The sequence below is a fragment of the Streptomyces durocortorensis genome (assembly GCF_031760065.1).
GTDB lineage: Bacteria > Actinomycetota > Actinomycetes > Streptomycetales > Streptomycetaceae > Streptomyces.
Map to the genome: position 1 here is coordinate 2,913,580 of NZ_CP134500.1, position 461,373 is coordinate 3,374,952.

General features: G+C 70.5%; 404 protein-coding genes, 3 tRNA genes, 3 rRNA genes, 11 pseudogenes and 1 riboswitch (2 of these 422 cut by a window edge). Of the genes and pseudogenes, 164 read left to right on the forward strand and 257 right to left on the reverse strand.

Going from position 1 to position 461,373, the window contains the following annotated elements:
• The 3 genes from RI138_RS12770 to RI138_RS12780 all read left to right on the forward strand — a co-directional run.
• Positions 1-1,845, forward strand: partial view of a BTAD domain-containing putative transcriptional regulator gene (locus RI138_RS12770; RefSeq protein WP_311120016.1) — the 3' portion only. Its footprint begins 1,332 nt before the window's first position; only the last 1,845 of its 3,177 coding nucleotides appear in the window; its start codon lies off the left edge, out of view; it ends in the stop codon at positions 1,843-1,845.
• A 37-nt stretch (positions 1,846-1,882) separates the two neighbouring features.
• Complete coding sequence (locus RI138_RS12775; protein ID WP_311120017.1) at positions 1,883-2,293, forward strand: VOC family protein; 411 nt, start codon at positions 1,883-1,885, stop codon at positions 2,291-2,293.
• A gap of 430 nt (positions 2,294-2,723) precedes the next feature.
• Positions 2,724-3,374 carry a hypothetical protein gene (locus RI138_RS12780; RefSeq protein ID WP_398862891.1) on the forward strand — a complete coding sequence of 217 codons (651 nt, stop codon included), beginning with the start codon at positions 2,724-2,726 and terminating at the stop codon, positions 3,372-3,374.
• Between the two features lie 466 nt (positions 3,375-3,840).
• Here the strand turns inward: RI138_RS12780 and RI138_RS12785 are convergent, their stop codons facing one another.
• Positions 3,841-4,095, reverse strand: a complete 255-nt coding sequence (locus tag RI138_RS12785; protein ID WP_311120018.1) for a hypothetical protein — start codon at positions 4,093-4,095, stop codon at positions 3,841-3,843.
• Between the two features lie 392 nt (positions 4,096-4,487).
• Complete coding sequence (gene eno / locus RI138_RS12790; protein ID WP_311120019.1) at positions 4,488-5,774, reverse strand: phosphopyruvate hydratase; 1,287 nt, start codon at positions 5,772-5,774, stop codon at positions 4,488-4,490.
• A 251-nt stretch (positions 5,775-6,025) separates the two neighbouring features.
• Between eno and RI138_RS12795 the strand changes: the two genes are divergently transcribed.
• The 4 genes from RI138_RS12795 (at position 6,026) to RI138_RS12810 (ending at position 7,861) form a co-directional block, all read left to right on the forward strand.
• A complete protein-coding gene (locus RI138_RS12795; RefSeq protein WP_311120020.1) occupies positions 6,026-6,448 on the forward strand; it encodes a MarR family winged helix-turn-helix transcriptional regulator in 423 nt (140 codons plus the stop codon).
• A 96-nt stretch (positions 6,449-6,544) separates the two neighbouring features.
• The gene (locus RI138_RS12800) at positions 6,545-7,048 is read left to right on the forward strand and encodes a GNAT family N-acetyltransferase (RefSeq protein ID WP_311122877.1); all 504 of its coding nucleotides are present in this window, start codon (positions 6,545-6,547) and stop codon (positions 7,046-7,048) included.
• 127 nt (positions 7,049-7,175) lie between these two features.
• A complete protein-coding gene (locus RI138_RS12805; protein ID WP_311120021.1) occupies positions 7,176-7,418 on the forward strand; it encodes a type II toxin-antitoxin system Phd/YefM family antitoxin in 243 nt (80 codons plus the stop codon).
• Complete coding sequence (locus RI138_RS12810; protein WP_311120022.1) at positions 7,415-7,861, forward strand: PIN domain-containing protein; 447 nt, start codon at positions 7,415-7,417, stop codon at positions 7,859-7,861. The genes RI138_RS12805 and RI138_RS12810 overlap by 4 nt, the downstream gene beginning before the upstream one ends.
• Positions 7,862-7,891: 30 nt before the next feature.
• On the opposite strand, the gene RI138_RS12815 is transcribed toward RI138_RS12810, so the two are convergent.
• Positions 7,892-9,817, reverse strand: coding sequence for an AMP-dependent synthetase/ligase (locus tag RI138_RS12815; protein WP_311120023.1), 1,926 nt, complete (start codon positions 9,815-9,817; stop codon positions 7,892-7,894).
• A 101-nt stretch (positions 9,818-9,918) separates the two neighbouring features.
• Positions 9,919-11,181: an acetyl-CoA C-acetyltransferase gene (locus tag RI138_RS12820; RefSeq protein WP_311122878.1), complete on the reverse strand. Its 1,263-nt coding sequence runs from the start codon at positions 11,179-11,181 to the stop codon at positions 9,919-9,921.
• A gap of 126 nt (positions 11,182-11,307) precedes the next feature.
• Between RI138_RS12820 and RI138_RS12825 the strand changes: the two genes are divergently transcribed.
• The gene (locus RI138_RS12825) at positions 11,308-12,642 is read left to right on the forward strand and encodes a 3-oxoacyl-ACP reductase (RefSeq protein ID WP_311120024.1); all 1,335 of its coding nucleotides are present in this window, start codon (positions 11,308-11,310) and stop codon (positions 12,640-12,642) included.
• A 5-nt stretch (positions 12,643-12,647) separates the two neighbouring features.
• Positions 12,648-13,484: a MaoC family dehydratase gene (locus RI138_RS12830; RefSeq protein ID WP_311122879.1), complete on the forward strand. Its 837-nt coding sequence runs from the start codon at positions 12,648-12,650 to the stop codon at positions 13,482-13,484.
• Here the strand turns inward: RI138_RS12830 and RI138_RS12835 are convergent.
• The gene (locus RI138_RS12835) at positions 13,481-14,101 is read right to left on the reverse strand and encodes a TetR/AcrR family transcriptional regulator (RefSeq protein WP_311122880.1); all 621 of its coding nucleotides are present in this window, start codon (positions 14,099-14,101) and stop codon (positions 13,481-13,483) included. The two genes, RI138_RS12830 and RI138_RS12835, sit on opposite strands and share 4 nt — an antisense overlap.
• 250 nt (positions 14,102-14,351) lie before the next feature.
• On the opposite strand from RI138_RS12835, the gene RI138_RS12840 reads away from it, so the two are divergent.
• Positions 14,352-15,599, forward strand: a complete 1,248-nt coding sequence (locus tag RI138_RS12840; protein WP_311120025.1) for an alpha/beta hydrolase family protein — start codon at positions 14,352-14,354, stop codon at positions 15,597-15,599.
• 83 nt (positions 15,600-15,682) lie between these two features.
• Here the strand turns inward: RI138_RS12840 and RI138_RS12845 are convergent, their stop codons facing one another.
• The 5 genes from RI138_RS12845 to RI138_RS12865 form a co-directional block, all read right to left on the reverse strand.
• Positions 15,683-17,065, reverse strand: coding sequence for a dicarboxylate/amino acid:cation symporter (locus RI138_RS12845; protein WP_096628910.1), 1,383 nt, complete (start codon positions 17,063-17,065; stop codon positions 15,683-15,685).
• Between the two features lie 402 nt (positions 17,066-17,467).
• Positions 17,468-17,761 carry a DUF4229 domain-containing protein gene (locus RI138_RS12850; protein ID WP_096628908.1) on the reverse strand — a complete coding sequence of 98 codons (294 nt, stop codon included), beginning with the start codon at positions 17,759-17,761 and terminating at the stop codon, positions 17,468-17,470.
• Between the two features lie 77 nt (positions 17,762-17,838).
• Positions 17,839-18,375, reverse strand: a complete 537-nt coding sequence (locus RI138_RS12855) for a GNAT family N-acetyltransferase (protein ID WP_311120026.1) — start codon at positions 18,373-18,375, stop codon at positions 17,839-17,841.
• Between the two features lie 136 nt (positions 18,376-18,511).
• Entirely contained in the window at positions 18,512-19,675 is a 1,164-nt protein-coding gene (gene mqnE, locus RI138_RS12860; RefSeq protein ID WP_096628905.1) for an aminofutalosine synthase MqnE, read from the reverse strand.
• 49 nt (positions 19,676-19,724) lie between these two features.
• Positions 19,725-20,180, reverse strand: coding sequence for an Lrp/AsnC family transcriptional regulator (locus RI138_RS12865; RefSeq protein ID WP_096628904.1), 456 nt, complete (start codon positions 20,178-20,180; stop codon positions 19,725-19,727).
• Between the two features lie 121 nt (positions 20,181-20,301).
• Between RI138_RS12865 and RI138_RS12870 the strand changes: the two genes are divergently transcribed.
• A complete protein-coding gene (locus RI138_RS12870; RefSeq protein WP_179500185.1) occupies positions 20,302-20,448 on the forward strand; it encodes a hypothetical protein in 147 nt (48 codons plus the stop codon).
• Between the two features lie 16 nt (positions 20,449-20,464).
• Here RI138_RS12870 and RI138_RS12875 read toward each other — a convergent pair whose 3' ends face one another.
• On the reverse strand, positions 20,465-21,151 hold the full coding sequence (locus RI138_RS12875) for a UbiX family flavin prenyltransferase (RefSeq protein WP_096628902.1): 687 nt from the start codon (positions 21,149-21,151) through the stop codon (positions 20,465-20,467).
• A gap of 121 nt (positions 21,152-21,272) precedes the next feature.
• On the opposite strand from RI138_RS12875, the gene RI138_RS12880 reads away from it, so the two are divergent.
• On the forward strand, positions 21,273-21,899 hold the full coding sequence (locus tag RI138_RS12880) for a rhomboid family intramembrane serine protease (protein ID WP_311120027.1): 627 nt from the start codon (positions 21,273-21,275) through the stop codon (positions 21,897-21,899).
• A 35-nt stretch (positions 21,900-21,934) separates the two neighbouring features.
• Here RI138_RS12880 and mqnP read toward each other — a convergent pair whose 3' ends face one another.
• Together mqnP and RI138_RS12890 are read right to left on the reverse strand one after the other, a co-directional pair.
• The gene (gene mqnP / locus RI138_RS12885; protein ID WP_096628899.1) at positions 21,935-22,858 is read right to left on the reverse strand and encodes a menaquinone biosynthesis prenyltransferase MqnP; all 924 of its coding nucleotides are present in this window, start codon (positions 22,856-22,858) and stop codon (positions 21,935-21,937) included.
• Entirely contained in the window at positions 22,855-24,312 is a 1,458-nt protein-coding gene (locus RI138_RS12890; RefSeq protein ID WP_096628976.1) for a menaquinone biosynthesis decarboxylase, read from the reverse strand. The genes mqnP and RI138_RS12890 overlap by 4 nt, the downstream gene beginning before the upstream one ends.
• Positions 24,313-24,455: 143 nt before the next feature.
• On the opposite strand from RI138_RS12890, the gene RI138_RS12895 reads away from it, so the two are divergent.
• On the forward strand, positions 24,456-24,917 hold the full coding sequence (locus RI138_RS12895) for a PLD nuclease N-terminal domain-containing protein (protein WP_311120028.1): 462 nt from the start codon (positions 24,456-24,458) through the stop codon (positions 24,915-24,917).
• An 89-nt stretch (positions 24,918-25,006) separates the two neighbouring features.
• Here RI138_RS12895 and ccsB read toward each other — a convergent pair whose 3' ends face one another.
• The 7 genes from ccsB to hemL form a co-directional block, all read right to left on the reverse strand.
• Complete coding sequence (gene ccsB / locus RI138_RS12900; RefSeq protein WP_311120029.1) at positions 25,007-26,089, reverse strand: c-type cytochrome biogenesis protein CcsB; 1,083 nt, start codon at positions 26,087-26,089, stop codon at positions 25,007-25,009.
• Entirely contained in the window at positions 26,086-27,855 is a 1,770-nt protein-coding gene (gene resB / locus RI138_RS12905; protein WP_311120030.1) for a cytochrome c biogenesis protein ResB, read from the reverse strand. Before resB ends, ccsB begins: the two co-directional genes overlap by 4 nt.
• A gap of 4 nt (positions 27,856-27,859) precedes the next feature.
• Positions 27,860-28,582 carry a cytochrome c biogenesis CcdA family protein gene (locus tag RI138_RS12910; RefSeq protein ID WP_311122881.1) on the reverse strand — a complete coding sequence of 241 codons (723 nt, stop codon included), beginning with the start codon at positions 28,580-28,582 and terminating at the stop codon, positions 27,860-27,862.
• Between the two features lie 37 nt (positions 28,583-28,619).
• Positions 28,620-29,222: a TlpA family protein disulfide reductase gene (locus tag RI138_RS12915; protein ID WP_311120031.1), complete on the reverse strand. Its 603-nt coding sequence runs from the start codon at positions 29,220-29,222 to the stop codon at positions 28,620-28,622.
• A gap of 67 nt (positions 29,223-29,289) precedes the next feature.
• On the reverse strand, positions 29,290-30,549 hold the full coding sequence (locus RI138_RS12920) for a polysaccharide deacetylase family protein (protein WP_311120032.1): 1,260 nt from the start codon (positions 30,547-30,549) through the stop codon (positions 29,290-29,292).
• An 850-nt stretch (positions 30,550-31,399) separates the two neighbouring features.
• Positions 31,400-32,104, reverse strand: coding sequence for a histidine phosphatase family protein (locus RI138_RS12925; RefSeq protein WP_311120033.1), 705 nt, complete (start codon positions 32,102-32,104; stop codon positions 31,400-31,402).
• Entirely contained in the window at positions 32,101-33,372 is a 1,272-nt protein-coding gene (hemL, locus tag RI138_RS12930) for a glutamate-1-semialdehyde 2,1-aminomutase (RefSeq protein ID WP_311122882.1), read from the reverse strand. Before hemL ends, RI138_RS12925 begins: the two co-directional genes overlap by 4 nt.
• Before the next feature lie 331 nt (positions 33,373-33,703).
• Here hemL and RI138_RS12935 point away from each other — a divergent pair, with 331 nt between their 5' ends.
• From RI138_RS12935 to RI138_RS12950, 3 genes are all read left to right on the forward strand, one after another.
• Complete coding sequence (locus tag RI138_RS12935; RefSeq protein WP_311120034.1) at positions 33,704-34,288, forward strand: hypothetical protein; 585 nt, start codon at positions 33,704-33,706, stop codon at positions 34,286-34,288.
• 307 nt (positions 34,289-34,595) lie between these two features.
• The gene (locus RI138_RS12940; protein WP_311120035.1) at positions 34,596-34,910 is read left to right on the forward strand and encodes a hypothetical protein; all 315 of its coding nucleotides are present in this window, start codon (positions 34,596-34,598) and stop codon (positions 34,908-34,910) included.
• A gap of 196 nt (positions 34,911-35,106) precedes the next feature.
• Positions 35,107-35,841, forward strand: a complete 735-nt coding sequence (locus tag RI138_RS12950; protein WP_311120036.1) for a Mut7-C RNAse domain-containing protein — start codon at positions 35,107-35,109, stop codon at positions 35,839-35,841.
• Between the two features lie 12 nt (positions 35,842-35,853).
• On the opposite strand, the gene RI138_RS12955 is transcribed toward RI138_RS12950, so the two are convergent.
• Positions 35,854-36,561, reverse strand: coding sequence for an AAA family ATPase (locus RI138_RS12955; protein WP_311120037.1), 708 nt, complete (start codon positions 36,559-36,561; stop codon positions 35,854-35,856).
• 25 nt (positions 36,562-36,586) lie between these two features.
• Entirely contained in the window at positions 36,587-37,093 is a 507-nt protein-coding gene (locus tag RI138_RS12960) for a hypothetical protein (RefSeq protein WP_311120038.1), read from the reverse strand.
• 179 nt (positions 37,094-37,272) lie between these two features.
• Between RI138_RS12960 and RI138_RS12965 the strand changes: the two genes are divergently transcribed.
• Positions 37,273-38,031: an SDR family NAD(P)-dependent oxidoreductase gene (locus RI138_RS12965; protein ID WP_096631537.1), complete on the forward strand. Its 759-nt coding sequence runs from the start codon at positions 37,273-37,275 to the stop codon at positions 38,029-38,031.
• Between the two features lie 69 nt (positions 38,032-38,100).
• On the opposite strand, the gene RI138_RS12970 is transcribed toward RI138_RS12965, so the two are convergent.
• Genes RI138_RS12970 through RI138_RS12985 form a run of 4 tightly spaced genes read right to left on the reverse strand, consistent with a single transcriptional unit; the run spans position 38,101 to position 42,099 of the window.
• Positions 38,101-39,165: an ABC transporter ATP-binding protein gene (locus RI138_RS12970; RefSeq protein ID WP_311120039.1), complete on the reverse strand. Its 1,065-nt coding sequence runs from the start codon at positions 39,163-39,165 to the stop codon at positions 38,101-38,103.
• Positions 39,162-39,995, reverse strand: a complete 834-nt coding sequence (locus tag RI138_RS12975) for an ABC transporter permease (protein WP_311122883.1) — start codon at positions 39,993-39,995, stop codon at positions 39,162-39,164. Before RI138_RS12975 ends, RI138_RS12970 begins: the two co-directional genes overlap by 4 nt.
• A complete protein-coding gene (locus RI138_RS12980; protein ID WP_311120040.1) occupies positions 39,992-40,948 on the reverse strand; it encodes an ABC transporter permease in 957 nt (318 codons plus the stop codon). Before RI138_RS12980 ends, RI138_RS12975 begins: the two co-directional genes overlap by 4 nt.
• Before the next feature lie 2 nt (positions 40,949-40,950).
• Positions 40,951-42,099, reverse strand: a complete 1,149-nt coding sequence (locus RI138_RS12985; RefSeq protein ID WP_311120041.1) for an extracellular solute-binding protein — start codon at positions 42,097-42,099, stop codon at positions 40,951-40,953.
• Between the two features lie 314 nt (positions 42,100-42,413).
• Here RI138_RS12985 and RI138_RS12990 point away from each other — a divergent pair, with 314 nt between their 5' ends.
• The gene (locus tag RI138_RS12990) at positions 42,414-43,154 is read left to right on the forward strand and encodes a GntR family transcriptional regulator (protein ID WP_311120042.1); all 741 of its coding nucleotides are present in this window, start codon (positions 42,414-42,416) and stop codon (positions 43,152-43,154) included.
• 77 nt (positions 43,155-43,231) lie between these two features.
• Entirely contained in the window at positions 43,232-43,894 is a 663-nt protein-coding gene (locus tag RI138_RS12995; RefSeq protein WP_311120043.1) for an HAD family hydrolase, read from the forward strand.
• A gap of 88 nt (positions 43,895-43,982) precedes the next feature.
• Here RI138_RS12995 and RI138_RS13000 read toward each other — a convergent pair whose 3' ends face one another.
• A complete protein-coding gene (locus RI138_RS13000) occupies positions 43,983-45,176 on the reverse strand; it encodes an RtcB family protein (RefSeq protein WP_311120044.1) in 1,194 nt (397 codons plus the stop codon).
• A gap of 163 nt (positions 45,177-45,339) precedes the next feature.
• Between RI138_RS13000 and RI138_RS13005 the strand changes: the two genes are divergently transcribed.
• The 3 genes from RI138_RS13005 to RI138_RS13015 all read left to right on the forward strand — a co-directional run bounded on the left by RI138_RS13005 (position 45,340) and on the right by RI138_RS13015 (position 49,166).
• The gene (locus RI138_RS13005; RefSeq protein WP_311120045.1) at positions 45,340-46,188 is read left to right on the forward strand and encodes a DUF3558 domain-containing protein; all 849 of its coding nucleotides are present in this window, start codon (positions 45,340-45,342) and stop codon (positions 46,186-46,188) included.
• Between the two features lie 206 nt (positions 46,189-46,394).
• Entirely contained in the window at positions 46,395-47,213 is an 819-nt protein-coding gene (locus RI138_RS13010) for a DUF3558 domain-containing protein (protein WP_311120046.1), read from the forward strand.
• A 510-nt stretch (positions 47,214-47,723) separates the two neighbouring features.
• Complete coding sequence (locus tag RI138_RS13015; protein ID WP_311120047.1) at positions 47,724-49,166, forward strand: DUF2637 domain-containing protein; 1,443 nt, start codon at positions 47,724-47,726, stop codon at positions 49,164-49,166.
• Between the two features lie 94 nt (positions 49,167-49,260).
• Here the strand turns inward: RI138_RS13015 and lysS are convergent, their stop codons facing one another.
• The gene (gene lysS, locus RI138_RS13020; protein WP_311120048.1) at positions 49,261-51,033 is read right to left on the reverse strand and encodes a lysine--tRNA ligase; all 1,773 of its coding nucleotides are present in this window, start codon (positions 51,031-51,033) and stop codon (positions 49,261-49,263) included.
• A 135-nt stretch (positions 51,034-51,168) separates the two neighbouring features.
• Between lysS and argS the strand changes: the two genes are divergently transcribed.
• Positions 51,169-52,941, forward strand: a complete 1,773-nt coding sequence (gene argS / locus RI138_RS13025) for an arginine--tRNA ligase (RefSeq protein ID WP_311120049.1) — start codon at positions 51,169-51,171, stop codon at positions 52,939-52,941.
• Positions 52,942-53,059: 118 nt separating this feature from the next.
• Here the strand turns inward: argS and RI138_RS13030 are convergent, their stop codons facing one another.
• Entirely contained in the window at positions 53,060-54,466 is a 1,407-nt protein-coding gene (locus RI138_RS13030) for a helix-turn-helix domain-containing protein (RefSeq protein ID WP_311120050.1), read from the reverse strand.
• A 195-nt stretch (positions 54,467-54,661) separates the two neighbouring features.
• Between RI138_RS13030 and RI138_RS13035 the strand changes: the two genes are divergently transcribed.
• From RI138_RS13035 to RI138_RS13045, 3 genes are all read left to right on the forward strand, one after another.
• Positions 54,662-55,378 carry a DUF4232 domain-containing protein gene (locus RI138_RS13035; RefSeq protein ID WP_311120051.1) on the forward strand — a complete coding sequence of 239 codons (717 nt, stop codon included), beginning with the start codon at positions 54,662-54,664 and terminating at the stop codon, positions 55,376-55,378.
• 160 nt (positions 55,379-55,538) lie between these two features.
• Positions 55,539-56,324 (forward strand): helix-turn-helix domain-containing protein, encoded by a 786-nt coding sequence (locus RI138_RS13040; protein WP_311122884.1) that lies wholly within the window; start codon positions 55,539-55,541, stop codon positions 56,322-56,324.
• Positions 56,321-56,563 (forward strand): DUF397 domain-containing protein, encoded by a 243-nt coding sequence (locus RI138_RS13045; RefSeq protein ID WP_311120052.1) that lies wholly within the window; start codon positions 56,321-56,323, stop codon positions 56,561-56,563. The genes RI138_RS13040 and RI138_RS13045 overlap by 4 nt, the downstream gene beginning before the upstream one ends.
• Before the next feature lie 30 nt (positions 56,564-56,593).
• On the opposite strand, the gene RI138_RS13050 is transcribed toward RI138_RS13045, so the two are convergent.
• Both RI138_RS13050 and RI138_RS13055 read right to left on the reverse strand, forming a co-directional pair.
• Positions 56,594-57,160, reverse strand: a complete 567-nt coding sequence (locus tag RI138_RS13050; protein WP_311120053.1) for a dihydrofolate reductase family protein — start codon at positions 57,158-57,160, stop codon at positions 56,594-56,596.
• The gene (locus RI138_RS13055) at positions 57,157-58,398 is read right to left on the reverse strand and encodes a metal-dependent hydrolase family protein (RefSeq protein WP_311120054.1); all 1,242 of its coding nucleotides are present in this window, start codon (positions 58,396-58,398) and stop codon (positions 57,157-57,159) included. Before RI138_RS13055 ends, RI138_RS13050 begins: the two co-directional genes overlap by 4 nt.
• Before the next feature lie 551 nt (positions 58,399-58,949).
• Here RI138_RS13055 and RI138_RS13060 point away from each other — a divergent pair.
• The 4 genes and pseudogenes from RI138_RS13060 (at position 58,950) to RI138_RS13075 (ending at position 60,922) form a co-directional block, all read left to right on the forward strand.
• A complete protein-coding gene (locus RI138_RS13060) occupies positions 58,950-59,780 on the forward strand; it encodes a DUF4253 domain-containing protein (protein ID WP_311120055.1) in 831 nt (276 codons plus the stop codon).
• Between the two features lie 96 nt (positions 59,781-59,876).
• Positions 59,877-60,077: pseudogene (locus tag RI138_RS32545) on the forward strand (hypothetical protein); the annotation flags it as partial.
• 161 nt (positions 60,078-60,238) lie between these two features.
• Positions 60,239-60,424 (forward strand): annotated as a pseudogene (locus RI138_RS13070) (hypothetical protein); the annotation flags it as partial.
• A gap of 18 nt (positions 60,425-60,442) precedes the next feature.
• Positions 60,443-60,922, forward strand: a complete 480-nt coding sequence (locus RI138_RS13075) for a hypothetical protein (protein ID WP_096631509.1) — start codon at positions 60,443-60,445, stop codon at positions 60,920-60,922.
• A 4-nt stretch (positions 60,923-60,926) separates the two neighbouring features.
• Here RI138_RS13075 and hemB read toward each other — a convergent pair whose 3' ends face one another.
• The 6 genes from hemB to RI138_RS13105 form a co-directional block, all read right to left on the reverse strand.
• Positions 60,927-61,937, reverse strand: coding sequence for a porphobilinogen synthase (gene hemB, locus RI138_RS13080; protein WP_096631508.1), 1,011 nt, complete (start codon positions 61,935-61,937; stop codon positions 60,927-60,929).
• Positions 61,938-62,060: 123 nt separating this feature from the next.
• Positions 62,061-63,731, reverse strand: coding sequence for a bifunctional uroporphyrinogen-III C-methyltransferase/uroporphyrinogen-III synthase (locus tag RI138_RS13085; protein ID WP_311120056.1), 1,671 nt, complete (start codon positions 63,729-63,731; stop codon positions 62,061-62,063).
• On the reverse strand, positions 63,728-64,714 hold the full coding sequence (gene hemC, locus RI138_RS13090; RefSeq protein WP_096631505.1) for a hydroxymethylbilane synthase: 987 nt from the start codon (positions 64,712-64,714) through the stop codon (positions 63,728-63,730). Before hemC ends, RI138_RS13085 begins: the two co-directional genes overlap by 4 nt.
• Complete coding sequence (locus RI138_RS13095; RefSeq protein ID WP_311120057.1) at positions 64,711-66,219, reverse strand: glutamyl-tRNA reductase; 1,509 nt, start codon at positions 66,217-66,219, stop codon at positions 64,711-64,713. Before RI138_RS13095 ends, hemC begins: the two co-directional genes overlap by 4 nt.
• Positions 66,216-66,977 (reverse strand): redox-sensing transcriptional repressor Rex, encoded by a 762-nt coding sequence (locus tag RI138_RS13100; RefSeq protein ID WP_096631502.1) that lies wholly within the window; start codon positions 66,975-66,977, stop codon positions 66,216-66,218. The genes RI138_RS13095 and RI138_RS13100 overlap by 4 nt, the downstream gene beginning before the upstream one ends.
• A gap of 257 nt (positions 66,978-67,234) precedes the next feature.
• Positions 67,235-67,525, reverse strand: coding sequence for a glutaredoxin family protein (locus RI138_RS13105; RefSeq protein WP_311120058.1), 291 nt, complete (start codon positions 67,523-67,525; stop codon positions 67,235-67,237).
• Between the two features lie 135 nt (positions 67,526-67,660).
• On the opposite strand from RI138_RS13105, the gene RI138_RS13110 reads away from it, so the two are divergent.
• The 3 genes from RI138_RS13110 (at position 67,661) to RI138_RS13120 (ending at position 71,197) form a co-directional block, all read left to right on the forward strand.
• Positions 67,661-68,605, forward strand: a complete 945-nt coding sequence (locus RI138_RS13110; protein ID WP_311120059.1) for an HAD family hydrolase — start codon at positions 67,661-67,663, stop codon at positions 68,603-68,605.
• Between the two features lie 396 nt (positions 68,606-69,001).
• Complete coding sequence (locus tag RI138_RS13115; protein ID WP_311120060.1) at positions 69,002-69,778, forward strand: ECF subfamily RNA polymerase sigma factor, BldN family; 777 nt, start codon at positions 69,002-69,004, stop codon at positions 69,776-69,778.
• Between the two features lie 219 nt (positions 69,779-69,997).
• Entirely contained in the window at positions 69,998-71,197 is a 1,200-nt protein-coding gene (locus tag RI138_RS13120; protein ID WP_311120061.1) for a DUF5667 domain-containing protein, read from the forward strand.
• Positions 71,198-71,274: 77 nt separating this feature from the next.
• Here the strand turns inward: RI138_RS13120 and RI138_RS13125 are convergent, their stop codons facing one another.
• From RI138_RS13125 to RI138_RS13200, 16 genes are all read right to left on the reverse strand, one after another.
• Positions 71,275-72,330 (reverse strand): lysophospholipid acyltransferase family protein, encoded by a 1,056-nt coding sequence (locus tag RI138_RS13125; RefSeq protein WP_311120062.1) that lies wholly within the window; start codon positions 72,328-72,330, stop codon positions 71,275-71,277.
• A gap of 15 nt (positions 72,331-72,345) precedes the next feature.
• Positions 72,346-73,434, reverse strand: coding sequence for an NAD-dependent epimerase/dehydratase family protein (locus tag RI138_RS13130; RefSeq protein ID WP_311120063.1), 1,089 nt, complete (start codon positions 73,432-73,434; stop codon positions 72,346-72,348).
• Between the two features lie 148 nt (positions 73,435-73,582).
• Positions 73,583-73,681, reverse strand: a complete 99-nt coding sequence (locus RI138_RS13135; protein WP_003948845.1) for a 30S ribosomal protein bS22 — start codon at positions 73,679-73,681, stop codon at positions 73,583-73,585.
• A gap of 110 nt (positions 73,682-73,791) precedes the next feature.
• A complete protein-coding gene (locus RI138_RS13140; protein WP_003968329.1) occupies positions 73,792-74,004 on the reverse strand; it encodes a helix-turn-helix domain-containing protein in 213 nt (70 codons plus the stop codon).
• Between the two features lie 128 nt (positions 74,005-74,132).
• Positions 74,133-74,948 carry a phosphatase gene (locus RI138_RS13145; protein WP_311120064.1) on the reverse strand — a complete coding sequence of 272 codons (816 nt, stop codon included), beginning with the start codon at positions 74,946-74,948 and terminating at the stop codon, positions 74,133-74,135.
• Positions 74,949-75,051: 103 nt separating this feature from the next.
• A complete protein-coding gene (locus RI138_RS13150; RefSeq protein ID WP_096633001.1) occupies positions 75,052-76,221 on the reverse strand; it encodes an acetoin utilization protein AcuC in 1,170 nt (389 codons plus the stop codon).
• On the reverse strand, positions 76,190-77,392 hold the full coding sequence (locus RI138_RS13155) for an MFS transporter (RefSeq protein WP_311120065.1): 1,203 nt from the start codon (positions 77,390-77,392) through the stop codon (positions 76,190-76,192). The genes RI138_RS13150 and RI138_RS13155 overlap by 32 nt, the downstream gene beginning before the upstream one ends.
• 42 nt (positions 77,393-77,434) lie before the next feature.
• On the reverse strand, positions 77,435-78,079 hold the full coding sequence (locus tag RI138_RS13160; RefSeq protein WP_096633000.1) for an HAD family hydrolase: 645 nt from the start codon (positions 78,077-78,079) through the stop codon (positions 77,435-77,437).
• 71 nt (positions 78,080-78,150) lie between these two features.
• Positions 78,151-78,267 (reverse strand): 5S ribosomal RNA (rrf, locus tag RI138_RS13165).
• A 79-nt stretch (positions 78,268-78,346) separates the two neighbouring features.
• Positions 78,347-81,470, reverse strand: a 23S ribosomal RNA gene (locus RI138_RS13170).
• Positions 81,471-81,775: 305 nt separating this feature from the next.
• A 16S ribosomal RNA gene (locus RI138_RS13175) occupies positions 81,776-83,298 on the reverse strand.
• Together the 16S, 23S and 5S rRNA genes form the textbook arrangement of a ribosomal RNA operon.
• 714 nt (positions 83,299-84,012) lie before the next feature.
• A complete protein-coding gene (gene proC, locus RI138_RS13180) occupies positions 84,013-84,822 on the reverse strand; it encodes a pyrroline-5-carboxylate reductase (RefSeq protein ID WP_096633095.1) in 810 nt (269 codons plus the stop codon).
• Positions 84,823-84,907: 85 nt separating this feature from the next.
• Positions 84,908-85,678, reverse strand: a complete 771-nt coding sequence (locus tag RI138_RS13185) for an ABC transporter permease (protein WP_311120066.1) — start codon at positions 85,676-85,678, stop codon at positions 84,908-84,910.
• Positions 85,675-86,517, reverse strand: coding sequence for an ABC transporter ATP-binding protein (locus RI138_RS13190; protein ID WP_311120067.1), 843 nt, complete (start codon positions 86,515-86,517; stop codon positions 85,675-85,677). The genes RI138_RS13185 and RI138_RS13190 overlap by 4 nt, the downstream gene beginning before the upstream one ends.
• Before the next feature lie 122 nt (positions 86,518-86,639).
• A complete protein-coding gene (locus RI138_RS13195) occupies positions 86,640-87,197 on the reverse strand; it encodes a hypothetical protein (protein WP_096633092.1) in 558 nt (185 codons plus the stop codon).
• A 53-nt stretch (positions 87,198-87,250) separates the two neighbouring features.
• Positions 87,251-87,619 (reverse strand): SH3 domain-containing protein, encoded by a 369-nt coding sequence (locus RI138_RS13200; protein ID WP_311120068.1) that lies wholly within the window; start codon positions 87,617-87,619, stop codon positions 87,251-87,253.
• Positions 87,620-87,753: 134 nt separating this feature from the next.
• Between RI138_RS13200 and RI138_RS13205 the strand changes: the two genes are divergently transcribed.
• Positions 87,754-89,916: a protein kinase domain-containing protein gene (locus RI138_RS13205; RefSeq protein ID WP_311122885.1), complete on the forward strand. Its 2,163-nt coding sequence runs from the start codon at positions 87,754-87,756 to the stop codon at positions 89,914-89,916.
• Between the two features lie 141 nt (positions 89,917-90,057).
• Here the strand turns inward: RI138_RS13205 and ilvD are convergent, their stop codons facing one another.
• The 4 genes from ilvD to RI138_RS13225 all read right to left on the reverse strand — a co-directional run bounded on the left by ilvD (position 90,058) and on the right by RI138_RS13225 (position 94,579).
• Positions 90,058-91,908 carry a dihydroxy-acid dehydratase gene (ilvD, locus tag RI138_RS13210; protein WP_096633040.1) on the reverse strand — a complete coding sequence of 617 codons (1,851 nt, stop codon included), beginning with the start codon at positions 91,906-91,908 and terminating at the stop codon, positions 90,058-90,060.
• Positions 91,909-92,051: 143 nt separating this feature from the next.
• Positions 92,052-92,684, reverse strand: a complete 633-nt coding sequence (locus RI138_RS13215; RefSeq protein WP_096633039.1) for a TetR/AcrR family transcriptional regulator — start codon at positions 92,682-92,684, stop codon at positions 92,052-92,054.
• The gene (locus RI138_RS13220) at positions 92,681-93,514 is read right to left on the reverse strand and encodes a sugar phosphate isomerase/epimerase family protein (protein WP_179500367.1); all 834 of its coding nucleotides are present in this window, start codon (positions 93,512-93,514) and stop codon (positions 92,681-92,683) included. Before RI138_RS13220 ends, RI138_RS13215 begins: the two co-directional genes overlap by 4 nt.
• A 114-nt stretch (positions 93,515-93,628) precedes the next feature.
• The gene (locus tag RI138_RS13225) at positions 93,629-94,579 is read right to left on the reverse strand and encodes a Ppx/GppA phosphatase family protein (protein WP_311120069.1); all 951 of its coding nucleotides are present in this window, start codon (positions 94,577-94,579) and stop codon (positions 93,629-93,631) included.
• A gap of 39 nt (positions 94,580-94,618) precedes the next feature.
• On the opposite strand from RI138_RS13225, the gene RI138_RS13230 reads away from it, so the two are divergent.
• On the forward strand, positions 94,619-95,476 hold the full coding sequence (locus RI138_RS13230; RefSeq protein WP_311120070.1) for a hypothetical protein: 858 nt from the start codon (positions 94,619-94,621) through the stop codon (positions 95,474-95,476).
• 17 nt (positions 95,477-95,493) lie between these two features.
• Here RI138_RS13230 and RI138_RS13235 read toward each other — a convergent pair whose 3' ends face one another.
• Entirely contained in the window at positions 95,494-97,395 is a 1,902-nt protein-coding gene (locus RI138_RS13235) for a BACON domain-containing protein (protein ID WP_449343295.1), read from the reverse strand.
• A gap of 231 nt (positions 97,396-97,626) precedes the next feature.
• Between RI138_RS13235 and radA the strand changes: the two genes are divergently transcribed.
• Together radA and disA are read left to right on the forward strand one after the other, a co-directional pair.
• Positions 97,627-99,039 carry a DNA repair protein RadA gene (gene radA / locus RI138_RS13240; RefSeq protein WP_311120072.1) on the forward strand — a complete coding sequence of 471 codons (1,413 nt, stop codon included), beginning with the start codon at positions 97,627-97,629 and terminating at the stop codon, positions 99,037-99,039.
• 80 nt (positions 99,040-99,119) lie between these two features.
• The gene (disA, locus tag RI138_RS13245) at positions 99,120-100,244 is read left to right on the forward strand and encodes a DNA integrity scanning diadenylate cyclase DisA (RefSeq protein ID WP_047177248.1); all 1,125 of its coding nucleotides are present in this window, start codon (positions 99,120-99,122) and stop codon (positions 100,242-100,244) included.
• 219 nt (positions 100,245-100,463) lie between these two features.
• Here the strand turns inward: disA and RI138_RS13250 are convergent, their stop codons facing one another.
• On the reverse strand, positions 100,464-101,273 hold the full coding sequence (locus RI138_RS13250; protein WP_311122886.1) for a hypothetical protein: 810 nt from the start codon (positions 101,271-101,273) through the stop codon (positions 100,464-100,466).
• A 222-nt stretch (positions 101,274-101,495) separates the two neighbouring features.
• Between RI138_RS13250 and RI138_RS13255 the strand changes: the two genes are divergently transcribed.
• The 5 genes from RI138_RS13255 (at position 101,496) to cseC (ending at position 106,237) form a co-directional block, all read left to right on the forward strand.
• On the forward strand, positions 101,496-102,410 hold the full coding sequence (locus RI138_RS13255) for an HhH-GPD family protein (protein WP_096632722.1): 915 nt from the start codon (positions 101,496-101,498) through the stop codon (positions 102,408-102,410).
• Positions 102,411-102,578: 168 nt separating this feature from the next.
• Positions 102,579-103,250 (forward strand): SigE family RNA polymerase sigma factor, encoded by a 672-nt coding sequence (locus RI138_RS13260; RefSeq protein ID WP_311120073.1) that lies wholly within the window; start codon positions 102,579-102,581, stop codon positions 103,248-103,250.
• Positions 103,251-103,393: 143 nt separating this feature from the next.
• Positions 103,394-104,047: a hypothetical protein gene (locus RI138_RS13265; protein ID WP_096632732.1), complete on the forward strand. Its 654-nt coding sequence runs from the start codon at positions 103,394-103,396 to the stop codon at positions 104,045-104,047.
• A gap of 90 nt (positions 104,048-104,137) precedes the next feature.
• Complete coding sequence (gene cseB, locus RI138_RS13270) at positions 104,138-104,857, forward strand: two-component system response regulator CseB (RefSeq protein WP_096632720.1); 720 nt, start codon at positions 104,138-104,140, stop codon at positions 104,855-104,857.
• Positions 104,858-104,899: 42 nt separating this feature from the next.
• Positions 104,900-106,237 (forward strand): two-component system sensor histidine kinase CseC, encoded by a 1,338-nt coding sequence (gene cseC / locus RI138_RS13275; RefSeq protein ID WP_096632719.1) that lies wholly within the window; start codon positions 104,900-104,902, stop codon positions 106,235-106,237.
• 259 nt (positions 106,238-106,496) lie between these two features.
• Here cseC and RI138_RS13280 read toward each other — a convergent pair whose 3' ends face one another.
• Positions 106,497-107,195: a M23 family metallopeptidase gene (locus RI138_RS13280; RefSeq protein WP_096632718.1), complete on the reverse strand. Its 699-nt coding sequence runs from the start codon at positions 107,193-107,195 to the stop codon at positions 106,497-106,499.
• Between the two features lie 456 nt (positions 107,196-107,651).
• Here RI138_RS13280 and RI138_RS13285 point away from each other — a divergent pair, with 456 nt between their 5' ends.
• Together RI138_RS13285 and RI138_RS13290 are read left to right on the forward strand one after the other, a co-directional pair.
• Complete coding sequence (locus RI138_RS13285; RefSeq protein WP_311120074.1) at positions 107,652-108,056, forward strand: trypco2 family protein; 405 nt, start codon at positions 107,652-107,654, stop codon at positions 108,054-108,056.
• Positions 108,053-111,307 carry an NACHT domain-containing protein gene (locus RI138_RS13290; protein ID WP_311120075.1) on the forward strand — a complete coding sequence of 1,085 codons (3,255 nt, stop codon included), beginning with the start codon at positions 108,053-108,055 and terminating at the stop codon, positions 111,305-111,307. The genes RI138_RS13285 and RI138_RS13290 overlap by 4 nt, the downstream gene beginning before the upstream one ends.
• Before the next feature lie 88 nt (positions 111,308-111,395).
• On the opposite strand, the gene RI138_RS13295 is transcribed toward RI138_RS13290, so the two are convergent.
• On the reverse strand, positions 111,396-113,924 hold the full coding sequence (locus RI138_RS13295) for an ATP-dependent Clp protease ATP-binding subunit (protein ID WP_096632714.1): 2,529 nt from the start codon (positions 113,922-113,924) through the stop codon (positions 111,396-111,398).
• A 450-nt stretch (positions 113,925-114,374) separates the two neighbouring features.
• Here RI138_RS13295 and RI138_RS13300 point away from each other — a divergent pair, with 450 nt between their 5' ends.
• Positions 114,375-114,989 (forward strand): SCO3374 family protein, encoded by a 615-nt coding sequence (locus RI138_RS13300; protein ID WP_311120076.1) that lies wholly within the window; start codon positions 114,375-114,377, stop codon positions 114,987-114,989.
• Here RI138_RS13300 and RI138_RS13305 read toward each other — a convergent pair.
• The 10 genes from RI138_RS13305 to RI138_RS13350 all read right to left on the reverse strand — a co-directional run bounded on the left by RI138_RS13305 (position 114,968) and on the right by RI138_RS13350 (position 123,325).
• Positions 114,968-115,303 (reverse strand): histone-like nucleoid-structuring protein Lsr2, encoded by a 336-nt coding sequence (locus tag RI138_RS13305; RefSeq protein WP_018489329.1) that lies wholly within the window; start codon positions 115,301-115,303, stop codon positions 114,968-114,970. The genes RI138_RS13300 and RI138_RS13305 overlap by 22 nt on opposite strands.
• Before the next feature lie 144 nt (positions 115,304-115,447).
• Positions 115,448-116,017 carry an amino-acid N-acetyltransferase gene (locus RI138_RS13310; protein ID WP_257002497.1) on the reverse strand — a complete coding sequence of 190 codons (570 nt, stop codon included), beginning with the start codon at positions 116,015-116,017 and terminating at the stop codon, positions 115,448-115,450.
• Between the two features lie 9 nt (positions 116,018-116,026).
• Complete coding sequence (locus RI138_RS13315) at positions 116,027-116,497, reverse strand: BlaI/MecI/CopY family transcriptional regulator (RefSeq protein ID WP_096632710.1); 471 nt, start codon at positions 116,495-116,497, stop codon at positions 116,027-116,029.
• A gap of 131 nt (positions 116,498-116,628) precedes the next feature.
• On the reverse strand, positions 116,629-116,808 hold the full coding sequence (locus RI138_RS13320) for a hypothetical protein (protein WP_096632727.1): 180 nt from the start codon (positions 116,806-116,808) through the stop codon (positions 116,629-116,631).
• Between the two features lie 91 nt (positions 116,809-116,899).
• Complete coding sequence (locus RI138_RS13325; RefSeq protein ID WP_311122887.1) at positions 116,900-117,484, reverse strand: hypothetical protein; 585 nt, start codon at positions 117,482-117,484, stop codon at positions 116,900-116,902.
• 160 nt (positions 117,485-117,644) lie between these two features.
• Positions 117,645-118,442: a type III pantothenate kinase gene (locus tag RI138_RS13330; protein WP_096631238.1), complete on the reverse strand. Its 798-nt coding sequence runs from the start codon at positions 118,440-118,442 to the stop codon at positions 117,645-117,647.
• Positions 118,442-119,482, reverse strand: coding sequence for a carboxylating nicotinate-nucleotide diphosphorylase (gene nadC / locus RI138_RS13335; protein WP_179500286.1), 1,041 nt, complete (start codon positions 119,480-119,482; stop codon positions 118,442-118,444). Before nadC ends, RI138_RS13330 begins: the two co-directional genes overlap by 1 nt.
• A gap of 146 nt (positions 119,483-119,628) precedes the next feature.
• Complete coding sequence (locus RI138_RS13340; protein WP_311120077.1) at positions 119,629-121,311, reverse strand: L-aspartate oxidase; 1,683 nt, start codon at positions 121,309-121,311, stop codon at positions 119,629-119,631.
• The gene (gene panC, locus RI138_RS13345) at positions 121,308-122,363 is read right to left on the reverse strand and encodes a pantoate--beta-alanine ligase (RefSeq protein WP_311120078.1); all 1,056 of its coding nucleotides are present in this window, start codon (positions 122,361-122,363) and stop codon (positions 121,308-121,310) included. Before panC ends, RI138_RS13340 begins: the two co-directional genes overlap by 4 nt.
• Positions 122,360-123,325 (reverse strand): Rossmann-like and DUF2520 domain-containing protein, encoded by a 966-nt coding sequence (locus tag RI138_RS13350; RefSeq protein WP_311120079.1) that lies wholly within the window; start codon positions 123,323-123,325, stop codon positions 122,360-122,362. The genes panC and RI138_RS13350 overlap by 4 nt, the downstream gene beginning before the upstream one ends.
• Positions 123,326-123,492: 167 nt before the next feature.
• On the opposite strand from RI138_RS13350, the gene RI138_RS13355 reads away from it, so the two are divergent.
• Positions 123,493-124,647, forward strand: a complete 1,155-nt coding sequence (locus RI138_RS13355) for a threonine aldolase family protein (protein WP_311120080.1) — start codon at positions 123,493-123,495, stop codon at positions 124,645-124,647.
• A gap of 134 nt (positions 124,648-124,781) precedes the next feature.
• Here the strand turns inward: RI138_RS13355 and RI138_RS13360 are convergent, their stop codons facing one another.
• Positions 124,782-124,964 carry a hypothetical protein gene (locus tag RI138_RS13360; protein WP_311120081.1) on the reverse strand — a complete coding sequence of 61 codons (183 nt, stop codon included), beginning with the start codon at positions 124,962-124,964 and terminating at the stop codon, positions 124,782-124,784.
• Positions 124,965-125,067: 103 nt separating this feature from the next.
• Here RI138_RS13360 and RI138_RS13365 point away from each other — a divergent pair, with 103 nt between their 5' ends.
• Positions 125,068-126,180, forward strand: coding sequence for a DUF5937 family protein (locus RI138_RS13365; protein ID WP_311122888.1), 1,113 nt, complete (start codon positions 125,068-125,070; stop codon positions 126,178-126,180).
• Positions 126,181-126,204: 24 nt separating this feature from the next.
• Here RI138_RS13365 and RI138_RS13370 read toward each other — a convergent pair whose 3' ends face one another.
• Entirely contained in the window at positions 126,205-126,879 is a 675-nt protein-coding gene (locus RI138_RS13370; RefSeq protein WP_096631284.1) for a response regulator transcription factor, read from the reverse strand.
• A gap of 103 nt (positions 126,880-126,982) precedes the next feature.
• Positions 126,983-128,185, reverse strand: coding sequence for a sensor histidine kinase (locus RI138_RS13375; protein WP_311120082.1), 1,203 nt, complete (start codon positions 128,183-128,185; stop codon positions 126,983-126,985).
• A 120-nt stretch (positions 128,186-128,305) separates the two neighbouring features.
• On the opposite strand from RI138_RS13375, the gene RI138_RS13380 reads away from it, so the two are divergent.
• Both RI138_RS13380 and RI138_RS13385 read left to right on the forward strand, forming a co-directional pair.
• The gene (locus RI138_RS13380) at positions 128,306-129,295 is read left to right on the forward strand and encodes an SAM-dependent methyltransferase (RefSeq protein ID WP_311122889.1); all 990 of its coding nucleotides are present in this window, start codon (positions 128,306-128,308) and stop codon (positions 129,293-129,295) included.
• Between the two features lie 38 nt (positions 129,296-129,333).
• The gene (locus RI138_RS13385; protein WP_096631250.1) at positions 129,334-130,476 is read left to right on the forward strand and encodes an NADH-quinone oxidoreductase subunit D; all 1,143 of its coding nucleotides are present in this window, start codon (positions 129,334-129,336) and stop codon (positions 130,474-130,476) included.
• Positions 130,477-130,493: 17 nt separating this feature from the next.
• Here the strand turns inward: RI138_RS13385 and RI138_RS13390 are convergent, their stop codons facing one another.
• The 4 genes from RI138_RS13390 to RI138_RS13405 form a co-directional block, all read right to left on the reverse strand.
• Positions 130,494-131,588, reverse strand: coding sequence for a hypothetical protein (locus RI138_RS13390; RefSeq protein ID WP_311120083.1), 1,095 nt, complete (start codon positions 131,586-131,588; stop codon positions 130,494-130,496).
• A 161-nt stretch (positions 131,589-131,749) separates the two neighbouring features.
• On the reverse strand, positions 131,750-132,724 hold the full coding sequence (locus tag RI138_RS13395) for an ABC transporter substrate-binding protein (RefSeq protein ID WP_311120084.1): 975 nt from the start codon (positions 132,722-132,724) through the stop codon (positions 131,750-131,752).
• A 59-nt stretch (positions 132,725-132,783) separates the two neighbouring features.
• Entirely contained in the window at positions 132,784-133,458 is a 675-nt protein-coding gene (locus RI138_RS13400) for an ABC transporter permease (RefSeq protein WP_311120085.1), read from the reverse strand.
• Between the two features lie 3 nt (positions 133,459-133,461).
• Positions 133,462-134,169 (reverse strand): ABC transporter permease, encoded by a 708-nt coding sequence (locus tag RI138_RS13405; protein ID WP_311120086.1) that lies wholly within the window; start codon positions 134,167-134,169, stop codon positions 133,462-133,464.
• Between the two features lie 157 nt (positions 134,170-134,326).
• Here RI138_RS13405 and RI138_RS13410 point away from each other — a divergent pair, with 157 nt between their 5' ends.
• The gene (locus tag RI138_RS13410; protein WP_311120087.1) at positions 134,327-135,511 is read left to right on the forward strand and encodes an ABC transporter ATP-binding protein; all 1,185 of its coding nucleotides are present in this window, start codon (positions 134,327-134,329) and stop codon (positions 135,509-135,511) included.
• A 14-nt stretch (positions 135,512-135,525) separates the two neighbouring features.
• Here RI138_RS13410 and RI138_RS13415 read toward each other — a convergent pair whose 3' ends face one another.
• Positions 135,526-136,647, reverse strand: a complete 1,122-nt coding sequence (locus RI138_RS13415) for an alpha/beta hydrolase (protein WP_311120088.1) — start codon at positions 136,645-136,647, stop codon at positions 135,526-135,528.
• A 151-nt stretch (positions 136,648-136,798) separates the two neighbouring features.
• On the opposite strand from RI138_RS13415, the gene RI138_RS13420 reads away from it, so the two are divergent.
• From RI138_RS13420 to RI138_RS13445, 6 genes are all read left to right on the forward strand, one after another.
• A complete protein-coding gene (locus tag RI138_RS13420) occupies positions 136,799-138,631 on the forward strand; it encodes a phosphatidylglycerol lysyltransferase domain-containing protein (RefSeq protein ID WP_311120089.1) in 1,833 nt (610 codons plus the stop codon).
• 29 nt (positions 138,632-138,660) lie between these two features.
• On the forward strand, positions 138,661-139,521 hold the full coding sequence (folP, locus tag RI138_RS13425; RefSeq protein ID WP_449343296.1) for a dihydropteroate synthase: 861 nt from the start codon (positions 138,661-138,663) through the stop codon (positions 139,519-139,521).
• Positions 139,518-139,991 carry a nuclear transport factor 2 family protein gene (locus RI138_RS13430; RefSeq protein ID WP_096631264.1) on the forward strand — a complete coding sequence of 158 codons (474 nt, stop codon included), beginning with the start codon at positions 139,518-139,520 and terminating at the stop codon, positions 139,989-139,991. Before folP ends, RI138_RS13430 begins: the two co-directional genes overlap by 4 nt.
• A gap of 185 nt (positions 139,992-140,176) precedes the next feature.
• Positions 140,177-140,536: a dihydroneopterin aldolase gene (gene folB, locus RI138_RS13435; RefSeq protein WP_311120090.1), complete on the forward strand. Its 360-nt coding sequence runs from the start codon at positions 140,177-140,179 to the stop codon at positions 140,534-140,536.
• Positions 140,533-141,144, forward strand: coding sequence for a 2-amino-4-hydroxy-6-hydroxymethyldihydropteridine diphosphokinase (gene folK, locus RI138_RS13440; RefSeq protein ID WP_096631266.1), 612 nt, complete (start codon positions 140,533-140,535; stop codon positions 141,142-141,144). Before folB ends, folK begins: the two co-directional genes overlap by 4 nt.
• Positions 141,145-141,218: 74 nt before the next feature.
• Positions 141,219-141,698, forward strand: a complete 480-nt coding sequence (locus tag RI138_RS13445) for a DUF3180 domain-containing protein (protein WP_311120091.1) — start codon at positions 141,219-141,221, stop codon at positions 141,696-141,698.
• A gap of 140 nt (positions 141,699-141,838) precedes the next feature.
• Here the strand turns inward: RI138_RS13445 and folE are convergent, their stop codons facing one another.
• The 6 genes from folE to dacB form a co-directional block, all read right to left on the reverse strand.
• The gene (folE, locus tag RI138_RS13450; protein ID WP_096631269.1) at positions 141,839-142,444 is read right to left on the reverse strand and encodes a GTP cyclohydrolase I FolE; all 606 of its coding nucleotides are present in this window, start codon (positions 142,442-142,444) and stop codon (positions 141,839-141,841) included.
• Between the two features lie 168 nt (positions 142,445-142,612).
• Positions 142,613-144,664, reverse strand: a complete 2,052-nt coding sequence (gene ftsH, locus RI138_RS13455; RefSeq protein WP_096631271.1) for an ATP-dependent zinc metalloprotease FtsH — start codon at positions 144,662-144,664, stop codon at positions 142,613-142,615.
• Between the two features lie 194 nt (positions 144,665-144,858).
• Positions 144,859-145,398: a hypoxanthine phosphoribosyltransferase gene (gene hpt / locus RI138_RS13460; protein ID WP_003968263.1), complete on the reverse strand. Its 540-nt coding sequence runs from the start codon at positions 145,396-145,398 to the stop codon at positions 144,859-144,861.
• Between the two features lie 97 nt (positions 145,399-145,495).
• Positions 145,496-146,620: a tRNA lysidine(34) synthetase TilS gene (gene tilS / locus RI138_RS13465; RefSeq protein ID WP_311120092.1), complete on the reverse strand. Its 1,125-nt coding sequence runs from the start codon at positions 146,618-146,620 to the stop codon at positions 145,496-145,498.
• Between the two features lie 187 nt (positions 146,621-146,807).
• Positions 146,808-147,944 carry a zinc-dependent metalloprotease gene (locus RI138_RS13470; RefSeq protein WP_096631274.1) on the reverse strand — a complete coding sequence of 379 codons (1,137 nt, stop codon included), beginning with the start codon at positions 147,942-147,944 and terminating at the stop codon, positions 146,808-146,810.
• A 70-nt stretch (positions 147,945-148,014) separates the two neighbouring features.
• The gene (gene dacB, locus RI138_RS13475; protein WP_311120093.1) at positions 148,015-149,490 is read right to left on the reverse strand and encodes a D-alanyl-D-alanine carboxypeptidase/D-alanyl-D-alanine endopeptidase; all 1,476 of its coding nucleotides are present in this window, start codon (positions 149,488-149,490) and stop codon (positions 148,015-148,017) included.
• Positions 149,491-149,576: 86 nt separating this feature from the next.
• Between dacB and RI138_RS13480 the strand changes: the two genes are divergently transcribed.
• The 3 genes from RI138_RS13480 (at position 149,577) to RI138_RS13490 (ending at position 153,057) form a co-directional block, all read left to right on the forward strand.
• Positions 149,577-150,071 carry an inorganic diphosphatase gene (locus RI138_RS13480; protein ID WP_003968257.1) on the forward strand — a complete coding sequence of 165 codons (495 nt, stop codon included), beginning with the start codon at positions 149,577-149,579 and terminating at the stop codon, positions 150,069-150,071.
• 176 nt (positions 150,072-150,247) lie between these two features.
• Positions 150,248-151,951 carry a threonine/serine exporter family protein gene (locus RI138_RS13485; protein WP_311120094.1) on the forward strand — a complete coding sequence of 568 codons (1,704 nt, stop codon included), beginning with the start codon at positions 150,248-150,250 and terminating at the stop codon, positions 151,949-151,951.
• Between the two features lie 140 nt (positions 151,952-152,091).
• A complete protein-coding gene (locus RI138_RS13490; protein ID WP_311120095.1) occupies positions 152,092-153,057 on the forward strand; it encodes a DUF368 domain-containing protein in 966 nt (321 codons plus the stop codon).
• A gap of 43 nt (positions 153,058-153,100) precedes the next feature.
• Here RI138_RS13490 and RI138_RS13495 read toward each other — a convergent pair whose 3' ends face one another.
• On the reverse strand, positions 153,101-153,820 hold the full coding sequence (locus RI138_RS13495; RefSeq protein ID WP_311120096.1) for a DedA family protein: 720 nt from the start codon (positions 153,818-153,820) through the stop codon (positions 153,101-153,103).
• Between the two features lie 151 nt (positions 153,821-153,971).
• On the opposite strand from RI138_RS13495, the gene RI138_RS13500 reads away from it, so the two are divergent.
• On the forward strand, positions 153,972-154,337 hold the full coding sequence (locus RI138_RS13500; RefSeq protein WP_019762066.1) for a YbjQ family protein: 366 nt from the start codon (positions 153,972-153,974) through the stop codon (positions 154,335-154,337).
• Between the two features lie 321 nt (positions 154,338-154,658).
• Complete coding sequence (locus tag RI138_RS13505; protein WP_311120097.1) at positions 154,659-156,086, forward strand: glutamate decarboxylase; 1,428 nt, start codon at positions 154,659-154,661, stop codon at positions 156,084-156,086.
• 31 nt (positions 156,087-156,117) lie between these two features.
• On the opposite strand, the gene RI138_RS13510 is transcribed toward RI138_RS13505, so the two are convergent.
• From RI138_RS13510 to RI138_RS13530, 5 genes are all read right to left on the reverse strand, one after another.
• On the reverse strand, positions 156,118-156,945 hold the full coding sequence (locus tag RI138_RS13510; RefSeq protein ID WP_311120098.1) for an ABC transporter permease: 828 nt from the start codon (positions 156,943-156,945) through the stop codon (positions 156,118-156,120).
• Complete coding sequence (locus RI138_RS13515; protein ID WP_311120099.1) at positions 156,942-157,907, reverse strand: ATP-binding cassette domain-containing protein; 966 nt, start codon at positions 157,905-157,907, stop codon at positions 156,942-156,944. Before RI138_RS13515 ends, RI138_RS13510 begins: the two co-directional genes overlap by 4 nt.
• A gap of 86 nt (positions 157,908-157,993) precedes the next feature.
• On the reverse strand, positions 157,994-158,635 hold the full coding sequence (locus RI138_RS13520; RefSeq protein WP_311120100.1) for a PadR family transcriptional regulator: 642 nt from the start codon (positions 158,633-158,635) through the stop codon (positions 157,994-157,996).
• Between the two features lie 173 nt (positions 158,636-158,808).
• Positions 158,809-160,266: an aldehyde dehydrogenase family protein gene (locus RI138_RS13525; protein ID WP_311120101.1), complete on the reverse strand. Its 1,458-nt coding sequence runs from the start codon at positions 160,264-160,266 to the stop codon at positions 158,809-158,811.
• Positions 160,267-160,325: 59 nt separating this feature from the next.
• Positions 160,326-161,189 carry a helix-turn-helix domain-containing protein gene (locus RI138_RS13530; RefSeq protein WP_311120102.1) on the reverse strand — a complete coding sequence of 288 codons (864 nt, stop codon included), beginning with the start codon at positions 161,187-161,189 and terminating at the stop codon, positions 160,326-160,328.
• 356 nt (positions 161,190-161,545) lie between these two features.
• On the opposite strand from RI138_RS13530, the gene RI138_RS13535 reads away from it, so the two are divergent.
• A complete protein-coding gene (locus tag RI138_RS13535) occupies positions 161,546-162,052 on the forward strand; it encodes an ATP-binding protein (protein ID WP_311120103.1) in 507 nt (168 codons plus the stop codon).
• A gap of 124 nt (positions 162,053-162,176) precedes the next feature.
• Here RI138_RS13535 and RI138_RS13540 read toward each other — a convergent pair whose 3' ends face one another.
• The gene (locus tag RI138_RS13540) at positions 162,177-162,419 is read right to left on the reverse strand and encodes a DUF397 domain-containing protein (RefSeq protein ID WP_056793446.1); all 243 of its coding nucleotides are present in this window, start codon (positions 162,417-162,419) and stop codon (positions 162,177-162,179) included.
• A gap of 252 nt (positions 162,420-162,671) precedes the next feature.
• Here RI138_RS13540 and RI138_RS13545 point away from each other — a divergent pair, with 252 nt between their 5' ends.
• Entirely contained in the window at positions 162,672-163,172 is a 501-nt protein-coding gene (locus tag RI138_RS13545) for a hypothetical protein (protein WP_311120104.1), read from the forward strand.
• 119 nt (positions 163,173-163,291) lie between these two features.
• Here RI138_RS13545 and RI138_RS13550 read toward each other — a convergent pair whose 3' ends face one another.
• Together RI138_RS13550 and RI138_RS13555 are read right to left on the reverse strand one after the other, a co-directional pair.
• Positions 163,292-165,412: an FUSC family protein gene (locus tag RI138_RS13550; protein WP_311120105.1), complete on the reverse strand. Its 2,121-nt coding sequence runs from the start codon at positions 165,410-165,412 to the stop codon at positions 163,292-163,294.
• 107 nt (positions 165,413-165,519) lie between these two features.
• Positions 165,520-166,737, reverse strand: coding sequence for a DUF2786 domain-containing protein (locus tag RI138_RS13555; protein ID WP_311120106.1), 1,218 nt, complete (start codon positions 166,735-166,737; stop codon positions 165,520-165,522).
• A gap of 96 nt (positions 166,738-166,833) precedes the next feature.
• On the opposite strand from RI138_RS13555, the gene RI138_RS13560 reads away from it, so the two are divergent.
• Positions 166,834-168,573 carry a bifunctional 3'-5' exonuclease/DNA polymerase gene (locus tag RI138_RS13560; RefSeq protein ID WP_311120107.1) on the forward strand — a complete coding sequence of 580 codons (1,740 nt, stop codon included), beginning with the start codon at positions 166,834-166,836 and terminating at the stop codon, positions 168,571-168,573.
• Between the two features lie 77 nt (positions 168,574-168,650).
• Here the strand turns inward: RI138_RS13560 and RI138_RS13565 are convergent, their stop codons facing one another.
• From RI138_RS13565 to RI138_RS13580, 4 genes are all read right to left on the reverse strand, one after another.
• A complete protein-coding gene (locus RI138_RS13565) occupies positions 168,651-169,532 on the reverse strand; it encodes a hypothetical protein (RefSeq protein ID WP_311120108.1) in 882 nt (293 codons plus the stop codon).
• Between the two features lie 100 nt (positions 169,533-169,632).
• Positions 169,633-170,142 (reverse strand): SigE family RNA polymerase sigma factor, encoded by a 510-nt coding sequence (locus tag RI138_RS13570; RefSeq protein WP_311120109.1) that lies wholly within the window; start codon positions 170,140-170,142, stop codon positions 169,633-169,635.
• A 196-nt stretch (positions 170,143-170,338) separates the two neighbouring features.
• Positions 170,339-171,196, reverse strand: a complete 858-nt coding sequence (locus tag RI138_RS13575) for a carbohydrate-binding protein (RefSeq protein WP_311120110.1) — start codon at positions 171,194-171,196, stop codon at positions 170,339-170,341.
• A 111-nt stretch (positions 171,197-171,307) separates the two neighbouring features.
• A complete protein-coding gene (locus RI138_RS13580) occupies positions 171,308-172,687 on the reverse strand; it encodes a carbohydrate-binding protein (RefSeq protein WP_311120111.1) in 1,380 nt (459 codons plus the stop codon).
• A gap of 265 nt (positions 172,688-172,952) precedes the next feature.
• Between RI138_RS13580 and RI138_RS13585 the strand changes: the two genes are divergently transcribed.
• The 4 genes from RI138_RS13585 to RI138_RS13600 all read left to right on the forward strand — a co-directional run bounded on the left by RI138_RS13585 (position 172,953) and on the right by RI138_RS13600 (position 176,244).
• Positions 172,953-173,645, forward strand: coding sequence for a phosphotransferase (locus tag RI138_RS13585; RefSeq protein ID WP_311120112.1), 693 nt, complete (start codon positions 172,953-172,955; stop codon positions 173,643-173,645).
• Between the two features lie 184 nt (positions 173,646-173,829).
• The gene (locus RI138_RS13590; protein WP_311120113.1) at positions 173,830-174,801 is read left to right on the forward strand and encodes an ABC transporter ATP-binding protein; all 972 of its coding nucleotides are present in this window, start codon (positions 173,830-173,832) and stop codon (positions 174,799-174,801) included.
• On the forward strand, positions 174,798-175,778 hold the full coding sequence (locus RI138_RS13595; protein WP_311120114.1) for an ABC transporter permease: 981 nt from the start codon (positions 174,798-174,800) through the stop codon (positions 175,776-175,778). The genes RI138_RS13590 and RI138_RS13595 overlap by 4 nt, the downstream gene beginning before the upstream one ends.
• Positions 175,779-175,839: 61 nt before the next feature.
• Positions 175,840-176,244 (forward strand): GntR family transcriptional regulator, encoded by a 405-nt coding sequence (locus tag RI138_RS13600; protein WP_311122891.1) that lies wholly within the window; start codon positions 175,840-175,842, stop codon positions 176,242-176,244.
• 44 nt (positions 176,245-176,288) lie between these two features.
• Here RI138_RS13600 and RI138_RS13605 read toward each other — a convergent pair whose 3' ends face one another.
• Entirely contained in the window at positions 176,289-178,466 is a 2,178-nt protein-coding gene (locus RI138_RS13605; RefSeq protein WP_311120115.1) for a serine/threonine-protein kinase, read from the reverse strand.
• A 652-nt stretch (positions 178,467-179,118) separates the two neighbouring features.
• Here RI138_RS13605 and RI138_RS13610 point away from each other — a divergent pair.
• Complete coding sequence (locus tag RI138_RS13610; RefSeq protein WP_311120116.1) at positions 179,119-180,333, forward strand: MFS transporter; 1,215 nt, start codon at positions 179,119-179,121, stop codon at positions 180,331-180,333.
• Positions 180,334-180,370: 37 nt separating this feature from the next.
• Positions 180,371-181,297: a LysR family transcriptional regulator gene (locus RI138_RS13615; protein WP_311120117.1), complete on the forward strand. Its 927-nt coding sequence runs from the start codon at positions 180,371-180,373 to the stop codon at positions 181,295-181,297.
• 66 nt (positions 181,298-181,363) lie between these two features.
• Here the strand turns inward: RI138_RS13615 and RI138_RS13620 are convergent, their stop codons facing one another.
• Together RI138_RS13620 and RI138_RS13625 are read right to left on the reverse strand one after the other, a co-directional pair.
• Positions 181,364-181,738 (reverse strand): peptidase inhibitor family I36 protein, encoded by a 375-nt coding sequence (locus RI138_RS13620; protein ID WP_311120118.1) that lies wholly within the window; start codon positions 181,736-181,738, stop codon positions 181,364-181,366.
• A gap of 185 nt (positions 181,739-181,923) precedes the next feature.
• Positions 181,924-182,721: an MmyB family transcriptional regulator gene (locus RI138_RS13625; protein ID WP_398862936.1), complete on the reverse strand. Its 798-nt coding sequence runs from the start codon at positions 182,719-182,721 to the stop codon at positions 181,924-181,926.
• A gap of 293 nt (positions 182,722-183,014) precedes the next feature.
• Between RI138_RS13625 and RI138_RS13630 the strand changes: the two genes are divergently transcribed.
• Entirely contained in the window at positions 183,015-183,923 is a 909-nt protein-coding gene (locus RI138_RS13630; RefSeq protein WP_179500175.1) for an NADP-dependent oxidoreductase, read from the forward strand.
• A 280-nt stretch (positions 183,924-184,203) separates the two neighbouring features.
• Positions 184,204-186,090: an AMP-dependent synthetase/ligase gene (locus RI138_RS13635; protein ID WP_311120120.1), complete on the forward strand. Its 1,887-nt coding sequence runs from the start codon at positions 184,204-184,206 to the stop codon at positions 186,088-186,090.
• A 124-nt stretch (positions 186,091-186,214) separates the two neighbouring features.
• Here the strand turns inward: RI138_RS13635 and RI138_RS13640 are convergent.
• Positions 186,215-187,907 (reverse strand): annotated as a pseudogene (locus RI138_RS13640) (IucA/IucC family protein); the annotation flags it as partial.
• Between the two features lie 57 nt (positions 187,908-187,964).
• Entirely contained in the window at positions 187,965-189,053 is a 1,089-nt protein-coding gene (locus tag RI138_RS13645; RefSeq protein WP_311120121.1) for a P-loop NTPase family protein, read from the reverse strand.
• Positions 189,054-189,592: 539 nt separating this feature from the next.
• Here RI138_RS13645 and RI138_RS13650 point away from each other — a divergent pair.
• The 3 genes and pseudogenes from RI138_RS13650 to pdxR (RI138_RS13660) form a co-directional block, all read left to right on the forward strand.
• Positions 189,593-190,091: pseudogene (locus tag RI138_RS13650) on the forward strand (hypothetical protein); the annotation flags it as partial.
• 47 nt (positions 190,092-190,138) lie between these two features.
• Positions 190,139-190,527, forward strand: a pseudogene (locus tag RI138_RS13655) (serine hydrolase); the annotation flags it as partial.
• A 118-nt stretch (positions 190,528-190,645) separates the two neighbouring features.
• The gene (gene pdxR / locus RI138_RS13660; protein WP_311120122.1) at positions 190,646-192,181 is read left to right on the forward strand and encodes a MocR-like pyridoxine biosynthesis transcription factor PdxR; all 1,536 of its coding nucleotides are present in this window, start codon (positions 190,646-190,648) and stop codon (positions 192,179-192,181) included.
• On the opposite strand, the gene RI138_RS13665 is transcribed toward pdxR (RI138_RS13660), so the two are convergent.
• The 16 genes from RI138_RS13665 to RI138_RS13740 form a co-directional block, all read right to left on the reverse strand.
• On the reverse strand, positions 192,144-193,592 hold the full coding sequence (locus tag RI138_RS13665; protein ID WP_311120123.1) for a UbiD family decarboxylase: 1,449 nt from the start codon (positions 193,590-193,592) through the stop codon (positions 192,144-192,146). The two genes, pdxR (RI138_RS13660) and RI138_RS13665, sit on opposite strands and share 38 nt — an antisense overlap.
• Complete coding sequence (locus RI138_RS13670) at positions 193,589-193,924, reverse strand: chorismate mutase (RefSeq protein ID WP_311120124.1); 336 nt, start codon at positions 193,922-193,924, stop codon at positions 193,589-193,591. The genes RI138_RS13665 and RI138_RS13670 overlap by 4 nt, the downstream gene beginning before the upstream one ends.
• Complete coding sequence (locus tag RI138_RS13675) at positions 193,921-194,268, reverse strand: cupin domain-containing protein (protein ID WP_311120125.1); 348 nt, start codon at positions 194,266-194,268, stop codon at positions 193,921-193,923. The genes RI138_RS13670 and RI138_RS13675 overlap by 4 nt, the downstream gene beginning before the upstream one ends.
• Before the next feature lie 65 nt (positions 194,269-194,333).
• Positions 194,334-195,005 carry a flavodoxin family protein gene (locus RI138_RS13680; RefSeq protein WP_311120126.1) on the reverse strand — a complete coding sequence of 224 codons (672 nt, stop codon included), beginning with the start codon at positions 195,003-195,005 and terminating at the stop codon, positions 194,334-194,336.
• 73 nt (positions 195,006-195,078) lie between these two features.
• Positions 195,079-196,383, reverse strand: a complete 1,305-nt coding sequence (locus RI138_RS13685) for a TrpB-like pyridoxal phosphate-dependent enzyme (protein ID WP_311120127.1) — start codon at positions 196,381-196,383, stop codon at positions 195,079-195,081.
• A 69-nt stretch (positions 196,384-196,452) separates the two neighbouring features.
• Positions 196,453-197,703 carry an MFS transporter gene (locus tag RI138_RS13690; RefSeq protein WP_311120128.1) on the reverse strand — a complete coding sequence of 417 codons (1,251 nt, stop codon included), beginning with the start codon at positions 197,701-197,703 and terminating at the stop codon, positions 196,453-196,455.
• A gap of 34 nt (positions 197,704-197,737) precedes the next feature.
• Entirely contained in the window at positions 197,738-198,958 is a 1,221-nt protein-coding gene (locus RI138_RS13695) for an ATP-grasp domain-containing protein (RefSeq protein ID WP_311120129.1), read from the reverse strand.
• Between the two features lie 37 nt (positions 198,959-198,995).
• Positions 198,996-199,766, reverse strand: a complete 771-nt coding sequence (locus tag RI138_RS13700) for a B3/B4 domain-containing protein (protein ID WP_311120130.1) — start codon at positions 199,764-199,766, stop codon at positions 198,996-198,998.
• A 198-nt stretch (positions 199,767-199,964) separates the two neighbouring features.
• Entirely contained in the window at positions 199,965-201,212 is a 1,248-nt protein-coding gene (locus RI138_RS13705; RefSeq protein WP_311120131.1) for an MFS transporter, read from the reverse strand.
• On the reverse strand, positions 201,212-202,501 hold the full coding sequence (locus RI138_RS13710; RefSeq protein WP_311120132.1) for an amidohydrolase family protein: 1,290 nt from the start codon (positions 202,499-202,501) through the stop codon (positions 201,212-201,214). Before RI138_RS13710 ends, RI138_RS13705 begins: the two co-directional genes overlap by 1 nt.
• Before the next feature lie 81 nt (positions 202,502-202,582).
• Positions 202,583-203,326, reverse strand: a complete 744-nt coding sequence (locus tag RI138_RS13715; protein WP_311120133.1) for an IS110 family transposase — start codon at positions 203,324-203,326, stop codon at positions 202,583-202,585.
• A gap of 237 nt (positions 203,327-203,563) precedes the next feature.
• Positions 203,564-204,220, reverse strand: a complete 657-nt coding sequence (locus tag RI138_RS13720) for a type 2 periplasmic-binding domain-containing protein (protein WP_096632249.1) — start codon at positions 204,218-204,220, stop codon at positions 203,564-203,566.
• Complete coding sequence (locus RI138_RS13725; RefSeq protein WP_311120134.1) at positions 204,210-205,631, reverse strand: phenylacetate--CoA ligase family protein; 1,422 nt, start codon at positions 205,629-205,631, stop codon at positions 204,210-204,212. Before RI138_RS13725 ends, RI138_RS13720 begins: the two co-directional genes overlap by 11 nt.
• 207 nt (positions 205,632-205,838) lie before the next feature.
• Entirely contained in the window at positions 205,839-206,549 is a 711-nt protein-coding gene (locus RI138_RS13730; protein WP_311120135.1) for an SDR family NAD(P)-dependent oxidoreductase, read from the reverse strand.
• A 53-nt stretch (positions 206,550-206,602) separates the two neighbouring features.
• Positions 206,603-207,202, reverse strand: coding sequence for an anthranilate synthase component II (locus RI138_RS13735; protein ID WP_311120136.1), 600 nt, complete (start codon positions 207,200-207,202; stop codon positions 206,603-206,605).
• On the reverse strand, positions 207,199-208,731 hold the full coding sequence (locus tag RI138_RS13740) for an anthranilate synthase component I family protein (RefSeq protein WP_311120137.1): 1,533 nt from the start codon (positions 208,729-208,731) through the stop codon (positions 207,199-207,201). The genes RI138_RS13735 and RI138_RS13740 overlap by 4 nt, the downstream gene beginning before the upstream one ends.
• Before the next feature lie 280 nt (positions 208,732-209,011).
• Here RI138_RS13740 and pdxR (RI138_RS13745) point away from each other — a divergent pair, with 280 nt between their 5' ends.
• The 5 genes and pseudogenes from pdxR (RI138_RS13745) to RI138_RS13760 all read left to right on the forward strand — a co-directional run bounded on the left by pdxR (RI138_RS13745) (position 209,012) and on the right by RI138_RS13760 (position 211,673).
• Positions 209,012-210,415 (forward strand): MocR-like pyridoxine biosynthesis transcription factor PdxR, encoded by a 1,404-nt coding sequence (pdxR, locus tag RI138_RS13745; RefSeq protein WP_096632241.1) that lies wholly within the window; start codon positions 209,012-209,014, stop codon positions 210,413-210,415.
• Complete coding sequence (locus RI138_RS13750) at positions 210,412-210,675, forward strand: hypothetical protein (RefSeq protein ID WP_311120138.1); 264 nt, start codon at positions 210,412-210,414, stop codon at positions 210,673-210,675. Before pdxR (RI138_RS13745) ends, RI138_RS13750 begins: the two co-directional genes overlap by 4 nt.
• Before the next feature lie 23 nt (positions 210,676-210,698).
• A pseudogene (locus tag RI138_RS32385) lies at positions 210,699-210,812 on the forward strand (transposase); the annotation flags it as partial.
• 52 nt (positions 210,813-210,864) lie between these two features.
• Positions 210,865-210,999, forward strand: a complete 135-nt coding sequence (locus RI138_RS13755) for a hypothetical protein (RefSeq protein ID WP_311120139.1) — start codon at positions 210,865-210,867, stop codon at positions 210,997-210,999.
• Between the two features lie 149 nt (positions 211,000-211,148).
• Complete coding sequence (locus RI138_RS13760; RefSeq protein ID WP_398862946.1) at positions 211,149-211,673, forward strand: DDE-type integrase/transposase/recombinase; 525 nt, start codon at positions 211,149-211,151, stop codon at positions 211,671-211,673.
• Here RI138_RS13760 and RI138_RS13765 read toward each other — a convergent pair.
• Positions 211,674-212,444, reverse strand: a pseudogene (locus tag RI138_RS13765) (transposase); the annotation flags it as partial.
• A 288-nt stretch (positions 212,445-212,732) separates the two neighbouring features.
• On the opposite strand from RI138_RS13765, the gene RI138_RS13770 reads away from it, so the two are divergent.
• The gene (locus RI138_RS13770; RefSeq protein ID WP_311120140.1) at positions 212,733-214,946 is read left to right on the forward strand and encodes a tetratricopeptide repeat protein; all 2,214 of its coding nucleotides are present in this window, start codon (positions 212,733-212,735) and stop codon (positions 214,944-214,946) included.
• A gap of 529 nt (positions 214,947-215,475) precedes the next feature.
• Here RI138_RS13770 and RI138_RS13775 read toward each other — a convergent pair.
• Complete coding sequence (locus RI138_RS13775; protein WP_311120141.1) at positions 215,476-218,607, reverse strand: DEAD/DEAH box helicase; 3,132 nt, start codon at positions 218,605-218,607, stop codon at positions 215,476-215,478.
• Between the two features lie 156 nt (positions 218,608-218,763).
• Between RI138_RS13775 and RI138_RS13780 the strand changes: the two genes are divergently transcribed.
• Genes RI138_RS13780 through RI138_RS13795 form a run of 4 tightly spaced genes read left to right on the forward strand, consistent with a single transcriptional unit; the run spans position 218,764 to position 227,313 of the window.
• Entirely contained in the window at positions 218,764-220,404 is a 1,641-nt protein-coding gene (locus RI138_RS13780) for a PD-(D/E)XK nuclease family protein (RefSeq protein ID WP_311120142.1), read from the forward strand.
• The gene (locus RI138_RS13785; protein ID WP_311120143.1) at positions 220,401-221,555 is read left to right on the forward strand and encodes a restriction endonuclease-related protein; all 1,155 of its coding nucleotides are present in this window, start codon (positions 220,401-220,403) and stop codon (positions 221,553-221,555) included. The genes RI138_RS13780 and RI138_RS13785 overlap by 4 nt, the downstream gene beginning before the upstream one ends.
• A gap of 2 nt (positions 221,556-221,557) precedes the next feature.
• Entirely contained in the window at positions 221,558-224,824 is a 3,267-nt protein-coding gene (locus RI138_RS13790) for a hypothetical protein (protein ID WP_311120144.1), read from the forward strand.
• Positions 224,818-227,313 carry an RNaseH domain-containing protein gene (locus RI138_RS13795; protein WP_311120145.1) on the forward strand — a complete coding sequence of 832 codons (2,496 nt, stop codon included), beginning with the start codon at positions 224,818-224,820 and terminating at the stop codon, positions 227,311-227,313. Before RI138_RS13790 ends, RI138_RS13795 begins: the two co-directional genes overlap by 7 nt.
• Positions 227,314-227,331: 18 nt before the next feature.
• On the opposite strand, the gene RI138_RS13800 is transcribed toward RI138_RS13795, so the two are convergent.
• The 9 genes from RI138_RS13800 to RI138_RS13840 form a co-directional block, all read right to left on the reverse strand.
• Complete coding sequence (locus tag RI138_RS13800; RefSeq protein ID WP_311120146.1) at positions 227,332-228,507, reverse strand: toll/interleukin-1 receptor domain-containing protein; 1,176 nt, start codon at positions 228,505-228,507, stop codon at positions 227,332-227,334.
• Between the two features lie 1,464 nt (positions 228,508-229,971).
• Positions 229,972-231,186: a DNA adenine methylase gene (locus RI138_RS13805; protein ID WP_311120147.1), complete on the reverse strand. Its 1,215-nt coding sequence runs from the start codon at positions 231,184-231,186 to the stop codon at positions 229,972-229,974.
• The gene (locus RI138_RS13810; RefSeq protein WP_311120148.1) at positions 231,183-232,583 is read right to left on the reverse strand and encodes a hypothetical protein; all 1,401 of its coding nucleotides are present in this window, start codon (positions 232,581-232,583) and stop codon (positions 231,183-231,185) included. The genes RI138_RS13805 and RI138_RS13810 overlap by 4 nt, the downstream gene beginning before the upstream one ends.
• Entirely contained in the window at positions 232,583-234,625 is a 2,043-nt protein-coding gene (locus RI138_RS13815) for a helicase HerA domain-containing protein (protein WP_311120149.1), read from the reverse strand. The genes RI138_RS13810 and RI138_RS13815 overlap by 1 nt, the downstream gene beginning before the upstream one ends.
• Before the next feature lie 376 nt (positions 234,626-235,001).
• Complete coding sequence (locus RI138_RS13820) at positions 235,002-235,868, reverse strand: GNAT family N-acetyltransferase (protein WP_311120150.1); 867 nt, start codon at positions 235,866-235,868, stop codon at positions 235,002-235,004.
• 238 nt (positions 235,869-236,106) lie between these two features.
• On the reverse strand, positions 236,107-237,228 hold the full coding sequence (locus RI138_RS13825) for a radical SAM protein (protein ID WP_311120151.1): 1,122 nt from the start codon (positions 237,226-237,228) through the stop codon (positions 236,107-236,109).
• A 10-nt stretch (positions 237,229-237,238) separates the two neighbouring features.
• Complete coding sequence (locus tag RI138_RS13830) at positions 237,239-237,817, reverse strand: hypothetical protein (RefSeq protein WP_311120152.1); 579 nt, start codon at positions 237,815-237,817, stop codon at positions 237,239-237,241.
• Positions 237,814-238,215, reverse strand: coding sequence for an ATP-binding protein (locus tag RI138_RS13835; RefSeq protein WP_311120153.1), 402 nt, complete (start codon positions 238,213-238,215; stop codon positions 237,814-237,816). The genes RI138_RS13830 and RI138_RS13835 overlap by 4 nt, the downstream gene beginning before the upstream one ends.
• An 11-nt stretch (positions 238,216-238,226) precedes the next feature.
• Positions 238,227-238,652: a hypothetical protein gene (locus RI138_RS13840; RefSeq protein ID WP_311120154.1), complete on the reverse strand. Its 426-nt coding sequence runs from the start codon at positions 238,650-238,652 to the stop codon at positions 238,227-238,229.
• Between the two features lie 153 nt (positions 238,653-238,805).
• Between RI138_RS13840 and RI138_RS13845 the strand changes: the two genes are divergently transcribed.
• The 3 genes from RI138_RS13845 to RI138_RS13855 are packed head-to-tail and all read left to right on the forward strand — an operon-like array spanning position 238,806 to position 241,354.
• Positions 238,806-239,906: a helix-turn-helix domain-containing protein gene (locus tag RI138_RS13845; RefSeq protein ID WP_311120155.1), complete on the forward strand. Its 1,101-nt coding sequence runs from the start codon at positions 238,806-238,808 to the stop codon at positions 239,904-239,906.
• Positions 239,907-239,919: 13 nt separating this feature from the next.
• Positions 239,920-240,588, forward strand: a complete 669-nt coding sequence (locus RI138_RS13850) for a YdcF family protein (RefSeq protein ID WP_218513975.1) — start codon at positions 239,920-239,922, stop codon at positions 240,586-240,588.
• A complete protein-coding gene (locus RI138_RS13855) occupies positions 240,530-241,354 on the forward strand; it encodes a WbqC family protein (RefSeq protein WP_311120156.1) in 825 nt (274 codons plus the stop codon). The genes RI138_RS13850 and RI138_RS13855 overlap by 59 nt, the downstream gene beginning before the upstream one ends.
• Before the next feature lie 44 nt (positions 241,355-241,398).
• Here RI138_RS13855 and RI138_RS13860 read toward each other — a convergent pair whose 3' ends face one another.
• The 5 genes from RI138_RS13860 to RI138_RS13880 all read right to left on the reverse strand — a co-directional run bounded on the left by RI138_RS13860 (position 241,399) and on the right by RI138_RS13880 (position 247,100).
• Positions 241,399-243,141 (reverse strand): relaxase/mobilization nuclease domain-containing protein, encoded by a 1,743-nt coding sequence (locus RI138_RS13860; protein WP_311120157.1) that lies wholly within the window; start codon positions 243,139-243,141, stop codon positions 241,399-241,401.
• Between the two features lie 11 nt (positions 243,142-243,152).
• A complete protein-coding gene (locus RI138_RS13865; RefSeq protein WP_311120158.1) occupies positions 243,153-243,704 on the reverse strand; it encodes a MobC family plasmid mobilization relaxosome protein in 552 nt (183 codons plus the stop codon).
• A 332-nt stretch (positions 243,705-244,036) separates the two neighbouring features.
• On the reverse strand, positions 244,037-244,888 hold the full coding sequence (locus RI138_RS13870; protein ID WP_311120159.1) for a DUF2637 domain-containing protein: 852 nt from the start codon (positions 244,886-244,888) through the stop codon (positions 244,037-244,039).
• A gap of 395 nt (positions 244,889-245,283) precedes the next feature.
• Entirely contained in the window at positions 245,284-246,636 is a 1,353-nt protein-coding gene (locus RI138_RS13875) for a DUF3631 domain-containing protein (RefSeq protein WP_311120160.1), read from the reverse strand.
• Positions 246,637-246,869: 233 nt separating this feature from the next.
• Complete coding sequence (locus RI138_RS13880) at positions 246,870-247,100, reverse strand: hypothetical protein (protein ID WP_311120161.1); 231 nt, start codon at positions 247,098-247,100, stop codon at positions 246,870-246,872.
• 94 nt (positions 247,101-247,194) lie between these two features.
• Here RI138_RS13880 and RI138_RS13885 point away from each other — a divergent pair, with 94 nt between their 5' ends.
• Together RI138_RS13885 and RI138_RS13890 are read left to right on the forward strand one after the other, a co-directional pair.
• On the forward strand, positions 247,195-247,890 hold the full coding sequence (locus tag RI138_RS13885) for a helix-turn-helix domain-containing protein (protein WP_311120162.1): 696 nt from the start codon (positions 247,195-247,197) through the stop codon (positions 247,888-247,890).
• On the forward strand, positions 247,887-249,521 hold the full coding sequence (locus tag RI138_RS13890) for a tyrosine-type recombinase/integrase (RefSeq protein ID WP_311120163.1): 1,635 nt from the start codon (positions 247,887-247,889) through the stop codon (positions 249,519-249,521). Before RI138_RS13885 ends, RI138_RS13890 begins: the two co-directional genes overlap by 4 nt.
• 166 nt (positions 249,522-249,687) lie before the next feature.
• Here RI138_RS13890 and RI138_RS13895 read toward each other — a convergent pair whose 3' ends face one another.
• The 14 genes from RI138_RS13895 to RI138_RS13960 form a co-directional block, all read right to left on the reverse strand.
• Complete coding sequence (locus RI138_RS13895) at positions 249,688-254,742, reverse strand: DUF3320 domain-containing protein (RefSeq protein WP_311120164.1); 5,055 nt, start codon at positions 254,740-254,742, stop codon at positions 249,688-249,690.
• A 431-nt stretch (positions 254,743-255,173) separates the two neighbouring features.
• Positions 255,174-255,247, reverse strand: a tRNA-Thr gene (locus RI138_RS13900).
• Positions 255,248-255,388: 141 nt separating this feature from the next.
• Positions 255,389-256,918 (reverse strand): alpha/beta hydrolase, encoded by a 1,530-nt coding sequence (locus RI138_RS13905; protein ID WP_311120165.1) that lies wholly within the window; start codon positions 256,916-256,918, stop codon positions 255,389-255,391.
• A gap of 81 nt (positions 256,919-256,999) precedes the next feature.
• Complete coding sequence (locus tag RI138_RS13910; protein ID WP_311120166.1) at positions 257,000-258,205, reverse strand: DNA polymerase III subunit delta'; 1,206 nt, start codon at positions 258,203-258,205, stop codon at positions 257,000-257,002.
• 212 nt (positions 258,206-258,417) lie between these two features.
• Entirely contained in the window at positions 258,418-261,810 is a 3,393-nt protein-coding gene (gene tmk / locus RI138_RS13915) for a dTMP kinase (RefSeq protein ID WP_311120167.1), read from the reverse strand.
• A 240-nt stretch (positions 261,811-262,050) separates the two neighbouring features.
• Positions 262,051-264,942: a type I DNA topoisomerase gene (topA, locus tag RI138_RS13920; RefSeq protein ID WP_311120168.1), complete on the reverse strand. Its 2,892-nt coding sequence runs from the start codon at positions 264,940-264,942 to the stop codon at positions 262,051-262,053.
• Positions 264,943-265,222: 280 nt separating this feature from the next.
• Entirely contained in the window at positions 265,223-265,420 is a 198-nt protein-coding gene (locus tag RI138_RS13925) for a hypothetical protein (protein WP_096623049.1), read from the reverse strand.
• Positions 265,421-265,648: 228 nt separating this feature from the next.
• Positions 265,649-266,437 carry an ABC transporter permease gene (locus tag RI138_RS13930; protein WP_311120169.1) on the reverse strand — a complete coding sequence of 263 codons (789 nt, stop codon included), beginning with the start codon at positions 266,435-266,437 and terminating at the stop codon, positions 265,649-265,651.
• Positions 266,438-266,863: 426 nt separating this feature from the next.
• Complete coding sequence (locus tag RI138_RS13935; protein WP_311120170.1) at positions 266,864-267,043, reverse strand: hypothetical protein; 180 nt, start codon at positions 267,041-267,043, stop codon at positions 266,864-266,866.
• A gap of 648 nt (positions 267,044-267,691) precedes the next feature.
• A complete protein-coding gene (locus tag RI138_RS13940) occupies positions 267,692-269,233 on the reverse strand; it encodes a DUF7059 domain-containing protein (protein WP_311120171.1) in 1,542 nt (513 codons plus the stop codon).
• 81 nt (positions 269,234-269,314) lie between these two features.
• On the reverse strand, positions 269,315-269,947 hold the full coding sequence (locus tag RI138_RS13945; RefSeq protein ID WP_311120172.1) for a small secreted protein: 633 nt from the start codon (positions 269,945-269,947) through the stop codon (positions 269,315-269,317).
• Between the two features lie 290 nt (positions 269,948-270,237).
• The gene (locus RI138_RS13950; protein WP_311120173.1) at positions 270,238-272,667 is read right to left on the reverse strand and encodes a sodium-translocating pyrophosphatase; all 2,430 of its coding nucleotides are present in this window, start codon (positions 272,665-272,667) and stop codon (positions 270,238-270,240) included.
• 257 nt (positions 272,668-272,924) lie between these two features.
• Complete coding sequence (locus RI138_RS13955) at positions 272,925-273,395, reverse strand: ATP-binding protein (RefSeq protein ID WP_311120174.1); 471 nt, start codon at positions 273,393-273,395, stop codon at positions 272,925-272,927.
• Between the two features lie 199 nt (positions 273,396-273,594).
• Positions 273,595-273,948, reverse strand: a complete 354-nt coding sequence (locus RI138_RS13960; RefSeq protein WP_003967428.1) for an STAS domain-containing protein — start codon at positions 273,946-273,948, stop codon at positions 273,595-273,597.
• A 79-nt stretch (positions 273,949-274,027) separates the two neighbouring features.
• On the opposite strand from RI138_RS13960, the gene RI138_RS13965 reads away from it, so the two are divergent.
• Positions 274,028-276,511 (forward strand): DEAD/DEAH box helicase, encoded by a 2,484-nt coding sequence (locus RI138_RS13965; protein ID WP_311120175.1) that lies wholly within the window; start codon positions 274,028-274,030, stop codon positions 276,509-276,511.
• Between the two features lie 194 nt (positions 276,512-276,705).
• Here RI138_RS13965 and RI138_RS13970 read toward each other — a convergent pair whose 3' ends face one another.
• A complete protein-coding gene (locus RI138_RS13970; RefSeq protein ID WP_311120176.1) occupies positions 276,706-277,128 on the reverse strand; it encodes a TlpA family protein disulfide reductase in 423 nt (140 codons plus the stop codon).
• 256 nt (positions 277,129-277,384) lie between these two features.
• Complete coding sequence (locus RI138_RS13975) at positions 277,385-277,891, reverse strand: RICIN domain-containing protein (protein WP_311120177.1); 507 nt, start codon at positions 277,889-277,891, stop codon at positions 277,385-277,387.
• Between the two features lie 205 nt (positions 277,892-278,096).
• Here RI138_RS13975 and RI138_RS13980 point away from each other — a divergent pair, with 205 nt between their 5' ends.
• A complete protein-coding gene (locus RI138_RS13980) occupies positions 278,097-278,573 on the forward strand; it encodes a DUF3515 family protein (RefSeq protein WP_311120178.1) in 477 nt (158 codons plus the stop codon).
• Positions 278,574-278,619: 46 nt separating this feature from the next.
• Here the strand turns inward: RI138_RS13980 and RI138_RS13985 are convergent, their stop codons facing one another.
• Positions 278,620-278,967: a helix-turn-helix domain-containing protein gene (locus tag RI138_RS13985; protein WP_096623043.1), complete on the reverse strand. Its 348-nt coding sequence runs from the start codon at positions 278,965-278,967 to the stop codon at positions 278,620-278,622.
• 372 nt (positions 278,968-279,339) lie between these two features.
• On the opposite strand from RI138_RS13985, the gene RI138_RS13990 reads away from it, so the two are divergent.
• Both RI138_RS13990 and RI138_RS13995 read left to right on the forward strand, forming a co-directional pair.
• Positions 279,340-280,554: a hypothetical protein gene (locus RI138_RS13990; protein WP_311120179.1), complete on the forward strand. Its 1,215-nt coding sequence runs from the start codon at positions 279,340-279,342 to the stop codon at positions 280,552-280,554.
• A gap of 96 nt (positions 280,555-280,650) precedes the next feature.
• On the forward strand, positions 280,651-281,112 hold the full coding sequence (locus tag RI138_RS13995) for a hypothetical protein (protein WP_311120180.1): 462 nt from the start codon (positions 280,651-280,653) through the stop codon (positions 281,110-281,112).
• A 132-nt stretch (positions 281,113-281,244) separates the two neighbouring features.
• Here RI138_RS13995 and RI138_RS14000 read toward each other — a convergent pair.
• From RI138_RS14000 to ssd, 7 genes and pseudogenes are all read right to left on the reverse strand, one after another.
• Positions 281,245-281,823, reverse strand: a pseudogene (locus tag RI138_RS14000) (Rv3654c family TadE-like protein); the annotation flags it as partial.
• A complete protein-coding gene (locus RI138_RS14005) occupies positions 281,820-282,212 on the reverse strand; it encodes a TadE family type IV pilus minor pilin (protein ID WP_311120181.1) in 393 nt (130 codons plus the stop codon). The pseudogene RI138_RS14000 and the gene RI138_RS14005, both read right to left, overlap by 4 nt.
• A 91-nt stretch (positions 282,213-282,303) precedes the next feature.
• Positions 282,304-282,600 (reverse strand): DUF4244 domain-containing protein, encoded by a 297-nt coding sequence (locus RI138_RS14010; RefSeq protein WP_398862963.1) that lies wholly within the window; start codon positions 282,598-282,600, stop codon positions 282,304-282,306.
• 255 nt (positions 282,601-282,855) lie between these two features.
• Complete coding sequence (locus RI138_RS14015; protein WP_311122894.1) at positions 282,856-283,674, reverse strand: type II secretion system F family protein; 819 nt, start codon at positions 283,672-283,674, stop codon at positions 282,856-282,858.
• Positions 283,675-283,709: 35 nt separating this feature from the next.
• Positions 283,710-284,651 carry a type II secretion system F family protein gene (locus tag RI138_RS14020; RefSeq protein WP_311120182.1) on the reverse strand — a complete coding sequence of 314 codons (942 nt, stop codon included), beginning with the start codon at positions 284,649-284,651 and terminating at the stop codon, positions 283,710-283,712.
• Positions 284,648-285,796, reverse strand: a complete 1,149-nt coding sequence (locus tag RI138_RS14025) for a TadA family conjugal transfer-associated ATPase (protein WP_096622929.1) — start codon at positions 285,794-285,796, stop codon at positions 284,648-284,650. The genes RI138_RS14020 and RI138_RS14025 overlap by 4 nt, the downstream gene beginning before the upstream one ends.
• A complete protein-coding gene (gene ssd, locus RI138_RS14030; protein ID WP_311120183.1) occupies positions 285,793-286,929 on the reverse strand; it encodes a septum site-determining protein Ssd in 1,137 nt (378 codons plus the stop codon). The genes RI138_RS14025 and ssd overlap by 4 nt, the downstream gene beginning before the upstream one ends.
• A gap of 500 nt (positions 286,930-287,429) precedes the next feature.
• Between ssd and RI138_RS14035 the strand changes: the two genes are divergently transcribed.
• Positions 287,430-288,275: an HAD family hydrolase gene (locus tag RI138_RS14035; RefSeq protein WP_311120184.1), complete on the forward strand. Its 846-nt coding sequence runs from the start codon at positions 287,430-287,432 to the stop codon at positions 288,273-288,275.
• Between the two features lie 430 nt (positions 288,276-288,705).
• Here RI138_RS14035 and RI138_RS14040 read toward each other — a convergent pair whose 3' ends face one another.
• Positions 288,706-289,530 (reverse strand): Fic family protein, encoded by an 825-nt coding sequence (locus RI138_RS14040; RefSeq protein ID WP_311120185.1) that lies wholly within the window; start codon positions 289,528-289,530, stop codon positions 288,706-288,708.
• Positions 289,531-289,632: 102 nt separating this feature from the next.
• Between RI138_RS14040 and RI138_RS14045 the strand changes: the two genes are divergently transcribed.
• Positions 289,633-290,628: an ATP-binding protein gene (locus RI138_RS14045; RefSeq protein ID WP_311120186.1), complete on the forward strand. Its 996-nt coding sequence runs from the start codon at positions 289,633-289,635 to the stop codon at positions 290,626-290,628.
• Between the two features lie 146 nt (positions 290,629-290,774).
• Here RI138_RS14045 and RI138_RS14050 read toward each other — a convergent pair whose 3' ends face one another.
• A complete protein-coding gene (locus RI138_RS14050) occupies positions 290,775-292,097 on the reverse strand; it encodes a polysaccharide deacetylase family protein (RefSeq protein ID WP_311120187.1) in 1,323 nt (440 codons plus the stop codon).
• Positions 292,098-292,507: 410 nt separating this feature from the next.
• On the opposite strand from RI138_RS14050, the gene acs reads away from it, so the two are divergent.
• From acs to RI138_RS14075, 5 genes are all read left to right on the forward strand, one after another.
• The gene (gene acs / locus RI138_RS14055) at positions 292,508-294,505 is read left to right on the forward strand and encodes an acetate--CoA ligase (protein ID WP_311120188.1); all 1,998 of its coding nucleotides are present in this window, start codon (positions 292,508-292,510) and stop codon (positions 294,503-294,505) included.
• A 221-nt stretch (positions 294,506-294,726) separates the two neighbouring features.
• Positions 294,727-296,133, forward strand: coding sequence for a Na+/H+ antiporter NhaA (gene nhaA, locus RI138_RS14060; RefSeq protein WP_096622913.1), 1,407 nt, complete (start codon positions 294,727-294,729; stop codon positions 296,131-296,133).
• Positions 296,134-296,173: 40 nt separating this feature from the next.
• On the forward strand, positions 296,174-296,707 hold the full coding sequence (locus tag RI138_RS14065; protein WP_311120189.1) for a phage holin family protein: 534 nt from the start codon (positions 296,174-296,176) through the stop codon (positions 296,705-296,707).
• Positions 296,704-297,711, forward strand: a complete 1,008-nt coding sequence (locus tag RI138_RS14070) for an alpha/beta fold hydrolase (RefSeq protein WP_096622909.1) — start codon at positions 296,704-296,706, stop codon at positions 297,709-297,711. The genes RI138_RS14065 and RI138_RS14070 overlap by 4 nt, the downstream gene beginning before the upstream one ends.
• Positions 297,712-297,826: 115 nt before the next feature.
• The gene (locus RI138_RS14075) at positions 297,827-298,030 is read left to right on the forward strand and encodes a hypothetical protein (protein WP_096622907.1); all 204 of its coding nucleotides are present in this window, start codon (positions 297,827-297,829) and stop codon (positions 298,028-298,030) included.
• Between the two features lie 27 nt (positions 298,031-298,057).
• On the opposite strand, the gene RI138_RS14080 is transcribed toward RI138_RS14075, so the two are convergent.
• From RI138_RS14080 to nth, 3 genes are all read right to left on the reverse strand, one after another.
• On the reverse strand, positions 298,058-299,263 hold the full coding sequence (locus tag RI138_RS14080; protein ID WP_311120190.1) for a MarP family serine protease: 1,206 nt from the start codon (positions 299,261-299,263) through the stop codon (positions 298,058-298,060).
• Between the two features lie 90 nt (positions 299,264-299,353).
• The gene (locus RI138_RS14085; RefSeq protein ID WP_398862969.1) at positions 299,354-300,112 is read right to left on the reverse strand and encodes an NUDIX domain-containing protein; all 759 of its coding nucleotides are present in this window, start codon (positions 300,110-300,112) and stop codon (positions 299,354-299,356) included.
• A 106-nt stretch (positions 300,113-300,218) separates the two neighbouring features.
• Entirely contained in the window at positions 300,219-300,965 is a 747-nt protein-coding gene (gene nth, locus RI138_RS14090) for an endonuclease III (protein ID WP_398864275.1), read from the reverse strand.
• A gap of 466 nt (positions 300,966-301,431) precedes the next feature.
• Here nth and RI138_RS14095 point away from each other — a divergent pair, with 466 nt between their 5' ends.
• Positions 301,432-302,106 carry a Crp/Fnr family transcriptional regulator gene (locus tag RI138_RS14095; protein ID WP_003967450.1) on the forward strand — a complete coding sequence of 225 codons (675 nt, stop codon included), beginning with the start codon at positions 301,432-301,434 and terminating at the stop codon, positions 302,104-302,106.
• A 145-nt stretch (positions 302,107-302,251) separates the two neighbouring features.
• Here RI138_RS14095 and RI138_RS14100 read toward each other — a convergent pair whose 3' ends face one another.
• From RI138_RS14100 to RI138_RS14115, 4 genes are all read right to left on the reverse strand, one after another.
• Entirely contained in the window at positions 302,252-303,082 is an 831-nt protein-coding gene (locus RI138_RS14100) for an MBL fold metallo-hydrolase (RefSeq protein ID WP_311120193.1), read from the reverse strand.
• Positions 303,079-303,993, reverse strand: a complete 915-nt coding sequence (locus RI138_RS14105) for an NUDIX hydrolase (protein ID WP_311120194.1) — start codon at positions 303,991-303,993, stop codon at positions 303,079-303,081. The genes RI138_RS14100 and RI138_RS14105 overlap by 4 nt, the downstream gene beginning before the upstream one ends.
• Before the next feature lie 143 nt (positions 303,994-304,136).
• Positions 304,137-304,607, reverse strand: coding sequence for a RidA family protein (locus RI138_RS14110; RefSeq protein ID WP_073874577.1), 471 nt, complete (start codon positions 304,605-304,607; stop codon positions 304,137-304,139).
• On the reverse strand, positions 304,607-304,765 hold the full coding sequence (locus tag RI138_RS14115) for a DUF4177 domain-containing protein (RefSeq protein WP_003967454.1): 159 nt from the start codon (positions 304,763-304,765) through the stop codon (positions 304,607-304,609). The genes RI138_RS14110 and RI138_RS14115 overlap by 1 nt, the downstream gene beginning before the upstream one ends.
• A 72-nt stretch (positions 304,766-304,837) precedes the next feature.
• Between RI138_RS14115 and RI138_RS14120 the strand changes: the two genes are divergently transcribed.
• Together RI138_RS14120 and RI138_RS14125 are read left to right on the forward strand one after the other, a co-directional pair.
• A complete protein-coding gene (locus RI138_RS14120) occupies positions 304,838-305,812 on the forward strand; it encodes an ArsA family ATPase (RefSeq protein ID WP_311120195.1) in 975 nt (324 codons plus the stop codon).
• Positions 305,809-307,260 (forward strand): ArsA family ATPase, encoded by a 1,452-nt coding sequence (locus tag RI138_RS14125; RefSeq protein ID WP_311120196.1) that lies wholly within the window; start codon positions 305,809-305,811, stop codon positions 307,258-307,260. Before RI138_RS14120 ends, RI138_RS14125 begins: the two co-directional genes overlap by 4 nt.
• Positions 307,261-307,328: 68 nt before the next feature.
• Here RI138_RS14125 and RI138_RS14130 read toward each other — a convergent pair whose 3' ends face one another.
• On the reverse strand, positions 307,329-307,679 hold the full coding sequence (locus RI138_RS14130) for a WhiB family transcriptional regulator (RefSeq protein ID WP_006126397.1): 351 nt from the start codon (positions 307,677-307,679) through the stop codon (positions 307,329-307,331).
• Positions 307,680-308,118: 439 nt separating this feature from the next.
• On the opposite strand from RI138_RS14130, the gene RI138_RS14135 reads away from it, so the two are divergent.
• Positions 308,119-310,374 carry a transglycosylase domain-containing protein gene (locus RI138_RS14135; RefSeq protein WP_311120197.1) on the forward strand — a complete coding sequence of 752 codons (2,256 nt, stop codon included), beginning with the start codon at positions 308,119-308,121 and terminating at the stop codon, positions 310,372-310,374.
• Between the two features lie 127 nt (positions 310,375-310,501).
• On the opposite strand, the gene RI138_RS14140 is transcribed toward RI138_RS14135, so the two are convergent.
• On the reverse strand, positions 310,502-310,966 hold the full coding sequence (locus RI138_RS14140) for a GatB/YqeY domain-containing protein (protein WP_096622891.1): 465 nt from the start codon (positions 310,964-310,966) through the stop codon (positions 310,502-310,504).
• Between the two features lie 99 nt (positions 310,967-311,065).
• Between RI138_RS14140 and RI138_RS14145 the strand changes: the two genes are divergently transcribed.
• The 3 genes from RI138_RS14145 to RI138_RS14155 all read left to right on the forward strand — a co-directional run bounded on the left by RI138_RS14145 (position 311,066) and on the right by RI138_RS14155 (position 313,109).
• Positions 311,066-312,004, forward strand: a complete 939-nt coding sequence (locus RI138_RS14145; RefSeq protein WP_096622889.1) for a metallophosphoesterase — start codon at positions 311,066-311,068, stop codon at positions 312,002-312,004.
• Between the two features lie 268 nt (positions 312,005-312,272).
• Positions 312,273-313,007 (forward strand): Pr6Pr family membrane protein, encoded by a 735-nt coding sequence (locus tag RI138_RS14150; RefSeq protein WP_311120198.1) that lies wholly within the window; start codon positions 312,273-312,275, stop codon positions 313,005-313,007.
• Positions 313,008-313,035: 28 nt separating this feature from the next.
• Positions 313,036-313,109: transfer RNA gene (locus RI138_RS14155), tRNA-Pro, on the forward strand.
• A 491-nt stretch (positions 313,110-313,600) separates the two neighbouring features.
• On the opposite strand, the gene RI138_RS14160 is transcribed toward RI138_RS14155, so the two are convergent.
• Positions 313,601-314,365, reverse strand: coding sequence for a DUF899 family protein (locus RI138_RS14160; RefSeq protein ID WP_311120199.1), 765 nt, complete (start codon positions 314,363-314,365; stop codon positions 313,601-313,603).
• Positions 314,366-314,948: 583 nt separating this feature from the next.
• Between RI138_RS14160 and RI138_RS14165 the strand changes: the two genes are divergently transcribed.
• Entirely contained in the window at positions 314,949-315,767 is an 819-nt protein-coding gene (locus RI138_RS14165) for an SGNH/GDSL hydrolase family protein (protein ID WP_311120200.1), read from the forward strand.
• A 94-nt stretch (positions 315,768-315,861) separates the two neighbouring features.
• On the opposite strand, the gene RI138_RS14170 is transcribed toward RI138_RS14165, so the two are convergent.
• Positions 315,862-316,302: a nuclear transport factor 2 family protein gene (locus RI138_RS14170; RefSeq protein ID WP_311120201.1), complete on the reverse strand. Its 441-nt coding sequence runs from the start codon at positions 316,300-316,302 to the stop codon at positions 315,862-315,864.
• 59 nt (positions 316,303-316,361) lie between these two features.
• Entirely contained in the window at positions 316,362-317,204 is an 843-nt protein-coding gene (locus RI138_RS14175; RefSeq protein WP_311120202.1) for a class I SAM-dependent methyltransferase, read from the reverse strand.
• A gap of 114 nt (positions 317,205-317,318) precedes the next feature.
• On the opposite strand from RI138_RS14175, the gene RI138_RS14180 reads away from it, so the two are divergent.
• Positions 317,319-319,187, forward strand: coding sequence for a S9 family peptidase (locus RI138_RS14180; protein WP_311120203.1), 1,869 nt, complete (start codon positions 317,319-317,321; stop codon positions 319,185-319,187).
• A gap of 73 nt (positions 319,188-319,260) precedes the next feature.
• The gene (locus RI138_RS14185; protein WP_311120204.1) at positions 319,261-320,202 is read left to right on the forward strand and encodes an SURF1 family protein; all 942 of its coding nucleotides are present in this window, start codon (positions 319,261-319,263) and stop codon (positions 320,200-320,202) included.
• A gap of 42 nt (positions 320,203-320,244) precedes the next feature.
• Here RI138_RS14185 and RI138_RS14190 read toward each other — a convergent pair whose 3' ends face one another.
• The 8 genes from RI138_RS14190 to RI138_RS14225 all read right to left on the reverse strand — a co-directional run bounded on the left by RI138_RS14190 (position 320,245) and on the right by RI138_RS14225 (position 329,105).
• Entirely contained in the window at positions 320,245-321,522 is a 1,278-nt protein-coding gene (locus RI138_RS14190) for a hypothetical protein (RefSeq protein WP_311120205.1), read from the reverse strand.
• Complete coding sequence (locus RI138_RS14195; protein WP_096622802.1) at positions 321,519-322,094, reverse strand: SigE family RNA polymerase sigma factor; 576 nt, start codon at positions 322,092-322,094, stop codon at positions 321,519-321,521. Before RI138_RS14195 ends, RI138_RS14190 begins: the two co-directional genes overlap by 4 nt.
• Before the next feature lie 359 nt (positions 322,095-322,453).
• Positions 322,454-323,527 (reverse strand): aspartate-semialdehyde dehydrogenase, encoded by a 1,074-nt coding sequence (locus RI138_RS14200; protein ID WP_311120206.1) that lies wholly within the window; start codon positions 323,525-323,527, stop codon positions 322,454-322,456.
• Positions 323,524-324,795, reverse strand: a complete 1,272-nt coding sequence (locus RI138_RS14205; protein WP_311120207.1) for an aspartate kinase — start codon at positions 324,793-324,795, stop codon at positions 323,524-323,526. Before RI138_RS14205 ends, RI138_RS14200 begins: the two co-directional genes overlap by 4 nt.
• A 222-nt stretch (positions 324,796-325,017) precedes the next feature.
• Positions 325,018-327,135, reverse strand: a complete 2,118-nt coding sequence (locus tag RI138_RS14210) for a LamG domain-containing protein (RefSeq protein ID WP_311120208.1) — start codon at positions 327,133-327,135, stop codon at positions 325,018-325,020.
• Between the two features lie 179 nt (positions 327,136-327,314).
• A complete protein-coding gene (locus RI138_RS14215; protein WP_096622794.1) occupies positions 327,315-327,974 on the reverse strand; it encodes a DUF5063 domain-containing protein in 660 nt (219 codons plus the stop codon).
• Positions 327,975-328,066: 92 nt separating this feature from the next.
• The gene (gene recR, locus RI138_RS14220; RefSeq protein WP_311120209.1) at positions 328,067-328,666 is read right to left on the reverse strand and encodes a recombination mediator RecR; all 600 of its coding nucleotides are present in this window, start codon (positions 328,664-328,666) and stop codon (positions 328,067-328,069) included.
• Between the two features lie 94 nt (positions 328,667-328,760).
• Positions 328,761-329,105 carry a YbaB/EbfC family nucleoid-associated protein gene (locus tag RI138_RS14225; RefSeq protein ID WP_073775674.1) on the reverse strand — a complete coding sequence of 115 codons (345 nt, stop codon included), beginning with the start codon at positions 329,103-329,105 and terminating at the stop codon, positions 328,761-328,763.
• A 298-nt stretch (positions 329,106-329,403) separates the two neighbouring features.
• Here RI138_RS14225 and RI138_RS14230 point away from each other — a divergent pair, with 298 nt between their 5' ends.
• The gene (locus RI138_RS14230; protein WP_311120210.1) at positions 329,404-330,225 is read left to right on the forward strand and encodes an SLATT domain-containing protein; all 822 of its coding nucleotides are present in this window, start codon (positions 329,404-329,406) and stop codon (positions 330,223-330,225) included.
• Positions 330,226-330,345: 120 nt separating this feature from the next.
• On the opposite strand, the gene RI138_RS14235 is transcribed toward RI138_RS14230, so the two are convergent.
• The 3 genes from RI138_RS14235 to RI138_RS14245 all read right to left on the reverse strand — a co-directional run bounded on the left by RI138_RS14235 (position 330,346) and on the right by RI138_RS14245 (position 333,455).
• Entirely contained in the window at positions 330,346-330,996 is a 651-nt protein-coding gene (locus tag RI138_RS14235; protein WP_311120211.1) for a hypothetical protein, read from the reverse strand.
• Positions 330,997-331,183: 187 nt separating this feature from the next.
• A complete protein-coding gene (locus RI138_RS14240; RefSeq protein WP_311120212.1) occupies positions 331,184-331,867 on the reverse strand; it encodes a GntR family transcriptional regulator in 684 nt (227 codons plus the stop codon).
• A 214-nt stretch (positions 331,868-332,081) separates the two neighbouring features.
• Positions 332,082-333,455, reverse strand: coding sequence for an aspartate aminotransferase family protein (locus RI138_RS14245; protein WP_311120213.1), 1,374 nt, complete (start codon positions 333,453-333,455; stop codon positions 332,082-332,084).
• Positions 333,456-333,611: 156 nt separating this feature from the next.
• On the opposite strand from RI138_RS14245, the gene RI138_RS14250 reads away from it, so the two are divergent.
• From RI138_RS14250 to RI138_RS14260, 3 genes are all read left to right on the forward strand, one after another.
• Positions 333,612-334,214, forward strand: a complete 603-nt coding sequence (locus RI138_RS14250) for a type 1 glutamine amidotransferase family protein (RefSeq protein WP_311120214.1) — start codon at positions 333,612-333,614, stop codon at positions 334,212-334,214.
• Complete coding sequence (locus RI138_RS14255) at positions 334,207-334,791, forward strand: MarR family winged helix-turn-helix transcriptional regulator (RefSeq protein ID WP_311120215.1); 585 nt, start codon at positions 334,207-334,209, stop codon at positions 334,789-334,791. Before RI138_RS14250 ends, RI138_RS14255 begins: the two co-directional genes overlap by 8 nt.
• Before the next feature lie 103 nt (positions 334,792-334,894).
• On the forward strand, positions 334,895-336,670 hold the full coding sequence (locus RI138_RS14260; protein ID WP_311120216.1) for a serine/threonine-protein kinase: 1,776 nt from the start codon (positions 334,895-334,897) through the stop codon (positions 336,668-336,670).
• A gap of 95 nt (positions 336,671-336,765) precedes the next feature.
• Here the strand turns inward: RI138_RS14260 and RI138_RS14265 are convergent, their stop codons facing one another.
• Entirely contained in the window at positions 336,766-337,173 is a 408-nt protein-coding gene (locus RI138_RS14265) for a hypothetical protein (protein WP_179499897.1), read from the reverse strand.
• A gap of 156 nt (positions 337,174-337,329) precedes the next feature.
• On the opposite strand from RI138_RS14265, the gene RI138_RS14270 reads away from it, so the two are divergent.
• Together RI138_RS14270 and RI138_RS14275 are read left to right on the forward strand one after the other, a co-directional pair.
• Positions 337,330-338,166 (forward strand): helix-turn-helix domain-containing protein, encoded by an 837-nt coding sequence (locus tag RI138_RS14270; protein ID WP_311120217.1) that lies wholly within the window; start codon positions 337,330-337,332, stop codon positions 338,164-338,166.
• A complete protein-coding gene (locus RI138_RS14275; protein ID WP_311120218.1) occupies positions 338,163-338,399 on the forward strand; it encodes a DUF397 domain-containing protein in 237 nt (78 codons plus the stop codon). Before RI138_RS14270 ends, RI138_RS14275 begins: the two co-directional genes overlap by 4 nt.
• 138 nt (positions 338,400-338,537) lie before the next feature.
• Here RI138_RS14275 and RI138_RS14280 read toward each other — a convergent pair whose 3' ends face one another.
• Positions 338,538-340,166, reverse strand: a complete 1,629-nt coding sequence (locus tag RI138_RS14280) for a helix-turn-helix domain-containing protein (protein WP_311122895.1) — start codon at positions 340,164-340,166, stop codon at positions 338,538-338,540.
• Positions 340,167-340,506: 340 nt separating this feature from the next.
• Between RI138_RS14280 and dnaN the strand changes: the two genes are divergently transcribed.
• Positions 340,507-341,640 (forward strand): DNA polymerase III subunit beta, encoded by a 1,134-nt coding sequence (gene dnaN / locus RI138_RS14285; RefSeq protein ID WP_311120219.1) that lies wholly within the window; start codon positions 340,507-340,509, stop codon positions 341,638-341,640.
• A 223-nt stretch (positions 341,641-341,863) separates the two neighbouring features.
• Here the strand turns inward: dnaN and RI138_RS14290 are convergent, their stop codons facing one another.
• Together RI138_RS14290 and RI138_RS14295 are read right to left on the reverse strand one after the other, a co-directional pair.
• A complete protein-coding gene (locus RI138_RS14290) occupies positions 341,864-342,748 on the reverse strand; it encodes a glycoside hydrolase family 19 protein (RefSeq protein WP_311120220.1) in 885 nt (294 codons plus the stop codon).
• Positions 342,749-342,958: 210 nt separating this feature from the next.
• Positions 342,959-344,242 carry an adenylosuccinate synthase gene (locus RI138_RS14295; RefSeq protein ID WP_096622774.1) on the reverse strand — a complete coding sequence of 428 codons (1,284 nt, stop codon included), beginning with the start codon at positions 344,240-344,242 and terminating at the stop codon, positions 342,959-342,961.
• A 186-nt stretch (positions 344,243-344,428) separates the two neighbouring features.
• Between RI138_RS14295 and RI138_RS14300 the strand changes: the two genes are divergently transcribed.
• From RI138_RS14300 to RI138_RS14310, 3 genes are all read left to right on the forward strand, one after another.
• Complete coding sequence (locus tag RI138_RS14300; RefSeq protein WP_096622772.1) at positions 344,429-345,304, forward strand: diacylglycerol kinase family protein; 876 nt, start codon at positions 344,429-344,431, stop codon at positions 345,302-345,304.
• Between the two features lie 36 nt (positions 345,305-345,340).
• On the forward strand, positions 345,341-345,613 hold the full coding sequence (locus tag RI138_RS14305) for a DUF1876 domain-containing protein (RefSeq protein ID WP_096623023.1): 273 nt from the start codon (positions 345,341-345,343) through the stop codon (positions 345,611-345,613).
• Between the two features lie 92 nt (positions 345,614-345,705).
• The gene (locus tag RI138_RS14310) at positions 345,706-346,050 is read left to right on the forward strand and encodes a hypothetical protein (RefSeq protein ID WP_311120221.1); all 345 of its coding nucleotides are present in this window, start codon (positions 345,706-345,708) and stop codon (positions 346,048-346,050) included.
• Positions 346,051-346,109: 59 nt separating this feature from the next.
• Here the strand turns inward: RI138_RS14310 and RI138_RS14315 are convergent, their stop codons facing one another.
• The 17 genes from RI138_RS14315 to RI138_RS14395 all read right to left on the reverse strand — a co-directional run bounded on the left by RI138_RS14315 (position 346,110) and on the right by RI138_RS14395 (position 363,754).
• Positions 346,110-347,315, reverse strand: coding sequence for a cytochrome P450 (locus tag RI138_RS14315; RefSeq protein WP_311120222.1), 1,206 nt, complete (start codon positions 347,313-347,315; stop codon positions 346,110-346,112).
• A gap of 59 nt (positions 347,316-347,374) precedes the next feature.
• Positions 347,375-348,043: a response regulator transcription factor gene (locus RI138_RS14320; protein WP_311120223.1), complete on the reverse strand. Its 669-nt coding sequence runs from the start codon at positions 348,041-348,043 to the stop codon at positions 347,375-347,377.
• On the reverse strand, positions 348,040-349,422 hold the full coding sequence (locus RI138_RS14325; protein ID WP_311120224.1) for a sensor histidine kinase: 1,383 nt from the start codon (positions 349,420-349,422) through the stop codon (positions 348,040-348,042). The genes RI138_RS14320 and RI138_RS14325 overlap by 4 nt, the downstream gene beginning before the upstream one ends.
• Positions 349,423-349,544: 122 nt before the next feature.
• The gene (locus RI138_RS14330; protein WP_311120225.1) at positions 349,545-350,372 is read right to left on the reverse strand and encodes an NmrA family NAD(P)-binding protein; all 828 of its coding nucleotides are present in this window, start codon (positions 350,370-350,372) and stop codon (positions 349,545-349,547) included.
• Between the two features lie 150 nt (positions 350,373-350,522).
• A complete protein-coding gene (locus RI138_RS14335; protein ID WP_311120226.1) occupies positions 350,523-351,416 on the reverse strand; it encodes an alpha/beta hydrolase in 894 nt (297 codons plus the stop codon).
• Between the two features lie 140 nt (positions 351,417-351,556).
• The gene (kynU, locus tag RI138_RS14340) at positions 351,557-352,780 is read right to left on the reverse strand and encodes a kynureninase (RefSeq protein WP_311120227.1); all 1,224 of its coding nucleotides are present in this window, start codon (positions 352,778-352,780) and stop codon (positions 351,557-351,559) included.
• Positions 352,773-353,621: a tryptophan 2,3-dioxygenase family protein gene (locus tag RI138_RS14345; RefSeq protein ID WP_311120228.1), complete on the reverse strand. Its 849-nt coding sequence runs from the start codon at positions 353,619-353,621 to the stop codon at positions 352,773-352,775. The genes kynU and RI138_RS14345 overlap by 8 nt, the downstream gene beginning before the upstream one ends.
• Positions 353,622-353,920: 299 nt before the next feature.
• On the reverse strand, positions 353,921-354,334 hold the full coding sequence (locus tag RI138_RS14350) for a DUF3151 domain-containing protein (protein WP_096622754.1): 414 nt from the start codon (positions 354,332-354,334) through the stop codon (positions 353,921-353,923).
• Positions 354,335-354,353: 19 nt separating this feature from the next.
• Entirely contained in the window at positions 354,354-355,901 is a 1,548-nt protein-coding gene (locus RI138_RS14355; protein ID WP_311120229.1) for a DHA2 family efflux MFS transporter permease subunit, read from the reverse strand.
• 86 nt (positions 355,902-355,987) lie between these two features.
• The gene (locus RI138_RS14360; RefSeq protein WP_311120230.1) at positions 355,988-357,172 is read right to left on the reverse strand and encodes a MalY/PatB family protein; all 1,185 of its coding nucleotides are present in this window, start codon (positions 357,170-357,172) and stop codon (positions 355,988-355,990) included.
• A 98-nt stretch (positions 357,173-357,270) separates the two neighbouring features.
• The gene (gene fbaA / locus RI138_RS14365) at positions 357,271-358,302 is read right to left on the reverse strand and encodes a class II fructose-bisphosphate aldolase (RefSeq protein WP_096622748.1); all 1,032 of its coding nucleotides are present in this window, start codon (positions 358,300-358,302) and stop codon (positions 357,271-357,273) included.
• A 210-nt stretch (positions 358,303-358,512) separates the two neighbouring features.
• Positions 358,513-359,052, reverse strand: coding sequence for an orotate phosphoribosyltransferase (gene pyrE / locus RI138_RS14370; RefSeq protein WP_096622746.1), 540 nt, complete (start codon positions 359,050-359,052; stop codon positions 358,513-358,515).
• Positions 359,053-359,109: 57 nt separating this feature from the next.
• Positions 359,110-359,919: an aldose epimerase family protein gene (locus RI138_RS14375; RefSeq protein ID WP_311120231.1), complete on the reverse strand. Its 810-nt coding sequence runs from the start codon at positions 359,917-359,919 to the stop codon at positions 359,110-359,112.
• A 20-nt stretch (positions 359,920-359,939) separates the two neighbouring features.
• The gene (locus RI138_RS14380) at positions 359,940-360,890 is read right to left on the reverse strand and encodes an SRPBCC domain-containing protein (protein WP_311120232.1); all 951 of its coding nucleotides are present in this window, start codon (positions 360,888-360,890) and stop codon (positions 359,940-359,942) included.
• Between the two features lie 107 nt (positions 360,891-360,997).
• Complete coding sequence (locus RI138_RS14385) at positions 360,998-362,596, reverse strand: polyamine aminopropyltransferase (protein ID WP_311120233.1); 1,599 nt, start codon at positions 362,594-362,596, stop codon at positions 360,998-361,000.
• 81 nt (positions 362,597-362,677) lie between these two features.
• Complete coding sequence (locus RI138_RS14390) at positions 362,678-363,199, reverse strand: DUF2617 family protein (RefSeq protein ID WP_311120234.1); 522 nt, start codon at positions 363,197-363,199, stop codon at positions 362,678-362,680.
• A gap of 330 nt (positions 363,200-363,529) precedes the next feature.
• Positions 363,530-363,754, reverse strand: coding sequence for a hypothetical protein (locus tag RI138_RS14395; RefSeq protein ID WP_398864277.1), 225 nt, complete (start codon positions 363,752-363,754; stop codon positions 363,530-363,532).
• Between the two features lie 170 nt (positions 363,755-363,924).
• Between RI138_RS14395 and RI138_RS14400 the strand changes: the two genes are divergently transcribed.
• Positions 363,925-365,121 (forward strand): pyridoxal phosphate-dependent aminotransferase, encoded by a 1,197-nt coding sequence (locus tag RI138_RS14400; RefSeq protein WP_311120236.1) that lies wholly within the window; start codon positions 363,925-363,927, stop codon positions 365,119-365,121.
• A gap of 98 nt (positions 365,122-365,219) precedes the next feature.
• On the opposite strand, the gene RI138_RS14405 is transcribed toward RI138_RS14400, so the two are convergent.
• Both RI138_RS14405 and clpB read right to left on the reverse strand, forming a co-directional pair.
• On the reverse strand, positions 365,220-365,765 hold the full coding sequence (locus RI138_RS14405) for a type III secretion system chaperone family protein (protein WP_030082039.1): 546 nt from the start codon (positions 365,763-365,765) through the stop codon (positions 365,220-365,222).
• 159 nt (positions 365,766-365,924) lie between these two features.
• The gene (clpB, locus tag RI138_RS14410) at positions 365,925-368,519 is read right to left on the reverse strand and encodes an ATP-dependent chaperone ClpB (protein ID WP_311120237.1); all 2,595 of its coding nucleotides are present in this window, start codon (positions 368,517-368,519) and stop codon (positions 365,925-365,927) included.
• Between the two features lie 158 nt (positions 368,520-368,677).
• Between clpB and RI138_RS14415 the strand changes: the two genes are divergently transcribed.
• Entirely contained in the window at positions 368,678-369,079 is a 402-nt protein-coding gene (locus tag RI138_RS14415) for a pyridoxamine 5'-phosphate oxidase family protein (protein WP_311120238.1), read from the forward strand.
• A gap of 121 nt (positions 369,080-369,200) precedes the next feature.
• On the opposite strand, the gene RI138_RS14420 is transcribed toward RI138_RS14415, so the two are convergent.
• Positions 369,201-369,521, reverse strand: coding sequence for a Rieske (2Fe-2S) protein (locus tag RI138_RS14420; protein ID WP_030588701.1), 321 nt, complete (start codon positions 369,519-369,521; stop codon positions 369,201-369,203).
• 352 nt (positions 369,522-369,873) lie between these two features.
• On the opposite strand from RI138_RS14420, the gene RI138_RS14425 reads away from it, so the two are divergent.
• Both RI138_RS14425 and RI138_RS14430 read left to right on the forward strand, forming a co-directional pair.
• The gene (locus tag RI138_RS14425) at positions 369,874-370,908 is read left to right on the forward strand and encodes a helix-turn-helix transcriptional regulator (RefSeq protein WP_311120239.1); all 1,035 of its coding nucleotides are present in this window, start codon (positions 369,874-369,876) and stop codon (positions 370,906-370,908) included.
• Positions 370,909-371,050: 142 nt separating this feature from the next.
• Positions 371,051-372,037 carry a helix-turn-helix transcriptional regulator gene (locus RI138_RS14430; RefSeq protein WP_311120240.1) on the forward strand — a complete coding sequence of 329 codons (987 nt, stop codon included), beginning with the start codon at positions 371,051-371,053 and terminating at the stop codon, positions 372,035-372,037.
• Positions 372,038-372,109: 72 nt separating this feature from the next.
• On the opposite strand, the gene RI138_RS14435 is transcribed toward RI138_RS14430, so the two are convergent.
• The 12 genes from RI138_RS14435 to lxmA all read right to left on the reverse strand — a co-directional run bounded on the left by RI138_RS14435 (position 372,110) and on the right by lxmA (position 383,034).
• A complete protein-coding gene (locus RI138_RS14435) occupies positions 372,110-372,856 on the reverse strand; it encodes an ABC transporter permease (RefSeq protein WP_311120241.1) in 747 nt (248 codons plus the stop codon).
• Positions 372,849-373,562 (reverse strand): ABC transporter ATP-binding protein, encoded by a 714-nt coding sequence (locus tag RI138_RS14440; RefSeq protein ID WP_096622726.1) that lies wholly within the window; start codon positions 373,560-373,562, stop codon positions 372,849-372,851. Before RI138_RS14440 ends, RI138_RS14435 begins: the two co-directional genes overlap by 8 nt.
• 135 nt (positions 373,563-373,697) lie before the next feature.
• Positions 373,698-373,820, reverse strand: coding sequence for a hypothetical protein (locus tag RI138_RS14445; RefSeq protein ID WP_311120242.1), 123 nt, complete (start codon positions 373,818-373,820; stop codon positions 373,698-373,700).
• A gap of 25 nt (positions 373,821-373,845) precedes the next feature.
• Entirely contained in the window at positions 373,846-374,880 is a 1,035-nt protein-coding gene (gene lxmJ, locus RI138_RS14450) for a F420-dependent peptide dehydroalanine reductase LxmJ (protein WP_311120243.1), read from the reverse strand.
• Positions 374,877-376,421 (reverse strand): M16 family metallopeptidase, encoded by a 1,545-nt coding sequence (locus RI138_RS14455; RefSeq protein WP_311120244.1) that lies wholly within the window; start codon positions 376,419-376,421, stop codon positions 374,877-374,879. The genes lxmJ and RI138_RS14455 overlap by 4 nt, the downstream gene beginning before the upstream one ends.
• Positions 376,418-377,791, reverse strand: a complete 1,374-nt coding sequence (locus tag RI138_RS14460) for a M16 family metallopeptidase (RefSeq protein WP_311120245.1) — start codon at positions 377,789-377,791, stop codon at positions 376,418-376,420. The genes RI138_RS14455 and RI138_RS14460 overlap by 4 nt, the downstream gene beginning before the upstream one ends.
• 13 nt (positions 377,792-377,804) lie before the next feature.
• Entirely contained in the window at positions 377,805-378,617 is an 813-nt protein-coding gene (locus RI138_RS14465) for a class I SAM-dependent methyltransferase (protein ID WP_311120246.1), read from the reverse strand.
• 107 nt (positions 378,618-378,724) lie between these two features.
• Positions 378,725-379,705, reverse strand: coding sequence for a T3SS effector HopA1 family protein (locus RI138_RS14470; protein WP_311120247.1), 981 nt, complete (start codon positions 379,703-379,705; stop codon positions 378,725-378,727).
• On the reverse strand, positions 379,702-381,084 hold the full coding sequence (gene lxmK, locus RI138_RS14475) for a class V lanthionine synthetase subunit LxmK (RefSeq protein ID WP_311120248.1): 1,383 nt from the start codon (positions 381,082-381,084) through the stop codon (positions 379,702-379,704). Before lxmK ends, RI138_RS14470 begins: the two co-directional genes overlap by 4 nt.
• A complete protein-coding gene (locus tag RI138_RS14480) occupies positions 381,081-382,142 on the reverse strand; it encodes a hypothetical protein (RefSeq protein WP_311120249.1) in 1,062 nt (353 codons plus the stop codon). The genes lxmK and RI138_RS14480 overlap by 4 nt, the downstream gene beginning before the upstream one ends.
• 2 nt (positions 382,143-382,144) lie before the next feature.
• Entirely contained in the window at positions 382,145-382,723 is a 579-nt protein-coding gene (locus RI138_RS14485) for a flavoprotein (protein WP_311120250.1), read from the reverse strand.
• 95 nt (positions 382,724-382,818) lie between these two features.
• The gene (lxmA, locus tag RI138_RS14490) at positions 382,819-383,034 is read right to left on the reverse strand and encodes a lexapeptide family class V lantibiotic (protein ID WP_096622710.1); all 216 of its coding nucleotides are present in this window, start codon (positions 383,032-383,034) and stop codon (positions 382,819-382,821) included.
• A gap of 193 nt (positions 383,035-383,227) precedes the next feature.
• On the opposite strand from lxmA, the gene RI138_RS14495 reads away from it, so the two are divergent.
• A complete protein-coding gene (locus RI138_RS14495) occupies positions 383,228-385,024 on the forward strand; it encodes an ABC transporter ATP-binding protein (protein ID WP_311120251.1) in 1,797 nt (598 codons plus the stop codon).
• A gap of 119 nt (positions 385,025-385,143) precedes the next feature.
• Positions 385,144-385,677 (forward strand): hypothetical protein, encoded by a 534-nt coding sequence (locus RI138_RS14500; RefSeq protein WP_096622706.1) that lies wholly within the window; start codon positions 385,144-385,146, stop codon positions 385,675-385,677.
• 136 nt (positions 385,678-385,813) lie between these two features.
• Here RI138_RS14500 and RI138_RS14505 read toward each other — a convergent pair whose 3' ends face one another.
• Positions 385,814-386,152 (reverse strand): helix-turn-helix domain-containing protein, encoded by a 339-nt coding sequence (locus tag RI138_RS14505; protein WP_311120252.1) that lies wholly within the window; start codon positions 386,150-386,152, stop codon positions 385,814-385,816.
• Positions 386,153-386,322: 170 nt separating this feature from the next.
• Here RI138_RS14505 and RI138_RS14510 point away from each other — a divergent pair, with 170 nt between their 5' ends.
• Entirely contained in the window at positions 386,323-387,315 is a 993-nt protein-coding gene (locus RI138_RS14510; protein WP_096622704.1) for a helix-turn-helix transcriptional regulator, read from the forward strand.
• An 18-nt stretch (positions 387,316-387,333) separates the two neighbouring features.
• Here the strand turns inward: RI138_RS14510 and RI138_RS14515 are convergent, their stop codons facing one another.
• From RI138_RS14515 to dnaK, 6 genes are all read right to left on the reverse strand, one after another.
• Positions 387,334-387,588, reverse strand: a complete 255-nt coding sequence (locus RI138_RS14515; RefSeq protein ID WP_311120253.1) for a hypothetical protein — start codon at positions 387,586-387,588, stop codon at positions 387,334-387,336.
• Positions 387,567-387,899 carry a hypothetical protein gene (locus tag RI138_RS14520; RefSeq protein ID WP_311120254.1) on the reverse strand — a complete coding sequence of 111 codons (333 nt, stop codon included), beginning with the start codon at positions 387,897-387,899 and terminating at the stop codon, positions 387,567-387,569. Before RI138_RS14520 ends, RI138_RS14515 begins: the two co-directional genes overlap by 22 nt.
• Before the next feature lie 241 nt (positions 387,900-388,140).
• Entirely contained in the window at positions 388,141-388,593 is a 453-nt protein-coding gene (locus RI138_RS14525; RefSeq protein ID WP_096622702.1) for a heat shock protein transcriptional repressor HspR, read from the reverse strand.
• Position 388,594: 1 nt separating this feature from the next.
• Positions 388,595-389,785 (reverse strand): molecular chaperone DnaJ, encoded by a 1,191-nt coding sequence (gene dnaJ / locus RI138_RS14530; RefSeq protein WP_311120255.1) that lies wholly within the window; start codon positions 389,783-389,785, stop codon positions 388,595-388,597.
• Between the two features lie 96 nt (positions 389,786-389,881).
• The gene (gene grpE, locus RI138_RS14535) at positions 389,882-390,532 is read right to left on the reverse strand and encodes a nucleotide exchange factor GrpE (protein ID WP_096622698.1); all 651 of its coding nucleotides are present in this window, start codon (positions 390,530-390,532) and stop codon (positions 389,882-389,884) included.
• Positions 390,529-392,394, reverse strand: coding sequence for a molecular chaperone DnaK (gene dnaK / locus RI138_RS14540; protein ID WP_311120256.1), 1,866 nt, complete (start codon positions 392,392-392,394; stop codon positions 390,529-390,531). The genes grpE and dnaK overlap by 4 nt, the downstream gene beginning before the upstream one ends.
• A 303-nt stretch (positions 392,395-392,697) precedes the next feature.
• On the opposite strand from dnaK, the gene RI138_RS14545 reads away from it, so the two are divergent.
• The 4 genes from RI138_RS14545 to RI138_RS14560 all read left to right on the forward strand — a co-directional run bounded on the left by RI138_RS14545 (position 392,698) and on the right by RI138_RS14560 (position 398,501).
• Positions 392,698-393,558, forward strand: coding sequence for a sugar transferase (locus tag RI138_RS14545; RefSeq protein WP_398862998.1), 861 nt, complete (start codon positions 392,698-392,700; stop codon positions 393,556-393,558).
• Positions 393,559-393,706: 148 nt separating this feature from the next.
• A complete protein-coding gene (locus tag RI138_RS14550) occupies positions 393,707-395,989 on the forward strand; it encodes a heterodisulfide reductase-related iron-sulfur binding cluster (protein ID WP_311120257.1) in 2,283 nt (760 codons plus the stop codon).
• Positions 395,990-396,234: 245 nt separating this feature from the next.
• A complete protein-coding gene (locus RI138_RS14555) occupies positions 396,235-397,407 on the forward strand; it encodes an FG-GAP repeat domain-containing protein (protein ID WP_311120258.1) in 1,173 nt (390 codons plus the stop codon).
• Positions 397,408-397,535: 128 nt separating this feature from the next.
• Positions 397,536-398,501, forward strand: a complete 966-nt coding sequence (locus tag RI138_RS14560; protein WP_311120259.1) for a Yip1 family protein — start codon at positions 397,536-397,538, stop codon at positions 398,499-398,501.
• A gap of 94 nt (positions 398,502-398,595) precedes the next feature.
• Here RI138_RS14560 and RI138_RS14565 read toward each other — a convergent pair whose 3' ends face one another.
• Positions 398,596-399,096, reverse strand: coding sequence for a phosphoribosyltransferase (locus RI138_RS14565; protein WP_096630678.1), 501 nt, complete (start codon positions 399,094-399,096; stop codon positions 398,596-398,598).
• A 6-nt stretch (positions 399,097-399,102) separates the two neighbouring features.
• Positions 399,103-399,678 (reverse strand): dCTP deaminase, encoded by a 576-nt coding sequence (gene dcd / locus RI138_RS14570; RefSeq protein ID WP_096630676.1) that lies wholly within the window; start codon positions 399,676-399,678, stop codon positions 399,103-399,105.
• A gap of 497 nt (positions 399,679-400,175) precedes the next feature.
• Between dcd and RI138_RS14575 the strand changes: the two genes are divergently transcribed.
• The 3 genes from RI138_RS14575 (at position 400,176) to RI138_RS14585 (ending at position 401,848) form a co-directional block, all read left to right on the forward strand.
• Positions 400,176-400,249: transfer RNA gene (locus RI138_RS14575), tRNA-Gly, on the forward strand.
• A 408-nt stretch (positions 400,250-400,657) separates the two neighbouring features.
• Complete coding sequence (locus RI138_RS14580; RefSeq protein ID WP_311120260.1) at positions 400,658-401,305, forward strand: hypothetical protein; 648 nt, start codon at positions 400,658-400,660, stop codon at positions 401,303-401,305.
• A gap of 36 nt (positions 401,306-401,341) precedes the next feature.
• Positions 401,342-401,848 carry a zinc finger domain-containing protein gene (locus RI138_RS14585; RefSeq protein ID WP_311120261.1) on the forward strand — a complete coding sequence of 169 codons (507 nt, stop codon included), beginning with the start codon at positions 401,342-401,344 and terminating at the stop codon, positions 401,846-401,848.
• A gap of 184 nt (positions 401,849-402,032) precedes the next feature.
• Here RI138_RS14585 and RI138_RS14590 read toward each other — a convergent pair.
• From RI138_RS14590 to RI138_RS14600, 3 genes and pseudogenes are all read right to left on the reverse strand, one after another.
• Positions 402,033-402,836 (reverse strand): annotated as a pseudogene (locus RI138_RS14590) (tyrosine-type recombinase/integrase); the annotation flags it as partial.
• A gap of 198 nt (positions 402,837-403,034) precedes the next feature.
• A complete protein-coding gene (locus RI138_RS14595) occupies positions 403,035-404,807 on the reverse strand; it encodes a M14 family zinc carboxypeptidase (RefSeq protein ID WP_311120262.1) in 1,773 nt (590 codons plus the stop codon).
• A 1,080-nt stretch (positions 404,808-405,887) separates the two neighbouring features.
• Positions 405,888-406,730, reverse strand: coding sequence for an NAD(P)-dependent oxidoreductase (locus RI138_RS14600; protein ID WP_311120263.1), 843 nt, complete (start codon positions 406,728-406,730; stop codon positions 405,888-405,890).
• Here RI138_RS14600 and RI138_RS14605 point away from each other — a divergent pair.
• From RI138_RS14605 to RI138_RS14635, 7 genes and pseudogenes are all read left to right on the forward strand, one after another.
• A complete protein-coding gene (locus tag RI138_RS14605) occupies positions 406,707-407,177 on the forward strand; it encodes a hypothetical protein (RefSeq protein WP_311120264.1) in 471 nt (156 codons plus the stop codon). The two genes, RI138_RS14600 and RI138_RS14605, sit on opposite strands and share 24 nt — an antisense overlap.
• Positions 407,178-407,261: 84 nt before the next feature.
• The gene (locus RI138_RS14610) at positions 407,262-407,456 is read left to right on the forward strand and encodes a hypothetical protein (protein ID WP_398864279.1); all 195 of its coding nucleotides are present in this window, start codon (positions 407,262-407,264) and stop codon (positions 407,454-407,456) included.
• Positions 407,453-407,842, forward strand: a pseudogene (locus RI138_RS14615) (DNA-binding protein); the annotation flags it as partial. The gene RI138_RS14610 and the pseudogene RI138_RS14615, both read left to right, overlap by 4 nt.
• 394 nt (positions 407,843-408,236) lie before the next feature.
• The gene (locus RI138_RS14620; RefSeq protein WP_311120266.1) at positions 408,237-408,668 is read left to right on the forward strand and encodes a hypothetical protein; all 432 of its coding nucleotides are present in this window, start codon (positions 408,237-408,239) and stop codon (positions 408,666-408,668) included.
• Positions 408,665-409,312: a hypothetical protein gene (locus RI138_RS14625; RefSeq protein WP_311120267.1), complete on the forward strand. Its 648-nt coding sequence runs from the start codon at positions 408,665-408,667 to the stop codon at positions 409,310-409,312. Before RI138_RS14620 ends, RI138_RS14625 begins: the two co-directional genes overlap by 4 nt.
• A gap of 3 nt (positions 409,313-409,315) precedes the next feature.
• Positions 409,316-413,989 carry a putative T7SS-secreted protein gene (locus RI138_RS14630; RefSeq protein WP_311120268.1) on the forward strand — a complete coding sequence of 1,558 codons (4,674 nt, stop codon included), beginning with the start codon at positions 409,316-409,318 and terminating at the stop codon, positions 413,987-413,989.
• Positions 413,990-414,021: 32 nt separating this feature from the next.
• On the forward strand, positions 414,022-414,771 hold the full coding sequence (locus tag RI138_RS14635; RefSeq protein WP_311120269.1) for a hypothetical protein: 750 nt from the start codon (positions 414,022-414,024) through the stop codon (positions 414,769-414,771).
• A gap of 646 nt (positions 414,772-415,417) precedes the next feature.
• Here RI138_RS14635 and RI138_RS14640 read toward each other — a convergent pair.
• Together RI138_RS14640 and RI138_RS14645 are read right to left on the reverse strand one after the other, a co-directional pair.
• Positions 415,418-416,536: a fatty acid desaturase family protein gene (locus RI138_RS14640; protein WP_311120270.1), complete on the reverse strand. Its 1,119-nt coding sequence runs from the start codon at positions 416,534-416,536 to the stop codon at positions 415,418-415,420.
• A 7-nt stretch (positions 416,537-416,543) separates the two neighbouring features.
• The gene (locus RI138_RS14645) at positions 416,544-417,554 is read right to left on the reverse strand and encodes a ferredoxin reductase (RefSeq protein ID WP_311122896.1); all 1,011 of its coding nucleotides are present in this window, start codon (positions 417,552-417,554) and stop codon (positions 416,544-416,546) included.
• Positions 417,555-417,685: 131 nt separating this feature from the next.
• Here RI138_RS14645 and RI138_RS14650 point away from each other — a divergent pair, with 131 nt between their 5' ends.
• The 3 genes from RI138_RS14650 (at position 417,686) to RI138_RS14660 (ending at position 421,431) form a co-directional block, all read left to right on the forward strand.
• Entirely contained in the window at positions 417,686-418,825 is a 1,140-nt protein-coding gene (locus tag RI138_RS14650) for a PucR family transcriptional regulator (protein ID WP_311120271.1), read from the forward strand.
• 260 nt (positions 418,826-419,085) lie between these two features.
• Positions 419,086-419,424, forward strand: a complete 339-nt coding sequence (locus tag RI138_RS14655) for a thioredoxin family protein (RefSeq protein ID WP_311120272.1) — start codon at positions 419,086-419,088, stop codon at positions 419,422-419,424.
• A 627-nt stretch (positions 419,425-420,051) separates the two neighbouring features.
• Entirely contained in the window at positions 420,052-421,431 is a 1,380-nt protein-coding gene (locus RI138_RS14660) for an FAD-binding oxidoreductase (protein WP_311120273.1), read from the forward strand.
• A 308-nt stretch (positions 421,432-421,739) separates the two neighbouring features.
• Here RI138_RS14660 and RI138_RS14665 read toward each other — a convergent pair whose 3' ends face one another.
• Positions 421,740-422,354, reverse strand: a complete 615-nt coding sequence (locus tag RI138_RS14665; protein ID WP_311120274.1) for a TetR/AcrR family transcriptional regulator — start codon at positions 422,352-422,354, stop codon at positions 421,740-421,742.
• Between the two features lie 37 nt (positions 422,355-422,391).
• On the opposite strand from RI138_RS14665, the gene RI138_RS14670 reads away from it, so the two are divergent.
• The gene (locus RI138_RS14670; protein ID WP_311120275.1) at positions 422,392-422,718 is read left to right on the forward strand and encodes a rhodanese-like domain-containing protein; all 327 of its coding nucleotides are present in this window, start codon (positions 422,392-422,394) and stop codon (positions 422,716-422,718) included.
• A gap of 257 nt (positions 422,719-422,975) precedes the next feature.
• Here RI138_RS14670 and RI138_RS14675 read toward each other — a convergent pair whose 3' ends face one another.
• A complete protein-coding gene (locus tag RI138_RS14675; RefSeq protein WP_311120276.1) occupies positions 422,976-423,713 on the reverse strand; it encodes a hypothetical protein in 738 nt (245 codons plus the stop codon).
• A 596-nt stretch (positions 423,714-424,309) separates the two neighbouring features.
• On the opposite strand from RI138_RS14675, the gene RI138_RS14680 reads away from it, so the two are divergent.
• On the forward strand, positions 424,310-424,831 hold the full coding sequence (locus tag RI138_RS14680; RefSeq protein ID WP_311120277.1) for a hypothetical protein: 522 nt from the start codon (positions 424,310-424,312) through the stop codon (positions 424,829-424,831).
• Between the two features lie 202 nt (positions 424,832-425,033).
• Here RI138_RS14680 and crcB (RI138_RS14685) read toward each other — a convergent pair whose 3' ends face one another.
• The 4 genes from crcB (RI138_RS14685) to RI138_RS14700 all read right to left on the reverse strand — a co-directional run bounded on the left by crcB (RI138_RS14685) (position 425,034) and on the right by RI138_RS14700 (position 427,048).
• Positions 425,034-425,408, reverse strand: coding sequence for a fluoride efflux transporter CrcB (gene crcB, locus RI138_RS14685; protein WP_311120278.1), 375 nt, complete (start codon positions 425,406-425,408; stop codon positions 425,034-425,036).
• Positions 425,405-425,752: a DUF190 domain-containing protein gene (locus tag RI138_RS14690; protein WP_311120279.1), complete on the reverse strand. Its 348-nt coding sequence runs from the start codon at positions 425,750-425,752 to the stop codon at positions 425,405-425,407. The genes crcB (RI138_RS14685) and RI138_RS14690 overlap by 4 nt, the downstream gene beginning before the upstream one ends.
• Positions 425,749-426,234: a fluoride efflux transporter CrcB gene (gene crcB / locus RI138_RS14695; protein WP_311120280.1), complete on the reverse strand. Its 486-nt coding sequence runs from the start codon at positions 426,232-426,234 to the stop codon at positions 425,749-425,751. The genes RI138_RS14690 and crcB (RI138_RS14695) overlap by 4 nt, the downstream gene beginning before the upstream one ends.
• Before the next feature lie 535 nt (positions 426,235-426,769).
• Complete coding sequence (locus RI138_RS14700; RefSeq protein WP_096630653.1) at positions 426,770-427,048, reverse strand: hypothetical protein; 279 nt, start codon at positions 427,046-427,048, stop codon at positions 426,770-426,772.
• Positions 427,049-428,090: 1,042 nt separating this feature from the next.
• On the opposite strand from RI138_RS14700, the gene RI138_RS14705 reads away from it, so the two are divergent.
• Positions 428,091-429,245 (forward strand): ALF repeat-containing protein, encoded by a 1,155-nt coding sequence (locus tag RI138_RS14705; RefSeq protein ID WP_311120281.1) that lies wholly within the window; start codon positions 428,091-428,093, stop codon positions 429,243-429,245.
• 249 nt (positions 429,246-429,494) lie between these two features.
• Here the strand turns inward: RI138_RS14705 and RI138_RS14710 are convergent, their stop codons facing one another.
• The 9 genes and pseudogenes from RI138_RS14710 to RI138_RS14750 all read right to left on the reverse strand — a co-directional run bounded on the left by RI138_RS14710 (position 429,495) and on the right by RI138_RS14750 (position 436,838).
• Complete coding sequence (locus RI138_RS14710; protein ID WP_311120282.1) at positions 429,495-430,106, reverse strand: hypothetical protein; 612 nt, start codon at positions 430,104-430,106, stop codon at positions 429,495-429,497.
• Between the two features lie 105 nt (positions 430,107-430,211).
• Positions 430,212-430,510 (reverse strand): annotated as a pseudogene (locus tag RI138_RS14715) (RNase A-like domain-containing protein).
• A 204-nt stretch (positions 430,511-430,714) separates the two neighbouring features.
• Entirely contained in the window at positions 430,715-431,404 is a 690-nt protein-coding gene (locus tag RI138_RS14720) for a contact-dependent growth inhibition system immunity protein (protein ID WP_311120283.1), read from the reverse strand.
• 12 nt (positions 431,405-431,416) lie between these two features.
• A complete protein-coding gene (locus RI138_RS14725; RefSeq protein ID WP_096630646.1) occupies positions 431,417-431,716 on the reverse strand; it encodes an RNase A-like domain-containing protein in 300 nt (99 codons plus the stop codon).
• Positions 431,717-431,729: 13 nt separating this feature from the next.
• Positions 431,730-432,311, reverse strand: coding sequence for a hypothetical protein (locus tag RI138_RS14730; RefSeq protein ID WP_311120284.1), 582 nt, complete (start codon positions 432,309-432,311; stop codon positions 431,730-431,732).
• Between the two features lie 34 nt (positions 432,312-432,345).
• Complete coding sequence (locus RI138_RS14735) at positions 432,346-434,094, reverse strand: RNase A-like domain-containing protein (protein ID WP_311120285.1); 1,749 nt, start codon at positions 434,092-434,094, stop codon at positions 432,346-432,348.
• Positions 434,094-434,396, reverse strand: a complete 303-nt coding sequence (locus RI138_RS14740) for a WXG100 family type VII secretion target (protein ID WP_311120286.1) — start codon at positions 434,394-434,396, stop codon at positions 434,094-434,096. The genes RI138_RS14735 and RI138_RS14740 overlap by 1 nt, the downstream gene beginning before the upstream one ends.
• 40 nt (positions 434,397-434,436) lie before the next feature.
• Complete coding sequence (locus RI138_RS14745; protein WP_096630639.1) at positions 434,437-434,841, reverse strand: WXG100 family type VII secretion target; 405 nt, start codon at positions 434,839-434,841, stop codon at positions 434,437-434,439.
• Between the two features lie 462 nt (positions 434,842-435,303).
• A riboswitch (cobalamin riboswitch) is annotated at positions 435,304-435,492 on the forward strand.
• Positions 435,493-435,569: 77 nt separating this feature from the next.
• A complete protein-coding gene (locus RI138_RS14750; protein WP_311120287.1) occupies positions 435,570-436,838 on the reverse strand; it encodes a sensor histidine kinase in 1,269 nt (422 codons plus the stop codon).
• Positions 436,839-436,981: 143 nt separating this feature from the next.
• Between RI138_RS14750 and RI138_RS14755 the strand changes: the two genes are divergently transcribed.
• From RI138_RS14755 to RI138_RS14815, 13 genes are all read left to right on the forward strand, one after another.
• Entirely contained in the window at positions 436,982-437,434 is a 453-nt protein-coding gene (locus RI138_RS14755) for a DUF4190 domain-containing protein (protein WP_311120288.1), read from the forward strand.
• Positions 437,435-437,659: 225 nt separating this feature from the next.
• On the forward strand, positions 437,660-438,406 hold the full coding sequence (locus tag RI138_RS14760; RefSeq protein ID WP_311120289.1) for an alpha/beta hydrolase family protein: 747 nt from the start codon (positions 437,660-437,662) through the stop codon (positions 438,404-438,406).
• Between the two features lie 115 nt (positions 438,407-438,521).
• A complete protein-coding gene (locus RI138_RS14765; protein ID WP_311120290.1) occupies positions 438,522-439,328 on the forward strand; it encodes an AfsR/SARP family transcriptional regulator in 807 nt (268 codons plus the stop codon).
• Between the two features lie 128 nt (positions 439,329-439,456).
• Complete coding sequence (locus RI138_RS14770; protein ID WP_311120291.1) at positions 439,457-439,717, forward strand: acyl carrier protein; 261 nt, start codon at positions 439,457-439,459, stop codon at positions 439,715-439,717.
• A 58-nt stretch (positions 439,718-439,775) separates the two neighbouring features.
• Positions 439,776-441,047 (forward strand): beta-ketoacyl-[acyl-carrier-protein] synthase family protein, encoded by a 1,272-nt coding sequence (locus RI138_RS14775; protein ID WP_311120292.1) that lies wholly within the window; start codon positions 439,776-439,778, stop codon positions 441,045-441,047.
• Positions 441,044-441,823 carry an alpha/beta fold hydrolase gene (locus RI138_RS14780; protein WP_311120293.1) on the forward strand — a complete coding sequence of 260 codons (780 nt, stop codon included), beginning with the start codon at positions 441,044-441,046 and terminating at the stop codon, positions 441,821-441,823. Before RI138_RS14775 ends, RI138_RS14780 begins: the two co-directional genes overlap by 4 nt.
• The gene (locus RI138_RS14785; protein ID WP_311120294.1) at positions 441,820-442,791 is read left to right on the forward strand and encodes a hypothetical protein; all 972 of its coding nucleotides are present in this window, start codon (positions 441,820-441,822) and stop codon (positions 442,789-442,791) included. Before RI138_RS14780 ends, RI138_RS14785 begins: the two co-directional genes overlap by 4 nt.
• Positions 442,788-443,909 carry a beta-ketoacyl synthase N-terminal-like domain-containing protein gene (locus tag RI138_RS14790; RefSeq protein ID WP_311120295.1) on the forward strand — a complete coding sequence of 374 codons (1,122 nt, stop codon included), beginning with the start codon at positions 442,788-442,790 and terminating at the stop codon, positions 443,907-443,909. Before RI138_RS14785 ends, RI138_RS14790 begins: the two co-directional genes overlap by 4 nt.
• Positions 443,910-443,981: 72 nt before the next feature.
• Positions 443,982-444,383: a hypothetical protein gene (locus RI138_RS14795; RefSeq protein WP_311120296.1), complete on the forward strand. Its 402-nt coding sequence runs from the start codon at positions 443,982-443,984 to the stop codon at positions 444,381-444,383.
• Positions 444,380-444,910 (forward strand): 3-hydroxyacyl-ACP dehydratase FabZ family protein, encoded by a 531-nt coding sequence (locus tag RI138_RS14800; RefSeq protein ID WP_311120297.1) that lies wholly within the window; start codon positions 444,380-444,382, stop codon positions 444,908-444,910. The genes RI138_RS14795 and RI138_RS14800 overlap by 4 nt, the downstream gene beginning before the upstream one ends.
• Entirely contained in the window at positions 444,910-445,656 is a 747-nt protein-coding gene (gene fabG, locus RI138_RS14805) for a 3-oxoacyl-[acyl-carrier-protein] reductase (RefSeq protein WP_398864281.1), read from the forward strand. The genes RI138_RS14800 and fabG overlap by 1 nt, the downstream gene beginning before the upstream one ends.
• Complete coding sequence (locus RI138_RS14810; protein ID WP_311120299.1) at positions 445,656-446,366, forward strand: 2-hydroxychromene-2-carboxylate isomerase; 711 nt, start codon at positions 445,656-445,658, stop codon at positions 446,364-446,366. Before fabG ends, RI138_RS14810 begins: the two co-directional genes overlap by 1 nt.
• Before the next feature lie 37 nt (positions 446,367-446,403).
• Positions 446,404-447,621 carry an acyl-CoA dehydrogenase family protein gene (locus tag RI138_RS14815; RefSeq protein ID WP_311120300.1) on the forward strand — a complete coding sequence of 406 codons (1,218 nt, stop codon included), beginning with the start codon at positions 446,404-446,406 and terminating at the stop codon, positions 447,619-447,621.
• Here the strand turns inward: RI138_RS14815 and RI138_RS14820 are convergent.
• From RI138_RS14820 to RI138_RS14855, 8 genes are all read right to left on the reverse strand, one after another.
• Entirely contained in the window at positions 447,600-448,346 is a 747-nt protein-coding gene (locus RI138_RS14820) for an AfsR/SARP family transcriptional regulator (protein WP_311120301.1), read from the reverse strand. The two genes, RI138_RS14815 and RI138_RS14820, sit on opposite strands and share 22 nt — an antisense overlap.
• 210 nt (positions 448,347-448,556) lie before the next feature.
• Entirely contained in the window at positions 448,557-450,761 is a 2,205-nt protein-coding gene (locus tag RI138_RS14825) for an MMPL family transporter (RefSeq protein WP_311120302.1), read from the reverse strand.
• 223 nt (positions 450,762-450,984) lie between these two features.
• On the reverse strand, positions 450,985-451,689 hold the full coding sequence (locus tag RI138_RS14830; RefSeq protein WP_311120303.1) for a hypothetical protein: 705 nt from the start codon (positions 451,687-451,689) through the stop codon (positions 450,985-450,987).
• Positions 451,686-452,558, reverse strand: coding sequence for a hypothetical protein (locus RI138_RS14835; RefSeq protein WP_311120304.1), 873 nt, complete (start codon positions 452,556-452,558; stop codon positions 451,686-451,688). The genes RI138_RS14830 and RI138_RS14835 overlap by 4 nt, the downstream gene beginning before the upstream one ends.
• Positions 452,559-452,560: 2 nt before the next feature.
• Positions 452,561-452,845, reverse strand: coding sequence for an acyl carrier protein (locus RI138_RS14840; protein WP_311120305.1), 285 nt, complete (start codon positions 452,843-452,845; stop codon positions 452,561-452,563).
• Positions 452,846-452,912: 67 nt separating this feature from the next.
• Entirely contained in the window at positions 452,913-454,202 is a 1,290-nt protein-coding gene (locus tag RI138_RS14845; RefSeq protein WP_311120306.1) for a type III PLP-dependent enzyme, read from the reverse strand.
• Entirely contained in the window at positions 454,192-455,577 is a 1,386-nt protein-coding gene (locus RI138_RS14850; RefSeq protein WP_311120307.1) for a preATP grasp domain-containing protein, read from the reverse strand. The genes RI138_RS14845 and RI138_RS14850 overlap by 11 nt, the downstream gene beginning before the upstream one ends.
• A gap of 60 nt (positions 455,578-455,637) precedes the next feature.
• On the reverse strand, positions 455,638-456,567 hold the full coding sequence (locus RI138_RS14855; RefSeq protein WP_311120308.1) for a 3-oxoacyl-[acyl-carrier-protein] synthase III C-terminal domain-containing protein: 930 nt from the start codon (positions 456,565-456,567) through the stop codon (positions 455,638-455,640).
• 153 nt (positions 456,568-456,720) lie between these two features.
• Here RI138_RS14855 and sbnB point away from each other — a divergent pair, with 153 nt between their 5' ends.
• The 3 genes in view from sbnB to RI138_RS14870 are tightly spaced (at most 35 nt apart) and all read left to right on the forward strand, a layout consistent with a single transcriptional unit that may run on beyond the window.
• A complete protein-coding gene (gene sbnB, locus RI138_RS14860; protein WP_311120309.1) occupies positions 456,721-457,779 on the forward strand; it encodes a 2,3-diaminopropionate biosynthesis protein SbnB in 1,059 nt (352 codons plus the stop codon).
• Positions 457,780-457,814: 35 nt separating this feature from the next.
• Positions 457,815-458,810, forward strand: a complete 996-nt coding sequence (gene sbnA, locus RI138_RS14865; protein ID WP_311120310.1) for a 2,3-diaminopropionate biosynthesis protein SbnA — start codon at positions 457,815-457,817, stop codon at positions 458,808-458,810.
• A protein-coding gene (locus tag RI138_RS14870; protein WP_311120311.1) for a non-ribosomal peptide synthetase crosses the window boundary here: on the forward strand, positions 458,807-461,373 show its start. It continues 8,830 nt past the right edge of the window; 2,567 of the gene's 11,397 nt are visible here — the first part of the coding sequence; it begins with the start codon at positions 458,807-458,809; the stop codon falls past the right edge of the window. The genes sbnA and RI138_RS14870 overlap by 4 nt, the downstream gene beginning before the upstream one ends.

Genomic DNA, 461,373 nt, shown 5'->3' on the forward strand with positions numbered 1-461,373 from the left:
CGCCGCCTCGACCGGCTGCCGCTGGCCCTGGAACTGGCCGCCACCCGGGTGCGCGCCCTGGGCGTACGGGGGCTGGCCACGCGGCTGGACGACCGGTTCCGGCTGCTGGCGGGCGGCCGCCGGGACGTCCCGGACCGCCACCGCACGCTGCGGGCGGTGATCGACTGGAGCTGGGAGCTGCTGGACGAGCAGGAGCGTACGGTCCTGCGCAGGCTGGCCGTCTTCGCCGACGGCTGCACGCTGGAGGCGGTCGAAGCGGTGTGCGGTGCGGACCTCGACGCCATGGAACCGCTGATACGTCTGGTGGACCGCTCGCTGCTGACGGTGACGGACGGGCCCTCCGGCGACCCCCGCTACCGGCTGCCGGAGTCGGTGGCCGCCTACGCGCGGGAGCGCCTGGCGGAGGCGGGCGAGGCGACCGGCCACGAGAAGCTCCATCACGCGTACTGCACCGCCCTGTTGGAGCGGGCCGCGCAGGAGCTGCACGGCCCCGGACAGCGGGCGTGGCTGGAACGGCTTGACCAGGAGAGCGCCAACCTCCGCGCGGCACTCGCACGTTCGGTGGAGCGCGGGGACACCGAGGGCGCGCTGCGGCTGGCGCTCGCGGCAACCTGGTACTGGTTCCTGCGGGGCCGCTGGAGCGAGGCGCGGAGGGCGCTCGGAGCGGCGCTGGGCGGCCCGGTCGCGCCGGGCGACGCGGGGGCTGATCCGGGAGCCCGAGCGGCTCTCTGGCAGGAGGGCTTCGCGGTGCTGGCGGGGGAGCGCGGCACTCCTGGCCTGAACGGCGTCCCTGGACCCGAGGGCACCCCCGGCCTGGGCGGCACCCCCCACCCAGGCAGCACCCCCACTCTGGGAGCCTGGCCCTCAGCTTCCCCCCAACTGGCCCGCCCCACATGGTTTCTGGCGCACGCGGCGCTCTCGGCCGGCGAGGACCTGCCCCGGAGCGAGGCGCTGGTGAACCGGGCCCTGACGGGTGCCAGGGCGGCGGGCGACGCCTGGGGCGCGGCGGCGGGGCTGGTCACGCGCTCCACGGCGGCGCTGTTCCGGGGCGACCTGGCCGGAGCGCGGCGGGACGCGACGGAGTCACACGCGACGTTCCGTGAACTGGGCGACGGATGGGGCCAGTTGCAGAGCGGGTACGTCCTCGCCGCCCTGGCCTCGATCACCGGTGACTACGACCGGGCCGGGGAGCTGCACCGCAGCGGACTGGCGAGGGCCCAGCACCTGGACCTGTGGCCGGACGCCGCCGACCGCCTCACCGGGCTCGGCCGGGTCGCCCTGCTGACCGGGGACTTCGCGGAGGCCGCCGCGCTGCACGAGCGGGCGGTCGCGCTGTCCGCCGAGCACGGTTACGCGGCAGGCGAGGTGCACGCCGAGATCGGGCTCGCGCTCGGGGCCCGGCGCACGGGCGACGCCGATCTCGCCGAGAAGCTGCTCCACAAGACTCTGGCCTGGCACCGCGCGGTCTCCTTCGACCCCGGCCCGGCCCTGCTCCTGGCCGAGCTCGGCTTCCTCGCCGAGCAGCGGGGCGACGCGGAGGCAGCCCTGTCCCTGCACCACCAGGGGTTCGCCGTCGCCCGGGAGAGCGGCGACCCCCGGGCGGTCGCCCTGGCTCAGGAGGGACTGGCGGGGGCCCACGCCCTGGCGGGCGACCCAGTCCGGGCGGCCCGCCTGCTGGGTGCGGCACACCGGGCCCGCGCGGCAGCGGGGGCCCCGCTGCCCGAGGCCGAGCGGGGAGATGTGGACCGGGTGGGGGCGGCGGTGCGGGCGGCACTGGGCGCGGAGGAATTCACGCGGGAGTTCCTGGCGGACACCGATGACTTTCCGGCCGGAGGAGGGTCATGACCTGGCAGGACGCTTCACACGACCGAAGGAGCCCACCATGACGGCAGAGAACGGCACCCGGACCAGCACCGATGCCACCCGTCAGGGCGGAATCACCGGTCTCGGGGTCATCATCGGAACCACGGACACCGACGCCCTGATCGCCTGGTACCGCGCCGCTCTGGAGCCGCTGGGCGCCCGCTGGGTGGAGCACATGCTGCTGGTCGGCCCCGGGGCGGTCATCGGCTTCGACCAGCGGGACGATGTCGCGGAGAAGGCCGCCGAACCGGGCCGGCAGCTGGTCAACCTCACCGTGCGGGACATCCGGGCGGCCGAGAAGCACCTCAACACCCTCGGGGTGACCTGGGTGCGCCCGGTCGAGGAGGTCGGCGGGGGCTGGTTCTTCTCGACGATCGTGGACCCGGTGGGCAACTACCTCCAGATCCTCCAGGGGCCCGAAGCGTCCTGAATCCCTCGTGCCCGATCGGGATGCCCACCAGGTTGACGGGGCCGCGGTGGTCCGTCGCGAGCCCCGTACGCCCCTCGACTCCGACGCGATGCCGCACCCACCGCCCCTCCCGTGGGGGGGCACGGTGTCGTAGACGTACATTGCACCGGTCTTCCCGAGTCGGCCCGGATGACCTCTGCCACGCACTTGAGGCGTTGGACCACTTGAGGCGTTGCACAGCGAACCCAGTCGTTTCGGCTTCCCTGACACTGAACCGCCGTGCGGGCAAGTCGCGTTCCGGTGGCCTGGACAGCCCTTAGGTGGAGCGCCCTGATTCGGGCTCGCCCGCGCGGCGGAGGCGATTCGGTCCGCCGAGCGATCCGTCCCGCCTCGTCGACTGCGAGTCTCGAAGTGCGCGGGCCGGTGCGGCCCGCGGACGGGAGGAACACAGATGCCGCAGGGCGAGGCGGTCGAGACAGCCGACGGTCCGGCAAGCGCGCCACTCCGCGAGGGTCGCCTACGACAAACGTGGCACGCGGCACACGAGCCCGCCGAAGGAGTGCCGCGCTGGGCCCGGTGGGTCGCCTACGCGGTGCCACTGGTGGTGCTCCCGTCCGGGATCTGGCGCCTGGGTGTGCTGTTCGCCGAGGACAAGCGTGGTGGGGCGATCGAGGACTGGGCGATGAACGGCTACGTCGTCTTCCTCACCCTCGTATCCGAGATCCTCGCCTTCACAGCCGTCGGGCTGATCGCCCGCTGGGGCGAGGTGTTCCCAGGCTGGGTGCCGGGGCTGCGCGGGCGGCGGGTACCGACAGCCGCCGCGGTCGTCCCGGCCACGATCGGAGCGACGATCCTGACCCTGATCTTCACGATCACCGCGACCGTCACCACGGTCACCCAGTCCAAGACCAACGGCGATCCGCTGCCGACCGACTTCCCGAGCAAGGCCGGCGGCTGGGAGACCGTCTACTTCTACGCGTCCTACACCCCTCTGGTCCTATGGGGCCCGATGCTCGGCATCCTGACGTACGCGTACTGGCGCCGGCGCGGGTCGGCGGCAACCGGGCCGCTGCTGCCGTCGGCAGTCAGCAGCACGAGGTAGGCGGCTGCCCCGAGGTCCCCGTACCGACGGAACGTTCACCCGCGTCGCGCGGCAGGCGAGGACCCGCGCCGACCGCCCCGGTCCGCCGCACGTGACCTGCTGGAGCTCGCGAACCGCCCCTCCGGGCTCCGGCGGCCGCCCGCGCCCTGCGGGAAATCCGCGAGGCGTACCGGGTCGGCCTCTCCGGACCGGCCGCATCACGCTGGGGCCCGTCCGTGCCGACGACGCCGCACGGCCGGCCCGGCTGCCGGGCGCGGCGCCCCCGGCCACCGAACGGCCGGACCCCGACGGCACACCGGAGTCGGCCGTCCTCGCCGCCCTGGACGACCAGCTCGGCCGCGGTACTCGATGGTCTCGGCTCGGGCGGTCTTGCGGTGGGGATTCATGGCTCCACCGCGCCGTCGCCGTGCCCTGAGGGCGGATCGCGACCTTCACGCTTCACGCGTGATCAGCCACCCGACAGGCTCTAAGGGTTGGAAGGGAGGTCGTTGATGCCGTGTTGGCAGCCCTTCTCGAACGCCTTCCGGTCGGCCTTGTCGTCATACTGCTCATTGGCCCACGTACCGCAGTGGTAAAGCTGGCCGAAGAGGTCGCCACCGAGGGTGCCCCGGCGTTCCTGGCCGTGTTCGTATCCGGCCTCGTAGGGGCTGCCAGCACCACATCCGGTGAGCAGCAGGGTGACGGCTGCGGCGGCTGTGGTGGCGGCTATGCGACTTCTCAACGGATCTTGCTCCTATGGGTGTTGGATGTCCTAACGACACTCCACATCGCAGGCGTCCTCATATCTTTTCCACGGGGCGATCAGAAGAAACGGCTCAGAGCCTGTCTGATCACGTGGTGTGTGCCAGTGCGACAACTCCGAGGCCATCAGCGGCCCATGCTGTCCATCCAGCCGGACCGATGAGATGTGGAAGATCATCCAACCGCTCCGTCCTGTCCCGGCTCGCCGGGCGACCATCGCGGTGGAGCCATGAACCCCACCGCAAGACCGCCCGAGCCAAGACCGTCGAGGACCTCATCGCAGCGCACCAACCGGCCACCCGGCAGGCTCTCAGGCGGCGCGATCACGCTCGAACGGCTTTACGGCCCCGCCCCCTGGAGCACCGAGCGCCGTCAGGAGCGGGAGCGGCGCAGCACCGCTCCGCCCGCATAACGTGCCGACGCACCCAACTCCTCCTCGATCCTGATTAGTTGGTTGTACTTGGCCGTACGGTCGGAGCGGGACAGCGATCCGGTCTTGATCTGGCCGCAGCCCGTCGCGACCGCCAGGTCCGCGATGGTCGTGTCCTCCGTCTCCCCTGAGCGGTGCGACATGACGGCGGTCCAGCCCGCCCGGTGCGCGGTGGCGACCGTGTCGAGGGCTTCGGTCAGGGTGCCGATCTGATTGACCTTGACCAGGACGGAGTTGCCGACGCCGGTGCGGATGCCCTCGCGCAGCAGAGCCTCATCGGTGCAGAAGACGTCGTCGCCGGTGAGCTGGCAGCGGCCACCGACGAGGGCGGTGAGCTCCCGCCAGCCGTCGAGGTCGTCCTCGGCCATGGGGTCCTCGATGGAGACGACCGGGTACGTGTCGATGAGCTTGGTCAGGTACGCGGCGTGCTCGGAGGGGGTGCGGCGCACACCCTCACCCTCGTAGACGTACGTACCGTCCCGGAAGAACTCCGACGAGGCGGGGTCCATCACCAGGCCGATGTCCGTGCCGGGCCGGTATCCGGTGCGGTCGATGGCCGCCATGACGAAGTCGAGCGCCTCCTCGGCCGTACGCAGCGCGGGCGCGAAGCCGCCCTCGTCGCCGACGCCCGTGGAGTACCCGGCGGACAGCAGGTCGCGCCGGAGGGTGTGGAAGACCTCGGAACCCATGCGGACGGCTTCCGCGAAGCTCTCCGCGCCCACCGGGGCGATCATGAACTCCTGGAAGTCCAGCGGGTTGTCGGCGTGGGCGCCGCCGTTGACGATGTTCATCATCGGCAGCGGGAGCAGGCGGGCGTCGACACCGCCGAGGTAGCGGTAGAGGGGCTGGCGGTGGGCGGCCGCGGCGGCCTTGGCGGTGGCGAGGGAGACGCCGAGGAGCGCGTTGGCGCCCAGGCGGGACTTGTCCGCGGTGCCGTCGAGCGCGACGAGCACGGCATCCAGGCCCGCCTGATCGTCGGCGTCGCGGCCCACGACCGCTGCCGCGATCTCGCCGTTGACGTGGGCGACCGCGCGGTCGACGCCCTTGCCGTGCCAGCGGGCGGGGTCCTCGTCGCGCAGTTCCACGGCTTCGCGGGCGCCGGTCGAGGCACCGGAGGGGACGGCGGCCCGGCCCAGGGACCCGTCGGCGAGGAGGACGTCGGCCTCGACCGTGGGATTGCCCCGGCTGTCGAGGACTCGGCGGGCGGTGACGGACCGGATGGCGGTCACGGACTGAGTGGCGGTCACTGACTGAACGGCGGTGGGGGACTGAATGGCGGTGGACTCGACTGCCCGGGAAACCATGGGAGGCCCTTCACGTTGAGGCGCGCCGCGGCCCTGCTGCGACAGCGCTGGCGCGTGCCGCGACATCGACGACTCTACAGCAATGCTGTTCAGTCCTGCTGTTCAGTTTTGCTGTTCAGTTTTGCTGTGCACGGACGGCGGGCGGCCTCGTCGGGCATCACCGGTTAAAGTGCCCTATGCCCAACCCGGAACCCGCCGCCGTCGCCGCGGAACTGCGCATCGCGATGGGCAAGCTCACGCGGCGCGTGAAGCACGAGGACCGGATCCCGCACGGCCAGGTCTCCGTGCTCGGCACCCTCGACCGCGACGGGGCCATGACCACCAGCGACCTCGCGGCGGACCAGCGCGTACGGCCCCAGTCCATGGCCCGTGCGGTCGGGCTGCTCGTGGACCAGGGCCTGGTAGTCCGCCGGGCGCACCCCACGGACGGCCGCAAGACCCTGGTCGACCTCTCCCCCGCCGGACGGACCGCGCTCGAAGCGGAACGCGGGCGCCGGGCCGGCTGGCTCGCCCAGGCCATCGAGGACGAGCTCACCGGCGAGGAGCGGGAGGTGCTGGCCCGCAGCGCCGCCCTGATGGAGCGGCTCGCCGCCCGCTGATCCACGCGGGATTGCCAGACCCCCCGGCACCGGCGCTCCCGCCGCGTCCCGCGCCACCCCTTGGCGTGAGCCGGTGACAGGCTGGGACCCATGCCCATACCCACGTACAGCACGATGCCGTTCCACCTGGAAACCGAGCGGCTGCTACTGCGGCCGTGGGCCGATTCCGACGCGGCCGAGTTCGCCGCCCTCCTCTCCGAACGCGGCAAGGGAACACCCACGGTCGAGGAGACCCGGACGGACATCGCGAAGCTGCTCGCCGCGACCGTTTCCACCGGGATCGCCCTGCTGCCCGTCCAACGCCGCGACGAAGGCGACTTCATCGGCTACTGCGGGCTGATCATCGGCCGCTCCACCCTGGAGGAACCGGAAATCGCCTACGAGCTGTTCCGGCACGCGCACGGGCGCGGCTACGCCACCGAGGCGGCCGCAGCGGTGCTCGATGCGGCCACCGCGACCGGCCGGAAGCGGCTGTGGTCGACCGTCGGCACCTGGAACACCCCGTCGCTCCGCGTCCTGGAGAAGCTCGGGTTCGAGCGGGATCGCGTCTCCACGGAAGAGAACGGCGACGTCTTCTGGCTCACCCGCTCGCTGCCGTAGTTCGGTCAGCAGTCCGGAATCACCACGCCGATGTCGTCGCGGGCCTCGTCGTTGCCCCAGCGGGGGAGGCAGTACGCGGAGACGCGGACCGCCGGCACCCGACCCTCCATGTAGTATCATGTACTACATGGAGACCACGGCCCGCGAGTTCAACCAGAGATCCTCACAGATCCTCGCCGCGGCAGCACGCGGCGAGACCATCACCGTCACCAAGAACGGCACCGCCGTCGCACGCGTCGTACCCATCACCGAGGACGACATCCCCCCCTACCCCACCGACCCGATGGGCACCATAGACCTCCCCGACCTCGGCCTGCCCGACCTCACCGACGAGGACATCGAGGATGTGCTCAAGGGGATGGGATCGTGAGCCTGGTTGCCATCGCCGACACCAACGCCCTCTACCGGCTCCTCGACCCACGACTCACCGGCCATGAAGCACACAAGAAGGCGCTGGCAACGATCAGCCACCTGATCGTCTCCCCACTCGTCCTTGCCGAACTGGACTACCTGATCACCACCAGGGCAGGGTCCGGCAAGGCTCTGGCAGCAGCGCGGTTCATTGAACGCAACGTGGTCACCCGCCGCTTCGAGGTGCCCTCCGTCGGCGCACACCTGAGTGCGGCGATCGCCGTCGCGGAGGGCTACGTGGACGCGGACGGCGGCAAGGGCATCGGGCTGACAGACGCGATGAACGTTGCCCTGGCCGCCGCGTACCGGACCGAGGCCGTCTTCACCTCGGACCGCCACTTCCGTATGGTCCGGCCCCTCACCGGGCACAAGGCGTTCCGGTTGCTGCCCGAGGACCAGTGACGGGGGCACTCGCCACCAGGGCAGCCCCCCTCACCTCCGATACAACTCCTCGATCTCCCCCGAGAAGTCCCGCGCGATAGCGTCCCGTTTCAGCTTCAGCGACGGCGTCAAGTGGCCGCTCTCCTCCGTGAAGTCGACGGGCAGGACCGCGAACTTGCGGATCGACTCCGCCCGCGAGACCAGGCGGTTGGCCTCGTCCACCGCGCGTTGCAGCGACGTGCGCAGGTCCTCGTCGTGGATCAGGTCGCGCATCGGGACGTCCTGCTTCTTCGTCATCTGGCGCCAGTGGTGGAGGCCGTCCGGCTCCAGGGTGATCAGGGCGGTGATGAACGAGCGGTTGTCGCCGACCACCATGCACTGGCCCACCAGGGGGTGGGCGCGCAGCCAGTCCTCCAAAGGGGCCGGGGTGACGTTCTTGCCGCCCGACGTGATGATGATGTCCTTCTTGCGGCCCGTGATCGTGAGGTAGCCGTCCTCGTCCAGGGCGCCCAGGTCGCCCGTGGGGAACCAGGCGTCGTCCAGGAGCGCTGGGGTCACCCCCGACCGTTCCGCGTCCCAGTAGCCCCGGAACACCTGGCCGCCCTTCAGGAGCACCTCGCCGTCGTCCGCGATGCGTACCGAGGTGCCGGGCAGCGGCCAGCCCACCGTGCCCAGGCGGGGCTTGAGGGGTGGGGTCACCGTGTGGGCGGCGGTGGTCTCCGTGAGGCCGTACCCCTCGAAGACACCGATGCCCGCGCCCTCGTAGAACGCGGCCAGCCGCCGGCCCAGCGGGGAGCCGCCGCAGATCACGTACCGGACCTTGCCGCCGAGTGCCGCCCGGATGCGGCGGTAGACCAGCGGGTCGTACAGGGCGCGGGCGGCACGCAGGCCGAAGCCCGGCCCCGGGCCCGTGCCGTGTTCGGCGGCCTCGACCGCCTCGCCGTAGCGCCGGGCGATGCGGGCCGCACGGTCGAACGACGACGCCCGGCCCATCTTCTCCGCCGTCGCCCTCCCCGTGTTGTAGACCTTCTCCAGTACGTACGGGATGGCGAGGAGGAACGTCGGGCGGAAGCCCGCGAGGTCCGCCAGGAGGTCTTCCGTCCGGATCGAGGGGGCGTGGCCGAGGCGGACCCTCGCCCTCATGCAGCCGATCGCCACCATCCGGCCGAACACGTGTGAGAGGGGGAGGAAGAGGAGCGTGGAGGCGGGGTCCTTCGATACCGACTTGAAGACCGGGTGCAGGAGTTCGATCGCGTTGTCGACCTCGGCGAAGAAGTTCCCGTGCGTGATGACACAGCCCTTCGGGCGGCCCGTCGTGCCCGAGGTGTAGATGAGGGTGGCCGGGGTCTCCGGTGCCAGGGCCGTCCTGCGGGCCGTGACCGCCTCGTCCGGGATGTCCTTGCCCCGGGACTTCAGGTGGCCGATCGCCCCCGTGTCGAACTGCCACAGGTGCGCCAGATCGCCCAGCTGCTTGCGTTCCTGGCTGATCAGGCGGCCCTGTTCCGTCGTCTCCACCGCGCACGCCACCGCGCCCGAGTTCTGGAGTATCCAGCGGGTCTGGAAGGCGGAGGAGGTGGGGTAGATGGGGACCGTCACCAGGCCCGCCGCCCAGGACGCGAAGTCGAGGAGCGTCCACTCGTACGCCGTCCGGGCCATGATCGCCACCCGCTCGCCCGCCCGCAGCCCCTCCGCCATCAGGCCCTTGGCGACCGCAAGCACCTCGGCCGCGAACTCGGCCGCCGTCACGTCCCGCCAGACGCCCTCGTCGTCCTTGCGGCTGAGGACCGGGTCCGACGGGGCCTCCCGGGCGTTGTCGAACGGGATCTCGGCCAGCGAGCCGCGCTCCACGGTCGGCGCGAACTTCGGTACGGAGACCTCCTGGACCCTGCCGTCGGGGCCGCGCCTCTTCGTCGGTTCGACCAGGACGGGCGGCGATACAGCAGGGGCGGTTGCGGCGGATGAAGGGGGCGTTGACACGTGCGGCTCCTCGGTTCGGGGGGTCGGGCGGGTCGGTTCGCCGGGTCGTCCGTCCGGCAGTAGAAGCAGAAGAGGCGGAAGAGGCGGAAGAAGGGCGCAGGTCACGGGCGTTCCAGGATCGCCGTCACCCCCTGCCCGCCCGCCGCGCAGATCGAGATCAGGCCCCGTCCCGGGCCGTCCCGTTCCGCCAGGAGTCTCGCCAGCGTCGCCACGATCCTGGCGCCCGTCGCGGCGAAGGGGTGACCGGTGGCCAGGGAGGAACCGGCCACGTTCAGGCGGGTGCGGTCCACCGGGGTCAGGCCCTGCTTCTCCCAGGCGGCGAGGGTGGCCAGCACCTGGGAGGCGAACGCCTCGTGGACCTCGACCAGGTCGAAGTCCTCCATCGTCAGCCCGGCCCGCTCCAGCAGGCGCGGCACCGCGTACGCCGGGGCCATGAGGAGCCCGTCCTCACCGTCCACGTAGTCCACCGCCGCCGTCTCGTACAGGGAGAGGTACGCCAGCGGCTCCATGCCTCGTTCCCGGGCCCAGTCCTCGGTGGCCAGCAGGACGGTCGCCGCCCCGTCTGTCAGGGGGGTCGAATTGCCCGCCGTCATGGTGGGGTTGGGGCCGGACACCCCGAACACCGGCTTCAGGCTTGCCAGTTTCTCGACCGTTGATCCCGGGCGCAGGTTCTGGTCGCGTTCCAGGCCCCGGTACGGGACCACCAGGTCGTCCAGGAAGCCCCGTTCGTACGCCGCCGCCAGGCGCTGGTGGCTCGTGGCGGCCAGCAGGTCCTGGTCTCCCCGGCTCACCGCCCAGCGGCGCGCGGTGAGCGCCGCGTGCTCGCCCATCGACAGGCCGGTGCGCGGTTCGGCGTTGCGCGGGATGTCGGGGACGAGGTGGCGGGGGCGTACGGCGGCCAGGGCCTTGAGGCGGGCGCCGGTCGACTTCGCGCGGCGCGCGGCCAGCAGGATGCGGCGCAGTTCGTCGTTGACGCCCAGGGGTGCGTCGCTGGTCGTGTCGGAGCCGCCCGCGATCGCCGAGTCGGCGGCCCCGAGCGCGATCGTGTTGGCGGCGGCGATCACCGCCTGGAGGCCCGTGCCGCAGGCCTGTTGGATGTCGTACGCGGGAGTGCGGGGGTCGAGCGCGGAGCCGAGGACGGTCTCCCGCGCCAGGTTGAAGTCCCGGCTGTGCTTGAGGACCGCGCCCGCGACGAACGCCCCGATCCGGGCCCCGGCCAGCCCGTACCGCTCCACCAGGCCGTCGAGCGCGGCCGTCAGCAGGTCCTGGTTGGAGGCGGTCGCGTACGGGCCGTCCGAGCGCGCGAACGGGGTGCGGCTGCCGCCGATCACCGCCACGCGGCGCGGCTGCGGGAGAGGCGTCATCACCGTGACCAGCTCGCCCCGGTCGGCCTCGTCCCGGACAGTCCAGGAAAGTTCATCTCGACCAGCTCCTGACTCTTCAGTAACCTTACTCAGGAGTAAATCTACGACCCACTGGGAGTCAGGACAATGGCCGATCGCTATCTGCACCTCACCGGCACAGCACCCGGCCGCTTCCTCACCCGTCGGCTCGGCCTGCCGCAGCCCGCACCGCTGCGCCGCTGGAGACTGGAGACGCCCCGGCTGGACGGGCCGCTGCTGCATCTGACCGCCGGGTCCTCGTCGGTCACGGACGAACTGGCGAAGGCGCTGGCCGCGACCGGGCTGACCGTCGACCCGCAGGCGGCCCAGCCCGGCGGGATCGTCCTGGACGCCACCGGGGTCGGCGCCGTCGCGGACCTGGCCCAGGTGCACGCCGCCCTCCACCCCGTCGTACGGTCGCAGGCTCCCGGTGGCCGGATCGTCGTCCTCGGCAGCCGGCCGTCCTCCGAGGACCACCATCAGGCCGCTGCCCAGCAGGCGTTGGAGGGTTTCGTCCGGTCGCTGGGCAAGGAGGCCGGACGCGGCACCACCGCGCAGCTCCTGCGGCTGGCGGCCGACGGGACCCCCGAAGCCCTCGTGTCCGCCGCCGAGTCCACCCTCCGCTTCCTCCTCTCCCCCCGGTCCGCGTACGTCAGCGGCCAGGTGATCGAGCTGACCGCCGCCACCCCCGGCCCCACCCCCGACCCGGCCGCTCCCCTCACCGGCCGGACCGCCCTGGTCACCGGGGCCGCCCGGGGCATCGGCGCGTCCGTCGCCTCCGTGCTGGCCCGCGACGGGGCGCACGTCGTCGTGCTGGACGTCCCCCAGGCCCAGGACGACCTCGTACGCACCGCCGACCGCCTCGGGGCCACCGCGCTGCCGCTGGACATCACCGCGCCCGACGCCGCCGCCCGTATCGCCGCCGCCGCACCGGACGGGCTCGACGTCCTCGTCCACAACGCGGGCATCACCCGTGACCGCCGCCTCGCCAACATGCCGGCCGACCGGTGGGCCCAGGTCATCGAGGTCAACCTCGGCAGCGTCCTGCGCACCACCGACGAGCTCCTGACCTCGGGCGCCCTGAACCGGGGCGGCCGCATCGTCGCCACCGCCTCCATCGCGGGCATCGCGGGCAACCACGGCCAGACCAACTACGCGGCCGCCAAGGCCGGGATCATCGGCCTCGTCCGCTCGCTCGGGCCGCGCGCCGCCGCCGAGCACGGCGTCACGGTCAACGCGGTGGCCCCCGGCTTCATCGAGACGAGGATGACCGCCGCCGTCCCGTTCCTCATCCGCGAGGCGGGCCGCCGGATGAACTCCCTCTCCCAGGGCGGCCTTCCGGTCGACGTCGCCGAAGCCGTCGCCTGGTTCGCCCAGCCCGGCTCCGGCGCGGTCAACGGCCAAGTGCTGCGCGTCTGCGGCCAGAGCCTGCTGGGGGCGTGAGACCGATGACCTCGCTCAACGCCTCACTGGTGCGCGGGGCCGTCACCTCGCCGTTCAAACGCGCCGGGCAGCCGGGCGCCACCCTGCCCGCCGACCGCCTCACCCGCCCGGCCGCGCCCCTCGCCCCCGGCCCCCTCGCCGCGTACAGCAGGATGTGCGGCTTCGCCGAGTCCGGCCCTGTGCCGCTCACGTACCCGCATGTGCTGGCCTTCCCGCTCGCCATGCGGCTGATGACAGGCAGGTCCTTCCCGCTGCCCGTCGTCGGGCTCGTCCACACCTGGATCGAGATCGCGCCGCACCGGGCCGTGCAGCCCACCGAGTCGCTCGAACTGGCCGTGTACGCAGATGGGTTGACACCTCACCGGCGAGGCACCGAGGTCACGATGGTGACCGAGGCGCGGGTGGGCGGAGAGCTGGCCTGGGAGTCCCGCAGCGGGTATCTGTCGCGGCACGGGAAGGCGGACACCACGGCTTCGGAGCGATCCGCCCCGGCCGTGGGCGATCTGCCCGCCGTCGCCGAATGGCGGCTGCCCGGTGATCTCGGGCGGCGCTACGGAGCGGTCTCCGGCGACCGCAACCCGATCCACCTGTACCCGCTGACCGCCCGCCTGTTCGGCTTTCCCCGGGCCATCGCGCACGGCATGTGGACGGTGGCCCGCTGCCTGGCCGAGGCCGAGAACCCGGCCGGAATCCGTTCCGTACGGGCCGAGTTCAGGGCGCCCGTCCTGCTGCCCGCCACCGTGACGTACGCGGCCGCCCCCTCCGGCGCCGCCTTCGCGCTGCGGGGTGCGGACGGTGGGCGCGTCCACCTGGCGGGGACGCTGAGCCGGGACAGCCCCTAGGCCGTCGGGGGCTGCCAGGGGCGGGCGTGCATCAGGTTCTCCAGGCCTGCCCAGGCGAAGTTCATCAGCGTCGCCGCCGCCTCCTTCGCCGAGACGCCCGGGGTGTCGTTGGCCCAGCCCGCCAGCGACTCCGCGGCCCCCACCAGGGCCTGCGCCAGCCCAGCCACATCCCGGTCCGCGAGGGCGGGGTCGCTGTGCGCCTCACGGGCGGCGGCACCGATCAGGCCCGTCACGAACGCAACGATCTCGTCCCGCATCACGACGACCTCGCTGACGAACGGCTCACCGTGCGACCGCGCCTGGCGGTGCAGCACCGCCCAGCCGTCCGGGTTCTCCGCGGTGTGGGTGAAGAACGCCCGCAGCCCCGACCACAGTTGGCGGTCGGCGGGCAGCCCCGGCTCCACACCCGCCCGTACGGCCTCCACCAGGGACTTCGCCTCGCGCCTGATGCACGCGGAGAACAGCTCTTCCTTCGAGTTCAGGTACAGGTAGACCAACGGCTTGGAGACGCCCGCCAGCTCCGCGATCTCGTCCATCGAGGCAGCCCGGTAGCCGCGCTGCCCGAAGGTCCGCACCGCGGCGTCCATCATCTGCTGCTCGCGCACCGCGCGCGGCATCCGTTTGCTCTTCACAGCACCCACGTCCGACTTCCTCCCCACCCCATGGCCCTGCTTCCCCGGTCCTGCTCCCCGGCAAGAGTACGGCGCTGCCGGGCCCGACGCCGTACGGAGCGATCGGGTGCGGAACGGATGGCCGGTTGGCGTCGGCCGGGGGCCGGGAGAAGCCTGCTGGGTCCTCCCGTGGTCCGACACCGGTCCACCCGGCGTCCGATGCGCACGCCCCGGACGCCCGCCTAGCGTTGCGGACATGGCGATCTTCCTCCGCAACCGACGACCGGCCGCTGCGGCCGCAGCGGCCGTCCTGACGGCACTGACCGCGCTGCTGGGCGCGGCCGCACCCGCCGCCGCGACCGGACCGGCCACGGCGGCAGCCCCTCCTGCGGCCTCCGCCTCAGCCCCTGCCCCCGGGGACCGCACCCCCTCCGCCCTCGCGCTCCCCCGCCCCACGGGCCCGTACGCCACCGGCCGCGACACCCTGTTCCTCACCGACCACACGCGGCCCGACCCCTGGGTGCCCTCGGCGGGGGCGCGGCAGCTGCTGGTGTCGCTGCACTACCCGGCCCGGCCCGGCAGCGGCGGCGCCCCGGCCCCGTACATGGCGGAGGAGGAGGCGCGGCTCATGCTCGCGCAGCGCGGGCTGGAGGACGTCGTGCCGCCCGCCCTCGTCAGCGCCACCCGCACCCATGCCCGTACCGCCGCCCGGCCCGCCCCGGGGCGGTTCCCGCTGGTCCTGCTCTCCCCCGGGTTCGGGACGCCCCGGGCCACCCTGACCGGGCTCGCCGAGGATCTGGCGAGCCGTGGTTACGTCGTGGCGACGGCGGACCATCCGTACGAGTCGACCGGTACGCGGCTGCCCGACGGGCGGGTCCTCACCTGCGCCGCGTGCGACCGGGTGAGCGCGCAGCCCGACGACGCCGGCCGGCGGAAGGTGCTGGCCGCCGTCTCCGGCGGTCGGGCCGCCGACTTCTCGTTCCTGCTGGACCGGCTGACCGGCCCGCACGCGTCCTGGCGGTACGCCCGGATGATCGACCGGCACCGGGTCGGGATGGCGGGCCACTCCATCGGGGGCAACGCGGCCGCGTCCACCATGGCCGCCGACCTCCGCGTGGACGCGGGGGTCAACATGGACGGCACCTTCTTCGACCCGGTGCCCGCGACGGGGCTCGGCGGGCGGCCGTTCCTGATGCTGGGGACCCACCCCGGGCACGGGCCCGGCGACGACACGTCCTGGGACGAGGGCTGGGACCGGCTGGCCGGCTGGAAGCGGTGGCTGACGGTGCGCGACGCGGGGCACTTCACGTTCACGGACACCCCGGAGATCGGTGAGCAGCTCGGCCTGGAGGACCCGGAGGCCCCGCTCTCCGCCGCCCGCTCGACCACGATCACCCGGAGCTATGTGGCCGCCTTCTTCGACCGCACCCTGCGCGGGCGGGCGGCCCCGCTGCTGAACGGCCCGGCCCCGGCCGACCCCGAAGTCCTCTTCCAGCAGCCCTGACCGTACGGAACACGACAGCGCCCCCGGTCCGCGTATCTGCGTGCATACGTGGACCGGGGGCGCTGCCCCACAGGGGTGCCGGGTTACGCGGTCGCCGGGACCGCGACCTTCCGGTCGATCTGCTCCGCGTCCCGCACGTCGTCCTCCTGGCCGAAGGAGTCGATCGGGGAGCCCGAGGCCGAGTTGTACTTGTCGTGGTCGAGGATCTTCTCGCGGGCCGCGACGATGACCGGGACGACCGCCTGGCCGGCCACGTTGGTGGCGGTGCGGATCATGTCCAGGATCGGGTCGATGGCCATCAGCAGGCCGACGCCCTCCAGCGGGAGGCCCAGCGTGGACAGGGTGAGGGTCAGCATGACCGTCGCGCCGGTGAGACCGGCGGTGGCCGCCGAACCGATCACCGAGACGAAGGCGATGAGCACGTAGTCGCCGATGCCCAGCTGCACGTCGAAGATCTGCGCGATGAAGATCGCCGCCAGCGCCGGGTAGATCGCGGCGCAGCCGTCCATCTTCGTGGTCGCCCCGAACGGGACGGCGAAGGAGGTGTACTCCTTCGGAACGCCGAGGCGCTCGGTGACGCGCTGGGTGACCGGCATGGTGCCGACCGAGGAGCGGGAGACGAAGGCGAGCTGGATCGCGGGCCAGGCGCCCTTGAAGAACTGGAGCGGGTTGACCTTGGCAACCGTGGCCAGAAGCAGCGGGTAGACGCCGAACAGCACCAGGGCGCAGCCGATGTAGACGTCGGCGGTGAACGTCGCGTACTTGCCGATGAGGTCCCAGCCGTAGTCGGCGATGGCGTAGCCGATGAGGCCGACGGTGCCGATCGGGGCGAGGCGGATGACCCACCACAGGGCCTTCTGGAGGAGCTCCAGGATCGACTGGCTGAGGGTGAGGATCGGCTTGGCCTTCTCGCCGAGCTTGAGGGCGGCGATACCGGCGACGGCGGCCATGAACACGATCTGGAGCACGTTCAGCTCGGTGAACGGCGTGATCACGTTGTCCGGGACGATGCCGGTCAGGAAGTCGATCCAGCTGCCCTTGGTCTCGGAGAGCGCGCCGTCCTTCGGCGTGAGGCCGGTGCCGGAGCCCGGGTTGGTGACCAGGCCGATCGTGAGGCCGATGGCGACCGCGATCAGCGACGTGATCATGAACCAGAGCAGGGTGCGGGTCGCCAGCCGGGCGGCGTTGTTGACCTTGCGGAGGTTGGTGATCGACACCAGGATCGCGAAGAACACGAGCGGCGCGACAGCCAGCTTCAGCAGCTGGACGAAGAGCGAACCGATCTCGTCGAGGGTGGTGACGAGCCAGCCGAGGTCCTGGCTGCGAGCCAGCCAGCCGAGCAGCACGCCGAGGACCAGACCGGCGACGATCTGGGCCCAGAACGGGACCTTGGGTATACGGAAACCGGGGCCGGAGCCGGTGGGCTGCTCGGCCTCGGGGGCGGCGGACGCGGAGTTCGCGGACACGGACACACTCCAGTGGGGACGCATCGGGACGTACGGGGACACCCGTACGGTCGTGCGGTGGAACGGGGACGGGGTCGCGGCGCCCGCGTCAGGGGCGGCGCCGCTGCATGATGCCGGATCAGACTTCGCGGCAACAGACCGCGGACATACAGCGGCAGAGATCGACATGCAGGCGCGCCACGAGCGGGATGCTCGCGGCATGACGGAGGCGCACAGCTGTCTTCATGCCGAATACGTTAACACTTGAACTTTGAGAACCTCAAAGCTTCTCTTTGGCTCCGAGGTGGCGCTTTCCCGCCGCGCAGTGTCCGGAAAACGCCGAGGGCCCCGTGCGGGAGCGGTCTGCTCCGGCACGGGGCCCGGCGAAAAGGCGGCACGCGCGGCGCGCGCGTGTGAGGAACCTTACTGAACGGCGTCCTCGCGGGTGCGGTTGGCGTCGAGGCGCGCCTTGGTCCGGTCGACCGTGGAGACGATCTGCTCGGACAGCTCGTCGCGCTGCTTGCGCAGCAGCACATAGCTCAGGGGCGCGGAGAGGATGAGGCCGAGCAGGATCACCCAGACCATGTTGGAGCCGCCGAGCCCGGAGGGGATCAGCCCGAAGTGGACGGCGACACCGGCGACGAGGAAGCAGCCTACGAAGATCATCAGGCGCAGCGCGGTGTACCGGATCATCGCGCTCGACTTGGCAGCGGACACGGCTGGCCCTCTCTTCCCATCAACTCTCTCGACACAGTCCTGCCCGTCCAGTGAAGCATGGCCCGGATTCTCTCGGTTCAGGGGGCTGCCGGGCCGAGCGGGAGCAGCATGATGATGTCGTCGCGGTCGTCGCCGGGGGCCAGCCGGATCGCGTCCGGAACCCGGCCGACCTCCTTGTAGCCGCAGGCGGCGTAGAAGCTGTCGTTCCCGGTGCCGCCCCGGCAGGTGAGGCGGATGGCTTCGATGCCCTCGATGGAGCGCGCGGCGTCGGCGGCGGCCGCCATCAGGTCGCGACCGTACCCCTTGCCCTGGAGGCGGGGATGGACCATCACGGTGTAGAGCATCAGCCAGTGCTGGTGCAGCCGGTGGTCGTTCAGGGTGAGGAAGGCGGTGGCGACGACGGCACCGCCCTCGTCCCGGCCGACCAGCAGCCGGACGCGGCCCTTCTCGATGGCGGCGAGGTGCTTGAGCAGATCGGGCCGGATCTCCTCGGGGGTGACGGGCGCCACGAAGCCGACGGCGCCGCCCGCGTTGGTGACATCGGCCCACAGGGCGGTGATGCCGTCGCGCAGGGCGGGCGAGAACGCGGGATCCAGCTCGAAGGTAAGTGCCATATGGCAAGATTAACCATTACGCGATCAGCATCTCAACCCGGTCCGCCCCGCGAACAGGGACGCGCTCGGGAACGCGGACAAGCCCCGGCCGAGGACAGCGGCCGGGGCTTGCGGGGACGAGCAGGGGGCGTGCGCCTCAGACCCGCATCGGCTGCGGGGACTCGCGCCGGTCCGCGTCGGGGCCCGGGTACTCGCGCAGGATCTCGTACCGGGTGTTCCGCTCCACCGGCCGGAAACCGGCGTCGCGGATCAGGTCCAGCAGGTCCTCACGGCCGAGCTTGTTCGGCGTACCGAAGTCGTCGGCGTCGTGCGTGATCTTGTACTCGACGACCGAGCCGTCCATGTCGTCCGCGCCGTGCTGGAGGGCGAGCTGGGCGGTCTGCACACCGTGCATCACCCAGAACACCTTGACGTGCGGCACGTTGTCGAAGAGCAGCCGGGAGACCGCGAAGGTCTTCAGCGCCTCGGCGCCGGTCGCCATCGTCGTCCGCGCCTGGAGCTTGTTGCGGACCTTGCCGTCCTTCATGTCGACGAAGTCGTGCTGGTAGCGCAGCGGGATGAAGACCTGGAAGCCGCCGGTCTCGTCCTGCATCTCGCGCAGCCGCAGCACGTGGTCGACGCGGTGCCGGGGCTCCTCGATGTGCCCGTACAGCATCGTCGAGGGGGTCTTGAGCCCCTTCTCGTGCGCGAGGCGGTGGATGCGCGACCAGTCCTCCCAGTGGGTGCGGTGGTCGACGATGTGCTGGCGGACCTCCCAGTCGAAGATCTCCGCACCGCCGCCGGTCAGCGATTCGAGACCGGCCTCGATCAGCTCGTCGAGGATCTCGGAGGCGGTGAGGCCGGAGATCGTCTCGAAGTGATGGATCTCCGTCGCCGTGAACGCCTTCAGCGCCACGTTCGGCAGGGCTTCCTTCAGCGCGCTGAGCGAGCGCGGGTAGTAGCGCCACGGCAGGGAGGGGTGGAGTCCGTTGACGATGTGCAGCTCGGTGAGGTTCTCGCCCTCCATCGCCTTGGCGAGGCGGACGGCCTCCTCGATGCGCATCGTGTACGCGTCCTTCTCGCCCGGCTTGCGCTGGAACGAGCAGTACGCGCACGAGGCGGTGCACACGTTGGTCATGTTGAGGTGACGGTTGACGTTGAAGTGCACCACGTCGCCGTTCTTGCGCGTGCGCACCTCGTGCGCCAGCCCGCCGAGCCACGCCAGGTCGTCGGACTCGTAGAGGGCGATCCCGTCCTCGCGGGTCAGCCGCTCGCCGGCCCGGACCTTCTCCTCCAGCTCGCGCTTGAGTCCCGCGTCCACTAGGGCGCCTCCCATATCTCCGTACAACAGACTCCGCCCAACGGTACGCCTACGACTCCTCGGGAAGTTCCCCGACCCGGTTCTCCCACTTGGTGGAGAGCACGATCGTGGTACGGGTCCGGGAGACACCCTTCGTCCCGCTCAGGCGGCGGATCGTCTTCTCCAGACCGTCCACGTCTCCGATGCGCACCTTGAGCATGTACGAGTCGTCGCCCGCGATGAACCAGCAGTCCTCGATCTCCGCGAGGTCCTTCAGCCGGCGCGCCACATCCTCGTGGTCGGCGGCGTCCGAGAGAGAGATCCCGATGAGCGCCGTGACTCCGAGGCCCAGCGAGGCGGAGTCGACGGTGGCGCGGTAACCGGTGATGACACCGGCGGTTTCCAGCCGATTGATGCGGTCGGTGACGCTGGGGCCGGAGAGCCCCACGAGCCGCCCCAGCTCGGCGTACGAGGCCCTGCCGTTCTCCCTGAGGGCCTGGATGAGCTGCCTGTCCACCGCGTCCATATGCCTGAAACCTTCCATTGTTCAGCAGTACCGCGAGTTTACGTGTAGAATCTAAGGCATGCAGGGCTTCGACCCTGCAAATCTTCTAGAACATCCAAGAAAAGCTTTCGAATCTTCAGGAGTGAACTTCACCGTGTACACGATCGAGATGGCCTACGCCCGGATGCGCGAGCTGCAGGACCTGGCCAACCGCTCGCGTGCCCACCAGCCCGCCGCCGCCCACCGCGTCGACAAGACCCGCGCCCCGCGCCCGTCCAAGAAGCGCTGACCCGGCCGACCCGGACCTACAGGTCCTGAGCGCTGCGGGAGCCGCCACCGAGCTCTCCTTCCCAGCGGCGGTACAGCCGGTGCGGCACGCCTGCCGCGTCCAGCACCCGCCCCGCGACGAAGTCCACCAGGTCCTGGATGTGCGTCGCGCCCGCGTAGAACGCCGGAGAGGCGGGCAGCACGACCGCGCCCGCCTCGTCCAGGGCCACCATCTGCTTCAGCGTCTGGCCGCTCAGCGGGGTCTCGCGCACCGCGACGACGAGCGGGCGGCGCTCCTTGAGCGTCACGCTCGCGGCCCGCTGGAGCAGATCCTTCGACAGACCGAGCGCCACTCCGGCCACACAGGCCGTCGAGGCCGGCACGATGAGCATCCCCTTCGCGGGGTACGACCCGGAGGACGGCCCGGCCGCCAGATCCCCGGCGGGCCAGTGGCGTACGCGCTCCAGCTCCGCGCCGCCCACCGCGAACGCGTCCGGCTTCCCGTCCGCGCCCCGCGCCAGCCAGGTTGCGAGGTCCTCGCGCCAGTGCCCGTCCCGGAAAGCGATGGCGGTCTCGTCCAGCAGGGTGAGCCGCGAGGCCCGGCTCACCACCAGATCGACGCTCTCGCCGGCCGCGAGAAGCCCGCGCAGCACGGCCGCCGCGAACGGGGTCCCCGAAGCGCCGGACACCCCGACAATCCAAGGCCGCCGCTGCTGATGAGTCACTGATGTCCCGGATTCCACATCTGCGAGCCTATCCGGCGCACCGCGGCGCCCCGCACCCGGAACCGGGCGGCGGCCCCGGACGTTCAACGGATGACGGGCAACCCAGGGGCAGGGGCAGACCATGGGCGATTACTGGACCACCGGCCGCGACACGAGTTCCACCACGACCGGCGGCGCACGCGCGCTGACCGCCGGCATCCTGATGGTGAGCTGGGTGGCCCTGCTCTGGCTGCTCGAAGGCATCGACGTGATGACCGGGCACGCCCTGGACACCTACGGCATCAGCCCCCGCGAGATCGCGGAGCTGCGCGATGTGGTGCCCGCCGCCTTCCTGCACAGCGGCTGGGAGCACGTCGCTTCCAACAGCGTCCCGCTGCTGGTCCTCGGCTTCATAGCCGCCCTGGGCGGGCTGCGCCGGTTCGCCGCCGTCGTCGCGACGATCATCGTGATCAGCGGCGTCGGCGTCTGGCTGACCGCCCCGGCGTACACGGTGACGCTCGGCGCGTCCGGCGTCGTCTTCGGGCTGCTGGGCTATCTGCTGGTCCGGGGCTTCGTGGACCGCCGCCCCTGGGACGTCCTCATAGGCATCGGAGTCGCCGTGGTCTACGGCTCCCTGCTGTGGGGCGTCCTGCCCACCGACTCGGGCGTCAGCTGGCAGGGGCACCTGTTCGGCCTGGCCGGCGGAGTGGCGGCGGCCTTCTTCTTCCGCCGCCCGCCCGGGCCCCGGGACAACCTGGTCACGGTCTGAGAAGCCTCACGGGGTGACGCCCTACAGGTGAGGCCTCACGGGGTGAGGCCGCGCACCAGCAGGTCCAGCAGCGCACAGGCGAAGAGCGCGATGCCGATGAAGCCGTTCACCGAGAAGAACGCACGGTTCAGCCGGGACAGGTCGTGCGGCCGCACGACGCGGTGCTCGTAGACGAACGCCACCGCGACGATCACCATGCCCGTCCAGTAGAAGAACTCGGCGTCCGTGGCCAGCCCGAACCAGACCAGCAGCCCGGTCGTGATCACATGACAGACCCGCGCACCCCAGAGCGCGGCCGGGATGCCGAAGCGGGCCGGGAAGGACAGCACCCCGTGGGCCCGGTCGGCCTGGACGTCCTGGCAGGCGAAGATCAGGTCGAAGCCGCCGATCCAGATCCCCACGGCGAGCCCGAGGATCACCGCGTCCCACGACCAGCTGCCGGTCACCGCGAGCCACGCGCCGACCGGCCCGATGGCCTGCGCGAGGCCCAGGATCGCGTGCGGGAAGTTCGTGAACCGCTTGCCGTACGGGTAGACCACCATCGGCACGACGGCCAGCGGCGCGAGCGCCAGGCAGAGCGGGTTGAGCAGGGCCGCGGCGCCGAGGAAGACGGCGAGCGCGACGAGCGCCCCGGTCCACGCGGACTTCACCGACACCGCACCGGTCACCAGCTCCCGGCCCGCGGTGCGCGGGTTACGGGCGTCGATCTCCCGGTCGATGATCCGGTTGGCGGCCATCGCGAAGGTCCGCAGCCCCACCATCGCCAGCGTGACGAGCAGCAGGACACCCCAGCCGATGGTGCCGTCCAGCCGGAACATCGCGGTCAGCGCGGCGATGTAGGCGAAGGGCAGCGCGAAGACCGAGTGCTCGATCATCACGAGCCGGAGGAACGACTTGACCTTGCTGCCCGAGGGCGCGGAACCGGGTACGGACGCCGCCGCCTCCGCCGCGCTGCTCACAGCCCGTACTCCTTCCAGCGGCGGTCGACCTTCGCCGCCGTCTCCGGGTCGGAGACGACCATCTCCGGCCAGCCACCGTCCCGGGTGTAGCCCTCCGTGGGCAGCTTCCGGGTGGCGTCGATGCCCGCCTTGCCGCCCCAGAACTGCTGGTACGAGGCGTGGTCCAGGTGGTCGACCGGGCCTTCGACGACCGTGAGGTCACGGGCGTAGTCGGTGTTGCCGAGCGCCCGCCAGGCGACCTCGTTCAGATCGTGGACGTCGCAGTCCGCGTCCACCACGACGATCAGCTTGGTCAGCGACATCATGTGCGCGCCCCAGATCGCGCTCATCACCTTCTGAGCGTGCTTCGGGTACTTCTTGTCGATCGAGACGATCGCGCAGTTGTGGAAGCTCGCCGACTCCGGCAGGTGGTAGTCCACGATGTCCGGCACGACGATCTTCAGCAGCGGCAGGAAGAACCGCTCCGTGGCCCGGCCCAGCGGCCCGTCCTCGGTCGGCGGGCGGCCCACCACGATGGACTGGAGCAGCGGCCGCTTGCGCATGGTGACGCAGTCGATGGTCAGCGCGGGGAACGGTTCCTGCGGGGTGTAGAAGCCGGTGTGGTCCCCGAACGGGCCCTCGGGGAGCATCTCGCCCGGTTCCAGCCAGCCCTCGATCACGACCTCCGCCTGCGCGGGGACCTGGAGCGGCACGGTCTTGCAGTCGACCATCTCGATCCGCTTGCCCTGGATGAACCCGGCGAAGAGATATTCGTCGATGTCCCCGGGCAGCGGGGCGGTGGAGGCGTACGTCACGGCGGGCGGGCAGCCGAACGCGATGGCGACGGGCAGCCGCTCGCCGCGCCGGGCGGCGACCTGGTAGTGGTTGGCGCTGTCCTTGTGGATCTGCCAGTGCATCCCGATGGTGCGCTTGTCGTGGCGCTGGAGCCGGTAGAGACCCAGGTTCCGTACGCCGTTCTCGGGGTGCTTCGTGTGGGTCAGGCCCAGGTTGAAGAACGATCCGCCGTCCTCGGGCCAGGTGAACAGCGCGGGCAGCCGGTCCAGGTCGACGTCGTCGCCGGTCAGTACCACTTCCTGGACCGGCGCGTCGGAGGACTTCACCTTCTTCGGCGGCACGTGCACCATCGAGCCGAGCTTCCCGAAGGCCTCCCGCACCCCGACGAAGCCATGCGGCAGCTCCGGCTTGAGCAGCCCGCCGATCTTGTCGCTGATCTCGCTGTACGACTTCAGCCCGAGCGCCTTGAGCAGGCGCCGGTCGGTGCCGAAGACGTTCATGGCCAGGGGCATCGAGGACCCCTTGACGTTCTCGAACAACAGGGCGGGGCCGCCGGCCTTGTTGACCCGGTCGACGATCTCACCGACTTCCAGGTGGGGGTCGACCTCGACCTTGATGCGCTTGAGATCACCGTCGCGTTCGAGGGCCCGGAGCAGGGAGCGAAGATCGTCGTAAGCCATGCGGTCCAGTTTGTCATCCCCGCCCGCGCCGCCCCGCCCGGGCTCCCCGCCGACGGGCCCCGGATCCTCGGCGCGGAGCCGGTACCCTGGCCGCGACACCGGGGACGCATCACGCCCCACCGCCACTTCCTGGGGGACGCACCATGAGAGCCCTGATGATCCTCGTGCCGATGGCTCTGATGATCTACGCCTTCATCGACTGCCTGAACACCCCCGAGGAGGAGACGAAGCACCTGCCGAAGATCGCCTGGGTCTTCATCATCCTGCTCTTCTGGGTCGTCGGCTCGATCGGCTGGCTCGTGGCCGGAAAGGTGCGGCACGGGGCGGCCGGGGTCGGCGCGCCCTCCTCGTGGCAGCGCGGCAGGCGGACGCAGTGGGTGGCCCCGGACGACAACCCCGACTTCCTGAAGTCGCTCAAGGGTGACAGCCCGAAGGACGACAGCGGCAAGGACGACGGCGGCGGGGGCGGGAAGGACGCCGCCGAGCCGAAGGCTCCGCAGCCGGAGGCGCCGCGGCCGGACGCGGAGAGCGACGCCGAGAAGGACCGCATCCGCCGCGAACGCAGCACGGGCCCCGACGACACGGCCCCGCCCGCCACGCCCTGACCTGGCGGTACGGCACCGGAGACACGGAACGGCCCCCGGGAGGACCTGCGTCCTCCCGGGGGCCGTTCTCCGTTGCGGCGGGACGGGCCTCAGACCCCCGCGTAGGAGTGCAGGCCGGAGACGAAGATGTTCACGCCGTAGTAGTTGAACAGCCAGCAGGCGAAGGCGACGAGGGCCAGGTAGGCGGCCTTGCGGCCCTTCCACCCGGCCGTGGCGCGGGCGTGCAGGTAAGCGGCGTAGGCGACCCAGGTGATGAAGGACCAGACCTCCTTGGGGTCCCAGCCCCAGTACCGGCCCCAGGCGTCGCCCGCCCAGATCGCGCCGGCGATGATCGTGAACGTCCACAGCGGGAAGACCGCCGCATTGATCCGGTACGCGAACTTGTCCAGCGAGGACGCCGACGGCAGCCGCTCCAGGACGGAGGTGGCGAACTTCCCGGGCGTGCCGCCGGATGCGAGCTTGGTCTCGTAGCTGTCGCGGAAGAGGTAGAGGACCGTGCCGACCGCTCCGAGGTAGAAGACGGCGCCGCAGATGATGGCGGTCGAGACGTGGATCCACAGCCAGAACGAGTCCAGCGCGGGTACCAGCTGGTCGCTGTCGGTGTAGAGGACCGTCGTCGCGAGACCGAGGTCCAGCAGGACCGTGGTGACCAGCGGGAGGCCGATCCAGCGGGCGTTCTTCCCCAGCGCGAGCAGCACCAGGTAGGAGCCGACCGCCACGGTGGAGAAGGTGATCGAGAACTCGTACATGTTGGCCCAGGGGGCCCGCTGCACGGAGAGGGCGCGGGTGAGGACGCCGCCCGCCTCGACGAGGAACGCCACCACGGTCAGCGAGACCGCGATCCGCCCCCACAGGTCGCCCTTGAACGTGCCGCCCGCCGCCCCCGGGCCGTCGGGCACGTCCCGCGCACCGGAGACCGCGCGGGTGACGACCTTGGGCCGCTCCAGCACGGCCGTACCGCCGGCCTGCGCGCTCACGGGGGAAGCGTCGGCGGAAGCACCGGCTGCGGAGCCGGACAGTGCGGCGGCGGTGCGGCCGACCTTGCTGCGGCTGCCGAGGACCCACTCCGCGATGTGCGCGAAGAAGGCCAGGGTGTAGACGGCCATCGACGAATAGACCAGCACATTGCTGATATCCGCCAGGCTCTGGTTGGTCGCGGCGGCGAGATTCACTTCTCAGCCCCTTCGGCAGGTGCTTCGGCAGGGTGTACGGGCCGGCTCCCGGCCTCGTGGGTGGCGTCGGGCGCGGCAGGTTTCTCCTGGGCGACCGGCGCCGTCGTGATCAGGGCGGCCGCGAGGTCGCCCAGTTCCTCGGGGAGCCGCGCGGACTCGCTGCGGCCCAGGCCCGCCATCTCCACGACGGTGACGCCGTCCGCGCCCCGGACCGCACGCACCCACACCCGGCGGCGCTGGATGAACAGCGATCCGGCGAGTCCGGCGATGGCGGCGACGGATCCGGTGAGCGCCCAGCCGTTGCCCGGCTGCTGCGAGATCTGGAAGCTGGCCCACTCCTCGACGCCCTCGAAGGTGATCGATCCGGCGCCGTCGGACAGTTCCAGCTTCTCGCCGGGCATCAGCATCTTCTTGAGCAGTTCGCCGTCCTCGTCCTTGAACTGCTTCATCTTGGACGTGTCGAGCTGGTAGACGTTCTGCGCGAGACCGGAGTCGACGCCCAGGGAGCCGTGGTAGGCGCTGAGCGCCAGCACCGGGAACTGCAGGCCGGGGAACTGCGAGAACATCTGGCCCTTGCCCTGCCCCGCGAAGGTCGGCACGAAGAACGCCTTGAAGCCCAGCTGGGTCTTCTCGCCGGTCTTGTCCCGGTAGCCGTCCATCACCTTGATCGCGCCGGTCGAGGTGATGTTGTTGTCGATCGGCAGCAGCGGCACGGCGCTGCGCGAGACGACCTCGCCCTTGGCGTCCCGGACGGTGACGACGGGCGCGTAGCCGTGGGCGATCAGATAGACCTTGGTGCCGTCCACGACGAGCGGCTCGTTGACCTTGATGACGGCCTTGCGCTCGGGGCCCTCGGCTCCCTCGGTGTACGTCACCCGGGCCTCGAAGGTCCGCGGGGTGCCGCGCTGGGGGCCGCTCTCCTCGTACGTACCGACGAACTCGTCGAGCACGAAGCTGAACGGGGCCAGCGAGTCGGAGTCGTACAGCGAGCCGGACCTGAAGTCGTCGTACTGGGTGAGCGTGTTGGAGAACCCGTCGCCCTCGACGATCAGCTTGCCGCCCTCGGACTTGAAGAGCTGGCCCGCGGCGAAGGCGATCAGCATCACGATCAGGGCGAGGTGGAAGACCAGGTTCCCGGCCTCGCGGAGGTAGCCCTTCTCGGCGGCGACCGCGTCGCCCACCTCGTGCGAGCGGAACCGCCGCCCGCGCAGGACCAGGAGGGCCGCCTCGCGGACCTCCTCGGGCTCCGCCTCGGTGCGCCAGGTGGTGTAGGCGGGCAGCCGGGTCAGCCGCTTCGGGGCGCCCGGCGGGCGGCTGCGCAGCTGGCCGACGAACTGGCCGGTGCGCGGCACGATGCAGCCGATGAGCGAGACGAACAGCAGGATGTAGATCGCGGAGAACCACACCGAGCTGTAGACGTCGAAGAGCTGGAGCTTCTCGTAGATCGGGGTGAGCGTGGCGTGCTGGTCCTTGAAGGCCTGCACCTTCACCTCGTCGACGCTGGTCTGCGGGATCAGCGATCCCGGAATCGCGCCGAGGGAGAGCAGGAAGAGCAGGATCAGCGCGACCCGCATCGAGGTGAGCTGGCGCCAGAACCAGCGGGCCCAGCCGATCACCCCCATCGCGGGCACACCGGCCCCGGTGTCGGTCTCCGGCCGCTCCTCGCGGGGTGCGGTGGAGAGCCGGTCGCCGGCCGCGCCGTGGGCGGACCCCTGCTCCCCCTCGTCCGCGCGCTCCCGCTCGTCGGTGCTGTTCGCGTTGCTCATGAACTCAGATCCCCACAACGAAGCCGCTGGACCAGCTCTGGATCTGCTGCATGAGCGTGGCCCAGGCCCCGGTCAGCAGCAGGATTCCGGTCACGATCATCATGCCGCCGCCGATCCGCATGACCCAGGCGTAGTGGCGCTTGACCCAGCCGAACGCGCCGAGCGCCTTGCGGAAGGCGACCGCGGCCAGAACGAACGGGACACCGAGTCCGAGACAGTACGCGACGGTCAGTATCGCGCCGCGTCCGGCGGTGCCCTCGTTGAACGCGAGCGTGCTCACGGCGGCGAACGTCGGGCCCATGCAGGGCGTCCAGCCGATCCCGAAGAGGGCACCCAGCAGCGGCGCGCCCGCCAGTCCGCTCACCGGCCGCTTGTGGATGCGGAACTCGCGCTGCGTCACGCCCGGCAGGAAGCCCATGAAGAAGACCCCCATGAGGATCATCAGCACGCCGAGGACCTTGTTGATCACCTCGGCGTGCATCTGGAGCTCCCGGCCGAAGAAGCCGAAGAGCGCCCCGCCCGAGACGAAGACGACGGTGAAGCCGAGGACGAAGAGCGTGGCGCCCGTCACGATCCGGCCGCGCCGGGCCTCGGCCAGGTCGGTGCCGGTGACCCCGGTGACGTAACTCAGATAGCCGGGGACGAGCGGCAGCACGCAGGGCGAGAAGAAGGAGACGAGACCGGCCAGCAGTGCGATGGGCAGGGACACCAGCAGGGTCCCGCTCATCACGGTCTCGTTGGCCGCGGCGAGCGTGGTCACCGGATCACTTCTCCGCGATGATCGGGTCGATCATCTTGTGCAGCTCGTCCGCGTCGAGCGCCTGGAGCGTGCGGGCCGCGATCTTCCCGTCCCGGTCGATGACCACGGTGGACGGGATGGCCTGCGGGTTCAGGGTGCCCTTGGGGAAGCGGAGGATGAGCTTGCCGATCGGGTCGAAGAAGCTCGGGTAGGTGATCCCGTAGTCCTTCTCGAAGTTCACCGCGGCGTCCCGCTGGGCGTCCCGGGTGTTTATCCCCACGAACTGGACGCCCTGGTCCTTCGTCTCCTCGGAGACCTTGGCGAAGTACTTCGCCTCAAGTCGGCAGGGGCCGCACCAGGAGCCCCAGACGTTGAGGACGACGACCTTGCCCCGGTAGTCGGCGAGGTCGAGCGGCTTGCCGTCCAGCCCGTTGCCCGCCAGCTTCGGAGCCGCGACCCGCTCGCTCCTGGCGACGGTGGAGATACCCCCGCTGCCGGTGACGAAGTTGGTGTTGCCGCCACCCCCGGCCTTGTTGCCGTCCCCGCACGCGGACAGCGTCAGGGCACCGGCCACGGCGGTGGCGGCGAGCAGGGTGAAGCGGCGTCGGGACGCGCGGCCAAAGCTCATGTGAAAAGTTTCGCATGGCAGTTCCGGCGATCTCCCGCGCCCCCCTCGGTGCCCGTAAAGCCCCTTGTCAAGCTTGTTTAAAGAAGGAGTTCCAGCCACCGGCGGGCGACTGTCCGACGTCCAGCGTGCGGAGCTTGGCGAGCACGGCGGGGTCCTGGACGTCGAGCCAGTCGACGAACTGCCGGAACGAGACGAGGCGCACGTCCTCCTTGCCCGCGACTTTCTTGATCACTTCTTCTACGGCGTCCATGTAGATGCCGCCGTTCCACTCCTCGAAGTGGTTGCCGATGAAGAACGGTGCGCGATTCGACTCGTACGCGCGCTGGAAACCGGCGAGATAGGCCCCGGTCGCCTGGGTGCGCCAGCCGGGATAACGCGAGGGCATGCCCTTCGTCGAATTCTTCGACTGATTGGCGAGGATGTTGTAGTCCATCGAGAGCACCTCGAAGGAGTGCCCGGGGAACGGCATCGCCTGGAGCGGGAGGTCCCAGATCCCGCCGCGCTTCACGGGCCAGGTCTGGCGGCCGCCGGGCGAGCTGGCGTCGTAGCGCCAGCCCAGCTTCTTCGCGGTCGGCAGCAGATTGTCCTGGCCGAGCAGACAGGGGGTGCGGCCGCCGACCAGTTCCTTGCGGTAGTCGAACGGGAGCGGGTCCTCGTTCTCCCAGCCGGTGTTGGTCCGCCATTCCGTGACGAAGGACACAGCCTGATTGATCTCGCTGCGCCATTGGGCGGGCGTCCAGCGCTCCACCGATCCGGAACCGCCGCAGAAATGGCCGTTGAAGTGTGTGCCGATCTCATGACCGTCGAGCCACGCCTGACGCACGTACTTCAGCGTGTCCTTGACGTGGCCGTCGGTGAGATAGCCGATGTCGGAAGCGCCGCGGGGATTGTTCGGCGGACGGTAGAGGGATTTCTTCGACTCGGGCAGGAGATAGATCCCGGAGAGGAAGAAGGTCATGGCCGCGTCGTGTTCCTTGGCCAGGTCGAGAAAGCGCGGGAAGAGACCGTTGCCGACCTCGCCCGCACCGTCCCAGGAAAAGATCACGAACTGCGGGGGCTTCTGGCCGGGTTCGAGCGGAACGGGCGCGGAGGGCTGGTGCGGCTGCTTGCCGGTGTCGGCGGTGGAGCCGTCACCGATCAGCCGGACCCTGTCCTTCGGAGAACCGTTTCCGCCCCCGTTGCCTCCGGTGCCCGTGTCCCCCTTGCCGCCGCCCTGACCGGACCTGTCGCCTCCGGAGGAACCCGAGGCCCCGCAGCCGGCGAGTCCGATCGCGGCCGCGGCCCCGAGTCCGGCTCCGAGCAGCCCCCTTCGATTGATGTCGCGCATGCCGCCCCCATCTGCGGTCGTTTTATCTCAAGGACATACAAACTACTGAAGGGTTAGATGAGGTGGTCAACACGACGGTTCCGCATATTTAAGGACTTTCTTTACGCTTTACCTTGCTGTCCGGCCCTGTCACCGCTGTCCGGCCCCGTCACCTTGCGCCCACTCCTGCGGAAGGACGCGCTGGGAGGCCCGTGCCGTTCCGGTCACCGCCCGAGCACATGTCCGGGAGCCGCCCCGCGGTTCGACTTCCCCGTCCCGGGGAGCTCATGCGCCCTGACCGCCGTCCCTCGCGGGGCGCCCCTGGCGGAAGGCCTCCACCAGCGTGTCGGCCAGGAGCCCCTGCCAACATGCGTGGTCGCGGCCGCCGTTGTGGACATCGCGGGTGACCCGGTGCCCCCGGGCGCGCAGTACGGATACGAGGGCCTCGCCGTGTTCGGCCGACACGGTCCCGTCGTGCAGTCCGATGTCGAGGTGGACGATGCCGCCGGGCTCCCGGTCCCCGCCGCCGGGCCGCCATCCCGGCGAGAGCGACGGACCGCCGGCGCACCGGCAGGCGATGGGGGTTGAGCGGGTCGGCGACGCCGTGCGCCGGCAGCGCCGGCAGCCGCCGCTGAAGCCGTACGGGATCGGTGGGCGCGCCACAGGAAGGTGACGGCGCGATGGCCGGGATCGCCGTCGAGCGGTTCGACGAGGGGGTGCCGGTGCGGGCGGCCGCGGCCCAGGACTTGGCCTGCCTTCGCGTTCGGTGCGCTTTCCCGCCGCACCCGGCAACGAGGACGGGACCGGCCGCCGCAGCTCGCGGCAGCCGGTCCCGTGACGTCCGATCTCGTCGGCCCCCGGAGGCGTCGGGCTACGCCCCGAACGCCTTGGACTGCCCCGGCTTCCCCTTCACCGGCTTGGCCCCCGCCAGCAGATGCGCGGGCACCAGGTCCCGGGCGGGCTCCGAGTAGCCGACCGAGACGATCGTGTCGCCCCGGTAGGTGAAGCTGGTCAGCGAGGCCAGCGTGCACTGGCGCTTGCGCGGGTCGTGCCAGAGCCGTCGGCGCTCCACGAAGGAGCGGACGATCCAGATCGGCAGCTGGTGGCTGACGCAGACCGCCTCGTGCCCGCGCGCCGCGTCCTTGGCGGCGTCGAGCGCACCCATCATGCGGACGACCTGCTCGACGTACGGCTCACCCCAGGACGGCTTGAAGGGGTTGGTGAGGTGCTTCCAGTTGTCCGGCTTGCGCAGCGCCCCGTCGCCGACGCCGAAGGTCTTGCCCTCGAAGACGTTGGCGGCCTCGATCAGCCGGGCGTCGGTGGCCAGGTCCAGGCCGTGCGCCTTGGCGACCGGGGCGGCCGTCTCCTGGGCGCGCTCCAGCGGGGAGGCGACGACATGGGTGATGTCGCGCCGCTCCAGGTGCTCGGCGACCCGGTCGGCCATCTTCCGGCCGAGGTCGGAGAGGTGGTAGCCGGGGCGGCGGCCGTAGAGGACGCCCTCGGGGTTGTGCACCTCGCCGTGACGAACCAGGTGCACCACGGTCAGCTGCTCGTCGCGGCCGGCGTTGTCGCTCATGCGGTGGCCTCCGATGCGGCGCGGGCGGCGGCGGGGAGAGCGGCGGCGATGCGCTCGACCGCCCGCTCGTCGTGGGCGGTGGAGACGAACCAGGACTCGAACGCGGAGGGCGGGAGGTAGACGCCCTGCTCCAGCATGGAGTGGAAGAACGCGGTGAAGCGGAACGCCTCCTGCTTCTTGGCGTCGTCGTAGTCGCGCACCGGCTGGTCCGTGAAGAAGACCGAGAACATGTTGCTCGCGGCGGAGACGGTGTGGGCGACGCCCTCCTTGCTGAGCGCGGCGCCCACCAGGGTGCGCAGCTCGGCGGAGACCGCGTCGATCTTCGCGTACGCCGCATCGTCCAGCAGCCGCAGCTGGGCGAGGCCCGCGGCGGTGGCGACCGGGTTCCCGGAGAGGGTGCCCGCCTGGTAGACCGGCCCGGCCGGGGCGAGGTGGGCCATCACGTCGGCGCGGCCGCCGAAGGCCGCGGCGGGGAAGCCGCCGCCCATGACCTTGCCGAAGGTCATCAGGTCGGGCCGGACGCCGTCGACGCCGTACCAGCCCGCCTTCGACGTACGGAAGCCCGTCATGACCTCGTCGGAGATGTACAGCGCCCCGTTGGCCGCGCACAGTTCCTTGAGCCCGGCGTTGAAGCCGTCGGCGGGCGGGACGACGCCCATGTTGCCGGGCGAGGCCTCGGTGATCACACAGGCGATCTCGCCGGGGTGCGCGGCGAAGGCGGCGCGCACCGCGTCCAGGTCGTTGTACGGCAGCACGACGGTGTCCCCGGCCGTGGCGCCGGTCACCCCCGGGGTGTCGGGCAGCCCGAAGGTGGCCAGGCCCGACCCGGCGGCGGCGAGCAGCGCGTCCACGTGGCCGTGGTAGCACCCGGCGAACTTCACGACCTTGGCCCGGCCGGTGAAGCCGCGGGCCAGCCGGATCGCCGACATCGTCGCCTCGGTGCCGGAGGAGACCAGGCGGACCTGCTCGACCGGCTCGATCCGCGCCACGATCTCCTCGGCGAGCGCGACCTCGCCCTCACCCGGCGTACCGAACGAGGTACCCCGGGCGACCGCCTCCTGGACGGCGGAGATGACCTCGGGGTGGGAGTGGCCGAGAATCATCGGCCCCCACGAGCACACGAGGTCGACATACTCGCGGCCGTCGGCGTCGGTGAGGTACGGGCCGGTGCCGGACACCATGAACCGGGGCGTACCGCCCACGGCCCGGAAGGCACGCACGGGTGAGTTCACGCCGCCGGGCGTCACGACGGACGCCCGGTCGAACAGCGACTGCGAAACTGGGGCTTCGTATGAATACGCCACTTTGGTCCTGATCTGCGATGGGGGTATCGGGAGGCCGGGCCGGAAAATCCAGGGGAATCCCGGCCACCGGTGAGCAGGAAGCGCGCTCCGCTCGTATCACGAAAGAGCGTCAGTCCCCTCGCGTCTGCGAAACTGGGCCGACATAGGGAAAGCTCACACATGCCATGGTGTCAGAGGCACGGACGGTCTTGCGGACAGGTGTTTCACCGGACGCCCGCGGGGGAGGTCACTGACACGATGATCGGGTTGCGCGGCGGGGGCTGTGCCTCCTAAGAAGTAGTAGTCGGGTGGAGATATGCATCGCGGTGGCGGAGTGGGCGAAGGGACCGACGACCTGGGGCCCGAGCCTGCCCGACGAGGGCGGCACCGGCGCAGGGCCGAGCGCGTACAGGGCAGGGGCGCGGAGGGCACTCCGGACCCCGGGAGCAGGAGCGGTGGCGGAATGGGGGTGACCTACAAGTATTTCGGCGCCCCGGACGGGGCCACGGCCGCACGGGTGCCCATTTCGATGCGCCCGGAGGAGCTCGGCGGCGACGAGCTGGGCATGGGCGGCATGTTCACCAAGATCAAGCCGGAGACGGTGGCCGCCATGGTCCTGACCGGCATCCAGGGCATACCCCTGCACAAGGTCCCCCCGCTCGAACTGGTCGTGCTCCACCCCGACTACGCCGTGGTGAAACTCCCGATGACCGTCGTCGACCCGCTCCGCGGTGTCGGCGAGGAGTCCGTCGGCGCGGCGGCCTTCATCTGGTCCACCGTCCCCGACCGCGGCGGCCCGCGCGACGCCTTCAACGTCTATCAGCTGCTCCACGAGTGGCAGGACTTCTCCCACCGCCTGCACGACGCGGGACACCAGGCCTACTGCCTGGTGTGGCCCTGATCCGGAATTCCCCGGCGCGCTCCGCCCGAGGCCGTCCGACTCGGCGCGAGACGGCGGGCTGAGGCCGCCCACCTGCCCGGGGAGGCATAGCACCCGGGTGCCGGGCCGGGATCAACGACCGGAGCGAAAAGCCCTTTCGAGCGAAAATCGGCCGTACGGGTACTCGAAGCATTCAGACAGTCGCGCCCACGCGCACGTATTCGGTCGAATCGAGCCACACATCACGGGGAATTGGCCGACGGCCGGTCTTCAGCCGACCCTCCCCCCGCGCCGATGCAGAGGGCATCGACCGTCGAGGAGGTCCGCCGTGGGCGACGTTCTGCTGGCCCTGTCCATCCCCCTTCTGGTCTTCGGCAGCGGGATCTACGCCGCCTGCGACTGCTGGTGGCGCCGCAGACACCCGGCGCCGCCGTCCCCGTACACCCACCGGGCGGCCCGGCTCACGGAGCAGGAGATGCTGCTGCTGGCCGAGGAGATCGTGGACGACGCGCACGTCGCGCTCGGCCCCCTCTACGACGCCCCGGCCCCCACCGCCGACCGGCCCGCCGCCATCAGCGCGCAGCGGCCGGACGCCACCCCCGATCGCGCCCCGTCACCGCCGGCACCCGCTCAGAAGCGCTAAGGCCTGTCCGACAGTTCCCGTCTGCCGCACGATCGCCCAGCACCATCAGGCCCACGGTCCGGGCAGACAGCCCCATCTGCCCGGCAGCCCCCTCCTCCGCTCCGGCCCGAGCCTCCGCCCCGGTGACGGGCTCCGACCGCTGCCACCCTCGCCAAATCCCTGGCCGCCCGCCTCGCCCGGGTGGCATCCTGGCCCCGTGAACGGACCCGAGATCACCGTCGAAGTAGCCCCTGAGCTGCGGCTCTTCATCCCGCACGAGCGCCGCCGAGGCCCAACGCCGCTCACCACCGACGGCGCCTCCACCCTCGGCCATGTCATCGAGTCCCTCGGCGTCCCCCTCACCGAGGCCGGGGACCTGCTGGTGAACGGTGACCCGGTGGACCGTTCCCATGTGCCGGAGCCGGGCGAGCACATCGACGTACGGGCCGTGGAGCGCCCCCAGCAGGTCCCCGGCGCACCCCTGCGTTTCCTCCTCGACGTCCATCTCGGCACGCTCGCCCGCCGGTTGCGACTGCTGGGCGTCGACGCGGCCTACGAGAGCGAGGACATCGGCGACCCGGCCCTCGCCGCCCTCTCGGCGCGGGAGCGGCGCGTCCTGCTCTCCCGGGACCGCGGGCTGCTGCGCCGCCGCGAGATCTGGGCGGGGGCGTACGTCTACAGCGACCGCCCGCAGGAGCAGCTGCGGGACGTCCTGGGCCGCTTCGCGCCGGTCCTCGCCCCGTGGACCCGGTGCACCGCGTGCAACGGCGTGCTGGCCGAGGCCGACAAGGACTCCGTGAGCGAGCTGCTGGAGCACGGCACACAGCAGGCGTACGACGTGTTCGCGCAGTGCACCGACTGCTCCCGGGTGTACTGGCGGGGCGCCCACCACGGCCACCTGGAGACGATCGTGGCGGACGCGGTACGGGAGTTCGGGGGCGCGGCGGCGTAGTGGAGGGCCGTCTCAGCCGATGATGTGGCGCAGATATGCCTGCGGGTCGGCGAGGTAGCGCCGCCAGTGGTCGACGAGGGCCAGGTCCGCCCACCGCACCCGCTCCATCCCGCCGTCGCCCACCTGCACGATGTCGGCGCCCGGCAGCGCGGTGAGCAGCGGAGAGTGGGTGGCGCACACCACCTGGCCGCCCGCCTTCGTCAGCTGGTCGATGTGGCCGAGCAGTTCGAGGCAGGAGGCGAAGGAGAGCGCGGCCTCGGGCTCGTCCATGACGTACAGCCCCGGCACCACGAACTTCTCCCGGAACGCGGCGAGGAAGCCCTCCCCGTGACTGCGGGAGTCCGGCTCCAGGCTCTCCCGGTCCAGGGCGTCGAGGGCGGTCTCCGCACGCAGGAAGAACCCCTTGCGCGCGGCCCGGCTGCCGATCATCCGCCGCCCGCGGGGCGCGGTGTCGAAGCGGACCCGCTCCCCGAGCGCGGACTTGCCCCGCGAGGTGGCGTACTTCCAGTCGGCCGAACCGCCGTACGAGTCGAGCCCGAAACCTTCGGCCAGCGCCTCCACCAGCGTCGACTTCCCCGAACCGTTCTCGCCGACGAGGAAGGTCACCGGCGCCCGGAAGCGCAGCCCCTCGGCGAGGAACTGCCGCACACAGGGCACCGACCAGGGCCAGGCGTCCGGCTCGGGGGCGTACACATGGGCGTAGGCGCGTTCGACGATCACCGGCCCATGATGACCGGTCCCCGGCTCAGAAGGCGTACGCGTCCCCGGTCGAAGGGGCCAGCACCGTGTGCTCGTCGTTCCGGGAGTCCGCGTCGCGTGTCCCGCCGCTCCACACCGTGTCGACCCGCAGGACCACCTCGGCCGGTCGCCCTGCGAGCCGCAGTTCCAGCGCGGTCTGCCGGGCCTGCCCGCCGGAGGGCAGCGCACCCGTCTCGCAGAGCACAGCGGCCCTGCCGCCCCACAGACAGCCCGGGGGCAGTTGCTGCCGTACGGACAGCGGCGCGGAGAAGCGGAGCCGTACCGTCGAGGCCGGTACGTCGGTGGGCCCGCGGTTCTCGGTCCGCAGCCGGATGCGGATCCGGTCGGCCCAGAGGGTGACGTGCCCGTGGTGGGCGATGTCCGCTTCCGGCACGGGGGCGGCGGCGGAGGAAGTCCCGGCGCGCTCCGTGGCCGAAGCGGCAGCACCGGGCACCACGGCAGCCGCCGGCACGGTCATCGCCGCGGCCGTCGCGAGCACGACGGACAGCGGCATCAACAGTCCTCTCCTACGCATCTGCATGCCCGGAACATACCGATCACACCTACTAATCCGATGAACGTACCGATGTGACGCGCTCGCCCCCACCCACACAGCCCACGCCCACCCGGAAAGACCCCCTGTCGCCTGCCTATCCTTTCCCCGTAACCGATCAGCTGTCCGAGGAGATCGCCATGGCCGCCACCCCCATCGCCGTCGTCACCGGCGCGAGCAGCGGCATCGGCGCCGCGACCGCCCGCACACTGGCCGCCGCCGGATTCCGCGTCGTGCTCACCGCACGCCGCAAGGACCGCATCCAGGCGCTGGCCGCCGAGATCACCGAGGCGGGGCACCAGGCGACGGCCTACCCCCTGGACGTCACCGACCGGGCGGCGGTCGACGAGTTCGCCACCGCTTTCCGCTCCCTCGCCGTCCTCGTCAACAACGCGGGCGGGGCGCTGGGGGCCGACCCCGTGGCGACCGGCGACCCCGCCGACTGGCGACAGATGTACGAGACGAACGTCATCGGCACCCTCAACGTCACCCAGGCCCTGCTGCCCGCCCTCACCGCGAGCGGCGACGGCACGATCGTGATCCTCTCCTCGACCGCCGCCCTGTCCGCGTACGAGGGCGGCGGCGGATACGTCGCAGCCAAGCACGGCGAACACGTGCTGGCCGAGACCCTGCGCCTGGAGATCGTCGGCACCCCGGTCCGCGTCATCGAGGTGGCCCCCGGCATGGTCAGGACCGATGAGTTCGCCACCACGCGCTTCCGCGGGGACGCCGAGAAGGCGGCCAAGGTCTACGCGGGCGTCGACGCCCCCCTGACCGCCGAGGACGTCGCCGACACGATCGGCTGGGCCGTGACCCGCCCCAGCCACGTCAACATCGACCTCCTGGTGGTCCGGCCCCGCGCCCAGGCCTCCAATACGAAGGTCCACCGCACGCTGTGAGCCGGACGCCGGGGACCGGTGTTCCGGTCCCCGGCGTCAGACGTCCGTGAACGTCATCGCAAGGGTCCCTCAGGACGGGGCGACGGCTCGCTCGGCGACGAGCACGGGGTTGTCGTGCGGGGTGATCGTGCAGCGAGCTCCCGGTGCCAGCGCGGTCGCCTCCCAGCTGGGCAGGTCGGCCTTGCAGTCGGCCCCCGAGTCCGTGGTGAGGTGCAGCCGGGTGGTGGCGCCGAGGAAGGTCGCCACCCGCACGGTCGCCGGGGTGCCCGACGTGTCGTCGGCGGCGCCGACCGCCAGCCCCTCGGGGCGCAGCAGTACGTCGACCTCGGCGCCGGAGGCGGGCGTCTCGCCGTGGATGGGCAGCCGCCGCCCGAACAGCTCGACGACCCCGCCGTCCCGGACGGTCCCCGGCAGCCGGTTCATGGTGCCGACGAACTCGGCGACGAAGGGCGTCGCGGGACGGTCGTACAACTCGCCGGGCGCGGCGCACTGTTCGAGCCGGCCGTCCTTCATCACGGCGACGCGGTCCGCCATGGACAGCGCCTCCTCCTGGTCGTGGGTGACGAAGACGGTGGTGATGCCCAGCTCCAGCTGGATGCGCCGGATCTCCTCGCGGAGAGTGAGCCTCACCTTGGCGTCCAGGGCGGACAGCGGCTCGTCGAGGAGCAGCACCTTGGGGCGGATGGCCAGGGCGCGGGCGAGCGCGACGCGCTGCTGCTGGCCGCCGGAGAGCTGGTGCGGGTAATGGCCCTCGCGGCCGGGCAGGCCGACCAGCTCCAGCAGCTCCCCCGCCCGCTCCTTGCGTTCGACGGCGCCCCGGCCCCGTACCCGCAGGCCGTACGCGACGTTCTCGGCGGCCGTCATGTTCGGGAAGAGGCTGTACGACTGGAAGACCATGCCGATGTCGCGGCGGTTGGCCGGGACCCGGGTGACGTCCTCGCCGTCCATCAGCAGCTCGCCGCCGTCGGCGGTCTCGAACCCCGCGATGATGCGCAGCGCGGTGGTCTTGCCGCAGCCGGACGGCCCGAGCAGGGCGACCATCTCGCCCGGGGCGATGTCCAGGTCGAGCCCGTCGAGCGCGACCGTGGAGCCGAACTCCCGGCGCAGATTCTTGAGTTGCACAGGGACGGTCATGACACGGTCTTCTTTCGGTTCTCGCGGCCGGAGTTCGTACGGCGGCGGCTGCGGCCGCCGGCCAGGGTGGTGAGCAGGAGCAGCAGCCCCCAGGTGATCAGCAGGCTCAGCATCGCGGCCGCGACCGACAGCTGCGCCTCGGAGTCCTTGATCTCCACCATCCACACGGAGAACGGGCGGTAGGAGAGCACGGAGGCGACGGTGTACTCGCCGAGCACCATGGCCAGGCTGAGCACTGCCCCGCCCGTGACCGCGGTCCGCAGGTTCGGCACGATCACCTGCCACAGGGTCTGGAGGCGCGAGGCGCCCAGGCTGCGGGCGGCCTCGACGAGGGTGCGCAGGTCGACGGCGCGCAGCCCGGCGTCCAGCGAGCGGTACAGGAACGGCAGGGACATGACCGTGTAGACGAGCACGAGGACCAGCGGGAAGTTCTCGTCCCGCAGGACCTGGAAGGTCATGTAGAGGGGCGTGTCGGCCAGATCCTGTTCCCAGGACAGCACGGTGGTGACGCCCGCGACCAGCGCGATCGGCGGGACGACCAGCGGCATCATGCACAGGATCTCGACGATCCGGCGCAGCCTGGGCAGATAGAGCGAGACCGCGACCAGGGTCGGCACCATCAGGAGCAGACCGCAGGCGATGGTGGCCAGGCCCAGACGCACCGAGAGCATCAGGCTGGCGGTCAGCCCCTCGGTGCCGAGTCCCTGCGTGTACGCGTCGAAGCTGACGCCGTCCACCTCGTTGACGCTGAACCAGATCGAGGCGCCGATGGGGACCAGGAAATACAGCGCGGCGACCGGCAGGACGATGCCTCGTGAGGTGATCTTCATCCGAGCCATCGGGTACTCCTGCGCTGCAACGGTATCTGTACGGCCATCACGAGCAGCGCGATCACGACCATGTTGAGGCTCATGGCGAGGGCGAGGTTCTCCTGGCCCACAAGGACGTTGCCGTTGAGGGCGTTGGCGATCTGGATGGTGATCAGCGGCTGCGAGGAGCCGACCATCACCGCGGCGGTGGCGTGCGAGGCGAACGCGGTGCCGAACATGAGCACCGCACCGCCGACCAGCGAGGGCGTCAGCACCGGGATGCCGACGTGCCGCCAGTACTGCGACCGGGTCGCACCGCAGGACGCGGCGGCCTCCTGCCACTGGGCGCGCAGACCGTCGAGCGCGGGCAGGACGATCACCACCATCAGCGGGATCATGAAGTAGAGGTAGGCCAGCACCAGGCCGGTGAAGCTGTAGAGGCTGAAGCCCGTCCGGTCCAGGTGGAACAGCTGGGTGACGGTGCCGGTCGTGCCGAGCGTCGCGATGAAGGCGAAGGCGAGCGGCGCGCCGGAGAAGTTGGCCAGCACCCCGCTGGCCGAGACCACGATGCCCCGCAGCCCCGCCCGCGGGGAGCTGACGACTGCCTGGGCGATCAGGGCGCCGATCACGGTCGCCAGCAGGGCGGTCACGGCCGAGAGTTCGACGCTCCCGGTCAGCCCGGTCGCGTACGCCCCGGACAGCGACCCGCTGACGTTCTCGGTCGAGAGCTCACTGGTGCCGCTCGCCGGGTCGAGGACGGTGAACGCCCCGTACACCATGGTCCCGGCGGGCAGCCCGAAGCACACCGCGAGGAACACGAAGAACGGAACGACGACGGGCCACCGGTGCCGACGGGTGCGGCGGCGAGGGCCCCCGCCGTCCCGCACGGGTGGCGCGGGTGGCGCGGGGGCGGCCGTGCCCGCCGCGGGCACGGAGCCCGCGGCGGGGACGGGAAGTGCGGTCTTGTCGGGCATGGTCAGCTGACCGCCTTGCCCCAGCCCTGCACGACCGTCTCCTTGGCCTTCGCTTCCTGCTCCGCGGTCGGCTCCTCGGGCACGCCGTCGACCTCGGGAATCTGCGCGACGGCGGCCTTGTCGGCGGTGCCGTCCTTCTTCATCGTGTCGAGGAGCGCCGGGCGCGAGAAGCCCTTCAGCCAGATGTTCTGGCCCTCGGGGCTGTAGATGAACTCCAGCCACAGGCGGGCGGCGGCCGGGTGCGGGGCGTACTTGTTGACGCCCTGGTTGTAGTAGCGCGAGTACAGGCCGTCGGAGGGCACCGCGACCTGCCAGTCGACGCCCTTGGGCTTGAGCTTCACGCCGTAGCCCAGGTTGAGGTAGTCCCAGTCGATCGAGATCGGCGTCTCGCCCTGCTGGATGGTGGCGAGCGTGGACTTCGCGGGAACGAAGTTGCCCTTCTTCTTCAGCTCCTGGAAGAAGTCCAGGCCCGGCTGGGCGTCGTCCAGGGAACCGCCGTTGGCCAGCGAGGCCGCGATGACCGCGGCCAGCGCGGAGCCGGACTCGGTCGGGTCGCCGTTGAGCGCGACCTTGTTGCGGTACTCGGGCTTGAGCAGGTCCTTGAACGTCTCGGGGCAGTTCTTCACGGCCTTGGCGTCGCAGCCGATGGATATGAAGCCGCCGTAGTTGTTCATGAAGGAGGCGTCCGGCTGCTTCTGCGCGTCCGGGATGTCGTCCCAGCCCTGGACCTTGTACGGCGCGAGCAGGTCCTGCTTCTTGGCCTCCTGCATGTACGAGGTGCCGAGGTCCAGCGCGTCGACGGCCCGGCTCTGGCCCTTGCGCTTGGCCGCCGCGTTCAGCGCGCCCTGGCTGCTGCCGCCCGGGTCCTCGTTGTTGACCTCGATGGCGTACTTCTTCTCGAAGGCCGCGATCATCTCGCCGTAGTTGGCCCAGTCCGGCGCGAGGGCGTAGACGTTGAGCTTGCCCTCCTTCTCCGCCGCCTCGACGAGCTTGTCCATGCCGCCGAGGTCCGCGGCCGACTCCGCTTTCGCGGCCTTGCTGTCCTTCGCGCCCGCGTCGTCGGGCGCGGAGCCACAGCCGGCGGCCACCACGACGGTGAGGCCTGCGAGGGCCGCGGCGGTCAGGACGCGACGGGGACGGTGTGCCTTCACGATGCGTACTCCTGGGTCTTCGGCGAGCCACCTGTATGGACAAGCCAGCGTCAGTAAGCCAGCCGAAGCTAGCAGCCTAATGACCGGCCAGTAAAGCCCTCACGGAGGAAAAAGTGCAGGTCAGAAGCGTTATAAAGACGTAGGTTTACCTACCGCCAAAGCGGAAAGACGCAGGGTTCGCACTTCTGGGGGAACACCGATTGCGCGCAGTTCAGGGATGCGGGACACCGCGTGCGGATGACATGATCGTCCTTGCCCGCCCGGGAGCCCGCCCGGACGCCCGCCGACAGCCCCGAAAGCCCCCTAGGAGAGACGTGATCCGACGGCACCAGCAGATCGCCGAGGAGCTGCGCGTCGCCATCGCCGAAGGCACCTATCCGGTGGGCTCCGAACTGCCGTCCGAGTCCGAACTCGCCCTGGCCCACGGGGTGTCCCGGGGCACGCTCCGGCAGGCCTTCGGCACACTCCAGTCGGAGGGCCTGATCGGCTCCCGGCAGGGCGCCCGCCGCACGGTCCTGTCCACCACCCCCAGCCAGAGCTTCACCGAGCTGCGCAGCTTCGCCCAGTGGGCCAGGGCCGGCGGCCGCACCCCCGGCGGCCTGGTGCTCCGCTCACGCCGCGCGAAGGCCACCGAGGCACAGGCCGCCCAACTCCACCTCGCCCCCGGTGACACGGTCCTCCACGTCCTGCGGGTACGCACCCTGGACGGCGAGCCGGCGCTCCTGGAGCGCACGGTGTACGCCGGGTGGGCGGCGGCCGCCGTCGAACGGCTGCCGGACGACTGCGAGTCGGTCACCCAGAGCCTGTACGACGAGGCCCGCGTCCTCATGAGCCACGGCGAACACCACCTGGACGCGATCGCCGCGGGCACCACGGACGCCCGGGAACTGGCCGTACGGCGCGGCTCCCCGCTGCTGCGGGTGCGCCGCACCACGACCACGCCCGACGGCCGCCCGGTCGAGACCTCGGACGACCGCTACAAGCCGGGTTCGGTGGTCTTCACGGTCCGCAATTCGGTACAGGCGAATCCCCTGGTCCGCACGACGCCCGACTGATGGGGCGGGCACGCCCCGCCCCACAGGCCACCCCCGACCAGCGCCCCGGTCACCCCTCCCACGAACAGCGAGCACGCATGTCCCCGCTCTCCCTGCCCCCGCTCCCCCGCCCCGCCGCCCTCCTCTGCGACATGGACGGCACCCTCGTCGACACCGAACACGCCTGGCTGGACACCGTCGCCGGGTTCCTGCGCGCACAGGGCTCCCCGGCGGACGCGGACACGCTCGCCCCGTTCGCGGGCGCCGCGGTGGCCGACTCGGCGGACCGTCTCGTACGCGACGGCCTCACCGCCCTGTCCGCCGCGGAGACGGCCACCCGTCTCGACCGGGCGTTCACCGCACGGGTGGCGGCCGGAGTGGCCGTCCAGCCGGGCGCCCTCCGGCTGCTGGACCGGGCGCGGGCGCTGGGGGTGCCCACCGCCCTGGTGACCGCGTCCGAACGGCATGTGGCCGACCTGGTGCTCGACACCCTGGGCCGGCACCGCTTCGACACGTCGATAGCCTCGGGCGAGGCACCCCGCGGCAAGCCGCACCCCGACCCGTACCTGGCCGCCGCGGCCGCGCTGGGAGTGGCCCCGCAGGACTGCCTGGCCGTCGAGGACACCCCCACGGGCGCCGCCGCCGCCCTCGCCGCGGGCTGCCGCCTGCTCGCCGTCCCCTCGGTCCCCGGCATCGAGCCCGGCCCGCGCACGGTCCTGGTCACCTCCCTGACGGAGGCGGACCTGGCGGGGGCGGCATAGGGCCCCCGCCGGGCCGGCGAGGGCTCCCCGCCGGGCCGGTGAGGGGGGCCGCCACCGGCGGCGACGCCCTTCACACGCGGGTGGCCCGTCAGCCCTTGATGCAGATGACCTGCTTGAGCTTGGCGACGACCTCCACCAGGTCCCGCTGCTGCTCCATGACCTGCTCGATCGGCTTGTACGCGGACGGGATCTCGTCCAGAACGCCGGAGTCCTTGCGGCACTCCACGCCCCGCGTCTGCTCCTCCAGGTCCCGCACCGTGAACCGGCGCTTGGCGGCGTTCCGGCTCATCCGGCGACCGGCGCCGTGCGAGGCCGAGTTGAACGCCTTCTCGTTGCCCAGGCCCTTCACGATGTACGAGCTGGTGCCCATCGAGCCGGGGATGATCCCGAACTCGCCGGAACCGGCACGGATGGCCCCCTTACGGGTGACGAGCAGGTCCGCTCCGTCGTACCGCTCCTCCGCGACGTAGTTGTGGTGGCAGGAGATCTCCTGCTCGAAGACCGGCTTGGCCTTCTTGAACTCCTTGCGGACCACGTCCTTGAAGAGCGCCATCATGATCGCGCGGTTGTACTTGGCGTACTCCTGCGCCCAGTAGAGATCGTTCCGGTAGTCGGCCATCTGCGGGGTGTCCGAGATGAAGACGGCCAGGTCCCGGTCGACGAGGCTCTGGTTGTGCGGCAGCTTCTGGGCGATGCCGATGTGGTGCTCGGCGAGTTCCTTGCCGATGTTGCGGGAGCCCGAGTGCAGCATCAGCCACACCGCCCCGTCACTGTCGAGACAGAACTCGATCATGTGATTGCCCGAGCCGAGCGTTCCCATCTGCTTGGTGGCACGTTCCTGACGGAACTTGACCGCTTCCGCGATCCCCCCGAACCGCCCCCAGAAGTCGTCCCACCCCGACGTCGGGAACCCGTGCAGCTTCCCCGGGTCCACCGCGTCGGCGTGCATACCCCGGCCCACCGGAATGGCCTGCTCGATCTTCGAACGCAGCCGTGACAGGTCGCCGGGAAGATCGTTTGCGGTCAGGGACGTCTTCACCGCCGACATCCCACAGCCGATGTCCACCCCGACCGCGGCCGGGCACACCGCGCCCTGCATCGCGATCACCGAACCGACCGTGGCCCCCTTGCCGAAGTGGACGTCCGGCATGACCGCGAGACCCTTGATCCACGGCAGCGTGGACACGTTCCGCAGCTGCTGCATGGCGACGTCCTCGACCGACGCCGGATCCGTCCACATCCGGATGGGAACCTTCGCTCCCGGCACCTCTACGTACGACATAACTCCTCGATTCCCCCGAAAAGACTGAAAGCGCAAAACCGGTGCCAAGGTCGGCGAACACGTCGGCCGACCGGCATCCACAGCAGTGCGTGCGATACACATTGTCTCCATCGGCCGCCTAGCAGCGGCAACCGCTTTTCCGTACCGAAGGGAGCCTGGGACGGTGCGACACAAGGCGTACGTACCCGGTGCCGCGCTCCTCGCAGCGCTCGTCGTCGGCTGTAGCGCCGGCGCCGACAGCGAAGCGAGCGGCGGCGACAGCAAGCCGGGCAGCCCTGCGGTCACCTCCGCGCCCCCCGGCAAGTACCTGACCCTGCCCGCCCCCTGCCGCTCCGTGCCGCGCGGGACGCTCAAGGACCTGCTGCCCGGCGCCGCGGAGCTGCCCGAGAGCCAGCAGGACAAGGTGTTCCGGGGCGTCGCGTCCGTCACGTACGACACCGACCGCAGGGTCGGATGCAGCTGGAAGTCGGACGCGCCAGACGCCACCCGGAGCCTCTCCATCGACCTGGAGCGGGTCGTGTCGTACGACCCCGCGGTCAGCGACGACGACCGCGCCGACACGGTCTACGCGAAGAAGGAGAAGGCCGCCGGCCTGTCCTCCGCGACGCCCGGCCCGGACGCGGAGAAGAGCTCGGCGAAGGGCGAGGAAACAGACAAGGGCAAGGACGAGGACGAGGGCAAGGGGAAGCCGGAGGGCGCGACGGGCTCGTCGGACCCGTCCCCCTCGACAGCCTCCTCCTCGTCCGCCTCCCCCGGCAGCCCCGCCGACGACCTCCGCCCCCGTGTCCTCGACGGCCTCGGAGATGCCGCATTTCTGAACGATCGCCTCACCCGGGCAGGTTCCACCGCGAAACACCGCACCGTGAGCGTGGTGTTCCGCACATCGAACGTGATCGTGACCGTCCGGTACGCCGAGCAGCCCGCCCTCGTCACCAAGGTGCCCGACAGCAGGGAACTCCAGGAGAAGGCCCAGGCACTGGCCCGGAAGCTGGCCGAGAAGCTCAGCGAATAGGCCCCCTCCGACGGGTCCTCCACGGCCGGATTCCGGTCCGAGGGGGACCGGAACCGGGACGCGGGACGGTCGCCGGCCGTCGTACCGTGGCTGTCCGGAAGACGACCCGACGACGATCCGACGCAGACCCGAAGACGGTCCGAGGATGGTCCGAAGACGACCCGACCTGCCCGCCGAGACCTCCGTGCCATCCGAGTGAAGGAACCATGCACCGATCAGCCCCGCGCCTGTCCCGCCTCCTCGCCTGCGCCGCCGTCCCGGTGATGCTCGTAGCCGTCGGCTGCTCGTCGGACTCCGGCTCCGAGTCCGACGGCAAGAAGAACGAGGGCTCCTCGTCGTCCGGCTCCGCCGACACCAAGAAGCCCAGCGCGCCCGCGGTCGAACCGGCGAAGTTCTCCGACCTGCCCGACCCGTGCGCCTCGATCAAGAAGAAGACGATCGAGGACCTGGTGCCCGAGGCGAAGAAGAAGAACGGCACCGCGGGCCGCTCCAACGATCTCTCGATCCGCGGCAACTGCTCCTGGAACGGCCTGGACGACAAGGGTGTCAAGGGCTCTCAGTACCGCTGGCTGGACGTCGGCTTCACCCGCTTCGACTCGGACCAGTCGCTGGGCAGCGGCGCCAAGCGCGCCACCGCCGAGTACGCCAAGCAGATCGCCAAGACGAAGGCCTCCGAGGGCGCCGAGAAGGTCGCCGCCGAGCCTGGCAAGGGCATCGGCGAGGAGGCCAGCGTCATCACGTACGGCCTCAAGCAGACGGACGAGGACTTCGAGTACGCCACCGTCGTCGCCCGCACGGGCAACGTCGTCGTCACCCTGACGTACAACGGCGCTGGGTACGCGGGCGCCAAGACACCCTCCAAGGCCGACATCACCAAGGGCGCGCTGAAGGCGGCGAAGGAGGCCGTCGCCGCGGTCGAGGCCACCGCCGAGTCCACGGCGACGCCTCCCGCGGAGGACAAGGCCGGGGACGACGCCAAGAGCGACGCGAAGGACGACTCCAAGGCCTCGCCCAAGGCGGGCTGAGCACCGACCACGGCATACCCGGCAACGGCCATCCGACCCTTCCGCTGATCACCCTCCCGCAGGAGGGTGCGGCCCTCCTCGCCCTCGGGCCGCTCGGCAACTGGGGCCTTGTCACGCCGCGTTGGCTCCCGTTCATCGGCGGCAGGCCGGTCCGCCCGACGGTCGCGGTCGCGCCCCCCGCTCTCGGCGCCCTGCCCATGACCCTGGTGACGTCCAGTCAGCTGATGATCCGGGACTCGGTCGACCAGGGCACCCTCACGGGGGCCCACCGGGCGTTCATGGGCTGGTGTTGCGTCCCGCTGCTGCTCTGGGGCCCGCTGCCGGCGGCGGTCACCGTCTCCTACCACCTCCGGCGCAGGCAGGGGAGCCGGCGGGACAGTCGCGCCCCTCCCCGCGCAACGAAGCTCGCACACATGTGCCAGGCTGTCCCCTCGCCGGGCATCGGATGCCCGGACGGGAAACAACGCCGGACACAGAAGCCGGGTACAGAGGTCGGGGAGGGGATCGCCGGTGGCCGCCATGCAGCTGACCCGCACGCACCGCATACTCATCGGGGTCGTCGTCGCCGGTGCGGTGGTCATCGCCGCGATCGGTTTCGCGGGCTCCTACGCCGCCGTGCGCGAGCTCGCGGAGGAGAAGGGCTTCGGGTCGTTCTCGCTGGTCTTCCCCATCGGCATCGACGCGGGCATCTGCGTCCTGCTCGCCCTGGACCTCCTGCTGACCTGGATGCGCATCCCGTTCCCGATGCTGCGCCAGACGGCGTGGCTGCTGACGGCCGCGACGATCGCGTTCAACGGCGCCGCCTCCTGGCCCGACCCGCTGGGCACCGCGATGCACGCGGTTATCCCGGTCCTCTTCGTCGTCTCCGTCGAGGCCGCCCGGCACGCGGTGGGCCGGATCGCGGACATCACCGCCGACAAGCACATGGAGGGCGTACGCCTCACCCGCTGGCTGCTCTCCCCCATACCGACGTTCAAGCTGTGGCGGCGGATGAAGCTGTGGGAGCTGCGCAGCTACGAGCAGGTCATCAAGCTCGAACAGGACCGGCTGATCTACCAGGCCCGCCTCCAGGCCCGCTACGGCCGCAACTGGCGGCGCAAGGCCCCCATCGAGTCGATGATGCCGCTGCGCCTGGCGAAGTACGGCGTCCCCCTCGCCGAGACCGCCCCGGCCGGGCTCGCCGCCGCGGGCATCGAACCGGCCCTGCTGCCGCCGATGCCCGTCGGGGCCGACCGCCCGAAGACGGAGCTGAGCAAGCCGGAGCAGAGCCAGGCGGAGCTTCCGTACGAACCGCGCGAGGAGCATGGGCAGGAGCGCGAGGAGCACGGGCCCCAGCAGGAACAGCCCCAGGAGCAGGCCCAGCAGCACCCCCAACAGCCCCACCAGCCGCAGCCGCAGCCCACATCACTCCAGGAGCAGGCGCCCCAGCAGGACCCGGCGGCCCTCCAGGTCCCGCCCACCCACGACAGCCCCTGGTTCGCCGCCCAGAAGCTGCCGGACAACGTCCACGAGAGCGCGTACAACCCGCAGTACGTCGAGGGCCTGGAGCCCGCCCCGGTCCAGATCCCCGCGGGCCCCGGCCGCACCCGGCCCCTCGGGGACGTGGGCACCATCGGCGCGGTCCCGCACCCCCGCCGCGAGGAACTCCCCCAGCCCCCGGCCGCCGGGGCGCCCCAGGCACCCGAGGCGCCCCAGGCCATCGGCCCCGAAGAGGCCCCGCAGCTGGAGGAGTGGTCCCAGGAGGACTCCGAGTACGCCGAGATGGCCTTCGAGGTGTTCACCGCGTACACGGACCAGGAGGGCCAGTACCCGAGCGTGGAGATCCTGGACATCCACCTCTCCGACACGCGCAACGTCCACCACCCCCGCTCGCGGGAGCTGCTCCTGCGCCTGATGCCCGAGTTCAAGCAGGCCTACGTCCCGGCGCGGTCGGCCGCCGACCAGACAGCCTGACCGAACAGCCCGACCAGACAGCCTGACCCGGCCACCGCAGCCGAAAGGGTCGCCACCCGGAACCCCGGGCGGCGACCCTTCACCGTACGTACGGCTATGCGCCCAGCAGCCTCCGTACCCGCTCCGCACCCACCGCGAGCAGCAGCGTGGGCAGCCGCGGCCCCGTGTCGCGGCTGACGAGCAGCCGGTAGAGCAGCGCGAAGAAGGACCGCTGGGCGGCCTTCAGCTCGGGCGTCGGCTTGGCGTCCGGCTCAAGACCGGCCAGCACCTTCGGCACCCCGTAGACCAGCGTGGTGAGGCCGTCCAGCGACCAGTGGGTGTCCAGGCCCTCCAGGAGGAGGCGCAGGGACTCGCGGCCCTGGTCGTCGAGCGATCCCAGGAGCTCCTTGTCGGGCTCGTCGCGGACGATGGTGCGGGCCTCGGCCGGGACCTGGGTGGTGATCCAGTTCTCGGCACGGTCGAGGCGCGGGCGCGCCTCGTCCAGCGAGGTCAGCGGGTTCTCCGGGTCCAGCTCGCTGAGGATGCGCAGCGTCTGGTCCTCGGCGCCGGCCGTGATGTCGGCGACCGAGGCGAGCGTCCGGTACGGCAGCGGGTGCGGGGTGCTGGGAAGCTCCCCGGCCGCCGTGCGGACGGCGCGGGAGTACGCGGCGGCGTCGGCGGGCAGCACCGTGCCGTCGGCGACCTTGCGGCCCAGCGAGTCCCACTCGTCGTACAGCCGCTGGATCTCCTGGTCGAAGGCGATCTTGAACGACTGGTTGGGCTTGCGGCGGGCGTAGAGCCAGCGCAGCAGCGGCGCCTCCATGATCTTCAGCGCGTCGGCCGGGGTGGGCACCCCGCCCTTGCTGGAGGACATCTTGGCCATGCCGGAGATGCCGACGAAGGCGTACATGGGCCCGATGGGCTGGACGCCGTCGAAGACCTCACGGACGATCTGGCCGCCGACGACGAAGGAGGAGCCGGGCGAGGAGTGGTCGACGCCGCTGGGCTCGAAGATCACGCCCTCGTACGCCCAGCGCATCGGCCAGTCGACCTTCCAGACGAGCTTGCCGCGGTTGAACTCGTTGAGCCGGACCGTCTCGGCGAAGCCGCACGCCGAGCAGGTGTAGTTCAGCTCGGTGCTGTCGTCGTCGTAGGAGGTGACGACCGTGAGGTCCTTCTCGCAGTTGCCGCAGTACGGCTTGTACGGGAAGTAGCCCGCGCTGTTTCCGCTGCCGTCGTCCTCGTCGGCGGCGCCGGAGCCCTCGGCGGCCTCCAGCTCGGCCTCGTCGACCTTCTTCTGCTGCTGGGGCTTCTTACCGCCCTTGGCCGCGGAACCGGCCGCCGCCGGGTCCTTCTTCGTCCGGTAGCGGTCGAGGACGGCGTCGATGTCGGCCCGGTGCTTCATCGCGTGCAGGATCTGCTCGCGATAGGTCCCGGCGGTGTACTGCTCCGTCTGGCTGATTCCGTCGTACTCGACGCCCAGCTCGTCCAGGGCGGCCGTCATGGCGGCCTTGAAGTGCTCGGCCCAGTTCGGGTACGCGGAGCCGGCCGGGGCGGGCACCGAGGTCAGCGGCTTGCCGATGTGCTCGGCCCAGGACGCGTCCACGCCCGGAACCCCGTTGGGGACCTTGCGGTAGCGGTCGTAGTCGTCCCAGGAGATCAGGTGGCGCACGGTGTATCCGCGGCGGCGGACCTCGTCGGCGACCAGGTGCGGGGTCATGACCTCGCGGAGGTTGCCGAGGTGGATCGGGCCCGAGGGGGACAGACCGGAGGCGACGACGACCGGTTTGCCAGGCGCACGACGCTCCGATTCGGCGATGACATCGTCCGCGAAGCGGGAGACCCAGTCGGTCTCGGTGCTGGTCTGACTCTCGGCCACGGTCGGCACGTCCTTCTCTCGTCTGTCGTTTCCCGATGGGGTACGGACCATTCTCCCAGTTACCTCCCGCAGCGCGAAAACGGCTTTACGCCCCGTGGGATACTGGGGTGATCCCTTGTACCCCTACGGAAACGGCAGCCAGCCATGGCCTCGGTCCCTTCCCTCGCTTCCACGCTCCAGCAGCAGCTGGCGGACGCCCTGACGGCAGCTCTGCCGGATGCCGGCACCGCGGACCCGCTGCTGCGCCGAAGCGACCGGGCCGACTTCCAGGCCAACGGCATCCTGGCGCTCGCCAAGAAGCTCAAGGGCAACCCGCGCGAGCTGGCGGGCCAGGTCACCGACGCCCTCCCGGCGGGCGGGCTGATCAAGGACATCGAGGTCTCCGGGCCCGGCTTCCTCAACATCACGCTCACCGACAAGGCCATCGTCGAGACGCTGGCCGCCAGGTCGGCGGACGACGGCGGCCGGCTCGGCGTGCCGCTGAGGGCGGAGGCCGGGACGACGGTCATCGACTACGCCCAGCCGAACGTCGCCAAGGAGATGCACGTCGGCCACCTGCGGTCGGCGGTCATCGGTGACGCGATGGTCAGGATCCTGGAGTTCACCGGCGAGGACGTCGTCCGGCGGCACCACATCGGCGACTGGGGCACCCAGTTCGGCATGCTGATCCAGTATCTGATCGAGCACCCGGGCGCCCTGAAGCACGAGGGAGGCGCGAGCGACGGCGAGGCGGCGATGTCGACGCTCAACCGGGTCTACAAGGAGTCGCGGGCCCTGTTCGACTCGGACGAGGAGTTCAAGGCGCGCTCCCGGGACCGGGTGGTGGCCCTCCAGGCCGGGGACCCGCAGACGCTGGAGCTGTGGCAGGGCTTCGTCGACGAGTCGAAGATCTACTTCCACTCGGTCTTCGACAAGCTCGACATGGAGATCCGTGACCCCGACATCGTCGGCGAGTCCGGCTACAACGACATGCTGGAGGAGACCTGCCGCATCCTGGAGGAGACGGGTGTCGCCGTCCGCTCCGAGGGTGCGCTGTGCGTGTTCTTCGACGACGTCAAGGGCCCGGACGGCAACAAGGTCCCGCTCATCGTGAAGAAGACGAACGGCGGCTACGGCTACGCGGCCACCGACCTCTCCGCGATCCGGAACCGGGTGCAGGACCTCAAGGCCGACACCCTGGTGTACGTGGTGGACGCCCGGCAGTCGCTCCACTTCAAGATGGTCTTCGAGACCGCCCGGCGGGCTGGCTGGCTGAACGAGGACGTGCGGGCCGTGCAGCTCGCCTTCGGCACGGTCCTCGGCAAGGACGGCAAGCCGTTCAAGACCCGTGAGGGCGAGACGGTCCGGCTGGAGGACCTCCTCGACGAGGCGGTCGGCCGGGCCACGGCGGTCGTCCGGGAGAAGGCCGAGAAGGTTGGCCTGACCGAGGACGAGATCGTGGAGAACGGCCGGTACGTCGGCATCGGGGCCGTGAAGTACGCGGACCTGTCCACCTCCGCCGTACGGGACTACAAGTTCGACCTGGACCAGATGGTGTCGCTGAACGGCGACACCTCGGTGTACCTCCAGTACGCGTACGCGCGTATCCAGTCGATCCTGCGCAAGGCGGGCGACGCGGTGCCGACCGCCCACCCGGAGCTGGCGCTGGCCCCGGCGGAGCGTGCGCTCGGCCTGCACCTGGACCAGTTCGGCGAGGTGCTGGGCGAGGTCGCGGCGGGCTACGAACCGCACAAGCTGGCCGCGTATCTCTACCAGCTCGCGTCCCACCTGACGACGTTCTACGACCAGTGCCAGGTGCTCAGCCCGGACAACGCCCCCGAGGTCGTCGAGAACCGGCTCTTCCTGGTGGACCTCACCGCCCGGACCCTCCACCAGGGGATGGCACTGCTCGGCATCCGGACGCCCGAGCGGCTCTGACCCCGGAGCGTACGCGCGTGGGCCCCGGCACGGGTGATGTGCCGGGGCCCACGCGCGTGGGGCACGCCCCAGGGGCGGCTGGTTCCACGGCGGCGTCGTAGATCCCCGCCGGTACGGCTCACCCCGGGGTGAAGGGCTCCCACTTCACTTCGTCGTTGCCGTACGTGTACATCGGCCGCCCCCGCATCCCGCTCGTACGGAACGGCTTGCCGTGGTCGTCGATCCGCAGCATCCCCTCACGCCCGCCGCTGCTCCACTTCAGCTCCAGGTACCAGGTGACGTCGTACCCCACGGCCTTCATGTCCAGGTTGAAGACCTCCACGTCCTCGGACGTCACCTTGAACGGGAAAGGCACGGCGGGGATCGTCCGGTCGCCCTGCGTTCCGGGTACGGGGGTCATGATCGGGTGCCGGGTGTCGAGGTCGGACGCGAAGGTCTGGGGCGCGATGCCGCTGCCGCAGCCGTTCCCCATCAGGTACGCCGACCAGGGCAGCGGAGCCTTGCGGGACAGCACCCGCACATACAGCCCCTTCAGGACGACCGCCTCGCGCGTGGTGCCCTGCACGGTCAGCTGAAGCAGCATGTTCCCCGCGTCCACGCCACCGTAGGACTGGGCCCAGCCGCGCCGGTCCTGCGGCGGGGGCGGCGGAGCCAGGCCTTCCGGTCCCCGGTTCAGCAGGTAGAACTGCCCGCAGGGCTCATCCCAGTTGTACGAGGAGATGGTGACGGCCGGGGGCGCACCGAGCCCCGTACCGCCGCTCCTGGGCCGCTCCGCACCGGAACGGGCGGGCGCGCCGGGCTCCACCGGGGGCGCGGCCGACGGACCGCCGGATGACGGGGAGTCGCTCACCGACGGCGAGGCCGGGGAGGCGGGGAAGGAGGAGGCCCCGGGAACCACCGAATCGCCGCCCTCCCTCCCGGCCCGGTCCGAAGCAACCGCACCGCCCTCCGCCCCCGACCCAGCTCCTGACCCGACGAGATCGGCGGCGACGACGGTGGTGGGCACGAGGAGCACGGCGGCCCCGGCGGCGGCGAGCAGCACCCGGGTACGCCGGGAGAGCCGGGCCCACGGGGAGCGACTGCCACCGGGGGCTCCGGCGGGCGAGTCGGTGACGGGGTCGGGAGGCGCGGACGGGGGCACACGCTCGGCCGCAGGCGCGGACTCGGACTCGGGCTCCGGCGCAGGCTTCACCGAAGCCGAAGCCGAAGCCGAATCGGGAGCGGGAACGGGAACGGGAACGGGAGCAGGAGCAGGAACCCCCGCCCCCGTCGGCCGCCGCCGGGCCGCGTCCGCAACGATCCACCGCCGGTGCACCTCCACCAGCTCGTCGCCCGTCGCCCCGCACAGCCGCGCCAACCGCTCGACGGGAGCGTACTCGTTGGGCACGGCGTCACCGTTGCAGTACCGGTGGAGGGTCGACGTACTGACGTGCAGTCTCCCCGCGAGAACCCCGTAGCTGCGTCCCGAACGGCCCTTCAGTTCCTTCAGCAGGGCCGCGAAGTGCTCGGCCTCCGGCGTCGCCACGACGGCGTTCCCCTCCCTGGTCCGTCCCGGAACGGCGTTCCAGGGACGCGAAATTCCCGCAGGTCACCGTACGCGTAGACGTTCCAGCATCCCCAATGGTTCAGCAGGCGTTGCGGCCGGAATCCACTGCCCCACAAGCTCGGACCAGACCACAGCAGCACCGCAGATCAACCGAGTACGGGGAGTACCACCGCCATGCGCACCAACCGCATCCGCGCCACCGCCCTCGCCGCCACCGCCCTCGCGGCCGCTCTCTCGCTCACCGCCTGCGGCGGCGAGGACAAGGCCATGGGAACCAAGGCAGCCGACTCGACCGAGACGGCGGCCCCTGCGACCACGAGCGCCGACGGCGCCGACGGCAAGACACAGCCCGACGCCCCGAAGGCCGGCGCGCCCGACACGCAGACGGTCCCCGCCGGGGGGAAGCACGCGAGCGGCAACGGCGACAGCAACGGCAAGAAGCCGGAGGCCGCGCCGAACGCGAAGGCCCCGGCGTCGATCCCGGCCTGCACGGCCACGAACTCCAAGGTGAAGGTCTCCTCGGTGAGCCGCCCGATCAACCACCTGCTGCTCACGGTGACCAACACCGGCTCCGCCGACTGCGCCGCGTACTACGCACCCTTCCTCCGCTTCGACGACGCGCAGGCCGTGTACCCGGTCTACGAGGACAGCAAGCCGCAGGCGGTCGTCACGCTCTCCCCCGGCGAGAAGGCGTACGCGGGCATCGCGCTCCTCGGAGAGCCCGGTCAGAACGAGCCGGTCAAGAGCGACAACCTCGGCGTCACCATGGTCGACAGGAACAACAAGCCGAAGAACGAGGCCACGGTGAAGCTCCCGGCGGAGACCTACACCGACAGCATGGGCTTCGTCACCTACTGGCAGTCGGACATCGAGACCGCCCTGATGTACTGAACTGAGCGGACGAGGCAGCCAGGGCCAGCGCCTGACGTGCGGTAACTGTGCGCGACCCGTACACATTTGTTGTACGGGTCGCGCGTGCGTGAAGTGGGTTCCGGGGTGGGAGTGGGACCGTATGCACCCCAGAAAGCGACAGCGTAAGAACGCGTCGACGATGAAGCTCGTGGGCAAGCTGCTGGCCCGCTTCCGCAAGGAGGCGGGCCTCACGCAGACCGAACTAGCCCAAGCGGCAGGCGTACAGGAGGACACGATCGCCTCCGTCGAGCAGGGCAGACGCTCCCTCGTCCCGGATCTGGCGGAGACGATCGACGATCTGCTGGACACCAAGGGCGCGCTGTCGACGGCGGTCGACAACATGCCGGAAGTCGACCTGATCCCGCTGTGGGCCGAGCAGTACATCGACATGGAGCATGACGCGCTGGCACTGTCCTGGTACGACAACCAGGTCATCCCGGGCCTGCTCCAGACGAAGGCGTACGCGGAGGCGGTGTTCCGCAACAAGATCCCGGTCTACAGCCCGGAGGAGATCGAGGCGCAGACGGCGACGCGACTGCAACGGCAGCAGATCCTGGACCGAAGGAAACCGCCGACGATCAGCATGGTGATCTGGGAACCGGTCCTGATGATGAAACTGACGTCGGACGAGGACCACCTGGAGCAGCTGCGCCACCTCTACGCGATGGCCCAACTCCCGGGAGTCTGCCTCCAGGTGCTCCCGCTCGACAGCAGGGCCCACGCAGGCCTCAACGGCCCCTTCACCCTCCTGGAAACACCGGACCACCAGCACGCCGCGTACTCCGAAACCCAGCGCGGCAGCAAGCTCATCTCCGACCGGAATGAGATCAGCATCCTGGCCCAGAAATATGCGATGCTGCGAGCCCAGGCGCTCACCCCTCTTGAGACCCTGCGCCTGCTGGCCCGTTTACTGGGAGAGACATGAGCACCGCACTGAACTGGTTCAAGTCGAGCTACAGCGGCGACGAAGGCGGGCAATGCCTCGAAGTCGCGTACGACTGGCGGAAGTCGAGCTACAGCGCCGACGAAGGCGGGGCCTGCGTCGAGATCGCCGCCTACCCCGCCGCCGTCCACGTCCGTGACTCCAAGGACATCGAGGGCCCGACGTTCACGGTCGCGCCCACGGCCTGGTCGGCGTTCGCCGCCTACGCGGCGACCGCCTGACCGCAGCGCCGTACAGCCCGCCGCACGGCCTTACGCCCGGACCGTCTCGTAACGGAGCAGCACGACCCCGTTGCCGAAGGTCCGGGTCTCCAGCAGCCGGAGCCCCTGCCGCTCCTCCGTGTCCCGGAAGAAGGGGCGGCCCCGGCCGAGGATGACCGGATGGATGTAGATCCGGTACTCGTCGACCAGGTCGAACCGCCGGAACGACTCCACCAGGTCCGCCCCGCCGACCACCAGGTCCCCCGAAGCGGCGTCCCGCAGCGAGCGCACCTGCTCGGGGTCGACCTCGTGCAGCAGCGTCGCCCCCGGCCCCACGCTCTCCAGCGTCCGCGAGAAGACGAACTTCGGCATGTCCCGCCAGATGCCCGCGAATTCGGCCATCGGGCCCTCGTTGTCCGGGTCCTGATCGGCGGTCGGCCAGAACTCCTCCATCAGCTCGTAGGTGACGCGCCCCTCCACGAAGCCGCCCATCGTCCGCAGATAGTCGTTGAAGTGCTGGTGCACCTCCTCGTCGACGGTGTGCCAGTCGATGTCCTGGTCGGGCCCTTCGAAGAAGCCGTCGAGGGAGAGCGAGATGGACGTGACGATCCTGTTCACCGGGGGGCTCCTGGACGTTTGTGGACGGTTCCTTCCTTCATGACGAAGGCCACCTTGCCGGTGACCTCGATGTCGGTGAAGGGATCGCCGGGCATGGCGATGATGTCGGCGATCCTGCCGGGCGCGAGTACGCCGAGGTCGTCGAGTCCGAGCAGCTCGGCGGCGACGCTGGTCGCCGCTTTCAGGGCGCGGACAGGGGTGATGCCGGTGGAGACCATGGTGGGGAACTCCCGCCAGTTCTCCGCGTGCGGGAACATCCCGGCGTCGGTACCGAAAGCGATCTTGATGTCGGATGCCGCGACGTGCTCCGCGCCGTCCAGCAGCTCCTTCTGGTGAAGCTGGAACTTGCGGCGCTTGTAGGCGGGCTTCCCCTTCCAGGCCGCGTCGTCGTCGGCCTTGCGGGCGTCGTCGAGAACGGTGAACTGGGTGGGTACGAGGTAGACGCCCTGGTCGGCCATCATCCGCAGGGTCTCGGCGGTGGCGAGGTTTCCGTGCTCGATGCTGCGGACACCGGCCCGCACCGCCCTGCGCACTCCTTCGTCGCCGTAGCAGTGCGGGGTCGCCGGTCGGCCCAGGTCCCGGGCGGTGGCGACGAGGGTGTCCATCTCGTCCTGGGTGTACGTCGTCTGGGTGGGCTCGTCGGAAGGGCTGGAGAACCCTCCGGTGGCACCGAACTTGATCCAGTCGGCGCCGGCCCGGATCTCGGTACGGACCCGGGTCCGGATCTCGTCGCAGCCGTCGGCGGCTGCCAGCTCCGCCAGCCGGGGAGGGCTCTGGTACTGGTCGCCCAGGGTGCTCGAAAAGTCGCCGTGCCCGCCGCGTGCGGAGATCAGGTGAGGGGCCACGAGCATGCGCGGCCCCTCGATCAGCCCCTCGGCGACCGCGTCCCGCAGGTCGAGCGTGTTGTAGGCGGGGTCGGCGCCGGTCAGGTCCCGGACCGTGGTGAACCCGTTGTGCAGCAGCGTACGCAGAATCGGAAGCGTGGCCAGCGCGGTCGCCGTGGCCGAGCGGCCGAAGGCCCCCGTGATGTCCGGGGTGATGGTGACGTGGGTGTGGCAGTCCATGAAGCCGGGGGTCACGGTGTGCCCGGACAGGTCGATCACCTCGGCGCCGTCGGGGGCCGGAATCCCCTCGTCGATCCTCGTGATCCGACCGTCCTCGACCAGGATGTCGCGGACTCCGGCGGGCGCGTCCTTCAGCCCGTCCCACACGGTCGCTCCGGTAAGCAGCGTGGTCATCGCCATCCCTTCAATCGTGAACACGTCGAGAGCACAGGACGGACCGGAAGGCGGCCGAAGCCCCGGGGCCTGAAGACTTCCCGACTCCCCGGCCTCCCGGCCCCCCAGGCGTCGGGTCCCGGTGGTCCGGTCCACCGGCGGCGCCCCGGACCGACGGGCGGCCTGCGGAGGGTCCGACGGGACACCTGCCCGAGCAAGAGCCACCCGGCATACCGGCTCCGGCGGCCGCGTCCGTCGCCGTCCATATCGCCGCCGACACCGACGCACCGATCGGCCCGACACTCGCGGAGGCCGAGCGTCCGGCCGGAGCGAGGCCGTTCCTGCTTCCTGCGGAGGCATCCCTTCCCCGTGGGGAAGCAGCAGCGTCTCCTGTCACTCGTTCGGCCCCGAAGGAGCCGGAGCCGCCTGCCGTCCCGGCCGCGTCCGGGCCGCCAGGTCCGCGTACGAAGGCCCCACCCCGCCACCTCTCCGCCCGTCTCCCCGTGCCCCACCTCCCGTGAAGGGTCGGCGCTCGCTCCTGCCTGTCAGTGCCGCCGCCTACGCTCACCACCATGGCGACGCTCCCGAACCCCCTGCCCTCCCTGGCCTCCTCCGGCCTGGACCTCCCGCCCGGCTCCCTGGTGGACGCCACGCTGGACGGCCCCTGGCACGAGCCGCTGCTCTGGTACGCGGACGGCCCGGCGGCCCCGCGCGACTGGCCGGACCTGCGGGCGGCCGGGCGGCGGCTCGGGCTGCTGCCGGTGCTCGTCACCGGTGGCCGCCGAGACCAGTGGCCCGAGGAGTGGGACCTCTGCCCGGACGGCACGTCGTATCCCGGTGACCACGACGCCGACGAGGTGCTGGCGGACTACTGGACGGAGTACGCGGACGACGAGATGGGCGAAGGCACGGCGGCCGGGGAGGGCGAGGAGCAGTCCGAGGGACCCGGTTCCTGGCCCGGCCTCGCGCCCGTCCCCGCCCGGGAGGCGGCCGAGGACGCGGACACGGCGGCCGCGGGCCTCGCGGGCGTGATCGCCGCCGACGCGGACGAGTGGCTCGGCGGGACCCGGATGGCCCTCGTCCCGGCCCGCCGCAGCGCGGACATACCGGCGGCGATCGGCTGGTCGGGCCCGGTGAACCACGAGAACGACGTGGCCCGGCTCTGCGCGGTGCTCCGCTCCTGGGAGGACCGGTACGACGCCCGGGTCGTGGTGCTCGGCTTCGACACGATGATCGTCTCCGTGGGCCGCCCGCCCACCACCGTCGAGGAGGCCCGCGCGCTGGCCGCCGAGCACTACGCGTTCTGCCCGGACAACATCGACCAGTCCCCGCCCCACGACCTCGACGTCTACGCACAGAAGCAGCTGCTGAACCAGGAAGTGTGGTCGTTCTGGTGGGATTGAGCCAGGCCTGGCCAGAGGAGCGCGCTCACCTGCCGACCGGGAGCTGAGCCCTCGTACTCATGCGGGCGGCGGGCCCCCGGGGGTTGACTCGGCCACATGAGCGAGAACAGCCACGACGGCGGCAGCACCCCGAAGACCGCCCCCGAGCACGCCCCCGCCCCCCGCGCCTGGATCGCCCCGCTGATCTCCACGGTCGTGACCCTGCCGCTGGGGCTGGTCGCCCTGTTCTTCGGCGGGCTCACGCCGATGGCGTGCGACTCCTGCAACGGGGCCGAGGCCGACCGCTTCGACGCCAAGGGCTGTCCCGCGATCCCTGGTGGGTCAGCGCGCGGCGTCAGATGCGGTGCATCGCAAGGCGGAGGGACGTCCGCATACTGGATGTATGCGGGCGTTCCGACAACGCGGCGAGGTGCCGCAGCTGTCGTCGTGCGCCCGCCAGGGATCGCGGGACAGCCCTTGGCTTCACCGTCGCGTGGACCGTGCTCTGGATCGGCCTGCTGGTCGCCCTGATCGTGCTGATCGCGAGCTGGGCCGTCCCGCACCAGGTCCGCTACGCGGCCCGGCGGGTGGGCCTGGCGCTCGCCGCACCCGCCACCGCCGTGGTCACTTTCGTAGCATTCATGGCACTGGTCGACTGGCCCTGACAGAAAGTGTCCACCCCCATGAACGACACGCACTCCCCGACCACGGCAGCGACGGCAGCCGCCGAAGCCGCCGAGCGCCTGATAGCCGAGTTCCGCGCCCTGCCCGCCGACAGCGACCGCAAGCGCGAGATCATCACCGAACTGGATGCCAACGCCCAGGCGTTGCCCTTCCTCGTCTCGGTCGTCGCGGACCCCGGTGAGTACGACCTCGCCCGGGTCGAGAGCGCCACGGTCCTGCGCGTCTGGCCCCCGGCCGACCCGGCCCTGCGCCGCGAAGCGGGCCGCGCCCTGCTCACCGCGCTGCGCGACCCGACCGAGGACCTGGTCCGCCAGTACGCGGCGATGTCGCTGGCCCCCTACACGGCCGACCCGGTCGTCGCCACGGTCCTGGACACCACCGCGCGGGCCGACGAGGACCCCCTCGTGCGGGACAGCGCCCGCTTCTCCATCAAGGAGGCCCACCGGCTCCAGGAAACCGGAGCCGGCAGCAGCCCCTGAGGCCTCAACCCCGGTCCGCGCCCCGCCCCAGCCACCCGGCGACCTCGGTCGCCCAGTAGGTGAGGATCATCTGCGCCCCGGCCCGCCGGATACCGGTCAGGCTCTCCAGGATCGCCTTGTCCCGGTCGATCCAGCCCTTCTCGGCCGCGGCCTCGATCATCGCGTACTCACCGCTGATCTGGTACGCCGCGACCGGCACGTCCACGGCCCCGGCGACCTTGGCGAGGATGTCCAGATACGGTCCGGCGGGCTTCACCATGACCATGTCGGCGCCCTCCTCCAAGTCGAGCGCCAGCTCCCGCAGGGACTCCCGGGCGTTGGCCGGGTCCTGCTGGTAGGTCTTGCGGTCGCCGGTCAGCGAGGAGCCGACGGCCTCGCGGAAGGGGCCGTAGAAGGCGGAGCTGTACTTCGCGGTGTAGGCGAGGATCGACACGTCCTCGTACCCGGTCTGGTCCAGGGCGTCCCGGACCACACCGACCTGACCGTCCATCATCCCGCTGGGGCCCACCACATGGGCCCCGGCGTCCGCCTGCACCTGGGCCATCTCCGCGTACCGCTCCAGGGTCGCGTCGTTGTCCACGCGCCCGTCGGCCGTCAGGACCCCGCAGTGGCCGTGGTCGGTGTACTCGTCCAGGCACAGGTCCGACATGACGACGAGGTCGTCCCCGACCTCCTCGCGCACCGCCCGCAGCCCGAGCTGGAGGATGCCGTCGGGGTCGGTGCCCGCCGTGCCCCGGGCGTCCTTCTTGGCGTCCTCCGGGACCCCGAAGAGCATGATCCCCGAGACCCCGGCCGACACCGCCTCGACGGCTGCCTTCCGCAGGGTGTCCAGGGTGTGCTGGTGCACGCCGGGCATGGCCGAGATGGCGACCGGGGCGTCGATGCCCTCCCGTACGAACGCGGGGAGGATCAGGTTCGCGGGGTCGAGCCGTGTCTCGGCGACCATCCGCCGCATCGCCGGGGTCGTCCGCAGCCGCCGGGGGCGGGAGCCGGGGAAGTTTCCGTACGCAGTCATCCTTCGACGATAGACCCGCACGCAGCACGGTCTTACCGACACCGGTACCGGTAAAGGCCCCGGAAACGGTGGCGGGCCCGGCCGCCGAAGCGACCGGGCCCGCTCACCCTCGTACCACTATCACTACGTCGTCGTCCGGCGCCTGCGCGCACCCGGGCGCCGCTCGCTCGGCCGGGTCACCGGGTCACCGGCCTCCTTCGCCGCGTCCCGGCGCTGCGCGCCGAAGGCCGCGAGCGCCTCGGCGAGCTTGTGCACCGACGGTTCCGGGGAGAGGACGTCGACCCGCAGGCCGTGCTCCTCGGCGGTCTTCGCGGTGGCGGGGCCGATGCACGCGATGACGGTCACGTTGTGCGGCTTGCCCGCGATGCCGACCAGGTTGCGGACGGTCGAGGACGAGGTGAACAGGACCGCGTCGAAGCCGCCGCCCTTGATCGCCTCGCGGGTGTCGGCCGGCGGCGGCGAGGCGCGGACCGTGCGGTACGCGGTGACGTCGTCGACCTCCCAGCCCAGCTCGATGAGCCCGGCCACCAGGGTCTCGGTGGCGATGTCGGCGCGCGGCAGGAACACCCGGTCGATCGGGTCGAAGACCGGGTCGTAGGGCGGCCAGTCCTCCAGCAGCCCGGCGGCGGACTGCTCCCCGGAGGGCACCAGGTCGGGCTTCACGCCGAAGTCGACCAGCGCCGCGGCGGTCTGCTCGCCGACGGCCGCGACCTTGATCCCGGCGAAGGCACGGGCGTCGAGCCCGTACTCCTCGAACTTCTCCCGGACCGCCTTGACGGCGTTGACGCTGGTGAAGGCGATCCACTCGTAGCGCCCGGTGACCAGGCCCTTTACCGCGCGCTCCATCTGCTGGGGTGTACGCGGCGGCTCGACGGCGATCGTCGGGACCTCGTGCGGCACCGCACCATAGGAACGCAGCTGGTCGGAGAGCGACGCGGCCTGCTCCTTCGTACGCGGCACGAGCACCTTCCAGCCGAACAGCTGCTTGGACTCGAACCACGCGAGCTGGTCGCGCTGGGCGACGGAGCTTCGCTCTCCGACCACGGCTATGACCGGCCGGTGGCCCTCCGGAGAGGGCAGCACCTTGGCCTGCTTGAGGACCTGGGCGATCGTCCCGAGGGTCGCCGTCCAGGTGCGCTGGCGGGTGGTGGTGCCCGCGATCGTCACGGTGAGCGGGGTGTCGGGCTTGCGGCCCGCGGAGACCAGCTCACCGGCGGCTGCCGCGACCGAGTCCAGCGTGGTGGAGACGACGGCGGTCGCGTCGCTCGCGCCGACCTCGCTCCAGCACCGGTCGGAGGCGGTACGCGCGTCGACGAAGCGGACGTCCGCGCCCTGCGCGTCGCGCAGCGGCACCCCGGCGTACGCGGGTACGCCGACGGCGTTCGCGACGCCCGGGACGACCTCGAAGGGCACCCCGGCGGCGGCGCAGGCGAGCATCTCCGCACCCGCGTCCCCGTCCAGGCCCGGGTCGCCCGCGACAGCACGGACCACCCGCCTGCCGCCCTTCGCGGCCTCCATGACAAGATTGGCCGCATCCCTGAGAACGGGTACTCCGGCGGCTGTTGACGAGACGTCAACAACCGTCAGCTCAGGCGTGCTTACGCCTGCCCGCGCATGGCCGCGAACGACGTCGAGCACATCGGGCTCGGCGACAAGGACGTCCGCGCTCGCGAGCGCCTCGACGGCGCGCAGGGTCAGCAGTCCCGGGTCGCCGGGACCGGCGCCGAGGAAGGTGACCTGGCCTTGGGCGGACAGGACCGGAAAGTCGGATGCGGCGGGGCCGGTGGGGCTCAAAGTGCTCGCTCCCCCATAAGACCGGCCGCACCCTTGGCAAGCATCTCGGCCGCGAGTTCGCGACCGAGGGCCGCCGCGTCGTCGTGCGACGTGGGGACGGGACCGGTGGTGGACAGCTGTACCAGCGAGGAACCGTCGGTGGTACCGACGACTCCGCGCAGGCGCAGTTCGTTGACAACCTGTCCGTCGACCAGGAGGTCGGCCAGCGCACCCACAGGTGCGGAGCAGCCGGCCTCCAGGGCGGCGAGCAGGGCACGCTCGGCGGTCACGGCGGCCCGGGTGTACGGGTCGTCGAGCTCGGCGAGCGCGGCGGCGAGGTCCGCGTCGGACGCGGCGCACTCGATCGCCAGGGCTCCCTGGCCGGGAGCGGGCAGGACGGTGTCGACCGGCAGGAAGTCGGTCACCTCACCGGTCCGGCCGAGACGGCTGAGCCCGGCGGCGGCGAGAACCACCGCGTCGAGCTTGCCGTCACGCACGAACCCGATCCGCGTGTCGACGTTGCCCCGGATGGGGACGGTCTCGATCCGCAGGCCGTGGGAACGCGCGTACGCGTTGAGCTGCGCCATGCGGCGCGGCGAACCGGTGCCCACGCGGGCGCCGTCGGGCAGCTGCTCGAAGGTCAGCCCGTCCCGTGCGATCAGTGCGTCGCGCGGGTCCTCGCGCTGCGGCACGGCCGCCAGCACGAGGTCGTCGGGCTGGCCGGTCGGCAGGTCCTTGAGCGAGTGGACGGCGAAGTCCACCTCGCCCCGCAGCAGCGCCTCGCGCAGGGCCGCGACGAACACGCCGGTGCCGCCGATCTGCGCCAGGTGCTCGCGGGAGGTGTCCCCGTACGTGGTGATCTCGACGAGCTCGACGGCGCGCCCGGTCACCTCGCGGACGGCCTCGGCGACGAGGCCGGACTGGGCCATGGCCAGCTTGGAACGCCGGGTGCCCAGCCGGAGCGGCGCGGCGTTCCGCGCGCCCGGGGATGAGTTGTCGGTCATGACCGCCCTCTATTCGGGTCGTTCAGGTCTGCCCGGGAGACGGCGGCCACCGTCTGCGGGTCGAGGTCGAAGAGTTCGCGCAGCGCGTCCGCGTACCCGGCGCCGCCGGGTTCGCTGGCGAGCTGCTTGACCCGCACGGTGGGCGCGTGCAGGAGTTTGTCGACGACGCGGCGCACGGTCTGGGTGATCTCGGCGCGCTGCTTCTCGTCCAGGTCGGGGAGGCGGCCGTCCAGCCGGGCGATCTCGCCGGCGACCACGTCGGCGGCCATGGTGCGCAGGGCGACCACGGTCGGGGCGACATGAGCGGCGCGCTGGGCGGCGCCGAAGGCGGCCACCTCGTCGGCGACGATCGTGCGGACCCGGTCCACGTCGGCTGCCATCGGGGCGTCGGCGGACGCCTCGGCGAGCGACTCGATGTCGACGAGGCGCACCCCGTCGATGCGGTGGGCGGCGCCGTCGATGTCGCGCGGCATGGCGAGGTCGAGCAGGGCGAGCTTCACCGGGCCGGTGGACTGCGCGGGCAGCGCGACGCGGCGCGGGGCGGCCCCGCCGTCCGGTGCGGAGGTGGCGGAACCGTTCTCCACCCAAGCGGCGTGCTGGTCGACGTCGGCCGGGGCCGGAGCCGGGACGGCGGCGGACTCCGGCGTACCGGCCGGGGCGTCCAGGGTCACGCCGAGGGCGTCCGCGAGGGCGTCGGCGGTGAGTACGAGGCCGGTGGCGCCGGTGCAGGAGACGACGATGTCTGCACGTGTCAGTTCGTCGCCGACCGCGGACATCTCGACCGCGTGGGCGCGCACCGCGGTGCCCTCGCCCTGGTGGAGGATCTCCACCAGCCGGTCGGCGCGGGCGCGGGTCCGGTTGGCGACGACGATCTCGGCGACGCCGGTCCGGGCGAGGGTGGCGGCGGCCAGCGAGGACATCGAGCCCGCGCCGATGACCAGGGCGCGCTTGCCCCGGACCCAGAGGGCGGGGTCGGCCCCGGCGGCCAGCTGCTGGAGCCCGAAGGTGACGAGCGACTGCCCGGCCCGGTCGATCCCGGTCTCGCTGTGGGCGCGCTTGCCGACCCGCAGGGCCTGCTGGAAGAGGTCGTTCAGCAGCCGTCCGGCGGTGTGCAGCTCCTGGCCGCGTGCGAGCGCGTCCTTGATCTGGCCGAGGATCTGGCCCTCGCCGACGACCATGGAGTCGAGGCCGCAGGCCACCGAGAAGAGGTGGTGGACGGCCCGGTCCTCGTAGTGCACATAGAGATACGGAGTGAGCTCCTCCAGGCCGACGCCGCTGTGCTGGGCGAGCAGGGTGGACAGCTCGGCGACGCCCGCGTGGAACTTGTCGACGTCCGCGTACAGCTCGATGCGGTTGCAGGTGGCCAGCACGGCGGCCTCGGTCGCGGGTTCCGCGGCGAGGGTGTCCTGGAGCAGCTTGGCCTGGGTGTCGGCAGCGAGGGACGCCCGCTCCAGTACGGAGACGGGGGCGCTGCGGTGGCTCAGTCCGACGACGAGGAGGCTCATGCCGGCATCACGGCGGGCATGTCCCCGTCGGGTCCCTTCCGGCTGGCGGGCGTGGCGCGCATCGGGGGCGCGCCCTCGTCCTCGGCGGCGGAGTCCTCGCCGGCCTTGCGCTGCTCGTGGAAGGCCAGGATCTGGAGCTCGATGGAGAGGTCGACCTTGCGCACGTCGACGCCCTCGGGCACCGAGAGCACGGTGGGCGCGAAGTTCAGGATGGAGGTGACCCCGGCGGCCACGAGCCGGTCGCAGACCTGCTGGGCGGCGCCGGGCGGGGTGGTGATCACGCCGATGGACACACCGTTGTCGCTGATGATCCGGTCCAGGTCGTCCGTGTGCTGGACGGGGATGCCCGCGACCGGCGTACCGGCCATGGCGGGGTCGGCGTCGATCAGCGCCGCGACCCGGAAACCGCGGGAGGCGAAGCCGCCGTAGTTGGCGAGGGCCGCGCCGAGGTTGCCGATGCCGACGATGGCGACCGGCCAGTCCTGGGTGAGCCCGAGCTCGCGCGAGATCTGGTAGACGAGATACTCGACGTCGTACCCGACACCACGGGTGCCGTAGGACCCCAGGTAGCTGAAGTCCTTGCGCAGCTTCGCCGAGTTGACCCCGGCCGCCGTGGCCAGCTCCTCGGAGGAGACCGTGGGGACCGATCGCTCGGAAAGCGCGGTCAGGGCGCGCAGATACAGCGGAAGTCGGGCGACGGTGGCCTCGGGAATTCCTCGGCTACGGGTCGCCGGTCGGTGAGTTCGGCCAGTTGCCACGGTGCTCCTGCGGGATGAGCGGGGCTGCAGGCGGCCGTATGTCCCAAGACCGCCCCGTCGAATGCAGGCTATGTCTTTGTGAACGCGTGCACAAAGATGGTGTCCGTTTTGTCTGGTCAAAGTGACCGGGGTCACGCACATTCCCCGCGCGATCCCGGAACCAAGGACCGCATCAACCCGTTGCAGCCTCGAAGGGGGCAAAGCGGTACACACTCCTCACATCCACTCCCCCGAGACCACTCAAAACGCCCACGATGTTAACCGGGTTTCGCGTCCGCACCCAGCGCCTTGCGCAGTCTGGCCGGGTCCACGCGCCAGAACGTGTGCTGTTCGTCATCGATCAGCACCACCGGAATCTGCTCCCAGTACGCCTTGTACAGCTCCTCGTCCTCGGTGATGTCCTTCTCCACCCACGTCGCACCGGTCTCCTCGCAGACCGCGCCGACCACCTCCCGTGCGTCCTCGCACAGATGACAGCCGGGCTTCCCGATCAACGTGACCACCCGGTCGGCGGGCTTCTTCTTCGTACGGCGCAGCAGAGGACTCATGCCTACATTCTGCGCCCGCCCGCCCCCGCGGCGGACCGCCCGGAATCGCCCGATTCACCATTCCGACCCGCAGCGTTCACACCCCTGCATCGCGGCAGGTCCGGCAGGTGCGGGCGGACTGGCTATGCTCGCGGCATGGCCGCTCTTGGATGGCTCACCCCCCGTAGGCGTTCCGCGACTGCACGGAGCGTCCTGGCCGGCGAGGCCGCGGCGGAGGCCGCGCGCAAGACCTCGGCCGACGAGGACGCCGCCCTCCTGACCAGGACCCCCGAAGAGGCGCCCGAGGAGCCCGCGTTCCCGGTCGCCGGGGACGACCGCGCCGCCGCCTTCTTCGACCTCGACAACACCGTCATGCAGGGCGCCGCGATCTTCCACTTCGGCCGCGGCCTGTACAAGCGGAAGTTCTTCGAGCGCCGCGAGCTCACCCGGTTCGCCTGGCAGCAGGCGTGGTTCCGGCTGGCCGGCGTCGAGGACCCGGAGCACATGCAGGACGCCCGCGACAGCGCCCTGTCCATCGTCAAGGGCCACCGCGTCTCCGAGCTGATGTCCATCGGCGAGGAGATCTACGACGAGTACATGGCCGACCGCATCTGGCCCGGCACCCGCGCCCTGGCCCAGGCCCACCTGGACGCCGGGCAGAAGGTCTGGCTGGTCACCGCCGCCCCCGTGGAGACCGCCACCATCATCGCCCGCCGCCTCGGCCTCACCGGCGCGCTCGGCACCGTCGCCGAGTCGGTCGACGGCGTCTACACCGGCCGCCTGGTCGGCGAACCGCTCCACGGCCCCGCCAAGGCCGAGGCAGTCCGCGCCCTGGCCGCCGCCGAGGGCCTGGACCTGGAGCGCTGTGCCGCCTACAGCGACTCGCACAACGACATCCCGATGCTCTCGCTGGTCGGCCACCCCTACGCGATCAACCCGGACACCAAGCTCCGCAAGTACGCCCGCGCCCGCGACTGGCGGCTGCGCGACTACCGCACCGGCCGCAAGGCGGCCAAGGTCGGCATCCCGGCCGCCGCCGGGGTCGGCGCGCTCGCGGGCGGCACGGCCGCGGCCGTCGCCCTGCACCGCCGCCGCCGCTGACCCCGCACCCACGCCCGTACGCCCCGCGCCCCGTGCCTCCGGTCGCATCCGGTCACGGGGCGCAGCCACGCCCGGAGCCGTACGGCCAATCGTGAGCGGCCGCCCCGCCGGGCCCAGCGCCCCCTCCGGCCAGTCGGATTACCGACGCCCGACCACAACCCGTCGCCCCCAGAGACAGATCGCGAAGTAATCCGATCAATAAACGGTCACCATGTGCTACTTGTTCCGTCACTTAGCGATAACAGAAGCGACGGAAGCGATGATTTAGACAACTGGGTGTAGCACGGCCTGCACGAAGCGTTATTCTCCTCAGACGCATCACGGAGACCGCCACCCGCTACGACGGGTGACGTTTTTCGAACTGCTCGTGATGGAAGCTCTGCCTCTGGGAGTCCCGTGTACCCACACGTCGGGGTTGACGCCTCGGGCCTGGCTACGCTGCGTGCATCGGTCATTGACCGCTTGCGCGGCTTCGTCCCCACCGCGTACGCCGTCCCCGCATTTGCCACCCCTGCACCTGCCGGCCCTTGTTACGCCATGGCCGAACGCAGTGCGGCGGTCGGAAGACGCAGCACCCGCGCCGCCTCGACCACGGCGGCCGTCCGTCGTCCCACCGCCGACAGCGACAGCGCGCGCATGATGGATCTCGTCGAGCGCGCACAGGCCGGTGAGGCGGACGCCTTCGGCCGCCTGTACGACCAGTACAGCGACACGGTGTACCGGTACATCTACTACCGCGTGGGCGGCAAGGCGACCGCGGAGGACCTCACCAGCGAGACCTTCCTCCGCGCGCTGCGCCGCATCTCCACGTTCACCTGGCAGGGCCGCGACTTCGGTGCCTGGCTGGTCACGATCGCCCGCAATCTGGTCGCCGACCACTTCAAATCCAGTCGTTTCCGACTGGAAGTGACCACCGGCGAGATGCTCGACGCCAACGAGGTGGCGCGCAGCCCCGAGGACTCCGTCCTGGAGTCCCTCTCCAACGCCGCACTGCTCCAGGCCGTGCGACGCCTCAACCCCCAGCAGCAGGAGTGCGTCACCCTGCGGTTCCTCCAGGGCCTCTCGGTCGCCGAGACCGCCCGGGTGATGGGAAAGAACGAGGGCGCGATCAAGACCCTCCAGTACCGCGCGGTGCGGACCCTGGCCCGGCTCCTGCCGGACGACGCCCGCTGACCTGACCGACGGACCTCTGCGTGACCGTCCCCTCACGCACTGGTCCGATCATCTTTCGCGCGTAACCCAAGTGCCGCGAGGCTCGTTGTGCCGGTTGCAGGCCCCCTGTCGTCACCCCCTGTCCGTCGCCACTCACTCCATCGAGTGGAAACGCTCAAGGTGTGCAACCTTCCGGACCGCCAGGGGAGTCGACCGTCATGACGAGAGGAGGTGCCGCCAGTGATCGCAAACGTTTCGGCACACCGGCGGGCCAACGCCTTCGCCCAGGCCCTGGAGGAGCAGACCCCCCAGGGTGCGGCGGCCGTACAGCCCGAGGAAACGGCCGAACAGGCCGACCGCGGACCGCTGTTGGCCCTGGCGAACGGCCTCGGTGAACTACCGAAGCCGCAGTTGGACCCCGAGGTCAAAGTGGTACAGCGAGCCCAGCTCGTCGCGGCCATGGAGGCCATGTTCGCCGAGGGCGGCGCGTCCACAGGCCCTACGGTGCCCGAGCAACGGGCCAAGGGGGCCCACCGGGCCTCACCGCTGCGGAAACTGCGCCCCCGCTCCCGCTGGGCGAAGGGACTCACCGCCGGCGGGCTCACCGTCGGTGTCGCCGCAGGGGCGTTCGGCGGTGTCGCCGCCGCCAGCTCCGACGCCCTCCCCGGTGATTCGCTGTACGGGCTGAAGCGCGGGATGGAGGACATCAGCCTCGGCATGACCAAGGGTGACGCCGACCGCGGCGAGGCCTACCTCGACCAGGCCTCCACCCGGCTCAGCGAAGCCCGCCGCCTCATGGAGCGCGGCCGCTCCGGCGAGCTGGACCACGAGTCGCTCGGCGCCGTCAGACGCGCCCTCAACGGCATGTCCCACGACGCCTCCGAGGGCCACCGGCTGCTCCACGCCACCTACCAGCGCGACGGCTCGATCGGCCCGATCCAGACCCTCGACTCCTTCTCCCGCTCACACCGCGACACCTGGAGCAACCTCCGCGACCGGCTGCCCGTCCAGCTCAGCGACGTCGGCGACGAGGTCAGCTCCGTCTTCGACGCCATGGAGGAAGAAGTCGAACCGCTCCGGTCGCTCCTCCCCCGCGTCCCGGGCGGGAGCAAGGACACCGGACGCGCCGACACCACCACCCCCGGCACCGGCTCACCCCGGTCCGACGCCCCCGCCCCCGGCGCCTCCCAGAAGCCCGGGGACCGCACCGATGGCAGCACCGCCCCCAAGCCCTCCGGCTCCACCGAATCCACCCCCGGCGACGGCCTGCTGGGCGGAGGCGGGGACGGACTGCTCGACGAGCTGCCCACGGACGGCCTCACCCAGCCCTCCCCCGAGGGCGGGCCCAGCACACCGCCGGCCCCGGACGTCACCCTGCCCCCGCTCCTCCCGGGCCTCCTCCCGGGCCTGGGCATCGACGGCGAGAACCTCAAGCCGTAGCCCGTAGCTGCGGAGAGGGGCCGGTACGCGTCTCGCGTACCGGCCCCCTCTCCGCAGCTACGGAAGAACACCGAAGATCAGAAGAACACCGACCGCCGCTGCACCAGCAGCCGGTACAGCGTGTGCTGGATCTGCTCACGCACCTGGTCCGTCAGGTTGAACATCAGCATCGGGTCCTCCGCCGCCTCCGGCGGATAGCCGTCCGTCGGGATCGGCTCACCGAACTGGATCGTCCACTTCGTCGGCAGCGGCACCGCGCCCAGCGGCCCCAGCCACGGGAAGGTCGGCGTGATCGGGAAGTACGGGAAGCCCAGCAGCCGCGCCACCGTCTTCGCGTTGCCGATCATCGGGTAGATCTCCTCCGCGCCCACGATCGAGCACGGCACGATCGGCGCACCCGCCCGCAGCGCCGTCGACACGAACCCGCCCCGGCCGAAGCGCTGAAGCTTGTAGCGCTCGCCGAACGGCTTGCCGATGCCCTTGAACCCCTCCGGCATCACCCCGACGATCTCGCCCCGCTCCAGCAGCCGCTGTGCGTCCTCCGCGCAGGCCAGCGTGTGCCCGGCCTTGCGGGCCAGCTCGTTGACGACCGGGAGATGAAAGACCAGGTCGGCGGCGAGCAGCCGCAGATGGCGCTCGGCCGGATGGTTGTCGTGCACCGCGACCTGAAGCATCAGCCCGTCCAGCGGCAACGTCCCGGAGTGATTGGCCACGATGAGCGCCCCGCCGTCCGACGGGATGTTCTCGATGCCCTTCACCTCGACCCGGAAGTACTTGTCCGCCAGCGGCCGCAGCAGCGACATCAGGACCTGGTCGGTGAGCTCCTTGTCGTAGCCGAACTCATCGACGTCGTAATCCCCGGTGACCCGCCGCCGCAGAAACGCCAGCCCGCCCGCGATCCGCCGCTCCCAGCCCCCGTCCTCCCCGCCCTCCGGAGGCAGCTCGCCGCCCTCCGGGGCCGGGGAGAGGTCCGGGACCTCCGCCCCCGGCAGGGCGCTCACCGGAGCCGCGGCACCCTCGCCGCGGCCACTGCCACCGGGGCCGCCCGCCCCGGTCCTGCGCCGCGCCGGACGCGACGCGCTCCCGGACCGCGAACGGTCGTCGTCGAACGGAATGACCTTGGCGTCCGCCATCGTCGGTGCGCTCCTCTACCTGGCGCCGTGAGTCGTCTGTACCGAACCGGCCCCGCGCTCCCGCGGTCCGGCACCCCCCAGGACCGGCAGCGCCGCCAGCCGGTCCACCGCCCTGCCCGCCTTCTCCGGCGGCAGCAGACCGGGCCCCCGGCTCCGCGCGAACTCCGCGAAGGTCTCGGCCGTGGTGAACTTCGGCCGGAAACCGAGGGTCTCGCGCATCTGCACGGTCGAAACCACCCTGCCGTGGGTGAGCAGCCGGATCTGCTCCGGCGAGAAGTCGGTCATGCCGATCGTCCGGAGCGCCGAGCCGACCCAGGTGACGGCGGGCAGCAGCACCGGCACGGTCGGCCGCCCCAGCCGCCGCGAGCACTGCGACAGCAGCAGCACCCCGTCCCCCGCGATGTTGAAGGTGCCACTGTTCAGCGTCCCGCGCCGGGGTTCGCTCGCGGCGATCCCCAGGACGTCGATCACATCGTCCTCGTGCACGAACTGAAGCCGCGGGTCATAGCCGAAAACCGTCGGCAGGACGGGCAGCGACAGATAGTCCGCGAGCGGCGAGTCCGGCTCGGGCCCCAGGATGTTCGCGAACCGCAGCACGCACACCGCCACGTCCGGCCGGCGGCGGGCGAAGCCCCGTACGTACCCCTCGACCTCCACCGCGTCCTTCGCGAAGCCGCCGCTCGGCAGCGACTTGGGCGGGGTGGTCTCGGTGAACACGGCGGGGTCGCGGGGCGCCGACCCGTACACGCTGGTACTGGACTTCACCACGAGCCGCTGGACCGTCGGGGACTTCTGGCAGGCGCCGAGCAACTGCATCGTCCCGATGACGTTGGTCTCCTTGATCGCCTGGCGGCCGCCCGCGCCGAGCGCCTTGCCGGAGACGTCCAGGTGGACGACCGTGTCGACGGAGTGTTCGGCCAGGACCCGCGCGATGGCCGACTGCCGGATGTCCGCGCGGACGAACTCCGCGTCGCCCAGCTGATGCGCGGGCGCGACCGCGTCGACGGCGATCACCCGGTCCACCCCGGGCTCGCGCTGGACGTGCCGGACGAAGCGGCCCCCCAGCTGCCGGGCCACTCCCGTGACGAGCACGACCTTGCCCAAGACCCGGCTCCCCTGCTTCCAGCGGTGACTTCCTGGCCGTCACCGTAGCGGGTGGCCCCCGCCCTGTGACGACCCCATGCCCCGAAACGCACCGCAGCCCTCCCGCCAGAACGGCGGAAGGGCTGCGGATCTCACGAACTTCGTTCGCTTACTTCTTGTTGCGACGCTGAACGCGCGTGCGCTTGAGCAGCTTGCGGTGCTTCTTCTTGGCCATCCGCTTGCGCCGCTTCTTGATAACAGAGCCCACGACTACCCTCGCTCACTTCATCTTCACTGGTGCGGGGCGTCTGGGCCCACACGACCTACGTCGGCCTAGCCTACCCGCCACCGTCCGAGGGACGTAATCCGCAGGCAACCTCAGGCTGATTCCACCCCCACAAAGGACTCGCGGAGATACGCGTGAACCGCTTGCTCCGGCACCCGGAAGGACCTGCCCACCCGGATCGCCGGCAGATGACCGCTGTGCACCAAGCGGTACACGGTCATCTTCGACACTCGCATGACCGAGGCGACTTCCGCCACGGTCAGAAACTTGACCTCGTTGAGAGGCCTCTCGCTGCCAGCAGCCATGACCCACCTGTACCTTCCGCACCGGACGCGCACCGGCTTCCCCTCCGGTGACTCTTCGTCGCTGTGCGCTCACTCCACAGATTAGGGGCGGGTGGTGCGAGTGGGGAAGAGGAGAGGCGATCGGCGGCCTACTGTGACAGACGGGCCCGATTGAGCACATAGCGCGTCAACGGCCGGTAGAACGCCGACCGTACGCCGTCGTCGAGCGGAACCACCACGGACACCCGCCCCTCGGCCTCCCCCACGAACAGCGCCGGATCGTCCGTGTCCGCCGGCCCGATCGCCTCGATCCCCAGCTGACCTGCACCGCAGACCCAGCCGTGATCCCCGATCACCAGCTCGGGCAGCACCCCAAGACGCTCCACCGCGTCCTGGAGCGCAAGCCTCACCGGCAGTGGCGAATGCGTGTGCGCGCCGGTCGCACCCCCCGTGGGCCGCCCCCCTGGTTCGCGCACCAGGGCGACACCCCGTACGTAGTCGAGGTTGTACGTGCGTACGCCAAACCGGGTCGTTATGTCGACACATCGCCCCTGCGCGGGGGTGAGAACAGGACAGCCCGCCGCCGACAGCGCGTCTGCCAGCCCGGCGTAGAAACCGAGCAACCGGTGCGGATGGCCGGTCCCCAGCAGCACCGGAGCCCGCCGCCCGGCCACCACCGCCAGCCGCTCGGCGAACGCGTCCAGCGCGGCCACCGTCCGCTCCGGATCGATCGCGTCCGGCCCCGAGACATGCGCGGGATCGGCCGAGACCCCGCACCGGTCCGCCATCAGCCGCAACAGCTCGCCCTCGCCCCAGGCCCGCTCGGGCGCGAGCCCCAGCATCACCCGCGGATCCCGGGCCGCGAACAGCCGGTAGCTGCGCAGACTGTTCTCGCGCGGCGTGGCCACGGGCCCGGCCAGCCGGGCCGCCAGCAGATGGGCGCGCAGCGCCCCGGTGCTCAACACCCCACGGATGCTGCCGTATCGCGGCGCACGGACGGGCCGGATTCCCGCTACGCCCCACCGTTGGCGTAACCGCACGGCACAATGCCCCACGGCCGCCCATCCCTCAGGCCAGCAGCCCCCGCAGCGGGAACGCCGCCTTCCGGGTGGCCAGCACGGCCTGGTCCAGCCGGTCCGCCGGGTCGTAGCCGTCCTCCCAGGACTTCCAGGACGGTGTACGTCCATCCGTCATCCGCCCCGGGCCCAGCTGCCGTGTACGGGCATAGACCAGATCCCGCCAGGAGGCCGGGACCACGGACTCGGGGTCGACGGGCGCATGCGCGGCGATGCCCACCAGATGCGTCCACGACCTCGGTACGACATCCACCACCGCGTACCCGCCCCCGCCGAGCGCCACCCAGCGCCCGTCCGCGTAGCTGTGGGCCAGCTCGTGGCAGGACTCCATCACGGCCCGCTGCGCGTCCAGGGAGACGGCGAGGTGGGCGAGCGGGTCCTCGAAGTGCGTATCGGCCCCGTGCTGGGTCACGAGCACCTGCGGCCGGAAATCGGCGATCAGCTCCGGCACGACGGAGTGGAACGCCCGCAGCCACCCAGCGTCCCCGGTCCCGGCGGGCAGCGGCAGATTGACGGCACTGCCCTCCCCCGCCCCGGCCCCGGTCTCCTCCGACCACCCGGTCTGCGGAAACAGGGTCCTGGGGTGCTCGTGCAGCGAGATGGTCAGAACCCGGGGGTCCTCCCAGAACGCGGCCTGCACCCCGTCCCCGTGGTGGACGTCCACATCGACGTACGCGACCCTCTCCGCGCCCAGTTCCAGCAGCCGGGCGATGGCGAGGGCCGGGTCGTTGTAGACGCAGAACCCGGCGGCCGACCCGGGCATGGCGTGGTGCAGTCCCCCGGTGAAGTTCACCGCGTGCGCGCACTCGCCCCGCCACACCGCCTCGGCGGCCCCCACGGAGAGCCCGGCGATCAGCGCGGACGCCTCGTGCATCCCCGCGAACGCCGGATCGTCGACGGTCCCGAGCCCGTAGTCCTGGTCGGCGGCCCGTGGATTCGCGGAGGCGGCCCGCACCGCAGCCACGTAGTCCTGCCGGTGCACGAGCCGCAGGGTGGAGTCCCCCACGGGCTTCGCCGATCGCAGATCCACCGCCTCGTCCAGCCCGTACGCCCGCACCAGCCCCATCGTCAGGGCCAGCCGGACCGGGTCCATGGGGTGGCTCTCCCCGAAGTCGTATCCCGTAACTGCGTCATCCCACATCAGCTGTGTGCGGCCGCTCATGCCCGCCACCGTATCGGGCGGGCTCCGGCCCGAACGAGCGGGCATACACCAGCGTCACCAGCACCAGAACCATCGGTACGAGCATGGCGCCCCGATAGCTCCACGCATCCCCCAGAACACCCACCAGCGGCGAACCCACCAGGAACCCCACATAGTTGAAGATATTGATCCGGGCCACGGCCTCATCGCTGTTCCCCGGGAACATCCGCCCGGCCGCCGCGAAGGTCTGCGGCACGATCACACACAGCCCGAGCCCGAGCATCGTGAACCCGAGCATCCCCACCCAGGCCCCCGGCGCCACCGCCACGACCGCGAACCCCCCGGCCGCCAGCAGACTCCCGCCCCGCACCACGGCCACCGCCCCGAACCTCCGCACTCCGAGATCCCCGACGGCCCGCCCCAACAGCGTCGTCACCATGTAGAGGTTGTACGGAACGGTCGCCAGCTGCTCCGAGCTGCCGAGCACGTCCTGAAGGTACTTGGCACTCCAGTTGGAGACGGTCGAGTCACCGATGTACGCGAAGCCCATCACGAGACACAGGGGCAACAGCAGCTTGAACGAAACCGCCCCACCCGGACCGCCGGGAACGCCACCGGACGGCTCGGGTGCCTTCCCCTCCGTGTACCAACGGCTCCCGACCAGCGCGGCGGGCAACAGCACCGCCACGACAGGCAGGTACGACACGAGCAACGGCAGATCCCAGCGCGCCCCGGCCCACGCCAGGGACGCCCCCACGATCCCGCCGAGGCTGAACGCGGCGTGGAAGCCGAGCATGATGCTGCGCCCGTACGCCCGCTGAAGGCTGACGCCCAGCATGTTCATCGAGGCGTCCAACGCCCCGACGGCCAGTCCGAAAACGCCGAGCGCGACGGCGACCTGCCACACTTCCCGCCCCGCGCCCACCCCGAGCAGGGCGAGCAGGACGAGGGGCTGGGCCCACCGCAGCACGGCACCGGGCCGCACCCGCGCCACCAGCTTCCCGGTGGCCACGCTGCCGACCCCCGCCAGAACGGGGACGGCAGCGAGGAAGGCGGGCAGCAGCCCGTCGGATATCCCGTACTGGTCCTGAATGGCGGGGATGCGCGTCACCAGGAGAGCGAAGGCGACGCCTTGAACGCCGAAGCTCAGCCCCAGGGAGGCCCTGCCGTGCCGCAAGCCCGCATCAGTCATGGCCGCGAGCGTAGAGCCCGGCTCTACCCGTGGGTAGATGGGTCAGGCGAGCAGTTCCGGGAGTTGGGACATGTCGGAGAAGTACCCGGTCACTCCGACGAGCCGGTCCGCGGGCATCATCGACGTGAACCCGTACACGTCCATCCCCGCGGCCCGTGCCGCCTCGACGCCGAGCGGGCTGTCCTCGATGACGACGCACCGCTCCGGCGCCACCCCCATCCGCTCGGCGGCGTGCAGGAACAGATCCGGCGCCGGCTTCCCCCGCCCCACGTCCTCCGAGCTGAAGATCCACTCCTCCTCGAACCACTGGTCGATGCCGGTCTTGCGGTGCCCGACCCGGATCCGCTCGTGGCTCCCGGAGGACGCGACGCAGTAGTCCACCCCGTCGGCGACGAGCTTCCCGAGCAGCTCCTCCGCCCCGTCCACGGCCACCAGCTCCTGCTGGAAGGCCGCGAACGTACGGGAGTTGAGCGTGGTGTCGAAGTCCGCGGGCAACTTCTTCCCGGTTCTCTCCTCGACGAGGTCGTGCACGCGGTGAACAGCGGATCCCATGTAGTCGCGGAGCGATTCCTCGTACGAGGTCGGGTGGCCGAGTTCGGTCAGGTAGCCGGAGAGGATGGTGTTGGCGATCGGCTCACTGTCGACGAGCACACCATCGTTGTCGAAGATGACCAGTTCGTAGCGCATGGTTCGAGCCTAGACGTTCAGAACGCAGAAAAGCCCCGTGCCACAAGGCACGGGGCTTTCCCGGAAAAATTGTTCGGCGGCGTCCTACTCTCCCACAGGGTCCCCCCTGCAGTACCATCGGCGCTGAAAGGCTTAGCTTCCGGGTTCGGAATGTAACCGGGCGTTTCCCTAACGCAATGACCACCGAAACACTATGAAATTAACCAACACCGGACAACAACACGGCCGTTCGTTATTTCAGAACTAACACAGTGGACGCGAGCAACTGAGGACAAGCCCTCGGCCTATTAGTACCAGTCAGCTCCACCCGTTACCGGGCTTCCACATCTGGCCTATCAACCCAGTCGTCTACTGGGAGCCTTAACCCCTCAAGAGGGTGGGAATACTCATCTCGAAGCAGGCTTCCCGCTTAGATGCTTTCAGCGGTTATCCTTTCCGAACGTAGCCAACCAGCCATGCCCTTGGCAGGACAACTGGCACACCAGAGGTTCGTCCGTCCCGGTCCTCTCGTACTAGGGACAGCCCTTCTCAATATTCCTACGCGCACAGCGGATAGGGACCGAACTGTCTCACGACGTTCTAAACCCAGCTCGCGTACCGCTTTAATGGGCGAACAGCCCAACCCTTGGGACCGACTCCAGCCCCAGGATGCGACGAGCCGACATCGAGGTGCCAAACCATCCCGTCGATATGGACTCTTGGGGAAGATCAGCCTGTTATCCCCGGGGTACCTTTTATCCGTTGAGCGACAGCGCTTCCACAAGCCACTGCCGGATCACTAGTCCCGACTTTCGTCCCTGCTCGACCCGTCGGTCTCACAGTCAAGCTCCCTTGTGCACTTACACTCAACACCTGATTGCCAACCAGGCTGAGGGAACCTTTGGGCGCCTCCGTTACTCTTTAGGAGGCAACCGCCCCAGTTAAACTACCCATCAGACACTGTCCCTGATCCGGATCACGGACCCAGGTTAGACATCCAGCACGACCAGAGTGGTATTTCAACGACGACTCCACAACCACTGGCGTGGCCGCTTCAAAGTCTCCCACCTATCCTACACAAGCCGAACCGAACACCAATATCAAACTGTAGTAAAGGTCCCGGGGTCTTTCCGTCCTGCTGCGCGAAACGAGCATCTTTACTCGTAGTGCAATTTCACCGGGCCTATGGTTGAGACAGTCGAGAAGTCGTTACGCCATTCGTGCAGGTCGGAACTTACCCGACAAGGAATTTCGCTACCTTAGGATGGTTATAGTTACCACCGCCGTTTACTGGCGCTTAAGTTCTCAGCTTCGCCAACCCGAAAGTCAGCTAACCGGTCCCCTTAACGTTCCAGCACCGGGCAGGCGTCAGTCCGTATACATCGCCTTACGGCTTCGCACGGACCTGTGTTTTTAGTAAACAGTCGCTTCTCGCTGGTCTCTGCGGCCACCCCCAGCTCAAGCAGCAAGTGCTCTCACCAGTGATGGCCCCCCTTCTCCCGAAGTTACGGGGGCATTTTGCCGAGTTCCTTAACCATAGTTCACCCGAACGCCTCGGTATTCTCTACCTGACCACCTGAGTCGGTTTAGGGTACGGGCCGCCATGAAACTCGCTAGAGGCTTTTCTCGACAGCATAGGATCATCCACTTCACCACAATCGGCTCGGCATCAGGTCTCACCCTTAACGTGTGACGGATTTACCTACCACACGGGCTACACCCTTACCCCGGGACAACCACCGCCCGGGCTGGACTACCTTCCTGCGTCACCCCATCGCTTACCTACTACAAGTCTGGTTCATCGGCTCCACCACTACCCTCAACTCCGAAGAGATCGGGCCGGCTTCACAGACTTAGCATCGCCTGATTCAGTACTGGGCGTTTCAAAGCGGGTACCGGAATATCAACCGGTTGTCCATCGACTACGCCTGTCGGCCTCGCCTTAGGTCCCGACTTACCCTGGGCAGATCAGCTTGACCCAGGAACCCTTAGTCAATCGGCGCACACGTTTCTCACGTGTGTATCGCTACTCATGCCTGCATTCTCACTCGTGAACCGTCCACAACTCGCTTCCGCGGCTGCTTCACCCGGCACACGACGCTCCCCTACCCATCCCAGCCCCCGTTGGGGGTATATGCTGGAATGACACGACTTCGGCGGTACGCTTGAGCCCCGCTACATTGTCGGCGCGGAATCACTTGACCAGTGAGCTATTACGCACTCTTTCAAGGGTGGCTGCTTCTAAGCCAACCTCCTGGTTGTCTCTGCGACTCCACATCCTTTCCCACTTAGCGTACGCTTAGGGGCCTTAGTCGATGCTCTGGGCTGTTTCCCTCTCGACCATGGAGCTTATCCCCCACAGTCTCACTGCCGCGCTCTCACTTACCGGCATTCGGAGTTTGGCTAAGGTCAGTAACCCGGTAGGGCCCATCGCCTATCCAGTGCTCTACCTCCGGCAAGAAACACACGACGCTGCACCTAAATGCATTTCGGGGAGAACCAGCTATCACGGAGTTTGATTGGCCTTTCACCCCTAACCACAGGTCATCCCCCAGGTTTTCAACCCTGGTGGGTTCGGTCCTCCACGAAGTCTTACCTCCGCTTCAACCTGCCCATGGCTAGATCACTCCGCTTCGGGTCTAGAGCGTGCAACTCAAACGCCCTATTCGGACTCGCTTTCGCTACGGCTTCCCCACACGGGTTAACCTCGCTACACACCGCTAACTCGCAGGCTCATTCTTCAAAAGGCACGCAGTCACGACTGACAGCACAAGTGCTGCCAGCGACGCTCCCACGGCTTGTAGGCACACGGTTTCAGGTACTATTTCACTCCGCTCCCGCGGTACTTTTCACCATTCCCTCACGGTACTATCCGCTATCGGTCACCAGGGAATATTTAGGCTTAGCGGGTGGTCCCGCCAGATTCACACGGGATTTCTCGGGCCCCGTGCTACTTGGGTGGTTCTCAAACGAGCCGTTGATGTTTCAGCTACGGGGGTCTTACCCTCTACGCCGGACCTTTCGCATGTCCTTCGCCTACACCAACGGTTTCTGACTCGCCGACCAACCGGCAGATTGATCAAGAGAACTCCCACAACCCCGCATGCGCAACCCCTGCCGGGTATCACACGCATACGGTTTGGCCTCATCCAGTTTCGCTCGCCACTACTCCCGGAATCACGGTTGTTTTCTCTTCCTGAGGGTACTGAGATGTTTCACTTCCCCTCGTTCCCTCCACACTGCCTATGTGTTCAGCAGCGGGTGACAGCCCATGACGACTGCCGGGTTTCCCCATTCGGAAACCCCCGGATCAAAGCTTGGTTGACAGCTCCCGGGGACTATCGTGGCCTCCCACGTCCTTCATCGGTTCCTGGTGCCAAGGCATCCACCGTGCGCCCTTAAAAACTTGGCCACAGATGCTCGCGTCCACTGTGCAGTTCTCAAACAACGACCAGCCACCCACCACCCCACCCCCGAAGGGACGAGTTCACTGGGGCCGGATCGAAGGACAGCCAAACGGCCATACCCTCAGATACCCAACAACGTGCCCGACCCGACCGATCCACCACCACGTTCCACGCCCCGAAGAGCAGTACTAACAGTGACCAACCAATCGTGCCGAATAGTCAACGTTCCACCCATGAGCAACCAGCACCGAACACTCGCCGGTGTACTGGCCTCTGACCAAACCGAAGCCTGGTAAGAAGTGCTCCTTAGAAAGGAGGTGATCCAGCCGCACCTTCCGGTACGGCTACCTTGTTACGACTTCGTCCCAATCGCCAGTCCCACCTTCGACAGCTCCCTCCCACAAGGGGTTGGGCCACCGGCTTCGGGTGTTACCGACTTTCGTGACGTGACGGGCGGTGTGTACAAGGCCCGGGAACGTATTCACCGCAGCAATGCTGATCTGCGATTACTAGCAACTCCGACTTCATGGGGTCGAGTTGCAGACCCCAATCCGAACTGAGACCGGCTTTTTGAGATTCGCTCCGCCTCGCGGCATCGCAGCTCATTGTACCGGCCATTGTAGCACGTGTGCAGCCCAAGACATAAGGGGCATGATGACTTGACGTCGTCCCCACCTTCCTCCGAGTTGACCCCGGCAGTCTCCTGTGAGTCCCCATCACCCCGAAGGGCATGCTGGCAACACAGAACAAGGGTTGCGCTCGTTGCGGGACTTAACCCAACATCTCACGACACGAGCTGACGACAGCCATGCACCACCTGTATACCGACCACAAGGGGGCACCATCTCTGATGCTTTCCGGTATATGTCAAGCCTTGGTAAGGTTCTTCGCGTTGCGTCGAATTAAGCCACATGCTCCGCTGCTTGTGCGGGCCCCCGTCAATTCCTTTGAGTTTTAGCCTTGCGGCCGTACTCCCAGGCGGGGAACTTAATGCGTTAGCTGCGGCACCGACGACGTGGAATGTCGCCAACACCTAGTTCCCAACGTTTACGGCGTGGACTACCAGGGTATCTAATCCTGTTCGCTCCCCACGCTTTCGCTCCTCAGCGTCAGTAATGGCCCAGAGATCCGCCTTCGCCACCGGTGTTCCTCCTGATATCTGCGCATTTCACCGCTACACCAGGAATTCCGATCTCCCTACCACACTCTAGCTAGCCCGTATCGAATGCAGACCCGGGGTTAAGCCCCGGGCTTTCACATCCGACGTGACAAGCCGCCTACGAGCTCTTTACGCCCAATAATTCCGGACAACGCTTGCGCCCTACGTATTACCGCGGCTGCTGGCACGTAGTTAGCCGGCGCTTCTTCTGCAGGTACCGTCACTTTCGCTTCTTCCCTGCTGAAAGAGGTTTACAACCCGAAGGCCGTCATCCCTCACGCGGCGTCGCTGCATCAGGCTTTCGCCCATTGTGCAATATTCCCCACTGCTGCCTCCCGTAGGAGTCTGGGCCGTGTCTCAGTCCCAGTGTGGCCGGTCGCCCTCTCAGGCCGGCTACCCGTCGTCGCCTTGGTAGGCCATTACCCCACCAACAAGCTGATAGGCCGCGGGCTCATCCTTCACCGCCGGAGCTTTTAGCCCCGTCCCATGCGGGACAGAGTGTTATCCGGTATTAGACCCCGTTTCCAGGGCTTGTCCCAGAGTGAAGGGCAGATTGCCCACGTGTTACTCACCCGTTCGCCACTAATCCACCCCGAAAGGCTTCATCGTTCGACTTGCATGTGTTAAGCACGCCGCCAGCGTTCGTCCTGAGCCAGGATCAAACTCTCCGTGAATGTTTACCCGTAATCGGGTGCACACACACGAGAGCGGAACAACCGGTCGGAATAAGACCCGTTGTTCACAGCGTCCTCGCTGTGTTGTTGCCTACCGCCGCACATGGCGACCGTAGGACTTTCAAAGGAACCTCCAACCTGCACCAGGTGCAGGCCGGGGTATCAACATATCTGGCGTTGACTTTTGGCACGCTGTTGAGTTCTCAAGGAACGGACGCTTCCTTCGGTCCCGTTTCACCGGGGCCCTCCGGGCGCTTCCCTTCGTTCTTGCGTTTCCGACTCTATCAGACTCTTTCGTGTCCGATTCCCGGTCGAAGCGGGGTGCTTTCGAGGTTCTTCGCTTTCGCGTTTTCCCTTTCCGGCGAGTCCGACTCTATCAGATCCTTTCGGGCCTGATTCCCAGTCAGCGGGTTTTGTCTTCCCGGCTGTTGGGCCGTTCCGACGAGTGAGACTTTAGCGGAATCCTGGGCCCCGACGCTAATCGGGGTGCGTTCCTTCGAACGCGGATTCCTCATTTCGCGCAGGCACACGAAAAGGCATGCGACACGAGGTCGCGCGTCTTGTCGTGGTTACTGCGGAATGGCTGTCCGGGGACCGACCGGGGTCGGCGCTCACGTCGGACAACTCGGAGCACACTACGGATCTGCTCGGGGTGTGTCAACCCCCGGCCGGGGGTGTCGGCGGCCGGGGGCGGGTGGCGGGTCCGGGTGGGTGTCAGCCGTTGCCGGAGGCCAGTTCGCGGCTGCGGTCGCGGGCGGCCTCCAGGGCGGCGATGAGTGCTGCCCGTACTCCGTGGTTCTCCAGTTCACGGATGGCGCTGATGGTGGTGCCGGCGGGGCTCGTGACGGCCTCGCGGAGCTTGACCGGGTGTTCGCCGCTGTCCCGGAGCATCACGGCGGCGCCGATGGCGGCCTGGACGATGAGGTCGTGGGCCTGGGCACGGGGCAGACCGAGCAGGATGCCCGCGTCGGTCATGGCCTCGACCAGGAAGTAGAAGTAGGCGGGGCCGGAGCCGGAGAGGGCGGTGGCCGCGTCCTGCTGGGACTCCGGGACGCGCAGGGTCTTACCGACGCCGCCGAAGATCTCCTCGGTGGTGGTCAGGTGGGCGCCGGTGGCGTGGCTGCCCGCCGAGATGACGGACATGCCCTCGTCGACGAGGACGGGGGTGTTGGGCATGACCCGGACGACCGGGGTGCCCGGGGTGAGCAGGTCCTCGATGAACGCGGTGGTGATGCCTGCCGCCGCGCTGATGACCAGGCGGTCCGCGGTGACGTGCGGGGCCAGTTCGTCCAGGAGCCTGCCCATGTCCTGCGGCTTGACCGCGAGGATGAGGACGTCGGCGTTCTTGGCTGCCTCCGCGTTGCTGACCGACCCGACTCCGTACCGCGTGTGCAGTTCCTGGGCCCGCTCGCTGCGGCGGGTGGTCACCAGAAGGTCGGCCGGTCGCCAGCCCGCCCGGATCATGCCGCTGAGGAGGGCCTCGCCGATCTTGCCGGTGCCGAGGACTGCGACTGTCTGGGTCATGCGTTCACCCTCCGGGCTGTTCTGCTGTCGAGTGTCTGGGTTCGGGCTGTCCGCCGTCCCTCCCGTCATCCTCGCATCGGGGCTCTCACGGCGTACGGCGGCGGAGGGTGATCGCGCCCAGGCAGAGGACCAGGAGCGCACTGCCCGCGACGACGGTCACGTCACGGACGAAGTCGCCGGTGATGTCCGGGTGGTGGAGGACCTGGTTCATGCCGTCGACGGCGTACGACATGGGCAGGACGTCGGAGATCGCCTCCAGGACCGGGTGCATCGCGTCGCGCGGGGTGAACAGGCCGCACAGCAGGAGCTGGGGGAAGATCACCGCCGGCATGAACTGGACCGCCTGGAACTCGGACGCGGCGAACGCGGAGACGAACAGGCCGAGCGCCGTGCCGAGCAGCGCGTCGAGCAGGGCGACCAGGAGCAGCAGCCAGGGCGAGCCGGTGACGTCCAGGCCCAGCAGCCAGATGGAGACGGCCGTGGCGAGCGCCGACTGGACGACCGCGACCGCGCCGAACGCGAGGGCGTAGCCCGCGATCAGGTCGCCCTTGCCGAGCGGGAGGGCCAGGAGGCGTTCGAGGGTGCCCGAGGTCCGTTCGCGCAGGGTCGCGATCGAGGTCACCAGGAACATCGTGATCAGCGGGAAGATGCCGAGGAGTGAGGCTCCGACGGAGTCGAAGGTCTCGGGGCTGCCGTCGAAGACGTAGCGGAGCAGGGTGATCAGCAGGACCGGGACCAGCAGGAGGAGCGCGATCGTGCGGCGGTCGTGGGTCAGCTGGCGCAGGACGCGGCCCGCGGTGGCGGTCGTACGGGACGGGGTGAGGGCGCGGGCCGGGGTGGGGACGGTGGTCGTCATCGCGGGAGCTCCTCGGGTGTGGGCGGGGTGTCGGCGCCTGCCTCGTCGACCAGGTGGAGGAACGCCGCCTCGACCGTGTCCGTGCCGGTGCGGTGGCGCAGGGCGTCCGGGGTGTCCTCGGCGAGGACGCGGCCTTCCCGCATCAGGAGCAGGCGGTGACAGCGTTCGGCCTCGTCCATGACGTGGGAGGAGATGAGGAGGGCGGCGCCTCGGTCGGCGGCCAGGCGGTGGAAGAGGTCCCACAGGTCGCGGCGGAGTACGGGGTCGAGGCCGACCGTCGGTTCGTCCAGGACCAGCAGGTCGGGGCTGGAGAGCAGCGCGACGGCCAGGGAGACGCGGCTGCGCTGGCCACCGGAGAGCGCACCGGCGAGGGCGTCGGCGTGGCTCGTGAGGTCGACGTCCCCGATGGCGCGGGTGACCGCTGCGCGGCGGGTGTCGCGGTGGGCGCGGCCGGGGTGCAGGACGGCGGCGAAGTAGTCGAGGTTCTGGCGGACGGTGAGGTCGGTGTAGACGGAGGGCGCCTGGGTGACGTAGCCGATGCGGGTGCGCAGGGCGGGGTGTCCGGCGGGGCGGCCGAGGACGTTGAGGGTGCCGGTGGCCCGGGCCTGGGTGCCGACCACGGTGCGCATGAGGGTGGTCTTGCCGCAGCCCGAGGGGCCGAGGAGGCCGGTGATGCTGCCGGGGCGGACGGTGAAGTCGAGGGCGCGGAGGACGGTGCGCGTGCCTCGTACGACCGTGAGGCCCTGGGCCTCGATCGCCGGGGGCGGGGACGAGGGCGGGGGTGGGTTCGGGGGGCTTGTGGGGGTGACCGGTGTCGACCCGGGCTCATAATTCATCATGTGATGAATTCTTCGCCCGATGGTGCCGCCCGTCAAGGGGTGGGAGGGGTGGAAACGGCTCAGCCCGCCGACGGGCGTCGGCGGGCTGAGTGAGCTGGGTCGTTCGCGGGGCGGGCGGGCCCTCAGGTGCGCTTGGGGCGCTTGCGGCCGGAGGACTTGCGGGCCGCCGGGTTGCCGGTGCGGGCCGAGCGGCGCTTCTCGTACTGCGTGCGGGCCGTCTCGTACTCCGTACGGCGCAGCTTCTCGCCGGGGGCCTCCACGAGCGAGCGGACGAAGTAGGCGAGCAGCGAGCCGATGAAACCGATCGACTTCAGCCCGCGCAGGGCGTCCTCGCGGGCCGGGTCCTTCGGGCGGGCGCGGAAGCCCTCCCAGGTCTTGCGGAACGCGATGGCGCTACAGATCGCGAACATCACGATCACCAGCATCCCGACGAGGTTCCCGACCTCCGCGATCTCCAGGCCCTGGAAGGCGAAGCGCAGCACGAAGCAGGCGGCCACGGCGGCGGCCAGCGAGCCCGCCGCTACGCCGGCGCGCCGCAGCCCGTAGCCGCCGTCGTGCTCGACCCAGGTCGTGCCGAAGAAGCGGATGGGCTCGGGCTGCGGGCCCGGGGGCGTGGGGGCGCCGCCGGAGGGCTTCCCTCCTGCGGGCGGGGTGCCGGGGGCTTCGCTGTTCTCGCTCACGGGGTCGATTATCCGCCATGCCTCGTCGCCCCCGGCCCTGCGGCGGGGACCGGTCAGTCGCAGCGCGGTGCGATGTAGCCGTCGCGGCCGGTGTAGACGTACGCGTCGGAGACGAACTGGCCGTTGGCGATGTTGTCCCAGAGGTTCGACGTGCCGTAGGGACCGGTGACCCGCTCCCCCGGCTTCTGGCAGTAGATCGGGATCTTCTGTCCGTACGGCAGGGTCCGGACGATGCGGTAGCCGGTGCCGGGGCCGGTGCGGACGTTGACCCGGTAGCCCGGAGCGATCGGGTACCGCGTGCCGGATGCGGCCGCCGTCGTGACCATCGCCTCGTCCGGGGCGGCCGCCCCGTCGGTGGCGGCTTCGGCCTGCTCCGCCGTGCGCTCGGTCGCGCGCTCCGCCGTGTGCTCTCCAACGCCCATGAAGGCCTCCCCCGTTGAGAAACGCGTACGCGCGGACGGCGTACGACGCGCAGGCTAGCAAGCTGCGTGTTTCTCGCACGCACCATCGACTAGGCTCCGTGCGTCGCATGCGCACGAGCACACGGGGGTGGGCGATGCCGCCGCTGCGAGGAGCCGGAGTACATCCGGAAGCGGAGTTTCCGCGGTACGCCGGCGCCTACTGTCTTGAGGCCTGTCTCGGCTCGGGCGGCATGGGGGTCGTGCATCTGGCGCGCTCGGCCTCGGGGATGCAGCTCGCGGTGAAGGTGGTGCATGCGCCGTACGCGGCGGACCCCGACTTCAGGGCGCGGTTCCGGCAGGAGGTGGCGGCCGCGCGGCGAGTGAGCGGGGCGTTCACCGCCCCTGTCGTCGACGCCGATCCGGAGGCCGACCGGCCCTGGATGGCCACCCTCTACATCCCCGGGCCCACCCTCTCCGAACAGGTGAAGCGGAACGGCCCGATGGCCCCCGCCGAGCTGCGCAGGCTGACCGCCGGGCTGGCCGAGGCGCTGCGGGACATCCATCGGGCGGGCGTGATCCACCGCGATCTCAAGCCGAGCAACGTGCTGTTGACCGACGGCGGCCCCAAGGTCATCGACTTCGGGATCTCCCGGCCGTACGACAGTGATCTGCGCACCGAGACGGGCAAGCTGATCGGCTCGCCGCCCTACATGGCCCCCGAGCAGTTCCAGCGGCCGCGCGAGGTGGGCCCGCCCGCCGATGTGTTCGCGCTGGGGTCCGTGATCGTCCATGCGGCGACGGGGCGGGGGCCGTTCGACTCGGACAGCCCGTACATCGTGGCGTACCAGGTGGTGCACGATCAGCCGGATCTGGGCGGGGTGCCCGAGGAGCTGGCCCCGCTGGTCGGGCGGTGCCTGGCGAAGGACCCGGCGGACCGGCCGACTCCGGACGAGGTGATGGCGGCGCTGGAGCCCCCGTCGTACGAGGCCGACGCGTTCATACCGGCGCAGCGGCGCCGGGCCTCGGTCGCCGCGGCGGTCCCGGCGGCGCCGGACCGGGACGGTGCGGAGGAGGACACGCATGTGCGCGCCGCGCGTCCGGTGCGGCGCGGGCGGCCGTCGCGCGCCCGGCCGGTCCTCGCGGGGGCGCTGCTTCTGCTGGTGGCGGGGGCGGGGGCCGGGGCGTACGCGGTGTGGGGCGGCGGGGAGGTGCCGGGCCGTACGGGGCCGGAGCGGGCGGGCGGCGGCGACCGGGCCGCCGCGGCCTTCACCCCGTGGCGTACCGAGCTGCGGCGTACGGGGAGCGCCACGCCCGTCTGTGCCTCCGCCGGGTCGGGGGCGGCGCTGTACTGCTCGGTGGCCGGGACCGGCACGGCCAGGATCGATCCGGCGGACGGGCGCGTGCTGTGGTCGGCCGGCTCCTCATCGGCCGGGGCCATCGCCGCGCCGATCGTCTCCGGCGGGGTCGTGCTGTCCACCGGCCCGGACGGGAAGCTGCACGCGCTCGACCCGGTGAAGGGCACCGCTGTCCGCGACACCGCGAGCCCCGGTGGCGTGTTTCCGGCGGGTGACACCCTGCTGGCCGTCGCGGACGGCGGCACGGTGACGGCGCTCGACGGCACGAGCGGTGCGGAGCGCTGGGAGCGTCCGCTCGCGGGGCACACCCGGCCGGACTTCGCCCTGTACGACGGGGCGTCCGGGCTCGCCTACGCCTTCGAGCACGCCTCCTCCGGTGCGTCGACCCTGGTCACGGCGGTGGACGCCCTGAGCGGCCAGGCGTCCTGGCAGCGGCGGCTGGACGGGGTGCTCACCCCGGTCGGCACGGCGGGATCGGGGGATCTGGTGCTGACGGCGATGAACGGCGACTCGGACACCTCCGGGCTCGTGCGGTACGCCCCCGGGACCGGCGCCGCCGTGCGCGTCGCGCTGCCCTTCGCGATGGACGGGCCCCAGGTGGTGATGGCCGGGGATGCCGCGTATCTGCTGGCGCGGGGCGGTTCGCTGCTGGCCGTGGACACCGCGGCGGGCGATACGGCGGAGGCGGAGCTGTGGCGGCTGGAGACCGGGGTCGGGCGGGCTTCCGCGCCGGTGCTCGGGGAGGGCGGGCGGCTGTACTTCTCCGCCGCGGACGGGCGGCTGCTGGCCGTCGACACGGCCCGGGGTGCGCTGGTGGGGCAGACCCGGGCGCGGCTGAGCGGCGGGAAGCTGACGTACGCGTCCGACCTGCCCGCGCCTGTGACGGCGGGGCGGACGGTCGTGGGAACGGCGCCGGACGGGTCGGTCTTCGCGGTGGACGGGCTGGCGCCGGGGGGTTGGTGAGGGCGGGGGGGGAGCCTGGGGGCGGGCTGCCCCCCCCCGCCCTCGTACGCCGGACGGGTTGGACGACAGGCGTCGGAGGGGCGGGAGAGCAGGGGCGGCAGGGACGGCAGGGACGGGCTTTCGGGGCGGGGGCCGGAAGCGTCAGCCCAGCTTCGAGACGTCCCTGACCGCGCCCCGGTCCGCGCTTGTCGCCATCGCCGCGTACGCGCGCAGCGCCGCCGAGACCTTGCGGTCGCGGGACTTGGGGGCGTACACGCCGTTCAGCGCCTCGCGGCGGGTGGCCAGTTCGGCATCGTCGACCAGCAGCTCGATGGAGCGGTTCGGGATGTCGATCCGGATGCGGTCGCCGTTCTCGACGAGCGCGATCGTGCCGCCGGAGGCCGCCTCGGGCGAGGCGTGGCCGATGGAGAGACCCGACGTACCGCCGGAGAAGCGGCCGTCGGTGACCAGCGCGCAGACCTTGCCGAGGCCCCGGCCCTTGAGGAAGGAGGTGGGGTAGAGCATCTCCTGCATGCCGGGGCCGCCGCGCGGGCCCTCGTAGCGGATGACGACGACGTCGCCCGCCTTGATCTCCTTGCGGAGGATCTTGTCGACGGCCTCTTCCTGCGACTCGCAGACGACCGCCGGGCCCTCGAAGGTCCAGATGGACTCGTCGACACCGGCCGTCTTCACGACACAGCCGTCCACGGCGAGGTTGCCCTTGAGGACGGCGAGGCCGCCGTCCTTGGAGTAGGCGTGCTCGACGTCGCGGATGCAGCCGCCCGCCGCGTCCAGGTCGAGGGTGTCCCACCGCTCGGACTGGGAGAAGGCGGTCGCGGAGCGGACGCAGCCGGGGGCGGCGTGCCACAGCTCGACGGCCTCGGGCGACGGGGAGCCGCCGCGCACGTCCCAGTTCTTCAGCCACTCGGCGAGGGTGTCGGAGTGCACGGAGTGGACGTCCTCGTTGAGCAGGCCGCCGCGGTGGAGCTCACCGAGGAGGGCGGGGATGCCGCCGGCGCGGTGGACGTCCTCCATGTAGTACGTACCGCCGGGGGCGACGTTCGGGGCGACCTTGGACAGGCACGGGACGCGGCGCGAGACCTCGTTGATGTCGTCCAGGTTGTACGCCAGCTCCGCTTCCTCGGCGGCGGCCAGCAGGTGCAGGATCGTGTTGGTGGAGCCGCCCATGGCGATGTCCAGCGCCATGGCGTTGTCGAACGCGGCGCGGGTGCCGATGGAGCGGGGCAGGACCGTCTCGTCGTCCTGCTCGTAGTAGCGCCTGGTGATCTCGACGACCGTGCGGCCCGCGTTCTCGTACAGCGCCCTGCGGGCGGTGTGGGTGGCCAGGACCGAGCCGTTCCCGGGGAGGGAGAGGCCGAGGACCTCGGTCAGGCAGTTCATCGAGTTGGCCGTGAACATGCCGGAACAGCTGCCGCAGGTGGGACAGGCGTTCTCCTCGATGCGGAGGATGTCCTCGTCGGAGACGGACTCGTCGACCGCGTCGCTGATCGCGTTGACCAGGTCGAGTTTTCGCACGGTGCCGTCGACGAGGGTGGCCTTGCCGGCCTCCATCGGGCCGCCGGAGACGAAGACGGTCGGGATGTTCAGGCGCATCGCGGCCATCAGCATGCCCGGGGTGATCTTGTCGCAGTTGGAGATGCAGATCAGCGCGTCCGCGCAGTGCGCCTCGACCATGTACTCCACGGAGTCGGCGATCAGGTCGCGCGAGGGCAGGCTGTAGAGCATGCCGCCGTGGCCCATCGCGATGCCGTCGTCCACGGCGATGGTGTTGAACTCACGCGGGACCGCGCCCGCCGCCAGGATCGCTTCGGAGACGATCCGGCCGACCGGGGCGAGGTGGGTGTGGCCGGGGACGAACTCGGTGAACGAGTTGGCGACCGCGATGATCGGCTTGCCGATGTCCGCGCTCGCTACGCCCGACGCGCGCATAAGGGCGCGCGCGCCCGCCATGTTGCGTCCGTGGGTGACCGTGCGGGACCTCAGCTGCGGCATCGTCGCTCGCTCCTTCGGCAGGGGGACTGCCTCCGACAGATAAGAAAAGACTGTCTTCGAGCGTACGCCCCGAATCCAAGATCTGGACAGGCCGTCCGGAATGCGGGACGCGGTGGCCGTTCCGTGGGCATGCGCTGTGCGCGTCAGCTCTCCGCCAAGTATCGCTGGAGCGTGGGGGCGACCATCGCGACGATGTCCTCCGGGTCCGCCGAGGCGAGCGGCTCGGCGCGGACCACGTACCGCAGCATCGCGATGCCGAGCATGTGCGAGGCGGCCAGCTCGGCCCGGAGGGTCGGGTCCGGTACGTCCAGCTCCGCCGCGACCCGCTCCAGCAGCCTCCGCAGCACGAAGTCGCGCAGCACGTCGGCCGCCGCCTCGTGGGTGACGGCGGAGCGCAGGATCGCCAGCAGGGGCGTACGGGTGCCGGGGTCCTCCCATACGGAGAGGAAGAAGCGCGCGAGCCGCTCCCCCAGACCTTCCGGCGGGCCGCCGAGGACGGTGGGGATGACCAGGGCGGGTTCGAAGGTGACCTCGACGGCCGCGGCGAAGACCTCGTCCTTCGTACCGAAGTAGTGGTGGACGAGGGCCGCGTCGACCCGGGCGGCCTTGGCGATGCCCCGGATCGACGTCTTGTCGTAGCCGCGCTCGGCGAACTCCGTACGGGCCGCCTCCAGGATGCGCGTACGGGCGTCGGGGCCCTCGGACGCGGCCTTGCGGGAGGGGCGGCCCCGGCGGCGGGGTGCGGCGGCCGGCTCCTCGGGGTTCTCCTCGGTCACGGGCGGCGGATCTTCGAGGACGGGTCGGGGGCGGCGGCGGTGGTGGCCAGATGCAGGCGGGTGAAGGCCAGCGCCTCGGCGAGGTCGGCCTCGCGTTCGGCGGAGGACATCGCCCGGCGGGTGTTGACCTCGATCACGACATGGCCGTCGAAGCCTGTACGGGCCAGGCGCTCCAGCAGTTCCGCGCACGGCTGGTCGCCCCGGCCGGGCACCAGGTGCTCGTCCTTGGCCGAGCCCTTGCCGTCCGCGAGGTGGACGTGGGCGAGGCGGTCGCCCATCCGCGCCGCCATGGCGAGCCCGTCGGTGCGGGCGGTCGCGGTGTGCGAGAGGTCGACCGTGAAGTGGCGGTAGTCGTCGTTGGTGACGTCCCAGTCGGGGGCGTACGCGAGCATCTCGCGGTCGCGGTAGCGCCAGGGGTACATGTTCTCGACGGCGAACCGGACGTCCGTCTCCCCGGCCATCCGCCAGATCCCGGTCACGAAGTCCCGGGCGTAGTTGCGCTGCCACCGGAACGGGGGGTGCACCACGACGGTGGAGGCGCCGAGCTTCTCGGCGGCCGCCCTGGCCCGCTGGAGCTTGACCCAGGGGTCGGTGGACCAGACGCGCTGGGTGATCAGCAGGCAGGGGGCGTGGACCGCGAGGATCGGGACCTGGTGGTAGTCGGAGAGCCGGCGCAGGGCCTCGATGTCCTGGCTGACGGGGTCGGTCCAGACCATGACCTCGACGCCGTCGTACCCCAGGCGCGCGGCGATCTCGAAGGCCGTCGCGGTGGACTCGGGGTAGACCGAGGCCGTTGACAGGGCGACCTTCGCATCGGGGATGCGCACCACTGGTTCTGCCACCTGGACAGCGTACGGGCACCTGTGCGCCGCGCCGAGGGACCCTGGCGGAAAGTGATCAGGGCCATGGGCGTACGCCTCCGCCGCCCCGTCACCCACCGCCCGTCACCCGGGCAGGGCGACCCGCTCCACCGGGAGGTGGTCCAGGCGACGCAGGATGACGCCCTCGCGCAGGGCCCAGGGGCAGATCTCCAGCTCCTCGACGCCGAACAGGTCCATCGCCCCTTCGGCCACCAGAGCCCCGGCGAGCAGCTGGGCTGCTCGGCCCTCGGAGACCCCGGGGAGGCGGCCGCGTTCCTCGACGGTCATGGTCGCCAGCTTCGGCACCCAGTCCTCCAGCGCCTTGCGGCTCAGCGTGCGCTGGACGTACAGCCCCTCGGCGGAGCGGGCGGCGCCCGCGATCCTGGCGAGCTGCTTGAAGGTCTTGGAGGTGGCGACGACATGGTCCGGGCGGCCCGCCCGGCTGAACTCGCCGACCGTCCGGGCGATGCTGGCCCGTACGTGCCGGCGCAGCGACCTGACCTGTTCGGGGTCGGCCGGGTCGTCCGGCAGCCAGGCGCCGGTGAGGCGGCCCGCGCCGAGCGGCAGCGACACCGCGATGTCCGGCTCCTCGTCGATGCCGAAGGCGATCTCCAGCGAACCGCCGCCGATGTCCAGGACCAGCAGCTTCCCCGCCGACCAGCCGAACCAGCGGCGAGCGGCCAGGAAGGTCAGCCGGGCCTCCTCCGCGCCGCTGAGGACGGCGAGGTCGACGCCGGTCTCGACCTGTACGCGCTCCAGCACCAGGTCCGCGTTGGTCGCCTCGCGGACCGCGGAGGTGGCGAAGGCGAGCACGTCCTCGCAGCCCTTGTCCTCGGCGGCCTGGACCGCCCCGGCGATCGTCGCCACGAGCCGGTCGACGCCGAGCGGGCCGATCGCACCGGTCTCGTCGAGCAGTTCGGCGAGCCGGAGCTCGGCCTTGTGCGAGTGCGCGGGCAGCGGGCGGGCACCGGGGTGGGCGTCGACCACCAGCAGATGAACCGTGTTCGATCCCACGTCGAGGACTCCGAGTCTCATACGGGAACGCTACTGCTCCATCGGACTTACTCTGGGCGCGTGCCAAAGACGAAAAAGGCTAAGCAGGACAAAGCCACGAAGAAGCAGAAGACGAACAGGGAGACATCACAGTCGGAGGCGAGCGGTCCCGACCCGTCCGACGAGAAGGGCGTCGACTTCGCGCGGGCCTGGGTGGAGTTCCCCGACCCGGCCGACGACGAGCAGGTCTTCCGCTGCGATCTGACCTGGCTCACCTCCCGCTGGACCTGCATCTTCGGCAGCGGCTGCCAGGGCATCCAGGCGGGCCGCGCGGATGACGGCTGCTGCACGCTGGGCGCGCACTTCTCCGACGAGGACGACGAGAAGCGGGTGGCTGGGCACGTGGCGCGGCTCACCCCCGAGCTGTGGCAGTTCCACGATGTCGGTACGGAGACGGGCTGGGTCGGCGTCGACGAGGACGGCGAACGGCAGACACGCCGCTGGGAGGGCTCCTGCATCTTCCAGAACCGGCCGGGATTCGCCGCCGGGGCGGGCTGCTCGCTGCACATCCTGGCGCTGCGGGAGGGCAAGGAGCCGCTGGAGACCAAGCCGGACGTGTGCTGGCAGCTGCCGGTGCGGCGGACGTACGACTGGATCGACCGGCCCGACGACACCCGGGTGCTCCAGGTGACGATCGGGGAGTACGACCGCCGGGGCTGGGGCCCGGGAGGCCACGACCTGCACTGGTGGTGCACGTCGGCGACCTCGGCGCACGGGGCCGGGGAGCCGGTGTACGTCTCCTACCGCCCCGAGCTGATCGAGCTGATGGGCAAGGAGGGGTACGACCGGCTCGTCGAGCTGTGCGAGGAGCGGCTGTCCTCGCTGCTGCCGATGGCCCCGCACCCGGCGGACCCGCCGCTGCCTCCGAAGAAGCGCTGAGGCCGGCCGGCGGGCCGTCAGCCCGTCGGGCCCGGGTCTGACGGCCCCGGGTCCGTCGGGTCCGGCGTCGGGTCCGGGGTGCCCGGGTCCGTGGGGCCCGGGTCGGTCGGGTCCGGCGTCGGGTCGGGCGGGTCCGTGGGGTCCGGCGGGCCGGTCGGGTCCGGCGGGTCCGTGGGGTCGGTCGGGTCCGGGCCGGGGTCGGTGGGGCCGGGACCCGGGTCCGTGGGGCCGGGGTCGCTCGGACCGGGATCGCTGGGGCCGGGGTCCGTGGGGCCCGGGTCCGTGGGGCGGGGTGAGCCCGTCCCGGGGTGCGTGGGGCGCGGGCCGCCCGTCGTCGGGGAGGCCGCGCCGTAACCGTCGATGAGCACGACGGAGGCGGACGGGGTCAGCGAGATCCGGGCCCGCCACGGGCCGCTCGGCTGCGCCGCGTGGATCACCGAGACCGCGATCGTGGTGGACTGCCCGGCGGCGAGCGTGCCGGACGTACGGGTGAGGCGCAGCCAGGGCGCGTCCGTCGCCGCCGACCAGGCGACCGGCCCGCCGCCGGAGGCGGTCAGCGTGATCGTCGTGACGGCGCCGGAGGTCCGGGCGGTGACCTCCAGGCGGGCGTCGCGCTGCTGTGCGCCGCCGACGCTGATGACCTCGGCGGTGACGTCCGGGACGCGGGCGCCGAACCGGTCGCCGGGGCGGGCGTTGCCCGCCGCCTCGTACGGGTCGCCGCTCATGCCGCCCGCGCCGTCGACCTCGGTGGCGGTGACGGATGTGCCGTCGTGGCCCTCGCCCGTCTGCGGTGCTCCCCGGTACGCGGCCCACAGGGCGATCACGGGGGCGGCGACCACGGTCGCGACCACGGTGGTCGTCACGACCCGGGCGCGCAGCCGGTCCCGGCGGGCGGCGTGGTCCTTGGGGTCCAGGGGGAACCCGGTGCGGTCGAAGCGCGGGCCGCCGGAGCGGGAGCGCTGGGCCTGGGCCATAGCCACGGACACGGAGGGCCGGGGGGCCTCGACGAGGGGGAGGGCGGCGGCCGGGGCCAGGGCCGCTCCGGGCCAGGGCCCCGCGGCGTCGGCCCGCTCGGCGGCGCGGCGGCAGCGCGGGCAGTCGTCGACGTGCCGCACGAGCTCGCGGCGCAGGGCGGCGGAGAGCAGCACCTGGTGGTCGCCGGTGAGCCGGGCGACGGTGGGGCAGTCACCGGTCTCGACGACGGCGAGGGCGGCGCGGGTGCGCTCCACCTCGCAGGCCGCGGCGGCCAGCAGCTCGCGGGCGGTGACCGGCTCCATGCCGAGCACGGCGGCGACGGCGCGCGGGGTGAGCCGGTGGCGTACGGCCAGTTCGAGGGCTTCGCGCTGCTCGGGGGTGGTGCCCGCGGCCTCGGGCCAGGCGAGCGTGGCGAGCTCCCGGCGGCGGGCCTCGGCGGCCGGGGACTCGGCGGGGGCGGGGGTGGTGGCGTCCTCGGGGGTGGCGGGGCGGGCGGGGGCGGAGGGGGGTGCTGGTGCGTGCTTTCCCTGCGGGCCCGGTGCGTACTTCTCCTGCGGGCCCGCGGGCGTGGGGGTCTCGGAGGCCTTGGCCGTACGGGGTGGCTTGGCCGGTCCCGACGGGCGGCGGTGGGCCTGACGGCCGCGCTTGCGCTCGGTGAGGGTGCGCAGGCAGGTCCATCGGGCCAGGGCGTACAGCCAGGATTTACGTTCCTCCTCGGCCGTGGGACACCGGGCGTCCTGCCGGTCCGCGACCGCGAGGACCGCGCCGAGCGCCTCCGCGGCCGCGTCGTGGTCGCAGAGCACGGAGAGGCAATAGGTGAACAGCCCGTCGAGATACGGCTCGTAACGTGCGGGGGATCGCTCTGCCGCGGCGTGATGGTCCCGGCGGTGCGCCCGGTGTGCGCCGGTGGTGTGCGTGGGGGTCTCCAGCCTGCTGCTCGTCACCCGGCGACCGTAGGCAGAGGAGCGCATGCCCTTAGCGCCCCTTGAGCACTTTTAATCCCAACGGGTGAACGTATCCCTCGAAAGGGGACAGGGATCAGCGGTTCCCGCCGGGGGCGCTCAGGAATGCTCCGGGATGCTCCCGTGCGCCCTCTGTGCGAGCTGGCCGGGTGTCGGACCGGATGCGCGGACCGCGCGGGCGGGACTGTCGTACCCCACCGCTACGGTGGCGCCATGGCTGCCCGTACGAAATCCGCGAAGGACCGACCGTCCTACCGCTGCACCGAGTGCGGCTGGACCACCGCCAAATGGCTCGGCCGTTGCCCCGAGTGCCAGGCGTGGGGGACGGTCGAGGAGTTCGGCGGCGCCCCCGCCGTGCGCACCACCGCGGCCGGGCGGGTCTCGGCCGCCGCCGTGCCGATCGGCCAGGTCGACAGCAGGACGGCCACCGCCCGTTCGACCGGGGTCGGTGAGCTGGACCGGGTGCTCGGCGGCGGGCTCGTGCCGGGCGCGGTCGTGCTGCTGGCGGGCGAGCCGGGGGTCGGCAAGTCGACACTGCTGCTGGACGTGGCGTCCAAGGCGGCGAGCGACGACCACCGCACGCTGTATGTGACCGCCGAGGAGTCCGCGAGCCAGGTCCGGCTGCGGGCCGACCGCATCCGGGCGATCAACGACCACCTCTACCTCGCGGCGGAGACCGATCTGTCCGCGGTGCTCGGGCATCTGGACGCGGTCAAGCCCTCGCTGCTGATCCTCGACTCGGTGCAGACGGTCGCCTCGCCCGAGATCGACGGCGCGCCCGGCGGGATGGCGCAGGTCCGGGAGGTCGCCGGGGCGCTGATCCGGGCGTCCAAGGAGCGCGGGATGGCCACGCTGCTGGTCGGCCATGTGACGAAGGACGGCGCGATCGCCGGGCCCCGGCTGCTGGAGCACCTGGTCGACGTGGTGCTGTCCTTCGAGGGCGACCGGCACGCCCGGCTGCGCCTGGTGCGCGGCGTCAAGAACCGCTACGGGGCGACCGACGAGGTCGGCTGCTTCGAGCTGCACGACGAGGGCATCACCGGTCTCGCCGACCCCTCGGGCCTCTTCCTGACCCGGCGCGACGTGGCGGTGCCGGGCACCTGTCTGACGGTGACGCTGGAGGGCAAGCGGCCGCTGGTCGCCGAGGTGCAGGCGCTGACCGTCGACTCCCAGATCCCTTCGCCCCGGCGCACCACCTCCGGTCTGGAGACCTCCCGGGTCTCGATGATGCTGGCCGTGCTGGAGCAGCGCGGCCGGATCAGCGCGCTCGGCAAGCGGGACATCTACAGCGCCACGGTGGGCGGTGTGAAGCTCACCGAGCCCGCGGCCGACCTGGCCATCGCGCTCGCGCTGGCCAGTGCCGCCAGCGACACCCCGCTGCCGAAGAACCTGGTCGCGATCGGTGAGGTGGGGCTCGCGGGCGAGGTCAGACGGGTCACCGGCGTGCAGCGGAGACTGGCCGGGGCCCACCGGCTGGGCTTCACCCACGCCCTCGTCCCGACCGACCCGGGGAGGGTCCCGGCCGGTATGAAGGTCACGGAAGTCGCCGACATGGGCGACGCCCTGCGGGTCCTCCCGTCCCGCTCTCGCAAGGAGGCACCACAGGAGGACAAGGTGCGCCGGTAGACTTTGCCCTGGTCTCGCCCGCCCGTGGACACGGCATGGCGGACGCAAGGGCACCGCAAACCTGTGACCGGAGGAGTGCAGTGGCAGCCAACGACCGGGCGACGACGCCCGGAAAGTCCGGCCAAGGCACCGGCAACGAGGCGCTGATGCGCGCCTCGTTGAGCGCGGTCGCGCCCGGTATGGCCCTGCGGGACGGCCTGGAGCGCATTCTCCGCGGCAATACCGGCGGGCTGATCGTCCTGGGCATGGACAAGACCGTCGAGTCGATGTGCACCGGCGGTTTCGTGCTGGACGTGGAGTTCACGGCGACGCGCCTGCGCGAGCTGTGCAAGCTCGACGGGGCGCTGATCCTCGACAAGGACATGACCAAGATCCTGCGGGCCGGGGTGCAGCTGGTCCCGGACGCCTCGATCCCCACGGAGGAGACGGGCACCCGTCACCGTACGGCGGACCGGGTCTCCAAGGCGTGCGGCTTCCCCGTCGTCTCGGTCTCCCAGTCGATGCGGCTCATCGCGTTGTACGTGGACGGGGAGCGGCGGGTCCTGGAGGAGTCGTCCGCGATCCTGTCCCGGGCCAACCAGGCGCTCGCCACCCTGGAGCGGTACAAGCTCCGCCTCGACGAGGTCGCGGGCACGCTGTCCGCGCTGGAGATCGAGGACCTGGTTACCGTGCGGGACGTGACGGCGGTGGCGCAGCGGCTGGAGATGGTGCGGCGGATCGCCACGGAGATCGCGGAGTACGTGGTCGAGCTCGGCACCGACGGGCGGCTCCTCTCGCTCCAGCTGGACGAGCTGATCGCGGGCGTGGAGCCGGAGCGGGAGCTGGTCGTCCGCGACTACGTCCCGGAACCGACGGCGAAACGGTCGCGCACGGTGGCCGAGGCGCTGACGGAACTGGACGCGCTGAGCCACACCGAGCTGCTGGAGCTGCCGGTGGTGGCGCGGGCGCTGGGCTACAGCGGCTCGCCCGAGACGCTGGACTCGGCGGTGTCCCCGCGGGGGTTCCGGCTGCTGGCTAAGGTGCCGCGGCTGCCGGGGGCGATCATCGAACGGCTCGTGGAGCACTTCGGGGGCCTGCAGAAGCTGCTGGCGGCGAGCGTGGACGACCTCCAGACCGTGGACGGCGTCGGCGAGGCGCGGGCGCGCAGCGTGCGGGAAGGGCTGTCGCGGTTGGCGGAGTCGTCGATCCTGGAGCGGTACGTCTGAGTTCGGCGCGGGTCGGGAGGGCGTCCGGGCGGGCGCCCTCTTTCGCGTGCCGTCCACCGGGGCGGGGGCTTCGTCCTCAAGCGCCGACGGGCTGGGATTCACGGGCCCACAGCCCCGGCATGAGCGCCACCCGCCCAGGCGGAGGGTTCCGTCCCCAAGCGCCGGACGGGCTGGAAGGTGCCGCATGGGCTGGATGTGGCTCGGACACGGGCTGAGACGTCAGTCCTTCGACAGGACGAACGACGCGCGCTGGACCGGGCCGCCCTCGGGCTTCGCCTCCAGGAGGTACGTTCCCGGGCCCGCCTTGCCCGGCGGCGGGGTCGCGCAGTCGGGGGCGGAGCGGGTGCGGTTCCAGTCCACGGTGTGCACCACCGTCTCGCCCGCCGGGACCTTCAGGAACAGCGGGCCGGGTGCGGCGGGGCAGTCCTTCGAGGACCAGATCCTGTCGTTGTCGTCGCCGCCCGCCTCGGTGACGGTGAGGACCACGTTCTTCGGTCCGAGGTCGGTCTTGCAGGTGGCGGACGAGGTGTTCTTGGCGATCAGTTCGAACTTCGGCTTGTCGTCGGGGCCGTAACTGACCTTCGTACGCAGGCTCAACTGCACCGCGCCGGGCTTGCAGTCGGGGAGAGGGGAGTTCGCCGGGACCTGCTGTCCGCCCGCACCGGCCGTGCTCGCAGAGCCTGTTGACGATCCGTCGGACGACGCTCCGTCACTCGTGCCGCCGGAGGACGCACCGGTGTCGCCGTCGCCGCCGTCGGAGCCGCCGGAACCCCCGGAGCCGCCGTCCTCGCCCGACTCGTCGCGCCCGCCCGGCTGTTGGCTGATCGCGGGGCCGGTGCTCGATGGTCCGGGGGTGATCGACTTGACCGGGTCGGAGCCGCCGGACTTGCCGTCGCCCGTGCTCCCCCCGCCGCCGGCGGAGGTGACCGCCCAGGCGACCAGCGCGGCGAGCAGCGCAACCAGGAGTGCCGCTACCGCCCTCCGTCGCCAGTAGATGCTGGAGGGAAGCGGACCGACCGGATTACGCATAGATCCCACGGCCCAAACTGTACGAGAGATCCGGGGCCGCTCGGGCCCCACCCGCCGCTCGGGGCACAAGTTTTGCCGATCATCATCACGGGCGGCGGTCACGCAGGCCAGGGCACAGGGGACAGAACGGGTGGCCGTTGTCACTCGCTGAGCCGCGCGTGCGGCCGACACCCCCGCGCCCGTGACCGACCGCCCGTCTTCCGTGCCAGGATCGGGAGTGCGATGACTGCCATGACTTCGACTTCACCTCAGACGCCCCCCGCCGCCGCCTCCCTCCACACCCCCGTCATCGGATGGTTCGAGCAGCACGCCCGCGATCTGCCCTGGCGCCGCCCCGAAGCGGGCGCCTGGGGCGTGATGGTCAGCGAGTTCATGCTGCAACAGACCCCGGTGAGCCGGGTCCTCCCGGTGTACGAACAGTGGGTCGCCCGCTGGCCCCGCCCCGCCGACCTGGCCGCCGAGGCACCGGGCGAGGCGGTACGCGCCTGGGGCCGGCTCGGCTACCCGCGCCGCGCGCTGCGGCTGCACGGGGCCGCGCAGGCGATAACGGAACGGCACGGCGGCGACGTACCGAGCGAGCACGCCCAGCTGCTGGCGCTGCCCGGGATCGGCGAGTACACGGCGGCGGCGGTGGCCTCGTTCGCGTACGGGCAGCGGCACGCGGTGCTCGACACGAACGTCCGCCGGGTGTTCGCCCGCGCCGCGACCGGCATCCAGTACCCGCCGAACGCCACCACGGCCGCCGAACGCAAGCTCGCCCGGGCCCTGCTGCCCGAGGAGGACGAGCGGGCGGCGCGCTGGGCGGCGGCCACAATGGAGCTGGGTGCGCTGGTGTGCACCGCGCGCAACGAGGACTGCGACCGGTGCCCGATCGCCTCGCGGTGCGCGTGGCGGCTGGCCGGGAAACCCCCGCACCAGGGGCCCGCGCGCAAGGGGCAGACGTACGCCGGTACGGACCGCCAGGTGCGCGGGCGGCTGCTCGCGGTGTTGCGGGACGCGCTCAACCCGGTCCCGCAGGCCGCCCTGGACGCGGTGTGGGACGAGCCGGTGCAGCGGGCCCGTGCGCTGGACGGGCTGGTGGCCGACGGGCTGGTCGAGCCGCTGGCCGACGGGCGTTACCGGCTGCCGCTGACCTGAACCCGGGCCCCGGGCAGGGCGCCGTGAGGGGCCCCGCCCGGGGCTGTTACACAACCGATGGACAGCCGTGCACCGTCCTACGGCTGCTCCGCACATCGCCGTGACAACGCCTCCGTAGCGTCTCCGACAGCAGTACACGGGGATCGAACGGGGACGGAGGCGGTTGTCATGGCGCAGGGCGAGGTGCTCGCGTTCGAGGACTACGTACGCACACGGCAGGAGGCCCTGCTGCGCAGCGCGCGCCGCCTGGTTCCCGACCCCGTGGACGCGCAGGACCTGCTGCAGACCGCCCTGGTGCGGACGTACGGCCGCTGGGACGGCATCGCCGACAAGTCCCTGGCCGACGCCTATCTGCGCCGCGTCATGATCAACACCCGTACGGAGTGGTGGCGGGCGCGCAAGCTCGACGAGGTGCCCACCGAGCAGCTGCCCGACGCGAGCGTCGAGGACGGCAGCGAGCAGCGCGCCGACCGCGCCCTGCTGATGGACATCCTCGGGATTCTGGCTCCGAAGCAGCGCAGCGTCGTCGTGCTGCGACACTGGGAGCAGATGAGCACGGAGGAGACGGCCGCAGCGCTCGGCATGTCCGCCGGTACGGTCAAGAGCACGCTGCACCGGGCGCTGGCGCGACTGCGTCAGGAGCTGGAGAGCCGCGAGCTGCACAGCCGCGAGGCGGTCGCCCGGGAGACCGGGAGCCACCGCGCGGCGGCGCCGGTCGCCTCCGCCCGTGTCGTCGCCCAGCGGTCGCCGGTCACGGTGGTTCCGGGCGGGCGGGCACACACACCGGCGCAGCGGCACGGGCGTCACGACGAGCGGGGGATGGAGCGGTGCGCGGCCTGACAGGCAGCAGCGGCGGCAGCAGCGGGAGCGGGGGCGGCAGCCCCGAAGGCGGCTCGGACAGCGGTTCGGGCGGCGGCCTCGACGGTGCGGACGACGACGGCGCTCCGGGGAGATCCGGCCGGAGCCGCGGGCTCCGGCCCGGTATGGCGGCGAGTGGCACGGCCTTGGCCGGACTCGTCGCCTTCGGGCTGTTCAGCGTCGGCTGCACCACCGGCGGCACCGGCACCCGGGACGAGGGCCCCGCGGGCAGTCAGCCCGTCGCCCAGATCACCCCGCAGCCCAGCCCCTCCGGCACGGCCCCGGCCGCCAAGCGGGTCGACAGCGTTCGGCTCCTCAAGAACGACCCCAAGGTGGGCGAGCGGATCAAGAAGGGCCTTGAGCCCTGCGCGGGCAAGGCCTACCCGGTCGACACCTCCTACGGATCGCTGACCGGCGGCCCGGCCGCCGACGTCGTGGTCAACGTGATGAGCTGCGCCGACCTGGTGGGCATCGGGACCTATGTGTACCGGGCCGGCGAGAACGGCTCGTACGAGAACGTGTTCACGGTCGAGGTCCCCGCCGTCTACGGCACGATCGACCGGGGCGACCTGGTGGTGACGACCCAGGTGTACGGGGCGGACGACCCGATGACGTCCCCGTCCGGCTCGGAGGTGGTCACCTACCGTTGGGCGAGCGACCGCTTCACCGAGCACGACCGGGTGCACAACGACTTCAGCCGGGGCTTCGAGGGCGCGGACGGCGATCTGCCGGTTCAGTCGGAGCCGGAGGACCCGGTGGTGGAGCCGAGCAGCAACTGAAGCAGTCACCCCGGAGGAACCGGGCGACAACTGAAGCGGTGGCCCCGCCCGGCACAACCGCGCAGGAACCGAAAGCGAGAAGCAGCGTCCATGGCCGAGACCCACGTCCTCTTCGTCGAGGACGACGACGTCATCCGTGAGGCCACCCAGCTCGCCCTGGAGCGGGTCGGCTTCACCGTCACCGCGATGCCCGACGGGCTCTCCGGCCTGGAGGCCTTCCGGGCCGACCGGCCGGACATCGCCCTGCTCGACGTGATGGTGCCGGGCCTGGACGGGGTGAGCCTGTGCCGGCGCATCCGGGACGAGTCGACCGTCCCCGTGATCATGCTCTCCGCGCGCGCCGACTCGATCGATGTGGTGCTGGGCCTGGAGGCCGGGGCGGACGACTACGTCACCAAGCCCTTCGACGGCGCGGTGCTCGTCGCCCGCATCCGCGCGGTGCTGCGCCGCTTCGGCCACGCGGCCGGGCCGGACGGCGGGCAGCAGCCCGGCGGCGGTGCGGAGGGCGAGGACCAGGTGCTCGGCGGGGTGCTGGTCTTCGGCGACCTGGAGGTCGACACCGACGGTATGGAGGTGCGGCGCGCCGGTGAGCAGGTGGCGCTGACGCCCACCGAGATGCGGCTGCTGCTGGAGTTCTCGTCCGCGCCGGGCACCGTCCTGTCCCGCGACAAGCTCCTGGAGCGGGTGTGGGACTACGGCTGGGGCGGCGACACCCGGGTCGTGGACGTACACGTCCAGCGGCTGCGCACCAAGATCGGCCAGGACCGGATCGAGACGGTCCGCGGCTTCGGCTACAAGCTGCGCGGCTGATACGCGGATGAAGCGACTGGGGAGGCGCCCGGTGAGGCGCGGATGAAGCGGCGGGCCCTGCGGACGGGTGTTCGCTGGAAGATCAGCATCGCCATCGCGGGGGTCGGCGCGCTCGTCGCGGTGGCGCTGAGCCTCGTGGTGCACAACGCGGCCCGGGTCTCGATGATCGAGAACGCCCGCGAGGTGCAGCTGGAGCGGCTGCTGGGCGCTCAGCGCTTCTACGAGGCGACGAACATGCAGAAGGGCGCGCCGAAGTTCGGCGCCAAGCTCAACGACCCGACGATCCCGCCTAGCCTGCGCGAGGAGGTCCGCAAGAACCGCCGGGCCACCCATGTGGCGGAGGGCCCCGACGGGGTTCCCGACGTATGGGCGGCGGTGCCGCTGGCCAACGGGGACGTGCTCTCGCTGCACACCCGGTTCGCGGACCGCTCCGCCACGATCATGGACGATCTGGACCGGGCCCTGATCATCGGCTCGGTCTCGGTGGTCTTCGGCGGCTGCGCCCTCGGCGTCCTGATCGGCGGCCAGCTCTCGCGCAGGCTGCGCAAGGCCGCGGCCGCGGCGGGCCTGGTCGCCCAGGGGCAGACGGACGTCCGGGTCCGGGACTCGGTCGGCGGGGTCGTCCGCGACGAGACGGACGAGCTGGCGCGGGCGGTCGACGCGCTGACCGACGCGCTGAACGAGCGGATCGAGGCGGAGCGCCGGGTCACCGCGGACATCGCCCACGAGCTGCGCACCCCGGTGACCGGCCTGCTCACGGCGGCCGAGCTGCTGCCGCCGGGCCGCCCCACCGAGCTGGTACGGGACCGGGCCCAGGCGATGCGGACACTGGTCGAGGACGTGCTGGAGGTGGCCCGCCTGGACAGCGCTTCGGAGCGGGCGGAGCTCCAGGAGCTGCCGCTCGGGGAGTTCGTCAGCCGCCGGATCGGGGTGCTGGATCCCGAGGTGACCGTACGGGTGGTGCACGAGTCGTGGGTCTCCACCGATCCGCGCCGTCTGGAGCGCATCCTCGGCAATCTGCTCGGCAACGCGGCCAAGCACGGCTCCACCCCGGTGGAGGTCACCGTCGAGGGCCGGGTGGTCCGGGTCCGCGACCACGGTCCCGGGTTCCCGGAGGAGCTGCTGCGGGACGGGCCGAGCCGCTTCCGTACCGGCTCCATGGACCGGGCCGGGCACGGGCACGGTCTGGGTCTGACGATCGCGTCGGGCCAGGCCCGGGTGCTGGGGGCCCGGCTGACCTTCCGGAACGCCGCGCCCTCGGGTGCGGTGGAGGGCACGGGCGGGGCGATCGCGGTGCTGTGGCTGCCGGAGCACGCTCCGACGAACACGGGGAGTTTCCCGGTGCTGCGGATGGCGGACCAGCGGCAGGCGTCGGACTGAGCCGCACGCCGCACGGCACCCGGGGGGGGGAAACGCCGACGGCGACCCCGAGGAGTGAGCCGTGAGGCTGTCCTCGACGTCGCCGTCGGTCGGGTGACCCGGGCGCACGCCCCGGGTACCGGGGTGTAACGGGTCCACTGACGCTGTTCGGTTGTGCCGCGCGGCCGACGGGTGCCCGGCGGTGCCGGGTGCCGGCGGCGTCGCACGGTAGGGCGTGCCCGGGGTCATGATCTGCCGGGCGCCCCCTGAGCCGGCCGGATCAGATGGAGACGTGCACCGAGCGGAGGAACGCGGCCGGGTTCAGCGCCGAGCCGTAGTTCGGGGTGGTGCGGATCTCGAAGTGAAGGTGCGGGCCGCTGGAGTTTCCGGTGTTGCCGGACAGGGCGATCTTCTGGCCCGTCTTGACCTGCTGGCCGATCTTCACGTTGATCTTCGACAGGTGCGCGTACTGCGAGTACTTGCCGTTGGCGTGCTTGATCACGACGGCGTTGCCGTACGCGGGGCCGTCGCCGCCGCCGTTCGGTCCGGCCTTCACGATGGTGCCGGTGTGGGCGGCCACGACCGGGGTGCCGACCGGGACGGCGAAGTCCTGGCCGGAGTGCTTGGCGGCCCAGCGGGCGCCACCGGTGCCGTAGCTGGCGCTCAGCGTGTACTTCTTGACCGGGGCCTTCCAGGAGGCGGCGTTCTTCTTGGCCGCCTTCTTCTTGTCCTCGGCCTTCTTCTTCGCGTCGGAGGCCTTCTTCGCGGCCGCCTTGCCCTGCGCGGCCGCCTGCTTGGCGACCGAGTCGGCGGTGGCCCCCACCGCGAGGGGGGCGGTGCCGGCGGCACCGGTGGTGCCGGACGCGAACGCCGTGCCAGCACCCAGCACCACGGACGCTCCCAGGCCGGCGGCCAGGACGGCGCCACGGACACGGAAGGCGGACGGGCGGATGGTGTGCTGGTTCGATGCGCGCTTCATACGGTGAAGTCCTCCGAAGGTGAGTGGACCCGGCGTGCTGTCCGGGCTTGCTCAACCTTGGTAACCCGCACCCCCACCCATGCTCAAACCCCCCATCTACGAAGAAAAGCCGTAGAGGGGACTGGGGGAATTCACCTTGCTTGTCCCCTTACGAGGAGTCGGCGCGAGCTACGGAATCCTTCGCGCGGACGAGGTCTGACACCTGCTTCATGGGGACTTTCCGGACATTAAGCCTCGAATAGCCCGTATCGCCCAAAACATCGAAAGTGCCTGCCGGTGCCGGGCCGAAGGCCCCGGGGCCGATCATGGCGCTTTCTCCTAGCATGGGTAGTAGGCCTGTTTCGGGCTGTGCGCCTTGTCACCGCCGGTGGGACCTTGGTCCTTCCGATTCGGGACCTTCGGCCCGCTACATCACTACGCTGACGGGAAAGCGACGCCGCACCCCCGGGGGACCCCATGACAGCCGAGAGCACCCACGCCCTGGACGGCATCGAGCTCGCCGATGCCGTCGCGTCCATCCGTAACCAGCTCATCGACGCGGCGACCCGGGCCACGGACCACCCCGTCTCCTTCGCGGTCGGCGACATCCAGATGGAGTTCACCCTCGAACTGCGCCGGGAGGCCAGGGCGGGCGGCAAGGTGAAGGCCTGGGTGGTCGAGGCGGGGGCGGACGCCGCCCGCGCCACGGGCCGCACGCACAAGGTCGCCTTCACCCTGACCCCGCGCAACGCCGCGACGGGCGAGGCGTGGGAGATCGGGGCGGAGGACGACGGCTCGACGGCGGGGTTCGGTGCGGACCCGGCGCACGGCCACGGCACGGCTGGGTTCGGTGACGGGGCAAACGGGCCCTCCCGCACATGAGCACGACCGTCACCCACCCCGCCGACCGCACGGTGGCCGTCTCCGCGATCCGCCAGGGCAGCGGCGTCCTGCTCACCGACCGGCTGGTCCTGACCTGCGCCCATGTGGTCAAGTCCGGGTCCGTCCTCGTCGCCCACCCCGCGCTCCCGGACCGGATACGGGCCACCGTCGCCTGGATCGACTACCAGCTGGACGTGGCCCTGCTGGAGGCCGTCGAGCCGGTGCGGCGGGTCCCCCCGGTGCGGCTCGGCGTCGTCGACACCCGCCAGGCGATCCCCGACTGCGAGATCACCGGCTTCCCGCGCGTCCAGCGCTACGGCCCCGACCGGCGGCTGGAGGCGGACCAGTACACGGCGACGGTCCTGCCGATGGCGGGCCGGGTCCGCGATCTGCTGGTCTGCGATCTGGACGGCCCGCCCGCCGCGCTCCCCGACGACGAGCCCGCGGCCCTGTCCGGGCTCTCCGGCGGCCCGGTCTTCATGGGGGACGTACTCCTCGGCGTCGCCCGGCAGGTCCCCCGGCAGCGCGAGGGCCGCCGGGTCGAGTGCGTCCCGCTCGGCCCGGTCCTCACGGCGGCCCCCTTCCGCCTGGTCTTCCGGCGCAACGAGATCGCCCTGCGCCAGGAACGCGTCCACGGCAGCTTTCCGAGGGACCTGCGGTACGAGGCGGAGTACGCGCAGGCGCTCGGCGTCGCGTACCGGCGTACGAAGATCTTCGGCCTCGACGAGCTGAGCAGGCACGACTCCGAATGGGACCTGGACACCGCCTACCTCAGCCTGGAGGCACAGGCGCAGACCGAGGACCGGGCCGCTCCGGGCCCGCCCCTCCCCCAGCGCATCGACGCCCTCCTCACCAGCCGCCCCCGGGCCCTGCTGCGCGGCGAGGCGGGCGCGGGCAAGACGACCCTGCTGTGGTGGCTGGCCGCCCACGCCTCGGCCCGCACCCTGGACGACGACCTGGCTCCGCTGAACGGCCTGGTTCCCTTCGTGGTGCCACTGCGGACCCTGCGGGCCCGTGGGGTGACGTTCCCGGGCCCGGCGGAGCTGTCGGGTGCGGCGGGGCTGGTGGTCGACACGGCCCCGGAGGGCTGGGCGGGCCGGGTCCTTGCGTCGGGCCGGGCATTACTGCTGGTGGACGGGTTGGACGAGGTGCCTCCGGAGGACCGCGAACAGGCGCACACCTGGCTCACACACCTGCTGGCCCGCTACCCGGACACCCGGTGCGTCGCGACCGTACGGCCGCTCGCCGTCGAGCCGGACTGGCTGCGCTCCGAGGGCTTCGCGGAGCTCCGGCTGCTGCCGATGCGGAACGAGGACATCCAGGCGTTCGTGACCTCCTGGCACCGGGCGGCCCGGCTGTCCGAGGAGGACGACGCCGAGCGGCTCGACGGGCTGGAACGCGACCTTGCCCGCCAGTTCGCCCAGAACCCCGCGCTCCGTGACCTGGCCCGTACGCCACTGCTCTGCGCGGTGATCTGCGCCCTGCACCGCCGCCGCGACGGCTTGCTCCCCGAGACCCGGTGGAGCCTGTACCGCTCGGCCCTGGAAATGCTCCTCGGCCACCGCGACCGCCGCCGCCGGATCGGCGACCCCGAGGGCGTCGAACTGGACGTCGAGGAGCACACCCAGCTCCTCCAACGCATCGCGGTGTGGCTGGTGCGCGAGGGGCAGTCGGAGTTCACCCGCGACCAGGCGCTGCGCCAACTCCGGCGTGCGCTGGCGGGGATGGAGCGGGTGGGTGCGCAGGGCCCGCCCGAGAGGATCCTGACGCACCTGCTGAACCGCAGCGGCCTGCTCCAGGAACGCGGCGACGACACCTACCAGTTCATCCACCGCACCTTCCAGGACTACCTGGCCGCGAAGGAGTTCGTCGAGGACGACCACCTCAACGAACTGCTGCGCCATGCGGACGAGGAGACCTGGCAGGACGTGATCCTGCTGGCGGCTGGGCACTGCGGGCGACGCGAACTCACCGTGCTCGTACGCGGGTTGCTGAACACGGGCCTGCGGCACGAGGCCGGCACGGCGGAGCGCACCGCCGTCCATGTCCTGGCCGCCCTGTGCGCGCAGCACGCGGCCTGGCTGGACGGCCCCGTCCGGGCGGCGGTCCGGGAGAGCACGGCGGCGCTGTTCCCGCCGACCAGCGACAGCCAGGTGAGCTCCCTGGCCCGGCTGGGCCCGGCGGCCCTGGCGTTCCTGCCCGCCCCGCACACGATGTCCGACTCGGAGAGGCGCGCCCCGTTCGTGGTCTCCCTGATCCTGAACATCGGGGGAGCCGCCGCGGTTCCCCACGCCCGTGAGTGGGCGCTGGCCCACCCCTGGCTGGGCATCAAGTTCGCGGACAAGTGGGAACGCTTCCCGCCCGAGGAGTACGCCGCCGAGGTCCTGGCCCACTGCACCCTCCTGGGCGCGCTCCTCGCCGTGAACGACCGGAAACAGCTGAGGGCGCTGCGTCGCCTTCCGTCTGTGTTCGCCCTGTTGCTGGGCTTGGACCTGTCCGACGCGGAGATCGGTGCGGCGCTGGAGGGCACCGGGCTCCAGGCACTCTTCCTGGGGACGAACGCCCGGCTCCCCGGGCTCTCGTCCCTGAACACCGTCGCGGACTCCCTGTCAGTGCTGGACGTCGGACGGTGCCAGGCGATCCGGGACTTCACTCCGCTCGCCGGACTCCACAAGGTCGTGACCCTGTTCCTGGACGCGGAAGGGACACGACCGGGTGACCTGGCGCCCCTGGCGGAGGTGCCCGGTCTGCGGGAGCTCAGACTGAAGAACCTCGGGGCCGGCCGGCTGAGCGAGATCGCGGCCCACCCGGGTGTCACCGACCTGACCGTGACGAGTCGGCGTCCGCTCGCCCTGGACGGACTCGATGGCTGGAAGTCCCTCACCCACCTGAAGGTCTCGGAGCTCGACGCGTTCGACGACGCCCTCACCGCACTGCGGGAGCACTCCCGGATCACCGTTCTCGGCCTCACCGCCTTCCCCTGGGCGCACCGGCCCGCCCACTCGGTGTGCGTGCCCACCGTCGAGGAACTGTCCGTGCAGGCCCCTGACCACGGCGGGGACCTCGGAATGCTGCGGCCGCTCTTCCCCGGGGTCACCCGTCTCACCCTGGACGCCTCCGCCCGGCGCGTACTGGACCTCACGGCACTGCACTCCTGGCCGGGCCTGCGGGTAGGGGTCACCGGGCTGACCGAGCGACGCCTGATCGGGGCGGAGGAACTGGGCAACCGGCTCTACGCCCCTCGCGGCTGACGCGTACGAAAAGGGGCTGCCCCGAACCGGTACGGATACCGATTGCGGGGCAGCCCCTCAGCCCGGACTCACGCCCTGGGCGGTTGCGTCACGCGTCCTTCGTCAGGTTCGGGCCGGTGCCGCCTGCCGCCTGCTCGATCGGGGGGACGTCGGGCAGAGCCGACTTCTCCTCGCCGCGGAAGGAGAACTTCTTCTCATCACCCTCGCCCTCGACGCCGACGACCACGATGTGACCGGGGCGCAGCTCACCGAAGAGGATCTTCTCGGAGAGGATGTCCTCGATCTCGCGCTGGATCGTCCGGCGCAGCGGCCGGGCGCCCATCACGGGGTCGTAGCCCTTCTTCGCCAGGAGCGACTTGGCGTCCGAGCTCAGCTCGATGCCCATGTCGCGGTCCTTGAGGCGCTCGTCGACCTTGGCGAGCATGAGGTCGACGATCTGGATGATGTCTTCCTCGGTCAGCTGGTGGAAGACCACCGTGTCGTCGACACGGTTGAGGAATTCCGGCCGGAAGTGCTGCTTGAGCTCTTCGTTGACCTTGACCTTCATGCGCTCGTAGTTCGTCTTGACGTCGCCCTGGGCGGCGAAGCCCAGGTTGAAGCCCTTCGAGATGTCCCGGGTCCCGAGGTTGGTCGTCATAATGATGACCGTGTTCTTGAAGTCCACGACCCGGCCCTGGGAGTCGGTCAGGCGACCGTCCTCCAGAATCTGGAGCAGGGAATTGAAGATATCGGGGTGGGCCTTCTCGACCTCGTCGAAGAGGACGACGGAGAACGGCTTGCGGCGCACCTTCTCGGTGAGCTGGCCGCCCTCTTCGTAGCCCACGTAACCGGGGGGCGAGCCGAAGAGGCGCGAAACCGTGTGCTTCTCGCTGAACTCCGACATGTCGAGGGAGATCAGCGCGTCCTCGTCGCCGAAGAGGAATTCGGCGAGCGTCTTGGAGAGCTCGGTCTTACCGACACCGGACGGACCGGCGAAGATGAACGAGCCACCGGGGCGCTTGGGGTCCTTCAGGCCGGCTCGCGTACGGCGGATCGCCTGCGAAAGGGCCTTGATGGCGTCCTTCTGCCCGATGACGCGCTTGTGGAGCTCGTCCTCCATGCGCAGCAGACGGGAGGACTCCTCCTCCGTCAGCTTGAAGACCGGGATACCGGTGGCCGTGGCCAGGACCTCGGCGATGAGCTCGCCGTCGACCTCGGCGACGACGTCCATGTCGCCGGCCTTCCACTCCTTCTCCCGCTTGGCCTTCGCCGCCAGCAGCTGCTTCTCCTTGTCGCGGAGGGAAGCCGCCTTCTCGAAGTCCTGGGAGTCGATGGCCGACTCCTTGTCCCGGCGGACACCGGCGATCTTCTCGTCGAACTCGCGGAGGTCCGGCGGCGCGGTCATCCGGCGGATGCGCATCCTCGATCCGGCCTCGTCGATCAGGTCGATCGCCTTGTCGGGGAGGAAGCGGTCCGAGATGTACCGGTCGGCGAGCGTCGCCGCCTGCACCAGGGCCTCGTCCGTGATGGAGACGCGGTGGTGGGCCTCGTAGCGGTCGCGCAGACCCTTGAGGATCTCGATGGTGTGCGGCAGCGACGGCTCCGCGACCTGGATGGGCTGGAAGCGGCGCTCCAGCGCCGCGTCCTTCTCCAGGTGCTTGCGGTACTCGTCGAGCGTGGTGGCACCGATGGTCTGGAGCTCACCGCGGGCCAGCATGGGCTTGAGGATGCTCGCCGCGTCGATCGCGCCCTCGGCGGCGCCCGCACCGACCAGCGTGTGGAGCTCGTCGATGAACAGGATGATGTCGCCGCGGGTGCGGATCTCCTTGAGGACCTTCTTCAGGCGCTCCTCGAAGTCACCCCGGTACCGCGAACCGGCGACCAGGGCGCCGAGGTCCAGGGTGTAGAGGTGCTTGTCCTTGAGGGTCTCGGGCACCTCGCCCTTGACGATCGCCTGGGCCAGGCCCTCGACGACCGCCGTCTTGCCGACGCCGGGCTCGCCGATGAGCACCGGGTTGTTCTTGGTCCGGCGGGACAGCACCTGCATGACCCGCTCGATCTCCTTCTCGCGCCCGATGACCGGGTCGAGCTTGGACTCACGAGCGGCCTGGGTGAGATTCCGGCCGAACTGGTCGAGCACCAGGGACGTGGAGGGCGTGCCCTCTGCGGGTCCGCCCGCGGTGGCCGCCTCCTTGCCGCCCGAATACCCGGAAAGCAGCTGGATGACCTGCTGCCGGACCCGGTTCAGGTCGGCGCCCAGCTTCACGAGGACCTGGGCGGCGACGCCCTCGCCCTCGCGGATCAGGCCGAGCAGGATGTGCTCGGTGCCGATGTAGTTGTGGCCCAGCTGAAGAGCCTCGCGGAGCGACAGCTCCAGGACCTTCTTGGCTCGCGGGGTGAAGGGGATGTGCCCGGAAGGAGCCTGCTGCCCCTGCCCGATGATCTCCTCCACCTGCTGGCGGACCGCCTCGAGCGAAATCCCGAGGCTCTCCAGGGCCTTAGCGGCGACACCCTCACCCTCGTGGATCAGGCCCAGGAGGATGTGCTCGGTGCCGATGTAGTTGTGGTTGAGCATCCGGGCTTCTTCCTGAGCCAGGACGACAACCCGCCGCGCGCGGTCGGTGAACCTCTCGAACATCGTTAATCGCTCCTCAGAGCGGTCGGTCAGTGAGGGGTCGGTCCCCTCCCAGTCCTTCCGCATGCTAGTCCCGCAGGACGGGACAGCTCATTCCAACTGCCGACATCCGTCCGGATCACCCCCGCACCGGCGGGGATTCTTACTGCCGAACAGCTGACAACTGCTCCAACCCGATGGTGCGAGACGATGTTCCCGCAGGCCAGGCAGATACCCCTATCGCAAGTACGCCGATGGCGAACGTGAGACGCCTCGGCCAGCGTGTCGCCCCTTCCCACTAGGAAAGTCTTACCCGCAATCACTGACAGTCCATGCGGCGCGCCCCGGTTCCCTCCGCTACGGGCGAACAACCTTGCGCTGCTGAATGCCCTCGCGCGCCCCCGCAACCGGAACGTGAAGTGATCACTTGCGGACCCTGCGTAACTTCGGGGGGTGTTCGACGGTTCATCGACCATGGCCCCCACCGTCCCGCAGCCCCGGTCGTCACCCGATTCGCCACCCGAAGCCGCTCCGGGGTCGGCCGACGCCGTCCTCGCGCGCAGGTACGAACAGGAGCTGGGGTGGGCCACCGCGGGATGCGCTCCGCTGCGGCTGCTCACCGGTCTGCGCTTCGATGTGCTGGAGCTCCCGGCCGAGGCCGGTCACGCCGTGCTGCGGCGCGGGGTGCGTACCGGTCCGGTGCTGCTGTCCGGGGCACGGATGGGGCTGCTGGTCGCCGCGGGCGGTGCCGATGAGCTGCCGGGGCTGCTCGACTGGCTGGAATGGGGTCCGGTCGCCGTGGATCTGACCGCCGTGGGTGCGGGGGGCCGCATCACGGCCCCGCCCCTCCCGGGCGGACCTGGGGACTCGACGGGGGCCGCCGTATGGCTGCGGCCCCCAGAGCCGAGGCGCGTGCCCGAGTCGGCGCTGCCGGCCCTCGCGGGCTTCGGGAGCAGCGGTGGGGATGCCCCCGATCTCGTACGCCTGGTGGACGCCGCGGCGACGGAGTGCCATCGGGTCCGGTTGGTGCGCGCCCGCGTCGGGCCACTGACAAGAGGTGCGGCGGATCAGCCGTTGGCCTTCTCGTAAGCCTCACGGATCTCGGCGGGGACACGGCCGCGGTCATTCACATTGTGGCCGTTCTCCCGCGCCCACCGGCGGATTTCCGCGGTGTCCTTGTTGCCACCGGACACGGCGCGGCCCTTGCCGCGGCCCGTGGCGGCGCGGCCACCGGTGCGACGCCCGCCCTTGGTGTAGGGCTCAAGAAGGCCGCGAAGCTTGTCCGCGTTGGCCGTGGTGAGGTCGATCTCGTACGTCTTGCCGTCAAGGGCGAACGTGACCGTCTCGTCCGCCTCGACGCCGTCGAGGTCATCGACAAGAAGGACCTGAACCTTCTGTGCCACGGGGATTTCCTTTCATCGAAAATGGAGTACGCGGAAAGGAAACCGCTTTTCCCCGGAAAACACAAACCCCCGGGAGAGGTTCAGGAGCCCGAGAAGACGGGAAACGTGCGCGATTCGGACATAGGGTTGCAGGCCCTTCTCCAGTCACAGGTGCAGAAGCATCCGGCTGTTGCCCAAGGTGTTCGGCTTCACCCGTTCGAGACCGAGGAACTCCGCGACACCCTCGTCGTAGGAACGCAGCAGCTCACTGTAGACATCGGTGTCGACCGGCGTCTCTCCGATCTCCACGAAGCCGTGCTTGGCGAAGAAGTCCACTTCGAAGGTGAGGCAGAAAACCCTGCGGACACCGAGCCAGCGCGCGGTCTGCAAGAGCTTGACCAGAACGTGATGCCCCACTCCGGCCCCCTTGATGCGGGGGTCGACGGCAAGGGTCCGCACTTCCGCCAGGTCTTCCCACATGACGTGAAGTGCACCGCAGCCGATGACCGTCGCGTCCTCGTCGCGTTCCGCCACCCAGAACTCCTGGATGTCCTCGTAAAGGGTGACCGTCGCTTTGTCGAGCAGGATGCCCCCGGACACGTACCCGTCGAGGAGTCGGCGCACGGACGGGACGTCACTCGTCCTGGCCCGCCGGACGGTGATGGCGGGCTTATTTACCGACGGGTCGGTATGGAGTTCGGTATCCGGATCGCTTTGCGGCTGTTCTGAGGACATGCCCCGACGCTATCGCCCGCTCTCCGGCTCCGCGGCATCGGCCGGGGCGGCATCTCCGGTGGTCTCCGCGGTCGCTTCCGCGGGGTTGACGGAGGTAGTGCCAGGGGCACTTTCGGCAGGGTCGGGGGAAACCATGCGAACGGCATCCTGGAGTGCTTCGCGCTGCTCGGCGGACATCATGCCGAAGAACGCGACAAGTGCGGCGGCGGGGTTGTCGCTCTGTGACCAGGCTTCGTTCATCAGTGCGGCCGAGTAGGCGGCCCTGGTCGAGACAGCCGTATATCGATAGGCCCGGCCGTCGACTTCCCTGCGCACCCAGCCCTTCTGATGGAGATTGTCCATTACCGTCATCACCGTCGTGTAGGCGATGGACCGTTCCTGCTGGAGGTCCTCAAGGACTTCCCGCACCGTGACCGGTCGGTTCCATTGCCAGACGCGGGTCATCACGGCGTCTTCCAGGTCTCCCAATTGGCGGGGCACGGGATCACTTTAGTGCCCGATGTCCTGAATGGCCTGGTATTTACACAGCAAAAGAGCGCACGGCTCTCATCGAGTCGTGCGCTCCGGGGTGTACGTCGCGGAGGTGCGGGGCGGGCAGGCCGCTCCCGCGGTCAGGCATTCTCCGGACGAGCGGTCTGCTTTACGGAATCCGCGTGGGCGAGAGCCGCGTCCACGATGGCGTCTTCCTTGGCCTTGTTCGGACCGCCCTGACTCTTGACGATCGTCACGATCAGGCCGATGAAGAAGGCGGCCATCACCACGGGGGGCACGAGCGCGGATACATAGTCCATGCCGTCCAGAGTAGCGAGCCCCGTGCGGCCCGACGCGGCGACCTCCCGGGTGGAGGCCGCCGCGTCGGGCCGGGCGGCGGTACGGGCGGGGTCAGCCGGCCGCCCGCTCCTCGGACGGCGGGGGCTCGGGGCGGCGGCGAGGAGGGAAGACCTCGGAGGGCTTGGGCATCGGGCGGTCTCCGGGCGCCTGGGGGCGGCTCGGGGCGGCGGGGGCCTTGGGCCGGTCCGGTTCCCGGTCGGCGGCGCGGCCGCCGGGCAGGGCCAGCAGTCGGCTCCGCGGGCCGGGGGCCGCGAGCCCGGCGGAGCGGCCGGCGAGCCGGGCCCGTACCGAGCGCTCCGCGAGGACCTGGCAGCGCTCCAGGAGGGTCGCGGCGAGCGGCCTGCCGCGCAGGGCCCGCAGGGCGGCCAGATCGTCCGGGCGGGGGTCGTAGCCGGCCGCCAGGGCGTCCTGGAGCAGCTCCAGATAGCCGGCGACGGAGCCGGGGAGGGCGTTGCGGTAGCGGGCGAGGTCGGCGAGGAGGAACGCTCGCAGCCGACCGGCCTCGCCGACCGCCTCGTCCACGGAGCCCGCGAGCCGCAGGCAGTCCTGGACATCCTCGTCGGACAGGGGCATGGGGTGGAGGGCGATGGCGAGGGCACGTCGGAGCACCCGCAGCTCGTCCGCGCTGAACGCCATGCCGCCTCGTGAACCGTAGGGCGTGGGCATAACGCGACAATACGTGCTAAATGGACAAAATCCGTTTAACTGGTCGCCGGTGGCGCGGCGAGCCCGCCCGGGGCCCGGCCGCCACCACCGCACGTTGTCGCAGGTACGCCGGGCGCCGCCGGGGCATCCCCTACGACCGGGGCATGTTCCGCTCGTAGACCAGGCGCAGTCCGATGAGTGTCAGCCACGGCTCGTGCTCGTCGATCGCGGCGGACTCCCCCAACACCATCGGAGCAAGGCCGCCCGTCGCGATGACCGTGACGTCGTCCGGGTCGGCGGCCAGCTCCTTCTTCATCCGCTCCACCACCCCGTCGACCTGGCCCGCGAAGCCGTAGACGATCCCGGACTGCATGGCCTCGACGGTGTTCTTGCCGATCACGCTGCGCGGCCGGGCCAGCTCGATCTTGCGGAGCTGGGCGCCCTTGACGCCGAGCGCCTCGACCGAGATCTCGATGCCGGGGGCGATGACCCCGCCCGCGTACTCACCGCGCGGGGAGACCGCGTCGAAGGTGGTGGCGGTGCCGAAGTCGACGACGATCGCCGGACCCCCGTACAGCTCGACGGCGGCGACCGCGTTGATGATGCGGTCCGCGCCGACCTCCTTGGGGTTGTCCATCAGGACCGGCACGCCCGTCTTGACGCCGGGCTCAACGAGGACGGCGGGCACGTCGCCGTAGTAGCGGCGGGTGACCTCGCGCAGCTCGTGCAGGACCGAGGGGACGGTCGCGCAGATCGCGATGCCCTCGATGCCGTCGCCCAGCTCCATGCCCAGCAGCGGGTGCATGCCCATCAGGCCCTGGAGGAGGACCGCCAGCTCGTCGGCGGTACGGCGGGCGTCGGTGGAGATCCGCCAGTGCTCGACGATCTCCTCGCCGTCGAAGAGGCCGAGGACCGTATGCGTGTTGCCGACGTCGATGGTCAGGAGCATCAGGCGTCGGCCCCGTCGGTGATGGTGTCCTCGGCCGCGTCGGCGTCGCGGAAGTCCAGGCCGATGTCGAGGATCGGCGAGGAGTGGGTGAGCGCCCCGACCGCCAGGTAGTCGACACCCGCGTCCGCGTAGGCGCGGGCCGAGTCGAGCGTGAGGCGGCCGGAGGACTCCAGGATCGCGCGGCCCGCGACCAGGGCGACCGCCTCGGCGGTCTCGGCCGGGGTGAAGTTGTCCAGCAGGATCAGGTCGACACCCGCGTCCAGCACCTCGCGGACCTGCTCCAGCGTGTCGACCTCGACCTCGATGGGCAGGTCGGGGAACTCGGCGCGGACCCGCTTGAACGCCTCCGCGACCCCGCCCGCCGCGACGACGTGGTTGTCCTTGACCAGGGCCGCGTCGGAGAGCGACATCCGGTGGTTGACGCCGCCGCCGCAGCGCACCGCGTACTTCTCCAGCGCGCGCAGGCCCGCCGTCGTCTTGCGGGTGTCGCGGACCTGGGCCCCGGAGCCCTCCAGCACGTCCGCCCAGGCGCGGGTGGCGGTCGCGATGCCGGAGAGGCGGCAGAGCAGGTTCAGCGCGCTGCGCTCGCCGGTCAGCAGGTCGCGGGTGCGGGTGGTGACGGTCAGCAGCTTCTGCCCGGGGGCGATCCGCTCGCCGTCCTCGACGTGCCGCTCGACCTCGAACTCCTCGGTGCAGACGATCGACAGGACCGCCTCGGCGACCCGCAGCCCCGCCACGACGCCCGCCTCCCGGGCGGTGAAGTCACCGGTGATGACGGCGTCCTCGGGGACGGTCGCCACCGTCGTGACGTCCACCCCGCCGTCGAGATCCTCCTCGATCGCCACATGGGCGACGTCCTCGACCTGGACGGGGTCGAGCCCCGCCTCGGCCAGCAGCAGGGCGAGCGCGGGGTCCAGGCCGCACTCCAGGGCTTCGGCGTCGAATCCGTCGTCACCGCCACAGCCGCAGCCGTCGCCGCAGCCGCCTCCCGAGGCCTCGGAAGGGGCGGGCGCGCCGACGCTGATCAGCGGTACGTCCACGGGTGTGGGGCGCGGATTCTCTTCGGGCGTGCTCACGGTGACGGCTCCTCGGGGGCGTGGCGGGTGGTGCGGGTACGGCTGGTGCTACCGGCGTTGCTGGTGCCGCCCCGCGGTGTGCGGCGGAGCGGCTGCTTCCAGCAGTGTGCTCAATCCGACGGGCGTACGGGCGGGAATGCGGCGGTCTCCGTGCGGTGGACGACCGGGGTGCGGTCGGGCGCGATCCGGACGACCAGGTGGCGGCGGCCGTGGGCGTCGTCGCGGTCGGGCCGGTCCTCGCGCCAGTGGCAACCGCGGGTCTCCTCGCGGTCCCGGGCGGCGGCGACCAGGACCCGGGAGACCAGGAGGAGGTTGGTGACCTCCCAGGCGTCGACCCCGGGGACGACCGCCTTGCCCCCGTCCCCGTCGGTGGCGGCCTCGCGGTGCAGGGCCTCCAGATCCTCGGCGGCGGCGGCCAGGCTCTCGGCGGAGCGCAGGACCCCGGCGCCGCGGGTCATGGTGCGCTGGATCGCCGTACGGGCCTCGGGGGCCAGCAGCGCGACCGGATCGTCGGCGCCCGGGGCCGCGGCCGGTTCGGTGCGGGGCGGGCGGGCCTCGGCGATGTCGGCGGCGATGCGCTCGGCGAAGACCAGGCCCTCCAGGAGGGAGTTGGACGCGAGGCGGTTGGCCCCGTGCACCCCGGTGCAGGCGACCTCGCCGCAGGCGTACAGGCCGGGCACCGTCGTGCGGCCCCGCAGGTCGGTGCGGACGCCGCCGGAGGCGTAGTGCGCGGCCGGGGCGACCGGGACCGGCTCGGTGACCGGGTCGATGCCGTGGGCCCGGCAGGCGGCCAGGATCGTGGGGAAGCGCTGCTCCCACATGGCCGCCCCGAAGTGCCGGGCGTCCAGATACATGTGCTCGGTGCCCTGCTCGTGCATCCGGCGGGTGATGGCCTTGGCGACGATGTCGCGGGGGGCCAGCTCGGCCAGCTCGTGCTGACCGGCCATGAAGCGGACGCCGTCGCCGTCGACGAGATGCGCGCCCTCGCCGCGTACGGCCTCGGAGACCAGCGGCTGCTGGCCCTCGCTGTCCGCGCCCAGGAAGAGGACGGTCGGGTGGAACTGGACGAACTCCAGGTCGGAGACCTCCGCCCCGGCCCGCAGCGCGAGCGCCACCCCGTCGCCGGTGGAGACGGAGGGGTTGGTGGTGGCGGAGAAGACCTGGCCCATGCCGCCGGTGGCGAGGACGACCGAGGGCGCCCGGACCGCGCCGACGCCGTCGTGCTGCCCCTCGCCCATGACGTGCAGGGAGACCCCGGCCGTACGGCCCTCGGCGTCCGTGAGCAGGTCCAGGACGAGGGCGTTCTCGATGGTGTGGAGGGCTGCCTCGCGGACCGCCCCGACCAGGGCGCGGGAGATCTCCGCGCCGGTCGCGTCGCCGCCCGCGTGGGCGATGCGACGGCGGTGGTGGCCGCCCTCGCGGGTCAGCGCTATCTCACCGCTGTCCGTGGTGTCGAAGTGCGCGCCGGTGGTGATCAGGCGGCGTACGGCGTCGGGGCCCTCGGTGACCAGGGTGCGGACGGCCTCCTCGTCGCAGAGGCCCGCGCCCGCGACCAGGGTGTCGTCGAGGTGCTGCTCGGGGGTGTCGCCCTCGCCGAGGGCCGCGGCGATACCGCCCTGTGCCCAGCGGGTCGAGCCGTCGTCGAGCCGGGCCTTGGTGACGACCACGGTGTCCAGTCCGGCGGCCGCGCAGCGCAGCGCGGCGGTGAGCCCGGCGACGCCGGAGCCGACCACCACGACGTCCGCGTCGATGGCCCAGCCGGGGGCGGGGGCGGTCAGCCGTATTCCGGTCACGTCAGGGCTCCGAAGGTGAGGGTGATGTTGTCGATGAGGCGGGTGTCCCCGACCCTGGCGGCGACGGCGAGGATCGCCTCCCCGCTCTCGCGGTCGTCGGGGATCTCGGTGAAGTCCGCCGGGTCCACCAGGGCCAGATAGTCCACGGCGAGCGGCAGCCTGCCCCGGGCCGCGGCCTCGTCAAGCACCGCCTGGGCGGCGGCCCGGACGGCGGCGGGCGCCCCGTTGGGCCGGGCAAGCGCCACGGCCTGGGCGTCGGCGGCGGCACGTGCCTCGCCCATCCTGTTGAGCCCGGCGGCCCGGTCGGAGCCGGGCGCGGTGGCCTTGGCCCGCTCGTGCAGGGCCTGCTGGGCCGCGAGCCGGTCGCGGGCCGCGAACAGGGCGCGGGGCAGGGCGAGCGCGGTGTGCCGCTCCTCGGTGGAGAGGAACCTGTTGCGGCTGGAGAGCGCGAGCCCGTCGGGGTCCCGCACGGTGGGCACACCGGTGATCCGGACGCCGAAGTTCAGGTCGCGGACCATGCGGCGGATCAGGGCGAGCTGCTGGGCGTCCTTCTGCCCGTAGAACGCCTCGTCGGGCCGGGTGAGGTGGAGGAGCTTGGCGACGACGGTGAGCATCCCGTCGAAGTGCCCGGGGCGGGCCGCGCCTTCGAGGCGTTCGCCCATGGGGCCTGCGGTGATCCGGACCTGGGGCTCGCCGCCCGGATAGACCTCGTCCACACCGGGGGCGAAGACCGCGTCGGCCCCCGCCGCCGCGGCGATCTCCAGGTCGGCGTCCAGGGTGCGGGGGTAGCGGTCGAGGTCGGCGGCCTCGCCGAACTGGAGCGGGTTCACGAAGACGGTGGCCACGACCTGGCCGTCTCGTCCGGCGGCGGTGCGGGCGGCGCGGATCAGGGCGGCGTGGCCCTCGTGGAGGGCGCCCATGGTCATGACGACGGCACGCTGGGCCCCGGTGGGGAGGGGCAGCGCGTCGAGCTCGGCGGCGGTGCGCAGGAGGGCGGGGGCCCGGCCCGGGGCGGCGGGGCCCACGTCTCCCGTACGGCTGGTGGTCGTCATCGGGTCTCCCCCGGTCGTGGTCCCGGGCCGGAGCCGCCGGGGCGGGTCTCCTGGTCGGCCGCCAGGACGACGAGCAGGTCCTCGGCCAGCTCCGCCTTGAGCAGGCCGTGGGCGAGCGCCCGGTCGGCCGTGGCGCGGGCCATCGCGAGATACCCGGCCACCGCCTGCGGGGCGTGGGCGCGCAGCTCGCCGATGTGGGCGGCGACCGTGCCCGCGTCCCCCCGCGCGACCGGGCCGGTCAGCGCGGCGTCGCCGGAGCGCAGGGCGTTGTCCAGAGCCGCGCCGAGGAGCGGCCCGAGCATCCGGTCCGGGGCGGCGACCCCGGCCTTGGTCAGCAGCTCCATCGACTGGGCGACCAGGGTGACCAGGTGGTTCGCACCGAGCGCGAGGGCCGCGTGGTAGAGCGGGCGGGACTCCTCGGCGATCCACTCGGGTTCGCCGCCCATCTCGATGACCAGCGCCTCGGCGGCGAGCCGCAGCTCCTCGGGGGCGGTGACCCCGAAGGAGCAGCCCGCGAGCCGCTGGACGTCGACGGGGGTGCCGGTGAACGTCATCGCCGGGTGCAGCGCGAGCGGCAGGGCCCCGGCCCGCAGCGCGGGGTCCAGCACCTTCGTCCCGTACCGCCCGGAGGTGTGGACGAGCAGCTGGCCGGGCCGCACGGCGCCGGTCTCGACCAGGCCCTCCACCAAGGTGGGCAGCACATCGTCGGGGACGGTCAGCAGCACCAGCTCGGCGCGGGCCAGCACCTCGGCGGGCTCCACCAGGGGCACGTCGGGGAGCAGCTCGGCGGCGCGCCGCCGGGAGGCGTCGGAGACGCCCGACACGGCGACCGGGCGGTGTCCGGCGAGCTGGAGGGACGCGGCGAGTGCGGGGCCGACCCGGCCCGCGCCGACGACCCCGACCGTGAGGCGGGCGGGGCGGTCCCTCGCGTCGAGGGGTTCCTTCGAAACTGATGCGTTCACGCGGCGATGGCCTTCCGTTCCAGTCCGCGGGGGGTACCGGACGATTTCTCTGCATGCTACGCCAGCGTTTCGGGGAAGCCTCCCCGCCGCCCACAGCCTGTGGATAACTCCGCGAACCGAGGGAAACCCGCGGGCGGGCTGTCAGAGGTCCGGGTGATGATCGTCCCATGGCGACGACGGATGAGCAGGAGCAGCGGCGGCGCAGGCTGGCCGCGTGGCGGGGGTCGAGCCGGGTGCTGGCGCGGATGGGCGCGGACGGCACGCTGGGCGAGCGGCTGGCGGCGCTGGCGGCCGACGCCTCGTCCGTACACGATCCGGAGGACTGGACCGATGTGTACGGGGGCGGGGTCGTCGCCGATCTGGAGCGGCGGGCGGCCGGGGTGCTGGGGACGGAGGCGGCGGCGTTCTTCCCGACCGGCACGATGGCCCAGCAGGTCGCCCTGCGGTGCTGGGCGGGGCGCACGGGCGACGCGACCGTGGCGCTGCATCCCCTGTCCCACCCGGAGCTGCACGAGGGCGGGGCGCTCGGCTCGGTGAGCGGGCTGCGCACGGTGCATCCGACGTCCGCGCCCCGGCTGCCGAGCGCCGAGGAGGTACGGGAGTTCCCCGAGCCGTTCGGGACGCTGATGCTGGAGCTTCCGTTGCGGGACGCCGGGTTCGTGCTGCCGTCCTGGGAGGAGCTGACGGCGGTGGTGGAGGCGGCCCGGGAACGGGACGCGGTGGTCCACTTCGACGGGGCGCGGCTGTGGGAGTGCGGCCCGCACTTCGGGCGGGAGCTGCCGGAGATCGTGGCGCTCGCCGACAGCGTGTACGTGTCGTTCTACAAGTCGCTGGACGGACTGTCCGGGGCGGTACTGGCGGGCCCTTCGGTGCTGGTGGAGGAGGCCCGGGTGTGGCGCCACCGGTACGGGGGCCAGGTCTTCCAGCAGTATCCGGCGGCACTGTCCGCGCTGCTGGGACTGGAGCGGGAGCTGCCGAGGCTGCCGTCGTACGTGGCGCACGCGAAGGTGGTGGCCGGGGCGCTGGCGGAGGGGTTCGCGGAGGCGGGGGTGCCGTGGTTCCGGGTGCGTCCGGAGCCGCCGCACACGCACCAGTTCCAGGTCTGGCTGCCGTACGGCACCGAGGTGCTGGACGAGGCGTCGGTGCGGCAGGCAGAGGAGAGCGGCGTGACGCTGTTCCGGCGCTGGTTCCCGGGAGCGCTCGGGGGCGGGCTGCCGCCCGGGGTCTCGTTCACGGAGGTGACGGTGGCGGCGGACGGGCTGGAGTGGACCGCCGATGACGTACGGAAGGCGGTGGGGGCGTTCGTCGGGTACCTGGCCTAGCGGGTCCTGTCGTCCGGTGACCCGGCCCCGGTCCTCAGAGGTTCCGTCCTCAGGGGCCCGTCCTCAGGGGCCCGGCCTCAGGGGCCCGGCCTCAGGGGCCCCGTCCTCGGAGTTCCGGCCTCAGGGTTCCGGCCTCAGGCACCGGACGGGCTGGGTTTGCCGGACGGGCCGGTCCGGCGCGTCGGCGGGTGGGTGAGCCAGTGCCGGTACAGGTCGCGCAGGGTCGTGCGGTCGTGCCGGCCCGGCGGCGGAGGCGCGGGCTCCGCCAGTTGGGCCGCGCGGTAGGTGTCGAGCATGTGCTGCTGAATGGCGTCCATGCATCCAGCGTGCGCAGGCCGCAGCGATGCCGCGCGTTGATTGACGGCCCGCGTCAAATGAAACGTCGGCCCGTGCGCGTACCCCCAATATGGGGGGATGAGCGTGCACATAGACATCGCGGGACTCCCCGCCGACCGCGTCGTTTTCGCGACCTCGCCCCTCGCCGAGCTGGGGCTCGCCCTGCATGCGCTCTCGGAGCCCGGGCACCATCCGGGCCTGCACGGCTGGACCACCGCGACCGCGGCGGCCCTGGAGCCCGACCTCGCCGACCGGCTGGTGGAGGCGGAGTTCCTGTGGCGGAACACCTTCTCCGACATCTTCCTGCCGTTCTCCGGCATCCCCGGGGGCGACGGCAGGACCGGGGCGGGCCTCGCGGAGGACCTGGACATCCTGGACCGGCTCGACGACGAGCGATTCGTCGCCGCGGCCACGGAGTTCACCTGCTCCAGCATGTACGGCAGCGACGCCCCGTCCCCGCTGACGGACCCGGTCATGCGGGCCCGGGCCCTGGACATGGCGGCGGCACGCGGGCCGCGGCAGGTGGAGTTCACCAAGCGGCTGCTGGCCGACCCCGTCTCCGTACGCGCATGGATCAGGCGGCTCTTGGAGGACTGCGACCAGGCGTTCTTCGCGGACACCTGGCGCCGGGTCTCCGTCCAGCTGGCCGCCGACGCCCGGCACAAGACGGAGCTGCTGCGGCGCAAGGGGCTCGCCGACGCGATCGGCGCGGTCTCCTCGGCCGTGACACTGGACGAGGCCGCGGACCGGATCACCATCGACAAGCTGTCCGAGGGCCGGACCACCACCGTCGACCCGGACGTCGGCATCGGCCTCACCCTCATCCCCACCAGCTTCGGCTGGCCGCACCTGACCGTGCTGCACGCCCGCCGCTGGCGCCCGGTGATCCACTACCCGGTCCGGATGCCGGATCTGCCGTCCCCCGCCTCCGTCGAACAGCTCCAGCGCCGGATGGAGGCCCTGGCCCACCCGATGCGGATGAGGCTGTGCCGCAACCTCGCCCGCTCGCCGTACACCACCGGCGAACTGGCCGAATCGCACAGCATCACCCCACCCGAGGTCTCCCGGCATCTGTCGGTGCTCAAGAAGGCGGGCCTGGTCACCACACGCCGACGCGGGCGCTATGTCCTGCACCAGCTGGACCTGACCGTCATCGCCCGGCTCGGCAGCGACTTCCTGGAGGGCGTGCTGCGGTAGGCCCTCGGGCCCGGTCCTGCCCTCTCAGCCCGCGCCGCCGCCCGCGCGGACCAGCCCGGTCTCGTAGGCGAGGACGACGACCTGGACCCGGTCGCGCAGGTTCAGCTTGGTGAGGATGCGGCCGACGTGGGTCTTGACCGTCGCCTCGGAGAGCACGAGCCGGGCCGCGATCTCGCCGTTCGACAGGCCCTGCGCGACCAGGAGCATGACTTCCCGTTCGCGTTCGGTGAGCTTGGCGATGTGCTTGTTCTTCGGCTCCTTCTGTCCGCTGGGCAGCAGCGGCGAGAACCGGTCCAGGAGGCGGCGGGTGGTGGACGGGGCGACGACCGCGTCGCCGCTGTGCACCGAGCGGATCGCGGCGAGCAGCTCGGCGGGCGGCACGTCCTTGAGCATGAAGCCGCTGGCCCCCGCCTTCAGCCCGGAGAAGGCGTACTCGTCCAGGTCGAAGGTGGTCAGGATGAGCACCTTGGGCGGGTCCTGCTGCGCGCAGATGCGGCGGGTCGCCTCGACGCCGTCGAGCCGGGGCATACGGACGTCCATCAGGACCACGTCGACGGCGGTGGACCGCAGGATCTCGATCGCCTCGGCCCCGTCCCCGGCCTCGGCCACGACCTCCATGTCGGGCTGGGCCGCGAGCACCATCCGGAAACCGGTCCGCAGGAGAACCTGGTCGTCTACGAGCATCACACGGATGGCCATGGCCATGGGGATCGTGTCCTGTCCTGGGTTCGTGGGGGTCGAAGAAGTCGGATCGTGGTCGAAGCGGTCGGGTCGCGGTGGTCGGGGCGGTCGTGGAGCGCGGTCAGCCCGCGGGCTTGAGCGGCAGCAGGGCGCTGATGCGGAATCCGCCGCCGGGCCGCGGCCCGGCGTCCAGGGTGCCACCGACCATGCCGACCCGCTCCCGCATCCCGATCATCCCGTGCCCGGCGCCGTCCGCGCCGCCGTCCTCGTACAGCTCGTGGGCCGCGCCCCGGCCGTCGTCCTCGACCAGCAGCCCGAGACCGTCGTCGAAGTAGACCAGCCGGACGCTGGCCCCGGCGTCGGGGCCGCCGTGCTTGCGGGTGTTCGTCAGGGCTTCCTGCACGATGCGGTACGCGGTCAGCTCCACGCCGCTGGGGAGCGGGCGCGGGGTGCCCTCGACCTTGAAGTCGACCTCCAGGCCGGTCTGCCGCACCTGCTCGACCAGGTCCTCGATCTGCTCCACATCGGGCTGGGGGACGTACTCGCCGCTCTCCGGGGCGTCGCCGGTGCGCAGCACCCCGAGCAGCCGGCGCATCTCCGCCAGGGCCTGGCGGCCGGTGCTGGAGATGGTCTCCAGGGCCTGGCGGGCCTGGTCGGGGGCGGCGTCCATGACGTAGGCGGCGCCGTCGGCCTGGACGACCATCACGGAGACGTTGTGCGCGACGACGTCGTGCAGCTCACGGGCGATCCGGGCGCGCTCGGCGGCCACCGCGACCTTGGACTGCGCCTCGCGTTCCCGCTCCAGCCGGGCGGCACGCTCCTCCAGCTGGCTGAAGTAGGCCCGCCGGGTCCGCAGCGAGTCACCGAGCACCCAGGCCAGCACGAACGGCACGGTCATGACGATGGTGACGAAGACGGCCTGGGCCCAGGAGCCCCCGGGCTCGGCCTCCCACCGCAGCTGGGACAGGGCGGCCGCGCTCAGGCTGCACACCAGGGCGAGCCGGGACGCCCAGCGCTCCCCGACCGCGGCGACGGTGTACGTGATCACCAGCATCGCGAAGTTGCCGATGCTCGGCCGGACGCCGAAGACCAGCTGGACGACGCCCACCGTGATGGCGAGCAGCAGCATCTTCTCCGGGGCGCGCCGGCGCAGGGCCACCACCGTGGAGAGCCCCAGCGCGACAGGAACCGCGACGATCGCCTCGCGCCCCGCGTCGTACATGCCCGAAGCCATCGACATGCCGGAGAGCCCGAGGAGGACGAACGCCCAGAAGACGTCGACGCCCGTCGGGTGTCTGCGGAGAAAATCGTAGAGGCGCTGCACGTAACCCAGCGTAGGGACAGCGGATAGGCGCCCGGGTCAACCGGAGGATCGATCCGGGTTCTGGGACCGTACTCCCCAAGGTGGAGACTTGCCTACGTGAGGGACAACGTGGCGGACGACGTGACGGGTGAGTGGCGTGGGTGGCGAGGGGCGGCGCAGGCCGCTCTGTACGGCGACGACGGCTTCTACCGCAGCCCGGACCGGAGCCCCGAGGGACCCGCGGGCCACTTCCGTACGTCGGTGCACGCCTCACCGTTGTTCGCGGCCGCGGTGGTCCGGCTGCTGGCCCGGACCGCACGGGAGCTGGGCACGGACACGGTGGCGCTGGTCGACGTCGGGGCGGGGCGCGGGGAGTTGCTGACCGGGGTGCTGGCCGCGCTGCCGGAGGGGCTGGAGGTGACCGCGTACGCCGTCGAGGTGGCCGGCCGGCCCGAGGGGCTGGACCCCCGGATCGAGTGGTGTGCGGAACCGCCCCGGGGCGTCACCGGGCTGCTGTTCGCCAACGAGTGGCTGGACAACGTGCCGGTGGAGGTGGCGGAGGTGGACGGCGACGGTGTCGCCCGGTACGTACAGGCGCGGACCTCGGACGGTACGGAGCGCCTCGGCCCGCCGGTGACCGGGGCGGACGCGGCGTGGCTGGAGCGGTGGTGGCCGCTGTCCGCGCCGGGTGAGCGGGCGGAGATCGGCCGCCCCCGGGACGCGGCCTGGGCGGGGGCCGTCTCCTCGCTGGCCGCCGGTCTCGCGGTGGCGGTGGACTACGCCCATGTACGGGGCGGGCGGCCGCCCTTCGGGACGCTGACCGGCTTCCGGGACGGGCGCGAGGTGCGGCCGGTGCCGGACGGCTCCTGCGACCTGACGGCCCACGTGGCGCTGGACGCGTGCGCGGCGGCGGTTCCGGACGCCACCGCCGAGCTCACCGACCAGCGGTCGGCGCTCGGGCGGCTGGGGATCGGCGGACAGCGGCCGCCGCTGAGCCTGGCCGCGACCGATCCGGCGGGTTACGTACGCGCGCTGGCGGCGGCGGGCGAGGCCGCGGAGCTGACCGCGCGCGGCGGACTCGGCGACTTCGGGTGGCTGCTGCACCGGGTGGGGGCACCCCGGCACGGGTGACCCCCGCGCCGGGGCACGGTCAGGGAATACTGGCCCCCATGACGGAGACCACCATCGGTATCGGCGGCGCGGCGGAGAGCACCGACATGGTGCTGAACATCGGCCCCCAGCACCCTTCGACGCACGGGGTCCTCCGGCTGCGGATCGTCCTGGACGGCGAGCGCGTCCAGCACGCGGAGCCGGTCATCGGCTATATGCACCGGGGCGCGGAGAAGCTCTTCGAGGCCCGCGACTACCGGCAGATCATCATGCTCGCCAACCGCCACGACTGGCTCTCCGCGTTCTCGAACGAGCTGGGCGTCGTCATGGCCGTCGAGCGGATGCTCGGCATGGAGGTACCCGAGCGGGCGGTGTGGACGCGGACGCTCCTCGCCGAGCTGAACCGGGTCCTCAACCATCTGATGTTCCTCGGCTCCTACCCCCTCGAACTCGGCGGCATCACCCCGGTCTTCCACGCCTTCCGCGAGCGCGAGGAGCTCCAGGCGGTGATGGAGGAGGTCTCCGGCGGCCGGATGCACTACATGTTCAACCGGGTCGGCGGGCTCAAGGAGGACGTCCCGGCGGGCTGGTCGGGGCGGGTCCGCGACGCCGTGGCCTCGGTCCGCTCCCGGATGGACGTGTACGAGAACCTCGTCCTCGGCAACGAGATCTTCCGGGGCCGTACCCGCGATGTGGGCGTGCTGTCGGCCGAAGCGGTGCACGCCTACGGGGTGTCGGGGCCGATCGCCCGCGCCTCGGGGGTCGACTTCGACCTGCGCCGCGACGAGCCGTATCTCGCGTACGGGGAGCTCCGGGACACCCTGAAGGTCGTCACCCGGACCGAGGGCGACTGCCTGGCCCGCTTCGAGTGCCTGCTGGAGCAGACGCTCAACTCCCTGGACCTGGCGGACGCCTGCCTGGACCGGATGGCCCACCTGGAGCCGGGGCCGATCAACCAGCGGCTGCCCAAGGTCCTCAAGGCCCCGGAGGGCCACACCTACGCCTGGACCGAGAACCCGCTCGGCGTCAACGGCTACTACCTGGTGTCCAAGGGCGAGAAGACCCCGTACCGCCTGAAGCTGCGCTCCGCCTCGTTCAACAACATCCAGGCGCTCACCGAGCTGCTGCCGGGGACCCTGGTCGCCGACATGGTGGCGATCCTGGGCTCGCTGTTCTTCGTCGTCGGGGACATCGACAAGTAACGGCCCGGCGCCTTCCCTCAGGACACCGCGCCGCGCAGCTCCGCCAGGTCGATCTGCTCGGTCTCGTCGTGCGCGGTGAGGTCGATGACCTTGCCGACCGCCCGGTTCTGCGCCGCTCCCGTGCGGTGCGCGGCGAGCGCCTCCTCACCGACGACGTCCGCGAGGTCCTCGTTCTGGACGGACTCGATGGCGGCGTTCGCCTTCCGGGCGTTCTGGGTGCCGAAGAAGTCGAAGCTGCCCTGGGGCACGAGGTGGCGGCGGGCGGCGGCGTACGGGACGACGGCCGAGGCGGCCGGCATCGCTCGCGCCACGTGCACCGGAGCGGCGGAGGCCTTCACGGGGGCCGGGGTGTGCGGGGCGCCCGGTGTCGGGGCGTCCGGGGCCGGGGCCGGGGCGGGCAGGGTGTTCGACGGGCGGCGGTGCTGGTGGTCCAGGTGCTCGCCCGCCCCGGTGGCCGCCGTGTGCTTCCCCTTCGGGTCCCCCTCCTCCGCGTCCCGTTCTCCGGCGCGGGGCGCGAGATCGCGCTGCTGGGCCGCCTCGGCCGTACGCCGGGCCTCCTGGAGCGCCGCGTTGCGCGTGAGGTTGAGCAGGGCCTCGTCCGCGCGCCGGTACGACTCGGGGGTCGGCGTGGACCGCGCGGGCAGCAGCTCCCGGGGGGCGGCCTCCATGGCGAGCTGACGACGGCCCTCCAGCGCGCTGGCCCGCTCGGTCTCGGCGTTGGCGTAGCGGCGCAGCAGTCCGGCGTGCTCGCCGCGCAGTCCGGCGAGCTCCACGCGCTTGCGGCGGAGCTTGGTCTCCAGACGGGTGCGCAGCTCGCGCGACTCCTCCAGATCCTGCTCCAGCTCGGCTATCCGCTCCTCGGCCCGCCATTCGTCACTGGCGCGGGCCCGCGTCAGCTCGGCGACCCGCAGCCCCGCGGCCCGGTCCCAGCTGCGCATCAGATACGCGCCGGTGAGCGCGGCGGCCGCCACGGCGGCTACAAGGCCGCGCAGGACCAGGGGTTCGGCGAGCAGCCAGGCGCCGGAGGCACCGACGACCGAAACGCCTGCCACCACGGAGGGGGGCAGGATTTTGTGGAGGGGCGGCGAATGGCGGTGGCGTCCACGTGGCATGGCCTGAAATTTACCGTGTGTGCGCGCCACTTGGGGGGCCGCCCGGCAATCTGTTCCCCGCCGGTTACCTCGCGGCCCCCCGAAGACCCTCTGAAGGTCTTCCAAAGGCCCCTGCACCCGGGCCTTTTCGTCTTGATCAAATCGAGCTTCCTGGCCAAGCCCTACTTCTTGATCAGGCCCTTCGACTCCAGATAGCCCTTCGCCACATCGGCCGGCTTGGCGCGCTCGGCGTCGACCTTCCGGTTCAGCTCGGCGAGGTCTTCCGTGGTGAGCGCGGCGGTGAGCATGCCGAGGGCGTCGGCGATCTCCGGCGCGCCCGCGTCCTTGGCATTCAGCACCGGAAGGACGTTGTCCGCGTTCTGGAGCTTCTTGTCGTCCTCCAGGAACACCAGCCCGTCCAGCACCGCGTCCGTGGTGGTCGTCAGGACCAGCTGCACCTTGCCGTCACGGACGGCCTGCTTGGACTGCGGGGTACCGACGCCCTTGGGGTCGATACCCGTGACGTCGATGCCGTACGTCTTCTTCAGGCCGGGTGCGCAGAACGGCCGCACCTCGCACTCGTCGCCCGCCGCGATCTTCACCTTCAGCTTCGACTTGCCGAGGTCGGAAAGCGTCTTCAGGTTGTTCTTCTCGGCGAATTCCCTGGACACCGCGAAGGCGTTCTGGTCGACGGCCTTCCCGGCCGGGAGGACCGTGAGACCCAGCGGGGTGGCGAGCCCCCTCAGGGCCGTGACCGTGGCTTCGATGTCCCCGGAGGCCACGGGCTCGGCCTGGGCCTTGCCGGCCCCGTTGACCTTGGCGTTCAGGAATTCGGCGAGGGTAGCGGCGTATTCCGGTACGACGTCGATCTCGCCCTTCTCCAGCGAGGGCTCGTACAGCTCACGGTTCTTCACCGTGGTGATCGAAGTGCTGTACCCGGCGTCGCCGAGGATCTGTGCGTACAGCTCGGCGAGCACCTTGGACTCGGTGAACGAAGCCGACCCGACGACCAGGGACCCCTTCTTGCCGTCACCGCCGGCCGAGGAGCCCGAGCCGCCCTTCCCCTGCTCCAGGCTGTCGCCGCCGCAGGCCGCGAGCGCCCCGGCCAGCGCCGCCATGCCGATGAACGCTCCGGCTATCCGCGAGGTCCTGCTCATGTGTTGTTCTCCGTCCGAACAGAAGAGGCAAGAAAAGTGAACAGAAGAAAGATGTGCGCTCAGGCGGGCCTGCGGCGGCGGAGCGGGGACAGCACCCGGTCCAGCACCACCAGTGCGCCTTCCACCAGCAGGGCGAGCGCGGCGACCAGCACCGCGCCCGCGAAGACCTGCGCGGTGTCGTAGGTGTTGAATCCGGCGGTGATGATCCGGCCGAGGCCGCCGAGCCCGACCATGGCCGCGATCGACGCGGTGGCCACGACCTGGACGGCGGCGGACCGCAGCCCGGTCATGATCATCGGGTAGGCGAGGGGCAGCTCGACCCGGAAGAAGAGCTGGCCGCCCGACATCCCCATGCCGCGCGCGGCCTCCACCACGGACCGGTCCACCTCGCGCATCCCGACGTAGGCGTTGGTCAGCAGCGGCGGCACCGCGAACAGCACCAGCGCGATGATCGTGGGCCAGTACCCCGAGTTGCGCAGGGGCGTGACCATGAACAGGGCCAGCACCGCGAAGACCGGCACGGCCCGCCCCACGTTGGAGACGTTGACCGCGAGCGCGCCGCCCTTGCCGATGTGCCCCAGATACAGGGCGATCGGCAGGGCGATCGCGCAGGCCACCGCGAGGGAGACCCCGCTCACGTACAGATGCTCGCCGAGCCGGTGCGCGGCCCCGCCGTCCCCCGACCAGTTGGACCCGGTGGTCAGCCAGGTCCAGGCGTCGCCGATGACTCCCACGGGTCAGCCCGCCTCCGCCTTCGCCGGGGCGGGCAGGGCCGCCGTGGATATGCGGGTCCAGGGTGTCAGCAGCCGCTGGAGGCCGAGCAGCAGCAGGTCGGCCGTGACCGCGAGCAGCACGCACAGCACCGAGGCGGTGAGCACCTGGGCCTTGAAGAAGCTCGGCAGCGCGTCCTCGATGAGATTGCCGAGGCCGCCCTTGCCGACGAGCGAGCCGACCGTGGTGAGCGCGACCGTCGACACGGTGGCTATCCGCAGCCCCGCCATCAGCGCGGGCAGCGCGAGCGGCAGCTCCACCTCCCACAGCAGCCGCGCCGGCCCGTATCCCATGCCCCGGGCGGCTTCTTTGGCCTCCTGCGGCACGGCTTCGAGCCCGGCCAGGATGTTGCGTACGAGGATGGTGAGCGAATAGAGCACCAGGCCCGTGACGACCAGCGCGGCGGACAGCCCGAACAGGGGCAGCAGCAGCGAGAACATCGCCAGCGAGGGCACGGTGTAGAGCACGGTCGTCAGCCCGAGGACCGGCGCGGCGAAGCGCCGGCCCCGGCGCGCGAGCAGCGCCAGCGGAAAGGCCACCGCGAGCCCGATCAGCACCGAGACCACCGTGATCCCGGCGTGCTGGACGGTCGCATCGGCCAACTCCTGGCTGCGGGAGCGGAGATACTCCCCGCAGATCCAGTCGTTCGTCACCAGGCAGCTCTGCTCGGCCATCCCGCCCCCCACCTCCCGTTTCGTGCCGTCCGGTTTGTCTCGTCGCATTCGGATCGAACTGACGACTGACGACCCTATCCTCGACCACTGACAATCGCGGAGGCTGTCGCATTCCGGCAACATGCCCTTCGCGGAACGCCCTCCACAATGGGGAACCATGATCCGTTTCGAGCACGTCACCAAGCGGTACGCCGACGGCACCACCGCCGTCGACGACCTTTCCTTCGAGGTCGCCGAGGGTGAACTGGTCACGCTCGTCGGACCTTCCGGCTGCGGCAAGACGACCACCATGAAGATGGTGAACCGGCTGATCGAACCGACCGAGGGCGGGATATTCCTCGGCGGGGACGACATATCCACCATCGACCCCGTCCAACTGCGCCGCCGTATCGGCTATGTGATCCAGCAGGTGGGACTCTTCCCGCACAAGACCGTCCTGGAGAACACCGCGACCGTTCCCCATCTGCTGGGCTGGAAGCGCGGAAAGGGACGCGAACGCGCCGCCGAACTCCTCGACCTCGTCGGACTCGACCCGTCCGTTTACGGTGACCGCTATCCGGAACAGCTTTCCGGCGGCCAGCGCCAACGGGTGGGCGTGGCACGGGCATTGGCCGCCGACCCGCCCGTTCTGCTGATGGACGAGCCTTTCGGGGCGGTCGACCCGGTCGTCCGCGAGCGCCTCCAGAACGAATTCCTGAAACTCCAGGCCCAGGTCCGTAAAACCGTGCTGTTCGTCACCCACGACATCGAGGAGGCCGTCCGCCTCGGCGACCGGATCGCCGTCTACGGCCAGGGCCGCATCGAGCAGTTCGACTCCCCCGCCACCGTGCTCGGGGCCCCCGCGACCCCCTACGTGGCCGACTTCGTCGGCGCCGACCGGGGGCTCAAGCGCCTCTCGGTGACACCCATCGAGGAGAGCGACCTCGACCAGCCGCCCGTCGTCCACCTCGACGACCCGCTGACCGCGGCCACCGAGCGGCTCAGGTCCGAGGGCGCGCGCTGGGCGGTCGTCCTGGACGGCCGCGACAACCTGCACGGCTGGATACCCGCCGACGCGACGGCCGCCGACGCCACCGCCAAGGACACCGTCCGCGAGTACGCCCGCCGCATGGAGGCCTGGCTTCCGCTCGGTGCACCCCTCAAGCAGGCGTTCGCCACCATGCTCCAGCACGACGCGGGCTGGATCGCGGTGATCGACAAGGAGAGCGAGGGCCGCTTCCTCGGCGTACTGACCCCCGCCCGGCTGCACGAGGCCCTGCGCCGCTCGATCGACGCCGACGCCCAGGACGTACCGCGTGCGGAGGTCGCGGTGGAGACGGTGGCGACGATCGCCACCGCGTAGCCGGCGCCGGGCGGTCAGTTCTCACTGAGCCGGGCGCTCAGCCACTCCAGGGCCGGCGGAATCTCCCGCCGCCAGGTCGTGAAGTTGTGCCCGCCGCTGTCGAGCACGATGGACGACACCTTCGCCGGGGCCTTCACCTTCTCGATGAACTTCATCGTGCTCCTCAGGTTGCCCTCGCCCTCCCGGGACGTCGTCACCAGGAAGGACCCGCCGGACGGCGGCCGGTTCTCCAGGGTCCACATCAGGTCGGCCCGGTCGCGCAGTGCCTGGTCGCCGTGGAACAGGTCCCCGGTCGTCGGGTCCTCGGCGGCCTTGTAGTACGCGGAGAGCCCGGCGCTCGCCGCGTACCGGTCCGGGTGGTGCAGGCCGATCTTCAGCGCGCAGTAGCCGCCGGTCGAGTTGCCGATGATGCCCCAGTTACGGGCCTTGTCCCCGACCCGGTAGGAGCCCGAGACCGCCTCGGGGAGGTCCTTCGCGAAGAACGTCTCGGTCTGCGGGCCCTTAGGGATGTCCACGCACTCGGTGTCCCTGGGCGGCGCGACCGTGGGCCGCAGCATCACCAGGATCATCGGCTGCGCCTTGCCCGCCTTCACCCGCTCGTGCGCCGTCTGCGGATAGCGCAGCCCCTTCAGCAGGTTCTCCGCCGTCCCCGGGTAGCCGGTGAGGACCACGACCGCCGGGAACTTCCGCCCGGCGTACGCGCTCTGGAAGTACTCCGGCGGCAGATAGACGTACGCCGGGGACTCGATGCCCGACGTGCGCCCCGAGACGACCACCTTGTCGATCCGCCCGCCGACCGCCGGGACCCGTCCGCCCGGCACGTCCGGGTGCTGGGTGCCGATCCGTGCCATGTGCCGCGAGCCCGGCCCGCCGTCCGCGTGGTCGGTGACCACGCCGACGTCCTGCTTCCGGCCGAAGAGGTCGGCCCAGGAACCGTAGAAGAGGAAGGCGTTGTTGGCCGCGAGGCCCACCGCGGCGAACAGCATCAGCTGGGTCGCCAGCAACAGCCCCACCCGGCCCGTGACCGAGGCCGCGCCGCGCCGGGCCAGGCGCGGCCAGAGCCAGACGGTGGCGGTGAACAGCACGACGGCCAGTGCCGCCACGACCGCCAGAACTGCTTTGCTGGTGAGACCCATGAGTGAGCTTTCTTCTCGCTGATTCCGTGCGGGAAATTTCCGGAATGTGGAGGAACCCGCGCTCCACAACCCCCGTCCTAGAGGGCGCACATCGTCCGCAGAGGCTCCGGCCGGCGGACTCAAGGAATCTCTCGCGAAGCCACGGGAAGCGATGTCTGTCACGCTAGATGGGGATAAATCGGTACCGGTTCCGCAGCGGGTCCGCCGGTTGCTGCGCGGGCCGCGCCCCGAATCCGTGCCGGCCGTCGTCGGCACCGCCTGCACCGTCGTCGGGCTGATCGACGTCGCGGCGGGGGTCTTCCCCCGCTTCCGGCACAGCCGGATGCACACCGTCGCCGAAGTGCTCCCCGGAGCGCTCGGCCCGTTCGCCGCCGCGCTCTCGCTGAGCGCGGGCATGCTCCTGCTGCTGCTCGCGCACGGGCTGAAGCGGCACAAGCGGCGGGCCTGGCGGGCGGCGGTCATCCTGCTGCCGGCGGGGGCCGTGGCGCAGTTCGCGTACCGGCACTCGATCGTCGGGGTGCTGGTCTCGCTGACGCTCTGCGCTCTCCTGGTCCGCCACCGGGACCAGTTCCGGGCGCTGCCCGACCCGCGCAGCCGCTGGCGGGCTCTGGCCAACTTCGTGCTGCTCGGGGCCGGTTCGCTGATGCTCGGGCTGATCATCGTCAGCGTCCACCCGGGCCGGGTCGTCGGGGCCCCGTCCATCGCGGACCGGCTCCAGCACGTGCTGTACGGCCTGTTCGGCGTCGAGGGCCCCGTCGACTACGCGGGCCGGACCAGCTGGACCGTGGCGTACTCGCTGGGCGCGCTCGGCCTGCTGACCGCCGTCACCACCATCTACCTCGCCTTCCGCCCCGAGCACCCGGCCGCCCGCCTCACCGAGGACGACGAGAGCAGGCTGCGGGCGCTGCTGGAGACGCACGGCGGCCGCGACTCCCTCGGCCACTTCGCACTCCGCCGCGACAAGGGCGTCGTCTTCTCCCCGAGCGGCAAGGCCGCCGTCTGCTACCGGGTCGTCTCCGGGGTGATGCTGGCCAGCGGCGACCCCATCGGTGACGTCGAGGCGTGGCCGGGCGCGATCGAGCGGTTCATGGACGAGGCGAAGGCGCACTCCTGGACCCCCGCCGTGATGGGGTGCAGCGAGACCGGCGGCCAGGTCTGGACCCGCGAGACCGGCCTCACCGCGCTGGAGCTGGGCGACGAGGCGGTGGTGGACGTCGCGGATTTCTCCCTCGCCGGACGGGCCATGCGAAACGTGCGCCAAATGGTCAAGCGCATCGAACGCAACGGCTACGAGACCCGGGTCCGGCGGGCACGTGACATCGGCGACACCGAGCTGGACCGCATCCGCCGCGCCGCCGCCGACTGGCGCGGCACCGACACCGAGCGCGGCTTCTCCATGGCGCTCGGCCGCATCGGCGACCCGGCCGACGGCGACTGCGTCATCGCCACCGCCCACCTCCCCGGCTCCGGCACGGAGGACTCCCCGCACGGCGACCTGAAGGCCGTCCTCCACTTCGTCCCCTGGGGGCGCGACGGGATGTCCCTGGAGCTGATGCGCCGCGACCGTGCCGCCGACCCCGGCATGAACGAGCTCCTGATCGTCGCCGCCCTCCAGGCCGCCGGGAAGCTCGGCGTCGAGCGGGTCTCGCTGAACTTCGCGATGTTCCGCTCCGCGCTGGCCCGCGGCGAGCGGCTCGGCGCGGGACCGGTACTGCGCTGCTGGCGCGGGCTGCTGATCTTCCTGTCGCGCTGGTTCCAGATCGAATCGCTGTACAAGTTCAACGCGAAGTTCCGCCCGCGCTGGGAGCCCCGCTTCGTGGTCTTCCGCACCAGCCGCGACCTGCCCCGCATAGGGATCGCGGCGATGCAGGCGGAGGGCTTCGTGAACCTCTCGCTGCCCCGCCCGTTCCGCTCCCGGGGCGCGCGCCCGTGCGGCCACGTCCGGCGCACCGCACCGGAGCAGCACGAGGTGAGCGCGGCGTAGGGGTGCCGTACGGGGCCTAGGCTGGTGGCATGAGTACGTCACGCACACGGGGCACGGTCGGAGGGCTGCCGGAGTGGGACCGCTGTGCGGTCATGGGTGTCGTCAACGTGACGCCCGACTCCTTCTCCGACGGTGGCCGCTGGTTCGACACCACGGCCGCCGTCAAGCACGGACTGCACCTGGTCTCCGAGGGTGCGGACCTGGTCGACGTGGGCGGCGAGTCGACCCGCCCGGGCGCCAGCCGGGTGGACGAGGCCGAGGAGCTGCGCCGGGTGGTCCCGGTCGTGCGGGGGCTGGCCTCCGAGGGCGTCACCGTCTCCGTGGACACCATGCGCGCCCGCGTCGCCGAGCAGGCCGTCGCCGCCGGGGCCGCCCTGGTCAACGACGTCAGCGGCGGGCTGGCCGACCCGGGCATGATCCCGGCGGTCGCCGCCGCCGAGGTCCCGTTCGTGGTGATGCACTGGCGCGGCTTCAGCGAGTCGATGAACAGCCGTGCGGTGTACGGGGACGTCGTCGCCGAGGTCCTCGACGAGCTGCGGCAGCGGATGGACGCGGTGATCGCGGGCGGTGTCGCCCCGGACCGCGTCGTGATCGACCCGGGCCTCGGCTTCGCCAAGGACGCCCCTCACGACCTGGCTCTCGTCGCGCACCTGGCCGAGCTGCACGGCCTGGGCCGCCCGCTGCTGGTGGCCGCCTCCCGCAAACGCTTCCTCGGGCACGTCCTGGCCGCCCCGGACGCCTCACCGCCTCCCGCCCGCGAACGGGACGCGGCCACCGCGGCCGTCTCCGCCCTCGCCGCGCAGGCCGGCGCCTGGGCGGTCCGGGTCCACGAGGTACGGGCCACCGCCGACGCGGTCCGGGTCGCCCGCGCGGTCGAGGGAGCCGCGTGAACGAGGAGCACGCACGGGCCGCCGCCGACATCGCGGAGGTCGAGGCGGCCAACACCGCCTTCTACGAGGCACTGGAACGCGGCGACTACGAGGAGCTGTCCGGACTCTGGCTGCCGGGTGAGGACCTCACCGTCTCCTGCGTCCACCCGGGCTGGCCGGTGCTCTCGGGGCGGGGCGAGGTACTGCGGAGCTACGCCCTGATCATGGCGAACACCGAGTACATCCAGTTCTTCCTCACCGACGTCAACATCGCGATGACCGGGGACACCGCCCTGGTCACCTGCACCGAGAACATCCTCAGCGGCGGGCCCGCCGAGGACGGCAACGCGCTGGGCCCCCTCGTCGGCCAGCTGGTCGTCGCCACGAACGTGTTCCGGCGCACCCCGGACGGCTGGAAACTCTGGTCCCACCACGGTTCACCCGTACTGACGGAAACCGACGAGGACGACGACGGGGAAACACCCTCCTGAGTGGGTACGGGACGGATAGGGGTTGGCATCCGGAACCCCGGGTAGGGCGGCTACCAGCCCCGTGTGCGCTGCCTGGGCCCCACGGGCGAGCACTGTCGGTGCCCGCAGGTAGATTCACAGGACGGCACCTCGCCGCCCGCACGCGGCCGGGTGCCCCTCGACCAACGACAGCAGGAGTGATTCGCGTGGATCGTGTCGCGCTGCGCGGCCTCAAGGCCCGTGGGCACCACGGCGTCTTCCCCCGGGAACGGGAAGAGGGCCAGACCTTCATCGTCGACCTGGTGCTCGGCCTCGACACCCGCCCCGCGGCCGCCGCCGACGACCTGGCCCGCACCGTGCACTACGGCGTGGTCGCCGAGGAGGTCGTCGACGTGGTCACCGGCGAACCGGTCGATCTGATCGAGACGCTCGCCGAGCGCATCGCCCAGCAGTGCCTGAAGCACCAGGGCGTCCAAGAGGTAGAGGTCGTCGTGCACAAGCCGGATGCGCCGATCACCGTCCCCTTCGACGACGTGACCATCACCATCACCCGGAGCCGAGCATGACTGCATTTTCCACCGAAGGGCAGAGCGACCCGACCGTACAGCCGGTCCCGACCGCCGTCGTCCGGCAGGTGGACGCCGCGGACGTCACGCTCTCCAACCCCAAGATGGCCGTGATCTCCCTCGGCTCGAACCTGGGCAACCGGCTGGAGACCCTCCAGGGGGCCATCGACGCCCTGGAGGACACCCCCGGTCTGCGGGTCAAGGCCGTGTCCCCGGTGTACGAGACGGAGCCCTGGGGCGTCGAGGCGGGCTCCCAGCCCGCCTACTTCAACGCGGTGATCGTCGTGAAGACGACGCTGCCCCCGGCCTCCCTGCTGGAGCGCGGCCAGGCCATCGAGGAGGCCTTCGACCGGGTCCGCGAGGAGCGCTGGGGCCCGCGCACCATCGACGTCGACATCGTGTCGTACGCGGACGTCCTCTCCGACGACCCGGTGCTCACGCTCCCCCACCCGCGCGCGCACGAGCGGGCCTTCGTCCTCGCCCCCTGGCACGACGTGGACCCCGAGGCCCAGCTGCCCGGCGCGGGCCCGGTCGCCGAGCTGCTCGCCGACGTCGGCCGCGACAGCGTCCTGCCCCGCGCCGACCTGGAACTGCGCCTGCCGGAGTAATCGTTAGGCTCGACGGACGGCGGTCCGGCGCACGGCCGGGCCGGGCACAGGCGGCGCGAAGGGCGGCTCACTCGGTGAAGCAACTACGGCTCGGGGTACTGGCGGGCCTCTTCGCCGCCGCCGGTGTCCTCTCCTGGGGCGGGGCCCGCCTCTGGGACTCCCTCGGCACCCTGCCGAGCGTCCCGCTGGCCGCGTCGATCGTGCTCGCCGCGATCGCGGCGATCCTCCTGGCGACCGCCCTCTCCACCCGCGCCCAACGCGAACGCCGCCCCGGCGCCAAGGGCGTCGACCCCCTGTTCGCGGCCCGCGCGGTCGTCTTCGGCCAGGCGAGCGCCCTGGTCACCGCCCTGGTGGCCGGGATGTACGGCGGCGTCGGCGTCTTCCTCCTGGGCTACCTCGACATCCCGCCCCGCCGCGACCAGGCGATCTACGCGGCCGCCGCCGTGGTGGCAGGCATCGCGGTCATCGCAGCCGCCCTCTTCCTGGAACGCGTCTGCCGTCTCCCGGAGGACAGCGACGACGACCACGACGGCACGGGCGCTGCGGCGGCGTAGCAGGGCGGGCCGGGCAACGGTCAACCACGGTCGGATGCGACGCCGGGCCCCTTCCTGGCGGAAGGGGCCCGGGCGCCGACGGATGCCGCCCGGGCCTGGCGGCGCCCTCCCAAGCTGGCCAAGGGCTGTCCGGCGGTCCCTCAGCGCGCCAGTATCAGGCTCATGGCCTCGGCACGGGTGGAGGCGTCACGCAGCTGCCCGCGTACAGCCGACGTCGTGGTCTTCGCGCCGGGCTTGCGGATGCCCCGGACCGACATGCACATGTGCTCGGCCTCGATCACCACGATCGCGCCCCGCGCTTCCAGGATGCGCATCAGGGAGTCCGCCACCTGCGTGGTGAGGCGTTCCTGCACCTGTGGCCTGCGGGCGAAGACGTCAACCAGCCGGGCCAGCTTCGACAGGCCGGTGATCTTGCCCGTGTCGGCCGGGATGTAGCCGACGTGCGCGACACCGTGGAAGGGCAGGAGGTGGTGTTCGCACAGGGACATGATCTCGATGTCCTTCACCAGGACCATTTCGTCGTGACCGAGGTCGAACGTCGTGGTGAGCACGTCCTCCGGCTCCTGGCGCAGGCCCGCAAGGATCTCCTTGTACGCCCGCGCCACCCGCCCCGGTGTCTCCCTCAGGCCCTCACGGTCCGGGTCCTCCCCGACGGCGATGAGCAGTTCGCGTACGGCCGCCTCGGCCCGCTTCTCGTCGAATTCGCCGATCGAACCCTGGCCGTACAGCGTCACCGGGTCGGTCATCTGTGCCTCGTTCCTCTGTGCTGTCCTGTGCGCGGGTTCGCGCTCAGACATCGCAGGCATACGGAAAAGCCGCGCCCCCACAGGCTAAAACCTGGGGGGCGCGGCATCCATTCCGGGCCCGGTGAGACCCCTGTGACAGGGGTCTCACCGGATGCCAGGGGTGGCGGTCTAGCTGTCCGGACGCTCCTCGGGGATCGCCTCGGTGGACGGGGCGATGTCCTTCGTCAGGTCCGTCGGGGCGATCTCCGGCGGGGTGGCCGAACCGTTGGCGGTGCCGTTGGTGAGGGCCAGCTCCTTCGGCGAGAGCACCGGGGGGCGCGTCGACGGGGTGCGTCGGGCGGACCCGGTCCAGGCCGGGCGGGCGGGACGCTTCACGATCGGGGCGAAGATCTCCGCGATCTCGTCCTTGCCCAGCGTCTCCTTCTCCAGGAGTTCGAGCACGAGGGCGTCGAGGATGTCGCGGTTCTCGACGAGGATCTCCCACGCGTCGTTGTGGGCGGTCTCGATGAGCTTCTTGACCTCCTCGTCGACCAGTGCCGCGACCTCTTCGGAGTAGTCGCGCTGGTGGCCCATCTCGCGGCCCAGGAAGGGCTCCGAGTTGTCGCCGCCGAACTTGATCGCGCCGAGCCGCTCCGTCATGCCGTACTGCGTGACCATCGCGCGGGCCGTTGCCGTGGCCTTCTCGATGTCGTTGGCAGCGCCGGTGGTCGGGTCGTGGAAGACCAGCTCCTCGGCCGCACGCCCGCCCAGCATGTACGCCAGCTGGTCGAGCATCTCGTTGCGGGTCGTGGAGTACTTGTCCTCCTCCGGGAGCACCATCGTGTAACCGAGGGCACGGCCGCGGGAGAGGATCGTGATCTTGTGGACCGGGTCCGACTGGGGGGAGGCCGCCGCGACCAGGGCGTGTCCGCCCTCGTGGTACGCGGTGATCTTCTTTTCCTTCTCGGACATGATCCGGGTCCGCTTCTGCGGGCCCGCCACGACACGGTCGATCGCCTCGTCGAGGCTCTCGTTGTCGATGAGCTTCTTGTCGCTGCGCGCCGTCAGGAGCGCGGCCTCGTTCAGCACGTTCGACAGGTCGGCACCGGTGAAGCCGGGCGTGCGGCGGGCGACGGCGCCGAGGTCGACGCCCTCCGCCACGGGCTTGCCCTTCTGGTGCACCTTGAGGATCTCCAGGCGGCCCTGCATGTCGGGGCGGTCGACCGCGATCTGCCGGTCGAAGCGTCCCGGGCGCAGCAGCGCCGGGTCGAGGATGTCCGGGCGGTTCGTGGCGGCGATCAGGATGACGCCGCCCTTCACGTCGAACCCGTCCATCTCGACGAGCAGCTGGTTGAGCGTCTGCTCGCGCTCGTCGTGACCGCCGCCCATGCCTGCGCCGCGGTGGCGGCCGACGGCGTCGATCTCGTCGACGAAGACGATCGCCGGGGCGTTCGCCTTGGCCTGCTCGAAGAGGTCACGGACCCGGGAGGCACCGACACCGACGAACATCTCGACGAAGTCGGAACCGGAGATCGAGTAGAACGGCACGCCCGCTTCGCCGGCGACGGCGCGCGCGAGCAGTGTCTTGCCCGTACCGGGCGGCCCGTAGAGCAGGACGCCCTTGGGAATCTTGGCGCCGACGGCCTGGAACTTCGCCGGCTCCTGGAGGAACTCCTTGATCTCGTGGAGCTCTTCGACCGCCTCGTCGGACCCCGCCACATCGGCGAAGGTCGTCTTGGGGGTGTCCTTGGTGATCAGTTTGGCCTTGGACTTGCCGAACTGCATGACCTTGGAGCCGCCGCCCTGCATCTGGTTCATCAGAAACAGGAAGACGACCACGATGAGGACGAAGGGCAGCAGCGAGAGGAGGATCGAGACGAACGGGGACTGCTTCGACGGCGAGACGGTGTAACCCTTCTCGATGTCACCGTTCTCGAACTTCTCCTGGAGCGTGTTGGCGAGCGCGACGCCCTGATTGCCGATGTAGCTCGCCTGGAACTTACTGCCTGACTCGCCTTCGAGCTTCTGGCCGTCCTTCAGCTCGATCTTGAGGATTTGTTCGTCACCGGTGGTCAGCTTGGCCTGCTCCACCTGGTCCTTGCTGATCGCCTGGATCACCTTGGCGGTGTCCACCGTCTTGTAGCCGCCCGACGAGCCGACGACCTGCATCAACACGACCACGGCGAGGACGGCCAGCACGATCCACATGACCGGCCCACGGAAGTATCGCTTCACGTCCATCCATACGGAGCGAAGACGCCCCGTCCCTCCTGCCCGTAGGTAAATGCTGCTGTGAGAAAAGACTGTTCTTCGGACGGTACCCCAGCATCGTCACCGACGACTGCCGGGTACGGCGGAGAATCCTGCTTTCGAAGCTTCAACGGTCCGGAGGCGGTGAGGGTTCCCCGCCGGGCCGGACGCGGGTCTGCCGCGGGTCAGCCGCCGTAGACATGCGGGGCGAGCGTGCCGACGAAGGGCAGGTTGCGGTACTTCTCCGCGTAGTCCAGCCCGTAGCCGACGACGAACTCGTTGGGGATGTCGAAGCCGATCCACTTCACGTCGATCGCGACCTTCGCGGCGTCCGGCTTGCGCAGCAGGGTGCAGACCTCCAGGGAGGCCGGTTCCCGGGAGCCCAGGTTGGACAGCAGCCAGGACAGCGTCAGACCGGAGTCGATGATGTCCTCGACGATCAGGACGTGCTTGCCCTTGATGTCGGTGTCCAGGTCCTTGAGGATCCGGACCACACCGGAGGACTGGGTGCCCGCGCCGTACGAGGAGACGGCCATCCAGTCCATCGTGACGGGGGTGGACAGCGCGCGCGCCAGGTCCGCCATGACCATCACCGCGCCCTTGAGCACGCCGACGATCAGCAGGTCCTTGCCCGCGTACTCCGCGTCGATCTTCGCGGCCAGCTCGACGAGCTTCGCGTCGATCTCTTCCTTGGTGAGGAGCACCGACTGAAGGTCGGTACCCATGTCCTTCTCGTTCACCCACGTCTCTTTCTCTGCCTGCCGGTCCGGGGCGCGCCCCGGACCGGGCCGGCTGTTCGCCTGCACTTCAGCCGCTTGCGCGTCAGCTCTGCCGAATGACCAGTCTGCCACCCTGCCGCAGGGCCTCGACGCGGCCGGGCAGGTTGATGGCCCGCTGGCCGCGCCAGCCGGTGATCAGCCGGTCGACTTCTTCGAGGTGGCGGGCGAAGAGGGAACCGGCGGGCGCCCCGGCCTCGATCACGGCCCGGCGCAGCACCCGGCGGCGTACCGCGGGCGGCAGGGCGTAGAGCTTGGCGCACTCCAGGCGGCCGGTCTCGTCGCGCACGGACAGCTCGGCCTCGGCGGCCCAGGTGTCCAGGGCGTCGGCGTCGTCGCGGGAGAGCTGGGCGGTCCGGGCGAGGGCTTCGACGACGCCTTTGCCGAGCGCCTTCTCCAGGGCGGGCAGGCCTTCGTGGCGGAGCCGGGAGCGGGTGTAGGCGGGATCGATGTTGTGCGGGTCGTCCCAGACGGGGATCGACTGGACGAGGCAGGCCTTGCGGGCGGTCTGGCGGTCGAGCTGGAGGAAGGGGCGGCGGTAGCGGCCCGCCGGTCCGGAGGCGGCGGCCATGCCGGAGAGCGAGCGGATGCCGGAGCCGCGGGCGAGGCCGAGGAGGACGGTCTCGGCCTGGTCGTCGCGGGTGTGGCCGAGCAGGACGGCGGCGGCGCCGTGGCGCTCGGCGGCGGCGTCCAGCGCGGCGTAGCGAGCGTCACGGGCCGCGGCTTCGGGGCCGCCCTCGCGCCCGACGTGCACGGCGACGGCCTCGACGGGGTCGAGGTCCATGGCGGTGAGCCGGGCGACGACCTCGGCGGCGCGGAGGTCGGATCCCGGCTGGAGGTTGTGGTCGACGGTGATGCCACCGGCCCGGACGGCGAGCTTGCGGGCCTCGAACGCGAGGGCGGAGGCGAGCGCCATGGAGTCGGCGCCGCCCGAACAGGCGACGAGGACGAGCGGGGTGTCGGGCCGTTCGGGGAGGGCGGGCCGCTCGGGGAGAGCCTGCCTGCCCGCGGCGCCGGCCTCGGCGTAACGGGAGCGGGCGGCGTGCGCGGGGCGCCGGGCCGCTTCGGCGGGCCGGCCGTGGCCGTCGTGCCGGTGGAATTCGGTGAGGACGTCGTGGAGTACGCGGCGGACCGCCAGGCGTATCGCCGCGACCGCAGGATGGGGACCCATGTCCGGTGCCCTTCGTGGAGTTTCGGGAGGAGCGTCGAGCGCCGGAACGCGTGAGTCCCGTCACTCAGAGTGCGTCGATGGTGACAGAGGCAAGCTGTTCATCGAGCATTGCACGCCTTCCCATGCCCCTATGGTCCCTCGGATGGGTGATTGGAGGGCAGTTTCCCGGTGCCAGGCCGGAAAAGGGTCACGATTCCGCCTTGCGGTGCACCCGTGCGACCCAGTCGGCGGGCTTGGCGATCTCGGCCTTGGTCGGGAGGGTGTTGGGTGAGGTCCAGACGCGGTTGAAGCCGTCCATGCCGACCTCGTCGACGACCGATCGTACGAACTTCTCGCCTTCCTTGTACTGCCGGAGCTTGGCGTCCAGGCCGAGGAGCTTGCGCAGGGCCTGGTCGAGGCGGCCTGCGCCCCGGGCCCGGCGCTGCTGGAACTTCTCCCGGATCTCGGCGACGGAGCCGACGACCTCGGGGCCCACGCCGTCCATCACGTAGTCCGCGTGTCCTTCCAGGAGGGACATGACGGCGGTGAGCCGGCCGAGCACCTCGCGCTGGGCGGGGGTCTGGACGATGTCGACGAGGCTGCGGCCGCCGTCCTCGCCCTGTTCCCCCTCGGGGCGTCCGGCGCCGGAGAGGGACTGGGCGGCTTCGCGGAGCCGTTCCAGGAAGGTCATCGGGTCGACGTCGGTCTCGTCCAGAAACGTCTGGATCTCGCCCTGGAGGTGGTCGCGGAGCCAGGGCACGCCGGTGAACTGGGTGCGGTGGGTCTCCTCGTGGAGGGCGACCCAGAGCCGGAAGTCGTGCGGGGCGACATCCAGCTCGCGTTCGACGTGGACGATGTTGGGGGCGACCAGGAGCAGCCGTCCGCCGCCGTTCGCGGAGGCGGGGAGGTCGCGGGTGGCGGGGGCGAACGTCTCGTACTGGCCGAGCACCCGGGAGGCGAGGAACGAGAGCAGCATGCCCAGCTCGACGCCGGTCACCTTGCCGCCGACCGCGCCGAGGACGGCGCCGCCCGGTCCGCCGGGGCGGCGGTTCTCCATCTTGGCGAGCAGGGGGCGCAGCAGCTCCCGGAAGCCCGCGACATTGGCCTTGATCCAGCCGGCCCGGTCGACGACGAGGACGGGGGTGTCCTCCGGTTCGGTCCCCTCGGGGATCATCCGGGTGAAGTGGCGGACGTGTTCCTCGGAGGCCCTGGCATGCCGCCGGAGCTCCGCGACGACGGCGCGGGCCTCCTCGCGGCTGATCTCGGGCCCCGGCCGTACGAGTCGGGTCGCGGTCGCCACCGCGAGATTCCAGTCGACCATCTCGGCACCACCGATGCTCGTCATGCGTCAACCGTACGGGAGCGGATCGCCCGGTGGTGGGGTGTTGCACCGCTCTTCGGGTGCCGGGTGCGGCTCAGCGGGCCGGTCCGGCGACGGCCGCGGCCAGGGCGTCGAGGGCGGCTTCGGCCTCGGGGGCCGAGGCGGTGCCGGAGGCGAGGAAGGCGAAGGCGAGGAGGCGGCCCCGGTCGTCGACGACGGTTCCGGCGAGGGCGTTGACGCCCCAGAGGGTGCCGGTCTTGGCGCGGATCAGGCCGGTGGCACCGGGGGCGTCCTGGTAGCGGGCGCTGAGGGTGCCGCTGAATCCGGCGACGGGGAGGCCGGTGAGGACGTGGCGCAGTCCGGGGCGGTCCGGGTCGGCGGCGCGGGCGAGGAGGGCGGTGAGGAGGGCGGTGGTGACCCGGTCCGCGCGGTCGAGGCCGCTGCCGTCGGCGAGGTGGGCGCCTGCCACCGGGACCTGGAGCTTCTTCAGTTCTTTGGTGACGGCGCGGCGGGCTCCGGCGAAGTCGGCGCTCTCGCCCTTGGCGATGGCGGTCTGCCGGGCGAGGGCCTCGGCGATGTCGTTGTCGCTGTTGGTGAGGGTTCGCTCGACGAGGGAGGACAGCGGCGCGGAGTGGTGGGTGGCGACCGTGCGGGCCTCGGCGGCCGCGCGGGCCTCGCGGGGTGTGCCGGTGACCTTGACGCCCGCCTTCTTCAGCTGGGCGGCGAAGGCGCGGGCGGCGTCGCCCGCGGGGTCCTCGCTGCGGGGTGCGGGGCCGCGGTCCGTGTCGTCGAGCCGGCCCTCGTCGACCATCAGCGCGGTGACGGGGGCGATGTTGGTGTTGGGGCTGATCGGGTGGAGCTCGGGGCCGGTGTAGCGGGAGGTGTCGTAGGCGAGCCGTACGGAGTCCCTGCCGTCCTCGCGCAGGGCGTCGGCGGCCTCGGTGGCCATCGAACGCAGGGCGGCCCTGCTCAGGGTGGGGTCGCCACCGCCGACGAGGGTGAGGGTGCGGGCGTCCTCGGAGAGCCGGGCGGTGGTGGCGATGCGGTGGTCGGGGCCGAGGGCGGAGAGCGCGGCGAGGGTGGTGGCGAGCTTGATCGTGGAGGCCGGGGTCATCGGGGTGGTGGCGCCGTGCCCGTACAGCTGCTTGCCGGTGGCGGTGTCGATGACGGACGCGGCGACCTGGGTGCCGAGTTCGGGCACGCCGATGAGCGGGGCGAGGGTGTCGCGGAGGCCCGCGGGGTCCTGGGGGGTGTCGCGGGTGGCGGTCCCGAGGGCGGGAAGGACGGGCGGGGCGCTGGGGGCAGCCGGGGGCGCGTCGGGCGTCGGGCGGCCGTGATGTGCGCCACCTGTGGGGTCCGCGGCGGCTGCCACCTCCCGCTCGGCCTTACGCTGACCGTTGTCCCAGGGGCCGGCGGCGAGGACGGCGCCGGCAGCGACGACCAGGCCGAGCGTGGCGGAGCCTGCGATGACCTGCCAGGTGTGCGAGCCGTTGCGCCGATTCGTCAGGCTCTTCAGCCTGCCCCACGGGTCCGACGGACGGTTCGACGGTCTTTCCACCGGCTCGGCCACCGTTGACCAGCCCCTTTCGCGAGCACTCTTCTGCGTGGGGGACACTTAATCACCAGTCGTATGTGTTGATCATGGAGGAGCCACCCGTGGAGTTCGACGTCACCATCGAGATCCCGAAGGGTTCGCGGAACAAGTACGAGGTGGACCACGAGACCGGTCGGATCCGCCTGGACCGTCGACTCTTCACCTCGACCAGCTACCCGGCCGACTACGGCTTCGTCGAGAACACCCTCGGCGAGGACGGCGACCCGCTGGACGCGCTGGTCATTCTGGACGAGCCGACCTTCCCCGGTTGCCTCATCAAGTGCCGTGCCATCGGCATGTTCCGGATGACCGACGAGGCGGGCGGCGACGACAAGCTGCTCTGCGTCCCGGCGTCCGACCCGCGGGTGGAGCACCTGCGCGACATCCACCACGTGTCGGAGTTCGACCGCCTGGAGATCCAGCACTTCTTCGAGGTCTACAAGGACCTGGAGCCGGGCAAGTCCGTCGAGGGCGCCGACTGGGTCGGCCGCGCCGAGGCGGAGGCCGAGATCGAGGCCTCGTACAAGCGCCTTGAGGCGCAGGGCGGCGCGCACTGACGTCCCTCTTCCGGTTCCGTTTGTGAGCCGGACGGCCGTACGGGAACGGGCGGTACACCTTCGCGGGTGTGCCGCCCGTTTCACTGTCCGCACTCCTGCGCGTGCGGGGCCCATGCCGGTGGCCATACTGGGCAGACGAGTGCCCGGGACATGCAGCCAAGGAGGAACGAGGTCGAGTGGTGGCGGAATCGGGCGGTCCAGAGGACCAGAAGCCCCAGTCCGACGAGGCACGGAGTGCTTTCGCTCCGCCTCCGGGGACGAGTCATCACGCCTCACCGCCCGAGGAGGACCATCCGACGTCGGAGTTCGCGCTGCCGAGCGGGGTGCACCAGGACCCGGGCGGCCCGGCGTCCTCGGGCGGTGGCCCCGGAGGTGCTTCGCACTCCGACACGTTGAGTTCCGCTTTCACCCCGCCGAGCACGTACAGGGCTCAGCAGTCGCCGCCCGCGTTCACTCCGGCACAGGGCATGCCGATGGTCAGGCTGACCAAGGAGGCGCCCTGGCAGGACCGGATGCGCACGATGCTGCGGATGCCGGTGACCGAGCGTCCGGCCGCGGAGACCGTTCAGCGCACCGACGACGAGACCGGCCCCGCCGTGCCGCGCGTGCTCGACCTGACGCTGCGTATCGGGGAGCTGCTGCTCGCGGGCGGTGAGGGCGCCGAGGACGTCGAGGCGGCGATGTTCGCGGTGACCCGCTCGTACGGTCTCGACCGCAGCGAGCCGACGGTCACGTTCACGCTGCTGTCCATCTCGCACCAGCCGTCGCTGGTCGACGATCCGGTCACGGCGAGCCGTACCGTACGCCGCCGGGGCACCGACTACACGCGGCTGGCGGCCGTGTTCCGGCTGGTCGACGACATCACCAGCGAGGAGGCCGACGTCTCCCTGGAGGAGGCCTACCGGCGGCTCGCGGAGATCCGCAGGAACCGGCACCCGTACCCGGGCTGGGTGCTGACGGCGGCCGCCGGGCTGCTGGCGGGCTCGGCCTCCGTGCTGGTCGGCGGTGGGGTGCTGGTGTTCATCGTGGCGGCGACGGGCGCGATGCTCGGCGACCGTCTCGCGTGGCTGTGCGCCGGGCGCGGGCTGCCGGAGTTCTACCAGTTCACGGTGGCCGCGATGCCGCCCGCCGCGATGGGGGTGGCGCTGACGCTGACCCATTCGACGGACATCCGCCCGTCCGCGGTGATCACCGGTGGGCTGTTCGCCCTGCTGCCGGGGCGGGCGCTGGTGGCGGGGGTGCAGGACGGTCTCACCGGCTACTACATCACCGCGTCGGCCCGGCTGCTGGAGGTCATGTACTTCTTCATCGGGATCGTGGCGGGCGTGCTGATCATCCTGTATCTCGGGGTGCAGCTGGGGGCGCAGCTCAATCCCGAGGCGCAGTTCGTGCCCAACGACCGGCCGGTGCTCCAGATCCTGGCGTCGATGGCGCTGAGTCTGGCCTTCGCGGTCCTGCTCCAGCAGGAGCGGTCGACCGTGCTGGCGGTCACCCTGAACGGCGGTGTCGCCTGGATCGTCTTCGGCGCGATGGCCCGCACCGGGGACATCTCGCCGGTCGCGGCGACGGCGGTGGCGGCCGGTCTGGTGGGCCTGTTCGGGCAGCTGTTCTCGCGCTACCGGTACACGTCCTCGCTACCGTTCATCACGGCGGCGATCGGGCCGCTGCTGCCCGGTTCGGCGACGTACTTCGGTCTGCTGGGCGTGGCCCAGAACGACGTGACCCGAGGGCTGACCTCGCTGTCGACGGCGGTCGCGACGGCGCTGGCCATCGCGATCGGGGTGAACCTGGGGAGCGAGATCTCCCGGCTGTTCATGCGGGTGCCGGGCGCGGTCGGCGGGGCGAGCCGCCGGGCGGCGAAGCGGACCCGAGGGTTCTGAGGAAGCAGCGGTCCCGTCCGTTCCGCCTGCCGACCCCTGCTCGTACGGCCACTGCGGCGCGGCGCCTAGGATGGTCGCCTGCTCCCCTCAAGGCCGAGAGCCGAACCATGGCCGAGAGCCGACAGTCGAAACAGGAGATCATGGCGAAGCCATCCGGCCACCACGTCTTCAACGCCTTCCGTGGCGCTCTCATCGGCACCGCAGAGGCCGTCCCCGGCGTCAGCGGCGGCACCGTCGCACTGATCACCGGCGTGTACGAGAAGCTGATCGACGGCGCGGGTCACATCACCAGCGCGCTGCGCATGGGCGCGTCCGACCTGCCCCGCGGCCGGGGGGCCGCGCGCGCCAGGGCCGAGCTGAGGAACGTCGACTGGACGGTCCTGCTTCCGCTCCTGGCGGGCATGGCGGTGGCCCTGGTGCTCGCGGCCAAGCTGATCGCGCCCCTGGTCGAGGAGCACCCCCAGTCCGCCTACGCCCTGTTCTTCGGTCTGGTGCTGGCCTCCCTGTGGGTGCCGTACTCAGGCTCGGGAAAGCGCTGGACCGTCGGGAACTACGCGCTCTGCGTGGTCGTCGCGCTGGGCGCCTTCACCCTGACGGGGCTGCCGCCCGGCGAGATGCCGACCCACCCCGTGGTGGTCGCCCTGGCCGGCTCGATCGCGATCTGCGCGCTGGTCCTTCCCGGTATCTCCGGCTCGTTCCTGCTGCTGACCATGGGCCTGTACGAGCCGACGATCGAAGCCGTCAACGAGCGTGACTTCGGCTATCTCGCAGCCTTCGCGCTGGGCTGTGTGGTGGGGCTCGCGCTCTTCGTCAAGCTGCTGAAGTGGCTGCTGGCGAACTACCACCACATGACGCTGGTCGTGATGACCGGTCTGATGGCTGGTTCACTGCGCGCGCTGTGGCCCTGGCAGGACGATGACCGCGGGCTCCTCGCCCCCAGCGGCTCGGTCGGCCTGACCTGCGCTCTGTTCGCGCTCGGCGCCGCCGTGGTGATCGCTGTGCTGGTGGTGGAGCACCGGGCTCAGGGCAAGAAGGCGGAGCCGTCGGCCGCCGCACCGAAGCGCGGTCGGCACGCGCGCGTCACCTCAGGCTCCGGGCGGGACTGAGGCCGGTCGCCTCAGGCTCCGGGCGGGACTGAGCCCGGTCGCCTCAGACTCCAGGCGGGGCTGAGCCCGGCCCTACGAGCCCCTGGGGCAGGGCATCCGCCGCCGGGCCGTCGCCGCCCGCCGCCTCGGCGGCAGCGGCCTTCTTGCCCTGGCTGCGGGCCCTGAGGACCTCGATCACGATCGGCACCACGGAGATGAGCACGATCAGGACGAGGATCTTCTCGATGTGCTCGTGCACGAAGTCGATCTTGCCGAGCATGGCGCCGAGCACGGTGACGCCGACGCCCCACAGAAGCGCGCCGACGACGTTGTAGATGACGAACAGGCGGTAGTTCATCCGGCTGACGCCCGCGATGATCGGCGTGAACGTGCGGACGATGGGCACGAAGCGCGCCAGGACCAGGGACTTCGGGCCGTGCTTCTCGAAGAACTCGTGGGCCTTCTCCACGTTCTCCTGCTTGAAGAGACGGGAGTCCGGGCGCTTGAAGAGGGCCGGGCCGACCTTGCGGCCGAAGAGATAGCCCACCTGGTCGCCGAGGATCGCGGCGACGGCGATCAGGGTGCAGACGAGCCAGAGCGGATACTTCAGCTGGCCGGTGGTGACCAGCAGCCCTGTGGTGAACAGCAGGGAGTCGCCGGGCAGGAAGAAGCCGATCAGCAGTCCGGACTCGGCGAACACGATGAGGAGGAGGCCGGGGAGGCCGAACGTGTTGAGCAGATAGTCCGGGTCCAGCCAGCTCGGGCCGAGGGCAAGCGTATTCAAGGGTCCAGGCTCCAGGGTGACGTGTGTGGTGGGGGCCGCGCGGCGACCGAAGCTACCGACGCCCGGTGAACGCCCTTGGTTCCGGTGGCGCACAGCGGGAATGCGCATCCTGCGGAGCAGACCGAAGCTGATCACAGGAGGTGCCACGAACATGGGCATTGAGGAATTCGGCGGCGGGCAGACCGCCCAGGCGGACGTGCTGGTCGTCACCACAAACGACGTACCGGGGTATCAGGTGACGCAGGTCATCGGTGAGGTCTTCGGGCTGACCGTGCGGTCGCGCCATCTCGGCAGCCAGATCGGCGCCGGGCTGAAGTCGATGATCGGCGGCGAGCTGAAAGGGCTGACCAAGACCCTGGTCGAGACCCGCAACCAGGCGATGGAGCGGCTGGTGGAGCAGGCGCGGGCCCGGGGCGCCAACGCGGTCCTGATGATGCGCTTCGACGTCACCGAGGCGGCGGACGTGGGGACGGAGGTCTGCGCGTACGGGACAGCGGCGGTGATCAGCAAGGTGTGATGCGGCGCCACCGGGTAGCCGATGGGGCTTTAGCCCGTTTTCCGACTCCATGGTGAGCCGGTGGCTGCCTCCGAACCCCCCGCGCCCCCGTCGCCCGCTCCCCCTCATTCCCCGGCCGCCCCGGCCCGGCGGCTGCCGGGGACGGGCTACGGGGGCGGGGACGGCTCGACCTGGCGCGCGGGGACGGCTCAACCCGGCGCGCCGGACACCGCGAGCATCCGTATCGTCGGCTTCATGCGTTGACGTAACGCTTCATTCGGTTTCATACCGCTTTGAACCGATACTGTCCCGACCGCGTCGGCCGAGAGAAGGGCTTCCCCCATGCCGCTGCACCGCGGTGCCCACCCGGAACAGGACGAACCCTCCGCGGAGCGGCGCAGGCTCGCCCTCAACCCCTTCTACGGCGAGGCCGATCCGACGGCCGCGATGACCGCCGCGCCGCCCCGGCACCGGCTGCCGGACGGCCCGTTGCCGCCGATGACGGCGTACCGGCTGGTCCATGACGAGCTGATGCTCGACGGCAACTCCCGGCTCAACCTGGCCACCTTCGTCACCACCTGGATGGAGCCGCAGGCCGGGGTGCTGATGGGTGAGTGCCGGGACAAGAACATGATCGACAAGGATGAGTACCCGCGCACCGCCGAACTGGAGCGGCGCTGTGTGGCGATGCTCGCCGACCTGTGGAACGCCCCCGATCCGGCGACCGCCGTGGGGTGTTCGACGACCGGGTCGAGCGAGGCGTGCATGCTGGCCGGGCTCGCCCTTAAGCGGCGCTGGGCGAAGCGGAACGCGGACCGCTATCCGGCGAGCGCCCGGCCCAATCTGGTGATGGGCGTCAACGTGCAGGTCTGCTGGGACAAGTTCTGCACCTTCTGGGAGGTGGAGGCCCGGCAGGTCCCGATGGAGGGCGGCCGCTTCCACCTGGACCCGGGGGCAGCCGCCGAGCTCTGCGACGAGAACACCATCGGGGTCGTCGGCGTCCTCGGCTCCACCTTCGACGGGTCCTACGAGCCGATCGCCGAGCTGTGCGCGGCCCTGGACGCCCTCCAGGAACGCACCGGCCTCGACATCCCGGTCCACGTCGACGGGGCGTCCGGCGCGATGGTCGCGCCTTTCCTCGACCCGGACGTGGAGTGGGACTTCCGGCTGCCGCGGGTGTCCTCGATCAACACCTCCGGCCACAAGTACGGGCTGGTCTACCCGGGGGTCGGCTGGGCGCTGTGGCGCTCGTCCGACGAACTCCCGGAGGAACTGGTCTTCCGGGTCAACTACCTGGGCGGCGACATGCCGACCTTCGCGCTGAACTTCTCCCGGCCCGGGGCGCAGGTGGTCGCGCAGTACTACACGTTCCTGCGCCTCGGGCACGACGGCTACCGGGCGGTCCAGCAGGCCTCCCGGGACGTGGCCCGCTCACTGGCCCGTGCGGTGGAGGAGCTGGGCGACTTCCGGCTGCTCACCAGGGGCGACGAGCTGCCGGTGTTCGCCTTCACGACGAACAGCGACGTCCACGCGTACGACGTGTTCGACGTCTCGCGCCGGCTGCGGGAGCACGGCTGGCTGGTGCCCGCGTACACGTTCCCCGCCAACCGGCAGGACCTGTCGGTGCTGCGGGTGGTGTGCCGCAATGGGTTCTCCTCGGACCTGGCGGAGCTACTGGTGGAGGACCTGAAGCTGCTGCTGCCCGAACTGCGCTCGCAGAAGCACCCGTTGAGCCATGACCGATCGGTGCCGACGGCCTTCCACCACTAGAGGCCGCACGAGACCGCTCCGCCGGCGCCCGCTACCGGCTCAGCCTGGCGAACTTCCTCACCGCCAGCGGGAAGAGCACCGCGATGATCACCACCGGCCAGAGCACCGCCAGGAGTTGGGCGTGCTCGGCGGCCCAGGAGCCGGTCGCACCCCCCGGGTTCCCGAACAGCTGCCGCACGGCGGTGGCCGTCGCGGACATGGGGTTCCACTCGACCACGGCGCCCAGCCAGCCGGGCATGGACGCGGGGGTGGCGAACACGTTGGAGAGGAAGCCGACCGGCCAGACCAGGATCTGGACGGCGGAGACCAGCTCGGGCCGCCCCGCCACCATGGCGAGCTGGATGCCCACCCAGAGCATCGCGAACCGCAGGAGAAGCAGGAGCCCCACCGCCCCCAGCGCGGCGGCGGCCCCGTTGTGCCAGCGCCAGCCGACCGCGCAGCCGACCCCGGCCATCACCCCGAGCGCGGCCACCGACTGGAGCATGTCCGCGGCGCTGCGGCCCACCAGCACCGCGCCCGGGACCATCGGCATCGAACGGAAGCGGTCGATGACGCCCTTGCCGAGGTCCTGGGTGACCGCGAGCATCGTGCTCTCCAGACCGAAGGCCATGGTCAGCGCGAGCATGCCGGGAACCAGGAACTCGGTGGGGTCGCCCTCCACGCCCCGGCCACCGCCCACCAGATAGGTGAACATCAGGAGCAGCATCACCGGGAAGGCCAGGTTGACGAGGACCGCGACCGGCTGCCGGGCCCAGTGCGCCAGTTCTCGGCGGGTCATCGTCCAGGAGTCGGCCAGCGCCCAGCCGAACCGGGAGCCGCCCCCCTGCCCGGGGACCACCGTCGTCGTCGCCGCGCTCATGCCGCCACCTCCGCCTTCTCCGTACGCTGCTCACCCGCGGGCTGTCCGGTCAGGGACAGGAACGCCTCGTCCAGGGTCGGGCGGCGCACCGTGATGTCCTCCGCCTCGATACCCGCCTCCTCCAGCGCCCGTACGGTCCGGGTCAGGGCCGCCATCCGGTCCGGGGCGGGCGCACCGATCAGCCGCCGGTCGTGGTCGAGCGTCAGATCCGCGCCGCCGAGCAGCGCGGCCGCCTCCACCAGCCGGGACGCGTCGCGCAGGACCACGTCGATCCGGTCGCCGCCGACGCGGGCCTTCAGCTCGTCGGGGGTGCCCTCGGCGACGGCCCGGCCGCCGTCGATCAGCGAGATCCGGTCGGCCAGCTGGTCCGCCTCGTCCAGATACTGCGTGGTCAGCAGCACCGTGGTGCCGCCGCCGACCAGAGAGCGCACCGCTTCCCAGACCTCGGCCCGGCCGCGGGGGTCGAGCCCGGTCGTCGGCTCGTCCAGGAAGAGCACGTCCGGATCGGTGATCAGCGAGGCGGCCAGGTCGAGCCGCCTGCGCATCCCGCCGCTGTACTGCCTGACGGCCTTGCGGCCGGTGTCCGCGAGGCCGAACCGCTCCAGCAGTTCGTCGGCCCGGCTGCCCGCCCGGCGTGCGCCCAGGTGGTACAGCCGCCCGAACATCTCCAGGTTCTGCCGCCCGCCGAGCTGCTCGTCCACCGCCGCGTGCTGCCCGAGCAGCCCGATCCTGCGGCGCACCTCGCCCGCCCGCTCGCGGACGTCGAGCCCGGCCACGGCGACCCGGCCCGCGTCGTGGCGCAGCAGCGTCGACATGATCCGTACGGCGGTGGTCTTGCCCGCCCCGTTGGGGCCGAGCACCCCGTGCACAGTACCGCCGCCGACGACCAGGTCCAGCCCGTCCAGGGCGCGCTTCTCCCCGTACCTCTTGTGCACGCCGTCCATGACGATCGCTTCGGTCACGTTCACCGCCACCCTTCCAACCCCTTGTAGTCAAACTTGACTAGCGGCTCGACGGTAAACCCCGATCCAGCATTCGTCAAACTTGATTAGTCGTGGTCCCCGGGATCGGGTACACCGGTGGCGTACGGGTTCTCCTCGCCCTCGGCCAGCACCCCGACGAACGGGTCACCCTCGCCCGCGAAGGTGTACGCACCACCCTCGATGCGCTCGATCAGGCCCCGCGTCCACTCCGCGCCGGAGTCGGCCGAGTGCACCCACAGGTTCATGATCTCGCCGATATGGCCGAGGGATTCGGGACCGTCCTCGGGGGTGTAGTACTCGGTGACCGCGTCCCGCCATTCCTTCATGCCCTCGATCCGCTCCTTGAGCAGCGCGACGGCCTCCTCGCGGGGCAGGTCGACGATGAACCCGATGGCCGCCGAGAGGACGTCCAGGTTCTGGTCGTAGGAGCGGATGGCGTTCCGCAGCAGGGTGCGGTACTCCTCCAGCCCCTGCTCCGTGACCTCGTACTCCGTGCGCGGCGGGCCGCCGGCGGTGGAGGGCGCGGTCTCGTGCGCGAGCAGCAGCCCCTGCTTCGCCATCTGCTTCAGGGCGTGGTAGATCGACCCGGGCTTGGCGTTGGACCACTCGTGCGCACCCCAGTACTCCAGGTCGTTGCGGACCTGATAGCCGTGTGCGCGGCCGTGCATGCGCACGGCGCCGAGGACCAGCAGCCGGATCGCGGACATGACACCCATCCCTTCCCGGAGTTCCCCACGGGGGCCCTATTCAACTTTGACTAGGATATCCGGTGCGACCGGGGCGGCCCTCACCACGCCGTACGCGCCTGTCAGGCACAACCTCGTACGCGCCCGTCAGGCACCAACCCCGTACTGCCCGTCAGGCACCCCCGTACGCGCCCTCAGAACGGGAACACCGTGCGGCCGTGCTGGATCGACATCCACTTCTGCGTGGTGAACGCCTCCACCACGGCCTCGCCGTTCAGCCGCCCCACCCCGGACGTCTTCTCGCCGCCGAACGCGACCAGCGGATCGTCCTGCACGGTGGAGTCGTTGACGTGGAACATCCCGCTGACGATCCGCTGCGCGAACCGCACCCCGCGCTCGGCGTCCCGCGTGTGGACGGCGCCGCTGAGTCCGTAGGGGCTGTCGTTGACGATCCGTACGGCCTCCTCCTCGCCGTCGAACGTCATCAGCAGGGCCACCGGGCCGAGGATCTCCTGCGTCAGCAGCGGGGAGTCCTCCGCGAGGCCGGTGAGGACGGTCGGCCCGACCACGTTGCCGACGGTCCGGCCGCGCACGAGCGCCCGCGCGCCGTCCGCGACCGCGCGGTCGACCAGGGCGCCGAGGGCGTCGGCCTGGAAGGCATTGATGACCGGGCCGATCCGGGTCTCCGGGTCCCTCGGGTCACCGGTCTTGAGAGCGGCCACCTCGGCGGTGAACCTCTCGGTGAACTCCGCCGCCACCGACCGGTCCACCAGAATCCGGTTGGCCGCCATGCTGACCTGCCCCTGATACAGGAAGCGGCTGAAGACGGCCGCCTGGACCGCGTAGTCGATGTCAGCGTCCGCCAGCACCACCAGGGCGCTGTTGCCGCTCAGTTCGAGGATGGTCCGCTTGAAGGCCCCGGCGGCGGTGGCGGCGATGTGCCGGCCGACCCGGTCGGAGCCGGTGAACGAGATCACCCTGGGCACGGGGTGCGCGATGAACGCGTCGCCTATCTCCGCGCTGTCGGTGATCACGACATTGAGCAGTCCAGCGGGCAGCCCGGCGTCCTCGAATATCTTCGCGATCAGTCCGCCGCCCACGACAGGCGCGTTCTGATGGGGCTTCACGACGACCGCGTTGCCGAGCGCCAGCGCGGGCGCGACCGACTTCATCGTCACCAGGAAGGGGAAGTTGAAGGCGCTGATCACGCCGACGACGCCGACGGGCAGCCGGTAGAGCCGGTTCTCCCGGCCGTCCCCCACGGCGGGCAGCAGCCTGCCCGTGGGCCGCAGCGCCTGGCGGATCGCCTCGCGCAGGAACTCCGTCGCGCCGCGCACCTCGTACGCCGCGCGCAGCCGGGTGCCGCCCAGCTCGTCGGTGATCGCCTCGGCGATCTCATCGGCGCGCTCCTCGGTGATGCGCAGGGCGCGGTCGAGGACGGCCCGCCGCTCGTACGGGTTGGTGGCGGCCCACTCCTGCTGGGCGCGTTCGGCGGCCCGGTAGGCCCGGTCGATCTCCGCCGCGGTGGCCACGGTGACGGCGGCGAGTTTCTCACCGTTGTAGGGATTGAAATCGATGATGTCCCACGAGCCGCTGCCGGTCAGCCACTCGCCGTCGATGTACTGGTGGGCCAGTTCATTGAAGAAGGACATGCAATCCCTTACTTGCAGGCGTTCGCAGACTCCTGATCTGACGTCATCGTACTGAGAAATCAGGTCAGTTGGAGTAGTCCACGCAGAAGATCCCGACTCTCTTCCGGTGCCGGGCTGTCCTGGGCGAGGCCCGCCATGGCCTTTTCGTACTGCGCGACTTCTTCGGGCTTGTCCAGATAGAGCGCACTTGTCAGCTGCTCCAAATAGACAATGTCCGACAGATCGGATTCCGGGAAACGCAGCATCGTGAATGAGCCGCTCTCACCGGCATGACCGCCATGACTGAAGGGCATCACCTGAAGCGTGATGTTCGGCTGCTCCGACATGTCGATCAGATGCCGCAACTGAGCCCGCATGATCTCGCGGTCGCCGTACGGACGACGCAGCGCCGCCTCGTCGAGGACGGCGTGGAACGTCGGGGCGCGCTCGGAGACGAGGGCCTTCTGGCGCTCCAGACGCAGGGCCACCCTGCGGTCGATCTCGGCGGGCGAGGCCCCGCGCATGCCGCGCGAGACGACGGCGTGGGCGTACGCCTCGGTCTGCAACAGACCGTGCACGAACTGGACTTCATAGATACGGATGAGGGAGGCCGCACCCTCCAGGCCGATATACGTCTGGAACCAGCCGGGCAGCACATCTCCGTAACTGTGCCACCACCCGGCCACGTTGGCCTCACGGGCCAGGCCGAGGAGGGACTCGCGCTCCGCCTCCTCCGCGACACCGTAGAGCGTGAGCAGGTCCTCGACGTCCCTGGCCTTGAAGCTCACACGCCCCAACTCCATGCGGCTGATCTTCGATTCGGAGGCCCGGATGGAGTAGCCGGCCGCCTCACGGGTGATTCCGCGCGACTCCCGCAGCCTTCTGAGCTGAGAGCCCAGGAGGATGCGCCGCACCACCGATCCACTCGACTCGCCTGCCGACACTGGTCCGACCCTCCCCATCGCCTACCTGACACCGGCGCCCCCCGGAACCCCAGGTCCCGGATTCTGCCACCAAAACGCTTCAGCCCGTACTCATTCGATTACGGAAATGGGAAGACGTCCAGAAAGCTCCGAAACTGCCCCCGGGAAGAAATGCTCCGCAACCACCACGGTATCGGGCAGGTCCGGCGCGTGCACGTGCATCTGCCCTTGCATCTGCCCTGCGCATTCGGAACCATGGTCCCCGCGCACCTGCGTGCTCGTGTTGTGCCGCTGTACCCCCCGCAGTACCGCTACAGGCAGTGCCGCTACAGCCGCGAATCCCGGGAGTGCCTCGTATGGGGACGAATGGATCGACGATGCTCGAGCCGTTACGGCAGGGGCTTCCCCCCACCGACCCCTCAGGGGTTGCCGGATCGGCGTCCTGCGCTCTGCCCGCCCGCTACGAAGCGGTCGGCGGGGCACGGGAGTTCACCCGGTCCACCCTGGAACGGTGGGAGCTGGGCGACCGCTTCGACGATGTCGCGCTGGTGGTGTCCGAGCTCGTCACCAACGCCCTGCGCCACGCACTGCCCGAGGAGCCGCCGCGTGAGTTCCAGGACCCGCCGGTGCGGCTGCATCTGATGCGCTGGACCTCGCGGCTGGTGTGCGCGGTGCGCGATCCCAGCCGGAGGAGTCCGGTGGCGGGCGAGGCCGCGGATTCGGCCGAATCCGGACGCGGACTGTTCCTGGTGGAGTGCGTCAGCGACAGCTGGGGCTGGCACCCTTCTCCCGTGCCGGTGGGGGAACTCCCTTCCGGCCCGCTGTACGGCAAGGTCGTCTGGGCCCTTTTCCGGCTTCCGGAAAACCCGAAGACACAGGCCTGAAGACACACGCGTAGCGACCCCGGGCAGGCCGACCGCCCGGGGTCCCGCTCGTTCGACCGCCGACCGCCGTTCATCCGCCGGCCGCCGTTCGGTCGCCGACTACCCTTCATCCGCCGGTCATCGTTCAGCCACCGGTCGCCAGGTGGTCGAACTCGCCGTCCTTGACGCCGAGCAGCAGCGCCTCGATCTCGGCCGGCGTATAGACGAGGGCGGGCCCATCGGGGTGGCGGGAGTTCCGCATCGCCACATTCCCTCCGGGCAGTTTCGCGAACTCCACACAGGACCCCTGGGAGTTGCTGTGCCTGCTCTTCTGCCAGACGACTCCGCGAAGCTCTGTGGCCGCCATGCCGTTGTACACGTGGTGCACAGGACGCTCCCCGAGTTGCAAGGTGCAAGTGTCAACTAGCTCGGATCATAGCTGTGTTCATATGCCAATGCATGAGCAGATGCACGTGCACGCGGGGTGTTCCTTCGATTACAGGCTTTCCGTGTGCGCGCACCCGCCGGGAAGAGAGACGAACGGCACGTCCAATTCGCTCCCGCTTAACGGAGTTGACGGCATGACCCTTGGTAACGTGGCGCGGTCTTTCGCCCGGAAAACAGCAAGGGGGAACTCCACGTGACCAGGTTCGTACGCACCGGTGCCGTCGTGGTCGCCGGTCTCGCCGCCTCACTGGCCCTGACCGCATGCGGCAGCGACGACGAGCCGGGCAAGGGCTCCGGCGCGGACCCGTCGGCGAGCGCGACGCCCGGCCCCGACGGCGGCAAGGACTCCGGGGGCGGCGGCACGGACGCCGCCGCGCTGGAGGGCACCTGGGCGGGGCTGACGGACAGCAAGAACGTCACCGTGTCCATCGCCGCGCGCAAGGTCGCCCTCGTCGCCGACCAGTCCGTCTGCCAGGGCGAGGTGAAGGACATGGGCGGCGCACCGATGCTGGCCCTGACCTGCCCCGACGGAGGCAAGGAGCGCACGATGGGCGCGATCGACTCCGTCGACGGCACGAAGCTGGTCGTCTCCTGGGAAGGCGGCGCCAAGGACTCCCTGACCAAGGTCGACCCGGGCAAGCTGCCCACCGATCTGCCCTCCCTCCCGGACCTGCCGGAAGTGCCGGCGCCCTGACCGCCCGTCCCCTGACCGCCCGCTCCCTGACCGACCGCCCGTCCGCTGACAGCCCGCTCCCTGTCTGCCCGCCCCCTTGTCCGTCCTCCCCCTTGTCCGTCCTCCCCCTGAGGCCGGTCTCAGCTCTCGGCGAGGGTGCTGCTGACGCGGGTGCTGCCGCCGCGTTCGTCCAGGGCGCGGGTGAACTCCTCCAGCGCGTCCTGGAGCAGCGCCGCGCCCCGGTGCACCACCGGGTCACCGCCGGACGGGGCGGCCTGCTCGTCCGGTACGTCCCAGTGGGCCACCGCGTCCGCGACCATCTGCCAGTCCGGCAGGCGGCGTTCGCGTACCGCCTTGGCGCCCTTCTCCGTGGCCCGGCGCAGCGCGTCGGCCAGTTCGGCCGCGCCGGGCACCGGGGCCGCCGAAGCCGAGGGCAGGTGGGCCTCCAGGACCATCGCGGACCGGCCCAGCTGGGCGAGCGCGTGCTGGGCGTCGGTGGCGGCGGCCCGGGAGATGCCCCGGTGGCGTACGGGTTCGTGCTGGGCGGTCGCCAGGGCCTCCTGCCAGGCGACGCGGGCCTCCCGGGTGGCTACCAGGGCGTCCCGGACGTCCTCGACGTTCCGGGAGGCGGGGTCGGCGTACTGGTCGATCACCGTGGCCGCGTACCGCCCGTCCGCCACCAGCCACTCGGCCAGCCGGTTGCGCAGGCGCGGGGTCTCCCAGGCCGGATAGACGGCGTACGAGATCATCGCGAGGAGCCCGCCGACCAGCGTCAGCACGATGCGTTCGGTGACGGTCTGGGACCAGTCGTCACCGGCCATGCCGAGCAGGAAGACGACGTACGCGGCGACGCAGACCTGGCCGACCGCGTAGCCGGTGCGCATCAGCAGGTACATCAGCCCGGCGCAGACCACGGCGAGCAGGGCGGAGAGCCGGGCGTCGGGGTGGGCGGTCTGCACGACGGCGGTGGCCAGCCCGACGCCGACCAGGGTGCCGCCGAAGCGGCCCGCGGAACGGGCGTACGTCTGCGAGAACTCGGGCCGCATGACCATGACGGCGGTCATCGGAGCCCAGTAGCCGTGGCCGAGCGGCACGGCCTCGCCCACGAAGTACCCGCAGACGGCGACCACCGCGACCCGGATCGCATGGCGCATGACCGGCGAGCCGTGGTGCAGCTCGCGGCGCATCGAGGTCAGCACCACGGGGATCAGCTTCACCAGCGTGGGCCGGTGCCGGGTGTCCGGGGCGAGGTCGGAGGGGATACCGCTGTCGGTGCCGGTGCCCTCCGCGATCTCCAGGACGTCGTCGAGCAGGGCCGCGAGCCGGTCCGCGGCGCGGCGGGCGGGGCCGACGAGGATCACGTCGTTGTCGGGGGTCTTCAGGACGCCCAGGTCGGTGGCGGAGAGGTGGACCGGTTCGCCGTGCCGCACGGCCCGCGCGGCGGCGTCCAGGACCGAGCCCGCCGCGCCCAGCAACTCGTTCACCCATAGCCGCTCAAGTCCGTCGGCGGGCACCCCCATCGCCGGGTCCGCGAGCGAGGCCAGCACCGGGCGCAGCCGTTCGGCGACGCCCCGGGCCCCGTGCAGTTCGGCGGGGCGGCGCCGGGCCTGGCGGGGGGTGACGGCGGCCGCGCTGCGGGCGGTCATCAGGGGCAGCGGGTCGAAGGGGGCGACCGGGTCGTGCCGCAGCCGCCGGGCGTAGTCGGCCTCGGCGGCCAGGGCGTCGGCGAGCGCGTCGCGCTGGGCGCCCCATCTGCGGACCGGGAAGAGGACGATGAGCGCTGCCTGCACGAAGCCGCCGGCGGCGATCATCCCCGCGTGAGCGGCGGCGTCGACGACCGAGGTGGGCAGGGTGATCGTCACCAGCATGATCGCGACGTTCGAGGAGGCGATGATGCCGCCCGTCGGACCCGCCGCCCAGGCGAGCCCGGAGAGGAAGGTCCAGACGCCGAGCAGACAGAGGAACAGCACGACGTGCGTGCCGCTGACATAGCCGACGAACGTGGAGACGGCGAGGCTGGCGCCGGAGACCAGGGCGAGGACCGGGCGCGGGCGCCAGCTGCGCTGGAAGGTGGCGATGGCCGCCTGGAACGCCCCGAACGCGGAGCTCGCGGCGATCTCCGGCCCGAACAGGAAGAGGCTGACGCCGACGACGAGGGCGAGCCCGGCCGCGCCGCGGAGGGCGACGAGGGGTTCCAGTCTCTGCCGCTCGATCTCCAGCCCCGAGCGGGCGGTCTCCTTCAGCGCCCGGAGCCAGCTCATGGGCCGAGCTTAACCGGAATAGCCGACCTTAACCGGAATAACGGACAAGGCGGACTAGGCGGACCAGGCGGACCAGGCGGACCAGGCGGACCAGGAGCAAGTCAGACCTACGTCGCGATCTCTCCGGGTCCCTGTGAGGTCCCGCTCCGGGAGCCGCCCATACGGGCTCGGTCGGCGGCATCGGTTCCGTGCGTCCAGCCGTCCGGGTCGGAGACGCCACGCACCCGAGTGGTCGTGGTCCTCGGGAACATCCGATCGGCGGTCTCGGTGACGGCGACGTCCCGGGCGGCGAGGACGGGCAGCAGCCCGGCACTCGCACCCGCGTCGGCGGCCGTGGTGACCCGCTCGGCGTCGGCCGCGAGCCTGCTGCCGAGCCGCTGGGCGTACGCCATCAGGAATGACTGCCGGAAGGTCTTGGTCCGCCTACGGCCTCCGGCGCGCTGGCCGGCCTCCGCCCGCGTCATCGCGGCCGTCCCCTGGACGAGCAGCGAGGTGAACAGCAGCTCGACGGCCTCCAGGTCCGGCTCGAAGCCGACGACCGTGCTGAAGCCGAGGTCGTCGTTCCACACGGCCCGGCAGCGGTTGGCGGAGGCGACGGCGTCGAGCAGGATCGCCTTGGCGCTCTCGTACGGGGGCTCCACCCCGATCCGGCAGGCGCCGGGCGTCTCGCGGCTGTGCGTACGGGCGGCGAGGAGGGCCTCGTCGATGCTGTGCCGGGCCATCAGCTCCTGCGCCTTGCCGGTCAGCGCCTCGGCCTCCTCCGGGAAGCCGGTCGCCTCCGCCTTCGCCAGCAGCGCCCGGATGCGGGTGAGCATGCGCGGCTCGTCGGCGGCGGGCGGCCGGTGGAGGTGGTCGGCGGCGGTGCCGGGCGGAGGGCCGACGGGCTCGATGGCGGGCAGCCGCAGCAGCAGCCGGTACAGCTCCAGCAGGTCGGCGGCGTACGAGAACCGGTCGGGGCGGTTGCGCGGTACGGGCTCCGGAAGCTCGGCGAGCTGCTGCCGCCAGCGGGGCGGCAGCTCCGCGTACCGGGCGGTCTCGGCGGCGATCAGCGTCCCGGCCAGCGCCGCCCGCCGTTCGTCCAGCTCGCGGCGGACGAACCGGACCAGGTCGGCGGGGTGCCAGCCCCGCTCCCAGGCCCGCCGCAGGAACTCCTCGCCGCGCCGGTGCGCAGCCGCGTCGGCGTCCGGGGCGGCGGCGAGCAGGGAGGCTCCGGTGTCCAGGGCGGCGTCGCCGTCCACGTAGAGCGCCGCCGCGCACGCCCGGTCGATGACGGAATCCGCCGATCCTGCCGACCCCGCTGATCCCGCTGATCCCGCCGATCTCATCGGACCAGGGTAGGCGGGGGGCTCGCGGTGGAGGGCGGGGGCGTTGTCGATGTCGGTGCCGGGTCGTTGTCAGTGGTGGGTGCCAGACTCGTATCCATGACCGAACGGTGGGCGCTGGGTGTGGCGGAAGGGGGCGGCGCGCTGCTCGTGCCGCTGGCCCGGGACGGCACGCCCGCCGGCCCCGTCGTGGCCGAGCCCGATCTCGTCGAGGCGGTCCGCGCCCGCCCCGGGGTGGGGCGCTGGGTGTGGCGGTCGACCGCCGAGGTCTACCCCCGGCTGCTCGCCGCCGGGGTCCGCGTCGAGCGGTGTTACGACATCGAGTGCGCCGAGCTGCTGCTGCTCGGGCACGCCGGACGGCTCGGCGAGCCCCGGTCCGCGGCCGCCGCACTGGCCCGGCTGGACAGCGCCCCGGTGCCGCCGGACCCGCCCGCCCGGTCCGCCGAACCGGGCGCGCAGTCCCCCCTGTTCGAGCCGTCGTCGGGTCCCGGGGTTCCGTTCGAGGGGCTCCTCCGGGTCTACGCGGACCAGGTGCGCCGCCATGACGCGGCCCTGCACCCCGACCGGATGCGGCTGCTCACCGCGTCGGAGTCGGCGGGGATGCTCGTCGCGGCCGAGATGCACCGGGCCGGGATTCCCTGGCGGGCCGACATCCACCGGGAGGTCCTGCACGACCTGCTGGGCGAGCGGTACGCGGGAGGCGGCGAGCCCCGCAGACTGGCCGAGCTGGCCGACGAGGTGTCGGCGGCGTTCGATAACGGGGTCTCCTCCAACTCCTCAGGAGTCGACGGGGCCCCCTCCAACTCCTCAAGGGTCAGGGGAAGGGTCCGCCCCGATCTGCCCGCCGATGTGGTGAAGGCGTTCGCCCGGGCCGGGATCGCGGTGAAGTCGACCCGTCGGTGGGAGCTGGAGGAGCTGGACCACCCGGCGGTCAAGCCGCTGATCCTGTACAAGAAGCTGTATCGGATCTGGACCGCGCACGGCTGGTCCTGGCTCCAGGACTGGGTACGCGAGGGCCGCTTCCGCCCGGAGTACCAACCGGGCGGCACGGTAAGCGGCCGCTGGACGACCAACGGTGGCGGGGCCCTCCAGATCCCCAAGGTCATCCGGCAGGCGGTCGTCGCCGACGAGGGGTGGCGCCTGGTCGTCGCGGACGCCGACCAGATGGAGCCACGCGTGCTGGCCGCGATCTCCCGCGACCGTGGCCTGATGGAGGTGGCCGGTCACGACGGCGATCTCTACAAGGCCCTGTCCGACCGGGCGTTCCACGGCGACCGCGAGCACGCCAAGCTGGCGCTGCTCGGGGCGATCTACGGACAGACCTCCGGGGACGGGCTGAAGAATCTGGCCGCGCTGCGCCGCCGCTTCCCGATCGCCGTCGCGTACGTCGACGACGCGGCGCGGGCGGGCGAGGAGGGGCGCGTGGTGCGGACCTGGCTGGGCAGGACCAGCCCGCCGGTCGTGGTGGCGGGCCAGGACGAGGAGGCGGGCATCCCCCAGGAGGGCCCCGAGAGCACCGGGACCGCGTCCGATGGCGGCCTGGCCCGCGCCCGGGGGCGCTTCACCCGTAACTTCGTGGTGCAGGGCAGCGCCGCCGACTGGGCGCTGCTGCTCCTGGCCGCGCTGCGCCGGTCGCTCCACGAGCAGGGGCTGCGGGCGGAGCTGGTGTTCTTCCAGCACGACGAGGTGATCGTGCACTGCCCGGCCGAGGAGGCGGCCGCCGTCACCGAGGCGATCCGCGCGGCCGGTGAGCTGGCCGGGCGGACCGCCTTCGGGGAGACGCCGGTGCGTTTTCCGTTCACGACGGCGGTGGTGGAGCGCTACGCGGACGCCAAGTGACACGGTGAGGCGGGTGGAAGGCGGTGTGGAGCGGCTACCGCCGCCGGACCTCCCCGCCACCGCCGCCGGACCCCCGGCTACCGCTGCTGGAGCTTCAGCCATTCCGGGCTGGTCGCCAGGGCGACGAGCTGGTCCATGGTGAGCGCGGGCTCCGGGCGGGTGGCGGGCGTCGACTGGGCACCGGAGTTGAAGGCCGAGACAACGACCCGCATTCCGTCGGGACGCATGGTGTCGGCATTCCACCAGACGACCCCTTGGCCGCCCTTCTCACCGGGCATCTTCGAGGTCGCGAGCAGGGTGCCGTCGGGCAGGGTGGTCGCATCCCTGTAGAGATCGTCGGCGACGTCTCTCATATCGGGCTGCACATTGATCTGTACGAGGGTGCTGCCCTTGCCGTCGTCGACGACGACCGAGGCGAACTCGCCCCCGCCGTTCGTCTTCTCCCCCACCGAGAGGCCCTCGGGCAGCAGCTTGAGGAAGGTGGGCATCAGCAGTGTGTAGTCCAGCTCGGGCGCCGGCTCCCCGTCGTCCTCCGAACCGGGCGACGGCGGCTGCGGTGAGCCCTCACCCGTGCGAGGACCGTCCGTGGGGGTGGTCGTCGGCTCGCCCGTGGGCGTGGGCGTGTCCGAGGGCGTGGCCGTGGGGGCGTCGGTGGGCTCGGGCGTCGGCGTGGGCGAGGCGGCGTCCGTGGCCGGGGCCGCGGCCGTCGGCGTGGCCGGACCGCTGCTCGCGACGTTCGCCACGTCATCGGGCCCGCCCAGCATCCCGGCGGCGACCGCACCACCTCCCCCGACGAGAGCCAGGGCCAGCACACTGCCCGCCACCGCGGCGACGCGACGGCGGCGGAGCGCACGGCGCCCGTGCTCCAGCGCGCCGTCCACCACCGCGGTGCGGCCGGTCAGGTCGAAGGCCGCGCCCGTACGGCGGAGCTCCTCGCTGAGTTCGTCTTCAAAAGGCATGGGGAACCACCACTTCTCGTTCTGGGTGCACAACAGGTTTCAACGGGCTGACAGGTCAGCCGGGGACGTTGGGTCTGCGGGGTCAGCGGGGTCAGCCGGGTCAGCGGGTGGCGAACTCCGCGACGCTGCCGCCCAGATGTTCACGCAGCCGCCCGAGCGCCCGCACACAGCGGGTCCGTACGGCGGCCGGGCTGACCTGGAGCGCGGTGGCGGTCTCCTCGATGCTCCGGTCCTCCCAGTAGCGGAGCACCACGACCGCGCGGTCCTTGGGGGCCAGCTGGGAGAGCGCCCCGAGGAGCGTCATCCGCAGCGCCGGGTCGTCGGCGGCGGCCGAGGCGCCCTCGGGCACCTCGGCCAGCGGGCGTTCGCTCGCGGAGCGCCTTCGCCGGTGGGTCAGAAAGGTCCGGACGAGCACGGTCTGTGCGTACGCCGCCGGGTTGTCGATCCGGCGGGCGCGACCCCACGACACGTACATCCGGCTCAGGGTCTCCTGCACCAGGTCCTCGGCGAGGTGCACATCGCCGCTGGTCAGCAAGCAGGCCGAGCGGAACAGATGGCCGGCCCGGCCGGCCGCGAACTCCTTGAACTCCTCGGCGCGCGACGACTTCATACTCTCCCCCGTCTGTCCGTCCACTCCGCCCTTCCCCCTCTACGACGCGACGGGAACGCGGAAATGTTTCAGTCCCCGAAGAAAACCTCTTCCGAGCTTCCCGGGGGCTTCTCCGAGGGCATGCGAAAGCGCCCCGTTCACGCGCCGGACGGCGTGAACGGGGCGCGGGCGGTGGTGCGCGCTCGCTGTTCCCGGTCTACCCGCGTTCCCACAACGCGGGGACCTGCGGCGGTTCCCAGCCCGGCATGGCCAGGTGCGCCTGAAGACAGCGGTAGGCGACCCCGCCGTATGTGACGCGGTCTCCCGCGCGGTAGGAGGTTCCGGACTCCCAGCTGGTACCCGGCTCGGTGGGCGGATCGGTGGGCGGATCGGTCGGTCCGGGCGTCTGGGCGACGTCCAGGACGAAGTCGAAGGTGCCCTGGCGCCCGTTCCCGACGTTGCGGACGGTCATCAGCAGCTCCGGGTCGAACAGGGCGTCGGTGTTGTTGCGCGGCTCGCCCGGGAAGTACAGCTGCGTGGTGAGGATGCGGCCCCCGGGGGCCTGGGCCTTCACATGGAGGTGCCGGGTACGGCCCGGGTAGAGGCCCGGCACGACGGTGGTGAGGCTGAAGCCCCCGTCAGGCCCGGTGAACTGGTGCCCCCGGAAGGCGTATCGGGCCATGTCGTACGACCCGTTGGTGTCGGCCTGCCAGAAGTCGAGCAGGGCTCCGGGGATGGGGCGGCAGGCCCGGCCGAAGACGTAGCCGCTCACGGTGAGCGGTACGCCGGGGGTGCCCGGGGTGACCAGGCTGGTGCGGCGCGGGGAGTTGGGCTTGAAGTACGGCCCTTCCATCTGCGGCGGTGTCGTGTCGTCGCCGTCGTCGCACTGCGGGGTGGGGGCCAGGGGCCCGTTCCCGGCGGAAGCGGCGTCCCGGGCGAGCGCGACGCCCCCTCCGGCGAGGAGGGGTGCCGCGCTCGCGACGATCGCGGCCTTCAGGAGACCTTTGCGGCTGATGGGCCGCCCTCCCGATGTCTCATCAGGCTCGTTCGACGCATGGGGGGTTGGGTTGTCCATTTGTGGGGTCATGACGGTGTCCTCGGAGTCCTCGGTGCGGGGAGGCGGAGAGGTTCGGGGAGGTGGTGGTCGGAGGTTCAGGAAGGCAACCGTGCCTGGAGGCCCGGGAGATCAGACCCGCTGCCAGAGGGCGGGTACGACGGGCGGGGTCCAGCCGGGCTGGGCCGTGTGCCCCTGGAGGCAGCGGTAGGTCGCTCCGCCGTACGTCACGGTGGCCCCGGTGGCGTACGTGGTGCCGGCCGCCCAGGTGCCGCCCGGCGGGTCGGTGGGCGGGTCGGTCGGCGGCGTGGTGGGCGGGTCGGTCGGGGTCCCGCTGGTGACCAGCGTCAGCCCGTACGCCTGGAGCGCCGGGAGGAGCGGCTGGAAGTACGTCGTACCGCCGGTCCGGCAGTTGCCGGAGCCGCCGGAGGTGACGCCCTGGGCCTGGCTGCCGGAGATGTACGAGCCGCCGGAGTCGCCCGGTTCGGCGCAGACGCTGGTGCGGGTCACTCCGGAGATGGTGCCCTCCGGGTAGGTGACGCTGGTGTTGAGCTGCTGGATGGTGCCGCAGTGCCAGCCGGTGGTGGAGCCGGAGCGGCAGACGGAGGCGCCGACGACGGACGGGGTGGAGCCGGTGACGGTGACGTCGCCGCGCCCGTAGCCGTTGACCAGGGGCTTCGCCACCCAGTTGGCGTTGGTGGCGACCCAGGCGTAGTCGCGGCCGGGGAAGGTCGAGCCCTGGAAGGTGCCCTGGGCCTGCTGGTTGACGCCGTTGGTCGTGGTGCCGACCCGGCCGCAGTGGCCGGCGGTGACGAAGCCGTTCTGGGTGCCGCGCTTGACCGAGAAGCCGACGGAGCAACGGCCGGAGGGGTTCATGTAGTACGCGTCGCCGCCCCGGATGTCCGCGAGGGCGCGGGGCTGCTCGGCGGACCGGACGACGGTGACGAGGTCCGTGCCGACCCCGGCCTCCTTCAGGAACACCCGGGCCGCCGAGTCGCTGGCGGCGTTCACGACGACCTTGTTGGCCTCGACGTCGACGTACCAGACGGGTACGTCCTTCGGCGCCTTGCGCAGCGCGGCCTTGTCGAGGGTCTCCTTGACGCCTTCGAGCCGGTCGAGGCTGTGGCCGACGACCTCGGCCCTCGCCCCGGCATCGGTGATGCGGGCGGTCTGGGAGGCGTCGGTGGTGGCGACGGTCAGAGCCGCCTCGTCGCCGCTGACCCGGGCCCCGGCGAAGCTGGCGCCGAGGGACTTCTCCAGCCCGGTGGCGACGGCGGCGGCGCGGTACTCGTTCGCTATCCGGGCCCTGGCGGCCTCCGCGTCGAGTCCGAGGTCGCGCTCCATGGCGGCCAGCAGTCCGGGCGACAGGCTGTCGGCGGATACCGGTGGGGCGGCGGGGCCCGCGGAGCCGGCCGACGCCACTCCGGTCAGCCCGGCGAGGGCGAGTGCGCCCAGGGCCACCGTGGCGGTGCCGACGGCGAAGGCGCGTCTGCGGAGCGTGGTTCTCTCCACGTAACTCTCCTTGGTTCGGGGGGTGTCCAGATCCGGCGGGGGTTGGTCCGGACCAGGGAATTGCCGAAACCGTAGCGGCGGCGCCGCCAGTCGCAGGAGATCCCGTTCGCCCCCTCCCTCGGCGTTATGGGGCGCTCTCGGGGCCATGGATGCCTCCCGGCGCCCGGCTCCGCCCGGTCAGCGCCCCCGGACACCACCCCCTGAGCACCGGCCGGGGCCGGAACGCCTCTCCCCTTCCCTCCGGCGCCCGGGTAGCTTCAGCCCCATGCACACAGGGCAACTGCTGGGCTCGGGACGCACCGCCGACGTGTACGCACTCGACGGCTCCTGGGTCCTTCGCCGCTACCGCGACCACACGGACAGCACCGAGGAGCTGGCGGTGATGGCGTACGTCGGCGCCTTCGGCTTCCCGGTGCCGCGGATCGGCCTGCCCATCGAGGGGGCCCGCCCCACGGACCTGGTGCTCCAGCGACTGTCCGGCCCCACCATGGCCGAGGCCCTGCTGGCCGGGACGCTCGGTGTGGCCGAGGCGGGCGCGCTGCTGGCCCGGCTGCTGCGCGAGCTCCACGCGATTCCGCCCCGGGTGTCGGCGAACCCGGAGGACCGCGTGCTCCACCTGGACCTGCATCCGGAGAACGTGATGCTGACGGGCGGGGGCGCGGTGGTGATCGACTGGTCCACCGCGGCGGAGGGCCCGCCCGGCCTGGACCGGGCGATGTCGGCGCTGACCCTGGCCCGGACCGCCCTCGACCCCGCGTTCCCGGCCGGGCCCCAGGTCCGTACGCTGCTGGCGGCCCTGCTCGCGGAGCTCGCCGACGACGGCGGCGCACCCCTCGCCGACCTGGCCCTGGCCCGCACCCGCCAACGGGCGAACCCGCACCTGACGGAGCACGAGCGGGGCTGCCTGGAGGAGGCGGTGGGCCTGGTGATCGGGTGCGCTCCTGAGGGGCGGGCGTGAGCATCGGCCCCGGCCGTGACAACGAGGACGAGCATCACCCGTAGCGCTCTCCCGACCCCTGGCGATGCCCCCGTCTCTGGCGCCCCCCACCCCCCACCTTGCGCGCGGCTGCCCCGCGCTTGACAGCCATCCCTCCTCAACACCATGATTCCATTAATTGACTAGTGGAATCGAGGCGAGGCGCGTGGCGTACACGAGCACTCCGAACGGGACTTCGGGGACCCCGGGGACTCCGGGCCATCCGGGCAACTGGGCGCTGGAGGCCCGCGGCCTGGGCAAGCGCTACCGGCGCGGCTGGGCGCTGCGCGACTGTTCCTTCCGGATTCCGACCGGACGCATCTGCGGTCTGGTCGGCCCGAACGGGGCGGGCAAGAGCACTCTGCTCGGGCTTGCGACCCGCCAGGTGCAGCCGACGGCCGGCGAACTGCGGATCTTCGGCGTACCGGTCCACGACCCGGCCGTCATGCCGAGGTTCGCCTTTCTGGGCCAGGAGAAGCCGCTGTTCAAGCGGTTCACCGTGGCGGACACCCTGCGGATGGGCGCCGAGCTGAACCCCGGCTGGGACGCGGCGGCCGCCGACCGGATCATCCGCTCGGGCAATGTCCCGCCGCACGCGAGGGTCGGCACGCTCTCCGGCGGCCAGCGCACCCGACTGGCCTTCGCGCTCGCCTTCGGCAAGCGGCCCGAGCTGTTGCTCCTGGACGAGCCGATGGCGGACCTCGACCCGCTGGCCCGCGACGAGATGACCACCCTGCTGATGGCGGAGGCCGTCGAGCGCGGGACCACGGTCGTGATGTCCTCGCACCTGCTGACCGAACTGGAGGACATGTGCGACTACCTGCTGGTCGTCGCTGACGGCCGGATCAGGATGGCCGGTGACGCCGACGCGCTGGTCCCGGCCCACGCACTGGTCACCGGGGTGGCCCGGGACGGCGCCCTGCCGGCGGAGCTCGACCACCACACCGTGGTCGAAACCCGCCTCCAGGGGCGGCAGTTCCGGGCGATGATCCGACCGAAGGGCCCCCTTCCGGCCGACTGGGAACGGGTCGAACCCTCCCTGGAGGAGGTTCTCCTCGCCCATCTCCGTTCCCCGGACGCGCCCTCGCTCTACACCCAGGGCGCCCGCGTCGAGGCCGAAGGGACCCAGGCCGCATGAGCAGCACCACCACCCTCACCGGGACGAAGCCCACCGGACTCGGCTCCGGGCGACGTCTGTTGCGCGGAATGCCGTGGCTCGTCGTACGCCAGCACCGGACCGCGATGGTCTGCGTCCTCGGCCTCACCCTGCTGGGCGCACTCTGGATCGTGTACGAACGCCACGAGCTGATCCAGGTGCTCGACGCGGCCGGCTGGCCCGGGAAGGACGCCGGCGACCCGCTCCAGGGCGACCGGGGCTACGGCTACATCACCACCATCCTCGGCGGCCTCCCGCTGATCCTCGCCGTCTTCGTCGGCGCCCCGCTGATCGCGGGCGACCAGGAGAACGGCACCGCGCAGCTGGTCACCACCCAGTCCGTGACCCGCCGCCAGTGGCTGACCGCCAAGCTGGGGCTGGCCTACACCCTCGCCCTGGTCTCCGGTCTGGTGCTCTCGGCGCTGTTCACCTGGTGGTGGGAGCCGTACCGCTCCCTCTTCCCCAGCCAGTGGATCGACGGCACGATCTTCGACAACACGGGCCCGGTCCTGCCCGCGTTCCTGCTCTTCTTCACCGCCGCGGGCATCACCATCGGCTGCCTGGCGCGCCGGGTGCTCCCGGCGATGGTGGTCACGTTCCTCTTCACGGTCGTCGCACAGTTCGCCTGGGACGAGGTACGCGTACGCCTCGGCTCCACGCAGATGTTCACGTACCCGATGGACAGCGAACTCCCGGCCCGCTTCAGCGAGTCGCACGAGGTGGACCGCTGGGTCGGCAACGCCAACGGGGAGCTCTTCGGCTGGGGCACCTGTGCCGAGGCGACCGAGAAGGCACAGAACGCGTGCATCGAGGAGCACGGCATCGTCAACGACGTCATCGAGTACCTCGACTACAGCCAGATGGCGGCGATGCAGTGGACCGCGGCGGGTCTGCTGCTCGCCGGAACGGCCCTGCTCACCGCGTTCACCCTGTGGCGGGTCTCGCGCCGTCCGCTGTAGGCACGACCCCGTCCCCCTGCGTCCCGTCCCCCTACGTAAAGTGTCGGCAATCGAGCGGAAGGTGAAGTCCGTGGTCGTGTTCCGCATCGACCGGCGCAGCGGAGTGGCGACGTATCTCCAGATCGTCCGCCAGGTCGAACAGGCGCTGCGCATGGGGGCGCTGGAGGAGGGCGACCGCCTGCCCACCGCCGCCCAGGTCGCCGCGACCACCAAGGTCAACCCGAACACGACCCTCAAGGCCTACCGCGAACTGGAACGCGCGGGCCTCGCCGAGGTGCGCCAGGGCGCGGGCACCTTCATCACCCGCTCCCTCGCCCAGCCCCAGTCCGGCCCCGATTCCCCCCTGCGTGCCGCCCTCGCCGACTGGATGACCCAGGCCCGTACGGAGGGCCTCACCGGCCAGGACGTCACGGCCCTGTTCCGTTCGGCGTTCGAGACGGCCTACCCGGGGGAGGCGGCGGACTGACCGGGCGGGGCTCCGCTCCCGTACGGCCAAGGCCGCCGCCTCCCTCAGCCGCGGTTGTAGCGGTACCCGCTGCCGTGGGCGGGGCCGACGTTGTGGAGGATGCCGGACCCGTCGACGGCGAAGAACGAGGGGTCGTTGTCCTGGCACATGCCGGTGGAGCGCACCTTGTCGACGACGGCGGTACCGACATTGATGCGCTTCCCGCCGCTCGCCACGGAGGTCAGCTTCGCGGTGTACTCGCAGTGCCCCGGGCCCTGTACGTCGGCGATGAGGGTGACCGCGCTCTGTCCCGGGGACACCCTCCGGATGACCACCGTGTGGGGCTGGAGGGCGTTGTACTGCGACGCGATGGACCAGGTCCCGACGAAGTGCTGGGGCACCCGGTTGTCCGGGGCCGGGGTGCCCGGGTCGGGGGCGGGCGGCTTCGGAGCGGTGCCGGAATCCCCGCCGCCGGAAGCACCGCCCCCAGTCTGCGTACCGCCCCCGCCGGAGGCCCCTGAGCTCCCGGAGCCGGAGCCGGAGCCTGAGCCGGACGAACCGCCACCCGAGGCGGCGGAACCGCCACCGCCCGAGCCCTGCCCGCTGTCGGCTCCCCCGCCCGAGTCCTCGCCGTCGCCGTTGTCCTTGCCCTTGTCCTTCTCTTCCTCTTCGCCCTTCTCCTTGTCGCCCTTCTTGTCGTCCTTCTCGTCGTCCTCGTCGCCGGGCTCTCCGGAAGGCGACGCCGGCGGGGCGGAGGGGGCATCACTGGCGCCGGGAGGGACGGTCGCCCCACCTCCCCGGGCATCGGTGCCGCCGGGGTCCCTGTTGAGGAAGGCCATGCTGCCGCCTGCCACCAGGACGGCGACGACCGCGGCAGCCACGACCCACGTACGCCGACGCGGCCGTCGGGACGGCTCCGCGGCAGCCACGATGCCCGTCGAGGGGGAGGGCGCGGAGGAGGGCGAGGGGGCGGGGCCGGGGTCGGGCCCTGCCTTCGGCTCCGAGTCTGAATCCGGCTTCGGCTTGGGCTCCGGCTTCGGTTCCGGCTTCGGTTCCGGCTCTGACGCCGACTCACCCTCCAGGTCCGGGGTCGGGGTCGGGGTCGACTCGGCTTTCGGCCCGGGGTCAGCCGCCGAATCCGGCCGTAAATCGACTGTGACGACGTCGGGCCGGGAGGGCACGAGGGGATCGCCGACGGCAGCAGCCTCAGGCTTCTCCCCCGGCTCAGGCCCCTCCGCCTCGGCCCCCTCCGGCACTTCCGCATCCAGCAGCAAAGCCGCCTGCTGAGCCAGACGGGCCAGGAGCTGCGGCGGCAGCCAAGCGCCACGCAGCACTCCAGAGGAACCGGAGGTACCGGAGGCGCCCGAACCCGGCCCATCCAAGCCCTGCGACGGCACCAGGCTCTCCAGCAGCAGGTCCACATCAGGCCGTTCTGCGGGCTTCTTGATCAGGCAGCGCCCGATCAGTTCACGCAGAGGGGCGTCCGTCACCGCCGCGAGGTCCGGAGCGCCCTCGACGATCCGGTACATCACGGCGTGCTGGTTGCTGGCGCCGTTCCCGAACGGCAGGGTCCCCGTGGCCGCGTACATCAGCACGCAGCCGAGGGCGAACACATCCGCCCCGGCCCCGGTCTCCTCACCGAGGATCTGCTCGGGCGCCATGAAGCCGGGTGAGCCGATGACCATGCCGGTGCTGGTCAGCAAGGACTCGACGGAGACCTGGAGCGCACGGGCGATGCCGAAGTCGATGACGCGGGGGCCGTCGACGGTGAGCAGGACGTTCGACGGCTTCAGGTCACGGTGGACGATCCCGGCGGCGTGGATGCCGCGCAAGGCCCTCAACAGCCCCTCGGCCAGAGCGCGCACCGACTCGGCGGGCAGCGGTCCGTGCTCGCGGACGGCCTGTTCCAGGGAGGGGCCCGGAACGTAACCGGTGGCCACCCACGGCCGCGCGGCGTCGGGGTCCGCGTCCAGTACGGGGGCGGTGTAGCGCCCACCGACCCGGCGGGCGGCCTCGATCTCCCGGCGGAAGCGCGCCCGGAACTCGCCGTTCGCGATGTGCTCCTCGTGCACCACCTTCACGGCCACGGTACGCCCGCCCCCGGACCGGGCCAGATAGACGCGCCCCATGCCCCCCGCACCGAGGCGGCCGAGCAGTGGATAAGGCCCGATCCGGGACGGATCACCCGTCACGAGCGGCTGTATGCCCTCCATGGCCGTGTACCGCTCGCTGTCCTTGCCCATGCCCATACTGACCCGATCCCCCCATGGCCGGTCCCCCCGCGGTCGTTCGCGCCCGCCCAGAATAGGAGCCCGGCACACCGACCACGAGGCGGGCACCTCCTTCCGGCCGCCAACGGGCCTGCGCACCACCCCATTTCGCCACGTCACATGCGCCCCGCGCCCGCGTCCACGAGCAACGGCACCCGGGCGAATACCTCTTGGCCCAAGGCCCGAACGGTGCTCTGCTGGGACTTCCGACATCCAGGCGCCCCATGCCCGCCCACATGCCTGGCCGAATGCCCGCCCGCGTACCAGCTCGCCTGCCCGGCCGCGTGCGCCCGCGTGATACCGCCCTCATTCCCCACCGCCACCGCCACGATGTCCGCGCATTATCCGCGCATTCACTTTCGACCGTGTGACCGGCATCTCATGAATCGCCGCCCACCGCGGCGACCTGGGGGCATGCAGAGAAGACATGGAAGATGCAGGCCATTGGCTTGTGTCCAGAGCATGCGCTGTATGTAATTTCTCCGCTTGCAGGTCCCGTGCAATCAAGAACGCACATCAGCTGCAAGACGGAGAAATGCACGACCCGCCCCCTTCGCGAACTGCCCGACGCCTTGGCAACGTCGAATGAATTGGCCACCACCGAAATGAACATGGATTTCCTCGGATGAGCGTCACAGAAAAGACAGCCGCGCCGCAGGGACAGGACGGCCGCGGCAGGTTCATCCCGCTCCTCGCGCTGGGCACGTTCGCCCTGGGAGTGGATGCCTACGTGATGGCAGGGCTGCTGCCCCACGTCTCGTCGGACCTGCACGTCCCGGCGTCGGCGGCCGGGCAGATAGTCACCGTCTTCACGCTCTGCTACGCACTGGGCGGGCCCGTCTTCGCCACTCTGCTGGCCAAACGGCCGGCGAAGGTGGTGCTCGGCGTGGCCCTGGTCGTCTTCACGATCGGCAACGCCATGACCGCCCTCGCCCCCACCCTGGCGGTCCTCCTGATCGCCCGCGCGGTGGCGGGCATCGGCGCGGGCGTGTACTCCCCCATAGCCGCCGCCACGGCGGCGGGCCTCACCACTCCGGAACGCCGTGGCCGCGCTCTCGCCACCGTCATGGGCGGGTTGAGCATCGGTACGGTCATCGGTGTCCCGGCCGGAATGCTCCTCGCCTCGCACGTGGGGTGGCGCGGCACGCTGTGGCTGATCACCGCGCTGGGCGTGGTCGCCCTCATCGGCATCGTACGGCTGCCGAAGATCGAGGTGAGTCCGCCGCCTCCGCTGGGCCGGCGGGTGCGCGCCCTCGCCGGCGGCCGGATCGCCGGTATCGTCTGCGTCTCGCTGCTCGGCGGCATCGCCAGCCTCGGCCTGTACACCTACCTCGCCGAGTTCCTCCTCGACGCCGCCCACACCGACCGGACAGTCTGGGCCATGTGGGCCTGGGGCGCGGGAGGCATCGTCGGCAGCCTCCTCATCGGCCCCGTCGTGGACCGGACCCGCCGCCCCTTCGCCGCGGTCACCTGCATCCTGGTCCTCATCGTGGCGAGCCAACTCGTCCTGCCCGCCGCCGCGCACGCCTCCGCGGCCTGGGCCGTCGTCCCGCTGGTGATCTGGGGCGCGGCAGGCTGGGCCGTACAGGTCCCGCAGCAGCACCAGCTGATCGCCGCCCAGCCCCGACAGGCCACCGTCGCCGTCTCGCTGAACAGCTCCGCCGTCTACCTCGGCAGCGGTATCGGGTCCGCGCTCGGCGGCCTGATGCTGGGCCTCGGCGCGGCCCCGGCCTCGCTGCCGTACTACACAGGAGCCCTCACCGTGGTCGCCCTCGTTCTGCACCTGACGGTGGTACGAGGCGCCGTCCGGCGCGGGGAAAGGGCCACCCAAGCTCCCTGACCTGGGCAAAAACCCACCCCTGGCTAGCATTGTCCCCATGGATATCGGACTGCGTCATTTGCGATGCTTTCTCGCCCTGGCGGAGGAACAGCACTTCACCTGGGCCGCGGACCGTCTCGGTATCTCCCAGCCCACCCTCAGCCGCCACATCCAGCGCCTGGAGGGAGCACTGGGCCGCGCCCTGGTGGACCGCAGCACCCGCCACCCCACCCTCACCGCGGAGGGACACCGCCTTCGGGCCGACCTCCAAGTTCTCCTGCCCCAAATGGAATCAGCGCTCCGGCCCGCCGAGCCGCAGTCCTCACTGCGACTCGGCTACGCCTGGGGCTTCCCCCTCCGGCGCGGCCGCCAGGCGCAGGCCACGCTGGAGGAACGCGACCTCGTCCTCGTGCAGACCGTACGCCGGGACGACCGCACCGCCGGACTGCGCGAGGGCGCCGTCGATGCCGCCCTGCTCTGGGGGGCCGTCCACGACCCCCGCCTGGTCACCACCGAGGTCCTGCGCGAGCCGCGCATCGCGGCGGTCTCCCGGGCCTCCACCCTGGCGGTGCGCGAGCGCGTCACCTGGCGCGAACTCGGGCGCCGCTGCATCGTCGTCAACACCGTCAGCGGCACACTCACCCCCCAGGACTGGCCGGCCGACGCCACCCCCGAGATCGGCGCGAAGGCCTCCAACATCGAGGAGTACCTCCACGCCGTCGCCGGCCGCCGCGGCGTCGGCGTGCTGCCGGTTTCGGTGGCCGCACAGCACCCGGACCCGGACATCCTCTACCTGCCGCTCTCGGGCGCCCCGCCAGCCGTCCTCACCTACGCCTACCCGCGCACCAACCCCCACCCCCACGCCGCCGCCTTCGGCCGCGCCCTGCAAGACCCCCGCCCCGGCCGCACCGCACGCCCAACCGCCTCCCCCCTCCCCGCCGCCGACCGAAGGCGGGCCGAGAACCGCGCCCGACCCCGTACGTGAGGGGCTTCGACGCGATCCCGGCGGGGGAGGGGAGCGCCGCACCGGAGCGCTCAACGGTTCAGCAACTCAGCACTCGCCGCGCCAGACGACCTTCTTCGCGGTCACCCCGACGTAGTTCGTCTTGTACGGGACATCGAAGGGGTAGTGGAAGCACTTGCTGAAGGTCCTGCCCTTGTACTGCCAGGTGAAGGTGACGTGGTCGTAGCCCGGCTGCGGACTGCCGTTGTTGTAGACGGACTTGATGCCGTTGATGGTGCCGGACCAGTTGCCGTACTTCGGATACATCGTGCCGGTCTGGTTCGATCCGGTGTACATGCAGAACGCGCCCTTGGGGCAGGCGGCGGTGGCACCGGTCTCCCCGGCGGTGGCGGTTCCGGAGAAGCTGACGGTCGCCGCCAGTACGCCGGTGGCGGCGAGCATGCCGATAGTGCTCCTACGCATGGTGTGTACCCCCTGTGATCAGGACTTGCGGACCTGACCAGGATCTCCGCGGGCCGACAGGGACGGAACCTCTGACAACAGAGGGTCACCTCCCCCCCTCCCTGCCCCGAGACCTGCGCATCGCAAGGCCCCCGGAACCCGAGAAGACAAGGGCGCGAGCCGGGCCGTGCCGTGTGACCCCGCCCCTACTGTCGTGCGCTTGTCGCCGCCCAGCTGCCCAGCAGCTTCAACGCGCCTTCCGCGGTGCCGCAGGGAGCGGTGAAGACGACGAGCGACTGGCCCTCGTCGCCGGGCAGGGCGAGGGTCTCGTAGGCGAGGTCGAACCGGCCGACCACCGGGTGGTCGAAGGTCTTGGCGCCATGCGTCTTCTCCCGGACTTCCTGCTCCGCCCACCACCCCCGGAACTCAGGGCTGTGGTCACTGAGTTCCGCGACGAGGTGCCCCAGACGTGCCTGGTGCGCATGGCGGGCGGCTGAGAAGCGCAGGAACCCGACGGTCTGGCGGGCGACCTGCTCCCAATGCGGGTAGAGGCTGCGGGCCTCGGTGTCCAGGAAGATGTAACGGGCGATGTTCAAGGTGCCCGCCGGGACACCGGCGGAGCCGGGGATCAGGGCCAGGGCGAGGTCATTGGCGGCGAGTACGTCCATGTCGAGGTCGAGGACGTACGCGGGCACGGCACCCACGGCATCCAGAAGCCTGCGGACCTCCGGACGCACCCGCTGCGCCTCGGGGGACAGGGACTCGCCCGCCCGGTGCTGCGGCGGGCGGGCGAGAGCGTACAGATGAGCCCGCTCCGTCGCGTCCAGGCGCAGCACACGGGCCAGCGCGTCCAGCACGGAATCCGAGGGGTTGGTCGCGCGGCCCTGCTCCAGACGCGTGTAGTAGACAGTGCTCACCCCGGCAAGTTCCGCCACCTCCTCGCGGCGCAGACCCGGCACCCGCCGTCGGCCCAGCACAGGGACGCCCGCGGCCTGAGGCGTCACGTGCGACCGCCGTGAATGGAGAAATCTGCCCAGCTCACGCGCCTGCTTCACGGCCACCCCTGGTTCGTCCTCGTCGGAGCGGGCCGGTCCTTCCCACCACCACCGACGTCAGTATGCCCTCAGTGGAAGGCGCCGTCCGGTCCCCGTCAGTACCACCCTCCACGGTCTGGAGGGTGGTACTGACGGGGTAATGGCTGGCAGGGCTTCTCCGGTCCACGGTTGAGCACAGTGCGTACCGCACAGCCGTCGCCCCTGAGGCCGACGGCTCGTTTCAGACTTTAGGAGCACCGGTCATGCGTGCAGTGGTCTTCTCCCGTTACGGCGACGAAAGCGTCCTGGAACTGACCGAGCAGCCGGTACCAGCCGCCGCGGACGGGGAGATCCTGGTCAGGGTCCGGGCGGCCGGGGTCAACCCCGTCGACTGGAAGTTCCGTGAAGGCGCGGTCGGCACGGACCGGCCCTTCCCACTGGGGATGGGCTGGGATGTGGCAGGGACGGTCGTCACGACGACGACGGCTGACGGCCCGGCCGCTGGTGACGAGGTCTTCGGCATGCTGCCCCTGCCGTACGGCGGCGCCTACCAGGAGTACGCCGTGCTGCCTGCCTCAGCGGTGGCGCCCAAGCCTGTCAGCCTGTCGTTCGCGCAGGCCGCGGCCGTCCCCCTGGCGGCCCTGACTGCCTGGCAGTCCCTCGACACCGCGCAGGTGACCGCTGGGCAGCGGGTTCTGGTGCACGCCGGCGCGGGCGGCGTCGGCCACTTCGCCGTACAGCTCGCCAAGTACCTCGGGGCGCATGTCTCGGCCACCGCGTCGCCGCGCAACCTCGACTTCCTGCGTCGGCTCGGCGTCGACGAACCCGTGGACCGCACCTCGGACAGCCTGCACGCCATCGAACCGGTCGACGTCGTCATCGACACTGTCGGCGGCCGGACCCAGCGGGAGTCGTGGCCGCTGCTGCGTCCGGGCGGGATGCTCGTCACACTGCCGGAACCGATCGACGAGGCCTACCGCGTGCCGGGGACCACAGGGCGGCGCGTCATCGTCGCCCCTGACGGCCAGGCACTGCACCACATCGGCAAGCTCATCGACACCGGAGTCGTTCACGTCGAAGTCCAGGACATTCTGCCCCTGGAGAAGGCGGCCGAGGCACAGCTGATCAGCAAGACCGGTCAGGTCCGCGGCAAGCTCGTGCTCGGCCTGTAACCGGACTCACGGCCTGGGCGGGCTGACCGGCCGGTCGTCGACGCGCCGCAAGCGGACCCCGACCGCGTACGAGACGGCGGCCGGGATTGAACCGGCAGCGGGAAGCGCGGCCTGGCGCGGGCGGCTCCTTGTGCACCCGCCCAGGGTTCGGCAGGGCGACCAGTGAAATGCCTTCTTCCCTTACGCATCGGCGGGCGCGCGCCCTACTGTGACCCTTGCTTGCGAGTTACCTGTCAGTTAACAAGTCGTTTGATGGGCGCACCCGGGCCCGGAGGTCAACATGAGTTCCGCGCAGTCCCCTCGTGAAAGACGCCCGGATTCCGTGGCGCACATCCTTCTCTCCAGAGTCGAGGCCACCCCCGACCGGGAGGCCTACCGCTACCCCGCGCCGGCCGACGACGGCGTTCCCGGCACCGAGCAGTGGCGCTCGCTGACATGGGCGCAGACCGCTGAGCGGGTCAGGGCGATCGCGGCCGGCCTGCTCGACCTCGGAGTCCAGTCCGAGGAGCGGGTGGCGATCTCCTCCTCCACCCGGGTGGAGTGGATCCTGGCCGACCTGGGCGTCATGTGCGCGGGCGCTGCGGCCACGGCTGTCTACCCCAGCACGAACGCCGATGAGACGGTGTACATCCTCTCCGACTCCGGCAGCCGGGCGATCTTCGTCGAGAACGCCGCCCAGCTGGCCAAGGTCGTCCCCCACGCCGACCGCCTGCCCGAGCTGGGCCACGCGATCCTCTTCGACGCCGAGGCGGACATCCCTCAGGTGGAGGGGCTCACGGTGCTGTCCCTCGCTGAGCTGGAGAGGCGGGGCACGGCGTACCTGGCAGAGCACCCCGACGCGATCGAGGAGACGGTCCGGGCCATCGAGCCGGAGCAGCTCGCCACCCTGATCTACACCTCCGGCACCACCGGCCGGCCGAAGGGCGTGCGCCTGGTCCACGACTGCTGGTCCTACCAGGCCGTGGCACAGGAGTCCTGCGGGCTGCTGCGCTCCGACGATGTGCAGTTCCTGTGGCTGCCGCTGTCCCACGTCTTCGGCAAGGCCCTGATCTCCGGTCAGATCAGGACGGGCCACGTGATGGCGGTGGACGGACGGGTCGACCGCATCATCACCAACCTGCCCGCCGTACGCCCCACCCTAATGGCGTCCGCCCCACGGATCTTCGAGAAGGTCTACAACGGCATCGCGGGAAAGGCGAGAGCCGAGGGGGGCGTCAAGTACAGGATCTTCCTCTGGGCGGCGAAGGTCGCCCGCGACTGCGCCAGGGCCGGACAGGAGAGCATGGCGGAATCCGGAAGACGCCGCGTGCCTCTGTCACTCGCGTTGCAGCACGCCGTCGCCGACAGGCTGGTGTACGGCAGGATACGCGCGGCCTTCGGAGGCAATCTGCGCGCCAGCGTTTCGGGCAGTGCCGCACTCGCCCCCGATATCGGCTACTTCTTCGCCGGCGCCGGCGTGCGCATCCTCGAAGGCTACGGTCTGACCGAGACCAGCGCGGGCTGCGTCGTCAACCCCTCCGAGGACAACCGGGTCGGCACGGTCGGCACGGCGCTGCCCGGCACCGAGGTCCGCATCGCCGAGGACGGCGAGATCCTGTTGCGGGGCCCTGGCATCATGCGCGGCTACCACAACCTCCCCGAGAAGACCGCGGAGGTGCTGGACAGCGACGGCTGGTTGCACACCGGCGACATCGGCAACAGGGACCAGGACGGCTTCATCCGGATCACCGACCGCAAGAAGGACCTGTTCAAGACCTCCGGCGGCAAGTACGTGGCGCCCACCGAGATCGAAGGCCGCTTCAAGGCCGTCTGCCCGTTCGTCAGCAACATCCTGGTCATCGGCGACGGCCGCAACTTCTGCAGCGCCCTGATCACCCTGGACGAGACCGTGATCATGCCGTGGGCGGCGGCCCACGGCCTCGGCGGCCGCAGCTACGCCGAGGTCGTCTCCTCACCACAGGTCCACGAGCTGATCGATGGCTTCGTCCAGCGGGTCAACGACGACCTGCAACGGTGGCAGACCATCAAGAAGTTCTCGGTGCTGTCGCGCGACCTCGACATCGAGCACGGTGAACTCACCCCGAGTCTCAAGGTCAAGCGGCCTGTCGTCGAGCGCGAATACGCCGAGGTCATCAAGGAGATGTACGAGGGTTCCCGCGAGGCCTGACCGCCGTCCCGTCCCGTCGTCCCCGGGGCAGTCGGCAACCGGGGGTGAAGGGGGCCCTGCATCGGGCCCCCTTCACCCCCGGCCCTGCGAGCCGGGTGCCGGGTCCCGCCCGTCGGCGGGCAGGTCACCCGCCGGGGCGGAACCGGGCCAGCGGATTGGAGAGTTCGCCGACCAGTTGCAAGGCGGCGGACGGGTCGGCGAGATCGACCATCTGCCGGTTGTCGCGCAACTGGAGGCGGTTGAGGCACGACAGGGCGAAGGCAGGGGCGAACGGGTCGAAACGCACGAACCTCTCCGCGAGGTCCGGCACCGACTCCTGGTAGTCGGCCACGCAATGGGCGACGGTGCGCCAGAACTCCCGCTCCTCCAAGGCACCGGCCTCGTCCAGGATCGCCGCGAGATGGCGGAAGAAGCCGTCGAAGACATCGGCGAAGATCGACAGCAGCCGCATGTCCTCGGGCACGTCGGCCCGAACGCGCTCCACCGCGGCCGGCAGTGCGGTACGGGAGTCCATGACGACGATCTCCTCGGCGATGTCCTTGAACACCGCGCGCACGACGGCGCCGTTCTCGTCGAGGACGAGGATCACGTTCTCGCCGTGCGGCATGAACGCGAGGTCGTAGGCGTAGAAGCTGTGCAGCAACGGGGTGAGGTACGCGTCGAGATACCGGCGCAGCCACTCCTGCGCGCCGAGCCCGGACGAGGCGATCAAAGCCGCCGCCAACGACTCACCGTCGCGGTCCTGGTGGAGGAGAGCGGCCATCGTGGCCAGCCGCTCTCCCGGGGCCAGCCCGGGCACAGGGCTCTCCCGCCACAGCCCGGCCAGCATCTTCCGGTAGGGCGAGTAGCGGTCGGTGGCGGCCTCGTACTGCGGGCTGCGATAGCCGATCGCGGCGTACTCACGGATGATCGTCAGTCCGGTGGCCGACAGCACCGGGTCCTTGGCGATCAGCTGCGCGAGCCAGTCGTTGATCGCTGGGGTCGCCTCCATGTAGGCCGCCGAGAGTCCGCGCATGAAGCCCATGTTGAGCACGGAGATGGCGGTCTTGACATAAGAACGCCCGGGGTGAGTGGCGTTGAAGAAGGTGCGCACGGACTGCTGCGGGAGGTAGAGGTCCTCGCCCTCGCCGAGGTGGACGAGGGCGCGGGTGGCCACCTCGCCCGCGAAGGCCACACTGAGCTTGTTCGCCCACTGCCAGGGATGGACCGGGAGGAAGAGGTAGTCACCGGGCTCCAGGCCGAGGCCGGTCAGGACATCCTCGAACCGCGCTCGCTGTCCCCTGCCGAGTTCCCGCTCGACCAGCGTGTCGTAGTCGAGGCCCGCGCACGAGGTGAAGGTCGTGCGGTCACGGCGGGCAGCCAGCCACACCAGCCGCACGGGGGTGCCGGCCTCGGGCGCGTACCGGTGGAATTCCTCGCTGTCGAAACCTATCCGCCCGCTGTTGGCGACGAAGCCGGGGTGGCCCTCGGTCATGCCTGCTTCGAGCGCCTGGAAACCCCGGAGGGCGAGTGCGGCGGCGGACACGGGGGGGCAGCGAGAGCTTGTAGGCCATCGAGGAGAGGGTGGCGTTCAGCTCCTCCACGTACACGGGGAGCACCTCGTCGCTCAGGCCCAGGGTCCCGCGCAGTTCGAGGACGAGGTCGACAAGGTCCGGCGGCAGGGCGAGAGGGCCCCGGTGACGGGTGAGAGTCTCCGGGTCGATGTACCAGTGATCGAGCTCCAAGCGGCTTGCGGAGAAGCGGTACTCCACCGTCCGGTCGTCGGAGCGCACTACGTACCGGCCCTCGCCCACGGCTTCGGGTACGAGCAGCCGCTCAGCCCGCCACCGGAAGCCGCACCTGGATGAGCCCGGCGGCTGACCGGCCCCCGCCGGTCAGCCGCTCTGCGCGTACTCGACCGTGAGGACGCCGTGCCCGCTGCCGGAGACGAAGCGGAGCCGCAGCGACGCCCCGTCCGCCGGAACAGCCTCCTCCCCGACCGACTGCCGGGCGGTACGCGCTCCGGGCGCCACTCCGTCACCGGTCTCCGAGTGGCCGCTCTCCCAACGGGTGGAGGCCCGGATCACGGCTTCACCACCACCTGCCGCGAGGAGACCGTCCACCGCGGCCCGCCACACCGGCGCCACCGTCCCGGCCCCGGTCGCCGCCCTGCCCCGCTCGATCAGGTTCGTCCGAGGACTGTCGGGGAAGGTGGCCGCGAGACAGTCCGCGCAATCCTTCGGCAGCACGTCCGCGGCGTCGAGCACCGTCCCGGGTTCCCCGGAAGGCGCTGCCACCCGCGTGAAAGCCTCCGTCACACGAGCCCGCACACGCTCGTCCATGGCGCGCGACCAGGCGCGGGCGGCGGCGCCGGAGCGCAGCCGTACGACCTCGACACCCTGCGCTTCAAGCTCCGCGAGCCTGCCCGGCAGTTCCTCGACATGCCGCCGGTTGGACCGTACGGCCCACCGCAGGACCGAGTTACGGCTGAAGAGCGCACCCCAGCCCTCGCGATTTCCGCCCCACAGCTCGGTACGCAGAACGATCCGCTTCAGGCTGCGGACGAACAACCGCCGCAGGATCACCGGCAACGGCGGGTTGAGCCAGACGATCAGGTCGGCGCGCGGCCACAGATCGGCGGCGACGCGGTCGATGTAGTTGCCGTCGAACAGCCAGCGCGGGCTCTCTGCCTCCGCCAGGACCTTCTTCCGGAACTCCTCGGGCGTCGCCTGCGTCCAGTTGGGCCCGTGCTGGAACCGGTCGAGCTCGCTGTGGGCGGCACCGATCAGGGCTGCGAGGGGCGCGCCGAGAGTGGACTTTCCCGCCCCGCTCGTCCCGAGCACCACCACGCGCCCGGGAACCCGATCCGCCGGACCGTCCCCGGCCGCGGCTCCGTCCCCCACCGGCACCTCGCCGGGAACACCCTCCCGGTCACGCCCGCCCATCGCCCGACTCTGTCCTTCGCCGCCATTCATCACACGCATTCGCGCCACACTAGCCCGGCCCCCGACACGACGATTCGCGCCCACCGCCCCGTCCCTTCCTTCTCCGGAGCGAACGCGGCGGTGTCACCGAAGACCGCATGCACGGCACGCTCGCCGTCGGCCTTTCGGGGGTCGCATTCGGTGTGCGACAGCAGCCGGGAGAGCATCGCGCGGCGGAAGTTCCGCCCTCGAAGCACCGACCACGGCATTCCACCCCGCCCGGAGAGCCCCGGTGAAGATGAAGAACACAAAGGCCCAGGTCAGAGGCTATCTGTCCTGGGCCTTCACTGAGCCGCCTTCGGGATTCGAACCCGAGACCTACGCATCACGAGACCGAGAGCGTCCATGTCAGGCGGTGCCGCCTAGTGACGCTTTCCCTGATCAGACCATGTGCGACAGGTTCCCCCGTACAGCCTCGTGCTGACTCGTCCAAAGGCGTCTGTCCACCGGCTGTCCACCGGAGCGCGTCTCCGTTGGGCTATCAGCGACCATCTGCTTGCGCTGGTGGAGCGGCCGATGCGGGTCACCGTGCGCCGTCCGATGTACTTGTTAGGTCCTTACAACCGCCGCACGCGCTCCAGGCGATAGTCCGTTCCGTGGGCGCGCGAACCGATCGGGACACCTGGGTGCGGGTTGAGCGGCGCCGCGTGGACAAGATCGGCGAGCAGGGGTGGAACGGCACTGAACGTGTCGCTCGTCTGACTGGCGTCGCGCAGCCCGAGTGGCAGGCGTGCGTGGTGTGGCGGGACGCCGGCGAGGACGCGATGTGGCGCGCTGACGAGACCGGGCTCTTGCCCGGCGGCCCCATCGGCACCGCCGTGCTGAGCGAAGACCCCGACCTCCCGGACGCATGGTGACGCGCGTTCAACTCCTCGCTGGATGCTCTCGCCGGACACCGAGACCATCACGCAGGCCCTGGTCACCGAGACCATCCATGGCGCGTTCCCCGGCTCACCGTTGAGCAGTGGGTACCGGCCCACGCGGACTTGAATTGGGCCAACATGAGCGCGCCGAAGTTCTCTCTTCGGCTGGGAAGACTGAGGGAACGCGCCGCGCGGACTGGATTCCGCGTCGCTGTGGGTGAGCCCGAGGTGCAGGCAGCGGAGCTTCCGGCTTCCAACGGCATCGGGACCGCGCGGGCGCTCGCACGGATGTACGCGGCGTTGATCGGAGAGGTGGATGGCGTACGTCTGCTCACCCCGGGCACCCTGACGCCGGCGGCTAACGAGCAGGCTGCCGGGATGGACCGCGTGCTGATGGCGCCGAGCCGATTCAGCTCCGGATACCAATTGCCCACCGAGGACAACCCCATGGACCGCGTGCCTTCGGTCACAACGGCCGCGGCGGCTCCCTCGGCTTCGCCGATCCGGAGCTTGGTGTCGCCTTCGGCTACGCCATGAACCACATCATCAGTGGCGCCGACGACGTGCGCGCGACGCCGCTGGTCGACGCGGTGCTCACGTCACTGACGTGATGGCGTGGCGGCGGACCCACCCCGACCAGCCCAAGCGTGCCGACGTGGCCTCGACGGCCCCCTCCCGCGGCATCGTGGCAGACTCGTCAGCGCTGACGGGGGGACTGAGGGGGACAACGTGGGGTCGTCGGAGCTGCTCATCGTCCTGGATCGGGAGAGTGGCACGTCCTTGCAGCAGCAGGTGTGCGATCAGGTGACGGTGCTGGTGCGGTCGGGGCAGCTGCGGCCCGGGGACTCCGTGCCCGCGTCCCGGGAGCTCGCCCTTCAGCTCGGGGTCTCGCGGACCGTGGTCACTCGGGCCTATGAACTGCTGCGGGCCCACGGCATTCTCACCGCCCGGCGCGGGTCCGGGACCCGGGTCGCCGGGCTGGCGGGCGGGGCAAAGGCCGGTGTCCGGCGGGCGGTGCCCGCGGCGCTCGCCCCGCAGCCGCCGAGGTCGACGGACGAGGGCCACTCCCTGTGGCAGCCGTGGGAGCCCGCGCCCACCTACCGTCCGGGCACCGCCCTCGACTTCCGGCACGGCACGCCCGCGCTCGCCGACTTCCCCGTGACGCGCTGGCTCCAGTCGCTCCAGGAGGCGTACGGCAGGGCCGACGCCGCCGCGCTCGGCTATGGACCGGCCGAGGGCTCTCCCAGGCTGCGTACGGAGATCGCCACGCTGGTGCGGCAGAGCCGCGCCCTGGACGCGTCCGTCGGCCGGATCATGGTCACCGGCGGCGCCACCCAGGCCATGGACATCCTCGTCAGGATGCTGGTGAAGCCGGGTGACGTGGTCGTCATCGAGGACCCGAGCCACACCGTGCTGCGGCAGGTCTTCGGCTGCTCCGAGGCCACCGTGGTGCCCGTACCAGTGGACGAGCAGGGGCTGCGGGTCGGTGACATCGACGCGTGTGTGCGGGCGCAGGGGCACGACCCGGCGCGGGTCAGACTGGTGTACGTGACGCCGTCGCACCAGTTTCCGACCGGTTTCATCATGTCCGAGGAGCGTCGGCGCGCCCTGCTCGATTGGGCCTACGAGCGCGGCGCGACGATCCTGGAGGACGACTACCACAACGAGTTCACCTTCACCGCCGAGCGCCTGCCCGCCCTGGCCGCCGCCCGGCACCGGGACACCGTCGTCTACGTCGGCAGTTTCAGCAAGACGCTCTTCCCCGCGCTGCGGATCGGGTACGCGATCCTCCCGCCGCACCTCGTGCAGCCCTTCCTCGGCGTCAAGTGGATCACCGACCGGCTGACGCCCACCGTCGACCAGGACGCGCTCGCCCACTTCATCGCGACCGGCGCCTACACCCGCCACATCAGCCGGATGACCCGGCTGTACCGGCAGCGCAGGAGCCGCCTCATCGAGGTCCTGCTCGAACACTTCGGCTCCGAGGTGCGCATCTCCGGCGAGGCGGCGGGCCTGCACATCCTGGTCACGCTCACCGGCACGCGCGGCGCGACGGAGGCCGAGATCGCCCGGCGCGCGGCCGGACGCGGGGTGCGGATCTACCCCGCGTCCGGCTACTTCGTACGGGAGTTGCCGGACGAGCCAACATTCCTGGTCGGGTACGCGGCCCTGACCACCGCCCGCATCACCGAAGGCGTCGCGCTGTTGGCCGCCGTCGTGCGGGAGGTCAGGGACGCGTCGGCCGCGCGGATCCCGCCGGGGTGAAGCGGGGGCGGTGAAAACGGTCCCGCTGAGCGTGCGGCACGGTGCAGTCGAAGACCACCTTGGCCGTGCGGCCGTCCGCCGAGAGGGCCGGGGAGTAGGCGGTGGACTGCGTCGGGTCGAGCGGGAAGCCCTCCCTGTCCGGCAGCACCACGACATCCCGGTCCGCCTGCATGCGTGTGGTCATCGCCCACCACAGGTCCTCGTCGGACTCCAGGTCGACGTCCTCGTCGACCGAGACAACCATCTTGGCCATCCGGAAATCCTCAAGGACCGACTCCGAGGCCTTGCGCACCACTTCGTCGTCGGCCGCCGAGCGCTTGTGGAACCACTGGAGCACCACCATGAGCTGGCCGCCGCCCGCCGTGTGGCAGTGCACGGACTTCACCGGGGCGTCCCACTCCCGCAGCCGACCCAGCACCGCCGCCTCCATCCCGAAGCCGAGCAGCACCGACTGTTCGTGACCGGGCCCCGAGACGGCTTGGAGGATGGCGCCGTCGCGTGCGGTGATCCCGGTGATTCGGACGGTCGGCAGCGCGGGGTGCGCCCGGCCCTGGTAGCCGAGGAACTCCGGGGTGGCGGCGGTCCCGCGCAGATTCTCCGGCGCCAGGTCGGGCAGGAGCTCGCCTTCAAGGACGTACTCGGCGTCCGCGACGTACTCCGCGTCCACGGTGCGGCACCGCGCGAGCTCCACCGGCGCTCCGCCCAGCGCACCCGCCACCGCGAGCTCGTCGAGCCCGGTGGGAACGAGGGAGGTCGGGCAGCAGGAGGAGAGCAGCACGGCGGGGCCGAGACCCAGGTGGATGGCGACGGGCAGCGGACAGCCCGCCCGCAGCGCCGACCGGTACGCCGCCTCCAGGTCGCGCCCCGGCACCATCCAGAGGGTGAGCAGGTCGGGGCCCTGCACGCACATCCGGTGGATGGAGAGGTTGCGTACGCCGGTCTCCGGGTCGGTCGCGAGGACCGCGCCGAGGGTCAGGTACGGGCCCGCGTCCTCGTCGGTGAGGACCGGCACCGGGAGCGCGGTAAGGTCCGGCGGGAGCACGACCCGGGCGGGCTCCCTGCCCTCCCTGGCCCGGACCGGCGGCACCGGCGCGGCGACCGCGTCCAGCAGCTGGTGCGGCAGCCGCGCCGGGGTGGTGCCGAGGAGGGCGGCGGCCCGGCGGCGGGTGCCGTACAGGCCCATGAGCACGGCCCGCGCTTCGGCGCCCGCACCGCTGGGCGTGACCCGCTCGTACATGACGGCGGGGCCGGGGCCCGTGGGCGGGGGCGCCGGGGCACCCGCCCACTTCGCGTAGTGCCCGGAAACCCCGAACCTGGCCGGGACCTCCTCCCGCACCCGGACCAGCTGGCCGGGCATCAGGTCGAGTCCGGCCAGCACGGTGCGCAGGTCGGCGGGGCTGCGGCGCGTCACGCGGCACCCTCCGCCGAGGCCGGGCCCGATGCCGCGTGCCGCTCGGCGAGCCGCCGCATCTGGAGTTCGGTCAGCTCGGCGATGAGCGTGCGGTAGGCGGCCTCGGCGATGCCCGGGGGCATGCCCTCCTCCTCGGCGAGGCGGCGCACCTTGGCGATGACCTGTTCCACCCGCCCCGGCGAACGCACGGTCTCCTCGTCGCGCTTGAACTCCGTCAGCTCCCGCACCACGGCGGTGCGCCGCGCGAGCAGTCCGACGATCTGCCGGTCCAGCGCGTCGATGGACTCACGCAGCTCCTCGATGCGCGCGGCGCCCGTCGTCTCCTCGGTCATGCCGCGGGCACCTGGTCGACGACGTACACGACGGTCGGCTCGCTGTCGGAACCCTGCGAGCGGTGCCGCTCGTCGCCGGGAATCACGAAGCCCATGCCGGGACGGCAGGGCACCGACCGGTTGTCGAAGTGGATCGTGAACTCGCCCTGGAGCACATAGCCCTGGTGGCCGCGCTCGCACCAGTGCTCCTCGTTGAAGCCCGCGGGCAGTTCGAGCAGGCGTACGCGCAGGCCGCCGGTGTACGCGAGCTTCACGCGTCCCTCAGCGCCGGGCTTGTCCCACTTCTCCCAGGGAATGTCGTCGAAGTCGATCCCGACGACGGCAGGGGCGGTCGTTGCGGTCATGGGCGTATCCATCCTTAGATTGCGGCCAGGGCAGGCCCAGCCAGTCGGGCCAGTTGAGGTGGTGGTCAGGTCAGCGAGTGGGCCCGCGCGACCCGTTCGTTGCGGTCGTCCGGCTGGAGCACCGGTTCGCCGGTCTCCGCCTGGTGCCTGCGCAGCAGCAGCGTCATGTCGATCATGCGGTGGACCATCCGCTCCAGGGCGTCCAGGCCCTCGGCGTCGGTGAGGCCCGGTTCCCTGGCGGCGTTGCGCAGCATGGCGGGGAACCCGCTGCCCACCAGGATCATCCGGTTGAGCAGCAGATTGTCGACGAGCTGGGCGTGCACGGAGGCGTCGCTGTAGCGGCGGCTCGTGACGATGATCCCGCCGACCTTGTTGGCCAGCGGACGGTCGAAGCGCAGGAATCCGACGCCCGCCCGCTCGATGAAGATCTGCATGAGATGGGCCAGGCCGAAGCCGTGCACGGGCACGGCGTAGACGATGCCGTCGGCCCGCTTCATCTCCTCGACGATGCCGGGCACGTCGTCCCGCAGCCCGCACGGGACGGTCCGCGCGTTGCAGTTGCCGCACGGGCTGCACGGCGAGATGCGGTGGTCGCGCAGGTGGATCGTGCGGAACTCGACCCCACGCTTCTCCGCAAGCTCGCCCGCGTAGTCGAGTGCGAGATCGGTGTTGCCGCCGGGTCTCTCGGACCCCGATATCCCGAGAATGACCGGCCGTGTGCCTTGCGTGTCCAGCATGAACTTCCCCCAGAACTCATGTTGTCCAGAGGCGGGGCCTCGGACGGCCCCGCCCTCCCTCCCCCCGCGCGGCTCAGTCCTTGAGCTTGCCTGCGAAGTAGTCGATGTAGGCCTGCATGTCGAAGTGGCCGTGGCCCGAGAGCGAGAACACGATGCTCTTCGACTCGCCGGACTCCTTGCAGGCCAGCGCCTCGTCGATGGCGACGCGCACCGCGTGCGTCGACTCCGGCGCGGGCACGATGCCCTCGTGGCGGGCGAAGGTGACGCCGGCCTCGAAGCAGGCGGTCTGCGGTACGGAGCGTGCCTCCAGGTAGTCGAGGTCCTTGAGCGCGCTGATGATCGGCGACATGCCGTGGTAGCGGAGGCCGCCCGCGTGGATGCTCGGTGGCACGAAGTCGTGGCCGAGGGTGTGCATCATGGTGAGCGGGGTCAGCCCGGCGGTGTCGCCGAAGTCGTATTCGAGCCTGCCCTGGGTCAGCGTCGGGCAGGAGGCGGGCTCGACGGCGATGGCGCGGACCGGGCGCCCGCCGCGCAGCTGCTCGCCGAGGAAGGGCAGGGCGAGGCCGCCGAAGTTGGAGCCGCCGCCCACGGCGCCGATCACGATGTCCGGGTAGTCCTCGGCCAGCTCCATCTGGAGCTGGGCCTCCTGGCCGATGATGGTCTGGTGCATCAGCACGTGGTTGAGCACCGAGCCAAGCGCGTACTTGGCGGTGCCGTTGCTGCTGACCGCCGCCTCCACCGCCTCGGAGATGGCGAGGCCGAGGCTGCCGGGCGAGTCCGGGTCGGCGGCGAGCGCGGCGCGCCCAGCCGCGGTGCGGTCGCTGGGGCTCGCGGTGACGCTCGCCCCGAACGTCTCCATCAGACCCCGGCGGTAGGGCTTCTGCTGGTAGCTCACCTTGACCATGTAGACCTCGCAGACGAGGCCGAAGTACTGGCAGGCGAGCGAGAGGGAGCTGCCCCACTGGCCCGCGCCGGTCTCCGTGGTGAGCCGCTCCACTCCGGCTCGCTTGTTGTAGTACGCCTGCGGAATCGCCGTGTTGAGCTTGTGGCTGCCCGCCGGGCTGACGCCCTCGTTCTTGAAGTAGATGCGGGCCGGGGTGTCCAGCGCCTTCTCCAGGCGGCGGGCGCGGACCAGCGGGCTCGGGCGCCACTGCTTGTAGACGTCGAGCACGGCGCCGGGGATGTCCACGCTCGCGTCCGTGGAGAACTCCTGGGCTATCAGCTCCGCGGGGAACAGCGGCTCGAGGTCCGCCGGGGTGAGCGGCTCGCGGGTACCGGGATGCAGCATCGGATCCAGCGGCTTGGGCAGGTCCGCGACCGCGTTGTACCAGGTGGTGGGGAGGCGGTCTTCGGACAGCAGGAACTTCGTCTGGGACATGAACACTCTCTGTTCGGACTCGGTGCGGTGGAAAGCTTCCGTGTGCGGTGAACGTGTGGACGTAGGTGGCTAGTTGGCTCCTCGTGGGGCGTCGAGCGGCTCCACGGGAAGGGCCTGGGGCTCCGGTGCGGGCGGTGCCGCGGGTACGGCGGCCGACGGCCTGATGCGCAGCAGCGCGAACACGGCCATGCCGAGCAGCGGGGCGGCGAGCAGGGTGAGGAAGACGGGCCCGTGACCGTGGGCCGTCCAGATGACGCCGAGGCCGACCGGCACGACGAGCCGGGCGAGGCCGAGGACGAGGCCGTTGAGCGCCATGAAGCTGCCGACGCGGCGCTCGTTGACGTGGTCGGCGATGTACGTGGGCACGACGACGGAGACGATGATCTCGCCGAGTGTCCACACGACAGTGGAGAGCAGGATGGCGGGCAGCGAGAACGCGAAGGCGATCACGGCCAGGCCCAGCGACCACAGCAGCCCCGCGACGAGCAGCAGCGGCTTGGCGCCGTAGGCGCTGATGCGCTTCTCCATGAGGAGGCCGAGGCTGACCACGACGACGCTGTTGATGGTGTAGACGGCGCCGACCAGGCCCGCGGACTCGTCCAGGACCGTGGTGACCGCGAGCGGCAGCGCGTATTCGAGGCCGATCAGCGGGGCGACGTAGAAGAAGGAGACCAGGACGATCAGCAGCACATGACCGTGGCCCAGGGAGATCGCACGGTCCTTGGTCCGGGGCCCGCCGGCGGGGGTGCGGCGGTCGTGCGGGACCCAGATCACGATCATCGCCGCACACGCGAGGCCGGCGAGGATGTTGCCCGCGAACATGACGTGGTACGAGTAGGCCGCCGCGACGCCGCCGAGCAGCGGGCCGACACCCATGCCGAGGTTGTTGCCGACATAGCTGAGGGTGTACGCGAAGGGCCGCTGTTCGGGTGTGGTGAGATCGGCGACCAGGGTGTTGGACGCCGGGCTGAACATCCCCATGCCGACCAGGGCGATGAACAGCAGTCCCGCGTACGTCCACGGTGGCCCGTCGAGGACGGCGAGGCCGAGATAGCCCGCCGCGTTCAGGAGCAGCGCTGTGAGCAGCGCTGTGCGCCTGCCGCGCAGATCGCAGAGCGGTCCGCTGAGCAGGCTGCCGACCAGCAGGCCCGTACTGCCGATGGAGATCAGCAGTCCGGCCTCGCCGGGGCTCAGGCCCTCACCGCGCACCAGGTAGACGGCGAGCAGCGGGAAGACGAACATGCCCGCGCGGTTGACGAAGGACGCGAGGAAGAGCACACGCAGGGCGAGCGGCAGTTCTCTGAACCGGGTCAGCCACATGGCTCGACCCACCTCTCCGGAACTCGGCATCCCGTCAGCTCCGTTCGGTCTCTACACGGAACGCGTCCCGTACGGTCTTGAAGCGGGCCCGGACGTCCTCGAAGTCGGTGCCCTCGCACACGTACCAGCCGAGGACGTCGTTGGACGCGGTCGGCGCGGCCAGCACGTCGCCCACGCTCTTCCACACATCGGCGTCGAGGACCGTGTCGAGCGCGGTCAGCTCCTCGGGGGTGGTGATGGCGGTGATGCGCCCGTACTTCGGGGAGCCGAGGTACTCGGTGCCGATCTCCGGGCCGAGCCGGGCGGCGGGCCGGTGGTCCGGGTCGAGTTCGAGGCGGCACCACTCGCCCGCCAGGTTGATGCCGCGCCCCGCCTCGATGGCCGGGACGATCGAGCCGCCGCCCGCGCGTGCGCCCGCCTCGCCGAAGACGGGGTCGCCGCCGTCGTCGGGCAGGAAGAACTCCGCGTGCACCACACCGGTGGACAGCCCGAACCCGCGCAGCACCACGGCGTTCAGATCGAGGATGCGCTGTTCGCGCTCGCTCAGGCCGTGCTTGCGGGAGATGGTGCCGCCCGGCTCGTCGAGGTACTCCAGGACGGAGTACGTGTACTGGGAGAGCTGCTCGAAGACCACCTCGCCGTTCTGGAACAGCGAGTCGACGTGGTACTCGGTGCCGCGAATGAACTCCTCGACCCGGTACTCGTGCCGGTCGTCGCCCATCGCCTCCCAGACCCGGTCCAGGTCATCGCGGCTGTCCACCCGGTAGGTGTCGCCGCAGGCCCAGCCCGCGTACGGCTTGATCACGACCGGGTAGCCCGCCTCCTCGGCGAACTCCGCGACCGCCGTCACCGTGTCGGGGCGGCAGGAGCGGGCCACCCGCACGCCCAGCTCCTCGGCCCTGCGGTGCATGACGTTCTTGTCGCGGAAGTTGAGCGCCTGGTCCGGGGTGAGACCCGGGATGCCGTGGTCGCGGCGGCTGCGGCTCGCGGGCAGCACGTCGCCCTCGAAGAGCGGGAAGATCCGCTCGATGGGGTGCTCGGCGTGGATGCCGTCGACCGCGGCCCGTACGGCGGCCGTGTCGTCCAGATCGGCGTGGTAGCAGGCCAGCCCCTTGGTCTCGGGCGCCTCCCAGCCGGTCGGCAGCAGCACCACGGTCGCCACGCCGAGTTCGGCGGCGGCCTCGACGACACTGCGGAACTGCGCCGTGTAGCGGCCGGCGGCCGGGCGGTACACCACCAGGATCGAACGGCTCATGCGGATCTCCTCCTACGGGTCGGGTTCAGGTGCGGGCTCAGCGGACCGGTGCGGCCGAGGGGGCACCAAACAGCTCCCCGGACGGCGTGGACCGGTCGAGCACCAGCGGTCGCCCGACGCTCCCGGTGAGACCGGTGAGCGCTTCCGTGATCCGGCCGAGCACCTCCTCGACGTCGTCCCTGCCGCCCTCGTGCGCGGACTCGACGGTGAGGAGGAGCTTGTGCCGGCCGAGGCCGGTCTTGACCACGTCGCCCTGCCGCCAGTTCCACCGGCGCGAGTGCGCCCGGCCCCGCCCGTCGGCGTACACGACCTCGCCGGGCTCGGGGTGCTCCGGCGCGTCGGGGGCGCCGAGCGGCAGATAGGTCTCGTCGCCGTCGGCGAGCCGCACAGACAGTTCCCCCTCGATGTCCCCCACGTCGCAGGAGGCGACAGGCAGACCGCTGGCCAGCGACATCGCGTTGCACAGGTCGACGGCGGAGTTGATCCGCGGCAGCCGGTCCCCCTTGGCCACCCGGCGCAGTACCGACTCGGCGGCGCAGGGAAAGCGGTTGGGGTTCACCTCGACGGCCCGGTAGGCGTCGCGCCAGGCTGCGATGGTGGGCAGCGCGGAGACGTCCGCCTTGCTGAGCGTCCTGGCGTGCAGCGCGTCCTCGGCCGCGGTGAGCAGGCCGTCCATGGCGGCCGCGGCCCTGACGACCTCGATGTCCGGTACGGCGATCAGGCCGAGCACATAGCCGGGCACACGCGCGGTCAGCCGCGCGTCGACCGTGACGGTCAGGGTGTCCGTGCCGGGGGTGGTGCTATCCATGGAGAGGGGTCCTTCTTGTCCGTCGGCCTGGGGCACTGGGGCTGCGGCCGGGCGTGGTGGCCGTGGGTTGTCGGTCCGTGATCCGGGGACCGCTGATGACGCGTCCGACAGTAGGGAGACCGGGGGTGTCCGGCTGTGGCCAATTCCCGGCGATTCCGGGAGGCCACTTGGCGGGTGCCGGAGAGCCGGTCCGCCCCGTCAGCCCCGCTTGCCCGCGGGTTCGGCGGCCGAGGCACCGGTCCCTGCGGCCGGTTCGGCGTCTTCCCCGGCACCTGGGCCGCGCTGCCCCACCCGTACGCCGATGACCGCCGTGACCAGGGCGAGGACCGCGAGGCCCGCGCCGAGCGGGCCCAGCAGGTCCACCTCGTCCGCGCCGCCGTCGGCGATCACCCGGCCGCCGATGAAGCCGCCGAGCGAGATCCCGGTGAAAGTTGCCGATGAGTTCAGGGAGAGCAGCAGCGGCCCCGAGGCGGGCGCGACGGCGAAGAGCCGGTACTGCTGCGGGGGCTGGGTCATCATCGCGGTGACGCCCCAGGCCGCCATGGCCAGCGCGGCGGACAGGGTCCGGTCGCGGGTCAGCGGCAGCGTGCCGAGGACCACGGCGAGCCCAGCGACCGACGCGAGCAGGACTGGGGTCGCGCCCCAGCGGTCGGTGGCCCGGCCGCCGAGGGTGGTACCGGCCACGGCGAGGACCCCGAAGACGAGCAGGAGCAGCGCGAGTTCGCCGCCGTCACCGCCGGTCACCGGGGCGAGGACGGCACCGATGTAGGTGAGCGCCAGATAGCCGCCGGTCATGAAGAGCAGCGTGGTGAGCACGGTGAACAGCACCCGCGGGTCCCGCGCCGGGGCAAGGCGCGCGGCGATGCCCGGCGCGGCGGGCAGTCGAACCTCGGGCAGGCCCCCGGCCACGGCGGCGGCGCACAGCACCCCGAGCCCGGCGAGCAGCCAGAAGGTGGACCGCCAGCCCAGGTCGGCGGCGAGCCAGGTGCCGAAGGGCACGCCCGCGACCGTCGCGGCGGACAGCCCGCCGAGGACCACGGCCATGGCGCGCCCGCGCCGCTCGGGCGCCGAGAGCGCGGCGGCGGACGCCGAGGCGGCCGGGATGTAGAGGGCGGCGCCCGCGGCGGTAGCGACCCGGGCCGCGAGCAGCGCGCCGAGGCCGGGGGCGAGCGCGGACGCGGCGTTGCCGAGGGCGAAGACGAGCAGCGAGATCACCAGGACGGTACGGCGTTCCAGGCGTCCGGTGAGCGCGCCGAGCACCGGCGCGAGGACGGCGTACGTGAGGGCGAAGAGGGTGCTCACCCAGCCGGCGTCGGTGAGGGTCGCCGACAGGTCTCCGGCCACCTCGGGCAGCACTCCGGCCACCACGAAGGTGTCGGTGCCGATGGCGAAGGCGCCGACGGCAAGGACGGGGAGCACGGGCAGCGAGGGCTTCGTGCGGGACATCACGCGGCTCCTGAGGTGGCGGAGGAGAGGAAGGAGGCGGTGCCGCCCGCGACGGCAACGCCGCCGAGCAGCACCAGTTCGATGGCGCCGGGACGGCTGAGCACGGTGATGTCCTCGGCGGGGTCGCCGTCGGTCACCACCAGGTCGGCGAGGCGGCCCGGCTGTACGGTCCCGGCCGTCCCGCCACGGCCCGCGAGGCGCGCGCCGTTGGCGGTGGCCCAGGTCAGGACGGTGGGAGCGGGGATGCCCGCCATCGTCACGTACAGCTCCAACTCCTTGGCGTAGGTGCCGTGCGGAGTCCAGGCGAAGCCGAAGTCGTCGCCCGCCACGACCGGGATGCCCATCTCCACCATGAGCGGCAGGATGCGCAGCGTGTTCTCCACCTCCGCCTCGAACTCCAGCGTCTCCAGATACTCGGGGGTCTTGCCGTGCTCGGTGCCGGTGGTGAGCAGCATGTGCGGCTGGTAGAGGCTCGGCACGACGAAGATCCCGCGTTCGGCGATGGCGTCGAGCGCCGCGTCGTCGGCGTAGGTCGCGTGGTCGATGACGTCGACCCCGGCGGCGATGGCGTTGCGGATGCCTCCGAGGCCGCGCGAGTGGGCCCGCACCTTGGCGCCGTGTTCGTGCGCCGTACGGGCGGCTATGACCAGTTCCTCGGCGGTGAAGAGGAGTTCGTGGGACCGGCCGTTGGGGAAGGTGTCGTCGCCGGAGGAGAAGACCTTCACGATCTCCGCGCCCTGGGCGATCTCCCCGGCGACGTACTCGGCCATCTCCTCGGGGGTGTCGGCAAGCCGCATCAGATCGGACGGGATGCGCTTCTTGACGTCGGAGTTGCGGCGCTCGGGCGGCCCCGACACCATCAGGTCCCGGCTGCACGGAGTGATCCGGGGGCCTCGCAGCCGCCCGGAGTCGACGGCCCTGCGCAGGGCCATGTCTATGCCGGAGACCGAGCCCGCGCCGACGAAGCCGGTGTAGCCGAGGCCCAGGAGGTTGGTGGTGTTCGCTGCGGCGCCGAGGGTGACCTCGGGAATGGAGTACTTGAAGAGCATCTCTCGGCCGTCGAGGACGTCGAGGTAGGCGATGTGGGTGTGCCCGAGCGTCATGCCGGGCATGACGGTGCGGCCCGCCAGGTCGAGGACGTCGACGTCCGGCGCGTGGACGGGGGCCAGGCCCTCGGGCATGACCGCCTCGATGCGGTCGCCGTCGATCAGCACGCTGTGGTGCGGCAGGGAGGCCTTGCCCAGGCCCTCCTGGACGGTGGCACGGTGGAGCAGGGTCTTGCGGGACACGTCGGGAATCTCCAGTTCGGACGGAGTGGTTCGAAGTCGTGGGGCGTAGGCGGCCGGTCAGACACCCCATGTCGTTCGAGGTCAAGCGGCAGGGGTGTGGGTGTGTGCTGCCAGGCGGTCGCCTCGTCGTAGAGGGTGCGGGTCTTGAGGCATCCGTGGAGGATGCCGACGAGGAGGTTGCCGAGCTGGCGCAGGGCGGGGTTGTAGCCGGCGGTGCCGGGCCAGGACGGCAGTGATCTGCAGGCGGGTCAGCTTCGCCGCCGCAGCCGGCGTGGGCTCCTTGACCAGCAGCTCCAGTGCGTCCGTAGCGGTCAGCGTCAGGTCGGCGTAGGCCGTCAGGGCGGCGGGGAAGTACTGGCGCAGCGTGGTGCGCAGCCGCTGGAAGGTGCGGGTGCGTTCCCAGACCAGCGTCTGGTAGGCGCGGGCGACGACCCGGACGGCCTGGGCCTGTTCGCTGTCCCCGGCCACCGGTCGGAGCTGGTCGCGGTCGATACGTACCATGTCGGCCAGCGCGTGCGCGTCGCTCTTGGCGCCGGAGGTGCCGTACCGCTCCTTGAAGCGGGCGACCTGCCGGGGGTTGATGGCGTAGACCTGGTAGCCGACGGCGATCAGGGCCTGCGCCCAAGGGCCGCGGTCGGTCTCGATCCCCGCGATCACGTCGGCAGGCTCAAGGTCCTCGCCACCGTGCTTCGCAACCAGCTCATGGAGCTTGGCGACGCCGTCCACGCCCTCGGGCAGCCGCGCAGCGGCCGGCTTCCGGCCGGTCGCGTCCTGGACCTCGACGTCGTGGTGGTCCTCGGCCCAGTCATCACCGATCAGTAGCAATACACTCTCCTGGTCAGGTACTTCACATCTCGCGCAGTCTGCGTAAGACACGGCACACGGCCTAATGGATCCAGTGCTCACGCCCCACTCGGCGGGCACCCCACCCCATCAGCGGTCTGTCCTCCCGGCCGACCAGCAGGGACACGGTCTGACCTCAGAACTCACGTGCTTCAGGCGATGTACGTGCTCACCTGCCGGCGGCTACGGCACCAAGTTCCTACAACCCGGCAAGTCCCATTAGGCGGTGAGGGGCACCTCGGCTGCGTCCGCGTGCCCGAAGAGGGTCCAGAGGATCTCCGCACCCGGCCGGGTGGCCACCCAGCGCAGGCCGTGGGCCCGTACCCCCGGGGCGTTGGTGACCGCGAGCCGGGCGCCGCCCGCGGCCGCGATCTCGGCGGCGTGCTGCGTGGACGCCGCGTCGACCCAGCGCACCTCGCGGTCGCCCAGCGCCGCGGGCACCAGCTCGGCGTAGATGCGGCGGACCTCCCACATGGCGGCGACCGTGACGGGACCCTCGCCGTCGGCCGGCGGCTCCTGGCCCGCGGGCGCGGCGATCCCGTACTCCGGGGTGGCCTGCGGGAAGAATGCCTGGAGCCGCAGGTCGCGGTGCCAGTGGAAGCGGGTGAGTCCCTGGTAGGCGCTGGGGACGAGGGCGAAGTCGACCTCGCGGGCCACGATCCTGGCGAGCACCTCGTCGAAGGTGGCGAAGAGCTCGACGGAAAGACCATGCTGCCGGGCGAGGAACTCGGCGACCAGCTGGCTCGACGTGCCGTCCGGGCCGAGGGTGCCGAGGACGGTGCCGGGCCGCGCGGCCCAGCGCCCGGTCAGCTCGCTCCAGCGTGCGGTGTACTCCTCGGTGAGCGGCCCGGGCAGGGCCACGGCGTCAGCGCTCATAGCCACGGTTCGCCGCCATCTTCCGGGCCACCCGGGACTCGTGGTCGGGCGTGCTGCGCCGGTCCACGATGCGGGCGGCCTTCCAGCTCACGAAGGCGCCGGTGCTGACGATGGGGTCGAGCCCGTCGCTGAGCTCGACGGTCACGGGCACCCCGAGCGCCTCGGCGGCCCGCGCCCGTACGGCATCGGCGAGCGCGGCGGCGTCCTCGACGAGGCCTTTGAGCAGTTCGAGCCGGACGGTCAGCCGGTCCTGTCCCGCGTCGTCGCGCTCGATCACCACCTGGTATCCGGCGGACCCCGTGACCCCGGTCATGACGGCCGTCTCGATCTGCCCGGCGGTGAAGCGCCGGCCGCCCAGTTCGAGGCGGTCCAGGGTGCGGCCGACGATCCGTACGAGATCGCCCGGCATCTCGCAGTCGCAGTCCGGCTCCTCGATCACCACGGCGTCCCCAGTGCGGTATCGGACCAGCGGCTTCACGCCGTCGATCAGCATCGTCACGGTCAGCTCGCCGCTGCCGCGCGGCCCGTGGGACTCGCCGGTCTCGGGGTCCACCACCTCGATGAGGTAGTTGGTCTGCGAGAGGTGCATGCGCTTGTTACGGCAGGCCGTCGCCATGACGAAGGCCTCCTGCGATCCGTACAGGATGTTGTAGACGTCGGCGCCCCAGACCGTCTCCAGGTTGTGCGCCAGCGCCGGGGTGCACATCTCGCCGGTGACGAGCAGCAGCTGCACGGAGAAGTCGCGGCGCAGGTCGTAGCCGTAGTACTCGGCGGCCTTGGCGAGGGTGAGGGCGACGCCCGGGGTGCAGCAGACGACCTCGAGCTCCAGGTCCTTCATGAGCTGGAGGGCCTTGGGGAAGCCGATGACCGGGGAGTAGGGCCAGATCTTGGCGTTGAGCGAGCCGACGTTGCGGGCGATGTCCCCGAGCGTGTCGCCGAAGGAGTGCACCTCGGTCGGGCCCATCAGGCCGATGCGGGGGGCATGGTCGCCGAAGTGGTGCCGGAAGATGGACGACCAGGACTCGCTGATGTGGGCGTTGCTCGCGACGATCTCGCGCCCGTCGCGGGGACAGGGGGTCGCCGTGCCGGTGGTGCCGGTGGTCTCGTAGAAAAAGAGGGCGTCGGTGAGCGGCCTGCTGAGGACGTCGAGCATCTCCTCGCGCAACTGGGCCTTGGTAGTGAAGGGCAGCGCCTCGAGATTGCCGGGCGTGACCGAGCCGAGGTCGACGTCCTTCAGGAGAGTCGCGTAGAACGGCGAGCCGGTACTGACCTGTTCGAGCACGGTACGGAGCTGGCGGGCGCGCCAGTCGTCGAGGTCGCGCTCGCTCAGCGTGCGGGCGTAGAAGGCCTGGTGGAGTGCGAGGTAGCGGGCGGTGAAGTCGGCCGCGGGGCCGTTCGTGGGCAGCCACATGGGCGATGGGTCCTCTCGGGAGGAAGGATGGAAGGAAGGAAGAGCGCGCAGGCCGGAAGGCGGCGGCGTGCGGCCGCTCCGGCGCGTGGACGCGCGTGAAGGTGTGGTGGTGGGCCGGGGTGCCGCTCCCGGCGGTCCTGCCGTTGCGGGCAGGGGTGCCGTTGCGGGCAGGGTGCCGCTACGGGCGGTGGTGCCGTGCCGCCTGCCTCAGTGCAGGCCGCCGTTGACGTCGAGCACGCTCCCGGTGACATATCCGGCTGCGGGACCCGCGAGCCAGCACACGGCGGCGGCCACCTCGGCCGGGTCGCCGAACCGCCCCTGCGGGATGCGCGCGCGGTAGTCGGCCACCCGGTCGGCCGGGATACGGGCCGCCATCGGGGTGTCGATCAGGCCGGGCGCGACGGCGTTGACGCGGATGTGGTGCGGGGCGAGCGACTGCCCGAGCCCGCGGGTCAGTGCGATCACGGCGCCCTTGGACGCGCCGTACGCCGCGTCGGGGCTGCCGCTCTGACCGCTGATGGAGGCGACGTTGACGATGCTGCCCGGACGCCCGGCGGCGATGAGGCGGCGGGTCAGCGACTGGGTGCAGAAGAAGGCGGCACCGGCGTTGACGTCGAAGACCCGGCGGTAGCTCGCCGCGTCGTAGTCCAGGAAGTCCCTGGCCTCGTAGATCCCCGCGTTGTTGATCAGGACCCCGGGCAGTCCGTACCGGTCCTCGATCCCCCGGAACACCTCCTCGGCCGCTTCCGGCGCACCGAGGTCGGCGGTGAGCGTCGCGTGCGCGGCCGGGTCGGCGTCGTCGGTGACGTCGACGGCGAGCACGCGGTGCCCGGTTCTCGCCAGTTCCGCCGTGATGGCCCGGCCGATGCCTCCCGCGGCACCGGTCACCACCGCCAACGGCTCCTCGTGATGCTGCATTTCATCCCCCGAATTCATGCCCTGCTGCCCCCTCCCCGTGTCGTGCCGCCCGGTCAGCGGGCGGGCACCGCGGGCGTGGGGCGCACGTCGCGGGCCTCCGCCAGGAAGTTCTCGAAGAGCCGAAGACCGTCGTGGGTCGTCACGCTCTCCGGGTGGAACTGCACCCCTTCGACGGCGAGCGTCCGGTGCCGCAGCCCCATGACATAGCCGTCGTCGAGCGAGGTCGCGGTAACCGCCAGCTCCGGCGGCGGCTGCGAGACGATCAGTGAGTGGTACCTGGTGACGTCCAGCGGCGTCGCGGTGCCCGCGAACACCCCGCGTCCGTCGTGCTCGACCGGGCTCGTCTTGCCGTGCATCAGATGCCTGGCGACGGCGATCTCGGCCCCGTACGCCAGGCCGATCGCCTGGTGGCCCAGGCAGACGCCGAGCATCGGCACCCGCCCGGCGAAGGCGTGCACCAGCTCGACGTGGCCGGAGTCGGCCGGATGCCCGGGGCCGGGGCCCAGGACCACAGCGTCGGGCGCCGAGCTGACCAGTTCGCCGACGGTACGGGTGCGGGAGCGCACCACCTCCGTCTCGGCCCCCAGCATGCGGAGGTACTGGTCGATGATGTGGCTGAAGCTGTCGAACGCGTCGACCAGCAGGACCCTCACTTCAACAGTTCCTCTCCGGTCAGCGCCCAGTACGTGGCGCTCATCTTGGCCAGCGTCTCGCGCCACTCGGCGGCGGGCTCCGAGTCGGCGACCACCCCGGCCGACGCCTGCGTACTGTAGTGCTCCCCGTCGTGGACGGCGGTCCTGATGCACAGCGCGAGCACCGCGAAACCGCGCACGTCGACCAGGCCGAGCGCCCCGGCGTAGATGCCCCTGGGGCTTTCCTCGATCTCGCTGATGATCTCCATGGCGCGCAGTTTCGGCGCCCCGGTCATGGTCCCGGCGGGGAACGTCGCGCAGATCGACGCCCACACGTCCGTACCCTCCCTGACCCGGCCCGACACGGTCGAGACCAGGTGGTGGACGTAGGCGAAGGGCTCGACCTCCATCATCGAGTCCACGCTCAGGGTGCCGGGCACGCAGACCCGGCCAATGTCGTTGCGGCACAGGTCGACGAGCATCACGTGCTCGGCCTGCTCCTTGGCGCTCTTCCGCAGCCCGGCCACCAGACGGGCGTCCTCTGCCGGATCGGCGGCGCGCGGCGCGGTGCCAGCGATGGGCCGCATGGAGATGTCGCCGTCCTGCACGCGCACGAACAACTCGGGGCTCGCGCCGATCACCGTCCGGCCCGCCCACGGCACCAGGTACATGTACGGCGACGGGTTGCGGTGCCGCAGCCGCTGATAGACCTGGAGCGGCGTCAGCTCCGTACCGACGTCGATGCGGTGGCCGATCTGGATCTGATAGCTGTCGCCCACGCCGATGTGGCCGAGGCACCGCTCGGCGCGCGCGAGAAACGTCTCCCGGTCCACGCTGTCCCGCACGAACAGGGGCGCGGGCGCCTCGGGCACCGGGGCGGCCACCGGCTCCTCGCCCGCCACCTCGGTCAGCGCCTCCCACAGCGGGCGTCCGGTGTCTGGGGGCAACTGCGCGCCGTGCGCGGTCAGATGGACGGCCCCGCCAGTACGCACGTCGTACCAGACCGTGCTGCGGAACAGAGTGAGCGTGCAGCGCGGCTGATCTGCCGCCGCCCACTGCTCGGGTAGCTCCTCCATGAGCCAGGCCGCCTCGTACGACAGCGTGGTCAGGAAGCCGAAGGCGAAGGTGCCGGTGGGCACCTCGGTGTCCAGCACGAAGGCGCCCTGTAGCGCGCGCAGCATGCGCCACACGTCCTCGGAACCCCGCACCGCCCACTGCCGCAGGTCGCCGTGCTCACTTCGCACGGCGCCGACGGCCCTGGTGAGAGCCGAGGCCAGCGCCACACCCAGCTCCCCGGCCGCCTCGAACTCGACCCGGTCGGCGTGGACGCGCAGCTCCGCGAGGCGTCCATAGCCCACGGCGGCGTAGTGCCGGTCCTGGTCGGGCCCGTCCAGACTCTCGAAGAGATAGGCGTCGTCCTGCTCACGGGTACGGAGCAGGGCCTCGTACAGCCGGAGCGGATCGGTGGCGGGCAGCTCGGTGGAGATCACCCGGACCCGTACGCCCCCCGCATGCGCGGGCCCCCCGGCCCGCCGCTCTGGATCCGGCACACCGCCGGATCCGGGCACGGTCAATTCTGACAACAAAGACACAGCAAGAGCCTTTCTGGTCCGACGGACCATCGGGGCTCGGAGGATGCAACGCTTACGTGCGCAGCGAGCAGTCGGGCTGGATGTCGCATGTCCCGCATGACCGGCTCGCACCGGTCCCCCCCGTGCCACCACTGACCGCCCCAGTTCCCCCCGGAGCGGCGAATGTTGTGTGCGGAACGACTTCATCAGATGTCAGAATGCCTGGCCATACCACTTCGACCGTCAGAGAGAAGACCACTTGTCGTGGCAGCTCGCACTCCCCCTGGACCGGACGTCGCGGCTCCCGCTGGCCGTACAAGTACGTGACTCACTCCGCCGTTCGGTGGAGAACGGCACCCTGCGCCCTGGCACCCGCATCCCCTCGACGCGCCAGTTGGCCCAGGATCTCGGGGTCTCCCGCAGCATCGTCGTGGAGGCGTACGAGCAGCTCACCGCCGAGGGGTACCTCCTGGCGAAGCGCGGCTCCGGTACCACCATCGCGGAGCCGCCCACTTCCCAGGCGGTCCCCACGCTCGTGTCGCCCGACCGCGACCGCGACGCCGCCGGATCGATGTGGGACCTGCGCACCGGCACCTCGGACATCGCGGCCTTCCCCCGCCAGGACTGGATCCGCTGCGTCACCGCCGTGGTCAACGACGCGGGCCGCCAGGAGCTGAGCTACGCGCCACCGTCCGGCGTGCCGCTGACCCGGCACGTCCTGACCGGCTACCTCGGGCGGGTCCGGGGCGTGCGGACACGCCCCGAGGACCTCATGCTGACCGCGGGCTTCGCCCAGGGCCTCGCCCTCATCTGCAACGTGCTCATCAACCGGGGCCACGGGGCGCTGGGCGTGGAGGACCCCGGGCACCCGGGCGAGCGCGAGTTCGTCACCAGCTCGGGGCTGCGTCCGGTGGGCATACCGGTCGACAAGGACGGACTGCGCGTGGACCTCCTGGAGCGCAGCGGCGTACGCGCCGTGCTCATGACGCCCGCCAACCATTTCCCGACCGGCTCCCGGCTCAGCGAGGCCCGCCGCCGACGGCTCATCGACTGGGCGCGCCGGGTGGACGGCTACATCCTGGAGGACGACTTCGACAGCGCCTTCCTGCACCGCTCCGACCGCGTGCCCGCGCTCCAGAGCCTGGCCCCCGAGCGGGTGGTCTACGCGGGCAGCGCGAGCAAGATCCTCGCTCCCGCCCTGCGCCTCGGCTGGCTGGCCGCCCCCTCGGAGCTGATGGCGTCGGTCGAGCACGTCAGGGCTGGCTGGGACATCGGCTGTTCCGGCATCGAACAGCTCGCCCTCGCCCGGTTCGTGGACACCGGCGCCCTCGACCGTCACCAGCGCAAGATGCGCACGGAGTTCCACAAACGCAGGGGAGTCATCCGGCGCTATGTCGCGGCCCACCTGCCCGGCGCCCACATCCTCGGCCGGGACAGCGGCCTCCAGGCATATCTCCAGCTCCCGCCGCACGTGGACGAACAGGCCCTGGTCCGCGCGGCCCGCGCCCGCTCGGTCCTGGTCCGCGGCGGCGGCTTCTACACCCTGGCGGACACCACCCGCCCCCCGGCCCTCGTGGTCAGCTACGCCTCGGTGAACTGCGCCGACCTGGGCCGGAGCCTGGTGGCGCTCGGAGCGGCCTACCGGGAGGCGGGCGGCGCGTGACCGTCGTGGGAGGGTTCGGCGCGGCCGTCCCCGACGGCCTGCGGGCCGGGCGGGTCTGGTACGCGGCCTACGGCTCCAACATCCACCTGGAGAGGCTCGCCGCCTATGTACGGGGCGGACGGCCCCCGGGCAGGGACCGGGAGTACCCGGGGTGCCGTGCCCCCGCGATGCCCGCCGCCTCCGTGCCCGTCGAACTCGACGGGGTGATGCACTTCGTCAACCTTCCCCTTGATCGTGGACACCTGGAGACTGGGACCTGAGGTTCCAGAGGAAGTAGCACCAGGTGGGAAGCAAGTACACGAAGCGGTACACCGCTGAGTTCAAGCGGGACGCGATCGCGCTCGTCGACTCCTCGGGGGAGACGGTCACCGCCGTCGCTCGGGAGCTCGGCATCAGCTCGGAGTCCCTGCGCGGCTCGTACCGCCAGGCCAAGGCGGATAGAGGCGAGGGTGTTCCCGGGAAAGCTTACGACCGCCGAGCACGAGGAGCTCAAGCGGCTGCGACGGCAGAACGCCGAACAGGCCAAGACGATCGAGGTGCTGCGAAAAGCCGCGGTGTTCTTCGCGAAGGAGAGCGATCGGTGAACGAGACGTACGCGTTCACCGAGGCGGAGAAGACCACCCACGGCGTCGCTTTCCTCTGCCGCCTGCTCAAGGTGGCACGTTCCTCGTTCTATGCCTGACTCGCCGCCGCGAAGACCCGCTCAGACCGCCGGGCCGCCGACCAGGCCCTGGTGCACGAGATCACCGTGATCCACATCGGCTCGCACCAGACTCATGGCGTCCCGCGTGTCCATGCCGAACTGCGGCGCCTGGGACGGCGAGCGAACCGCAAACGGGCCGCCCGCCTCATGCGCGAGCACGGCATCCCGGGCGTCACCCGCCACAGACGCCGTTCGCTGACCAGGCCAGACAAGAAGGCCAGGCCGGCCCCGGACCTGATCGGCCGCGACTTTCACGCCGAGACGCCCGGCACGAAGCTGGTCGGCGACATCACCGCGCTGCCGACCGCCGAGGGCTGGCCCTACCTCGCCTGCTGGCTGGACCTGGCCACCCGCGAGGTCGCTCGCTACTCGATGGCCGACCACCATCGCGCTGACCTCGTCGTGAACGCCCTCGACATGGCCCACAGCCACGGTGGACTGCAATCAGGCTGCGTGATCCACAACAATCGCGGCAGCGAGGACACCTCGACCCGATTCCACGCTCGAATACGACAGTTGGGTCTTCGCCAGAGCTCCGGGCACACCGGATCTTGATCCGGTAAGGGTGAGGTTGTGCAGGCGGGCGATGCCGAGCATGGCGTGGTGGACGCCGTCGCTCTTGAGGCGGCAGTCGCGGAGGATCTTCCAGCTCTTCATGCGGGCGAAGGTGTGCTCGACGCGGGCTCGCACCTTGCGGTGGGAGGCGTTGTGCTCCTCCTTCCAGGCCGGTAGTTCCTCGTCCTTGTGCCGACGGTAGTGCGGGATGGTCAGCCCGGTGCCCCGGTAGCCGCCGTCGGCGATCACCGTGGGGGCGGTGCCGACGACGGCCTTCGCGCCGGAGTCCTGCCAGGCCCGGCAGTCGTTGCGGTTGCCGGGCAGCGGCTTGCCGACGGCCACCACGAGGCGGGTGTCGGCGTCGATGACGACCTGGTGGTTGGTGGAGTAGCGGTAGTTCTTGCTGGAGGCGGCCACGGTCCGGTCGCGGATGGGGACCAGCGCGCCGTCCACGATGAGCACGGCCTCCTTACGGAACCGCCGCCGGGGCTGGAGGGCGAGAGCCGGCCCAAGGTGGGCGACGATCCGGTCGGCCGCCGACTTCGAGACGCCGAAGAGCGGGGCGAGTTGACGCAGGGTGAGGTTGGTGCGCCAGTACGCGGCCACCAGCAGCACCCAGTCCTCCAACGGCAGCGACCACGGTCGGCCCTTGCGGACCGGATCGGCCCCCTCACGCCGCAGCGCGGTGATCAGCTTGTTGAACTGCCGAGGGCTCAGCCCGGTGAACGGGCCTATCCACGAGGGCTCCGACGCCGCGATCACACCAGCCACGGCAAGATCATCTCACCTCTAGCCAACAGTTACGGGACAACCTCTAGGGCGCGATCGGCGCCTACAAGCTGGATCAAGTTTCCACTTTCCTCTTCTTATCGAAAATAGGAAACATCCAACTCGCCGGCTACGCCCGTGGGATGCTTCATTCGACAAAGGGCTGGCCATACTCCCGCCCCAATCGCATAGGCGTGCATCCGAAGAGCAAAAGAGCCTCACAGTCGCACCCTTCGCAGTCTCATCGGCTCGTCACTGACGACATACCACGCAACAGAGGAACTTGGAATCATGAAAAGGGATATCCTCGATTTTGGTAGCGAGCTCCGCCGGAGGCGTAGCGAGAAGAAAATCACCCTGGACACACTCTCTAAACAGGTGTTCTGCAGCCAAAGCCATCTCAGCAAGGTGGAGACAGGGAAGACTAAAGCAAACCTTCGACTAGGCAGGCTTTGCGACAATGCGCTGGAAGCAAACGGTGAACTGGCAGCGCTCATTGAGGAGGATGAACCAATGGGAAAGCGCCCCGCCGACACCACCTCGATTTTCGGCCTTCCTGCTCCGCCCTCTCATTTCGTAGGGCGCCCGCAGGAGCTGAAAAGTATCGCGGATCATCTCTCTGGCGAGCTCAAAGGCAGCCTGTGCGTAATCAGCGGTATGGCCGGCGTAGGCAAGACCGCCCTGGCGCTCCAGGGGGCCTGGGCATCGTCGGAGTACTTTCCCGACGGATGCTTCTTCCTCGACTTCAGCGAAACGTCGCCCCACAGCACGCGCGAAGTGCTCAGCTCCTTGCTCCAGCTGATCGGTGTCCCTGAAGAGCGGCTTCCTTCCCGGCCCGATGCCCTGGCCAACCTCTGGCGCAGCAGGGCCCGCGACAAGCGCCTGCTGCTCGTACTCGACAACGTGCGCTGTGCGGCGGACGTCGCTCCGCTGCTCTCGTCCGATCCCGGCTGCAAAGTGATCGTCACCAGCCAGAAACGCCTCAGCGCTCTCGACGAAGCGACCCACGTGCCCGTGGGGGTACTGACCGATACGGAGGCCGGGGCGCTGTTCCGTACGGCCGGAGGGGAGCGGGCAGCATGCGCTCCCGAAGCAGCGGGCCGCGCCGTCGTCGAGTACTGCGGCCGACTGCCACTCGCCGTCCGAATCGTCGCCGCCCGGCTCCGCAGCGGATCGATGCGGAGCGTGGCCGAGCTCGAAGTGCGGCTGTCGCACGAGGCTCACAGGCTTGAGCTGCTCGATGACGGGGACCGCAGCGTGGCCGCCGCGCTCACCGTGTCGTGCCACTGTCTGAGCGGGGAGCAGCGTCGGGTTCTCGCGCTGCTGGCATTGCATCCTGGGCCGGGCATCGATCTCCACGATGTGGCGGTCCTGGCAGACATGGACCCGCTTCGCGTGGCGACGCTCGTGGACAGCCTTGCGGACGCCCACCTGGTGACCCACGAGTCGTCGCGCCGTGTGAGCATGCATGGTCTTGTACGGCAGTTCGCCCGGGTCGAACTCCTGGCTCATCTGACGGTGGAGGAGCAGCACGCTGCCCTTCGGCGTCTGCTGGAGCATGGCCTTCGTCTCGCCGTGGCCGCGGACAAGTTGCTCACTCCCCAGCGCTTCCGGCCGCCAGTCGTCCTTGATGACTTCCCCGAGGGAGCATGGGCGTTCAGCGACCGAGCGGCAGGGGTCCTCTGGCTGGAGTCGGAGTGGCGGAGTCTCGTTGCGCTGTGCGAGACAGCCGCCGAACTGGGGCTCCACTCCTTGTGCTGGCAACTGGCTTTCGCCCTGCGCGACTTCTTCTTCCTCACGAAACGGTGGGGCCCTTGGATCGAGACCCATACGAGGGCAGTCGAATCCGCCCGCACGTCGGGGGCCCGTACCTGGCTGGCCATCAGTCTGAGCAACCTCGGCGTCGCACACTCGGACCGGGGTGACCTCACCATGGCTGTCGGCTATTTCCAGCAGGCGTTGGTGCTGTATCAAGAGCTGGGCGATGACGACGGTGTGGTGAACTCCGTCTCTAACTTGGCCTGGGCCGAGCTCTATCTGGGCGAGTACGAGAATTCCATGGACGGCCTGCGTACGGCGCTGAAGTACTACCGGCGAACGGAGAACAGGCGAAATGCCGCCATTACACTCCGCGGCATCGCGCTGCTGGAGGCAGAGCTCCAGCTCTGCCCCTCCGCCGTCGAGCACGCACAGCAGGCCCGAGCGGAATTCCATGCCTTGGGGCTGGAGCTGGATGCCGTGATGTCGGTGAACTGCGCCGCATGGGCTCATTTCCAGTCGGGCGACTACCGGGCCGCCACCGCCGGCTACAAGGAGGCCCTGGCCCTGGCCGAGAGTTGTGCCAGCAGTTATGAGGGGGCCCGTGCTCTGACCGGGCTCGGCATCATCAGTTGGGCACGTGGGCGCCACGAAGCGGCCACCGAGCTGTGGAGTCGCGCCGATGCCCTGTACGGCGGGCTCGAACCGGTAATGCTCGGGGAGGCGCGTGTCCGGCTCGCGTCCTGATGTGACATGGCAGCTCTCCGGTGCGGACGTGCTGGCAGGTCTGAAGGCGCTCCGCAAGGGCTTCGGCATCGAAGATCCCGGAGCCCTGAGCCGCGCGGGCCGCGCCCTGCGCCGAGCTGCCGGTATCGCCGAAGACAAAGGGACCGCGGAGGGTCGAGACCTGCTCCGAGGCTACTTGCGGGAGCTGATCGACACGTTGCCCCCGCATATGGCCACGCTCGGCAGAGCAGCACTGGCCCTGGACGGCCCCGACAACGAGCGCTTCGGGCAACGGCTGAGGCTGATCGCCGTGTACCTCGACCGTGACCCCCGTACCGCACGTCGGCGTGTGGACGAGGTACTCGAACGCCTGGCGGAGGCGGCCACCGTCTCACGGAGTTCACACCGGGCTGGAGGGCGCAGGGCCCTGGAGCAGGCCGAGGACGACCGCCCGGGCCGAGCTCCCGACTCCTGTCATCCGGTCCGGGGCGCGGCGCTCGGCCGACGGGCCTGGGCTGGCCCCGCGCCTTGGGCCGGATCCCGCCCGAGGTCAGTCGAGCAGGGGCGAGGACAGATTCCGATAGCCGCCCTCGTCGGCATCCGCCAGCACGATCGCCGCGGCATTCCTCACCGCGCTGTGTCGCTCGGGGTCACCGCCGACACAGTCGAGAAGGATTTCGGGGTCGGCCGCGAGAATGGCTGCGGGCGATGTCAGCCCTGCCCGCGCCAGGCTGAGGTAGACAGGTCGGCCGAGCGGGACCTCCGTGTTCCAGGCGATGGGCACCATACCTTCGACGATGCCCAGTTCGAGCTGGGTGGGCAAGGTGTCCGGCAGGTCTCCCAGACCGACGGTCGGGTGGATGAGCAGGGCGATCTCGATGACGGTCGTGATCACATCGGCGGCTCGTTGCGCCGCGTACTGGACCGGGCCGGGAAACTCCGGCCGCGTGAGCTTCGCCTGGTCGGCGATCGCGCGTTCGATGCCGGCGAGGCTGATCCCCTCCGCCCACATCAGACAGGCGATAGCGCGCCGGGCGGGGCCGATGCCGCTGCCGCTCCTCGAGGGCGGACCGATGAGCCTGGAGCACACCGTCTCAGCGACCCCGCGCTTCCTCAGCCATGCGGCGAGGCGGGCGTGTTCCTTGTACGGGGAGCGAGGAAGCTGATCGAACCGGAAGTCGCGCAGTTCGGTGGTGAGCTGAGCGGCACAGATCAGTGTGGCGTGGTTGACGCTGTCCGCAGGTACGGACCTCAGCGCGTCCGCCACGGAAGACACGGAGTCGACGCCGATACCGCTTCGAACGACCAGTCCGCCCAGGTCCGTCAGCACAATCCCGCGCGGCATATCCCCGGCTCCGACCGGCGTTCCTTTGAGGAATCCGCCGGAGATGAGCTCGCCCACCATGCGCCGGACCTCCGCACTCGGGAAGGGGTCCGGCGAGCCGCTCGTCCTGGACTGGTGAGCGGCGAAGGTTGCCGCCAGGAACCGTTCGACGTCCGGCCCCGAGCGTCGACGGGCAAGGGCAGCAGGTTCTGCAAGGCTGGCGAGGAGTACACCGCGCACATCGATGGCGGGATCGAGCAGCGCCGACCGCACCGGCTCCGGTTCTCCCCGTACGTACCGTTGCCACTTCTGTTCGCCGTCGGCGCTGCCCCGCGCCAGGATGACGGCGCGCCCCGGCCACTTCCTCTGACCGGTCCGCCCTGCCCGACCGGCCATGTTCTTGTACTCGGAGACGGAATACGGCCGACCGTCCCCGGGATGCTCCAAATCGCTGATGACCACGGCGTCCGCGGGCAGGTTGACTCCCTGGGCCAGCGTAGTCGTGGCCACGAGTACGCGCACCTCGCTCGTCCGGCTCCGGAAGGACTCCTCCAGCAGTTGTCGTTCCTCCGTTGTCAGGTCCGCGATGTGGAAGGCCACCCCGCTCTCCAGGCAGGTGCGCAAGAGGTCCGCCGTCCGTCCGCCGTCCTCACTGGACAGCCTTGCGAGCGCGGTGTGGGCAGGGGGCAGACCGAGTGTGCCCGCGAGCCGCTGCGCAATCCTGCGAGCCCCTCTACGTGTTGCCTGAAAGACGATGACCTGCTGGCCCTGCGCGACCAGTTCGGCCACCAACCGTGTCAGCTGATGGCTCTCTCCGGCGATCTCGGCCGGGCCTTCCGGCTGCAGCAACTGCTCGGCCGACTCCGTGCCTTGCCGGTCCCGATACCTGTGCAGCCCGTCCGGCCCCATCACTCCTTCGAGCAGCGGGACATCCCGGCGAGTGATCGTCACGAGGTTTGCGCGGAGCCAGCGGGCGAGCTCACGCGGTTCGCCCAGGACCGCGGACAGGCCCACGATCTGAGGCGCGCCTGTGGAGCCGCCCCTCACCCGCAGCCAGGTGAGCAGGGTCTCCAGCAGAGGGCCCCGCTCGGGCAACCCGAAGGACTGGATCTCGTCGACGACAAGGACACCCACGTTCAACAGTCCTGGGCTCCTAGGCAGCAGCCCGATGAACTTCTCGTAGGTGAGGACGGCGAGGTCGAACTCGCCCTTGACCAGCTGCGGCATCTGGTCGCTCAGCTCGCCCGTGGCTCGGATCACTCTGAATCCGAGAGGTTCATAGCGCTGCCGAAACCCTTTGTACTGCTCACTGACCAGGGCGCGGGTGGGAACCAGGAAGACTGCTTTCCTCCCGAGGGTAACCGCTCGCATGGCGCCCAGCTCGCCCACCATGGTCTTGCCCGTCGCGGTGGGGGCGCTGACGAGGACGTTCATGCCCTCCAGCAGAGCGCCCTCGTTGATGGCATCGACCTGCAGGCGGTTGAGCTTGCCCAGGCTTCCGCCCCACGCCTCCAGGACCGGATGCGGAATCCCGTAGGGCTTGAGCGACGAGAGGTCCGCGGTGGCGGGCTGCGGCCTTGTCGCGTCAGCAGTCGACAGATAGCGCGCACCCCGCACGAAGATACGCAGAGAGAAATTCGAGGAACTGACACCCAGAACGGGATTCTGGGCGTCGTGGGACATTCTCTGGCCGTGCGAACTCACACTCTTGGAGACATAGTGAGCCAACTTGAAGATATGCACCTCGCCATCATCGATAGCATCACGATGGCCGAGCAGCCCTTGAATAAGGTAATAGCTGAGCAGCCCGTGACGAACGCCCTGCTCTTCGAAAGCTTCTTGGTCCCGGCCTGCGGCGGCGATGACAAAATACCCGTCCTTGCGCAGCTCTTCGAGCCTTTTCGTCGCCGAGACAGCGCCATTGCGACTCGTGAAATCTTCCCGCGCGATATGGAGAACCTTGTCCGCGGCATGGCCCGAGAAGCAGCAGTCCAGCACCAGGAGCAGCGCACGCGCCGGGATCCGACGGATCAGTTCGGCGAGGTCGTCCAGGGGCAGGGAGCCCTTGGTGGGATCGTCCGGCGAGACGTCGTACGCGGCCAGAGCGCCGCCGGGGACACCGTGCCCGGAGAAGGCGATCACGACGAAGTCCTCATCCGTGCTGACCTCGGCCAGACATCGCAGTTCCGCTACGAGCCTCTCCTTGGTGGCGTCACTATCGAGGAGCAGAGTCGTCCTTCCCTCGAGGTTGTCGTCGAAAAGCGCACATAGCGCGATGGCATCGCGCTTCGCGAACCGCAAGCTCTTGAAATCCGACTCGTAGTAGTCGATACCGACGAAGAGCCCGTAGAACGCCATCCCACTCCTTCGAAAAATCAGGCCCCGCTGCCGATGCATTCCCGTAGGCTCCGGGCAGGACGTCGGGAGAACCGTACGATACGGCAACCCGATCAAGGAGGACAGGGAAATTTTCGAAACCGGAAGCGCACCGGAGCACCCCGAGAGGAAAGAGCCATGATCATTTCACCTGGAATCGGGGAACCACCCGCGCGCGGCGATCTCGTTCGAATTAAACCCGCCAATGTTCGAGGCGTCGAGGGGCGATGCCCTCAACGGCTGGCGGCTCAGATACGCCCCGGCACACCCCGCCCTCGCCGCTCGACCTCGATCCGCCCCCTGGTCTCATGGACACCGGGTCCTCTGCACGACGTACTGAACCTCATCGAGTTCGAACGGCTGGCTCCGGAAGACGCCTTGGCCACCTGGCGGTCCGCGCCCGGGCGTCCCGTTCACCCCGCGCTCGTCAGGTGGACCGAGCACGCCGTCCAGGGATACCTCGCCGCAGCCGCGGCCCTGCCGGCTCCGGCCGGCTCTCCTTCTGATGCACCTCTGGACCCGGTGTCGCGCCTGTGGGCCCGACAGCGTGGGCCCCTCAAGCCCGGGGCCCCGGACATGTACGAGGAGATGGTGGACGACCGACGCTATGCCGGGCACGGGGTCCGTGAACTGCGCATCTTGCGTACCGACTCCGTGCAGAACCTGCCTCGGGACGATGTGGAGATCGCCATGGCGGTGGGCGTCCTGGCAAGCGCGCGCCCGGTGCTGACCTCCCAGTGGGACAGGAAGCCGCTCCGGCTCGGGCCTTTCGAACCCGCTCGGCTGGTACGTCTCGTAGAGATCGGCTGCACCGACTCATCCCACCGCGTGCTTTTCGAAGGCACTCCCATGGAGGCGTACGCACGCTACGACGCGGCCGTCGAGGCACATGTCGACCGGATCATCGCGGGTGACTCGTATCGCCCTGGCAAGGGCTGCGGCAGGTGCGACGCCGTCGCCACCTGCCCCGCGATCCCGTCCGCGCCGGGCCTCCTCGGCTTCAGCGGATCGGGGCTCCCGCGCCGCTCGTGGTCGATGGCGACAGGGCGTACCCACCGTCGCTGCCCGGCCCGCGCACACATGGAATCCCTGTTCCTGCCGAAGGACGACCTGGCAGAGGACACTGAAGCGATCGTGCGCGGCAAAGCCGTACACGCGTGGATCGAGAGCCAACACCGTCGTACACCGCAGCGGCCCTGCGAACCCGACGACGTGCCCGGCCCACCCGAGGCGTGGCAGTACGAGGGGTGGTCGTTGACCGGGCTCCAGGCCCGGCTCGGCATCCAGATGATCGGCGACCACTCCCTCGTCTGCCCCTTGCGGGATCGGCCCGAGGACGTGGAAGTCCAGCCGGAACGGACGGTCGCCGTCTACGACCCGGATGCCGACACCGTCGTCGTCGCCAAGACCGACCTGCTCTACCGCGTGGGCGAACGGTGGACCCTGCGCGAGACGAAGACCAAAAGGGTTCCCCATGAAGGAGACCTGCTGGATCAGTTCCCTCAACTCGCGCTGGCCGTCCTGCTCGCCCGGGCGGGAGCTCTGCCGGGGAAGGGGGACTGCGCAGTGGAGATGGAACGGCTGACCGCCAGCGGTCCGGTCGTGACCGAAATCGATACCGCCGCCCCGGATGTCGTCGCCCGGGCGAGAAGCGTCCTGGAACCGTACGTAACCCCGTGGCACGCCGACGCCCGGTATCCGGCCAAGGCGGGCAAGGCCTGCGAGGACTGCCCGTTCACGCGCTGGTGCCCCGACGCGGCCGAGAGGAGGGGCACGTGACCCACTGGCTGACCGGTCCACGGGACGACTCGGCGGAGCGCGCCCACCGGGTGGTGGCCGCAGCCCTGCGAGCCGCCTACGCGTGGACGGTTCGACATCGGCAGAACGACGCCATGCGGGAGGTGGCGAGAATGACCGGCGTCGTCATGGAGGCGCATGGGCCCGGCCTCGGCCCGACGACACCGCTGGACTTCATCGACTCTCTACGACAGCGCCTTGGGCTGATGCCGGTGCTCGCCAGGAACGCGGACGAGGCGATCGCCCGGACGGTGTTGCTCGACGGCGAGGACCGGCTCACCGCGGAGGCGTACGACCTGGCATGCGAGTACGCACTGCCGGTGGGCGGGCCGTCCTCCTCGGCTTGGCTGCCCACCTGGACGAGAATGCGCTCCGACCGGATTCGTGATGAAACCTTCAAGACGCTGATCGACGGCAACGGCCAGGAGGGGTACACCGCTTCGCGCCGCTTCCTCATCGAGCACCCCGCCGGTTCCACCGCCGAACTACGGGAGCTGGTCAGCGAGACCGGGGTGAAGCTCCCCCCACGGGGATACACCGACATCCCGGCCGATCACCGCCATCGCTCGGCCGACGGCGGGACATGGTGGTGGCCGTGCCCCGTGTGCCACTGGCCGATGGCGGTGACCGGTACGACCGTACGCTGCCGGTACGTCCCCCATGCCAACGTCTACCGGCTGGCCGAGGCCACGACGCCCCGGTCCCGTCCGGCTCTGAGGAGAGTCGACGAAGGACGACCGCGATCAGCCACGCCCGGCGCCCGGCCGGGCGCCGGTTCCCGGTGTGTGGAGTACGGCGTCTGGCGATTCGTCGTCGTCCCCGGGGCGAGCGAACTCCGCATCAAGCAGCGCCTGGAGAAGCTCGGAGCAACCGTCGAGCTCTGGCCCAAGCGCGACCGGTACGACCTGCACGTCAGGGCAGGCGGCACAGAATTCAAGATCGACATCAAGGAGTATCGCTCACCCCACCGGCTGATCGACGACCTCCGGGCAAAGGCCCCCAGCGCCCGGGTCCTCCTGCCGCAGACGCACGAGTACCAGTGGGAAACCCTGAGGGTCTCCCTGCCGTCCCTGCAGATCACCACCGAGACGAAGTTCCACGCCGAAGTACGACGAGCGCTGAGGACATCATGAGCATGACCGCACCCGGGGCCGAGAGGGTGTTCCCCCGCATCATGGGCGCCGCGATCGGACTGGCCGCCAGCTTCTTCCCCATCGAGGACGGCGGCGGATTCCGACGCACGACCACCCGCGACGACGTGCTCTACGTGCTGGACGGCCACATCGCGGACTGGTCCGGCTGGCGTGACCTCTCGGCCGCCGACGCACGCCGTTTCACCAAGCTGCTACGCCGACGCCCCAACCAGATGGCCAACGCGGAAGCCGCGGGCCCCATCCTCGACAGCCTGCTCAGCAGTGGCCAGATCGCCGGTTGCAGCGTGGTCAGCGACGGCCAGAAGGAGAGCAGCGGGCAGATCTCCGTGGACCCCGGCATGCCGCTCCCCGCCTATGTCGACGGCTTCCTGCGGCAGCTCGACGAACTGCACGCGGCGAAGAACCGTGTACTCGCACCCGCCCAGGCAGGTTCGCACATGACCACGACCGGCGTCACCGGCCCGGACGGCCACCAGCAGACATTCATCGATCTCCACTACGAGATCCGGCCCCACCATCTCGACACCGGGCATCCGATCCCCGTGGTCCTCGATGCCCCGGCCCTGGAGAATTGCTGGGTCCCCTTCGACGAGTTGAAGGAGATCGCCCAGCACATCGACCAGGTCGAGCAGGATCTCGGCCGAAGCGCCTACCGCGAGAAGGCGGTGGACCGCTTCGCTCAGCGGATCCGCTCCCGCGGCAATGAGAACGTCGAGGGGCTGGACCTGACGGCCGGCAACCTCAACGAGCTCCTCGCCTACACGGGCTTCGGCAAGTCGGTCGTCCTCATCGAGACCTTCGCCTGCTGGGCCGTCCGTCAGCAGATCTCCGTGGCCTTCGTCCTGCCGACCAACGCCGACGTCGTACGGGCTGTCCACGGCATCGAAAGAGCCATGAAAACGCACGGCGTGGAGCCGGGGGGCGGTGTCGTGCCGCTCGTCTCGCCCCGATCGCTGATCAAGGTGGCCGAGACCGCGGCCGCTCGTGCCACCGAGGACGGCCCGGACGCGGACTGGATCTGGAAGCGATTCGGCTACGGCTGCGCACTCGCCGCGCTGGCCGGATCCGACGAGGCCATCGACCGCTGGCAGCCGGGCAGTGAGCCATGCGCCAAGCTGCGAAAGCCGTCCCGGAGCCGCCGGAAGATCACCACGGTCTCCTGCCCTTGGCGGACCTCCTGCGGGCGCTATCAGGCCGTGCGTGAGGCATGCACCGCAGATGTCATTGTCACCTCGCACGCGAACTTGCTGCTCGGAGTGGTTCAGGCACCGGTGGAGGACGGTTACGGCGGTGATGACCGTTTGACCGTGGAGGAGCTGCTGATGCGACGCTGTCAGATCGTCGTCATCGACGAGGTGGACAGCTTCCAGAGCACGGCGATCGACCATGCGGGCCGTCATCTCGTCCTTGACCACGCGGGTCGGACCAACACTCCCCTGCGCAAATTCGATCAGGACTTCGCGGCGACGTCAGGACGGCTCAGGGACGAAGTCGATGCCAGTGTCCGCGACGCCTATCTGACGCTCCGCTACCTGTCCGAGAACTACGTCAGCCACCTGACCTACGAGCGTCTCGGTGCCGCGGCCCCCGCCAAAGGACGGCGCCCGCGCGGGCCGGGGCGCTACTGGATGGTGCCTCGGCGGTGGGACAACTGGCTGACCGCCCGGCTCTTCGGACTCGACACCGAGGAGGTCGACGCCAAACAACTGGAAATGTTCCGCTCGCTCTTCCTCGACGAGATGCCACCCCACGACGACGAACCCAAATCCTTCAAAGCCGCCCGACAGCACCTCGCATCGGTGGTCACCGGAGGATCCGGAGGGCTGTCCCTGCCCATGGCACGAGACGCCTTGGACCACCTCGTCAAGGACCTGCCCGAGAAGCACCGGGTTCGGGTCGTCAACCGGATCCTCCGCCGGGCCATTCTGGAACGCATCCGGATATTCCTGCATCAGCTAATGGCAAACAACGCCCAACTGGTCGACATCGGGGTCGAATCCGCCCGAGACATCGCGGACGCCCTTGGCGCATACGGACGTTGGCGCATCACACCGACCGGCCCCTTGGGAAGGCTCGTCTTCGCCTTCACCGAGTACTACGACGACACCGGAGGGCAGGCGGCACGTCTGTCGACGGCAGCGTTCGGCGGTGACCCGCACACCTACACCGTGGGGCTCGGCGACACCACTGCCCTGGGGCACGCCGGAGTCCGCCGCGTCGTCCTCGGGATGTCAGCCACCTCCTACTTTCCGTACGCGCCGCACCACCACATCCACACCACCCCGAAATGGTGGGTGGCGGACGAGCAGGAGGACGCCGTGCGCGTCCTGGCGGCACGGATCGATGACGACGAGGGCCGACCACGCCGGATCTCCGGTCTGGAGGGAACCGACCGTGCCGCGGCGATCCAGCACATCGCCACGGCCTTGTGGGGCACATACCTACGGCCCGAACTGGAACGGCTCGCCACCGAGAAGCCGGGGCGCGAACGTGTACTTCTCGCCACGACGTCCTACGAGGCAGCGCGGCACGTCGCGGAAGGCCTGTTCACAGCCGGCGTCGACTCCACGCGCATCTGCCTGGCGGTAAGGCCGGGCTCCTATGCGGACGACCAGGAAGCAGCCGTGGACGTCGGCCGATGGCGGGAACTACCGGCCGACCGGTTGGAGGGGTTCCCCGCTGTCGAGGGGGCCGACATCCTGATCGCTCCCCTGGCCAGGGTGCAACGGGGGGTGAACATCATCGGGGAAGGCGACAAGTCCGCCCTGGGGTCGGTGTGGCTAATCGTCCGGCCGATCCCTCTGATCGACGAGCCGTCGGAACTCGTCGCGCACATCCAGGCACGAGCACTGCGCGAGCACCGCGGCCCGTCCAGCGACCCCCAGGCTCTGCTGGCACAACGCCGCAAGGTGGCCGGCCAGTACCTCGACGAAATCATCCGCCGCCCGCCCTACTTTCAGGCCCAGCCCCTCGACGTCAAGCTCGGCGTGGTGGCCGAGATCATCAATGGAGCCGTACAGCTCATCGGCCGTGCACGGCGTGGCGGCACCGACGCGACGCTGCATCTGGTGGACGGGGCCATGCTCGACCCCGAGGGCGGTACCGACCTGGCGACGCTGATTCTCAAGTTGCGGGACAGGTGGCGCACCGAGGGCGTCCTGCCCGCGATGCAGCAGTACTACGGCACAACCCTCAATGCCTTCTTGACATACGCGGAACACCCCGACGCCGGAGGCGCCCAGTGTTGATCACCCTCGCCTACCGCGTGCCACGACAGGACATGGACTCCCTGCTGGGCTCCATCACCGCCTACCCCCTCACCGCAGACTTCGGGAAAGCATGGGCGGACCTGCCCAAGCGGGAGAACCAACGGCAGCCGCGCTACTCCGCCCTGGCCACCGGGCTGGTTGCCGCCACCGGCCAACCCGTCAAGTTGTTCGGAGAACGCGATCTCGCGGAGGAGGAGCAGTCAGCAGGCAGCCGCATGTTGCTCCTCACCAGCAACGCCGCTCTCGACAACCGGCTGCGGGTCGCTGTAATGGCCTGGGAAAGGCATATCCGTGACGGGAAGAAGACCCCGCTCCTCCCCGGGCTGCTGCCCGCCCCCGAGCCAGCGCGCTCCTTCGCCGACTTCGTGAAATTCCGTCCAGGCCGGGTTCCGGTCATGCCCGGCTGGGTGTTCCGTACGGCAGAGTGGCAGGTGATGCGGCAACTGGCCGGAGTACCCATGCGCATCGACGACCGAGCGCCCGTCCATCTGTCCATGGACACTGACGGGTCCCTCCTGGCCTGGGATCCCGGCGATCTCCTCGCCAACCGAGCCGGATCGGCTTTCAGCATGCACAAGGTGACCGCACGGCTGACCACCCGGGCCGGCGTCGAGGACCCCGTCCTCTGCTTCGACGCTCACCTTTCCAGGATCTCGCCCCAGGGGGACTGGGCGAAGAACGTGTGGATCGAGCGGAACGAGGAAGACTCTCCCATCCTCAAACTCCCGCTACGGCGCCGCCCGGACAGAGAGACCGGCAAGTGGCGCAGCCATCTCGATCCCGCCATCGCGAAGATCATCGAGGCATGTCAGTTGTCAGCACTGGACATTCCGGATGAGCTACCACCCGTTCCTGGGGCGATCAGGCCTCAGATAGCGAGCACCCGGTTCCACGCGCTGGGAAGCGGCCCCGGCCCCAGGTTCATGCTTCGACTGCACGAGCACATCATGTCCACTCTTCCCCTGCTCGTACCTCTGCCCTACGAGGTGGACAAGAGGATCAGGCTCGCGCCTCGCGTAACGAGCTACCCGCCCGACGGCCTCCCTGCCTCCGCAGTCGGACCGAGCGGATTCCGAAGGGCCACTCTGGCCTGCGTCTACGCCACGCCTGCAGGCCGCGACCGTATGCTGGCCGAACTCGAGGAGCTGGCCGGACAGCCTGTGAAGCCGACGTCCGATAAACAGCCCGTCCACGTCAACTCCCGCATGGACGTGGTCACCCGCCACTGCCCGGAGCTGCTCGCCCACGACACCGTGAATCGCACGGCCTCTCTCAGGTCGCTGAACCTTCCGTCCGGTGACGACCACTTGGTCGCAGCCTGGCTGGAGACCGAGTACCACCCTGACGTACTGCGGCCCGAGATCGATGCCAAACCGCATCTGAGGCGCCTGCTGGGGCACTTGGGGGTACCGGCCCAGTTCCTTGCAACCGAGCCCACCGTCCTCCCGCCCAAGACCAACCCGTCCAGTACCGAAACCAAGAAGTACTCCGCCCGGGCCGCCCTGCGCGACCTGTTTCGGGCCGCGGGAGTCCTGGACAACCGGCTGCTGGACTCCGTGATCGCGGGCGGACGACCTCACGGGCTCGCCAGGAAGGCACTGCTGGTCGGCATCCATGCCCGCAGACAGCAGACGGGAACGGAAGGCAAGCCGCTGGTTCTCACCATGGTGGCGTTGTACGTCGACCCCGACGACCTGGCGAGCTGCCAAGTGCTGGTCCACAGCGACCGGAGGCAGGCATGGGTGCGTAGTGCCGAGGGTGTGGCGGACTTTCACTCCGGTGCCATCGGAACCACCCGTTTCGGCCGCACAGGAGAGAAGGCGGAGCTGACACGGGATGTGGTCGAGGCCAGACTCGGCGAACTTCTCGCCATGACCCCTGACGGCACCCCCATGGTGATTTTCGTGGACACCCAGGAGACCCGGACCATCTGGCCGGGACTGCAGAACGCACAGCTGAATGCCGGCCCGCTCCCCGGGGACAAGGTGCGTGGAGGCGTTGCCGACATCGCGGTCGTCCGCCTGAACACCGAGCTCAGTGAGATCGGGCGCCCCGTCACCCGACGGGAGAAGGCGAACATGCCGAGCGACCCGGCCAAGCCCGCCGCACCGGACCGCAAGGTGTACCGGCTCCCGGACGCCGACGGGCGCTGCTGGCTCTTCGCAGGCCGATCCGCGTCGATCAAGGCCAAGGGCGGAGACCGGGGAGCTTTCTACACCCGATGGACCTTGCCCGACGGGCTCACCTCCCAACTCGCCGTCCCGTGGCACTCGTACACAGGGAAGGAGATCGTGGTGGTGAGCCCGGGGTCGTGGGCTCCCGAGCAGCTGGCGGGTCTGACGGCAAGCCTCTGCGAGCAGGCCATCTCCTGGGACGACCGGACGCAGATGCCCGTACCGCTCCATCTGGCGACCGTCATCGACTACGACCACCCCGACTACCGGGTGTCGGGGGACGAGGACGCCTGAGGGCTCCGGTACCGCCGTTCAGGACTCGGCACCGCTCAACGGCTTGAGCACCCCGGCCGGCAGCTGACCGAGCGGTGGCCGGGAGTACTTCGGTACTCCCGTCATCGCCCGCAGCAGGTCATCGATGCCCCCCGAGGTGAGCTCCGTGACTTCGTAATGGTCCGACGTCCATGGCTGCAGCATCTCGGGGATGTTGTCCACCAGTTCATGAGGCAGGACAACGGGCAACACCTTGGCGGTCCACTCGTCGCGGTACACATGGAGCCGCTCATTGATGAGCCGGGACTCGCTCCGGATCCCCGGGTGCTCACGCCCGCGCAACTCGCCGTCGAACGCTTTGCGACAGATGGGGGAGGCAAGGACGATGACGAAATCAACCTGGTCGATGCGCTCCCGTGCCCAGATACCCCAGTCCCCGCGCTTTCCTTCCTCATACCGGTCCATGTGCACGCCGACGCCATTCTCGGCAAGAAGGTTGCCGAACAGCCTGGCAGTTTCCTTGTGCTGTAGCGAGTCGTGCGCGTAGCAGATGAAAACGGAAGGGCAGTACTCCTGGCTCGGGTCTTCGGTGGCAGCCGACAGCGAAGGCGCCACGCCCCTCAGGCCCTCCCGGGGCGGGACCAGACTCAGTCGAAAATCGACTGGCACCTGTGTGGGCCGGTATTCGACATCCGGGAGGACCGACAGGTCGTATCGAGCGGAGCATTCCACTCGTTGCTCAACCTGCCCGGCGGGGGTGAGCAGGACGACCCAGGCAGCGTAGGAGCCGGGACGGACACCGGCCCCGCCGAGCGACACATGCCTCCACCGCACGCTGTTGCCGCCGGCGCCGAACATGTCGACCCTGTCCGTGGTCGCCGGAAGCAGGACCTGGGTGGACACATCGCCCTCGCTCGGGACGAAGTTCAGGAACCGGTTGAGCACGTAGGGCTTGGGAGTCTCTGGAGACGTACCGAAGCGAGGAAGAGCATCGACGACGACGGCCTGATCACTCGTTTCCCCGGAGAGAAATTCGAAAGAAATTTCGAACCAAGGCATCCCGGGGCAATCGGGATCGATTTCGAGATCGTAATTGATCTTGACCAGGTGGGCGTCGTATCCGTCAAACATATTCGACGGCGTATCGATGCTATCCACCTGCCAGCTGCGCAGATACGTCGAGCCCACACTGACACCGTTCGGCGCGGGATCCATCCTCCTGCCGCCCTCATGCACAACAGTGAGGTCGATGTGGACGCGCCTCTGTGGATCCACTGATGCACCTTTCGATGGTCCGCGATGGCGCCACACTAGGCCACTCGCCGCCTCACGGCCCCCCGCTGCTCCAATGTCAGACATCTGTCAACTTTCGACCGATCTCAAATAAGTGACGCCTTCTGCGGTAGCGACATCACCCAGCCCCGCACATGGAACCGCGCTGTGGGACTCGACCGCCAGTGAAGCTTCGCCACCATTCTCTGCGACGCTCGGAGCCAGGTCTGCACTTGCTAAAAATAGATCATTCACTCGACTGCTCACGCGCTTCGCTCGAACTGAAGCCGAGCCGGAGAAGCCGCGGAGGCAACTCCACGCCTGAGCGGCAGGTCGCCGAGCCGCCCGCCGCGAGAGACGTGAAATCGCCAATGGAGATCTGAAGGGCGACCGGACGCAGACGAGAACGGCTCGGCTGGCGGCGCACCCTACCGAGGAAGCGTAGGGCGCGGCCAGCTGTTAAGTCACCACAAGATCAAGATCGCTAGGCCCAGGCCACGGACAGCACAAGCGACGCCGGGGCTCGGACACTCCCGCAGGCCTCCTGACACTTCATCACGCACAGCTGTCCACCGACCGTCCACCAGGAGGCAAGCCCCAGGCGAATTCCGCAACTCGGTCGATCAGAGCAGCAGGTCAAAGCCTCGCGACCAGCAATCAATGACTGCGAGAAAGGTGCGGCGACTCGTATCGCATGCGCGGCCGTGAACTCCGACGCATCCCGACGACAACCAAGACGGCTGAACACACAATGAGAAGACACCTGGGTCACTTTTGACCCGCCCAAACCGGGTCACGATTCACCCGCCGTCGACAGCGTGAAACTGTCAGCACCAAACAGTCCCGACGGCGCCGGCAGCCCCATCGGAGACCGCTGGATTTCACCCGTTGGCCCGGGGTGGCGAGAGCCCCCTGACGGAGTTTCACGCACGACTGTCCACCGGCTGTCCACCGGGCCCCGTTGCACCAGCCCGGCCCGTCCTGCACAAGCAGGCAAAAGACCAGTTCAGAGCCTTGGTTCGTCGATCTCGTCACAGAAACGAACCTCCGGCCTACGCATTGCGATGCACAGCCCCAAGAGGCGCAACCGGGTCGATTCCAAGGTCATCCGAAAAAAGAAACCCCAGGTCACGGTGAGTGGGTCCTGGGGTTAATTCGAGCCGCCTTCGGGATTCGAACCCGAGACCTACGCATTACGAGGGCCTGCAAGATCATCCTGGCTACTACCGGGCGGTGCCGCAGAATCCCGTCTTACCAGGTCAGAGACCTGCAACCCCGATCGGTATGATGCCTAATCCAGACGGTGCCGTCCCATCCGCTCACGCATCGCTCACGCAGGCTGGCCACTCGTGACCGCTTCGAGCCGCCAAACCGCCCCGCGTGGCAACCGTCAACCCAGCGGCGCAATCAAGGCAGCTCGCGCAGCTGGTGATCTACGGGGACAGTCGATGGCGGAAGGGTCGTGATGAGGAGTTCATCGGCATCGCGCTTGCCCGTCTTACCACTAGCGCTGTAGCGCGTCTTCACCAACCGTTTAGTCAAGGGCCACGAGCGTACGCCGAGCATCTCTCGGTCCACGCGGCTAGGCGCCATGCGAGTGTGCGCATAGAGCCAAGTGCTTTCGGTCAACATTGGGTTGTTGTCGTAGCTGAGCAGCCAGCGGAACTGCGCCTTGGTACGCAGATATCCGGCGAGCTGCATGTGGAGCATGTGGTCATCTGATCCCGCCTTGCCAGCCCTGTTGCCACCGTATCCACCTCTGGGGTCGAAAGAGGTTCGGTACAAGTGCGAGGCTTTTTCGATGTAGGGCGGGTCGAGGTAAGCAACAACGCGAGACGGGATCAACTGCGGGTAATAGCTAGGCACGTCATCGAGTGTCTGTTGCCAGTCCTTGTGCCAGACATCGACGATTCGGCCGGTGTCGTAAAGGTGACCGACATATCGAAGTCGTTCCTCTATGGCTTCCGGATTCCACCGGCATCCGATGCCGTACGGGCTTGCTTGCTTGCGCCCGCCGATCGGGCCTGCCTTACCATGAAGGATTCCAGAAAACGTTGTGCGGTTTAGAAATAGGCACTGTGTCGCGAGGTTCAGTCGGACCGTGGCAGGCTTCGCTTTCCGAGTGGGCGCCCAGGAACGCCAATAGTCCCACCGATCGACAGCGGTTACTCCACCCGGCTTGACGTATCGGGTCCACTCGTCATGCATACGGTCGATCAGCGCCTCAGTATCGGCGGCCGCGGTTTGCCAGAAGGCAGTCACCAACGGATCCACGTCAGCGAGCAGCACTCGGTCGACGAGCCCTTGGCCAACTAGTCGCAAGGACGCTGACGCTCCGCCGGCGAAAGGTTCGACCAGGAGGTTGATTTCCGGAACGGCCCTCGAGCCCTTGGCGGCATCCAAAATTCGGGCGATCACCGGCGCGAGGGACGACTTTGCTCCTGGATAGCGCAGGGGTGACTGGTACCTGCTCATCATGAGCGCGTGGTCAACGATGCCGAGGGGTGAAACGAGTGGGCGGGGGTTGTCGAGAATGTGCGTCGGGATTGTAGGCGCAGCAACATGCGCAGCGTGAGCATCACAGAGGGGGGCGGCCGGCGGCACAGCCACATTCTCGATCATGGGGTAAACCGTACCGGAGCCGCTTGTCCACCAGACGAGTCGAGACCGAGACGTTTGGTGGCTACGAGGCGGAGCACATCGGTGCCCACGCCGATCGGGAACGCGGCCTTCCCGTGCGCGGCCGCCACCGGGATGATGCCGTCGACGTACATCGAGGAACCAGTGCGGTCGATCACGTCGAGGATTGCAGGCAACGTCGGGTAGGCCGCCGGGTCGGCTTGGCCGCCGTTGGCATCATACGGTGCACCCATCGGTGGTGGCACGGTCGGGACGACAACTCGCCCATCAAGCGCGCGATACACGAACTTGCGACCCCAGTATGTCTCCTTACCGTAGGCGCGGGCGTTGTTGGCGTTTACGACTCGCGCAATGATCTGTTCGTCGCATACCAATAGGTCACCCGGTTCGAGAATGTCGTGCCGGGCCAGTTGGCGCGCGTAGTCGACCAGAACTCCGGACTTCTCAATCCCACAGACGTATGGCGCGTTGCCCGGAGTAGCCCTGCCCATCGCTTGGAAGTATTCAAGGGCTCGCCCGCGCAGCTTTGCTGGTGTGCCGAACACGGCCAGTGGGCCATCGACGATGAACAGCGTCGTGGGAAGAGCCTTCTGGCGCGACTGCTCCCACAGCAGCGTCGCCAGCCCGATCAGCACCAACAGCTCGATCACCGACATGAGCCGCCCGAGAGCGGACTGGTTCGTACCCTCCTCGCCAACCTCCTCGTGGATACGGAGCACGTCGGTGGGGAAAAGGTGCACGCCGCACGCGTCACAGTCGGCACCAGCGGGCGGCACAGGAATGTCCTTCTTGCAGTCCTGCGTCGGACAGTTAACCGGCACTGTAGCCGCTGGCGCCCCGGGAACGCCGTGGAGAAGGAAGAGCAGGTCCAGCAGCGGCTGGTCGAGGCGATTGACGTCAACCTTCTTCTGCCGAAACAGCTCATTGATGACCTCTCGCCACGAGGTCACGATGTCGGCGTCGGCACGCGTGTACGCGCCGGAGACAGGCAGATCCAGCGTCACGATGGCGGTGTTGACCGCACGCTCGATCATGTACGGGTCGACAAACCGCTCGGCCCGCTGCGATTCCAAAACTCCGAGGTCCACGTACGCTGCGGCGGCCTGCGCAAACCCGTACAGGACCGATGGCAGGCCGTCACGAACCTGCTCAACGACGTGTGAACCATCGATCGCCAGCGCAGCAGTGAGTCGGTCTGGCGCAGGCGGGGCAGCGAAGTCGCCCCGCGGACGGATTCGCTTGCGGATCGAATCCAGGTCCTGGATCGCCTCAGCCGGGACATGGAAGGTGCGTTGGTCCGCGATCGCCCGGACGGCGGCCGCCGAATGCCCCAGCCGCGATGCGATCTCGTGAGCCCCGCCGACGGTCTCGTACGGCATCAGAGTGCCGTACCGTTCAGCGTCAACGGCGGGTCACCAGCCGCTGCTCGTGCTTCGTTGACGAGCGCGATGTCGTACCGATCGATCTGGACAGGAACAATGTACGGCGAGGACAGTGTCTTGAGCCGCACGTATCCACGATCCTCGGAGGCGATGATCGCATCTGAGAACGCCCCGAAGTCATAGAACTTGGCCAGCTCCCGCACCTCAGTCGTGTTGTTCAAATGGGCGACAACCCAGTTGGCAGTATTCGCCTTAACCTGATGCGCCACCCCCGAAACCTCTTGCGTCGCGTAGGTCATGCCGAGATTCAGCTTGCTCGCTTCCTTGGCGAGCTTGACCCAGACGTCAAGGTCATCCTTATAGCGATCCGACGAGAACAGGTTGTGAGCCTCCTCAAGCATCACCTGAATGTGCGGCGGTTCCTGCCCAGAGGTAAACACCTCGGTCTGCTTAGAAAGCAGTCGACGCGTAATCGACTCACTCAGCGCCTTGGTCACAGCTTCGGCCCCGACATGCAAATCGACGATCACAATGCGCCCCCGGAGAAGCTCCTCGTAGATCTCGATCGCAGGGTCGTTCTGTGTCGCTGGGCTGTGAAACGAGCGCAGTGGATTCAGATTTCGCCAGCCTCGGACGCTGCGGTTCCCGCTGCGAGTCGTGAAAATTGGCTCAACGCTCTTCCAGCGGACATCCTTGGCGAAGTTGCTCGCGTCGGTGTCTCCGGCGTCGCGCAGCTCCACAATCTTGTCGACGACATTCTCTACGTCTACTGCAGCGACGGCCACGAAGTTGGCACTGTTCCCGACTTGCACAAACGGATCACGGCCGAGTTCGGCGACAATCTTCTGCTGAAAAGCGGCGCTGATATTGATTCGCGCGCGAAAATTTGTCGGAACTGCGAACCCCGCACGCATCAGCGCGCCATAGAGAACAAGCCGGGCACGTTGGGCATGCGTGGTGGCGGAGCGATCTCCTGGAACATCCGCATAGGACATACCCGCGAAGTCCTTGACGTAACCAGACTCATCGCCGCTAAGAGTGTCGGAAATCAACCCCTGGACTGCGTCAATCTGATTCTCAGAAAAGAAGTTGATATTGAGAGGCTTAACGTGCGGCTGCGTCCCGTCCGCACCGAACTTGAAGATCCGGACATGGTCCGCACCGATCGCCGCAATCTCGGTACCATCCTGCACATTCGGGTTGGCGTACTCCCCCTGCGGGTCGAAAATCAGCTGACCAATGGGGTGACCGCCAGCGGCGTGCTGTCGTTCGGAGACCACGAACGTGCGCGCGATGATGATCTTCGCGGTATTCGACTTGCCCATCCGAGTCATGCCGAGCAGGGCGGTCTTGTTGCCAATGAAGTCCCGGATGTTGACTTCGACTGCGGCGTCGGCCTGCTTGGCGGCTTTAGCTCGCCGCCGCGTAGCGGAGTACCGCACCGCGCCGATGCGTACGCGTTCCACCGGGCGTCCGGTCGGTTTGAGGTAGGAGGCGATCGTCGCGAGGCCGTCACCGATAGGCTTCAGGACTCGGTACGTGGACGTCGCGTAGAAGTTGTCCACGTCGGCACCGAACTCCAGCACCTTCTGCCCATCCACGTCGTCTTCGTAGAAGGTGCCGAGGATCTTGCATCGCACGCCAGTGAACGACACGCGGTTCTTGGTAAACGGGTCGAGCTCCGCATCGAGCACGGCGGATGGCGATGAGTCCTGGTTGTTTGACAGAGCCGTTCGCAGGGACTCCTCGCGCACTGCGTGCAGGTCGCGCTCAAGCGACAGCGGCGACGTGCCCTCCACACGCAGAAGCAGCACCTCGTCATCGTCGACATGTGGCTCGTTGACGTCCTGCGCGGTCGCGAGGAGGAACGAGAACTGCGGAATACCACCGGCGTCGAACTTCCAGCGATCGTGAGTCAGCACGACGGCCTGGCCGTAGTCGATCTGGTGAATCGCACCTATCCGGGTCGACCGACCATCGGCAAGCAGCTCAGACCGCAGCAAAGACCCGGCGCCAACGCCGGGAATGAATTCCGTCACTGTCCACCCGCTCCGAACGCACCCACCAGAAACCCCCCGCTCATCTGACCGAGATCAATAATCCCGTAGCGCGCTGAGTGTCACAAGACGAACGCAGCGCTGCTGACTGATGGATCAGCCTAGTGCCAAGTGAGGTCGCCAGGTGCCGAGTTGGTCCAAACCCTGGCAGACAGCAAGACCCCCTCCGGGGTATTGCCCGCGTAGGCCGACCAGCAGCGGCGGGTCGGAGAGCAGGCTCGTAGCTGCACTTGGCTGCCCATGCTCCGTGGCCTAGCTCGTGCAGCCTGGGCAGAGCACCTGCAATCACACGAGCAGGCTAGCGCGTCCCACTGACACCTGGCGGCCTGATCGTTAGCAGGAACGTACCAAGCTTGCGTCAGACCCTCCTGTCGTGGAGAAAACCCAGCGTGGCGAGCCCTTCGCTGCGACAGAGGTGATCCGAGGCTCCCCGGACTTCGGTCTGGAGGAGCTGGTACACCGCGCCGTAAGTCTGGCCCCAGTGCATGGCCGCCCGCCACAGGTGCCGACCGAGTCCGTGGCCGCGAGCCTCTGGGTGCACGGCGAAGTATTGCGGCATGAGCTGGTTGGCACCCGTGGGGTCGGGACAGATCTCCATGGGGCCGATGGCACCGACAACACGATCCTCCACCACGGCCACGAGGACCGGGCCGCATCCCTTGGTCTTCATCTGACGGTCTAGGAAGGAGAAGCCGTCGGCCGCCATGGTCTGGGCGAAGGCGGTAAAGGTGCCGCGGATGTGGAGGGGCCAGTCTTCGAGCCGACGGACGGGGCCGGCGGAGGGGGGACAGTACCGCGCCGTAAAGTCCTTGAGCTGGATGCGGACGCCATGTGTATGAGTCGTCTCCGGGCCCAGTGGCCGGACAACACGAGCAGAGGCTGCTCCGTGAAGAGCCGCGAGCTTCGCTGCGAGTTCGGCGGCCTGGTACAGGACGTCACTCCGGTGACCGTAGGCGAAGACCTTCACGGCTCGTCGGCCGCGCGTCAGCAGAGTCGGGATGAGTGTGTGGTCAGGGTGGTGGACCACGTCGCCAGGAAGGACGACCTCCTGCTTCTCGTTGCCCCAGCGGCGGTCCTTGTCGTACGGCAGGAAGCGCCGGTCGGCGGCCACGAGGAGGGTGGCTTCGAAGAGGTCCACGGTCAGGGCATGCGGGTGGACAGGTCCGAGGGTGGGCACGACCGGTGCGGTGAGCACGGCGCGGAGCCAGTCCCAGCGGAAGAGCATGCGGGCACCTTAGCGCTGTACGTGAGGGTGCTCCGGCCCGTCGGTGGGACGGGTCGGAGCACGTCGGTCGGGCCGGATTAGTGTGGGTTGTCGTCGCCGGCGTCGCAGGAGCACTCGGCGCTCTCGACAACGTCGTCCAGGTCCGCGACGAGCCTCACGGCGGCCGATGCCACCGAGGGCGCTGCGCGGCGTGCACTGGGGGGCGAGCCTGTCAGGATCTGCACCGGTACGGGTCCGGTCATGAGGTCACCTTCTTCTTGTCTCCGTGCTGGCAGTAGCTGTGCAGCGGCGCCTTCGCCTCCTGGTAGTGCTTGGCCAGGGGACGGCAGACCCGGCATGTGCCGGACAGGGCGCAGCCCTCGCACCCTCCGGTGCGAAGCATCAGGCGGTCGGCGATCGTGCCGAGCCGTCGCAGTCCTTCGATGCCTTCGGCCACGAGGTCGATCTGGTCGTCGCGGCCGACCTTGCAGATCGAGACCCTGGCGTGCGGGTCGGCGTGGAAGAACGTGTGGCCGGCGTTGCATCCAGCGAACGGCTTGCGCTGGCGCAGGTGGTCTGCGGACTGGGCGAGGAGGGGTTCGCCACCGCCGTAGATCGTCGGGGTCATGTTGGTGTACGCGTGGTGCTCCACGCCCCACTCCCTGGCGAGCGCGGCCATCGCGTCTGCCTCGCTCGCGTTGTCCTCGGTGACGACGACGTTGATGCGCAGTGGCAGCCCTGTGGCGCGGGCGGCGTCCATGCCCCGCCGGAACGCCTTCCAGGCTCCGCGCCGCTGAGTGAGCGCGTCGAAGGACTCCTCGCTCGCGCCGTACATGCTGACGACGAGGCGGTACGGCGGGCACTCCCTGAAGAGCTGGAGCAGGTCGGGGCGGAACAGCAGGGAGCCGTTGGTGGAGATCGTGAGCATCATTCCGGCCAGCCAGGCGTACCGGTAGGCGTTCTGGAAGTGCGGGTCCATGGTCGGTTCACCGCCAGTGATCTGGAGCCAGATGACGCCTGCCTTGCGCATGATGTCCAGGAGCTTGACCTTGTTCTCCCAGGTGAGGCCGGAGAAGGGCCGTTCGCCGAGATAGCAGTGCTTGCAGGCGAAATTACATCCGAGGTTGATCTCCCAGGAGGCCCGACAGTATCCGTACGCAGACGGCTCGCGGATCAGGACCGTGTCCGTCGTCGGGGCGCTAGCGACATCGAGGCCCCAGGCTTCGGCTGCCAGGTCGACCGTCCAGCCAGGCAGGGTCTGCGCGCCGTCGGCGGCTCGCAGTTGCTCGTAGTGGGTGGCCGGGATACGGGCTCCGGATCGCGCTCCGGGACGCAGCAGAAGGTGGCCGTCAAGGAAAGGGGCAGCGATGAGCTGGTGCATGGCGTGCCTTTCACGGTTCGAGTCGGCAGTGCAGGGAACAGTCCGGGCATGCGCGGCCCGAGATCGGGTCCGTGCCGCTGCCGCCGCAGGTCGAGCAGACATCAGCGCGCGGGCCTGGCGGCGGGAACTGGACGCGCCCGAACAGCAGTCGGTCAGCTGCGAGGGCGGAGTCCAGGTAGGCATCGAGGCGAAGAGCGTCTGCAGACTGTGGCAGCGGATCAAGACCGAGGAGGAGAATCGCCTCGCCGGTGCGGGCGACCAGTTCGGTCCAGGAACGGCGAGTGGGTAGCTGCAGTCGCCGGGAAGCCTCGGGAATACGCAGCAGCACGCGGTCGCCGACGAGCTGTAGGCGGCACGCTAGATCCGGGATGACTTCACGGGCTCCGGTCAGGCCACCAAGACAGACGGACAGTCGCCGCATTCGATCCTCGGCCGGCACGGCGGTGCCGCCGTCAGTCAGGGCCGGGGTGTGCGTGATCAGGATGTACGCGATCTCGCGGCCGTCCGGTCCGGCGCCCTGCCAGGTCCAAGCGGCGAGCGACACCAGTAGGCGCAGATCAGGGCCGGGCGGGGTGAGAGCGACACTCATGTTGTCGTCCCTCTCGGGGCTTTGAAGCACGACCAGACGATCTTCCCGAACGGGGTGCGGTCCTCCACGCCCCAGCCGTCGGCAAGTGCGGTCACCAGGAGCAGCCCGCGGCCGGCAGTGTCCGTGTCGCCGGGACGACGGGGGTGGGGGTACTGGCGGCGGCTGTCGTGTACTTCCAGGCATACGACCTCGTCATCGGCGTCGAGTCTGACGAGAAAGCCGCGGCCGGGATCAGTCCCGTGGAGCACGGCGTTGGTGGCGAGTTCGGAGACGCAGAGTCGGACGTCGTCGCCTCGGTCCAGCACACCCCAGATGGTCAGGGCCTCGGTGGTGAAGGCCCGCGCCTCGCTGACCGATTCGGGCCGGGACTCGAAGAACTTCTGGATCGTCTTGTTCATCGCGATAGTCCTCACGACTCGGCGTCCACGACGCGGGTGGTTCCGGAGTGCGTGCGGTGGACGGGGGCGCGTCGAGAGACGGTCGAGGATTTGGGGCTCGGGCGCCGGACCAGTAGCAGCCGGGCACCGGCCGATTCGATCTGCCGCCCACGTTCGGCCGCTATGGCCTTCGGGCCCAGGTGGGACATGGCGGGGGCGACGACGCCGTAGACGTCCGGCAGCCCCAGCACGTCGAGGAGACCGGTGAACGCCGCCGAGGCTGACCCGGCAGCGTCGCGGTCGGTGAAGAGGCCGGACAGTTGCAGCTCGTGGCGGTGGCAGTACTCGGCCAGCGAGGCGAGCAGTGATTCCTGCCGTGCTCGGGGCACGCGTACCAGTCGCAGGAAACCGTAGACGACGGGGCCGCTGACCAGGCGATGTTCCGAGAGGGGTTCCATGCTCAGGACCGTCCAATGGCTTGACACGTGGTGACGCTTCGAGCATGTCGGCGAACCAACTCGCTGCAAATCACCACCTGTTCTACTTCCGTTCCACTTCCGTCCCGCCGCGTCGTCGGGTCTGCTTCGATGGCTGGTGGAAGGGAGTGACGCGTGGCGACCGTGCACCACTGGACCGGGCTTGAGGCCAAGGCATTGCGGCTCGCCCTGCGGCTGAGCGTGCGGGCCTACGCCGAGCGTCTGGGCCTGGCGGTCGCGACCGTGTCCAAGTGGGAGAGCAAGCTCGCCGCTACTGAGCCGAGACCCGATACCCAGGCCATCCTCGACACCGCCCTCGGACGAGCGGACGCCGCAGTCCACATGCGCTTCGAGACGCTCCTGTCGGAGATGACCGGCAGCGTCGCGACCATCGGCAGACGTGTCGCCTCGTCCGGCCCCAGAGCGTGGGAGTACGAGTCATGGGCCGATGACCTCGACCGGGTCGTGGTCTCCCTGTCCCGGCAGAACTTCGCCTTCGCCGACAGCCTTCTCACTCGGTGGCTGGGCAGGTTCAAGGCCCATGAACTGGACGAGAAGGGCTTGTACCTCTTTGCCCGCTCCACGGCCTTACTTGGTGACCTCAAACGCGACCAAGGCGTTGTCCTGGGCCCGCTCTCGGCCCAGCATTCCTACGCCGGTGCCCGGACGGTCTTCACCCAGCTCGACATCCCTCGCCGCGTCGCCCAGCTCGATCTGTCGATCGCAGTCGTCACCGAGATGTCCGGCAGGCTGGAAGTCGCCGCCCGCAACTACGAGAGCCTCGCCGTCGACGACCGGCTCTCTCGCCGCGACCGGGCTCGCGCAAGGCTGTGGGTGGGGACGGCGCTGAGCAAGGACGGCGAGCACGACTACGCGACCCGCGTCATGCAGACAGCGACCCGCGAGTTCGAGGACCTCACCGAACCGGACGACTGGTCGGTGGCCCACCAGAAGCTCGCTCTGGCCCGCCGCGGCGCCGGCGATCTCTCTCAAGCCCTGCACTTCATCGACATCGCCCGAAGCAGCGGAACGACCGACTCACCAATGCAACGCGTACGCCTGGACACCGCTCACGGCCACATCCTGCTCTCCGATACAGCGACCCAGGATGATGGAATCCTCGTCCTCGACCAGGCCGCCAAGGTGGCCGCGCAGTACGGACTCGTGCACCAACTGCGCAGCATCGAGGGCGTCAAGGCCATGAGCGAGGGGCTGACCGGCCCCCGGCAACTGTGACCAGGGAGAACGCGTGCGCAACGACCATCAGGGCATCACCGAGAACCAGTGGCACCAGGCCAAGCTGATCTGGGACTACCACCAGATGCAGCACGAGCTGCGCCCCGTCGACGTGGCAATCGGACTGGGCAGCCACGACCTCGGCGTCGCAACCCGCTCCGCCGAGCTGTACCGCGCCGGGCTGTTCCAGACCCTGGTGTTCACCGGCGGCAACAGCCCCACCACCGCCAAGGTCTTCCCTCGCGGGGAGGCAGTCCACTTCCGTGAGCACGCCATCGACCTCGGTGTCCCCGCCGACGCCATTCTGCTGGAGCCCCACGCGGCAAACACCGGACAGAACATCACGCTCTCCCGTGAGGTCCTCGCCGCCTCCGGCATCCATCCGACGACGGTGCTGCTGGTCTCCAAGCCGTACATGGAACGGCGATCGTTCGCGACCGCCCGCAAGCTGTGGCCCGACATCGAGTTTCTCTGCGCGTCGGAGCCGCTGGAGTTCGACGACTATCTGAAGAGCATCGGGGACGAGAAGCTCGTTCTGGACATGCTCGCGGGCGACCTCCAGCGGGTCATCGAGTATCCGAAGCTCGGATTCGCCATCGAGCAGGAAGTCCCCGAGGACGTACATGCAGCGTACGAATCTCTCATTCGCTCCGGCTTCACCAGCCGCCTCATCTCCTCGTGAGCAGCCTGCTCCCGGCGGGCTGTGCGCGATCCACCAGCCCAATCTGTTCCCGAGGCTGACGACGCTGGCCAAGCTGTTCGCGGCGGACTACTGGATCGTCCTGGACGATGTGCAGTTCACCCGCCGCGACTACCAGCACCGAGCGCGCCTCGCCGCCATCGACGCACCAGGCCGCCAGCTGTGGCTCTCCATCCCCACCCACCTTCCGAGCGGGCGATCCACTCTCATCCGTGACGCGCTGATCGACGACGCCGAACTCGCCCGTCGAAGGACCGCCGGAATGCTGCGGCAGCACTTCGGAACCAGCCCACACTGGCGCTCCCTCGCCCAGGCCCTGGACCCGGTGTTGGATTCCTTCGCAACCGGGCGGACCGCGGTGATCGCGGAGACCTCCACCCGCGTGCTGCTCGACCTGCTCGGCTGGCGGGGCCGGATCCTCCGTAGCAGCGTCTTGTCCGCCAGACCGGGCCGCTCCCTCCGACTCGCCGACCTGGCCGCCGCAACGGGTGCTCGCGCGTACCTGTGTGGGACCGGCGGCATGACCTATCTCGACCCCGTCCCGTTCGCTGCCAGGAACATCACCGTGGCTGCCTTCCGGCCCCCGACTACCGGCATCTGGTCGACCGCACGCCGGCTCAGTGCCCTGTGGGCACTGGCGTCGCTCGGCCCAGATGCCCTGGATTCTCGTCTCCGTGCCGTTGCCGACGACCATGCCGCACTCGGGGCCACCGCGCTTGAACTGCGGTCATCGGCAACGTCTGTCTGAGGTGACAGCAGTCTGGAGCTACGAAGCGCTGCCCCCTGGAATCGCTACCGCCGAGGGCGGCTCCCTCGCTCCGGAGCGGTAACTGGCGCCGGTGGACGCTGCTGGGCCGAGGCTGTACTGCTGGCCGCTGATATCGACCGCGTCGAGCGGATGCGTGCGGCTTCGGCTCGGCTGATACGTACGGGGTTGCGGCCGGTGTGCTGGATGCGCGTGATCAAGACCCGGGCCGGGCGGCGGGCCGTGTCGAGTTCGCGTTGCTCGGTGGCCTCCTTGAGGAGCTGGTGCGGTTTGTGGCCACCGGCCTCCGCATCGGCGAGGACTGCGGCGAGAGCAGGCCAGTTCTCGTCGGCGAGGATGCGTTCGGCATGGTCGGGGACGGCGGCGCGGACGTCGCGGGCCAGAGTGCGGCGGGCCTGTTCGCGCGGCAGGCGGCGTTCCAGATCGGCGAGCGTGGGGGCGAGGGCCTGGTCGGCGGCGGTCTGGAGGTGGTCGAGGGCCCGGCGGGCTGCGTCGGCCTGGTGGGCGTGGTGCTTCGCCTCGTGCCAGCGCCCGGCGAGGATGGTCGCCCAGACCATGGCGGCGAGCAGAGCGGCCAAGGCGCTGCCGTCCGGGCCGGTGGCGGTGTTGATGATGTCGCGGGTTGCGATGCGTGCGGCGTCGGCGGCCCGGTCTTCGGCACGGACCTGGGAGCGCTGGGCGCGGGCGAACGCCTTCGATGCGGCTTGAAGTTCGGCGCGCAGGCTCTCGGGCGCGCGCTGTGCGGTGGCCTCGATCAGTTCGCCGAGCGCGGCGATGTGGGCCTGGGCCCGTGCGTCGCTGCCGGACTCGCCGTCACCGGTGGCGTCAGTGAGCTCGATGTGAAGGGTGTCGAGAGCATCGGTGGCCCGGCGCCATGCGGTGGTGGGTCGGATGCGGCGAGCAGTGGGGTGCTCCTCGGGCGTACTGGTCTCCAGGCGGGCCCGTACCTTGGGCAGGCTGAGGTCAGGGGCGATCTTCCCGCCCGGCTTAAAGATCTGCTCGCCCTTGTCGTTGATGTCACCGGGGCGGCCGACGGCATAGCCGATGAGGTCTCCGGAAGGGGCTCGCCTGGGCTTCACCGCGACGCCGTCGGCTTCGAGGTAGGTGAGCAGTTCCTCGGCGTCGGTGACGTGCGGGATGGCGGCACGGATGCGTTCTTCGAGCCACTGTTGGCTGGTCTGTTCCCAGCCGAGGCGTTCGGCCTTGTGCATCTCGGCCTGGGTGGGGCGTCGGCTGCCGGTTCCGTCGCCCTTCTTCAGTTGGCGTAGCCCGTAGTCCTTTTCGATCTCGCGGCACTCGTCGCCGACGCGGGTACCGCTGTTGTGGAGCCCCGGGCGGCGGCCGTCTTCGCGGACGGTGGTGGCGAGGATGTGGATGTGGTCGTCCGCGTGGCGTACGGCGATCCAGCGGCAGGCCAGGTCGTCTCCGGCGGGAGCGATTCCGGCCGCCTCGACGATGCGCTGGGCGATCTCGCCCCACTCGGTGTCGGAGAGGTAGCGGTCCTCGGGCGCCGCGCGGACGGGGCAGTGCCAGACGTGGTCGGTGACCGGCTTGCCGAACTCGCTGTTGCGCAGCCGTACGGGCTCGTCGAGGTAGCGGCCGAGGTCGGTGAGGGTGGCCATCTCCTCGCGGCCGGGGTCGGGCATGGCAAGCATCGCGAAGGCGGCGACGATGTGCGGATCGAAGTGTTCGTCGTGGGTTCCTCGGCCGTAGAGGTAGGCGAGCAGCCCGCGGGTGTTCGACCCGGCTTGCTTGATGGCGGCAATCATTGCGGTGGGCCTCAGACTTCCGTCGGGTCGGCGGGCTCGCGCAGGGCCTCGGCGATCAGCTCCAGCAGGTGCTGGAGTTCGTCGAGACGCAGGCGTAGATCGGGTGGGGTGAGCTCGCTGTTCAGGGCGCGGGCGATCTGGTTGACGTTGACGCCGATCCGGTTGAGCTGACGCAGCACCTGGGCGCGGAACATGTGGGTGCGGCGACGGTCCTCGGACAGCGGCAGGTTGGCGGTGAACCGGTCGGCGAGGAAGGCGAGGACGATGTCGGCGGCGAAGCCGGACTCGCCCTTGTAGCCGTGCTGCGCGGCGGTCTCCTGAAGGAGGGCGCGCTCGCCTTCAAGGAACCGCAGGGGGCCGACACGTTCGTCGCGCTTGTCGCCGGTGAAGCGGCGGATCGCGGGCTGGACGCTCTGCACGGCGGGCTCGTCGGCGGCGATCTCGGCGGCGCGTACGGGGCGGAGGATCTCGCGTTGAACGGCGTGGAGCGTGTCCAGGTCGGGGCCGCCCTCGGCCACGGCCTCCTGGTCCGGCGCCCCCTGGCGCTGGGCCGTCTCCGCCACCCCCGGGGCGGAGTCCCCCGAAGTCCGGCCTTGAGTCGGACTCGGGGTACTACTGGCTCCGCCAGGGGCAGCCCGTCCGAATGCGCGGCGCAGACGCCCCATCAGTGTCGGGGACTTCGTCAACGGCAACGGCTCGTCTGGGGTGTCCTCGGGGTGGTGCGGGTCATGAGTCATGGGCGGTGCTCCGGACAGGGCAGGGGCGGGCAGGCGGGTGCGGCGAGGCGGGACAGCAGAGGGTGGAGGGTCACCGTCTCGTCCGCTGGTGTGGATCAGTGGGGCGGTGACCGCCGGGGCGGGTGACCGGAAGGGTTCCGGTCACCCGCGGCGGGGGATCAGCCGCTGGCGGAGACGGTGATCCCATGCGCTTCGAGTTCCGGCCGGAGAAGCTTCATCACCCGGGTCAGCCGTTCGCTGCCGATCGTCAGCCCCTTGTCCTCCACGGCCTCGCGGAGGAGCTCCCGGGTGAGTTTGCGATGGTCGAAGGCGGCGATCCGGCCGATCTCCGCAAGCCCCTCGATCGTGGCTTTGGGCGGACGGCCACCGCGCGGTTTGCTCTGCGAATCCTGGGCCGAAGGCTCCGAATCCTGAGCCTCCGCCGCTGTGACGGCTGGCGGCTCGACAGGGCTGGTGGACGCGACAGTCAGCACCTCCAACGCCTGACCGGAGTCGGGTTCCGAGCAGTCGGTGGAGCGGCCGACGAGCTGGTGGACCTGCCGCATCAGGGCAGCGAAGGCCAGCATCGCCGCAGTCGGGGGAACCGCGGCGACCACGTAGTCGAGGAAGGGCACGCTACTGGCGTTTCCCGTGCTGTTCACGCCGACCGCGTTGAGGACGATGGAGCCGATCGACCCGGCGGCGGTCAGTCCGATCGCCCACCAGTCGGTGACCTGGCGCAGGCCCGCGCGGAGCATCAGCAGCTCGCCCGCGACGATGAACGCGTCCAAGGTCGCGGGCCAGGCCCAGCGGCGCATCGGTGAACTGCCCAGCCCGTGCCGACCCGCGACCTCGGCCAGGTGCGCGTAGGAGAGCCAGAACGCACCGGCCGTGAGGATGACGATGACGGCGCCCGCTATGAGGAGCGTGTACTGCTCGGCAGCCTGTCTGGCGTTCGTCGGCTGCCGTTCGCCGGGCCGGTCGTCCGGCGGCTGGTGGGGCGGTGGAGGGGAGATGGGAGTGGTGGGCAAGCGGGAATCTCCTGGGGTAGTCGTGGGTGCCGTCTTGGCAGTCTTGGCCGTTGCATGCGCAGGTCAGGGTGGGTACGGAAGCGGCCATGGCCTTCCGTCTTGTCAGGCACTGTCGGCGTCTTCGCGCCTGGGCTCGGCTCCGGGGTAGCCGTGTTCCGAGTCGGAACACGGCGTTGCGCTTTCCGTCTCGATGGACAGGTCTGTGACCTGCGGCGATACGGCACGGACGCGCAAGACGGCGTAAGACGGATCTGGGCGGCGTCTTGAGTGGGCAGCGCGCCCGGTCATGATCGAGTTGCCGTCTTGGCCCCGGCTGCCGTCTTGCCGGTATGCCGTGTGACCTGCGAGATCACGGCACGGACGGCAAGTACGGCAACCGGAGGTGGGTGCGGGGCTCAGCCCTCGCCGAGAGCCGCAGGCCGGGTGTCCCCTGAGGGGACAAGCTGGGGCTGGGTGTCCACTGAATGGACAGCGGGGCAGTACCGGCGCCAGGCGTCGAGGAACCTGTTGCGCATGTAGCCCTTGCGCTGGGTTCCGTCAGCCACCCGGACGTTGCCGGGCTTGACGCCGAACTCGCGCAGCATCGCACCGAGTCCACGGGCGGTCAGGCCACTGCGTCCCCACTCCGCCCACGGGCTTTCGGGGTCCTGGCGCAGGAGGTAGAGAAGCTCCTCGGTGCTCAGGCTCTCGGGCTCGCCCCGGCCCGCGAAGACGCGGCGGATGTCGGCGAGGATGCGCGCCCCGCTGGGGTGGTCCTCCTCGGCCGCTGCTTCGGCGGCGACCATCCGCGCGCACGCGGTCCTGGCCAGGCGCGGCCAGTGCCCGCCCGCCAGGTCGGCGACGATCACCAGGGGCTCCCAGGTGTCGGCGGCGCGGTCCTCGACCGGCATGCCCGGTTCCAGCTCGGCGGCCTCGTCCACCAGCGGGCGGGCCCAGGTGGCGATGCGCTCCCGCAGGTCGTGCAGGGCCGGGGTGTCGCGGCGGGAGCGGAAGGGCTTGACCGTCTCACCCTCGGCCCGACGCCGCATGCGGATGACCACGGACCGGTCCATGACGGTGTCGGGCAGGTCGCCGATCCCGGCCAGGGCCGCCATGGCGAAGGTGGCGAACTGGTGCGGGGTGTGGTCGTTGCCGACGACCCGGGTCACGTACCGGTTGCGCTGGTGACCGGCGTTGAGCAGGCCGCGCATCTCCTCGTTCTTCTCCGCCATCTTCGGGGTGCCGAATATGGTGTCCGCCTCGTCGACGAGCAGCGTCGGCGGGTTCTCCTCGGCGATCGAGCGGAAGATCGCCGCTGGTGTGGTGTTGATGGTCAGCATCGGCGCGTGGACCGTCTCGGTCAGCACGTCGAGCAGCCGCGACTTGCCGCACCGCTTCGCGGGCCCGACCACCGCCAGACGCGGGGCGTGCTGCCACGCGGGCTGCAGATGCGTCGCCACCACCCACAAGGTGACCGCGTCCAACGCCTCCCCCGAGGGCGGGATCACGAACCGGGCGATCTGCGCACGCAGTTCGTCCAGCAGTTCGGAGCCGTACGTCGGCTCCGCATCGGGGATCTCCCCTGGCCCGCCCGGCGCATCCGCCTCCTCGGGGCTGCCGGGGGCCGCATCGCCGGGCAGGTCCGGATCGGCGTCGTCGGCCTGCGCGGCGCGCAGGTGGGCGCCGGGCTGGCCGGGGATGGCCGCTGGAGGCCAGACCGTCTGGGCGGGAGCGGGGGTGGAATAGGACTTGGGATGCTCGGGTTGCACTGGGCGGCTCCTCGTCTGGCGGTGGCGGGCTTGCAGGCCCTTGCCGCCGGGTCGGTTCGCATCGGATCGCTGGGGAGTCATCGGGCCTCCGGCGTTGCACCGCCGGAGGCTCTCCCCCTTCTCGCGGGCGCTCGGGCGCCGCGAGGGAACACGGACCGTACGTCCACACCCGGCAACAGTCCAGCGTTTCTGTGTCAGCTCAGCGCAGAAGCGTCTGCTACGTACACGCCCTCTCACGCGGCCAGGCCCAGCAGGTTCAGCAGGTCGGCGGTCACCACCCGGTAGGCGTTGCCCAGCCGCAGCACCCTGCACGGGTACTGGCCGCGCTTGGCGAGCTCGTACCCCTTGCTCCGCCCGAGCCCCAACGCCCGGTTGCCCGTCTCCAGGTCAACGGCGGCGGGAAGCTCCAGCAGCTCCTCGCGGCTCATACCCCTCGCCCGACCGGCGGTCTCGCTCTCACGCATACGCGCTCCATCCATGACTGAGCCCTCGGCGAACGCGACGATCACGCCCGTCTCCAGGTCACTAAATCCAGGATGACGAAGTTAATGTGTCTCTATGACACAACGCCGTTCGAACCATGGATACGAGCAGGACGACGAGGACGACTTCCTCGAATGGGAGGACCACGTCATGGCCACCGTGGCTGGCGAGGTCCGCAGACGCCGGAAGGAACTGCGTTGGAGCGCACAGGATTTGGCCGACCGCTGCGAGGAGATCGGCTACCCGATCCCCCGCAACGTCATCGCCAACATGGAGTCCGGCCGCCGCGCCACGCTGCCCCTGGTCGAGATCATGGTCCTCGCGAAGGCCCTGCGCGTGTCCCCGATCAGCCTGATCTACCCCGTCGGCTACGTCGCCGATGTCCGCCAGCTCCCCTTCGAGAACCCACGACCGGCCTGGGATGCCCTGCAGTGGTTCGTCGGCGGCTCAACCGTTGAGGACGCCACGAACTCCATGCTCGACCACTTCCTGGCCCACGACCTCGAACTCCGCTCGGCCCTGGCCGCCGTGGAGAGCGAGGACTACGAGCGCTGGAAGGTGAAGACCGCCCCCAACCGCGTCCAACGGGAAGCGGCCGAACGCGCCCTGGCCCGCTACACCGCCCAGGCCACCCAGGCCAGGCACGAGCTGCTCCGGCACCGCGACGCCATCCGAGAAGCCGGTGGCATCCCACCCCACCTGCCCCTGTCGCTCGCCGACATCGACCCACCGGAATCCGATACCGACTCCACCGAGGAGAACGATCTTTGAAGGGCTCCACCTACCGCCGCTGCTCTTGCCGCGACCCCAAGACCGGCAAAGAACTCGGCACCTCCTGCCCGAAGCGCAGCAGGAAGAACCACTGCTCCTACGCCGTACGCCAGGAGTTGCCACCCCGCGAGGACGGCAGTCGGCGCTCGTTCTCACGCAGCGGATACGCCAATCTCAAGGCAGCCCAGGCCGATCTCGACCACATACGCGCCCTGCTCGGGCTCGCCGGGGCCGACGACCCCGAAGGCATGCAGCTGGTCGCCGAGATGCTGGCGGAGGTCGGTCGCGAGCGGACGCCTCTGCCCGACGTCGAGGAGACCCGGCGGCGCCTCAACTCCGGCCAGGACCTCATCGGCAGCCTGACCGTCAGCGAGTGGCTCGACCGGTGGCTGGCGGGCAAGCGCATACGAAAGTCCGGCCTCAACCGCTACGAGATCGACATCCGCGTGCACTTGAAGCCGCGCATCGGCAACCGCCGCCTCGACCGGCTGCGCGTCAGCCACCTCAGCGAGATGTTCACGAACATCCGCGACGCCAACGCCCAGATCCTGGAGCAGAACGCCCAGCGGCGAGCCGCAATCGACGAGTTGGCGACCGTGCCGTGGAAGGGAGCCGAGAACCGTGCCCGCCGCAAGGCGATGAAGGCCGCGATCGACGCGATGCCACCCTTCCGCCGCGTCACCGGCCCCGCCACGCGCCAGCACGTCAAAGCCACACTCCGCGCGGCCCTCAACGACGCGATCGGCCAGCAGATCATCACGTTCAACCCAGCCGCCCACGTCGAGATCGACCCCGTACGCAAGCCGAAGGCGCTCGTGTGGACGGCTGAACGGGTCGCCAAGTGGGAGCAGACGGGCGAGAAGCCGTCGCCCGTGATGGTCTGGACGCCCGAACAGACCGGCGCGTTCCTCGACTTCGTCACCGAGGACCGGCTGTACGCGATGTGGCACCTGATCGCCTTCCGAGGTCTGCGCCGAGGTGAGGCGTGCGGGCAGCCGTGGTCCGAAACGAACCTCGACACCCACGCGCTCACCGTCTCCTCGCAGCTCGTGCAGGACGGCTGGGAGGTCGAGACGTCCGAGCCCAAGACAGACAGCGGCTACCGCGTGGTCGCGCTCGACGACGACACCGTCAACGTCCTGAAGCGCCACCGCGAGCGCCAGGACAAAGCCCGCGAGGAGTGGGGTTCGGCCTGGGTCGACACCGGCCATGTCTTCACCCAGGAGGACGGCTCCTGGCTCCACCCCGGCAAGGTGACCGACCTCTTCGAGCGGCTCGTCGCCGCCTCCGGCCTCCCGCCGATCCGTCTGCATGACCTGCGTCACGGCGCGGCGACCCTCATGCTGGCCGCCGACATCGACATCAAGATCGTGTCCGACACCCTCGGACACAGCGACACCCGCATCACGCGGGACATTTACCAGAGCGTCCTCCCCCAGGTCGGCAAGAACGCCGCCGAGGCCACCGCGAAGCTGGTCCCCCTCCAGCGCAAGGCCGAGGCGGAGAAGGCAGCCCGCAAGGCCGCCAAGAAGGCTAAGGCCACGAAGCCCGGCAAGGGCGGCGGCAAGCCGAAGGTCAAGGCGAAAGCCGAGGCCAAGAAGAAGGCCAGGCGCCGGAAGCCCGAGAAGTAGGCCGCCGAGCCGCTCCGCTCACACATTGCGCACGCAACCCATCCCACGACACTCCGGCCGTGTGGTGCGCCATGCCTCGAGAAACAGAACCCAGGTCAGTGACTACCTGTCATCCCGGATGGTGCTGAGACGTGCTAGCACATACCGCCTTCCGACTCGGTCTCCGTCACCCAACCGCCGTAATGTGCCCGTTCGCCTCCCTCAGTCTGCCCCGGCGATGCAGTTCGTCGATGTCGGAGTCCAGGAAGCTGCGAATATCCCTGCCCATGCGGCGCCAGCCGAAGAACTCGCCCGCGTGCCTGACTAGTTCGTCCCGCGACATGCCCGGGCACTCCGCGGCAAGTTCGTACAGCGCCAGCTGCCGTTCAACCGGAGCAATATGCGCTGCCTTGCGAGGCGTGACGCCCTCTCCTGGAACGCGGGCATGCAGCTCCTCCCTGCCTGCCACATTCAGGAAGTAGCCATCGCCTGTGACCTGCCCCGAGCGGACGAGACCGCTCACCACTTCCCGTACGTTGTCGCGGATCCTGTTACCCGCCCGGCCGACGCCCCACGCCTCTTTGGCGCGCTGCACCAACAGCTCTTCGTGGACGGGACCCTCGATCCCGATGACCCTGGTCATGAGATTTCGCAGCGCGGGGCGGGCCTCCGGGGTGTGCAGTTCGTACGGTGAGGTCACGGTCATGTCGCATGCCTCGTACAGAGAGCTCCAGGGCCGGTCGGGCTCGGTGTCGACCGGAACACGCTCATGCTCCGCAGCCGCGGTCGGAGGCGTGCGGTCCTCCGGTCCCGGGACGTCGGGGGCGGTCAGCACGCCGGAGAGCGGGGAAGCCGCCCTAACACCCGAGACGTCCCCCAATTTGCCGTCCTCGGCTGCCACCATCGGGCCCGTCCCGGTATCCGTCGAGGCGGAGCCCGACATAGGTCCCCGCGCAACCGCCAGCTCGACCGCCTCACGCAGTCTCAGCTCGGCGGCAGCCCTGCCGCGATACCAGTCGGTGCCCCAGATGCGGTGCAGCCGCCAGCCCAGCCCGGCGAGCACCTCCTCCCGAAGCCGGTCGCGGTCCCGAGCCGTCTTGGACGAGTGGTACATCGCGCCGTCGCACTCGATGCCGAGCGCGTAGGCGCCGGAGAACTCCGGATGGCGCACGCCGATGTCGATGCGGAACCCGGCGACGCCGACCTGCGGCTGCACCCGGTAGCCCCAGTCGCGCAGCACCTGCAGGACCGACTCCTCAAAGGGACTGTCCGGCTCGGCGTCGGCCTGTGTCACGTCCTGCGCGAGCACGGCGTGGCCGTTCTCGGCGTACTCGAGATACCGCTTGAGGTGCTGAACGCTCTCGTTCGCGCTCTCGGCCAGACCACTGCCCCGGAAGGACGCGACGACCTCCATGCGCAAGCGCGCCCGGGTGACAGCGACGTTGAGGCGCCGCCAGCCGCCGCCCTTATTGATCGGCCCGAAGTGCGTGCCGAACTTGCCATGCTCGTCAGGACCGTACCCAATCGACATGATCATGACGTCGCGCTCGTCGCCCTGGACTGATTCGAGGTTCTTGACGAAGAACCCGTCGAGCCGATCCTCGGTGAAGCAGTGGTCCAGGTCGGGGCGGAGCAGCCGGGCCTCCTGGACAGCCTGGTCGATGGCCGCCGCCTGTGCCTGGGAGAGGGCGACAACGCCCAGGGTGCGGCTGGGGCGGGTGTCGAAGTGATGGATGACCCGCCGAGCGACGAACTCCGCCTCCACGCGGTTGTCGCGTCGGCCGCCCCGGTCGTACACACCGTGTGCAGGGAAGAACTCGACGCCGATGTCGTTGCCGTGCTCCAGCGCTCCCGGGAAGGTCACCATGGAGTTGGCGTAGAAGGACCTGTTGCTGAACGTGATCAGGTCCTCGTGACGGCTGCGGTAGTGCCAGCGCAGGGGCAGCTCTCGCAGAGCGCCCGCCTTGCAGGCATGCAGCAGCGACTCGAAGGTGTCGGGTACGTGTTCGTCGTACTCGTCGGAGTCGTCCTCGACTGCGGCGTCGAAGAAGGAGGTGGGCGGCAACTGCTTCTCGTCGCCGGCCACGATCAGAGCGTCTGCCCGATATACGCAGTTGACGGCATCGGCCGGGCGGACCTGTGATGCCTCGTCGAAGATGACCACGTCGAAGTGATAGTCCGCAGGCAGGAACTGGCTGACCGTCAACGGGCTCATCATGAAGCATGGCTTGATCAGCCGGACGACTTCACGGGTCCGGCCGAGCAGTTCCCGCACCGGCATATGGCGTCGCTTCAGCTCCGCCTGCCGCTTGATCACCGCGGCCGCCCCACCGCTGAACCGGCGCGGTCGGCGCTCGTTGCACACCTCGATGACGGCTCCGCTCGCCGCAGCGACCAGTCGGCGGTCGGCCTCCTGGAAGTCCGCTACCCGGACGTCCAGGTCGGCGGAGCGGGTGCTGGCGAGCCGGGTGTCCGTGGCCAGGAGGTCGTCGGCCCAGCACTTCAGCACCGCCTGTTCCACGACCTCAGGCAACCGCTCGGGCTGGACGCCTCGTTCGACGGCACGCGGGACGAGTTCGTCGACACCGTGACGGGCCAGGACGTCCAGTCCGGAGCGGTACGCCAGCCATTCCTCCGGGCCGCGCGGATCGGCCTGGAGTTCGTCGACGACCTGCTGGGCCTGATCGAAGGTGCCGAACGGGGTGAACGACAGCTGAACCCGGCGGGGCTCCTCGAAGAGGTCGTGCAGGCCGGTCGAGGACTCGGACCAACGCTCGGCACGGAGCGTCGCCGCGTCACACCAGCCGACCAGCGCGCCACGAATGCCACGGGCCAATATCCCCGGCAGCGGGTCGGGCTCGGTGCCGTCGGCCAGGCGAGCTGTGGCGAGGTCCCGGTGAGCGACGCTGCGGGTGAGTTCCGCGATGCGATCTGCCACAGCCAGCACGGCGTCCAAGGCAGTCAGTTCGTTCTCGTCGTGGGGGACGTAGCCGCCCAGCGCCTCTTCGTGGTGTGCGGCCAGCCGAGCGGCCTCGGCGACAGTGATCTGCCAGGCCAGGGCGTCGTTCAGGCGCTGGGGCAGCGTCTTGTCCCAGGCACCGTTGCGCGTGAGCGCGGCCACCGCCGCGCGGTCCTCCCGGTACTGGCCGGACAGACGCGCGAACACGCCCCGGTGCTGTCCCGTGAACCTATCGACCAGGGCGGGCAGCTCTTCGGACTCCAGCACCTGTTCACCGAAGAGGTCCCCCGCTGCTGCACGGGCCGCCGCGCGGGCGGCGAGCGCGTCCCGCATCTCTTCAGCCGCTCGGTGTGCCTCGCGCAGCCCTTCCTCGTCGAACCATCGCGCAGGCGGCCGCATCGCCGCGGAGGTCAGATCGGCAAGTTCCAGGAGGCCGAACGCGGCCTGGGCTGTTTCCGGCTTGGGCAGTCCGAACAGCTCCGCCAGTTGGGCGAGGCTTCCGTCAAGGTCGCCCGACAGTCCACCGCTGACCGTGTCCGGATTTCGGTTGGGCAGGCCCGCTGCCAGCATCCGCACGGCCTGCCGCACGTCGTGCACGGTACGTGGTTCGGGGGTCGTGGCCGCGAACGGGCGACGCTCGGCAGCCGCGCGCAGAGCCCCGAGCGCGTCAGCGGCCCCGGCGAGAACCGTAGTGGCAGCGGAAGCCCCCGCCAGCCCGCGCCAGACGAACGCGTCACCTTCCGCTGCCGGGCGCCAGGAACGGCTGACGGCGCCGGATGCTTCCAAGAGCGCCTGAAGCTGCCCGGCGCCGAGCTGCCGGACCGTGGTGGTGCTCCTGGCTCCGAGTGCGAGCTGCGGAGTGTCTGCCCGTTCCAGGAGGACCAAGCGGCCCAGGACATCGTGGAGAGAACGGCCGAGCGGTTCGCGGATCTGGTTCATCGCTGCCGCGTAGGCAGACAGTTCCTCTCGCAGGCGACGCGCCCGGTCAAGTTCGTGCTCGGCTGCGCCGGTGATCCGCACCTCGGTGGTCAACACCCGTTCGAGCTCCGTCGCCACGGCCTTCTTGCTGGTGTCACCGCTGTGCAGGGCCATCACGAAGTCCCCGAGGCCGACCCCTCGCAGCCTGTTACGGACCACGTCGAGCGCTGCTGCCTTCGCACTGACGAAGAGGACAGAACGGCCCGCGTGCATGAGTGCGGCGATCATGTTGGTGATCGTCTGGCTCTTGCCGGTACCGGGCGGCCCGCTCATCACGAAGGAACGGCCGTCCAGCGCGGCCGCGATGCACTGCCGCTGCGAGGAATCCGCGTCAAGTACGAGCGGAGTCCGCTCCGGCAACTGGATGTCATCGATGCGGTCGAGGTCAGGCGGCTCGAAGCCGATCAGATCGTCGGGCAGCCCCGAGTCGGGGCCGAGGCCGACGGCCCGGACCAGCGGATGCGCGAGGATGCGCTCCTCGTTCTGCTGGAGGTCCTGGTACATGGCCTCCTTGTGGGAGGCGAAGAGGCCGAGCACCACGCGTTCGTCCACCGACCAGCCGTCCTGCGCCCGCACGACTTCCCGGGCGGCGGCGAGGACCGCAGCAGGATCGGCGACGTCGCAGTCGGCGACCGAACGCCAGTCGACACCAAGCCGTTCCAGCTTGACGGCAAGTGCGGGGTTGTGGATCCGGTCCTGGTTCTCCGCTTGGTAGAGACGCGTCTGCCGTCGGTCGTCGCGACGAAGCTCCACGGGGACGAGCAGCAGTGGAGCGGAACTCACCTCCTCGGCGCCCTCCTCCCGCCAGTCCACCATGCCGACACCAAGCCAGAGCACCCACAGGCCGTAGTCGTTGTACATCTGGCCTGACTTCTGACGCAGTTGGTAGAGCGACGCGTCCAGCCTCGCCTGCGTGTTCTTCTGTGTCACCAGGCCGGAGACGCGACCGGGGTCGCTGGCTGCGGAGGTAGAGGCGTACTCGTAGAACGTCCCGCTCCCCGGAGCCTCCCCCGCTCCCTCCTCGCCGTCCACGCTTCCCTCGACAGGGTCACCATCGGCGACGGGAGCGAAGAACCAACCACGGGCAAGGTCGGCCAGCACTGCGGAGGCATCGGGTGCCGTGATCTCCAGGGTGGCGGTCTTCGTATGCCGGAAGTTCAGTAGACGGTTGCGCCCGCCGAGATCGAGCAGGGAGCTGCGCCAGTCACCCAGCGCGGCCTTCAACCGGTTGAGGGCAGGGTCGCTGCCACCTGCGAGGCCACTGATGTCACGCTGCGCGGCTCCGGTCCATCCTGAACTGGACATACATGAATTATCTCAGTACCTGTAGCCCGACACACCAGTCTCAGCTTTTCTTGCCATGAATGATCTATTCACAGCAACGACAGGTGACGCTGTGTAGCACAGCTGACTTGTGGTCCCAGCTAGCTCGGCAGCCCGTGCTCGTGTTGCGCTCACAGCTGGACAGCAACCCACCGCCAAGCTGACCCCCTACCCAGCGGAAGGTGGAGGCGGAAGAGGCTGCACGCAGAGCTGTGAAGGCTGGAAGAAGCCCAAAGCGCGCCAAGAAGGCTGAGCCAAGGTCAAGCGGAAGAAGTCCGTCCCGTAGCGCCCGGAGCCCTCCGCTCACGCATCGCTCACGCAAGCCCCTCCACGGCATCACGACCGTGCGGCTCGTCGCACCCCGGGTATGAAAAAACCCCAGGTCACGGCGAGTGAGTCCTGGGGTAATTCCGAGCCGCCTTCGGGATTCGAACCCGAGACCTACGCATTACGAGTGCGTTGCTCTGGCCAACTGAGCTAAGGCGGCGCGCCCCGTCGCACCATGGTGCGATCAGCAGCGGGGCCAAGTCTACACAGTTTCCGGGGGTGCTCCGCACAGGGCACCCCCGGAGACGTTTACGCAGGTCAGGGCGGGACCGGACAGAACGGGACCGGACAGGTCAGGGGGTCAGGTGCACTTCTTGCCGTCCGTGGGCGGCGTGCCGTCCAGGAGGTACGTGTTGATCGCCGTGTCGATGCAGTCGCTGCCCCGGCCGTACGCGGTGTGGCCGTCGCCGTCGTAGGTGAGCAGGGTGCCGGAGGAGAGCTGGGCGGCGAGGGATTCGGACCACTTGTACGGGGTGGCCGGGTCGCGGGTGGTGCCGACGACGACGATCGGGTCGGCGCCCTTCGCCTCGGTGCGGTGGGGGGTGCCGGTGGCCTTCGTGGGCCAGTAGGCGCAGTTCAGGGAGGCCCAGGCGAAGCCTCGGCCGAAGACCGGGGAGGCCTTCTCGAAGCCGGGGACGGCCTTCTCCACGGCGTCGGGGCCGTCGAAGGCGGGCGGGAGGTCGAGGCAGTTCACGGCGGCGTTGGCGAACATCAGGTTCGCGTACCTCCCGTCCGGCTCGCGCTCGTAGTAGCTGTCGGCCAGCGAGAGGAGGCCCGAGCCGTCGCTGCGCTGTGCGCCTTCGAGGGCCTCGCGGAGCTGGGGCCAGGCCGCCTCGTCGTACATGGCGGCGATCACCCCGGTCGTCGCCAGGGACTCGCCGAGCTCGCGGTCGTCGCCGGTCGGGATCGGCTTGGCGTCCAGGTCCGCGAAGAGCTGCTTCAGCGCGGTCGCCGCGTCGGCGGTCGTCGTGGTGCCCAGCGGGCAGTCCGGCTGCTTGACGCAGTCGGCGGCGAAGGACTGGAAGGCCCCCTCGAAGCCCGCGGTCTGGTCGCGGTTCATGTCGATGGCCTTGAGGGACGGGTCCATCGCCCCGTCCAGGACGAGCCGCCCGGCCCGGTCCGGGAAGAGTTCCGCGTACGTGGCGCCCAGGAAGGTCCCGTACGAGGCGCCGACGTAGTGCAGCTTCTCGTCCCCGAGCAGGCCCCGCAGGATGTCCATGTCCCGGGCCGTGTCGACGGTGGAGACGTACGGGAGGATCTCGCCGCTCCGCTTCTCGCAGCCCGCCGCGAACTTCTCGAAGGCCCCCTTGAGCTCCTGGACCTCCGCCTCGTCGTCCGGTGTCTGGTCCACCTGGGTATAGGTGTCCATCTCCTTGCCCGTCAGGCACTCCACCGGTTCGCTGCGGGCCACGCCGCGCGGGTCGATGGCCACCATGTCGTAGCGGGCCCGGACCGGAGCCGGGTAGCCGAGTGCCGCGTACCCCTGGAGATAGCCGATCGCGGAGCCGCCGGGGCCGCCCGGGTTCACCAGGAGCGAGCCGATCCGCTCGCCGGGGCCGGTGGCCTTCTTACGGGAGACGGCGAGACCGATGTCGCCGTCGTCCGGCTTCTCGTAGTCCCTCGGCGCTTTCATCGTCGTGCACTCGAACCCCTCCACCCCGCAGTCGCGCCAGCTCAGCTTCTGCGTGTAGTACGACGACAGCTCCTCGGGGGCCGCGGTGCCGGTGGCCGATGCGCTCGGCGACGAGCCTCCGCCGCTGCAGCCGGAGATGAGGAGGCCGGCAGTGCCGATCCCGATGGCGAAGGTGCGAAGCAGGCGCCTGGTATCCATCCTGGGAGCGTATCCGGCAGGTGACGAGTCGTCCGATTCCCTGCTCATTCGGGTGAACAGGGACCCATCCTGATCGTCGTCTCAGCCCGCCCGCAGCGCCATCGTCATCGCCTCCACCGCCAGCAGCGGCGCCACATTGCGGTCCATCGCCTCCCGGCAGGCGGTCACCGCCTCGATCCTGCGCAGCGTCTGCGCGGGCGTCGAGGACTCCGCGATCCGCTCCAGGGAGTCCTGCACATCCATGTTGGCAATCGCCAGCTTCGAACCGAACTGGAGCGCCAGCACATCGCGGTAGAACCCGGTGAGCTCGGTGAGGGCCAGGTCGAGGCTGTCGCGCTGCGTACGCGTCTTGCGGCGCTTCTGCTTGTCCTCCAGCTCCTTCATCGCCCCCGCCGTACCGCGCGGCATCCGCCCCCCGGCCACCCCGCCGAGCGCCGCCTTCAGGTCCTCGGCCTCCTTGCCGTCTACCTCCTCAGCCAGCTGCTTGGCGTCGTCGGTGGCCGTGTCGATCAGCTCCTGGGCCGCCTTGAGGCAGCCGCCCACGTCGGCGATCCGCAGCGGGACCTTGAGCACCGCGGCCCGCCGCGCCCGCGCCCGCTCGTCCGTGGCCAGACGGCGGGCCCGGCCGATGTGACCCTGGGTGGCCCGGGCCGCGGAGTGGGCCTGGGCCGGATCGACGCCGTCGCGGCGGATCAGGACGTCGGCCACGGCCTCCACCGGCGGGGTGCTCAGGGTCAGATGACGGCAGCGGGAACGGATCGTGGGCAGGACGTCTTCGAGGGAAGGGGCACACAGCATCCAGACCGTGCGCGGCGCGGGCTCCTCGACCGCCTTCAGCAGGACGTTGCCCGCGCCCTCGGTGAGGCGGTCGGCGTCCTCCATGACGATGACCTGCCACCGGCCGACCGCCGGGGAGAGCTGGGCCCGGCGGACCAGGTCGCGGGTCTCCTTCACTCCGATCGAGAGCAGGTCCGTACGGATCACCTGGACGTCGGCGTGCGTACCGATCAGGCTCGTGTGGCAGCCGTCGCAGAACCCGCAGCCGGGCTCCCCGCCCAACGCCCGGTCCGGGCTGGTGCACTGGAGCGCGGCGGCGAAGGCCCGGGCGGCGGTGGACCGCCCGGAACCCGGCGGTCCGGTGAACAGCCAGGCATGGGTCATCTTCGAGCCCTGCTCCAGCGCCTCACCGTCGGAGACGGCCGTGACCAACGCATCGGCATCCCTGGCGGCAGCGGCGAGCTGTTCCCTCACTCGGTCCTGTCCGACCAGGTCGTCCCATACGGTCATGGGTCACCGCCCTTCCGGTGGTGTCGTGCGGGTGGTGCGGGGACGTGCGGGTGGTGCGGAGACGTGCGGCGGCAGCGCCCTGTGCCATCGCCCGTCGGATGCCGTCCCTCGTCTGCCGTCCCTCGTCGGATTCCATTGTGGGGGACGCCACTGACAAGTCCGGCCCGCCCACCCCTCACGGGCGGACGGGCCGGACTCCGGACAGGCTCGGGTCAGCCGCGCGGACGGCGCCCCCGGCCTCCAGCGGCCCCGTCGCCCTCGTCGTCGTGACCGCCGAGCAGCTCGTCTGCCAGGGTCGGCAGATCGTCCAGCGGAGTCTCCTCGGCCCAGTCCGGGCGGGGGCGCTTGCGGCGGCCCTGCCGCGTCCGGTCCGAGGCCTCCGCGGCCCGCGGGTCCTCGACCTGCGGCAGTTCCCGGGTGCGCTCGTTCTCGCTCTCCGCGGGCGAGGGCTCAGGGCTCTCGTCCCGGAAGAAGCCCCTGGGTACCCGGTCGGAGGGCTGTTCCCCCCGCACCGGCGGCAGCACTGCCGTCTCGTCCGCGTCCCGGGCGTCCCGGGCGCCCGCGTCCGGACGCCGGTCCGTGACGCGCGGCAGCATCGCCGTCTCGTCCTCCCCGGATGGGGCCCGGCGGTCGGACGGTGCGCCGCCCTCCGGTCGGGGCGGGTAGGCCGTCGGCACCGGCTGCGTGATCTCGTTCGGGTTCACGATCGGCGTGGGCACCGTGATCTCGTTCTCCGGCACGGACCGCCCGGAGGAGCCGGAGGAGCCGGAGGAATCCGAAGTACCGGAGGAATCCGAAGTACCGGAGGAACCGAAGGAACCGGAGGAACCCGAAGCACCAGCGGCCCCGAAAGCCCCGGCAGCCCCCGACCCCGACCCCGCCGGACCGAAGCCCTCCGAGCGCGAAGACGCCTCCCCACGAGCCGCCTCCGCACGCGCAGCCTCGGCACGAGCCGCCTCGACCCTCGCAGCCTCAGCCCTCGCCGCCTCGACCCGCTCGGCTTCCGCCCGCGCGGCCTCCGTACGGGCCGCCGCCTCCTCCTCGGCACGGCGGCGGGCCTCCTCGGCTCGCAGCAGGGCTTCCTCGGCCTTGCGCTGCTTCTCCAGCCGCTGCGCCTCGGCCTCCCTGCGGAGCCGCGCCTCCTCCTCGGCCTGCTTGCGCAGGCGTTCCTGCTCGGCCTCGCGGACCCGCTCCTCGGCCTCCAGCCGGAGCCGGTCCTCCTCGGCACGGCGGCGGGCCTCCTCGGCGCGCTGCCGGGCCTCTTCCGCCTGGCGTTCGGCCTCGCGGCGGCGGGCCTCCTCCAGCTCGCGCTGCTTGCGCTCCTCCTCCTCGGCGCGCAGCCGGGCGAGCTGCTCCTGGCGCTCCTTCTCCAGGCGCTCCTCCTCGGCCTTGCGGGCAGCCTCTTCCTCCGCCTTGCGCCGGGCCTCCTCCTCGGCCGCCCTCCGCGCCTCCTCGATGGCCTCGATCTCGGCCTCGGAGAGCGGGAGAACCTGGTCGAGCCGGTGACGTACGACCGTGGTGATCGACTCCGGTTCCTGCCCGGCGTCCACCACCAGGTAACGCGTCGGGTCGGCCGCGGCCAGGGTCAGGAACCCGGACCGTACGCGCTCGTGGAACTCGACCGGCTCCGACTCCAGCCGGTCCGGCGCCTCCGTGAACCGCTCTCGCGCGGTGGCCGGGTCGACGTCCAGCAGCACCGTCAGATGCGGTACGAGGCCGCTCGTCGCCCACCGCGAGATCCGCGCGATCTCGGTGGGGGCCAGGTCCCGGCCCGCGCCCTGGTAGGCGACGGACGAGTCGATGTAGCGGTCGGAGATGACGATCGCGCCGCGCTCCAGGGCCGGGCGGACGACGGAGTCGACGTGCTCGGCGCGGTCGGCGGCGTACAGCAGGGCCTCGGCCCGGTTGGAGAGACCGGCGGAGGACACGTCCAGCAGGATCGACCGCAGCCGCTTTCCGACCGGGGTGGCCCCGGGCTCGCGGGTGACGACGACCTCGTGGCCCTTGGCCCGGATCCACTCGGCGAGCGCCTCGACCTGGGTGGACTTGCCCGCTCCGTCACCGCCCTCCAGGGCGAGGAAGAAGCCTGTGGCGGCGGGCGCGACGGCCGGTTCGCCGCCACGCAGCGCCTCGCTCAGATCCCGGCGCAGCGGCACGCCCGACCGGTCGTCCGTCTTGGCGAGGACGACGGCGGCGACGGGCAGCAGCAGCGCGCCGAGCAGCATCAGGGTGAAGGCGGCCCCGCCGTGGGCGAAAACGAAGTCGCCCGCGACCAGGCGGTGCTGTCCGATCGCCGCGGCCAGCAGCGGCCCCGCGACCGCGCCGAGCGCGACGAGCACCCGGACGACGGCCTGGAGGTGATCGGTCGTCCGGGCCTGCCGGAACGCCTCGGTCTCCTGGTCGATCAGGGTGTGCCCGGTGTTCGCGGCGACCCCGGCGGCGTAACCGGCGAGCAGCGCGATAGCGATCCCGGTCGCCGTGTCCGGCACCAGGCCGAGCGCGAGGAGCGCCAGGCCGGTGACGGCGATGGCCAGCGCCAGCAGGCGGCGGCGCGACAGGGTAGGCAGGACGTGGCGCGCGGTGCGGATACCGAGGGCGCTGCCGCCGGTCAGGCCGAGGATCAGCAGCGCGAACGTGACGGGCCCGCCGCCGAGGTCGTAGGCGTGCAGTACGGATACGGCCGCGGCCGCGGCGACGGCTCCGGCCACGGCGGCGCAGGCGGCCACCAGCAGCGGAACGGCGCCGGTGCGGCCCTTGTCGGGCCCGTTGCCGGTGGCGGGGCGGCGCAGGCCCTCCAGAGGGGAGCGCGGCCGGGGCGTCTGGGTGGCCGGGAACTCCAGGAAGTACAGGGTGGAGATGGAGGCGGAGAAAAGCCCGGCCGCGACATACGACCCCAGAGCCGCCTGGTGGAAGGAGAACCACTCCAGACCCGAGCCGAGGAGGTTGCCGATCAGCGTGGCGGCCAGCAGGACCGCCGCGGCAGCGGGCAGCGCGAGGAAGTTCGTTCGGAGGGACAGCCTGCGCAGGGCGTCGTGATGGTCGGGCAGCGGGCGTACCGCGGCGCCTTCGAGGGGCGGGGCGGGGAGCAGTGCCGGGGCGGCGCTCTCCTTGGCCACGGCCCACAGGCGCTCGGCCGCGCCGCTCACGAAGACGGTGATGAGGACCATCATGAGCGCCTTGTCGGGCATCCAGTCGATCCACAGCGGGGCGATGACCAGGAGCACCAGGCGCAGCCCGTCGACCCCGATCATCAGCCATCGCCGGTCCAGCTTGCCGCCGGGCACCGTGAGCGAGGTCAGGGGCCCCAGGAGTACGGCTCCGAAGAGCAGGGTGGAAAGGATCCGGACGCCGAACACGGCGGCGACGGCGAAGGCCACCCCGCGGTATCCGGCCCCGAATGAGCCCTCAAGGACCGCCGCTTGCAGCGACAGCAGCACCAGCACGAGAAGGGCGAGTGCATCGCCGATACCGCCGACGAGCTGGGCGCTCCACAACCGCTTCAGCGGGGGAACACGCAACAGGGCTCGTACGGCGCGCTCGCGTGAGTCTGCGGCAAGTGTGTCGGAGGTGGGGCTCACGACCGTTGGCTGCTCGGCTCGCGTCATCCGCCCAGCCTATCGGCAGTGGCGCGGTGACTGTCGGCCCGTCCGAACATACGGTCGCAGACGGCTTCCGGCCACGCTGGTCCCCGGCCTCCGACGCACCGCCGCCCGGCACCTGCGGTGAGGTGCCGGGCGGCGGTGGCGGTGCGCGTGCCCGATACCGGTGTGCGGTGACGCGTGTGCGCTGCCGGTGCGGGTGTGACGTGACGCGTGTGCGGTGACGGTGCGGGTGTGACGGGCCTGTCAGTCGTCCGACGGAGCGGTGGAAGAGGCCGAGGCCGTCTTCTTCGCCGTCGTCTTCTTGGCGGCCGTCTTGGTGGCCGTCGCCTTCTTGGCCGTCGTCTTCTTCGCCGCGGTCTTCTTCGCGGCCGTGGTCTTGGCGGCCGTGGTCTTATTCGCGGCCGTCTTCTTGGCCGTCGCCTTCTTCGCCGGGGCCTTCTTCGCCGTCTTCTTCTTGGCGGGCCCCTTGGCGCGCTTCTCGGCGAGCAGCTCGTAGCCGCGCTCCGGCGTGATCTCCTCAACGCTGTCGCCGGTCCGCAGGGTGGCGTTGATCTCGCCGTCGGTGACGTACGCGCCGAAACGGCCGTCCTTCACCACGACCGGCGAACCGCTGACCGGGTCGGTGCCCAGCTCCTTCAGCGGCGGCTTGGCGGCGGCCCGGCCGCGCTGCTTGGGCTGGGCGTAGATCGCGAGGGCCTCTTCGAGGGTGATGTCGAAGAGCTGGTCCTCGGAGGTGAGCGACCGGGAGTCGGTGCCCTTCTTCAGATACGGGCCGTAGCGGCCGTTCTGCGCGGTGATCTCGACGCCCTCGGCGTCCTCGCCGACGACGCGCGGCAGCGACATCAGCTTGAGGGCGTCGGCGAGGGTGACCGTGTCGAGGGACATGGACTTGAAGAGGGAGGCGGTCCGCGGCTTCACCGCGTTCTTGCCGGTCTTCGGCGTCCCCTCGGGCAGCACCTCGGTGACGTACGGACCGTAGCGCCCGTCCTTGGCGATGATCTGGTTGCCGCTGACCGGGTCGGCGCCCAGCTCGAAGTCGCCGCTGGGCTTGGCCAGCAGCTCTTCCGCGAGCTCGACGGTCAGCTCGTCGGGGGCCAGGTCCTCGGGGACGTCGGCGCGCTGGTGGCCCTCGGCGTCCTTCTCACCGCGCTCGATGTACGGGCCGTAGCGGCCGACGCGGAGCTTGATGTCGTTGCCGACCGGGAAGGAGGAGATCTCCCGGGCGTCGATCGCGCCGAGGTCGGTGACCAGCTCCTTCAGGCCCCCGAGGTGGTCGCCGTCGCCGTTGCCCGCGTCGGAGGCCGCACCGGCACCGGAGGTGTCGTCACCGGGCTGCGCCCCGAAGTAGAAACGCTTCAGCCACGGCACGGACTGGGCCTCGCCGCGTGCGATGCGGTCGAGGTCGTCCTCCATCCGGGCGGTGAAGTCGTAGTCGACGAGCCGGCCGAAGTGCTTCTCCAGCAGGTTGACCACAGCGAAGGACAGGAAGGACGGGACGAGCGCGGTGCCCTTCTTGAAGACGTAGCCGCGGTCCAGGATGGTCCCGATGATCGAGGCGTACGTCGACGGGCGGCCGATCTCGCGCTCTTCCAGCTCCTTGACCAGCGAGGCCTCGGTGTAGCGGGCCGGGGGCTTGGTGGCGTGCCCGTCGACCGTGACCTCGTCGGCGGACAGCGCGTCGCCCTCGGCGACCTGCGGCAGCCGCCGCTCGCGGTCGTCCAGCTCGGCGTTCGGGTCGTCAGCGCCCTCGACGTACGCCTTCATGAAGCCGTGGAAGGTGATCGTCTTGCCGGAGGCGGAGAACTCGGCGTCCCGGCCGTCGCTCGCCCGGCCGCCGATCTTGACGGTGACGGAGTTGCCGGTCGCGTCCTTCATCTGGGAGGCGACGGTCCGCTTCCAGATCAGCTCGTAGAGCCGGAACTGGTCACCGGTGAGCCCGGTCTCGGCAGGCGTGCGGAAGCGGTCGCCGGAGGGGCGGATCGCTTCGTGCGCTTCCTGCGCGTTCTTGACCTTGCCCGCGTACGTACGCGGCTTCTCGGGGAGGTAGTTCGCCCCGTACAGCTGCGTGACCTGGGCCCGGGCCGCGGAGACCGCGGTGTCCGAGAGGGTGGTGGAGTCCGTACGCATATAGGTGATGAAGCCGTTCTCGTACAGCTTCTGCGCCACCTGCATGGTCGCCTTCGCCCCGAAGCCCAGCTTGCGGCTCGCCTCCTGCTGGAGGGTCGTGGTCCGGAAGGGGGCGTACGGGGAACGGCGGTACGGCTTCGACTCGACGGACCGGACCGCGAAGGAGGAGTCGGCGAGCGCGGCGGCCAGGGCGCGGGCGTTCGCCTCGTCCAGGTGCAGGGTCTGGGCGGACCCTGCCTTCAGCTGACCGTCGGGGCCGAAGTCACGGCCCTGGGCGATCCGGCGGCCGTCGACCGCGCTGAGGCGGGCGGTGAGCGTCGAGGGATCGGAGGCGTCACCGGTACGGCCGGTGGCGAAGGTGCCGGTGAGGTCCCAGTACTCGGCGGAGCGGAAGGCGATGCGCTCGCGCTCCCGCTCGACGACGAGGCGGGTGGCGACGGACTGCACACGGCCCGCCGAGAGCCGCGGCATGACCTTCTTCCACAGGACCGGCGAGACCTCGTAGCCGTAGAGGCGGTCGAGGATACGGCGGGTCTCCTGGGCGTCGACCATGCGCTGGTTGAGCTCGCGCGGGTTGGCGACGGCGGCCCTGATCGCGTCCTTGGTGATCTCGTGGAAGACCATCCGGTGGACCGGGACCTTGGGCCTCAGCACTTCCTGGAGGTGCCACGCGATGGCTTCGCCCTCGCGGTCCTCATCGGTGGCGAGGAAGAGTTCGTCGGACTCGGCCAGCAGCTGCTTCAGCTTCCTGACCTGGGCCTTCTTGTCGGCGTTGACGACGTAGATGGGCTGGAAGTCATGTTCGACGTCCACCCCGAGGCGGCGTACCTCGCCGGTGTACTCGTCCGGGACCTCGGCCGCGCCGTTCGGGAGGTCGCGGATGTGCCCGACGCTCGCCTCGACGACGTATCCGGGGCCGAGATAGCCCTTGATCGTCTTCGCCTTGGCAGGCGACTCGACGATGACGAGTCGGCGGCCGCCCTGTGCGGTCTCGCTGGTCGGGGACAACTTCGCTCTTCTCTCCGGTCGACGCTCGATGGGCATCCGGGCAGCGTCGAGACGCTGCCTGCGGTGCTGTCGCTGCGGAGTGTGACGGTACAACCCGCCCCCGTGTCAAACGGCAAAAGCCCGCAACGGCCACTCGAACGGTAACCCGACTTCCGCCATTCCTGCCGCCCGGACCGTCGGGTCCGCGCCGCGCGAAGCCCTGACCTACGTGTTTCCGGAGGCGGTACCGGTACCCCCCGGGCGGCCCACCGCCCCGGGCGCGCCCCGCCGGGGGCGGGGATCAGACCAGCGTGAAGCACCACACGCCGAGGGCGAGGAAAACTACGCCGAAGAGCGTCGTGAGTGCGGTGGAGGCGACGGGGCTCACACCGTGCGCAACCGGCGCGCGATGCAGAACGCGCGCCCCTGTCCAGATGAGGAGGGCGGCACCGAACAGCGTCAGGGCCGTCCCGGCGAAGACTGCTGAGACGCTCTCCATGTCGTTCCCCTCGTCATGCCCCTCGGCTGTCGTGACCGTCCCGGGGAGGCTGCCACCCCGGGACATCGCCCACACGAACCCCGGGTGAACAGCACTCCCCCGCCGCACGACGCACCGACGCCTTCGCCCGAGCGGCGCACCCCTATGGCCCCCCATGGCCCTCGCCGGCCTGGCGGTCGCGTCCTGGCCTGGCGGTCGCACCCGGGCCTGGCGGTCGCGTCGCATACGTCACATGACGTCGAGGGTCGCGCGCCGTCGGCTGCCCCGCTCGAAGGCCGCCGGAAGGAGCACGGCGAGCAGCCCGTACCCGGCGCCGACCAGCAGCTCGGTCCCGAGCAGCCCCCCGTTGAGGCGGCCGCCCGCGGCTAGCGCGCGGGCGGCCTCCACGGCATGGGTGAGCGGCAGTACGTCGCCCGTCGCCCGCATCCAGCCGGGGAGCACCTCACGCGGCACGTTCGCCCCGGTGAGCAGGAACAGCAGGGATCCGGCCACGTTGGAGACCAGGAAGACGTCCCGGAAGTGCAGCCCGAGCGCACCCAGCGCCAGCCCGAACGCCGAGCACCCGGCGGCGGCCGCGACGAGCACCGCCCCGAGCCCCGGCAGAGCACCGACCGGAATCCGCAGGCCGAGCAGGAGCGAAGCGGCGGAGAGGGTGAAGACGCTGATGAGGAGTCCGTAGAGGACATAGGGAAGGGCCCGGCCGATCCAGAGCGGAGCCCGGTGGCGGGGGCTGAGAAGCACCGCTCCCAGGGTCCCGTACCGGCACTCGTTGGAGAGCGCCATCGTGCCGCCGTGGAAACACGCGGTGGAGGCGGCGAGCACCGTGTTGCCCAGCAGATAGAAGTGGTCGTCGGCCACCTGGAGCTGACGTCCAAGGAATACAAAGCAGCGGAGCTGGAGCAGCGACCCGACCAGCAGGGTGCCGATGAACATGGGCGGGGTCGTCCAGTTGAACAGGGCGCGATACGAGATGGCTCCGACGACGAGGCGGCGCAGGGTACGGAGGGTGGCGGGCATACGGCGGCTCCTGGCCATCGTCATCAGGCGAGCGAAAGCGTGGCCGCGGCCCGGGCACGGCGTTCGACCCTGCCGAGGACGAGCACGGCGAGCAGCGCGCAGAACGCCCCGAGGGCGAGGGCGGCGGCCATGGGCACCAGCACGTCGGCGGTACCGCTCGCTCGCCCCCTCCGCCCCCTCCGCCCACTCCGTCCGGCCCGCCGGAGGTCGCCGCGTGCACGGCCCGCGCCCCCCAAGTGGTGGGCAGCGCCCAGGAGACCGGAAGCGCCCACTCCGGCAGTACGGTGACCGGGACGAGCGTCCCGGACAGCAGCAGCACCAGGGCGAGCGGCGTGGGCGAGGCCACCAGGGTCCCCAGCGTGCCGAGCCAGCGCTGGTTCTGCACCGCGCCGCCCGAACCGAGCAGCACCGAGGACCAGATGCCCATCAGCCCGGCTCCCTGACGCCCTTGTCCCCTTGATCTCCCTCCGTTCCCTCCGCTCTCTCCACGATGGCGATGTACGCGTCCTCCAGGGTGGGTTCACGGGTGAGGACCCGTCCGATCCGGATTCCGTTCAGCGCGGCGAGCACCGGGGCGTGCAGGTCGGCGCCCGCGTCCGACTGCACGGAGACGGTCTGCGCGCTGCCGCGTTCCTCGGCCGCCGCGCCCTGTTCGCCGGGCAGGGCACGGATGCGGTCGAGGTGTTCGTCGCCCGCGCCGTACGCGTCGATCTCCCGGATGTCGCGTTCCTGAAAGCGGGACTTGAGCCTGCCGGGGGTGTCGAGCGCGCGTATCGCGCCGCCCGCGATGGCCGCGAACCGGTGGGCCAGTGCTGCTCCAGCGCACCTTCCCAGTACGCCGCGTAGGCCTCGGCGAGGGTGGCGCAGGCGGACTCGGGGTCGTCCACGTACGGCCGGACGTGCGGGTGTTCCTCCATCCCCGCGTAGTGCTCCCGTACGCCCTTTAGGGCGACGTCGCCCGGGGTGGCACGGATGATGTCCAGCTCGGCGTCGACGGACGAGGCTCCGACCGGCCGGGGCAGCAGGAAGTCCGGGAAGCTGTGCGGCCCATGGGCCAGGAGCCGCAGCGGCCGTATGCGCTCGTCGTGCCGCAGCACCTCGCGGGCCCGGGCCCACCCAGTGCTCGTACGGCCAGGAGGGGGCACGGTGCGGCAGCGCGAGGTGCATGCTGCAGAACGCGTCCCACAGCGGGCTGACAGCGATCCGGGGGCCCCGAGCGTGGCTTCGTCCAGCTCGATCCGGATCACGCCGCCCTCACCCGAGGCCCTTTCTCGTCGTACCCCCGGCCACCGGCTCCAGGAAGCCCTCCTCGACCAGCAGCCGGATCGCCTGCGGGGTGCGGTCGCGCAGGAGCACCGGGTCCTCGGACATCAACTGCGCGATGGCGTCCAGGATCCGCCCCGCGGGCAGCGAGCCGTCGCACACACCGGCGAACCCGGCGGCCACCGCGTCCACCTTGGTCGCCCGCATCATGCCCCGGTGCTGACGCAGCACCACATGCTCGGGGTCCTCCGCGCCGGGCAGGCCGACCTGCTCCTGGACCACCTCGGCGGCCAGGCTGAAGTGCCCGGCGAGCAGCGCCGCGTCGTCCTGGTCGCGGAGGTAGTCCTGGCGGGCGAAGTGGTCCTGGACGGCCCGGCCGAGCGGCTGCTGCACGGCGTGCGGCCACTCCTCGACGACGACCGAGGGATTCCCGGCGGCGGCCGCGGCGGACTTGCGCAGGGTGATCCAGCCGAAGCCGACAGCCTTGGTGCCGCGCGCCTCGAACTCGTCGAGCCACGCCTCGTACCGCTCGGTGTACTCGGCGGGGTCGCTGCGGTGGTCACCGCTGTCCCGCAGCCACAGCTCGGCGTACTGCGTGACGTCCTGGACCTCGCGCTGCACGATCCAGGCGTCACAGCCGGACGGCACCCAGGAACGCAGCCGGTCCTGCCACTCCTCGCCCTCCACGTGCTGCCAGTTGGCGAGGAACTGGGCGTAGCCCCCCTCATTCAGGTGGTCCCCGGACTGCTGCACCAGCGTGCGGCACAGGTCGTCGCCGCCCATGCCGCCGTCCCGGTATGTGAGACGGGCGCGGGGCGAGATGACGAAGGGCGGGTTGGAGACGATCAGGTCGAACGTGTCGGAGCCGACCGGCTCGAAGAGGGAGCCCTCGCGCAGGTCGGCGGGGGCGGCGCCGGACAGGGCCAGGGTGAGCCGGGTGAACTCCAGGGCGCGCGGGTTGAGGTCCGTGGCGGTGACCCGGGTCGCGTGCTGGGCGGCGTGCAGCGCCTGGATGCCGGAGCCCGTACCGAGGTCGAGGGCGGAGGCCACCGGCGTACGCACGGTGATCCCGGCGAGGGTGGTGGAGGCCCCGCCGACGCCGAGGACGACGCCCTCCTCGCGCGAGCCGATCCCCCCCGCACCGCCGACCGCGCATCCGAGGTCGGACACGATGAACCAGTCCTCGCCGTCCGGCCCCCCGTACGGCCGTACGTCGACGCTCGCGCGGACCTCACCGCCCGCACCGCCCTCACGGGTCACCCAGCCGTCCGCGACGCACTCCTCCAGCGGCAGGGCGGCACGGGCCTGCTCCTGGGCGACAGGGCGCTGGAGAAGGAACAGCCGCACCAGCGTGTCGAGCGGCGTGCCGCCCCGGGTGGCCCGCAGGGCGGGGACCGTCTCGCTGCGGGCGAGGGCGGCATAGGCGGGCGCGCCGAGCCGGTCGAGAAGCCCGTCGGCGGTGAAGTCCGCGGCGAGCAGGGCCTCGCGGAGGACGGCGGCATGGTCGGCTGCGGGAAGGCTGGTCTTACTCACGCCACCCATTGTGTCCGGTCCCACTGACAACGGCAGCGGCCCGGACGCTCATCGAGTGTCCGGGCCGCCGCGGAACGCTGGCTACGACTTCTTGTCCGCGGACGCCGAGGCCTCCGGGGACGCGTCCGCGCCGGCGTCGGGCGCCCCGGAGCCCGAGGCTCCGGTCGAGGCCGTGGGCTTCTGGCAGCCCTTCTGCTTCGACATGGCGACCCCGACCTCACCGGACTGAAGCTTCTTCAGCGCCTGGTCACCGCTGGTGCTGATCTTGTTCAGCTCGTCGGCGATGCCCTTCAGGCCATCGGCGAACTTCGCCTGGTCCTTGGTGTCGAGGGCGTCGACCTGGGTCTTGAGGCCGGCGTACGCCTTGGAGGAGTCATTGAGCTCCTTGACGGCCTCCTTCTGCGTGGTCTCGCCGTCGTCGACCGGCGGCGGACCCGCCGAGTCCACGGCCGCGCCCAGCGACTTGTACGCCTGGGAGATCTGCTGGAAGGCGGCCGAGTCGGTCTTCTGGACATCGGCGGGCTTGCTGTTGTCCGCGGTCTGCTGCTGGATGGAGGCGTTGGCGTTGGCGATCTTCTGCAGCTGGGGCTGGACCTCGTCGCAGACCTTCTTGGCCCAGTCGTTCACCTTGTTGTCGCTGTCGTCGCTGCAACCCGACAGCGTCAGTACGAGTACCGCACCGCCGGACAGTGCGGCTGCAAGCTTCTTGTTCACCGGATTGGTCCCTTCCAAGGCTCTCGGCCCCGGAACTTACACGCCGAGGGGACGACAACCGGGTGACGGGCATCCGATGTGCACGCTTTTGAAGCCATTTGCACCAAGGAGAATGAGGGAGACGCCACTCGGCCCGAGATTCGGACACACGATCGGGAACGTACGGCACCGGGCAGGGATTCACGCGCGGAGGGGCGGGCGGCGCATCCGCATGCGCCGCCCGCCCCCGCCCCGGCCACACGCCGCCCCACGTCACCCGGACGTGGGGCCGACGCGCCCGTCCGTGCGGCTCACGGGGCCGCCGCGGGGTCCGGGGCCGGGACCGAGGGGCCGCCATCGCCCGGAGCCTCGCCGTCACCCACTGCGATGCCTCGCCGCTTGGAGACGTAGACCGCCCCGACGATGATCACGATGGCGACGACGGCCACCAGCGCCCGCACCCAGGGACTCGCGTCCACTCCGTAGCTGAACTGCACGATCGCCGGAGCGATGAGCAGGGCGACCAGGTTCATCACCTTGAGGAGCGGGTTGATCGCCGGGCCCGCCGTGTCCTTGAACGGGTCGCCGACCGTGTCGCCGATGACGGTCGCGGCGTGGGCCTCACTGCCCTTGCCGCCGTGGTGACCGTCCTCGACGAGCTTCTTGGCGTTGTCCCAGGCGCCGCCGGAGTTGGCGAGGAACACCGCCATCAGCGTCCCTGTGCCGATGGCGCCCGCGAGGTACGAGCCGAGCGCGCCGACGCCGAGGCTGAACCCGACCGCGATCGGCGCCAGCACCGCGAGCAGTCCGGGCGTGGCCAGCTCGCGCAGGGCGTCCCGGGTGCAGATGTCGACGACGCGCCCGTACTCCGGCTTCTCCGAGTAGTCCATGATCCCGGGGTGCTCGCGGAACTGCCGCCGGACCTCGTAGACCACGGACCCGGCGGACCGGGAGACGGCGTTGATGGCGAGCCCGGAGAACAGGAAGACGACCGCGGCGCCCAGGACCAGGCCGACGAGGTTGTTGGGCTGCGAGATGTCCAGGCTCAGCCCCAGCTCGCCCGCTCCGGCCCCGACCTCCGCGACGGCCGTGGCGATGGCATCGCGGTAGGAGCCGAAGAGCGCGGCCGCGGCGAGGACGGCGGTGGCGATGGCGATGCCCTTGGTGATGGCCTTGGTCGTGTTGCCCACCGCGTCCAGGTCGGTGAGCACCTGCGCCCCGGCCCCGGTGACGTCCCCGGACATCTCGGCGATGCCCTGGGCGTTGTCGGAGACCGGACCGAAGGTGTCCATGGCGACGATGACCCCGACGGTGGTGAGGAGCCCGGTCCCGGCGAGGGCCACCGCGAAGAGCGCCAGCATGATCGACGTACCGCCCAGCAGGAACGCCCCGTAGACGCCGAGGCTGATCAGGAGCGCGGTGTAGACGGCCGACTCCAGGCCGATGGAGATGCCCGCGAGCACCACGGTGGCCGGTCCGGTCAGCGAGGACTTCCCGATGTCCTGGACGGGGCGGCGGTTGGTCTCGGTGAAGTAGCCGGTGAGCTGCTGGATGAGCGCGGCCAGCACGATGCCGATGGCGACCGCGACCAGGGCGAAGATCCTCGGGTCGCCACCGTGCCCGGTGATCGCCTCGTCGGTGACCCCGTCCAGTTCGGCGTACGAGGACGGCAGATAGGCGAAGGCGGCGACGGCCACCAGGGCGAGCGAGATCACCGCGGAGATGAAGAAGCCGCGGTTGATCGCGGTCATCCCGCTGCGGTCGGTGCGGCGCGGGGCGACCGCGAAGATCCCGATCATCGCGGTGACGACACCGATCGCCGGAACCATCAGAGGGAAGGCGAGTCCGGAGTCGCCGAACGCGGCGGTCCCGAGGATGAGCGCGGCGACGAGCGTGACGGCGTAGGACTCGAAGAGGTCGGCGGCCATGCCCGCGCAGTCACCGACGTTGTCGCCCACGTTGTCGGCGATGGTCGCGGCGTTGCGCGGGTCGTCCTCCGGGATGCCCTGCTCGACCTTGCCGACGAGGTCGGCGCCCACGTCGGCGGCCTTCGTGAAGATCCCGCCACCGACCCTCATGAACATGGCGATCAGCGCCGCGCCGAGGCCGAAGCCCTCCAGCACCTTGGGCGCGTCGGCAGCGTAGACGAGCACCACGCAGGAGGCCCCGAGCAGGCCGAGCCCCACCGTGATCATTCCGACCACGCCACCGGTACGGAAAGCGATCTTCATCGCTTTGTGCGAGACGGCGGTGAGATCCTTTTCCGGTTCGCCTTCCGCGGGAGTCGCTTCCCGCGCGGCCGCGGCCACTCGCACATTGCTCCGTACGGCGAGCCGCATGCCGATGTATCCGGTCGCCGCCGAGAAAAGCGCGCCCACCAGGAAGAACAGCGAACGCCCCGCGCGCTGCGACCAGTTGTCGGCCGGCAGCAGGAACAACAGGAAGAACACGACGACGGAGAAAACGCCGACCGTGCGCAGCTGCCGGGCCAGATAGGCGTTGGCGCCCTCCTGGACCGCCGCGGCGATCTCCTTCATGCGTTCGGTGCCCTCACCGGCGGCCAGGACCTGGCGTACGAGCAGTTGGGCGACGACCAGCGCGGCGACGGCGACGGCCGCCACCACGATGATGATCAGCCGGTTGTCGCCGGTGAGTACCGCCGCCGCGAGGGAGACGGGTCGGTCGGAAAATGCGGATTCTTGCGTCAGTGCTGCCATTGGGGTGGTGAGGAACTCCGCCATACGTCCTCCTTGACGCTCAGCGCTCAAGACGTGGACGGATTGTAGGGAGCGGAACCTGATCAAAACAGTGGGCGGGAAGAGAATTGATCGCTCTCCCCCCCCAACGCCGAAAGATCAACGGAGGGATCCTGCTCGAATGCAGTAATGGAGCAAGCGCATTACACGAAGAGACCCAAGAAAAAAGGCCCTGCTCAGCAGGGCCTCGGAAAAATGAACATCGCCTGCGGGTCTCCGCCGGGCAAAGGGCGTCGGGGCCCTCAGGGACGCGCCACCGCATCGGCCGTCGGCCAGCTCATGCGGATCACCCCGCCGGCCGCACCGGAGCGGACCTCCACATCGTCGACGAGGCCGCTGATGACCGCGAGGCCCATCTCGTCCTCGCCCTCACCGTCGGTCTCGGGATCGGGCTCGTCCAGCCCCGCCCCGGACCCACCGGCGCCGTTGCGCGCTTTGGACGTTGCGGAATCGCTGCCGGGGCCGGGAACGCTGTCCCCGACCTCGATGGAGAACGCCTTCTCGTCCTCGGTCAGCGCGACGCTGACCGGCTCGGTGATGCCGTGGCTACGGTGCAGCCCCACGGCACGGCTGCACGCCTCGCCGACGGCGAGCCTGACCTCGTCGAGCACCGCCTCGTCGACGCCGGCCCGGCGCGCCACGGCGGCCGCCACCAGGCGGGCCGTCCTGACATGTTCAGGCTGGGCGCTGAAGCGGAGTTCAACGGTGGCCATGCCATCCCCCTCGAACGTTCGGGCGTACGCCTCAGGGGCCCCGGGCTTGTGGCCCGGCACCCCTGCTCTCCTCTTCCGGAAGCCGACAAGGCCGACAGCCGACCCGAAGGTCGACCGCCCGCCCGTCGCGGCCCATGCGCTGCCGCTGCCGGCCTGTTCGCTACCTGCCGACCGGCCCGGGGGCCGGTCCACTCCGACCTCAGTCGGTGGCGGCGACAGCCTCGTCGACCGTGGTGTGAATCGGGAACACCTTGGTCAGACCTGTGATCCGGAAGATCTTGAGAATGCGCTCCTGGTTGCAGACCAGGCGCAACGAGCCCTCATGGGCCCGGACACGCTTCAAGCCACCCACGAGCACGCCGAGGCCGGTGGAGTCGAGGAAGTCGACACCTTCCATGTCGACAACCAGGTGGTAGCTGCCGTCATTCACCAACTCGACCAACTGCTCGCGCAGCTTGGGCGCGGTATACACATCAATCTCGCCACCGACCTCGACGACCGTACGGTCGCCACCAGGGCCGGACACATTGCGAGTCGACAGGGACAGGTCCACGGATCCTCCAGCACCTTGCTATCGAGCGGTCGCCCCTCAGTCTCCCCGACGGAGGCCAGGGGACGGATCGCCAGCCGCGATGGCATTCAATCACTTACCAGCAGCCATGCACGACGCCTTGGGACCATTGTCCGTCACGCCAGTGACACACTCGGTGCCGATGGCCAAGAATCACCGTCCCGGACGACCACCCGAGAGTGGGGACTCGCGCCCCTCTCCCGCCATGATCCTCGACCGGCTCGCCACAGGGGCGGGCCGGGCCGCGCGCATCACTCATACGGAGCACCTGCCCCCACGATCGGGAACCCATGCCATCTGGCCGGATCGCATCCGGCCAGAAGTGATCTCGGCGATCGAAAAAGCCGGAATCGACCATCCGTGGGCGCATCAGGCGACCGCCGCCGAGCACGCGCTGGACGGCGAGTCCGTCGTGATCGCCACCGGCACGGCCTCCGGGAAGTCCCTCGCGTACCTCGCACCGGTCCTCAGTACCCTCCTGGACGGCTCCGAGGCCCCGAACGGCCGCGGCGCCACCGCCCTGTACCTCGCCCCCACCAAGGCCCTGGCAGCGGATCAGCGGCGCTCGGTGAAGGCCCTGGCGGCTCCGCTCGGCAATGCCGTCCGGCCCGCGGTCTACGACGGCGACACCCCGGTCGAGGAACGCGAGTGGGTGCGCCAGTACGCGAACTACGTCCTGACCAACCCCGACATGCTGCACCGCGGAATACTGCCCTCCCACCCCCGCTGGTCCTCTTTCCTGCGCGCCCTGCGGTACGTCGTGATCGACGAGTGCCACACCTACCGGGGCGTCTTCGGCTCGCACGTCGCCCAGGTCCTGCGCCGTCTGCGCCGCCTGTGTGCCCGCTACGGGGCAGATCCGGTCTTCCTCCTCGCCTCGGCCACCGCGGCGGACCCCGCGGTGGCCGCAGGGCGCCTCACGGGCCTGCCGGTCCGTGAGGTGTCCGACGACGCCTCCCCGCGCGGCGAGCTGGTCTTCGCCCTCTGGGAGCCCCCGCTGACCGACCTGCACGGCGAGAAGGGCGCCCCCGTACGCCGTACGGCGACGGCCGAGACCGCCGACCTGCTCACCGACCTGACCGTCCAGGGCGTCCGCTCGGTCGCCTTCGTACGCTCCCGGCGCGGCGCCGAACTGATCTCGGTGATCGCCAAGGAGCGCCTCGCGGAGGTGGACCGCTCGCTGCCGAAACGGATCGCCGCCTACCGGGGCGGTTACCTCCCCGAGGAGCGGCGCGCCCTGGAGAGGGCGCTGCACTCCGGCGAGCTGCTCGGACTGGCCGCCACCACCGCCCTGGAGCTCGGCATCGACGTCTCCGGCCTCGACGCGGTCGTCATCTCCGGCTACCCGGGCACCCGGGCCTCCCTCTGGCAGCAGGCGGGCCGCGCCGGCCGCTCGGGCCAGGGCGCCCTCGCCGTCCTGGTGGCCCGGGACGATCCGCTGGACACCTACCTGGTGCACCACCCCGAGGCGCTGTTCCAACAGCCCGTGGAGTCGACCGTGCTGGACCCGGACAACCCCTACGTCCTCGCCCCCCATCTGTGTGCGGCGGCCGCCGAACTGCCTCTCACCGAACCCGACATCGCGCTCTTCGGTCCCGCCGTGCCCGAACTGCTCCCGCAGCTGGAGGCGGCGAAGCTGCTGCGCAGGCGGGCATCGGGCTGGCACTGGACCCGCCGCAAACGAGCCGTCGACCTCGCCGACATCCGGGGCGGGGGCGGCCGCCCCGTGCAGATCGTCGAGGAGGGCACCGGACGCCTGCTGGGCACCGTCGACGCGGCCGCCGCCCACACCGCCGTCCACGAGGGCGCCGTCCATCTCCACCAGGGCCGCACCCACCTGGTCCGGAAACTGGACCTGGAGGACTCCGTCGCCCTGGTGGAGCAGGCCGACCCGCCGTACTCCACCGTCGCCCGCGACACCACGGCCATCAGCGTCCTGGAGACCGACACCGAAGTCCCCTGGGGTCAGGGGCGGCTCTGTTACGGCTCCGTCGAGGTCACCAACCAGGTCGTCTCCTTCCTCCGTCGCAAACTCATCACCGGCGAGGTCCTGGGCGAGACCAAGCTCGACCTGCCGCCCCGGACCCTGCGCACCCGAGCCGTCTGGTGGACCGTCACCGAGGACCAGCTCGACGCCGCCCGGATCAACCCGGAGATCCTCGGCGGCGCCCTCCACGCCGCCGAACACGCCTCGATCGGCCTTCTGCCCCTCTTCGCCACCTGCGACCGGTGGGACATCGGCGGCGTATCGGTACCGCTCCACCCGGACACCCTGCTGCCGACGGTCTTCGTGTACGACGGCCACCCGGGCGGCGCCGGGTTCGCCGAGCGCGCCTTCCACACCGCCCGTACATGGCTGACGGCGACCCGTGAAGCCATCGCCTCCTGCGAGTGCGAGGCGGGCTGCCCCTCCTGCATCCAGTCCCCCAAGTGCGGCAACGGCAACGACCCCCTGCACAAACGCGGCGCCGTACGCCTCCTCACCGAACTCCTCCGAGCAGCACCACCGGAGCCGTCGGCCGGACGGACTGACGGGCAGGCCTGACAGAGGTCTGGCAGAGGTCTGGCAGAGGGTCTGAGGGAAGACTGGCGGACAGGTCTGACGGGCAGGATTGGCAGCGAGGTCTGACGAGTCAGGCCGGGAGCAGCGGCCTGAGGGGGCAGGTCAGGACGGGAGCAGCAGCCTGAGGGGGCAGAGCAGGTCAGGCCGGGAGCAGCAGCCTGAGGGGGCAGAGCACGTCAGGACGGGAGCAGCGGCCTGACGAGCCGCTTCAGCTCCGCTTCACCGATCGCCCCGATCCGTGCCGCCGCGATCCGCCCCTCCGGGTCGACGATGATCGTGAACGGATAGCCGGTGGTGTTGACGACGCCCTTCGGCAGCCGGAGAAGCTGCCGCCCCTGCGGGTCGTGCAGGCTCGGATAGACGAGCCCCGCGTCCCTCTCGAAGGAGCGCGCCGCCTCGACCGAAACATCCGCGTTGACCCCCACCACCCGCAGCCCCTTGCCCTGCAACTCCTCCTGCACCCGGGAGAGTTCCGGAGCTTCCGCACGACACGGGCCGCACCACGACGCCCACGCGTTGACTACGACGACCTTGCCCCGCAGTCCCTTCAGGCTGACCTGCCCGTCGCCACCCACACGCTCCCCGGAAAGCTCGGGCATCGCGACCCGATCTGCGGGGGCATAGGACTTGAGCGGCCCGGGCCTGCGGACGTCGTCCGCGGGCGGCGGAGGTGTCGAGCACCCCGCCAGCGCAGCGAGCAGAAGGGCCGCCGCAATTGAGGCTCTTAGCGTCTTCACACTCGTCGATGATGCCACCGCCTCCCGCATGGCCTGCACACGGGAGGGGCTGAATACGCCGGTCCGGACCTGGGAGAAGTCCGAGCCCCGGACGGAAAGGGGCGTCCGGGCATTTCCGTCAGGACAGGCCCCATTCCTGGCGCCCGCGGGCCTTGTTCGATCCGCTGCTCTTCTCCAGATACGGGTGTGATCCCGCCTTCGTGGACTTCGAGGCGATGACCTTGCCCTTCGACTTGCTGTAGATCTTCGAGCCGCTGAGCGCCCACTGGTGGCTCTTCTTCGCCGAGTTGCAGGTGCTCTGCACCAGACGGCTCTTGGCGCCGACGACCAGGCACTTCCCGGACTTGTCGTTCTTGATGGTGAACACCGACTTGTTCTTGGAAACTCGCTTCATTGTCCACCTCTGCGTCTTGTAGGCCTTGGCGCACTTGGCCAGGACCAGTCGCGCGTTGTTCTTCTTGCTGCCGCCCATCGACAGGCAGTTGCCCGACGCCCACACTCGCTCCAGCCGGGTGTGCGCGTACGGGTTCTTCGCCTGCGGAGCCGCCTGGGCGGGTGTCGAAAGCAGCGGCAACGACCCTGCGGCGACTGCGGCCAGTACGAGCGAACCGGTTGCTTTGTACATCGAGGTCCCCCTCCACGAGGAAACAAAAGGCTGAGCGCCCGAACCTAGAAGTGAACCCCTCTGTCCACCACGTCTCTTGGGGAGGTGTCCAAAGGGGCATTGCCCCAATGGGCAATACGCGCGCCCCTCATTCCCTCCGCTCCACCCCATGCCATAACGTGTCGCCCGACCATCTCCCTCTCGCCGGGAAGACGAACCGTTGAGCATGCCCAGCAAACGCACAACCCTCCCTCTGGCGGCTGCAGTCGTGGCCGTCGCCGCCGCGCTGGCGTTCGTCGTGACCAAGGAGCCCCACTACGACATCCGGCCGGGCGCCGAGGCCGGCAACCCCCAGTGCGAGCGCATCACGGAAAGCGCTCCAGGCAAGCTGGCAGGGCACGCACACCACGACACCGAGTTGCCCGGAGTCGCCGTCTGGGGAGACAGCGACATCGTTCTTCGCTGCGGCGTACCCGAACTCGGCCCCACCACAGACCCCTGCTTCGCAGCCGACGGCGTCGACTGGGTCATCGACAGCGCGAGGTCAACCGACACCAGCAAGGTGATCACCACCTACGGCCGCACCCCGGCCACCGAGGTCACCGTCACCCAGTCCCTCAAGGCGCCCGACGAGGTGCTCGTCGAGCTCTCGGCCCTGATCTCGCCGATCGAGCAGACCGCGCAGTGCGTTCAGCCGGACTGATCAGCCTTGCGCCCGCACCTGGCACGGCGCGGGCGCAAGACCCTCATCACGCGGCGGCATGCCCCCGATGGCGGCCGGAAACCTTCGCCGGGTGCCGCGTGCACGACGGATCGGAACACAGCACGTCATGCGCCAGAGCCGACACGATTGCGGCCTGCGTCCGCGTCTCCTGCCCGATCTTGCCCACGATGCTCGCTATGTGCGCCTTCACCGTTCGCTCCGCGATACCCAGCTCCTGAGCCAACTGTCTGTTGCCCAGGCCCATACCGAGCAGCAGAAGGACTTCCTTCTCCCGGCCGGTAAGGCTCTCCAACCGCCATGCAGCGCTCCTGGGATCGCGCCCCGTGCGCAGGTATGGACAGGTCGCGTCTCCCGCCTCGGACCGTGTGGTCATTCCGGTCCTTCCTGATCCCCGCCCCTTCCAGCAGACCCCCGTGGCCTGGTGGCAACAGAGACCAGCTATCAGCGTACCGCCCGCTCTGACGCGGACACGGTCGACACAAAGTCCATAAGTCCGGTTCATGTACGCCGCATTGACCTTTCGGGAGGGTCCCTTTCGGGCCATGCCTGAAGGGACAATGTCGCCCAACCATCCATCCCCATAACCTCGTTGAGGATCACGCGCCGCCAGACCCGCGGGAGCCAGGGCGGGCCGGCCACTTACCCCGGGGATCGCTTCCACGTGTGCAACTCGCCTTCCCCGTATGGCGGCCGAAGCGGCCAGGCGCACGGTATCCACCTGACACGAGAGGAAGATCACCCTCCTATGCCCATACAGGCACGGCTCCGCACCGGCATCCTCACGGCCACCGGAGCGTCCCTCCTCATCGGCAGCCTCACCGCCGCAGCACCCGCCCCGGTCCAGCCGAGGACTGCCGCCTCTTCCACCGAAGCCGCCTTCGTCCTCGACGCCGACAGCGGAAAGTTCGGTGCCACAAGGGTCCTTCGGAGCGCACAAAGCAGCAGCATCCAGACCGTCAAGAACTACGTCGGTACCGCTACCGATACCCAGGTTCTCGCCCTCGGCAGCCAGCGTGCGGTCGCCGACAACACCCTCGCCTCCTCTCCCAACAAGGCGGAACGCGCTGCCTGGGCCGCCTCGTCCACGTTCGTCGACCTGTCCTGGCCGGATCTCGGCGCCACCCGTTACACGGTGTACCGCGACGGCATCGAGATCGGTGAGGCGACCGGTCACAGCCTCCGTGACACCGCCGTCACCCCGGGCTCCGAGGTCTCGTACACCGTCGTCGGGGAGACCAAGGGAGGCGTCGGCCACACCTGGGGGCTGACCGCCACCGTGCCCACCGACGACGACCCCGCCACGCTCGCCGCCACCGCGCGGCAGATCGAGGCCAAGGCGAAGAAGTACACCAAGACCACCGTGGTCTGGCGGTCTTTCATCCGCCCGAAGTGGGCCACCGTGCCGAAGAAGCTCGGCTCGGTCTCCGGCTGCAAGTACACCTCCGGTTACAAGTACGCCGGAGACAACCGCGGATACTCCAAGAAGATCACCGGGCCCCGCTTCCGGGCCGGGGTCCGGGGTGTCATCCACTGGAACAAGTCCTCGTACGACCTGTTCCCCAAGACGGGATGGACCAAGGTCTACAAGGCCAAGTCCGGGAAGTTCGTCGCCAAGCGCAAGGCCAGCACGAAGAAGATCGACTTCCGTGCGATGACGAAGCACAACGGAAAGACCCGTGCCGTACGCGGCACGATCGAGGCCACCGACCCGTTCTGCCCCTCGTCCGGGCTCCGCCGAGCCGGGGTCGGGGCCACCTTCGACATGCGCCTGGCCCGCAACGGCGACTTCTACGCCACCGGCAAGTACCGCAAGGCGCCGGATCACGAGCTGTACCTGTTCGGCCACCGAGGGAAGAAGCACTCCACCAAGGTCGTGCACCGGTCGAAGAGTGGCAGCCTCCTGTGCCTGTCCCAGCCGATGTGCGAGCGCGGCACCATCGGAAACAGCGGTGGTTACTGACCCCACCCACCCACCCCACAACCGCAGCGGAAGGCCCCGGTGGGACGATGAAGCGGGACAGGACGCCACCCGGCATCCTGTTCGAAAGGGGTAGACATGACTGTCACATGGCGCGGCGCTCTCTCTTACGCGCTGACCGTAACCGTCGTGTCCTGGCTGGTCGGCCTGGGCGTCGAACTCGCACTGCTGGTCCTCTCCGACGGGCACGACGACTGGAGCGCCGGTAGAGCGGCGGACCCCTGGGAGCTGGTCTTCCCGGTCGCCGCCGTCATGGCTCTGACCGCCGCCCGCCGCTTCCTGCAGCCCCTTCCGCGCTGGCGTGTGATCGTGACCGACGGACTCCTCTACACAGCTGTCCTGTTGCTGTGTGGAGGAATCACCGCCTGGGCCACCGGGGACGAAGCACCGGTCGACAGCGCGTTCGTGACCGGCATCTTCGCTCTCTTCAGCCTCCAGCTCCCCGCGGCGTGGGGGCTGTCGGGCTGGCGCTCGGGGAACCTGGAGGTCGTGGTCGCACCAGCGCTCACGGCGGAGCAGCCGAGCCGTCCCACCAGCTGACGCCTTGAAAAGGCTCGCGGCCGAATCGACCCGGCCGAACCTGCCGACCACCACCGCGTCGAGAGCAACCGGAGGGCCGGCCCGGGCCCGGACAGCGGGCCTGTAGGGCCCGAAGCTCGACCGGGCGACCACATCGGCGGTCTCCCCGTGCACCGCGCAGCGGACGAGCACGGCGTTCTGCGCCAGGGCCACCCTCCGGGCCGCCCCGCAGGCGACCTCTGCCCCCTCCAGCGCCCGGTCCGCAGCGGCGAGGGCCGCCAAATCCGCTGCACCGCCCGCCTGGTGACGTGCGGCCACGGCCTGCCCCAGGGCGAGAACGAGTGCGAACACCGTGCACAGGGTCGCCGTGGTCACAGCCACCCACACCGTCGCCATCCCTCGATCCATCCTCTGCGACCGCACCCCACCCGGCCACCCGCCCCGGGGCATCGTCCAAGGCCGGACCAGGGGCGGGAACCAGGCCCCCCGAAGCGGAGCGTGGAGCCGAAGCGGGTCCCGACTCCGAAGCCTGAACCCGCACGGGTGCCGGCACGGGAGCGGGTCCCGGCGTCGGCACCGGTCGCGGGCCCGGCCCAGACCCCAGCCGCGGCCCCGGGCGTCGTCGCGGTCACGATCCTGGGCCAGGATCCGGCCAGTGCCCCGGCCCCGGCCCCGGGCCTTGCTCCGGCGGCGCAGACTCCGCCCCCGGACCTTGACGTACGCCGTCTTCATGGCCCAGCGCTCCCCACCGTGTCCTCGGCCAGGGCTGCCGCCTCGGCACGCAGCGTGAGAGCCAACGCGCCCGGGCCCGGGGTCGGCGCCTCCACCCGGACGCGCCACAGGTCCCCCGCCCTCGCCACCTCGACGCGGGCTCCGCCGGGCGCAGCGTCCCGCGCGGCTGCCAGCACCGCCGCCTCCGGCTCCGAACGTGCCGCGGCCCGCGCCCCCGCCCGCGCCGCGTCCACGCACCGGATCTGGTCCGAGGCCGCCACCAGCGCCCAGAGCAGCGCCATGGCGAAGGCCACCAGCACCGGGATCACCACGGCCGCCTCGGCGGTCACCGCCCCACGATCCCGGCGCCTGGAGCAGATCAGGCTCCGAACCACGCTCCTGTCGCACATCCGTTCCGGGCTCCGCCGCCCGGCAACCTTTCGCCGCTCGCACCGGTGCCGTTCGCGGGCGGCGGCCCCCCGCCCGCATCCGGCCCCGCCCTCAGAACTTCGCATCGAGCGCGTCCTCGACCAGGGACTGCATGGCCGACAGCACCGGCCCGCTGTTGACCACTTTGTAGAGCACCGCGGCGAAGGCGCATGCCGCGATGGTCCCCACCGCGTATTCGGATGTGGTCATCCCGCGATCCGACCGGCCGAGCCTCCCCGACCACTGTGCGGTCCACTTGGTCTGCCGGTCCGACAGCCACATCATCTTGGTCTGCCGGTCCGACAGCCACATCGACGGCCGCGTTCGGCACAGTGCGCCGGCGGCCCGGTCCCAGAACTTCGTTTCCATTTCATCCCCCGATGAGCATCGATATCGAGTGGGCGCCCGAACGGAACACCCATGAGTGACGGCTGAGCTGACAAGCCGAGGCTTCGCTGGTGGCAACCGAGTCGCGGCCCGAGCCACGCGCTGGCCCACCGACCTCCCGCAACCTCCCGGACCGCCGGCCCACCGGCCCCGCAGGCACTGCAGGCCCGTGGGCCCTGCTGGCCCTGTGGACCCCACCGGCCCCGAAGGACCGCGGAGCGACCGAGCCGGATCTCCCTAACCGGCCCCGAGCAGTCCACCTGCCAGCCCGATGATCACCGGCGCCACCCCGACCGCCAGGAAGGCCGGGAGGAAGCAGAGCCCGACCGGTGCGGTGATCAGCACCCCGGCCCGTTGCGCCCGGGCCACGGCCGCATCGGCCCGCTCGGCCCGCATCGCCCTGGCGAGTGCGGCAACCGGCTCAGCGGCCGGTGCACCTGTCGATCCGGCCCGGTGCAGACAGCGGGCCAGCGAACCCGCACCCGGTATCTCCCCGAGGCGGCTCCACGCCTCGGCCGGTTCGCCGCCGAGGCGGATCTCGGCGGCGGTACGGGCGAGCCGGTCGCCGATCGGGCCGCCGATGGATTCGCCAACCGCCTCCGCCGCCTCCCGGGGGCCTGCCCCGACAGCGATACAGGCCGCCAGCAGATCCGCGGCGAGCGGAAGCTGCCCGGCGATCACGGCTTGCTCCTGGTGAGCCCGGCCCGAACGTTGCCGGGTCCGGTTCCGCTGCCAACGCCACATCCCGTACGCCGCAGCCAAACCGACAGCCCATCCCCTCGCACCACCCACCAGAATCCATCCGGTCAGCCAGACCCCGGCAGGCGCCGCCCACCGCCCTGCACCGCCGCCGACCCCGACGCCCCCAGCACCCCCAGCGGGACCGTCCCCGCCGCTCGTCCTGATCGATGCGGTCACCCGGCCCCACCACCCGGCTCGTGCGCCCGGGGCCGTCCCCAGCAGCAACGCGCCCCGCCCGCGAACAGCTCGCTCCCGGCGCCCGACGGCCCACACAAGCCCCGATAGCGCTGCCGCACCGAACGCTGCCGCCGCCATCCCCAGGCTGTGGAGAACTTCGCCGCCCATCACACTCACGTCGCCTCCCCTCCGCGTACGATCCGGCAGGCCCAGAACAGTCCGGCCGCCTCCAGGAAGCCGCCCACTGCCAGACAGACCAGTCCGCCCGGGGAGTGCAGCAGCACGCGCAGGGGCTCGGCTCCGAGCGCTGCTCCCAGCCCCAGGCCCGCGACCGGGAGCAGCGCCAGGACCACGACGGTCGACCAGGCTCCCGCCAGCTGGGCCCGCAGGGCTTCCCGACGACGCCGGTCCTCCCGCAACGCCGTCTCCAAACGGTCTAGCCCGGCCGCCAGCCCCGCCCCGCCGTCGACGGCCACCCGCCAGCACGCAGCCATCCCGGACAGCCCTTCAAGCCCCGCCCCTTCCGCCGCCTGCCGCAGCGCCCTCGGCACATCACCCCCGAACCGCGCCGCCGCCAGCACCGCGGCCTCCGCATCCCCCAGCCACGCACCGGGGCGGGCACTCACCGACGCACCTCCGTCCGCCACCCCGTCGCGGCCCGCCGCCTCGCAGTCGCGCAACGCGGCCAGCAACGCCTGCCCCGGCTCCTGACCAGCCCGAAGCTCCCCGACCACGGCTCCGCACAACGACGCCACCACGTCCGCCCTCCGCTCCCTCTCCCTCCGTCCGGCCCGACCGCGCAACCACCGCCGTACCAACGGAACCGCCACGGCTCCAGCGGCCAAGGGCAGCACCGAGCCGCCCAGCACAGCGAGCAGCACCGCGATCGGAACGCACCACCACTCCCGACGCCGCCCGGTCAACTCCCGCAGCCGATCCCAAGCCTTGGGCAGCCCCGGCCACCGGCTCCACGACCGACGCGGCTCGGGCCGAACGCCCACGAACAGCACCCGCGCCCGCCGGGCCCCCGGGTCCCGCATCATGGTGAGCCACACCGCAGAACCGGCGCAGAGGGCCGCGATGTGGGTCGCCTGGACCGACGTTCCCCCTGTCACAGCACACCTCCGACCAGCGACCGCAGCCGCTCCCATCCCCGCTCCGGAACGAAGCCGTCGATGCCCCAGGCCAGTGCGGGGACCGTGACGACCAGCCCCGCCTCATCCCGGTCCAGAACGTGCACCTCGGCGATCCGCCGTTGCCCCGAGCGGTCCCGCACGAGGTGTACGACCACCGAGAGCGCGGCCGCCAACTGGCTGTGGAGGGCGACCCGGTCGAGACCGGCCGCGGTCCCCAGCGCCTCCAGTCGGGCCGGAACATGCTCGGCCGCGTTCGCGTGGACCGTGCCGCATCCTCCTTCGTGGCCGGTGTTCAGGGCCGCCAGGAGTTCGAGAACTTCGACGCCCCGCACCTCGCCGACCACCAGCCGGTCGGGGCGCATGCGCAGCGCCTGCCGCACCAGGTCCCGCAGTGTCACCTTTCCTGCCCCTTCCTGGTTGGCGGGGCGGGACTCCAGGCGGACCACATGTGGGTGGTCCGGCCGCAGTTCGGCGGAGTCCTCGGCGAGCACGATCCGCTCGTCCGCCCCGACCGCACCCAGCAGACTGGCGAGGAGAGTTGTCTTGCCCGCCCCCGTGCCTCCGCTGATCAGATACGAGAGCCGGGCTTCGACCAAGCACCGCAGAATCCGGTCGCCGCCCGGCGGGACCGTGCCCGCCTCCACCAACTCCGCGAGCGAGAAGGCCCGCGGCCGCACCACCCGCAGGGAGAGGCAGGTCGAGCCGACCGACACCGGAGGCAGCACTGCATGCATCCGGGTGCCGTCCGGCAACCGTGCGTCCACCCACGGCCGCGCGTCGTCCAGTCGCCGGCCTGCCACCGCGGCGAGGCGCTGAGCCAAGCGCCGCACCGCCGCCGCGTCCGGGAAGGTGACACCCGTCAGCTGGAGCCCGCCGCCCCGGTCCACCCACACCCGGTCCGGCGCGGAGACCAGCACATCGGTCACCGCCGGGTCCGCGAGCAGGGGTTCCAGCACTCCCGTGCCGACGAGTTCGCCCCGCAGCTCCGCCGCCGCCCCCAGCACCTCGGCATCGCCCAGCAGCCGCCCCTGGGCCCGCAGAGCGGCCGCCACTCCGGCCGGGGTGGGAGCGGTACCGCTGCGCGCCAACCGCTGCCGTACGGCGTCGAGCAGCGCGTCGGTCATGGCGCGCCTCCCCCGGCCGGACCCGTCGCGGCGCCGGTGTCTCCTGCGGCCGCCGCCTGCTCCCAGAAGGCCGCGCAGAAGCGGGCCAGTGGACCGCGGGCGTTGCCACCGGGCGGGGTGCCGCTGCCCTGGGAAGCCAGAAGCCCTGACTCCAGGGGCAGTTCGCCGATGAGCGGGAGCCCGATGGCCTGGGCCACCCACTGCTCGTCCAGGCCTGCCGCATACGGTCCGCGGGGCACGACGCGCAGGTCGTCCAGCACCATTCCGGCCAGGGAGGCCACGCGTTTGGCGGCTGCGACGGCTCGCAGTTCGCCCGGGACCACGAGCAGGCCGAGATCGAGCTGAGCCAGGGCTTCCGCGACGCCCTCGTCGACCCGGCGCGGCAGATCCACGACCACCACGCCGCCGAGCCGACGGGCGGCGGCCAGCACCGCTCGCATGGCCTGCGGCGGGATCACCACCTCGTCGTCACGGCCCCAGCTCAGCACCCGCAGCCCGTGGAGAGCGGGCAGTGAGTCCTCCAGGGCTCCCCCGCCGAGGCGCCCCTTCGAATGGGCGAAATCCGGCCACCGCATACCTTCGGCGCGCTCCCCGCCGAGCAGGACGTCGATTCCCCCGCCCAAGGGGTCGGCGTCGATCAGCATCGTGCGCCGCCCCGATCGGGCCGCACTCACCGCGAGGGCGCAGGCCAGCGTGGACGCGCCGGAGCCACCCCGCCCGCCCATCACGCCGACCGTGAGCGCGGGCTTCCCCACCCCTTCGGCCGCATTGGCGATCTGGTCGACGAGCCAGCCCTCGGAGTCGGGCAGCCGCAGCACGTATTCGGCCCCGATCTCCACCGCACGCCGCCACACGTCCGGGTCGTCCTGGTCCCGCCCGACCAGCATCACGCCCCGCCTGCGGCCGGCGCCCCGGCATCGCACGGCGGCGTCATCCCCCACCAGAACCATCGGAGCCCGCTCCCAGCCGCCCCGTCGCCCGGGCGGCCCGTGGTGGACTTCCGGCTCGGCCCCCGCTGCCGCGCACAGCCGCAGCAGGTCGTCGAGCAACTCCACGTCTTCCGTCACGATCAGCGGGCCTCCACGCCGCCCTTCGGCGACCGCCGCCCCTTCTTCCGCCAGGGATCCAGCCACGATCTCCGCCCCCTTCTCACTGCCCCTTCAGTGCGGTTCGCGGCGATCTCGGAACGTTTCCGAGATGCGCGATTCCGGCACCCGCGGACTTCGCGGGTGGAATCAACGTGCAGCACAACGGAAAAACGTGTGGATCTTGCTGAAAAACTGTGGACAACTTCGACCTTGTGAATATCTCCGTCACCCATACCAGCGACTTCCGGAGAGCAGCCCATCCGTTACACACTGTGACGAGACGAGGCGCGCATCGGCGGCTCGCACGATCAGGCCGATGACGGCCGAATGGGAGGCTGAAGTGGATCTCGCCCGTGAAAATGCGTCCGGACATGCGACGACCCCCGCCGGGGGGGAGAGCGGGGGTCGTCCCCACGGCCGACTCGGGGGGGGAGGAGTCGGACCGGGTTAGCACGGTCGCGAACGATCCGTGACTTCCATGGTGTACCCGAGGGCCTTCTCAGGCAAACCCACGCGCCGGATTTTACGCCGAATGGTGGGCCCCTATGCTCAGCGTTGTGGAAAACCGCTTCTCGCCGCGCACAGCAGCCTTCTTTGACCTGGACAAGACGGTCATTGCGAAGTCTTCGACGCTGACCTTCAGCAAGTCCTTCTACCAAGGCGGACTGATCAACCGCCGCGCCGTACTGCGCACCGCGTACGCACAGTTCGTGTTCCTTGCCGGGGGCGCCGATCACGACCAGATGGAGCGGATGCGTGAATACCTCTCCGCCCTCTGCAAGGGATGGAACGTCCAGCAGGTCAAGGAGATCGTCGCCGAGACCCTGCACGACCTGATCGACCCGATCATCTACGACGAGGCCGCCACCCTCATCGAAGAACACCACATGGCAGGACGCGACGTGGTCATCGTTTCGACCTCGGGCGCGGAAGTGGTCGAGCCGATCGGGGAACTGCTCGGCGCCGACCGCGTCGTCGCCACACGCATGGTCGTCGGCGACGACGGCTGTTTCACGGGGGAGGTCGAGTACTACGCCTACGGGCCGACCAAGGCCGAGGCCGTGAGGACCCTCGCCGCCTCCGAGGGGTACGACCTCTCGCGCTGCTACGCCTACAGCGACTCGGCGACCGACGTACCGATGCTGGAATCGGTCGGGCACCCGCACGCGGTCAACCCGGACCGCGCACTGCGCCGCGAAGCGACCCTTCGCGAGTGGCCGATTCTCGTCTTCAACCGCCCGGTCCAGCTCAAGAAACGCCTACCCGCGTTTTCACTGCCGCCCCGCCCCGCCCTGGTGGCAGCGGCCGCGGTCGGTGCGGCCACGGTCACAGCGGGGCTGGTCTGGTACGCCAACCGCCGCCGCACCGCCGGAGCAGCCCTGCCCGGGTGAACCCCGAGCCGAGGCCCCTCCGGCGAGGCTCCTCCGGGGGCCGGGCCCCTCGCCAGAAAAAGGCCCGCCCGATTCGCCCTTGATTGAACCTAAAAGTAAAGAAGTGGGGCCAGGGGTTTCCCTTCCCCTGACACTGGAGTAGAAAGGACTCAACGGCCCGCGAGACCAAGGACATCCGCGAGGATGACCTGTGACGCAAGACGGCCCCACGGACCGAGCACGGAAGTCGAGCACCCACGCGACGTCGACCCGTCGATTACGGGCCAGCCGCACCAGGTGACGGGCAAAGCACCCGACCTGATGGGCATACATCGAGGACGCTTGGTAACTGGGCGGACGTGCCAGCGGCGGTACCGCACCTCGGTACCGCCGCAACCCTTGCCCGGGGCGCCGTCACCCGCCCGGCCCCTGCCGCCCGGCCGGACGCCGCCTACGCCGCGCCGCGCTGCAGGGCCTCGCACACCGCCGTCGACTCGCGCACACCCAGCTCGACCGCCCGCCCGCAGTGCGCGATCCAGGCGGCCATCCCCTCCGGGGTCCCGGCCCTGTAGCCCTCGAATGCCGCGACGTAGGCCGCCCGGCCCTGCTCCGCATGCCCCACCTCGGCCGGGCAGATCGACTTCGGGTCCAGCCCGCTGCCGATCAGGACAATGCGCTCGGCGGTGCGAGCGACCAGGCCATTATGGGAACCGAAGGGGCGCAGCGCGAGCAGCTCACCGTGCACCACGGCGGCCGTGACCAGGGCGGGGGCCGTACCGCCCGCGATGATCAGCTGAGAGAGCCCTTCCAGCCGTCCGGCAACCTCGTCGGCATCGGGGAGCGGCGCCTCGACCAGCGGTTCGTCGACGGACTCACCCCCCAGCCTGGGCCGGCCCACCGCATCGTCGGGGGTCGCCCCGCCGGCCGCCACCAGATGCAGCCGAGCCAGCACCCGCAGCGGCGACTGCCGCCAGATGGAAAGGAGTTGACCCGCTTCCGCGGTGAGCCGCAGGGCGGCGCCGACCGTGCGCGCCTCGCCGTCACCGCTGAAGTCGGTACGCCGCCGCACCTCCTCAAGATTCCAGTCGGCACCGGCCAGCGCGGCCGATCCACGGGAACCCCGCAGCGCGGCTTCGGCCGTGACCTCGTTGCTGCGGCGCCGCATGACGCGGTGACCGTAGACACGGTCGACGGCCTTGCGTACGGAGTCCACGGCGTCGGGCACCCCGGGCAGAGCGCCGAGCGCGGCGAGCGGGTCTGAGGCAGTCGTACTCATAAGTAGCGAGGCTACGCGCCCACTCCACCCGGACCACCCTCAAGTGGCCTTCTTCACGAACATCGACAACACAAAGAGATCATGCCGCTACCCTAGGTGAACATGAAGATCGCTTTCGTCGGGAAGGGCGGCAGCGGAAAGACCACGCTGTCCTCGCTCTTCATCCGCCACCTCGCCGCCAATGAAGCCCACGTCATCGCCGTGGACGCCGATATCAACCAGCACCTGGGGGCCGCACTCGGCCTGGACGAGGCGGAGGCAGCCGCGCTGCCCGCCATGGGTGCGCACCTGCCGCTCATCAAGGACTACCTGCGTGGCACCAACCCGCGCATCGCCTCCGCCGCGACGATGATCAAGACGACTCCCCCCGGCGAGGGCTCACGGCTGCTGCGGGTCCGCGAGGACAACCCGATCTTCGATGCCTGTGCGCGGACGGTCCTGCTCGACGACGGCGACATCCGGCTGATGGCGACCGGCCCCTTCACGGAGTCCGATCTCGGAGTCGCCTGCTACCACTCCAAAGTCGGAGCCGTGGAGCTCTGCCTCAATCACCTGGTCGACGGCCCGGACGAGTACGTCGTGGTCGACATGACGGCAGGCTCGGACTCGTTCGCCTCGGGGATGTTCACCCGCTTCGACATGACGTTCCTGGTCGCGGAGCCGACTCGTAAGGGGGTGTCGGTGTACCGCCAGTACAAGGAGTACGCCCGGGACTTCGGCGTCGCGCTGAAGGTCGTCGGCAACAAGGTGCAGGGCCCGGACGACCTGGACTTCCTGCGCTCGGAGGTCGGCGACGACCTGCTGGTCGGGGTCGGCCACTCCGATTGGGTACGGGCGATGGAGAAGGGCCGGCCGTCCCGGTTCGAGCTGCTGGAGGCCGACAACCGGATGGCCTTGCAGACCCTCCAGGACGCCGCCGAGGATTCGTACGAGCTCCGCGACTGGGAGCGCTACACGCGGCAGATGGTGCACTTCCACCTGAAGAACGCCGAGAGTTGGGGCAACGAGAAGACGGGCGCCGACCTGGCCGCCCAGGTCGACCCCGCCTTCGTGCTCGACGAGCGGCGCGTCGGGGCGGGCGTCGCCGCACCCGCCTGACCCGCCACACCGCCCCGCGCACGCCGCAGCGGCCCCCCGCAGCGCCGGAGCCACCTGCCCGGCCCCTGCCGCCCTCCGGGGCCGGGCGGGGACCAGGTGGGCCAGGTGGGCCGGGCGGGCGGCGGGCCAGGCGGGCTGCTACGTCTCTACTCCCTGCCCTCTCCCTTGCCCGCCGCCTTGCCCGCCGTCTTGTCCGCAGGCGATGCGGCAGCGGGCTGGGCTCCCAGGTAGGACGACCAACCCTCCTGCGGCGCCTGACCGACGCCGAGCGTCGTGAGCTTGGCCAGCACGTTCGGGTCTTGGGCATCCAGCCAGTCGGCGAGCTGCCGGAAGGACACGCAGCGCACGCCCTCCTTGGTGCACACCCTCGCGATGGTCTCCTCGATGGCGCGCATGTAGGTGCCGCCGTTCCAGGACTCGAAGTGGTTGCCGATGATCAGCGGCGCCCGGTTGCCGTTGTACGAGCGGTCGAAGGCCTGGAGGAGGCCGTCCCTCATCTGGTTTCCCCAGAACTCGTGCTTCGAGGGGTCGCCCTGCGTGGCCGTACCGGACTGGTTGACCATGAAGTTGTAGTCCATCGAGAGGGTCTCGAAGGCGCGGCCGGGCATCGGGACGAGCTGGAGCGGGATGTCCCAGACCCCGTTCTTCTTCTTGGGCCAGACCTGGTTGCCGACGCCGCTGGAGTCGTACCGGAAGCCCATGTCCCGGGCCGCGGCGACCATGTTCTTCTGCCCTTCGAGGCAGGGAGTCCGGGCGCCGATCAGTTCCTTGTCGTAGTCGAAGGGGAGCGGGGCCTCGCCCTTCAGCTCCGGAGCGTTGCTCTTCCAGCTCTTGACGAAAGCTTTCGCCTGCTCGATCTCGCTCCTCCACTCCTCGACGGACCAGGTCCCGACGCCGCCGTCCGCGCCGCAGAAGTGTCCGTTGAAGTGGGTGCCGATCTCGTTGCCGTCCTTCCAGGCGGCACGGACCTCGGCGAGGGTGTTGCGGATGCCCTCGGTGTCGTTGAAGCCGATGTCGGAACGGCCCGGCGCGTGCTGGGGCGGGTTGTAGAGGCCCCGCTTCTCCTCCGGCAGCAGATACACACCGCTGAGGAAGTACGTCATGGTGGCGTTGTACTTCTTGGCCACGCCGCGGAAGTGGGAGAAGAGCTTCTGGCTGTCCTCCCCGGCCCCGTCCCAGGAGAACACCACGAACTGCGGGGGCTTCTGACCGGGCGCCAGACGTTCGGCGGTCGGGATCTTCGGCTGAACCCCGGTGAAGGCGGTGGATCCGTCCCCGATGAGCTTGACCGCGTTCTTCGGGGGAGCCTCGGGTGCGTTCTCCTTGGCGCCATGCGCACCCTTCTCCGCACCGGCTCCCGCTCCCCCGGTCGCGGGCCCTCCGGACCCGGCGCCGGAACAGCCCGCGAGTACGGCGGCCACAGCCGTGGCCATGACGCCCAAGGCGATCCTCTTCGTGGCGGCCATCATCCGCCCACCCTCTTCCTTGCAGGTTCGTTTGCGTCGAAGTGCCGACACGGCGAGGTCAAACTCGCACACGGTTCCGGACGGCAAGGGCGACAGGCCGAATGAAAAGCTGCTTATTCGCTGGGACGGATGACGCGCTGGCCCGATTGCGCGGGCGGGCGCACGGGTGGGCCGAACCGCGCCGGCGTCTGAACCGGAGGGCCCCCGGGGCCGTGAGACCTGATGACCCCGGTCCACGCCGCACGGCAGGAGCACCGCACGGCAGACCAGGGCGACTTTGCGCCACACCTCACGGATACGCGTCGTAAAGCCGCCCTGACCAGCGGAGCGGGATCATGCTTCCATACACGAAGACACAGGTCTAAACCAATTCCCGGCAGGCACTTGTCACCCGGCCTCGCGCCTGATGAGCTATGCGCCGGGACACAACGGACACCCTGGGACTGGGAGAAGTCGTGAGCAACGAGAGCCTGGCCAACCTGCTTCGGGAAGAGCGGAAGTTCGCTCCGCCTACCGAGCTGGCCGCCAACGCCAACGTCACCGCAGCGGCGTACGAGCAGGCCGAGGCGGACCGGCTGGGCTTCTGGGCCGAGCAGGCCCGCCGCCTGACGTGGGCCACCGAGCCGACCGAGACCCTCGACTGGAGCAACCCGCCCTTCGCGAAGTGGTTCGCGGACGGCAAGCTGAACGTCGCGTACAACTGCGTGGACCGCCACGTCGAGGCGGGCAACGGCGACCGGGTCGCCATCCACTTCGAGGGCGAGCCGGGCGACAGCCGCGCCATCACCTACGCGGAGCTGAAGGACGAGGTCTCCCGGGCCGCCAACGCGCTCACCGAGCTGGGTGTCGGCAAGGGCGACCGGGTCGCCGTCTACCTGCCGATGATCCCCGAGGCCGCCGTCGCGATGCTGGCCTGCGCCCGCATCGGCGCCACGCACTCGGTGGTCTTCGGCGGCTTCTCCGCCGACGCCATCGCCGCCCGCATCCAGGACGCGGACGCCAAGGTCGTCATCACGGCCGACGGCGGCTACCGCCGCGGCAAGCCCTCCGCGCTCAAGCCCGCGGTCGACGACGCCGTGTCCCGTATCGACAGCGTCGAACACGTCCTCGTCGTCCGCCGCACCGGTCAGGACACCGCCTGGACCGAGGGCCGCGACGTCTGGTGGCACGAGATCACCGGCCGCCAGTCCGCCGAGCACGCCCCGGAGGCCTTCGAGGCGGAGCAGCCGCTGTTCATCCTCTACACCTCGGGCACCACCGGGAAGCCGAAGGGCATCCTGCACACCTCCGGCGGCTACCTCACCCAGGCGGCGTACACCCACCACGCGGTCTTCGACCTCAAGCCGGAGTCCGACGTCTACTGGTGCACCGCCGACGTCGGCTGGGTGACCGGCCACTCGTACATCGTCTACGGGCCGCTGGCCAACGGCGCGACCCAGGTCATGTACGAGGGCACGCCCGACACCCCGCACCAGGGCCGCTTCTGGGAGATCGTGCAGAAGTACGGCGTCACGATCCTCTACACGGCGCCGACCGCGATCCGTACGTTCATGAAGTGGGGGGACGACATCCCCGCGAAGTTCGACCTGAGCAGTCTCCGGGTCCTCGGTTCGGTCGGTGAGCCGATCAACCCGGAAGCGTGGATGTGGTACCGGAAGAACATCGGCGCCGACAAGTGCCCCATCGTGGACACCTGGTGGCAGACCGAGACCGGCGCGATGATGATCGCGCCGCTGCCGGGCGTGACGGAGACCAAGCCGGGCAGCGCCCAGCGCGCGCTGCCGGGCATCGGAGCCACCGTCGTGGACGACGAGGCGAACGAGGTTCCGGACGGCGGGGGCGGCTATCTCGTCCTCACCGAGCCGTGGCCGTCGATGCTCCGCACCATCTGGGGCGACGACCAGCGGTTCATCGACACCTACTGGTCGCGATTCGCGGGCAAGTACTTCGCGGGCGACGGTGCGAAGAAGGACGAGGACGGCGACATCTGGCTGCTCGGCCGGGTCGATGACGTCATGCTCGTGTCGGGCCACAACATCTCGACCACCGAGGTCGAGTCGGCCCTCGTCTCGCACCCCTCGGTCGCCGAGGCCGCCGTGGTCGGTGCGGCCGACGAGACGACCGGCCAGGCCATCGTCGCGTTCGTGATCCTGCGCGGGAGTGCGACCGCCTCCGACGAACTGGTCGCCGACCTGCGCAACCACGTCGGGGCGACCCTCGGCCCGATCGCCAAGCCCAAGCGGGTGCTGCCGGTCGCCGAACTGCCGAAGACCCGGTCCGGCAAGATCATGCGCCGTCTGCTGCGCGATGTCGCCGAGAACCGCGAGCTGGGCGACGTCACCACCCTCACCGACTCCTCGGTGATGGACCTGATCACCACCCAGCTGCCGTCCTCGTCCTCCGAGGACTGAGAGAACCTTCCTGCTTACGGCTCCGATGGGCATCCGGCGAGGCGCCGGGTGCCCATCGGCGTCTGCGGGGACGATCAACGGGTAGGGGTTGAAGCACCCCAGGTAGAGTGTGCGCCTGCAGTCATAACGTCATACAGATCTCCACAGGGGCGCCGGGAAGTCTGGTCGGCACGTGTCATCAGCCATGCCATTTTCGCTGTACTGATCCGGAGGACTCCTTCGTGGCCGCGCCAACCCCCACCCCCTCCCCGCCCCGCCGCACCCTTCTCGGCCGACTGCCGCTCCCCGAGCGGAGCTACGTGGCCGAGGCACTGCGTACCGAGACCGTCGGCGGCATCCTGCTGCTGGTCGCCGCAGTCGCGGCACTCATCTGGGCCAACACCTTCGGCGGTTCGTACGCCTCGGTGAGCGACTTCCACTTCGGCCCGGACTTCCTCGGACTGGACCTCTCCGTCGCGCACTGGGCGGCTGACGGAATGCTCGCCGTGTTCTTCTTCGTCGCAGGCGTCGAACTGAAGCGCGAGCTGGTCGCGGGCGAGCTCCGAGACCCCAAGGCCGCCGCCCTGCCGGTGGTCGCGGCGCTCTGCGGCATGGCCGTGCCCGCCCTGGTCTACACGCTTACCGTGGTCGTCGGCGGTGGCTCCCTGGCCGGGTGGGCCGTGCCGACCGCCACGGACATCGCCTTCGCGCTCGCCGTCCTCGCGGTGATCGGCGCCTCGCTGCCGTCCGCACTGCGGGCCTTCCTGCTCACCCTGGCCGTCGTCGACGACCTCTTCGCCATCCTGATCATCGCTGTCTTCTTCACGTCGGACCTGAACTTCCTGGCCCTTGGCGGAGCCGTCCTCGGCCTGGCCGCCTTCTATCTGCTCCTCCGCTTCGAGGTCCGAGGCTGGTATGTGTACGTTCCCCTCGCCCTGACCATCTGGGGCCTGATGTACAACAGCGGGGTCCACGCCACCATCGCCGGTGTCGCCATGGGCCTGATGCTGCGCTGCAGCCGCCGCGAGGGCGAGGACCACTCCCCGGGCGAGCACATCGAGCACCTGGTCCGCCCGGTGTCGGCCGGGATCGCCGTACCGCTGTTCGCCCTCTTCGCGGCCGGGGTCTCCCTGAGCGGCGAGGCCCTGGCGGGCGTCTTCACCCGGCCCGAGACCCTCGGCGTCGTCCTCGGACTCGTCCTCGGCAAGACCTTCGGCATCTTCGGCGGTACGTATCTCGCCGCCCGCTTCACCAAGGCGGAGCTGAACAAGGACCTGGCCTGGGCTGACGTCCTCGCCCTCGCCTCGCTGGCCGGAATCGGCTTCACCGTCTCCCTCCTCATCGGCGAGCTCGCGTTCTCGGACGACCCGGAGATGACCAACGAGATCAAGGCGGCTGTCCTCATCGGTTCGCTGTTCGCGGCCCTGCTCGCCTCGGTACTGCTCAGGCTGCGGGTCCGCCGATACCGCGCCCTCTATGAGGCGGAGGAGCTGGACGAGGACGGATCCGGAATCCCCGACATCTATGAACAGGGCGATCCGGGGTACCACCTGCGGATGGCCGCGATCTACGAGGAGAAGGCGGCTGATCACCGCCGTCGCGCCGAACAGGCGGGGGCAGCGGGCATTGAGCCGGAGAGTCCGGCATGATCTGACATCGGATGTGTCGGAGACGGAGAGGGAGTCAGGGATGAGCGACCCCGGCAGCTACGTGAGCAGCGCGGACCGCAGCATCGGGCAGCTGGTCGCCTCGGCGACGGCCGAGATGTCCGCGCTGGTGCACGACGAGATCGCCCTCGCCAAGGCGGAGGTGCGGCAGGACGTCAAGCGCGGAGCGATCGGCAGTGTGGCGTTCGTCGTCGCGGGCGTGCTGGCGCTCTTCTCGATCCCGGTGCTGAGCTTCGCCGCGGCGTACGGGATCCACAACCTGGGCCTCGGGCTCGCCTGGTCGTTCCTGATCGTGGGCGTGGCGTTCATCCTGCTGGGCGCTTTGCTGGCGTTCCTGGGCATCAGGAAGTTCAAGAAGGTCAAGCCGCCGCAGAAGTCGATCGCCTCGGCCAAGCAGACCGCCGCCGTCCTCCAGAGCGCGAAGCCGCACCCGCGGCCGTCGGTCGAGGCCGCCGCGATCATCGAACGTTCCTCCGGCAGCAGCCTGGCGAAGAAGGCCGTCGAGGGCCGGTCCGGTCGGGATGAGGCCGACGCTGTGGGACGCTCGTCCACATGACGGTTCCCGATTCCAGCGCATGCGGTCCGACGGAGAGCGGGGCAGCGGTCCCGCCCGACCGGGCCGGCGCGGCGGGCCGGCCCGCCGCCGGGGGCCCCGTACGCATCGACGGCCCCTGGACCCACCGTGACGTGGCGGCCAACGGGGCCCGGTTCCACATCGCCGAGGCGGGCGACGGGCCGCTGGTGCTTCTGCTGCACGGCTTCCCGCAGTTCTGGTGGACCTGGCGCCACCAGCTGACCGCGCTCGCCGACGCGGGCTTCCGGGCCGTGGCGATGGACCTGCGCGGGGTGGGCGGCAGCGACCGGACGCCGCGTGGTTACGATCCCGCCAACCTGGCCCTCGACGTCACCGGGGTGATCCGCTCCCTCGGCGAGCCCGACGCGGCCCTGGTCGGCCACGACCTCGGCGGCTACCTCGCCTGGACGGCCGCTGTGATGCGGCCCAAGCTGGTCCGCCGGCTCGCCGTCTCCTCCATGCCCCACCCGCGCCGCTGGCGCTCCTCGATGCTGTCCGACGTCGCGCAGACCCGGGCGGGCTCCTACATCTGGGGCTTCCAGCGGCCGTGGCTGCCGGAGCGCAAGCTCGTCGCCGACGACGCAGCCCTGGTGGGCCGTCTCGTCCAGGAGTGGGCAGGCCCCCGGAACCCGGAGTTCCCCGACGAGAGGACCCTGGACGTCTACCGGCGGGCCATGAGCATCCCCTCCACCGCCCACTGCTCCATCGAGCCGTACCGCTGGATGGTGCGGTCGATGGCGCGACCGGACGGGGTCCAGTTCAACCGGAGGATGAAGCGGCCGGTCCGGGTGCCCACGCTGCACCTGCACGGGTCGCTCGATCCGGCGGTCCGCACCCGCAGTTCGGCGGGGTCCGGGGAGTATGTCGAGGCGCCCTACCGGTGGCGACTTTTCGACGGTGTCGGGCACTTCCCCCACGAGGAGGACCCGATCGGCTTCTCCACCGAACTCATCAACTGGCTCAAGGATCCTGAGCCCGACCGGTAGCCCGCCGCCCGGCCCGGGTACAGGTGTCCGACGAACAGCCAATTGCCTGCCGCATAGGCCAATTGGCTGACTCGCCGACGATTACCGACCTTGGACCACGGGCAGACGTCGAGGTATGGGCTGGACGCACGACTTCACTGCCGAAGCACGCAACCGCCGCTCCGCCGCGACACCCGGTGTGGGCACTCATGAGGGGGGCGGCCCCAGCGGCCGGGTGCACGATGTGCATGACCTTCGCCATCGCCGGCTCGGTATTCCGCGTATCCTCCGCCGCCGGGCCCGCTGGGTCTCGGCCCGGCTGCGACACCCCCGTAACTGACTCCCGCGCGGATGTGCGGGACACCCTCTAGAGGGCGCAGCCCTGGCTGTCGACCTGCTGGTTGGCCGTACGTCCGATCTCGATGTCCTCGCGAATCTCGTCGGCCGTCAGCGCGTAGCCGGTGTCCGGGTCGTCGAGCGACTTCGCGAACACCACTCCGTACACCTTTCCGTCCGGAGTGAGCAGCGGGCCGCCCGAGTTGCCCTGACGTACCGTCGCGAAGAGCGAGTAGACGTCGCGGCGGACGGTGCCCCGGTGGTAGATGTCCGGGCCGTCGGCCTCGATGCGGGCGCGCACGCGGGCGGAGCGCACGTCGTACGCACCGTTCTCCGGGAAGCCCGCGACGATCGCGCTGTCGCCGCTCTTGGCGTCGCCGTTCGTGCCGGTGAACTCCAGGGGTCTGGCCCGGAGGTCGGGGACGTCCAGGACCGCGATGTCGCGCTGCCAGTCGTAGAGGACGACCTTCGCGTCGTACAGCCGGCCTTCGCCGCCGATCTGGACGGTGGGTTCGTCGACGCCGCCGACGACATGGGCGTTGGTCATGACCCGGCGCTCGGCGAAGACGAAGCCGGTCCCTTCGAGGACCTTGCCGCAGCTCGGGGCCGTACCCACGACCTTGACGATCGACTTCTTGGCGCGCGCGGCGACCGGGCTGCCCACCAGCGCCGGATCGGGGGCCTTGACCTCGGTGATCGGCTCGTTGGCGAACGGGCTGAAGACCTGCGGGAAGCCGTTCTGGGCCAGGGTGGAGGAGAAGTCCTTGAACCAGTTGGGCGCCTGTTGGGGCATCACCCGGTCGACCCCGAGCAGGACCGAGGAGCTGCGGACCTCCTTGCTGACGGTCGGCACAGCGGTGTTGGCGAGCAGCAGGCCGATCAGCCAGGCCACCATCAGCATGGCCACCACATTGACCAGGGCACCGCCCGTGGCGTCCAGGGCGCGCACGGGCGACCAGGTGATGTAGCGGCGGAGCCTGTTGCCCAGGTGAGTGGTGAAGGCCTGGCCGACGGAGGCGCAGACGATCACGATGACGACCGCGACGATGGCGGTCGTGGTGGAGACCTCGGACCCCTCGGTCACCCTGTCCCAGATGATCGGCAGCAGATAGACGGCGACGAGACCGCCGCCGAGGAAGCCGATCACCGACAGGATGCCGACGACGAAACCCTGGCGATAGCCGATGACCGCGAACCACACGGCGGCGAGCAGCAGCAGGATGTCGAGCACGTTCACCGTCTATAGCCTCGCAGTTTCGTCACCTGGCCCGTCGGTGGTGACGGGGTCCGGGCCGGGCCCGGTACAGCGCAGCAGAGAGTCAGCGTGTCATGCGCGCCAGTCGAGCGGCACCTGTCTGGACCTGTCCCACGGGCGTTCCCAGCCCGCGTAGTGCAGAATCCGGTCGATCACTCCGGCCGTGAAACCCCAGACCAGAGCCGATTCGACCAGGAATGCCGGACCGTGGTGCCCACTGGGGTGCACGGCCGTGGCTCGGTTGGCGGGGTCCGTGAGATCCGCCACGGGAACCGTGAAGACCCGGGCCGTCTCGGCCGGGTCGACCACCCCGACCGGGCTGGGCACGCGCCACCAGCCGAGCACGGGCGTCACGACGAAGCTGCTGACCGGGATGTACAACCGGGGCAGCACACCGAAGAGCTGCACGCCCCGGGGGTCGAGCCCGGTCTCCTCCTCGGCCTCACGCAGCGCCGCCCGCAGCGGTCCTGTGGTGGCCTGGTCGCCGTCCTCGGGGTCGAGCGCACCGCCGGGGAAGGAGGGCTGCCCGGCGTGCGAGCGCAGGGTCCCCGAGCGCTCCATGAGCAGCAGCTCGGGCCCGCGCTCCCCGTCCCCGAACAGGACCAGGACGGCGGACTGCCGACCCGCCCCGCTCTCGGGCGGCAGGAAGCGGCTCAGCTGCTGCGGCCGGACGCTGCGCGCGGCGCTCGCGACCGGGTCGAGCCAGGCGGGCAGCCCGTCAGTGGTCACGGCGAGGGCCTCGTCGGGGACTCCGCCGCCGGTCTGCGTCGCGCCTTGTGTGTCCGTGTCCGTGTCCGTGTCCGTGTCCGTATCCGCGTGCGTCTGCGTCATAGGCACCCCCGTCGTTTCACAACGCCTGTCGTCGGCCATTTCGTTCCGAGCCGTTCCGTCCTGAGGGAGTGCGGTGCCGTCCTGGGCTGTCCGGGGGGCGTGACCCTCACCCGGCTCCCAGCGCGGGCGCGGGCTTGCCCGGGTAGTCGGCGGGCGGGCTGAGCCGCTGGCCCGGATAGCCGCCCATCTCGTACTTCAGGAGCTTCCTGGCCTTCTCCGGATCGGTCTCGCCCTCCCCGTACGACGGGCAGAGCGGGGCGATGGGGCAGGCGCCGCAGGCGGGCTTACGGGCGTGGCAGATGCGGCGGCCGTGGAACACCACCCGGTGCGAGAGCATCGTCCACTCGCTCTTCGGGAAGATCCCGGCGACCACCGCCTCGACCTTCACCGGGTCCTCCTCGTCCGTCCACTTCCAGCGCCGCACGAGGCGGCCGAAGTGCGTGTCGACAGTGATTCCAGGGACGCCGAAAGCATTGCCCAGAACGACATTGGCGGTCTTGCGGCCGACCCCGGGCAGCTTGACGAGATCCTCCAGCCGCCCCGGGACCTCGCCGCCGAACTCGTCCCGGAGAGCGGCCGAGAGGCCGAGCAGGGACTTGGTCTTGGCCCGGAAGAACCCGGTCGGCCGGATGATCTCCTCCATCTCCTCCGGCACGGCCGCCGCCATGTCCTCCGGCGTGGGATAGGCCGCGAACAGAGTGGGAGTCGTCTGGTTGACCCTCAGGTCGGTGGTCTGGGCGGAGAGGACCGTGGCCACAAGGAGCTCGAAGGGGTTACGGAAGTCCAGCTCGGGATGGGCGTACGGATACACCTCGGCGAGCTCGCGGTTGATCCGGCGCGCCCGGCGGACCATCGCGAGGTGCGACTCCGCCTTCGGCTCCTTGCGCGCTGTCGCCGCCTTGGCCTTAGCTGCTTCGGCCGAAGCCGCCGTGGCGGGTTTGGCAGGCTTGGCGGGCGTTGACGATGACACTGCGGACCTCCTGGCCGACTTCCGGAGGGGTCCCCCCGGCTCTCCGAGGGAGCCATTCGCGGCATTCTCCGGGCGCGACCGGGGTTGTTCGCCCACAGCGGAATCGCGGTCCTTCAGCACCCCGTCAGCCCCCTCGGCCTGCGCTCTCCCCGGCATTCTGGACACCCGGCCAGCCTAGAGCCAGCCACCGACAACCACCCCTGACACCGCATATCCACCCCCGATCGGCCCCCTGCCGTAGGGTCCGGCACGCCCGTGCGTCAAACTGGTTTGTGATTGATCGCACTGTTTTACCGTCCGGCATGATGGGGACCACGGTTCCCTGGACAGGCCGACAAGGAGAGAACTCGTGGACGACGTTCTGCGGCGCGCCCCGCTTTTCGCGGCGCTCGATGATGAGCAGGCCGCGGAGCTCCGCGCCTCGATGAGTGAGGTGACCCTCGCGCGCGGAGACGCGCTGTTCCACGAGGGCGACCAGGGTGACCGCCTGTACGTGGTCACCGAGGGCAAGGTGAAGCTCCACCGCACCTCACCCGACGGGCGCGAGAACATGCTGGCCGTGCTCGGCCCCGGCGAGCTGATCGGGGAGCTGTCGCTCTTCGACCCGGGCCCGCGTACGGCGACTGCCTCCGCACTGACCGAGGTCAAGCTCCTCGGCCTCGGTCACGGCGACCTCCAGCCCTGGCTGAACGCCCGGCCCGAGGTGGCCACCGCGCTGCTGCGCGCGGTCGCCCGACGGCTGCGCAAGACCAACGACCAGATGTCCGACCTGGTCTTCTCCGATGTGCCGGGCCGCGTCGCCCGTGCCCTCCTGGACCTGTCGCGCCGCTTCGGCGTGCAGTCGGAGGAAGGCATCCACGTCGTGCACGACCTCACTCAGGAGGAGCTGGCCCAGCTGGTCGGCGCCTCCCGCGAGACGGTCAACAAGGCCCTGGCGGACTTCGCGGGCCGTGGCTGGCTGCGCCTGGAGGCCCGCGCGGTCATCCTGCTGGACGTGGAGCGGCTGGCGAAGCGCTCGCGCTGACCCCGTACGCCGACCCGCGCCCCGCGTGATGTGACGCTCGCGCTGACTCCGTGAGCCGACGCGCGCGATGTGAGCCGGCACGAGGGCCCCGCCGACCGGAGTACGTACCGGTGGGCGGGGCCCTCGCGTTCGAGTGGTCGGCCCCTCAGATCAGCCCGTGCTCGCTCAGGTACTCCAGCTGTGCCCGTACCGAAAGCTCGGCGGCCGGCCACAGGGAGCGGTCCACGTCGGCGTACACCTGGGCCACCACCTCCGACGGCGTACGGTGCCCGGCCTCCACCGCCGTCTCCACCTGGGCGAGCCGGTGCGCGCGGTGGGCCAGGTAGAACTCCACGGCCCCCTGCGCGTCCTCCAGCACCGGCCCGTGGCCCGGCAGCACCGTGTGGACGCCGTCGTCCACCGTCAGCGACCGCAGCCGCCTGAGGGAGTCCAGGTAGTCGCCGAGCCGCCCGTCCGGGTGGGCGACCACCGTCGAACCGCGGCCGAGGATCGTGTCGCCCGTCAGCACCGCCCGGTCGGCGGGCAGATGGAACGAGAGCGAGTCCGCGGTGTGCCCGGGCGTCGGGACCACGCGCAGCTCCAGGCCTCCCGTGGTGATCACGTCGCCCGCCCCGAGGCCCTCGTCGCCCAGTCGCAGCGCTGCGTCCAGGGCCCGTACCTTCGTCCGTGTCAGCTCCGCGAACCGGCCCGCGCCCTCCGCGTGATCGGGGTGGCCGTGCGTGAGCAGCGTGAGGCCCACGCGCCGCCCGGACCGCTCCACAGCCTCGATCACCGCCGTCAGGTGGACGTCGTCGAGCGGCCCGGGGTCGATGACGACCGCGAGATCGGAGTCGGGCTCGGCGACGATCCAGGTGTTCGTACCGTCGAGGGTCATCGCGGACGGATTCGGCGCCAGTACGTTGACCGTCCGGGCGGTCGCGGGTCCGGAGGTCACGGCTCCGCGCGGCTGTCCGGGAAGGGCGGCTGCGTCGGTCATGCCGCACCCCCGTCCTCGCCCGCCGCGGGTTCCTCACCCGCCGTGGACACGTGCTTCGTGAACTCGTCGTGCCCGGGCCAGCTCAGCACCAGCTCTTCCCCCTCCAGACGGGCCTGCGCGAGTACGGGAGTCAGATCCTGGACGTCCGCCGCCCCGAGCGCCCCGGAAGCCGTCCTGAACGGCGCCAGGGCCCGCAGCGTCGACACGGTGGGCGGCATCATCAGCAGCTCGCCCGCGTCGTAGCGGCGGGCGGCCTCCGCCGGAGCGATCCACACCGTACGGTCCGCCTCGGTGGAGACGGCACGGGTGCGCTGCCCCTCGGGGAGCGCGGCGACGAAGAACCAGGTGTCGTACCGGCGCGGTTCGAACTCCGGGGTGATCCAGCGCGCCCAGGCGCCCAGCAGGTCCGAGCGCAGCACCAGGCCCCGCCGGTCCAGGAACTCCGCGAAGGACAGGTCCCGGGCCACCAGCGCCTCGCGGTCGGCCTCCCAGTCCGCCCCGGTCGTATCGCTGACCACGCTCCCGGCGGTCGGCCCGGCGAGCAGGACGCCCGACTCCTCGAAGGTCTCGCGCACCGCCGCGCAGACGATGGCCTGCGCCTCGGTGACCGTCGCGACGCCGAGCCGGGCGGCCCACTGCTCCAGCGAGGGCCCGGCCCACCCGATCAGCCGGTCGTCGTCACGCGGATCGACTCCGCCACCCGGATAGGCGTACGCGCCTCCGGCGAAGGCCATGGAGGTCCGGCGGCGCAGCATGTGCACGACGGGCCCGCTCGCCGCGCCCCGCGCCCCCGGATCGCGGAGCAGCATCACCGTGGCGGCCCGCCGGGGCTTCGCGGGCGTCAGCTCACCGGCGGCGAGGGCCCGGATCCTGTCGGGCCATTCCGGGGGGTACCACTGACCTTGGGACATGGCCGGAGGCTATCCGGAACCGCGCCGATGTTCGAGAGGCGCCGTGATCACCACAGCGACCCGACAGGCCCCGTACACGCACGATCCCGCCCGGTCGCGGGGACCGGACGGGATCGGGAGGCACATCGAAAGGTGCGTACGGCTCAGGCCTCGACGAGCTCCACCTGGACCTCGACCTCGACCGGGGCGTCCAGCGGCAGTACCGCCACGCCCACGGCGCTGCGGGCGTGCACGCCCTTGTCGCCGAGGACCGCGCCCAGCAGCTCGCTGGCGCCGTTGATCACGGCGGGCTGGCCGGTGAAGTCGGAGGCCGAGGCGACGAAGCCCACCACCTTCACGACACGCTTGATCCGGTCCAGGTCACCGGCGACGGACTTCACGGCGGCGAGGGCGTTGAGCGCGCAGGTCCTCGCGAGCTCCTTCGCCTCGTCCGGTGTGACCTCGGCGCCGACCTTGCCGGTGACGGCGAGCTTGCCGTCCACCATCGGCAGCTGGCCGGAGGTGTACACGTACACGCCGGACTGCACGGCCGGCTGGTACGAGGCCAGCGGCGGCACGACGGCGGGCAGGGTCAGGCCGAGTTCGGCGAGCTGCGCCTCGACAGCGCCCGCCACTACGCCTTCTCCCGCTTCAGGTAGGCCACGAGCTGCTCGGGGTTGTTCGGGCCGGGAACGACCTGGACCAGCTCCCAGCCGTCCTCGCCCCAGGTGTCCAGAATCTGCTTGGTCGCGTGCACGAGAAGGGGCACGGTCGCGTATTCCCACTTGGTCATGGGCCCGACTGTAATGCCTCGCACGTACGGTCCCGTGCGTAGCCCGGGGCTGGACTGGTTAGGCTCGAATACGTGAGCAGGTTCCAGGTCGTCAGCGGCAAGGGCGGTACCGGTAAGACCACGGTCGCCGCCGCCCTCGCGCTCTCCCTCGCGGCCGAGGGCAGGCGCACCCTCCTCGTCGAGGTCGAGGGCAGGCAGGGCATCGCCCAGCTCTTCGATTCCGACGCGCTCCCCTACGAGGAGCGCAAGATCGCCGTAGCGCCGGGCGGCGGCGAGGTGTACGCACTGGCGATCGACGCCGAACGCGCGCTCCTCGACTACCTCCAGATGTTCTACAAGCTCGGCGGCGCGGGCCGGGCGCTGAAGAAGCTCGGCGCGATCGACTTCGCCACGACCATCGCGCCCGGCGTCCGGGACGTCCTGCTGACCGGCAAGGCCTGCGAGGCCGTACGCCGCAAGGACAAGCAGGGCCGGTTCGTCTACGACCACGTCATCATGGACGCCCCGCCGACCGGCCGCATCACCCGCTTCCTGAACGTGAACGACGAGGTCGCCGGGCTGGCGAAGATCGGCCCGATACACAACCAGGCGCAGGCCGTGATGCGGGTCCTGAAGTCCCGGCAGACCGCCGTCCACCTGGTGACGCTCCTGGAGGAGATGCCGGTCCAGGAGACCGCGGACGGCATCGCCGAGCTGCGCGCCGCCGAGCTGCCCGTGGGCCGCGTGATCGTGAACATGGTCCGCCCGCACCTGCTGGACGAGGACGCCCTGCGCACCGCGGCGGGCGGCCGCCGCAAGGAGATCGCCAAGACGCTGACCCGGGCTGGAGTGACCGGTTCCGCCGCCCTCGTACGCCCTCTGGTCGAGCAGGCTGCCGAGCACGCCGAGCGCGTCGGCCTGGAGCGGGAGCAACGCGCGGTGCTGGCCGGGCTCGGCCTGCCGACGGCGGAGCTCCCGCTGCTCGGCGACGGGGTGGACCTGGCCTCGCTGCACGTTCTGGCCACGGAGCTCCGTAAACAGGGCGCGGGGGAAGAGGGAGACGTATGACAGCGGGCACACCCGGCACGGATGCGGCCGGGCTGGACACGGACGCGCTCCCGGGCACCGGTACGTCCCCCGACACGGGGACGGATACGTCCACGGACACGGTTACGTCCCCGGACATCGATACGTCCCTGGACACGGACGCGCTACTGGACGACCCGGGCATCCGGATCGTCGTGTGCTGCGGCTCCGGCGGGGTCGGCAAGACCACGACCGCCGCCGCCCTCGGCGTACGGGCCGCCGAGCGTGGCCGGAAGGTCGTCGTCCTCACCATCGACCCGGCCCGCCGCCTCGCCCAGTCCATGGGCATCGACCGGCTGGACAACGTCCCCCGGCGGGTCGACGGCATCGTGGGCGACGGCGAACTGCACGCCATGATGCTCGACATGAAGCGGACCTTCGACGAGACCGTCGAGGCACACGCGGACGCCGAACGGGCCAGGGCGATCCTGGAGAACCCCTTCTACCAGTCCCTGTCGGCCGGGTTCGCCGGTACGCAGGAGTACATGGCGATGGAGAAGCTCGGGCAGCTGCGGGCGCGCGACGAGTGGGACCTGATCATCGTCGACACCCCTCCCTCGCGCTCCGCGCTGGACTTCCTGGACGCGCCGAAGCGGCTCGGTTCGTTCCTCGACGGGAAGTTCATCCGGCTGCTGATGGCGCCCGCGAAGGTGGGCGGCCGGGCCGGGATGAAGTTCCTCAATGTCGGTATGTCGATGATGAGCGGAACGCTGGGCAAGCTGCTCGGCGGCCAGTTCCTGCGGGACGTCCAGACGTTCGTCGCCGCGATGGACACCATGTTCGGCGGCTTCCGCAGCCGCGCGGACGCCACGTACAAGCTGCTCCAGGCGCCCGGCACGGCCTTTCTCGTGGTCGCGACGCCGGAGCAGGACGCGCTGCGCGAGGCCGCCTACTTCGTGGAGCGGCTGGCTGCCGAGGACATGCCGCTGGCCGGTCTCGTCCTCAACCGCGTGCACGGCAGTGAGGCTTCACGGCTCTCCGCCGAACAGGCCCTGGCCGCCGCAGAAAATCTTGACGACGCCCGCATTGTGGATCAGAGGGCCGGGAAAGCTGGCCTTGGTGACCAGCGAGCCCCCGACCCGGCGGTCACCGCTCCCGACACGACCGAGCCGCCCCACAAGAACGACGGGGACCACGAAAAACATGAGGACCACGAGGACCACGAGGACATCGCGAGCCCCGGGACCACCTCTGCCGAGGAACTGACGGTCGAGGAACTGACGTCAGGTCTGCTGCGCCTGCACTCCGAGCGCATGCAGGTCGTGGCCCGCGAACGCCGTACACGCGACCGCTTCGCGGCCCGGCACCCCGAGGTGCCGGTGACCGCTGTAGCGGCGCTGCCCGGCGATGTGCACGACCTGGACGGCCTCCGGGCCATCGGCGACCGCTTGGCCGCCGGTTCCGCCCCGGCTCCGGCCGGAGCGACGTAGGCGCTTGGGCCGGAGCAGCGTAGGCGCTTACCGAAGGCGGCGCAGGCGCGCCTGCCCCGGAAGGCCGCCTACCCCACAGCGGCGTACGTCTCGTGCAGTTCCTCGTCCTCCAGCCCGATGACTCCGGGCAGAATGCCGGTGGACCGCTCGTACTCGCTGCGTGCGGTCTCCAGCAGTCGGCGCCAGGACGTGACGGTCGGCCGGCGGCGCAGCAGTGCGCGGCGCTCCCGTTCCGTCATTCCACCCCACACGCCGAACTCGACGCGATTGTCCAGCGCGTCGGCCAGGCACTCGGTCCGCACCGGGCATCCGGTGCACACCGCCTTGGCCCTGTTCTGCGCTGCCCCTTGTACGAACAGTTCATCCGGATCGGTAGTGCGGCAGGCTGCCTGCGCACTCCAGTCGGTTACCCAGCCCATGCCGGCGCCGTCCTCTCCCGAATCGAGGCTCCCCCACGGCGGTAGCGGCATATTCACCGCTGCCAGTTGAGGACGTTACGGAAGGTGGGGACAGCACAACACCCCCTTCGGGCCCAATCTTGAATGGTCCGAACGGACTATGCGTATGCGGCAGATCACCCAGGGGAGTGATGCGAGGACATCAGCGACTATCGTCACCAAAGCGGGACAGTTCACTCAAGTCGCAACGGACTTTCAGCGACATTCGGGGCGATTCGGGAGCGCCACGATGTGTGCCTGAAGGGCGATGTGGCTGCGCATCGGCCAGGGGAAGAATGACCAGAAGACGCGCATGGGGCTGCAGGGGGCTTGATACGGAACCGGACTGCTGTGACAGTTGAGAGCAGCTTAGGCCAAGGCCTATACGCGTGTCCGGCGAATGAGAACGTAGGCTGCCCCCATGCCAAAGACGCGCTCGGGCGGGGGTCTCACCACGACCCAGCAGGCCGCCAAGTTCCTCGGTGTCGCCGCGCTCTCCGGAGCTGTGCTGGCAGGCATCGCGCTGCCCGCAGCCGGAGCGCTGGGGCTCGCCGCAAAGGGGACGGTCGAAGGGTTCGACGAGATCCCCGCCAACCTCAAGACTCCGCCGCTCAGTCAGCGGACCACGATCCTGGACCGCGATGGCGGTGCCATCGCGACGGTCTACTCACGTGACCGCACGGTCGTCCCGCTCAAGGACATCTCGCCGTACATGCAGGACGCGATCATCGCGATCGAGGACTCCCGCTTCTACGAACACGGGGCGGTCGACCTCAAGGGCATCCTGCGGGCGTTGAACCGCAACGTACAGGCGGGCGGGACCGCGCAGGGCGCGTCGACGCTCACCCAGCAGTACGTGAAGAACGTCTTCGTCGAGGAGGCGGGCGACGACCCGGAGAAGGTCGCGGAGGCCACCCAGCAGACGCTCGGCCGCAAGGTCCGCGAGCTGAAGTACGCGATCCAGGTCGAGGAGGAGCTCGGCAAGAAGAAGATCCTGGAGAACTACCTCAACATCACGTTCTTCGGGCAGCAGGCGTACGGCATCGAGGCCGCCTCCCAGCGCTACTTCTCCAAGCACGCCAAGGACCTCAAGCTGGAGGAGGCCGCGCTGCTCGCCGGCATCGTCCAGTCGCCCAGCCGTTACGACCCGGTCAACGACGCGGAGGAAGCGACCAAACGCCGCAACACGGTGCTGGCGCGGATGGCCGCCGTCCGCAGCATTTCGCAGGCCGAGGCCGAGAAGGCCATGAAGACCCCGGTCAAGCTGAAGGTCTCCAGGCCGAACAACGGCTGCATCACCGCCGTCAGCGGCTCCGGCTTCTTCTGCGACTACGTCCGCAAGACGATCCTGACCGACCCCGCCTTCGGCAAGACCGACGAGGAACGCGCCAAGCTCTGGAACCTCGGCGGGCTGACCATCCGGACCACGCTGGACCCGCGGGCCCAGCGGGCCGCCAACGAGGCCGCCACCGCGAGGGTCAACAAGGACGACAAGTTCGCGGCGTCCGTGGTGCAGGTCCAGCCGGGCAGCGGCAAGATCCTCTCCATGGGCCAGTCCCGCCCGTACGGCCTGGACCAGAAGCAGCACGAGACCGTCCTCAACCTCTCCGTCAGCAACAAGATGGGCGGCTCCACCTACGGCTTCCAGGTCGGCTCCACGTTCAAGCCGTTCACCGCGGCGGCCGCGCTGGAGAAGGGCATCAGCCCGGCGACGTCGTTCTCGACGGACTGGAAGATGACGCTGAAGGAGCGGGACTTCAGGAACTGCACCGGCTCCCCGGCGGGCTACGCGGACTGGCCCCTGCAGAACGAGCTGGAGTCCGAGAAGGGCTCCTGGGACATGACCAGCGCCCTCGGCAAGTCCATCAACACCTACTTCGCGCTGCTGGAGCAGAAGGCCGGCCTCTGCGAGACCGTGGAGATGGCGAAGAAGCTCGGCTACGAGCGCGGTGACGGCAAGAAGATCGGCGAGTACCCCTCGATCACCCTCGGTGGTGAGGTGAGCACCCCGCTCTCCATGGCCGGCGCCTACGCCGCGTTCGCCAACCGGGGAACGTACTGCACGCCGATCGCCATCGAGTCGATCACCGACCCGAACGGCAAGAAGCTCAAGGTCCCCGAGTCGACGTGCACGCGGGCGATGAGCGAGAAGACCGCGGACACCATCAACCAGATGCTCAAGGGTGTGGTGGAGGACGGCACCGGTACGCAGGCGGGGCTGAGCGACCGGGACAACGCGGGCAAGACGGGTACGACGAACGACCGCAAGGACGCCTGGTTCGTCGGGTACACGCCGAACCTCTCCACCGCGGTGTGGGTGGGCGACGACATCGGCGAGAAGAGCTCGATGTTCAACGTCACCATCGGTGGCCGGTGGTACCCCAAGGTCTGCGGCGGCTGCCTCCCCGGCCCGATCTGGAAGATCGCCATGACCGGCGCACTGGACGCGTCCGAGACCCCCTCCTTCAACCCGGTCTCCGTCCCCCGGGCGAAGGCCAAGGAGGACAAGGAGAAGGGCGACCGCGACCGGGACCGGGACCGCGGGAACGAGGACCGCGAGGATGACAAGCCCGGCCGTGACGACCCGTTCCCCGGCATCGATCTCCCGGAGAGCGTGATCGGCGGACCGGGCGGCGGCGGACCACGCGGGCAGGGCGGCGGCTCGGAAGGCCCCTGACCCATACGCGTACGCACACAGGAAGAACCCGTACGCGTACGCACACAGAAGAGGGGGTGGGGCGCCCCGGTCACGGACCGGGGCGCCCCACCCCCTCTTCTGTTCCGGTCTGTTCCGGCCAGGAAGCTCAGCCCGCGAGGAGCTTCTTCACCGCGGCGGCCACCCGGCCGCCCTCCGCGAGCCCGGCGACCTTCGGATTGACGATCTTCATGACGGCGCCCATCGCGCGCGGCCCCTCGGCGCCGGCGGCCTTCGCCTCCTCGACGGCGGACGCCACGACCGCGTTCAGCTCGTCGTCGCTGAGCTGCTTGGGGAGGTAGCTGTCGAGCAGCTCGCCCTCCGCCTTCTCCCGCTCGGCCTGCTCGGTCCGGCCGCCCTGGGCGAAGGCCTCGGCCGCCTCGCGGCGCTTCTTCGCCTCCCTGGCGATCACCTTCTGCACCTCGTCGTCGGAGAGCTCGCGCGCCGACTTGCCGCTGACCTCTTCCTTGGTGATCGCGGTGAGGGTGAGCCGAAGGGTGGACGAGGTCAGCTCGTCACGCGCCTTCATGGCCGTGTGGAGGTCTTCCTTGAGCTTGGACTTGAGCGTGGTCATGCCGCGATTGTGACAGGTGCGGGGCCCGGGCCGCCCACGGGTTTTCCGCTGCCTCCACCGGTTTTCCGCTCACCGTGCCGCTTCTGCGACGATGGACGCATGCGCGCACGCTACGGAGTACCCCTGAAAGTCACGGCAGTCGGTGCGGCGGTCGGCGCTGCCGGTCTCGCCTACGCCGCCGGATTCGAGGCCCGCTCGTTCCGGCTGCGCCGGGTCACCGTTCCCGTACTCCCGCACGGGGCCCGCCCCTTGCGTGTGCTCCAGGTCTCCGACATCCACATGGTGAGCGGCCAGCGCAAGAAGCGCGCCTGGCTCCAGTCGCTGGCGGGCCTGCGCCCGGACTTCGTGGTGAACACGGGCGACAACCTGTCCGACCCGGACGCGGTGCCCGAGGTGCTGGACGCGCTCGGCCCGCTGATGGAGTACCCCGGGGTGTACGTCTTCGGCTCCAACGACTACTACGGCCCCCGGCTGCGCAACCCTGGCCGCTACCTCCTGGAGAAGATCCAGGGCAAGCACGGTCTCAACGGCAACGAGCCCGCGGTCGGCGTCGTCCACAACCCGTGGGAGCCGATGCGCGACGCCTTCGACGAGGCGGGCTGGCTGGACCTGTCGAACACCCGGGGCCGACTCAAGCTCGACGGCCTGGAGCTCGCGTTCACCGGTCTGGACGACCCGCACATCAAGCGGGACCGTTACGCCGAGGTCCAGGGCGGACCGGAGGCAGGCGCCGACCTCTCCATCGGCGTGGTCCACGCCCCGTACCTGCGCTCCCTGGACGCCTTCACCGCCGACGGCTACCCCTTGATCCTGGCTGGCCACACACACGGCGGCCAGCTGTGCATCCCGTTCTACGGGGCCCTGGTCACCAACTGCGACCTGGACACCGACCGAGTGAAGGGCCTGTCCAGCCACACGGTCGGCGACAAGCGCGCCTACCTCCACGTCTCCGCGGGCTGCGGCACCAACCGCTACACCCCGGTCCGCTTCGCCTGCCCGCCCGAGGCCACGCTGCTGACGCTGGCCCCGAAGGCCTGAGCGGCGCCTCAGGGCTGCCCCGTATCCCTGGTGGATCAGCGCGCGGCGCCGGATGCGGCGCATCGCACGGCGGAGGGACGTCTGATACGGGATGCACGGGTTGCATTCGGGCGTTCCGACAACGCGGCGAGGCTCCGTAGCTGCCGTCGTGCGCCCGCCAGGGATCAGTCGTGCGCCCGGCAAGGACCAGGGGACAGCCCTCAGGGGGCGGTGCCGGTCGGCGGGCGACGAATCGCGGGGGTCTTCCCACCCGCATACGGTACGAATCATGACCGCCCCCAGGACCGCTCTGCTCCCCCGCCCCCGGGCGGCAGAGGTGCTCCCGGCGGCCGTCGGCACCCCGCCCCGCCGGTGTGCCGCCGCCCTGTGCGCGCTGGTGTGCGCGACGGCAGCCGCGGGCCCGCTGACCGCCCTGGTGACCGGGGACCTCGGGGCAGCCCTGACGCACTTCACCCCCCTGGCGAACCTGCTGGTGGCGGGAGCCTTCGGCTGGTCGGCCGTACGCGCCTGGCGGGACGGCCGACCGCTGCCGCCGAGGCTGTCCGGCGGGGTGCTCCTGCTCGTCGCGGTGAGCGCGCTGATGTACCACCTGGTGCTGGTCAACTACGCCCCCGATCCTCTCGGGCCCTCCGCGAGCCTCCTGCTCCACACGGTGACCCCCATCACCGTGGCCGCCCACTGGCTCCTGCTGACCGCGCCCCGCACCCTGCGCCTGGCCCACATCCCCCTGTGGCTCCTGGCCCCCCTGGCCTATCTGGCCCTCACGCTGGCCCTCGGCGCCCTGCTCTCCCCCGGCAGCCGGACCCGCTACCCGTACCCGTTCCTCAACGTCGATACGTACGGCTACGCCGGTGTCCTCACCCAGGCCACGGCCCTGGGCCTCCTCTTCGCCGCCCTCGGTGTCCTGCTCACCGCGGCGGACCACCTCCGGCCGAACACGGCGGGGTGGCTCCAGGCCCGGAGAAACCGGATTTCGCCTCCGGCCGCTGGTGGGCTAAAGTAATCGATGTCGCCGGGAGTCCGGTGGACATCGGGGTGTAGCGCAGCTTGGCAGCGCGCTTCGTTCGGGACGAAGAGGTCGTGGGTTCAAATCCCGCCACCCCGACAGCTGAAACACCAGGTCAGGCCCAGTACTGAGAAATCAGTACCGGGCCTGATTTGCGTTGTCGGGCCATTCTGGGAACCGCTTGGAAGCCAAGTGCGTGGTTCGCCTCCCATCCATGGCTCTGGTCGACCGGTCGACGCCTTGGCGCTCGTCAAGTACAGGCAAGTCATCGCTTGATCCTTCTCTGCCAACTCGAAAGCTTGGCGCAGCATCACCGGCTGCTCCCCCGGGAACCCACTCACCGGTTCGGCTGCGAATCCCGGCTGACCAGCCAGCCCATTGAGACGCAGATAGGCCCGACTTGCTGTGGCCGGGGGCTGCACGGACGCCGTTACCTGCTGTCTCCGCCGCGGAAGCCGGAACGGGAAGACGTACGCCAGGATGGTGAAGGCGCCGGTGACGGCCATCTGCCGACAGCGGTCACGGGAGCGGCCGAGAGCCTGCCGCGTTCGTGTTGCCCGGCCCGGGGCGGAGGTGAACCGGCTGTGCCGTCACGGTCGAGGCCTGAGGTCGTCGGAGCGCCCGGCCTTGATGCGGGACCACTGGGGGATGGGGCGCCCATTGCTGCGCATGGGGTGCTCGGGGGGTACGTCCTTGTCCTGCGGCCAGCCCGGTGGCGAGTCCTCCCACTGCTCCTGGCGTCCGTACACGGTGAGGTCCATGAGCGCGTAGCTGTAGTCCATCGCCTCCACGCCTCGCAGCGTCGTCCAGTACGTCTCGTAGACTCGGCCCCCGTCGCGCAGGTAGCAGACCACGTGCATCATGCCGACGCGGCGTCCGACCAGGAGCTCGTCCTTCGACGGTAGGGCCGAGTACCACGGCATGTCCCAGCCCATGAATTCCCGGTAGCGGTGGCTCTCCTCGTACGGGCCCTGGCAGAGGACCGCGTAGGTGATGTCGCGGGAGTGCAGGAAGGGCAGCTCCTGGACCTGGTTGGTGACCCAGGTGCAGCCCTCGCACTGGTCGGCCGCGGTGTGGCCGTCGTGCCGCATGAAGTAGTAGGCGATGAGCTGCCGACGCCCTTCGAACGCGTCGAGCAGAGTGACCGGGCCGCCCGGGCCGGTCAGTTCGAGGTCGGCGGCCACCTCGACCATGGGCAGTCGGCGCCGGGCCGCGGCGATCGCATCGCCCTCCCGGGTGTGCGCCTTCTCGCGGAGCCGCAGGCTGTCCAGCTGGGCCTGAAAGGAGGCCCGGTCCGCTACCGGTGGCAGCGCCGGTGCGCGGTCGGGGTCCGCCGTGCTGTTGCGCTCGGTCACGATCGCGTCCCGTCGTCGTACACCATCGGTCGCCCTCGGCCAGCCGAGGGCTTCCCTGATCCGCACCAGACGAGTTTTCCAGGGGTGGCCGGTCCGATCCAGTTCCCTGGGCAGTGCGGCGAGCCGCGGAGTCCTGGACCCCCTGGAATACCCCGCGTCGACGCACAGCATCGGCCGGGCCGCCGGGGGTGCCCCCTCCGTGCACGGGGGGCGCGCACTCCGTGCACAACTCGTTCGCCGGGATCGTCACCGCCGTCACATCGTGGCCCGGTCGAGAGCCAGTCCGGGCCTCACCTGCTCGTGTCACCGGTGAGTCGCGAGGCTTCCGAGGAGTTGGCCATCGAGATCCGGGGGGGCCGCGACGGTCCGGGTGAAGTCGACCAACGTCCGCATCGACCGGCCGAGCGCTCCTCAGCCCGGCCGGGCGCGCCTCGTCCTTGCACCCAGACCTACCGAACAGCCATTCGGGCATATCAGAAGACTTCTCGCGCGGGCATGCGCGGTGTGTACAGCGAGCTGCCAGAAACTGGTTCGCTCCCTTCAACCACCCACCCACCCCCCACACTTCGAAGGGCTGGCAGCCATGTCAGTACGAAGGATCTGGGCATCCCTCTCCACTCTGGCGCTCGCCGCCGTGACCGCTCTCGGCGTCGTCGGTCCCGCTTCCGCGGCGGAGTCGGCGGCTGACCCTACCGCCGCGGGCGGCTATGTCGCACTCGGCGATTCCTACTCCTCGGGCGTCGGCGCCGGGGACTACCTCTCCGACAGCGGTGACTGCCGACGCAGCACCAACGCCTACCCGTATCTCTGGGCGGCGGCGAACTCCCCCGCCTCGTTCGACTTCGTCGCCTGCTCCGGAGCGACCACCGCCTCGGTGGCAGGCAGCCAGCTGAGCGCGCTCAACGCATCGACGTCACTGGTCAGTGTCACGGCCGGAGGCAACGACATCGAGTTCGCCGACGTGATGCAGGACTGCCTGCTGTCGAGCGAGGCCGTCTGCCTCGACAGCGTGGACGCCGCTATCTCACGGATGAACAACTCCCTTCCGGGAAACCTTGATTCGCTCTACGGCAGTATCCGCGAGCGCGCCCCGCAGGCCCGGGTCGTGGTGCTCGGATATCCGCGCTTCTACCAGCTGTCCGGCAACTGCATCGCCGGACTGACCGAGTCCGAGCGGGCCGCGATCAACAACGCGTCGGACGTGCTGAACGACGTCCTCGCCAAGCGGGCCGCCGACGCCGGGTTCGCCTTCTCCAACGTGGTGGACGAATTCACCGGGCACGAGCTGTGCTCCGGCGACGCCTGGCTCCACAGCGTGACCGTGCCGGTCTACCACTCGTACCACCCCAAGGCCGCTGGGCAGTCGGGCGGCTATCTGCCCGCCTTCCACTCGGCGGTGTAGGTCCGGCCACCGCACGGAACAGCCGTACGGCGAAACAGCAGTACGACAGAACAGCAGTGCGGCGGTTCACCGGGCGACCGGTGGACCGCCGTTCTCAGTAGCGCTCGACCAGGTGCTCGCGGCCTGCCGGTGGCTCGTACGACTCGGGCCAGAAGTCCGTCACCCCCGTGATCAGCCCCTGAGCGTCGAAGGTGAAGAAGTGGATGGCGTCCAGCTCCTGCGGCCTCTCCCTCGTCTCCTCCGGCCCCTCCCCCGTCACGGTGAACCCCGTCCGAGCTGCGGCCTGCCGGCCCTCCGCGTCGGCGACGATCCGCTCGACCCGGACGTGCCAGTCGCCCGGATACTCCTGGTTGAACCGGAGATACCGCTCCTTGCCGCGGATCCGCTCCCGCGTCTGCGGCAGGTCGTACACCACGTCGTCGGCGAGCGTCGCGGCGAACGCGTCCCACTCGCGGGCTTCGGCCGCCGCCCAGAACCTCTCCACCGCCGCGCGCAGCCGACCCGTTCCGATGGTCCTGCCTGTCATGTCGGTCATGGGATCGAGTGTGACCCCCACCACTGACAATCACCGGGGAGACAGCTGCTGAGCTGTGGTCATGCCTGAGGTCCCGTGGGGCGCGAGGCCTTGATCGAGTACATCAGCGGGATCCGCGGCCGGTCCTCGGGGAAACGGTAGCGGCCGTCCGGATGGCGCTCCAGCGTGCCGAACCGCGCGAAGAGCGAGGCGTCGTGCTCGTGGAGGAACTCGATCCGCAGGCCCGCCGCCGCGAGGGCCGTCACCACCTCGCCCACCGGGTGCTGCCACTCGACACTGCGGTTGTGCACCGTGGGGGCGTCGAAGTCCGCGTACGTCCCCGGCGTCTCGTCCACCCAGGCCTCACGGCTGAAGTAGTCGTCGGTGACCACGGAACCCGTCGCGTCGTCCAGCACGTCGGTCAGCGGATGGAACTCCGCGAGATAGAGGAATCCGCCCGGGGCGACCAGCGAGGCGGCGGTCTCCGCCCAGCGCACGATGTCCGGCAGCCAGTTCAGCGCGCCCACGCCCGTGTAGACGATGTCGTACGCGGGGTCGGGGACGGCTGCCGGGGCGTCGTACACGTCGGCGGCGACGAACGCCGCCCGGTCCGGCCCCAGCCCCAGGGACCTGGCCAGCCCGCGGGCCGTCTCGACGGCGGGCTCGGAGAAGTCGAGGCCCACCACCTGAGCGGCGCCGTGCCGCGCCCAGGACAGGGTGTCCAGCCCGATGTGGCACTGGAGGTGCAGCAGGGTCCGGCCCGTGACGTCGCCGACCTCCGCGAGCTCGAAGGCCCGCAGCGCGTCCTTGCCCGCCCGGAACGCCTCCAGGCCGTAGAAGTCGCTCGCCACATGGATCGGCACGCGCTCGTCCCAGCGCGCGCGGTTGGCCGCCTGCCAGTCGTCCGGTGTCGGGGAGTACATGGGCCGCAAGCTACCCGCGTGCCAACAGGGATGCGAGTGGTTATCCACAGGCCGGGGCAGGCTCGGCGGACGGGTTGTCCACAGGGTCCCCGGCGAGGCGGCCGATCGGGTTGGATGGAGGGCATGAGCGAATCACCGAACGTCTCGACCAGGCCGGAGCTCTCCACCACGCCGGAGTGGGAGCAGCGGTTCCGCGCGCCCCGGGTGTCCCTGCCCGACTGGGCCGAGGACGCGCCTGACCGCTCTCTGTTCGTGTCCAACGCCACCGGGACCTACGAGCTGTACGCGTGGGACCGGGTGAGCGGCAGGCAGCGCCAGGTCACCGACCGGCCGAACGGCACGACCGACGGTGTGCTGACGCCCGACGGCGAAGCCATCTGGTGGTTCAGCGACACCGACGGCGACGAGTTCGGGGTGTGGATGCGCCAGCCGTTCGGCGGCGGGGAGGACGAGCCCGTCGCCCCGTCTCTCGCCCCCTCGTATCCGGCGGGCCTCGCGATCGGGCGGGACGGTTCGGCGGTGATCGGCCGCTCGACCGACGAGGACGGTACGACGATCCACCTGGTGCGGAAGCCGGGCGGGGGCGGGGGCGCCTCGGAGTCGGTGGAGACAGTGGAAATCTACCGGCACCGGGAGTCCGCGGGCGTCGGCGACCTCTCCCACGACGGGACCCTGATCGCGCTGGAGCACACCGAGCACGGCGACGCGATGCACTCGGCGCTGCGCGTGGTGCGCCCGGACGGCTCCACGGTGGCCGAGCTGGACGACACCGAGGGTGGCACGAAGGAACTGGGGCTCGCGGTGCTGGGGTTCGCGCCGGTGGCCGGTGACACCCGGCTGCTCGTGGGGCACCAGCGCCGGGGCCGCTGGGAGCCGATGATCTGGGACCCGGTCGCGGGCACGGAGACCGCGCTCGCCGTCGATCTGCCGGGCGATGTGGGCGCCGAGTGGTATCCGGACGGTTCCGCGCTGCTCATCGAGCACAGCTTCGAGGCCCGTAGCGAGCTGTGGCGGTACGAGCCGGGGGCCCCGGGGCCCGTACGCGTGGAGACCCCTGCGGGGACGGTGTCGGGTGCCACTGCCCGCCCGGACGGGACCGTGGAGTATCTGTGGTCCTCGGCCGCGCAGCCGCCGGTGGTGCGGTCGACGAGCGGTGCGGTGGTCCTGGACCCGCCGGGCGCGAAGGCTCCGCCGTCGGTGCCCGTGGAGGACGTGTGGGTGGAGGGGCCGGGCGGCCGCATTCATGCCCTCGTGCAGAAGCCCGCCGCCGGTGACGGCCCCTTCCCCACGGTCTTCGAGATCCACGGCGGGCCGACCTGGCACGACAGCGACGCCTTCGCCTCCGGTCCGGCCGCATGGGTGGACCACGGCTTCGCGGTCGTCCGGGTCAACTACCGCGGCTCCACCGGGTACGGCCGCGCCTGGACAGACGCGCTGAAGCACCGGGTCGGCCTGATCGAGCTGGAGGACATCGCGGCCGTGCGGGACTGGTCGGTGAAGTCCGGGCTCGCGGACCCGGAGCGGCTGGTCCTGGCCGGCGGTTCGTGGGGCGGCTATCTCACCCTGCTCGGCCTCGGCACCCAGCCCGACGCCTGGGCGCTGGGCCTGGCCGCGGTGCCGGTCGCGGACTACGTCACGGCGTACCACGACGAGATGGAGGCCCTGAAAGCGATGGACCGCACGCTGCTGGGCGGCACGCCGGAGGAGGTCCCCGAGCGCTTCGAGGCCTCATCCCCGCTGACGTACGTCGACGCGGTGCGCGCCCCGGTCTACATCTCAGCGGGCGTCAACGATCCGCGCTGCCCCATCCGTCAGGTGGAGAACTACGTGGACCGACTCGCGGCCCGCGGCGCGGTGCACGAGGTCTACCGGTACGACGCCGGACACGGGTCGCTGGTCGTGGAGGAGCGGATCAAGCAGGTCCGGCTGGAGCTGGGGTTCGCCCTGAAGCACCTGGGGGGCGGTGACGCCCTGGGGGCGTAAGGGCCGGATAAGAAGGCGCGCGTAGGCGGACCCCGCTCCGGGGTACCGGAGCGGGGAACCGTACCTTGGAGGGGTGTACCGGTTCCTGCTGACCCCGCGATGGTGGGGGATCAACCTCTTCGTCGTGCTGGCCATCCCGTTCTGCGTGTTCATGGGCACCTGGCAGCTCGGCCGCTTCGAGGACCGTGTGCAGTCGCACGAGCAGGCGACGAAGCAGCCCGACCCGAGCACCCGGGCCGCCGAACCGCTGGACGAGCTGCTGCCGGTCGACAAGGTGACGTCCGGCCGCCCGGCCATCGCCACGGGGACGTACGCCGACCAGTTCCTGGTGCCGGGCCGTGAGCTGGACGACCGCCAGGGCTTCTACGTCCTGAACATGCTGCGTACGGACAGCGGCAAGGCCCTTCCGGTCGTACGGGGGTGGCTGCCCGGTTCCGCGAGCGGCGCCCGGGTGCCTGCAGCGCCGGAGGGCGAGGTCACGGTGACCGGCGACCTCCAGGCGTCCGAGAACATCAACAGCGACGGCGTCAACGCGCGGGGCGGGCTGCCCGAGGGCCAGCTCGGCATGATCAGCGCCGCGACCCTGGTGAACCTCGTCCCGTACGACGTGTATGACGCGTGGGTGACGCTTCCCGAGGCCGAGGCGGGCGGCGCGACCGGCACGGGCGGCGCGATGAAGCCGGTGCCCGCGGCGGCCCCGCAGGGCAGTGGCCTCGACCTCAAGGCCTTCCAGAACCTGGGGTACACGGGCGAGTGGTTCGTCTTCGCCGGGTTCGTGCTCTTCATGTGGTTCCGGCTGGTCCGCCGCGAGGCCGAGGCCGTCCGCGACGTAGCGCTCGGCCTCGTCCCGGAGACGGAGGACGGGCCGGGTTCGGAAGGCGGCCCGGCGCCGGAGGACCCGTCGGCCGAGGAGGCCGTGAAGGCCGTGAAGGCCTCGTCGGTCCCGGGGCCCTCGGATTCCCTGGAGTCCCCGGAGGGCGCGGCCCCGAAGGCCCGGGAATCGTCGGAGGCCTAAGGGCTGTCCCGGGACGACCGCGAGGCCGTCTACGGCCCAGGCCTAGGACGTGGCGAGGAGGCCTGTGCGGTAGATCGTGCCGGAGCAGGCGTTGGGGATCTTCGTCTCCGCGGTGGGCGCGCCCGTCTCCGGGGTGTGCGTCACGGTGACGCTGCCCTCTGCCGTGCCCCCGCCGTCGTCCTCGCGCAGGGACTGGGTGTCCGTGCCGGACTGGCCGGAGCCCTCGCTCACGGACCCGCCCGCGCCGTCCGCCGACGGGGTGGGGCTCGGTGAGGGACCCACGGTCGGACAGGTGTCCGTCGGCACCCAGGCGAACTTCACCTCGTACGCCATGGACGGCTTCAGCCGCACCGTGCCCGGCTCCTTCGAGGGGTCGGGCAGGCCGGGGGCCGCGTCGCCCGCCGCGTGCTGGATCACGTCGATCTTGAGCGGGTCCGCCGCGCCGAGGGCGGTGAAGCCGACGGTGCCGTTGCTGCTGACCGCGCATTCCGAGCGGGACATGTTGGCGATCTTGAAGCTGCCGTAGACCGTGCCGTCGGCGTCCGGCGCGTCGGTCCCCGCCGAGGCGACGCCGAGCTGACCCGGGTCGCAGACGGGCAGGGCCGCGAGCCCGGTGCGCGGGGAGCCGGGCACCTCGCCGCCGGTCGCGGTGGCGTCCGGATCGCTGCCCAGGCCCGGGGAGGGGCTCCGGGGCGGGTCGGGCTCGCCGACACCGCCCTCGCTCTGGCGCTCCGTGGGCGCCACTGCGACATCGCCGCGCTCCGCGGGGCCCGTATCGGCCCCGTTGCCGCCCTGGGCCTGCTCGCCGTGTCCGGCGATGGCGGGGGCGGCGGTGGACGAGCTGTCGGAGGCGGCGACGTGGACGAAGGCGGGGACGGCGGTGCCGATCAGCAGGGCCGCCGCGGCCGCTCCGACGACGGCCTGCCGCCGCTTGGCCCGGCGCGCGGGGACGGCTCGGTGCAGACGGTCGAGGGTCCCCTCGGAGGGTTCGAGCTGCCCCACTGCCCCCTGGAGCAGCCGACGCAGGGCGACCTCGTCCAGCTCCTCCGGCTCGGCGCGCTCGTCCCGAGCGGATGCGCCGCGTCGCCCGGCGAAGAGTTCGGCCACTGAGCCCGGGCCGCTCCCGCCGCCGGCGCGCTCCTCGGCCGACCGCGTGGCCGGAGCCGGTTCCGGAAGCTCGCTCTGCTCGGGCTCCGCGCTCGCGGCGTGCGGGCGCTCCGGATCGTTGTGCGGAGTCGTCTCCGGCCCGTCGTTCACCATTCCGTTTCCCGTCGGGTCATTCTCGTGCCTGCGCTCGGGCCGGAAGTCGGGCCGGCTCATGTCTGGGCCTCCATCACGACGCGCAGCGCCGCGATGCCCCGGGAACCGTACGCCTTGACCGACCCCAGTGAGATGCCCAGCGTCTCGGCGACCTGGGCCTCCGTCATGTCCGCGAAGTAGCGCAGCACGAGCACCTCGCGCTGGCGCCGCTGGAGCCCTTTCATGGCCTTGATCAGCGCGTCCCGCTCCAACTGGTCGTACGCGCCCTCCTCCGCGCTCGCCATGTCCGGCATCGGCTTGGAGAGCAGCTTCAGCCCGAGGATGCGGCGGCGCAGCGCGGAGCGCGAGAGGTTGACGACGGTCTGGCGGAGGTAGGCCAGGGTCTTCTCGGGCTCACGGACCCGGTTGCGAGCGGAGTGCACGCGGATGAACGCCTCCTGCACCACGTCCTCGCAGGACGCGGTGTCGTCCAGCAGGAGGGCGGCGAGGCCGAGCAGGGAGCGGTAGTGGGCGCGGTAGGTCTCGGTGAGATGGTCGACCGTGGTTCCAGCTGCCACCGTCTCGTCAGCACCCACGCGCTGCGCGGGCAGTTGGGCCGGTCGCGCGGCGGGCATGGGCGCGATCACCGGCATACCGCCGGGCGCGCGGGGCCGCCGGAGCGGACGCACGGACGCGCCTCGCAACGGGCCCACCACTGTGATGTCGAGAACCTCTGCCACGCCTGTTGGACACGCTGCCCCCCGTCAGGGTTGTACGCGGACCGCGCCACGTTCAGCTCTGTGCGACATGCCCTCATACGTACCCGCTCTTCCCCAAATGCCCCGTAATAGCGTCCGGCCACGCAAGAAGTGACGACTTAGACGCCGCCCAGCCGACATGCGGTTGCAGAGGGCCGGGAGATCATCGTCGGATATGACAACGCCCCAGCTCAAGAGGTTCAGACCAGCAAATTGCTCATAGAGCGTTCACAGATCCTACAAAACAGGTTCGATCATCCTCGGGGAAATTCAGCAGCCACGGATTCAGCGATCTGCGCCACATTCAAAGCGGCACCTTTTCGGAGATTGTCTCCGCAAAGGAACATTTCCAGGGCGTGCGGATCGTCCATCGAGCGCCGGACCCGGCCCACCCAGGTGGGGTCGGTGCCCACCACATCGGACGGGGTCGGGAAATCCCCGGAGGCCGGGCTGTCGAACAGCACCACGCCGGGTGCGGTAGCGAGGATCTCGTGGGCCCGGTCGACGGCCACCTCGTTCTCGAAGCGGGCGTGGACGGACATCGAGTGGGTCGCGACGACGGGAACGTACACGCAGGTAGCGGTGGTCTTCAGATCGGGCAGCCCCAGGACCTTGCGGCACTCCTGGCGGATGGCGATCTCCTCGGAGGACCAGCCGTCCCCGGCATCCGTACCGGCCCACGGCACGACGTTCAGCGCGACGGGGGCGGCGAACGGGCTCCCGGCCGCACCCTCCCGGTCCCCCAGGGCGCGGCGTACGTCGCCGGGCTGGGTGCCCAGCTCCGTACCGGCCACCAAGGAGAGCTGTTCGCGCAGGGCGGCGACGCCGTCCCGGCCCGCGCCGCTGACCGCCTGGTAGGAGGAGACGATCAGCTCGCGCAGTCCGAACTCGGCGTGCAGCGCGCCGACCGCGACGATCAGCGACAGGGTGGTGCAGTTCGGGGACGCGACGATGCCGCGCGGCCGGAGCCGGGCGGCATGGGCGTTGACCTCCGGGACGACCAGCGGCACATCGTCGTCGAGCCGGAAGGCCGCCGAGTCGTCGACGACGACGGCTCCCTTGGCGGCGGCGATCGGGGCCCAGCGGGCGGACACCTCGTCCGGCACCAGGAAGAGGGCCACGTCGATGCCCTCGAACACGTCCTCGGCGAGCGCGAGCACCTCGCTCTCCTCGCCGCGCACGACCAGCTTGCGGCCGGCCGAGCGCGGCGAGGCGACGAGTCTGACCTCGCCCCAGACATCCGCGTGCTGCGAGAGAATCCGGAGCATGACACCGCCGATCGCCCCGGTCGCACCGACGACCGCGAGCGAAGGGCGGTGCTCGGTCATCGGCCGGTGCCTCCGTAGACGACGGCCTCGTCGGAGTCGCTGTCGAGCCCGAAGGCGGTGTGCACGGCGCGCACGGCCTCGTTGACGTCGTCGGCGCGGGTGACCACCGAGATACGGATCTCGGAGGTCGAGATCAGCTCGATGTTGACGCCCGCGTCGGACAGCGCCTCGAAGAAGCCCGCCGTGACACCCGGGTTGGTCTTCATGCCCGCGCCGACGAGGGAGATCTTGGCGATCTGGTCGTCGTAGCGGAGCGAGTCGAAGCCGATGGCGGCCTTGGTCCGCTCCAGGGCGTCGATGGCCTTGCGGCCCTCGGCCTTGGGCAGGGTGAAGGAGATGTCCGTCAGGCCGGTCGACGCGGCGGAGACGTTCTGCACCACCATGTCGATGTTGACCTCGGCGTCCGCGATGGCGCGGAAGATCGCGGCCGCCTCGCCCGGCTTGTCCGGGACGCCGACGACGGTGACCTTGGCCTCCGAGACGTCATGGGCGACTCCGGAGATGATCGCGTGCTCCACCTTCTGGTCCCCTTGCGGCTCGTTGCTGACCCAGGTTCCGCGCAGTCCGGAGAAGGACGAGCGGACGTGGATCGGGATGTTGTAACGGCGTGCGTACTCGACGCAGCGGTGCAGCAGCACCTTGGAGCCGGACGCGGCCAGCTCCAGCATGTCCTCGAAGGAGATCCAGTCGATCTTCTTCGCCTTCTTCACGACCCGGGGGTCCGCGGTGAAGACGCCGTCGACGTCGGTGTAGATCTCACAGACCTCGGCGTCCAGCGCGGCGGCCAGCGCGACGGCGGTCGTGTCCGACCCGCCGCGGCCGAGGGTGGTGATGTTCTTGCCCTCCTGGCTCACGCCCTGGAACCCGGCGACGATGGCGATGTTGCCCTCGTCGATCGAGGTCCGGATGCGGCCCGGCGTGACGTCGATGATGCGCGCTTTGTTGTGGACCGAGTCGGTGATGACACCGGCCTGGCTGCCCGTGAACGACTGGGCCTCGTGGCCCAGGTTTTTGATCGCCATCGCCAGCAGGGCCATGGAGATCCGCTCACCGGCGGTCAGCAGCATGTCGAATTCACGGCCGGTAGGCATCGGAGACACCTGCTCGGCGAGGTCTATCAACTCGTCCGTCGTGTCGCCCATCGCGGACACCACGACAACCACCTGGTTGCCGTTCCTCTTGGCGTCGACGACTCGCTTGGCGACCCGCTTGATGCCCTCGGCATCGGCTACGGAGGAGCCTCCGTACTTCTGCACGACAAGGCCCACGTGCGCTCCTCGCTCAGTCATTACTGCGGTCGGCTCAGTTTAACGAGCAGCCCGGAATCGACCCGTCCATACCAGATGATGAGATGTCCCGCTCATCACCCGGTACGGCGTGTCGTTCCGAACCGCTCGTAGGGGGCTGTTGCCCCGTAGGCCCCGGAGCACTCCCGTTTGTGTCCCAGCCCACACCTTCCGCACGGAAAGCGCGAGCCGGGACACTTACCGCTACGGCAACTGCTGGATCTCCGTCTCGGACAGCACACCCGCGTAGGCGTACACGCTGTCCACCACGCCACGCAGCTGCTCGCCCCACCCGTCGGCCGTGCGGCCCCGGCCGAGCTGGAGCCCGCCCGTGCTCTTCCAGGCGGCGTCGAAGTCCGCCGTGCCGCCCTCCGCGTACTTCACCCCGTCGAGGTAGAACGACACCTGCTTCGCGGAGGCGTCATGGACCACGGTCACCCGGTGGCCCGCCCCCATGCCGCCGTCGGGCCACTCGATCCGGCTGAGCACGGTCTCCGGCGCACCCGGCTCGTCGGCGTGCGACATCACCAGGTCCCAGCTGGAGTTCTCCGGGTCGAAGCGCACCTTGAAGGCGTCGCCGTGCTCGCCGCCCTGGGAGATCGCCGTCATCGGCGCCGCCGGGTCGTCGTCGGCGAGCCGGACGCGGGCGCTGACGGTGAAGCTCCCCGTGGTGTCGACGACGGGCGCGTCCGTGGCGGCGTGGCCCGAGACGCCGTCGAGGCGGAGGTGACCGTCCCCCTCCAGCGGCCAGTCCTGGGAGCACTCCAGGTCCAGCGGGTCGCACGGCTCGTCGAGGCGGAAGACCGAGGCCCCGGCGCCCAGCTTCAGTGGTGCTCCCCCGCCCGTCTCCGGGGCGAGGCCGTCCGGCGCGGTGTCGAGCGCCCAGTGGCCGAGCTGCCGCGCGGCACGGGTGGCGAGGGCCGTCAGCTCGTCCGGCACGACGATCCGGTCGTACGCCCGTACGTCACCGATCTCGCCCTGCCAGCGGTCCCGGTAGCCCCGCGCCCCGCGCGCCCGGCCGATCTGGAAGTCGCCCTCGCCCGCCACGGGGACGGCGGCCGTCTCCTCGCCTACCGCGCGGCCGTTCACGTACAGCCGGGCCGTGCCGGTCTCCGCGTCGTACTGGCCGAGCACATGGGCCCAGCCGCCGGTCTCGGGCAGCCCGCCCGTGACCTTCGCGCCGCCGACGGAGAACGACCAGGCGGGCCCGGAGCCCGCCTGGGTCAGGCCCAGCGTGAAGGCGCGTGCCGTGCCCGCGTCCTGCGAGAGGACCGTACGGGCGCCGTCCACGCGCTCCGGACGCACCCAGCCGCCCACCGCGAAGTCCTTCGCGGTGTCGACGACGACCGGGGCGCCCGGGGTCAGGAAGCCGTGGCCCGATCCGTCGAGCGAGGCGGTGGAGGTGAGCGGGGTGCCGGAGGGCGCGGGCGCGCCGAACGTGACGCCCTTGCCCGCCCGGGCCGGGGTGCCGGTCTCCGCGGCGGCCGAGCGGGAGCCCGCCGCGTCGGCGAGCTTCCACTGCGCCACCGGGGCGGGCCCCGCGCCGATCAGGAACGTGTGGTCGGTGCGCGGACCACGGTTGCCCGCCCGGTCCTGCGCCTGCACGGAGAGGGTCTGCCGGCCGGTCCGCTCCGGCAGGAAACGGATCTCGGCCGATCCGTCTGGCCCGGCCTCGACGGTCTTCTGCGGCCCGCCGATGAAGGAGTAGGCGTAGGAGACGACGTCCTCGGCCTGCGCCGTGACATGGAAGGTCCCCCGGACACCGACACCGGGCCGCCAGACGTCGTCGTCCGGGTAGTCGGCGGAGGTGACGGCCGGGGCGTCGGGCAGGGTGCGGTCGTAGACGAACTCGCAGGGCGCGCCCGCCCCTTCGCTGCTCCAGGCCGATGCCCCGTCGTCGTTGGCGGCGCGCACCCGCCAGGACACGACGGTGCCGTCGGGAACGGTGCTCGGCAGCTGCCAGCTGAACGGGGCGGTGTCGCCCTTCATTGCGGTGGTCAGGGTCACCCGCTCCTCGGCGCCGCCCTCGCCCTGCCACCACGCCTCGAACTCGCCCCGGACCCGGCCCACTTCACCGGACTGGCCGCCGCCGGGGCCGTACAACCGGGCCGTCACCTGCGGAACGTTCATCACGTACGGACGGTCCTCGCCGGAGACGCACGCCGCGCCGCCCGTCTTCAGATCGGCGACCAGCGGCTGCTTCGGCGGGAGCCCGCCCACTGCCGCCAGTACGGTGCCCGGCGTCGCCAGCACCGTCCCGGCGGCGATCACCACCGCGGTGGCCGCCCGTCTCGCTCGTCCATGTCCGGTACGTCCCGTCATGCGCGTTCCCCTCCCCTGTTCAGCCCTCGAAGATCAGTGATCAAGGGCTGGGGGAGATTAACAATCAGGTCCGTCGGCCCGCCATGAATATCGGGCCGGTGCGCGGGAGAACGGGCAGCTCAGTCCACGGAGACGGGCTCCGCGTCGACGGCCGGGAGGTCGACGGCCGGGAGCAGGGGCTACTTCACCGGCCGCAGCCCCAGAGGCCCCGCGATCTCCTCCAGCATCACGCGGCCCGCCTCCTCGGCGAGGTCCTCCTCGCCCGGGTCCTGGTCGGTGTCCAGGCCGTCCAGTTCCTCCAGGGGCTGGCCCAGGCGGATGTGGGCGACCAGGGACTGGAGGGCGCGCAGCGTGGCGGAGGCGGTGGAGCCCCAGTTGGAGAAGTACGAGAACTGCCACCACCACAGCGCCTCGGCCGTGCGGTCGGCCTCGTAGTGGGCCAGGCCGTGGCCGAGGTCGGTGACCAGGTCGGCGAGGTCGTCGGAGATGCGGTGCGGGACGGGGGCCTTGCGGGGCTCGTACGGGTCGAAGACCTCGGAGTAGACGTCGATCGGCTCCAGGAGCGCCGCGAACCGCTCGCGCAGGCCGTCCGCGTCCGGCTCCGCGCCGAGGTCCGGTTCGTAGCGCTCGTCGGGCAGGACGTCCTCGTACGCACCGAGGCGGCCGCCCGCGAGCAGGAGCTGCGAGACCTGGAGGAGAAGCACCGGAACGGCTTCCTCCGGCTCCTCGACCCTGGACACCTCGGTGACCGCGACGATGAACGTCTTGATCTGGTCCGCGATCTGGACGGCGAAGTCGCCCGGGTCCTGCGTGACGGAGTTCAGCGTGGCGTCAGACATCGAGGGGACCTCCCGTGGGCGCGGTCACAGACGGTGAAGCGGACGACAGTGCGTAAGTGCGGGGCCGGGATCGGGGGCGTACCGCCGCGGGGTCAGACATCCAGCAGCCGCCTCCCCTCGAACGCGCGGCCCAGAGTGACCTCGTCGGCGTACTCCAGATCGCCGCCGACCGGCAGACCGCTGGCCAGCCGGGTCACCTTCAGGCCCATCGGCTTGACCATCCGCGCCAGATACGTCGCGGTGGCCTCGCCCTCCAGGTTGGGGTCGGTCGCGAGGATCAGCTCCGTGATGGAGCCGTCCGCGAGCCGGGCCAGCAGCTCACGGATGCGCAGATCGTCCGGGCCCACTCCCTCGATGGGGCTGATCGCCCCGCCCAGAACGTGGTAGCGACCCCGGAACTCACGCGTCCGCTCGATCGCCACGACATCCTTGGGCTCCTCGACGACGCAGATGACGCTCACGTCGCGGCGCGGATCCCGGCAGATCCCGCACTGCTCCTGCTGCGCGACATTGCCGCACACGGCGCAGAACCGGACCTTGTCCTTGACCTCCAGGAGGGCGTGGGCGAGCCGGCGTACGTCCGTGGGCTCGGCCTGAAGGACGTGAAAGGCGATCCGCTGCGCGCTCTTGGGACCGACGCCGGGCAGCCTGCCCAGTTCGTCGATGAGGTCCTGAACAACGCCTTCGTACAACGGAACGCCTTTCTTCGCTTCCTGCTCCGTACCGTAGTGGGTACGGGTCGGTACCAGTAGGGCCCGGACCCCTGGGAGTCCGGTCAGAACGGCGTCAGAACGGCAGGCCGGGGATGCCGCCACCGCCGCCCAGGCCCTGCGCCAGCGGGCCGAGCTTCTCCTGCTGCAACGCCTGCGCGTTCTCGTTGGCCGCCTGGACGGCCGCGACGACGAGATCGGCGAGCGTCTCCGTGTCCTCCGGGTCCACCGCCTTCGGGTCGATCACCAGGGCGCGCAGTTCGCCGGAGCCGGTCACGGTGGCCTTCACGAGGCCGCCGCCCGCCTGTCCTTCGACCTCGGTCCTGGCCAGTTCCTCCTGGGCCGCGGCGAGATCCTGCTGCATCTTCTGGGCCTGCTGGAGCAACTGCTGCATATTGGGCTGGCCACCACCGGGAATCACGGTCACTCCTGGCATTTCGACGACAAATGTTTCGGTATGCCGAGCCTACGTGCTCCCCGGTCGCCGCGCTCCACCCACCGGTGACCAACTCTTTCGGGTGAGATTCCAGAACCGCCGTGAGGGCTCCTATACCTGACCAGCGGCCCCGCCCAGGCGGGAATCCCGCGATTTCGGCCCCCCAGCCCACCATTCGGCGGTAGGAAGGGCATGCGCAACGGCGCACGAGCGCACATATTCAGTGACGCAGAGTTACACCACGGGAGCCGTCCCGTCCGTCAGAGTGCAGAGGAGTGCCCCGGTGAGTCAGCCGGAGATGCAGCCCGAGGGGCCGCCCCGCAAGGAGTCCGATGCGGGATCCGGTGAGAACGGAGCGGATAGTTCCGCTACCGGGAACGGGGCCAGGACCGCAGACAGCGCCACCGGCCGCGCCGGGGGGCGCGATCTGACCGGACGCCCCTTCCCGCTCGGCGACTGGGGCGAGCCCGCCGAGCGGCTGGACGAGCTGTACCGCTGGGTCGAGGCCGGGGCCCTGGACACCGCCGACTGGTACCTCAAGGACCGGATCTGGAAGCGCCGGGGAGCGCGGGCCCTGCGAATGGGCACCGCCGCCGGGGTGATCGCCGGGGCGGCCCTCCCGCTGCTCGATCTGACCGGTGCGCTGAACGGCTCGGCCGGGTGGGGCTATCTGTCACTGCTCCTCGGCGCCGCCTGCATGGCCTGCGACCGGTACTTCGGCCTCACCTCCGGCTGGATAAGGAACCTCGCCACGGCCCAGGCCGTGCACCGTCGGCTCCAGGTGCTCCAGTTCGACTGGGCCTCGGAGTGCGTACGGGAGATGCTCGGGCCGACCGAGGGCACGGCCAGCGAGGCGGCGGAGCGGTGTCTGGGGGTGCTGCGGAGGTTCTCCGAGGACGTCACCGAGCTGGTGCGGTCGGAGACGGCGGACTGGATGGTGGAGTTCCGGGCCGGGCCCGCGCCGATGGGCATGCAGGCGCTGGTCACCGGAAGCGCGGGCGGACGGGCGGAGTCGGGGGCGGTGCCGGGGCGGTTCTCGATGCCGTCGGTGGCGGCCCGGCCGAACATGCCGCGGCAGCGGCCGCCGGAGCCGGGGGCGCGGTGAGGTCGCTTCGGGGGCGCTGCCCCCGGCCCCGGGCCTCAATCGCCGGACGGGCTGGATTTCGGCGCCCCCTGCCCCCGCCCGCAGGTAAAGCGCACGGGCCGGGTCCCCCGCCCGTTGCGGTCAACTGAAGATGATCATTGAGCCCTGTGCCAGGCTGCGGGTCGCCGCCGCGTGGAGGCCCAGCCACACGTGGCGTTCCCGGGCGAACGGGCTGTCGTCGCAGGGGATCGGGTCCGCCGGCTGCTCCAGGGCCGTGGGGCCCGCGGGTGGTTGCGGGGCGGCCGGGGGGTTGGCCGGGTCGATGCCGATGGACGGGGCGACGAACTCCAGCTCCCGCAGCAGCCCGTGCGCGGAGCCCAGCGGGCCGCCGCCCGCCAGGAGCGCGTCGTCGGAGAGCGGCGCCGGGAAGTCCACGGGGACGTACGCCCCGGCGTGGTCGTAGTGCCAGACCAGATGCGACTGCTGCGCGCCCTGTTCGAACATCTCCAGCAACTGCTCGTAGTCACCGTCGAGACCGGCGACCGGGGTGACGGCGAGGCCGCTCAGCTGGAGCAGATAGGCGCGGCGCAGAAAGTGCAGGGCGTCGTAGTCGAAGCCCGCCACGGGGGCGACGTCTCCCGTGAGGCCCGGCATGTACGCGTAGACGGGGACGGGCGGCAGGCCCGCGTCGTTCAACGCCTTGTCGTAGACGGCGATCTCTTCGGCGAAGGGATTGTCGGCGCTGTGGCACAGCACGTCGACGAGGGGGACCAGCCACAGGTCACAGGCCACGAAGTCTCGCTCTCCAACGGGTTCGGGCGATCGTCGGGACAGCGTAATGCGGGCGGAACCTCACGCACAGTGCCCCGGAGCGAACGGAGAGACCGGAGGGCTGTCCGGAGGGCTGTGCAGAGCTTGCCCCGCGGCCCGACTCGGGGCCCGACTCGGGACCCCGCAAGGCTCGCAGGACCCTCGGGGCTCACCGCCCTTGCGCCTCCAGGCGGTCCGCCCAGGCCAGTGCGTGCGCGTAGTAGGAGTGCAGGGTGGCGTGGACCTGCTCGTGGTCGCCCCGGGCGATGGCCTCGACCAGTTCCTCGTGACCGTCCCACAGGGCGCTCCCGTCCGCGCCCTCACCGTTCTCGCCGCGCAGCCGGTGCACGGCGAACATCCAGGCCTGGACGCGGAGTTTGGTGAGGAAGTCGGCGATGTAGGGGTTGAGCACGAACTGACCCAGCTCCCGCCAGAACCGCAGGTCGTACCCGATCAGCACGTCCAGGTCGCCGCCCTTCGCCGCGCGGACCGCCTCCGCCGCCCGCCGCCGGATCGAGGCGAGACTGTCGGGCCGGACCGCGACCCGGGCAGCGGGGTCGCGGAAAAGGCCCTCGACGACGAGGGCCCGGGCCTCGGTCATCGCACGGTAGTCGGCGACGCTGAACTCGCGGACCTGGAACCCCCGGTGCTGGTCGGAGGCGAGGAGCCCCTGCGCGGAGAGGTCGAACAGGGCCTCGCGGACGGGCGTCGCGGAGACCCCGTACTGCACGGCGATCTGCTTGACCGTGAACTCCCGGCCCGGCGGAAGACGCCCTGCGAGCACCTCGTCACGCAGCGCGTCGGCGATCTGCTGGCGCAGGGTACTGCGGGTCACACCTCCACTCGGACCCATACCGGTTCCTCCCGTTCATCCCTGTTCATCCCCTTCGGCCGGTCGTTCCCGGTCAGGGTCAGTCACCTTAGGCTCGGGTCACCTTAAGCCAGGGCCGCCGCCGTGCCCGTTTCCGGGCACGGCGGCGGCCGACTGGGGGCACTTCCGAGGCCGATAGCGTACGGAAGCGGATCGTCCGGTTACGAGGCGTACGCGCCGGGCGGGCGTGCGGGCGCTACACCGTGTGCTCGTCGGCCACGGAGAGTGCGATGTCCAGCGCCGCGAGTCCCTCCTTGGCCTCGGCCTCGGTGACGTTGCAGGCGGGGACGGCGTGGGTCCGGTTCATGTTGATGAACGGCCACAGCCCCTGCTTCTTCGCCGCCGCGCCGAAGGCGGCCATCGGGGCGTTGGCCTCGCCCGAGGCGTTGTACGGGACGAGCGGCTCACGGGTCTCGCGGTTGCGGACCAGCTCCAGTGCCCAGAACGCGCCGAGACCGCGCACCTCGCCGACGGAGGGGTGGCGCTCGGCGAGTTCGCGCAGGCCGGGGCCGAGGACGGTCTCGCCGATCCGGGCCGCGTGCTCGACGACCTTCTCGTCCTCCATCACCTGGATGGTGGCGACGGCGGCGGCACAGGCCAGCGGGTGGCCGGAGTAGGTGAGGCCGCCGGGGTACGGGCGGGTCTCGAAGGTCGCGGCGATCTCGGCGCTGATGGCGACGCCGCCGAGCGGTACGTAACCGGAGTTGACGCCCTTCGCGAAGGTCAGCAGGTCCGGCACGACGTCGAAGTGGTCGGCGGCGAACCAGGCGCCGGTGCGGCCGAACCCGGCCATCACCTCGTCCAGCACGAAGACGATCCCGTACCGGTCGCAGATCTCGCGGACACCCGCCAGATAGCCGGGCGGCGGGGTCATGATGCCCGCCGTGCCCGGGACGGTCTCCAGGATGATCGCGGCGATGGTGGCCGGGCCCTCGAAGGCGAGGGTGTCCTCCAGGTGCTGGAGTGCGCGGGCGCACTCCTCGGCCTCGGTCGCGGCGTAGAACGGCGAGCGGTAGAGGAACGGCGCCCAGAACCGGACGACGCCCGCCGAACCGTTGTCGGAGGCCCAGCGGCGCGGGTCGCCCGTGAGGTTGATCGCGGTGGAGGTCGCGCCGTGGTACGAGCGGTAGGCGGAGAGCACCTTCGTACGACCGGTGTGCAGCCGGGCCATGCGGATGGCGTTCTCCACGGCCTCGGCACCGCCGTTGGTGAAGAAGATCTTGTCCAGGTCACCCGGGGTGCGCTCGGCGATGAGGCGTGCGGCCTCGGAGCGCGACTCGACGGCGAACGCGGGCGCGAAGGTGGCGAGTTTGCCCGCCTGCTCCTGGATCGCGGCGATCACGGTCGGGTGCTGGTAGCCGATGTTGGTGTAGACGAGCCCGCTGGTGAAGTCGAGGTAGCGGTTGCCGTCGTAGTCCCAGAAATAGGCCCCCTCGGCGCCGGCGACGGCGAGCGGGTCGATGAGGCCCTGGGCGGACCAGGAGTGGAACACGTGCGCGCGGTCCGCGGCCTTCACGGCCGCACCGGCCGCGGGGTCGGCGTACGGGGCATGAGGGGCATGAGGGGTCATGCGGTGAGCGTAGGCGCTGGTGGGGGCGGTCTCCATGGCCACCTTGTATGACGTGGGGCGCGGAGGTCGGCAGGGTGTCGGGTCCGGGCACCCTCCCTCAATTGACAGCATACTGTCGTCATGACAGGCTTCTGTCATCTACTTCGGGAGGCCGTCATGACCAGCAGCAGAGCTGTGGTCCATCTCGCCGTGTACGACACCCTCGCTGACTGGGAGACCGGGTACACCACCGCCTTCCTCGCCCAGAACGGCTACCGGGTGCGGACCGTGGGACCCGAGCGGGAGCCGGTCACCACCATGGGCGGGCTGCGCGTGCAGCCCGATCTGGCGCTGGCGGAGCTGCGGCCCGAGGACAGCGCGCTGCTGATCCTCCCCGGGGCCGGACTCTGGGACGCGGGCGACGACTTGGCGCCGTTCGCCCGTACCGCGCGCACCTTCCTCGACGCGGAGGTGCCGGTCGCGGCGATCTGCGGGGCGACGGCGGGACTGGCCCGCGAGGGGCTCCTCGACGACCGGGCGCACACCAGCGCGGTCTCCTTCTACCTGGCGGCGACGGGGTACGGGGGTGGCACGCGGTACGTGGACGCGGACGCGGTGACGGACGGCGGGCTGATCACGGCCGGACCGACGGAGCCGGTGGCGCTGGCGCGGGAGGTGTTCGGGCTGCTGGGGGTGTACGGCCCGGAGAAGCTGGGGGCCTGGTACCGGCTGTTCCACGACTCGGACCCGAGTGCGTACGAGGTGTTGGAGGGTGAGTGAGCGCGCGGGGGAAGTCCCTTCCCGACAGGAGTTGTTGAGCCGGGCCGCGCTGACGGTGTTCCGCCTGAACGGGCAGTTTCTCGCCGTGGCCGACGAGTTGGCCGAGCCGGGTGGCCTTACGGCGGCTCGGTGGCAGGTGCTGGGGGCCGTACTGCCCGAGCCGTTGCCGGTGGCGGGGATCGCGCGGGCGATGGGTATCACCCGGCAGAGCGTGCAGCGGATCGCGGACCTGCTGGTCGAGCAGGGGCTCGCGGAGTACGCGGAGAACCCGGCCCACCGCCGCGCGAAGCTGTTGCGGGTGACGGGGGCGGGGCGGGATGCGGTGTCCCGGATCGACCCGGCCCATGCGGAGTTCGCTGCGCGGCTGGCGGGGGAGCTGGGGGCGGAGGGGTTCGCGGAGGCGGTGGGGGCGCTGGAGCGGCTGTCGGGGGCGGTGGGGGCTTTGACGGCCGCGCAGGCGTATGGGCCTGGGGCGGGGGCTGGGGCTGGCTCTGGGGCCGGGGCTGCCCCAGCCCCAGCCCCTGCCCCTGCCTCCGGCGCGGAGCCGGGCCACCGGCCCAGCCCGTCCGGCGCTTAGGACGGGCGGAGTGCGGGCACGGCAGGCGGGCACGGCAGGTGCGCTCGGCAGGTGCGCTCGGCGGCGCTATCCTCGTGCGGGCCGCACGGGGGAGGAACGCGCCATGGACAAGCTCGGGGCCGAGGACCCGCACCGCATCGGCGCGTACAGGCTCCTCGGCCGCCTCGGCGAAGGCGGCATGGGGCAGGTCTTCCTCGCCCGCTCCGACCGCGGCCGCACCGTCGCCCTCAAGCTCGTCCGCCGCGAGCTCGCCGAGCGGCCCGAGTTCCGCGCCCGCTTCCGCCAGGAGGTCCACGCGGCGCACCGGGTCGGCGGGACCTGGACCGCCCCCGTGCTGGACTCCGACACCGAGGCCCCGGTCCCCTGGGTCGCCACCGGCTACGTCGCCGGGCCCTCCCTCCAGCGCATCGTCTCCGGCCGCCCCGGCACCCCAGTCGCGGCCTCGGGGGCGTACGGGTCGCTCCCGGTACGTTCCGTCCGGTTCCTCGGCTCCGGGCTCGCCCACGCCCTCCAGCACATCCACGGCGCCGGGCTCATCCACCGCGATCTGAAGCCGTCCAACGTCCTCCTCACCATCGACGGCCCCCGGGTCATCGACTTCGGCATCGCCCGCGCCCTGGACTCCGTGCCCGACGGCGACCTGACCCGCACGGGAGCGATCGTCGGCTCGCCCGGGTTCATGGCCCCGGAGCAGGTGCGCGGCGAGCGCGTGACCACCGCGTGCGACGTGTTCTGCCTCGGGTCCGTCCTCGCGTACGCCGCTTCCGGCCGCCTGCCCTTCGGCTCGGCGGACAGCGGCGGGCCCCACGCCCTGATGTTCCGGATCGCCCAGGAGGACCCGGACCTGACCGGCGTACCGGAGGAGCTCGCCGACGTCGTACGGGACTGTCTGGCGAAGGACCCGGCGGCCCGGCCCGGTCCGGACGAGATCCTGGCGCGCCTGGGCGGGGCCGAGGCGGACGAACCCTGGCTCCCCGGCATCCTCATCGCCCAACTGGGCCGCCATGCGGTGGAGCTGCTCGACGCGGAGGACCCGGAGGCCCCGCAAGCCCCGCAAGCCCCGGCGGCCCCGGCGGCCCTCCAAGCCTCCGTGCCCCCGCCAGCCCCCGCGGCTCCGCCCCCTGCCTCAGCCCCGCCGCACCCGAACCCGCCCCCGTACCCCCATGCCCATGCCCATCCCCAGCCGCCCCCGTACCCCCACCCGCACGGCCCTACCGCCGAGCAGCCCTTCTCCCCCGCCTACTTCACCCCCGCGCCCCCTCCCGCCCGGGACCGCCGGTCCGCCGGGGCCACCGCCGCGCTGATAGCCGTCGCCGTGGTCGTCGCGATAGGTGCGGGCGGGTCCGTGTACGCGTTCATGAAGGACGGAGGCATGGGCACCACCATCTCCCCGGACGCGTCCTCCTCAACCGACGCGAACGGCCCGAACAGCACGAACGACACGGGAAGTGCGAACGGCGACAGCGGAGGCAACGGCGGGAGCGGGGGCAGCGGAGACAACGGCACCACCGACAGCGAAGGCACCGTCCCCCGCGTCTACCTCGGCACCTGGTCCGGCTCCATACCCGGCGACCAAGGCCCCTCCACCCGCACGCTGACCATCCGCCAGGGCGACGTCGGCGACCCGGTCCTCTCCCTCACCGCCGAAGGTCCCCTCTCCTCCGGCTCCACGTACCACTGCGAGTTCAGCGCACGCCTCGCCGCCCGCCCCACCGCCGACGGCCCCGTCCGGATCGGGCCCTCCGCCGTCTCCTCCGGCGAACCGGCCACCTCCTGCTCCCCCGGCAAAGCCACCGAGCTGACCCTGCTGCCGGACGGCACCCTGCGCCGGACGGTGACCGGCACGGGCGAGAGCCTGACCTACACCAAGTCGGATTGAGCTACATCCGGTCGGCTCGACCTGGATCGGCGCCATGCCCCGCCCGGTCCCGCCATGCCCCCCTGGGCCCGCCGTCCGCCCTCCACCCCAGGCACTCAACTCAGTAACGCATAAGCCGCGTTGAACAGGATCAGCGTGTGCACGAACCGGTGCGCACACGTCGGCCGGTACCGCCACATCAGCGGCCAGGTGTCACCCCCGAGCGCCGGTACGGGTACGTAACTGACCCGGCCCGTCGCCCCGTTGAACGTCGACACCTCGCGCGGCCACGGGCGTCCGGCCGTGGAGCCCGCCGGCACGAGGAAGTACACCCCGCGCCGCCCGTTCGACTCGGTGACGACCGGGCCCGGTTCGCCCCCGACCAACTCCTCCATCAGGTCGGCCAGCCGCCGCCCCTCGTCGCCGTCGACGCGGACGGCGTCGAATTGCACGCCCGCCTTGCGGAGCTGGAATCCGGAGTCCGGAATCCACTCGATTTTCAGCCCGCGATTCGTTGCATTCACAGGACGATTGTGGCGCTCGTCGCCTAGCGTTCTCCCTACCTGCCGAGGTGCGTCGCATAGCCGTTGACCTGCACCGACTTCGCTGAAGCCGAGTTGAGTTCGACGGTATCGAGTAGTGACCGGTTGAGTTCGGTCGAGTCGAAAAGAGATCGCGTAATGGCGAGTGCAGAGAACAAGGAATCCGCGAGCCCGACCGCCCAGATGGTGGCGGAGATCGCTCGCACGCTACGCATCCAGCGCGGGTGGACACAGGAGCAGGAGGGCAAGGAGCTCGGCTACTCGGCGGCGGCGATCAGCGCGATGGAGACCTGCGCGCAGCCCGCCAGTGACGCCATGCTCGTCGAGCTGGAACGGGTCTTCGGCAACGGCACCGGCATCTTCACGACGGCCCGGCGGTACATGCGGATGGAGCGGCTGCCTCAGCAGTTCCAGGACTACGCGCTGCTGGAGGAGGCCGCGATCAGCCTCCAGCTGTTCGCCATGAACGTCGTCCACGGGCTGTTCCAGACGGAGGCCTACGCGCGGGCGCTCATCGGTGGCTCGTTCCCGCCGCTCTCCGACGAGCGGGTGGAGGAGCTGGTCCAGCTGCGTCTGGCACGTACGGCCCTCTTCCACCGGGACCCGCTCCCGATGATCGAGATCATCATCGACGAGGCCGTCCTGCGCCGCGTCATCGGCAGCGAGGAGATCATGCGGGAGCAGCTGCTCCATCTTGTGGAGTGCGCCCGGCGGCGCAATGTCACGCTGTTGGTGCTGCCCCTGGAAGCCGGGAAGTACGGGGAGTACGCGGGTGATCGCGGCTCGATGAGCCTGCTGGAGACTCCCGCGCATGAGCATCTCGTCTATCTGGAGCCGCAGGACGAGAGTCTGCTGATCAGTGACCCGGCAAAGGTGAGCGTCTACGCTCAGCGCTATGCGAAGATCCGGTCACAGGCCCTGGGTCCTCGTGAATCGCTGGACCTCATCATGCGGTTGGCAGGAGTGAAGGAATGAGCAGCACCCTCCGGTGGTTCAAGTCGAGCTACAGCAGCGGCAGCGGCGGCGAGTGCATCGAGGTCGCCTTCGACTGGCGTAAGTCCTCCTACAGCAGCGGCAGCGGCGGCGACTGCGTCGAGGTCGCCGCCTGCCCCCACTCCGTCCACGTCCGTGACTCCAAGGTGCCCGACGGGCCCGCCTTCGCCGTCGCGCCGGACGCCTGGTCGGCCTTCCTCACCTGGGCGGACTGAGCGGGCACAGCAGGACCCACGGTGTGCGCCCGCAGAATTCGTGCGGGCGCGTCACCGGCAGGCCTTGCACGGCGATACGGGCCGTGCCCCATCGGTGACCGCGACAGCGCTCGCGGTCCTCTTCAGTTCCGTCGTCCGTCACGATGTGACGGCATCACACGCCGTCAGGTCCAGGTCCGGGCCGGGGTCCAGATCCAGGTCCTTCCTCCGCAGTGCCAGCCACAGGTCGTAGCGGGCGCTGGGGGGCCGGAGCAGTGAGCGCTGGAGCACGGTCTCCAGCCGGGTGAGGCGCTTGCGGGCGCCGGGGACGGAGATGCCCAGCCGGGCGGCCGTCGGGCCGAGGCGGCCCTCGCACTCCAGCCAGGTGCGCAGGGTCTCTTCCGCGCCCCGGACCCCCTGGACCGGGGCCAGTTGCTGTTCGGCCCACTCCCGAACGGAAGGACGGCGCAGGACCTCGTCGAGAGCCTGCGCCGCCTTTGCCGTACCCGGGCCGGTGCCGGTGCCGGTGCCGATGCCCGCGCCTGTTCCGATACCTGTGCCTGTGCCTGTGCCGTCCGCGTACGGGGCGGGCTCGGCGGTGCAGGCCGGGGCGGGGGTGGCGCGGATGCGCAGGGCGAGGTCGAGGGCGGCCTGGTCGGCGAGGCGGTGCAGGTCGAGGCCGAGCAGCTCGCCGATGAACCGGACTCGGGCGGCCAGGGTGTTGCGGTGGATCTTGAGGTGGTCGGTCGCGTGCGACGAGAAGGCCAGCCAGGAGGCGGCGGTGGCAGCCAGCTCCTGGCTCACGGGGTCCTGGGCGCGGCGGGGGACGTGGGTCAGGAGCGGGGCGAGCAGGGCGTCGGCCCACTGCCGCCCGGCGCGGCCGACGACGAGCGCCGCCTCCGGCGATACGCCGAACCTCGCGTGCCGGGAAGGCAGTTCGCGGGCAACGGCGAGGGCGTGGAAGGCCTGGCGGTAGCCGGTGGCGGTGTCGGCGAGCGGCACCGGTTCGCTGACACCGACCACGCAGTCACCGACCCGGGCGGCGACGGCCTCGTCGATGGTGACCTGGCCGGTGGCGACCCGGTCGGTGGCTGCCCGGTCGGTCGCGACCCGGTCGGTGGCGGTCCCCCGCGGCGCCTCGTCCGCGGGCGTCACGAGGATCAGATGGCGTACGTAGACGGGGCACCGCACGATCCAGGACCGGCCGCCGTCCGCCTCCGCGCAGACCCGGGCCACCTCGTCCCGCCCGTCGCCCGAGCACTCCACGACGCACACCCGCACCGGGTCGGGGAGCCGGGGACGCAGCGCACCGGCGACCTGCTGGGCGATGGAGAGCTGGCCCGTCATCAGCAGGTGCAGCACCGCCTCCCGGCCCCGCGACTCGGCGAGGTCAACCCGGCGCCGCTTGCGTTCCAGCGTTTCGGCCTGCCAGCACAGCTCCAGCGCCAGCACCACGTCCGCCAGCAGCGTGGCGAGACCGGCGGCGACGGGCCGGGGCGTGACGACGGCGAGCACGGGGGCGGTACCGGGGTCGTCGGTGTGCAGGGGGAAGAGGAGGGCGGTGTGCTCGCCGGTGTCCAGGGAGTACGCCTGGGCCCCGCGCTCGGTCAGGGCGGTCGCGCCCTCGGCGAGCAGCTCTGCCACATCGGGGACGACCGCCCCCGCGGTACGCGCCGCCGCGTGCAGCACAGTCCCGTCCGACCCGACGAGGCCGGCCCAGCCGTCGGCCCGGCCGGAGAGCCAGCGCAGCAAGGCGGGCGTGCCGCCGCTCCGCACCAGTCGGTGCATCCGCAGGAGGTCGTCGGCCCGCTCACGCACTCGCACGTGTTCCCCCGATGTCTGCTGTCCGTGGCCTGCTCGGCTGCTGCCCGGTCGGTGTGGCTGTGCGGACTGATACCTCCGCGGCCGTCCCACTGGGCGTATTGAATCTCCCGGTCTCCCTACCCCGCGATCTATCGTCCGAACGTGCTCGGGCACGTCCTTCGGGGAACGACGGCAGCGGCTCACGGGGGTGGTCGCTGTCGTCGGTGCCCGGCCTCATGGCCTTTCCGTTGACTCGTGCCCGGGGCCGATTGTCAGTGGTGCCTTCTAGCGTGGTCGTTGTCGGCTTCCGAGGAAAGGCACCACCATGGAGTTCCGTATCGAGCGCAGCGCTCTGACCGACGCCGTGGCCTGGGCGGCCCGCGTCCTGCCCGTGCGCTCGCCCGTTCCCGTGCTGGGCGGACTGCTGCTGGACACGGAGATCGAGGGCGGGCGGCTGCGGATCTCCGGGCTCGACTACGAGGCGTCCGCGCGCATCGACGTGAGCGACGCCGAAGTCCTGCGGCCCGGCAGGGTGCTCGTGATGGGGCGGCGGCTGCTGGACATCTGCAAGGTGCTGCCCGAGGGGCCCGTGGAGTGCGCGGTGGAGGGCTCGCGGTTCACGGTGTCGGGCGGCGGTGCCCGGTTCGGCCTGTCCGTGCTGCCGTTGGCCGACTATCCGGCGCTGCCCGCGCTTCCGCAGGTCCGGGGAGCGGTCGACGCGGAGCTGTTCGCGGCGGCGGTCGCCGATGTGGCGGTGGCCGCGGGGCGCGATGACACCCTGCCCGCGCTCACCGGCATCCGGCTGGGGCTCGACGGGGAGGCGGGGACGATGACACTCGCCGCGACCGACCGGTACCGCTTCGCCGTGCGGACGCTGCCGTGGAAGGCCACCGCCCCCGGCGAGAGCGCCGATGTCATCGTCTCCGCCCGCCGGTTGACCGAGATCGCCCGCTCGCTTGGGCGGTCCGGGCTGGTGAGCGTGGCCCTGGACGCCGGTTCGGCGGGCTTCGAGCACGCCGGGATGCGGACCACCGTGCGCCTGCTGGAGGGCCGACTGCCGCGCCACGAAAAGCTGTTCGCGATGCAGGACCCGGCCGTGGCGGTGGTGGACCGGGCCCGGCTGGTGGAGGCCGTCAAGCGGGTCTCCGTCGTCGCCGACGGGGACAGCCCGGTGCAGATGACCTTCTCCCGTCCCGATGCCTCGGTCCTGCTCCAGGCCGGCTACGAGGACGATGTGGCCTCACAGCGAATCCCCGCCGAACTGGAGGGCGCCGAGGAGATGGTGGTGGCCTTCAACCCGGCGTATCTGGCGGACGCGCTGGCCGCCTTCGAGGAGCCGTCACTGCGGCTCCTGCTGCTGGGGGCGGGCCAGCGCGCGATGATCACGGGCGGGGCGGACGGGACGGGCACGGACGCCCACAGGCACCTGCTGATGTCGGTGCGGCCGCAGTTGATCTGACCGGGTCCGCCCGGACTCCCGGTTCCCGTAGTCGCGTCGCAGGGGGTCGGCGCCCTGTCCACGAGCGCGCCGACCGTGCCGACCGCGCCCCGGTCGCCGGACGCCGGACGCCGGAACGGAGGGTGCGTCCGGCGCGAGCCGGGCACACCCCCCGCACGGATGGGGACACGGGTGGATCAGAGTCGGGCAGGGCCGGGCAGGGTCAGCAGCCCAGGCTGCCGGGTCAGCAGCTCAGGTTGGGGCCGGTGGTGGTGCCGAGGAACTGGGTGAACTGCGTGAACTTGTTGACGCGGCTCTGGACCTGCGCCGGGTTGCCGCCGTCGCACTCAAGCGTGCCGTTGATCGACCGGATCGTCTCGCCGAAGCCGGGCCCGTTGACGATGGCGTTGTGGCCCGTGATCGTGCCGGGGCCGGTCTGCGTGTTCCAGTACCAGAGGGCGGTCTTCCAGGCGATCGAGGAGTTCTGCTCCACGAGGTAGGGGTTGTTCAACAGGTCGATGCCCAGGGCGTCACCAGCCGCCTTGTAGTTGAAGTTCCAGCTCAGCTGGATGGGGCCGCGACCGTAGTAGGCGGCCTGCCCGGCCGGGCAGCCGTAAGGCCGGCCCGCGTCGCAGTAGTGCGGGTAGTTGGCCTCGTTGATTTCCTTGATGTACACCAGCCCGCCGGTTTCGTGGCTGACGTTCGCGAGGAAGGCCGCGGCCTCCCGCTTCTTGAGCTCGTCGCTGCCGGTGTTGGCGAAGGCCGGGTAGGCGCCCAGGGCGTCGGTGAGGCCCTGGTACGTGTAGAAGGCGTTGCGGTTCGGGAACATCTGGTTGAACTGGGCCTCACTGACGACGAAGCCGTCGTTCTCCCCCGGTTCCTCACCGCCGTCGCCGCAGGCACCCTGGTCGGCCCAGACGTCGGAGCTGCCCGGGGTCTCGTTCCGGGTCCACCACTTGGCGGTGTAGTTGCGGCCGTTGTACGAGGCGGACTGGCCGCCCGTGTAGACGGAGGACGAACTCCACGCCGTGGCGCAGGCGGCGGCCTGTGCGGTGGCGGCGGGAAGGATGACGAGCGCCGCGACAAGCGCGCCCAGCGCGACCAGCACACTCAAGACACGTCGGATCACGTGATCACACTCCTTGGATGCGGCGCGACGTCCGGCCGCGCGCCGCCGTGGGGGTGTCCGACACTCAAGCGAGGATGGTCTGTACCTGTCAAGGTCTAGACCATCCTGGGAACGGTACCGAAAGTAAAATCTTCCGGCCCCGTCCACCATGTGGACGGGGCCGGAAGATCCGGGCAGGCGGTACAGGCCGTGCGGGCCGGTACCGGCTGCCTACAGGAACGAGTTGATCTCGATCGTCTCGGTGCGGCCGGGGCCGACGCCGATCGCGGAGATCGGGGCGCCCGACATCTCCTCCAGGGCCTTCACGTAAGCCTGCGCGTTCTTCGGCAGGTCGGAGAAGGTCTTGGCCTTGGTGATGTCCTCGGACCAGCCCGGCAGGGTCTCGTAGATCGGCTTCGCGTGGTGGAAGTCGGTCTGGCTGTACGGGAGCTCCTCGACGCGCTTGCCGTCGATCTCGTACGCCACGCAGACCGGAATCCGCTCCCAGCCGGTGAGGACGTCCAGCTTGGTGAGGAAGAAGTCCGTCAGGCCGTTGACCCGGGTCGCGTACCGCGCGATCGGGGCGTCGAACCAGCCGCAGCGGCGGTCACGGCCGGTGGTGACACCGCGCTCGCCGCCGATGCGCCGCAGCGCCTCGCCGTCCTCGTCGAACAGCTCGGTCGGGAACGGACCGGCGCCCACGCGCGTCGTATAGGCCTTGAGGATGCCGATCACGCGGCTGATCTTCGTCGGGCCGACGCCGGCACCGGTGCAGGCGCCGCCCGCGGTCGGGTTCGACGAGGTGACGAAGGGATACGTGCCGTGGTCGACGTCGAGCAGGGTGCCCTGGCCGCCCTCGAAGAGGACGACCTTGCCCTCGTCGATGGCATCGTTCAGGATCAGGGTCGTGTCGGCGACGAACGGCTTGATCTGCTCCGCGTACTGGAGCATCTCCTCGACGATCCGGCCGGCCTCGATCGCCCGCCGGTTGAAGACCTTGGCCAGAAGCTGGTTCTTCTGCTCCAGGGCCGCTTCGACCTTCTGCTCCAGGATCGACTCGTCGTAGAGGTCCTGGACGCGGATTCCCACCCGGTTGATCTTGTCGGCGTACGTCGGACCGATGCCCCGGCCCGTCGTACCGATCTTGCGCTTGCCGAGGAAGCGCTCGCTCACCTTGTCGATCGTCACGTTGTACGGAGTGATCAAATGAGCGTTTCCGCTGATCAGAAGCTTGGACGTGTCGACGCCTCGCTCGTTCAGACCGCTCAGCTCGGAGAGCAGGACCGCCGGGTCGACTACGACACCGTTCCCGATGACCGGGGTACAGCCCGGCGACAGGATTCCGGAGGGGAGGAGATGCAGTGCGTACTTCTGGTCGCCCACGACGACCGTGTGACCGGCGTTGTTTCCGCCTTGGTAACGCACGACATAGTCCACGGATCCACCGAGGAGATCGGTGGCCTTCCCCTTGCCCTCGTCACCCCACTGAGCACCGAGCAGCACAAGTGCGGGCACAGGCGTACACCCCTTCCGGGCGGGGCATGTCCAAGGTCAGGGGGCGTACGTCAAGGTCGTACCTGCCGCACGACGATGTACGGCAAAGCCTGAGCCGTCGAACCGGGTGCCCCGGAATAGACGAAGCCCCTGGCGCAATAGCGCAAGGGGCTCTTGCACCAAGATGCTACCCGAGGAAGGACCGAGGTGTCGGCTGCAGAGCCCCCCGGCGACGGCGGCGACCAGCTCCTGGTGGTCATCGACCCGGTTGCCCGCCGGACCGACGGCGAGTCCGTGCGTATCGCGAAGGACGTGCTGAGCGCCGGTTCGCACGCCAAGATCTGCCTTCCGGACACCCCCGAGGAGTTCGCCCGGGCCCTGTCCCGCCGGGGTCCTCGCCGCCCCGTGGTGGTCGGTGACGACCACGCCCTGCTGCGCGCCGTCGCCCAGCTGCACCGCGAGCGGGAGCTCGCCCGGGGCGTCCTCTCGCTGATCCCCGTCGGCGCGGCGCACGCCCTGGAAGTGGCCCATGCCCTCGGCGTGCCCCGGGGCGCGGTGGCCGCCGCGCGGACCGCGCTCGACGGGGCGGTGCGGCGGCTCGACCTGCTCGTGGACGACAGCGACGGCGTCGTGCTGGGCCGGCTGCGCATCCCCGCCCCGGCACCGCCGCCCGGCTCGGGGACCCCGCACTCGGGCGTCACGGCCGTCTGGGACACCTGCCGCTCCCTGATGACGTCCCTGGTCCGCCCGGCCCCGGTCGCCGCCGCCCACCCGGGCACGCACCGGCTGCGCATCGAGGCGGACGGGGTGCTGCTGAGCGACCTGGACACACCCGTGCGGGGCGTCTCGGTGACCTCCCAGGGCGACGCGGGCCTGGTCGACGTCGTCGTCCGCACCTCGGACGGCGAGGACGTCACCGTGGAGGCCAAGGCCGTCACCGTCTCCGGCGCTGACTTCCGCTACCGGGCCGACATACAGACCGGCGGCCCTGTCCGTACCCGGACCTGGACCGTGCGGGCGGGCGCCTGGGGGCTGATGCTGCCGCCCCCGGCGAGCGCGGACGGGACGACAGGCGCACGCTGAAAGGAGACGACCGCGGACGTCCCGGAGGTGACCGTCATGACCAGGATCGCTGTCGGATGGCACATCGACCTCGAATTCGAGGAGGACAGCCATCGCACCCGTGCGGCGGCGCTCGTCCGCCTCTCCGACGGAACAGAGGTACGCGCCCACGGCTACGCCAGCCGCCACCCGTCGGACGAGGACCAGCAGCGGGTCGGCGAGGAGATCGCGGGAGCGAGAGCGCTCAACGAACTGGCGATGAAACTGCTGACCAAGGCACACGAGGAGATCGACGAGGCGTCGGGCAGGACGTCGTACCCACTGACCTAGTTCCGGGGGCGCTGTCCCCGGGGCCGCGCTCCTCGATCGCCGAAGCGGCTTGAGGGGGAACCGGCCCGGACCCCACCCACGTCCCCCCTGACATGAACACCACGGACACCCGACGGGACGCCATCACCGGCACCGCTGGCTGCGTCATCGCCGTGCTCGGCACGCTCGCGGGCATCATGGTCTGGCTCCCGTACGGCAGGAGAGGCCTCTTCGGCGCCTTCGAGAGCGAGACCAACCCGGACGTCTTCTGGCTGGGCCTGCCCGTCATGGCCGTCGGCGGGGCCGCGGCCGCCCTGGCCGTCTTCGCCGTCGTACGGGGCCGGTGGCGCTCGGCGCTCGGGCTGCTGGCGGCCGTCGCGGGGATCGCCGCGTTCGGGTACGGCTTCGACGTCCTGACAGGCCCTCAGGCCTTGGAAGACTGCGGCCCGCCCTGCTGAAGGCGCCGGTTCGCGGTGCCCACGGGTACGCCGGGGCGCAATGCCCACGGACTGTGTGCCTACACCTCCACCACCAGTTCCTTCAGCCCCCGGATCACGTACCCCGGGTGCCACTCCGGTTCCGCCGCCAGTCGCATCCCGGGCGCCTTGCCCAGCAGCTCCCCGAAGGAGGCGGCCAGCTCCAGCCGGGCCAGCGGGGCGCCCAGGCAGTAGTGGATGCCCGCGCCGAAGGTGATGTGCGGGTTGTCCGGACGGGACAGGTCGAGCGTGTCCGGGTGCGCGAACCGCTCCGGGTCCCGGTTGGCCGAGCCGAACAGCAGCGCCACCTCCGCCCCGCGCCGGATGACCTGGCCGTCGATCTCGATATCGTCCAGCACCCAGCGCTCGAACATCTGCAACGGGGTGTCGTAGCGCAGGAGCTCCTCGATCGCGGTGGGCAGCAGCGCGGGGTCGCCGCGCAGGGCGGCCAGCTGTTCCGGGTGGTGGAAGAGAGTGCGCCAGCCGCCCGCCGTGGTGTTCACCGTCGCCTCGTGGCCCGCGTTCAGCAGCAGCACACAGGTCGAGATCATCTCCTGCTCGCTCAGCCGCTCCCCCTCGTCGTGGGCGGCGATGAGCGCCGAGATCAGGTCATCGCCGGGGGCCTTGCGGCGCTCGGCGATGAGCCCGCGCAGATACGCGGAGAACTCCTCCGACGCCCGGACGGCGGCCTTCGCCGTCTCCTCGGACGGGTTCAGCTCGTACATCCCGCAGATCGCCGCCGACCAGGGCCGCAGCGGCCCCCGGTCCGCCTCGGGGACCCCGAGCATCTCGGCGATCACGGCGACCGGAAGCGGCTCCGCGACCTCTGCCAGCAGGTCGCCACCGCCCTTCGCCACGAACGCGTCGACCAGCCCGGCCGCCAGCCGCCGTACGGTCGGGGCGAGGTTCTCGACCGTACGCGGGGTGAACGCCTTGGAGACCAGCCGCCGGATACGGGGGTGGTCGGGCGCCTCCAGGTCGAGCATCCCCTCACCGTTGAGCGTGGTGAACGGCTCGTGCGCGGCGGGCGGCGGGGTGCGGCCGAATTCCTCGTGGCTGAAGCGGTGCAGATACGTACGGCCCAGGCGGCGGTCGCGCAGCAGCGCCGATACGTCGGAGTGGTGCGGGATCAGCCACTGCCCGGTCGGCTCGAACCAGTGCGCCCGGCCGGTGGCGCGCAGGGCGGCGTAGGCGGGGTAGGGGTCGGCGACGAACGCGGGAGACCAGGGGTCGAATGACACGTGCATGACCCGACGCTACCCGCCTCCGCCGCCGGCGCAAGGGGCCCGGGGCAGCCCCACCGGGGTCAACCCGGCGTGACCAGCCGTGCCTCGTACGCGAACACCGCCGCCTGGGTGCGGTCGCGCAGACCCAGCTTCACCAGGATGCGGCTGACGTGCGTCTTGATCGTGGACTCGGCGACGATCAGGTGCGAGGCGATCTCCGCGTTGGACAGGCCCTGCGCGATCAGGACGAGGACCTCCGTCTCGCGCTCCGTGAGGTCCCCGACGCGGGCGAGGGCGGGCGGCCGCGGGGCTTCCGCCAACTTGGAGAACTCGGTGATCAGCCGCCGGGTGACCGTCGGGGCGAGCAGCGCCTCGCCCGAGGCCACCACCCGCACGCCGTCCGCGAGCTGCCGGGCCGAGGCGTCCTTGAGGAGGAAGCCCGAGGCCCCGGCCCGCAGCGCCTGGTACACGTACTCGTCGAGGTCGAACGTGGTCAGCACCAGGACCTTCGCGTCGGCGTCCTGCGCGACGATCTCGCGGGTCGCCTCGATCCCGCTCATCTCGGGCATACGGATGTCCATCAGCACGACGTCCGGGCGGAGGGCGGCGACCTGGGCGACGGCCTGCCGCCCGTCCACCGCCTCCCCCACGACGGTGATCCTGGGCATCGCGTTGAGCAGGACCGAGAAGCCCTCGCGGACCATCATCTGGTCGTCGACGATCAGCACCCGGATATCGGTGTCGCTCATGCGCGGCCGTCCTGTTCGATGACGACCGTGTCGGCGTTGCCGTTCGCGTCCGTGTCCGGGTGGCCGCCGGTCGTGTCGCGGGCGGTCACCTCGCTGCCCGTCGCGTCCCGTGTCTCCGGCTCCTCGGACAGCGGTACGGGCAGGAACACCGCGATCTCGTACCCGCCGTCCGCCGTCGTCCCGGCCGTCATCTCACCGTTCAGCATCGCGACCCGCTCCCGCATCCCGGTGATGCCGTGCCCGGCCCCCTGGGATGGCTTGACCAGTCCGGTCGGGGGCCCGTTGACCACGCGCAGTCCGAGCCCGCCGAGGACATAGCCGAGCTCGACCTTGGCGGAGGCGCCCGGCGCGTGCCGCAGGCTGTTGCTCAGGGCCTCCTGGACGATCCGGTACGCCGACAGCTCGACGCCCTGCGGGAGCTCGCGGACGGCCCCGGTGATCACCTTCTCCGTCTCCAGGCCCGCTTCGCGGACGTTGTCCAGCAGCCCGTCCAGCACGGCGAGCGTGGGCTGCGGGGCGTCAGGCGCCTCGTAGTCCTCCGCCCGTACGACCCCGAGGACGCGGCGCAGCTCGGTGAGGGCGGCCACGGCGTTCTCCCGGATGGTGACGAAGGCCTGCTCCAGCTCCGGCGGCGGGTTCTCGACCCGGTAGGGGGCGGCCTCGGCCTGGATCGCGACGACCGACATGTGGTGGGCCACCACGTCGTGCAGCTCCCGGGCGATCGTGGTGCGCTCCTCCAGCAGGGTGCGCCGGTCGCGCTCGACGGCGGTGACGGTGCGCTGCACGGTGACCTCGCGCTCGGCGTCACGCCGGATCTGGACCACGGCGACGACGAGCAGCACGAAGGCGGAGAGCGTCGCCAGGGGCGCGGTGACGGTCGGGTCGCCGCCCTCCAGCAGCATCCCGAACAGCAGGGTCAGCAGCCACATCCAGGCGGCGGTACGGGGCCGGGTCCGGGCGGCCACGACAACCATGACCACCACCTGCGCCGCGAAGGCGCTCGGCGCCCACAGCTCGCCGCTCAGGACCCCGCAGAAGACGGTCGCCAGCATGGAGGCCCAGAACGCGGCGACCGGCCTGACGAGAGTCATCGCCACCGCTATCGCGGGCACCAGACCCATCAGGAAGCGGAACTCCCACTCGGCGAAGCCGATCATCATCACCACGAAGGCGGCGAAGAGCACCAGGGCGTGCGGGGCCCAGACGACGCCCTTGCGCAGCCCCCCGGGCAACCGCCGGATCAGCCGTCCCTCGGGGTTCAGCGGCGGCAGGGGGCGGTAGGCGAGCGCCTGGCGGAAGAGGTCCTCCCGCAGGCCGTTCATCGCCCCTTCGGCTGCCCGGAACTCCGGGCCCTTGGTCTTTGTCTGGGTCTCGGTCACGCTCCCACGGTAGGCGGCGGCGGACGGCGGGTCGTCAGCACCGATATGGATTCGGCGGGGTCCGTCTCAAGGACTACCCCGCCTCCACCGCACTCCGTCCGGAGCCCCGAGGGCCCCCTTGGCTACGCCCTCGCGCGGAAGTGCTCCGCGTGCTCCCGCGCCCACTGCGCGAACGTCCGCGCCGGCCGTCCGGTGACCTGCTGGACGGTGTCGATCACGGTCCGGCCCTCGGGCGGGGTGTCCCGGTAGACGTCGATCAGGAACCCGATCACGTCCTCCGGCATCCCGTTGGCCCGCCACGACTCCAGCGCCTGCTCCTCGGTGAGCTCGACCAGCTCGACGTCCGCGCCGCGCGCCGCCGCGATGGCCGCCACCTTGTCGCCGACGGTCAGCACCTGCGGACCGGTGACCAGGTACGCCCGGCCCGCGTGACCGTCCTCGGTGAGCGCCACCGCCGCCACCGCGCCGATGTCCGACTCGTGCACCATCGCGCTCAGCCGGCCGACGTACGGTTCGCGCACCACGCCCTCGGCCTTGATCCCGGGCGCCCACTCCAGGGCGTTCGCCATGAACTCCACCGGCATCACCACCGTCCAGGCCAGCCCGCTCGCACGGACCGCCGTCTCCATCGGGGTCTCCCCGCCCCCGTTGAGCACGGTCACCCGCCGCACGCCCGCCTTCCGGGCCAGCGCGAGGATCTCCTCACCGGTCTCCAGCGGTGCGAAGAGGGCCCCGCCGAAGGTGATGAGGTGCAGTCCGGTCACACCGTCGAGCGCGGACTCCAGGGACGCCGGGTCCGTGAGGTCGCCCCGGACGACGTCGACGCCTTCGGGCAGCTCCGCCCGCGCCGGGTCGCGGGTCAGGGCCCGGACGTGCTCGCCGCGCTCCAGCAGCTGCTCGACCACACGGCGGCCGACCGTTCCCGTGGCCCCGGTCACCAGGATCGTCATGGGGTTCTCCTCAGCTCGGTTCGGTACCCGTACGGTTCGCGCCCACTCGCCTCGCGCCCGTTCGGTTCGACAACAACCAAGTTAGAGACCCTTGCGGACACCTTCTGTCCGCAACTGCGATCGGTGTGCGATCCGCCCGCGGCTCCTTCGTCACCAGGCCAGCTGCGTGATCTCCTCCGCCACGATCGCGCAGGCGTCGGCGGCCGGGTCGATCAGCGGGAAGTGCCCGACCCCGCCGAGGAGCGTCAGCCCGACCGTCTCGCCGGACTTCGCCGCCGCGTCGACGTACGCTTCCGACACGGCCTGCGGGACGACGATGTCCTCGATGCCCTGGACGATCGCCGTGGCGATCCCGGTGGGCAGCAGGGCCGCGGGGTCGGCATGGGCGATACGGTCGTCCGACTCGCGGCCCTCCCCCAGCAGTTGACTGAACGCTCCGCCGCATACGCCCAGCTCCACGGCCTTGGCGAAGTCCGCGATCGGGGCCAGTGCGACGACCCCGCGCAGGGGCGGCGGGGCAGGCAGGCGCCACGGCGACCCTTCGGGCAGTACGTGCCGCGCCGCCGCCCAGAGCGCGAGGTGACCGCCCGCCGAGTGCCCGGTGACCACGATGCGCCGCACGTCGGCCTCCGGCAACTCCTGTGCCGCCAGGGCCGGTACGGCGTCGAGCGCGGCGGCCACGTCGTCGAAGGTGTCCGGCCAGCGCCCCGCGACGGGGTCCGCGCCGAGGTCCGCATCGGGCGCCTGCCCCGAGTCGGCCGCAGCGCCCCGCCGGTACTCCACGCTCGCCACGGCGAACCCCCGGCGGGCCAGGAAGTCCGCGAGCGGGGAGACATGGGCCCGGTCGTACGGGGCCCGCCAGGCGCCGCCGTGCAGGAGGACGACGAGGGGGGCGGCGGTGCGGCCGTCGCGCGGGGCGTAGAAGTCGATGACCTGGTCGGGGTGTTCGCCGTAGGAGGCGGTCCGGTCAGGGGCGACCTCGGGATGCGCGAACGCCGATGCGCTCTCGGCCTCGTCCCGATCACGCGCGGCAGAATCCGACATGCTGCTCAACCGTCCTATGCCTGTGACTGTGCCTATGCCAGTGCCTATGCCTGGGTCAGGTGCCCAACTGGGTTGACCTGCGGGGACGGTACCAGCACTGGGTACCGTCCCCGCCCGGCCGCACACGCGTTGACGGTCCGTCAGGCCGTCTTCGGCTCCGCTGTCTCCTCAAGCACCTCGGCCAGCACCCACGCCGCCCGCTCCGCGTCGGCGAACCCCACGTACAGCGGGGTGAAGCCGAACCGCAGCACATCCGGCCGCCGCAGATCGCCCACGACGCCCCGCTCGATGAGGCGGCGCATCACGGGCCCGGCGTCCTCGCAGCGCAGGGCGACCTGGCTGCCTCGTTCGGCGTGCGCGGCCGGCGTGACGGAGGTGACCCGGCCCGCCGGAACGTACGCCTCGACGCACTCCAGGAAGAAGTCCGTCAACGCGAGGGACTTGGCCCGCACGGCGTCCACCGACACCCCGTCCCACACGTCCAGCGCCGCTTCCAGCGTGAGCATGGAGACGATGTCCGGCGTGCCGACCCGGCCCCGTGCCGAACCGTCCGCCGGGGCGTAGTCGGGGGTCATGCCGAACGGGTCGGCGTGCGAGTTCCACCCCGGCAACGGGGAGTCGAAGGCGGCCTGGTGGCGCTCGGCGACGTACAGGTACGCGGGCGAACCGGGGCCGCCGTTCAGGTACTTGTACGTACAGCCGACCGCCAGGTCCACCCCGTGCTCGTCCAGCCCGACGGGCAGCGCGCCCGCGCTGTGGCAGAGGTCCCACACCGCCATCGCGCCCGCCGCGTGGACGGCGGCGGTCAGTCCGGGCAGGTCGTGCAGCCGGCCCGTGCGGTAGTCCACCTGGTTGAGCAGGGCGGCGGCCGTACGGGGGCCGAGAGCGACCGGTACGTCGGCAGGTGCGACGGGCACGATCCGGTGGCCGGTCAGCCGCGCGGCGGAGGCCGCGATGTACCCGTCCGTGGGAAAGGTCGTCGCGTCAACCAAGATCTCGTCGCGTCCCTCGCCCGCGAGGCGGCCCGCCGCGACGACCGCCTTGAAGACGTTCACGCTGGTCGAGTCACCGACGACGATCTGGCCTCCGGCGGCCCCGACGAGGGGGGCGATCCGGTCACCGATCCGCTCGGGCGCGGTCCACCAGCCGCTCTCGTCCCAGGACCGGATGCGCAGCTCGCCCCACTGCCGGGTGAGGACGTCCTGTACCCGGGCGGGGACGTGGACGGGCAGCGCACCGAGGGAGTTGCCGTCGAGGTAGACGCCTTCGTCGAGGGCGAAGAGCCCCCGGCGGTCGGCGAGCGGGTCGGCGGCGTCGAGCTTCAGCGCCCGCTCACGGAGCGTGTCACGGGAGGTCTCAGACATGGCTGCGCGCCGTCCACAGCTCGGGGAACACGTTCTTCGTGGCGCGCTTCTCCAACCAGGCCACTCCGGCGGAGCCGCCGGTGCCGGTCTTGGAGCCCATCGCCCGGCGGGTGGCCACGAGGTGGTCGTTGCGCCATCGCCAGACGAGCTCGCCGACGTCGGTGAGCAGCTCGCCGAGGCGCACCAGCTCGTCGTTCTGGTCGTCGGAGGCGTAGATCTCCGCCCACACGGCCTCGACCTCGGGCGACGGCTCGTAGCGCTTGGTCAGGTCCCGGCCGATGACGGCCTCGGGGATGGCGTACCCGCGCCGGGCCAGCAGGGCGAGCGTCTCGTCGTAGAGGCTGGGCTCCCCGAGCGCCTTCTCCAGCTCGGCGTACACGCGGGGCGCACCCCGGTGCGGCACCAGCATGGACGCGGACTTGTCGCCGAGCAGGAACTCCATCCGCCGGTACATCGCGGACTGGAATCCGGAGCCCTCCCCGAGCGACCCCCGGTAGGAGTTGAACTGGGCGGGGGTGAGTCCGGCGAGCGGCCGCCAGGACTCGTTCAGCGCCTCCAGCTCGCGCAGCGAACGCTTCAGGGCGTCACGCGCGACGGGTATGCGGTCCTCGCGCAGGGCGCGGGTGGCGGTCTCCCACTCGTGGACGATGACCGTGAACCACAGCTCCATGACCTGGGTGGTGACCAGGAAGACCATCTCGCCGGGGTCGTCCGAGCGGAGGTGCTGGAGGTGGGTCAGGACATCCGCCTGGACATAGTCCTCGTACGGAGTCGTTCCCGCGAAGTCCAGGTACGGGGTGTCCGCACCGGTGGCTTCGGGGTCGGGGTGATTCGTCGACATCGCTGTCTCCTCGACACGAGCTTCCGGGTAGCGGTCCGCCCCTTCCGTGAGGTGATGGAGCTCCGGTCCCCTGCTCGCATACTAGGGCCTCCCTTCGGACCAGGCCGGATCAGGGAGCGGGGTCCGGTGCGTGCAGCTGCAAGGCGGAGGAGGGAGTCGACGCGGAGCGTCGGAGACTGACGACAACGCGGCAGATGTGCGTGCCGGACCCCGCGAGCCCGGCCTGGTCCGAAGGGAGGCCCTGGGCCGGACCCGCGCTGTGTGAGCGTCGGGCCCGGCTCCGGAGTGCGCGGCCGGGGTCAGCTCAGGATGTCGGCGGCGGTCGGCGAGGAGTCCCGCAGGAACGTCGAGCAGCGCTCGTGCTCCGCGGTCTCGCCGATCGACCCGGCGGCCCGCGCCAGGGCGTGCAGGGCGCGCAGGAAGCCGCGGTTCGGCTCGTGCTCGAACGGTACGGGGCCGTGGCCCTTCCAGCCGGCCCGGCGCAGGGCGTCGAGGCCGCGGTGGTAGCCGGTACGGGCGTACGCGTACGACTCGACGACCCGGCCGCCCTCGAACGCCTCGTCGGCGAGCTGCGCCCAGGCGAGCGAGGATGTGGGGTACTTCGCGGCGACCTCGGCGGGCGGGGTGCCCGCGGCGAGCAGCTCGCGCGGCTCCGGGTCGTCGGGGAGGTGGGTCGGGGCAGGGCCCCCGAGCAGGTTCTCGTGGATGGACATGGCTCAAGTGTGCCTGCCGTCACGTCCCGGCGGGACCGCGCCCCGGTTGTCGCGGGGAGGGCTGCTCCGGTTCCAGGGGCGGGGCGGCGACCCCGCAGTGCACCGCGCACTCGGGCCGCTCGCCCCGGGCGGCGGCGGCCGCCGGGGCGCGGACCGTCCACCAGGCGATGACCGCGCCCGCGACCAGCAGCCCGGCGCACATCGGCATCGCCCGCCGGAAGGTCGCGGCGAACTCGCCCGCGTCCCGGTACGCCTCCGGCCCCATCCCGGCGAGCAGCGGCAGGGCGGCCACCGCGATCAGCCCGGCGGCCCGTGCGGCGGCGTTGTTGATGCCGCTGGCCAGCCCGGCCCGCCCGGTGTCCACGGCGGCCAGGACGGTCGCGGTGAGCGGCGCGACGACCACGACGAGCCCGGTGCCGAGCACGAGGACGGCGGGCAGCACCTCGCCGACGTACGAGCCGAAGGATGCGCTGCCCGGCCCCACCCGCAGCATCAGGAGCATCCCGGCGGCGGCGAGCAGCGGGCCAACCGTGAGCGGGATGCGCGGCCCGATCCGCCGCCCCAGCTCACCGGCCGAGGCGGAGAAGAGCAGCATCAGCACGGTGGTGGGCAGCAGGGCGGTGCCCGCGCCGAGCGCCGAGTACCCGGCGACCACCTGGAGCTGGATCGCGGAGAGGAAGAAGAAGCCGCCGAGGGCCGCGTAGACGCAGAAGGTCACCAGGTTGACCGAGGTGAACAGCCGGGAGCGGAAGATCGACGGCGGCAGCATGGGATCGGCCCGCTTCCGCTCCACCCGCACGAACGCGGCCCCCAGCAGCACCCCGCCGACGGCCGACCCGATCACGAGCGGGGACGCGCCCCGCTCCGGCGCCTCGATCAGCGCGTACGTCACCCCGGCCAGCGCGAGCGCCCCGAGCACGGCCCCCAGCACGTCGAACCGGCCGTGCGACGCCGGATCGCGCGACTCCGGCACGTGCCGGAGGGCGACGGGCACACAGATCGCGGCGAGCGGCAGGTTCAGCAGGAACACCCACCGCCACCCGGGCCCGTCGACGAGCCACCCGCCCACGAACGGCCCCACGGCCGCCCCGACCCCGCCGAACCCGGACCACAGCCCCACGGCCCGGGCCCGGTCGTCGGGATGGAAGCTCGCCTGGATGAGCGCCAGGGACCCCGGCGTGAGCAGCGCCCCACCCACCCCTTGCAGGGCCCGGGCGGCGATCAGCACCCCCGCGTTCGGCGCGATCCCGCAGAGCAACGAGGCCACCGCGAACCACACCACCCCCACCACGAACACCCGCCGCCGCCCGTACCGGTCCCCGAGCGCCCCGCCGAGCAGGATCAGCCCGGCGAGCGTGAGCATGTACGCGTTGACGGTCCACTGGAGCGCGGCCAGATCGGTGCCGAGGTCGGCGCCGATGCGGGGCAGGGCCACGTTGATGACCGTGGAGTCCAGCATCGCCATGCCGGACCCGAGCACGGTGGTCAGCACGACCCACCGCCCGGCCGGCGAGGCGACACGGATCTCCCCGGACGTCTCCCCGGGCTCGGAGGCAGCAGCAGCCATGGGGCCAGCTTCCCCCTCGGCGCCCCTGCCCGCACTCCGCGCTACCGGAGCCCCGACGCGGGGGCGCTGCCCCGGGCCCCCGCTCCTCAACCGGCGGAAGGGCTCGACTCCGTGCTCCTCACCGCCCGCACCAACGCCTCCACTCCCAGCACCACCTTCTCCCGAGGGCACCCCACGTTCAGCCGGACGAACCCGGGCGCCCCGTAGACGGAGCCCCTCATCACCGCCACCTTCTCCCGCTCCACCAGCACCCGCTGCAACGCGTCCTCGTCCACCCCCAGCGGCCGCAGGTCGATCCACGCCAGATACCCGGCCTGCGGCGGCACCCACCCCAGCTCGGGCAGTGCGGCGCCCAACCGCTCCGCGACGTACGCCAGGTTCCCCGCCACGTACTCCCGTACCGCGTCCAGCCACGCCCCGCCCTCCCGGTACGCCGCGATGTGCGCGGTCAGCGACAGCACGGCCGGGGAGGCCAGCCCCTCCGCCGTCTCCATCCGCCGCAGGAACTCCGCCCGGTCCCCCGGATCGCCGACAAGCCCGTACGAACCGGTCAGCGCGGGAAAGTTGAAGGACTTGGACGCGGAGGTGACGACCGCCCAGCGGCCCGCGCCCCCGCCCTCGCCCACCACCCGCGGCCACGGCACATGGACCTGCCCCTCGTGCACGAAGTCCGCGTGGATCTCGTCGCTGATCACCGCGACCCCGTACCGCTGCGCGAGCGCCGCCGTCCGGGCCAGCTCTCCGGCCGTCCACACCCGGCCCGTCGGGTTGTGGGGCGAGCACAGCACCAGGACCTTGGCGTCCGCCCGGGCCAGCTCCCGCTCCAGCGCCTCCTCGTCCCCCACCGGCACCCCGCGCAGCTCCCGCCCGAGCCCGGTGATCGCCTTGCGGAAACCGTCGTAGGCGGGGGTGTGGACGACGACGCCCTCCCCCTCCTCCGTCCACATCTGGAGCAGCTGGGAGAGCTGGCTGAGCACGGACGGGCCATAGACGAGCTGCCCGGTGTCGATGTCGGTGCCGTACCGGGTGGCGTACCAGTGGGCTATCGCGGAGCGGAAGTCGTCCTGCTGCCAGGTGGTGTAGCCGAACACCCCGTGCTCCAGCCGGGCCCGGAGCGCGTCCAGCACTTCGGGGGCGGTGGCGAAGTCCATGTCGGAGATGGTGAACGGCAGCAGGCCGTCGGCCCCGAACCGGTCGGCGACCCCGTCCCACTGGACGCACCACGTGCCCCGGCGGTCGACGGCGGTGTCGAAGTCATAGAGCGCGGCCACGACGGGCCCTCCTTCTCCAGGTGATCTCGGCACAGCAACGGGCCCGGCCCCCCTAAGGAGGACCGGGCCCGGCACCGTACGTCGGTAACGACGGATGGTTACTTCAGCTTCGTACCGGTGGAGCGCAGGTTCGCACAGGCCTCGGTGACGCGCTTGGCCATACCGGCCTCGGCCGCCTTGCCCCAGGTGCGCGGGTCGTAGGTCTTCTTGTTGCCGACCTCGCCGTCGACCTTCAGGACACCGTCGTAGTTGCGGAACATGTGGTCCACGACCGGGCGGGTGAAGGCGTACTGGGTGTCGGTGTCGAGGTTCATCTTCACGACGCCGTTCTCCAGCGCGGTGAGGATCTCCTCCGCGGTGGAGCCGGAGCCGCCGTGGAAGACGAAGTCGAAGGGCTGGCTTCCGGCGGCCTGGCCGTACTTGGCGGCGACGCCCGACTGAAGGTCCTTCAGCAGCTCGGGGCGGAGCACGACGTTGCCGGGCTTGTAGACGCCGTGGACGTTGCCGAAGGAGGCGGCCAGCAGGTAGCGGCCCTTCTCGCCCAGGCCGAGCGCCTCGGCGGTGCGCAGCGCGTCGTCGACGGTCGTGTACAGCTCGTCGTTGATCTCGTGCGTGACGCCGTCCTCCTCACCGCCGGTCGGGGTGATCTCGACCTCAAGGATGATCTTGGCGGCGGCGGCCTTGGCCAGCAGCTCCTGGCCGATGGCCAGGTTGTCGGCGAGGGTCTCGGCCGAACCGTCCCACATGTGGGACTGGAACAGCGGGTTGAGACCCTTGGCGACACGCTCCGCGGAGACGTCGAGCAGCGGACGTACGTAACCGTCCAGCTTGTCCTTGGGGCAGTGGTCGGTGTGCAGCGCGATGGTGACGTCGTACTTCGCGGCGACGATGTGTGCGAACTCCGCCAGGGCGACCGCGCCCGTGACCATGTCCTTGTTGTGCTGGCCGCCCAGGAACTCCGCACCGCCGGTGGAGATCTGGACGATGCCGTCGCTCTCGGCCTCCGCGAAGCCGCGCAGGGCGGCGTGCAGGGTCTGGGACGAGGTCACGTTGATGGCCGGGTAGGCGAACTTGCCCGCCTTTGCCCGGTCGAGCATCTCGGCGTACGCCTCGGGGGTTGCGATGGGCATCTGACCGCTCCTTGGGATGTGCGGGTGTGCAGGCTGGTCCCTGACCTGGGGGCGACGTCATCGTCGCCCCCATCTTCCCAGACTCTCCCTCCGGCTCCACCCGGCGGACCCGGTTGGATACGGGACGGTTACGGGTCAGGGGTGGACGGTTTCACGTGAAACCGTCCACCCCTGACGAAAACCGCAGGTCACACCCTGGTGGGGCGAGGCTCAGGCGAGGCCCAGGTCCGCCACCGAGTAGACGTGGACGTACGGCAGACCGGCCTCGGCGATCGCCGGGGCGGCCCCGCGCTCGACGATCACGGCCACGGCCACGACCTCGCCGCCCGCCTCGCGCACCGCCTCGACGGCGGTCAGCGGCGAGCCACCCGTGGTCGAGGTGTCCTCGACGACCAGGCAGCGGCGGCCCTTGACGTCGGTGCCCTCGATCCGGCGCTGCATCCCGTGCGCCTTCTGCGCCTTGCGGACGACGAACGCGTCCAGGCTCTTACCGCGCGCGGCGGAGGCGTGCAGCATCGAGGTGGCGACCGGGTCGGCGCCGAGCGTCAGCCCGCCGACGCAGTCGTAGTCCAGCTCGGCGGTGGCGTCGAGCATGACCTGCCCGGCCAGCGGCGCGGCGGTGCCGTCCAGCGTGACCCGGCGCAGGTCGATGTACCAGTCGGCTTCCAGACCCGAGGAGAGGGTCACCTTGCCGTGCACCACGGCCTTGTCCTTGATCTGCTGGAGCAGCTCAGCGCGTACGTCAGTCATGTCCACGAGGGTAAGCGGTGCCGGAATCCCTGATCGCACACCCGGCCGCGAACCGGCTCAGAGCCGGACCCAACTCCAGGTCGTCGTGGTCTCCAGCGGGTCGATCGGCGTGACCAGCCGGGGTGCGGTGTTCAGTCCGTTCGGCGGCCCGGACTGCGGCTCCACGCAGACGGCCTCGTCCTGCTCGTCGTAGACGACCACCCACTCGCTGCGGCTCTTCACCGTCAGCTCCAGCTGCCCCGGCCAGGTGAGCTTCACGTCGACACCGTCGGGCATCCCGAAGCAGTCGTCCCACGGCCCCGCGACGGGGTCGATGCGGCGGCCGGTGGGCAGATGGTCCGCGCCGCGTTCCTCCTGCCAGGCGGCGTCGAAGGAGAGCTCGGCATCCCTGCCGCCCCCGATTCTGCGGTGGAACCAGGGGTGCCAGCCCGCCTGCGCCGGGAAGGAGTTGCCGTACGTCTCCACGGCGAGGCCCAGCGTCAGCCCGTCCTCGGTCAGCTCGAAGGTCTGCGTCACCCGGCCCTCGTACGGCCAGGGCTCGGCTAGGTCGTAGTAGAAGGACGCCCGGCCCTCGTCCTCGTCGGCGGCCGTGTGCGCGGTGTGCCAGGAGGTGTCCCGGCCCGTGCCGTGGATGGCGTGCGGCGGGGAGTTCAGTGGCAGCTCGTGGAGCGCGTCGCCGTTGCGGAACTGCCCGTTCCCGGTACGTCCGCACCAGGGCACCATCGGGAAGCAGCCGTACCGCTCGCCCTGGCGCAGCAGTTCGGCGCCCCCGATCCGCAGGCTGCTGATGCGGCAGCCGTGTACGGGGTCGACGGTCAACTCGGCGTCGCCGACACTCAGCCTGACGTTCTCTTCGCTCCTGCTCACCCGACGACCCTACTGGCGGCTCACGTCCTGCGGCGCCGCAACGCCCGGCCCAGCACCACGGCGGAGGCCAGCGCGAGGGCGGCGGCCGGGGCGGCCCAGCGCAGGACGGTGCTCGCACCGCCCGCCTCCGGGGAGGGCACAGGGGCGTAGCGACCGCGCGGGGGCGCGTGGTCGACCTCCTCCGCGCTGCGCCCGATCATGGTGCGGCGGGCGTGCGCGGCCTCGGCGGGCGGCTCGTCCGGGACGGTGAACTCCACCCCGGCGACGGGGTCGAGCGAGGGCGGCGGCACGGGCGAGTCAAAAACGGACCCGTCGTCGGCCCGGTCCTCGGCCTCGCTGTCGCTGTCGGCGTCGGTGTCGGGCACAGACCTGGGCCCGTCTCCGGTGTCGGCTTCGGCGTCCGACACGGGCCCGGAACCCGCTTCGGCGTCGGGCTCGGCCGCGTCCCCGGCACCCTCCCCCACGGGCTCGTCGTCGCCCGCGAGCCCCTCGGCGGCCGCTCCGCCGTCCTCGGCCCGCGCCGCCAGCGACTCCGTCACCAGCTGCTGGGTGAAGCGGTCCAGGAGCCGGTGGGCGGCGGCGAGGGCCGCGCCCTCCTCCAGTTCGACCAGCCGGCCGTCCCCGCTCGCCGTGCCGCTGTACGTGAGGGTCGTCCCGCCGTCCGCCTCCGTGAGGGCGATGGTCAGGGCGAGCTTCACCGCACCGGTGCCCCGGACCTCCACGCCGTCCCCGGTGACCGAGAACCGCTCACCGCCCGCCGTCTCCGTACCCTCCGGGCCGGAGAACCTCAGCTCGCCCCGGTAGGTGATGGTGTGGCCGCCGGCCCGGAGCTTCAGTCGGCCCGCCAGGGGCGATGCCGAGGCGTCGGCGTCCTGCTGGAGGCCGGGGACGCAGCGGGCGACGCGGACGGGATCGCCCAGCGCGCGCCGCAGGGCCGGGACGGGAACCGGAACGTGCACCTCATGCTCCATGCCAACCGAGCCTAATCGGCCACGGCCCGGACGTCAGCGCTTCAGCCCGCCGAACGGCGACCCCCGCCACGGGAACCCCTGCCCTCCGCCTCACACGTCACACGTCCTCACACGTCCTCCCAGTACCTCGGGTGGACCAGTGTCGACGGGGTCCGCCCCGGCAGCCGTGCGGCGTCCGCGGCCCGCGCGCCCTCCCGCAGCTCCCGGCTCCCCAGCGACCGCAGCGCGGGCCCCCCGGCGGCCAGCGCGAGCTGCGGCACCTCGCCCGGCCCCGCGAGGACGAAGCCCCAGTCCTCCGGGCCGTGGCCCTCGCCCCCGACCCGGTCCGGGCTCGCGGCGAAGCCGGCGTACCGGCCGGTGATGCGGTACGGGCGGGTCGTGAGGCCGGCCGCGCGGACGGAGGCCTCCACCGTCCAGTAGGTCTCCGGGCGGCCCCCCATCGGCCCGGCGTGCACCGCGAACCGCCCGTCCGGGGCGAGGGCCTGGGCGATCAGCCCGTAGAACTCCGCGGAGTAGAGCTTCGTACTGGCGGTGATGCCCGGGTCCGGCAGGTCGGAGATCACCACGTCGTAGCGCGCGCGGTCGGCCCGCAGCCAGGTGAAGGCGTCCGCCGCGACGGCGGTGAGGCGCGGGTCGCGGTAGGCGTGGCCGTTGAGGCCGGAGAGCGCGGGGTCCGTGCGGGCCAGTCGGGTGACGGCGGGGTCCAGCTCGACGACGGTGACCGAGCGGACGTCCGGGTAGCGCAGGACCTCGCGGGCGGCCAGCCCGTCGCCGCCGCCGAGGATGAGGACGCGGGCACGGGGCCCGTTCATCGCGGGGTGGACCAGGGCCTCGTGGTAGCGGTACTCGTCACGGGCGCTGACCCGCAGGCGGCCGTCGAGATAGAGGTCGAGGGAATCGCGGTCCGCGCCGGTCAGGACGAGCTCCTGCACCCCCGTCTGCACGGCGACCCGCACCTGGTCCCCGTAGACCGCGCGCCGCGCCGCCCGCTCGAAGTCGTCGACGAGCACCGTGGCGGTGCCCAGGACCGCGATCACCGAGACATTGACCAGGACGAGGAGCCACCGGCAGCGGGAGCTGAGGTCGCGCCGGAACACCCACAGGATCAGCGCGCCGCCCGCCGCCGCGTTCACCACGCCGGTGAACAGGGCACCGGTCAGCTGCCCCAGCATCGGCAGCAGGAGGAAGGGGAACGCGAGCCCTCCGACGAGCGCGCCCACATAGTCGGCGGCGAAGAGGTCGGCGACGGCCCCGCCCGCGTCCTGCCGGTCCACGCGCTGGATCAGCGTCATCAGCAGCGGGATCTCGGCACCGATCAGCACACCGATCGCCAGGGAGAACCCGACCAGGGCGTGCCGCGACTCGCCGAGCCAGGCGAAGGAGGCGTACAGGACCAGCGCCGAGGAGCCGCCGATCAGGGCGAGGGCCGCCTCGATCAGCCCGAACCCGACCGCGGCGTGGCAGCGCAAACGTTTCGCGAGGAGTGAGCCGATGCCCATCGCGAACACCATCACGGAGAGCACGACGGAGGCCTGGGTGACCGAATCACCGATCAGATACGAGGCCAGGGCGACCAGTTCGAGCTCGTAGACGAGACCGCAGGCGGCACAGATGAAGACAGCGGCCAGCACCAGGAACCGGCCGGTCCTCGGCCGCACGGGAAGCCGCGCCGCGCCCCCTCGTAGCGACACCTGCTGGTCGATCATGCTGCGAACGCTACGTCACTGCACGATCGCTATTTGTCACCCACAAGGGTGCAAGTGCCGCGCCACCGGCACGCCTGCGGCTCAGGCCGCGGTCGCGGGAATCCGCACCCCCACCCGGGTCCGGGTCACCACCAACTGCCCCTCCTGCGGGTACGCGTGCCAGGTACGCCACCGCACCTGACCCTCGGCGCGGTGGGCGAGCATCGCGGTGAAGGCGTACGGGCTGCCGGGGAAGGTGCCCGCCAGACCGTGCGGGTGGTCGCTCACCAGGGCGAGCAGCTCCTGTGCGCGCCCCGCGAACTGGCCCTGGGTCAGGGTCTCGACGCGGGCCGCGAATTCGTACTCCCACTCCCCGAGCCGCTTCGCGACGCCGAGGGGCAGAGGGGTGCTGCTGCCCGGCATACAGGCGACGGTCTCGGAGCAGACTCCGCGGTCCTCCTGAAGGAGGACCTGGTGGGAGGCGCCGAGCAGTCGCAGCTGGAGTTCCGCGCCGTCGAGCTGGAGGTCGAGGACGGCCAGGGCGGGCAGCGGCTCCCGGCCCAGCGTCCAGGCCAGGTCGGCGGCGCGGGTATCGGAATAGGCCGTCTGGAGGGTCGTGAGCATGGGTCGGCTCCGCAAACACACATGGACACATGGACAGCGGGGCGCCCCTGTATTACTGCGCGTGGAGGGAAGGGGAACGCCCGATCTGGTCCAACTGGGGTCCGAGGGCTGAATGTTCTCTTCGACGAGGGAATCACGAAGTACGCCGCACTCACAGTGTTTTCGCCCAACTTGCCGTGGTTTCCATCCCCTCGGGGGCAGCACGGTTCAACTGTTCAACCGAACACGTCCGCGTCGCGCAACAAAAAGGCGCCCGGAGGGAGTTCACCCTCCGGACGCCCGGAGCCGGGTCACTGTCGGTGACTGCCGGACGGCGCGCTCAGCCGTGGCTCAGCTGCCACCGCCGCACCCGCCGCCACCTCCGCCACCGCCGCCGCCGCACGAGGAGCCGCCACCGCACGAGTGACCGACCGAATCCCCGCCCGAATCCCCGCCCGAGCCGCCGGCCCAGCCCCCGCCCGTGCCGTTCGCGCCGGACGTGCCGCCTCCGCTCCTGCGCACCAGGAACACCAGTCCCCCTACGACCACCGCCGCGATCAGCACCACGAAGACCATGCCGTTCACCCGCCTTTCTTCCCCCGAAGCGAGGTTCCCCCGTCGCTTCCCCGTTTTCCGTTTCCCGTTGTTTCCGCGTGCCGGTTGCCCGCGTGACAGGGGCATGCCCCAGCCTGCGGAAGCGAAAGCAGACTTGAGCAACTCCAGAGCTTCGGCACAGGATGGCGCCCATGACACAGGGACGACCGACCCAGGGAAACCCCGCAGCGGGGCGGCCGCTGCTCAACCGCCGCCTCGCCGCGTTCGGCACGACGATCTTCGCCGAGATGTCCGCGCTGGCCCTGCGGACCGGCTCCATCAACCTCGGCCAGGGCTTCCCCGACACCGACGGCCCCGAGGAGATCCGGGAGGCGGCGGTCCGGGCGCTGCGCGCCGGGCACGGCAACCAGTACCCGCCGGGCCCCGGCATCCCGGAACTGCGCAACGCCGTCGCCGCCCACCAGGAGCGCTTCTACGGCCTGACCTGGTCCCCGGAGACCGAGGTCCTGGTGACCACCGGCGCCACCGAGGCGATCGCCGCCTCCCTGCTCGCCCTGCTCGAACCGGGCGACGAGGTCATCGCGTTCGAGCCGTACTACGACTCGTACGCCGCGTGCATCGCGATGGCGGGCGCGCAGCGCGTACCGCTCACCCTGCGCGCCCCGGACTTCCGCCCGGACCTCGACGAACTGCGCTCCCTGATCACCCCGCGCACCCGTCTCCTGCTCCTGAACACCCCGCACAACCCGACGGGCATGGTGCTCACGCCCGACGAGCTGGCCGGGATCGCGGCCCTCGCGGTGGAGCACGACCTGCTGGTCGTCACCGACGAGGTCTACGAACACCTGGTCTTCGAGGGCGCGCACCACCCGATCGCCGCCCTGCCCGGGATGCGCGAGCGCACGGTCTCCATTTCGAGCTCGGGCAAGACGTTCTCGTACACCGGCTGGAAGATCGGCTGGGTCACCGGGGACGCGCCGCTGGTGACGGCGGTGCGCTCGGCGAAGCAGTACCTGACGTTCGTCAGCGGGGGCCCGTTCCAGTACGCGATCGCCGAGGCGCTCGCGCTGCCCGACACGTTCTTCGCGGACTTCCGCGCGGACATGCGGCGCAGGCGCGACCTGCTCGCCAAGGGCCTGCGGAGTGCGGGCTTCCGGGTGTACGAGCCGGAGGGGACGTACTTCATCACCACCGACATCGCCCCGTTCGGCGACGAGGACGCGTACGCCTTCTGCCGGGCGCTGCCCGAGCGCTGCGGGGTGGCGGCGGTGCCGAACTCGGTCTTCTACGACGATCCGGAGGCGGGCCGCAGCCAGGTCCGTTTCACCTTCTGCAAGAGGGACGACGTGCTGGAGGAGGCGGTGGAACGGCTGGGACGGCTGGGCTGAGTACGGCCAGGCACGGGGGCGGATCAGCCCGGATACGGAAAGGGCCCGGGAGGCGGTCGTGATGACCGCCTCCCGGGCCGCTGCCGTGGGCCGTGGCGTCAGGCGCCGGCGGGCTCCTCGCCGTCCTTCTTGTCCTCGGCGGGCTGGATGCCGAGGCGCTCGACGAGCCACTTGTCGAACTCGATCGAGGCGCGGACCCAGCTGACCGTGGAGGAGACGAAGTGCTCCAGGCTGACGCCGGTGCCGATGAGCATCTGCGCCTCACCGATCAGCCGGACGGAACCCGCCTCGCCCTCCTCGCCCTCGTGGGCGTGGGTGTAAACCTTGGGCCACAGGGTGCGGCGGTTCCAGTCGTCGATGGCGTCCAGGAGGACGGGACGCTGGTCGAGCGCGTGGGGGCGGTCGTAGAACGTACGGACCGAGAAGACCTGCTGCTCGTCCTCGCCCCGGAACATGAAGTACGTCCGGAACTCTTCCCACGGTGCCGCGAGGTCGCCCTCGTCGTCGACGACGTACTTCAGCTCCATCTGGTCGAGGAGCTGCTTGACGAGGTCCTGGTCAGGGACGACGGGGCCCTCCGGTCCTGCCGCCTGCGGTTCGGGCTGGCCCCCGAAATTAGGAATCGAGGACGGATCGATGCTCACCGTTATTTCCCTTCGTGACGAGTACGGCCATCCTCTCCCATGGCGGGCGGGGCATGGCAAGCCCGCACGGCCCCTATCCGCCACAAGCTGACAGAGAGCGTGTGGGGACGGGGACCGGCGGGCGTACGGCCACGGGCTGCGACACCCGGTGACCTTCGGTTACGAAGCGGGGCCGACGATCAGCCCGTCCTCGGCCCGGGCCACCCGTACGGTGTCACCGTCGCGGACCTCACCGGCCAGGATCTCCTTGGCGAGCCGGTCGCCGATGGCCGTCTGGATGAGCCGGCGCAGCGGTCGCGCACCGTAGGCGGGGTCGTTGCCCTCCTCGGCGAGCCAGGCCAGTGCCTCGGGGGTGACGTCCAGGGTGATCCGCCGGTCGGCGAGCCGCCGGGCCAGCCGGCCGATCTGGAGCCCCGCGATGTGCGCGAGCTCGTCGCCGGACAGGGCGGAGAAGACCACGAGGTCGTCGAGCCGGTTGATGAACTCCGGCTTGAACGAGGCCCGCACCACGTCCAGCACCTGCTGCTTCTTAGCCTCGGGCTTGACCAGGGGGTCCATCAGGAACTGGCTGCCGAGGTTGGAGGTGAGGATGAGGATGGTGTTGCGGAAGTCGACCGTACGGCCCTGACCGTCGGTGAGCCGGCCGTCGTCGAGGACCTGGAGCAGGATGTCGAAGACCTCGGGGTGGGCCTTCTCGACCTCGTCCAGGAGCACGACGCTGTACGGGCGGCGGCGGACGGCCTCGGTGAGCTGGCCGCCCTCCTCGTAGCCGACGTAACCGGGCGGGGCGCCGACGAGACGGGCGACGCTGTGCTTCTCGCCGTACTCGCTCATGTCGATGCGGATCATGGCCCGCTCGTCGTCGAAGAGGAAGTCCGCGAGCGCCTTGGCCAGCTCGGTCTTGCCGACACCGGTGGGCCCGAGGAAGAGGAACGACCCGGTGGGCCGGTCGGGATCGGCGATCCCGGCGCGCGTACGGCGTACGGCGTCGGAGACGGCCTGCACGGCCTCGCTCTGCCCGATCAGCCGCTTGCCGAGCTCGTCCTCCATCCGCAGCAGCTTCTGGGTCTCGCCCTCCAGCAGCCGCCCGGCCGGGATGCCGGTCCAGGAGCCGACGACGTCGGCGATGTCGTCCGGGCCGACCTCCTCCTTGACCATGGTGTCCTTGGCGGCCTCCTGCTCGGCCTCGGCGGCCTCCTCCAACTCCCGCTCCAAGCCGGGGATCTCCCCGTACAGCAGCTGGGAGGCGGTGTCGAAGTCCCCGTCGCGCTGGGCGCGTTCGGCCTGGCCGCGCAGTTCGTCGAGGCGCTCCTTCAGCTCACCGACCCGGTTGAGGCCCTGCTTCTCCTTCTCCCAGCGGGCGTTGAGGCCGCGCAGCTCCTCCTCCTTGTCGGCGAGGTCGCGGCGCAGTTTGTCCAGGCGCTGCTTGGAGGCGGCGTCGGACTCGTTCTTGAGCGCCAGCTCCTCCATCCGCAGCCGGTCGACGGAGCGCTGGAGTTCGTCGATCTCCAGGGGCGAGGAGTCGATTTCCATCCTCAGCCGCGAGGCGGCTTCGTCGACGAGGTCGATGGCCTTGTCGGGGAGGAAGCGGGAGGTGATGTACCGGTCGGAGAGGGTGGCGGCGGCCACCAGCGCCGAGTCCGCGATCTGGACCTTGTGGTGGGCCTCGTAACGGCCCTTGAGGCCGCGCAGGATCGCGATGGTGTCCTCGACGGAGGGCTCGGCGACCAGCACCTGCTGGAAGCGGCGCTCCAGGGCGGGGTCCTTCTCGATGCGCTCGCGGTACTCGTCGAGCGTGGTCGCGCCGACCATGCGCAGCTCACCGCGGGCCAGCATCGGCTTGAGCATGTTGCCCGCGTCCATGGCGGAGTCGCCGCCTGCGCCCGCGCCGACGACGGTGTGCAGCTCGTCGATGAAGGTGATGATGCGGCCGTCGCTCTCCTTGATCTCGGAGAGGACGGCCTTCAGACGCTCCTCGAACTCGCCGCGGTACTTGGCCCCGGCGACCATGGCGCCGAGGTCGAGGGAGACCAGCCGCTTGTTCTTCAGGCTCTCCGGAACATCACCCTTGACGATGCGCTGGGCGAGCCCTTCGACGACGGCGGTCTTGCCGACGCCGGGCTCACCGATGAGCACGGGGTTGTTCTTCGTCCGACGGGACAGCACCTGCACGACGCGGCGGATCTCCTGGTCACGGCCGATGACCGGGTCCAGCTTGCCCTCGCGCGCGGCGGCGGTGAAGTCGGTGCCGAACTTCTCCAGGGCCTTGTACTGGCCCTCCGGGTCGGGTGTGGTCACCCGGCGCCCTCCCCTGCTCGTCTCGAATGCGGCCAGCAGCTTCTTCGCACTGGCGCCCTGCCCGTCGAGGATCTCACCGGCCCGGCCGCCCTTCGCGGCGATCCCGATGAGCAGGTGCTCGGTGGAGGTGTAGTCGTCGCCCAGCTCCTTGGCCCGCTGCGCGGCGTCCTGGACGACGGCGAGCAGCTCGCGGTTGGGCTGCGGCGGGGCGACGGTGGAGCCGGTGACGCTGGGGAGGGTGCCGAGGAGCCGCTCGGTCTCGCCGCGCACGGCGGCCTGATCGGCGTCCACGGCGGCGAGGAGATCGGTGATGTTCGCGCTCGCCTGCCGGCCTTCGCCCTCCAGCAGCGCGAGGAGCAGATGCGCGGGCGTGAGGTCGGGATGCCCGTCCTTCACGGCCCTGCTGGTGGCCGCGTTGATCGCGTCCCGGCTCTTGTTGGTCAGCTCTGCGTCCACGTGTGGTTACTCCTCCTCGCAGCTGGTGAGTCATGGCGTTGACTTATGCAACGTGCACAAAGTTGAGTCTACTCCACTCAAGAGGTCCCGCACGTGGATACCCGTGGGCGGCCCGGTCCCGCCCACGCGGGCGACCCGGCCCCGCCTACGCTGCCCCCATGGCAGACGTACGCAACCCCAGCCCCGAGTACCTCGCGTTCTGGCGCGAGTACCACCTGTGCACCTTGACCACACTCCGCCCCGACGGCACGCCGCACGTGGTGCCGGTGGGCGTGACGTACGACCCGGAGGCCGGGGTCGCCCGCGTGATCACCAACAAGGGCAGCCGGAAGGTGGCCAACATCCTGGCCGCGGGCCCCGACGGGGCGCGGGTGGCCGTCTGCCAGATGCACCGGGCCCGCTGGGCGACCCTGGAGGGCGTCGCGACGATCCGCACGGAGCCGGAGGTCGTCGCGGACGCGGTAAGCCGTTACGCGGAGCGCTACGAGCGCACGCCTCGGCCCAACCCGGACCGGGTCGTCATCGAGATCGCCCTGGACCGGGCGCTCGGCAGGGCCTGAGGGCAGGGCCTGAGGGGCCCGGGGCCGCGGAGGCAGCACAACGGCGCCACCGTGTTCAGGTCACGGTGGCGCCGCTGTGTGGGGGAAGCGCCGGAGCGATAGGTGACGACGGGGGAATCGCTCAGGCACTGCGGGGGGTGGCGGAAAGGGGTTCTGCGTCGAACAGCTCGTGGTCCCGCTGATCGAGATTGACGAAGATCATGCCGTACCTCACGGCGCAGCGGACCGGCTGCGGCGCACCACGGGGCCGACGGAGACAGCGATAGGCGCGGACGTCCTCGTCCTCTTCCATCACCACGACGATCGGCTCTCCGAACAGGGTGACCATCAACGAGTCGCCACGGCGGGGGAGGGCCGTGAGCAGATCGATGAAATGCCACCCTGAGCGATAGGCGGTTGCCATCTCGCGCCGAAAGGTGCGGTCGTCCGGCGGGGTGGTCATGCGCGGTCCTGTGCAGTCGGGGCGATGTCCGACAGCGATCCGGACGCCGGCTCCGAACCCGCCGTCCGCGCGGGCATCAAGTCCCAGGCCAGGTCCGGGGGCGGTGCAGCCTGCGCATGCGTACCGGCCCCCGCACCGTGGGTCACGCCGCCCTCAACGAGGTCAAGAACACTCAGCGCCCCGGTCGTCAGCCCAACGGAGAAGGCAACAGCAAGCACCGAGCGAAGCGTTTTGTAACTCATGATGGGCTTCGTCCTCACTTCCAAGGTTTCCTCTCCCCCGCAGGACAAGACGATGGCCCATCCAGGCACGTCAATGCCACAGAAGCGATGCATCATGTTCCTGCTGATTCATGTTCCTGGGGGGTGGAGAATTGACCACAGACAACACTAAAGCGACACATCCCCACTCGGTTAGTGCCTTGTGTGACGAGGGGGCACGGCTCTATGCCAGTGCACTGAGCGTGGGCAAAATAGCTCGTGTCGAGGCGGAGGACGCCCCTTGCCTGCTGGACTTCGCCCTGCTGCATCCCGATCCCGACGATGCCACCTGGCTGCGACCAGTGCCGCCATCCGCGGCACTCACCCAGCGGCTGCACCCGATCGAGCGGGAGATCCAGGAGCGAAGGCGGCTCTCGGTCGAACTCACCGAGGCGTTCGAACCCTTCATGGCGATCAGCGCTCAGGCCCCTCCGACCACGCACGCGATCACGGTTCTCGAAGGCATCGGCCGCATCAACGCCTCGATAGAGCTCGCCCTGGCCGAGTGTCGATCGGAAGTCCTCACCATCCAGCCGGGCGGCGGGCGCAGTGAGAACGCGCTCACCATTGCCATGGAACGAGGCACCATGCTCACGGAACGTGGTGTGGGCATGCGCACTCTGTATCAGCACACAGTCCGTCACAGTCATGGAACCCTCAATTACGCCGCCCGGATGGCAGAGAGCAAGGTCGAGATCCGGACTCTCGAAGAGCTCATAGAGCGGCTCATGATCTTCGACCGCACCGTCGCCTTCATACCGGCCACAGACGACCGCACCGTAGCCCTTGAGCTGCGGCACCCCGGCATCGTGGAGTACCTCACCAAGGTCTTCGAACAGTTCTGGCACCGCGCTGTGCCCCTTCAGGAACAGATTCCGTACGACTCCAAGACGGACGGCATTTCCGGTGTGCGGCACTCGATCGCGAAACTGCTCGTCGAGGGCCACGTCGACGAGGCGATTGCCCGCCGTCTCGGCATGAACGTACGCACCTGCCGGTCGCACATCGCCAAGCTCAGCGTCGCGCTCGGCAGCAACAGCCGGGCCCAACTCGGTTACCTGATCGCACGGTCAGGGATCCTGGAATCAGACCCTGACCATGCGATCACCCCCGACCCCGGGACGTGACTGCGCAAGGGGGAGAGCGCAGCCACGCCCAGGTGCCACCAGGGGAGTTCCCGGCTTCCCCGGCCTGTCCACGATCCCCCCGCAACTAAGCTGGCGCCACCGTCCACTTGTTGCATTGCACAAAGCAGGGGGGGGATCCCAAATGGGCACAGAGGAAAGCAGACCGCCCCATCCGCACCTGAACACCGAAGTGTGCGAACCGGCCTTGCGCGTGTACCGGGAAGCCCTGCGTACGGGACGAGTCCAGCGAGCAGAGGTCGGTGCCGTGCCCTGTCTCATCGACCTGGCATTGCTGCACACCGACCCGTGGGACGGCCGGTGGATGCGCCCCGTCCCGCCGTCCGCCGCCCTGGCCCACCTGTTGCAGCCCGTCTCCCGAGAGATCGACGAGCGCCTCCACCTCGCCACCACCCTCAGCCAGGCGCTCTTGCCTCTCACCGCTGTCGCCCACGACGATCCCAACCTGGCGATCACCGTTCTGGAGGGGATCGCGACCATCCAGGCATCCATCGACGACGCCACCGCCACCGCCACGGATGAGATCCTGACCGCCCAGCCCGGCAGCAACCGGCCCGCCGAAACCCTGCGAGCAGCTCTGGCCAACGCGCACAAGGCCATCCAGCGCGGCGCCCGGATCCGCCACATCTACCAGCACCCGGCCAGGCACAGCAGCTCCATCAGGGACTACCTGTCCCGGGTACCGGCCCAGCACCTTCAGGTGCGCACGACCGAGCTCACCGTCGAGCGGCTGATCATCATCGACCGGACGGTCGCGTTCATCCCCGCCTCCGCCGACCGGAACACCGCACTGCAAATCAGGCATCCCGCCCTGGTCTCCTACCTCATCCAGGTCTACGAGGTGCTGTGGGCACAGTCCGTCCCGCTGGCCGAGAACCACCGCACGGCCGCACCGGACGCCCCGGTCACCCCTGTCCAGCTCAGCATCGCCCGCCTCCTCGCCGAAGGCCACGTGGACGACGTCGTCGCCCGGAAGATGGGCATCAGCGTCCGCACCTGCCGCGCCCACATCGCCAAGCTCATGCAGACCCTCGGCGCCACCAGCCGCACCCACCTCGGCGCCCTCCTCGTGCGGTCCGGGATCGCCGGGGCGGACCGTGGCGGCGGGTGAGGCAGCGCGGAGGCAGGCCAGGCACGGCGGGGGTGAGGCAGGCCGGGTTCGGCGGGTGGTGGCGGCCCGTGATCAGACGTCGCGGCGGGTGAAGAGGCGGGCGCCCGCAAGGGACATCGCCGCCGCCCAGCCCACGAGCAGCAGCAGGCCGTACGGCGCCGCCAGCGCGTCCGGGTAGGCGGAGGCATCGCCGAGCAGGGCGAACTGCGCGCCCTCGGGCAGGAACCGGCCGACCTCGGGGAGCTGGCCGAGTACCAGCATCTGACCGAGCGTGCCCCAGACGACCAGGCCGAGGACCGCGGCGAGCCGGTTGCGGACGACGAAGCCGATCGCCGCACCCCACGGGCCGGCCAGGGTGCAGATGGTCAGGACGGCGGCGGCGGTCGTCCAGGTGGAACCGTCGACGGTGAGCTCGGCGTCCTTGGCCGCGAGGGCCGCGTAACCGACGGCGAGGGAGCAGACCACCGCCGCGACGCCGAACACCAGCCCGGACAGCGTCGCGGTCAGCAGCTTGGCGCCGACGACCGAGGAGCGCCCGGGGGCGTACAGGACGGTGCGGCCGATCGCACCGGAGCTGAACTCGTTGGTGACATGCAGGGCCCCGAGCAGCGTCGCGAAGAGCGCGGCGGACGCGCCGAGCCCCACGATGCTCTCGGTGAGCTCGGCACCGGCGGAAGCCGGGTCTGACTCCGCGTACACCAGGCCGAGTTGGCCCAGCGCACAGAAGGCGAGGGCCACCAGGAGAAGCGTCGGCAGGGCCAGGCCCGAACGCAGTTTGAGGAGTTCGGCGGAAAGCTGGTTGCGCAGGACCTCAGGCACGGGTGACCTCCGTACGCGGCGCGGCGTCCGCGCCCTCGACGAGTGCGAAGTAGGCGTCCTCCAGGCGGCCTCCGCCGCGCTGCACCAACTCCTGGAGCGAACCGGTGAACAGCACCGAGCGGCGCAGGACGACCACGTCGTCGACGCTCTGCTCGACCTCGGAAAGCATGTGGCTGGCGATCAGCACGGTCCGCCCCTCAGCGGCGGAGCGCTCGACCAGCCGGCGCATCCAGCGGATACCATCCGGGTCGAGCCCGTTCAACGGCTCGTCCAGAATGAGGAGTTCAGGGTCGGGGAGCAGGGCGACGGCCAGCGCCAGACGCTGCCGCATACCGGTGGAACACGCCTTGACCCGCTTGCGTTCCGCACCGTCCAGGCCGACCTGCCCGATCACCTCGGCGATGCGCGCGGACGGCAGCCCCAGCGAGCGGGCCGAGATCTCCAGCTGACGGCGGACCGTCACCCGCGGGTGGAAGCCGATCGCGTCCATGACCACGCCGACCCGCTGCGCCCGCTCCGGAGCGGACAGCGGCTCCCCGCCCAGCACTTCGGCGGCCCCCGAGTCGGGGCGGGCCAGCCCGAGCAGAATCCTCAGCAGCGTGCTCTTGCCCGCCCCATTGGGGCCCAGCAGACCGGTGACCTTGCCCGGCCGCAACGCGAAACTCACGTCGTCGAGGGCCTGGTGATCGCCGAACCGCTTGCTCACTCCGGAGAAGACGACGCTGCCCCCTGCCCGGGGCGGATGCTCTGGTCGCACGGATCGCACGTGTTGTGTCCTGTCCTGCTGTTCGGTCAATTCGGTACATCGGGTTGATGCGCTGCATCAGGCTGACTGACTGCATCAGACCGCTTTGGCCGCATCCGGCTGATCGGCTGCGTCAGATTGCTTGGCCGCATCCGGCTGATCGGCCGCATCAGACTGCTTGGCCGCATCGCGCTGATCGGCCGCATCCAGCTGATTCACTCAGCGCTCACCCGCCGGTGTGTCTTCAGCCAACCAGCTGTCCGGGCCGCTCCGGCGGCTCCACGGACGCAGCTTGTTGCCGGACGTCCGGCAGGAAGCTGCGGCAGGCGGCGATGATCTCCTCGACGTCCTCCGCGGCCGCGTGCACCCCTTCCCCGAGGAGCACCCCCGTGGGGTTGAGCAGCACCTCGTCCACCCCGCTGCGGCGGTACGCGTCGAGCTCGGCCGCGATCTCCGGCGCGCTGCCCGCCACGACCACCCGGTGGCGCAGCAGGGCGTCCGCCGTGCCCGCCGGGTCGTGCGGGTCGAGAGCGAGTCCGGCGTCCCGGAGCATCGCCGCGTAGTGCGGCGCCTCCCGGTGCCCGGCGGTCGCAGCGAGCGCCAGGCCGCGCACGTCACGGCCGGGCCGGTCGACGACGACGTGGACGGCGGTCGCGATCCGGGGCGGCCGGGGCCGGGCGGCCGCTGCCGCCCCCTCCTCCAGCGCGGGCCGCAGCGTCCCCGCCACATAGGCGGGCGGCGTCATCCAGGTGACGGCGACGTCCGCCGCCTCCCCCGCCGTCCGCGCCATCCCGGGCCGCAGCACGCCCGCGCCCACCTCGACCCGCGGCGCGTGCGGGAGGACCGGCAACGTGCCGTCGAGATGGTGGTACGGGCCGCTGAACTCGACCCGCTCGCCGTCCAGCAGCGCGCGTACCGAACGCAGGTAGTCGCGGACCGCCGTCCTCGGACTGCCGTACGGGCGTCCCGTCAGGCCCGCCACGAAGTCCGGGTTGCCGATGCCGAAGCCCGCGACGACCGGTTCGCCGGTGAGCAGCGCCAGCGAACGGGCCTGGAGCGCCGCCTCGTACGGATGCCGCAGCGGAAGCAGCGTCACGCTCGTCCCGACCGGCACCGTGTGCCCCGCACCCGCCAGATACGCGAGCACCTGGTGCGTCTCGGCCTGGAAGGACTGGCACATCCACAGGCGCCGGGCCCCCGACCGCTGGACGAGCGCAGCGAAGGGGGCGACGAGTTCGGGGTGGTCGGGCTGGAGCGGGTAGAGGACGGCCGGGTTCACCGGTGGGCACCCTTCTGGTCGGGGAGTTCGTACGGGGTGGGGTGGTCGAGCTGGGCAGCAGGGGCGGTGCAAGAGGCGTGGGCAGGGGCAGGAGCAGAGGGAGGGGCAGGAGTAGAGACAGGGGCAAAGGCGCTCGGTTCGTGGTCGACGGTCGGCGCGCCCCCGGGGCCCGGCTCGTACGTCGCCACGACGGCCCGGTCCGGAGCCAGGTGGCACGCGGCCGCCTCCGCCACCTGCTCGGGCGTGACGGCGGCGACACGGTCCCGGTAGCTCTCCAGCCAGTCCGGCTCCAGGCCCGCCGCGGCGAACCCCGCCAGCGCACTCGCCTCCTCCGCCCGGGTCGCCAGGGCGAAGCGGGTGAAGCCGGTCGCGTAGGCGCGGGCGCGGTCTACCTCTGTCCGGGACGGGCCCTCCTCGGCGAGTTCCCGGAGGCACCGGGTGACCTCGTCCGCGAGCCGGCCCGCGCCGCCCGGCGCTCCCGCGCACTCGATCTCCAGCCAGCTGCCCGCCCCGTTCTCACGGAGGCGGGCGGAGACGGCGTACGCGAGGCCGTGCCGGTCGCGCACCTGCCGGGCGAGCCGGGCGGACGCGTAACCGCCCAGCAGCAACTGGGCGAGGTGGAAGGGCGCGTGGAGCGGATCGGCGGTGGGGACGGCGGGCCCGACGGTCAGGACGAGGGCCTGTTCCCCGGCGGTTTCGTCGCCACGGGCTCCCTCGTCGGCCCCGCTCCTCGTCCCCGTCCCCCTCCCCTTCTCCGTCTCCGTCTCCGTGAGCGACACCCGGCCCGGTCGCGGAGCCAGGTGCGCGAACGGCGGCAGCATGAGCCCCGACGGGCCGCCCGACCAGGGCGCGAGCCGCTCGTCGGCCATGCGCAGTACGGTGTCCGGCTCCTCGCCCGCCAGGACGACCAGCGACGACCCGCCCGGCACGACGGCGCGCGCGTGGAGAGCCAAGAGGTCGTCGGGAAGCAGGGAGACGACGTCCAGGAGCGGTGCCGTGCCCCCGGACTCCGAGGACAGCGGGTGCGGGCCGAACCCGTGCGCGAGCGCGGCGCGGCGCAGCCGGACCCGGGGCGCGGGGGCACGTGGCGCGGCGGCCGCCCGGCGCTGGGCCAGGGCCACTTCGCCCTCTTCGTACCTCGGGCGCAGCAGCAGTTCGGCCAGCAGGTCCAGCGCACCGGGCAGGCCCGGGGCGAGCACGCTGACCGAGAGGATCAGGGACTCAGCGGTGACGACGGTGCTGAACTCCGCCCCGAGGTCGGCGGCCCGGTCGGCGATCTCCTGCCGGGTACGGTCCCGGCTGCCCGTTCCGAGGCAGGCGGCAAGGAGCTCCTGGGCGGCGGCGAGACCCGGTTCGGTGCGCGCGTACGGGATGACGAGGCGGAGTTCCGCGAGCGGAGCACCGGGGGCGTGTGCCGCGAGAACCCGCAGCCCGGTGGGCAGCACGGTGGACAGAGCCGTGGGCGAAGCGGTGGACGAAGCTGGGGACAGGGCCGTGGGCAAGACGGTGGGCGAAACGGTGGCGGTGCTGGCCCGGGTCATCCGGCTATGCCTTCCTGCGGGACGAGTTCGGTCACGGTGGTGGGCCCTTCGAGCAGGGCACGGGCCGCCGCCGACACCTCGGCGGGGGTCGTGCGGCGCAGCTCGGCGGGCAGCGCGTCGGGACCCGCCGAGCCCGGCAGGAGCAGGGCGTCACGGCCGAGGGCGACCGCGCGGGTGGGGAGCGAGTCGGCCTGCCGGTGCCAGGCGACGAGCAGCGAGTTCACCGCACGCCGGTGCTCGGTCTCGGAGAGGGGCCGGTCGGCCACGGACCGCAGGACGGACCGCCAGACGTCCATGGCAGCGTCGACCCCGGTCCCGGCCGCCCGGCCGAGCACGGCGAGGGTCAGGTCGGGCGCGGCGGAGGCGAGCCACTGGCCGTGGTACCCGCAGGTGACGGTGGCGGAGGTGAGTCGGTGCCCGTCCCGGGCCGACCGGGCCAGCGCGGGCAGCCGGGACCGGCCGAGCACCTGGGCGAGAACCGCCTGGGCGAGGTACGCGGGGCGGTCGGTCACCAGGTCGGGGAGCCGGTGACCGACCGCGACGCCGGGGCCGGCGGCGGACAGTGAGGCGGTACGGATCTCCTGGCGGGAAGCGGGAACAGGACCCGACGCCCTGGTCTCCTCCAACGCACCCGAAACTCCAGCCACTCTCTGCGCTCCCAGCGCGCCTGACACATCTGGTACTTCCGGTGTTCCCGGCGCTTCCAGCACTCCCTGCGCTCCTTGCACACCCAGTGCACCTGGTACCCCCACCCCGTCGAACACCTCGTGCACCGCCGCCGTGACGCGCGCGGGGTCCACGTCCCCGACGACCGACAACACCATCCGGGGTGCCGTGTAGTGCGCCCGGAAGAAGCGTTCGGCCTCACCGGCCGTGATGCCCGCGAGCTCGGCCGCCGTACCGAAACTGTCCCTGCTGCCCGGGTACAGAGCGCCCAGCGCCGATTCCCAGTACCGTCCGGCGGCCCCCGCACCGCGGATCTCCTCCCCGATGACGGCGGTTTCGGTGCGGATCACGTCCTCCGTCGGCGCGAAGCCGAGCAGGCGCCGGGCCTCCCACGTCAGGACGTCGGGCAGCAGCTCGGCGGGGACGGTGGTGTGGAAGACCGTGTGGTCGCGGTGGGTCTCGGCGTTGCAGACCCCGCCCGCGCCCTCGATCAGCGCGGCGTGCCCCTGCCCGGCGAGGTCACCGGCGTCCCCCGGGCCCGACCGGGGGAACATCAGGTGCTCGACGAGATGCGCCGTACCGTGGCGTCCCGCCGGGTCGTCGTCGCCCCCCGCCGCCACGGTGAGCGCGACGGCTGCCAGGCCGCGCCCGTACTGCGGGACCGCATCGACGCACACGCGCAGCCCGCCGGGGAGCACGGACACGCTCGGGCCCATATCAGCCGCCCGAGTTCAGCGGCCGAAACACGGACACGCACATCTTCCGGCTGTCGCCCCCGTCGAAGGGCTGCTCGCGCCAGCCCGCGTACCGGCCGACGAGCTCCAGACCGGCGATCGCGCCGAGCAGGTCCAGCTCGCCCGGCCACACGTACCGCATCACGGTCGTCGCGGACCTGGGGGCGTCGCCGTCCAGGAACAGCGTGCTCTGCAACATCATGTTCTGCGAGGCGGGCAGCACGCCCACCGACTCGATGAGTGCCCCGCGCGCGCCGATCGGGTAGGTGTTGACCTCGTTCTTCTTCTGTACGTGGTAGTCGCTCGGGTCGAACGTCTCGATCACCACGTGCCCGTCCGCCGTGACGTGCCGCGCCATCGCGTGCATCAGCGCGATCTGCTCGTCGACCGCCATCGCGCAGCACAGCACGTTGAACGGGGCCAGGACGACGTCGAAGGCGCGGCCGAGGTCGAGACCGGCGAAGTCACCGTGGACCGGGGTGATCCGGCCCTCGGGGTCCTTCTCCGCGAGACGCGCCAGCATCCCTTCTGAAGACTCGACACCGGTGACGTCGAAGCCGCGCTCGGCGAGCGGAAGCGCCACCCGGCCGGTGCCGACGCCGAGTTCGAGGACGCTAGCGCCGGGTGCGGTGAGGGTGAGCAGGTACGTCGCGATGTCGTCGAGGTCCGGGGTGCTCGGGTAGATGTCGTCGTACACACCGGCCAGCGCGTCGCTGTAGGCGGCGGTGATCGCCGCGCCGAAACCCCCTGTGCCGTCGGCGGTTTCGCCGTCCTCAGGAATCTCAGAAGTCTCCACCGGCTCAGGAATCTCAGCAGCAGTCTCCGTCGTCTCCATCGTGTCTGCCGTTTCCGTCGTCTCCGTCGTCTCCGTCGTCTCCGTCGTCTCCGTGATGATCATCGGGCTCACACTCCAGCGGTCGCGGTGATGGTGGTTCCGGCAAGGTTGTTCTCGGGGAGCTCGGGGTCGATGCCCGCTTCGCGGAAGGCACGTACGACGTGGTCGGCGAGGTCGCCGGACCCGGGCGCCTGCGCGTGGTCTACGAGGGCTGTGGCCAGCGCGAAGCTGCGGTGCTGCCCGAAGCTCATGCCGTCACGGCCGGGCCGCGGATCGCGCGGGTCCCACGCGGCGGCGACGCCGGGCGCGAGCCTGGCGGTGAAGAGCGAAGTGTCGGAGCCGAGGCCCGGCAGGTCCCGTACGGCTTCGGCCACCGCCCGCTCGGCCGGCACGTGGTCGCCGTGCAGATAGACGACGACGCTGTCGCGGCGCGGGTAGTCGTCCTCGTCTGACAGGACCTTGGCGTGGTACCGCGCCCCGACGCCCTCCAGCGCGGCCAGCGCGGCGGTCCACAGCCCGACGGCCCCGTCCGCGTCGCGGGCGTGCAGGAAGAGTCGGCGGACCGGACCCGCGGGAGAGGGCAGGGGTCGCGAGCCCATCACGTAGAAGAAGCCGGGCGAGAGGGCGGGCCGTGCCGCCTCAAGGGCGACCTCGACCAGTTCGCCGGGGACGGGCGCACCGGGGCCGATGAGCCGGTCGGCGGTGAGCCGCGCGGTGATCTCCGGCAGCCGTACGACCAGTTCACCGCCGTCCCCGACCTCCAGCAGCCGGCCGGTGACCGGTGTCGTGGCGTGCGGCACGGCCGCGGAGAGGCGGCGTTCCAGCGCGGAGTCGCGCAGCGTACGGCGGGGCGGGGCGTCCGCTTCCCGGCGGTGCGCCCCGTTCCCGGCGTGGAACTCCTCGTACAGCGCGTTGGTGAGCCGCCCGCGCAGGTCGCGCGGGCTGTCCGCGGTCAGCCTCCGCCCGGCGACCCGCGCTTCGAGGGCGTCGGCGCGTACGGACACGAGGTCGAGCGCGGCGACGAGACGCGGCGCGGGGGTGAGGGTCATCGGGAGCTCCCGGACGGGGCGGAGTCGGTACGTCGTGCGGCTTCGTTACGGAGTGCGGCTTCGTTACGTCGTACGGGGTCAGTACGTCGTACGGAGTCGGTACGCCGTACGGAGTCGGGCGGTGAGACGGTCGGCGCGGCAGGGGCGGCGTCGGGCTTCGACGCGGCTGTCGTACCGGTCAGGCGCAGGGTGGTCACCGCACCGGCCGGATTCAGCAGCAGCGTCCGCCCGATCCCGGCGGCGGCGCGTGCGACCGGGTTGAGGACGGCGTGCGCCTGCGCGGTGGCGATGAGCCGGTCGTACAGGTGCCATCCCGCGAACCCGACGGCCCGTTCGGCCAGTTCCGGATCCGGGGTGCGGCAGCCGGTGTAGCCCTCCCAGAAGGCCGCGATACGAGGGATGTGGCGGCGGAGTCCGGCCGCGCCGCGCTCCACGATCTCCTCGTGGGCGAGGTCGAAACCGAGCGCTACGGAGTCCTGCGCGGCCGTGGCCTCGCCCGTCGGTGCGAAGACGGAGTACGTGGCCTGGAAGAGCCACTCGCCGACGAACGCGCCGACGTCGCGGGCCGGGTCGGCGAGCCGGAACTCCTCCCAGTCGCACAGGTGGAGCGTCCCGCCGTGGACGAGGAACTGGTCGAATCGCAGATCGCAGTGGGCGGGGGTGTGCGGTGCCCTACGCTCCCGCTCCCGCAGCCGGTGGAGCGCGGCGACGGCCTCCGTGTCGTCCTGGACCAGCTTCCAGGCGGCGATCTGCGCCATGCTGCGGTCCTGTACCTCGCTCCACGGGAACGCCCGGAGCCAGCGCATCGGCGGCAGCGGGGCTTCGGCGGTGTCGATGGCGGGGGCCGCGTCGGCGCCCGGGTCCGCACCGGACTCCGGCGTTCCCATCGCATGCAGCGTGGCGACGGCCCGTCCCGCCTCCCGGCACAGCTCCTCGTCGAAGTCGCCGTCCAACGCGACCTCCGAGCCCGAACGGGCCCCGGGCAGCAGCCGGAAGGCGCTGACGGCGGCGGCCCGGTCGGTGCCCAGGTGTTCGGGGGTACGGAGCGGCGAACCGGCCGGGAGCCGCGCGGCCGCCGCCTCGAAGGCGAGGGCGCGGTCGATCTCGGGCCGACTGCCGTCGGGGGCGCGGGCGACGGTCTTGACGAAGACCTGCTGGCCGCCGGTCGTCGTACCGGCCCAGTTGTCGTTGCGCCCGCCGAAGGCGGTCAGCCCGTCCGGCACGAAGGGGCCGAGCCCCAGCCGCTCCAGCAGCGCGTTCACCTCCGGCGCCGTGTCGAGACCGGTCGGCCGGAACCGGATCAGCGCGGGCGCATCGACCGTCGCTCCGGCCGTCTCCGTCGTGCCCGGCCTGCTCGTCGTGCTCGTCGTGCTCGTCATGACACTCCTCGGGGGACCGCGCGGCGGCCCTCCTCATCGATCAACTCGGCAGTGAAGGCGAGGTAGTCGAGCAATTCGTCGCTCCACTCGCAGTACGTGGCGAAGTCCTGCATGTGCGTGACGACGCGGAGCACGGCGCAGCGCCCGACGGCATCCGGGTCGTACACCGGCCCCCAGAGCCGGTGGCCGTCACCGTCACCGCCGTTGTCACCGTCGCCGTCGTCGCCGTCCTCGTCGTACGCGCCGAGGAACACCCGCTGGAGGACGGCCGCGGACGGCAGCCCCGCGCTCTCCCCCGCCGTCCGGTAGAGCGGTGACGACCAGGCCAGCTCGACGAGGTCGCCCAGCATCCAGCCCAGGTCCAACTCCCGGCGGCCCACGCCCAGGTCCTCGCCGGTCAGCAGCGCCACCCTGCCCCGGCTCCGGGGCGGTACGAGCGAACCGGCCGACGCCCAGCCGTGCAGCGGTACGGCAGAGGCTCCGGGGCCCGCGGGGCGTACGGCGTCGTCCGCCCAGTCGAGCAGCCGCTCCGTACGGTCGCCGCCCCAGACCTCCAGCGCACACCGGCGCAGCCGGGCAGCCGCCGGGGCGAGCGTCCCGGTCCCGGCCGCCCACTCCCGCAGCCGCCGCACTCCCGGTGGAGGGAGCGGCTCCGGGTCCGGGGGCAGGGGGACCCCGTGCAGGGCCCGGAGGGCGCGTGCGGCGGCGGCGAGGGAGTGGGCGACGAGCCGCCCGGCCTGCGGGCGGGGGTCCCGCAGCCAGGCGGCGGCCGATGCGGACCCGGCGGCCCGGTGGAGCAGACCGTCTCCGTACGGCGTCCCGGTGGACAACAGCGCGGCCCCCGTGGCGGGTTCCAGGTCGGGGACGAGGCGCAGCAGCCGACCGGGCGCGCGGAGCGGGCCGACACGACGAGGGCCGGGCCCGTGCCACCACAGGAAGTCACCGGCACCAAGGGTGTCACTGGCGCCGGTGCCGGGGGCCCGGTGCACCCGGGTGACCTGAAGGCCGGTGCCGTACTCGGCCACCAGAACGGCCTTACCGGCAAGGGGATGTGCCACGCTCACAGCGCACCCTCCTTCCGGCGCGCGACGCACAGGTCGTACAGCTCGTTCAGCGGCGCGGAGCCACCGTCCTCCACCTCTCCGGTACTCGCGCTCCGCGCGGGGATCGTCGGGGCGAGCACCACACCGGGGCGCTCGCGCAGGGCGGCCAGGTGCCCCTGGACGACCGGGCTCCCGAGCGCACCGGGCGGCAGCGACGGGGCGACGCCGACCAGGGCGCGGGTGGTGTGCAGGGCGACCATGAGCGGGGTGTCGGCGACGCCGAGGGCGAATCGGCCGACGAAATTCAGAGTGGCGGGATGGACGAGAATCAGATCCGCCCATTCCGCGAGGCTCACATGGGGTACGTCGACGCCGGAAAAAGCGTTCCAGTCGTCGATGAATACTTCTTTCCCGGAGAGTACGGCCACCGCGTCCGGTGACACGAATCGGCATGCGGAGCGGGTCAGCGCGACCCGTTTCTCCGTATCGGGAAAGGAGTTCCCGAGCCAGTTGATCCAGAACGGCAGGAAGGCGACGCCGAGGGCCCCCGTCCCCACGACGAGGATGCGCTCGAAGTCCCGTTGCTGTTCCTCCACGACGCCTCCTGTGCGCGTTGGGGGCCGGGGTCCGGCCGGAGCGTGCCCATGGCACGTCCGGCCGGACCCCGCGGCTCACAGCGAAGAGAGCCTGGTCAGCACTTGTTCTCGACGGTCTTCGCGGCGAGCGAGCCGAGAGCGGCGGCGCACTGCTGCGAGGAACGCGCGCTGATGATCGTGGCGCGGATGGCCCACGGGATGGTGGGGCTGAACGCCGGCGCGGCCTCCTTGCCGTCGTGCAGGCCGAGCTCCTCGGCGGAGGTGTAGGCGGTGTAGCCGTCGAACAGGTCCTTCTCGGTGACGTTCTGCATGAGAGTTGCCTCCATAGGCGAAAGGGGATTTACGCCCGGTATTCCCGGCCATCTCGGTGATGCCCGGCTTCCCGGTGTCCGTTGCGGACAGAAAGAATGTTGACCCACACGGTGAGGCCCGCACCATTGGCTCTTACGGCATTGCCGCAAACGACAGTTCCCCGCACAGGTAGAAGGGGATAGAACTACGGGTGTGAACACACCTGACGCAGAACAGTCTCCGGCGGAGCGGCCCGCGCTGCGGGCACTGCTCTCGTACGCGCGTCCGCACCGCGGCATCCTCCTCACCGTGCTGGCCCTGACCCTGATGGGCAGCGCCGCCGGTCTGGCCCAGCCGCTGGTCATCCAGTCGGTGCTGGCGAAGCTCATGACGGGCGGAGGGCTGCGGGAGGACATCCTCCTGCTCTTCGGCCTGCTGCTCGCCTCCATCGGGCTGACCTGGCTACAGGCCTGGCTCAGCGAGCGGACCGCCGAACGCGTCGTGCTCCAGGTCCGCCGCGGCCTGATCGCGCGCCTCATACGCCTGCGCACGGCCGAGTTGGACCGTACCGAGCCGGGCGGACTGACCACGCGCGTCACCTCCGACAGCACGCTCGTGCAGCACGCGGCGACGGGCGGTCTCATCCAGCTCGTCGACGGGTCGATCCACCTGCTGGCCACGATCGTGCTGATGGGCATCGTCAGCCTGCCGCTGCTCGGCATCACCTCCGCCGTGCTGGTGGTCGTCGGCATCGCGATGGGCGTCGTCATGCCCCGTATCAAGCGGGTCACCACCGAGGCACAGACCTCCGTCGGCGAGATCGGCGCGGCACTCGACCGCTCGCTCGGCGCGGCCCGCACCGTGAAGGCCAACGGCGGCGAGGCGAAGGAGACCGAGCGGGCGACCCAGGCCGCCGAACGCGCCTACCGGGCGGGCCTCAAGGGCGCCCGCTACCACGCGCTGATCGCCGTACTGGCCGGGCTGATCGTCCAGGCGTCGTTCCTCGCCGTCATCGGCTTCGGCGGTGCGCTGGTCGCCATGGGCACCCTCGAACTGGCCGCGCTGATCGGCTTCCTGCTCTACCTGTTCAACCTGGGCGGCCCGGTCCTCTCCCTGGTCGGCGGCACCACCGCCCTCCAGCAGGGGCTCGGCGCCCTGGCCCGGATCGAGGAGGTGCGGTCCATGGCGGCGGAGGACGACGTGGACGGTACGCCGTCGGCGCCCTCCGGCCCGCCGCCCCGCGTCACGGTCGACGGGCTGACCTTCGCCTACGAGGGGCGTACGCCCGTCCTGAACGGCACGGGCTTCGTCGCACCGGCGGGGAAGGTCACCGCGATCGTCGGCCCGTCCGGCTCCGGCAAGACCACGGTGTTCAGCCTGATCCAGCGGTTCTACGACACCGACGACGGCCGCATCCTCCTTGACGACACCGACATCCGCTCACTCGGCCGGGCCGAACTCCGCCGCCGGATCGCATACGTCGAGCAGGATTCCCCGATGCTGGCGGGCACGCTCCGGGAGAACCTCCTCTACTCCGCACCGGACGCGAGCGACGAAGCCGTCGCCGACGTGCTCCGCCGGACCCTGCTCGACGGCTTCGTCGCCTCGCTCCCGGACGGGCTCGACACGGCGGTCGGCGCCCGCGGCCTCGCCCTCTCCGGCGGAGAACGCCAACGCCTCGCCATCGCGAGGGCGTTGCTGCGCCGCCCGCAGGTCCTGCTCCTCGACGAGGTCACCGCGCACCTCGACGGGCTCAGCGAGACCGCCCTGCGCAGAACGGTGGAGGAGGCCGCACGGGACTGCACGGTGCTGCTCATCGCCCATCGGCTCTCGACGGTCACCACGGCGGACCGGCTGGTGCTGTTCGAGAACGGCCGGGTCAGCGACTACGGACGGCACGAGGAGCTGCTGGAGCGGAGCGCCCTCTACCAGGACCTCACCGCGACGCAGTTGACCACGGCCCCGGCGGTCGCCACGGCAGCCCCGGAGACTGCTGCGACGATGCGCTGAACTGCGCCGGAGCACCGCCGCGCCTGCGAGAATTCCCGTACGCCAGTCCCGTACGTCACTGACGCCCTGCGAACACCCCCCTCAGCACGATCGCACGACCGAAGGATTCAAGGATCCAGATGACCGACACCACCCCCCTCCCCCTGCCCGCCTCGACCGAGGACGACCACTACGGGGAGATCTCCGTCGAACTTCTCGGCGAACAGCGGGAGAAGCTCGTCGTCAGCGGCGAGCGGATTCCCACCATCACCATCGTCCGCGCCCCCGAGGCGGAGGTCGACGACCACATCGTCATCGGCACCCGCGACCCCCGGCACCTCACGATCACGGTGGATGGCGAGGCCGCGACGATCAAGCCCGGCAAGGGGAAGCTCCGGCGGCAGACGTACCGGGTCGACGTCCGTCACGCGGGCATCCACTACCGGCTCGTCCCGAACTCGATCCCGTTCAGCCGGCTGACCCGCGACGGCAAGCACCTCGGGGACTTCTCCTCGGACGGAGACCGCCGGGTGATAGCCGAGTGGCAGGAGGACGCCGGCACCCCCGAACCCCTCGACGCGGCCATCGGCTACGCGCTGTCGGCGGCGTTCGGCACCGGCGGTCAGCCGATGTGGATGATGGCGGTGGACGCGATCAGCGCGGCCCTGCCGTAGGGGCGGGCCCGTGAACGACCGAAGTCCCCTGCCGGAAGCAAGACTTCCGGCAGGGGACTTCGGCTTGCGCGCCTCGACGTGCGCACATGTCGCGGCGTCAGGTCGTGGCGTCAGGTCGTGGCGTCAGGTCGTGGCGTCAGGTCACGGACGCAGCCCTCCTGATGTCCTCGGCATGCAGGTACGACACGATCGCGGCCTCGAACCGCGACTTCAGGTTCAGCTTGCGCACGATGCTCGACGTGTGGGCCCGAACCGTACGTTCCGTGATGCCGAGTCTCCGGGCCAGCCAGCGGTTCTGCTCGCCGCTCGCCAGCAGTACGAGCACTTCCAGCTCGCGTTCGGTGAGCGCGGCGAAGTCCATCACCTGCCGCCCACCGGCCATCGCCCGCCCATCGGCAGCCATCCGCCCGCCGGCAGTCATCCGTTCGTCGACCGTCATCCGTTCGTCAGCCATCGCCGTCACAGCAGTCTCCATCCTTTGATCGTCCACTGTCCCCCGTCCCGCGCCCGCCACCCGGCCGGCAGGGACTACCTGCTGCTTTACCTTTGCATTACCCTCTCCCTCATCAGTTCGACGGTTGCGCGGCATTTGACCGATGCGGCAGCACCGTCGGTTGTCGTGCGGCACGCGGGGGAGCGGCAGCAGTGAACGACGGAAGCCTGTCCATACTCGGCCTCAACACCACGGAGGAACGCGCCTACCGGCACTTCCTGCGCAATCCGGGCACCAGCACCGAGGACATCGGCGTCCTCCTCCACAGCCCGCGCGAAGAGGTGGAGAAGGCCCTCGCCCGGCTGGCCGAGCTGGGCCTGCTGCGGACCGACGGGCACGGCGGTGTCTCGGCGGCCGATCCGGAGACCGCGGTCGAGCGCCTCACGGAGATACGGCTGCGCGAGCTGCACGAACAGCTCCACCAGGTCACCAGGTCCCGGCATCTGGTCGCCGAGCTGACCGCCGAGCAGCAGGCCCGGCCCCTCGCCACGCAGGGCGTGGAGCGGCTCGAAGTGCTCCGCCAGATCCGCGACCGGATCGATGACCTGGCCTTCTTCGCCCGCCAGGAGATCCTTTCCGTCGAGCCGTACACAGCACTCACCCCCGAGAACATCGCGCACGCCCGCCCGTTGGACACCCGGTGTCTACGCCGGGGCGTGCAGATCCGCAGCGTGGTGCTGCGGGAAGCACTCGACCACCCGCCCACCGTGGCCTACCTCCGCGAACTCACCGCGCAGGGCGCGTCGATCCGGGCCGCGGACAAGCTGTCCGAGCGGATCCTCGTGTACGACCGCCGTACGGCCCTGGTGCCCGTCGATCCCTCGGACACCTCGCGCGGCGCGCTGGTCACCCAGCAGGCCGGGCTGGTCTCCAACATCCTGGCCCTGTTCGAGAAGATCTGGACCGAGTCCACTGACCTCTCCGCCCTGATCGACACCCACCCCGCGCCCTCGGGCGTGCTGTCCGAGATGGAGCAGCGCGTCATGGAGGAGATGTGCCGGGTCGCCAAGGACGAGACGGGCGCACGGAACCTGGACATCTCGGTACGGACGTACCGCCGCCATGTCGCCGACGTGCTCCGCATCCTGGACGCGACCAGCCGCCCGCACGCTGCCCTGCTGGCCCGCGAGAAGGGCTGGATCTGAGACGGGAGAGGCAAGGCCCTACCCGCTCCCCTCCAGCACCCACCCCTCCAGGGCCCGGTCCCGCAGTGCCTCGGCGCACCGCTCCCGCGCGTCCCGCACGCCGCCGCGCACCAGGACGGTGATCCGGTCCTCCTCGATGCGCTGGCCGCAGTCCCAGTGCGCGGGCAGCATCCCGATGAGCCGGAGCACCGCGGTGCCGGCGGGCGCGGCGTCGGTGGAGACACGGACCGCCGTGATCTCCACCGGGTCCTCTACTGCCAGCCGTTGACGCACTTCACCTTGCCCATGAACGGTCCGACCGGCTTCGGCAGCGGTGCGCCGCAGAGCACTCGGGAGACCGCCGAGGTGACCCTCGACACCACGTCCGACACCGCCTCCGAAGCCGTACCGACCCCAGCACCGGCACCGGCACCGGCACTGCCCCCGGCCCCGGCCCCGGTCAACAGCGGCGCGGCGGTCCCGGACGCGGCGACCGTCCCGGCTCCGGCGCTCGCGTGGGCCGGTGCGGCGGCCGCTCCGACGACCAGCGCCAGGAGCAGTCCTCCCGCACCGACCATCCTCCCGGTGAACGCGTAGACACCCATCTCTTCCTCCCCGTACTCACTGCGTCATGTGTCTCGCCGGCTTCGTCCGCCGACGTATGTCAGCTTGCCAGCGGGGCGGGCCGGACCAGGCGGCGATCACTGTCAACTTGCTGCATGCGCCCCGGCCACTTGGTGCCAGCCGTGCGACGCCGCGGACATACGACGACGGCCGGGCCGGGAGAACATCTGGTGTTCTCCCGGCCCGGCCGTCGTCGTATGTACCCCCCGGTGCCCCGCCGCCCTACTCCGCGGACCGCTTCGGCTTGGGCCGCCAGACCACCAGCGCGCTGGTCTGCTGCACGTCCTGGTACGGCACCAGATCGCGGCGGTACGAGGCGTGCACCTGGGCCTCACGCTGCTGCATGGCGACCGCCGCGCCGTCCACCGCCGCCGAGAGCTCGGCGACGCGCTGCTGGAGCGCGGCCACCTGGTTCTCCAGCTCGATGATCCGCTTGATACCCGCGAGGTTGATGCCCTCGTCCTGCGACAGCTGCTGCACCGTGCGCAGCAGCTCGATGTCACGGGCCGAGTATCGCCGACCGCGCCCGGCCGTACGGTCCGGGGAGACCAGGCCGAGGCGGTCGTACTGTCGCAGTGTCTGCGGGTGCAGGCCCGAGAGCTGGGCCGCCACCGAGATCACGTACACCGGCGATTCATCGGTCAGCTGGTACGGATTGCGTCGACGGCCGTCCATCTCAAGCTCCCTTCGCGGCCTGGAACAGTTCCGCCCGCGGGTCCTCGTCCGCGGTCGCCTTCCGGTAGGCCTCCAGCGCGTCCCTGGCCTCCTGGCCGAGGGAGGTGGGGACCGCGACCTCCACGGTGACCAGGAGGTCGCCGCGGGTGCCGTCCTTGCGCACCGCGCCCTTGCCCCGGGCGCGCATCGTACGCCCGTTGGGGGTGCCCGGGGGAAGCTTCAGGGTGACCGGGGGGCCGCCGAGGGTGGGGACCTTGACCTCGCCGCCGAGCGTCGCCTCCGGATACGTGACGGGCACGGTGACCGTGAGATTGTCGCCCTTGCGGCCGAAGACCGGGTGGGCGCCGACGTGCACGACGACGTACAGGTCGCCCGCCGGACCGCCGCGCTCGCCCGGGCCGCCCTTGCCGCGCAGCCTGATCCGCTGGCCGTCGGAGACGCCCGCCGGAATCCTGACCTGCATGGTCCGGGCCGACTTCGCCCGGCCGCTGCCCTTGCAGACCTCGCAGGGGTCCTGGGCGATGAGGCCCCGGCCCTTGCAGTCCACACAGGGGTCGGTGAGCGAGAAACCGCCGCCGCTGCCGCGCGAGACCTGGCCGGTGCCGACGCAGGTCGGGCAGACCCTGGGGGTGCCGTTCTTGTCACCGGTGCCGGAACACGCCTTGCAGGGCGCCTGGCTGGACATCCGCAGCGGGACTGTGGCCCCGTCGACCGCCTCGGTGAAGCTGAGCGTCACCTCGGACTCGACGTCCTGGCCGCGCCGCGGTTGGACACGGCTGCCCGTGCCGCCGCGGTTGAACAGCCCGCCGAAGACGTCTCCGAGACCGCCCCCGCCGCCGAAGCCGCCGCCCGCGCCGCCCTGTCCGCCGCCCGGTGCGCCCCCGCCGAAGAGGTCGCCCAGGTCGAAGTTGAAGTTGCCGCCGGCACCACCGGGACCGGCGCGGAAGCCACCGTTGCCGAAGAGGGCGCGCGCCTCGTCGTACTCCTTGCGCCGCTTGGCGTCGCCGAGGACGTCGTTCGCCTCGGAGATCTCCTTGAAGCGCTCCTCCGCCTTGGCGTCACCCTTGTTGGCGTCGGGGTGGTTCTCCCGGGCGAGCTTGCGGTACGCCTTCTTGATCTCGGCGTCGGTGGCGTCCTTGGGGACGCCGAGGACCTTGTAGTAGTCCTTCTCGACGAAGTCCTTCGTGCTCATCGACGTCCCTCCTTCCGGACGATCGGCCGAGCGGTCGGCCCGTGGGCCGACCGCCGGGCCGGTCGGTGTGCACCCTGGTGGTCAGACGCGTTGCCGTCAGACCTCCTCGGTGCCACCGCTCTCCTCGTCGTCTGTCTTCTCTTCCTTGGCCGCGGCGGGCGTGGCGCCCGGCTGCGGCTCGGCGACGGCCACCCGCGCGGGGCGGATGGTGCGCTCGCCGATGCGATACCCCGGCTGAAGGATCGCCACGCAGGTCGTCTCGGTGACGTCCGGCGCGTAGCTGTGCATCAGAGCCTCGTGGATCGTCGGGTCGAAGGGCTCGCCCTCCTTGCCGAACTGCTGGAGGCCCAGCTTCGCGACGACCGTCTCCAGCGATTCGGCGACCGACTTGAAGCCGCCGAGCAGCTCGCCGTGCTCCCGTGCGCGGCCGACGTCGTCGAGCACGGGGAGGAGCTCGGACAGGAGGTTCGCGACGGCGATCTCCTTGACCGTGACCCGGTCCCGCTCCACACGACGGCGGTAGTTCTGGTACTCGGCCTGGAGCCGCTGGAGGTCCGCGGTGCGCTCGCCGAGCGCCGTACGGACCTGGTCCAGCTGTGCGGTCAGGCCGACGGTCTGGTCGGTGTCCCCGGCCGGGGCCGCCGCCTCCTCCTCGGAGGGAGCGGCGGCCTTCGGCTCGGCGTCATCAGGGGTGGCGCCGGAGGGGACGTCGGGCTTCTCCTCGAAGCCCGGAGTCTCCTCGGTCACGCCGCACCGCCCTTGGTGTCCTTGGTGTCCTTCTCGTCGTCCACGATCTCGGCGTCGACGACGTCGTCGTCGGCGGCCTTGGCCTGGCCGTCGCCCGGGGCCCCGGCACCCGGGGTCGCGCCCTCGGCCTGAGCGTTGGCGTACATCGCCTGGCCCAGCTTCTGGGAGACGGCGGCGACCTTCTCGGTGGCCGTACGGATCTCGGCGGTGTCCTCGCCCTTGAGCTTCTCCTTCAGCTCGCCGACAGCGGTCTCCACCTCCGTCTTCACGTCACCGGGGACCTTGTCCTCGTTGTCCTTGAGGAACTTCTCCGTCTGGTAGACGAGCTGCTCGCCCTGGTTGCGGGACTCGGCGGCCTCGCGGCGGGCGTGGTCCTCCTCGGCGTACTTCTCGGCCTCTTCACGCATCCGGTTGACCTCGTCCTTCGGCAGCGAGGAGCCACCGGTGACGGTCATCTTCTGCTCCTTGCCGGTGCCGAGGTCCTTGGCAGCGACGTGCATGATGCCGTTGGCGTCGATGTCGAAGGCGACCTCGATCTGCGGCACGCCGCGCGGGGCCGGCGGCAGACCGGTCAGCTCGAACATTCCGAGCTTCTTGTTGTACGCCGCGATCTCGCGCTCGCCCTGGTAGACCTGGATCTGCACGGAGGGCTGGTTGTCCTCGGCCGTCGTGAAGATCTCGGAACGCTTGGTCGGGATCGTGGTGTTGCGCTCGATGAGCTTGGTCATGATCCCTCCCTTGGTCTCGATGCCGAGGGAGAGCGGGGTGACATCGAGGAGCAGGACGTCCTTGACCTCGCCCTTGAGGACACCGGCCTGGAGCGAGGCGCCGATGGCGACGACCTCGTCCGGGTTCACACCCTTGTTGGCCTCCTGGCCGCCGGTCAGCTCCTTGACGAGCTCGGCGACGGCGGGCATACGGGTGGAGCCACCGACGAGAACGACGTGGTCGATCTCGGAGAGCTGGATGCCCGCGTCCTTGATGACGTTGTGGAACGGGGTCTTGCAGCGGTCCAGGAGGTCCGAGGTCAGCTGCTGGAACTGCGAGCGCGTGAGCTTCTCGTCCAGGTGCAGCGGGCCCTCGGCGGACGCCGTGATGTAGGGCAGGTTGATCGTGGTCTCGGTCGAGGACGAGAGCTCGATCTTCGCCTTCTCCGCAGCCTCACGGAGACGCTGGAGAGCCATCTTGTCCTTGGACAGGTCCACGCCGTGCCCGTTGGCGAACTGCTTCACCAGGTAGTCGACGACACGCTGGTCCCAGTCGTCACCACCGAGGTGGTTGTCACCGTTGGTGGCCTTCACCTCGACGACGCCGTCACCGATCTCCAGGAGGGACACGTCGAAAGTGCCGCCACCGAGGTCGAAGACGAGGATCGTCTGGTCGTCCTTGTCCAGGCCGTACGCCAGGGCGGCGGCGGTCGGCTCGTTGACGATGCGCAGGACGTTGAGGCCCGCGATCTCACCGGCCTCCTTGGTCGCCTGACGCTCGGAGTCGTTGAAGTACGCCGGGACGGTGATGACCGCGTCGGTCACCTTCTCGCCCAGGTACGACTCGGCGTCGCGCTTCAGCTTCTGCAGGATGAAGGCGCTCATCTGCTGCGGGTTGAAGCTCTTGCCGTCCAGGTCGATCTTCCAGTCAGTGCCCATGTGGCGCTTGACGGAGCGGATGGTCCTGTCGACGTTGGTGACCGCCTGGCGCTTGGCGACCTCGCCGACGAGCACCTCGCCGTTCTTGGCGAAGGCGACGACGGACGGCGTGGTCCTGGCGCCTTCGGCGTTGGTGATGACGGTGGGCTCGCCGCCTTCGAGAACGCTGACGACGGAGTTAGTCGTGCCCAGGTCGATGCCGACCGCACGTGCCATTTCAATTCCTCCAACTGACTACTTGAGTGGATCTGACTCAAGAATGCATGACACCCGCCCCCTAGTCAACAGACCTGAGTCGGGCGGGCTCAACTTAAGTGCTTATCCGGACCACACATCGCCCCCGCTCCCGCCCCACGGACACACCCGCGCACGCCACACCCCTCGCACACCCCGCACCCCACCGTCCCACCATGGGATCGTTCTGTCACAAAATGCCGCGAGACGGTCACAACCGTCCCCGACCGGCAGGTTTCACCGTGGATCGTCACACCATCGAACCTCGAACCCCGGGTGGGCGCGATGCAGAACGCGAGGAAGCGGCGCGTACGGCAGAACAGGCAGAAGGAGAAGCGGAGGAGGCAGGGGCAGAACCCCGTACGCACACAGGCACCGGTGCCACCACAGCCCCGCCCCACGGAAACCACACCGCCACCGGCCGCCCCCCGCACACCGGCCACCAGCCCCGCCGCCCCTCCCGCCGCCACCCGCTCGAACCCGGCAACAGCGCGCGGCCACTTCCCCTCGCGCCCCGCCGCCCACCTGACCGGCCTCCTGGACCGGGCGGAACGCCTGGCGGACCGCCTCGCCCCCCGCACGACGGCAGAACGGCTGCTGGACCTGACCCTCGGCACCGCCCTGCTGGCCCTGACCGCCCCCGCCGTAGCCGTCGGCGCCCTCGCCCTGACCGCCCGGCGCACCCCGGGCGGCGCCTGGGACCGCCGCCCCCGGACCGGTCTGGACGGCAGGGTCTTCGAGCTCCGCAGCCTGCGCACCCGACGGCTCCGGCTGGACCTGCTCTCCCGGCTCCCCCATGTCGTAAGGGGCGACCTCGCCCTCGTCGGCCCCGCCCCGCTGGCCCCGGGCGACCCCCGGTCCGCGCACCCCGGGGCCCGGCAGTGGCGGCAGGAGCTGCGACCGGGACTGACCGGCCTGGCCCAGGTGCGGGCCCGCTCGGGCATGCCGTGGGACGACCCCGCCCTGCTGGACCAGCACTACGCAGAGCACCATGGAGTAGTACTCGACCTGGCGATCCTGACGGAGGCCGTACGCAATACCCTGCGGACGACCCTCCGACAGGCCCGCCCGACCGAGGCACCACCCGGGACACCGCCCGCGGCACCACCCGGGGCACAGCCCAAGGCACAACCAAGGCACACCTGAGCGACACAGATCACCGCCCGCCCGGCTACAGCCGGGTGGACTAAGTGGATAGTGTCAGCACAGACCAAATAAGTTACTGCTTAGTAGTAGTGGGCAGTCGCACGTACGTAACTGGATCCCGCTCTCGCAGGCCCGAGGAGCCCTACTCATGCAACTCGCCGCGATCATCGTGTCGCTGGTGCTGACGGTCGTCGGCGTTGCGCTCATCACCCGAGCCATCGTGCAGATCTACCGCTTCGTCCGTCTGGGACAGGCAGTACCGGCAGGCAGCCGCACCGACGACCCCAAGCAGCGGACGATCACCCTGATCAAGGAGTTCGTCGGCCACACGCGGATGAACCGCTGGGGCGTCGTGGGCGTCGCCCACTGGTTCGTCGCCGTCGGCTTCCTGACGCTGGGCCTGACGATCGTCACGGCGTACGGCCAGCTGTTCAAGGCGGACTGGGTGCTGCCGGTCATCGGCGGCTTCCTCCCGTACGAGCTCTACATCGAGTTCATCGCGCTCGGCACGACCCTCGGCATCATCGTGCTGATCGCGATCCGCCAGCTGAACCTCCCCTCGCGGGCGGGCCGCAAGTCGCGCTTCACGGGCTCCAAGATGGGCCAGGCGTACTTCGTCGAGATCGTCATCCTCATCATCGGCACCGCCATCATGGCGCTGCGCGGCCTGGAGGGCGCCCTCCACCACGTCGACAGCTACGACCCCGCGTACTTCGCCTCGTATCCCCTGGTCCTGGCCTTCAAGGGGCTGAGCGTCGAAACGCTCCAGAACCTGGTCTACCTGTTCGCGATGATCAAGCTCGGTACGACGATGGTCTGGGCGATCACCATCTCGCTGAACACGAACATGGGTGTGGCCTGGCACCGGTTCCTCGGGTTCCCGAACATCTGGTTCAAGCGGAACGCGGACGGCGATGTCGCGCTCGGCGCGCTGCTGCCGATGACGTCGGGCGGCAAGGAGATCGACTTCGAGGACCCGGGCGAGGACGACACCTTCGGCGTCTCCCAGGTCGAGCAGTTCTCCTGGAAGGGCATCCTCGACTTCTCCACCTGCACCGAGTGCGGCCGCTGCCAGTCCCAGTGCCCCGCCTGGAACACCGGCAAGCCCCTCTCCCCCAAACTCCTCATCATGTCGCTGCGCGACCACGCGCACGCCAAGGCCCCCTACCTCCTGGCAGGCGGCGGCAAGGACATGGAAGGCAACGAGAAAGCCACCGAGGAACAGCTCAGGGACGTCCCCGCGGCCGCCCTCGCCGAGGCCGAGCGCCCGCTGATCGGCACCGCCGAGGACAACGGCGTCATCGACCCCGACGTCCTGTGGTCCTGCACCACCTGCGGCGCGTGCGTCGAGCAGTGCCCCGTCGACATCGAGCACATCGACCACATCGTCGACATGCGCCGCTACCAGGTCATGATCGAGTCCGCGTTCCCCTCCGAAGCGGGCACGATGCTCAAGAACCTGGAGAAGAAGGGCAACCCCTGGGGCCTGGCCAAGAAGGCCCGCGTCGAATGGACCAAGGAAGTCGACTTCGAGGTCCCCATCGTCGGCAAGGACGTCGAGGACCTCACCGAGGTCGACTACCTCTACTGGGTCGGCTGCGCCGGCGCCCTGGAGGACCGCGCCAAGAAGACCACCAAGGCCTTCGCCGAACTCCTCCACATCGCGGGCGTCAAGTTCGCGATCATGGGCGGCGACGAGAAGTGCACCGGTGACTCCGCCCGCCGCCTGGGCAACGAGCCGCTCTTCCAGCAGCTCGGCCAGGAGAACGTGGCCATGCTCAACATGGCCTACGGCGAGTCCTTCGACGACGAGGGCAACGTCGAGCCGGACACGAAGAAGCCCAAGGCGTCGAAGAAGATCGTCGCGACCTGCCCGCACTGCTTCAACACCATCGCCAACGAGTACCCCCAGCTCGGCGGCGAGTACGAGGTCATCCACCACACCCAGCTGCTCCAGCACCTCATCGACGAGGGCAAGCTGATCCCCGTGACCCCGGTCGAGGGCCTGATCACCTACCACGACCCCTGCTACCTGGGCCGCCACAACAAGATCTACACCCCGCCCCGCGAGATCATCGCGAAGGTCCCCGGCCTCCGCAACGAGGAAATGCACCGCCACAAGGAACGCGGCTTCTGCTGCGGCGCCGGCGGCGCCCGGATGTGGATGGAAGAACGCATCGGCAAGCGCATCAACACCGAACGCGTCGACGAAGCCCTCGCACTCAACCCGGACATCGTCTCCACCGCCTGCCCCTTCTGCCTCGTCATGCTCACCGACTCCGTCAACGGCAAGAAGAACGACGGCCAGGCCAAGGAGTCCATCCAGGTCGTGGACGTCTCCCAGCTCCTCCTGGAGTCCGTGAAGACCCCCACCGACCCGACCGGCGACCCGGACCAGGTGGACGCACCGGAGCCCGAACCGGCAAAGTGACGTAACGCATCGGCGTGATGAGCGGCCGGACCTGCCTCGGGGGCAGGACCGGCCGCTTTTCCGTGCCCGGAGCCCGCACGTACCGGGGACGCCCGGGACGTGACGACCGCCGCATGTGAGTCCGGACATGTACGCGGCGACGTATCTGGAGCATCATGTGCCCCGGACGATCCGCCGCACCCCCAGCACCTCGGGCCCGCGCCGGAAGCACCCGCACCACCGGACGACGACGGACGAGGCCTCCCGTGCGCAGACGCATCACGCGCCTCACGCCCCCGAAGGCGAAGGCCACGACCAGGACCACCGCCGCCACCCTCGCCGCGGGCTGCACGGCCCTGCTGCTGACGCTCACGGCCTGCGCAGGCGCGTCCACGGCCGACACCCCGTCCGGCGACAAGAACGGCGACACCCCGCCGAAAGCCCAGGCCCAGGCGCACGCGCAAGCCCGGGCCCAAGCGCGGGCGGGCATCCCCCGCGCCCCCGTCCCCCGCGGCACCGGCAGCCGCGTCCCGTACGACTTCAACGGCGACGGCCACCGCGACCTGGTCATCGACGGCCTGGTGAAGGCCCCCGAGGACAGCCACGGCGACGACGCGGGCATCGGCATCGTCTACGGCACCGACGACCGCCCCCTGGACCCGGCCGCCCGCCAGCTGCTGAGCGCCCGCGCGAACGCTGCGAAGTACGGCGACACCCTGCCCGCCGCGTTCGACTCCGAGGCGGCCTGCGACCTGGACCGGGACGGTTTCACGGACCTGATCGTCTCCACCGACCCCCCGTACAACGGCATCGGCGCCCCGCCCGTACCCCTCCAGCTCCTCTTCGGATCGCCCGAGGGCCTCACCGGCAAGGCGGTCACCCTGCGCATCCCGCAACAGGCGAGGTTCGGCAACGAGTGGCCCGAGCTGCCGGTGTGCGGCGACTTCGACGGCGACGGCCGGACCGACCTCGCGGTCACCACCGGCGCGGGCCAGGTGACCTTCCTGCACGGCCCCTTCACCCGCGCCGGGGCCCCGCGCAGCGCGGAACTGCTGCCGGACGGCGGCCCGTACCTCTACGCCCCCGAGCCCAGGCGGGACACGGACGGGGACGGCTACGACGACCTCGTCGCCACCACCCGCCCGCACGCCCCCGGCCAGGCGGGCCGGGGCACCCTGCTCCTCGGCTCGGCCAAGGGCCCGGTGCGCCCGGGCGGCGCGTACACGTTCGCGACGGAGAAACTCCCCAAGGCCCCCCTGCACACCACAGGCACCACCCGCACCACGCTCCTGGCGCACGGCGACTACGACGGCGACAGGAAGACGGACACGGTGGTGCGGACGTACCGGGGCGAGCGGCAGGACCTGATCGCCCTCTACCCGGCGGGTAACACGAAGGACCCCGTGGTCACCTTCTCCACGGCGCTGTTCCTCCCCTGAACTCCCCCTGCCCCCCTCTCCCCCCGGCCTCCCGGCGGCCCCTAGGGGATGTCACAGCTAGGCCGCAATGGCGGACGGGTTCCCCGGGGCCCCACTCCCCGTCCCCGACGACCAGGTACGTTCGACGGGTGGCTGGATTCAGGATCGGACGCGGCCGGGACAACCGCACCCCGCAACAACCGCAGCAGCGGCAGCAGCCGTACGGAGGGCAGGCACCGCAGCCGCCGTACGGGGCTCAGCCGTGGCCGACGGCAGGAGGCCCGGGCAGCGGCTCAGCGCCACCGCCGTACGGAGCCCCGCAGGGCGCCCCGTATGACAACGGCGGCTACGCCCCGCAGGGCCGGGCCGGATACGGACAGGGGCACGGGCACCGCGGACAGGGGCACGGCGGCCACGGCGAGCCGGAGTACTTCGGCGACCCGTACGCGGACCCCGCCCCCCACGACCCGTACGCCAACAACCCGGGCCACACACAGGCGTTCCGCGTCGACGAGGACCCGTACGGCGACGGCAACACCTACCGCGCCGGTCACGCCCCCGCCCAGCCCGCAGGCCCGCGCCTGCGCTGGAAGGAACTGCTGACCGGCATCGTGACGCGCCCCGGCCCGACGTTCTGGCAGATGCGGGACTACCCGGTCTGGGGCCCGGCGCTGGTCGTCACGTTCCTCTACGGCCTGCTCGCGCTGTTCGGCTTCGACCAGGCGCGCGACGAGGCGATCAACGCGACGATCTCGACGGCCGTCCCGTACGTCATCTTCACCGGCGTCGGCTTCGTCATCGGCGGCCTGGTCCTCGGCGCGGTGACCCACACCCTGGCCCGCCAGCTGGGTGGCACGGGCGCGTGGCAGCCGACGGTGGGCCTGTCGATGCTGATCATGTCGATCACGGACGCGCCGCGCCTCCTCTTCGCCGTCTTCCTGGGCGGCGAGAACGCCCTGGTTCAGATCCTGGGCTGGCTGACCTGGCTGGCGGCCGGGGCACTGTTCACGTCGATGGTGAGCAAGTCGCACGACCTGCCGTGGCCGAAGGCGCTGGGGGCGTCGGCCATCCAGCTGATCGCGCTGCTGTCGATCATCAAGCTGGGCACGATCTGAGCAACGACGCGAGAAGGCCCCCGAAGCGCGAGCGCTCCGGGGGCCTCTTCGTGCCGCGTGCGCGGGACAGACCCAGGGACAGAACACCTAGGCGTTAGGCGTCGAGGACCTGCCCGTCCCGCCGAACGACGGGCTTCTCCACACTCCACGGGAAGTTGATCCACTCATCGGTCTTCTTCCACACGTACTCGCACTTCACGAGGGAGTGGGACTTCTCGTAGATGACGGCGCTGCGCACCTCGGCGACGTGCTCGACGCAGAAGTCGTGGACGAGCTTGAGCGTCTTGCCCGTGTCGGCGACGTCGTCCGCGATCAGAACCTTCTTCCGGGAGAAGTCGATCGCATTGGGCACGGGCGCCAGCATGACGGGCATCTCCAAGGTGGTCCCCACCCCGGTGTAGAACTCCACGTTCACCAGGTGGATGTTCTTGCAGTCCAGCGCGTAGGCGAGCCCGCCCGCGACGAAGACCCCGCCGCGCGCGATGCTGAGCACGACGTCGGGCTCGTAGCCGTCGTCGGCGACGGCCTGCGCCAGCTCGCGCACGGCCCGCCCGAAGCCCTCGTAAGTAAGGTTTTCCCGCACGTCACTAGCCATGGTTGATCACACCTGGGTCCGATGGAAGTTCTGGAACGACCGCGAGGCCGTCGGCCCCCGCTGCCCCTGGTACCGCGACTCGTACCGCTCGGAGCCGTACGGGAACTCGGAGGGCGAGGTCAGCCGGAACATGCACAGCTGCCCGATCTTCATACCCGGCCACAGCTTGATCGGCAGCGTGGCGAGGTTCGACAGCTCCAGCGTCACGTGACCGGAGAACCCGGGGTCGATGAACCCGGCCGTCGAGTGCGTCACCAGCCCGAGCCGCCCGAGCGAGCTCTTGCCCTCCAGCCGCGAGGCCAGATCGTCGGGGAGCGAGATCACCTCGTACGTGGACGCCAGCACGAACTCACCCGGGTGCAGGATGAAAGCCTCATCGCCCTCCGGCTCGACGGTGCGGGTGAGATCGGGCTGTTCCACCGCCGGGTCGATGTGCGGGTACCGGTGGTTCTCGAACACCCGGAAGTAGCGGTCCAGCCGCACGTCGATGCTCGACGGCTGCACCATCGAAGGGTCGTACGGATCAATACGGACTCGGCCGGCGTCGATCTCGGCCCGGATGTCCTTGTCTGAGAGAAGCACGTCCCGAGGATACGCAGAACGCGCGAGCCCGCCCCAACCGGACCACCCGCGCGCACTGCTCCGCACCTCTTCCTGCCCTCGCCCCTACCGCCGCTCGACGGCCACCGGCACCGCCTGCCGCAACCGGGCACACCGAGGACACCGGATCAACCGCCCCGGCCCGATCCGGTCGGCCCCGAGCTGCTGCATCGGGAACGACGAGGTAGCGAAAACGTGCCCTTCGGCACAGCGGACGAGGGTGCGCTCCATCGACTGCATCAAGTCCCTTCCCCAACCACATATGGACGAGAAAGCCACATTAGGGGATGAACAGGACGCCGCCCCACACGGCACTCCGACTCCCCACGCTACGCCCCCAACTCCCGCCAACCACACCCCCGTCCACCCCACTCCTCACCCCGCGCACACGAGAAGGAGACCCCACGGCTCATCCGCCGGGGGCCTGACATGGGGTACAGTGTTGAGCGGTGCAGCGCCGGTGATCATCGGCATGCTTCGCGGGTGTAGTTTAATGGTAGAACATGAGCTTCCCAAGCTCAGAGCGCGAGTTCGATTCTCGTCACCCGCTCCACTCAAAAGCTCCAGGCCAGCGGCCGGGGGCTTTCTTGTTGTCTAGACCCCTCGCGGGGTGGCGTGCCCTCCGCGTGCCCTATCTCGGGGACACGCCCTACACGGACCAACTCTGGCCGCCCTTGTGAACGCGCCCTGCCCCTCTCTGCCCGGCGCCTCATCCCTAGTGATCTGGGACACCGTTGATTCACGCCTGATCGCAACTTGAAGGCGAAAAAGCTGATGCGTTACGCAGTAAATGCACCTCGGTCAGCGGCCCTGCCGCTCATTCCCGGAAAGGGCCCCAGCACCCGCCCGCACCGGTCTAGCGTTATCAGCATGACAGCCGCAGCCCCCCATCGAGGTCGGCCTTCTGACTCACTTGCCCCGCCTCGAATTGCGCTTCAGCTCCAGCGCGTCACTGGTGGCCATGGACGCGGATGATGACCCCGCAACGCTGGAGTGGAGCTGCAAGGCCGTTCTCCCCGTGTGGGAACCCATGGACGACGAGGAGGTCGCGGAGGGCGAAAGGCTCCTCTCGCCAGATGTATCGCCGTCACGTTCTTCGCGCGACGACGGCGAGGAGCTGACCATCTTCAGGATGTCGGACCTCACCCTCGACCTGTGGCGGATCCACCGCATCTACGACTCGCTGGACTCACGGAGCTCCGGTTACGAGCACTTCGCCCGGCTTTTCGACCCCTCGGGGGGCATGGGGCTGTATGCCGAGTTCGAAGAGTGTCTGATCGGTGGCACCCACGTGGTCCTCATGGATCGAGCCAGGCTTGCTCCCGCTTGGCGTGGTCTCGGCGGCGTCGGTCGGCTGCTCATCGGGCGCTTGCTTCGCTGGACGACGAACTCGGCGGCCCTGGTGGCCACTCACCCGTTCCCTATCGACATCCCAGTCGACGAACGCGACGACAAGGCCAGGCTCGCGAGGGAGACAGCTGTGGTGCAGAAGACATGGCAGTCGCTGGGCTTCGAACCGTTCCACGATGACCTGTGGGTGATGCAGCCACACCTGCGGCCCCACGGAGACGCAGTGCAGCGCCTGGAGAACACCCTGCTCGCCAACTGAGTCCGCCCCTTCCCATCTCAGCCAGAAGGATCGTCCGTGGGCAAGTTCACCAACTACAAAGATCAGCAGACGCTGCACATCCTGCGCATGATTCATGTCCAGGTCGCCGCTTTCGCCGCGTCACAGCCCGACGCCACCCTTGCCGACTTCGAGCAGTACATCCGCCTGGAGATGGAAGATTTCGACGCAGAGACCGAAGCGAACAAGCGGTCCGCTGAAGACGCCGTGCTGACAAAGCCACTAACGGGTCCCCTCGCGGATCCCAATCGGCAGGCGGCCTTCCGGAAACGGCAAGCGGACTCCCCCGCCGACGAATCTGTTCGAAGGACATGGTGGGCGGAACAGACCGCCGTGCTGCAGGAGATCAAGGCGCAGGGCATCAAGGAAGCTCTGGACTGGGACTGCCGTGCCTGCGGAGCACGAATCGGCGATGCCTGCCACACATCTGGCGGGCGGGTTCGAGCCCCGCACTTCCTCAGGGTCACCGACGCGGAACTGCCGTACCATCAGGCTTACGGCACCCGCCGACCCCAGCGTGCTTGAACCTTCGATGATCCGATTCGCGACCTGCCGGAGAAAATGGTCCGAGGTCGCGTACCGCGAGGCTCGGATCACTCAGGAGAAGTTCCAGAAGAGACCCTGGCACCGCCACTGATCGGGAACGCACGTCTGCGCTCTGTCCGGTATCGGGGCCGGGACGGCCTGCTGTTGTCCCGGCCCCGACTCTTCAGGCTTCGCGAACCTGCCTCAGTTGAGCCGCTACCTTGCCTCGGGCAGCCCGCACCCGCGCATCGATACCCCCGGCAACCTCCCGCTGCCGCGCCCCGTCGGAGTGCTGGTAGATCAGCGCCGCCTTCTCCGAGGACTGGCCGGCGCGAACCATCGTGTCCTTGAGCGTGGCCCCCGACTGGGTGGACAAGGTGTGGCCGGTGTGGGGGAGGTCGTAGAAGCGGAAGTCCTCCGGCAGGCCCACCTTGGCGCGGGCCCTGCGCCACTTGCGGCCGAAGGTGGACCGCCGGAATGGCGCTCCCCGCTCGCCGACGAACAGGAGGCCGTTGGGCTCCTTCTCCGCGTACCAGTCCAGGTGGCGTTTCACCTCGATGTGCAAGAAGGCCGGGAGGAAGACGGTTCGGCGTCCGGCGGTCGACTTCGTGTCGCCCTCGACTCGGCGGCCCGTGGTCAGCTCCGGCGCGGCGTCGCTAATCCTGGCCGCGAGCGGTTCGAGCGTGACGTCGGGCCGCCGCAGCGCCGCCTGCTCCTCCGGACGCATCGGCTCGTAGGCGCCGAAGTACACCATCAGCCGCCACCTGGGGCCCATGGCGTCCGCGAGCGCGTCTACCTGTTCGACGGTGGCGGTGGGGCGTTCCTTGGCCCTCTCGCTGCCGGCGCCCCTGATGCGGCAAGGGTTGCGGCGGATCAGCTCGTCGCCGGCGGCCGTCTCCATGATGGCCTTGAGGAGGCGGTACGGCTTGGCAACGGTCGTCGTGCCGGTTGCCTCCAGCCGCTCGGCCCGCCAGGTGCGCACACCGGGCTTTCGCGGTGAAGAGTGTTGCGAGGGATGCAATTTTGGTACGAGCGCGGACAACGCACTCGCCGAGTCCTTCAACACGACCCTCAAACGCGAAACGCTCCATGGCGCCCACCGCTTCGGCGGAGCCCGCACCTGTGCTCTGACGTCGCGTGCCGCCCGGGTCCGGCATGGTGTGCCGGAGCCGGGCGGGTGGCCGAGTCAGAGGGAGAGAGTCCAGGTGTCGAGGGTGCCCGTGTCGTACCGGGCGGTGTCCTGGACGCGGAGCGACCACGTGCCGTTGGGCGCCTCGCCGGACAGGTCGGCCGTGTAGGTCTCGTGGATGTCGTCGGCGCTGTCCCCGCCGCTGGCGCTCTTCAGCGCGTAGACGGTGCCGTCGGGGGCGATCAGGTCGACGACGAGGTCACCGCGCCAGGTGTGCTCGACGTGGACCTCGACGGTGCTGGCGTCCGACGCGTTGCCGGTGCAGCCCGAGATCTCGATGCTGCTGGTGACGGCTGGGCCGTTGTCGGGGATGGCGACGTTCGTCCCGTTGGTGGCGCTGCACTCCGAGGGCGGGGGTGTGGTGCCGCCCCCGTAGGGGTTCTCGGCGTGCTCCGCCGCGTAGACCAGCATGGGCTTGACCTGGTTCCAGAACGTGTCCTGGCAGGAGTAGCTGGGGTGGAAGCCGCCACAGGTGCCGCCGGAGGGGCCGACCTCCCAGGTGAAGCTGGGCACACCGAGGTCGTCGTAGGCCCAGTCGTCGTGGCTGCCGCTGGCGTTGTAGAGGATCTCGCCGGGCTGGCCGTACTGCCAGCCGCCCGCCAGGTTCGCCATGTCCTTGGCCATGGTGCGCAGCGCGGCGTCGTTGCCGGTGTCGATGGAGGAGTTGAATCCCCAGGGGAACAGCACCATGTTGGAGTAGCTGTGCAGGGTGACGAACATGCCCTGGGTGTCGGAGTCGGCAGGGGCGTTGTCACCGGCGGGGCGGGTGTCCGGGAACAGGTCGCGGTAGAGGGCGTGGAGGGCCTGGGTCTCGGTCTCGGAGTCCGCGGAGGGGCCCTTGTAGACCTTGGAGCACGGGTTGGAGCTGGTACCGGCGCCGCCCCAGTGGCTGCCGTTGTTGCGGTTGAGGTCGATGCCCTCACCGCCGTAGGAGCCCTCGGAGCAGCCGCTGCTGTGGCTGTGGTTGGCGTTCTTGCGGTGCCACTGCTGCCCGCTGGGCCCGCCCGTGAAGCCCTGCTGGACCATGTCGACGCCGTCGGGGTTGCCGATCGGCACGACCCAGATCTCCCGGTTGTCCAGGATCTCGGTGGCCGTCGGGTCGGTGCCGTAGCCGTCGGTGAGGTAGTCGATCCAGCGGTAGGCCATCTCGCCGGTACTCAACTCCCTTGCGTGGACCTGGGCCTGGACGAGGAACCGCGGCTTGGAGGAGTCCGGGCTCAGCCGGCAGTCGCCGGACTGCTTCTTGGTGATGCATATGGCTTTGAGGTCGTAGCCGTTCGGCCGGCCGGTGGCCTTGCGCCAGGAGTCGCCGACATCGAAGACGGTGGCCAGGCCGGAGTGGTCGGAGGCGACCTGGTCCAGGTGGGCGTACTGGGCGTTGACGGTGCGATAGCCGCCGTAGTAGGTCTCCTCGGCGACCTTCGCGGTCAGCCGCGGGGCCTGGCCACTGCGCTTGGGCGGCCCCCAGGGGGCTGGGCTCAGCCGCTGCTCGACGGTGGCCGCCAGTCCGGCGGCCCTGAGGTCCTCGGCGGTGCCGGCGTCGCCGAGGACGAACAGGTCGTCGCCCTCGCGGTCTTCGATCAGGTCGAAGCCGGCGAGCTTGCTGTCCGCCGCGTGTGATCCGTCGTGGACGCGGTAGACGTAGGGGCGTTCGTCCTGCGCCGATGCGGGGTTGTCGGGTGGCGGGGCAGCGGCACCGTAGCCGGTGCCGACCGCCAGCGCGGCCGTCGTGGCGGCCGCAACCAGCCAGAAGGTCGTTTTTCTACGCACGTGAACCTCATTCAGTGGGGGGTAGCGGTCGGTTACCGCCGTATGACGAGGTGGTGCTGGCGACTGTAGTCATGGACATGATTAGCCAGAGCTGTCGGATCTGTGAATGCGCCGGTGCCTGCGATCCCGGACAATGTCCGATTCCCACGCCATCCGACCGGCGCGGAAGGCTGAAACACACTCTTGACGGTGGCTGGAGTGCCAACCCGGCGTCCGGGCGCGCCCGACGGTCCCGTCGGCGCCAGAAGGTACACATGTTCCTGTGAGAACCGATCGGTTTCGGCCCTGCCGAGAACGACGCGTACCTCGCCCTGCTCGATCTGAACCGGGCGACGACGAAGGAGCTGGGCGAGCTTCTCGGCGTCCCGGCGCCACTGATCGAGCATCAGCGCGGTGAGTTCGCCCGGATGTGGTCGGACGTCGAGGAGCTGGCGGGCCAGCCTCGCGCCGGGTCCGGACGCCCCCGGTGGGGCGTTTCCGTCGTCGAACTGCTGGAGGGCGAGGACGCGGTGATCGCTGCGGTGGCCCGCGCCCAGCTCCAGGCGCGGGACGAGGTCAGCTCCGTCAACGCCCGCCCTGCGCCGGCGGTACATCGGCGGTGGCTCGGGCAGCCTCGACGACCTCGAACTCAACCGGCTGGCGGCCGGGGTGTCCTACCAGTGCGTCTACTCGCGCGAGGCACTGGAAGCGCCGGAGACCCCGGAGGCCATGCGGTGTGCATCGAGGCTCTGGTCGCGCCCTGCGGTGTGGTGCGGCCAGCTCGAACGAGCGGGACAGGTGGGCGGGCGCGGACCCCCTCGCGGGCGCGGGCCTCCACCCGCTCTCACCACTACCGCACCGGTGGGAACGGTCAGCAGCGGTCAGTAGGAGTGTGATCCCAGCACCAGCAATCACACCCCCGTTGCCTGCTCGACGCATCTGACCTGCGCGAATCCATCCCCAGATCATGGGATTCCCAAGCTCAGAGCGCGAGTTCGATTCTCGTCACCCGCTCCATGATGAAGGCCCTGGTCGGAGACCAGGGCCTTGTTTGTTGTCTGGGGACCTGTCCAGGCGTCGCGTTCCCTCGGCGTGAACGAATCAGCGGCTCATTTCTGACCGGAGCTGGGAGAGGACATGCACGACCGTCAGGTCGTACTGGTCTTTGTCTTGCCCCCAGAGGGCGAGCACCCGAGCCGTGGCCTCGGCCATGTCCGTGGGCAGATCAGACGCGCGGAGACTAGCGGCGACCTCTTCCATCTCAGGTGCCCAGCGCCAGGCTCGGGCTGCAACACTCGGCAGATACTCCGGATCGGAGAGGATCGCGGAGATCATGACCTCGGCTTCGGCTGTGAGCTGGTCACCGACTCCATGGGCGTCGGCGAGCGCGTGAGCGATTCCGGCGAGGGTGCGGGCGGCCTTCTGGTAGCTGGAGAAGGCCATCTTCAGCGCGGAAGCGGAACCGACTGTGTCCCCGACGCGGCACACGTGCAGCGCAGAGTCCGTGAACAGCGACGCCACCAGCTCGACGGCAGAGTCGGCCCCTGCGAGATAGAGCCGTGTGGCACGCCCCTGGCCTGGCGGCTGACCGAAAACGGCACCGTCGACAACTGCGGAGCCAGGGCGGGTCTCGTCAGCGATGCGCCGTACGCGTTGAGGGCTGATGGCGTTGACGTCGGCGTACACCCCCGCGAAGCCGTGCGCTGCCACCGCCGCCGCGACGTCCTCCGCCGCCTGTGGTGGGCAGACCGAGAGAACGACCGCGCTTCTGGACAGCGCCTCCGCGAGCGAGTCGTACGCCGTGGCACCGGCCTCTCTCCCTCGGACCCAGGTGTTCTCGCTGCGGCCCTTGGTCACCGACAGCGCCTCATGGCCGCCGGCGACGATTTCGGCGGTGATCGCCGCGCCCATGGTTCCAGGGTGGAGGACGGTCACGGTGATCACTGGCTGCCTCCGGCGGTGTGCGTCGACTTCGAGGACGAACTGCGGCCGTTCTACCTCGACCTCGACGCCTGCGGATTCACGCCGACCACGGCCGACCTCCTCACCCTCTGGCTTTTCGGCCGGCCCGTCCCCGGCCGTACCATACGGCCCTACCTACAGGGAGGTGTCGTGAAGCGGCGATGGAAATGGATGCTGGTCTGCAGCGTTCCCGCGCTCGGGTTCTCGGGGCTCGCCGTCGCGGCACTCGTGGCGTTCGTCGCCGACGGCCCGACGGCCGAGTTCTGGTTCCCTACCAAGGGCTCGGACAGCATGATGAGCGCCGGGGGCGCGTCCCTCTCCTATGCCCTCGTGGCGGCCCTCGGCTTCGCGATCGCGTGGTCCGTGTCGGAGGGCGCCGACCGGACCGGGCCGGCGGATGGCGAGGACCCGCCCACCGACGCCCGCTGACACCGCCGACGAACGAACACAGGGCCCCCGCCCGCGGAGAAACTGCGGGCGGGGCCCTGTTCAGGCGTGTGGGCTACTTCTTGCCTGGGTCTGACTCGCATCACCGTCACGCTCCCCAGCGACCAGGTGGCGGAAGCCGTACCCGGCCAGATCAGGCGCCAGCTCTTGGGCGACGCCCTTCGACGCCACGAGGAAGAACACGGGCAGTTCAGCGACGAGGAGGCCCGGGCGAAGGTCTTCGGCTCCGCCGCCTCCTCCAAAGGCGCGGACGCCGCGTGAGCGAGCGCATCGAGACCGTCGTCCTGGACTCTGAAGGGCTGTCCGTCTGGATAGCGCAGGACCGCAAGCTCCTCGCGATGCTGCAGGTTTTCCATGACATGGGAGCCGACCTCGTGATCAGGGCGAACACCACCGTGGAAGTCAGCCACTCCCGCACCAACACGCCTCGCCTGAACTGGGCTCTGCCCCGCGTCAAGGTGGAACCGATCACCGAGCAGGCGGCCAAGGCGGCGGAACTACTCAAAGGCGCCGGACTGCACGGCCACACGTACGCCATCGACGCCGCGGTCACCGAGGTCGCGCTCCGCCAGCCGAGACCGGTCGCTTCACCGACGCCCGGCAGCAACGAGATGACCAAGCTCTGCGAAATCCGCATCATCCCCCTCCGCCCCGTCGGCCCACCAGGAGCACACACCTTGGCGGGGTCCGTTGCGCTGCCGACCTCCGTGCCCCATCCGTGCCCAGCAGAGCGGACAACAGCGGTCAGATACAGCTTCCAGAGACCGGGGCCCATCCACCTGCAGCATGCAAAGGCGCAGGTGAGGGCGCCTCTAGCAGCCCAAGCACCGCTGATTCCCAAGCTCAGAGCGCGAGTTCGATTCTCGTCACCCGCTCTTTCAGAAAGACCCCGGTCTCCGACCGGGGTCTTCTTCGTGTTCGGCGGCGGTCCGTGGTGTGGGGCTGTGGGGACGGCTGGAACCGCGTGGTTGCGGGTGGGCGTGGTGTCCTAGCGTGTGCGGAAGTGAAGGGCGACGACTCGCGTATGGGGGAGGGCTTCCGGTGGGTGACGGGCCAGCGCTGGTGGAGCGGATAGCCGAGCGGCGGGCCGGGGTCGGTGACCCGAGGGCTTTGGTGGGTGAGCTGCGGCGGACGTTGGTGCTGGTGCCCTTCGACCGTGGTGGGCTGTGGACCGCCGAGTTCGGTGGGGTGCGATGGGTGTGCGGGTTCACCGATGAGGCGGCGTTGACCCGGTTCGCGGAGGAGCGGGCTGTGGTGGAGGGGGCCGGGGCCGCCGCGCGGAGTTGGGAGTATGCCGTGTTCCGGGGGGCTCGGTTGCTGGATGAGGTCATCCCGGCCATGGGGGTGCCGGCCGGCGTCGCGGTGAACGTGGCCGACCCGGACGGGTCGATGCTGTTTCCGCCGGTGGTGGGGATCGTGCCGGATGCCGTCGCCGTCGACGCGGACGTCCCGGGCGCGGGGCAGCAGCGGTGAGCGGTGCGGGGGCGGAAGACCTCAACGTCGATCCCGTCAGTGTTCAGCAGATCACCAGCGGGCTGCGTGAGGCCGTTGCCGAGTTGAGGGAGATCGGTACCGGTACCGGCGCGGTGCTCGGCAAGGGGCTCTCGGACCTGTCGATGACCGGGATGGAAGCCGGTCACCACGGGCTGTCGGTGGACTTCGAGGACTTCTGCGAGCGGTGGGAGTGGGGCGTCCGCGCACTGGTCCAGGACGCCAACGCCATCGCGGCGAAGCTGGGGCTCGCGGCGGGGATCGTGTGGGAGGAGGACCAGTACGTCCACGGGACGTTCAAGATCGCCGTGAACGCTGGCGTGGGGAATCCGCATGCCTCAGAAGACGAGATCGTCCAGCAGGACTGGGGCGATGTGTTCACCCCGGACTACCTGAGTCCGGACTACAGCCGCGAGTCGTTCGAGCGGGCATCGGACGAGGCCGGACAGACCTGGAAGGACACCGGGCGGGCGCTCGTCACCGAAGGGAACGGAGGACGCCAGGCGGACCAGCTGAACGAGATGTTCGGCGTGGATCAGGAGGCGTTCGACCGGTCCGTGGACGAGGCTTTCGGGCCGTCGCCTGAGGAGCGGGCCCGAAAGCAGGAGCAGGACGGGGGGAACTAGGTCATGGGGATCGGGGATTTCGTCCGGGACATCACGCCCGACGTCGTCGAGGACGTGATCGAGGACGGTGTCGAGTGGGTCGGTGACCGGGTCGAGGATGCCGGGAACTGGACCGGCGACCGGCTGGAGGACGCTGGCTGGGAGTCCGGGGCGGACTGGGTCCGGGAAAAGTCCCGGTCGGTGGCGAACCGGATGGGCGCCGAGGTCGACGAGATGGACCTCGGGCAGACCGAGGACAAGACCAAGCTCATCTACGGCAGCCCGTCCGAGATCCGGTCCACCGCCACCCACCTGCGCAAGCTCCAGGGCGCGTTCGACAAGGTCGGCGGTGGGCTCAAGGGCGTGGACTCGTCCGCGCTCAAGGGTCAGGCGGCGGACGCGTTCCGGAACTCCGTATCGGTCGAGCCGCCCAAGTGGTTCAAGGCCGCCGACGCCTTCGAGAAGGCGGCCGCCGCGCTTGACGCCTTCGCGGGGACCGTGGAGTGGGCCCAGGGGCAGGCGCAGACCGCGATCGACAAGTGGAAGGCCGGGACCAAGGCGTCGGAGGAGGCCCGGGACGCGTACAACGAGAAGACGACCACGTACAACAAGGCCGTCGACGCCTACAACGCCAAACCCGCCGACGAGCGCGACCCCTCCACCCTGCCGCCCAAGCCGGGCACCTTCAGCGATCCGGGCACCGGGCGGATGAAGGAAGCCCAGGAGTTGCTCTCGGAGGCGCGCAAACAGCGCAACACCGCCGCCGAGACTGCCCGCAAGGCCGTGACCGCGGCCCGGGACGCCGCCCCGCAGAAGCCGCGCTACTCCGAGCAGGCCATGGACGGGCTCGCCGAGTACCAGGTCATCAAGACCCATCTTGCGGGCGGCGTCGTCAAGGGCGCGGCAGGCATTCTGACCTTCGCGCGCAGCGTCAATCCCATGGATCTGTACAACATCACCCACCCCGCCGAGTACGGGCTCGCGCTCAACAACACCGCCGCCGGGCTCGTCCGGGTCGCCAACGACCCCTGGGGCACCGGCAAGCAAGTGGTCACCGACTTCATGAAGGACCCCGCCGAAGGCTTCGGCCGGCTTCTCCCCGACGCCGCCCTCACCGTCGCGACCGGCGGGGCGGGGGCGGGTGTCAAGGGGGCCCGGGTGGTGAAGGAGGCCGCCGACATCGCCTCCGACGCCCGCAAGCTGGAGAACCGCTCACCCGAAGGAACCCACAACCGTCCTGACAGCGAGCGCACCAGCGGGGGAACCGACCCGGTCGACCTCGCCTCCGGCCGCATGTTCCTTCCTCAGACCGACGTGAGGCTCCCCGGCGTACTGCCCCTGACGTTCACGCGTCGCTTCGAGTCCGGGTACACAGCCGGCCGGTTCTTCGGACCCTCCTGGTCCTCCACCGTCGACGAACGCCTGGAGATCGACGCCCGCGGCGTCATCCACGTCACCGCCGACGGCCTGCTCATCACTTACCCCCACCCCTTGCCCGGGTTGCCCACCCACCCGGAGTCCGGCACCTCACGCAATTCCCTGAGCCGTGATGAATTCGGCGACTACACCCTCACCGACTCAGACACTCGACTGACCAAGTACTTCTCCGCCCCTCATGGAACGGAACCCGGCCAAGACGGAACCGCATGGCTCGTCCAGATCACCGACCGCAACGACAACGCCATCAGCATCGACCGCACTGACGACGGGACGCCCCAGGAACTCGTCCACTCCGCCGGGTACCGCCTCTCGCTAACCAGCACCGAAACGGGGATTACCGTGCTGAGTGTGAGCGACGAGACAGGGGCAGCCATCCCCATCAGGTCCTACGGCTACACGTGCGGCGATCTCACCACCGTCACGAAACCGTCCGGCGCCACACTCACCTTCATCTACGACGATCGGGGGCGGATCACCGCCTGGATCGACTCCAACAACCACCGCTATGACTACACCTACGACAACAACGACCGCGTGATCGCACAGGGAGGTGAGGGCGGTCACCTGCAGATGACCCTCGCCTACAGCGATCCGGACACGGCGACCGGCCACCGCACGACCTCTCTGACGACCGCGCGCGGTCACACCACCCGCTATCTCGTCGGCAGAGACAGCCGCATCCTCTCCGCGACGGACCCGCTCGGCCATACCACCCGCTTCACCCACGACGCCCGCGGAAGGCTGCTCACGCTCACCGACCCACTCGGTCGCGCCACAACTCACCAGTACGACGGGGAGGGGAGACAGACCGCGGTCCTCTATCCCGACGGCAGTGAGGAGCGCATCGTCTTCGATCAGCTCGGCCTGCCAACTCAATACACGGCTCAGGACGGTGCTCGTTGGCTGCAGGAGTTCGACGACCGCGGTAATCGAACCGCCGTCACCGATCCCATGGGCAACACAACGCGCTACACCTATGACGCTGCCGGATTCCTGACCGGGAAGACCGACCCGCTCGGAGCGGTCACCTCGATACGGTGCAATGCGTCAGGGCAGCCCGTGGCGGTCACGGACGCCGTCGGTGCCACCACCCACTACCAGCGGGACCTCCTGGGTCGCCCTGTCCGGATAACCGACGCACTGGGTGCGACCACAGTCCTGGAATGGTCAGCCGACGGAGAACTGGCCGGTCGCACCACCCCTGACGGTTCCAAGGAGTCCTGGGCCTACGACGGCGAAGGGAACTGTACGCGTCACGTCGACGCGCTCGGACGGGAATCCCACTTCGAGTACACGCACTTCGATCTTCTCTCGGCGAGCAGGTCACCTGAAGGAGCGAGTTTCGAGTTCCAGCACGATGGCGAACTCAACCTCACGCAGGTCCGGAACACGCTGGGCTCGGTGTGGTCGTACACACGCGACCCTGCGGGGCGGCTCGTTTCGGAGACGGACTTCGACGGCCGCACGCTCACTTACGAGTCGGACGCTGCCGGACAGGTAGTCACGCGCACCAACCCGCTGGGTGAGTCCATCACGTACGAACGCGACGCGTGCGGCCGAGTGACCCGCAAGGACGCGGCGGGCGCGGTGACGACCTTCTCCTACGACCGAGCCGGGCGCCTGCTCCATGCTGCGGGGCCGGAGAGCGAACTGCTCTATCAGTACAACCGAATCGGCCGTGTGAAAGCAGAGATAGCCGACGGCCGTGTCACCACCTATACCTACGATGCGCTGGGCCGCCGGACCGAGCGCATGACACCCACCGGTCAGCGCACCAGGTACGCCTATGACTCCTCCGACCGGCTCACCGAGCTGATCAGCGGCAGCCGGACCATCGCGTTCACCCACGACCTGGCGGGCCGCGAACTGACGCGCGCCATCGGGCCCGAGCTGACCTTCGACTCCGCGTGGGACGACGCTGGAAGGCTGGTCGCACAACACATCTTCCGTGGCGAAGACACAGTGAACCGCCGGTCCTACACCTACGACGCCGGCGACCGGCTCACGGCAGTCGACGACACACTGCGCGGCATGTCGCGCTTCACCCTGGACGCTGTCGGCCGGGTCGTGTCCGTTACGGCGGACCGGTGGGCCGAGAACTACGCCTACGATGCCGACGGAAATCAGACTTCCGCGTCCTGGACTGCCTCCCATCCCGGCCAGGAGGCTACGGGGCCTCGTTCCTACACCGGCACGGAGATCATTCACGCCGGCGCGATCCGGTTCGAGCACGATGCTCTGGGCCGGGTCACCGTCCGCCGGAAGACACGGCTGTCCCGCAAGCCCGACACCTGGCGGTACACGTGGGACGTCGAGGACCGCCTGACATCGGTGACCACCCCGGACGACATCACGTGGCTCTACCGCTATGACCCCCTTGGCCGCCGCACAAGCAAAGTCCGGCTGTCCGACACGGGTGACCCCACGGGTGAGGAGATCCGTTTCTCCTGGGACGGCACCACGCTCTGCGAGCAGACCACGTTGTCTCCGGAGCTTCCTCGTCCGGTCACCCTCACCTGGGATCACGACGGCATTCGCCCTCTCGCCCAGACCGAGCGCATTCTTTCCTCGAACGCGCGCCAGGACGTGATCGACGAGCGATTCTTCGCGATCGCCACCGACCTGATTGGCACCCCCACCGAACTCATCGATGAGACCGGGAACGTGGGGTGGCAGTCCCGCGCGGCTCTCTGGGGCAGCACGACATGGCCGAGGGACAGCACGACCTACACGCCGCTCCGCTTTCCCGGCCAGTACTACGACCCGGAGAGCGGCCTGCACTACAACCACCATCGGCACTACGATCCGCAGACCGCGCGCTACCTCACAGCCGACCCTCTCGGTCTTTCGCCCGCGCCCAATCCCCGTACCTACGTCCACAACCCCCACACCTGGTCCGATCCGCTGGGGCTCGGACCCTGCCCCCGAGGAGGGTGGGAAGAAAAAGCCGACTTCTCCAGCCAGAGCGTGATGAGCAAGAAATTTCACGCCCATGCGGGAGACTTCTTGGACGAGCCGGGCAATCTCAAGAAGGCGAATCTCCAGAGGTTCGAAGATAGCATGCGAGCTCATATAAAAGCGGATGACACGAAGATTTACCGATTCGACTACAGAGGCCAAGGGCAAGCGATCGGCTTCATTGACCCGACCACTCAGAAGATGGTCATGCTGCACGCGGACACCGGAAAATTCTGGTCGGGCTATAAACTGGGCGACAAGCAATTTCAAAGCATCATCGATAAAGGGTTCCTATGGTGATTGGGTCGAACGAGGGCGGAACTGGAAGTGCCATGACTGTTCTCGACATGCAGGGCGCCTTCAGCGGACAATGGATCGCGGCAGGAGAGAAGAAGGTCACCCCGGTGCCGGCAGGCAGTCGCACGGACGACTCTCTCGTCAGGCGTATCACCGAGGGATGCCGGACTGCGGGCGCCGACGCCGTCCTGGTGATTCACCCCTCCGCCGGGGCAATCGCCTCTGCGGAGAGTCTTCCGCCGGCCGATCCGGGCCTTGTCTCGCTGCCTGCGGATCTTCTGCTCGTCGCTGCGAACCTCGAGGGCGCGGTCCTCTTTCCCGGGCCGGGCTACGCCTTGGTCGCCGGCACGTCGGAGTTCCTCGCGGGAGCGGCGCCGGAGGGAGTGGACCAGGCGCGTGCTCGCTTCGCCCGTTACGCTCGGGCAGCAGCACGGAAATGGCCCGCTCTGGAGTCGATCGCGCGATCGTTTCCTCCCGGACACATCGCCTGGAAGTACCCGAGGGACGTTCCTGAGGCCACCGCCACGGGCCAGCAGCTGGCACTTATGAGAGATCTAGCAGCCGGACGCTGCACGGGGGCGGAATTTGCCGTCGGCTGGCTCGACGCACGTCGTCGTTCGCAGCAGCAGGGCGAGCGGGTCCGCGATCCGTTGGAAACTCTTCTCGATCGTGTCTTCTCGCTGCTGGAGGACTACTCCATCGATCCGCAGTTCAAGGAGCCGGAGGATTTGTCGGATGACGACCTGAAGGACGCCGTCATCAAACTGCTAAGCAAAGCGGAATGACCAGCGTCAGAGACCTCTGGGGACCGGGCGCAGTGGAGGCTGGTGCCGGGGACGGCTCCGCGCGGGCGAGAGCCGGGCGCCTCCGGACGTGGCGTCCGATCTCTGCGGGTCGTGCCCCATCCGTGCCCAGCGAAGCGGACAACAGCGGTCAAGTGCGGCGCCTGGAGGTCAGGCCAACCTCGCACGTCTCGACCAAACATGCAGGTCATAGGGGATGCGACCGCCCAAGCACCGTTGATTCCCAAGCTCAGAGCGCGAGTTCGATTCTCGTCACCCGCTCCATGAAAAAGCCCCAGGCCAGCCGCCCGGGGCTTTCTTGTTGGCCCGGAGCGGAATCCGGATGTCGCCGACCGGCTTCGGTCGCCAGCCAGGCCGGGGTGTACATCAGCTCAAAAAGGGGCCTGCCGCGCCGCCCCCCGGCCGTGCTTGTACCAGCGGCCTGCTCACACCAAGTCATAGTCCACCTCGTCGCCCTTCTCATCTGCCATGGGCTCGTCGTAGAACCGGAGAGAAGCTCCCACTCAGTTGCTGTCCGGCCTGCGCTCACCAACCTGTAGGACCTGGGCAGCAGCGGACTCCACTGGCCGAGTAGGCCGTCGTGTGGCAGCAGTGGCGTCGCCCAAGGGCTTGCGGTGCGGCCGGGGAGTCAGGCGGCGATGAGGTCCTGCTCACGGTCAGGCGTTCTGACCTCGTGCTGCCTGTTCGGCAGTGCGAGTCGGAAGACCTTGTGCCACGCGGAGAACACCTGCTTGGGCAGCGGGCCGGTGACGTACTCCAGCTCGTACTTCTCGAACAGCGCGCGCACCTTCACCGCGACCTCGGCGTACCGGTTGCTCGGCAGGTCCGGGAACAGGTGGTGCTCGATCTGGTGCGACAGGTTGCCGGTCATGAAGTGCATGGCCTTGCTGCCGCTGATGTTCGCCGAGCCCATCATCTGGCGCAGGTACCACTGGCCGCGCGTCTCGCCCCTGATCGACCGGCGCTCGAAGACCTGTACGCCCTCGGGGAAATGCCCGCACATGATCACCGAGTGGGTCCAGAGGTTGCGGACCAGGTTCGCGGTGAACGTGGCGGCGAGTGTGGGGAGGAACGAGGGGCCCGACAGCAGCGGGTGGATCACGTAGTCCTTGAGCACCTGCTTGCGGATCTTGCGGCCCACGGCCTTGGCCCGCGCGCGGAACTCCGGGCTCTTGCGGCGGCGCTTGGTGAGGTTCTTGCCGAGCTCCAGGTCGTATGCCGCGATGCCGTACTCGAAGAAGCAGGCGTTGAGGAAGTTCCACAGCGGCTGGCCGAGGTGGAAGGGGTGCCACTTCTGGTCTTCGTCGACGCGCATGATGCCGTAACCGAGGTCGTTGTCCTTGCCGATCACGTTGGTGTACGTGTGGTGCAGCTCGTTGTGCGAGTGCTTCCACTGATCGGACGGTGAGACGTGGTCCCACTCCCAGGTGGTGGAGTGGATCTTCGGGTCTCGCATCCAGTCCCACTGGCCGTGCAGGACGTTGTGGCCGATCTCCATGTTGTCCATGATCTTCGCCACGGACAGCCCGGCGGTGCCGATCAGCCACGCGGGCGGGAAGATCGAGAACAGCAGCACCCCCCTGCTGACCAGCTCCAGCTTGCGCTGCGCCGAGATGACTCGGCGGATGTAGGCGGCGTCCTTCTCGCCGCGGTCGGCGATCACCTCGTCGCGGATGGCGTCCAGCTCGCGACCCAGTTCCTCGATCTGGTCCGCGGTCAGGTGGGCGGTGGGGTCGATGGCGGTCAAGGTGCTCCTACCGTTCGATGTCGCAGGGGCCCGCCGCGGCGGACACACAGGTCTGGATGAGGACGCCCGGCTCGGCCTCGGTGATCTCGCCGGTACGCAGATCGCGGACAGCGCCGGCCTTGAGCGGCGTGACGCAGCCGAAGCAGATGCCCATACGACACCCGGAGGGCATGAGCACGCCGCCCTCCTCGCCGATGTCGAGCAACGGCGTGGCGCCGTCAGCGTCGATGGTCTTGCCGGTGGCGCTGAACGTGACCTCGCCGCCCTCGCCGGCGACGATGATGCCGGCGCGGAACCGTTCGGTGTGCAGGCGTTCTTGGACGCCCTGTTCGGTCCAGTGCTCTTCGGCGGCGTCGAGCAGACCTGCGGGCCCGCAGGCCCAGGTCTCGCGCTCGGCCCAGTCGGGCACAAGTTCCTGGAGACGGGCGATGTCGAGCTTGCCGTCGGTGTCGGTGTGCACCTCGGTAAGCCGAAGCTTCTTGTCCACGACCAGGCTGTGCAGTTCCTTGCGGAAGATCACGTCCTGAGGCTGTGGCGCACAGTGGACCATGACGACGTCGTCGAGTTCGGTGTCGCGCAGCATGCCCATCACGGGCGTGATGCCGCTGCCGGCCGTCAGGTAGAGCACCTTGGCGGGCTTGGCCCGCGGCAGGACGAAGTCACCGGTCGCCTGGTCGAGCTGGATCAGCGTGCCCGGTTTCGCCCTGCGGACCAGGTGATTGCTGACCTTGCCGTCCGGGATCGCCTTCACGGTGATCGTGATGCGGCCGTCCCGGCGGTTCGTCGGCGAGGTGATGGAGTAGGCACGCCACAGGCGCACTCCGTCGACGTCAACCCCGATCCTCACGTACTGGCCGGCTGTGTGGCCGCGCCAGCCCCGCCCCGGCCTGATCACGACAGTCGCGGCGTCATCGGTCTCGGAGTGCACGGCCTCGACGCGGCCACACAGGTCAGCGCCCGCACGCAGCGGGCTGACCAGGTCGAGGTAGTCCGACGGCAGCAGCGGCGTCGTGACCATCTCCAGTAGTTTCCACGCCCTGCTGCGGAGGGCTCCACTCGTCATGACTCCAGCTTGCTGCGCCTCTGGGCGTAAAGTCCTGACCACAGGACGTAAATCTGGTCGGCTGAATTGTTCGCAGGGAACAAAGAATGAGCTATGCAATGCGGAGGGCCAGCGAACTGGCCCTGGATGAGACGACGGTCACCGCCCTTCGGGCGGCGCTGAAGACCACCGCCGACGAAGTCGTCCAGGCAATCATCGACGAGGTTCCTCCCTACGCCCATGCCTTGTCGGGCCGCATGGGCGCCACCATCCGCAGAGCCGTCCGCACCGCCTTGGGGCACTACCTGGACCTTGCGAGCGGGAACGCCACAGGCGGCGACGCCGGGGACGCCGCCTACGAGCTGGGCCGCGGCGAGGTGCGCGACGGCCGTTCGATGGACGCCCTGCTCAGCGCCTACCGCGTCGGCGCCCGGGTCGCATGGCGATGTCTGGCAGCGGGGGCCGTACCCGCGGGTCTGCCCGCCGCCGAGGTCGCAAAGTTCGCCGAGCTGACCTTCGCCTACATCGACGAGCTCTCCGCCGCGAGCGCCGCGGGCCACGCCGACGAACTGGCCGCCCGGGGCAGAGCCCACGAGCGCCACCTGGAACACCTGGCCCGCGACCTCCTCGCCGGTGCGAGCCCGGACGTGCTGCTGGCCTCCGGCCAACGCGCCAGGTGGCAGCCTCCGGTTTCGCTGACCGCCGTCCTGCTGCCCGCCGCCCAGGCCCGGCCTGCCTACCGGACACTCGACCCGAGCACCCTCGTCCTCGACGATCTGCCGGATGCCACCGGTGTGCTCCTCGTCCCCGATGCCGACCGATCACGTCTCCTACGGCAGCTGACCGACCGCGCCGCCGTGGTCGGCCCGGCCCGGCCATGGACCCACGCGTCCGCCTCGTACGCACGAGCCCTACGCGCGCGCTCCCTTTCCTCCGACATTCGCGACACCGAGGACCACCTGCCCGAGCTGGTGCTCAGCGCCGACGTGGACGCGTTCGCAGACCTGCGCGCCCGAGCCCTCGCACCGTTGCAGACCCTGCCTGCCGCGACCGCACGACGGCTGGAGGAGACGTTGCGGGCATGGCTGCTGCACCAGGGCAGGCGGGACGAGGTCGCGGCGGCATTGTTCGTCCATCCCCAGACGGTTCGCTACCGGATGTCGCAGCTGCGGGAGCTGTTTCCCGATCTCGCATCACCACACCGGGTCCTCGAACTGACGCTGGCGGTCGGTCCCCGGGTCCGCTGACGCGTCACCCGTCTACCGCCGCGCGTCCGCGAGCGTCCAGAAACCGTGCTCGTTCTCGGCGCCAAACCGCTTTGACCCTGGAGAACGGCTTTCCGGTCGTCGTGACAAGTGGCCGGGCCGCTCGTCCCAGGGACCACCGCCGTCCTGCAACGGCCCGTACCGCCCTCCCGGCAGCCAGCCGGACGACCGGCCGGGGCCGACCTGGCACACCGCGCGAGGGATGATGGGATGGAGTACGAAACGTGAGGTCAGGAGCTCCCATGACAAAGCTGGTTCACCGACCTCGTGAGGACGCGGAGTTTGATTTCATCCTCGGGAGAAGCAAGGTTCCGGTTCTCATATACTTCACCGGGGCATGGCCCAAGGCCATGGAGCCCTGTCGGGTGATGGATGTCGTCGTGGGCGACATCGCCGCCGTCTACACGGGCCGACTGACGGTCGTCCGCACCGACATCACGCGTTGCCCGGCGACAACCGAGCGATACGGGATCACCGGAGCCCCGTCCTGCCTCCTGCTGAAGGAGGGAACGGCAGTGGCGCACAGCACGGGACCCATGACCATCGACGAGGTACGGAAGTTCCTGGACGTTCACCTCTGAGTGGCCGCTGCGGTGCCCGGACCGCCGCCTCCGCTCGTGCCCCATCCGTGCCCAGCAGAACGGGCACCAGCGGTCAGGTACGGTGCCTGGAGGCCGCCCCGACCCTGTACGTCTCGGCCAACCGTGCAGGTAAAGGCTAGAACGACCGCTCAAGAACCGCTGATTCCCAAGCTCAGAGCGCGAGTTCGATTCTCGTCACCCTCTCCACGACCAGGGCCCTGGCCATCGACCTGGGTCTTCTTGTTGTCCGGACCCTTTTCCGCACGATCGGCGTTGCGTCGAGGCAGGTGTCGAACGGCCCTCAGCGATCACGCGCGACACCGGCCACGGGTGCCGCCGAAGGAGGGCGGATCGCTCCCTGACCTCTGATCCTGGACATACAAGACCAACCACCGGGGATGCCGGGCGGAGAGACCCTTCGGAGTCGCCCATGCCGCCGACCTGGTCCGTACCGTTGGTGCCGCGTGGATGTTCCCGAGGCTGTCGAGTTGAGCATCCGACTCATCGGCGTAGCGTGGAAAGGGCCCAGGCCAGACGCAGCCGGGTCGCAGAGTGGCCGGGGGAGCATGGGGCGACCGGGGCTGAGGGCTGGGTATCTCCGGAACTCGCGGCAATGACGCGCAAGGAGTGAGGTTGGTGAACAACTCATCGATCGAACGGTTGCGGGAACGCGCACGGGGACCGGTAGTCACTCCTGACAGCGATGGCTATGACGAGGCGCGCAAGGTCTACAACGCCATGGTCGACAGGCGACCAGCTGCCGTCGTGCAGTGTGCCAATGCGGGCGATGTCATGGCTGCGGTCGATTTCGCACGTGACAACGAGCTGGACCTCGCGGTGCGTGGTGGCGGGCACAGTGTGCCCGGCTTCGGGACCTGCGACGACGGCGTGGTGGCCGACCTGTCCGGCATGCGAGGCGTCCGCGTCGATCCCGAGCAACGAACCGCGCGTGTGGACGGCGGCGCGACCTGGGGTGACTTCGACGCGGCGACGCACGCGTTCGGTCTGGCGACCACGGGCGGAATCGTCTCCACCACCGGCGTCGCGGGGCTCACCCTCGGTGGCGGCATCGGACACCTCGCCCGCGGCCTGGGCCTGAGCTGCGACAACCTGATCTCGGCCGATGTGGTGACTGCGGAGGGCAGGCTACTCGTCGCGAGCGAGCAAGAACACGACGACCTGTTCTGGGCCATCCGCGGCGGCGGCGGCAACTTCGGCGCGGTGACATCGTTCGAGTTCCGGCTCAGCCCGGTCAAGGACATCTACGGCGGGCCCATCCTGTACGAGTTGGAGGATGCCGGCACGGTTCTGCGTGCGTTCCGCGAACTCATCGCTGACGCCCCGGAGGAACTCGGCGGCTTCCCCGCCTTCCAGATCGCCCCACCACTGCCGTTCATCCCTGAGAACCGGCACGGCGACACCTTCATCCTGATCGTCGCGTGCTGGGCCGGCCCCATGGATGAGGGAGAGCGCGCCGTCCAGCGGTTCCGCGATATCGCACCGGTGGTTGCCGAGCACGTGGGCCCGATGCCGTACCCCGCGCTCAACAGCGCGTTCGACGCGCTGGTGCCGCCTGGCCTGCAGCACTACTGGAAGGCCAACTTCGTGACAGAGCTCAGTGATGCGGCGATCACAGCACACCTCGATCACGGTCCTCGGCTACCCGCCATGAACTCGACGGTGCACATCTACCCGATCAACGGTGCCTGCCACCGCGTGGCGCCGGAGGACACGGCCTTCGCCTACCGGAATGCCACGTTCGCCACCGTCATCGCCGGAATGTGGCCGGACCCTGCCGACAACAAGGCCAATGTCGCCTGGGTGCGTGACTACTACCAGGCCACCGCTCCGCACTCGGAGGAAGGCGGGTACATCAACTTCATGGCCGAGGACGACCAGGACCGGATCAGGGCCAACTACCGGGGCAACTACGAGCGCCTCGTAGAGGTCAAGAGGGCTTACGACCCCGGCAACCTGTTCCACGTGAACCAGAACATCAAGCCGTAGAGGTGACCGGCGTCCGCAGCCCGGCAAGCACCGTTGATTCCCACGAACCTCAGTTCGTTGATTCCCAAGAGCCTCAGTTCCGCCGGGTCCTGGCGGCATATGCGGCGGCACCCCGCATCAGACAGCGATCTCGACCTCGCGGCAGACAACAAGCTCGACTTGGCCAGAAGCAGACCTTCAGTGCGTCTTCGCGTACGTCTTCAGCTTGCGGCGATGCGCGATCATGAAGAGATCTTGAGGTTCACCCGAGGAGCGACGGCACCGGAGCGGCCAAGGCGCGCAAGCCCTGGCCGCCGGGGCAGGACCGTTCACATTGCCGAGTGGGCGAGGTGGAGCAGGCCGGTACGCATCCGCTGTTCGCCGAGTTCCGGCAAGAGTGCGGCGACGTGGTCGGCTGCCAGCGCGGCGAGCAGGGCGTGGGCAGCCTGGTCGGGGTCGGGTGCGGTGGCGAGGAGGATCGCCACATGGCGGTGCCAGAACCGGTAGGCCCCGATCCGGTACCGGGCGCCGGGGGTAGCGGTCTCGGACATCCGGACCAGCGCCAGATGCTCCAGCAGGTAGTCGAAGTAGGCGTTGAGGAACGCGGCCAGGCGCTCGCCGGCGGGAGCCCCCGGGCCCAATGGGGGTGGCCCGTGCAGGATCGCTTCCTGCAGCACACGCTCGCGGGCGTCCAGTAGCGCGACGGCCAGGCCCGACTTGTCGCCGAAGCGGCGGAACAGGGTGCCCTTGCCGACGCCGGCGGCCGCGGCCACCTGATCCATGGAAACCGCCTCGACGCCCTTCTCGGCGAACAGCCTGGCGGCCGCCTCCAGCACCGCGACCCGGTTGCGGGCCGCGTCCGCGCGCTCCTTGGGCGGCGGCGTCCGCAGCAGTTCCAGGGGTATTGCCGAAACGGACCGCAGTCCGTTACTGTCGTGAGCCATAACAGGACTGTAGTCCGATTTCCTTGGAGGCAGCAGCATGGCCGCACTCATCACCCGCGACGAGCTGACAGCGGCGATCAAGGCCGAATCCGTGACCGTCGTCGACGCGCTCGGTGGCGCGTACTACGCCCAGCAACACCTGCCCGGCGCGCTGGCGCTGGCCCCGGCCGACGTCGACGCCCAGGCGCCCGCTCTGCTCCCCGACCGCGACGCCGCGATCGTCACGTACTGCTCCAACCCGGCGTGCCCCAACAGCGGGCAGGTCGCCGACCGGCTTACCGCCCTCGGCTACACCAACGTCCGCAAATACCGCGAGGGCATCCAGGACTGGGTCGAGGCCGGCCTCCCGACCGAATCCGCCTGACCCCGCCTGACCCCGCCTCAGCGCGAACGCCCAGAGCGGCGTAACCGAAGAACGAGGGGGTTCTGCACGATCCAGCCGTTCTGGACGATCAGCCCCAGTCCCATACCGTGCCTGCCGGCGCCGCCGAGTCGTGAACCCGGGGCGGCGAGGGCCAACTGCCGCACCCCCACCGGCCCCCTGAGCCGCACCACCCGTTACTAGTACGGCCATCACGACGCCATCGCGAGGCACAGCCCGCGCTCCCCAGCGTGCCCGGGCTAGTCGAGGGTGGTATGGGACAGTGAGGTCGAATACACGCGGGTGTCCGCGTCCGTGTCGATCAGGCTGATCAGGATGGGGTTCGGCCCGGCCGGTGCGCCGGTGAGGGCGCGGACGCGGTAGCGGTGGGTGGACGCCGCATCCTTTGCCAGCGGGGTGCCGCCCGTGTAGAGCGTGTACGGGAAGACGTCGTTGGCGATGCGCAGAGTGGCCGCGCGCCAGGTCCCGGCCGCGGCGTCCCAGCGCTCCAGGGTGTACGCCGGGTTGGCAGTCGTTCCCGGCATGCCCTCCAGCTGGAAGGCGAGCACCAGGTGCCGGTAGGCCCGGGTGTTGCCGTTGTGGAGGGTGACGGTGAACTCCCTTGGGTTCCCACCGGGTTCCAGCGCGATCCTGCCCCCTGGCGCGGCCGCATGCATCGCCAGGTAGGTGGGCACGGGCGGCCGGGTCGGCGACTTCGACGGCGGCGCCGGGGTACGCGGCGCGGGGCGGGTGGTGGTACTGGCTGTGGGCGTGGGGGTCGGGCTCCCTGAGGGCGAACGGGTCGCTGACGTGGCGGAGGCGGAGGCCGTGGCGGTGGCGGAGGCGGAGGCGGTGGCCGTGGCCGTCGGTGACGGAGCCGAGGTTGTGGAGGCCGCCGCCTTGCCCTGCGTACCGGCTTCGGGACCGCAGGCCGTACCGGACGCCGCCAGTAGGGCGACACCCACCGTGCCGACGATGAGCGCACGGGTACGGCGCATGAGGTGCCCCCTGGTGATGGTTGACTCTGTTGCTGAGGAACGTAGCCGAGCGAGGACACGGGAAAGCCGAGGGTGCATAACACTTTGCCTCCGGCGAACTGTGAGCTGACCTGCGAACATTTCCCAGCACTGTTGCCCAGCCCCCCTGGAGGTCACCATCCTCGGCGTGCGCTCCCCCGGGATTGAACGGGCTTGACGTCACCGAAGGCGCTCGGGCACGTCACCGAGGTGGGGCGGGCGATCAGGCGCACTGGGCAGCAGCACCAGAGGCGTTCGCCTCGGCACTCGGCGGCGACGGCGGCCTCGCACCTCTACCTCCACCAGGCCGAGGCCCTCTCCCGAGACACCCAGCACGAGGCGGCCCGGCAAGTCCCTCAAACTGCCCTACGACCTGGATTCGCTGAACGGTGCGGGAAGCTCGGGGAACGCTGTCGTGGGGTGCGGTGCGGTGCGGTAGCGCAGGGTGCGGCGGAAGCCTTGCTCATCGTCCTACTTGAAGACCTAGGGTCCCGGGGGTTGAAGGTATTCGTCGACTGTGCCACGCTCCTGATAGTCCACAGGGCGGGGAGCCCTGGGTATTCACCTATTGGGGGCAGATGATGATCCATATCACTCTCGGTGAGAGGCGTTACGTCAACCCGCAGGAGGACCAGCTCGGCCGCAACATCGTCGGCTTCGACCCCCTTATGGACGACGAGGCCCTCTTCCATGCCAACCGCGGCTGCTGGGTTCTCGGCGAGCGTGCCGAGAAGGAGCGCTACGCCCTGCTCTCCCACGAGGGGAAGGTCCGCATGGCCATCGAGATCGACGAGCTCGTCCCGGTGGCCGGAGGGCGCAAGGCGATGGAGGGCAGGTACCTCACGCCGGGCGACGAGGTCTACGACGCCTATGTCGGCAAGCCCACTCCCGTCGAGACGACCCGCAACCCGATCACCTACTTCGACTCCCCGCACGGCGCCCGCACCTGCTACTGCGGCTGCGGTGAGCCGGTGGCCGGCGGCTGGTTCGTGAGCGGCCACGACCAGAAGGCCCTGCACGCCCGAATCTCGAAGATCGGCACGGTGCGCGAGTTCATCGACTGGTTCGACAGCACCTACGTCGAACCCAAGGGCGAGTGACGGCGGCCTCACGCAGACGAGGCGCAGCCCCGTAGCCCAGAAGCCCCGCCACCGCTGGTGGTGGGGCTTCGGCTCTGCCTGCGTGCACAAATGTGCGATGCGGGCTGGAACCCTTGAGTGGTCTTCCATCGCCATCGGGCACGACCCGCGCACGGGCCTGCGGCCGGTCGGCTTCCCGAGCGACCTCGGTCCCCGCGCATCCTCATACCCAGAGTTCCCCGGCGAGCGCGGCTCCGACGAACGCCGCCCCCAGTCCCGCCACCAGACTGGCGACAGCGTTGGCGGTGGCGAAGAACCTCGCCCCGTCCTCGGCCAGCCGCAGCGTCTCGAACGAGAACGTCGAGTACGTCGTCAGCGCCCCGCACAGCCCTGTGCCCAGCAGCAACTGCACCTGCGACGAAGCCGCACCCGCCAGCGCGGCCCCGGTGAGCAGGCCCAATATCAGGCAGCCCACCACATTCACGGTGAAAGTACCCCAGGGGAAGACGGTGTCGTGCCGCTGCTGAACCGCCCGGTCGGTCAAATACCGCAACGGGGCGCCGATCATGCCGCCCACGACCACCAGCAGCCAGCTCACGAGTCCGGCCCCCTGCCCACGTAACGGATGACCTCGCAGTCGTCGAGGATCACCAGCCCCTCCCGGACCAGTTCGTCCAGTTGCGGCAGGAACGCCCGCACCCGCTCCTCGGTGTCCACCATGACAATCGCCACCGGCAGGTCCTCGCTCAGTGACAACAGCCGCGAGGTGTGGATCAGCGAGGAGGCTCCGAAGCCCTCGATCCCGCGGAACACCGAAGCACCGGCCAGGCCGGCCTGGTGCGCCCGGTGCACGATCTCCGTGTAGAGCGGTCTGTGCCGCCAGGTGTCGTTCTCGCCGACGAAGACCGTCACCCGCAGAGCCCTGCCCGTCAGCCTCGTCACCGCTGCCTCCATGCCAACACACGGCGCGTCGCCGTCGCCGCGAGCCATACCGCCGCCAACGCCGCGCACAGAGTCGCGGCCAGATACGCCAAGCCGGTCCCGGGGTGTCCGCCGTCCACAAGCTGCTGGACATCCACGGCGTACGTCGAGAACGTCGTGAACCCACCCAGCACCCCAGTGCCGAAGAAGGGCCGCACCAGCCGGTGCGCCGCCCACACATCGGTGATGACCACCATGAACACGCCGATCACCGCACAGCCGACCACGTTGACCCACAGCGTCGTCCACGGAAACGCCCCCGCCGCGGTCGGCCACACGAGCGCGGCCCCGTAGCGAGCCGCCGCCCCGATGCCACCGCCCACCGCCACGACCGCCACGACCGGCGCCTGCTCCCGCCAGGAAGTACGCCTTCGGACCGCGGTGCGCAGGCCCACGTCGGGGTCGACGGGCTCGTCCCTCGCCTCGGAATGCGGGGTGGTCATGGGTACACGTCTCCTACTCGCCAGCCCCACGCGCACGCGGGCACACACGATCGCAAGTAGGGACTGTCGGCGGCATCGACGCCGCGGTTCGGATACGGCGAGCCCCACCGCCGCGCTGCGATTCACTAATCACAGCCGATGACCAGGCTAACGCGGCACCTGCCACGAGGCGCGCCCCCAGTCGGCAAGTCTCCGGACAGCAGGGCTCTGCCGGCTCCGGACAGTCGGGCCCCACTGTCCGGAGCCGGCAGAGACCCACAGACGAGTGGCCACGAACCCTGTGAGGAGGACTGCGTCTTCATCCAGTTCACCGGGAACACGGTAGCCAGTACGGCCCGACGCGGTCTTCGTCCAGGCGGGCTACGGACCGGGGGCGAGAGAACGATGACCAGCGCACTTTCCGGTCAGAGGTTGTTGCAGGGCTGACTACCGAGTGCCCGAGCCCGTGGCGAGATTTCGATTTCCGTCATCCGCCCACCCATGGCAAAGCCTCAGGTCTCTGACCTGAGGCTTTGCCATGGGTGGGCGGATACTCCTAGGCCATGTAGTTGTAGATCGGCCAGAACTGCGGCGTCGGGGGCGGGCCCTGCACGCCTGCGGCCTGGAGGGCGGGGGCGAGGCGCTCTGCGATGAAACGCTTTGCGTCGTCCTCCGACTCCCAGACCTCGATGACGCGCCAGCCACCGTTCGGGCTCGGCCCGCCGGCGTGGAAGATGCCGCCCGCGGGCTTCTCCTGCATACCCAGCTGCTCCCGAACCTTGTCGTAGATCTCCTGCGATCCGTGTGGATTGTCCACCATCATGGCAATCGTCATCGCTGCCTCCTCTTGGTCGGTCTTCCATTCCCCAAGGAGTCATACGGCGCGCGGCGGAAGGGGCTTGCCGATCTCCGTCCGCAGTGCTTCCAGGAAGGCTTCCGGCTGCTCGAAGGCGGGATCGCCCGCGGCGCTCGATCACGTACAGCGGCCATCCGTAACGGGCGCTCGCGGTTCGGCGACCCTCGGCCGCGGCTGGAGGTCGTGCCGCCCGCAGATCACGCTCGTGGGCGCGGTGATCCGTGCCGGGCCGACCTCGGGGATCGGAATCATCGCCAACTCCGGCATGAGGCTCCGGAGAACGGGCTCCTGGTCGGGCGCGCGGGCTCGGTCGAGAGCGTACGCCTCCAGCAACTCCATACTATCTCCGAGCTCTTCGCGCAGCCTGTCCAGGAGCGAAGCGGTGCGCTTCCCTTTCGGCCTCGGGCCCGTAAGGGACTTGCTCCTCTCCATACGGGACAGTCGACACGGAGGTCGGTGGGTTCCCAGGTACGGCGCGAAACACCTTGTCGCACGTTCGCTCGATCGCCGACTACGTCGTCACCGATGCCTACAGCTGACGATGTGAGTACACGCGGCAGGAGGGTGGCAGATCCGCGGCCCGTGCCGGTCCAGTCCCTCTGGTGCCTGCCGAAAGCGAACGGCAAAGGCAGGGCGGCGAGCTCCTGTCCCCTGCCTGGCTCCCTCTCCGTACATCGTCGGCCTGCCGGTTGTTCTCAGCGGCGCCGCTGGCACCCTGTACCTGGTCCCGGGACGGCTGGTCGCCGCTCTCCCCCATGACTGCGACCCCGCCTCGCCCCGGCCACGAAAGGGATGCCGGCCGGCCGGCCCCGTCGCAAGTACGGTCCCGTCCCGGCCGATACGGATCAGGCGGGTATCTGTCATGCAAAGGCCGGAGTACACGACGGCGGAACGAATCAACCCGATACGAACGAAAGTATCCGGCCTCTACAACCTTTTGCGGCGGTGAATAGTCTTTGCGACGCAAAGACTATTCCTTCAGGGGGTATTTTCCGTGAAGTTGTCCCGGATCGCCGCAGCTGTGACCACCGCTGCCCTGGCTCCGGCCGTCCTCCTCGCGTCGCCGGCGTTCGCCGACTCGAACCAGGCTGCCGCGTCCACCACCAACCCGCCGGCTCCGACCGCCCCCGACCGCGAGGCCGCGGACGCGTCCGGCAAGGACCAGGCGGAGCAGGACCGCAAGACCATCCTCGCGATCATCGCCGACCCGATGGCCAGCGAGTACATGAAGGAAGCCGGCCACAAGGCCATCGCCGACGGCCCCGCGGCCATGCGCACGTTCATCGAGACCGACCAGCACAGCATCCGTCTCGACGACTACCGGATCGCCATCATGAGGCTCCTGCACTCCGCGGGCCCCCACCTGGAGGAAGGAATCAAGGCCTTCCTGAAGACCGACGGGCGGACCTTGGCAGACCTCCGCCACTTCTACGAGGTCACCCAGCACGAGCTTCGCGACACCGACAACAGGATCGAGATCGCCCGCCTGGTCAACGACGCCGGTCCCGCGCTGAAGGAAGCCGCCAAGAAGGCCCTTCTGGGCACTCCGGCGGACCGCATCGCCTTCCTGGAGAAGGGCCGCCACCTCGCGCAGGCCGAGGACGACCGGGTCGAGCTCGCCCGGATCGACGAGGGCTGGGACGGCCCCATCCTCAGCGAAGCGATCAGCAAGCTCCTGAACGGCTCCCCGACCCCGGCCGAGCTGCGCCACTTCCTGGAGGTGACCCAGCACGAGCTGCGGGACCAGGACAACCGCGTAGAGATCGCCCAGATCATCGACGGGGGCGGCCCCGAGCTCGTCAAGGCCGGCCGCGCCGCGCTGGCGGGCACCCCCGCCGACCGTGCCGCGTTCCTGCTCACCGGTCAGCACGAGGCCCGGAAGAAGGACGAAAAGGCCCAGCAGGAGAAGGACGAGAACGACGACAAGAAGGACGACAAGAACGACGGTCAGAAGGACCAGGACGGCTCCGGCGCCGACACCGGGAACGACGACAAGAAAGACACGGGAAGCACCGGCAACACAGCCGTGACCCCGCAGAGCGGCAGCGGCGCTCAGCTGGCCTCCACCGGCGCGGGCGACACCCCCCTGATCGCAGGAGGCGCGGGCACCGCGCTCGTTGCCGGCGCGGGCTTGCTGCTCGCCGCCCGGATACGCCGCCAGGCCTCCGGCAACTGACCGCCCACACCTCCATACGCAGCAGGGCCGACCGTGTGACGGACACGGTCGGCCCTGCTGCGTCTCCCTAGGACGCCGGACCACGAACAGCTACCGCGTCCGCGTCTCGGTGAGGCACATGGTCGTCCCGGCCCGGGAGGCTGAAGACCGTGTAGACGTCGGCGGGCCGAGTGAGGATGCTGGACGACTGGCCGAAGGTGAGGATGTCGTAGACGTGATGCTCACAGCCTGCGGTGTCCAGGGCGGTGATCAGTTCCTCGCGGAGCACAGTGGCCTCGGACGACCCTGATTCGGGCAGGACGAGAACGGGCAGGTTTGCTGTCGAACGGGCCAGCGATGGAACCGGATTCCGCTGACCGACCGCTTGGTGACATCCAGCTTGAGCCAGCCCCAGGAGTACGGGTAGCCGTCGATGTCGGGCCCCTTCATGACGTGGGCGGGGTGCGGCCGCCCCGGACCGAGGAGGTCCTCGGCCTCGGCCAGAGGCATTCCGCGGTGAAGCGGACCGATTCGGCCGGTTCGAGCGAAGTCGACAAGCATGTTCACCAAGGTCACGGCAGTGACTGTGTCACTCTCCCGGACCTGTGCGCACTCCGGTACCAGCGCCGTGCGGAGCCCGTCCCGCCCCGCCGGACGCCGACGAGCGGCAGAAGCCGGGCCGTCATCGGCGCGTCCAGTTCGCGTGGATTCCCTTGGAGTGCAGAAGCCGAAGCGTGTGCAGACCATGCGGTGCTGGCACTGTTCGAAGAAGGCGTAGCCGCCGTAGTCGTGTCCGAGGTCCTGGTGCTGCCAGGGCTCACCGGCTGCAGCGACGCCGGAGACCACCGCGTCGCGGTCGACCACGACCTCGATGGTGCGCATGTTGCGCTCGAAGTCACCGGCTTCGGCGTAGGCATTGGACAGGGTGCTGGACGTGATCTTCGCGTAGTGCTGGGTGGATCGCGGGGAGCGGTGTCCGAGCCGGGCCTACCGCTCGGACAGGGTCCGGCTCTTCGGCGTTCTCGAACTGGCTGGCGATGGTGGACCGGGCGCGGTGATCACACGTGCGGCGCGGACGTCGACTGTTCGCGCCCGGCGAGCAGCATCGCCTGGAGCAGGACGCGGCCGACAGGCGCCTCACGGGAAGGCCAGGCGGCCTCGATGGTCAGGCGGGAGCGCGCGCCCTGGGCCAGCCAGCGGTGAATCCTCTGCTCATTGCAAGTCACCACCTGCCAGGCGGCCCACTGGGCGCCTCCTGCCTCCGAGGGCTTGCCGTCGTCGCCCACCGCCACCGTGGAGCCGACGGTGGCAGTACCAGTAATCCCACTCCGGGGTGGCCAGCTCGGCCTGGGAGCGATTCCTCCAGGGCCGCCCCGGGAGGTCCGGCGCTCGTCGATGAACGCCACGAGCGTGTATCAAGGGATAGGAGGAGGGGCCTGCCACGACTCAACCCCTTCACGGAACCGCGTCTCCACCGAACCCGGAACGGTTCAGCCTGCGGCCGGTCCGGGGCCGTAGTCCGCCTTGAATCCGCCCAGACCGTCCGCGAGGTGGGCCAGCCAGCCGCTCGGGGAGTACGGCCGGGGCGGGTCGACCTCCATGCCCAGCTCCGCCACCGCGAGGGCATAGTCGGATTCTTCGAGGGAGAGGGCGAGCAGTTCGTGCAGCTCCCCCATGAGGCGCGCGACCAGCTGCGCGTCCGTGGTGGCGGTGTAGTCGTCCACGGCCGCGTCGTGGTCCGGGAACTCGTCCGGCATGTCCTGCGAGAACCAGCCCCCGAGGAGCTGGCCGAGCTCGGGGAAGCGGGCGCGCCACTCCCAGTGGGTACGAGGGGTGGACGTGGGCGGGACCTCGCCCTGCTCAATGGACCGCTTCAGGTGGTCCGCGATCACGAACAGCCAGTCCTGGATCGCCGATTCGGGCAGGCCGACATCCGGCACGGGGTAGAACTCACCAAGGCTCAGACGCAGCCGGCCCGGTGGGTTACGCGCGTACTCGCGGATCTGCTGTTCGGCCGTCGCCAGGGCCCAGGGACGGGTGTGCCAGGTGTGGCGGAGGTAGGCCTGGAGGGCCTCGCTCGGCCCGCTCGGCTCGTCGTCAGCAGGCATACCGATGTACGCGCTGATCACCTGGTCCAACTCGCCGTAGCGGCGATCGAACTCAAGCGGCTTCATGGACACGGCACTTGACCTCTACAGATAGATCGGAACGGTGGTCAGAACGACGAAGCCGTGCGGGCTGTCCGGATCACGCTTGAGCACCACACGTGCGGCGCGTACGTCGACGGGATCACGCCCGGCGAGCAGCATCGCCTGGAGCAGGACGCGGCCGACAGGCGCCTCACGGGAAGGCCAGGCGGCCTCGATGGTCAGGCGGGAGCGCGTGCCCTGGGCCAGCCAGCGGTGAATCCTCTGCTCGTTGCAGGTCACCACCTGCTGGGTGGCCCACTGGGCGGTTTCTCGGTCCGGATATGTAGCCGAACGGGTCAACAACGGCTGTTACCTCTCAACGTGGATCGAAGGACCAGATCAGCCCGACCTCCTCGACGGACACCCACAGGAGTCCCAGGTCCCAGGGGTACCGACTGAGCGGTGAGCAGCTCGAAATCCGCTGATAGAAGTCGAAGGCTGCGCCGCCTCCCCAGGTGTTCGTGAAGAACTGGGTCCGGTCGGGGCAGCGCGAGAGAATCACCCGAGCGTGCTCCTCCATTTCAGCCAGTCGCTCGGGGAGGCGGGGGTCCCGGGAGACATCGAGATCGAGGGTGGCCAGCAGCACGAGCAGCCGCACCACTGAGGAACGCGGGACTTCCCTGAGCCGACTCTGCCATTCCGTCGAGCCCTCCTCGTCCGCGGGCGGGGTCACGAAGGGGTAAGCCGGGTCGTCCTCCCGCTCCTCCTCCCCTTCGTCGGGATCGATGGTCCGCCACGACCGGGGCTCCACCGACTCTCCCCGCATGACCGAGGCAACGTCGTGCAGCCAGTCATCGCCCGTACGGGGCCCGACCGAGACGAAGGTGTACCGACGGTCGTACATCTCCACGGCAGACCGCCAGGAATCGGCGTCCAGGGGCATCGAAGGACAACTCATACCGACACAGCTCCACAATCCATCCAGAGGTCGCTCATACAGGCATCGAGGTGAACACCATGTAGGGCGGCGAGAGGCTCGGGTCACGCATGAGCCGCATGGAAACGCCCTTGGTGTCGTGCACCTCCGAAATCTTGGTGCCGTCATAGGTGACGCCCTTACCGGTCACGGCGTCACCGGTGAGAGGACCTTGCAGCGGGACGGAGCCGGTCTCGATGGTGATGAACTTGTCCGGCGGGTCCCCTGCCAGCCACCGATCGATCTCGTTGCTGTTGTCGCGTAGGCAATACTGCGTGAACCGTTGTGCTGACTCAACGTCGGCGTAGGTCGAGGCGGCCGGAATCTTCGGCTCACCGCTCGCTCTGCTTTCGTCTCTCATCCGTTGCAGCAACTGCTCGTCGGTCTTCCCCACATGCTTGTCAAGGGTATGGGCATTCCCCATGCCTTCCGCTGCCGCGAGGTCCACCGAGTACTTGTAGGGGAACTGGCTCTCCGGCAGCTGCCAGCTGTGCTCCTTCTTGAACTCGTTCAGCGAGCGCGCACCGAACCCCTGTGCCCGAGCCCGTTCCGCCTGGAACGTGGGAACGCTCAGGAGCGCCTCGTCGAGCTCGAACTCAAGCATGGCCAGCTTGCCCGCGGCATCACTGAACGCGTCGTGATAGGCCTCGACCGCCGCGTCCATGGAAGCCTTGTCCATATGGGACCGGAAGGTCAGAACTACTTCCGCGAACACGAGACCGGCCGCGAGCCTGGTGAGTTTGGAGAGATCGAGATCCACGGTGAGGCTCCTCACCGTCTTGTCCGTGGCCTCCTTCGCCAGGCGCGTAGTGGTCTCCGTGGTCTTCTGACCCATGTCGGCCAGGTCATCGAAGAGCTTCTGGATCACGTTCGCGCTCTTGCCGAGGACCTCGATGACGGGGCGCCTGGTGGCGGGGTCCACCTTCCCATGGGTCTTCCAGTTCCGGGTGCCCTTCTTGGCCGTCACCTCGGCCCGCTGGTCGCGGGCCTTCCCCCAGGCCGTGGTCCCCCAGATCGTCTGGCAGAAGGCCCTCATCGCGGACTGCCATTCGCCGTCGCCCGTGGGATCGGTGATGTAGGAGATCGCGTCCGTGAAGTCGTCAGCCGCCTTCTCCGCGTTCTTCGAGGCTTCCCGCCAGGCCTTGGCGATGTCGCGGAACTCTTCTTCCTTGACACCCGGCGTCTTCTCGTGGATGCGGCCGAGTCTCAGCCCCTCGTCTACCACGGGCTTCATGATGTACATGAGGAAGTCCGGGACCTCTCCGAGGATTCCGGAGATCGCCCATGAGTCGTGGTACTCACCCTCCCCGCGCCATGTGAGGTCGTTCGGCGGACCGTACTTGGGCGCGGTGGCGATGACCGCCGGCGGCTGCTTCTCGTCCGGCGGATCCCCTTTACCCTTCCGCGCCGCCCAGTCGGCCAACGCGTAGTTGTTCGCCGTCTGCGTGAAGCCCACGGCCACACCACCCACCGACACCACGCTCTTCGCCCACAGCTCCAGGAACTTCCCGGCGACGATGCCGTACCGGTCGGCGAAGGAGTCCGCTCCCCAGCCCGTCCCCGCGGACTGACTGTATTTGTCCAGCGTGTCCATCAGTTGCTTCGCCTTCTTGTCATAGGCGAACTGAGCGTCGCGAACAACGAGCGAAGTGAAGTAGAGGTGCTGAGGCTGCACATCGAAGCGGCCCACGCCCCGGTTGGGCGGAGCGGTCCTGGCCTGGTCCTGCTCCCGCTGCCGCTGCTTGTCAGAGGGCAGGTCTGCCATCAGGCCGCACCCCAGCCCCGCAGCACCGCCCGGTGCGCCGCTGCGTAGTTGATCTCCCCGTTGACCACGACGTCCTGCAGCCACGCCTGGGCAGCCTGAAGGTCCGCCGCGGAGCGGTCCCACTCGTCCAGCTTGTCGATGAACACCTCCCGGGCCTCGCCCTCCCAGGTCAGGACCACCTTCTCGACGCGCCGGTAGAGCAGGTCCAGCTGCTTGTTGAGTCCCTTGAGGATGTCCTCAAGATCCCCGGCAAGGTCCTGCAGCGCCGCGAAGTCGACGGCTATGTCGTCGTCGCTCGCCATGCTTCCCCCGTTCAGAAGTCGTCAGTTGACGTATGCGTTCTCAGAGTTCGGAGAGTCGGCTGCGCGGCACGGCGGGTACGTCGGTGTTCGGCGTCGACAGCGCGTCCACCTCCCGCTTCACATCCGTCTCGACCTGGATCTTCCGTAGCTGTGCCATCACGTCCAGCTCCTGCTCCGAGAACCCGTCCCGGCTGAACCGCACGGCCTGTTCAAGTGCCTGGATGACCAGGCGGATACGTACGGCGTCCTCGGCCGCACCGCGGTGGAGGTCCCGATAGGCCTGCGCGGCTGGGCCCCGCCAGCCCGCCTCGATCCGGTCGACAACCACATCCATGCGTTTGACCTGTTTATCCAGGTAGTCCTGCATACCGTCGAGGTCATCGGCAAGGTCCGTCAGCCGGTCTGTCTTCACTCGAAGTCGTGGCTGTTCGCCTGCGCCGCTCATCGCACCCCCCGGTCTGCGTCTCTTGACGTCGCTTCGTCGCAGCCTACTTCGGCTGTCTCGGCCCCCGACTTCTGGCCGGACGATGACGGCGGCGGCCCGGAACGCGATGAGCACGCTCGCCGCCGAACCGAGGACCGGCCGGCGCAGGGCCGCCGGCCGAGACAGTCGCCCCGGCGACTGGCAACCGAGACGACACGGCCGAACTCCGGGACAGTCACGGTTCGGTGAGGGCCGGACTGAATGACTCACAGCATCGCATACGCGCAGTTCGGGCAGTGTACGAGGCGAGGAGACCGGGAACCGCCGACCCCCGAGCCTGGTGCGTGAGGTCCATTCCTGATCACCCGCTCCACGGCCAAGACCCAGGTCACGACCCGGGTTTCGCGCGCCCCATCCCGCTGTCACGGGTCGCCTCAGGGCGACGCCCTCTGTGGCTCGTCGCACAGATGTGGGTCGGCGTGGTCGTGGCCGGTTCTGCGACGCTTCCGTCCGACAAGCGACGGCGGAACGAGGAAGCCGGTGGGATTCCGGCACAGTACCGCCACTGTGCAGGGGGAGCGACTCCGCCATGGCCACCGCCCCGTCCGGGGTGGGAAGGCCGGAGAAGCTTTGATCCCGAGTCAGGAGACCCACGCCGTCGCACCTCGATGCACGGGGCGGATCTCCCCAGGAGAGACGGTGGCACGCGTGTGCCGGCGTACCCAAGGAGGAGCTCGCTTGTGAGGCGATCACACAGGCAAGCGCACCGGCAGCCGGACCGTGAGCCGCCAGTGCTCCGGGCCTTCCGGACCGGCCTCCATTTCGCCGTTCAGCAGCCGCACGCGCTCAAAGAGGCCGGGCAGGCCGTGCCCGGACGTCGGGAAGGCCCCCCGGGTCATGGCGCTCCCGGCTCCGGTCCGGTTGACCACGTCGAGCTCCAGCGAGTCCGGGGCGGTCGCCACCTTGACCCGGATCGGGCCGCCCGCTCCGTGCCGCAGCGCGTTCGTCAGGCCTTCCTGGAGAATGCGGTACGCCGCCCTGGACAGCGTCCCCTGCACCTGCGCGCAGTCGCCCGACATCTCAGGCTCCACCTCCGCGCCCGCGTGCCGCATGCGGTCGAACAGCTCGGGCAGGTCGGTCAGGGCCCGGGCCGGGGCCGTTCCCGCCTTCTCCTCGCGCAGCATGCCCAGCACGTAGTCCAGATCCTCAAGGGCGGCCCGGGTCGACTCCTCGATGCTGCGCAGGGCGGCCCGGGCCGCCACCGGGTCGGCACCGAGCACCTCGCCCGCCACCGCCGCCTGGATCGTGGCGGACGTCAGCGTGTGGCCGATCGAGTCGTGCAACTCGTGGGCCAGCCGGTTGCGTTCGGCCAGTGCCCGCTCCCGCTCGGCGGCCAGCGCGAGCCGCTCGGCCGACGACGGACCCAGCAGCCTGGGGGCCAGCCACCGCAGGGCGTGCGTCACCGCCAGGCACAGAGCCGCCGCCAGCAGCAGACAGAAAAGCGCCGCCGCCCAGCTCTGCCAGCCGCTATCCGCCCGCAGCGTCCAGCCGTTCACACTCAGCCCGGCCTCGGCGCCCGCCCAACCGCCGGGAAGGAGCAGGCCCGCGATGAACAGCAGGACGCTCAGCTGCGCCCCCGCCCACCCCAGCGCCACCTGCGACAGCAGCCAGAGCGGGGTCCGCAGGCGGTCGGCGCCCGACGCCATGGAAGAGCCGTCACCGGGCGAGCCCGTGCGCCGACGCTCGACCACAGGATCAGGCAACGGCACCCCCAGCATCCGCCGGGCGCAGGCGATCAGCACCCGCCGCGTGGTACGGGCCAGCCCGATCACCGCGATCAGTACGGACCAGACCAGCACGGTCAGAGCGAACTGCACTCCCGCTGAAGCCGATGACCACGCCATCGCCGGCAGTGCTGCGAAAGGCAGCAGGGGAAGGCTCGCCAACGCGCCGCAATAGGCGAACAGGGCACCCGCATACGTGGAGCCGCGCAGCAGCGACCGGATTCCTCTGAGCATGGTCAGGCAAGTATGACCGGACGTCCCACCGGCGGCCTCCCCCGATCGGGGGAGCGCATTCTCCCGCCTTCCCGCGATGTGCCCGTGGGCCCCCGAAACCAGAATCGATCCCTCACAGGCTGGCAGGACGGAAGGACGGGCTGATGGACGCTCAGGGAATCGGGACGGCGCTGGACCACGCGGTGTCCGCTCAGGATCAGGCCGTACGGGATCGGACGGCGCCGAACCGCATGGCACCGAACCGCATGGCACCGAACGGAATGGCGCCGGGCCTGACGGCACCGAGGAACAGCCTGGCCACGGCCGCCCTGACGCTGGGCGTCATCAGCCTGTGCACCTCGGTCGTCTTCATCGGCGGGCTGCTCTCGGTGATCGGCCTGATCCTGGGCATCGCCGCGCTGATAGCGGCCAAGCAGACCGGTGCGGGCCGGCGCAGGGCCGTCGCCGCCGTGGTGACGTCGTCCCTCGCGATCGTGGTGTCCGGGCTGGTCGCCGTCTTCATGGTCTGGTACGCGAACAAGACGCAGGAGTGCTACCAGCCCGACAGCTTCCAGCAGTACACGCAGTGCGTCCGCGCGCAGCTGAACGCAGACTGAACGGCCTTCCCCTTCCCTCACCGGTCGGCTGCCCGCTCTCCTCGGCAAGGACGAACATCACCGTGCGAAGCAGAGCAAACCGTAAGGCCCCCCCCTACTCGCCGCCGGCCTCGCGGCGGTCGTGCTTTCGGCGCTGGCACCCTCGACGGCCTTCACCGCGTCCACGGCATTCGACGCCTCCCCCGCCAAGGACCCTCTGCGGCGGTACACGCAGCAGAAGCTCCCTTGGAAACGCTGCGGCGCGAAGGGCCCTACCTCGGCGCTGTCTACATGCAGTTGTTCCCCCAGCGGGCCGACCGGATCGTGCTGGACAGCGCGACCGACCCCACCTGGGTCTACCGGGGAATGTTCCAGGACATGGCGAAGGCGGCCGAGCAGGCTTTCACGCGGTGGACCGCATGGACCGCCCGCCGGCACACGGCCTACGGGCTGGGCGGCACTCCGGCCGAGGTCCGCAAGTCCTACTGGGACCTGATCGTGCGGGCGAACCGCAAGCTCGTCCCTTTTGAGGGACGATCCCTCACCGGCGACGGCATCCGTGCCGACAACGGCAGGTTCTTCCACGTCCAGAAGGCCGCCGAACGGATCGCCGGACTGAAAGAGGCGGCCGAAGGCAGGAACCCGGGTCCTTCCGGCACGGCCGGTCAGGTCCAGGAGTCCGACGACAACTACGCCTCGATCGCCTGGTCCTTCATGTGCGCTGACACCCGCACCTGGTCGCACGACCCCGAGGAGTACCGCCGCGAGGCGATCCGCGACAAGGCCCGGTATCCGCTGTACGGCGACTTCGCCGCCGCCATCAGGCCCTGCGCCTTCTGGGAGCAGGGCAGTGAGCCGCAGACCAGGATCGACAACAAGGCCGGTGCGCTGATCACGCAGAGCGAGTGGGGCTCCCAGACGCCCCTCTTCGCCGCTCAGGCCATGCACCGGGCCCTGCGCGGCTTCCGGCGGGTGACGGTGAACTCTTCATGATCCAGGTCGTGAGCGGGTCATGGGCCATCGAGGAGAGCGGCACTGTTCCCCCGGGCGGGCGGAGTGAAACGGTCTGGACATCGGGTCCACCGTCAGCTTCCGGTCTGGAGACACCATGGAAATCAGCCTGCTGGGACCGCTCGACGCCGAATCGGCAGGGGCTCGGATCCTGCCCACCGCGGCCAAGCAGCGGCAGTTGCTGGCCCTCCTCGCCCTGCACGCCAACCGGGGTGTGCCGGTGTCGATGCTCATGGAGGAGATATGGGAGGACGATCCGCCGCGCAGCGCGTCCACCACGCTCCAGACGTACATCCTCCAGCTGCGCAGACTCATCAGCTCCTCGCTCGGGGACCGCAGCGGCATCGTCGCCAAGGAGATCCTCGTGTACCAGCACGGCGGGTACCAGCTCAGGATGCTGCCGGGGACGGTCGATGCCCAGGAGTACGACCGGATCGCGGCCCGGGGGCAGGCGGCGTTCGACGCGGGTGACGACGAGCGGGCGGTGGCGGCGTTCCGCCGGGCGCTCGATCTCTGGCAGGGGCCCGCGCTCGCCGACGTCCGGGCCGGGACGTTCCTGGAAATGGAGCGGGTACGGCTGGAGGAGAGCAGGCTCGGCATCCTGGAGCGGCGCATCGACGTCGAGCTGAGCATGGGGCGGCACACCGAACTGCTGCCGGAGCTCACCGTTCTGACGGCACGTCACGGACTGCACGAGGGGCTGCACGCGCTGCGTGTGATCGCGCTCTACCGGGCCGGGCGGCCGTCCGAGGCGCTGTCGGCCTTCAGCACACTGCGGACCCGGCTGAACGAGACCTTGGGCATCGAGCCCTCTCCCCGGCTCCAGCGGCTCAACCGTGCCGTGCTCGCCGGGGACCAGCTGCTGGAGCAGGGGCGGCGGCTGGGGCAGCAACGCGGCGTCTGACCGGCCGGGCCCGGCCGGTCCGCCGCATCCAGGGCTCGGGTACGGGGTGTCAGCCTCCGGTCAGTTCCGCGTCAGGGACACCGAGAAGAATCGTTTACGTCCAGCGACACACACCACTTGGAGGAACCATGTCCAGCACCGTCACCATCGGCACCGACCAGCGCGCACAGATCAAGGAGATCGTCTGCGACATCCTCGAAATCGAGGCCGCGGATGTGACGGACACCAGCCTTTTCAAGGAGAACCACGGCGCCGACTCGCTGGGTGCCATCGAGATCCTCTCCTCGCTGGAGCGCACCTTCGACATCGAGATCGACCAGGCCGAGCTGACCCGCATGGTCAACCTCGACGGTGTGGTCGCCGTGGTCGAAGAGGGCCTGGCCAAGTAGTCCGCGGAAGCCGGATGCCGACAGGCATGTCGGCAGAGTTGACAGAGGGGAGGCAGTGATGGACAACAACCACCGGACTCCGCGCCGGGTCGTCATCACGGGGCTGGGTGTGGTCACCAGCATCGGCACCGGGCCGGCGGAATTCCTTTCCGGACTCCGGACCGGCCGCAGTGGGGTAAAGCCGATCACTTCCTTTGATACGGCTGGCTACGCGCACTCCAACGGCTGCGAGATCGACGACTTCGACCCGGCCGAGTGGATCGAGCACATCGACCCCGAGGAACTCGGCCGGGCCAGTCAGTTCTCCGTGGCCGCGGCGCGCATGGCCGTGTCCGACTCGGGCATCGACCCGGCGGAACTGAAGCGTCGGCGGACCCTGGTCTCGGTCGGCACCACCGACGGCGAATCCCGCGACCTGGACAACCTGATGGGCGTTCAGCTCGATGTGGGGCCGGAGCAGTTGGACGCGCATGTCGCTCGGCGCTCCTCGGCGGGGCTGCTTTCGAGCAGCGTCGTACGCGAACTGCGCCTCACCGACGTGGAAGCCGTCACCATCCCGACCGCCTGCGCCGCGGGCAACTACGCCATCGGCTCCGGCTTCGACGCCATCCGGGCCGGGGAGGTGGACGTGGCCCTCTCCGGAGGCGCCGACGCCGTCTGCCGCAAGACCTTCACCGGGTTCTACCGGCTCGGCACGATCGCCCCCGAGCTGAGCCAGCCGTTCGACGTGAACCGCAAGGGCATCCTCACCGGGGAGGGCGCGGGCATCCTCTTCATGGAGAGCCTGGACTCGGCCCTGGAGCGCGGCGCCCGGATCTACGCCGAGGTGCTCGGCTACGGGCTGAACTGCGACGCCCACCATCCGGTGGCCCCGGACCAGGACAGCCTCGCCGCCTGCATCGAGGTGGCGCACCGCAACGCCGGGATCAAGCCCGAGGACATCGACTTCATCTCGGCGCACGGCACCGGCACCAAGGCCAACGACGTGACGGAGGCGGGAGCCATCCGCCAGGTGTTCGCACAGCCGCCGCCGACCGTCTCCATCAAGTCGATGCTCGGCCACACCATGGGCGCCGCCAGCGCCCTGGCCTCGGCCGCCTGTGCCCTGGCCATCACGGAGGGATTCATCCCGCCGACCATCAACCATCAGGAGACCGACCCGGACTGCGGTCTGGACCCGGTCCCCAACGAGGCGCGGCCCGCCGATGTGCGCATCGTTCAGAACAACGCGCTCGCCTTCGCGGGCAACAACGCGGTGCTGATCCTCGGCCGGTACGAGGCCGGCACGGGGCGCTCGGGCCGCACTGGGCACGCAGCGGACGCGACGTGAGCGAGATCCTGCCGCGCTTACGCAGGCCGGCCCGATCGGACACGCCCGTGCGGGTGCTGCTGCTGCACGGTCTCGGAGGCAAGAGCACCGTGTGGGACCGGTTCGTGGACCGGGCCGACGAGACGTTCGAACTGTGGGACGCGGACCTGCCGTGGCGGGCCATGTCCGACAGCGACGGATGGGGCTCGCTGCCCGATCCGGCACAGATCCTCGTCGATCTGGTGGGCGACGAGTTCGACGCGGTCGTGGCACATTCGTACGCCGCCAATCTGCTCACCGAAGCCGTCGCGGCCGGACGGATCGCACCGCGTCCGACCGTGCTGGTGAGCCCCTTCTACCGCGCCAGCACCCGGGAGTTCGACTGGTCGGTGATCTCGTACTACCTCAATGACTTCCACCGCGTCTTCGAGGAGGCGCTGGAGGTCGGCGAGACGGGCAGGTTCGCGAAGTCGCACCGCGACTGGATGGCGCTGCGGCTGCGCGACCAGATAGGGCCGTACGGCTGGATGCGGTTCTTCGAGACCTATCTGCGCTCTCCCTTCCTCGATCTCGACGCCGTGCGCTCCCCGCTGCTCGTGCTGTCGGGGGCGAAGGACATCGCGGCCCGTCCCGAGGACGGCCGCGCGCTCGCCTCGGGCGTTCCGTACGCCCGGTTCGAACTCCTCGACGGATGCCGCCACTTCCCGATGGTGGAACGGCCCGCGCACGTCACCCGGCTGGTCTGCGACTTCCTCGCCGCCGCCGTATCCCCATCCCCTCGACTGGAGATGTCATGAGCAACAGCAACCTCGCCAAGGACGGCGCCACGCAGGTCGAGATCCGCCCCCGCTACGAGGGGTCGAACATCTGCACCTGGATCGGCTTCAAGCATGTCAACTACATGGTGGAAGAGGCTGTCTACGACCACCTGAGGCAGCACGGCCTCCCGGCCGGGAAGCTGTACGAGCGCTTCGGCCTCGGTGTCGACATCACCGACATCGACACCAAGATCCTCACCGCGTTCCACATCGACGACCTGGCCACGGCAACCGTGCGCCCGGGTCCCGACAAGGGCGACGGCAAGCGCTTCCTGGTGGAGTTCACCGTCGAGCGCGAGGGCCAGCCGGTCAAGGCGGTCGCTTCCAAGGTGGCCGTGCAGCTGCGCCTGGACCCGCGCGGCCACTCGGTGGAGGAGCCGCCCGCGGAGCTCGCGGAGTTCGTCGTGGACCGCCTCGGCGCCGGTGCGGAGCCGGTCGTACTGGAGCCCGGCGCGGACCCGCTGGACCAGCTGACCGCGGGCACGAACTCCTTCGGCTGGGCCTGGCGGATGCCGTACTTCTACTGCCACTTCACCGAGCGCGTCCAGATGTCCGGCTACCTGCGGCAGATGGAGGAGGTCGTCGACCTGTTCCTGGAGGACCGGGGCGTCTCCATCAAGACCCTGCTCGACGAGCAGGACTGGATCCCGGTGGTGCCCCACTCCAGGATCACCATCCTCGACGAGGCCCGGATGGAGGAGACGCTCTACACGGTCTACACCGTCGAGAACGTCTTCAAGCGCTACACCTACACCGCACGCATGGACTGCTACGTACTGCGCGACGGTGTGCTGGTGCCGACCGCGACCGGCCGGATCACCCACGGCTGGGCCGTCATCGAGAACCGTCGCGACTGGAGCCTGGTGAACTTCGACGACCGGCTCACCGACGCGCTGAACGGCAAGGCGGGTACGGGCACGGCCGCCGGCCGGGGAGCCACGGCGTGAGTGCCGTCGGCACGCTGGAGACGGCCACACCCCTCGACGCGCCGCGCGCCACCGGTGAGCTCGTCCTGTCCGCCTGGTCCGCGGTCTCCCCCTTCGGGGTGGGCACCCGGGCCTACACGGAAGGGATACGGGATGCCGGGAGCGCCGTGGGCGCCCTCGACCTCGACACGTACCCGGGGCCGTACGAACAGGGAGCCCTGGTGCCCGGCTTCAGTGCCGCCGGGGCGCTGGGGAAGAAGGGCACCAGGACCATGGACCGGGTCACGGCGCTCGCCGTGTCCACCGTGGGCCAGCTGGTGGAGAACTGCGGGCCCCGGCTGCTCGACCGGCCCGAGCGGGTCGGCCTGGTCTTCGGCACCGGATCGGGCAGCGTACAGAGCATCATGGACTTCACCCGGGATTCGCTGACCGGGTCGCGGCCCTACCTCGTGGACCCGGCCCGGTTCCCCGACACGGTGATGAACCGGGCGACCGGCCAGAGCGCCATCTGGCACGGCATCAAGGGCCCGAACACCACGATCGCGGGCGGCTGGCTGACCGGACTGCTCGCTCTGGGGTACGCCGCCCGGCTGTACCGGGGCGGGCACTGCGACCGCGTACTGTGCGGCGCGGCCGAGGAGTACTCGGTGCAGCGGGCCTGGCTGGAGTGGCATGCGGCTTCCGGCGGCCCGAAGCCGCCACTCGGTGAGGGCGGCGCGGCCTGGCTGCTGGAGCCCGCCGACGAAGCGCGTACCGCTGGGCGTACGCCGTCGGCCCGGCTGCTCGGCACCCGCTTCCGGGCGTACCACCAGCCGCGGGACGCCGCCGGGGCACTGGAGCGGTGCGTGCGCGACGCACTGGCCGAGGCCGGGGTGAGCGGTGCGGACGTGTCGATCGTGGCTCCGCTGGGCACCGAGGGCGAGGAGTCCGCCGTGCTCGGTGCGCTGCCGCCCGGCGCGGCGCCCAGGTGGGTCCGGTGCCGCCCCCTCCTCGGCGACACCTCCGCCGCTTCGTCCGCGTTCCAGCTGACGGCCGTGCTCGCCGCGGCCGCCGAGGGGCACCTGCCTCCGGGGCGGTTGGCCCTGGTGACCGGTATCGACCGGGACGGCACGGTGGGCTGCGCGCTGCTGGCCGGCTGATCCCCTCGTCCCGCTCCCCGCCCCGCCCGAAAGCAGGCCGCTCGTAGCCGCCCCTTCTCCCCAGGAGAGTTCATGATGCTTGAATCAGCTCTGGTCCTCGCCGATGTGGACGTGTATCCCGCGCCCACCGCGGCAGCGCAGGAACCCCAGGCGGCGGTCGTGCGCGGGAGCGTCGTCGTCGATCCCCTCGACCCGGCACTCGCCGGCCACTATCCGGGCTTCCCCCTGGTGCCGGGCTTCAGCCTGGTGCAGTACGTGCACGACCTGGTCGCAGGCTCCACGGCACAGCCTCCCGAGCAGCCCGTCGTACTGGAGAAGGCCCGCTTCCTGAGCCCGGTCCGGCCGGGCGAGCGCATCGACATCGAGGCCCGGATCGACCGGGACGAGACCGGTATCCGCAGCACGGCGGCGGTGTCCGCCGACGACCGGCCCGCGGCGGAGATCCGGATCCACTATCCCAAGGAGACTTCGTGAGCGGCGTCGCTCAGATCACCTGCGTTCTTCCGCATCGCCACCCCGCACTGCTGATCGACCGGATCTCCGGGATCGAGCCGGGGGTGGGCGTGCGCACGCAGAAGGCGGTCAGCGTCACCGACCCGGGCTACCGCACGCTCAGCAACAAGGCGTCCGAGCTGGAGTACGTGTACCCGGTCGGCCGCCTCCTGGAGTCCTGGGCCCAGTCGGCGGTACTTCTCGCCTGCTGGGAGGAGCCCAATCCGGATGTGCTGGAAGGAAAGGTCGCGCTGCTGGCCGGGGTGAAGAACGCCCGGACGTTCGGCCCGGTCTATCCGGGACAGGTCGTCGACCACGAGGTCCGGGTGGTCCGCGACCTCGGCGACACCTTGATCATCACTGGTGGCAGCTCGGTGGCGGGCAGGCAGGTGCTGGAGGTCGGACAGCTCGTGCTGGCGTTGCGCGGCACGGAGGCCCTGACCCCGCAGCCGGAGCCCACGGCCGCCCCGCGGCTGTCATCGCCGACGACAACGGACAAGAGGTCATGATGTCCGCGGAGAACCGCAGAGTCGCACTGGTCACGGGAGGCTCCCGGGGCATCGGACGCAGCGTGGTGACCCGGCTCGCCGCCGACGGCTACGACGTCGCGTTCTGCTACCAGTCCAACCGCGAGGCGGCCGACCAGGTCGTCAAGGAGGCCGGCGCCGCGGGAGCCGCGGTACTGGCCCAGCAGGTCGACGTGTCGAGCCAGGCCGAGGTCCAGGCGTTCGTACGGGCGACCGAGAAGGAGCTCGGGCCGGTCCACGCCGTCGTCTCCTCGGCCGGCATCGTCCGGGACAATCCGCTGATCATGCTCACCGAGGACGCCTGGCAGGACGTGCTGCGGGTCAATCTGGACGGTACGTACAACGTCTGCCGCGCGGCCGTGTTCGCGATGATGAAGCGACGGGCCGGCACTCTGGTCACGCTGTCCTCGGTGGCCGGGGTCCACGGCAACGCCACCCAGACGAACTACTCGGCCTCCAAGGCCGGAATCATCGGCTTCTCCAAGGCGCTGGCCAAGGAGGTCGGCCCGCGCGGCATCCGGGTCAACTCGGTGGCGCCCGGCTTCATCGACACCGACATGACGTCGCAGCTCTCCGAGGACGTCGGCGCCAGGATGGCCGACCGCATCCCGCTGGGCCGGTTCGGCCGGCCCGAGGAGGTCGCCGACACCGTCTCCTTCCTCGTGTCGGACCGGGCCTCGTACATCACGGGCCAGGTGTTCGGCGTCGACGGCGGACTGGTGCTCTGATGGCCGCCGAGAAGATCCCGCGGTTCTACTTCTCCCTGCGCAGCCCGTACTCCTGGCTCGCCTACCGGGAACTCCTCGATCAGTACCCGGACGTGGCGGCCGCCGTGGAATGGCGGCCGTTCTTCGAACCGGACCGGGAGAGCGAACGGATGCTCACCGAGCGGGGCGGCTCCTTCCCGTACGCCGCCATGTCGCGTGCGAAGCATCTGTACGTCCTCCAGGACGTCGGGCGCATCGCCAAGGAGCGGGGCGTCGACCTGGTGTGGCCGGTGGACAAGGACCCGGTGTGGGAGATCCCGCATCTGGCCTACCTGGTGGCGCTGCGCGGGGGACAGGGGCCGGAGTTCATCGCTGCCGCGTACCGGGCGCGCTGGGAAGAGGGACGCAATATCTGCGACCGGTCGGTGATCGCCGGGATCGGGGCCGGACTCGGCCTCGACCCGGCGGAGTTCGCGGGGGCGAGCGACGACCCGCGGCTACGGGCCGAGGGGGTGCGGCTGCTCCTGGACATCGACCGGGACGGGGTGTTCGGCGTGCCCTTCTTCGTCCACGGGTTCAGCCGGTTCTGGGGACTGGACCGGCTGCCCGGCTTCGCCGCTCACCTGCGGGCGCGGACCGCGCCCGCGCGCGGGCTGCCCGAGCCGGTGGCCGGCGCGGTCGGAGCCGGTAAGCGCGCGACGGACGACGGCCATGCGGGCGGCTGCGGATGACCACACACAGCGGCGACGACTCACGGGGAGCGGGCAGATGATCGATTCGGATGAGCGTCTTGGCCTGCTGCGCGGGAAGTTCCAGGAGTGGGGGCACGACTTCCGCGAGCACGCGCTGGAGTTGGACTCCGACCCCGAGGCGATCCGCCGGTACTTCGATCTGCCCGCCGCCCGGTACCTGGCGACGATGGGCATCCCCGCCGAGTACGGCAACGATCCCGAGCCCATCGGCGGGCACCGCTTCTTCGGCGACAAGGCCCTGGAACGCGCGGTGATCATGGAGGAGCTGGCGTACGCGGACGCGGGCATGCTGGTCGCGTCGCCGGGTCCGCTGCTCGCCGGTGTGCTGGTCGACCTGCTCGGCGACCGCCGGCAGAAGGAGTGGTTCTACGGGCGGATGACCGCCGAGCCGCTGTGGACGTGCTTCGCGCTGACCGAGCCCGACCACGGCTCGGACGCCGGCTCCTTGACGACCTCGCTGACCCCGAAGGACGGCGGGTTCGTGCTGAACGGCACCAAGCGGTACGTGGGCAACGCGGCCCGGGCCCAGATCGGCGTGGTCTTCGCGCGGACCCGGCCGGGCCCGCTGGGCGTGACCGCCGTGCTGACGGAGGGCTCGGCCCCCGGTTTCCACGCCGAGGCGCTGCCCATGATCGGGCTGCGGGGCGCCCTGATCAGCTCGATCGAGCTCGACGGGGTGGAGATCGCGGAGGACCGGGTGCTCGGCCGCCACCTGTCCCCGAGCCGGCGCGGCAACTGGGCGTTCATGCAGACCTTCAACCGGCTGCGCCCCGGGGTGGCCGCCATCGCCCTGGGCATCGCGCGGGCGGCGTACACCTATGTGCTGGCCAACCGGCGCGCGATCGGCCGCTTCGACCGGGACCGGCTCGACGAGCTGGGCCGCCGCATCGTCGCGACCCGCAAGCTGGTGCACCGCGCGGCCGCCGCGGTGGACCTCAACTCCACCAACGGGCACCTGGCCTCGGCCGCGAAGGTGCGGGCCGCCCAGCTCGCCGAGGACGCGACGCTGCTGGCCTGCTCCTTCTTCGGTCCCGGCGCCCGGCTCGACCACCCGCTCCTCGACAAGCTCACGCGTGACGCCCGCGCGATGGAGTTCCTGGAGGGCACCGGCCATATGCAGCGGCTCAACCTCTTCCAGGGCTACCTGTCGGGCAGGTTCGACCGGGACGCGCCGTTTCCGGCGGCGCCCGGCCTCCTGGACTCCGGTGCGGCTCAGCCGAGCACCGCTTCCTGAGTGAGGATCGACTGGTAGAGCCGGTAGAGGTTGCGGCCGGGATCCAGACCGAGCTCCTTGACGAGCCACTCACGTGTGTGGTGGAAGACGTCGAGGGCCTCGGTCTGTCTGCCGTTGCGGTAGAGAGCGAGCATCAGCTGCTCGCTGAACCGTTCGCGACCGGGGTGCTGGGCGATCAGCTGGCGCAACTCGGCGATGACACCGCGCTCCTCCCCCATGCCGAGCTTCGCGGCGACCAGGTCCTCCCGGGCGCACAGCCGCTGCTCCTCCAGATGGGCCGCCTCCAGTTGGAGCCGCGGCCCTTCGTACATTCCGAAGAGGGCCGGTCCGTGCCACAGGTTGAGGGCCGCCTCCAGCAGCCGTACCGCCTCGGCGGGGTCGCTCTCCACCCGCGCCGAGCCGCGGGCTGCCAGTGACAGGAACCGGTGGGCGTCGACGGCGTCCGGCGGCAGGTCGAGCAGATAGCCGCCGCTGACGGTGCGCAGCAGTTCGTCGCCGCGCCGACCGGTCAGCTGGGCCAGGATCTTGCGCAGCCTGACGGCGTTCGCCTGGAGCGCGTTGCGCATGTTCTCCAGCTCCCTCTCGCCCCAGAGCTCCTCCATGAGCTGCTCGAACAGGACGGGTGTGCCGGAGGGCAGCGAGAGCAGTGCCAGCACGGTACGCACGCGCTTGGACACGACGTGGTGCTGCTCCTGCCCCTGGATGAGCGTCAGTGTTCCGAGCATCTGAACTTCCACAGCCTCTCCCCCGTACAGGCCCCGTCCATGTCAACGAAGCGGCTCAGCCCATTGATGCACGGCTGACTTGACCGCCACTCGGGCGCGGCCCGCACCGGCGGTGGACCGGACAACGACAGGGCCCCGGCCCGCGCGGTGTGCGCAGGTCGGGGCCCTGTCGTAGTGGGGGGAGCGCTCTTGTGCCGCCGTGCGGCGGTGTCAGCGAACCTGCTGCGGTGCGGACACGGGCTCACCGACCGGGGCGTCGGCGACCCGTGCGGCGACCCGGCGGTCCGGCCACCAGAGCACCGGGGCGAGCAGCTTCAGCATGGCCGGCAGGATCACGATCCGTACCAGTACGACGTCGATCAGGACGGCCGCGCAGAGCCCGAAGCCGAGCTGCTTCATCTCCAGCAGGTTGGTGAACATGAAGCTCGCGAAGACCGAGACCATGACCAGGGCCCCGCCGGTGACCACCCCGGCCGACTTGGCGATGCCCTCCAGGAGCGCGTCGGAGGTCGAACGGCCCTTCTGCATGGCCTCCTTGATGCGGCTGACCATGAACACGTTGTAGTCGGTGGAGAGCCCGAAGAGGATGACGAAGAGGAAGAGCGGGACGCGCGAGACGATGAAGCCGTCGGCGTCGTAGCCGAGCATGTCCTGCACCCGGTCGGACTGGAAGACCAGCACCAGCAGGCCCAGGGCTCCGGCCGCGGAGATCACGCTCAGCAGGGTGGAGACGATGGCGATCGGCACCGAGCGGAAGGCGACGAGCATCACCACGAGGCTGAGTACGAGAACCGCGCCGATCACCAGGGGTAGCGCGTCCATCTGACGTTCCAGCACATCCGCGTTGCGGGCGACATCGCCGGACACTCCGGTCTCGGCCGTGTCGATGGCGCCGACGGTGGCCGGGACGAGCTCCTCACGGAGGAGCTCCAGCGTCTGCTGGGCCTCGTCCGAGTCGAGGGCGTACGGGGTGTGGAGCAGTACGGTGCCGGTGCGTCCGTCCGCGGAGACCTCGGTCTCGGCCGGCTCCTGCGAGCGCAGCAGCGGCTGCCCGTGCGCCGCGTCGACGAGTGCGTCCATGGCCTTCGGCAGCTCGGCGCGGTGCGCCTGGTCCGTTTTGACGGCAACCAGGTAGGAGGCCCCCTGGGACGGGAACTGCTCCACGAGGCGGTCGCGGGCCTTGACCGCGGTGACCTTCGGCAGGGTGCTGACCTCGGTGGACGAGAGCTGCATGCCCAGGGCGGGCAGCGAGAGCCCGGCGATCACGAGGAGGCCGATGACCAGTGAGGCCGCCGGGCGGCGCATCGCGGGGCCCAGCAGCCGCGGCCACATCCGTCCGGTCTCCGGGGAGCCGGCGGAGCGGTCGGCGATCCGGCCGAGGAACGGCAGCTTGGGGCGGTCGATGGCCCGGCCCAGCTTGACCAGGAGGGCGGGGAGCACGGTGAGCGAGGCGGTCATGACGATGGCCACGACGGTGATGGAGCTGATGGCCAGCGAGGAGAAGACCACGTCGCCGACGACGAACAGGGCGGCGAGGGAGACCATGACCGCGAAACCGGCGACCATGACGGTGTGTCCGGCGGTCGTGGCGGCGACCCTGACCGCGCCCTCCTGGTCGAGGCGGCCGCCGCTGCGGGCCCGCTCCTCCCGGACCCGCTTGATGAAGAGCAGGGAGTAGTCGACGCCGACCGCCATGCCCATCAGCAGGATCAGGCTGTTGTTGGCGCCGACGCTCGGGAAGAGGTGGGAGAAGAGCTGGGAGAGGCCCATCGCGGCGCCTACCGCGGACAGGGCGATCAGCACGGGCACGCCGGCCGCGACGACGGCCCCGAAGACGACCATCAGAATGACGAGGGTGAGGGGAAGGGTGATCCGCTCGGCGGTGGCGAGGTCCTCGCCCATCGACTCGGAGACGCCCATGCCCATGGAGAAGTGGCCGGTCTGGGCGATCTCCAGGCCGGGGTGGGCCTTCTGGACGGCCGCGGTGCGCTCCAGGAGGGCGGGGATGTCGTCGGAGATCTCCGCATCCTCGCCCTTCATGGTGAGCGGGACCAGGACGGCCTGTCCGCCCGGCGCCCGCTCCGGGTCGCCCACCTCGGATACCGAGGGCGCGCCCTTCATACGGGCCGCGACGTCCTTGGCGGCCGCGTCGGCCGCTTCGGCGTCCAGTTCGGCGCCGGAACGCGGGGTGATGACCACGCTCTCCTTCAGCGGGTCGAGGATTCCGGCGTCGTCCGCGATCGCTTCGGCGCGGCCGGCCTCGCCCGCGCGGTAGTCCACGCTGTCGGCCGATCGGGTGCCTGCAAGCGAGCCCAGAACCAGGCACGCCACTACGAAGACCAGCCAGCCGGCCATGGCACGCCAGGGATTACGGGCGCTCCACATGGCCATCCGGACGGTAAACCGCTGTTCCATCACGACTCCCCCAGTTCTGGGATCACGGGCTCGGGACCTGCTGGACCACTCGAAGCTAGTTACGCTTTCGTATGTAAGTTCAGGCTGACAGGTGGTTGTCTGGACCGTCAACTGTCGGATGGGCTGTCTTGAAATGTGTCCGGAAGGCACCGCTCCGGCAGACGGGCAAAGAGAAGGGCCGGAGTGCGTCGTCCGCACCCCGGCCCTGAACCCGTGCCGGTGCCTACCAGCATCTGCCTCCGGTCGCGCCGGCCCGCGGGGCCGACGACTCCTCCTTCCTGCCCGGCGCCGCGTACGCCTCGGCCAGCAGCTCCGAGACATAGGCGACCTGTCCGGGGCCGGTCGACAGATATCCGCTCGCGCCCAGCAGCTTCACCTGGGCGCGGTCAACGGCCGTCAGCCGCCTCTGCAGGTCCTCAAGCCCCGCCTGAGGCAGCCCGCCGGGCCCCGTGTCCTCCAGGACGGCACGGATCTCCAGTTGGTCGATGAGCGCGTCGGCGACCGCCGACTTGACCAGCTGCATCTGCAACAGCGGGACATCGCCCGAGGTACGGTCACCGAGATGGGCCACCACGGCCTCGCGCAGGCCCTCGGACAGGCCCAGCCGCAGCCACACGAGGCCCCGCGCCCAGCCGATGCCGCGGTCCCCCGGGCCGAACTCCGCGGAGCCGGGCACCTCGTGCCGCACCATCACCACCTCGCCGCCCGGCAGCGACTCGGTCGCCAGGATCTCCGGTCCGCCGGGCGCCAGCTCCGACAACCGGCCGTTGTACCAGGCCCGGCCGGCCTTGAGCAGCGTCTCGGGAGTGACCACGCCGTGCCCGTGCGGACCGCACGGCAGCATGCCCGGCAGCAGGGACTCGCACAGTCCGGTCAGGGCGGGCGCCAGCCCCTGGTCGCGGGCGAGGCGGTGCAGAGCGAGCGTCATGGCGCATCACCGGCCACGCAGACCCCGAGGTCCCCGGTCGTCGGGTCGTGCTCGACCAGCACCAGCGGCCGGGGGCCCGCGGGCCCGGCCAGCTCGGCCCAGAGCGCGGAGCAGGGGAATCCCTTGGCGGCCCCCCTGACCTCGGCGAGGCCGTCCGGCAGGTCGCGGCCCGGGTCGATGCCGGAGCCCGCGACGACCGTGATGTCGCGGCCGTACGGGCTCAGCTGCTCGGCGAGCAGCGCCCGGACGTCCTCCGTGGACACACCCGGCGTGTGCCGCAGGTCCGGCCGCACCCCACGGCCCTCGCCCGGCCCGTCGCCCGTCGACAGCAGCAGCGCCACTCCCGCGTCACCCCGAAGGGCCTGATCGCCGACGAGGCCGGTGTCGTAGGGCAGCGCGGCCTGGTCCAGTACGAGGACCAGGGCACGGCCGAGGGCATGCCTGCGGGCGAACTCGGTGGCGAGCCGCAGTGCGACGAACGGTGTGCAGCTGCCCTGCTCCGACACCCCGAACGCCAGCGGGCTGTGCGGCCACGCCTCGGACAGATAGGTGGCCGCCGCATACCGGCAGTCGAGGTCCGGTGTGCAGTGCGCGACGATCGCCACTCCGACCGGGTCGCCGTCGAGGTCCAGGGACTCGACCAGCTCGCGGGACATCGCGGCGAAGGTGTTGCCCGTGCCGCCCGGTACCAGGCCCGGGCGGTACTCGACGCCGTACTGCGTGGTCAGATCGGTGAAGTGCCGCTCGGAGAAGGCGTCGTCGATCCGGTTGCGGCCGGCCGGGAAGGCCCGGTGGACGACCCGTTCGAGCCGCAGCGGCGGCGCCGGCACGCCGCGCGCCGCCACAGGAGGCGCCACGGTTCGGTACATGGCTAGGCGCCCGTCTCGGCGAGCAGGAAGTCGGCCAGCGTACGCACCGACTCGAAGTGGCTCATCTCCAGCTGGTCGGTGTCCAGCTCGATGCCGAGCCTCTCCTCCAGGCCCATCAGGAGTTCGAAGACCCCGCTGGAGTCGAGGCCGACCTGGTCGAACAGCCGGAGGTCCTCGTGAAGGCCGGGGATCTCCCGGCCGAGGACCTCGCGGAGGGCCGAGCCGATCGCTTCCACGGCCTTGTCGCGGTCGACGGCGTTCTCAAGGGGAACAGCGGTTTCGGACATGACGTGACGGTCCTTTCGGTGGTGGCGTTGAGAGGAAGGGAGCGGGGTCCGGGAAGGGGGGCGGGGTTCAGCGACCGGCCCGGGACAGCGCCTCGGTCTCCGGGAGGTGCTGGTTGCGCAACAGGTCGTCGGGGCGGTCGCGGTCGCGGACCGCGTGCGAGCGGCCGTCGAGGACCAGCACCTCGGCCGGGTGGCCATGGCTGAGGAAGTTGACCGGGGACGCACTCGGTCCGTACGCGCCCGAGCAGCCCACGCCGATCAGGTCGCCCGGCCGCACCTCCGGCAGCTGGACCTTCTTGCCGAGGGTGTCGTTCGGGGTGCACAGCGGTCCGGTGATGTTCCAGACGCCGGTCGCGGGCTCCTCGGCCCGGTTGAGCACCCGCATGGGGAAGTTGCGCTTGACGAAGGAGCCGATGCCGACCGCCGCCATGTGGTGGTTGGTGCCGCCGTCGGCGACCGCGAAGTTCTCCCCCATGGACGTCTTCACATAGCGCACGCGTGTGACGTACGTGCCGAAGGGTGCCGTCAGATAGCGGCCGAGCTCCATCACCAGGCGGGTCTCGGGGTGCCGGGAGACGAACGCTTCGAGGAGCGGATTGAGCTGCGCGGCCAGGACCTCGAAGTCCAGGTCCTTCTCGTTGTCGAAGTACGCGACGCCGAGACCGCCGCCGATGTCGACCATCTCCAGCGGGAAGTCCAGTGCCGCGGAAAGGCGTTCGGCGAGGGCGAGGATGCGCTCGGTGTTCTCCGCGACGGCGTCCTCGCTGAGGATGCGGGTGCCCATGTAGACCTGGACACCCATCAGCCGGACGTTGGTGAGCCCGGCCACCGCACCGGGACCGTCGACGAGCTGGGCCTCGTCGATGCCGAACTGGCGCGGCTTGCCCCCCATGGTGAGCCCGGAGCCCTTGACCGCGAACTCCGGATTGACCCGCAGCGCGACGCGCGCGGTGACGGAGCGCTCGCGGGCCAGCTGGTCGATGAGCTCCAGTTCGCCGAACGACTCGCAGATGATCGTGTAGACGCCCTCGTCCAAGCAGGCGGCCAGCTCGGCGCGGCTCTTGCCGGGTCCCAGGAAGATGATGTCGGCCGGCTCGACGCCTGCCCTGCGGGCGGTGGCCAGCTCGGTCAGGGAGGAGATCTCGGCGCGGGCGCCGTGCGCGTGCAGCAGCGCGCAGATGGCGATGTTCGGGTTGGCCTTCAGCGAGAAGAAGATCTCAAGCTTCGGATGCAGCCGCTCGCGGATCGAGACGATCCGCTCGCGCAGGCCGTCGCCGTCGTAGACGTAGAGCGGCGTTCCGTACTGCTCCGCGAGCTCCGATATCCCGATTCCCTGCACGGTGTACTCAGTGGGCACGACTCACTCCTTCAGCCACGAGCCGGGCGGTGACGCCCTCGTCGAGGGCGGTCAGCTCGGTGGCCGAGTCGGCCACCACGATTCCGTAGAGGCGGCCGTCGAACGGCTCGCCGGGACGCTCCTGACCGCCCGCGTTGACGGTCGCGTAGTTGTTGATCACCAGGCCCGAGCCGCCCGCCTCGGTGAGGAGCAGCGGGCCGAGGACGCGGCGCATCTCCTCGAAGCCGATCGGGCCGTTCAGGCGCAGCGGGTAGTGGCGGGCCAGCCCGGCCCTCCCCGGACCCACCAGTCTTTCCTGGAGGCGCACTTGGTAGGTCGACATGTTGTTGCGGGCATTGATCTCGATGACCGGGAACACCCCGTCGGCGTCGTCGAGAAGCGCGTCGACGCCGACCACCCCGATGTATCCGTCGGCGGCCAGTCGCTTGCCCAGCAGCGCGGCGGCCTCGCGGAGCGCGGCGAGGCGGCTCTCGGAGAGCTGGGCCGGGATGCGGTGGCCCTTGTGCACGCCGCCCTCGGTGACCGCGCGCTTGACGAAGTCGAAGTGCACCGACTGGTCGCGTCCGACGGTGAACTGGTAGTTCAGATCACCCTGGTTGGGAACCCACTCCTCCACGACGAAGGCGATGCGCGGCTGTCCGGATCGCTCCACACGCTGGGTGACCATGCGCAGCACACGGTCCATCCGGCGTTCGTTCTCCAGGACGACGATGCCCTTGCCCGAGACGCCGAAGGCCTCCTTGACGACGGTCCTGCGCCCCTCGGCGAGCAGTTCCCGGGCCCGGCCGAGTGCTTCGCCCAGCTCGTCGACCGTCTCGCAGGTCCATCCCGCGGGCTGGCGCAACCCCAGCTCGTCCGCGGCCCGGCGGCTGTAGATCTTGCTGTTGACGGCCTTGCAGAGACCGGCTCCGGGCGCTGCCAGAGGCATACCGGTACGCCGCGAGAGCTCCTCCTCCACGACGGAGATGCCGTGTGCCGTGAGGTGTGCCCCCTGCCCGGCCAGCTCGGTGAGGGTGGCGAGCAGCGCGGGGTCGTGCAGTACGTCCTCGGTGACGTTGCGCTGGGAGTCCTGCCGGGCGACGGCATGGACCGCGGGCAGGCCGAGACCGAGCTCGGCGAGGTAGGCGAGGTACGCCTCGTCCGGCGCGGTCTTGAGCACCACGTGGTCGCCTTCGCCCGCGAGCAGCAGCGCGAACTCGTCCATGCGGTTGACCACGGCATTGCCCGAGGCCCCGGAGAAGCGGGGCAGGGTGTGCTCGCCCTGCGCCCACACCTCCTCGACCTCGAAATTGCCCAGGAACACCAGCGGCGTATCGGGCGAGCCGGTCACGGCGCGCTTGAGCCGGCCGGTGAAACCGGCACTGAATTCGTCCATGTCTTCTCTCCCACGTCCCGTTCTGCTGTGGCGTCGGCCTTGGGCGTGTCCGCCGGACCCTTAGTGCTGGAGGACCATCGCGGCGAACGCCTGGCCGAGGCCCGCCGCGGTCATCAGGTAGTGGTTGCCCGGCTTGAGCAGCCCCAGATCACGTACCGACCGGTAGTTGATGAAGGGGTCGGCGCAGAAGGCGTGCCCCGAGAGCGCGATGTTGTCGAGATGGATCGTGTCGGTGCTGATGCCGAGGTTCTTGGCCGCGACCGTCCAGGAGACCCGGTTGACGTTGTGGGGCAGGACGAGGGCGAGGTCCGCGACGCTGATCCCGGCCTCCTCCGTCGCCGCGAGCACGACCTCCTCCAGGGCGCCCTGGTAGATGCGTACGGCCTCCTTGGCGAGGTCCCCCACCAGGTCGATCAGGCCGTCGTCGCGGCCGTGGATGCGGGCGGCGTAGCCGAGCATCCGGTCGCGGTCCCCGCCGGGGCCGACCAGAACGGCCGCGGTGGCCTCGCTCATGATCGACACGTCGGCGACCCACTGGGAGAAGGGCGTGAGCGTCTTGTCCCCGGCCAGCACCAGCGCGAGCGCGTCGGGGTCGCCGTCCGCTTCCAGGAGCATCCCGGCCACGTCGACGGCGAGCAGTCCGGTCGCACAGCCGTGGTCGGCGACCGCGAAGGTCCGGGCGTTCCTCAGGCCGAGCGCGTCGCACACGTCCCGGACCGGGCTCACCGGATAGGGCGCGGTGGTACGAAGGCCCTTGGCCCGGATCACGTAGCGGACCCGGTCCTCCTGCCCGGCCAGGCCCTCCAGCTTGCCGGCCGCGGCCAGCAGCAGGTCCGCCTCGGACCGGTCGGGCGCCTGGCAGATCCCGTCCAGCCCGTAGAGCCGGGTGAACCGGCGCACCTGCTGGTCACTGATCCCGAGGGTTTCCTTGAGGGCATCCACCGGCACCGTATCCGGCAGATGACTTGACACCGCCACCAATGAGGTCATGCGCCGCAAGCTACGCAGCGCGACTGACGGGTGGCTGACACGACGCTGACCGTGGCTCCCCGCGCCGCCGGTCAGTTCCCGGTCAGCGGGGCGTCAGTGGTGTTGCCGAGCATGGGCGGTGTCCGAATCACCTGCCAGGGAGCGTGGATTGACATGTCGGTGTCGCAGTCGGAACCAGGACCGGTCAGGCGGCCGACGTTCGCGGTGGTACCGGGAGCGCAGGTCAACAGCGTCCTGCAAGGACGGGAGAAGCAGGTCATCGACCTGGTCGAGGCCACCTACCGGCTGCACGGCACGGGCGCCACCGTGAACCCGCCCTCGTACTTCCTGCGCTTCCCGGACCGCCCCGATGCGCGGATCATCGCGCTGCCCGCCTCGCTGGGCGGGGAGTCGGGCGTCGACGGGCTGAAGTGGATCTCCAGCTTCCCCGCCAACATCGAGTCGGGCCTGCCGCGCGCCTCAGCGGTGCTCATCCTCAACGACCCGGCGACCGGCTACCCCTTCGCCTGCCTTGAGTCGTCCGTCATCAGCGCGGTACGCACCGCGGCGTCGGCGGCCCTGGCCGCCGACGTACTGAGCCGCGGTCGCGGTGACCGGCCCCGGCGGGTCGGTTTCGTCGGGACCGGCCTGATCGCCCGCTTCATCCACACCTATCTGGCCGCGGCGGGCTGGGACTTCGACGAGGTGGGCGTACACGATCTGAAGCCCGAGCACGCCGACCGCTTCCGCGGCTACGTGGAGGGCGGACACGGCGGTCGGGTGGTGGTGCACGACAGCGCCGAGTCGCTGATCCGGGCGAGTGACCTGGTGGTGTTCGCCACGGTCGCGGGGGCCCCGCACATCAGCGACCCCGGGTGGTTCGCGCACGCGCCACTGGTACTGAACGTCTCGCTGCGCGACCTCGCGCCCGAGATCGTCCTCTCGGCCGTCAACGTCGTCGACGACGTCGAGCACTGCCTCAAGGCCAACACGTCCGTGCACCTGGCCGAACAGCTGACGGGCGGCCGGGAGTTCCTGTCGGGGACTCTGTACGACGTGATGTCCGGGGCGGTGCGGCCACCGGCCGGCCGGACCCTGGTGTTCTCCCCCTTCGGGCTCGGCGTCCTCGATCTGGCCGTCGGCTCGTATGTGTACGACGAGATCGACCGCAAGGGTGAACTGCGTGTCGCCGACGGATTCTTCGATGAGCTCGACCGTTACGGAAAGAGCTGAGCCGCGGCTCACCGGTCGTGGATGGGAGTCGTCCTGTGCCAGTCATATCCGCACCACAGGAATTCAACGTCGACGATCTCTACGTTGACCTCCAGTGGGTTTCCGGGCAACCGCTCTACCTCAAGTGCGAAGGGTTCAACTTCGCCGGATCCATCAAACTCAAGGCCGCTTCCGAGATGATCGCCATGGCGGAGCGCAGCGGCGAGCTACAGCCCGGCGACATGCTCGTCGAGAGCTCGTCGGGCAACATGGGAGTCGCCATCAGCCTGCTGGCGAGCAGCCGGGGCTACCGGTTCACCTGTGTGACGGACTCCCGCTGCACCCTGAGCGCCCGGCAGCTGATGGAGGCACTCGGCACCGAGGTGCACGTCATCACGGAGCCGCACCCCGAGGACGGTCTCCTGGGGGCGCGCATCAACCGCGTCAAGAAGCTGTGCGCGGACAACTACGACTACGTGTGGCTCAACCAGTATTTCAATCCCGGGAACTGGCTGGCGCATTTCCAGACGACCGGCCCCGAGATACTGAAGAGTTTCCCCGAGGTCGACGTGGTGTTCGTCGGCGCGGGCACGACGGGCACCCTCATGGGCTGCGCACGCTATCTGCGCCAGGCCAAGCCGTCCGTGCGGATCGTCGCGATCGACACGGTGGGCTCGGTGACCTTCGGTACGCCCGCGGCCCCGCGGTCCATTCCCGGTCTCGGCACGGGGGTGCGTCCGCACATCCTCGACGAGTCCTTCGTGGACGACGTGGTGCATGTGCCCGAGACCGAGACGCTGCGGCTCTGCCGAAGCCTCGCCGACCGCGGCTTCCTCTTCGGCGGGTCCACCGGAACGGTGGTCGGCGGCGCGCTGAGCTGGCTGGAGCGGAACCGCCCCGAGGGCGGGATCACCGCGGTGGCCATCGCTCCGGATCTCGGCGACCGCTATCTGGACACCATCTACAACGACCAGTGGGTCGAGGAGATCTACGGGTCCGGCGCGCTCAAGGCCGCCGACTCCGCGCGGCTACTGACCAGGGGAACCCCATGACGAAATCCGCAGACCTGGCACTCTCCGCGGGCCAGACCGACATCTGGTTCGACGAGAAGCTCTCCGGGGGAAGTCTCGCCTACAACACCGCCGGATACCTGGACATCCGCGGCCCGCTGGACGCCGAGCTGTTCCGCGAGGCGGCGCGGCAGCTGACCGACGAGGCCGAGTGCACCCGCTCCCGGTTCCTGGAGGGCGAGGGCCGGCCGCGTCAGAGCATCCAGCCTCTAGCCGAACTGCCCTACAAGGTGCTGGACTTCAGCGGCGATAGCGACCCGCTCGGGGCGGCGCGCGACTGGATGCTCGCGGACCTCGACACTCCGTTCACTCTCACCGACTTCCCGCTGTTCCGGCTCGCGCTGCTCAGGACCGGCGCGGACCGCTCGTACTTCTACATGTGCATCCACCACTTCCTGTGCGACGGCTACAGCCAGGTCGTCTTCTGGCGACGCCTCTCGGAGATCTACGGCGCCCTCGTCGCGGGCAGGACCGGTGACGAGGGGCGACTGCCGCCGTTGAGCGCGCTGCTGGACGCGGAGCAGGCGTACACCGCATCGCCGCAGGCCGCCAGGGACGCCGCGTTCTGGGCCGCCAGGTTCCCGGTGCCGCCCGCCCCGGTGAGCCTCTCCGAGAGCGACTCCGAGCCCGGCCAGGGCTTCGTACGCGAGGAGTTCTCCCTCTCCCAGGAGCTGACCGGCGCCCTGCGCGACCTTGCCAGGCGGGCCTCGGTGACCTGGCCGACCGTGGTGATGGCCGCCATCGGCGCCTACACCCAGCGCAGTACGGGCCGACGGGATGTGCTGCTGACGGTGCCCGTCACCACCCGCGTGGGCGCGCTGATGCGCGCGGTGCCCGGCATGGTCGCCAACACCCTGCCGCTCCACCTGCGGGTGTCGCCCGCCACCACCCGGCAGGAGCTGCTGAAGCAGACCTCCCGCGAGTTCACCCGCGTGCTCAAGCACCAGCGGCACCGGGTCAGCAGGATCCGCGGCGCGATGGGGCTGCGCAGCGACGACCGGCGTCCCTTCGGGCCGCTCGTCAACATCCTCCCCCAGGACACCCGGATGACCCTGGGGCCCTGCGACGTGACGGTCAACAACCTGTCCACCGGTCTCATCGACGACTTCGAGATCACCGTGGTCGACTCGGCCGACGGTGGCTCCACCCTGCACCTCAGCGGAAACTCCGGGCTCTACACACAGGCGGAGCTGTCCGGGCACGCGGACCGGCTCGCCCGGTTCGTCGAGGCGTTCGTGGCCGCGGCCGACGACACCCCGCTGGGCCGCCTCGCCGCCATGGCAGGGCCCGCGCTCGCGCGGACCCTGGCGGCGGGCACCGGTCCGGTCCGCACCGCGCCCTTCGAGGGGGTGGTCGAGCGGGTGCGCCGCACCGCCGACACCTACCCCGGCGGAGTGGCCGTCATCGACGACAGCGGCGAGATCACCTACTCCTCGCTGGTACGCCGGGCCGGCGCCCTCTCGCGCAGGCTGGACGCGGGCACGGCCGCAGTCCTCGCGGCCCCCGGCATCGGTTTCGTCACCGCGGTGCTGGGCGCGCTCAACGCGGGTGGCTCCTACCTGCCGCTGGACCCCGGCGCTCCCGCGGACCGGCTCGTCGCGCTGCTGCGCGACAGCGGCGCCCGACTGCTGGTGACCGACCCGGCGCACCGGGACTCGGCGGCGCGGATCGCGGAGCTGGCCGGGCCGGGAATCCGTCTGGTCCTCCTGGACGACTCCGAGGACCCGGCGGACGCGCTCGCCGAACCGCGCGGCGGCGGCCAGGACCTGGCGTACACGATCTTCACCTCGGGCTCCACCGGGCGGCCCAAGGGCGCCATGGTGCACCGTGCGGGAATGGTCAACCACCTGCTGGCCAAGGTGGAGGACCTCGATCTGTGCGAGAGCGACACGCTGGTGCAGAACGCCCCGGTGACCTTCGACATCTCCGTCTGGCAGATGCTCGCGCCGCTGCTCGTCGGCGGCCGGGTGCGGGTGGTCGGGCGGGCCGTCGCCGCCGACCCCGAGCTGCTGTTCCCGCTCACCGCCGACGAGGACGTGACGGTCCTGGAAGTGGTGCCCTCGCTGCTGCGGGCCGCGCTCGACTCCTGGGACGCCTGTGGCCAGTACCCCCCGCTCCCCTCACTGCGGTGGCTGATGGTGACCGGCGAGGCGCTGCCCGCCGATCTGTGCACGCGCTGGAGCGCCCGATTCCCCCGCATCCCCCTGATCAACGCCTACGGCCCCACCGAGTGCTCGGACGACGTGACCCACGCCGTGATCACCTCGGACGGCCCGCCTGCCGGGCGCACGACCGCGCCCATCGGCCGCACCGTGCGCAACACCCGGCTGGTCGTGCTCAGCGACGAGCTCCAGCCGCTGCCGGCGGGGACCGCGGGTGAGCTGTACGTCGCCGGAGACGGCGTCGGTCGCGGCTACCTCGGGGACCCGGCACGTACCGCCGCGGTCTTCGTGCCCGACCCGTACGGCCCGCCCGGCACCAGGATGTACCGCACCGGGGACCGGGTGGTGCTCCACCCGGACGGCCAGTTCGAGTTCCTGGAGCG

Excerpts from the sequence above, each read along its gene's own strand:
- RI138_RS13385 (WP_096631250.1), top strand. The coding sequence starts at position 129,334 with ATGACGGAGACCACCATCGGTATCGGCGGCGCGGCGGAGAGCACCGAC.
- RI138_RS12920 (WP_311120032.1), bottom strand. The coding sequence starts at position 30,549 with ATGCGCGACATCAATCGAAGGGGGCTGCTCGGAGCCGGACTCGGGGCC.
- RI138_RS14305 (WP_096623023.1), top strand. The coding sequence starts at position 345,341 with ATGACCAGGATCGCTGTCGGATGGCACATCGACCTCGAATTCGAGGAG.
- RI138_RS13720 (WP_096632249.1), bottom strand. The coding sequence starts at position 204,220 with ATGAGCGCTGACGCCGTGGCCCTGCCCGGGCCGCTCACCGAGGAGTAC.
- lxmA (WP_096622710.1), bottom strand. The coding sequence starts at position 383,034 with ATGCAGAACGTCACCGAGAAGGACCTGTTCGACGGCTACACCGCCTAC.
- RI138_RS13550 (WP_311120105.1), bottom strand. The coding sequence starts at position 165,412 with ATGAGCTGGCTCCGGGCGCTGAAGGAGACCGCCCGCTCGGGGCTGGAG.
- RI138_RS12775 (WP_311120017.1), top strand. The coding sequence starts at position 1,883 with ATGACGGCAGAGAACGGCACCCGGACCAGCACCGATGCCACCCGTCAG.
- RI138_RS12995 (WP_311120043.1), top strand. The coding sequence starts at position 43,232 with ATGTCCCCGCTCTCCCTGCCCCCGCTCCCCCGCCCCGCCGCCCTCCTC.
- RI138_RS14785 (WP_311120294.1), top strand. The coding sequence starts at position 441,820 with ATGAGCAACAGCAACCTCGCCAAGGACGGCGCCACGCAGGTCGAGATC.
- RI138_RS12895 (WP_311120028.1), top strand. The coding sequence starts at position 24,456 with ATGAGAGCCCTGATGATCCTCGTGCCGATGGCTCTGATGATCTACGCC.
- RI138_RS14385 (WP_311120233.1), bottom strand. The coding sequence starts at position 362,596 with ATGATCGACCAGCAGGTGTCGCTACGAGGGGGCGCGGCGCGGCTTCCC.
- RI138_RS12915 (WP_311120031.1), bottom strand. The coding sequence starts at position 29,222 with ATGAGCTTTGGCCGCGCGTCCCGACGCCGCTTCACCCTGCTCGCCGCC.
- RI138_RS14075 (WP_096622907.1), top strand. The coding sequence starts at position 297,827 with ATGGGCTGGACGCACGACTTCACTGCCGAAGCACGCAACCGCCGCTCC.
- RI138_RS12970 (WP_311120039.1), bottom strand. The coding sequence starts at position 39,165 with ATGACCGTCCCTGTGCAACTCAAGAATCTGCGCCGGGAGTTCGGCTCC.
- hemC (WP_096631505.1), bottom strand. The coding sequence starts at position 64,714 with ATGACCGACAACTCATCCCCGGGCGCGCGGAACGCCGCGCCGCTCCGG.
- RI138_RS13675 (WP_311120125.1), bottom strand. The coding sequence starts at position 194,268 with ATGACCGCAACGACCGCCCCTGCCGTCGTCGGGATCGACTTCGACGAC.
- RI138_RS12910 (WP_311122881.1), bottom strand. The coding sequence starts at position 28,582 with ATGAGCGGGACCCTGCTGGTGTCCCTGCCCATCGCACTGCTGGCCGGT.
- fbaA (WP_096622748.1), bottom strand. The coding sequence starts at position 358,302 with ATGCCCATCGCAACCCCCGAGGCGTACGCCGAGATGCTCGACCGGGCA.
- RI138_RS12890 (WP_096628976.1), bottom strand. The coding sequence starts at position 24,312 with ATGGCTTACGACGATCTTCGCTCCCTGCTCCGGGCCCTCGAACGCGAC.
- RI138_RS13295 (WP_096632714.1), bottom strand. The coding sequence starts at position 113,924 with ATGTTCGAGAGGTTCACCGACCGCGCGCGGCGGGTTGTCGTCCTGGCT.
- RI138_RS13490 (WP_311120095.1), top strand. The coding sequence starts at position 152,092 with ATGGCGAAGCCATCCGGCCACCACGTCTTCAACGCCTTCCGTGGCGCT.
- kynU (WP_311120227.1), bottom strand. The coding sequence starts at position 352,780 with ATGTCTGAGACCTCCCGTGACACGCTCCGTGAGCGGGCGCTGAAGCTC.
- RI138_RS13685 (WP_311120127.1), bottom strand. The coding sequence starts at position 196,383 with ATGTCCCAGACGAAGTTCCTGCTGTCCGAAGACCGCCTCCCCACCACC.
- RI138_RS14085 (WP_398862969.1), bottom strand. The coding sequence starts at position 300,112 with ATGACGCAGACGCACGCGGATACGGACACGGACACGGACACGGACACG.
- folP (WP_449343296.1), top strand. The coding sequence starts at position 138,661 with ATGAGTACGTCACGCACACGGGGCACGGTCGGAGGGCTGCCGGAGTGG.
- RI138_RS13470 (WP_096631274.1), bottom strand. The coding sequence starts at position 147,944 with ATGACGAGCATCGGTGGTGCCGAGATGGTCGACTGGAATCTCGCGGTG.
- RI138_RS12965 (WP_096631537.1), top strand. The coding sequence starts at position 37,273 with ATGGCCGCCACCCCCATCGCCGTCGTCACCGGCGCGAGCAGCGGCATC.
- RI138_RS13155 (WP_311120065.1), bottom strand. The coding sequence starts at position 77,392 with ATGACTGATGCGGGCTTGCGGCACGGCAGGGCCTCCCTGGGGCTGAGC.
- RI138_RS14740 (WP_311120286.1), bottom strand. The coding sequence starts at position 434,396 with ATGGCGAGCGACGACGACATAGCCGTCGACTTCGCGGCGCTGCAGGAC.
- RI138_RS14045 (WP_311120186.1), top strand. The coding sequence starts at position 289,633 with ATGAAGATCGCTTTCGTCGGGAAGGGCGGCAGCGGAAAGACCACGCTG.
- RI138_RS13395 (WP_311120084.1), bottom strand. The coding sequence starts at position 132,724 with ATGAGCAGGACCTCGCGGATAGCCGGAGCGTTCATCGGCATGGCGGCG.
- RI138_RS13680 (WP_311120126.1), bottom strand. The coding sequence starts at position 195,005 with ATGCTGGACACGCAAGGCACACGGCCGGTCATTCTCGGGATATCGGGG.
- dnaJ (WP_311120255.1), bottom strand. The coding sequence starts at position 389,785 with ATGAGCACGAAGGACTTCGTCGAGAAGGACTACTACAAGGTCCTCGGC.
- RI138_RS14835 (WP_311120304.1), bottom strand. The coding sequence starts at position 452,558 with ATGTACCGAACCGTGGCGCCTCCTGTGGCGGCGCGCGGCGTGCCGGCG.
- RI138_RS14770 (WP_311120291.1), top strand. The coding sequence starts at position 439,457 with ATGTCCAGCACCGTCACCATCGGCACCGACCAGCGCGCACAGATCAAG.
- RI138_RS14650 (WP_311120271.1), top strand. The coding sequence starts at position 417,686 with ATGAGCTATGCAATGCGGAGGGCCAGCGAACTGGCCCTGGATGAGACG.
- RI138_RS13525 (WP_311120101.1), bottom strand. The coding sequence starts at position 160,266 with ATGTCCTTCTTCAATGAACTGGCCCACCAGTACATCGACGGCGAGTGG.
- RI138_RS13980 (WP_311120178.1), top strand. The coding sequence starts at position 278,097 with ATGCCCAGCAAACGCACAACCCTCCCTCTGGCGGCTGCAGTCGTGGCC.
- RI138_RS14175 (WP_311120202.1), bottom strand. The coding sequence starts at position 317,204 with ATGTACTCCCCGACACCGGACGACTGGCAGGCGGCCAACCGCGCGCGC.
- RI138_RS13310 (WP_257002497.1), bottom strand. The coding sequence starts at position 116,017 with ATGTCCTCAGAACAGCCGCAAAGCGATCCGGATACCGAACTCCATACC.
- ftsH (WP_096631271.1), bottom strand. The coding sequence starts at position 144,664 with ATGGACGTGAAGCGATACTTCCGTGGGCCGGTCATGTGGATCGTGCTG.
- RI138_RS14820 (WP_311120301.1), bottom strand. The coding sequence starts at position 448,346 with ATGCTCGGAACACTGACGCTCATCCAGGGGCAGGAGCAGCACCACGTC.
- RI138_RS14430 (WP_311120240.1), top strand. The coding sequence starts at position 371,051 with ATGGGCACAGAGGAAAGCAGACCGCCCCATCCGCACCTGAACACCGAA.
- RI138_RS14240 (WP_311120212.1), bottom strand. The coding sequence starts at position 331,867 with ATGGGTCCGAGTGGAGGTGTGACCCGCAGTACCCTGCGCCAGCAGATC.
- RI138_RS13885 (WP_311120162.1), top strand. The coding sequence starts at position 247,195 with ATGACACAACGCCGTTCGAACCATGGATACGAGCAGGACGACGAGGAC.
- RI138_RS13645 (WP_311120121.1), bottom strand. The coding sequence starts at position 189,053 with ATGCGTGTGATGAATGGCGGCGAAGGACAGAGTCGGGCGATGGGCGGG.
- tilS (WP_311120092.1), bottom strand. The coding sequence starts at position 146,620 with ATGGGTCCCCATCCTGCGGTCGCGGCGATACGCCTGGCGGTCCGCCGC.
- RI138_RS13510 (WP_311120098.1), bottom strand. The coding sequence starts at position 156,945 with ATGAGCGCGGCGACGACGACGGTGGTCCCCGGGCAGGGGGGCGGCTCC.
- RI138_RS12980 (WP_311120040.1), bottom strand. The coding sequence starts at position 40,948 with ATGCCCGACAAGACCGCACTTCCCGTCCCCGCCGCGGGCTCCGTGCCC.
- RI138_RS13560 (WP_311120107.1), top strand. The coding sequence starts at position 166,834 with ATGACCGAACGGTGGGCGCTGGGTGTGGCGGAAGGGGGCGGCGCGCTG.
- RI138_RS13360 (WP_311120081.1), bottom strand. The coding sequence starts at position 124,964 with ATGGACGCCATTCAGCAGCACATGCTCGACACCTACCGCGCGGCCCAA.
- RI138_RS14350 (WP_096622754.1), bottom strand. The coding sequence starts at position 354,334 with ATGTCCATCCACGAGAACCTGCTCGGGGGCCCTGCCCCGACCCACCTC.
- RI138_RS13110 (WP_311120059.1), top strand. The coding sequence starts at position 67,661 with ATGGCCGCTCTTGGATGGCTCACCCCCCGTAGGCGTTCCGCGACTGCA.
- RI138_RS13975 (WP_311120177.1), bottom strand. The coding sequence starts at position 277,891 with ATGTACAAAGCAACCGGTTCGCTCGTACTGGCCGCAGTCGCCGCAGGG.
- RI138_RS14275 (WP_311120218.1), top strand. The coding sequence starts at position 338,163 with ATGAGCAGCACCCTCCGGTGGTTCAAGTCGAGCTACAGCAGCGGCAGC.
- RI138_RS14415 (WP_311120238.1), top strand. The coding sequence starts at position 368,678 with ATGGCAGACGTACGCAACCCCAGCCCCGAGTACCTCGCGTTCTGGCGC.
- RI138_RS14065 (WP_311120189.1), top strand. The coding sequence starts at position 296,174 with ATGAGCGACCCCGGCAGCTACGTGAGCAGCGCGGACCGCAGCATCGGG.
- RI138_RS14730 (WP_311120284.1), bottom strand. The coding sequence starts at position 432,311 with ATGAGTTGTCCTTCGATGCCCCTGGACGCCGATTCCTGGCGGTCTGCC.
- RI138_RS14100 (WP_311120193.1), bottom strand. The coding sequence starts at position 303,082 with ATGACCGACGCAGCCGCCCTTCCCGGACAGCCGCGCGGAGCCGTGACC.
- RI138_RS13840 (WP_311120154.1), bottom strand. The coding sequence starts at position 238,652 with ATGGAACCCCTCTCGGAACATCGCCTGGTCAGCGGCCCCGTCGTCTAC.
- RI138_RS12855 (WP_311120026.1), bottom strand. The coding sequence starts at position 18,375 with ATGGCACTTACCTTCGAGCTGGATCCCGCGTTCTCGCCCGCCCTGCGC.
- RI138_RS13585 (WP_311120112.1), top strand. The coding sequence starts at position 172,953 with ATGCACACAGGGCAACTGCTGGGCTCGGGACGCACCGCCGACGTGTAC.
- RI138_RS13990 (WP_311120179.1), top strand. The coding sequence starts at position 279,340 with ATGCCCATACAGGCACGGCTCCGCACCGGCATCCTCACGGCCACCGGA.
- RI138_RS12795 (WP_311120020.1), top strand. The coding sequence starts at position 6,026 with ATGCCCAACCCGGAACCCGCCGCCGTCGCCGCGGAACTGCGCATCGCG.
- RI138_RS12975 (WP_311122883.1), bottom strand. The coding sequence starts at position 39,995 with ATGAAGATCACCTCACGAGGCATCGTCCTGCCGGTCGCCGCGCTGTAT.
- RI138_RS13265 (WP_096632732.1), top strand. The coding sequence starts at position 103,394 with ATGGCGGCGAGTGGCACGGCCTTGGCCGGACTCGTCGCCTTCGGGCTG.
- RI138_RS14015 (WP_311122894.1), bottom strand. The coding sequence starts at position 283,674 with ATGGCGGCGGCAGCGTTCGGTGCGGCAGCGCTATCGGGGCTTGTGTGG.
- RI138_RS13575 (WP_311120110.1), bottom strand. The coding sequence starts at position 171,196 with ATGGACAACCCAACCCCCCATGCGTCGAACGAGCCTGATGAGACATCG.
- RI138_RS13880 (WP_311120161.1), bottom strand. The coding sequence starts at position 247,100 with ATGCGTGAGAGCGAGACCGCCGGTCGGGCGAGGGGTATGAGCCGCGAG.
- RI138_RS13895 (WP_311120164.1), bottom strand. The coding sequence starts at position 254,742 with ATGTCCAGTTCAGGATGGACCGGAGCCGCGCAGCGTGACATCAGTGGC.
- RI138_RS14840 (WP_311120305.1), bottom strand. The coding sequence starts at position 452,845 with ATGTCCGAAACCGCTGTTCCCCTTGAGAACGCCGTCGACCGCGACAAG.
- RI138_RS13605 (WP_311120115.1), bottom strand. The coding sequence starts at position 178,466 with ATGGGCAAGGACAGCGAGCGGTACACGGCCATGGAGGGCATACAGCCG.
- RI138_RS14105 (WP_311120194.1), bottom strand. The coding sequence starts at position 303,993 with ATGTCCCAAGGTCAGTGGTACCCCCCGGAATGGCCCGACAGGATCCGG.
- RI138_RS13970 (WP_311120176.1), bottom strand. The coding sequence starts at position 277,128 with ATGCCCGAGCTTTCCGGGGAGCGTGTGGGTGGCGACGGGCAGGTCAGC.
- RI138_RS13355 (WP_311120080.1), top strand. The coding sequence starts at position 123,493 with ATGGCGACGACGGATGAGCAGGAGCAGCGGCGGCGCAGGCTGGCCGCG.
- RI138_RS13695 (WP_311120129.1), bottom strand. The coding sequence starts at position 198,958 with ATGAGCCGTTCGATCCTGGTGGTGTACCGCCCGGCCGCCGGCCGCTAC.
- folE (WP_096631269.1), bottom strand. The coding sequence starts at position 142,444 with ATGACCGACCCGGTGACGCTGTACGGCCAGGGTTCGATCGGCGAATTC.
- RI138_RS14655 (WP_311120272.1), top strand. The coding sequence starts at position 419,086 with ATGACAAAGCTGGTTCACCGACCTCGTGAGGACGCGGAGTTTGATTTC.
- RI138_RS13995 (WP_311120180.1), top strand. The coding sequence starts at position 280,651 with ATGACTGTCACATGGCGCGGCGCTCTCTCTTACGCGCTGACCGTAACC.
- RI138_RS12825 (WP_311120024.1), top strand. The coding sequence starts at position 11,308 with ATGGCCGATCGCTATCTGCACCTCACCGGCACAGCACCCGGCCGCTTC.
- RI138_RS13635 (WP_311120120.1), top strand. The coding sequence starts at position 184,204 with ATGAGTTCCGCGCAGTCCCCTCGTGAAAGACGCCCGGATTCCGTGGCG.
- RI138_RS13390 (WP_311120083.1), bottom strand. The coding sequence starts at position 131,588 with ATGCCACGTGGACGCCACCGCCATTCGCCGCCCCTCCACAAAATCCTG.
- RI138_RS14645 (WP_311122896.1), bottom strand. The coding sequence starts at position 417,554 with ATGGTCACGACGCCGCTGCTGCCGTCGGACTACCTCGACCTGGTCAGC.
- RI138_RS14855 (WP_311120308.1), bottom strand. The coding sequence starts at position 456,567 with ATGACCTCATTGGTGGCGGTGTCAAGTCATCTGCCGGATACGGTGCCG.
- RI138_RS14395 (WP_398864277.1), bottom strand. The coding sequence starts at position 363,754 with ATGGTCTTCGTGGTGCTGATCGCGGCGGTGGTCGTAGGGGGACTGGTG.
- cseC (WP_096632719.1), top strand. The coding sequence starts at position 104,900 with ATGAAGCGGCGGGCCCTGCGGACGGGTGTTCGCTGGAAGATCAGCATC.
- RI138_RS14125 (WP_311120196.1), top strand. The coding sequence starts at position 305,809 with ATGACAGCGGGCACACCCGGCACGGATGCGGCCGGGCTGGACACGGAC.
- RI138_RS14850 (WP_311120307.1), bottom strand. The coding sequence starts at position 455,577 with ATGGACGAATTCAGTGCCGGTTTCACCGGCCGGCTCAAGCGCGCCGTG.
- RI138_RS14795 (WP_311120296.1), top strand. The coding sequence starts at position 443,982 with ATGATGCTTGAATCAGCTCTGGTCCTCGCCGATGTGGACGTGTATCCC.
- crcB (WP_311120280.1), bottom strand. The coding sequence starts at position 426,234 with ATGACCACCCCGCATTCCGAGGCGAGGGACGAGCCCGTCGACCCCGAC.
- RI138_RS14825 (WP_311120302.1), bottom strand. The coding sequence starts at position 450,761 with ATGGAACAGCGGTTTACCGTCCGGATGGCCATGTGGAGCGCCCGTAAT.
- RI138_RS14335 (WP_311120226.1), bottom strand. The coding sequence starts at position 351,416 with ATGTCGGATTCTGCCGCGCGTGATCGGGACGAGGCCGAGAGCGCATCG.
- radA (WP_311120072.1), top strand. The coding sequence starts at position 97,627 with ATGGCTGCCCGTACGAAATCCGCGAAGGACCGACCGTCCTACCGCTGC.
- argS (WP_311120049.1), top strand. The coding sequence starts at position 51,169 with ATGGCCTCGGTCCCTTCCCTCGCTTCCACGCTCCAGCAGCAGCTGGCG.
- RI138_RS13860 (WP_311120157.1), bottom strand. The coding sequence starts at position 243,141 with ATGATTGCCGCCATCAAGCAAGCCGGGTCGAACACCCGCGGGCTGCTC.
- RI138_RS13775 (WP_311120141.1), bottom strand. The coding sequence starts at position 218,607 with ATGGCGTTCTACGGGCTCTTCGTCGGTATCGACTACTACGAGTCGGAT.
- RI138_RS13415 (WP_311120088.1), bottom strand. The coding sequence starts at position 136,647 with ATGGGTCTCACCAGCAAAGCAGTTCTGGCGGTCGTGGCGGCACTGGCC.
- RI138_RS13055 (WP_311120054.1), bottom strand. The coding sequence starts at position 58,398 with ATGACCACGCTGCTTACCGGAGCGACCGTGTGGGACGGGCTGAAGGAC.
- RI138_RS14035 (WP_311120184.1), top strand. The coding sequence starts at position 287,430 with ATGCTCAGCGTTGTGGAAAACCGCTTCTCGCCGCGCACAGCAGCCTTC.
- RI138_RS14215 (WP_096622794.1), bottom strand. The coding sequence starts at position 327,974 with ATGTCTGACGCCACGCTGAACTCCGTCACGCAGGACCCGGGCGACTTC.
- RI138_RS13200 (WP_311120068.1), bottom strand. The coding sequence starts at position 87,619 with ATGGGCGTTGGAGAGCACACGGCGGAGCGCGCGACCGAGCGCACGGCG.
- RI138_RS13705 (WP_311120131.1), bottom strand. The coding sequence starts at position 201,212 with ATGTCCCGCACGAAGCCCTCGCTGCCCGTGCTCCCCGTCCTTGCCGTC.
- RI138_RS13035 (WP_311120051.1), top strand. The coding sequence starts at position 54,662 with ATGCGCACCAACCGCATCCGCGCCACCGCCCTCGCCGCCACCGCCCTC.
- RI138_RS13800 (WP_311120146.1), bottom strand. The coding sequence starts at position 228,507 with ATGGATCCCGCGCCGAACGGTGTCAGTGTGGGCTCGACGTATCTGCGC.
- RI138_RS14140 (WP_096622891.1), bottom strand. The coding sequence starts at position 310,966 with ATGACCACGCTCAAGTCCAAGCTCAAGGAAGACCTCCACACGGCCATG.
- RI138_RS12805 (WP_311120021.1), top strand. The coding sequence starts at position 7,176 with ATGGAGACCACGGCCCGCGAGTTCAACCAGAGATCCTCACAGATCCTC.
- RI138_RS12835 (WP_311122880.1), bottom strand. The coding sequence starts at position 14,101 with ATGCCGCGCGCGGTGCGCGAGCAGCAGATGATGGACGCCGCGGTGCGG.
- resB (WP_311120030.1), bottom strand. The coding sequence starts at position 27,855 with ATGAGCAACGCGAACAGCACCGACGAGCGGGAGCGCGCGGACGAGGGG.
- RI138_RS13125 (WP_311120062.1), bottom strand. The coding sequence starts at position 72,330 with ATGGCGGACGCCAAGGTCATTCCGTTCGACGACGACCGTTCGCGGTCC.
- RI138_RS13225 (WP_311120069.1), bottom strand. The coding sequence starts at position 94,579 with ATGAGACTCGGAGTCCTCGACGTGGGATCGAACACGGTTCATCTGCTG.
- RI138_RS14005 (WP_311120181.1), bottom strand. The coding sequence starts at position 282,212 with ATGTGCGACAGGAGCGTGGTTCGGAGCCTGATCTGCTCCAGGCGCCGG.
- RI138_RS13555 (WP_311120106.1), bottom strand. The coding sequence starts at position 166,737 with ATGAGATCGGCGGGATCAGCGGGATCAGCGGGGTCGGCAGGATCGGCG.
- RI138_RS13810 (WP_311120148.1), bottom strand. The coding sequence starts at position 232,583 with ATGCCGTACGAGACCGTCGGCGGGGCTCACGAGATCGCATCGCGGCTG.
- RI138_RS13805 (WP_311120147.1), bottom strand. The coding sequence starts at position 231,186 with ATGATCGAGAATGTGGCTGTGCCGCCGGCCGCCCCCCTCTGTGATGCT.
- RI138_RS13280 (WP_096632718.1), bottom strand. The coding sequence starts at position 107,195 with ATGAAGCGCGCATCGAACCAGCACACCATCCGCCCGTCCGCCTTCCGT.
- RI138_RS13570 (WP_311120109.1), bottom strand. The coding sequence starts at position 170,142 with ATGAAGTCGTCGCGCGCCGAGGAGTTCAAGGAGTTCGCGGCCGGCCGG.
- RI138_RS13905 (WP_311120165.1), bottom strand. The coding sequence starts at position 256,918 with ATGGATACCAGGCGCCTGCTTCGCACCTTCGCCATCGGGATCGGCACT.
- lxmK (WP_311120248.1), bottom strand. The coding sequence starts at position 381,084 with ATGACGAGCACGACGAGCACGACGAGCAGGCCGGGCACGACGGAGACG.
- RI138_RS14400 (WP_311120236.1), top strand. The coding sequence starts at position 363,925 with ATGACACAGGGACGACCGACCCAGGGAAACCCCGCAGCGGGGCGGCCG.
- pyrE (WP_096622746.1), bottom strand. The coding sequence starts at position 359,052 with ATGACTGACGTACGCGCTGAGCTGCTCCAGCAGATCAAGGACAAGGCC.
- RI138_RS14670 (WP_311120275.1), top strand. The coding sequence starts at position 422,392 with ATGGCCGCACTCATCACCCGCGACGAGCTGACAGCGGCGATCAAGGCC.
- RI138_RS13160 (WP_096633000.1), bottom strand. The coding sequence starts at position 78,079 with ATGCGCTACGAACTGGTCATCTTCGACAACGATGGTGTGCTCGTCGAC.
- RI138_RS13595 (WP_311120114.1), top strand. The coding sequence starts at position 174,798 with ATGAGCAGCACCACCACCCTCACCGGGACGAAGCCCACCGGACTCGGC.
- RI138_RS13290 (WP_311120075.1), top strand. The coding sequence starts at position 108,053 with ATGAGCACGACCGTCACCCACCCCGCCGACCGCACGGTGGCCGTCTCC.
- RI138_RS14680 (WP_311120277.1), top strand. The coding sequence starts at position 424,310 with ATGATGATCCATATCACTCTCGGTGAGAGGCGTTACGTCAACCCGCAG.
- dnaN (WP_311120219.1), top strand. The coding sequence starts at position 340,507 with ATGGAGTTCCGTATCGAGCGCAGCGCTCTGACCGACGCCGTGGCCTGG.
- RI138_RS14735 (WP_311120285.1), bottom strand. The coding sequence starts at position 434,094 with ATGGCAGACCTGCCCTCTGACAAGCAGCGGCAGCGGGAGCAGGACCAG.
- RI138_RS14710 (WP_311120282.1), bottom strand. The coding sequence starts at position 430,106 with ATGCGCACCATCGAGGTCGTGGTCGACCGCGACGCGGTGGTCTCCGGC.
- RI138_RS14195 (WP_096622802.1), bottom strand. The coding sequence starts at position 322,094 with ATGCCGGTGATCGCGCCCATGCCCGCCGCGCGACCGGCCCAACTGCCC.
- RI138_RS14270 (WP_311120217.1), top strand. The coding sequence starts at position 337,330 with ATGGCGAGTGCAGAGAACAAGGAATCCGCGAGCCCGACCGCCCAGATG.
- RI138_RS14150 (WP_311120198.1), top strand. The coding sequence starts at position 312,273 with ATGACCGCCCCCAGGACCGCTCTGCTCCCCCGCCCCCGGGCGGCAGAG.
- RI138_RS14470 (WP_311120247.1), bottom strand. The coding sequence starts at position 379,705 with ATGACCCTCACCCCCGCGCCGCGTCTCGTCGCCGCGCTCGACCTCGTG.
- RI138_RS14765 (WP_311120290.1), top strand. The coding sequence starts at position 438,522 with ATGGAAATCAGCCTGCTGGGACCGCTCGACGCCGAATCGGCAGGGGCT.
- tmk (WP_311120167.1), bottom strand. The coding sequence starts at position 261,810 with ATGACGCGAGCCGAGCAGCCAACGGTCGTGAGCCCCACCTCCGACACA.
- RI138_RS13105 (WP_311120058.1), bottom strand. The coding sequence starts at position 67,525 with ATGAGTCCTCTGCTGCGCCGTACGAAGAAGAAGCCCGCCGACCGGGTG.
- RI138_RS14170 (WP_311120201.1), bottom strand. The coding sequence starts at position 316,302 with ATGACCGACATGACAGGCAGGACCATCGGAACGGGTCGGCTGCGCGCG.
- RI138_RS14565 (WP_096630678.1), bottom strand. The coding sequence starts at position 399,096 with ATGGCTAGTGACGTGCGGGAAAACCTTACTTACGAGGGCTTCGGGCGG.
- RI138_RS14130 (WP_006126397.1), bottom strand. The coding sequence starts at position 307,679 with ATGGGCTGGGTAACCGACTGGAGTGCGCAGGCAGCCTGCCGCACTACC.
- RI138_RS13630 (WP_179500175.1), top strand. The coding sequence starts at position 183,015 with ATGCGTGCAGTGGTCTTCTCCCGTTACGGCGACGAAAGCGTCCTGGAA.
- RI138_RS14190 (WP_311120205.1), bottom strand. The coding sequence starts at position 321,522 with ATGAGCCGGCCCGACTTCCGGCCCGAGCGCAGGCACGAGAATGACCCG.
- nth (WP_398864275.1), bottom strand. The coding sequence starts at position 300,965 with ATGGTCCGCCGGGCGCGCCGGATCAACCGCGAGCTCGCCGAGGTGTAT.
- dnaK (WP_311120256.1), bottom strand. The coding sequence starts at position 392,394 with ATGGCACGTGCGGTCGGCATCGACCTGGGCACGACTAACTCCGTCGTC.
- RI138_RS13010 (WP_311120046.1), top strand. The coding sequence starts at position 46,395 with ATGCACCGATCAGCCCCGCGCCTGTCCCGCCTCCTCGCCTGCGCCGCC.
- cseB (WP_096632720.1), top strand. The coding sequence starts at position 104,138 with ATGGCCGAGACCCACGTCCTCTTCGTCGAGGACGACGACGTCATCCGT.
- RI138_RS12935 (WP_311120034.1), top strand. The coding sequence starts at position 33,704 with ATGCATCGCGGTGGCGGAGTGGGCGAAGGGACCGACGACCTGGGGCCC.
- RI138_RS13690 (WP_311120128.1), bottom strand. The coding sequence starts at position 197,703 with ATGTGGCTGACCCGGTTCAGAGAACTGCCGCTCGCCCTGCGTGTGCTC.
- RI138_RS13730 (WP_311120135.1), bottom strand. The coding sequence starts at position 206,549 with ATGCAGCATCACGAGGAGCCGTTGGCGGTGGTGACCGGTGCCGCGGGA.
- RI138_RS14390 (WP_311120234.1), bottom strand. The coding sequence starts at position 363,199 with ATGCTCACGACCCTCCAGACGGCCTATTCCGATACCCGCGCCGCCGAC.
- RI138_RS13260 (WP_311120073.1), top strand. The coding sequence starts at position 102,579 with ATGGCGCAGGGCGAGGTGCTCGCGTTCGAGGACTACGTACGCACACGG.
- RI138_RS13535 (WP_311120103.1), top strand. The coding sequence starts at position 161,546 with ATGCTCGAGCCGTTACGGCAGGGGCTTCCCCCCACCGACCCCTCAGGG.
- RI138_RS13965 (WP_311120175.1), top strand. The coding sequence starts at position 274,028 with ATGGCATTCAATCACTTACCAGCAGCCATGCACGACGCCTTGGGACCA.
- RI138_RS14135 (WP_311120197.1), top strand. The coding sequence starts at position 308,119 with ATGCCAAAGACGCGCTCGGGCGGGGGTCTCACCACGACCCAGCAGGCC.
- RI138_RS14025 (WP_096622929.1), bottom strand. The coding sequence starts at position 285,796 with ATGACCGACGCGCTGCTCGACGCCGTACGGCAGCGGTTGGCGCGCAGC.
- RI138_RS13955 (WP_311120174.1), bottom strand. The coding sequence starts at position 273,395 with ATGGCCACCGTTGAACTCCGCTTCAGCGCCCAGCCTGAACATGTCAGG.
- RI138_RS14380 (WP_311120232.1), bottom strand. The coding sequence starts at position 360,890 with ATGGAGCATGAGGTGCACGTTCCGGTTCCCGTCCCGGCCCTGCGGCGC.
- RI138_RS14810 (WP_311120299.1), top strand. The coding sequence starts at position 445,656 with ATGGCCGCCGAGAAGATCCCGCGGTTCTACTTCTCCCTGCGCAGCCCG.
- RI138_RS13610 (WP_311120116.1), top strand. The coding sequence starts at position 179,119 with ATGAGCGTCACAGAAAAGACAGCCGCGCCGCAGGGACAGGACGGCCGC.
- RI138_RS13855 (WP_311120156.1), top strand. The coding sequence starts at position 240,530 with ATGCAGCGTACGAATCTCTCATTCGCTCCGGCTTCACCAGCCGCCTCA.
- RI138_RS14070 (WP_096622909.1), top strand. The coding sequence starts at position 296,704 with ATGACGGTTCCCGATTCCAGCGCATGCGGTCCGACGGAGAGCGGGGCA.
- RI138_RS13950 (WP_311120173.1), bottom strand. The coding sequence starts at position 272,667 with ATGGCGGAGTTCCTCACCACCCCAATGGCAGCACTGACGCAAGAATCC.
- RI138_RS14180 (WP_311120203.1), top strand. The coding sequence starts at position 317,319 with ATGGAGGGCATGAGCGAATCACCGAACGTCTCGACCAGGCCGGAGCTC.
- panC (WP_311120078.1), bottom strand. The coding sequence starts at position 122,363 with ATGACGACCACCAGCCGTACGGGAGACGTGGGCCCCGCCGCCCCGGGC.
- RI138_RS13185 (WP_311120066.1), bottom strand. The coding sequence starts at position 85,678 with ATGACGACCACCGTCCCCACCCCGGCCCGCGCCCTCACCCCGTCCCGT.
- RI138_RS14200 (WP_311120206.1), bottom strand. The coding sequence starts at position 323,527 with ATGACCGAGCACCGCCCTTCGCTCGCGGTCGTCGGTGCGACCGGGGCG.
- RI138_RS14310 (WP_311120221.1), top strand. The coding sequence starts at position 345,706 with ATGAACACCACGGACACCCGACGGGACGCCATCACCGGCACCGCTGGC.
- RI138_RS12960 (WP_311120038.1), bottom strand. The coding sequence starts at position 37,093 with ATGCCGCTGTCCGTCGTGCTCGCGACGGCCGCGGCGATGACCGTGCCG.
- RI138_RS14525 (WP_096622702.1), bottom strand. The coding sequence starts at position 388,593 with ATGGACGGCCGTCGACGCAATCCGTACCAGCTGACCGATGAATCGCCG.
- RI138_RS14630 (WP_311120268.1), top strand. The coding sequence starts at position 409,316 with ATGGGGATCGGGGATTTCGTCCGGGACATCACGCCCGACGTCGTCGAG.
- RI138_RS14145 (WP_096622889.1), top strand. The coding sequence starts at position 311,066 with ATGCGCGCACGCTACGGAGTACCCCTGAAAGTCACGGCAGTCGGTGCG.
- RI138_RS12780 (WP_398862891.1), top strand. The coding sequence starts at position 2,724 with ATGCCGCAGGGCGAGGCGGTCGAGACAGCCGACGGTCCGGCAAGCGCG.
- RI138_RS14550 (WP_311120257.1), top strand. The coding sequence starts at position 393,707 with ATGCAACTCGCCGCGATCATCGTGTCGCTGGTGCTGACGGTCGTCGGC.
- RI138_RS13820 (WP_311120150.1), bottom strand. The coding sequence starts at position 235,868 with ATGCTCTTCCGCTGGGACTGGCTCCGCGCCGTGCTCACCGCACCGGTC.
- RI138_RS14545 (WP_398862998.1), top strand. The coding sequence starts at position 392,698 with ATGCAGAACGCGAGGAAGCGGCGCGTACGGCAGAACAGGCAGAAGGAG.
- RI138_RS14040 (WP_311120185.1), bottom strand. The coding sequence starts at position 289,530 with ATGAGTACGACTGCCTCAGACCCGCTCGCCGCGCTCGGCGCTCTGCCC.
- RI138_RS13910 (WP_311120166.1), bottom strand. The coding sequence starts at position 258,205 with ATGACCGTATGGGACGACCTGGTCGGACAGGACCGAGTGAGGGAACAG.
- RI138_RS13790 (WP_311120144.1), top strand. The coding sequence starts at position 221,558 with ATGACCGCACCCGGGGCCGAGAGGGTGTTCCCCCGCATCATGGGCGCC.
- RI138_RS13835 (WP_311120153.1), bottom strand. The coding sequence starts at position 238,215 with ATGAACAAGACGATCCAGAAGTTCTTCGAGTCCCGGCCCGAATCGGTC.
- RI138_RS13615 (WP_311120117.1), top strand. The coding sequence starts at position 180,371 with ATGGATATCGGACTGCGTCATTTGCGATGCTTTCTCGCCCTGGCGGAG.
- RI138_RS14500 (WP_096622706.1), top strand. The coding sequence starts at position 385,144 with ATGACCGACACCACCCCCCTCCCCCTGCCCGCCTCGACCGAGGACGAC.
- RI138_RS13320 (WP_096632727.1), bottom strand. The coding sequence starts at position 116,808 with ATGGACTATGTATCCGCGCTCGTGCCCCCCGTGGTGATGGCCGCCTTC.
- acs (WP_311120188.1), top strand. The coding sequence starts at position 292,508 with ATGCGCCGGGACACAACGGACACCCTGGGACTGGGAGAAGTCGTGAGC.
- RI138_RS13830 (WP_311120152.1), bottom strand. The coding sequence starts at position 237,817 with ATGAGTGTCGCTCTCACCCCGCCCGGCCCTGATCTGCGCCTACTGGTG.
- RI138_RS14665 (WP_311120274.1), bottom strand. The coding sequence starts at position 422,354 with ATGGCTCACGACAGTAACGGACTGCGGTCCGTTTCGGCAATACCCCTG.
- RI138_RS14750 (WP_311120287.1), bottom strand. The coding sequence starts at position 436,838 with ATGCTCAGAGGAATCCGGTCGCTGCTGCGCGGCTCCACGTATGCGGGT.
- RI138_RS14520 (WP_311120254.1), bottom strand. The coding sequence starts at position 387,899 with ATGGGTGTCTACGCGTTCACCGGGAGGATGGTCGGTGCGGGAGGACTG.
- RI138_RS14775 (WP_311120292.1), top strand. The coding sequence starts at position 439,776 with ATGGACAACAACCACCGGACTCCGCGCCGGGTCGTCATCACGGGGCTG.
- ilvD (WP_096633040.1), bottom strand. The coding sequence starts at position 91,908 with ATGCCGCAGCTGAGGTCCCGCACGGTCACCCACGGACGCAACATGGCG.
- RI138_RS14260 (WP_311120216.1), top strand. The coding sequence starts at position 334,895 with ATGGACAAGCTCGGGGCCGAGGACCCGCACCGCATCGGCGCGTACAGG.
- RI138_RS13205 (WP_311122885.1), top strand. The coding sequence starts at position 87,754 with ATGCCGCCGCTGCGAGGAGCCGGAGTACATCCGGAAGCGGAGTTTCCG.
- RI138_RS13725 (WP_311120134.1), bottom strand. The coding sequence starts at position 205,631 with ATGTGGCTGCCCACGAACGGCCCCGCGGCCGACTTCACCGCCCGCTAC.
- RI138_RS13670 (WP_311120124.1), bottom strand. The coding sequence starts at position 193,924 with ATGACCGAGGAGACGACGGGCGCCGCGCGCATCGAGGAGCTGCGTGAG.
- RI138_RS14815 (WP_311120300.1), top strand. The coding sequence starts at position 446,404 with ATGATCGATTCGGATGAGCGTCTTGGCCTGCTGCGCGGGAAGTTCCAG.
- RI138_RS13505 (WP_311120097.1), top strand. The coding sequence starts at position 154,659 with ATGCCGCTGCACCGCGGTGCCCACCCGGAACAGGACGAACCCTCCGCG.
- RI138_RS14115 (WP_003967454.1), bottom strand. The coding sequence starts at position 304,765 with ATGACCAAGTGGGAATACGCGACCGTGCCCCTTCTCGTGCACGCGACC.
- sbnB (WP_311120309.1), top strand. The coding sequence starts at position 456,721 with ATGTCGGTGTCGCAGTCGGAACCAGGACCGGTCAGGCGGCCGACGTTC.
- RI138_RS13150 (WP_096633001.1), bottom strand. The coding sequence starts at position 76,221 with ATGAGCGGCCGCACACAGCTGATGTGGGATGACGCAGTTACGGGATAC.
- RI138_RS13825 (WP_311120151.1), bottom strand. The coding sequence starts at position 237,228 with ATGCACCAGCTCATCGCTGCCCCTTTCCTTGACGGCCACCTTCTGCTG.
- RI138_RS13045 (WP_311120052.1), top strand. The coding sequence starts at position 56,321 with ATGAGCACCGCACTGAACTGGTTCAAGTCGAGCTACAGCGGCGACGAA.
- RI138_RS13330 (WP_096631238.1), bottom strand. The coding sequence starts at position 118,442 with ATGCTCCTGACCATCGACGTCGGCAACACGCATACGGTCCTCGGCCTC.
- RI138_RS13520 (WP_311120100.1), bottom strand. The coding sequence starts at position 158,635 with ATGTCCGCGATCCGGCTGCTGGTCCTCGGCGCCGTGCGCATGCACGGC.
- RI138_RS13250 (WP_311122886.1), bottom strand. The coding sequence starts at position 101,273 with ATGCGTAATCCGGTCGGTCCGCTTCCCTCCAGCATCTACTGGCGACGG.
- RI138_RS13700 (WP_311120130.1), bottom strand. The coding sequence starts at position 199,766 with ATGGATAGCACCACCCCCGGCACGGACACCCTGACCGTCACGGTCGAC.
- RI138_RS14420 (WP_030588701.1), bottom strand. The coding sequence starts at position 369,521 with ATGACCACCCCGCCGGACGACCGCACCTTTCGGCGCGAGATGGCAACC.
- RI138_RS12840 (WP_311120025.1), top strand. The coding sequence starts at position 14,352 with ATGGCGATCTTCCTCCGCAACCGACGACCGGCCGCTGCGGCCGCAGCG.
- RI138_RS14675 (WP_311120276.1), bottom strand. The coding sequence starts at position 423,713 with ATGCGCCGTACCCGTGCGCTCATCGTCGGCACGGTGGGTGTCGCCCTA.
- RI138_RS13370 (WP_096631284.1), bottom strand. The coding sequence starts at position 126,879 with ATGGCCATCCGTGTGATGCTCGTAGACGACCAGGTTCTCCTGCGGACC.
- RI138_RS14700 (WP_096630653.1), bottom strand. The coding sequence starts at position 427,048 with ATGACGATTGCCATGATGGTGGACAATCCACACGGATCGCAGGAGATC.
- RI138_RS13420 (WP_311120089.1), top strand. The coding sequence starts at position 136,799 with ATGTCTGTCACGCTAGATGGGGATAAATCGGTACCGGTTCCGCAGCGG.
- RI138_RS13780 (WP_311120142.1), top strand. The coding sequence starts at position 218,764 with ATGATCATTTCACCTGGAATCGGGGAACCACCCGCGCGCGGCGATCTC.
- folK (WP_096631266.1), top strand. The coding sequence starts at position 140,533 with ATGACTGCATTTTCCACCGAAGGGCAGAGCGACCCGACCGTACAGCCG.
- RI138_RS12865 (WP_096628904.1), bottom strand. The coding sequence starts at position 20,180 with ATGGACGCGGTGGACAGGCAGCTCATCCAGGCCCTCAGGGAGAACGGC.
- RI138_RS13985 (WP_096623043.1), bottom strand. The coding sequence starts at position 278,967 with ATGACCACACGGTCCGAGGCGGGAGACGCGACCTGTCCATACCTGCGC.
- RI138_RS13410 (WP_311120087.1), top strand. The coding sequence starts at position 134,327 with ATGATCCGTTTCGAGCACGTCACCAAGCGGTACGCCGACGGCACCACC.
- RI138_RS14580 (WP_311120260.1), top strand. The coding sequence starts at position 400,658 with ATGGACGCGGATGATGACCCCGCAACGCTGGAGTGGAGCTGCAAGGCC.
- RI138_RS13075 (WP_096631509.1), top strand. The coding sequence starts at position 60,443 with ATGAACGACACGCACTCCCCGACCACGGCAGCGACGGCAGCCGCCGAA.
- proC (WP_096633095.1), bottom strand. The coding sequence starts at position 84,822 with ATGACCCAGACAGTCGCAGTCCTCGGCACCGGCAAGATCGGCGAGGCC.
- RI138_RS13930 (WP_311120169.1), bottom strand. The coding sequence starts at position 266,437 with ATGCCCGCCACCCTCCGTACCCTGCGCCGCCTCGTCGTCGGAGCCATC.
- RI138_RS13565 (WP_311120108.1), bottom strand. The coding sequence starts at position 169,532 with ATGCCTTTTGAAGACGAACTCAGCGAGGAGCTCCGCCGTACGGGCGCG.
- RI138_RS12820 (WP_311122878.1), bottom strand. The coding sequence starts at position 11,181 with ATGACGCCTCTCCCGCAGCCGCGCCGCGTGGCGGTGATCGGCGGCAGC.
- RI138_RS13325 (WP_311122887.1), bottom strand. The coding sequence starts at position 117,484 with ATGGCGTTCAGCGCGGACGAGCTGCGGGTGCTCCGACGTGCCCTCGCC.
- RI138_RS14210 (WP_311120208.1), bottom strand. The coding sequence starts at position 327,135 with ATGACGGGACGTACCGGACATGGACGAGCGAGACGGGCGGCCACCGCG.
- RI138_RS14010 (WP_398862963.1), bottom strand. The coding sequence starts at position 282,600 with ATGGAAACGAAGTTCTGGGACCGGGCCGCCGGCGCACTGTGCCGAACG.
- RI138_RS14345 (WP_311120228.1), bottom strand. The coding sequence starts at position 353,621 with ATGTCGACGAATCACCCCGACCCCGAAGCCACCGGTGCGGACACCCCG.
- RI138_RS13095 (WP_311120057.1), bottom strand. The coding sequence starts at position 66,219 with ATGAGCCTCCTCGTCGTCGGACTGAGCCACCGCAGCGCCCCCGTCTCC.
- RI138_RS14425 (WP_311120239.1), top strand. The coding sequence starts at position 369,874 with ATGTTCCTGGGGGGTGGAGAATTGACCACAGACAACACTAAAGCGACA.
- RI138_RS14165 (WP_311120200.1), top strand. The coding sequence starts at position 314,949 with ATGTCAGTACGAAGGATCTGGGCATCCCTCTCCACTCTGGCGCTCGCC.
- RI138_RS13285 (WP_311120074.1), top strand. The coding sequence starts at position 107,652 with ATGACAGCCGAGAGCACCCACGCCCTGGACGGCATCGAGCTCGCCGAT.
- RI138_RS13140 (WP_003968329.1), bottom strand. The coding sequence starts at position 74,004 with ATGGCTGCTGGCAGCGAGAGGCCTCTCAACGAGGTCAAGTTTCTGACC.
- RI138_RS13620 (WP_311120118.1), bottom strand. The coding sequence starts at position 181,738 with ATGCGTAGGAGCACTATCGGCATGCTCGCCGCCACCGGCGTACTGGCG.
- RI138_RS12830 (WP_311122879.1), top strand. The coding sequence starts at position 12,648 with ATGACCTCGCTCAACGCCTCACTGGTGCGCGGGGCCGTCACCTCGCCG.
- RI138_RS14505 (WP_311120252.1), bottom strand. The coding sequence starts at position 386,152 with ATGGAGACTGCTGTGACGGCGATGGCTGACGAACGGATGACGGTCGAC.
- RI138_RS12880 (WP_311120027.1), top strand. The coding sequence starts at position 21,273 with ATGGGCGATTACTGGACCACCGGCCGCGACACGAGTTCCACCACGACC.
- RI138_RS14245 (WP_311120213.1), bottom strand. The coding sequence starts at position 333,455 with ATGACCCCTCATGCCCCTCATGCCCCGTACGCCGACCCCGCGGCCGGT.
- RI138_RS13500 (WP_019762066.1), top strand. The coding sequence starts at position 153,972 with ATGGGCATTGAGGAATTCGGCGGCGGGCAGACCGCCCAGGCGGACGTG.
- RI138_RS14280 (WP_311122895.1), bottom strand. The coding sequence starts at position 340,166 with ATGCACCGACTGGTGCGGAGCGGCGGCACGCCCGCCTTGCTGCGCTGG.
- RI138_RS14455 (WP_311120244.1), bottom strand. The coding sequence starts at position 376,421 with ATGACCCGGGCCAGCACCGCCACCGTTTCGCCCACCGTCTTGCCCACG.
- RI138_RS14635 (WP_311120269.1), top strand. The coding sequence starts at position 414,022 with ATGACTGTTCTCGACATGCAGGGCGCCTTCAGCGGACAATGGATCGCG.
- RI138_RS14830 (WP_311120303.1), bottom strand. The coding sequence starts at position 451,689 with ATGACGCTCGCTCTGCACCGCCTCGCCCGCGACCAGGGGCTGGCGCCC.
- RI138_RS13405 (WP_311120086.1), bottom strand. The coding sequence starts at position 134,169 with ATGGCCGAGCAGAGCTGCCTGGTGACGAACGACTGGATCTGCGGGGAG.
- RI138_RS13300 (WP_311120076.1), top strand. The coding sequence starts at position 114,375 with ATGGCCCCCACCGTCCCGCAGCCCCGGTCGTCACCCGATTCGCCACCC.
- RI138_RS12925 (WP_311120033.1), bottom strand. The coding sequence starts at position 32,104 with ATGAGCGACAACGCCGGCCGCGACGAGCAGCTGACCGTGGTGCACCTG.
- RI138_RS13925 (WP_096623049.1), bottom strand. The coding sequence starts at position 265,420 with ATGGAGAGCGTCTCAGCAGTCTTCGCCGGGACGGCCCTGACGCTGTTC.
- RI138_RS13770 (WP_311120140.1), top strand. The coding sequence starts at position 212,733 with ATGAAAAGGGATATCCTCGATTTTGGTAGCGAGCTCCGCCGGAGGCGT.
- RI138_RS13190 (WP_311120067.1), bottom strand. The coding sequence starts at position 86,517 with ATGATGAATTATGAGCCCGGGTCGACACCGGTCACCCCCACAAGCCCC.
- fabG (WP_398864281.1), top strand. The coding sequence starts at position 444,910 with ATGTCCGCGGAGAACCGCAGAGTCGCACTGGTCACGGGAGGCTCCCGG.
- RI138_RS13040 (WP_311122884.1), top strand. The coding sequence starts at position 55,539 with ATGAAGCTCGTGGGCAAGCTGCTGGCCCGCTTCCGCAAGGAGGCGGGC.
- hpt (WP_003968263.1), bottom strand. The coding sequence starts at position 145,398 with ATGGGTACCGACCTTCAGTCGGTGCTCCTCACCAAGGAAGAGATCGAC.
- RI138_RS13060 (WP_311120055.1), top strand. The coding sequence starts at position 58,950 with ATGGCGACGCTCCCGAACCCCCTGCCCTCCCTGGCCTCCTCCGGCCTG.
- RI138_RS14755 (WP_311120288.1), top strand. The coding sequence starts at position 436,982 with ATGGACGCTCAGGGAATCGGGACGGCGCTGGACCACGCGGTGTCCGCT.
- RI138_RS13000 (WP_311120044.1), bottom strand. The coding sequence starts at position 45,176 with ATGTCGTACGTAGAGGTGCCGGGAGCGAAGGTTCCCATCCGGATGTGG.
- RI138_RS14745 (WP_096630639.1), bottom strand. The coding sequence starts at position 434,841 with ATGAGCGGCGCAGGCGAACAGCCACGACTTCGAGTGAAGACAGACCGG.
- RI138_RS14320 (WP_311120223.1), bottom strand. The coding sequence starts at position 348,043 with ATGAGCGACACCGATATCCGGGTGCTGATCGTCGACGACCAGATGATG.
- RI138_RS14355 (WP_311120229.1), bottom strand. The coding sequence starts at position 355,901 with ATGGCTGCTGCTGCCTCCGAGCCCGGGGAGACGTCCGGGGAGATCCGT.
- hemB (WP_096631508.1), bottom strand. The coding sequence starts at position 61,937 with ATGACTGCGTACGGAAACTTCCCCGGCTCCCGCCCCCGGCGGCTGCGG.
- RI138_RS14050 (WP_311120187.1), bottom strand. The coding sequence starts at position 292,097 with ATGATGGCCGCCACGAAGAGGATCGCCTTGGGCGTCATGGCCACGGCT.
- RI138_RS13255 (WP_096632722.1), top strand. The coding sequence starts at position 101,496 with ATGACTGCCATGACTTCGACTTCACCTCAGACGCCCCCCGCCGCCGCC.
- RI138_RS14330 (WP_311120225.1), bottom strand. The coding sequence starts at position 350,372 with ATGACGATCCTGGTGACCGGGGCCACGGGAACGGTCGGCCGCCGTGTG.
- RI138_RS14315 (WP_311120222.1), bottom strand. The coding sequence starts at position 347,315 with ATGCACGTGTCATTCGACCCCTGGTCTCCCGCGTTCGTCGCCGACCCC.
- RI138_RS14250 (WP_311120214.1), top strand. The coding sequence starts at position 333,612 with ATGACCAGCAGCAGAGCTGTGGTCCATCTCGCCGTGTACGACACCCTC.